Origin of the sequence: Paenibacillus sacheonensis (assembly GCF_009909195.1) — a bacterium.
Taxonomy (GTDB): Bacteria; Bacillota; Bacilli; order Paenibacillales; family Paenibacillaceae; genus Paenibacillus_Z; species Paenibacillus_Z sacheonensis.
Map to the genome: position 1 here is coordinate 173,015 of NZ_JAAAMU010000006.1, position 343,033 is coordinate 516,047.

The following is a 343,033-nucleotide window of genomic DNA, read 5'->3' on the forward strand; positions in this document are numbered from 1 at the left end:
GAAAATCCTCTTCCTTCTCCCACGTCGTGCATACGCGGACTTCTTCCGTGCCTTCGGAGGTTGCCGCATGCAGGACGTCCATCCGCACGAAGCCTTGGAACGTATGCACGCTCTTCGGCGCCTTGAACCGCTCCATGACCGCCTCGGCAAACCCGGCCTTCACTTCGATTCGATTCTCCACTACGATCATCGCCTGATCCCCGCTCTCTCCGCTTCCCAGAAGCGATTTCAAATAGTTAACGACCTCTACCGCCTGCTCTCCGCCCATCATCGCGTGCTGAAGCAGCGAGATGCCATGCGGTCCGCGCGCGCAGCGAATCCGGATAATGCGAGAGGGCCGTGCGAATGAATGCCAAATCTCCGAGCATCGCGGCCGCGGACAAGTCGATCCTCGCTCCCTGCGATAACAGGAATTGTACGATATCCCGGCGTCCGACATGCGAAGCCGCACCGAGCGCCGTCTCCCAATCGTCCCCGCCCCAGTTCATCGAGGCATGAAGCAAGGCCGGCTCTTGCGACAGCAGCGACCGAACTTTATCCAAATCCGCATGCGCCGCGCCGACAAACTCTCGTACCAACTCATTTTGAAGCGCTTGTTTGGCCATTCCCCTCATCACTCATTCCGTTTAAATTTAGCTCATCCATTATGCTGGCGGCTGACGACACCGTGCGGCAAATACACCGGAATGCCGTTATCCAGATGGATCTTCGCTTCGATGCCGAATACTTCCCGGAAGAAATCCGTCTCGAACAATTCGACCGGCGTGCCGCTACGTACGACTTCTCCTTGCTTCATCGCCACGATGCGATCGCAATAACGGGCCGCTTGATTCAAATCATGCAGGACCATGACAACGGTAATGCCTTGATCCCGATTCAAACTGCGGATGAGCTCCATCAGCTCCAACTGATGCGCGATGTCCAAGTAAGTCGTCGGTTCATCCAGCAGCAGAATGCGCGGGGATTGCGCCATGCACATCGCAAGCCATGCCCGTTGGCGTTCGCCTCCCGACAGCGCAAGCAGCGAACGATGCTGAAGCTGCTCCATATGCGTCGCCCGAAGTGCCCAATCGACCACATCCTCATGTTTCCATCGGCACTCTTCGTACCACTTCAGGTGAGGATTCCGCCCTCTTCGTACGAGGTCGCGGACCGTGATGTCAAGTCCGTAGTCCTGATGCTGCGTCAGCATCGTCATCACTTGGGCGGCGGATTTGGCACTCAGGTCGGCTAAATTCCGGCCCTCGATGTCGATGCTGCCTTGCTGCGGCGAGGCCAATCTGGCCAGCATGCGCAGTACCGTGGATTTGCCTGAACCGTTCGGTCCCACGATGCCCAGCCATTCCCCGGTCTCGACTTGAAGATCGAAGTCCTTCACGATCGCCGCCGAACGCTCGTAGCCGTATTTCAGTTGGACAGCCGTCAACGCCGAGCTCATCGTTTAACCCCTTTCCGAAGCAGGTAGAGGAAGAAAGGCGCGCCAAGCAGCGCAAGCAGAATCCCCACCGGAAACTCGATCGGATCAAACCAGCTGCGCGCCGCCGTGTCCGCCGCAATGACGAGCGTCCCTCCGCCGATTGCGGAAACCGGCAGGAAGATCCGATAATCATTGCCGATCAGCAGCCTTACCATATGCGGCACGACAAGGCCTACGAAGCCTACCATCCCGACGATGCTGATTGCCGCTCCCGCCAGAAATGTCGACAGCAGGATGATCAGCAGTCTGCCCAGCTCCACCCGGCTGCCAAGAAGCTTAGCCGCATCATCTCCGAGCACGAGCAGGTTGGCCGTCTTCATCAAGAAGAAGGAAGCAATGACGCCGATAATCGTGTAGGGCAGCAGCGTGTCGAAATGCGGCCAGCTTCTTCCGTTGAGACTGCCGGACATCCAAGGCAGGACGGACTGCACTTTCTCGCTGTTCAGAATCATCAGCGCCGTCATCGCCGCCCCGAGCAGCGAATTGACGGCAACCCCGGCCAGGATGAGCCGAACCGGGGACGCGCCACCTTTCCACGACAACACGTACACCACAATAGCCGCGCCCAGTGCGCCAAGGAAGGCTGCGATTGGGAGGTAGGCGATATGCTCGGGAAACAAAATCATGATGGTTACCGCCGCCAGGCCTCCGCCGGAGGATACGCCGATAATGCCGGGATCCGCGAGCGGATTACGAAACACGCCTTGGAGAAAAGCGCCGGAGATCGCCAGGCACATGCCGGCCAGCATGCCGGTCAATACGCGGGGCAGCCTCAAATTCCATACGATCTGCCTCGCTTCCGAATCGGAGGCTTGGAACAAGGACGTCCATACGTCATGCACCGGAAGGGATATGGCACCGGACATGAAGCCGTATAACGAAGCTGCCAGCAGAAGGAGCAGACTTACCAGGACAGCGCTGAAATTCCGAACCCCCTTCGCGAGAACAGCCTGCTGTTCCCGCGGCGTAGAGGTGGAGGCTGTTGTTGCGGCCATGGACTAATCGACCTGCTGCAGCAGCTTGTTCATCGCCGCGATCGCTTGAGGCGCTCGAATGCCCGGGTTGGCTGCGAACAAATCCGACGGCAGGACTTCGAACTTGTCGTTCTTCACGGCCGGCAGGCTCTTCCAAGCCGGGTTCGTCTCAAATTCCTTCTTGAAGCTGGCTTTCACTTCGTCGGCATCGCCGTGCGCGATGAACAGGATGAGCTCCGGGTTGGCGGCAACGATCCGCTCCAGGCTGATCTCGGCGTACTGCGGCATCGTGCTCATGCCCGGGAATTTGTCCGCGGCATTCTGGCCACCGGCCAGCGTCAGGAAGTTGCCCGGATAGCTCGTCGGTAGAGCAATCACGAAGCTGCCCGGCGCACCATAGACGATCAGCGTTTTCGGTTTCGATGCCAATTTGGGAAGCTGCGAGATTTGCGCGTTCATGCCGTTCACGATCGATTCGGCTTTTGCTTCTTGTCCCAGAATACGGCCGTAGAGTTTGATCGAAGCTTGGATCTCCGGAACGGTGTTATGCGAGTTGAACATCACCTGCGCGCCCAACTTCTCGATGGTCGCTTGCTGGGATTTTAAGGCAGGGCTTGCGATCATGAGGTCCGACTTGACGGCTGCCAGCTGCTCGAACTCGATGCCGTGCGCGCTGCCGACTTCGGGAGCCGATGCGGCCGCGGACGGAATGACCGGTCCGAGGGCTGTCGGACGTCCGACTACCGTGCCGCCGAGCGCGTAGATGATCTCCGTATCCGACGAGGTCAGCGTGACGATCCGGCTAGGCTTCTTCTTGAGCGTGAACGGACCCGTGCTGGTCGTTACCGTCAACGTGCTGTTGATGGATACGGTGCTCGCTGCCTTGCTGTACGTGACCCATTTGCCGAATGCCTCCGAGATCAAGCGAAGCGGTACGAAGGTTTTGCCGTTGATGATATGAGGCGCGGCTTCCAGCGATTGATAAGCCCCGTTTATGTATGCAGACGTGGATCCGACGGTCAGCTTAACCGTCGTGCTTCCTTGCACGGCCGAGACGACCTTGTTCTTCGCATCCCAGGATGCTTTGCCGCCAAGCGCCGTAACCAAGCTGCTGTAAGGTACGAGCGTTCTTCCATTGGTGATTTTCGGTGCCGAGTCCAGCGCGACGGACTTGCCGTCCAGGGTGACTTTCACAGCCGCGCTTGCTGCCTCCGCGGTTTGAAGCGCGCCTGTCGAGGCGACGGGCGTCAGCACTAAAGCTGTTGCTAATAAGGTACGGATAAATCCTTTGGAAAACACAAAACCACTCCCCGATTTATATTGATAACGATTATCATTATCATGGAATTGATTGTAATCGATACTGATAATCATTGTCAATTAGTATTTTTGAACGAACATGAAAGAGTGATAAGCATCGGTTATCCCCCATGATTATGGAGCAATCGCGTCCATCGCTGCGGTTAAACGAATCCCCTACTGTAATAGATAGCCCGGGCAAACAGCGTTTGTCTCGGGCTATTCGACTTTCGGCTTTCGGCTTTCGGCTTTCGGCTTTCCTCTTTAGAGCGAAAGGTTCAAATATGTGCCCACGAATCAAGTTTAAGTACGGTCAACGAGAATATAAGCTTTCAAAGTCTAAATCCTCGGACGTTACTCGAGGTTTTCTTTTGTATATTCGATTAGTTCAGATGCATCGGCTAATTCAAGTGCCACCATAATCTTATCCAATCCGGACCTCTACAAGAATCATACAAGATTACTTTGTAATTATAAGAGATTCGTCCAATCGGTCCAACCTACGTCACTGAGAAAATTGTGGTTTTCGACAAAAAAAGAGGCCCCTAGAGGCCTCTTCTTCGTTGCTATGACTGGTTTGTGGCCAGCAGCTTACATCATGCCGCCCATGCCGCCCATTCCACCCATGCCGCCCATATCAGGCATGCCTGGTTTGTTGGCTTCTGGTTTGTCCGCAACAACTGCTTCAGTCGTCAGGAACATCGCTGCTACGGAAGCTGCGTTTTGCAGAGCGGAACGCGTTACTTTCGCAGGGTCAACGATACCCGCTTCGAACATGTTCACCCATTCGCCGGAAGCTGCATTGTAGCCTACGCCGATGGATTCTTTTTTCAGACGTTCGACGATAACGGAGCCTTCTTGGCCTGCGTTAGCCGCGATCGTGCGAACCGGCTCTTCGAGCGCGCGAAGCACGATGTTGACGCCTGTTTTCTCGTCACCCGTTGCATTTACAGCCGCTACGGCCGCATATACGTTCACGAGTGCAGTACCGCCGCCGGATACGATGCCTTCTTCCACGGCTGCGCGCGTGGAGTTCAAAGCATCTTCGATGCGGAGCTTACGCTCTTTCAATTCGGTTTCGGTCGCTGCGCCGACTTTGATGACGGCTACGCCGCCAGCCAGTTTGGCCAGACGCTCTTGCAGTTTCTCGCGGTCGAAGTCGGAAGTCGTTTCTTCCAGCTGCGCGCGAATTTGGTTAATGCGAACGTCGATGTCGGATTTCACGCCGGCACCGTCGACCACGATCGTGTTTTCTTTCGTAACGCGGATTTGACGCGCGGAACCGAGTTGGTCTACGGTCGTAGCTTTCAGCTCAAGGCCCAGCTCTTCCGTGATCACTTGGCCGCCGGTCAGGGCAGCGATATCGCCCAGCATCGCTTTGCGGCGGTCGCCGAAGCCAGGAGCTTTGACAGCCACGCAAGTGAACGTGCCGCGCAGACGGTTAACGAGCAGCGTTGCAAGTGCTTCGCCTTCCACGTCTTCCGCGATGATCAGCAATTGCTTGCCGGATTGAACGACTTTCTCCAATACGGGAAGGATCTCTTGGATGTTGGAGATCTTCTTGTCCGTGATCAGAATGTACGGGTTGTCGAGAACGGCTTCCATTTTGTCCGTGTCCGTGATCATGTACGGGGACAGGTAGCCGCGGTCGAACTGCATGCCTTCAACCACTTCAAGCTCCGTTACGAAGCCTTTGGATTCTTCGACCGTGATAACGCCGTCGTTGCCGACTTTCTCCATCGCCTCCGCGATCAGTTGGCCCACTTCTTCGTCAGCGGAAGAGATGGAAGCAACTTGCGCGATCGATTGTTTGCCTTCGATCGGTTTTGCGATGACTTTCAGCTCTTCGATCGCCGCGCGAACGGCTTTCTCGATGCCTTTGCGGATAACCATCGGGTTAGCGCCCGCAGTTACGTTCTTCAGACCTTCGCGGATCATCGCTTGCGCAAGAACCGTTGCAGTCGTCGTTCCGTCGCCGGCAACGTCGTTCGTTTTGGTCGCGACTTCTTTAACCAGCTGCGCGCCCATGTTTTCGAATGCGTCTTCCAGTTCGATTTCTTTCGCAATGGATACGCCGTCGTTCGTGATCAGCGGGCTGCCGAATTTCTTCTCGAGCACCACGTTGCGGCCTTTAGGACCGAGTGTAACTTTAACTGCGTTCGCCAGCGCGTCTACGCCGCGAAGCATCGCGCGACGAGCGTCTTCGCCGAATTTAATTTCTTTCGCCATCGTTGATAACCTCCTGGTTTAATGGATTTAAGTAAAAAAGCTGACCATGTATGTGGAGATAAGCGCTGCGGCTTAGCCCAAAATCGCGTGGATGTCGCTTTCTTTCATAATCAAAAGCTCTTTGCCTTCGTACTTCACTTCGGTTCCGGCATATTTGGAGAACAAAACGCGGTCGCCTTCCTTGACTTCAAGCGCAATGCGCGCGCCGTCTTTAAGGGCACCGCTGCCTACAGCGATTACTTTGCCTTCTTGCGGTTTTTCTTTCGCCGTGTCAGGCAGCAAAATGCCGCTTGCAGTCGTTTCTTCTTTCGCGATTGGTTCAATCAATACGCGTTCACCCAAAGGTCTGATCATGAAAATAGCCTCCTTTAAATAGTTGTGCAACTTTGTTAGCACTCACACTCGTTAAGTGCTAATAACCATTTCTAATAATACCGATTTCCAGGATGGATTTCAAGTCTTTCGCCGCCTTTTTCATAGGAAATTTACATGCCGCTCCGCTTGTCCGCCTCTGGGTTCCATGACAGCAAAAAAGCCGGCGTCGCCGCCGGCTTCTTAGTTTCCGTATTCTTCTTCCCAAGCCTCGTCTGCTTGAAGCTGCTTCTTATACACCATGCTCGACAGCAGGACGCTGATTTCATAGAGCAGTATTAGCGGCGCGGCCACCAAGGAATCCGAGATGAAATCCGGCGGCGTTACGACAACTCCGATAATGATGAGCACGAAGTACGCCAGCTTCCGCATTTTCCGCAGCCGCTTCGGATTCAGGATCCGCAGCTTCGTCAGAAACATGATGACGATCGGCAGCTCGAACAGCAGGGAGATCGGGATGAGGATGTTGAACAGGAACGTAAAATATTGAATGACGCCGTACGTCTCGACGAGGTTCAAATGCTTTGCGACGTCCGTCGTAAAGTTGAACGCCATCGGGAACACGACGTAATACGAGAAGGCGAGTCCGATCAGGAACATAATGAGCACGAAGGGCACGAATTTGAGCGCCGCCCGCTGTTCCTTCCGCCCGAGAGCCGGCTTCACGAACGCCCACAGCTGGTAAGCGCCGGCGGGCAGCGCGAAGATCAGCGCGATGACGAGCGCGAACTTCATATATAAGCCGATCCCGTCCCAGAGGGAGAAGGCATTCAGTTTCATGCCTTTCACCGGCTCTTGGTTCACCATATAGTTGTACACCGGATCCGCAAGAAGGAGCCCAAGGATCATGCCCGCGACCAAGAAGACGAGGATGAAAATGATTCTGCGCCGCAGCTCGCCGATGTGATCGAAGATCGACATCATGCTGTCGCCGCGCTGGGTTTCTTTCGAATCGGCCGAATCCACGTTAGACACTGGTTGTTGCCACCTCTATTCGACACAGAATAAATCGGCCGCAGCCTGCCTTGCGGCAGCGCAGCGCGTATCTCTTCTCAGCGGCGAACGCGAGGACGCCTCCGCAGGAGAACAGCTCCCAATCAAGAAAAAAAGCGGGCCCCACTTACTCTGGGAGCCGCTTGTCTTCGCCGCGATCTTCCGAACGGCTCACTTCGACCCGTTTGGATTCTTTGCGATCCTGATGATCGTCATCCATAATATCTCTTGCGCCTGCCTTGAACTCCTTCAGCGTGCGGCCGAATGCCCGGCCGAGCTCCGGAAGCTTATTCGGTCCGAACAGCAGCAGAGCCACCAATGCGATCAACAGAAAACCCGTTACGCCTATTCCACCCATGGTACATACCTCCTTCTTGTTGTGCTTGCCATAGAATAAATCCGCTTCGAAAGCAGAGGTTCATCAAGATCGTTGCCTGCCGATTCCCGTATCCCAGGTGGCCGCCGTATGCAAGCCGCCATAACCCATGGTCACGATGTCTTCCCTTGTAATCGTCTCGCCGGCGAGAATTCTCGGCAGCAGGACATTAAACGACGTGTAAGGATCGTGCATCACGCATCCGGGAAGTCCCATAATCGGCGTTTCTTCTAAATAACCCATCAGCAGCATCGAGCCCGGAAGCATCGGCGTCCCATAGCTGACGATTTCCGCTCCGGCATCCTTAATGGCTGCGGGCGTGCGATCGTCGGGGTCGACGGACATTCCGCCAGTTACCACTATCATATCATAGGACTGCTGCTTCAAATAGTGTATTTCCTTGACAATTGTTTGTCGGTCGTCCGGAGCGAACCGCTGCTCGGCGACCTCCGAACCGAGCGATTCCACGATCCGACTTACGGCAGGACCGAATTTATCCTCGATGCGCCCGGAGAACACCTCGCCGCCTGTCGTCAGCAAACCGATTCGGAATTTCCGCAAGGGCTTAAGGCCGATCGGTCCCCGCCCTTCGTGACGGGAGCGGTAATCGCGTACAAGCTGCTCGACGGCCGCGACCTTCTTCTCCGGCACGAACAATGGGATGACGCGAGTCGCCGCAAGCTGTCCGCCAGGCAGGACAACGGCATCCGTCCGCAGCGTCGCGAGGGCGATCTCGCCGAGCTCATTAATCGCATGAACGATGGAAGGCTCGATGACGGCCAGCGCGGGAACGTCGAGCGCGGATTTGATCGCGACCTTGCCTTCATGCGGCTCCGTCAGCAGCAGACCATCGCCTTGCAGCGCGGCAGCCATCCTCCCCGCCGCATCGTCTTCATGGAGCTCGCCGTCGCCCAACTCCAGAATATAGATATGCTCCTTGCCGATATCAAGCAGCTTCGGAATATCGGCTTCCGCGACGACATGCCCTTTCTTGAATAGCCGCCCTTTGAACTGTCCGGGGATGATCTGGGTCAAATCATGCGCCAGCACGAGGCCGATCGCTTCCCTGACCGGTACTTCCTTCAGCACCGTGCCGTGCTTCCCGCCGCTCATTCGGCGTGGTCTCCCGTTCGTCCGGACAAAATGCCCAGCGCATGCGGCAGTTGATCCATGATCGCCATCAAATTCTCGTGCACGCCCTTCGGGCTGCCCGGCAGGTTAATGATAAGGGAACGACCGCGAATGCCGCATACGCCGCGGGAAAGCATGGCCCGGCGCGTCCGCTGCATGGCGCCGAGGCGCATCGCTTCGGCAAGTCCGGGAACTTCGCGGTCGATCACCTTGAGCGTCGCCTCCGGCGTCAAGTCACGGGGAGCAAGGCCGGTTCCGCCCGTCGTAATGACGAGATCGGCTTGGAAATAGTCCGTCATTTCGATTAAAGCCGCCATAATCTCATCCTGCTCGTCGGGTACGATCCGATAATCGACGATTTCGCCTTGAAGTTCTTCCTCCACGAGCTCGCGGATGACCTGCGCGCTCGTATCCTCGCGTTCGCCGCGCGAACCTTTGTCGCTGGCCGTAAGCAGCGCTACTTTCCACTGCATTCGCTTCTCCCCCGATCCGATTCGTTATGATGTCGAAATGCCGATTACGGCATGAACGTTAAACGCCGTTAATGGAATAATCGCCGTTCTTGCCTCCGCTCTTGGAGGTCAGGTAGGTCGGACCGATCACCATATCCTTCTGAAGCGCCTTGCACATATCGTACACGGTAAGAGCCGCGGCGGAAACCGCCGTCAGGGCTTCCATTTCCACGCCCGTTTTACCGGTCGTCTTCACCGTTCCTTCTATATAAAGCTCGTTGGTTCCGTTATCGGCGAATACCAGGTTTACGCCGGTCAGCGGAAGCGGATGGCACATCGGAATCCAGCTCGAGGTATTCTTCGCCGCCATGATGCCGGCGACCTGGGCCACGGCGAGCACATCGCCTTTGCCGATCGTTCCTTCCTTGATGCGCCGGAGCGTCTCCTCCGCCATCGTGACGCTTGTCCGGGCGACGGCAACGCGCGCCGTTATTTCCTTGTCCGACACGTCCACCATGCGCGCGCGGCCCTGATCGTTAAAATGGGTCAGATCCATTGGTTTCCCCTCCCCGATATCCAAGCTCGGTTATCACTCCGTCGACGTAGACATCGTGTTCGTCCATCGGAACCCGTTCCTCCAGCTGCGCCTCGAAGCCGAGGCCGACCCAGCTGGGCATCGGGGATCCGGTCAACCCTGCGGCAGCGGACAGCCGCTCATGAAACCGATCGTAGTACCCGCCGCCGTAACCGAGCCTGCCGCCCTTAAGATCGAAGGACAGTCCCGGAACGAAGACGACATCCGGTACGAACGACGCTTTGAAGCGCGCCGCCACGGCCGGATCCGGTTCACGAATGCCATAAGCGCCGGGAGCGAGCTCGTCCCATGCGCGAACGGCGTAGAGCTCCATCGAGCGGTCTGCTCTGATGCAGCGGGGGACGATGACCGTCATTCCCATCCGCCAACACCATTCGATGAGCAGCGTCGTATCGAGCTCGGACCGGAAGGACACGTAGATCATGACGTTTTGAACCGGCACCCCCAGCTCCATTCGGCGGCGCAGCCAATCCAAGGCATGCTGGCATACCGTATCCGACCCTTCCATGCGGCTGCTCTCCGGCAGCCCGTCCCGCTTCAGCATCGCCGACCGGCGGGCTGCCTGCTTTTCCTCCGATCGATTCATTCGATTCCCCGCCTTGTTCCAAGGTTCTTCGTCCTGCTTTTTCCTGCCCCTAATAGTTGTTATTTAGTTTACCACTGTTGCCCATATTTCGCCAACAGGACCGACGAAGCATAGCGGCCTCCGGGACGAACATGGTCGCGCGCCGACTTGTTTTCATGTAAACTGGTACAAAGGCATTTTCTTAAAGTTGGAGGTAACAAGAATCATGCTTCTTCAAGTTTCCGATGTATCCAAAAGCTACGGCGTCAGCAGCGTGCTCTCATCCGTCACCTTCCAGGTACTGCCCCGCGAGCGGGTCGGCCTGGTCGGGGTGAACGGCGCCGGCAAATCGACGCTGCTCCGGATTATCGCAGGCGAGATTTCGGCGGACTCCGGTACGGTGTATAAATCGAAAGAAACGACGATCGGCTACCTGGCCCAATCCAGCGGGCTGCAGTCGGACAAAACCATCGATGCGGAGATGCGGGCCGTATTCGCCCATTTGACCGATGCCGAGCGGGAGCTCCGTTCACTGGAGCAGCAAATCGCCGATCCGGCGCTGCACGGCGACGAGAAGCAGTACGCAGCCGTACTGGAGCGTTACGCCAGGCTGTCGGACTGGTTCAGGGCGAAAGGCGGCTTCGAGATGGAGAATCGGATCCGCAGCGTGGTGCACGGGATGGGCTTCGGCCACTTTCCTCCGGATACGGTCATCTCCACCTTGAGCGGCGGCCAGAAGACGCGCCTGGCGCTGGCCAGAATCCTGCTTCAAGCGCCGGACCTGCTCATGCTCGACGAACCGACGAACTATCTCGACATCGAGACGCTGACCTGGCTGGAGGATTATCTCCGCGGCTACGAGGGCGGCATTCTTGTCGTTTCCCATGACCGCTACTTCCTGGATGCCGTCGTGGGTACGATCGTGGAGATCGAACGCCATAACGCCAAGCGTTATACGGGCAACTACAGCCGCTTCATCGAGATCAAAGCCGCCGAATTCGAGGCGCAAATGAAGCAGTACGACAAGCAGCAGGATGAAATCGCGAAGCTGGAGGATTTCGTGCAGCGGAACATCGTTCGCGCTTCCACGACCAAACGCGCGCAGAGCAGACGCAAGGCGCTCGAGAAAATGGACCGTCTCGACAAGCCGATGGGCGATTTGAAGAAGGCGCATTTCTCCTTCGAGATCGAGCGTCAAAGCGGCAATGACGTGCTTGACGTGCGAGAGCTGTCGATCACGTTCGCCGAGAAATCGACGCCGCTGTTCCGCGATGTGACCTTCCGCCTCGAACGGGGAGAGAACGTGGCGCTCGTCGGTCCGAACGGGATCGGCAAATCGACGTTGCTCAAGTCGCTTGTAGGGCAGCAACCTTACGAGCAAGGCACGATCCGCTGGGGGACCAATGTCAAAATCGGCTATTACGACCAGGAGCATACGGGCTTGAACAAGGCCAACACGGTTCTCGAGGAGCTGTGGAGCGCTTATCCGCACCTCGAAGAAGCTCGCATTCGCACCGTGCTCGGCAATTTCCTGTTCAGCGGAGAAGACGTGAAGAAGCGCGTCAGTACGCTGAGCGGCGGCGAACGCGCGCGCGTCTCGCTGTCGAAGCTGATGCTGGCGCAAGCCAATATGCTCATTTTGGACGAGCCGACCAACCATTTGGACCTGTACAGCAAGGAAGTGCTGGAGGCCGCGTTGATGGATTATGACGGTACGCTGCTCTTCATCTCCCACGACCGGTATTTCTTAAACAAGATGGCGGAGCGCATTGTCGAACTGCATCCGGAGGGCACGGAGCATTTCCTGGGAAATTATGACGAAATGATCCAGAAAAAGCGAGAAATCGAAGAGCTTCTGCTGGAAACGCTGTCAGCCGCGCAAGGAAAACAGAGCAAATCCGCGCCGGTTGCTGAAGCAGCGCCGGTTACGGCCTATGAGGCCGACAAACAAGCGAAGCGTGACGAACGAAACAGACAGCGCAAGCAAGAACAGCTGGAAAACGACATCGCGCGCCTGGAAGGGGAAATTTCTTCGCTGGAGCAGCGGCTGACCGATCCCGAAGTCTACAACGATTACGTGCTGGTCGGTACCATTCAAAGCGATATCGATACGCGGAAAGCGGAGCTGCAAGCCGTTTACGACGCTTGGGAGGAACTGCTCGCTTGAGCGGGCTCCGGCTGGCTTCACTCTTCCGATTTCATATCCGACAGGATTTGCACAATACTTCGGTTCATTAACATACCTCGTTAACCAACTCGAATCCGGACTGCGCCTGCGCGGACCGGATTTTTTGGCGAGCAGGACATCGCATGTTTAGCATAGTAGGACTTAGTGGTTTAGACGACGCGCCACTCCAACCGTTTATCTCCCGAATCATTAAGGACTTTAACATCCTTTCGACATCCTCCCTTGCAATTCGCGCAGCTGCCATCATCGTTCAACGTCATTGTCATCGCTTCAAGCCTTGCCATGAGCTTGCCATAGGCTTGTCTTGAGCTTCTTCAGCTTCTTTTTGTCCTGCCTCGCATCTAGCCAGCCTTCATCCACATCCGCCGCGGATCATACAAGTAGGTTATCCCAAGCCAACTAAAAACTATCTCAAAGGAGTCCTTCGGAGACTAATCTTTCCTAGAGATGCCTTTCCATGATCTATCCCCGTTTTCCACAGGTTTATCCACAGCAGTGGAAGAATTGTGCGGCAATTCTGGCACCTATTCAAGCAAAAAAGACGAATAAATTTACCGTTTCTTTAATATTCCCTTTCACGTCCATTGAAAGCTGCCAAGTTTATTCCCATTATCCACATTATCCACAGGTTGGCTGTGAAAAACTTATCCGACTTTTATGCACATCGCATCTGCGCATGTTTGGCGGGTTTTTTACGGTTATACACAACTTAAATATGCGCTGTGGATATCGTTGTGGACAAAGAGAAATGGGGATGTAACGCCCATTTGCAGGCTGTTGAGAAGCCTCGATTACTCAGGCCGGAAGCGAACGGGGGACAATTCTCATCCGACTGCCGAAATAAGATGGCAGATGAGGTGCACCAACTACTGCTTGGCTCGGAACAGGAGCTTTCCAGGCCCGACCGGCCTCATTTAGCATCAACTGCTGCTCCTGGGCAGCTTTTCAGGCCCGACCGGCCTCTTTTGTCATCAAAAGCTGCTCCTGGGCAGCTTTTCAGGCCCAACCGGCCTCATCTAGCATCAAATGCTGATCCTGGGCAGCTTTTCAGGCCTAACCAGCCTCATTTAGCATCAGATGCTGCTCCACTGCAGCTTTTGGGCAATCCACCTCGGAATTCCAACTGGGTGCTGGAAGACTAACGGGTTCACCGGCGAACGGTGCGCGCCTGCCTCATGCTTCGCACACCATGTTCCATATAGTAACGCAACCACTCGGCTTCGGATGGCGACCACTTGCATGCCCGCGTCAAATGAACAAAAAGAACCCTGAAGCCGCTTAACCAAGCGCCATTCAGGGTTCTTCGCATTTAACGAAAATGCTTGGGTTCCTCAATTCGAGCAGAGGCCAACCACTTCGTTTCTTCATCTACACTCGTTTCTTCATCGATACTCGTTTCGATTCGGAGAGGCGGCACGCTCGGGAGCTCATGCCTCTTCCTGCTCCTCGCTGACGACTAGCTGCCATGCAGTCTCGCCTGGAGCGCCTCCCGAATCCCCTGCAGCGCTTCGTGTCCGCCCCGCTTTGCATCCGGCCAGTGCACCAGATTCATCGGATGCCGATACTCAGGCGGCGTTCCGGCATATCGCGGGACCAGGTGGATATGAAAATGCGGAACGCCGTCGCCTTGGACGAAAGCATACACATGCTCAGCGGACTGGGTTTCTTTCAGCGCGGCGCTCACCCGGTTCATGGTCTCGCCGACCGCCCTGGCTTCCTCCGCGTTCAAGTCCCCGAGTCCTGGCGCATGCCGCTTGGTTTCCACCACCGCATATCCCAGATACGCAAGCCGCTCTTCCGCTCGGGCCGTCATCAGACTTGCACGTACATAATCATCTTCATAAATAACGTCTGATTGAGCGGCGGCATCTCGATGCTTCTTGCAAATAAAACACGCTTCCATGGATATCGGCCCTTCCCCTGGTCATTAGCCAGCTCCGAGCTTAACTGGACTTCGCTTCCTTATGCGATTCACTGCCGCTCGCCTGGATGCTCATAATCAGCTGATTGCATGCCGCAACATACGCCTGTGCGGAGGCCAAAATAATATCGTTGTGCACGGCCGTCCCGGTGTACCGACGATTGTCATGCACCACGCTCACGACCGCTTCGCCGCGCGCGTCTTCGCCCGTCGACAGGGAATGCAGCTCCAGATCGTCGAATTCCGCTCCCACCGGAATCGCCTGCTGCAGGCAGTGGATGACGGCTTCGAGCGGCCCGGTGCCCGTTCCCGTAAAGGTGCCTTCCTCCTGCGTTTCGCGTTCCCGAATCGTCACGGACGCGATGCGCGAACGCTGCGTGCCGGCTAATACTTGCAGATCGACGAGTACGTACGGATCATGCTGCTGATCCGTCGATTCGCTGGCGAGGCGAACCAATACGTCATCCGGTACGATTTTGAGCTCGTCGGCTTTCGCCTTGAAACGATCGTAGACGTCTTGCATTTGCTCCTCGTTCAGCTCGATGCCGAATTCCGACAGACGGTGCTTGATGGCATGGCGGCCGGAGTGTTTGCCGAGTACGATCATGCTGCGCGGAATGCCCATTGCTTCGGGATCCATGATTTCGTAAGTGTTGCGGTTCTTGAGCAGGCCGTCCTGGTGGATGCCGGATTCATGCTGGAAGGCATTGCGACCGACGATCGGCTTGTTATAGGCAATCGGAAAATTCATCGCGCGGCTTACCATCCGGGACGTCTCGTAAATCTCGCCCATGACGATGCCGGTCTCTGCCCCAACGACGGATTTGCGCGTCTCGATCGCCATGACCAGCTCCTCGAGCGAGCAGTTGCCGGCACGTTCGCCGATCCCGTTGACCGTCACTTCGATTTGGTCGGCACCGGCTGCGATGGCAGCCAAGCTGTTCGCGACCGCGAGGCCGAGATCGTTATGGCAGTGCGCGCTGAACTGCACCTTGTCGGCACCGCGGGCTCCGGCCCTGACCGCCCGGAACATGGCGCCGTATTCTTCCGGAAGCGCAAAGCCGAGCGTATCCGGCAGGTTGATGATCGTCGCGCCTTCCGCGATGACGGCTTCCACCATCTCGATGACGAATTCACGGCCGGTGCGGCTGGAATCCATCGCGGAGAACTCGATCTCGTCAACGAACTGTTTGCCGTAAGCGACCATTTGGCGGGCGATATCCACAACCTGCTCGCGGGATTTCTTCAGCTGGAAATCCAGATGAATGTCCGAGGAGGAGATGAACAGATGCAGACGCCTGCGCGCCGCATCCATCGTCGCCTTCACGGCCGCGTCGATATCGCCGCGAATCGCGCGGGCGAAGCCGGCGATCTCCACGCCCTGCAGCTCGCGGGAAATTTGCTGCACGGCCGCGAATTCACCGGGGCTCGAGATTGGGAAGCCCGGCTCAATGACGTCGATGCCCAGTTTGGCGAGCTGGCGGGCGATGACGATCTTCTGCTCCGGACGCAGCGTCGCGCCGGGGGACTGCTCGCCATCGCGCAGCGTCGTATCGAAGATGCGGATGATGCGATTGGATGGATCCTGCGATTGATTGGCACTTCCATTGACTTGGGATTGGTTCATGACTAATTCCTCCTGATATTCGATATGGGTTATGTTTCGCGTCTTCTCGGCTTCCGGTTCACGGCTCCATGTTCTTGCTGAACAATGGAAAAAGCCCGTCGTCTCTTCTGAATTCAAGAGACGACAGGCTTCTTAGGCATGCCGCGGTACCACTCTAGTTGTCCGGACGATGCCGTCCGGACCCGCTTACGCAGCTAGCGCCCGGCAGTTCCGCCGGCATTCGCTGCACCTGATGACGGTGGTTAACCGTAACGGGATAGGATCAAGGCCGATCATCCTGTCATCCGACAGGACGATGCCTCGACATTCTCTCGTTCCGCTCCCAGGCGAGTTCGGACGTCCTTCGTCTGCGTCGCACCATCCCGCAGCTCTCTGATTCCCGGACTTTCTCCTACTGCTCCTGTTCAACGCGTTGTTCTGCTATATGTGTACGTAATCGTTAGTCGTCGCCACTTCGATTCTCGAAACCCGCACTGCCGACAGCCGCCTGAAAAATCAAAAAAGCCTGCCGTCTCTTTATGCAAGAGACGACAGACTGTGAAGTCCGGCGCGGTACCACCCTTGTTGACGATTCTCTCGGATAAGAGCAACCGTCCACCTTAAGCATGACAAACGACCCTAGAAATCGAAGGTCATGCACCGGATCACGGCGGTTAACCGTAACAGCGTACGCGAGCTTCCTTCAGCCTTGGCCTTCGGCCGTCACTGAAACTCTCTCCGCCATTCCGCTCCCAGGCGAGGTTCAAGCTGCCTTCGACTGCGTTGCACCAACCCGCAGCTCTCTGTTCCCGGCATTCGCTTTACTGCTCCTGTTCTTCGCGTTTCGTTGTTTGAAGTGTTGTTGCTTATTATATGCCGACATAAATCGTCTGTCAATTCAGAATAACAAAATGTTGAAAATCGCAGCGTCTACGGTGCCTGACTGCCCTTCCATAGAACATTCGTGAACGGATCGAACAGGCGAAGCTCCGGAATGAATAGGCAGCATTTCAGGAAAAGTAATTTATTTATAACACTACCTTGACAGTCATAGTAGTGTGTCGTATTATACAGACATGGAGGTGATGAGATGAGCGAGAACAAAATCACATCCGACCTGCTTCGCGGACATACGGATACGATGATCTTAAGGATCTTGTCCGAAGCGGACCGCTACGGATACGAAATCGTCAAGCTGATTGCGGAGCGTTCAGGCGGCGAGTACGAGTTAAAGGAAGCCACGATGTACTCCAGCGTCCGGCGTCTGGAGACGGACGGCGATATCGAATGGTACTGGGGCGATGAGTCTCAAGGCGGAAGACGCAAGTATTTTAGGATTACCGATAAGGGCAAGGAAACCTACGCCCGCAACAAGAGCAACTGGGAGTATGCCCAGCGCGTACTAGAAAACTTATTATAAGGAGCGATTACGATGACGAATCCAAAATTAACGAATTACCTGAACGGTGTTTTCGCAGCGTATGACGGAGTGAAGAGCGTCACGGAATTAAAGGCCGACCTGCTTTCCGATTTGCAGGAGCGGTACCGCGAACTGAAAGCCGAAGGCAAGGACGATGAAACCGCGTTCGAGATGACCATCGACAGCATCGGCGACATCGAGCAGACGGTATTGGAGGTCGCGAACCTCTCCCGGTCGCTGGAGCGGCAGGTCGTCACGAACCTCAGCGCGAGCGATTTGGCCAAGAGCGATTTTGCGGGCGTGGTTGCGCATAAAGGACAATTCAATGCCAGCGCGCTGCGCGGTTCCAACTTTGCCGGCGCAGACTTGACGGGAAGTTCGTTCAAGAGCAGCGACATTCGCGATGCGAATTTCGACGGCGCGAATCTGACCGACTGCATCCTATCCGCCAACGACCTTTCCAATGCGAGCTTCAATAGATCGATCCTCGTCCGCACCAACCTCAGCGTTTCGGGGCTGGACGGCGCCGCATTCACGGGCGTCAAGCTGACCGACGTCAAGCTCACCAAGACCGATCTGAGAAAAACCGCCTTTGAAGGATGCATCTTTGACGGCGTGGTCTTCGAAAGCTCCGATCTGAGCGGGCTGCGATTCGACGGGCAAACCTTTATCGGCGTTAAGTTCGACAAGTCGGCCTTGAACAATGTTTCGTTCCAGGGCGCCACGCTCAAGAACGTGTCTTTCCAGGCGTATTTCTCGCTGACCAATAAATATTACCGCTCGATCAAAACCATCAACTTCGACGACGCGGTCATGGATAAACTGACTTTCGCAGCGCTTAAAGGCATGGGAGCAAATTTGTCCAAGGTGACGGTTCGATAAGGGTTTGCATGAGAAGCTACGCTTAAGGAGGAGAAAGCGGTGTCCAATCATTCGATTCAAGTAAAAGGATTGCGAAAGGCCTACAAGCAGCATCAAGTCCTGAAGGGCGTTGATTTCGAGGTGGAGAAGGGCAGCATCTTCGCCCTGCTCGGCTCCAACGGGGCGGGCAAGACGACGGTTGTCCGCATCCTCACCACGCTGCTCAAGCAGGACGGCGGAACCGCCGTGATCAACGGATACGACGTGGCGTCCAAAGCCGACCACGTGCGGCAGGCGATCAGTCTGACCGGGCAATTCGCCGCCGTGGACGAAATATTGACCGGCCGGGAAAATCTGGTCATGATCGCCAAGCTGCGCTACCTCAAAAATCCGCGTCAGGTCGCGGAAGACTTGCTTCAACGCTTCGGCCTGACGGACGCGGCCGACCGCAGAGCGTCGACGTATTCCGGCGGCATGCGCCGCAGGCTCGACATCGCCTTGAGCCTCGTGGGGAAGCCGCAGATTATTTTCCTCGACGAGCCGACCACGGGACTCGACCCCGAGGCGCGCATCGAGGTTTGGAAGATCGTCAAGGAGCTGGCCGACGGCGGCACGACGGTACTCCTCACCACGCAGTATCTCGAAGAGGCGGAGCAGCTGGCCGACCGCATCGCCATTCTGCACGAGGGCAGAATTATCGCCAGCGGCACGCTTGCGGAGTTGAAAAAGCTGTTCCCGTCGGCAAAAGTGGAATACGTGGAGAAACAGCCGTCGCTGGAGGATATCTTCCTCTCCATCATCGGCAAGAAGGAGGGCGCATGATGGAAACGGTAAAACATCATTTTTTCAACGATTTGGGTGTCATGCTCGGGCGCTCCATGCGCCATATTTCCCGCAGCATGGACACCATCATATCGGTCACGATCATGCCGATCGCGATGATGCTGCTGTTCGTCTATGTCTTCGGCGGTGCCATTGAGACCGGAACCGATAACTACGTGAATTACCTGCTTCCCGGCATATTACTGATTGCCATTGCCAGCGGCATCTCCTATACGGCTTTCCGATTATTCACCGATGTGCAGCGTGGCATCTTCGAGCGGTTTCACACCATGCCGATCTCGCGTTCCACCTTGCTGTGGGGGCATGTGCTGACCTCGCTGGTATCCAATGCCATCTCGCTTGTCGTCATCATTGCCGTCGCGTTGATCATGGGCTTTCATTCATCCGCGGGAATCCTGTCATGGCTGGCGGTAGCCGGCATACTCGCGCTGTTTACGCTGGCATTAACCTGGGTCGCGGCGATTGCCGGACTATCCGCCAAATCCGTCGATGGCGCAAGCGCCTTTTCCTACCCGATCATCTTCCTGCCGTTCATCAGCTCGGCGTTCGTGCCGACCGATTCGATGCCCAAGGTCGTTCGCGCCTTTGCCGAGAACCAGCCGGTGACCTCCATCGTGGAAGCCATTCGCGCGCTGCTGTCCGGGCAGCCGGTGGGCAACGATATATGGGTCGCGCTTGCGTGGTGCGTCGGAATTCTGATCGCAGCCTATTTCATCGCCATGCGGGTGCATAAAAAGAGAGTGTGACATTAAGCATGGCCGTTATTGATCACTTAGCAAGCAGCGAAAAAAGCAGCATCCAATGGAATGATCGACCTGTCCGATCAGACCTTTGAAGCTGCTTTTTTGCATTTCTATGCGGTTGCTCGCGCACGGGGGAGCGGTTCCTTACTCGCCGCGGGCAAAGACTTGCACGCGGCCAAGCTCAGGAATCCGAATCCTGATCTTCCCCTTATCGGCAGCCTGCAGCGCATCCACGAACAACTGCGGGTCCGCCGTATTCTCGGCAAACATCCCGAAATGCATCGGAATGGCCGTGCCCGCGCCGGATCTTACCGTCAGCTCCGCAGCTTCTTGCGCGCTCATATTGCCCCAGCGCCCGTTGATCGGAAGCGCGATGCAATCCGCCTTCAGCTCGCCGGCGATGCGCAGCAGCTCGTCCGTCAACTCCGAATCCCCGACATGGTAAATGCGGCTGCCTTCGCGGTCGAGCACGAAGCCGACCGCATCGCATTCGCCGTCGCCCGAGCTGTGCTCGGCGTAGACCGCACGGATTCGGACGCCGCCGAACAAGAATTCTTCGCCTTGATCGATGCGCATGAATGCATCCTCAGGCAGCCCCAGCTTGCGGTAATGCTTTTGCACCGATCCCGGTCCGGCTACTTTCATGCCGGCGTGCCGCACCGCGTGGATAACCGACGGCTCATCGAAATGATCCAAGTGATCATGCGTGATCAGCAGCAGGTCGCCTCGCAGCCGATCAGGCCGAATCGGCGCCGGGGCCAGACGGGTCAACCCGTCCTGCTGCTCGACCGTATCGGATAGATACGGATCGATGACGATCGTCGCGCGGCTGCCGAAGCGCCATGCGAAGCCGCCTTGTCCCAGCCACACCCACGCCGAGTCCCGCTCCGAAATCGGAACCGCTTCTAATTGCTGCAGACAGTCGTTCATTTTCGCCCCCGCCCTCTCCTTCGAACGTTATCTCCAAGACAGATGGCTCGACTCGCCGCCGTCCACGACCAAGGTGGAGCCCGTGATGAAGGACGCCCGGTCGCTCGCCAGGAAAGCGACCGCTTCCCCGATCTCCGCGGCTTCCGCAATGCGCCCAAGCGGAATATTCCGCGCCATCTTGCGTTCCAGATCTTCCCTCTCCTTCTCGTTCAGAGGAGCCATCCTACGATCCACGTTGCTGTTGCGCGTCATTCCCGGAAGCACCGTGTTGATGCGAATGCCTAAGGGCGCATACTCCAGCGCAATGCTTCTCGACATGGAGACGACGCCGCCCTTGACTGCCGCGTAGACGGAGAAATGAGGCTGCGTTTGCAGCGCATGAACGGAGGCGATATTGACGATCGATCCCCGTCCCTGCTCCTTCATGAAGGGAAGCACGTTCTGAATGGCGAGAAAATGTCCTCTCAGGTCCGTCGTCAGCACTTTGTCGAAGTCGTCCGCAGTCGTTCTTTCCACCGAATTATGATAATGCGTGCCTACGTTATTGACCAATATATCGACGGTGCCCCATTGGGCGACCGTCCGCTCAACGGCATGGCTAATATCGGCTTCCCGCGAGACATCCGTACGAATGAACCGGACGCGGTCGCGATCCTCCGTCATCTCCAGCACGGCCCGGCTCCCGATCTCTTCGTTCCAATCGAGCACCGAGACGCGGCAGCCTTCCCTTAGCAGGACCTCCGCAATGCCTCTGCCGATTCCGCTCGCCGCTCCGGTCACGATCGCTACTCTATCCTGCATCTGTGCATTCTCCTCGGCTGTCGTAGTCCTACCAGTCCGCAACGGACCCGTCATCTTCGTGGAACCAGCGCGGCGTATCCCAATCGCCGTCATACAGCTTGTCCTGAATGGCGTCTTCGTCCACTTCGATGCCGAGTCCCGGAGCCGTGGGAATGTCGATGTAACCGTCCTTGATCACGAACGGATTCTTCAAATACCCGTGTCCCACTTCGGCATGCTCCTGCGAAACGAAATTCGGCACGTTGGCCGACAATTGAATGCTCGCGGCCAGATTGATCGGGCCGAGCGGGTTATGAGGCGCGAAGCCGGCATAGTAAACCTCTGCCATCGCCGCGATTTTCTTGCCTTCCAGAATACCGCCGCAATGCGCCAGATCCGGCTGCACGATCGCGGCCGCCTGCTTCTCCAGCACTTCGCGGAACGCCCACTTGGAGAACAGCCGCTCGCCCGTGGCAATCGGGGTCGTCGTCGAGCGGGCGATCGTCACCATCGTGTCGACGTTCTCCGGCAGGCACGGCTCCTCGATGAACGCGAGGTTGAAGCGCTCCAGCTCCTTGCAAAGGCGAACCGCCAGCGCCGGGCTGATCCGGCCATGGAAGTCGATGCCGAGATCGCAGTCCGGGCCGATCGCGTCGCGGATCGCTTCGACCCGCTCCACCTGCTTCGTCACCCATGCCGGCGTCTCGATGACATGCGCCATCGCTTCGATGCCGGTCTTCATCATTTTGAAGCCTTGCTCTTTCAAACGTTTGGCATTGGCGCTGGATTCTTCCGCGGTCGAGCCGCCGATTCCCCGGTACATCTTAATCCGGTCGCGAACGGCGCCGCCGAGCAGCTGATAAACCGGCACGCCCAGCGATTTGCCGAGAATGTCCCACATCGCCTGCTCCAGTCCGCTGATGGCGCTCGTCAGAATCGGACCTCCGCGATAGAACGTACCGCGGTACATCGCTTGCCACAAATGCTCGATGCGTCGCGGATCCTGGCCGATCAGATGCGGCTCAAGCTCCTTGATCGCCATTTCGACCGTGCGCGACCGTCCTTCGACGATCGCTTCTCCCCAGCCGACGATGCCTTCGTCGGTCGACATTTTCAGGAACGTCAAGCGGGGCTTCAAGTGGAACAATTCGATTTTGCTGATGCGCATGGACATGTGGCCTCCTTGTATGGGTTGACGCCGAGTACGAATTCCCGGGTTGAGACCGCTTTCGATTGCGAGTCCGTCTTATTGCCGCTTAACGCAATCGATCAGCGTTAGCCATGGTTCAAGCCTGCTCTGCCGGGCATTCCTTTTGTTCTTTCGACAGGTAACCGCAAATTCCTTGAGGAGGAGAAAGACGAACGAAAAAACAAATGAAATAGACAAACGAAAATAGACAAACGAAAAAAGCGCAACGCGTATGCGCTGCGCTTGCAGGATGAACATCGACGAATCCAGTCGAATCAGTTTACAGCATGGAATCCGGTATCGGTCAAACCGACCATTCTTCCAGCGAAAGCCCCGGCTCCGCCTTCATGTCGAGCGGCGTAAACTCGCCTCGCGTCCACTTCAGATGCGCCGCGGCGCCGATCATTGCGGCATTGTCGGTGCAAAGCCTGAGCGGCGGAACGAGCAGCGGAATGCCTGCATCGGCGCAGCGCGCCGTCAATTCCGCGCGCAAGCCGCCGTTGGCGGCCACGCCGCCGCAGAGAAGCAGCTGCTTGACGCCGAATTCGCGGGCGGCACGCAGCGCCTTGGTCGTCAGCACGTCGATGACGGAAGCTTGGAATCCGCGGGCCAATGCGGCCTGGCGGATCGTCTCGCCTTTCATCGCGGCCGTATTGATGCTGGCAAGCACCGCGGATTTCAGACCGCTGAAGCTGAAATCGTACGAGTCCGGCTCCAGCCAGGCGCGCGGCAGCACGATCTCTTCTTCCGCCTCCTGCGCCAGCCGGTCGATATGCGGCCCGCCGGGATACGGAAAATGCAGCGTCCGCGCTACTTTGTCGTACGCTTCGCCGACGGCGTCGTCGCGCGTGCGGCCGATAATGCGGAATTTGCCTTCGCTCTCGAGCAGCACCAGCTCCGTATGCCCGCCGGATGCAACCAGCGCCAGGCACGGATAGATCATCTCGTGCACGAGTTCGTTGGCATAGATATGGCCGGCGATATGATGCGTGCCGATGAGCGGCAGGCCGAGTGCCATCGCCAGGCCTTTGGCAGCGACGATGCCGACAAGCAGCGCCCCGACGAGTCCCGGACCCTGCGTCACCGCGATCGCGGACAGGTCGCGGAAGGCGACGCCGGCCTCGGCCAGCGCCTGCTCCATGATGATCGTGATGGACTCCACGTGCTTGCGCGACGCGATCTCCGGCACGACGCCGCCGAATCTGCGATGCGTCTCGATCTGGCTGGATATGACGTTGGATAAAATTTCCTTGCCACCGCGGATGACGGCGACCGAGGTTTCGTCGCAGCTCGTCTCTACGGCGAGAATGAGTTCGTTCGCCGGGTTGGTCGTACGCGGCGCGCCGGGCGCCTTTGTTAGGGCGGTTGCGTTAGTTTCGCCCGCCGAGTTCATTGGATGCATCACGCTGGCCTCGCTAGTTACGTTCTTCGTCATACGAATACTCCACTTCAATGGACTCCGGCAGCTCCGCCCACATGATGAGGGCATCCTCCATATTGTCCGAATAATAGCCGGGCCGAATGCCGGACGGCTCGAAACCCAGCTTCGCGTACAGCCGCTTCGCGACCTCGTTGCTCACGCGCACCTCCAGCGTCATGCGGCGCGCGCCGAACAGAAGCGCCGTCCGCTGCAGCTCCTTCATGAGCCGCTCTCCGAGCCCCTGCCCGCGGTATGCTTCGCGCACGGCCACGTTCGTCACATGCGCCTCGTCCATGATCGTCCACATGCCGGCATAGCCGATCACATGGTCCTCGTAATCCATCACCATATATCGGGCAAAGTGATTGTTCGTCAGCTCGTTCACGAACGCCTCTTCCGTCCAGGGCGTCGGGAAGCATTCCTGCTCGATGGCAACGATCGTCGGCACGTCGTCCATCGTCATGGCACGAAATACAAGGCGGCTTTGGTTAATGGGCGTCATCAGAAACAGCTCCTTCCGCTGCGGCTTGCTTCGCCGTTCTCTCCTGCAGCTTCACTTCGGCTTCCGTCAGCTGCGTGTAATTCGGCGTGAACGCGTGCACGTCGTCGCTCTCGCCTGCGGCAAGTCTCGCCGCGCCAAGCGCGGCAACGGCTCGTCCTTCCAGCCAGACCGGCAGCTTGCGGACTTGAACGCCCGGGCAGATGGCCTGCAGCCGATCGACCTCCGCCTCATGCTTCTCAAGCTCGCCGGCTATCCAGATGGCGGCCGGACGCTGCGCGGCATCGGACGCATCGACGTCGGCCGCCAGCTCGTCCACCCAGTCATGCATCAGGCGGATGCCGTCCTTGGCCAGCCGTTTCCATGCTCCCTCGCGTACAGCCGTTCCAGTCTCGAAGGAAGCCGTATACACTTGGCCTCTTCTCGCATCCATAATGGGAACGACCCAGACCGGTCCCGTTGCGTTCTGATCCGAGCGCGGCAGCTGGCTGACTGCCTGCTTATTTGCAGCCGCTAGCCTATCTGCTGCTTCCGAGATCGAACCGTCGCCGTTCTCGCGATTGTCCTGCTGCCGCGCGCCGTATGCCAGCGCCTCCAGGCTGGAGACGCCGACAAGCGGCTTGTTCCAGACCCAGGCTAACGTTTTGCCGAGCGAAACCGCAATGCGCATGCCCGTGTACGAGCCCGGTCCCCGGCCGATCGCGATACCGTCCAGTTCCTCCGGCTTCACGCCGCATTCCGCCAGCATCGTCTGAACCGTCGATACCGTATGTACGGAATGATTGCGTTCCGCCAGGGACAGCACTTCCTTCAGCACTTCGCCGCCGCGCGTCAGCGCAGCCGCCAGCGCGGCCGTCGACGTATCCACCGCAAGCACGAGCAGCCCGTCCGGACCGCCCTCCGTTGTATGTTCACCCATGTGCTACCTAGCTCCCATTCCCTGTAATTGCCGGCACCAGGCCGCATAAGGCTCGCCGATGCCGGTAATCGTAATCCGGCGCGTCTCCCCGCCCGTATGCGCGAGATACATCTGCAGCCGGTCCGGCGGGAGCAGCGCCTCGATCAGACTCGCCCATTCCACGATGGTCACGCCATCGCCGAAGAAGTAGTCGTCGAGGCCCAGCTCGTCCGCCTCCGGCTCCGACAGCCGGTACACATCCATATGATAGAGCGGCAGCTGCGCGCCCTTATATTCTTTAATAATCGTAAACGTGGGACTGTTCACCACGCCCGGTACGCCGATTCCCTTGGCAAAAGCCTGCGAGAATCTCGTCTTGCCGGCTCCGAGATCGCCGTCCAGCGCCAGCACCGTTCCCGGCGCGGCCCAGCCCGCCAGCGTCTCCGCGAGACGAACCGTATCCGACTCGTCCGCGGCGTCCCATATGATTTCGAAGGTCTCGCTCATCCCTTAACGCTCCTACCCGCCAAAATGATTATATCCCCGCTTCGCGAGCGGCTCGCGCCGATGCGATGACGCGCTGCCGCGCCCGTTGTCCGTCCCGCGGTCAGCTCCGCGATCGCGGATCAGCTCCACGGCGGCGGCGCCTTCCTCTGCCGCGCCGATAATGTACATCGGCAGGCCGGCCGCTTCGAGCTCGGCCTTGGCCGCGTCCGCGTCTTCGGCTGCGATGGTGCCGAGCAGCACGTAGTCTTCGCCGCCGTAGAGGATCCACGACAGCGGATCCTCGCCGCAGCGGTGCGCGTAAGCGGTCAGGCTGCCGCTCCTCGGCAGCCTCGACTCGCGGAGCGCGAGCACGATGCCCGAAGCCTCGGCGATTTCCCAGGCTTCGCTGGCGAGTCCGTCGCTGACGTCGTTCAGCGACGTGACCGTTCCGCGGGCGGCCAGCAGCGCCGCAGCGCGCACGGACGGCGCCGGCCGGCGGTGCGCCTGCACCAGCGCCGCCGTGCCGGCCGCCTCGGCCGCGGCCAGCGGCACGGGCCGCACCTGCGCGCCCGGCGCGGTCCCGCCCGCCGCTGCCGCGGCGAGCAAATAATGCAGACCGGCCGCGGCCATCCCCGCAGCGCCGGTCACGAACACGGCGTCGCCGGGCCTCGCCCCCGCCCGGCGGATCGCCGCTCCGGCCGCGACGGTGCCCGTTACCGTCACGGCAACGACCACGTGCAGCGGCGACGAAGTCGTGTCGCCGCCGATGACCGCCACGCCGTAATGGGCGGCGCAGGCGTAAAGCCCGTCATAGAGCCGTCGCACGCGCTCCGGCCCCCAAGCCTGCGGCACGCTGATCGAGACCAGCGCGTGCCGGGGCGTGCCCCCCATCGCCGCGATATCGCTGACGTTCGCGGCCAGCGCTTTCCAGCCGACGTCTTCCTCCGCCATCGTCGCGTCGTTGAAGTGCACGGTCTCCACCATCGTGTCGACCGCGAGCAGCCATTCCAGCTCCCCGCGCGCGGACGGCGGAGCGCCGACGACCGCCGCATCGTCGCCGATGCCGAGCACGACGCCTTGCGAAGCGAGCAGCGAAGGGCTCTGCCTGCCGTCCGTCCAATGGCGGATTCGCGCAAATTCGTCCAGACTACCACCCTCCACCCGTCACCGGTCGCCTCGACCGTCTAATTGACCTTATTATATCGGTCCATCCGCGGAGCCGCAACAAAAGGAGGCAGGACCTCGCCTCTGCCGGGCGGTCCTGCCTCCTTGATCACCGACTGCGGGATCGTTCTGCTTGCTGTGCTTTGCATGGATATATCTCGAGCCGTATACGTACCTATTCGAACGTTCAATGCCTACCCGTGTGACCCGTTTAATGCTTGTCTGTACCGTGCGTTAGTGAATGTCCCGCTTCTTAAAGCGTCCGCCCTTCACGTCATGAATGTTGCCGACCGCCAGGAACGCGGTAGGATCCAGCTCTTGGACGATGGACTTCATCTTCGCTTCTTCCAGACGAGTAATGACGCAGAAGATAACCCGCTTCATGCCGCCGGAATACGCGCCCTCGCCGTGCAGATAAGTGACGCCGCGGCCGAGACGGCTCATGATGGTGTCCCCGATTTCCTTCGCTTCATCGCTGATGATCCACACCGACTTCGACTGATCGAAGCCCTCCAGCGTAATATCGATCATTTTGAACGCAATGTAATAGGCAATGAGCGAGTACATCGCGCTGTCCCAAGAGAAGACGAAGCCCGCGCTGCCGAGAATGAATAGATTGAAGAACATGACGATCTCGCCGACGGAGAACGCGCTTTTCTTCGTGAACAGAATCGCGATGATCTCCGTGCCGTCCAGCGATCCGCCGAACCGGATGACAAGCCCGACCCCGATCCCGAGGATAACCCCGCCGATAACGGGCGCGAGGAACGGACTGTACGTCAACGCCTTCACGGGATGGAGCAGCGTCGTGCCGATGGACATGACCGTAACGCCGTAGAGCGTCGAGAGCGCGAACGTTTTGCCGATCTGTTTATACCCGATGATGAGGAAAGGCACGTTGAGCAAGAATAGAAAGATACCGAGGGTCAAACCCGTTATGTGGGATAAAATGATCGAAATCCCGACAATGCCGCCATCAATAATGTTGTTCGGCACGAGAAAAATTTCCAGAGCTACCGATACAAGCGCCGCACCAATCGTAATAAATACGATTCGCCGCAGCAATTCAAGCTTTGTAATCTTATAATGCTGTTTCGCCATATCTTCTCCCCCTTGCAATGGATGGTGAAAATCCATCTTCTCCTACCATTATACCTTGTTTTCGTTCAAATTCAAAATAAAATCCTGAATTATCACGCAATTGGATACGTTTTAATCGAGTTAACTTCGAATATCGCTGATTTGATTTACCATTTTACTTTAATAAAGCTACCAATTTACTCGGAATTAAGCGGAATTGAAAATTTCCGCGACACGAGAATCCCAAAAGACAGCACACTCCTTGTTTTTCGCGACACAAGAAATCCCGGTAAAAAGCGCTTTACTTGTTCTACAAAGAAAAAACATCACCCGATTTCGGATCATGTTTTCCAGAGGATGTATTTAAGGCACGCTGCCCCTTCAATAAGTCCCAAAGGTTCGGCAGCAATATCGCCGGTTCGTTGAATTGTAATTTATATTACTGAGCCCGATGCGGAGATCGGATTAAACTATGTCCATGCCGGATGCACGGCTGTCGAAACGCCGAATGGAAATGTCTTTATCTATATAGAGCAATCAAAACCAAGGAGGGCAACATGGACAACAAGAGAAAAGCAACGTTTTGGATTTACGTTATTGCACTGGGGCTGTTCAGCATCATTAATACGGAATTCGGCGTGATTGGGATTATTCCTTATATCGTTGAGAAATATCAGGTCAGTGTAGCTCAGGCAGGTTTATTGGTGAGTTTGTTTGCGTTAACGATCGCGATCTTCGGTCCTATTATGACCTTATTGTTATCGGGCATGAACCGTAAAAAAATAATGCTGCTCGTTTTGGCTATCTTTGCAGCGGCCAACACCTTAGCGGCATTTACTGCTAGTTTCTCTGGATTATTGCTGCTTCGAATCGTGCCCGCCTTTTTACATCCGGTTTACTTTTCGCTCGCCTTTGTCGTGGCGGCAAGCTTTTATCCGAATGAGGGTTCGAAAGCCATTGCCAAAGTATTTACCGGCGGTACCGTCGGTCTTGTGCTGGGCGTTCCGATCACGTCGTTTATCGCAAGCCATTTTTCCCTTGAAGCTTCCTTCTTATTCTCTGCGATGGTCAATATTTTCGCCTTCATCGGATTAGCCGTCTTTATTCCTAGTCTCCCCGTTACGACTAAACTAACGTATCGTTCGCAGTTGCGCGTGCTCGCGAAGCCAAGTCTATGGTTTAATATTGCGACCTTGCTCCTGATGCTTGCCGCCATGTTTACTGTATACAGCTATTTTTCCGAGTATCTGACTAAGTATACGGGCTTAGATAACAAGTGGATAAGTATTATGCTTGTGGTATTTGGAATTAGCGGGGTTATTGGAAACTTGCAAACGGGTAAGTTTTTAAGCAAAAGCGTTACTCGAACGGCTATATTCTTTCCTTTAGTCATGGTTCTCATTTATTTGCTCGTCTATTTCGCCGGACAAGCCTTCATTCCTATGATCCTCATTGTCGTTTTCTGGGGAGCCGTTCACACCTCGGGTTTCGTTATTAGCCAAAGTTGGTTTACGACGGAAGCGTCCGAAGCGCCTGAATTCGGCAACAGCTTGTTTGTCTCTTTCTCCAATCTCGGCATTTCGGTCGGATCGATAGCCGGAGGTTGGACAATCTCCCATTATGGTACGCATAACATTCTATGGGCCGGTATCGCACTGTTTGCAGCCGCTTTGCTTACCATACTTCTGAAAGTGAAATTATTTGGCGTAAAGGACGCGGCTCCAAGTTCTCTACCGCATTGATTGAATGTTAAACATGACAGTCCCCAACGTACAGCATGAGCATGAGACGGGGAAAGAGCATCCTTGGCATGCGTCGCTAAGCTCTGCAAAAACGGCGACATAGCCGCAGTTCGTCGACCCTCAACCGAGAAATGGCTGACCGCCGCCATCGATAGATGACGCGCAGTCAGCCTTCCGTTACATAGATCTTCTTGAATTCGAATTAGTACGAGATGGCCGGGTTCCACCACACCGACTCGCCTCCGGTTACATTGGCATTCGCGTTCACGTGGAAGTATATCGCATCGCCGGCATGAACGCTTACGCTGATGCTATGGTTCGCCGTCTCGGCCGCAAAGGTCGCCGGTCCGACAGAGGCAGTCCACAGCTGCGTACCGTTCTTCATGATTTTCAGCGTCGCGCCGTCGCCGGTCGTCCGGTCGTTGACGATATAATGCGCGCTGCCGTTAATGACAATCGTACCCGTGATCGGCGCCACCCATTTGAGAACCGCGTCGTTGCCCGCTGCGGGATTCTGGGAGACGCGCGAAATCTTGGCGCCGCCCCCTGCCCAATAGTCGTTGAACGTCTGGTCATGGACGAACGTCATTCCCGAATACGCCGAGGTCGACGTATTGTACGTCTGATAGTACCAGCTGCCTACGCCGTCGCGGTACTGCGCATAATTGCTTTCGCGCTGCGAGACGGTGCCGGCCGCAGGCACGAGCGCGCCCGTCGCTCTGGATACCAGGCCGGATCCAAGCCAGTTCGCGTACTGCAATTTGTAGTAGTAGGCTTGGCCGTTCACGGCAGTCGCATCCGTATAATGCATGGCGACCGGTTTGTCGTTCAGCTTCGTATAGACGCCGTTCAAGCTCGTACTGCGCAGGACGTAAGCGCCCGTCTCCTTCCGGTTCTGCGCCCAGTAGAGGTCCACTTTGTTGTTCCCGGGCAGCGCGAACGGCACCACGTTCGCAATGGGCAGGCCCGCGCTAAGCGCGATGCGGTCGATATTGATCGTCCCCCCTGCTGCCGTCGAGCCATCGGTGGAGAACGGATGGATACGAAGCTTGCGAATCGTGCCTGTCCAACCCGCGCTGTTGCCTACGGGGAAAATATAATCCGTGAAGTTCGGGTCGTTCGGATGGAGCGAAATGGTTGCGCTCTTCGCGTCGTCCCAGGTCGAATTCGTATCCGTGATCCACTGTACCTTCGCTTGAATGGCGCCTGTATTGTTCTTGGCGTTCATTCGGATGGATTGATTGGGTCTTGCCGGAATCTTTAATTGGTCGGGCGAATCCATGTACGGGTCCAGCCGATTAACGAACGTCAGATCCATCGCGCTGCCGGAGAGCGTCGTACCGTCGGTTTGCTGGACGGAGGTCCAGCCCTCGGCGTTCCCCACCTGATTGAACTCCCACGATTCCAGATCCGGGCCATCCACGATTTCGATGGAATCGATATTTACCGAACCGGACGTCGCGTTGATATCCAGGCGGATCGTCTGCAGGACGCCCGCGAACTGATACAGGTTGCCGATATCGAACAAATACGTTCGATACAGCGTATCGTTCGGTACGATATCCATCGTCAGCGCCTGAAGCCCGCTGAACGAAGGGTTCTGATCGGTCGTCCAAAACAACTGCGCGGACGTGGCGGCCGTGTTGTTCTTCATGACGACCTTGACATAGTGACTCCGTTTGCCCCGCAAGTTCAAATTGGAGGCGTACGTGATATAGGGATCGACGCCGCTGATCGAGAAGTTAAGCTGGCCGTTCACCGACGTGCCCGTCACGTCGTTCGCCATATTCCAACCCTCGTAGTTCCCGCTCGTGTTAAATCCCCATGTCTTGGTGTTGCCGGGAACGGTCACGGATGTAACACTCGACACAGGGCCGCAAACATCGTTAACGTTGCATGCCGCGATCTGGTAGTAATACGACTTATTGTCGAACATGTAGGAATCTTTATAGGTCGTCGCCGAAGGAGCGACGCGGTCGATCAAATACGAATCGTCCGCCGTAAACGATGACTTCGTGCTGCGATAGATGCGATATTCCCTCAGATTGGAAGCGGACACCGCGCTCCAAGAGACGGCGACGCTGTCTTTATCTCCTGCCAATACAGCAGTAACTCCCGTCGGTTGGCCAGGCGCGGCAGAGGAAGCGGCAGCCGAATTCGCGTTCGCTTGAGCGGATGCCGTCCCTTCGTTCCCTGCCTCGTCTACGGCGGCAACTTTGTAATAGTAGGTCGTCGAGGACGTCAAGCCAGGATCGTTGTAGCTGCCCTTGTTGGCGAAAGCGACGAAATTCGCCGCGGATGGCGTAAATCCGGATGTCGTGCTTCGATAGACCTTGTACTCCACGACCCCGGCGTTCGTGATCGGCGTCCATGTCAAGCCGATTTCCTTGCTGCCGACGGTGACCGCATTAAGTCCGCTCACTGGCGAAGGGGCCGTGTAATCGGGGGTGCCCTTGTAGATGGCCGGGCTGCCGAAGACGATCCAGTCCTGGCTGTCGTTCGTCCCTTTATTCGTCGCAAGCGTCACCGTGACAGTCTGTCCGGCGTAAGCGGTCAAATCGATCATTGCCGGCTCCCAGCGGTGCCACCTGCTGTAATGCGGCTGCGCGTAATTGCCGGTGAATACGTTCGTGCCGTTGACCGCCGCTTTGACGATGTAGCCGTCCGAATTGTCCGCTCCGTCGAGCAGGCCCGAATACAAAGCCAGATTCAGCCGTTCGCCGCCCGTCACGGAAGGCAAAACGACATTGCTGTACGTCAGGGTTGCATCTCCCGCGTTGGGCGCATGAAGGAAGATGCCGTTCTTCGAGACTCCGCCCACCGTCTCCGTGCCCGTGCTTGCGGACGGAGTGTTGGCCGTTGCCGCCGAGCTGAAATTAGCCGCCAAATCATAGACGGCCGAACCCGGCGCGCCGATGTCGAATCGGGCGGGACGGCGCTGGCCTCCATAATTCGCAATGAAGTCCGATATGGCCGCCTCGAACTGCGTTCCCTTGATTTCGTAAGGGGAATTGACCGGGTCGTTCCAGCTGAGGGGCGATATGAAATGCGCGCCGCCTTCGTAGGTTTTTACAAGCCCATCGTAGCTGGAGGCTTTGTTCGACTTGTCCGTGGGGTTATACTCCGGCGCGCCCCAGTTATTGTCGTAACCAAGCAATTGCTTGAAATAGTTCGTGTCCTTCGTACCGTCGCCGTAAAGAGTGACGCCCAGCGAGCCCGGTGAGAGCGCGGCGGTCGTCGTAATGGACGAGGTCAGGTAATACGCATCCGATCCCGAAGGCACCTGATTCTGATGCGCGTAAATCCGGTTTGACGGCAACCCCGCTTCAATGAGCCAATTCGACATGTCCTGCAGGTGATGCTTGAGCAGCATTGTCCGCCAGCGCGTCCATTCTTCCCAGAATGGATTGCCGTCGGCGCGCGTCCGCGGCGGATCGACTGCGCTCCAGGTTGCGAAGCTCGTGCCCATCGCCGTATTGAATTGCGAGATCGACGTAAATACGGGACTTCGCGCCTCGCCCTTATACGTCCCGTTCGCCGAATCGTAGATGCCGGTCCCCTGCAGCCATTCCTTCCACTCCGCAATGGACAGCGGATTGTAATCCGAGTAGCGCGTGGAGTCCCACACATACTGCCAATCCTCGGAATCGAGGCTGACGCCGATGAACAGATCCGGATGCTGCGCCCTCCATTGGACGATTCGCTTCGCGACCTGCTGCAAATTGCGTTTCTTAAAAGCATAATGCTTGAGGTTCTTCCTGGAATACGTCATATAGTTATGCTGGTCGATGCTGCGGAACATGTCCCAATTGTTGGTATCCCACATCGTGGTTCGCGTATCGTCCGCAAGCGCATCCATAAGGCCCGTATCGCCCGCCCAGCCGCCCGCATTCAATTGAATGAGTACCGGCCTGCCGTAGTCGGCCGCATACTGCAGCTGGCGGTCCAAATAATCCGAATCCCAATTATAATTCTGCTGATGCGCGTACGTATCGAGGCTGAGGTACTGCGTGGAGATGCTAAGCCCTGTCTTTACGTACGCAGCGTCCGCGAACGAATCGACAATGCCGTTCAACTCGGCATCCATTCTTGCTTGTGGAGGCGTCGGCGAAATGTTGAACAGCATGTAGTACGACTCGTCGAACGTCGCCGCTGCTGCCGGCTGGGCGAATGCGAGCACGGCGGCCAAAGCCATGCTTCGGGCCAGCCATTTTCTTGCTTTCTTCATAAACTTCACTTCCTTCTTCAAAATAAACATCGGCAAGATTAGATGAAGCGCTTTCAACATGCGATTTCGTGCATGCACCCCCTTTCCGTTCCGCCGAGCAAACGATACAAATCCATATGCCAAAAGCTGCGGGCACTGGTCATTCAGTCTCGCAGCTTCTGGATTGCGTTCCGGACAGCCCTTATCCTTTAACGGAACCGAGCACGATCCCCTTTGTAAAATACTTCTGAAGAAACGGATAGAGCACGAGAATCGGCAAGGCCGTTACGAATACTTGCGCGCCCTTCAGCGTCCGGTCCGAAACGTCGGCATACAGCTTCGCGGCGTCCAGCGTCATAATATCGTTGCCCTTGACGACCGATTGCAGCATCGTCTGCAGCGGATACTTGGAAATATCCGTCATGTACAGCAAGCCCGAGAACCAATCGTTCCAATGCCCGACGAAATGGAATAACGTCACGGTCGCGATGACCGGCATGGACAGCGGGACGATGATCCTCGACAAGCTCGTAAAGTACGAAGCGCCGTCCATGAACGCGGCCTCTTCGATCTCGGAGGGCAGCTGCTTCAAGAAATTCATCATCAGAATGACGCTGAAGATCGGAACGGCGCCCGGCAGCACCAGCGCCCACATGGAGTTCAACAGCCCGAGATCATGCACGATGATATACGTGGGCACGAGCCCGCCGTTAAACAGCATGACGAAGATCATCCCCCACATGTAGACATGACGGCCCGTAAACTGCTTCGCCGACTTGGCCAGCGGATACGCCATCAGGATGGTCAGCACGTTATTCAGCAGCACGCCAAGCAGCGTACGTTCCGTCGAGATCCAGAACGCCTTCAGCACCTCCGGACGGCTAAGAATGACTTTGTAGGATTGAATCGTAAAATCGACCGGCCATAGGCCTACCAAATTGGCATTCGCCGCATGGCTGCTGCTCAAGGAAACGGCCAGCACGTTAATCAGCGGCAGGATGCAGAGAAACGCCGCTCCCGCGAGGAGCAGGTAATTGATGACGCCGAACAACCGCGTCCCCCATGTATCATGCAGTTTGCTCATTTCATGACCTCCCGATGGAACGGTTGCCTTATCGCGCGTTTAGAATACGCGGTATTTCGTAATGCGGTATGCAAGCCAGTAGCCCGCGATGATGAGCACGCTGTTCACGACCGATTTGATCAGCCCTACCATCGTGCTGAGGCTCCAGTTCGTTTCTTGGAACGCCACCCGGTACACGTACGTGTCCAGAATGTCGCCCCGGTCCATGACGAGCGGATTATACAAGTTGAAGATTTGTTCGAAGCCCGCATTCAGCACATTCCCCAGGCTCAGGATCGCGGTCAAGATGATGATGGGCACGATGCCCGGAATCGTAATATGGAGCGTTTGCTTCCAGCGGTTCGCGCCGTCAATGACGGACGACTCGTACAAGGCGGGATCGATACCGGTTAAGGCGGCGAGGTAAATGACCGTCCCCCAACCGAAATTTTTCCAAATATCCGTTGCTATAATGATCCAGGGGAAGCTCCGGTTGTCTCCAAGATAATAGAAAGGCTCGATGCCGAACCAGCCTAGAAATGAATTCACGATGCCCGTCAGCGAAAACACGTCGAGTATGAGTCCCGCGAGAATGACCCAGGACAGGAAATGAGGCAAATAAATGATGGTTTGCACGCCTTTCTTGAAGAAGCTGCGGCGCACTTCGTTCAGCATGAGCGCAATCCCGATCGGAACCGGAAAGCCAAGCAGGATTTTCAGCCCGGCAATGTAGATCGTGTTGTTCGTCACGCGCCAGACATCGGGAAGCTTCATCATGAAGTCGAAGTATTTAAGCCCGACCCACGGCGATGCCCAAATCCCTTTGGAAGGCAAAAACTCTTTAAAAGCGATCAAGATGCCGTAGAGCGGCAAATACGAAAACAGAATGAGAAAAACGACGCCGGGAGCAATCATCAGATGAAGCTGCCATTCCTTTGTAGCCAACCGCCTTTTGATCCTATTCATGAAGCCACCGCCGTTGCCATTAGATATGCCAAGGCTCGCCCGGGTGCGAACGAGCCTTGGTATTCAGTTACGCGCATGTCTTGGAATTGTCAGTCATTGCCAGGTTTCAAGCGCGGAATCGTGGAGCCGTTACTTCTGATTAGCGAGCTGGGCGTTCATTTCATCGAGAATTTGCTTGCCTCCGAGATCGTTGTACCGCTTCGCGAAGTCGTCGAAGGATTCGACGGGGGACTTGCCCACGATAATCTTGATGAACGTTTGATTCTCCAGGTCGAGCAGACTTGCGCCTTTCAGCTTGCCGGTCTCCGTCGCGCTTCCGAACCAGCCGTTGTAGACGATCGTTTTGTAGCTGCTTGCATTCGGCACGCCTTCGAGGAACGTTTTGTACCATGCCCAGTTAGCGGCATCGCCTTCTTTGCCTTTCAGCACGTTCTGGAACGTAACGCGCTGATCGGCAGGCATATTCTGATCCGTGCCGGATTTAAGCGCCTCGGTAAAGAGATTGTAGCGGTTCGTATTGGCATCCGGCCGGTCGTTGAAAACAGGCAGCCAGTTGTTGATGCTGGCGTTCGCGTATTTCGGATTCTTGTTGAGCTCCGACCACGCTTTCGCCCACTCGTTGTCGAGGTTGCTGTAGGACGTTTCGGCAAGGTTGTTCAGGAGCAGCATCAGCGCTTCCGGATGCGCGAAGCCTTTGCGAACGACGAAGTAGCCGCTTACGTTAATCGGTACGTTCGGTTGGTATTCCGCGCCGCCAAGACCCGGCATCGGCATACTGACGAAATCCGCGCCCTTCACGTTCTTCGGCACGTCCTGCAGCGGCCAGAGCGGCGAGAAGAACTCCCCGATCAGAATGCCGACCTTGCCTTGAGAAACCAGCTCCATCGATTTGGGCATGTCTTTGGTTACGAATTCCTTGTCGATGACCCCTTCTTTGTACAGATCGGCCAGCATCGTCAAGCCTTGCTTCATATTGGGGTTCAAGCTGCCGTAATTCAGCTTGCCGTCCGCGTCCTTTACGTACACCTTCGGATATGCGCCGTATGCGTTCATCAGCGCCGTGAACTTCAGGTCGAGCTGGTTGTTCATGGACAGCCCGTACGTGTCCGGTTTGCCGTTGCCGTCCGGATCCTCCTTGGCGAAGCGCTTCGCGAGCGCGATCAGCTCTTCGAACGTTTTCGGCATTTGCGCGCCGAGTTTGTCCATCCAATCCTTGCGGATATAAACGACCGGCGAGCCGTTCAGCGCATCCGACACGTTCGGCATGCCGTAGTACTTGCCGCCGCGCTGTGCGCCCGTGAACAGAAGGCCGTCTTTGTAGCCGGAGATTTGTTTCGTCTTGTCCGTCGCGTAGTTGTCATAAATCGGCTTTAGGTCCTCCAGCATATCGTTCTTGATCAGCTGGTCCACGTCCGCTTGTTCGGCGAAGAAGATGTCCGGCAGGTCATTGCTCGCGATGCCCAGCTTGATGCGTTCGCGGTAGTTCTCGTACGGAACGGCGAACTTGTTCGTCGGCCTGATATTCGTCGTCTGCTCGATCATTTTGTACACCGCGTTGTTGCCTGGATCCTCGCCTTCGGGGTACACCTTGATATCGAATACGTTCTTCGCGAAGACGACATCGACCGGTTCCTTGAATTTGTAAGGGTTAATCTCTTCCGCGGGCTTCTCCTCGGGCTTCTCCGCAGTAGCATTTTCCGCCGGCGCTTGACTCCCTGCTGCGGCGTCGTTCGTCTTATTTGCCGTCTCCCCCGTGTTATTGCCATTGCTGCTGCCGCAGGCTGCCGTCAACGCGAGCGACAACGCCATGCATCCAAACAGCGTAAAGCGCAGTGCCTTCTTCTTCACGTGCACCCAATCCTTTCGACGAACGTTATTGGAATTGCTTTACTTGCTACGCATTTATCGTAATGGATGCAGGCCATAGCCCATAAGAAGAAAGTCTTTACGTTCGTGCACGATTTTGTCCTCTGCGCGAATTGCGCGTGCAATAGGCAGCAAAAAGGCGGCCCTCGCGAGAGAGCCGCCTTGCCATGCTAGGAATTCGACAACGAAGATGACCGGAAATCCTGCGGCGGGATGCCGACGGTTTTGCGGAACACCTTGGAGAAATAGTTGGCGCTCTGAAAGCCGAGCTTCTCGGATATGTCTTGTATCCGGTAGCGCTCGTCCAGCAGCAGCTTCTTCGCTTCTTCCATGCGAACGCGGGTAATGTAGCTCATCAGCTGCTCGCCGGTAATCTGGTGGAACAGGCGCGACAGATAAGACGGGCTGACGTATTTAATTTTGGCCAGCGCGTTCAAGGATAGATCCTCGTCCAAATGCTGATGAATGTAGGCGCGGATCTGCGCGATCAAGAGATCGGAAGGATTGTCCCGAACCGCCCCCATCTTGTCGGAGATATGGTGAAAGAGCTGGATAAGGAAGCTCTTCATCGAGCCGACGTCCCGATGGGACTTGAAATTGCCCAGCCGGTCCGCCGTATGCGAATCCAATTGGTTCTGCAAATTATAGAGCAGCAGGAACTGCGACAGCTGGTTGGCGATCGCGATGTAGTGAATGGCCAGCTGCTCCGGGCTCGGCAGCTCCAGGCCGTTAATCGCAAAGGCGCTGTCCAGGCAGCGCTCGAACCTTGCCGCGTCGCGGGCTTTCAGCGCCTCGGACAGCTCCTGCGTGATCTTATGCAGCAGCTGGTAATGGATCGCCGCCCCCTTGTCGCGCTCCGGCGCGACGAGCAGCGTGCTGCTGAACGCGCACAATCGCAGCGCGGATTCGGCGTGCCAGAACGCATCCGGCCATCTGTCCCAGGAGGAAGGTTCGGACGTGAGCACCATCGAGAAGGTGATGCCGAGAACCCGTTGAACGGTTTCGTGCGCGATCGACACCCACTCTCCCCACTGCTCCCTGCCCTGCTCCCGAGCTTCCGCCTGCAGCAGCAGCACGAACCAGCCCTCGAATCGGAACGACTCCACGCGATACTGTCCCGTCCACAGCTCCTGCACCATGTTCTGCACCGCAAACAGCAGCAAGAACTCGTCTTCCTTATGAAAGCGCCGGCCAAAATCGTCGATCCGCAATATCAACGTCCATACCGGCAGCGACTCGGAAAGCGGAATCCGCTTCTCTCGGAATACCGCCTCGGACAGCGCGCTCGAAGCGACTTCGCCGTGAAGGACTCTCCCCCACCATTTATCCTGCATAAGCGGAATCGCTTGACGGGACAGCCGTTCGGCTTCCCCGAGAGAGAGCATCACATGATAGGTTTGATCGAGCTGGTCGATAGCCCCTTTCAAGCTCTCCACGACCTCTTCATCTTCCGCCGGCTTCAGCAAATAATTGGACGCGCCTAATTGCAGCGCGCGCCGCGCGTAATCGAAGTCCGAAAACCCGGTCAGGAAAATGACCGCCGTATGCTTCCATCTTTCTCTCAGCCGGTGCACGAGCTGCAGTCCGTCCATCTCGGGCATGCGGATATCCGCGAGCACGATATCGAAGGGCTCCTGCTCGAACTTGCGAAGCGCCTCGTTCGCGGAGAACGAATAGCAGATTTCTTTGAACGGCAGCCCAAGCTCGCCGAGCATCTCGGCAAGGCCCTCCGCTATCGCCGGCTCGTCGTCAACGATCAATAGCCTGTACATGGCCGGTCCCTCCCTCTTGGTTTAACGCCTTGAACGGACGGATAGCGTCCGGCTGCTGCTTCAGCCTGCTCAACGGGATGCGAAGCGAGGATGTGAACCCGTCCGGCGCGCCGTTCTCCAGAATGATCCCGCTCTCTTCGCCGTACAGATGATGGAGCCTGCGATTGACGTTCCATAAGCCAAAATGGTTGGAGCTGTTCATGGGCTTCTCCAGCCGGCTCTGCAGCTTCAGCCACTGCTCGTTATCCATGCCGCGTCCGTTATCCTTCACGTCGAGCCGCAGCGCATCGCCATCCACGAAGCCGGCGATCCGCAGGAACCCGGGCCGGTCCGCACTTTCGATCCCGTGCAAGAGCGCATTCTCCACGAGCGGCTGCAGGAGCAGACCGGGAACCTCGATGCGTTCAAGCCCGGGCTGGATGTCGATTTCGAATTCGAGCCGGTTGGAGAACCGCATCTTCTGGATTTCCAGGTACGTACGCGTGTATTTGATTTCTTCCAGCAGCGCCACGTCGCGCGAGCCCTGCTGGGTGACGAAGCGGAAGTAATCGCCCAAGTACTTGCACAGCTTCGCCACCTGCTCCATCTCGCCGGATTTCGCCATCCGGTACCCGATGTAGAAGCAATTGAACAGAAAATGGGGGTTGATCTGCGATTGAAGCTGCTTCAGTTCCGCTTGCTGCCGCTCGATCTTGCTTTCGAGCACTTCCTCGATCAAGCTTCGGAGCTGAACGACCATTTTGTTAAACTGCTTGTAAACGAAACCGAATTCGTCCTTCTGGCTGACGGGCAGCGATGAATTCAAATTCCCGATCTCCACCTCGCGCATCGTCCGCACGAGCTTAAGGAGGGGCTTATGAATCTGATGGTAGGTGAACCAAGAGTAGAGCGCCGCAAACAGAATCATGCTGATCGAGATGCCCGCGTACCATTTCCAGATGACGGCGACCGGCGCCAAAATGCTGCTTTCGGCGATATAGGAAACCAGCGTGAAGTTGTGGTCCGTCGAGCGCTGGACGAGGTAGGCTTTGCCGTCCACCCGGATCCTGCTTGTCTCGTCCTCTTCCAGCCGATCGTAGATACGCCGGTCGAGCGTCTCCGAATCCGCGTCGCCGATTCGCTTCTTCGTCTCGTCGTCGATGAGGAAGACATTGAATTTTTTGTTGTCGTCGAGCTTGTTCATCGTCGCGATCATGCGCTTCTGCGACAGGTTCGTGCCGAGCACGTAGAGCACGTTGGCGTTGCTGCCGTCCGTCACCGCCGTGGAGTAGGTAATGGTATCATTGCCGATGTAGCGTACCATCTCGTCCGTACGGTTCATATGCCTGCGCAGAATCGTTTCGTCCGCGGGGGCGATGGACGTCACCCCTTCATTGACGGACAGCTTGAGCTTCGATTGGGGAAGCAGCAGGAAGACGTCCGTCACGTAATCGCTGGAGTAATTGACGATCTTCATTTTGGCCCGGATGCTTCCGGTCAGCTGCACGAATTCATAATCGAAGCCGTCATGCTGATGCAGATAGACGGCCGGCATGTCGGCGTCGTTGTTCAGCGCGATGAGCATCTGATTCACGTTGCGGAGCTCTTCCTGCAAGTAGTCCATGAAGAACTGCAGCTTCGAATGCGCGGATTGCTGCGCTTGATCGGACAGGGCATTGCCCGCCACCCACAGGGCGCCGTAACAGATCGCGGTGAAAGGAATCATGACCGCCAGGAAGCCGAGGAACATTTTACGAAATACGCCCGTGCGCAGCAAACCTCTAAGCCCCATTGCCATCCTCCTTCTCGCTCGCTCTTCGCTGGGCGAAGCCTCATTGCGACTGCCGCCAGGCGTTCACTTCGCGGGTTATCGCAGCTCCGCCGAGCTGCAGCCAGCTCTCTCTGAATTGGCGAAACCTGTCCACGGGCTCGCCCATGATGATCTGCAGCATTTGCTCGCGCTCCAGACGGGCTAACGCCTCTCCTTTGGCAAGCATCTCGGGCGTCGGCGCATCGAAGAAGGCGGAATACTGCAGTTTCGGATAATCGCTCAGCACCCGCTCCGACTCGTCGAATATTTTACGGAAGGTCCAGGCCTCCAGCTTATCCTTGGATTGAATAAGGTTTGCATAAATGCTGCGGGCTGCCGAGGATGCGAGCTTGGCTTCGTCGCCCGTCCGAAGCGCCGCTTGAATTTCTTTGCCCGACTGCATGTTCCGGAAGGGAGAGTCGAACAAATACGGCTTCATGTACAAATGCGCGGACAAATCCTTGTAGATGCCCATGCCCGCTTCGCTCCAGAACTTCCCTGGCTCCCCCATGTCCGCTTGCATCATATACGTGACGTTGAGCGCCTTGATCAACGCTTCCGGATGCTCGTAGCCGCTGCGGACGACGACCCAGCTTCCCGTGAAAGGAAGCGCCTTCGGTACGGCGGGTTTTCCGTCCGCGGTCGGAATCGGCGCGACGATCCAATCCGCGTTCGGATTGTTCTTGACCGTGTCTTTAAGCGGCCACAAGGGATAATGAAACGGCCCGAATACGATGCCGATCCGTCCGTCCGCGATATCCTTCGAGACGCGGTTTAGATCTTTGAACGCGAATTCCGGGTCGATGGCGCCGGAATCGTACCAATCCTTCAACATGGAGAGCACGGGAATCATCCGATCGTCGATCGATCCGTACGCTAACTGACCGTCGGGCGCGTTCAGCCAGAGCTCCGGATACGCGCCGAAGCCCGCGGCAAGCGCGTCCGTCGTCATTCCTCCCGGCAATCCGCCCGATCCGCTCTCCGCGGCTTGCTCGAAAGCAACGCCCCAGGTATCCTTCTTCCCATTGCGATCGGGGTCCTGCAAGGCGAATGCATGCACCAGCTCGTCCAACTCGGCAGTCGTTCGCGGCACCTCGCGGTGAAGCGCGAGGAGCCAATCCTTGCGTATATACATCAGCGCTACGGAATTCCCCATGTCCGAAGGGAGCGGAATGCCGTAGATGCGGCCGCTCTTCATGGCAGGCGTGAATGCGATGCGGTCCTGGTAACCCATGTTCTCCTTCAAGCCGGGCAAAGCGTAGCGGTTCCATACGGGCGTCAAATCCTCGAGCTGGCCGTTCTTGATCAGACGGGACAATTGCTCGACATTGACTTGGACGGCGTCGGGAAGATCGTTGCTGGAGATGTCGAGATCGATTTTCTCCGCGATCTTCCCGCCATCCGCCACCCATTTATTTTGAAAATCGAGATTCAGAAACGATTTCATGAAGCGGGTGTGCAGATTATCGTCGATGCTTTCGCCCGAAGCGAACCGCATGACGTCATTCATCCCGGCCCAAACCGTCATCGTGACCGGTTCGGCATAGGGCGCGACGGGGCCGTCGGACGCTGGACGGTCCGGCATGGCATCTGCGAGTTGACCGGTTTGCGAAGCGCAGCCGATTAACGGGACAAGCGCGAGAATGGCTAGGAAACCGAATGCATAAGAACCTCTGAAGCGATTGAATTCCATTTTGCCCGCGCCCCCCAAGAAAACGATATACATGAATCATACCATCTCCTCGGGAAGCACTCCTAAACAAATATTAACCAGGTTTCGGAAGCGGGAGCTAGCCGCTGATCACGAATAAACGCGCTCTGTTCATGCCGGCAATCCGCACGGACAGCTTCACGGGATGGGGATGGAAAGCCATCTGCGTCTCCGCCGGCTGCGCAGGGTAGATCAGCTCTGCCTTCGCTTGGCGGCCGAACCAGCGTTCGAGAGGAATCTCCCACACATCCTCCGTGCTCTGAAGCTTCCATACCGCGAGCAGCATGCGGTTCGCGCCGGCATCGAGCAGCCCGAACGCCGCCCATCCCTTCGTGTCGCCGAGTCTAGCAAGGCCGTTCGGATAGACGGGCACCGATTCTCTGATATGCTTGCGTTCACGCTTGTAGATCGCTAGCCCTTGCTGGATCAGCGTCATGTTGAACGCGTCCGCGGCATAGAGATGGCCCGCGAGCACCAGGTTCCCGCACATGCCGTTCACAAGATTGAAGATCGTCTGCTCGCCGTCCTTCATGCTTTCCTGATAAGCCTCATGATGAACGAGCTCGGGCTGCTTCTGCTCGAGAAACGGAAGCGGATAGGGATAACTCCATATGCCGCACTGCTCCGGCAGGACGGCCGCCTGCGTCCCCATCAGAATCGACGGATACCGCTCGTAGAACTCCTGATCGCTCGTGCTCTGCACATGGAAATGCGCGAGCGCCGCGTAATCCTCGCGCATCGCGCCCGATCCGCAATTCTCCAGAATGAGCGCCGGATGATTCGCCCTCACTTCGTCGATGAACGCATAGAACGCATCCAAGTTCTCGCGGACGCCGTCCTTCGACAAACCGTCCGCGCTGTCGGCATGCGGGATATAATCGTTGTAATCGTTCTTGATATAACCGATGCCCATTGCCGCCAAGCGATCAAACAGCCGGTGGAAATACGCCCGGACCTCGCGGTGGGCGAAATTAAGAAATACCCGGTCCGGTCCGCCGACCCTACGTCCATTATGCAGCAGGAACCACGCATCCGGCTTGGCGAACAGCTTCGATCGCTCATGGCACATCTCGATTTCGAGCCATATGCCCGGCGTCATGCCCGCCCGCTCGATATCGCGGAGCATCTGCTGCAGGCCGCCTTCGCCGAAACGCGCGTCGACCGGCTCCCAATCGCCAAGCACTTGCACGGGCTCCTCCGTATGCTCCATGAACCAGCCGGCATCGATGCAGAACACTTCCGCTCCCGCTTTCGCGGCAGCGGCGATAAGAGGCTCCAACCGCTCGCGGGTCGGAAGCCCCCAGATGCCGTTCATGAAATCGTTGTAGACGACGGGAAATTCTCCCGCCCAGGCATTGGCCGGCTTCAGGACTTGACGACGATAACGGGTCAATTCGCCGACAGCCTCGTTGAAATCCCCCCGCGTGCAGCCGAAGGCTACCGGAACGCTCGTGTAGGTTTCGCCCGGCGCAAGCATCCTGCTCCAGTTCCCGAAGCGCTCGCTTCCCGCGTCGGCATTCAGGTACAAGCAGCCTTCCTGCCCTGCCCATGAGCCGCGGTAGCCAATCTCCACGTTCCATGAAGTGGAGGTCTCGAGCTGCACGTACCACGCCTTGCCCGTCTCCCTGTTTTCGAGCACGAACATGGGCAAATATTTGCCCGTGCTGAACGAGCCGTACGAGGAGAAGCGGATCGTATTGGATGGCGGATGGGGCGAATGATGGTAAAGCCCCAATTCTTCGAGGTTCTGGCTGCGCCACTGGCCTTCGCCATGCCAGGTTTGGTGCGCGTAGTGCAGCCGGAGCTTGTCTTTCGCCTGCCAATCCTTCAATCCGTCCGTCGCCAATCCATTAAGAAGCGCCGCCGAGAAGTAAGTCAGCTTGCGCGGCTCGCTGCCCGCGTTCGTCACGGAGGTATGCTGGCGAATGACCGCGCAGCCAGGCACGAACTCGTAATTCACCGAGACTTCGAGCGCTTGCTCCTTATGAACGTACGTAACGCGGAATCCGCTATCGTCCTGCTCTCTCGATGAGACGATCATCTGGGCGGGCAGAACCGTGCTCCCGTTCGGCGGAACGGGGAAGAGAAGGCGGCCGACGCCTTCGATGCCGAGCTGGAAAGGCACGACGGGAATGGAAGCGAAGCGGTCGAAGCGTTCCTCCGCCGTATTGAGCGCCTCCATCGCGCAGGACGATTCGCTCTCCAGAAATTCCATGAGCATGCCTTGATGCTCCATCTTCCGTTTAATTATGCCGTTTACCGCTTCTTTCGTTTCTGTCATGCGCCGCATCTCCTTTGTTCCCGGATGAGCAAAACCCGCAAGGCGGCAAGGCACCTGCAGGTTCGCGTCGTTACCGCCTAATTTGATAAAGCTTGTACGCGTTCTCGTACATGATCTTGTCGGCAAACCGTTCCGCGTCCTTCGACCGCCATGCGCCGCTGTCTACTTTGTCCGCGCAGACGCGGGCCAGAATATGACGGAAAGCCATGGAGGCGCCGACCGCTTCTTCGCCGGTCCACGTATCCCCGCCCCATGCGATCTTGCCGCTGTCCCTCAGCACGTCGGCATAGACATGAAGGGCATCCTCCGCGGCAGTAGTCGAGATCAGCGGAAGCCAGTTAATGTCGATGACGATATTGTCATAATTGTGCGCAAGCGCCGCCGTGTCGTACGTCCACGGAAAACCGCCGTGGAAGAGGACAAACTGATTGTTCGGATGCGATGCGACGAGGGGCTCCAGCAGGAGCGGATTGGAGCCGCCCAGCTTCGCGAGGCCGGTATGAATCTGCACGGGAAGCTCCAGCTCGGCCGCGATGCGCAGGGCAACCTGAAGCATATAATCGCCGAAGCAGTTCCGCTCGGCTTCGGTCGTCTCGGACGGCTTCTTGCCGAAGACGGCTTTGGCGGCGGCTCTGGACGCATCGGCGAAGGCGATCGTCCGCTGATAGGCGGATGCGCACTTCAAGCCGGCAATGGAAGGCCTCCGGCTGCGCAGCTCGTGCTCGAACCGCTCCATATACTGCTCGAAGGTCGGCTGATCCTCGAATTGGTCGTGAATCGTCGTCCGTTCGTTGGTCAGCGATTCCGGATGGTAGCCCATCATCCACATGTCGAGCCGATAGACCGGCGTAATGAAATCGGGGTAGCCGACGTCGCTGCCGGTATCCCAGAAACAGTCTTCCAGGAAGCCCGCATAGCCGCCATGCCGTTTCATCAGATCAAGATGCCAATCGGCATCCGCCAGATGCGCTTGCCTTATCGCATGGGAGACTTCGTCCCAATTGCCTGCCGTCAGCTCCTCTATGCCATAGATGCGCATGATGGCTTTCTCGAGCCATTGATAATACGTATTGAAGCGGATTTTATCGAGCCATGCCGTCCGCGCCTCATAGGTTGCAGCCGGAGCCGGTCCGCACCAGCCGACATAGGACCACTGGAACAGGAGGTCCAGGTCAAGCTGCTGTTGGCTGAACGCTTCCCGGTGATGCTCATGCGTGCTGTAGACGGGCTTGGCGTTAAGAACGTCCAGCCACGTCTTCCAATCGCCGTTCGTTGTCTGCTTCATCGCTGCGCGGCAGCCTCCTTCTCGTAGTGGACGATTATGGATTCGGGCACATCCTCATCGCGGATGACCCTATAGCATGATGGCACGATAACCGTACCGGAGCAGACGCCGTTCTCCCGCTTCCACTCGGCGCTGATCGAGCCGTTCTTGGTCGGAAGCGTGGCCGACAGCCTGTCGGGTCCTTCGTCGGCCGGCTTGCGAAGACGGATGATCCCCTCGCCCAAACGCAGCACGTCAATGCCGCTGACCAATTGATGCAAAATATAGGCAGGAGACGCCCCCCACGCATGGCACTGGCTGACAAGCGGGCCTTCCCATAAATAAGTAGGCACATTGCCGCCGTAAGTGCTTGGCGTCACGCCGTGCGGCGTCGAGGCGTCGAACGTTTCCCACCATGTCGTCGCTCCGCGGTCTACCATCGCGCCCCAGTAATCGCGAATGAGCTCGAGCGCGCGGCTCGTCATGCCCATCCGCACGAAGACTTCCAGAACGATATGCTGGAAGAACGCGCCTTTGATCTCGACAAGCGCTTTCGTATCGTAATAACGCTCGATGAAGCGAGCCGTCTCCGCCTCGGTCATGAGACCGCACCATGCAGCCATGAAATTCGTCTGCAGGGACAGATGCGTGGACCGCGCGTCGCCGATCATGCAATCGGTGAACGCTTCCTCTTCCTGCAGCCACAGCCGCTCGCGGATATCCAGCTTCAGCCGCTCGGCTTGCTGCCGATAAGTTCCGCTCTCTTCGGACTTGCCCATTGCCAGCGCCATGTCGCCCATTGCTTCCAGCGCCGCCACGTAGAGCGCGTTGATGCAGGTGACCTTATCCCGCTTATCGATATGTACCGTCCAGTCAATGAAGCACCACCAGCCAGGCCGGTCCGCCCGGGCGAACAGCCCCGTCTCATCCTTCTGCGCGCTGAACCAAGCCGTCAGCCGGAGCAAATTGGGCCACAGCTGCTCGATAGTCGGAAGGTCGCCGGAATAGCGCCAATAATCGCGCACGCCGAGCAGCCAGTGTCCGCAGAAATCGGTCAGCATCTGCGCGTTGCGTTCGGGTCCCGTACCTGGAATCGAGCCGTCCGCATTCTGGATGCGCGCCCCTTGCAGCAGCGATTTGCGCAGCAGGGCGGTATCGCCAAATACATGATAGATCACCTTGCCCATTACGACGGCGTCGGCCACCCACAGCGCCTTCTCCCGCCAAGGGCAATCCTCGAGATGATCCTGACTGTTCATCAGCGTCGTGCGGCAGCTTACGTCCCAAATCCGATTCAAGCGTTCTTCGCTCGTGGCGAACGTCCCTTGCTGCTTGAAGTCGTAATGCTGATGCTCGAATGCGAGCGCCTTCACCGTAAGCGGCAAAGGCGCCGCAAGGAAGGATACCTGCATGAATCGGCAAGCCCTTCGCCCGTATGTCGACAAGTGATTGCCGCCACGGCGGAGCACGAACGTATCCACATACTGCAGCTCCAGCGATTCACCGTACGCGATCCGCACGACGCCGCCATCAGGCGCTTCGATCGAGAGGACCGGTCGGCCGACGACTTCGCGTCCATAATCGAAGACGGCGCCCGGAAACGAATACGGCGCGGAGCAGTCAACCGTCATCCCTCCGCCAGACGATTGCGAGAGCAGCTCGCCGGCGCCCGTAACGCTTCCATAGTTGTCTTCCGTGCGGACGATTGCGGCCGGATACGCCAGCTCGCGGTGCAGCGGCGCTATCTCCGCAGGGATTAGATGCGCCCAAGGACTCTCCTCGTCGCCGATGCGCGCCACGATGCCGGCTTGCAGCCAGCCTTCCTCTATATAGCCGGGCTCCTCCCAACCATCTTCGCGGCCGGCCACGTAAATTTCATTAAATCCGCCCCACTTGCTGATCCGATGATTGCGCGTCTCCCATCGCGGCGAAATCCGGCACGACCAAGATTCGTCCGAGCCTGTCAGCGCCTCGCCCGCAGCCGTCTCCAACTGCAGCCAGAAGCCTCCGGGACCTTGCATTTGAAGGGTGACGATATCCTTCTCGCCGAAGTGATAGACAACCGCGCTAAGGACGTTCTCTCCTTCTCGCAAGAAGGGCGAAATATTGATTTCGTCGTAATACTGCCACTCCGGCGAGCAAGGGGACGGCCCTCTGCCGACTAAATGTCCGTTTACGAACAACTGATACATCTGGCATGCCGACACCTTTACGATACCGTCCGCCTGTTCCAACGTAATCGTCTTTCTGAAATCGACGTAGATATTCGGCTGCAGTGCCGCTTGGTCGGGATACCAGATCCATGCCGCTTCCGTCATTACCCTCGCTCCCTATGAATCGCCAGTCTTCCGAATTCCCTTGCGATCCGCGCGATGTCCTCGAATTTGCCCTCGACGAGGTATTGACCGTAATTCACGAATTCCGAACCGGCGATATGCGTCCAGAACTCCCAGCCGCCCACGTTCCGCCAGCCCTTGGCCTGCGCGTTCACGATCGCCCGCTCGCTGTCGATATAGCGATCCAGCATGTCATCATCCCAGCTCACCATGTCCGTCGCCAAGCGCGACAGCCGCTCGACGATACGGTCCGCATAGCGTCTTCCCAGCTCCGGCGAAGAGCCGGCCTCGATGATTCCGCCGACGCTGTAATCAGGATCCTGCCGAATGCGCTCGATTTGCACGAGATCGGGATGCAAATCCCATAGCAGCGACGTTTCGCCGATGCCGGCATGATCGCCGAGGTACCCTTCATCAAGCGCAAGCCAATATTCCGGCGAGCCGAATACGGGAATCCGCAGCCGCTCGGACATGCGTACGGCCGTCTCGCGAACGACGATTTGCTGGTTATGTCCGTAATGGCCGGTTAACAGAATGATCGCTTTGAAGCCGTTGCGATGGAATTCATAACAATATTGTTCCAGCCATGTCCGGAGCATGACGTTCTCCCACGCCATCTCCGGTTCCATGATGACCGTCGCCGGCTTATCCAAGCCGCCCATCCCGCCGTAAAGCGGAGGATGCACGACTCCGCCTCCCGCACGAGCGGCCGTGCGGACAAGCAGCTCATGGGCCTTGAGGGAATCCAGTCCCAGCGCGTTATGCTCGCCATGCCATTCCACAGTACCCAGGGGCATAAACAATACCGGAAGCTTTGCCTGCGCGGCGCGAAATTCATGCGGCAGCATCAGTTCCCATTGAAACTTGCTGCGGGGCAGCTGATCGCTCATTCTGAATCGACTCCTTTTTACCGTCTGCTCTATCCCCTGACTATCCAAACCGGGGTTCACCTTTTATGATAGGCAAGCCCCGATGCGGAGGTAAGAACAACATTTTTACTTTCAGGTACGATCTTGCCCGCTTTGTACGAAGTCCGGTCGATGCCGGTCTTTTGCGCTGCGGCTACGGCCGGCGGCGGACGATTTCCATGCCTGCTCCCGTTTCGCAGCGGATGGATTGCGGGTGCCGCACGAAGCCCTTTATCTGGCCGGCTGGGTTTCGCTCCGCTTCCACCTCAATGATGCCATGCGGGGTGGGAACCTCCGCTTTCATCCATTTCAGTCCGCCCAAGGCAGGCTTGGCGCTGAAGCTGGCAAACCCCGGCTCCAGCGGCCGAATGCCGGCAACGTATGCCTGAAGTCCATAGCTGGAGGAACCTCCCCAAGCGTGGCTGAGCGATAACGTATCGCCATGATTTCCGACGGGGAGACTGCCGTCGCGGTTCATCATTTCCCAGTACGTGCGGTGGCCCTGGTTCAGATGGCTCGCCCCGATGCGCCGCATGACTTCTAGACCTCTATCCGTCTGTCCCGCATGGAAGCTGGCAAGCGCTTCGTATGCCGACATATACGGCCATATCGTATCGTTATGCCGCCATACCGCCGCTTCCTTCGGCAGGACCTCCCACCACCAGGCGCCGTCCTCGGACTCCTCGAACACCGGCACGACGTTGATCGACCCGCGCTCCGTCCAGAACCGCTCCTGCACCTCTTGTAATATCGCCGCTGCCCGCGGCGGGTCCGCCACATCGTGCAAGATTGCCCATAAGTTGCCGTCGATCGCGAACCGGTCCCGCTGCTTCGTGCCTGCCGGGAGCATTGTCAGCAGCGGCGTCCCCGCGACGCTGAATTGCGCAAGAATGGAACGCTTCGTCCGCTCGGCCTGTTCCTGGCAAAAATGTCGCAGGGGATGATCGAGCAGCGCGAATAAGCGATGGAGCGCATCCCAAGCGGCTTTCTGCGCAAGCGCTAGCCCGCTGATTTTCCCGCGTGCGTCAATCGAATACATCCAGCTGTTGAGCCCGCTGATCAAGCCGTCCCGATCCATGCGCTTGTTCATCCAAGCCACAACCTCTATCAGCCGGTTCGCGTTTTCCCGCAGATAACCGACATCCCCCGTCAATAGGACGTATTCCCACAGATTGACGACCGTCCACATCGTCCACTCGTAGAAGATTTGGCCGTAGGCGCCGCTGCCCGGAATAATGCCTTTCTCCTCGCCCTCCGCATGCTGAATGCTTAACAGCAGCTCAAGCGTGTTTTTGACGATTTCAGGCCGATCGAATGCGTATAAGGCGGTAAGCGAGGCGGGCCTCAAATCGCCGCCCCATATATCCTTGTCCCTCCGTACCCCGTCCCAGATGACATAGTCCGAAAAGGGTCCTATGAGCTCTCGCTGCGTGTACTTGGAGGGCTGACTGCAAATCTCCGTCGTATAGACGCCCATCGCCCAGCAGTCGTTGATCAGCTCATCGTCGCATTCAAAACCTCCGACGGTCTTATAAGGAGCTGCCGTATAGACCAGCCAAAGCTCGAGGATTTCCAGCGGCTCGTCGGACCGGTTGTCGATTTCCAGGTAGCGCAGGACCGTCAAATCGTCCTCCAGCACGTATACGCCGTCTCCCCGGGAAACGAACTGGCTTAGCGTACCGAAAGGCCGCATGCGCACATACGAGGGGAACCTTCCGGACAGCCATGCTTCATCCTCGAAGCCTTTATATAGCGATGGAAATAGTCGATCGTCGCTTGTGTACGCATAACGAATGCGTTCCCATGCCGGCGAAGCCCCTCCTAGCCGAACATGCAATAAGCCCGCGCGTTTTATTTCGAAATCGAACCGTACGGTTTGCCCCGGCTGCAGTACGATCGGCGAGAAACCGTCGGGAACCAGCTCTCGGGAAGACGGAGAATAGGATCGTTTCATCTCGATGGGTGCACCTCCACACACGTATTTAGTTCGTCCGGTTGAACAGCGGCAGACGTCTGAACACCTTCTGCATGCCCTCTTTCTAATCTTAAAAAAAGACCCTTGTTTACGAAATACGATCCTCTTGACATTCGGGTAGATTTTTGTCGGCTTGCGGCCGTGACGCTGTTCGAGTGTTCACTCGCCCGTCAACGTGCTGCCATTGAAGCCAAGCCTTTCAAACTGAACGTTTACCGCTTTCAAGCCGAACTAAAACACGCGCACCGATTGAGCATCGATGCGCGCTAGGATTTTAATAAATAACTTCGATGTGCGGACGCCGGCTTCGCCGTTGATAGCGGACGACTGCCTAAGCTTTATGCAAGAAAGAAACGGTTTAGCCCGGAATGATCATGCTACGGATGGGATTTTAAGCGCCAGTCCGAACAATCCAGCAGCTTCTGGCGAATCTCGCCGCGATAGCGTTTCGTATCCCCCGCAAACAAAGTAAGGGCAGGTATCGTGAATGCTTTCTTGCTCTTGTCGATGCTTGTCCAGTTCCATCCGATTTCGTGTATTCCCGAACTGCCGTTTAGCGCAGGATACGCAAGATATTCCGTTTGTCGGGTATAGCGCAGCATCGCATTTTCAAGGCCGAGCGGTCCCCAACTTGTGGCGAAAAGCCCAAACATGCCCCACAAGGCGTCGTAGCCGTCCTCGCCCATCAGGAGCTTACCGGGATTGCGTTTTGCAAATTCATCTGCGAAAGCCGCCACTCCCTCGTAGGGCGAATAATCGGGCGCATTGGACCAGCGAATGGCTCCGTCCAGGAAAATTCCATCAAACCCGTACGCATGAATCAGCTCGTCCGCCTTATCGAGCATGTAAGCTCGTAAATCGGGATGCCCGTAATTGAGAATGAACCCCATGTTCTCTTGCGACAAATCGCTGTTCCAATCGATCCAATCCTGGATCTGGGCAAAACCCTCCGAATCTTTCAAGGCCGCATCGAGCAAATCATGTTCCTGTAAAAACCGACGCGTTGCCAAATTCGGTCCTCCGAGCATAGGAATGATTTTGACCCCCAGCAAGTGCGCGGTTTCCACCAGCCGGCGAAGTCCGGATTCCCCCCCTAACCTTTCTCCGGGGCTATGGTAAGGATAAGTGCAATAATATCGGCCATCCCACGCAGGCAGGAACGCAAGGACATGTTTTCCGGGCAGGTCGCCGCATATATCGCGGAGCTGTTCTTCCATGTCGAGGAATGTATTAAACACATGGCCTGTCCAATGTTCGCCGTGGAAATTGACAACTACTCGAATGTCTTCGATCCACTGTACATCTTCCCGATCGCGAAACGGCTTAACGCCGAAGTGATATTCCAGATCGGCGAATCGTTCTGCGACGACTGCGGCTCTGGATTGCAGTTTCCCGACCCTCCATTCCGGGAGCACGATTTGGCTATTCCAGTTTCGGCGGTCTTCTTCGAAGGAAAGAATCAGAACCGGTGCATCTTCCTCCCTATCGTAATAAGCCGCAAAGCCTTTTTTTCGGACCAAGCTGTCTTTGGAAAGAGCGTACCATTCGTTTGCGGTGCCGTTACCTGCCCCGGCTTCTCCGATAATAACGAGCGGCATCGTTGCCTCTCGCCCTGGGTAGATCAATGGCTGTATGCCGGTTGGATGCTGAAATTCCCGCTTGCCCATATTATCCGAATCCGCATCAAAATATTGGATATCGATACCAATGACATGAATAAGCAAGGATTTGCAAAGTTCTGTTGCATGTTCGCCACGGCCGTTGATCGAGATAGGCCCATCCTTATCTTTTCTTTCTATCGCGAGTTCCAGGGAACCATCTGCGCTTAGTTGCCCGCCGGCTGCCCATAATCGGTTCGAAATGAGCCGCAGCGTTCCGTTCTCTTCCACTGTTCGGGTGTGCTCCGGCGAAGGGCAATAGATATTCCCGTTCGTTGAAAGCCGAATGGCGAACTTCAATCCGCCGAACGAAATATAGGTGTCGCCAAAATAATAACCAATCGTATACAGAAGCTTCTCCCCCAAGTAATCGAATAAAACGTACGTTGAATAAGTTGATTTTACCTATACAACATAAGACAATACTAGTATTATCGCGAACTCAATTCGTACGATTTAAACCAATTATCGAGGTGGCTTATGTATGAGCTATTATCATTTTGAAGCACCGCCGCTGCCTTCTTACTATATTTGCGGGGAACAGATCATAAAAAAAGGGGATGCCCACGCTGCCCGTTCGAACATCGGCGTTTTCGATTTGCTTATCGTGCTGGAAGGATCCCTGTACATGGGAGAGGAGGATCGTCAGTGGGAGCTGCAACAGTGGGACATGCTTCTTCTTCGCCCGGACGCTCATCATTACCCTTTCGCGCCGTGCAGAGAAGAAGGGCGCTTTTTCTGGATGCATTTTCAAGCCGGTTCACGGTGGAGCGAAGCAGAAGCGCAATACCCGGAAAAACCATTGCCCATCGACAGGAGTCACGCTGAACATTTCGGCACTACCTACTCGCTTTATTTCCCGAAATACTGGTCGATTAGAAGAAAGGGCGAGGTTGAAAAAGAAATGAACGCGCTGCTGACTTCAAACAGCAGGACGTCGATGATGAACTGTTGGGAGCAACAAGCTGCTTTTCACCGGATGCTTCGGATCATAAGCCAAGAAACTCACGAGATGCGTGCTTCAGCCGGTCTGCATTTAGTCGAGAGAGTAACGGAGTATCTTCGGAACCGTTATAAACAAGCCATAACCAATGAAACGTTAGCTGACGAGTTCCACTTCCATGCCGTATACATGACTAGAACCATGCAACGACATCAGGGATGCACGCCGCTCCAATACTTGATGAAAGTCCGTATCGAACAAGCCAAATTGCGGTTAGTAAACACGGACAGCAGCATTGCGATGATTGCCGAAGACGTGGGGTTCGAGAGTAACACATACTTCACGCGGTGTTTTCAAAAGATGGAACACAAAACGCCTAGCGAATATCGGAATCAATTCAGAGTTTAATGCCGAAGGTTTTGTTTGGAAATGAAAAAGCACTCCCGAAGGAGTGCTTGAAGAAAGGACCTATTATTCATAAGAAGAGTTTTCTAAATCATAAACGGAATACCCTTTTTCATCGATATACTTATAAATCTTATCCATTTCCCTTATCGCGACGGTTCTATTCGAGAATCTTCCCACTTCATTTCCATCGGCTAATATAGCCCATCTTCCTGAAGAAGTTTCCGCAATAGTCAGACTTTTAGTGAAGTAAATGGCCGTCCCATCCTGCGATCGAATAAACATCTTTATCACGCTCCCTTATATTCTTCGCAAGGAAGAGATCTCCTTTATTGCCTGGGAATAGTGTCAACGGGAAGCAAGGAGGAGAAGAACGCGATATCGAATCTGATTCCAAGCGCGGTCAGAATCGCCGGAGAGAAATTCGCTAAGGCTGTTTAGCGATCCTTATGGGAAACTGGGGTAAGGTTACGGGGTAAATTGGTTTTCTGGTTGACCGGAAATCATGAATGCAATCGAATTGTATACTTCAACCACTTCGTTATTTCGAACGCTTAATTCGGAAGAAAACTCCGCTCTCATATGAGCCAGAAGCTCTCGGCAATGTCTTATTTTCTCCTTTTCGGAGAACTGTGAATGATAAATTAAAACCGCATTCTCCAAATATTTGGATGCCGGGCGATTCATATTTGCTGCCCCCCATGCTAAGAACTATTCAATAAATAACCATTTTAAAGCCTAATCAAACCTTCGTATGTTTAAATCCCAATGAAACCGGCAGGTGATCGTTTGACCCTGTGCCGCGCAACGTAAGTAAACTATCGTTCGCAGTTTAGGATTCTGCCATCGCATTGCCCGCAAGATCGTCAAGAACATTGAATTCGCGTTGCGACGAACAAGCTCGTTATCTCTATTAGGAGAAAGGCCGCCCAGCAGCCTTTGAACCTCTTATTCCTTTCAGGATGATCAGCAGCGGCCGGTTGGTTCTTGCTGAAGATAGCGTCGTTTAATTGGTTGACGGCAGGAGCAACGCGGGACTGCCGCAGGGGGATACATCTGTCATGAAGTTCGGCATGCGGCAGAAGCTGCCGACGCACAACGCGAATTCGGGCTGAGCTCTATCGCCTAACGGTTGCCAGCGTCGCTATTCCTCAGAATATACCGCTAAATAAACCCTAACGATTGCGATGGACGCTATTTGCCGTTTAAGCACTGATTAGCACGGCAAATCTTACAACTAAGCCTCCTGGCAACCATTAGCGAGATAAATGGGGCATTTTGAGCCGATTAGCGAACTGTACAACCGTTAGCTGCAGGATGTTGAGGTTGAGCGTTATTTCACAAGCATGACGGGCTTGCATCGGTAAGTCGCATTGGCAAATTGCATCGGCAATTGGCTTCGGCTGCATCGGCGGTTGCTTCGGTGGTTGCATTGGCAATTGGCTTCGGCAATTGGCTTCGGTTGCATCGGCAATTGGCTTCGGCGATGCATCGGCAATTGGCTTCGGTGGTTGCATCGGCAATTAGCTTCGGCGGTTGCATCGGCAATTCATCCGCATTCAACAACCCCACAGTTCCGCGCCATTGATATTCTCAACGTTCTGAGCCCGGGCTGCTTCAGCAGCCCGGGCTCAGTTGAGGCATATCCGCCCCCGTAAATCATGGCTTTCATATCCTTAGACGACTTAGAATTTATCGAATACGTAATGCACCAGGAAGTACAAAAGCCCGAAGAAGATGATAATGTAGGCGGCATACTTGATAAAGGTCGACGCAACCAAGCTGGAATCCGACCTGCGTTCAATGTGGCGTTCCTCGACGTCGATATCGCGATGTGTCATTTCATCCACGCTCCTCTTATAGCGAATGTACTGCCGTTAGGACTCTTTTACCCCGCAATCTCAATTGTCAATCAGCCAGGGCTCCTATGTTTATCATTTCATTCGCGGCGCTTGCCGGTTGTTATGTCTTGTCCTGCAGCCCGCACTATCCCGTCATGCCAAATAGGCGGCCTCCGATAATTCGGAAGCCGCCTCTTGCGTTGGAACAGCCGCGCCATGGCATCAAGTCGTCGATAATCCCTTAACGAACGCGTGCTCGATCAGGTGATTCAGCCCGACGTCCTTGCCGGACCATTGGCCATGAAGCATATCGACCGCCATCCTGCCCATCTCCAGCTCGTTCTGGCGGATATGGGTGAAGGCAGGCTTGTCGAACGGATCGGGCGGCGAGTCGAAACAAACGATTTCGACGTCATCCGGAATCCGCTTGTTCATGCCGGTCAGCACCTCCCGCAGCACCAGCGCCAGATTGTATTCGGCGGCGACGAATGCGGTCAGCTCGGGATTGAGCTCGACGAATTCGCGTACTCTCTCGATGTCCGTCTGAATATTCGCTTTGTCGGAAGAGCACGGCAGCGAGCTGCGAAGATTCGCCATCATATGCTGCGGCTTGAAAGGGATTCCGTTCCGAATCAGCGTCTCCGAGAAACCGGCGATCCGCTCCTCGACGGAGGACGTGTTGTCCGAAGGCACAGATATGAAGCCGATTTCCTTATGTCCGCGTTCCAGCAGATGCATGGTCAGATCGGAGACGGACTTCTGGTTATCCGTATATACCGAACATGCGGCGATGCCTTTCAAGTAACGATCGACGAGGACGAGCGGGAATTTGTCCAGCACGAGCCGCAGCAGCGCCGTATTGTAATGCTCGCCGTGCACGGGGAAGATGATGAATCCGTCCACGCCCAGATCGATAAACGACTGGATCGCGGATTCTTCGACCTCGCGGCTGTCGTAGGTCAGCTTCATGAGCATGCGGCAATTCGTCTGGGAGCAGCGCTCTTCGACGCCGTGAATCAGCTGCGATCCGTACGATTCCGCGAATTCGGGAAGAATCAGCCCGACCAGCTTCACGGATTCAGCCGGAGCATCCGACCCGGGATCCGCAAGATTCTCATACAGCACTGTTTCTTCGGATCCGGGCAGGACTTCCGACACATAAGAGCCTTTGCCTCTGATCCGTTCGACCAGCCGATGCTGGGCCAGCGTTTCGAGCGCCTTCTTGGTCGTAATCCGGCTAACGTTGAACTGATCCGCCAATTCATTCTCCGAAGGCAGGCGGTCGCCGCTCTTGAGCTCGCCGTCTTTTATTTTCTGGAACAGATGATTGTAAATTTGCTCATATAGAGGCGCCTTCATGTGTGATCATCCTTTAGGAATCATGTTATACCAACTATACATAATTAGTTTCTTGATTTCAACGTTAATTTTCACGACGTTAAAAACTGATTTTCTTAGGTTTCCTTAACCAAATAACTGTAATAACGCGCCGAGTGCGCATTTGTCCTGCATGGAGGGATGAATTGATTCGTTATTGTCTTACTTGGTTGGTATATCAATATAAAAAATATGTTGACATTATATTTTTCCGAATGATATGCTCGCTCACGTAACCAATTCGCATACCGAATGCACCACGATCAACTGTTAAGGAGTGGGACGATGTACGAAACTGTCTACCGCACGATCGAGGCCATCTCTTCCTCGCTGAAGGAAATCGATCCTCATTTGGCGGATGTATTCCAAAATTGCTACCCGAACACGCTGCAAACGACGGTGGAGCTGCTGGACGACGGCACGTCCTTCGTCATTACGGGAGATATACCGGCCATGTGGCTGCGGGATTCATCGGCGCAGATCCGTCCCTATATGGAGATGGCGAACGAGGATGCCGATCTTCGCCGGCTCATCCGAGGCGTCATTCATCGGCAAGCGAAGTTCCTGCTTTTAGACAACTATGCAAACGCATTCAACAAGGAGCCGAACGACCAAGGGCATACCGGCGATCTGCCGCCGAAAGGGCCTGGCGTATGGGAACGCAAGTATGAGCTCGATTCGCTCTGCTACCCCGTTCAGCTGTGCGCGCACTACTGGCGGACGACCGGCGACCGCTCGGTGTTCAACGAAGACGTTCACGGGATGTTCAGGCAGATCGTCGCTACGATGCTGATCGAGCAGCATCATGACCAGCAATCCGGCTATTCGTTCCAACGGTTTCAATGTCCTCCTTCGGACACGCTGCCATTCGACGGCCGAGGAACGCGGACGAATTACACCGGCATGGTCTGGTCAGGATTCCGGCCGAGCGACGACGCCTGCAAGTACGGCTATCTGATTCCGGCCAACATGTTCGCCGTCGTCATCCTGCGCGACCTCGGGCAGCTGGCGCTCGAAATGTACGACGATGCCGACCTTAACGAAAGCGCTCTCAAATTGGCGGCGGAGATCGAATTCGGCATCGAGACGTACGGCAAAGTGCAGCATCCCGAATTCGGGACAATCTACGCGTACGAGACGGACGGGTTCGGCAACTACAATCTGATGGACGATGCCAACGTGCCGAGCCTGCTCTCCATTCCTTATCTCGGCTATCGTCCGTCGGAAGATCCGATATACCGCAATACCCGGGCATTCGTGCTGAGCCCGGCCAATCCGAGCTACTACTCGGGCACCTACGGACGCGGCGTCGGCAGTCCCCATACGCCTCCCGGACATATTTGGCCGATCGGATTGATCATGCAGGGCTTGACCTCGACCGACCCGCAGGAGCAGGAATCGCTGATTCGCACGCTCGCGGCTACGACGGCGGACACGAACTTCATGCACGAAAGCTTCCATCCGGACGATCCCGGCACGTTTACGCGGGAATGGTTCGCTTGGGCGAACAGCCTGTTCGGCGAATTTATCGCGCGCTGGGTCGGCGGGCTGACCGCCGCGGACCGGACCCCGAGCGGCTCTGTCTGATCTTCCTGTCGCTTTGATTTTCCGAACATGCTGGTTACCTCAGCGCTCTTATTTATCCCATTGCTCTGCGTTTCGATCTGCATATAGACGGCTGCATGCCGGCTTCCGCCGGCCGCAAGCCACCCTGACGCCGCAAGGCGATCATGAAAGGAGGAATCCGTTTCTATGAAGACATCACGCCGATACAATCGCTTCGAATGGGTGAAAGGCTACCTGCACATCTCGCCTTCCATTATCGGCTTCGGCATCTTCGTCGCTTATCCGCTCATCATGTCCATCTACTACGCCCTGACCAAATGGGACGGCATCAACAAGCCCGAATTCGTCGGGTTCGACAACTTCAACTATTTGTTCACGGTCGATCCCGTCTTCTGGAAAGCGCTTCGCGTCACGTTCTATTACGTGCTCATCAACGTGCCCGCTTCGTTGATCGGCGGCCTGGCGCTTGCCATGCTGCTCAACAAGAAACTGCCGTTCATCCGGTTCTTCCGTACGGCGTTCTACCTGCCAACCGTGCTTCCGATGATCGCGACCCTCACGTTGTGGAAATTCATCTATCATCCGCAGTACGGACTGGCCAACCGCGTCCTGCATCTGTTCGGTTCCCCGCCGGTCAACTGGCTCAGCGACGAACGGCTGGCGCTGTTCTCCGTCATTCTTGCCGGGTTGTGGCAAATCGGCGGCGGCATGATTATTTTCCTCAGCGGCCTGCAGTCCATACCGCAGGATTTGTACGAAGCATCGGGCATGGACGGCGCCAGAGGCTGGGCGGTATTCCGCAACGTCACGCTGCCGCTGATCGCCCCCATCCTGTTCCTGCAGCTCATTCTCGGCATCATCGGCTCCTTCCAATCCTTCGCCCAAGTGCAGGTCATGACCGGCGGCGGACCCAATTACGCGACCGAGCTGCTTAATTTCAAGATCTACGCCGACGTCTTCAGCTCGAAAATGTTCGGTTACGGCATCGCCGAGGTTTGGATCCTGTTCCTGATCATCATGCTCTTCACGGTCATCACGTACCGTTATTCCAACCAGTTCGTTCATTACGAAAACGACAATCGATAGGAGGAGACCTCTAGTGAAGACTGTATATTCCGCTCCGGCCGTGACGAACGCCGGTCGCAGCAGGCGCAAGATCCAGCCTGTGAACAGCATCCGGATGGTGGTTCTCCTGATCGGTACGGTCGCCATGCTGTATCCGCTTCTGTGGGTCGTCACCATCGCCTTGAAGGGCAACAACGATATTTTCACGACCACGCCGCAATGGTTTCCCAAGGAGTTTCATTTCGAGAACTTCGTCGAAGGCACCAAGCAAATCCATTTCTGGCTTACGTTCAAAAACTCGATGATCATAACCGTCATCAGCACCGTCGGCCAGGTCGCCAGCTCCATCGTCGTCGGCTACGGCCTGTCGCGCCTTCGTTTTCCCGGCCGCAAGCTGTGGTTCAGCAGCTTCATCGGCAGCATGATGCTGCCGGGCTTCGTCGGTCTCGTGCCCGTCTTCTATCTGTTCTCGCAGCTCGGCTGGTACAATACGTGGCTGCCGCTGATCGTGCCTTCTTATCTCGGCAATCCGGCCTTCACCTTCCTGTTCATTCAATTCTTGAGCACCATTCCGAAGTCGTTCGACGAGGCGGCCAAAATGGATGGCGCCGGCGACACGCAAATCCTATGGCGCATTCTGGTACCGATGTCGCTGCCCGTCGTCGTAACGATGATCATCTTCGCGTTCAACGGTTCATGGAATCAGTACCTGGAGCCGCTCATCTATCTGGTCGATCAGAATAAATGGACGCTGTCCGTCGCGCTCGCCTCGTTCGCATCCAATTGGTCGACGCAGTGGAACTATTTCATGGCCGCGGACCTGCTCTACATGATGCCGCTGCTCATCATCTTCTTCTTCGGCCAGAAGTATTTTATGCAGGGTCTCGGGTCGGTCAATTCCGCCGGCTTGAAATAAAACAAACCTAGGGAGGTCTTTCTATGAAAGCGATTAAAATCGGGACGACACTAACGGCATTCTTGCTGGTCGCGGGCATGCTTTCCGCTTGCGGCAACTCAGGGAACGACAATACGGGCAATACGGGGAACACGCAGAATGCGGGCAATGCGAAGAACGAAGGCAATGCGGGCAACAAAGGCGATGCCGGCACGGAGAAGGCGGAAGTCACGCTGATGACGTGGGAATCGCAAGACATGAACAACAAGATCATGGAAAGCATGAAAAAGTTCGAGCAGGAGAACCCGGGCATCACCGTCAAGCTCATGCCGGCTCCTCTCAGCGATTACGGCACGAAGCTGAACGGCATGATTACCGCCAAGCAGGCGCCGGATATTTTCCAATTGGGCAACGACATGCTGGTTTCGTACCAAGCCCAGAACCTGCTGTACGATTGGACGGAGCATGCGAGCGCGGACGCGGACTTCATGAACGGCTTCTATCCGGGCGTCATGGACGGGTGGAAGGTGGACGGCAAGAACTTCGGTCTGCCGGGCCTGCTGAATACGTACGGCATTTTCTATAACAAGCAGCTGTTCAAGGACGCCGGGCTTACCGAGCCGAAGATCGGCTGGACCTACGATGAATTCTTCGCCGACATGAAGAAGCTCTCTTCCAAGAAAGACGGCGTGCAGCAATACGGCTTCTACTTCCATCCGGATCCGTTCACGGTCTCGCTGTACGCGGCTTCCGCAGGCGGCGCTCCGTTCGCCGACAGCCTGCTGAATCCGACGAGCGCCACGGTCAGCCCGCAGTTCGTCGAAGGCGTGACCCGTTATCAGCAGGCCATTGCCGAGGGCTCGATGAACCCGGCGACCTTCGACCTGTCCACGATCATGGGACCGTTCAAGGACGGCAAAGTAGCGATGACGTACCAAGGCCAATGGATCGCGGACGATCTGATCCGCAATGCGCCCGACCTGCAATGGGGCTTCGTGCCGATGCCCGTCGTGACGACGCAGACCGAAATCTATGACGCCGTCGGCTGGGCTACCCCGGTCAGCACCAAGAATCCGGACGCGGTTTGGAAAGTTCTGAAATACCTGGATTCGACGATGTACAAGGACGTGCTGCCGCAAACGCCGGTCGCGCCTTCCGCTTTCCAAGCTTCGGCCTCTTCCTATTACGATACGCTCAAAGCAGCCGGCCATCAGGATCTGGCTGACGGCATCGACCATATCTTGAAATCGCCTACGACGCAGCCGGTCCGCTTCCTTACGGCATGGGCAGGCAAAGCGAATCCGTTCATCGATACCGTATGGAACAACGTGCTGAGCGGCAAGGGCGGCGAGAAAGAACTGCAAAGCATGGCCGACAAAATCAACAAAACGATTAAAGCCTCTTAATCCGCCAAGCCGGCACGACTTGAACGCGCATGACTTAGGCGGGCACGACAACACAGGAGTAGACAGCTGCAAGCGCTGCTCCTGTTTTTTTTACCCCTTTAAGGAGGTGAACCGGGGAGCCGGCACTCGCTGCGCGGGAAATGCATCGCTAACACGACTAATGGAGGTTCAATAAATGACGCTGAAAACGAACGGCAAGTTATGGGTATGGACGACGGCGGCTGCCGTCACACTCGCTTCATGGTCCGGTATCGGAGCTTCGCAAGCCCATGCATCGACCGAAACGACCGGTCATTCGGTGACGGCATCCTTCAATGCCGCGGATGCGGATACGGCGATGAAGGCATTCAATCGGACGTTCTGGGACTCCGCCGCCAAGTTCTTCTGGTCGAATTCGAATCAAGGCACGTCGTACCAAGGCTTCTGGGTGGAGGCTGAACTGTGGGAAATGGTCATGGACGCCTACGAACGCACTTCCGATCCCGAGCTGAAAGCGCAGCTGCGCCAGCAGATCGACGACGTCTTCGACGGCACCGTCGCCAGCTACGGGCCGGACTGGACGAATAATCATTTTAACGACGACATTATGTGGTGGGCGATGGCAAGCGCGCGCGCCTATAAGATAACCGGCGAACAGCGCTACTTGGACAAGGCCAAGTACTACTTCGATTTCGTGTACGATACGCAGTGGGACGACGGCTTCGCGAACGGCGGCATCTGGTGGATGAACAGCGACCACTCGACCAAGAACGCCTGCATCAATTTCCCTGCCGCCGAAGCCGCCGTATTCTTATATAACGCCACGAAAGACGACCATTATTTGGATGCCGCAACGCGTATCTACCGCTGGAGCAAGACGGTGTTGACCGACGGCAGCGGCAAAGTGTTCGACCGGATCGAAGTGAAGAACGGCGTTGCGCCGGATGCGACACATTACAACCAAGGCACGTTTATCGGCGCGGCCGTAGGCCTGTATAAGATCACCGGCAACGGCGTCTATCTCGACGATGCGATCAAGGCGGCCGATTTCACGGAACAGCATCTGGTCGACGGGAACGGCGTGCTCCGCTTCGAAGGGCCGAACGGCGACTTGAAAGGCGGCAAGACGATCCTGCTTCGCAACCTGGCTTATCTGCAGCAGGCGGTCAATGAACGACAGGACGACAAGACCGCCGCTTTCGCCGGCCAATTCAACGAGTGGCTGACGTTCAATGCCAACGCCGCTTGGCATAATCGCAACGCCAACAATATCGTCGACGGCAACTGGGGCGGACAGCTTCTGGCCGGCACCTATGAATCGTGGTCGTCCGCCGCTGCCGTCGAAGCGCTTACCATCCTGCGGCCCGGAACCTCGACGCTGCAAGATACGGCTCGGGATGCATACGCAAGAACGGAGACGGAAACGTACAACGTCGGCAGCGGCTTCGGCCTCGAAGGCAGCGGAGACGGCACGCTCCAATTGGGCGGTATCCAATCCGGCGGCTTCGCCGCCTTTACCAATGTCGATTTCGGCAGCAGCGGCGCCGTAGGGATGATCGCCAGAGCGTCCAGCGCGACGGGCGGCGGCAATATCGAAGTCCATCTCGATTCGCTTGACGGTCCGAAGGCCGGCACCTTGAACGTACAAGGGACGGGCAGCTGGAACACGTTCTCCGACGCGACGGCCGTCCTGAAGGACGATCAAGGCCAACCGAGCACGATCACGGGCGTTCACGATGTCTATCTCGTCTTCAAGAAGACGAACGACGATTACTTGTTTAATTTGAACTGGTTCAAATTCACGACGACGGATCCGACCAAGACCGATGCTTATGCCCGCTTGAAAGCCGTCCATGCGGACGGCAGCGGAGGCTTGACCGCGAATACGAACAAGGGCATCCTGGACGGCATTCATGACAATGCCTATGCCTTCTTCAAAGGGATCGATCTTGGCACCGGCGCAGCCGGAATAACGGCGCATGTCGCGAGCGGCGGTCAAGGCGGCTCGATCGAGGTGAAGCTCGACAGCCTGAACGGACCGACCGTGGGAACGCTCGGCGTTCCGGCGCTCGGAGGCTGGGATAGTTGGGTCGATCTCATGTCCAATATCGACGATACGCAGGCAAAGGGCATTCATGACGTGTATCTTGTGTTCCACGGAACGGACGGTTCGGACTACCCTTGCAACTTGGACTGGTTCACGTTCACGACCGTGAAAGGCAAAGCGCGCGATGCCTACGGCAAGCTGGAAGCCGAAAACACGACGGGCGGCACCGGCTTCGGCACGGAGAACGGCGGCGGACAGACGTACCTGGCCGGCATCAATGCGGCGACCAATCCATACGCGATGTATAACTATATCGACTTCGGGGATACGAGCCCGACGCAAATGAATGTCAATGCAGCCAGCGACACAAGCGGCGGCACGATCGAAGTCCGGATCGACAGCATGAACGGACCGATCATCGCGTCGGCCCAAACGACCGGCACCGGCGGCTGGCAAAAATTCGCGGTCACTGCGGCTCCGGTTACGACGCCGGTGACCGGCAAGCACATCGTGTTCCTCCTGTTCAAGGGGAATGGCTACCTGTTCAACGTGGATAAATTCACGTTCGGCGATCCGGCCGTGTTCACGGCGCCCGACGTCCCTCCCGTTACGGTGCCGGACGGCATCGCTCCCGGCGAGGTCGAGAACGTGCAGGTCATTCGCGATAACGGCGCCGTTCGGCTGTATTGGGATGGACCGTACGACATTGACGCGACGCAAGTAAAACTTCAGCCTGTCAAGGGCGAGCAGCCGGCCGGCGAACTTCTGACGGTAGGCAAAGGGATCCAAAGCGCCGCATGGTCCGATCTTGCCGATGCCACGGCGATCGTAATCAAAGCCGTGGATGCGTCCGGCAACGTATCGAGCGGAACGACGGTCAACCTTGCGGATTATCCGGCGTTCACGCTGACGGCGGACGGGTCGGTCCTGAAGGACGGCGCGACGGTCGAAGACGGCGCACTGCTTCGCTTCAAGGCGGCCGATCGCATAGGCGCGATCAAATCGGCCGCCATCGCGTTCGATGGCCATACGTATGCGGTTCACTCCCCGGCGGATCCGACCGTCGATATCGATCTCGCCAGCATGTCGGGCGCCAAGTCGGCCGTCATTACGATCGAGGACGTGAACGGCAGCACGCTGCGGCAGACATTTGCTTTCACGGTTACGGTCAGCATCCACTCCATGCAGCAATTGATCGACCGCTATCAACGTTCGGAGCAGCTGCGCGGGGCGTTGGTTTCGCAGCTGACCAATGAGCTGGACAAGGCGCAACGTATGCTTGACGGCCAGAAACGGGATCAAGCGAGCAAAGCGATCCAGGATTTCGTGAAGCATCTCAATAATAAGGCCCAAAGCGGCTCGGTCACCGCGGATGCCAAAGCCGTGCTGAACAAGGATGCCGAGGCCGTTATTCAGTCCTTGAAATAACGGATTTCTTGGAGAACTGTATGGCTGAATGGCTAGAAATATTCAGACGCGGATAGGGAAAATGCTCGAAGCGTAATGATCGAAGCGTAATGATCGAAGCGTAATGCTCGGAGCGTAATGCTCGGAGCGTAATGCAGCATGACAAAAAAGGAGCAGGGATTCGTCCCTGCTCCTTTTTTGATGGATGCGCAGAGGCATCGAGCGCTCTGATTGCTGAGGTTTGCTTGAAAAGCTGCTAGGCTGCAGCTTTTCGGCGCGTTTTAGCTTCGGCGACCTTCAAAAGCTGCTAAATTGCAGCTTTTCAGCACAATTCACCCACGCGGAGCTCCAAAAGCTGCTGTACTGCAGCTTTTCCGCACATTTTACCCGTGCAGAGCTTCAAAAGCTGCTGTACCGCAGCTTTCCGCACATTTCACCCGCGCGGAGCTCCAAAAGCTGCTGTACCGCAGCTTTTCCGCATATTTTACCCGTGCAGAGCTTCAAAAGCTGCCGTACTGCAACTTTTCCGCAACTGCTGTACCGCAGCTTTCCCGCACATTACACCCGCGCAGAACTCCAAAAGCTGCTGTACCGCAGCTTTTCCGTACAGTTCACACGAGCGGAGCTTCAAAAGCTGCTGTACCGCAGCTTTCCGCACATTTCAACCGCGCGGAGTTCCAAAAGCTGCTGTACTGCAGCTTTCCCGCACATTTTACCCGTGCAGAGCTTCAAAAGCTGCCTTACTGCAGATTTTCCGCACATTTTACCCGAAACGGAGCTTCAAAAGCTGCTGTACCGCAGCTTTCCCGCACATTTCACCCGCGCAGGAGCTTCAAAAGCTGCTGTACCGCAGCTTTTCCGTACACTTCACACGAGCGGAGCTTCAAAAGCTGCTGCACCGCAACCTTTCCCGCACATTTCACCCGAAACGGAGTTCCAAAAGCTGCTGTACTGCAGCTTTCCCGGACATTACGCCCGCGCAGAACTTCAAAAGCTGCTGTACCGCAGCTTTCCCGCGCATTTCACCTGCGCGGAGCTTCAAAAGCTGCTGTACTGCAACTTTCCCGCACATTTCGCTCGCGCGGAGCTTCAAGAGCTGCTGTACCGCAGCTTTCCCGTGCATTTCACCCGTACGGAGCTTCAAAAGCTGCTAAACTGCAGCTTTTCAGCACATTTCACCTGCACGGAGCGTCAAAAGCTGCTCCACCGCAGCTTTCCCGCACATCACCCGCGCAGAACTCCAAAAGCTGCTGCACCGCGGTTATGCAGCACAGATCGCCGCCCGTCCAGCAGCTCCCAGCACGAAAAGACACTGCCGCCAAGCAGTGTCTCTTCGCATTGCAGAGGCAGCTAGGCTCCGCCGCCGCTTGTACTTCTCGCTTCGCTTCTACTCTTCTCCCTCTTCCGTCAACCGGTCGCATGACACGGTCTGCGTGTTAAGCGGATCGGAGCCGACCTGCACGGTCGCCATGCCGTTCGTTTCATCCACGTTTTCTATCCACACGGACTTCTCGCCCAAGTGAACGGCAAACGTATCCTTCGAATTGTATATTTCCATCGCGCGTTTGGTATCCATAATTACTCCTTCGATTCAACTGCCATCGTGTCCGTGGTGGATTCTTCGATCAGCCCATTGTTCAACGTCACCGTGCCCCCGCCCAGTCCCTCGTTCACCATGCGGTCGATGTCCATGAAGTAGTCGTCGCGGCCTTCGTGCCGCTTGTCGTTGTTAGACCCCGTCGGGGAATTTCCTGCTTCGGTCATCAGGAATCCGCCTCCTTCTCGATGATTGATGGTTGTGCTAACGAAAATATGCCCGAAACCGCTTAGGCTCATGCATTCGGGGGAAGACTGAAGATACAGGAATCTTCAGGCAAGATGAGGTAAACGAACTAGCGAGGACAAAGCAAAGCAGTTGCAAACAACCCAAAATCATGCAAAACAAGCCACTGTAAAGAATCGCCAATCAAAGAGGAGGATCTCGGTATGCATACGGTTTGGAAAGGCGCCATCAGCTTCGGTCTCGTGCATGTGCCCGTCAAAATGTTTTCCGCCACGGAGGACAAGGACATCTCCATGAAGCTGATTCACCGCACATGCGGCAGCAACGTCTCGTATATCCGCAAATGCCCGACCTGCGAGGTCGAGGTGGAATGGGACGATATCGTCAAAGGGTACGAATACGAGAAGGGCCGCTATGTGCTGTTCGAGAAAGACGAGCTGGAGCAGCTGTCCGGCGAGGTCACGAAGACGATCAATATCTTGGATTTCGTCGCGCTCGAGGAAATCGACCCCATCTATTTTCAGAAAACGTATTACCTCTCGCCGGATCAAGCAGGCGGCAACGCGTATAATTTGCTGCTCGAGGCGATGCGCCAATCGGGCCGGATCGGCATCGCCAAAGTATCCATCCGCTCCAAGAGCTCGCTGGCAGCCATTCGCATCATCGATGATTGTCTCGCCATGGAGACGATTTTCTATCCGGACGAGATCCGTTCGGTCAATCAAGTGCCCGGCCTGCCGGATGCCGTTAACGTGAACGAGAAGGAATTGATGATGGCGCGCATGCTGATCGAACAGCTGTCCACGCCTTTCGAGCCGGCCAAATATACGGATGACTACCGCGCGCGGCTGATGGACCTCATTCAGCATAAAATCTCGGGCGAAGAAGTCTCCGTCGCGCCGGAAGCGCAGAAGACGAACGTGCTCGATCTGATGGCCGCCCTGCAGGCGAGTCTCGAAGCGGTAAAACTTCCGCCGAATGCGCCGGGAAGCTTGGACAAGAGCGCCTCGGGCGTTCCGGCTTCATCCGACGCGGCCGCTCAAGCGCCAGCCGATGCGGCCGGCGGCAGCGAAGTCGTCGCCAAGGTGAAGAAACCGCGGGCTCCGCGCAAAACGAAGGAAGATACGGTGTCGTAGATGGAGCATACATCGCCGCAGCACATCCCTGATGATCTGTCTCCGCCTCTCGACTCGGCAGCCGAACAAGAGTTGCCCGCGCTGCCGTCCGAACCGATGGCGCCCCTCTTCGACGCGGAGCTCCCGACCGGCAGCGAATGGGGCTTTCAGCTGAAATGGGACGGGATTCGCATTCTCGCCCGGCTGAACGGCTGCGGGCAGGTAGAACTGTTCTCGCGAAAGCTGTATTTGAAGAACGCCATTTATCCGGAAATGACCGCGGTGCTGGAATCAAAAAGAGCTTGGGGACCCTGCCTGCTCGACGGCGAGTTCGTATGGTGGGACGGCATACGGCCGAACTTTCAGCAGGTGCTGAAGCGCGAACGATCGCGGGGGCTGGCACGGCAGCCGCTCCCTCCGGCCGCAGCCGGCGCGCAGGCCGCGTTACCGGCAATCCCCGCCGAGCAACGCCCCGGGTCGGACTTGTCCGGCACCGGCTCCGGAGTTCCGGCGAGTGCGTCCGTGCACCAATCGTTCGGCGCGCTCGTCTATGTCCTATTCGATCTGCTGTCCGATGAGAGCGGCGACCTGCGCCATCTTCCCTACGAGGAGCGGCACCGGCGTCTGACCGCGCTGGTCGGGACCGACGATCCGCGCGTGTTCGTGACGGATTTATTTCGCGACGGCGAGGCATTATGGACCTGGGTGGAGACGAACCGCTGGGAAGGCGTCGTCAGCAAGCGGCTGTCGAGCCCCTATCGCGAAGGCAAGAAGCATCGCGACTGGCTGAAGAAGAAGATCGCGCTCGTGCTTGACGTCGACATCGTCGGTCTCAAATGGCGAAACGGCCTCATAGCGAGCCTCGTCATGGAGCTCGAGGGCGAGTATCTGGGGAGCGTCTCGCTCGGACTGAATGATGCGCTTCGCGGCGTGCTTGCCTCCACCTTCCGTCCGCAGCATGCCCATCTTGCCGTCGTGTCCTGCCCGTTTCCAGCGATGCCGGAGGATCTGAAGAACGAGGAAGTGCAATGGCTGTCACTGCCGTTCCGCTGCCGGGTAACCGGACTCGAGCTGACCTCCGCGGGCCAGCTGCGCCATCCGAAGCTCGTGACGTTTCTGCCGAAGGAGCCCTTATCATGAGCCGCTCCGTGAAGGGTACGATCGTCGTCGAGGGGCAGGAGCTGACGGTCAGCAATCCCGAGAAGCTGCTCTTTCCCGAGATGGGCATTACGAAAGCCATTTTCCTTCAACGGCTTGCGGCGCTGTCGCCATGGCTGCTGAAGCATTGCCAGGATCGGCTGCTGACGACGATTCGTTACCCGGACGGCGTGAACGGCAAATCCTTTTACCAGAAAAACTGTCCGACCCCTGCGCCGGACTTCGTCGAAACCGTCAGCAGCGAAAGCATCGATTACGTCAAATTGTCCTCGCTGCCGGTGCTGCTGTGGCTCGGTAATTTGGCATGCCTGGAATATCACGCTTCCTTCGACCGCATCAGCGACCCGGCCTATCCGACGGAATGGGTCATCGATCTCGATCCTTCGCTCGAGGATGAGCCGCGCATCATGGAGGCGGCATTATTGACGGGCGATCTCCTGCGTTCGCTCGGCATCGCTTCCACGCCCAAAACTTCTGGCGCCACGGGCGTCCAGATTATCGTTCCGCTCGTGAAGGATCTCACCTTCGACGAGCTCCGAAGAATCGGGGAATTCGTCGGCACCTACTTGGCGGACAAGCATCCGAAGCTGTTCACGATCGAGCGGCTCAAGAAGAACCGCGGCGATCTCATCTACGTGGATTATTTGCAGCATTACCAAGGCAAGACGATCATCGCTCCCTATTCCCCCAGAGCTCGCGCAGGCGCGAGCGTCTCCACGCCGCTCCATTGGAACGAGGTTCGGCGCGGCGCGGCGATTACCGACTACCATCTGCTCAATATCGAAGAACGGCTGCTCCGGGAAGGCGATCTGCTGGACCAGGTCCCGGCTCAGACGCTGCGGCCGATCCTATCGTTTATCGGCCGCAGGTAGGATAGATTCGCGAGCAACAATCGCGGGTTCGCATCTCCGTACCGTATGTCATGTGTCGTATGTCGTATGTCATACTTTAATCCGCATTCAGCATTCAGCATTTCGGATTGAAGCGCACATGCAAAAAAGACTGCCTCCGCAGCAGTCACCCTCCGCGGAAGCAGTCTTTATGTTTGGCCCTTTATTTGAAGTACGTCAACAGCTCGTCTACCATTTTGTTCGCCGAGATGATGCCGCCCGACGTATTCCAGATCGCATCGTCGACCATGTGCACGTTGTTTTTCTTCGCGACGGACAGGTTCTTCCAAAGCGGATCGTTCATCCATTCATCCGCTACTTTCTGCGTCGCGTCGGAGCCGTCCGGGTTGTACATGAAGTAGAACAGGATGTCGCCGTCCATGTCCGGAATACGGTCCTTGTTCACGTCATCCGCGAAACCGTCCTTCGATTGGGCGGCAGGTCTTGCGAATCCAAGCTTGTCGAGCACCATGCCCGAGAACGTCTCGTTGTAATAGATACGCGTCTTATCCGGCATGAAGCGAACGATCGATACCTTCTGCTGCAGCTTGTCGCCCAGCGTTGCTTTGGCATCCGCGATTTTCTTGTCGAAGTCGGCAAGCAGCTGATCGCCTTCCGCCTTCTTGTTCAGCGCTTCCGCATACAGCTTGAAGTTCGCCTGCCATTCGCCGCGAAGCGTCTCGGCCATGACCGTCGGCGCGATCGCGTTCAGCTGGTCATATACTTTCTCTTGGCGCATTTTGTTGCCGATAATCAGGTCGGGCTTGAGGCTGGCGATCAATTCGATGTTGGGCTGCGATTCGCCGCCTACGTCTTGGACCCCTTCCATCTGATCCTTGATGTGCGGATACCATGGATCGCCTTCGAACGATTCGGCCGCGCCGACCGGCTTCACGCCGAGCGCCAGCAGCGCCTCCGTGCCTTCGTTGGTCAGAATGACGACGCGCTTCGGCGTGCCCGTCAGCTTCGTCGTGCCCATCGCATGCTTGATTTCGCGCACATCATCCGCTTTCGCGTTGCCCGTATCGCCATTTGCCGTACCCGTATCGCTATTTGCCTTGCCCGTATTCGTATTCGACGGGCTGTTCTCCGTGTTATTGGTCTTCGAACCGCAGCCCGCTGCCACGACGGCGAACGCGACCATCAGCACGATCAAGCCGAGCCATCCTTTTTTCATGCTTTTCAATGCTTCCCCATCCTTTTCCCATTTCGTAGTTGCACAGCCCGAGACGAACGCCGCCTCGCAGTGATAACCATTCTCATTATTAACGACTCAGGTATCATAGTACATCTTGTTAAAGACTGTCAAGGTTTTTGAAAATGATTCTCATAATCATTGACGCTTATTTCATCTTTGCCTAATATTAAAGAACGTTCTATTATCGGGAGTCGAACTTTTCATAGGCAGGAGCGCATACGCAATGAATTCTTATTTTAACAGCAACGGCCAACGGACCGGTTTTCTCCTTCTTGGCATCCTCATCCTGCTTGCCGCCGGGTCGGCCAGCCTGCTGCTCGGCGGCAGTCATACGTTCACGCCCTCTCAGGTGTATGGTGCCTATACCCGGTTCGACGGCTCCAATACGGACCTCATTATCCGGAACGTCCACGTGCCGCGAATGGCTATCGCCGCGGTGGTTGGCGCCAGCCTGGCGGTCGCCGGCGCGCTCATGCAGGCGATGACGCGCAACCCGCTCGCCTCGCCCTCCGTCATGGGCATTAATTCCGGCGCCGCGCTGGCGGTCGTCATCGCGCTGGCCATCGCGGGAAGCAACGCCTTCTCCAGCTCGGAACTCATCCTGATCGCCTTCGGCGGCGCCGCCGTCACGGCAGCGGCCGTCTTCTCCCTAGGCGCGGCAGGAAGGAACCAAGGAGAGACGCCGATTCGCGTCACGCTCGCCGGTTCGGCCGTCGCGGCATTCGCCTCCGCTTGGACGTCGGGCATTCTGCTCAAGCAGAATAAGATGCTGGACGACATCCTGCTGTGGATCGTCGGCTCGGTCTCCGGACGCGAGCTTCATCACTTGACGGCCGTGCTGCCTTATACGGCAGTCGGGCTCATCGGCGCGCTGCTGATGACCAAATCCGTGAACGTGCTCAGCATGGGCGATGAGACGGCGCGCGGCCTCGGTCTTAAGATCGGACTCGTCCGTACCGTGCTCGCGGCGCTCGTCGTACTGCTTGCGGGCTCGTCGGTCGCCATTGCCGGGCCGATCGCTTTCGTCGGCGTCATCATTCCGCATGTCAGCCGTTTCCTCGTCGGGCACGACTATCGCTGGATCGTTCCGTATTCGATCGTGCTGGGCGCAACGCTGCTGCTCGCGGCCGACACGGTCAGCAGGTTCATATTACGGCCTGAAGAGCTGCCGGTAGGCGTCGCGACGGCGCTCATCGGCGTGCCGTTCTTCATCTATGTCGCACGGAGGAAAAGCTATGCGCAATCTTAAATTCACATCCATTCTCATGCTGCTGTTCATCCTGACGGCGGCCGTCGTCATTGCCTGCGTCGCGATCGGCAGCACGTACATCCCCATCGGCAAAGTCGCCCAAACGCTGCTCGGTTTCGGCGATGAGCAGTCGTCGCTCATTATCGTGAAATTGCGGCTGCCGCGCATTCTGATGGCGGTGCTTGTCGGCGCATCGCTCGCCGCCGCCGGCGCGATCTTGCAAGGGCTCGTCCGCAATCCGCTTACCTCGCCCGACCTTGTCGGCATATCGGGCGGCGCTACCGTCGCGTCCGTGCTGTTCCTGACGTTCTCCGCCGGACATCTCAGCATCCAGTGGGTTCCGCTGTTCGCCATTCTCGGCGCCTTCATTACGGCCGCGATCAACTATGCTGCGGCCTGGCGGAAAGGCATCTCGCCGCTGCGCTTCGTCCTCATCGGCATCTCGCTGGCAACGGCCATGGGCGCGCTGACGACCTTCGCGCTGAAGATCGGACCGCCTTATATGGCGGGGCAAGCGCTCGGCTGGATGACCGGTACGCTCTACGGAACGGCTTGGATGCACGTATGGGCGCTGCTGCCCTGGGCCGCGGTTCTGCTGTTCGCCGCGATCTACCTCTCGCGCTTCCTGAATGCGCTCGAGCTCGGCGACGAGCTTGCGGTCGGCATCGGCACGCGCGTGCAGCGCATGCGGCTGCTCCTGCTCTTGCTCAGCGTCGGTCTGACCGGCGCGGCGATCGGCATGGCCGGCGGCATCGGCTTCATCGGCCTGATGGCGCCCCACATCGCGCGCCGCATCATTGGACCGAAGTACGGCCGCCTCATTCCGGCATCGGCATTCATCGGCGCGCTGCTGCTGCTGCTCGCAGATCTGGCCGGGCGGACGGCATTCCTGCCCAGCGACATTCCGGCAGGGGTATTCACGGCGGCGATCGGCGCGCCATTTTTCCTTTATCTGCTTCTGTTCAAGCGCACAGGCGCACGCGCCTAAGCGCGCGGAACGAGACAGATTGCAGCGTGCATAACTAACCGAACGGGATGGACAGCAAGCGTGCTGCTCCATCCCGTTTTCTCTTTATTCGGTGCCAAGCCGGACTCGCCGGCTAGGGCGGCGTCGGATTGCTCCTATGAATTCACTCCGTCCGCGCGGACCAACCGGAGCAGGATATTCTTGGAATTACTAGGCGGAATCTGTGGGACAACGTCGATAAAGCAGGCAATAATAGCGATTTATAGCAACGAAATATAGCGTTTTTCGCAATTGTAGCAGTTTACGCTGGATCGGAGATTATGACACGATGAACGAGAAGGAGGCGATTGGACAGTTTGAAACACAGAAATGGATAGAATTCCCGCTGCATTCCTGAACGAGCACGAGGACTCGGAAAAAATCAAAATGAAGGATGGAGATTCATGACGACCAACAAGAACGGAAAACGTGGAAAATGGAAAAAACAAGCTTTCAGCGTGTTATGCGCGATGTCCGTTATGCTTCCGGTCATTCCGGCTGCGACCGTGCATGCCGCGTCGATTAATGTAACCGCTTTCGGCGCGAACGGCAGCGACGCGGCGGATGACTTAACCGCGATCCAGAACGCCGTGAACTCGGCTGCGGCAGGCGACACGGTCGTAATTCCGGCGGGAACTTACTATTTGTCGGCGAACGTGAACGGCAAGACCGGCGTCAAGATCTCCGGAGCGGGCCGCGACTTGACGACCCTCAGAATGACTTCCGGATCGGGCTCCACGATGTTCTTCTATCTTCATAACGTATCCAATTCGGAAGTATCGGATATGACGCTCGACGGCAACAGCAGCTCGGTGCTCTTGTCCGCCATTACTTCGGAGTCCGGCGACGGCAACAAGATGCGCCATCTGCGGGTTAAAGATTTGGCGGCATCCGCCGGGTTCGGCCCGTTCGCGCTATACGCAATCGGCTCCACGAACATCGAGATTTCCGACAATATCGTAACGAACACGGGCGTCAACTCCGACTGGGGCGGAGGGATCCGCACGGGCTGGGGCTCCAGCCATGCCCTGATCGAGAACAATACGATCGCCAATACCGGCCGCGGCGGGATATTCGTCAACGACGACAGCCCGTACGCGATCGTCCGCGGCAATACGATTACCGGTACTGGTTTACATGAGGAAGGCCTTGGCATCGAGCTGCACACCAATGCCGACTATTCGATCATCGAGAATAACAACGTCGACCATTGGATCAGCGCGGTGCGTTCCAAATATATCGCGGTACGCAACAACACCGTCAAAGCCAACGACGGTTCCGTCGGCAACATGGGTCTTGAAGTCATGGTCGACCACGGCGTAACTTCGGGCAACGTGGTCGACGGCGGCCAGCAAGTCGGCATGCAGCAATCGCCGGGAACGGGTTATCAGCTGTGGAACTATAACACGGTGAAGAACATCGTCATGTGGGGCATGCAGCTCCAGGGAGCGGGTACCGGCTTCACGGAACAATACCAGTATTTCTACAAGAACACGATCAAAGACGGCGCAGCCGGCAATCCGGCCGCCGCATACCCCGGATACGACGGCAACGCGGTTCGGATTCATGGCGATACGAAGAATATCGTCTTCGACAGCAACCAGATCACCAATAACGGCCGCAAAGCGATCGAGATCACGACCGCGTCCGGCACGGATCGCCTGAGCTTCATCAATAATACGATCACGGGCAACGGCGGGCCTTCGATCGACCAATACCCTTCCTCCGCGGCGGATCTGGAGTGGAGCGGCAATACGGTCAGCGGCAACGGAACGAACACCCAGCTTACGAGCCGCGGGTTCAACGATGCCAAGCCCGTTGCGAACTTCACGGCTCCGCTCACGGTACAACTGGGCCAGCCGGTGACGTTCACGAACACGTCGACGGACAACGGCACGATCGTCGAGAACTTGTGGGATCTGGGCGAAGGACTTCCGGTTACTGCCGCAAGCCCGACCTATACGTATCAGAAGGCAGGCACGTACAAGGTCATTCTGGGCGTGTGGGATAACGGCGGACGAGCGAGCGTCAAGGAACAGTCGATCACGGTATTTACCGGACCGCCCGACACGACGGCGCCTTCGGCTCCGACAGGCTTGTCCGCTCCGACCAAGTCGAACGTGACGGTCGATCTGTCCTGGACGGCGTCCACGGATAACGTCGGCGTCATCGGCTACGACGTCTACAAAGCCGGCGTATTGATCGGCTCGACGAGCGGCGCCGGCGCGACGACGTACGGCGTGACGGGATTGACGCCAAGCACGGCGTACAGCTTCACGGTCAAAGCGAAGGATGCTTCCGGCAACGTGTCGGCGGCGAGCAATACGCTGAACGTCACGACGGCCGCCGGCGATACGCAGGCGCCGACGGCGCCATCGAATTTAACGTCTCCGGCCAAGACGGACACGAGCGTCAGCTTGTCCTGGTCGGCATCGACGGACAACGTGGGCGTAACCGGCTACAACATCTATAACGGAGCTTCGCTGGCAGGAACGACGACGGGCGCGAACGCCACTTCCATCACGCTGACCGGCTTGTCGGCGAGCACGACGTTCACGTACACGGTCAAAGCGAAGGATGCTTCGAACAACTTGTCGGCGGCGAGCAACAGCTTGTCCGTCACGACCGATCCGGCCGCGAACTGGACCAATTGCGCCGGCGAGAACAATCTGTGCTCGTTCACGGGCACGAAGCAGGTGCGTTACGGCGTGACGGGCAGCTACATCTACGGCATGTTCACGACTTCCGTCATGTGCTCGAATAACACCTTCGGCTCCGACCCGGCTGCAGGGCAGTACAAGCATTGCGACGTGAACCTGGCCGGCGGCAGCGGCGGCGACACGACGGCCCCGTCGGCACCGACCGCATTGACTTCGCCATCGAAGACTTCGACAAGCGTCAGTCTGTCTTGGACGGCATCGACCGACAACGTCGGCGTAACGGGCTACGATGTCTATGTCGGAGGAACGCTCGCCGGTTCGACGACGGGCGCGACGACGTTCACGGTGAACAGCCTTGCGGCGAACACCGCCTACAGCTTCACCGTCAAAGCGAAAGACGCGGCCGGCAACGCTTCGGCGGCGAGCAGCCCGCTCAGCGTAACGACGAACGGCAGCACGGATACGACGGCTCCGACCGCCCCGTCCAGCCTGACGTCCCCATCCAAGACGGATACGAGCGCGAACCTCTCTTGGACGGCATCGACCGACAATGTCGGCGTAACGGGCTACAACATCTATAACGGCTCGACCTTGGCCGGATCTACGACCGGCGCGACGACGTTCACGGCCGCCGGTTTGTCCGCAAGCACTGCATACACGTTCACCGTCAAAGCGAAGGATGCAGCCGGCAACCTGTCCGCTGCCAGCAATTCGCTCAGCGTGACGACGAACGCGGCTTCCACGCCGTCCAATGGCGTGACTGCCCAATATTACTCCGGCAACTTCGGTACTTTGGCCCTGACGGAAATCGCGCCTACGATCGACTTCGATTGGGGCGGCGGACGGCCAACCCCCGACGTGCCGGGCGAATGGTTCACGGCCAGATATACGGGCAAAGTACAGCCGCAATATACGGAAACCTATACCTTCTACACGAATACGGACGACGGCGTTCGCCTCTGGGTGAACGGACAACAATTGATCAACAACTGGGTGAACATGAACGGCGAACTCAGCGCCACGATCACATTGACCGGCGGCGTGAAGTACGACCTCGTCATGGAATACATCGAGAACGGCGGCAACGCGCATGCCCAGCTGTCATGGTCCAGCGCTTCCCAGACCAAGCAGGTGGTTCCGAATAACCGGTTATTCACTAGCTAACACCGTCTCATAACAAGAAGCCTCCCCATTATTCGATAAGGGGAGGCTTCTTGTTATTCTGGTATGCGCCGCGAACTACCGTGCGCAGCTTGTAATCTACCGATCCTGCGCTGACGATTCGGCCAATGCGAATACATCCGGCAGGACAGTTCTTATTTCAATATCGCTTCTATGCTTGCCAGCACGTCTGCGCTCAGCTCGATGCCGGACGCCTTCGCGTTCTCGATGACCTGCTCCGGACGGCTTGCGCCGACGAGCGCGCTCGCGACGTTGCTTTGGCGGAGGATCCACGCCAATGCCAGCTGGCCTGTCGAAATTTCGAGCTCCCCGGCGATGCCGGACAATGCCCGCACTTTCGCCAGCTTCTCTTCGGTAATGCCGCTGCGCATGCCTTCGAGCTTGCCCGCGCGGCTGTCCGACGGAATATCGGCAAGCGCCGTATATTTGCCTGTCAGCAAGCCCTGCGCCAGGGGAGAAAACACGACTTGCCCGATGCCGTTCTTCTCGCCGTACGGAATGACTTCCTTCTCGATGTAACGTTCGAACATATTATAGATCGGCTGGCTGACGACGATTCGGTCCAGCAGGTACCGATCCGCGGTTGACAGGGCGTCCGCCATCTGGGAAGCCGTCCATTCGCTCACGCCCGCGTACAGCACCTTGCCCGAACGAATCAAATCGTCGATGGCGCGAAGCGTCTCCGTAAGCGGCGTCTCCGAATCGTAGCGGTGGCAGTAGAAAATATCCACGTAATCCGCGCCTAGGCGCTTCAGGCTTGCGTTGCACTGCTCGATAACGTGCTTACGGGATAGCCCCCGATCATTCGGACCGTCGCCCATCGGCCAGAATGCTTTCGTCGCGAGCACGTAGGAATCGCGCTTGTACGATTTCAGCGTCTCGCCGAGCAGCGTCTCCGCCGCGCCCCGCTCGTACACGTTTGCCGTATCGAAGAAATTAATGCCGAGATCATAAGCCTGCTCGATCGCCTGTACCGCGTTCTGCTTCTCCACGTATCCGCCGTAGGTCAGCCAGCTGCCCAGACTGATCTCGCTAACCTTCAGTCCGCTGCCGCCAAGTTTACGATATTGCACCGCAATCCCTCCATGTTCAACTAGATTCGTCTCTCCGCGGGCTTGCATACCCATAGACTATTCTAGAAGAGTCTGGCACAAATAGGAAGCGTTCAGCGCGATCCGCTGGATTAGAATCCTATAATCCGCAGAATCTTGAGCTTCCGGTGGCTCGTCAGATCGATGAATTCCTCGCCGGATCTGACGAGCTGCGCTTCGCCGCTCTGCGGGTTGATGAAGACGATCTCGCCGATCCGGCCATCGGTCAGCAGCACCTGCTGCCCCACTAATTTGGACGTGATGTTATCCAGGAACAGCATGACGATGGCGGGGTCCAATTGGCCGAAGAAGCCCTCGCGCAGCTGGCGGACGACCTCATGGAACGGCAGCGCCTTATGGTACGGCCGGTCGGAGGACATGGCGTGGAAAATATCCGCCACCGCCACGATCTTGCTGAACAGGTCAATCTTGTCCGAGGTCAAACCGAGCGGATAGCCGCTGCCGTCCTCCCGTTCGTGATGCTGCAGCGCCACGAGCGCCGTTCGGTAGCTGACGCCCTCGGTTTTCCTCAGAATCTCGTAGCCGTAAATCGCGTGTTTCTTCATGAGTTCGTATTCTTCTGCCGTCAGCGCGCTCGGCTTATTCAGGATCTCCTGCGGAATCTTCACTTTGCCGACGTCGTGCAGCGTAGCGGCGATCGTAAGCGCTGTCAATTCGTCTTCGCCGAATCCCAGCCACCTGCCGATCATCGTGGAAAGCACGCCGACGCCGATGTTATGCTCATAGGTATAGTCGCCATGCGCCTTCACTGCTTCGAACAGCTCGAAAATGTTCGGATGGCCGGAGGCGACCTTGACCACCGGCACGATCTCCGCCTCAAGCTCCGTGAGCGGCACTTGTCCGGTTTCTTCAATGGAGGCATACAGCGATTTCGCCTGCTCCCGCATTTTCCCTAACGCCTCGTGCGGCGGTTCCGCTGCGCCGGACGCTGGTCTGACGTGATCCAAGTTGACCGTTACATGCTCGATGCCGTGTCTCTCCAGCAGCGCGAGATGCTCTTCGCGAAGCAGGATGCCGGCCGGGAGAACGGTGACGCCAAAGGCGTTGACCATATCGTTTTTCGTGATTTTCCCCAAATATTGTCGCATTGTGCCTCCGGCGGAATAAGACTTGTTCAAATTTCCCAAGGTAAATCCTGTGTATTGTTACTACAATACCATGTCTCCGCGGCTACTGTCCTATGGTATTGATTTTCAATCTATAAAATAGGAATAAAGGCCTATATTCGTTAGTGTCGAATGCCCTAATAAAATCATGGTTTCTTGATGCGAACAACAAAAAAACCTTCATGACCACAGAAGAACGGGACTCGGCCCGGACTCAACGTGGAATGGAAGGTTTTTGCGTATGCCTAGCGCTCGCCGGTCATCAGCGCCGTCGTCCAGCGCTCGATCGCATAGGGGGCAGGGGCACTGACGCGCCTAGTCATCTTGCCCCGAGGCGCTCCGCCGTTATTGTCCTGCGGGCGGCCGCGCTTGCGCAGCGCGTTCTTCGAACGGTGCAGCACCATTTTGACGGCGGGCACCGAGCAATGCAGCACGTCGGCGATATCCTGATACGTATAATCGAAGACCTCCGCCAGCAGCAGCATCTCCGTCTCCCGTTCGGACAAATGCTCCGCCAGCCACTCCAGCATGCCCCGTACGGACACGTAATCCGGATCATAATGCGGCTGCAGCAGCGCTTCTTCGAGCGCGACGGTCACGCCCCGCCGTTTGCGGTGCGCGTCGATCTGCAAATTGCGGGCGATCTTATAGAGCAACGAACGCGGGTGGAGCAGCTTCCCCGTATCCCGGTAATACTTAAACGCCCGAAGAAGCGCCTCCTGCAGCAGATCCTCCGCCTCCCATTTCGATGACGTCAAATACGCGCAGTAGGCCTGCACATGCTTGAGATGCGGCTTTACGTTTTCTTCGAACTCGGTCCACGGTTCCATGCTTTCGCCTCCCTGCCTATCCTTGGATTCCCTGTCACGAACCCTAGTCTAGCAGGCTATTATGAACCTCATATGAAAAAGCGCCTGCCAGCAGAAATTAGCAGACCGGCAGCCGGACGCCTCGGGAATACCGGAATCGGCAGCGGAAGCCACGCAATCCGCAGCGGAAACCGCGGAAAAACAAAACCCCGCTTCGTCCGTGAAGGACGAAACGGGGCTGACAAAGCGTTGGAAAAGAAACGGTTTCCGTTCCAGACTTGCTGCCGCTCGTTTGTTCTGCTTACGTGTTACTGCTCGATTTGCTCGCCGATCAATTCGTTGTCGCTCGAGCCCGGCGTGACGAGCCACTTGCCGTCTTTTTTGACCAAATCGAACTGTGTCACGGATTTGAAGGAAAGCGGTTCTTCGTCCGCGCTGGTCAAGTCATAGCGGAAGGACGCAAGCACGATCGCGGTGTCTTCGTCCAGCTCGACCACGGCGCTGCGGACAAGCGCGACACTGATCGTATAATCCGGGTCGGTGAACGATTCTTCCATGGAAGCCGTATCGTCGCCGTAAGCCTCTTCATCCGACGGATCGAGTATGGCCTTATAAGCGGCGATATCCTTCGCGTTGACGGACTTCACGTAGGCATCCACCATACCGGTCAGCGCTGCGCGGTCGGCATCGGAAGTTTGCACTTCCTGTGCCCATAGGCCGTCTTCGTCCAGCACCGTCGAGTAATCGACGTACACGTCGTATATGGCCCATTGGCCGTTCGTATCCTTATGAAGTGTGTATTCCATCTCGTTCTCGACGTTCGGATAGAAGCTCGCGCCGCTCACTTTGGTAGACTGTTCCACCGTGTACACGATCGCTTCCGTCGCCGAATACGAGTCCAGCGTCATGTCCGTGTAGACAGTCCGGCTGTGCGTCTTTGCGAATTCGCTGCGAATGTACGCATCCATCTCGTCCTTGATCGGGGAGGCGGAATGGAACAGCGCGAGGAATGCGTCGGCATCCTGCTTGTCCTCTGCAGCCGTCAGCTTGTTCAGCACCGCGAATACTTCCGCTTCCTGCGCGGCCGTCGGGCCTTTGTCCGTGATGGCGACGATCTTCTTGGCGCCGTCCCAAGCCACGTCCTTATCGGATAGCGTCGCGATGAAGCGTACGCCGACCATCGTGCGGCCTTTCAGCAGCTTCATCTCGCCGTTCACCGGCACCTTGACGCCGTCTACCAGCGCGCTCGTGCCCGTCGGCGTCATTTGAATGCTGCGCGCGGCAGACTTCGCCTTGATCGTCTTCGTTGCTGCGTTATAGTCGATGGAATAACCCAGCTTCGTAAAGAGCGTACGGAATTCAACGAAGGTTTTGCCGTTCTGCAGTACGGGAGGAGCCGGGAAAATCACCCATTCTCCGTTCAATTTTACTTTGATGTCCGTGCTTGCGTTCGCCGCGGAAGCCGTTCCCGCGAACGCCGCGAATACGGCCATTAGTGTCAAGGCCAATCCGATCCAACGTTTCATGGTAAACCTCTCTCTCGTTTCATAAGGTATAACTAGTCATAGACTTCATAATCCTATCCAATTATCCGTATTTTTACAATGATTAAATAGTGCCAGCACTGGTGCTTTGGTCGCTATCTCCGCGCATGCGCCCACTGCCGGAACAACCGGACGGACAAGGCGACCCAGCAGGCGCTGACCCAGTAGCCGGCGAGAATGTCGGACGGATAATGAACGCCGAGATAGACGCGGCTTAGACCGATGCTCACGATCATCGCCCCGCTGAAGATCAGCAGCGCCACCCGCCACCCCCGGCTAGGCAAATGCCGCCAAAGCAGATAGGTGACGAGAAAATAAAACGTGAACGCCGCCATGGAATGGCCGCTCGGATAGCTGTACCCCTGCTCCTCCACGATCCGGTGGATATCCGGACGCGCGCGCCGGTAGATCGGCTTAAGCAAGTGGTTCAGCAGCGTCGAGCCGAGCATGCCGCCCAAGAGCAGCACGAGCTCCTTGCGGTGCTTCAGCACCAGAAACAGAAAGGCGGCAAGGAGGAGCACCGCCGGAATGACGACGGACGACGAACCGACCTTGCCCAGGAATTTGGCGATACCGGTCAGCGTGTCGTTCTCCCAGCCCTGCACGGTGTCTATAATGGAAGCGTCGAAGCGCGCCAGCCTGTTCCGCGAGACCAGCATAGACAATCCTTGAAACCCCGCGATCGCGAGCAGCAGGTAAATGATCCACATGATACGAATTCCCCCGTTATTGAAATGATTTGTTTATTATAGCGGCTTGCCCGGGGATAAGGCTATGGGAAATTGGCGTTCGTAAGCGTAGGGCGATCATTTTCTTGATGACAGCGGTTGTCAGTCAACTTGGGGTACGCTGGATGCTGATCTTGAGGAAATCAACATGCTGCGGCAAATTCGAGGAGGCTTTACAATGACGAAGAGACCCTTGGCAGGGAAAATAGCCGTCGTCGCCGGCGCAACGCGCGGGGCGGGGCGCGGCATCGCGGTGCAGCTCGGCAAAGCCGGAGCGACGGTATACGTGACCGGAAGGAGCTCGAAGCTCGGCTTGTCGGATATGGGAAGACGCGAAACGATCGAGGAAACGGCAGCGCTCGTAACGGAAGCCGGAGGTCTCGGCATTGCCGTGCGGACCGACTATACCGTGGAAGCGGACGGCCGCGCGCTGTTCGGGCAAGTCGAGGAAGAGCAGGACGGCCGGCTGGATCTATTGATCAACGATATCTGGGGCGGCGACCCGCTTACCGCATGGGGCGAGCCCTTCTGGGAGCACTCGCTCCATAACGGCCTGCTCATTCAGCAGCGAGGCGTGCATACGCATATGATGGCCAGCTATTATGCCGCTCCCCTCATGATCGCCCGCCGTTCCGGGCTCATTATCGAGATTACGGACGGCTGCGACTATCGGTACCGCGGGAATCTGTATTACAGCTTGGCGAAAATAGCCGTCATTCATCTCGCCCGGGCGATGGCGGCGGATCTGGCGCCTCATCGGGTGACGGCGCTGGCGCTGACGCCGGGCTTCCTTCGTTCCGAAGCGATGCTGGATCATTTCGGCGTGACCGAGGAGAACTGGCGCGATGGCGCGGCGCGGGACGTGCATTTCCTGCAGTCCGAGACGCCGGCGTTCGTCGGACAAGCGGCGGCAGCGCTCGCGGCCGATCCGAACGTGCATGCCAAGTCGGGACAGGCGCTGACGTCCTGGGGCTTGTCCGAGGAATACGGGTTCGCCGATGCGGACGGCAGCCGTCCCCATTGGGGGCGCTATGCCGCCGAGCACGGGTTCTAACGGGCAGACGAGAGCGCGCTGGCGAGCCGAGAATACTAGGCGCGCCAGCGCTCTTCGCGTTATGCGCTGCTTGCTGACGCGCCGCTGCTGTGCCGTTATCCTGCTTCGGGCACCGTACGCCTCAACCTGCATGACGCGCCGGTTGAGCCTGGGCCGCTAGGGAGCGAGCTGGATCCAGATCGCCGTCTTGTCGTCGGACTTCTTCATGCGCGGATAGATGGTGCATTCGGGATCGGTGTTCTCCAGATCCGTCAACTGAGCGAGATAACGGTCAAGCCCCGCTTCACGGACGAGCGAGGCGATGTCGGCCGCGCTGTCCTTGTCGGATTCGCCGGGCGGCTTCGGCATGTACAGCCCGTCCGAGAACAGCAGGAGCGATACGACGTTCGCGGCCGCGATGCGGCCGTACTCCACGTAATCCGCGCAATCGGGATCTCCATTCAGTACGCCGTATCCGGCGGGACGGTTCGCCAGCGCCCGGCCGGCGGCGATTTGAGGCCGCACATGCGTCCACAATTCGGCGGACGACGCCAGACCGGCGTTGATCCCTTCCAGCCATACGGCCTTCGTGCGGTCGTCTACATGCGCCAATTGATCATGCGTCACGATGCGGATCGTGCCGTCGTCGTAGTACGCCGCCAGCATGCAGTCGCCGAGCTGCGCGTAGTCGATCCACTTGGAGCCGACGCGCACGAGCACCGCGCAGGCGCTCCACAGCGCTTCCGGCACATCCGCCGGGACGCCGGCATCCCGCATCTCCGCGCGAAGCCGCGTGTTCGCCTCTACCAGCATGTCCGACAGCCGGGCGCCGGCGAGCCGTTCGTCCAAACAAGCTGCGGCAACGGATTGCGCGGCCAAATACCCGCCCGTCTCTCCTCCCGCGCCGCGATAGGGCACGAGCGACGTCGCCCCGTCGATGACGCCGAACAGCCGGTCGCTCTCCTTGCATACGACAGCATCTTCGTTCCATGCGCCGACTCCTTGCACGGTACGGACCGTGACTTCCATCGAATCGCCTCCTGCGGTGAATGTCCGGCTTGTTCTTGACCGGCCTCTCGTTCAACCTTATCGAATGCTCGGCCTGAAGGCAACCTTTCCTGAAACAATCGCGTACATGCATTTTCGGATGGACGCAAGCCGCATCTCTATTGCGGCAAGCGGCCGACATAAGCCGAAAGCCTCGGATTAGGCGCTGGTATCGCGCCTAATCCGAGGCTTTCCATTTACCCGAGCGCCGGTCCCGCAAGACCGGCCCGCCGCTCACGGCCAGCGGGAACCGCCCGGCTGCGGACAATCCTTCGCCGCCAGCTTGGCTCGCACGCGGACGAAACAGCCGCAGTGCGCGCAGGTCGTTCCGTATTGCAGCGACGGACAAGCGCCGCACTGCGCCAGCCGCGCGTCGTAACGGCTATCGTCCACGCAGTCGCCGGCGTGCAGGGCAAGCTTGGCCAGCACCCGCTCGATCTGCTCGTCCGTCACGTGAACCGATGCGCTGCACCCTTTGCACGGTTCCTTCCCAACCGTTGACGCCGCCTGCATGCGCGTTACCCGATACGCAGCACGGCAACGGATGCGGCGGGAAGCGTAACGCGGATCCTGCCGTCTTCCAGGCGCTGCGCGCCCGCGAACGGCTCCGGCTGCACGCGGTTCGGCTGCTCCACCGTGTTGTGCGCGTTCAGCGCATCGCCATGCAGCAGGCTGCCGCCGATCGGCGCGTCGTTCGCTGCCAAACCCCGAAGCTCGAACGACAGTTCCGCTTCCCCTTCATGACTCAGGTTGCACAGGCTGACATTCAGCGTGCCGTCTTGGCCGCGCGTCGCCGAAACGCTCGTCTGCGGGATGGAGACGCCGTCGTACGTATAGGAAGCGGATTCGAAGGCCATGTCCAGCAGCTCCGCGTCTTGGTGCACCTTGAACATCTCGAAGACGTGATACGTCGGCGTCAGCGTCATCCGCTCGCCCTCGGTCAGCACGACGGATTGGAGCACGTTCACCGTCTGGGCGATGTTCGCCATCCGCACGCGGTCGCTGTGCTTGTGGAAGATATGCAAGGTCGCGGCCGCGACAAGCGCGTCTCGCATCGTATTCTGCTGATAGAGGAAGCCCGGATTCGTGCCCGGCTCGACGTCGTACCAAGTGCCCCATTCGTCGACGATCAGGCTGATCCGCTTGGCCGGGTCGTATTTGTCCATGATCGTCTTGTGCTTGCCCACCAGCTCGTCCATGACCAGCGCCTTGCGCAGCGTCTCGAACCATGCCTTCGTATCGAAATCGGTCGCCGATCCCTTCTCCGACCATACGAACGGCACCGTGTAATAGTGCAGCGTCAGCGCGTCCATGTGCGAGGCCGCCTCGCGCATGAGCACCTCCGTCCATTCGTAATTGAAATCGTTGGCCCCGCATGCGATGCGCGTGATCTTGTTATCGCCGTAGTTGCGGACGTAGGTCTGATAGCGGCGGTACTCGTCCGCGTAATATTCCGGCCGCATGTTGCCGCCGCAGCCCCAATTTTCATTGCCGACGCCGAAGTAACGCACCTTCCACGGCTGTTCGTGCCCGCCCGCCGCGCGCAGCGCAGACATCGGGGATTCGCCGGCGAACGTCATGTACTCCACCCATTCCTGCATCTCCTGCACCGTGCCGCTGCCGACATTGCCGTTGATATAGGGCTCGCAGCCGAGAAGTTCGCACAATAGCAGGAATTCGTGCGTGCCGAAGTGGTTGTTCTCGACGACGCCGCCCCAATGCGTATTTACCATCCGTTTGCGCGACTCGCGGGGACCGATGCCGTCCTTCCAGTGGTACTCGTCGGCAAAGCAGCCGCCCGGCCAGCGAAGCACGGGGATATCCAAGCCCTGAAGCGCTTTCAACACGTCGTTGCGAATGCCCTTCGTATTCGGGATATCGGAATCTTCTCCGACCCAGATCCCTTCATAAATGCAGCGTCCCAAGTGCTCGGCGAAATGTCCGTAGATGTTGCGGTCTACGGTTCCAACCGGACGGTCGGCGTTAATGACGGCGCGGCTGACGGGACCGTCGACGGCTGTCAGGGACGGTTCGTTAGATAAAGGCTGATTGCTCATGCGGGTTCGTGCCTCCTATTGAATTAATAAAATTATTAATTACATAATGAAAATAATACTTCAACACCCATTAAACAGGAACCGCCGGCATTTTTCAATGCTTTTTTTTCCGGTTGGCCAAGACGGGAAGAGCCGCCCCCCGTATTGTAGCGGGAAGCGGCTCTCATCTTGGAAAAATCGTTTTAGGGTTCGTTGTATGGTTCGCCTTCGGTTCGTCTTAGGTTCATCTTCGGTTCGTCTTCGGTTATTTTAGAATCGTATTAGGGCTTCGTCTTGTTCATGACTAGATAACTCGAATCCCTCGGATCTTCGAATGACTTGTTCGCGCGAATATTCCCCTGTTCATCTACCGCCTCGATGCCATACGAAGCGTCGGCCGACTGCGGGAGGGTCGCATACCAGACCCGCTTCCCCGGCTCGTATTCGATGATGCGCGCCGCCTTCATTCCGGCTTCCGGACCGCCGAACGTGACGTTCACGCCCGCGATCGACGCATTCTGAATCTGTCCGAAGATAATCGGAAACGGTCCGTGAATCCCTGGAAATTTCGGCAGGCTCATATAATCGAGCGCGACATCGATGCCCTGCAGCGAGGAATAGCCGTACCCGCCGCCCATCGCCCATTTCCACCCCAGCAAGTTATGCTGCACGAATTCAATATCCATGTACGTCCCCGCCTTGTCTTCAAACCGTTTAATGAACAGCAGCACGCCGCCGCCGATCGTTTCCTCGTGAATGACCCGCATCGGCGCGTACTGCCTGAACTTCCTGACCGCCTCCTCCGGCGTCCGTCCGATCGGAATCCGGATCGTATCCGAATACCCCGCCGCGCGCGAGTAGCGCCAGTCCGCGATCCCGCCCGGCTTGTCGTAGACGTAGACGAAAGCGCCCAGCAGCACGATTAGACTTACGAGCGCCGCCGACCAGCCGATCGCCAGTCGCCTCGTTCTTCTCGTTCTTTGCACCGGTTCCGCCGCCTCCCGCTGGATATGGGCGATCTGCGTCCCGGAAGGCATCCGCCTCTCTACGGGGCGTTTGCTCAAACGCTGCAGCAGCGGATCCTTGCCCAGCTCCTCATCCGTAATCCGTCTCGACATCGCGTCCCGCCTCCTTCATCAACTTCGCCAGTTTCGTCCTGGCCCTGCACAGCCTCGACTTCACCGTTCCCTCCGATATCCCGAGCAGCTCCGCCAGCTCCCTATAAGACAGCTCCTCGTGCGCGTGAAGGATTAAGATCTCGCGGAAGACTCTTGGAAGTCGCAGTACCGCGGACCAAATGTCATCCGCGAAGCCGGTGCTGAAGTAAGCCGATTCCGCCGAAGGCGACCTGCGCTGATCGGGCAGCAGGCCGACAAGGGTCACTTTGCGCAGAAACGCCGATTTCGTATAGTTGAACGCGGTATTGCGGGCGATTTTGAACAGCCAGGTCTTGACCGCGCACTGCCCGCGAAACGATTCCACCGCCCGAAACGCCCGAATGAACGTATCCTGCGCGATATCCTCGGCGAGATGCTCGCGCCGGGTCAAGAAGTACGCATATTGCCAGATATCATGCCAATAATGGCGGACAAGCGACTCGATTTCGGGCGGATCGAGCCGCGTAATCGTCTTCAGGTAATCGTCCTCCATCGTCTCTCTCCCCTCCATCCAACTGACAACGCTGGCCGCGGTTTTGTTCCCGATCGTCGAAAATTAACAGGGCACCTCTGCAACGCCAGCCAGCAGCCGGAGCTTGCCGTCGGCATTCATGGCTCGAACATCGTTCGTTGAACGCAGCGAAAAAGCCGCGATAAACGCGGCTTTGATGTTACGGGATGCATGGAGCGTAAGCTATAGGCGCAGGTGCAGCTTGCGCGTATTCAGCAGCCCGTCCAGGCCCGTCGGATCCTGTTCGACCTTGAATCGGCAGAACGCTTCGGCCATCTCCGACGTGCGGATGCGCAGAGGTTTCGTCTCCATGCCGAGCAGCTCCAAGACGACGTCCGCGACCGCTTCGGGCGTTTGCGGCACGGAATTGCGGGCCTGGAACGTCTCCGTGTAGCGCGTCAGCATCGGCTTGTATTCATCGTCCAAGATGCCGCCCGTCTGCCGGATCTGATCGAAGACCGTGCCGTTGAAATTCGTCGCGACCGCCCCCGGCTCCAGCAGCGTCAGATCGATGTTGAAGGTCGGCTTGTAGTAGGTGGCCAGACTCTCGATCAAGCCCTCCACCGCGAATTTGCTGGCGCAGTAGATCTCGTTGAACGGCTGGCCGACCAAGCCTCCGACGCTCGTCGTCGCGATGATATAGCCGGGGTCGGCCTGACGAAGCAGCGGAAGCGCGGCACGGATCGCATGCATGACGCCGTAGACGTTCGTATCGAATACGCGCGCGATATCGGCCGGATCGGCCTGCCCGAGCGACCGCAAATATCCGAAACCCGCGTTGCAGAAGAGCACGTCGAGGCGGCCGTGCGCCGACTCGATCTCCTTGAAGGCCGCTTCCAGCGAGCTCGGATCGGTTACCTCCATCTCGATGAAGAGCAGGTTGGCCTTGTCCCCGTACAGCTCACGCTCCCGTTCCACCTGGCGCGTTCCCGCGTATACCGTCCAGCCGTTCTCCGCCAGCTTCAGCGCCGACGCCAAGCCGATGCCGGAAGAAGCTCCGGTTATGGCAATGACCTTGCTCATCATGCTCGTCTCCTTTTATTTTCAAGTATCCCGATTACGGTAACTTTTCCCCGTGCAGCTGGGCTACCGCTCTTGCTTCCGGTATCTCCCCGGCGTCGTCCCCGTCGCCTTCTTGAACGCTTGTTGAAAATGCGTCAAGCTTTCGTAGCCGACCAGCAGCGCGATCTCCTCGGTCGTTCGCTCCGTCGTCGCGAGGTATTGGCATGCCGCCTTCATCCGATAGGCGATCGCATACTGAATCGGCGCCATGCCCGTCGCTTCCTTGAACAGCCTGCTCAGGTAGTATGGACTAAGCAGCCCTACCGCCGCAAGCCGTTCCAGCGTAAGGGGTTCGCTGTAATGCTCGTGTATGTAAGCCTGCACGACCATAACGCTCTCTGACGCCCGGTTCACCCGCGGAGGCGGACGCTTGACGGAGGCCCGGTTCCATTCGGCCAACAGCGCGGCCAGCTTGTAGCGGATGACCCATGGATCGCGTCCTTCCGGCGCGTGAAATTCCGCATGCAGCTCGCGAAACTGCCTTTCCATGCTAAACAAGTTTTCCCGAAGCAGGACGATCGGAGACATCCCCGGCGAATGAAATCGTCCGCGTTCCAAACCATGCAAGCGAAGTCCCTTCACGGCAAGGAACAGCATCGTATGCGGAAGCTCGGGATTCGTCCGCTCTTCATGCCACTCTCCTTCGTTAAACATCACGAGCGCAGGCGCAACGGCCTGATAGAGCTCGCTGCCGATCCGAACCTCGGCGCTCCCCCGCGTAATCAGCAGCAGTTCAATAAAGTCGGGATGATGATGGTACAAGCTTTGATATCCTTCTCTCGCGGGCCGCTCGATCCAGCCGATGTACACCAATTCCGGGATCGCCCCGCCGGCAAACAGCTCCTCCATGCGCTAACACGCCCTCCAGAGAGAAAAGCAAGATTTTATAATAAATTCACAGGATTCCGAGTTTATTCGCCTTAGGCGCAATGCTACTCTTACAGTATCAGCAAGATTTCGTAATTTCAAGGAGGAGCGGCGCGAATGGACATGCACACCATGCTGAAGGAACTCGGAGTGGAAGAGACTACGCTCAGCGAGACGGAGAAAAGGACGCTCGGCGAACAAGGCTATATCGTGTTCGAGGAATTGATCGGGAAGGAACAGCTGGCGCTGCTGCGGGACCGGTACGAGGACTTAATGGCCAAGGCGGCCGGCACGATTGCCCATCAACGGGAGAACGGGACGCGGCGGCTGTTCGATCTGGAGAACCAAGGACCGGAGTTCGATGCCGTCTACACGATGCCGAAGGTGCTCGCCGCCGTGGCTCATCTGATCGGCCGCGAATTTCGATTCGTGACCTTGAACGGCCGCGATGCCGTTCCGGGCGAAGGGCTGCAGCATCTGCATGCCGACTGGCCGTCGGGACCGGACGGGCGTCAGAACGCGGTCACCTGCCTCGTCATGCTGGACGATTTCACGCCGGATAACGGCGCGACGCGGGTCGTACCGGGCACGCACCGAAGCGGCGTGAATCCCGCTGCCGACTGGGCGGCTGACAAAGCGCGGGAGACGCATCCGGACGAGGTGCTCGTCCTCGCGCCCGCCGGCTCCGTTGCCGTCATGGCCAGCCACCTGTGGCACGGCGGAACGCGGAACAAGACAAACGGCACGCGCCGGGCGCTGCATCCGTTCTATATGGGCCGGGACCAGAAGCAGTCGGAGGGACATTTGGACGCCCGCGACTATATCCGCGTCAAGACGTACAAACGACTCTCGCCAGCGGCCAGGTATTTGCTGAACGTGGAGTGGGATTCGATTTGAGGGGCGTTAACGGGCGGCGGAGCTGACGGTCAATGGCGCTGACGGACGGTGGCGCTCATGGGCGATGGAACTGATGTGCGATGCCGCTGACGGGCGATGGCACTGACGGCAGGCGGCGAGCAAGAGAAGCCGCTGCTTGATAAAAGGAGTTCGACAAATTCGGGCCGAGGCCTGGGTGTTCGGCAAGCGACAGGTGCCGACGATCGATGAACGTGATTCAGGCCGAGGCCTAACGGTTGCCAGCGAGGCTATTCCTCGAAAACCACGCCTAAAAAAATGCTAACGCATATGACAGGCGTTATTTGGCGTAAAGTAGCTGATTCGCATCGAAAAATCGTACAATAAGCCTCCTGGCAACCGTTAGCGATTGAAAAGGGCCACTTTAAGCCGATTAGTCATCCTGGCAACCGTTAGCCGCAGAATGTTTAAGTTGACCTTCATTTTCCGCCTGCGTGACGATCATGGCTTGCATCGGCAAGCAGCTATCCAGTCTACGGCTTTGGCTTTTTCTCAAACTGCAGAACCTGGTCCGGGCCGGCGCCTAACGGTTGCCAGCGAGGCTATTCCTCGAAAACCACGCCTAAAAAAATGCTAACGCATATGACAGGCGTTATTTGGCGTAAAGTAGCTGATTCGCATCGAAAAATCGTGCAATAAGCCTCCTGGCAACCGTTAGCGATTGAAAAGGGCTACTTTAAGCCGATTAGCCTTCCTGGCAACCGTTAGCAGCAGAATGTGTAAGTTGACCTTCATTTCCCGCCCGCGTGACGATCATGGCTTGCATCGGCAAGCAGCAATCCAGTCTATGGCTTTGGCTTTTTCAACATGCTGAGATGTTGAGATGCTGAGATGCTGGAAAAAGCTGCCGGATGGTAACTTTCATGCGTGCTGCAAAGTTCGAGAGACGAGCGATAATCAGCGAGCGATGCAGTTTCGCATCCTCTCGAACAAGGCGTACGCGTTCACCTTCTCGAAATTCCACAACATGATCAGACTCCGTTTCCGCTCGGGAAATTGCCATATGTCGGCCTTATATCCCGGAGACCCTCCGGGGATCCACCTGTAATCGTTTCCCAAAAACCAGCCGTACCCGTAGTTCAATCGAGGATCGAAATCTACGGATGCATAGGAGTTGAACATCAGCTCCCTCGAGGCTTGGGATAGAATCGATCCGTCGTCGATAGCTTCGCACCATAGCTGGAGATCCTTAACCGTCGAATACAATTCCCCGGGCGCTTCGATCTCAGCTAATTTATCGTCCTCCGCATTCCTGCATTCGCCGTTGTCGATCGTATACCCATATGCGCGTTTCTTAATGATTTGACGAGGGTTATGCAGTCCGGTATCCTTCATGCTTAATGGCTTGAAAAACATTTCGTCGAGCAAGGCCTCGAAGGATTTGCCAGCGACCTTCTCCAGCATGTAACCCAGCATGATAAAACCCGTACTGCTGTATCCCCACCGTTCCCCCGGATTAAACCGCTGCTCTTGCTTGCTCAGATAGGCAAGAAAATCGCCCTTCCCGTGATTCAATTTGCTCATCTCGTAACGAAGGTCCGGTACCGCATAGATATCGTGCAATCCGGATGTATGCGACAGCAGATGGTGCAGAGTGATTCCTCGATGCACATGCTGAAGTTGATCCAAATAGCTTCCAGGATGCGCATGGAGATTAAGAATCCCCTCTTCATGCAGTTTAAGCACGGCGGCAGCGATGAACATCTTGGTTACGGAGGCCACGAAAAACTTCGTCTCCAACGTATTGTCGACGCCGAACTGCACGTCTGCCTGCCCGTACGCTTTCTCGTATAACACTTCCCTTTCTTGCGTAAGAAGAATTGCGCCGCTCAAATGGTTATCTTTATGAAAGTCGTTCACGATCGCGTTTATTTCGCTCCGGATATCGAACATCCCTGACCTCCTCTTTTTTTCCCCGTATCACGTCCGCGCCCGATGCATCGACCGGTAAGCGCCGGGCGAAGCTCCCATATGCTTACGGAACAGCCGGATGAAATAATTGCCGTTCGGCTGCCCCGCTTGCTCGCCGATCTCCTGCACCGACAGGTCCGTCGTCAGCAGCAGCGTGACGGCACGGTTTATTTGCAGATGATGCACGTATTGGAGCGGGCTCATGCCGGTGTGCTGCTTCAGGCAGCGGGAGAGGTAGTCGAAATTGTAATGCAGCGCCGCTGCCATCGCTTCCGCGTCGAACGGCTCCGTCATATGCGTCTTCAAGTATTGCACGGCACGCTCCGAGATGTGGTACGACCGGCTGTTCAATCCGCCGCTGATCGTCGCTTGCAGCCGCTCGAACAGCTCCCCGCTCAGCACGTTGAGACGCAGCGAATTGCGCAGCGTCAGCGTCTCGTGAAGCTCCGTCATCTCATCCAGCAGCGGAACGAGCAGCGCGGGATCGAGATGGGCATGCTTGGGCAAATACATGTATTGATCCACGGGCGTCAGATCCTTGTCCGTTCCTTTGCCGAGCAGCGTCGACCACTTGATGGCTTCCCGTTCCTTGGCCACCGGCGGATGGGGATGGCTGAAATGGACCCAGTACAGCTCCGTCGGCTCCGTGACCGGCCGCTGCCCGAAGTGCGTACGGCCCGGCTCCAAAATCAACAGGTCGCCCCGCTCCAGTTCGTACGCCGTATCGTCCTCCGTCATATAAAACCGCCCGCCCGTCACGTACAGCATGTCGTACACGCTGAACGACCGCTTGAAGTGCTGCATTCCCTTCGGCCATAAGCCGTGCCCGATCATCAGCAGCTGGGGAAGCGGCGGAATGCGCAGCTCCAGACAATCCAGACAATCCATTCTCTACACCCCCTTCTATCGCTATCGTAACCACGAATGCTTGCACCGTGTATTATACGGCATGCAAGTACGGACAACTAGTCGAAATCGTGCTAGTTTGGGCAGAAAACGGCGCTACCCGCCGCGCATTGTAATCCCTTACATTAGAGACAAGACATCTATTCGATAGGGAGGAAGCTCATGATGCGTTTCCGTCAGGTCCATCTTGATTTTCATACGTCCGAGGCAATAGGCCGGATCGGCAGCCGGTTTTCCAAGGAACAGTTCCAAAGCATGCTGCGCGAAGGCCGCGTCGATTCCATTACCGTCTTCTCCAAATGCCACCACGGCTGGGCCTACCACCCGTCCAAAGCAAACGAAACCCATCCCGAGCTGACATTCGACCTGCTCGGCGCGATGATCGGCGCAGCGCACGAGATCGATGTCAACGTCCCCGTCTACATCTCGGCGGGTCTCGACGAGAAAGTCACCCGGCGCCATCCGGAATGGCTCATCCGCGGCAAGAACGAAAGCACGACCTGGGCGAAGGATTTCATGACGCCCGGCTATCATCGGCTCTGCATGAACACCCCCTACCTCGACGTGCTCGTCGCGCAAATCGAAGAAGTGGCGCAGAACTACGACGCGGACGGCATTTTCCTCGATATCGTAGGCGTCGTGCCATGCTACTGCCAATCGTGCGTGGCCGCCATTCGCGCCGAGGGCGGCGATCCGAGAGACGATGATGCCATGCTTAATCTGTGGGAGCGGACATACGCGAATTATGCCGCGCGGACCAACGAAGCCGTGCACAAGCATAAGCCGGGACTGCCCGTCTTCCATAATGGCGGGCATATCCGCCGCGGACGGCGCGACCTGGCGCATTTCAACACGCATCTGGAGCTGGAATCGCTGCCGACCGGCGGCTGGGGCTATGATCATTTTCCGCTGTCCGCGCGCTATGCGCAGACGCTCGGCCTGGACTATCTCGGCATGACGGGCAAGTTCCATACGTCGTGGGGCGAATTCGGCGGCTACAAGCATCCGAACGCGCTGCGCTACGAGACCGCGCTCAGCATCGCGAACGGCGCTCGCTGCTCGATCGGCGACCAGCTCCATCCCGAGGGCCTTATGGACGAGGCGACATACGCGCTCATCGGCGCGGCATATAGCGAATTGGAAGCGAAGGAGGCCTGGTGCAGCGGCGTGAAGGCCTTCTCCGACATCGCGCTCCTCAGCAACGAGGCGCTGCATCCGAATACGGACGAGGCGCACGGCAGCACGTCGGGCAAATCCGATACCGGGGCGGTACGCATGCTGCTCGAGGGCAAGTTCCTCTTCGACGTCGTGGATCTCGAAGCCGACTTCGGCGCCTATAAAGTATTGATCCTGCCGGATCACGTCCGGATCGACGGCCCGCTGCAGGGCAAGATCGCCGCCTTCCTGCAGGGCGGCGGCAAGCTGCTCGCTTCCGGCGAGTCGGGACTGCGGCTGGACGGCGGACCTGGCTCAGACGGGAAGGACGCCGGTGCCGGGGCTGCATCCGGGACTGGGACCCGCGCCGCGGCCGCAAGCGCGCAGTCCCGGCCGGATGCATCCAGCGTCGACACCGCCGCTGCGCTCGGCGGCTTCGCTTGGGATCTCGGCGCGTCGCATGTCGGCCCGTCCGCCTATAAGCCTAGCTTCTTCCGGCCGGAATTCTCCATCGCCGGCCTGCCTGCCGCTTCCTTCGTCACGTATGCGGATGCGCAGGAAGTCGAGCTCGCGAACGGCGGCCTCTCGCTCGGCGCGCGGGAAAATTCGTATTTTAACCGCGATATCTTCACGTTCTGTTCCCATCAGCATACGCCAAGCACCGGACAGCAGGCTGGGCCCGGCATTACGGAAGGCCGGGACGGCATCTACATCGCCTGGAACGTCTTCGAGGACTATGCGTCCAAGGGCAGCCTCGCGCTGAAGGAAACCGTCGTCTACGCGCTGAACCGCTTGCTGCCGGAGAAGACGCTGACGACCTCGCTGCCCGCCCAGGGCATCGTCACGCTGCAGAAGCAGGAGGAGCAGGACCGCTGGGTGCAGCATCTGCTCTATGCGGCTCCGGTCACGCGCGGCGAGAACATCCAAATCATCGAGGACCTGACGCCGATCCGCAACACGGCCGTCACTGTCCGTGCCGACCGGCCGGTGCAGGCGGCGTACCTCGCGCCATCCGGCGAACCGCTGCCGTTCGAACAGGCGGATGGCGTCGTCGGCTACGTCGTGCCGGAATTCACATGCCACGCGATGGTCGTGCTGCAGTTCTAGCAAACCGCGGCATGTCTAATCCAAGCAAAAGGTAGACCCCATAAGCTAATGCTTAGGGAATTATCCCCTCATGGTAGACAGTGAAAAGAGGGCTCATGTTAACATGAATCCCACACTGTTGACCGGAGGGGATTTTTATGGCGAAGAAAGGGCAAACGGTTAAAAAAATAGGCGACCGTCCCCCCGTTGAATCCAGAGAAGCGATCGCCGCTTAATTTAGATGTTTTCCGACTCTCTGCTTGAAAGTGTTATGACCAGACGGCAGCCTTTTTTTACACGGCCGAAAGCACGACGTCGTCGATGAAATCGGTGTTGTCACCCGCCGTCGTCCCGACGAAGCTAATCGTATGGGTGCCCGCCGTTGCCGTAAAATTGCTCGTCGCGAGAGCGGAGAACGTCCCCGTCGAAGGCGTGAAGGTGCCGATCACGGTCGAATCGAACATGACATTGAAGGTCTGCGTACCGCCGTAACTCGTTCGTTTGGCCGCTTTGAAGGCGACCTTGTACGTACCCGCCGCCAGACTGACGGATTGGGTCATCGTTCCGCTATTCTGAACGAAAGCGGTCTGTACCCCCAGCGGAGCTGCCGAAGCTCCGAAGTCTCCGCCGTTGCGCTGAATGCCCGCATCGCCCGTAAACGTCCACGTCGCGCCTAATGGCCTGTAACCGAAGTTCGAGGTGGTCGGCGATTCGAAGCTGCCATTAGAAACTCCCCCGGGGCTTGGGGTTTGTTCGGTCAGTTTAATGCCGATAACGGACTCGTACGGCGTCCAGAAGGAGAGGCTTGCATTCCCGCTGGCGTTCGTCGCGAACGAAGTCGTGAAGCTGGCCGACGTTCCGTTCTGCCATACGCTCGCCTCGTATGCCGCCGCCACGTACGTCGTGTTCGCTTTTAAGCCGTTGAGATTAACGGTTAGGTTATCGCCGCCGGAGGTAGACGTATTTACTACCCATGCGACCGGATTCCCGCTCGAGTTGGTGGCGCCGCCCGCCACGATGGACGATGCTCCGTTGACCCAAGAGCTGCCTCTCAAGGTGAAGTCTCCGGCCCCGAGTCCCAATTGTTTGGCCAATACGCGATACGTGCTCATCTTCGGCGTCAGGCTTCCGTTCGAATAGATCGAATAGAAATCCGGATGCGTCGTTTGCTTGTTAAAGGCAAAGTAGCCGGTTCCCGCGACGTTGTTCCATATCATATCGTTCAATCTTTGGGCGACGTAAGGAATGGCATCCGTGGAATCGTTGTTCATCGAAGAACCGATGTATTGCCAATCCCAATTCCATTCGGTGATATAGATCGGCATATTGGAGACGCCATTCGCAGAGGCCACGTTCTTTAAAGCCTGAATATTCGGTTCTCCGTTAGGGACCATCTGATAATGGTGATAGGACAAGAAGTTTACGTTCGGCTTCGTGTTCGCGTCCTGGAGCAAGGCATTCGCCCAGCTCGTGTCCGTCGTCGAGAGCGAAGGCCCGCCGATCGGAATCGTGGAGTTGACGCTGCGGACCGCGTTGGCCGCATGCGTATAGATCGCCTTGTAAGCCGCCAAGCTGTTGGCGTAACCGCTATTCGAGATATTGAGGAATTGGGCGAGATCCGGCTCGTTCCAAACCTCGATGAAATCGATCTTCCCTTGGAACCGCTGCGTGATTTTCTTAATGATGTCCTCGTAGACGGTCCAGTTCTTCGGAACGCCGTTATTCGTGTTGTTATAAGACAGCCAACCCACGTTATAGGACAAGATGATCATGGTCTTGAGCCCTTTGTTATGGTAGGTGTCCACCCACCCGTACTGGCTCCAATCCCAATTGTTCGGATCGTCCACGCCGCCCGAGACGGACATGTCCGCCAAATATTGCGCGACGGTCGTATTCGGCAGGATTTGGGATAGATAGACGTCGCGGCGGGCGAAGCTAATGCCTACCGAGCGCAGGGAATCCACGTCGGATGCGCCGTCCAGCTGGTTGATCGCTCCTCCGAAGACGTTCGGGCTGCGTTGGCCGAGGTTCTGATTGAATTGAATCGTCGCGGACGTCGCCGCGAAGCCGATTTGCGGGAAGGATAAGAGAAACGTCATGGCCATGATCGAAAGCAGAACCAGCGAGACCCGCTTATTCCAATTAACATGCTTGAACAAAATGTTTTTCCCTTGCGCCTGATTCATTGAACTCACTCCTTCATTTTTTTAAAAGCGCTTTCAAGACGCGACGGCTTGCTCGATATCATCGTCACCTCCCTTCCATTAATCGGTTTATTGACTAGCTGCCCAATCGGCTCGATAATTGCCGGACCCCAGAACGATTCGGTTGTCCTTCGTTTCGTAGTCGGATCCTTCGAACAGAAGCTGCCCGCTTTCGAAGACCGAGATCGGCTTCCGCAGGCGTTCCGGCAGCTCGATTACGATCGACCCGTTTACCGGCACGACCGCTTCCAGCGCCCATACATCCCCGTCTCGCTTCCAACCGGCGGAATATGTTCCTCTGATCGTCGAGATCTCCGCCTTTGCGTAAGCGAGCTTCGAAGTCACCGGCGGTTTCACGACCATTCGCGCGAAAGCGATGGATTCGTCGCACATGCGCAAGCCCGCCAAATGCTCGAACATCCAAGCGCTAATGCTCCCGAACATCGGATGGTTACGGGATTCCAGCCCGTCCCATCTCTCCCAGAGGGTCGTAGCGCCGTTCTTGATCATGAAGCCGTATCCGGGATATTCGTCTCTGACGGCCAGCGCGATCGCGGTATCCGTCTCGCCCCAATCGGCCAGCGCGTCGAATAGCAGGCCGGTCCCGAATATCCCCGTATCCACGCAGCCCCCGAGCTCCTCCGAGTACTGCATCAGCAGCCGGTTTCGGATGGCCGGCTCCCGTTCGGGCGGCACGCAGCCGAGCGCGTAGGCGAAGATATCCGCTCCCTGTCTGCCGATCGAATACTGATTTTCCTTCGGGTCAAGAAATCGCTCATTAAACGCCAAGCAAATGTCGGCGTATCGTGCCTCGTAGCGTCGCTGATCGTCTACCCTACCTAGCGCATGCGCTATGCATCCGAGCAATTTCGTGACGTAAGCGTGAAAATAAGTGTTCACTACCCGTTCGGGCAGTTCGATGGAACCCGGGATGCACCAATCGCCTAGGCACCAGCTCCCCGGCTCCTCTCTCTCGACGATGCATCCGTCATCCGTGCAGCCTTGCAGGTAGTCGACCCAGCTCTTCATGCCCTCATAATGATCCCGAAGCAGGCTCAGATCGCCGTAAGCCCGGTATACGAGCCAAGGCACGATGACATAAGCGCTTCCCCAACCCGGTCCGCCTCCGCCTCCGTTAAAGGGAGCGGTATGGGGGACGAAGCCGGTCTGAACGTTCTGCGCGTCGCCGATGTCTTGAACCCACTTCCGATAAAAGGAGGCCATTCCGAAGTTATAGATGGCGGCCTTGGCCGTAATGTGGCCGTCCCCGGTGTACCCCAATCTCTCGCGATGAGGACAATCGCTCGGAACGCCGCCGTGCAGGTTGCTCAGCTGGGACCAACGGTACATGCGCTGAATGCGGTTAAGCGTCTCGTCCGAGCATTCGAAAGAACCGACGGAATTCACCGAAGCGTGGACGATAACGCCGATCGCGGCGTCCTCCGCCGGCTCGCCGGGAAACCCCGTTATTTCAACGTAACGAAACCCGTGCCAGACGAATCTTGGCTCGTAGTCTTCCATTTCGTCGCCTCTCGAAATATAGACGTCATGCTGAATTTGGTCCGTTCCGCCAGCGCTCGTAAAGTCGAGCGTGCCGTCAGGGTTCAACTCCTCCGCAAACCTGAGGATATAGCGGGACCCGCCGGGCGACGATCTCACCCGCAATCTGACCCATCCCGAGAAGTTTTGACCCATGTCGTAGACGTAACGCCCGTCTCCAAGCTTCGTTCGGCTTATCGGCCGAAGCGTGCCCATGACTTTATCCGCCGGAGACTGCTGCGCCCTTAACCGACCGCTAGGCGCCGTCAAGATGTAGACCGGCTGCCAATCCGATTCGTCGAAGTCCGATTCGCTCCATCCTTCGATCTCGCGCCTGGCGTCATAAACCTCGCCCACGAAAACATTGTCGAACAGGATCGGCCCGCGCTCGCAGCGCCAGCTGCCGTCGCTTACGATGCGCTCCGCGCTGCCATCCTCGTATTTTATAGCCAATTGGAGCAGGAAGCGAGGATTCCCGTAAGACATTCGGCCTTCGACCGTACGCGCGGTTTGATTGTAAAATCCGTTGCCTAACCTCGCGCCGAAACCATGCTTTCCCACGGTCAAATCGGCAGTGATGTCGTAGGCGACGTAATAGACCGATTTCTTGCCGTTATCGTTGTAAGGATACAGCAATCCCTCGATCGTTCGATCGTCGTAGTCGCTCCAGTTGGGATCGAGAACATGATCGCCGACTTTGCTGCCGTCCAAGTAGAGTTCCCCGTATCCCAGGCAAGCGAAGTAAACGACGGCGCGCTCGCACGGCTTGCCGACCGAGAACGTTCCGCGGAATAGCGGAGAGCCCGCGATATCCGGCGCGCCGATCCATTGACCGGACCAATCCTCTTCATGCAGAAGCCCGATATGGAAGGAGGCCGTTGCGCTGGGCTCCCCCTCGCGGTCCGTTTCGTCCCAGGCGACGACGCGCCAGTAATATCGGGTATCGCTCTCCAACCGATCTCCCTCGTATACGACGTGAAAGCTGTTATTCGAAATGACTTTGCCCGAATCCCAGTGCAATTCGCGCTCCGAGTTCAGCTTCCCCGGATCGTCGGCAACCGTAACCCGGTACGCGGTTTGCGACCGATTGCGCCCGCCCGCGCTTAATTGCCAGCTGAAGCATGGCGCTTCCGTGTGAATCGCCACGGGATTCGGCAAGTATTCGCATTGCAGATTGACCGAAAGAATTCCTATCGCCTCCTCCTCGCGTTGATGATCCGATCTTTCCTGCTATCCTTTGACTCCCGAGAACGCCACGCCTTTCTCGATATACTTCTGCGCGAAGACGAAAATGACGAGCAACGGAATCATCGAGATAAACGAGCTGGCCATAATCATGTTCTGTTGGACGTTGCTTTGATTCTGCAGATCGTTCAGCGCGACGGTAAACGTCCAGTATTGAGGCAGGTTGTTCACGACGAGCGGCCAGACGAATTCGTTCCATACCGGGATGAACGTCAACACGCTGACGGCCGCGAAGATCGGCACGGATAGCGGAACGACGATCTGCAGGAACGTGCGAAATTCGGTGGCCCCGTCGACCCTCGCCGCTTGCAGGAGCTCCTTCGAGATTTGCTCGAAGAAGCCTTTGAACAGGAAGATAATGATGCCCCAGGCGGAATGAGGCAGAATGATCGCCCAAAGCGAATTGACCAGATGCAAATCCTTCATGAGCAAGTACAGCGGCAATAGCAGCGAAATATCCGGGATCATAATCGTCGCCAGGAAGAACATAATCCAAAAGAACTGCCACTTTTTGTTCGCGATAAGATGTGCCAGCGTATAACCGGCCAATCCCCCGAGAAACAGCTGTATCGCCACCGAGGACAGCGTAACGATCGCGCTGTTGATGAAATATTTCATGAATCCAAGCGGACCGGCCGCATTCATCGCGATCTTGTTAACCGCAATAAAGCTGTCGAACATCCGGGTCCAAGCTTGTTTCTCCTCGATCGTCGCGATTTTTCCCTGAATGATCTCCGAAGAGCCGTAAAAATCCGCGAACCGCGACGAAAGCGCGCTCTCCGCCACGCCTTTCCCATCCGAAACGTCGCTTCCTCCGTCCCCGTACCAAGTAAACGTGGACAGCTTTTTCTCGCGAATCATCGGAAGCTTGCGATCCATCAACCGGTCGGTAAACAACGTGGAAGGAACGATCGAGGGCTGTCCGGCCCGAAACGAGGACGACTCCGTATAGGCTTGGAAGATCTTCTTCCCGTCCCGGATGCCGGTAATTCGGACTTCGCCGATATTCTCCCGGATATTCTTCATCCAAGGGAACCAGGTCGCCTCCATGGCATCCTTCTCGTAATCCGCCTGCTCCATCGGTTCAAGTCCCGAATAATCGAGCGTGACCCTGATCGATTGGGGAATCTGAGGGATCCATTTGGGAGGATAAGCGTCGATGTCCTTATCCGATTTGAACGCCGAAGAAACCATCCATAACACGGGGATAAGGGAAAAAACCGTAAAGAGAATCGTCACCGCGTAAGCTGTAAAGCTAAGAGACCGCTGTCCTTTCTCCGCCATGCGCGTTCGTTTCATATCGCTCAATCCTTTTCCGCGGAGATTTTATTTTGCAAGACGGTCAATAAAGCAATCACGAAGAACATGAACAAGGACATGGCGCCCGAAATCCCGAAGCGCGATTGTTGGAACGCCGTGTTCACGACCAGCATCGATACGACGGTCGTGCTTCCCGCCGGGCCGCCTTGCGTCATGACGTAAATATTGTCGTAAGCCAGCAGGACGCCCGACATGAAGGCGATGAACTGGATGACGATAATGAATCGGATGTTCGGCAGCAGCATCGTCCACATTCTTCTCCAGGGACTGGCTCCGTCTACTTTCGCCGCTTCCAAGATTTCCGTCGGAATCGATTTGATAGCCGAATAATATAGCAGAAGCGAGATGCCATTGCCGGCGAACACCGCGGGCAATACGATGGCCAACTTCGTTATATTCAAGTCGTTGAGCCACATATACGGGCCGAGACCGAAAAAATGGAGCCAATAGTTCAGCAAACCGAAATCGGGGTTGTACATCCATTTCCAGACGAGAACGCCCGCGACCGCCGGCATGATCGTCGGCAATTGGTACATGAAGCGAAAGAACGCGTTCGCCTTGCGAATATCGCTGAGCAGCAGCGCTTGCACGATCGGAATCCAGAAGGTCAGACCAAGATAAAGCGCGAAAAACACGAACGTGTTGGATACGGCTTGCCAGAAGGTCGACGAGGTAAGAAACTCCGTGTAATTGGCCAGGCCGATGAACTCCCCTGGGGGATTGACGATGCTGTAGCGAAAGAAACTGACGCGGACCATGCTTAACAGCGGGTAGTATTTAAACAACAGATAGCAGAGCACGGACGGTAACAGAAACAATACGGGCATCCAACGGATGTTCGTTATTCTCGTCATACGGTTGTTCACCCCTGGAATAGACATCGGGATTCCCTCTTCGAGAGAATCCCGATCCCTCTTATTTTTTTACTTCCTCGTTATACTTGTCGACGACTTCCTTCTGCGCGAGATCCTGCGCCGTCTGCAGCACGGACTTCAGATCGGCTTTCTCGTTCAAGAGCGCCTCTTGGATCGGCTTGACGATGTAAGGGCTCAAGCGCGCTTTAAGGAAATATTCCAGATGCGTGTCTTTCGCAGCCGCTTGAACGCCGCTCACGACTTCCGCTGGCAGGCCGTCCACGTAATCCGTCACGGCGACGTCGGTACGAACGGAAAGCAGGTTCGGGAACATTCCGTTGTCCTTGTTGTATTGCAGCACCGACTGGAGGTACTCTTTCGACGTCATATAGGTCGCGTACGTAAAGGCCGCCTGCTGCTTCTCGGGAGAAGACTTCGGATTGAGGATCCAGTAGCTTCCGCCGACTTGCGACGGCGCTTTGCCGGAAGGACCGGCCGGCAGTGCGGAGAAGCCGATGTTGTTCAGGTCCATGCCTTTGGCTACGAGGCCCCCGATCCAGTCGGATCCCGCGATCATGGAAGCCGCGCGTCCCGTATAGAAGTCCTTCTGATTGTCGTCCAAGCTCTGTACGACGTTCTTCTGCGTCGCTTTATACTTGAATTTCAAGTCTTTGTAGTATTGCAGCGCTTTGATCGTCGCGTCGGACGTGAACGTCAATTTGGCCGTGCCGTCCGGCTGCTTCTCGGTCAGATCGCCGCCCGCTTGCCATACGTAGTATTCGAAGAACCAATCCGCCCAATCCATGCCGAGGATCGCGTAGCCGTAGGTCCCCTTGGAGGCGTCCGTCATCTTCTGCGCGGCCGCTCCGAACGAGTCCCAGTCCTTCAAGGAAGCAGCCGGATCGAGTCCCGCGTCAGCGAACATTTGCTTGTTGTACAATAGTCCCGTTACGTACATGTCGTTCGGAACGCCGTAAATTTTGCCGTCTACCGTTGCGGCGTTCAGGGACGAAGGCAGGTAGCCGTCCTTCCCTTCGAAGCCGTTCCAAAGATCGGTAATGTCTGCCGCGATGCCTTGCGCGATGTAAGATTCCATGTCCGGATACGGGTTCTTGTAAAGATCGGGCTGCTCCCCGCCGGCTACCGCGGTCATGAATTGCTCGCGTTCTTTCTCTTTGGTCTGCTCGACGTGAGTGACCTTGATATTCGGGTACTTCGCTTCGAAAGCGGCGAAAGCCTCTTCCTTGAAGGCCTTGTCGGCCGCGTCGGCGCTCGGTTTATCCCACACGACGATCTCTACGGCATCCTCTTGCGCGGAAGCGCTTGGAGATTCGGAATCGGATGCGGCCGCGTTGTTCTCCGGGGCGGTATTCGTGCTCGGCGACGCGTTTCCGTTTCCGTTACCGTTGTTCCCCCCGCATGCGGCGGTCGTTAAAGCGACGGTCAGCAATAACATCGATGCAGCGGACAAGCGAATCTTCTTTTTCATTCTAGCCAGCTTCCCCCTCGGTTCGTTTCGTCTTGCTTGTTTCAATTATAAGTCCGCCGATTCGGAGGCATAAGCGAATATCTTAACGGGTTATTCCGATTCGATATGAAATTCTTAAGTTGAATGAAAGCGTTCCCGGAATTGCTTAGGCGTCTCGCCGTAACACTTGCGAAAGACGCTTCCGAAGTAGGCAGCGTCTTCGATGCCGACCCTTTCCCCGATTTGGTGGATTTTCAAATCCGTCTCGCTTAGCAGCTTGGCGGCCACCTTCATTCTCACCGAGGTTAAATATTCGATGAAGCTTTCGCCGTATTTTTCCTTGAACCGTTTGGAGAAGTAATTCGGATGAATGGAAAACCGCTCGCCGATGGACTGCAGGGATAAAGGCTCGGTGAAATGATGATCGATATACGCGCGAACGACCTCCATGACTTCTTTCCCCGACATGTCTCCGCTTCTGGCAAGACGGCCGATAACGTTCGACGCCAAACCGATCATCCGTTCTTCGATTTCCCCGAATCGCGTGATCTGCTGCAGCCAGCGCAGCATGTCGTCCAGCTCGCCGATCGTCCATTCCGCGTCTACGGCATTGGCAAGCAAATATTTATTGAACAGCAGATAGAGATCGACGCAAAACCATTCGATCTGCACGAAAACGGAATTCGGATCCTGCGCGATCGCGCCCAGGCGCCGTTTCGTCCAACGAATGATTTTATCCCCATCCAGACGATCCAGCCATTCCGCGAGCAATTTGCTGTCCTCGCTGCCGATGATGGATTGCCTATTTGCCTTATAAGGGAATTGCGCGGTCCAATGGGACACCCGGTTTCCTCCATGGAGCACCGCGTTCCGTGCCGATTGCTTCGCTTCGCGGTAAATCTCCTGGATACGGTCAAGCTTATCCGCGAACGGACCGAACCCAATCACCGCGTTGATTTTCAAATACTTGCGAACGCCGTAAGCGACCGTATCGGCCGCGGAAAGAACGACTGAACGGTCTTGACCCGCTTTGAGACCGAACACGTATACGAATTCGCAGCGGTTCAGTGAACTATGAACGAGAAAGCCCGCGATGCCTTCGGCTTTAAACCCTTCCGTTACGATGTTTTTCAGCGAGAACCAGATCAGTTCCTCTTCGTCCTCCGCGAACGAATAATGGGGTAATTTTACCGGTTCCACCTGCAAGACGACCGATGAAAAAGAAACGCAGCCGACGGACAGCTCGTCGAGCGACGGATCCGCGATGTTCGTTTCCTCTTCGTTCAATAGCCTCGTGAGCGTTTGGCTTCGCGCCGCTTCCTGCCCCGTCTCCGCTTGTTGCTGCAGCCTTAAGACCATTTTGTCGCGGTGGTTCTCCGCCTGCAAACGTTCGATTAAGCCGCTCAGCGCCTCGTAAAGTTCTTCGTCCTCCACCGGTTTCAAGAGATAGTGGCTTACGCCGTAGCCGATCGCCTTCTTGGCGTATTCGAAATCGTCGAATCCGCTGAGAATGATATATTCCATCCGCGGATATAAGGTCTTGGCTAAGCGAATGAACTCCAAGCCGTTCATTTCCGGCATCTGGATATCCGTCAAGACGATATCCGGCTTCGCCGATCGAACCAATTCAAGCCCCGATACGCCATCGTCGGCCTCGCCCGCGAACAGCAGCGGCAATCCCGTCTGCCGAATTTTATGGATGACGCCCTGACGGATGATCGGCTCGTCGTCAAGAACGATGTATCTCATCCTTCGTTTCCTCCCTTGTACACCTTATTCCTTAACGTCAATGTAAACGTCGTTCCGTACTCGCTGCTGCTTTCGAAAGAAACTCCGCAATCGTCGCCATATAGCAGCCTGATCCTCGCTTGAACGTTCAGCAATCCGATGGAAGAGCGGTTTTCGACCGACTCTCCGTTTTTAGGCGTTCCGGCTAACCTTGCACGAAGCCATTCCTGTCTTTCCGAATCGATCGGCATGCCGTTGTTCCAAATTTTCACCTGCACGCTATCGCCGTCTTCCATTGTTGCTTCGATTCTGACGATTCCGGAATGACGGCTTCGGCTTACGCCATGGAGAATACTGTTCTCCACGATCGGCTGCAGGAGCATCTTCGGAATCGGCGCTTGCTCCAACCCCGGTTCGACGTAAATCAAATAATCGAATTTCTCGTCGAACCGGATCTTCTGGATAGACAAATACAACCGGATTTGTTGAATTTCCGTCTCCATCGTCGAGATATCTTCGCCGCTGATGTTGTAGCGAAACATTTTTGCAAGCGATCTGCTGATAAACGATATTCTGGCATCTCCGTCGATGGCGGATAAACTATCGATGATTCCGAGCGTATTATAAAGAAAATGAGGATTGATCTGGGATTGCAAGCTTTTGATTTCCGCGTTTTTCTTTATGATTTCGGATTCGTACACCTTCATGATAAGACGGTTGATTTCCTTGGCCATTCGGTTGAACGACGACGTGATGTATCCTAACTCGTCATAGCTTCTAACCGGCAGGCTAACCTCGTAATTTCCGACTTCGATCGCTTTCATGCCTTTGCTTAATTCTTTAAGGGGAGTAATCGTCCGAGAGTAGAACAATCCGGCTAACAGCAGGGAGAAAAGCAAGCTTAAGGATCCGATTACGAGGGTACTCTTCGTAAAATCGTTTACCGGTTTAATGAGCAGCTTAACCGGCATCATCGTCACGAGCATCCAGTCGGATCTCTCCAATTTCTCGTATAAGACCAAAGCCGATCCGAAATCCCTTCTTGAATAGAAGTGTCCGCCTTTCGCTTTCATGACGGACTTCAGATCATCGGAACTAAGCAGGGATTCGCCTCTTTCCTCCGGAACGAGGGAATGCACGATGGTACCATCGGTCGCCTTGACAATATAAGTACGGTTAGACTGGTCCCCTTCTACTTTCTTGAACCATTGATCTAACGAATGGAACGATAGATTGTACATCATGACTCCGATTATCGGCCCCGGAGAAGTGAGCGAAATGCTTCGAACGGCTTGCGCGAAAGTAAGCGTCTGCTCCATCTGGTCGGAATTCAATCCGTATATCGTCGATGGAACCCATACGCCTTTGCCGCTCGCTTCGATGGCGATGCGGGCAATGCGCTCCTTCTCTTCCGGCAGCATATCCGGAATCGCGTTTCCGGCTCTTAGGGAAAATCCGTTAATCTGGTCGACGGTAATCGACCAAACCATGGGATTGTCGTTCACGTAAATCGTAAAATCGCCCTTGTATTTACTCAGCGCGTCCGGGTTGCTGCCCATGCTTTGGACGAACTTCTGGAATTCAAAATCCCTGAAGTTGCTCCAAGAGAAGCCGCGAACGTTCTCCAAATAGGAATTGAACGCGACCGCGGACTGCTGCATCGCTCTTTCGCTAGTCTCGACGGCCTGCCTCTTTAAATCCCCCGCCGTGCGGGAATAAAAATTCGCCACGAGCACCGACACCGTGAGCACGATAATCAGAAAGAACGTCAGCATCATTTTTCGGTACAAGGATCTGCCGAAATAGCGGAAAATAAGCAACGCGAACAGAGACCGAACCCCCCTAATTGAACTTGCTCTCTTTTCTACATCTTACAACACAACTCGTTTCTTTTTTTCACTAATTCAGCCGTCGGGATATGAAATTATGAATGAACGGATATGAAAATCATAAGGTCCGCCATTTCCCGATACGTGGTATAACACCGACCGCCTAAGCTCTTCAAGGAAGGGCACGGGCGGTCGGTTTCACTCGCGGCCAATCGCTATTAGAGAAGCCGGCTACCGCTGCATAAGCCGAGCGGCATATTCCGGAATTCGTTACTTCCTACAACCGCGAGCGTTTCCAAAAAAAATTAGGCGACCGTTCCCCTGTTGCATTCAGAGAAGCGATCGCCGCTTAATAAGATGTTTTTTGACTGTCTACTTTACAGGGATATGACCGAGGAGCACCTTCATCGCACGGCATTCCCTATTTCCGGTGCATTTTAAATTCCAGGAACAGCTCATTGTAATGCGACAGCATTTTCTTGCCCAAATTCTTGTACACCTCGAGCTTGGAGGTCAGCTCCGGATCGGGATAGAACCGCGTATCGCCCGAGATATCCTCCGGCAGGTAGTCCATGGCCTTCTCGTTCGGCGTGGAGTAGCCGACGTATTCGGCGTTCTGCGCGGCATGCTTCGGATCCAGCATGAAGTTGATGAACTTATGGGCGCCCTCGATATTCCTGGCCGTCTTCGGAATGACCATGTTGTCGAACCACAGGTTCGAGCCTTCCTCCGGCACGACGTAGTCGAGCTTGTCGTTGGCATCCATGATCTCAGAAGCATCCCCGGACCAGACGACGCCGACCGCGGCTTCCTCGTTCGCCAGCAGCATCTTTATCTCGTCGCCGACGATGGCTTTGACGTTCGGCGTCAGCCGGTTCAGCTTGGCCTTCGCCTCCTGCAGATGCGCCTCGTTCGTATCGTTCAGCGAATAATGCAGGCTGTTCAGTCCGAAGCCGATGACCTCGCGCGCGCCGTCCACGAGCAGAATCTGGTTGCGCAGGCTCGGATCCCACAGATCGTTCCAGCTCTTGAAGGTTCGGCCTCCGAGCATATCCGAGTTATAGATAATCCCGACCGTACCCCAGAAATACGGGATGGAGTATCGGTTATCCGGATCGAACGAGAGGTCCATAAACCTGGGATTGACGTACTTTAGATTCGGCAGCTTCGAATGGTCGATCGGCAGCAGCAGGTTTTCTTCTTTCATTTTGCTGATCGCATATTCGGAAGGCACGCTGATGTCGAACGTCGTGCCGCCCTGCTCGATCTTCGTCATCATGGCCTCGTTGGAATCGAAGGTTTGGTAGATCACCTTGATGCCGGATTCCTTCTCGAATTCCGAGACGAGATCGGGATCGATATAATCGCCCCAGTTGTAGATCGTGAGCGTGCTGTCGCCGGAGTAGCCCTCGGACGAATTGAGCGCGGAAGCGCCGTACATCAGCGCAAAACCGAGCACGAGCACGAGGAGGAGCATACGGATCAACTGGTTCATTTGTTCGGCAGCCCCCAATCCACGTTCCGGTCTTTGCGCCGCGCGCCCGAGCCGGCGGCCTGCCCGCGGCGGCTGATCGCGTAGTAGCCGACGACAAGCGCCAGCGTGAACAGGAAGATGAGCGTCGACAGCGCATTGATCTGCAGCGAGACGCCTTGCCTGGCCCGCGAGTAGATCTCGACGGACAGCGTCGTGAAGCCATTCCCCGTGACGAAGAACGTGACCGCAAAATCATCCAGCGAGTATGTCAGCGCCATGAAGAAGCCCGCGAAAATGCCGGATTTGATGAACGGCAGCATCACCTTCGACAGCACGTCCCACTCCGTCGCCCCGAGATCGCGCGCCGCGTCCAGCAGCGTCGGACTCATCTCCTTCAGCTTCGGGAGCACCATGATGACGACGATCGGCACGCTGAACGCGATATGCGAGATCAGCACCGACGCGAAGCCGAGCTTGATGCCGAGCATCGTGAACAGGATGAGGAACGACGCGCCGATGATGACGTCGGGACTGACGATCAGCACGTTGTTGAGCGACAGCAGCGCGTTCTGATTGGGCAGCTTGCGCAGCTTGTGGATCGCGATCGCGCCGATGACGCCGAGAATCGTCGAGATCGCCGAAGAGAACAGCGCAATGACGATCGTATTCAAGAGGATGATGAGAAGCCGCGTGTCCGCGAATACTTCGCGGTACCACTGCCACGTGAAGCCCTCGAACCCGTGCATCGTTTCCCCGCTGTTGAAGGAATAGTACGCGAGGTACAGAATCGGCGCATACAGGACGACGAACACGAGCCATAGATACAGATTGGATGCTTTGAATGAACGCCTCATAGGCTCGCCTTACCTCCTTAACCTGCTGCGCGTGCCGGTCAGCACCATGATGATGGCCATGGCGATGATGAGGAACACCGCGATCGTCGCCCCCATGCCCCAGTCCTGCGTCACGAGAAAATGCTGCTCGATCGCCGTACCGAGCGTAATGATGCGGCTGCCCGCGATGAGCCGCGTAATCATGAAGAGCGACAGCGCCGGGATGAACACGGCCTGGCAGCCGGACTTCACGCCGTTCAGCGTCAGCGGGAAGATGACGCGCCGGAACGTCGTCCACGGCGATGCGCCGAGATCGCGCGAAGCATCGATGAGCGACGGGTTCAATTCCTCCAGCGCATTGAAGACCGGCAGGATCATGAACGGGATGAAAATATAGACCGATACGAAAACGAAGCTGAAATCCGTGAACAGGATTTGCCGGCGCCCGATGCCGATGGTCTCCAGGATGGCATTGGCCGCGCCGTAGGTGCCGAACAAGCCGATGAACGCGTACGTCTTCAGCAGCAAATTGATCCAGCTCGGCAAAATAAGGAGCAGCAGCCACAGCTGCTTATGCTTCGTTTTCGTCAATAGGTATGCCGCCGGATAGCCGACCAGCAGCGAGAACGCCGTAATGAGGAAGGCATACCAGAACGAGCTGAACGTCATTTTCATATAAACGGGCGTGAAGAAATGCGCGTAGTTCGCGAACGTGAAGGCGCCCTCCACGTCGAACAGCGAATCGTAGACGATCAAGAGAATCGGCGCGAAGACGAACAGCACCATCCACAGCAGATAAGGGACCAGGTAGATATTGCGCGAGCGGGGCAGCGTTCGGCCCTGCGCCTGCGCTTCCGCCGCCGGCCTCATGCGTACGCCTCCAGCCGCTTGTCGAACTCCTCTTCCGTCTCGTTGAAGCGCATGACGTGAATCGCTTCGGGGTCGAACGTGAGGCCGATCGCTTCGCCGACCTCGGCTTTGCGCGTGGAATGCACGAGCCAGCGGTTGCCGGCTTCGTCGGCGCACTGAATCTCGTAATGCACGCCGCGGAACAGCTGCGCCTCGACGCGTACCTGCAGCTTGGCTTCGCCGGCGCGCGTAATCTCGAGGTCCTCCGGACGGATGACGATATCGACGGGTTCGTTCGGCTGCAGCCCTTGATCGACGCACGTGAACGTCCGGCCCGCGAATTCCACCAGGAAATCCGCCGCCATGCGGCCGGCCACGATATTGGACTCGCCGATGAAATCGGCCACGAACCGGTTGATCGGCTCGTCGTAGATGTCGGTCGGCGTGCCGCTCTGTTGGATCTTGCCCTCGTTCAGGACGAAGATCTCGTCCGACATCGCGAGCGCTTCCTCCTGGTCGTGCGTGACGAAGATAAACGTGATGCCGAGGCGACGCTGCAGCTCGCGCAGTTCCACCTGCATCTCGGTGCGGAGCTTCAGATCGAGCGCCGACAACGGTTCGTCCAGCAGGATGATCTCCGGACGGTTGACGATGGCCCGGGCGATCGCGACGCGCTGGCGCTGACCGCCGGACATTTCGGTGATTTCCCGGTTCTCGTAGCCGGCCAGGTTGACGAAGCGCAAGGCTTCAAGCACCTTCTCCTTGATGTCCGCGGACTTGAACTTCTTGATGCGCAGGCCGAAGGCGATGTTCTCGAAGACGTTCAGATGCGGGAACAGCGCGTAATCCTGAAACACCGTATTCACCTGGCGCTTGTTGGCCGGCACGTGGTTGATCAGCTGGCCGTTAAAATAAATCTCGCCCTTCGTCGGCTCCATGAAGCCGGCGATCAGACGCAGAATCGTCGTCTTGCCGCAGCCGGACGGGCCGAGCAGCGTATAAAACTTCCCCCGCTCGATCTCGAAGCTGACATTCTTCAGGACGGCTTCGTCGCCCTCGTATTGCTTCGTGACGCCCCGGAAGGAAATAATGGATCCCGGGCTCGCTGGTTCGTTCATGACCTTACACCTCCTTGATTAAGATCGAGTCAGAATGATGGCTAATTGGAAAATGGTTACTTGGATAGCATGCCCATTGAAGGCGATTGGTTTGCGTTCCCGTCGTGAGACGGGAATGCAGCATTCGCCTGCTTCCTCGATTGGACGGGAATGCAGCATTCGCCTATTATCGCCACGCTTAAACACCCTGCGTCTAACGGTTGTACGAAGGGCTATTCGGCTCAAACCGGCCCTTTTCGAATGCTAACGGGTGCCAGGAAGCTTATTGCGAGATTTCCCCATGCAAATCAGCCCCTAGACGCCAAATAACGTCTGTCATACCCGTTAGCGTTTATTTAGCCGTATTCTTCGAGGATTAGCGATGCTGGCAACCGTTAGAAGTCAGCCGATGTTTGATTTGCCCGCTATCGTGCACCTCTCATCCAACCCTCGCTTCGCAAACAAAAGCTTGGTGACGATCATCACCAAGCCAGATAAAACCGGTCGTTCCCCATAATCTCATCCACCGCTTGCTCCAAACTTAGCGCGGTCGTATCCAGCACGCCGCCCTCGGGCGGGCCGTCCGCCAACAGCTCGCGCAGCACGATGCCGCAGCGTTCGCCCATGCGAAGTTCCGGAGGCCGTTCCGCATCGCGCCGGCGAAGCTCGGCCTCGGCCGCGGTCAACAGGACGAACTTGACCTTGATCTCGTCCGCCATCGCGCCTAGCGCTTCCTTGAACAATCGGATATCTTCGCGGAATACCACGTAATTGACGACGACGTCATGGCCGGTCTCGACGAACCGGCCGGCGAGCGCCGCGATATTTTGCCACATCAGCCGGTTATGGAACGGGCTTTCCCACGGATTGGCGATTCCCCCGATAACCATATGGTACACGTCGTCTCCGTCGATCATCGCGCTGCGGCTTAGCCGATCGGCAATTGCCCGCGACGTCGTCGATTTGCCCGCTCCCGGCGGACCGGACACCAAATAAATCATCGGTTTGCTGCCTTCCATCTCGTTCTTCCTCCCGTCATCGCGTTCCCGCTTCGATTCGCCCGTCCGCATCTGCCGCACGCACGACGAAGCTGCCGATCTCTTCGACATCCACCGTTTGCCGCATGATGCCGTACTGCTGCGCGACATTCAGCTCCACGTACACGGAAGCATTCCCGTTCACGTCCTTCGCGTTCGCCGGCCGGCTGAGCGTGTCGTTGCTGATGATGACCTTTTTGACGGACGGCTCGAACGATTCCGCCGCGAACACGAGCAGGCGCTTGCCGTTCGGACTTGCGCTATCCATGGAGAACCAGGCATACCGCACGCTTGGATGTCCCTCGATCGGCGCCATTTCTACGGACGTGCCGGGTTTATACAGGAATCCCCACTTACGGTGCACGACTTGGACCTTGCTTCGGCTGCCATTCGAGAGAATCACGACTTCATCCTCGCCGTAGGATTGCTTGTGGGACTGCGTCATGCCGCCATAATCCGAGCGTTGAAGCGCCCGTTCCTCGCTAAGCGAATACCCCGACTGATAGTATACGAAATACACGATCGCGACGAACAGCAGCACGATCGCCAGTATCGTATTTCTTCTTGTCATAGCCGAATCTCCTTCTCGTATCGGAGCTGGACGAATTCGTCTCCCCGTAAAATCACGCGCTGCTGCCCGTCAGGCCTAAAGCCCTGGCGCTCGTAGAAGCGCCTTGCTCCCGCATTCTTCTCCAGTACCCACAAGCCGGCCGTCGTGCAGCCGTAATCGCGGAGCCGCTCCAGCCCCCAAGCGATCAACCGGGTTCCGAGCCCATGTCCCCAGTACTCCCGCAGCAAATACAGGGCGGTAATCTCCCCGGCTTCCGCCTGTCCGTCAGATGGAAACCGAAGACTCATGTATCCTACAGGCCGCTTGTCGACCAGCAGTATGGCGATATAGTTCATCTCGTCCCGCAGCCGTTCGCGGCAGCCGGATTGCCGACTCTCCGCGGTCACGCGGTTCAGAAACGCATTCGGCAGCAGCCCGCGATAGGCATCATGATAGCTTCTCGCCTGCAGCGAGCCGAGTTCCATCCAATCACCCGGCGTCGCTTGCCGGATTACAGCCGCTTTTAACAATTTAGCGCAGCTCCTTTAGATGGGAATGACTTGCCTATAAAAATGAATCCACACTCAAAATATTATACCAACCCCCCTTCTTTTTGAAAATGATTGAATTCTTTCGCCTGCAATCCGAAATCAATACTGACATAAGTCTTTCGTAACGAAACATATTGTGCTACTATCATTTCAAAATGAGAGCTAGGAGTGAAGACATGACTGCCAAACCGCCGCAGCCATTCACGCTGCCCGTCGTTGCGTTGGACGAGACGGACCGCAAAATCCTGACTTCGCTGCACGAGAACGCGCGCGTTTCCTACACGGAGCTCGGCAAATTGGTCGGCCTCTCGCGCGTCGCGGTGCAGACGCGAATCGCGGCATTGATGGACGAAGGGGTCATCGAGCGTTTTACGGCGGTCATCAATCCCGCCCGGATCGGCCTTGAAATATCCGCGTTCTTCAATGTCGAGGTGGAACCGCAGTTCCTGGAGGAAGTATCCGCCAAGCTCGCGGACGAGCCGGAAGTCACGAGCCTGTATCACATGAGCGGCCCCAGCAAGCTGCATATGCACGGCATTTTCGAAACGATCCTCGCCATGGAGCGTTTCCTCGTCGAGAAGGTTTACGCCATGCCGGGCATCGTCAGCGTCGACAGCCAGTTGTTGTTGAAGCGGTATAAGAGCCGGATGGGCATGAAATTGTAAACGTCTTGCTCTGAAGCATGCGACCTGCGGGCAGGATGGGTCTCCACTCGCTGTTGTTGCCGGATTTCTATGAATTCACTTTTCAATTGTTGAAATCCAGCTACAAAGGCGACCGTTACACTGTTCCGACTCCATCCTGACCTTCGGTCACACTTTTGCGCAAGTTTTTACTGGAAGTGGACAGATTCGAGCCTCGCCTATTTTATGTCGGCTCGGTTTCATTTCAATACCTTTCTATACGCTTCAATGCGTGCTGCTGCATCCGTTCGGGATCAAGGATTCACCCAAAACAAAAATAGAGAAACAAACCGAGAGGATGGAGAGGCCGATGTGGACCGATTTATGGAAGCTGTTTCTTTCGTTCGGACGCGCGACGATGCTGGGATACGGGGGAGGGCCTTCGATTATTCCGCTTTATGAGAATGAGGTCGTAAGCCGGATGTCGTGGATGACGACGGAGGATTTCGGTCATGCGCTGGCGTTCGGCAACTCGCTGCCGGGGCCGATCGCCACGAAGCTCGCGGCTTACATCGGCTTCAAGATCGCCGGCTGGCCCGGCGCGATCGTCGCGCTGGCCGCCGTCGTTCTGCCGACGGCGCTGCTCATGATCGTGCTCGTCGGGGTCATGTCCAAGCTGCAAAACAACCCTTATATCAAGGGCATGATTCGCGGCATCCAGCCCGTGATCTTCGTCATGATGGCGATGCTGGCGTATGATTTTGCCAAATACGCCATGAAGACGACGCCGGGCGTCATTTCGTTCATACCGTTCCTGTTAGCTGCCGGGTATTTTATTCTGGTGAACTATTTGAACCTGAATGCGGTGTACGGCATCATCGGATCGCTGGTCATCGGGGCGCTGTTCCTGCGGCGATAATCGCGTGCAACATAAAAAGGCTGTCGCACATGGTCGCGTCCGTTGTATCGACAACGTCGCTCGCTATGACGACAGCCTTCTATTCGTGTCGGGACCCGATGGCCGCTCCGTTAACGCGACGATTCCGCCCGGCGGTACACGACAGCGCCGTCCACCATGGTCCATTGCACTTCGAATCGTTCGTCCAACAGCACGAGATCCGCATCCATGCCCGGCGCCAGGCGGCCTTTGCGGGTCAGGCCGAGCACGGCCGCCGGCGTCTCCGTCGCCATCCGGACGGCATCCCGAAGCGGAATTCCGGCCTGCACGGCTTTCGCCAACGCCGCGTTCATCGTGATCGTGCTGGAAGCGAGCGTGCCGTCCGCAAGCGTGGCGACGCCGTCCGTTACCGTCACCCGGTGACCGCCGAAGAGATAGCTGCCATCCCCCATCCCCATCGCTTGGAGCGCGTCCGTAATGAGAACCATGCGATCGGCTCCCTTCTCGCGATAGAGCAACCGCACGATGGCGGGATGCAGATGAACGTCGTCGACGATGGCCTGCACGCTCACCCCGGGCTCTTCGAAGGCGGCGACGACAACCCCCGGGTCGCGGTGATGGATCGGACGCATGCCGTTGAAGCAATGGGTCACATGGCTGGCGCCGCTGCGAAAGGCTTGCTTGGCTTCCTCGTAGGTCGCATCGGAATGCGCCACGGAGACCACGATGCCTCGCTCCTTCAGGTAGGCGACCATTTCCAAGCCGCCGGGGAGCTCCGGCGCCAAGGTCACCATCCGGATCAAAGACCCTGCGCGTGCCAGAATCGCCTTCATCTCATCCAGGTCCGGATGGCGCAGGTACCGTTCGTTCTGCATGCCTTTGCGCTTCGTATTGAGGTACGGTCCCTCGATATGCACGCCGGCCACGCGAGCTCCGGCTTCATTCCCGATGAAACGGGCGACGCTGTCCAGCATGCCGAACAGGTCCTCCGCCGACGAGGAGACGGAGGTCGCCAGGAACGACGTGCAGCCCGTTCGGGCGCATGCGGCGGAGACGGCCTCCAGGCTGCGGGCCGTACCGTCCATCATATCGAAGCCGTCGGCGCCGTGAATATGGACGTCGATCATGCCGGGAATGAGCAGTCCGCCTCCCCCGTCGATCTCCGTATCCGCCGCTTCGTTCCTAATAAGCGCCGCTCCGCCCCGAAGAACCTCCGCGATGACGCCATCCCGGATTGCGACATCGCCCGTTACCGTCCCGGATTCGGACTTGTCCAACAATCGTACGTTTCGGATGATGCATACCGGCATAATTGCGTCCCTCCTATCCGCCTGCTTTATTCAGTTCCCTGTGCCTCTGTCCTGCCCACGGGAACGGCGATCACCTTCACGCCTTGGGCTTCGATCTCCTGCAGCAGGGCCGGTTCTACCAGGTCGCTGGTAATGAGCATATCCACGTTGTCGAAGCCGCTGAACGAGAGCAGGGCTTGACGGCTGAACTTGCTGTGATCGGCAACGACGACCACCTGCTGGGCGGATTCGATCATCGCCCGCTTGATCTCGGCCTCGTACGGGTCGGAGCTGGTAAAGCCTTTCTTGAGCGAGATGCCGGAGGTCCCGAGAAAGACGTAATCCGCATTATACTTTCGCATCTCCGCTTCCGCCTGAGGGCCGACGATGCTCATCGATTTCTTGATCAGCTTCCCGCCGAGCAGGAAGATATTCGTGCCTTCCGCGCTCGCGCATTCTTCGGCGATATTGACGCCATTGGTTACAACCGTCAATTCATTCAGCGCCTTCAAATAACGGGCGACGCACCAGGCCGTCGAGCCTGAATCCAGGATGACGATCTGCCCGTCCCGGACGAGCGACGCGGCTGCCGCGCCGATGGCGTCCTTCTCCTCGAACAGCTCGAATTTCCGCTGCTCGACCGGCGGGATTTGGTTGAAGGCGATCTGCAGATCGTCGGCAAGCACGGCGCCCCCGTAGTTCTTGACGATCAGCCCTTCCTTCTCCAACTGGTTCAAATCCCGCCGGACCGTTTCTTCGGATACGTTGAACTCACGGACCAGATCGGCCACCTTCACGCTTCTTTCCTTCAAGAGCCTCTCTTTAATCCGATGACGCCGCTCAATGACGATCATGCTAACTCCTCCTAGCGAATCGGTCGCAAGCCGGAGCCGGCGCGAATCCGCACCGGTTCCGGCCGGTAATTACCCCCATTATACCTGATCCCAGGCGCGCTTCCTATTATCGTTCGAAGGCGGCGGGAGCCTTCTAGAGCTCCCATTCGATCAGATTCGTCTCCGCGATCGGCAGGCTTGCATCCTTTGGAATGCGGAAGGTTTTGATTTCGCACGGACCGAAATCCGCCTCGATCGTCCGGTTCCATTTCGGGAGCTTAATGACGGCCCTGGTACTCGTCTTCGCCGTTTCGTAGGCGCGGATGACGAGATCGTCGCTATCTTCGGCCTTCTTCACGACGCTGACCAGCACGTTATCGGCGTCGACCGACAGATACGAATCCATTTGCGGCAGCTCGCCTTTATGGTACGTTTCGATCACGGTTATCGGACGCTGGTTCAGCTCCGCGGCCCGCTTGACGGTTCCGGCCGTTTCCCAGGTCCCTTCATGCGGCAGGATCGCGTAATTCACCGTCTGAATGCCCTGGTCGATATACGAATAATGTCCCGTATCCGAAGGGACGAGCGGATCATGATGCGCATAGATGGGACTGCGAAGCAGCGTGATCGCCATCTCCTTGCCATGGATGCTGTAGCTGTATTTGGAATCGTTCATCAAGCTGACGCCGTAAACCTTGCCCGTCTCTCTCGTGATGCCCGAATAGTCGATCCACGATTGGCCGGGTTCTTCCTCGCCGTTATGCGCCCGTTCGATGAAGCCGTACGGCTGCTCGTAGGTCTGGCGGGTAAAGATCAGATTGATCGGGAAGACGAGCTTGAGCATCTTAAATTGCTCGCGCCAGTCGATGGTCGCCTTTACGTCGATGTGGTCCAGCTCGGCATACATCGTGAAATCCTGCACGAGCGAAGACCGGCCGTATTCGCTCGTGACGCGAATCACCGATTTGACGGGACCATGCTCGACGAGCTGTACCCGGCTCGCGGCGAATGTGCCGGCGACGTTGTTGAAATGGAACACGTTATGGCTCCACGTATCCGTCTTGTCCTCGATGACGACCGGCTTGGCCGCGAGGTCCCGGAAGACTTCGACGTCATGAAGCTTATCGCGAAGCGAGGCGATATAACCGGTGGACGGGTCGAATTCGATCCGGAAACGGTTGTTCTCCATCGCATGGTCGTTCGCTACGATCGGCGAAGCCGCAGCCTTGGGCAACGACGGATTTGTCGTGAATTTGTATACGCGGTAGCCCAAGGACGGCAGCTGTGCGATGAAGCTGAGCCGATAACGCCCATTGCAGGTCGCGATCGGCTGAACCCGCTGGAAAGCGACGGGACGTCCCGCTTCGTCCACGAGCACGTGCTCGTCCTTGAAGCCGCCGACCTCGACTTCAACGTTCACGCGGCTCTTCCAGGCATGGGGATTGAACACCACGATCGGCTTCATGTTTTCCTCTTCCTCGATATGAATCTTCCACGACAAGGATTGGACGGCATGGTTCAATCCGCGGGAAGCGATGGCGAGCGCTTCGCCATATTCGTTGCGCGCATCGTCATACGCCGTCTCGATGCTCGTGCCCGCCAGAATATCGTGGAACTGATTGAACAGGATATTCTTCCACGCGCGGTCAAAATCCTTCGGGTACGGCTGGCCGGTCGTCCACGAGGCGATCGAGGACAGCTTCTCCGCCGCCGCCATCAGATTCTCCGCTCTCCGGTTCCACTGCTTCACGCCCGAATGCGCCGCGTAACAGCCGCTGGCGTGATGCTGCAGATCGTCATGGACGACGGGGAACGGCAGCTGCCGGTTCTCCATGTCCGCGAAAAATTCGTTCGGCGAGCTGAAGGCCAGCTCGACCTCGTCCTGCTCCCGTTGAAGCCGCTTGATGCTGTCGATGTTCTCCCGCGTCGGACCGCCTCCGTGGTTGCCCACGCCGTAGAAGCACATCAGCTGGTCGAACGGCGCCCGCAGCTCCGTCTCGCAGCGACGAATATGGTTCTCCAGGTCTTTGCCCCAGGAGCAGTATTCGAACAGGATGCGGAAGGCCAGCACGTGGGAGCCGTCGTCCGATTCCCACTTGAACAGCCGGCCCGGAAGCCCCTTCTCGTTCGGCATGGGCCGCATCATCACGTAATAATCCATGCCGCTCTTCTTCAGAATCTGCGGCATCATGCCGAAATGGCCGAAGCTGTCCACGTTGTAGCCGACCTTGGCGGTGACGCCGAGCTTCTCCTTGAAATACCGCTGGCCGTACAGTCCCTGCCGGACGAACGATTCGCCGCTCGGGATGTTGCAGTCCGGCTGAATCCACCAGCCGCCGACGATCACCCACCTGCCTTCGGCGACGCGCGCTTGGATCTCCCGGAACATCGCGGGATCGTTCTGTTCCACCCACTCGTAGTTTTGCGCGGAGCTGGAGGTGAAGACGAAATCGTCGTATTCCTGCATCCGGTCAAGCGCCGAGCGAAACGTCGCTTTCGTCTCCTGAAAGCCCTCCTGCCACGGCCAGAGCCAGACCGGGTCCAGATGGGCATTGCCGATCATGTACAGCTTCTTCTTGTTTTCGTTCTTCATAATCGAACCGGTCCCCGTTTCGTGCGTGGTATCATTAATCATTCGATACATTCATATGGTTCTGGTTCATCGCGTTCATGCTCCAGGATGATCGTAGATGATCGTACTCGTCATAAAGCCAAAGCCTCAAAACCTGCAAGAGAATCTACTCCGCCGAATATGCGAATTGGCCCGCTTTGCCCGCGCAGCCCAGGAACTGCGTCATTTTGTCCGCCACGACCGCCTCGACGGCCGCCCGCCCCTTCTCCAAATCCTCCGGCGACAGGCGCTTGCAAGCCTCGTTCGTCATTCGCTCTTCCCGCCCGAGCGCGGCCAGGAACGCCAGCTCCAGATCGGTGGCGATATTCACCTTGCTCACGCCGCCTCCCGGAAGCAGGATGGCCTGCTTCATCATCTCCGCCGGCACGCCCGAGCCGCCGTGAAGCACCAGATGCACCGGCGTCAGCGCGCGGATCGCCTGCAGCCGCTTGTAGTCGATGCTCGGCAGCTTCACCATATAGACGCCGTGGGCGGTGCCGCAAGAGACGGCCAGCGCGTCCACGCCCGTCTCGCCGACGAAACGCAGCGCTTCCTGCGGGTCCGTGAACAGTTCCTCGTCCTTGTCCGTCTCGACGAAATCCGTCGTTCCGATCATCCCGAGCTCCGCCTCGACCGACACGCCGTGCCGGTGCGCGTAGTCGGCCGCTTCCTTGGAATCGGCGATGTTGTCTTCGAGCCGCTTCTCCGAGGCATCGATCATGACGGAGGTGAAGCCCGCGGCGATCGCCTCTCGGATGACCGCCATGTCCTTGGTATGGTCTAGATGAAGCACGACCGGCACCGTGATTCGTTCCGATTCGATGCACGCGTAGAATTCGTCCGCGAACGCCTTGGGCGTAATGCCGTAGCGATCGAGCTCCTTGCTCGAGATCTGCACGATCAGCGGAGACTGCGTTCGCTCGCCCGCCCGAAGAACGGCCGCGATCATCGGCGTATAGCGCGGCGAGAACGACCCCAGCGCGTAACCGCCCTTTTCCGCCTGTTCCATTCCCTTCTTCAGCACAACGACGTTCGATGGTTTCACTCTAGTCATCCTGTCCAGCTCCCTCTGCGATTCGTATGTCAGCCCGGCTTGGGCGTTATCCTTTCGTACCCGACGAAATGTTCATGCCTTCGATGAAATACCGTTGGAAAAAGAAAAACAACGCGACGACCGGCAGCATCGCCATCAGCGAGCCGGCCATCAGATAGTGCCACTGCGTCGTCTCCTGTCCCTTGAACGACTGCAGGCCGATTTGCAAATTGAACATCGATTCCTTGTTAATGTAAATGAGCGGTCCGAGGAAATCGTTCCACGCGCCCTGGAAGGTCATGATCGCAATGACGACGACGGCAGGCTTGGCGAGCGGGATCATAATCTTCCACCAAATGTAATAGTGGCTCGCTCCGTCGATTTTGCCTGCTTCGATTAATTCGTTCGGTATCGACATAAAGAACTGGCGAATCAGGAAGATCTGATAGGCGGCCCCGAAGAATCCGGGAACCGTCAGCGGCAGATAGGTGCCGACCCAATGGAATTTGGAGAACATGATGTATTGCGGAATCAGCGTCACGAAGCTCGGAATCATCATCGTGGCGAGCATGAGCGAGAACAGGAAGTTCCTGCCCGGAAACTTGATTTTGGCGAAGCCGTACGCGATGAACGTGTTGGCCAAGATATGCGACACGACGCCGATCCCTGCCAGCAGCAGCGTATTGAGCGTATAGCGGGTGAAGTGGCCCTTGCTCCAGGCCAGCTCGTAATTCTCCCAATGGATCGCCTTCGGAATCCAGGTCGGCGGGTAGGTCATGATCTCGGTCAGCGATTTCAGCGACGTCGCGATCATCCACCACAAAGGCAGCAGAAGGAGTAAGGAGATGCCGACCAGCACGAGCAGCAGAATGGTTTTGCCGACCCGCTGCTTGGTCTTGCGGCTTTGAAAATACCGGCCGTCGCTCGCGGCAGCTCTGGTGCTCATCGGTTGTCGCCTCCTTCGTAATGAACCCAATATTTCGAGAGCAGCATGTTCGCGACCGTCAAGACGATGACGACGACGAACAGGAACCAGGCCATCGCCATCGCATAGCCCATGTCATACACCTTGAATGCTTTCAGGAACATATGCAGATTGAAGAACAGCAGCGAATTCACGGGCGAACCCGGCGCATTCATGTCGTTCGACATCACGTAACCTTCCTGGAAGATCTGGAAGCCGCCGATCAAATGCGTAATCAATTCGAATAGGAGCACGGGCGTGATCATCGGAACCGTGATATGCCAGAACCGCCTGATCGGGCCTGCTCCGTCGATCTCCGACGCCTCGTACAGCTGCTCCGGCACATTCTGAAGACTGGCCAGATACAGCAGCATTCCCCCGCCGACGCTCCACAGCTTCATGAGAATAATCGCCGGCTTCGTCCATACGGGATCCACGAGCCAGGCGGGACCGTCCACGCCGAACCAGCCGATCATGACGTTGATGAGCCCGCTTCCGGGCGTCAGCAGCATCTGCCATAGGATATACAGCGCGACCCCCGAGAGAATCGAAGGCAGGTAGAAGACCGTCCGGAACACCTTCATGCCGGGGATCTTCTGGTTCAGCATGACGGCCAGCAGCAGGGAACCGAGCGTCGTAAGAGGCACGCTGAACACGACGTAATACAAGGTATTGTGAAGCGACTTCCAGAACAGCGGATCATGGAAGAACATGTTGGTGTAGTTCCGCGTGCCGATCCAGTCCTGCCTGGACGTAATGTCGTAATTCGTGAAGCTTGCATAGAGCGAGAACAACAGCGGAACCGCGGTAAACACCAGGAAGCCGATCACCCAAGGCGAGACGAATATAAAGCCCTGCCTGGCTTCCTTCCGTTCCTGCAATCCCATTCTTCTCTTCTTGACGGCTGAAGCCATGGTCATTCCCCTTTCCGTCTTGGCGGGCAGCAACGAAGGAGGGGAGTGACGGTTAGCACCACTCCCCTCAAGGGCACTGCTATTTATTTGGCATTTTGCTGCAGCAGGTTCTCAACGTCCTTCTGCGCCTTGTCGAGCGCTTCCTGCGGAGGAACCTGGCCTAGAATCGCCGCGTCCCGGTTCGGGTTGATCAAATTCAGGAAATCCGGTGCGTTCACCGGGAACGGGAAGAGCTTGGTCACCTTCATATTGTCGACGGCCGCTTGATACACGGGGTTCTTCAGCAGCTCCGGATCGTTGGCCGCTTCTTGGTTGGCAACGCTGTCGAAATTCTTCTCCGCCCAATAGGTCTGCGCCGATTTGTCGGTCAGGTACTTCATGAACTCCCACGCTTCGTCCGGGTGCTTGGCGCCCTTCGGAATCTCGACGACGAAGCCGCCGCCGACGCTGTAATGGCCTGAGCCTTCCTCGGCCTCCGGAATCGGCGCGACGCCGTAGTTTACGTTTTGGCCGTAATCGCGAAGCTGCGTATAGAACGTCGTGGCGTCGGGCCAGATCGACACTTGGCCGGCGATGAACGGATTCGCCTGCTTGCTGCCGAACGAAGCCTTGAAATTATCGAGATTTTTCTGACCGATCCGCTTGGCGTTGGCGAGCACGTAGTTCATGGCGTCCACATGGGCCTTGTCATTGATGACGGGCTTGCCGTCCGGACCGAAGAAGTTCAAGCCCTTGTCGAAGTTCATCGCGATGCTGCCCCAGTCGAAGCCGGCGTACTGCGGAGAATAGCCGATCCGCGTGTACTTGTCTCCGCTCTTCTTATCCAGCTTAGCGGCTGCCTCCTCAAGCTCGGCCCACGTGGTCGGGAACTTCTCGGGGTCGAGACCCGCTTCCTTGAAATGGTCCTTGTTGTAGAACATCATCCGGGTGTCCGTCGTGAACGGCAGCGCGTAAGCTTCGTCCTTGTAGATGACGGTATCCCACAATTGAGGGAAGAAGCGGCCTTTGACGTCGTCCTTCTTCAAATATTCGGTTAGATTCGTGTTCTGGTTCTTGTCCGCGCGCTGCGCGGTGGTATTGATATCGTTCACAATGACGTCCGGCGGATTGCCCGCGGCTACGGCCGCCAGCTCCTTCGTCCAAATGTCCCCGAACGGATAATACGTATGCTTGACGGTGATGCGATCCTGCGATTTGTTAAAGTCGTCGATGATTTTCTCGATGATCGGCCTGCGCGTCTCCGAGCCCCAGAAGGTCCAAAAATCGATCGTGACCTTCTTCGTCGAAGCTTCGGCCGGCTGGGCTGAATCGTTTGCTGCAGCCGCGTTATCGTCGCCGCCGTTATTGTTGTTGCTGCCGCATGCCGACAAGAGCACGCTGGCGCCAAGCAAGGTTGCAAGAGAAACGGACAGTGCTTTATTCGTTTTCATAGACAACTTCCTCCCCATTTTGAAGCCTTCGGATATGGATGACGGATTGTAACTGATTAATTTCAATAATCATGGTTTTCCGTGGCTTTAAACCCATAATAACGAGGGTTACTTAAAATGTCAACGCTTTCAAACCATATAAAGTAGTGAAAAGTTTAGACAAGCGACTTTTTGTGACGGGTATTTTGTTGTAATACCACATTATCCGTTATGCGAATCATGTTCGAAGTTGACGGATTGTGGGGTTCGCTGGAAATAGTGCGATCATGCAGCTTTTGGGGCTGAATGAGGCAATGTGCAGCCGGATTTGTGCTGCGGTGCAGCTTTTGGGGCTGAATGAGGCGATGTGGGGCCGGATTTGTGCTGTGGTGCAGCTTTTGAGGCTGAATGAGGCGATGTGGGGCCGGATGTGTGCTGTGGTGCAGCTTTTGAGGCTGAATGAGGCGATGTGGGGCCGGATTTGTGCTGTAGCGCAGTTTTTGGAGCCGAATGAGGCGATGTGGGGGCCGGATTTGTGCTGTAGTGCAGCTTCTGAGGTTGGATGAGGTGATGTGGAGCCGGATTTGTGCTGCGGTGCAGCTTTTGGGGCTGAATGAGGCGATGTGGAGCTGGACTTGTGCTGTCGGGCAGCTTTTGGAGCCGAATGAGGCGAGGTGGAGCCGGATTTGTGCTGTTGGTGCAGCTTTCGGAGCTGAATGAGGCGAGGTGGAGCCGGATTTGTGCTGTTGGTGCAGCTTTCGGAGCTGAATGAGGCGAGGTGGAGCCGGATTTGTGCTGTTGGTGCAGCTTTTAGAGCTGAATAAGGCGATGTGGAGCCGGATTTGTGCTGTGGTGCAGCTTTTGGGGCGGAATAAGGCGAAGTAGAGCTGGATTTGTGCTGTGATGCAGCTTTAGGAGCTGAATGAGGCGATGTGGAGCCGGATTTGTGCTGTGATGCAGCTTTTGAGGTTGGATGAGGCGATGTGCGGCCGAATTTGCACTTCCCGCCATTCCGATCCAAAATCAAACAGGGGTCGCCCATCGCGGGCGATCCCTGTTTGATTGCATTGAATCCCTAGCGATACTTCGGCAGCAAATCGCCATAAGCTTCGAGCATCTCGTCCACCATCGCCTTGATCGTGTCGATGGGCAGCTCGGAGGACGTGTGCGGATCCAGCAGCGCCGCATGGTAGATATGCTCTCGCTTGCGGGTCACCGCCGCTTCGATGGTGAGCAGCTGCATGTTAATGTTCGTCCGGTTGAGCGCGGCGAGCTGCGGCGGAAGCGCGCCGAAGCGCGTCGGCGTGACGCCCTCTGCATCCACGATGCAGGACACCTCCACGCAAGCCTCCTCCGGCAAATTCGAGATCAAGCCGCCCGTGTTCAGCACGTTGCCCGCGATTTTATAAGGCACGTTCGTCTCCATGGCTTCCATGATATAGGACGCGTATTCATGCGTGCGCACGTGCGTTACCGACGCGTTGCGGACCAGATCGTTCATCGCCCGCTCCCAGTACGTCTTGCTGCTCTCGCCCCATCCCTTGTAATTCTCCGTCGGGATGTTGTATTTCTCCAGCAGCTCCGGATAGGCGTTCTTGATGAAGTAGGGGACGTACTCCGCTCCGTGCATGCTGGACTCGGTCACGTAATAACCGAAGGTATTCATGATCTCGTAACGGACCATGTCGTCATGCGGTCCCGGTCTGGCCGCCGCCCGCCGCTTGATCTCCGGATAGAGATCCTCGCCCCCGCGCGTAATGTCGAGCAGCCAGGCTTGGTGATTGATGCCGGCAATCCGCCAGCGGACGCTCTCGGCGCTCATGCCGAGACCTTCGAGCAGTTCCTTCGCGCACACTTGTACGCTGTGGCAGAGCCCGACGGCTTTGATGCCGGTTTCCCGCAGGATCGCGCCCGTCAGAATCGCCATCGGATTGGTATAATTCAGGAACCACGCGTCCGGGCACAGCTCTTCCATGTCGCGGGCGAATTCCAGCATGACGTCGATCGTCCGCAGTCCCCGCATCAAGCCGCCCATGCCGAGCGTATCCGCGTAGGTCTGCTTCAAGCCGTATTTGCGGGGCATCTCGTGATCGCGCCGGATGACCGGCTCGAACGCGCCGACGGAGATGGCGTTAATGACGTAATCGGCTCCCCTGAGCGCCTCGCGCCTGTCGGCATAAGCTTGGATCGTCGCTTTCCCGCCGAGGTTCGCGTTCAGGTTGAGCAGCATTTTCTCCGAGTCCTTCAGCCGTTCCAGGTCGATATCGTGCAGCGCGATATGCGCGTCGGCCAGAGCCGGCGTCAGCATGCAGTCCCCGAGTACGTTTTTGACGAATATGGTGCTCCCCGCACCGATGAAGGCGATTTTTGGCATGGCTTCTCCCTGCTCCTTTGTCTATGTGCTTATAGGTCGTACGATAATGTCCAAAATGGCTTAGCGGACGCGGACGGGACACACAGCATTCGCCGCGCTGACTCCCGTCGTCCCTTCTTGCGTGGTCCCATCTTGCTTTGTGCCTGATCGCGTAGTCCGTTCTTGTACGGCCCCTTCTCCCGCTACCCTTTCACGCTGCCCATCACGATGCCTTCCGCGAAGTACTTCTGCAGGAACGGGTAGACCAGCAGCACCGGAATCACGGCGACGAACACCTGCGCCGCCTTCGAGGTGCGGTCGGATACCTCCGACCACTTCAGGATATCCTGAGCCGTCACGAGCGACATATCGCGGTTGACGATTACCGTCTGCAGGTAACTTTGCAGCGGATAATGCTCGGGCCGGTTCATCAGAATCAGTCCGTCGAACCACGCGTTCCAGTGCGTCACGATGCAGAACAGCGTCAGCGTCGCGACGGCCGGCGCCGACAGCGGGACGGCGATCCGCCAGAGCGCCTGCCATCTCCCGGCCCCGTCGATCTGAGCGGCTTGGTCGATCTCGTCCGGCAGCGATTTGAAGAAATTAAGCAGCAGAATGACATTGAAGACCGGAACGGCGCCCGGGAGGATCATGGCCCAGAACGTATCGATGATCCCCGTCATCTTGATGGTCATATACCAGGGAATAAGGCCGCCGCTAAACAGCATGGTCAGCACGAAATACCAGGCGTACGCGTTGCGGAAGCGGAATTCCCGGCTCCCCTTCGAGAGCGGATAGGCGATCAGGATCGTCAGCAGCATATTGAGCGGTACGCCGACCGCCACCCGGCCGAGCGAGACCGCGAATGACTTGGCGAACTCCGGCTTGTTCAGCACGAACGAGTAGGAGCTCAGATTGAAGCCGACGGGCCATAGTTGGACCTTGCCCGCACCGACCGCGGCGCTCGAGCTGAATGAGATCGCCAGCACGTTCAGCAGCGGCAGCAGGCAAGCGACGGCGACCGCCGTCAGGAACAGGTAGTTGAACGCGAGAAACGTCCGTCTGCTTATCGAAGTCTGTTTAATCAGGATCAACCCGCTTTTCCTAGAAGATGCGATAATCCGTCAGCCTGTAGGCCAGCAGATAGGACAAGCCCACCATGACGAAGGACACGACCGATTTGAACAGTCCGACCGCCGTGGCCACGCCGTAATTGGCATTCTCGAGCCCGATGCGAAATACGAGCGTATCGATGATGTCTCCCGTCTTGTACACCTGCGGACTGTACAGGTTGAACACCTGCTCGAAGCCCGCGTTCAGTATATTGCCGAGGCTGAGCACCGACATGAGCACGATCATCGGCAGCAGCGCGGGAAGCGTGACGTTGATCGTCTGCCTGAGCCTGCCCGCGCCGTCCATGGCAGCGGCTTCGTACAAGGCCGGATTAATGCCGGTCAAGGCAGCCAGATAAACGATCGTGCCGTATCCGAACTCCTTCCACGTATCGGTCAGCACGAGCGTGAACGGGAACCAGCGCGAATCGCCCAGAAAATACGCCGGGGGAATCTTGAATACCCCCAGCAAGCCGTTCACGATCCCCGTCGACGGAGAAAGGATATCGATCAGAATGCCGCTCAGGATGATCCACGAGAGGAAATGCGGAAAGTAAATAATGGTCTGGATGCTCCGCCGGAACAGCCGCTGCCGCGCTTCGTTCAACAGCAGGGCGAAGGAGACGGGCACGATGATGCCCGCGGCCATCTTCATGCCCGCGATAAAGAACGTATTGCGCAGCACGTCGAGCGTGCCGGGCAAGCGCAGCATATACTCGAAATTCTTCCATCCGACCCACGGAGACATGAACATCCCCTTGGACGGAACGAGTCTCTCGAACGCCATGACGATGCCGGCCATGGGCACGTAGCTGTAGATAAGCACCAAGAGAAAGCCCGGCAAAATCATCAAGTGAAAGGGCAGCTCCCGGATGGTCCTGCGTCTCATGTCTTATTCGCCCCTTCCTTGCCGGAGACGGCTCCCATAGACGGGCCTCTGGCTGGCTAGTAACCGCTGCATGATATAAGAATTCGCCAAGCGGCCGAAACTGCCACCCGTTCAATGCGAATTCGGGCTGTCGTTTAACGCTTAACGTCTCACGCTTAACGTCTCACGCTTAACGTCCACACGCTAACTTCTAACTTCTAGCTTCTAACATTTCACTGCTAACTTCTAACTTCTAACTTCTAACTTCTAACTTCTAACTTCTAACTTCTAACTGCTAACTGCTAACTTCTAACTTCTAACTTCCAACTTCCAACTTCTAACTTCTAACTTCCAACTTCTAAACTTCTAACGCCAACCGCCTAACGGTTGTCAGCGTCGCTATTCCTCCGAAAAACCGGCTAAGTACATGCTAACGGTTGTGACGGACGTTATTAGGCGTAAAGGAGCTGATTTGCACGGACAACTCTCGCAATAAGCCTTCTGACAACCGTTAGCCATAGAAACCAGCCTTTTGGAGCCGATTAGCCTCCCGTACAACCGTTAGCCGCAAGGTGCAGGTGCATTTTTGCAAAAGATGGCTTGCATCGGCAAACAGGAGCTTATTAAGTTCCGCGATTTCATTCGCTCGGCATTCTGGAGCTCCCCTTAACGAGCTCCCCTTAACGGGAAGCCTGCCAGTCGTTCACTTCTCCGGTAATCGTGCTGCCGCCGAGATCGTTCCACTGGGCGGCGAACTTGTCGAACTCGTCGATCGACCCGCCCATGATGATCCGCGTGAACGTCTCGAGCTGGAGCTTCTGAAGCGTCGCTTCATTGTCCGTCATCCCCTGCGTCGGAGCGCCGAAGTAAGCGTCGTCGACGATCCCGCCGTTCTTGGCATAGCCGTCGATGACGGACAGCGAGCCTTCGGGCCCGTACATCAGCGCGTTGCCCCACATCTTGTTGTCTCCCCCGCGATAGGCGACGAGGCTGTCGTAGTAGCCCTTCTCTTCCGGGTTCAGCTTGGAAGGGTCGTTCGCGTTAAGCGCCTCGACCACATGGAGATGGGCATCCAGGTTTTTGCGCGGCGCCTCGCCGTACAGCAGCGCGTATTCGAAGATGCCGATGCCGTTATTGGCGTTGTACACGTTCGGCTCGGCCGTCTTGCCCCAGAGCTTCTCGTAGTCGAAATTCAGCAGCTTGACGGCGGCTTCCGGATGCTTGGCGCCCTTCTTCACGACGTAATACGTGCTGATGGCGAAAGGCACCTGAGCCTTCGCCGGCTGGTCGTCGGCCGATACGATCGGCAGCGGCTTCCACTCCATCGCGGGATCGGTATTCTTGCCGTCCTGCAGCCAGCCGACATTCCAGAAGTAGCCGTAGAACAAGCCCAGCTTGCCGCCGTTAGCCGCTTCGCTCACCTTGGTCGCGTCCTTCGTGCCGTATTCCTTGTCGAGAATGCCGTTCTTGTACAGCTCCTGCAGCTTCTGCAGCGCGGTCTTCGTCTCCGGCGCGACGCTGCCGTAAGTCAGCTTGCCCGAAGCATCCTTCACCCACGTATTGGGGTAGGCATGGAAGCCGTTGAAGAAGCCTTCCATTCCGGCGTAAAAGCCGAAGATATCCTTGGTGATTCCGAGTCCGTACGTATCCGCTTTCTGATTGCCGTCCGGATCCTGCTTGGCGAAGGCTTCCGCCGTCTTCAGGAGATCATCCATCGTCTTCGGCTCGGGCAGTCCCAGCTTCTTGAGCCAGTCGGTCCGCACCCAGAGCACATGCGATTGCCCGAGACCCGAGGTCATGTTCGGCAGGCCGTACAGCTTGCCGTCGAAGGTCGCGGATTTCATCGCGTTGCCTCCGTCCTGCGACAAAATGTTCTTCGTCAGCTCGGAGCCGTACTGCTCGTAGAGGGACGTTAAGTCTTCCAACCCGTCATCCTCCACGAGCCGCTTCAGCTGCGATGCGCTCACCGGCGTTATATCGGGCAGATCGTCCGAGGCGATCGCGATGTTCAGCTTCTGGTCGTATTGGGCGGAAGGCGTCGTCCAGAGATACTTTACCTTTACGCCCAGCTCGTTCTCGTACGCCTTCGACCATACGTTGTTGTCGATCGCCTCGCCATCGGCGAACTTCGTGCCCTCGGTAATGCCCCGGACGGCCGTCACTTCGATCGGCGGATCGTATTTGCCGAGCGGATCCGCCGGTGCCGAGGCGTCCGCGTCATTGCCGGTCGCCGCCGGCGCGTTCGTAGGATCCGAAGCCGCCGCACCGGTATCTTTGCCGCCGTTTCCGGTTCCGTTGCCGTTGCCGTCGCTGCAGGCCGCCATGGTAAGGATAAGACCCAAGCTCAGCATGAGCGCCGCCGCTTTGTTTCTCTTCATGAAGAGGACCCTCCCTGTCTGTTTTCCCTTGCCTCGCAAGTATAGCAAACGCCTTCATCGCGCCGTGAGCGGCTCCGGTTCGCGAAAGGTTGGAAAATTTTCTTCCGACGCCCCGCGGAGAAAACGATGGCCGCACCAGGCGGAGACTATTTTCTCCCTGCCGGAAGAGCCGCGTGCGACCGCGTGCGCACGACAAAGCCATTCCGCGCAAGAATCAGAAAAAAAACGAGCGCGGACGGCATCTGCTGCCGTTATCCGCGCTCGGACTCCGATTCGTTTCGGGAGCGTTCCGTGTGCCGCTGCCGGTATTCGCTCGGCAGCAGTCCCGTCTGCTCCTTGAACAATTTGCTGAAATACCGCTGGTCCGTGAACCCGCACCGTTCGGCGATCCAGTAGACGGGATGGTTCGTGGCGAGCAGCAGCTCCTTGGCGGCTTGCAGGCTGGCGGCCTGCAGGAAATGGGTGAACGTCAGCCGCGTGATGTCGCGGAAGCTCGTGCTGAAGTAGCTCTTGCTCAGATTCACCGACCGGCTGATCTCGCTCTGCTTCCTATGGAGGCCCGGCTGCTCCTGGATCAGATCGACCGCTTTGACGATGGCCTTGATGACGTCCTCGGAATAGGCGGAGCCGCGCAGCCAAGCGGCCAATTCGCCCCGCAGCGTCCGCAGCCAAGCCCCCGCTTCTTCATCCGGCGGACCGGATTGCCGCTCCCAGGCGAACATCGGAAAGCTCCGCCTCCATCGTTCCATCGCGGCCGCCAAAAGGGAGGATGCCCCGGGCCCGGAGGCGCCGCCGACCTCCAGTTCGGCGACCGCATCGGCGAGCGCGGCAAACGCAGCGTCGTCCATCACCCACTGCACGTTCTCCGCCAGCCGGGCAGCCGCCTTCCGCGCGCTTTCGTTTTTCGCTTTCGCCTGCGCCGGCACGCTGCCGGGGAGCTCCTGCCGGACGACCCGCAGAATGCGTTCCATGGTCTGATCCAAATCCAGCTCCTCCAGCTGCGTCTTGACGATATAATCGACCGCGCCTAGCCGGAGCGCCTCCTGAATGTAATCGAAATCCTGATGGCAGGTCAGAATGACGACCTTCGGCGGCGGATTCAGCTCTCCGACCAGCTTGAGCAGCTCCAAGCCCGACATGCCGGGCATCGTTATGTCCGTCATGAGCAGCTGCACGGCATGCGTCCGCATGAATTCCATCGCCTTCTCGCCCGTCGCCGCCTCGCCGGCGATCTCGACCCCGAATTTCTCCCAGGGGAACAGCAGCCGCATCCCTTTGCGCACCAAGCTTTCGTCATCCACGATCAGTGCCTGAATCAAGGTTCTCCACTCCTCTCAAGGTGTCCGGGAGCCGAATGGCGATCGTCGTTCCGACGCCGGCTCCGCTTTCCATCGTCAACCGCGCTTCGCTGCCGTAGTAGACGAACAGCATTTTCTTCACGTAACGCAAACCGATACCGAGACCCGATCTTCGCAATCGCTCGTCGTCCTCTTCCAGCATCCCGCGCAGCTTCTCTTCGGGGATTCCCCTGCCGTTGTCGCTGACCCGCAGCAGCAGCGACCTCCGCTCCCGCGAGATGGCCACTTCGATCTCGCCCTTGTCGTCGTCGTCGAAGCCGTGGTACAGCGCGTTCTCCACGAGAGGCTGCAGGATGAAGCGCGGAATCGGGACGTCGAGACAATCCGGGTCGACCAAGAGCCTCACCTTGAAGGAGTGATCGTAGCGGATGTTCTGCAGGTCGATATAGTCCCTTACGGCATCCACTTCTTCCCCGACCGTGACGATGATGTTTTTCTTGCCGAGATTGTAGTGCAGCACCCGCGTGAAGATCGCCACCAGGCCCGCGATCGTCGTCTGTCCTTCCATCCGCGCCAGCCATTGGATCGTGTTTAACGTATTATGAAGAAAATGCGGGTTGATCTGGACGAGCAGCTTCTCGACCTCCAGCTCCCCCCTCCGCTTCTCCTTGTCCTCCACGTCCGTGATCAGCTCCGTGATGCGCCGGCTCATCTGATGGAAGTTGTCCATGATATGATTGAATTCCGCCAGCCCGGTAGCCGGCATACTCGCGGCGGACGGAATATGGCTGAAACGCGTGATTTCCCGGTTGATCAGCCGAATCGGCCGGTAGACCATGCGCCAGATCAGCCAGGCTAATGCGATGCCGAGCACGAGCGACAGGGAAGCGAACAGGATGAATTGCGACAGCCATTTCTTCACCACGCTGTTGTAAGCGTTCTCCGGAATAAGCTGATAGAGCGTCCAGCCTTGCATGCCGGCGGCATGAAAGCTCTGGTAGGCTTCGCCCGGCAAAGCGAACGTCTGCCCGGCCGCGGCCGCGTCGTCCGGCAGGTTGCCGTACGCCACCTTGCCGTCCGGCGTCGTCAATACATGATAGACGGGATCGCTGCCCTCCGCATTCGATTCGCCGCCCGAGGCGAACAGCGCTTCCAAGCCGATGACCTTCGTCTCGATATAGGCGTACAAGTAGCGTCCTTCGCCGTATTCCAGCTTCCGCAGCAGGGAAAATACCAGTTCCTTGCGGTTGGATTCGTCGAGCGACGGATAAGGACCGTAATAGGTAAACAGCTTTTGCTTGAAGAAAATATGCAGGGCGTCCGGCTTGAAGCCGGTCTCCACGGCGGCGTTCGGAAACAGCATCGGCTCCGTCAGCTCCGGCGCGTAGTAGAACATCGCCCCCAGATTGGGATTCGAGAAATTCACGTTCGCCACCGACTGGTTGATGTCGCGGTACAGGATGGACCGGCTGTACGAATCGGTGCTGGAGATGAAGGTGACGACGTCCCGCCCGATGCCGCCCTCGATATCCATCAGCTGCGACACCCTGCCGAGCTCGTCGAGCTTGCGCTCCAGCTCGTCCCGCTCCTGCTGCACCTTGTCCTGCCAGTCCGCCTCGATCTTCTCGGTCTGCACCACGTAGATCCACCGGTAGGAGATATAACCCGTCAATAATATGGGTATGATCGTCGCGACGGTCAGGATAACGGCTAATCTTCCCTTCAATGACCCGATCAGCGAAAACCGGCGGATCGCTTCCATGCTTCCGACTCCCCTTCGGCCTGCGCGTGCCGTCTCTCTCGTCTATCGGTCTATCGCGCGTTATCGATCAGCTTTATCGTAACACATGCCCTGCTCGGCTGGCTCGATGAAAAGGCGATGGCTGACTCCGTCCCGGCGACAGGCAGTCTATTACACGCCAATACGGGCTTCCTCCCTATCACGCAGTTTCTCTCTTCCTCATAAACTACTAAGAGTCGAACTATACGGAGGAGCCGTGATGCTATGCAGGCGAAAAGCGCTAGCAATTTGAAAGTTATCGACGTTTCGCATTATCAGGGCAATGTCGATTGGAAAAAGGTGCGCGGGGACGGCGTCGTCGGCGCGTTTATAAAAGCTACGGAAGGCACGACCTTCAAGGATTCCACCCTCTCCTCCAATGCGGTGAACGCGGCCGCGGAGGGCCTGCTCGTCGGTTTCTATCATTACGCGCATCCGGAAAAAACCGATGCCGTATCGGAAGCGGCGTACTTCGCCTCCGTCATCGCCGGATACAAGTCGGATTTCCCGTATGTGCTGGATGTCGAGGGCGATGCGTCGAAGCTCGGCGCCGACAAGCTGACGGACTGGTGCGTGAAGTGGCTTCAAGAGGTTAAGCGGCTGACGGGCCGCGATACGATGATATACTCCGGCGCCAGCTTCGCCAATTCGTACTTGGGCAAGGCGCTCGGCCAATGGCCGCTGTGGATCGCGCACTACGGCGTCGACACGCCGATGGGCAACAACACGTGGAGCGAATGGGCGGTCTTCCAGTATACGTCCACCGGAATCGTCGATGGCATCGCCGGCAACGTGGATGTCAACGCCATGGAGAAAGCCTTCTACGACAAATACGCCGGCGTCACCGTCGTGAAGCCGCTCAGCGAACTAGATACGATCAAGGTCGTCATCAACGATAAACTGGCCGCTTACGGACGCAACGTGAACGGCTCGGTCTATGCGCCGATCCGCCAATTCGGCGATGCCCTCGGCATGACCGTGTCCTGGAATGAAACCGAGAAGGTACCCTATCTGAACGACATCCCGTTCACGCAATATATCCTGTTCGAAGGATCGTCTTATGTCAGCGCGCGGTCCATCGGCGCGATCCTCGGCGGTACGGTGACTTGGGACGGCAAGACGCAAAAGGTGTACATCTACTATTGACTGGATACCGAATAAGCAGTAACGAACGGTCGAATAACGCATGAGCGAATAACGAAAGTCATACGCGACACGAAAAAACCGGGAAAGGGCAGAAGCTGCTCCTCCCGGTTTTCTTATGCCGTCGTCTTCACGGTCCGCTCAACCCTGCGTCGGACCCGCCGCCTCGGCCAGCTGCCGCTCCAGCTCGGCCGCGTACGCGGAGCGCTGCTCCTTCGTCCACCGCAGCCGCTCCGCCATCGCGGCGACGACGGCGTCCTTCCAGCGGCGCACCTCCGCGATGCGGAAGAACATGCCGCCCGTGCGGCGAACGAGGAAATCGGCCGGCTTCACCGCCATCTCCGATTCCATCGCGTACCGCAGCGCGACCGCGAGCACGAGCGGCAAGCCATGCTTCAGCGCCCACGGCTTCGTCGGCGCCGCAAGCCCGAACAGCTGCGCGGCGTTGGAGCCGTAGCGCCGCGCTAGGAATGCGGCTTCGCCGGCGGTGAAGCCGCTTCGCTGTCCCTCGCCCGTCTTCGTGCGGACGAACGATTCGAAATTGCGCGAGCCGCCGACATCGCCGCCGGATAGCGGAATCCCTTTCGTCCGGCTCGCGCTCAGCGGAGGCTTCCCTTCCGCGCGGAGAAGCTCGTCGATTTTGTTCACGACCGTCTCGGCCATCTTGCGGTAGCCCGTCAGCTTCCCGCCGGCAATGGAGATCAGGCCCGAGGAAGAGACGAAGATCTCGTCCCGCCTCGATATCTCCGAAGGCGACTTGCCCTCCTGCTGAATCAGCGGGCGCAGCCCTGCCCAGCTCGACTCCACGTCCGCCGCCGTTAAGGCGAGGCTCGGGAACATCAAGTTGGCCGCCTCCAGCAGGTAGCTCCGGTCCTCTTCCGTTAGCGTCGGATGCGCCGTGTCGCCGGTATAATTCGTATCGGTCGTACCGAAGTAAGCCTTGCCCTCGCGCGGAATGGCAAACACCATCCGCCCGTCCGGCGTATCGAAATAGACCGCCTGCCGCAGCGGGAAACGGCGCCCGTCGAAGACCAGATGCACGCCTTTGGTCAGGCGAAGCGTCTTCCCCTGCTTGGAGCCGTCCAAGTCGCGCACCTCGTCGACCCAAGGCCCGGTTGCATTGACGATCTTGTCGGCGCGGAGCGCATAGACCCCTCCGCCGATCAGGTCGCGGACGACTGCGCCGGTCAGCGTTCCGTTCCCGTCGTACTGTAGCTCCTCGACCTTGGCGTAGTTGACGGCAAGGGCGCCGTTCTGGACCGCCTTCTTCATGACCTCGATCGTCAGCCGCGCGTCGTCCGTCCGGTACTCGACATAGTAGCCGCCGCCCTTCAGTCCTTCCCGCTTCAGCAGCGGCTCCTTCGTCAGCGTCTGCTCGGGACTCAGCATGACGCGCCGCTCCCCTCGCTTGACGCCGGCCAGAAAATCATACACCCGCAGACCCACGCTCGTGGACAGCTTGCCGAAGGTTCCGCCCGCGTACAGCGGCAGCAGCATCCACTCCGGCGTCGTCACATGCGGCCCGTTCTCGTAGACGATCGCCCGTTCTTTGCCGACCTCCGCCACGACGCCGATCTCGAATTGCTTCAAATACCGCAGACCGCCGTGGACGAGCTTCGTCGACCGGCTCGAGGTGCCTGCCGCGAAATCCTGCATATCCACCACCGCCGTACGCAATCCGCGGGCAGCCGCATCCAGCGCGATGCCGGCTCCCGTAATGCCGCCGCCGATGACGAGCACGTCGAAGGGCTTGTTCGCCATATCCGTCAACAGAGCGGGCCGGTCTTCCGCCGCGAACCGGCCCGTTCTCGTAAAGGTTGTCATGATTCCACGCCTGCCTTTCTCCATTCAGTGTACGCCGGAGACGCCGATGCTGCGCATGGCCGCGAACAGCCATAGCCCGTTAGATTCTGTATTACCCTGCAGACGGACGGATGATACAAGAACCGCGCCCTCGATCGCAGCACTCAATCACTCGGAGAATGCCATGGCCGCTTTGACCGCGCGCAGCCAGCCGCCGTACAGCCTGCTTCGCTCCTCCTCGTCCATGGCTGGCCCGAACAGCCGGTCCACCTTGCGCAGACGCGCGATTTCGCTGCGGTCCTTCCAATAACCAACGGCGAGACCCGCGAGAAAGGCCGCGCCGAGCGCCGTGGACTCGTTCACGGCAGGCCGTTCGATCGGCACGCCGAGCATGTCGCTCTGGAATTGCATGAGCGGATCGTTGGCTGCCGCTCCGCCGTCGACGGATAGTGAACAGAGCGCCAGACCCGATTCCCGTTCCATGACTTGCAGCACATCCTTCGTCTGGTAAGCAAGCGATTCCAGGACCGCGCGGATGATATGCGCTTTGGTCGTGCCGCGCGTCAAGCCGAACATCGCTCCACGCACGTCGCTGTTCCAATAGGGCGTGCCTAATCCGACGAAAGCAGGCACGACGTATACGCCGTCCGCGGAAGGCGCCGCCAGGGCAGCCGACTCCGCCGCGGAAGCGATCATCCCGAGGCCGTCGCGCAGCCACTGAACCGCGGCGCCGGCCACGAACACGCTGCCTTCCAGCGCGTATTCGACCCGTCCGTCCAACTGCCAGGCGATCGTCGTCAGCAGCCCGTTCTCGGAGACGACAGGCGCTTCGCCGGTGTTCATCAGCATGAAGCAGCCCGTGCCGTACGTGTTCTTCACGCTGCCTTTGTCGAAGCAGGCCTGCCCGAACAGCGCCGCCTGCTGGTCCCCGGCAATGCCCGCGATCGGAATGGCATGGCCGTCCAGCAGCGACGGCTCCGTCTGTCCATAGACCTCCGAGGAGGAACGAACCTCCGGAAGCATCGCTTTGGGCACCTCGAGCAGAGCCAGCAGGTCATCGTCCCATGCCAGCTCGTGAATATTGTACATGAGCGTGCGCGACGCGTTCGTCGCATCCGTGATATGCGCCGCGCCGCCCGTCAGCTTCCATATCAACCACGTGTCGATCGTGCCGAACAGCAGCTCGCCGGCCTCGGCCCGCGCCCGCGCGCCCGCGACGTTCTCCAGCATCCAAGCCGCCTTCGTGCCCGAGAAATACGGATCGATCCGCAGTCCCGTCCGTTCCTTGACGACGGCTTCGTGTCCCTGTGCCGCGAGGCGCTCGCAGATCTCGGACGATTGCCGCGACTGCCAGATGATCGCAGGGTAAATAGGTTCGCCGGTAACGCGGTCCCACATCACGGTCGTCTCGCGCTGGTTCGTAATGCCGAGACCCGCGATTTGGGCAGGCGTTATCCCCGTCTCGCGAAGCAGCTGCAGGATGACCCCCCGCGCCGATTCCCATATAAACTCGGCATCCGCTTCAACCCAGCCGGAACGCGGATACTGCAAGGGAAGCTCCTGCTGCGCCATTCCGGCGATCGTTCCGTTCCGATCCACGAGCAGCGCGCGCGTGCTTGTCGTACCTTGGTCCAGCGCCAACATATAGGTGTCCATGGTTTCCCCTCCATACGAACAGAGTCACCGCTTCCGCGGCCGTTCATTCATGCGTTCGCCCGCCGCTTCCACGATGAACAATTCGTGCGGCAGGCGTGCTTTTGGTCACTCTCAATATGCCAAATTTCATCCGTTTTGACAATCGGGCGTAAACGAATCGTAAGCGGCCCATGCATAATTCAGGCCATCATAGAAGCATATTGATAAGGAACCCTGTCGATGAAGAACACATATCGATCCAACGAAGGAGACTGCACAATGAATAAACTGCGCGCGCAAGAAATCGCGGCATCGCCCGTCATGGCCGAGGTGACCTGCGACGGTGTACCGGTCTACATTCAATATGTCGATGAAGAGAACGACACGGCCCGCATCTATCCGCTTGACCGTCCGGACGAGGAATCGACCGTCTCCTTGGGCAGTCTGACCGAACCGTCTCCATTCCAATCGGATGGCATCCATATGATATGCCCGCCCTCCCAGCAGCAATAAATCAAAAAAGAGACCCGCAGCAACGGGCTGCGGGTCTGAAGTCAATCTATATAATAGGGGGTTGAGTCTTATTATAGGGACCGAAGATTAAAGGAACATGAAAATGGCATTGCAGTTCCGTTACAATTCGATATCAAACGTAATATACAGTCACCTTCCCCGACTCATGAACCTGCCTGTTCTCGGCTCGAAAACCCGCTGGGCCGCTTGGCCCTTGCAGTCAGAACAACCATGCCACCCACAAGTACAGCATCACGAGCGTGAAAATGACCGTCACGGGAATGACCGCGATCGTGACTTTGATATACTGCTTCCAGCTTACCGCGACGCCGCCCTTGCGAACGATATGCATCCACATCAGCGTAGCGAGCGTGCCGATCGGCAGGAGCAGGGAACCCATGTCGCTTCCGATGACGCTGGAGAGGTACGAGAGCTTGAGCGTCAGCGGATCCAGATCCATATGCGTCAGCGTCAGCGTGCCCACCATCAGCGCGGGATGATTGTTGAACAGATTGGACAGCAGGCTCAGCAGGATGCCCATCAGGACGCTTGCGTTCAACAGGCCCGCGGCGACGATCGGCTCGAGGACCCGCACCAAGTAGTCGGTCAACCCCAGATTGTTCAACCCGTAGATGATGACGTACATGCTGAACGCGAACAGCAGGATGTACCACGGCGTTTTCTTCAGGACGTCCACCGGCGGGACTTTCAAATAGAACCATCGCCAAACCAGCAGTACCGCGGATCCGATGACGGCCATAAGCGGCACGGGAAAACCGAAGTAGGAAGCGGCGAAGAGGCTGACGCGCACGGTGAATACGAAGAGCAGCACATTGCGCATGAATGCGCCCCGGTTCTCGCCCTGATAAGGGTCCATGAGCGGATGACCGCCCGGAATGAACCCGAACTGCCCGAAAGCCGGAAGCTTCTTCGGCAGTACCCTGCTGAAGGTCAAGTACAGGAGTCCCGCCATAAGGAGAAGCCCGAGCGATGCCGGAACGAACATCATCGCGCTCTGCATGTAGAGACTCATATGAACGATTTTGAGCGCGATGAGATTGACGATATTGCTGACGCCGATCGGGGCGCTCGAGGCGGTCGCTACAAGCGCGCCGGAGATGAGGTAAGGGATTTTCTGATGATTTTTCAAACCCATGTTCCGCAGCAGCATGAGCAGAATCGGCGTCGTGATGAGGATGCTTCCGTCGTTGTTGACGAACAACGTCATGAGGAAGCAGAACAAATTCGTCAGCCAGAAGAGGCGGATGCCCGATCCCCTCGCTTTGCGGATCAATAATTCGGCGGCCCAGTAGAAGAAGCCGAAGCTCTCCAACACGATGGCCATGACGATCGTCGCGATAATCGTAATGGCCGCGCCGCCGATCGTCTCGGAGATGCTCCAAAGATCGGACAGCGAGACGCTGCCGCTCAGCAGCACGACGCAGGCACCGACGGTCGCAGGTATCGCTTCGTTCACGTGGGGACGCCAGAAGATGAAGCCGATGGTGAACAAGAACGCGCAGATTGTCGTTAGAACCGTTAGATCATGCATGACTCAACCTCTCTTTCCGATTCGAAATGGGAGCTGTCCTTGCTTGTATGCCCGGCGGAACGAAGCAGCCTATCCGCGATGCGATTTTCATAGATTACCTTCTTCGGAATGCCACTGACAGCAAGGATGTACTGTATTTATACGTCCGTGACACATGGCTCGTACTGGTCGCTATACTTAACTCTATGAAAACCATCTCTTACCGCTTGGAGACAGATGTCTCCGCATGACGTTTGATCGCTGCGGTCAAACGCCCGTCCCGGCCGCGGCGAAGCACGGCAATCGCCCTTGTTCCTGGGACTTGTCCGAACACGGCGCTAAGCCCTCGGCATCGGACTGCCGGGGCCGTGCTTGCGCGATATTCGCTTGCCGGGTAACACCTCTGGGCGGCTGGGCGTATAGTAAATCATTCGATCAGGAAAGGAACAACGATCCCATGATTCCTTATATGTTCAGTCCGTACGGTCCTTCCGGTCCATTCGGGCAAAATAGAGCCTTCGGTTACGGCCCCTCCTATCCGCCCGTGACCATTTATTACAGCTATCCGCCGCAGCCTTGGCAAGCCCATCCGGCTCCTTACCGGCATGAGCCGTCCCGCAAGAAGGAACAGCCGCTGACGTTCGTGCTCGTCCACGGCTCCTGGGCGGACGCCAGCTTCTGGGACGGCGTCGCCGCCGAGCTGCGCAAGCAGGGACATTCCGTCTACGTGCCCGAATATCCGGGCCATGGCGCGGATTTCATGAATACGACGGCCACGCATGCGATGATGTCCAAAGCCGTCGCGGACGACATCGAAGCGCTTGATCTGCACGACGTCGTGCTCGTCGGCCACAGCTTCGGCGGCTCGGTCGTGCAGAAAGCCGCGGAGCTCGTGCCGGACCGATTGAAGCGGATCGTCTTCATCGACGGCTTCGTCGTGAAGGACGGCGGCACCTTGGCCGATGAATTCCCTCCCGAGCGTATCCCGATCTTCAGCAAGCTCATCGCCGACTCCAAGAACAACACGCTCATGCTGCCGTTCCCCTTCTTCCGCGAAACGTTCGTCAACTTGGCGAGCCTCGAGCTGGCCAAGAAGATCTATGCCGGCACCAAGCCCGAGCCCGCAGGGCCGCTGTTCGAGAAGCTGGACCTGAAGAAGTTCTACAGCCTGCCAACGCCGAAGAGCTACGTATACTTGACTTCCGACAACGTACTGCCGCAAGGCGAAGGCTTCGGCTGGCACCCCCACATGTCGAGCCGCCTCGGCTTGTTCCGGCTCATCAAGGGACATGGCGACCATATGACGACGTTCTATACGGAGCCGCGGAAGATCGCCGAACTGCTGTATGAGGCTGGGCGGGACTAAGCGCCGGCATATAAAAAAAGGGATGGAGCAGCGTTGAGCTGTTCCATCCCTTAGGCTGCCGAGAGCCTGTCCTCCGCATTTGGAGGAGTTCCGCAAACACCGATAGCTTCCGCCGGCCACGCAGCATACATGCGGGCTGACGCCGAAGCCTGTCGCCTAAGCGCCTGACGTCTGATGCCCCAACGCCTGAGATCTGACGCGTAACGGTTGACGTCTAACGTCTAACTCCTAACCTCCGTCGCCTAGCGCCTGACATCTAAAGTCAAACACCTAACCTCCTTCGCCTAGCGTCAAACACCTAGCATCTATCGCCTAGCGGTGGACGTCTAACTTTAAACACCTAACATCTGTCGCCTTAGCGCCTGATGTCTGATGCCCCACGCCTGACATCTGATGCCTAGCGCCTGACGTCTAACGATTGTCAGCGTCGCTATTTCCCCAAACATACAGCTAAATAAACGCTAACGATTATTACAGACGCTAATGGACGTATAAAAGTCGATTTTGACGGTAAAATCTCGAAATAAGCCTCCTGGCAACCATTAGCGATATAAAATAGGCATATGGAGCCGATTAACGATCCGTGCAATCGTTAGCCAGGAATGCCTAATATACATGGCGGGAATCAAGCTCATTTCCAAGGCTGGTATCCTAACGTAGGTTCAATTTGTAAGCATGACTATAAATGGCATGTATGGCCTGCATTAACAAACAGCTTTCGATCTCACACTCATCCGAAGAATTTCGCGAGCTCGATCTCGTCGTGAATGGGGATGCCGTAATAATCTTCCTGAGGGATGACCGGCTTGAGCATCCTCGCCTCATTGACCGCGCCCGGATAGACGGCGACGATCCGATACCCGAGCCTCTGATAGAACCGCAGCGCATCCAGATTATCGTTGGTCGTGATCAACTGAAGCTGCTTGATCCCCGCTTGTCTTGCCGCTTCTTCGACGGCAAGCACCAGTCCCATTTCTTGCTTATTTCGTATGTCCAGATGACCGATTAGACTTCGTCATGCGGCGAACGTAGAATTGGAATAGGCGGATGCAGCCATAATAGCGATAGGTTTCCATCATGGCGAATTTCGTTAAACGATACTAGGAGAAAGGACGTGAATGCGATGAGTACCCGGATGGCTGCAAGGGATGATGCGCCTCGGGTCATTCCGCTTCTGCTGGATGCGATCGGCGAGATCGCTTATTTGCTGACGGGGGCATCGGACGAAGCCGACTGCGCGCGGCGGTTGACGGATTTTTTCAAGCAGCCGGGGAACCGGATCAGCCGGGAGCATGTCATCGTGGACGAGCGGGACGGCGTCATCGCGGGGATGATCGTCGCCTACTCCGGCAACGACGCGCAGGTGCTGGACGAGCCCTTCCTGGAGCGGATGCGGCGTGACTTCGGCGAAGCCGAACGCGAGATCGTGAAGGAAGCTCGGAATGGCGAGTATTACATAGACGCGCTGGCCGTTGCGGAGGACTATCGGGGCCAAGGCATCGCGAAGGCGCTGATGGCGGCTGCGGAACAACGGGGCCGCGAGCTTGGGTTTGAACGCGCCTCGCTCATCGTAGAGTCCTATAACGAGCGGGCCTACGGCATTTACGGGCGCGCGGGATACATCGAAGACGGGCTGCTGCGCATCGGAGGCAGCGATTATCGCCGCATGGTGAAGCGGCTCTAGTGTCAGGGAAGAGCAGCTTCAAGCGGCGAAACCAGCTGTCCGAGGCATAATACCCTCCATTTGTAAGTTAGCCAAACCCCGCCTCCCGCTCGGCAGCAATCGGAGTTACACCAACCGCTTTACGAACCCTCTCTTATCCGTTGAATACCCGATCGATTCGTAAAACTTATGCGCCGATTCCCGATTGCCGGAGGACATCAGCATGGCGTAGCTGCATTTGTTCTTTTGCCCGAACTCTTCAAGGGCTTGCAGAAGCAGCTTCCCCACGCCCTGGCCGCGGTATTCGAATGAAACCACGACGTTCTCGATCAACATGAACGGATAACAATGACCGACCAAATCATAGCAAATAATCCCCATCGCCGTCCCGACGACTCGGTTGCCGTCGCAAGCGGCGGCAACGAAATAGTTGGGATGATTCGATAGGATTTCAAGCTGGTTTTTCATTGCGGCCGCATTGGACTTCTCGCCGATAAATTCGACGAATAGCTCGGAAAGCCCCTGAACATCACCGATCTCTGCTTTTCGAATCGCGATATGATCCATGGGCGACACCCCCTGCTAACACGTTTATGATTCGTCAGTTTCCTTCATTCATCGGCATGCCCGATCTGCGGAATTCCTTGAAGCGAGTTCCCTGGTATGTGAGCTCTCCTTGGTCGCCGATCACGATCAGACCGAACTTATTATCCCGGACTTGCAGCTCCAAGCGCGAGCGATCATGCATTTCGAAGGTCACGTAGTAGTTGGTGCTGGTGCTGGAATCCCCGGAACCGCCCCAGACCTCCGTCCGTTTATCCACGACCGTCACGGCCTTCGTTACCAGATCGGCAGCATTGTTGGACGTCCACATCCACAAACCGCGAATGATGACATAGAGGAAGCCGCCGATAACGATGGCAAAGATGAGTCCTCCAAACAGTTTGAATAACAGCGGCATCTCCTCGATAAATCCCCAAAATCCGGTATGATCCGGAAAATCATTCGGAAAATCGTTCGAAAAATCATTCATGCTACCTCTCCTCTGGCTGACAATTTATCCATCATTTGCATGACGGCAAGTTATATCCTTATACGACGGAGGGGCCGATAACGTTGCGGGGGCGCTCCTATACATGCGAAAAACGACAGCCATTATGCTGGCCGCCGTCGCTTTATAACGATGAAGCTGTCGTTCCTCAAGCATCTCTATGCTCAGGCATCCGGTTTCTCGGGAAGCTAAGCCAGCTTCGGCATCAAGCCGCCGCCAAGCACGTCGCCTTTCTCGAAACCCTGCCCGTCCGTGATCACGTGGTTCGCTCCGCTGTAGGTCGTGCCGTCCTCCATGAAAATAATCGCGAGCGCCCGGCGCGGTTTGTCCGTCTTGTTCGCATGCGCGAAGTGGAAGGTCATGCCGTCGTGGAACGTGGCGCTGCCTGCCTTCATCCGGCAGATGGCGGCCGTGTTGCGGTCGATGTCCTTGGCGCCCTCCTGAGCGAAAATATCCTCCGGCGTCACCAGGTCGACGCCCTTCAGGTTGCGGATCTTCTGGGATTTCGGAACGAACATCATGCAGCCGTTGTTCTCGTCGACATCGTCGAGCGCGATCCAGATCGAGAAGGCGTTCAGCGGCTTCATCTCGCTCATCGGCCAGTACGGCCGGTCCTGGTGCCACGGCGTAACCTTCGAATCGCCCGGCATCTTGAGCAAGGCATGGTCGTGGAACAAGCGAATGCCCGCGAAGCCCGTGAGCTGCTTGCCCAAGTCGGCGAACCGCTCGCCGAGCACAAACCGTGCCATGCCGCCGTGATCCCGCCACGTATTCACGCGCTGATTCAGCACTTTGAAATACGCGCCGCCGTCTTGGTCCGTCTGCAAGCCGCGTCCGCCTTTATTGTTCATCGTCTCGTCCATATATTCCCGAAGCTCCTCGAGCTCCTCCTGCGACAGGATATTATCGATCTGCACGAAGCCGTTCTCCCGGTAAAACGCGACTTTCTCTTCGCTAATCTTCATGTTCGCTCGCAGCATCGTCGTCTCATTCCCCTTCATCTATCGGATACCTTAAAGATACACCGGGTATGCGCTTTCTTCTTGGTCGATAAGAGAAAAAACACGGTCGATCTGCCAAAATCAATTCCGCATCTACCAGGTAGGAGCTTCCGTCTTATACACTTAAACGTTTACCCTGACGGGAAGGGCGAGCAGCGATTTTCATAGACGTTTTCATAGGCATCGAGCCTGCTTTTCACTATAATGAAGCTGACGCGCGGACAATCCCGTACGCCGTATCCCCCTGTAAGATCACCTGAAATGGAGGAAGCTTCTTATGCCACGGAAGAGACAGGTTTGCATTACGGGCACCGATCGCGGGATCGGGCTCGAATTGGTCAAAGGCTTGCTGCAGGATGATTGCATCGTCTATGCGGGAGGCATCCTGAGCCCGAATCCCGAGCTGGAACGGCTGAAGGAGCAGTATCCGGGACAGCTTCATGATTTCCTGCTGGACGTCGGAAGCGACGTCAGCGTGCAGGAAGCCGCAGAACGGATTCGCAGCCTGACGCCAGAGCTCGACATGCTGATCAACAATGCCGCCCTGCTGGGGGACACCGGGCATACGATCGCGGATACGCTCGACTTCGACGAGATTCAACGGGTGTACAACGTCACGGCGCTGGGCGCGATCCGGACGTCGAACGCGCTGCTTGCGCCGATCATGAACGGCGGCAAGCTGATCGTCAACATTTCCTCGGAGGCCGGCAGCATCGGCAACAGCGGGCGCGAAGCCTGGTTCGGCTACTGCATGGCCAAATCCGCGCTGAACATGGGCTCGACGATCATCCATAACCGGATTCGCAAGGAAGGCGGGCGCGTGCTGCTGCTCCACCCCGGCTGGGTCAAGACGTCGATGAGCGGCAGTTGGAACGACGCCGGCACGTTTACGCCGCAGGAAGCGGCGGCGAATCTATTGAACCGCATCGAAGAGCGGCGGCACGAGCTTCGCGACCTGCCGCTGTATATTGAAGCGGATACCGGCAGCGAACTGCCTTGGTGAGGAGAGATGACGATGAGCGAACCAACCGGGCAATGGCCTGTTAACGTCTTATTGTTAGGTGATTTCACGGATGCCCCTTGGCACCCGCTCGAGCCTGCTCGAGCTGCCCTGCAGTCCATCCTCGAGCCTGCGTTCCGAATAACCGCGACGGAGAATTACGATGAACTCAGCCGGCTGAATCCAGCCGACTATCCGCTCTGCATCTCCTACACGGACTGCTGGAATCGCAAGCCGGCGCCGGAGCAGACGGCAGGCTTGCTTCGCTACGTTGCGGGAGGCGGCGGACTGCTCGTCATCCATAACGGCATCTCCTTGCAAGCCGGCGATGCGCTGGCGCAGCTGATCGGCGCCCGTTTCACCGGCCATCCGCCCTATCAGCCGCTTCGCTATGTTCCGATCGGCGAACACCCGGTGCTCGGCGGCGTCGATCCCTTCGACCTGGACGAAGAGCCGTACGCGTTCGAGCTCGATCCGCTGGCCGAGCGGACGGCATTTCTGGCATACGAATTCGAAGGCGCGCAGCATCCTGCCGGTTGGGAGCGCAGCTACGGGCTGGGCCGCGTCGTTTATGTACAGCCGGGGCATCATGCGCCGTCCTTCGAGCCGGCATCCTACCGGCGGTTGGTTCTGAATGCGGCGCATTGGGCCTGCGGAGGCAAGTAGACGATTGATAACCGACGCTTGCAGACTTCATAGAATAGAGCACTAGATTAAGAAAATAGCAGCCGCCTTGGACGAGACGTCCAAGGCGGCTGCTATTTCATGGCGCTGACGTAATCCGCCGAAGCCTTGCCGAGTTTCCTAAAACAAGCCGAACCGTTTCTTGCACGTGTTTCTGCGATTCGGGTCGACGATGTCGGTGACGCCAGCCTTATTGAGCTTTTCCAGCAGCGCCTCGGCTCCATGTTGGAGCTTGAAGTTCATTTCTTCGTTATACAGCGGCATTAAGCCGAAGAAGTGCACGTCCTTGCCGGGCGAGACCGTAAGCGTGAAGAACTCGTTGATGGATTCGACCGAGGAGGGAACGGTAACCATCATCCCGGCTAGTTTGGTATTGCTTGCATAGGGTTGGACGGGATTCCCGTTCGGAATCGTATGCGCCGCATACAGCCAAGTATTATATTCGTGCGGCAGGCGAGCAAGCGTCTTGAGGCTTCTGACCGGCCAATAGTTGTCTTCGTTCTTGAAGCTTTCATCGGACAGCTTCCAAGCGGCAGGAAGGCAAATCATCAGTTCCGCGTATCGAAAGGCCTCGGCTCCCTCGGGAACCGTCATCGGTAAATTGCTCATGCCGCACGTGATTAAGGTATAGTAATTACGCGCTGAGGAAGGAGCGACCAGCAGCACATCGAGATGGATTAGATCGGATACCATTTCGTGGAATACGGCCTCGATCGGTCCGATATGCTTCTCGATATGTTCGGATATCAGGTCGATGGATGCAGGTTCTCCGCTGGCGGGCGTTAACGGACGATCCGAGGACTGGTGTCGATAAATCAGGCTTCCGGATGGGGATCGCTCTGCTGTGCTCATGGGAATTGGGGCTCCTTTTCGTAGATAGAATTAGATAAATTATACAGGACAAACTATTATTTGGGAATAATAAGAAATTGCTGCATATAATTGGTTCATCCCGAATATATCGAATCCTATTTCTCCTCATTCACCATGGATATCGGCTACTGTACGCGTTTCGGAGGCCCGAGAAGCTCCCAATTCACCATGCCGTTCGCTGCTCCCGTTCGCTTCATGCCCAGCTTCTCCAGTACTCGGGCCGACGGCAAATTGTCGACTAGGCACTCTGCCGTAATCCGGTTGGCTTTTCCGGTTGCAAACGCCCATTCCGTAATAGCTTCGACCGATTCCGTGGCCATGCCCTTGTTATGCATCGCCGGAATAAACCCGAATCCGACCTCGGCCATCCCTTGATAATCAGGCTTCCCCTTGAAACCAATGTCGCCAACCACTTGGCCCGTGTCGGCCAACGATACGAACCATACGCCCCAGCCGAGTAGTTCGGGGTCTTCCTGGAGGCGCTCTATGTAATTCACGATGTGTGTTCCGATCGCATACGTTTCCGACACCCGTCCGACGTTGCCCGGGGTACAAGCTTCCACAACCAATCGTTTCGTACGCAGCTTCAAACCGAATCCTCCTGTAATTAGGATCGCAGACCTGTGATCGGGATTATTGTCGCGCCATCTCTGCTAATCCAAAATCATGCCCACCGCTTGCTTCGCGAACGCGGCATAGGACTCGACCCGTTCCGGGCATCGGTCAAGCGCCCACCTGAGATTGTCGAACGCCTTGAGAAGCAGCAATGGTCTCGTAGCGGCAAAATCTGCCGCGCCGATGCCGTACCCGTCCAGAAAGGCTTGCAGTTCTTCCGGATTCGGATCCCCGTCCAGCATCTGCAGCTGCATCAGCCAATTTATATCTCCGTGCGGGACCGGTCTGACTTCCGCATTGCCCCAATCCAAGACGATGACTTGTCCGGTCCGATCGACGATCGTATTCTTGATGGAGAGATCGCCATGGATCAGACCGAAGCGGAACGTTTGGTTCTTCAAATGCTCGAACAGTTCCCTGGCGCGGTTCGATTGCACCGGAGTGAGTACGCCAAGCTTAATCAACCGGTCATGCTCCGTCAGACTGTGGATATTATGCTTCACGTAGCCCAGCCAGCTGCCGTCCGACCCCGGATGAGGCGGGGAATGAAACTCGCCGTGTACGGGATCGATCAGATTTTCCCCGTATCCCTTCACCGGGATCGCATGAATTCGTTTGGCATACCGGCCAAGCTGTCTCCAAATCTCCGTATTCGGAACCGCGCTGTCTACCCCGTTGTCTCCATCGACAAAGGTTAGAATCATATAGGCCGTTTCGTCCGCGATGCCGATGGCTAACGCCTCGGGTCCGGGAATGCCGGCTGCAGCCGCTTGCTCCATGCACCATTTTTCTTTCGCATAGTTCGGATAGGTCCCCGTATCGTTCATGCGAACGACGACTTTACGGCTCGCTGTCTTGACGACGCATACCTGATTGATGAAGCCTTTGCCTACGATCTGGTAGGAAGCTTTTACCTGTTCCTGAAGAAAATCGCCAGCGATTCGTTCCGCTTGCATAACTACTGCCTCTTCCATCGTTTCATTCATCCCCTCTAGTATCGTGCTTCGTCCTATGAATAAGCCTAACGTAAATTGCAACAAACGGCGGCTTGCGTTCACGTCGTCAGTATTGATTGCTCCAAAAACTCCTTTACCCGACTCAGAAAAGGAGTTTTCAATACGATTCCATCGGCGTCAACGATAACGTACATCGGAAACGCCTTAACTCCGATTGCTGCGGCCCACTTCTTATTACGATCTTGTTCGTGGTCCCAGAATTGAACTTTCACGATGGCTTTCGTATATGCGGGATTGGAGTTATGAAATACGTTCACCGCTGTTGCTTCACTGTCCGGAAGATTGTTTTCGTAGAACAAATGTATGGCATAATTTTGCGTTTCCGCAGGCTTCAATTCATTCAAGACTTCTTCTTTCGTTGGACCTCCGCAGCCCGATACCAAAGAAACAGTAATCATGCTAACAACAATCAAAACAAGCATTTTAAGCTTCACAAGCCCACCTTCTTATCTATGAAACTCGCGTGTTTCCACCGTTCCATACCGGCAGTCACCGCACCTTATCTAATCTACCTTGGTCGTGCTGACTTGGTAAGGTCGAGACTCGTCCTTCGTTTCCTTGTGAACCACGCTTCCATTGGCCGCATAACCGATAACGTCGAATTTGGTTCCTTGGGAAGGGTCGACAAATACATAAAACAGCTTAAAGTTCTGTTCCACTTCAATGAGCTCGGCCTGCTTCTCCACTTCCGTCGAATAATCCTTAACCGTTATTCTGGCGATATCCGGATGGAGAACGACCCCGTAAACCATCGGGAACGGGGAACTCCCGAAACTACTGCCGGCCGTACTAGGAAAATACTCCGCATGGAATGTTTCCTTCCTTGCCTCGGCATCGGTAAGGCCTAACCGATAATTCGATGCGCCGAAGCTGCCGCCGTACCCCCAGCTCCAGCCTTTCGAAGACTTTCTGACGAAGTCGGCAGCAATGCCGATTTGATCTTTCGATTCCTTCCGTATATAGAAAGCTACCTCCCCGCCCGGCACGGAATGCTCATGGATCATATACGAAACGAATCCCGATCCGCGCTCCTTCTCGACGGCAGCGATCGCTGTCGGGCTCGCATCGGAACCGCGATTTGAAACCTTCATCCAAGTGCCAATTGCAACCACGGCCATGAGAATCAGCAGAATCAACAGGTTTCGAGTCGTCATTGTTACCCCTCTCTCTCCCATTGTTTATAAAAGAGGCGCTTCGGATCATGAGCGATGAGCGTTCCGCCATTCCATCGATCCGTCAATAATACCTTAATTCTGTATGCCCGAGATAGAGGAATTACGACTATCCTGTCCGCCAGATCCTCCCCAGACAAAAAGAGACCCGCAGCAACGGGCCGCGGGTCTAAAGTTTATATTTTAAAAAGGGGGTCGAGTTCTATTATAGGCCAGCATTGTTAAGGCAAGATGAAACTAAGATTGCAATTCGATTACAATTTCCTTCCATCGTCAACCAATTCGTTACATCGCTCTATGCCTCAGGTGCATTCCCGACGCCATGACGCACCAACGCTTCCCGTACGTCTTCGCTGCCCGACGCTTGGCCCGGCAGTGGAGAGCCGGCTTGAATGAGGCTTTCCGCCACCGCCGCATAATTCCCGGCCGGATCTCGAAAATGAACCGATCCCCATGCGCAGCTAGCCAAGGCATTCCCGCCGAATCCCTGGACGAGATGCGTGGATGCGCCATGCGAAAGCAGCAGCCGTACCGCTTCGTCATTCCCCCGCATAGCCGCATTGTGAAGCGCCGTAAAATCCTTGTCCTCGCGGCGGGAATCCGCAGGGAACCCGACTTCGAGCATCGTCCGAACGGCCTCAATCTCGTTGTTCCATGCCGCATCGGCGATGAAGCTTAGATCCTCCGGAGAGAGCGACCGTACCCGGTTCGAATCCTGCTCGAGCATCCTCCGTACGGCAGTCCGGTCCGCCTGCACGCAAGCGATCAGCAGACGCTGATTGGGAGAACTATGCTCCGCGATGAGGTCGACGATCGCGGCATCGTTAAGACGTACCGCAAGGTAGAACGGCCGCGTATTGGCACCGAGCTTGTACGCGTAGATGTGACCCCCGTCCGAATCGCCGGACGTGAAACGGCCTCGGCCGACTTGCGCTTGCAGACACTCGGGGTCGGTACGCAGGATCGCGCGGACCAGCTCCGCGTCTCCGATCTGAATCGCCATGAAAATATCCGCTGCCGCGCCGCGCTCGATCAGATACCTGCATTTTGCCGCGTTATCGATCGCCCATTGCGCCGGCGTGCTGCCATGGTCGATGTCGCGCCGATCGATATCGGCGCCGCGGGCGAGGAGCAAATCGATGATGGCGCGATCCGTGGCAAAATGAAGCGGAACCTGCCCGTCGGGTCCTCGTTCATTGACCGCCTCGGGGTTCGATTCGATCCTGCCTTTCACGGTATCCAGCATGCCGAGCGCCGCTGCCGCGTGTATATCGACGGGAGCTCCCCGCTCGATTAAATATCGGGACAGCTCATGATGGTCATGATGCAGCACGCCGAAGCCCCCAGCCCACCAGCTGCTCTTTGCATCCAGATCGGCGCCGTGCGCAAGCAGTACGTCCACCACATCGCGGCTTCCGCTCGCCGCTGCGGCCACGATCGCAGGCGTATCGAAGGCGAACCAGGGCTCGTTAATTTGTTCGGCCAGCGAGGGATGCTCGTCCAGGCAACGGCTAGTCGCGATCGCATCACTGCTCGTGACCGCTTGTTTGAACTGTTCAATGACCTGTTGTTCGATCATGTCTTCAGCCTCCTTCTACACTCGTTCTCAGTCTTGCCACTAACGCCTCACGGTCACGGCGCAAGCGAAATTCCCTGACGGTTGCCACCGCATAAAAAGGCATGACTTCCAGACCTCCCAGAGGAAAAGCATCATAGACCAAGCTGATTTTCAGCGTCCTTGACGGTTCCGTATTCGTTGCCGCGAGATACTCCGCTAGACGAGAATACACGTCGTGATGATCATCGTTGCTAATCGAGCCTTCAAGGGCGAAGCTCCCGGCAAAGCTTCCCCACCAAACTTGGAACGACTTGTGCAGCTCATCATAGGCTAACCGTCCAGCGTTGCCAGGCTGAAATAATTTTTCATGGAATCCCGCTTCATGCTGATGGAACAAGTGCAGATCATGAACGGGATTTGCAGCGATTTTATCGATGACGTCGTTCCACAGCTCCTTGAACGCCGCAGCGAAGGCCGAATAAGAGAGAAACTCGTTATTCCAGCCCGTGTAGGGGAATTTGACCTCCCCGGCGTCCGTATGATGCTTGTTTAAAAAGGAGTTTTGAAGATAGACGAGGAAGTTCAGCGAATGCGAAGCTTCAACCGTCATGAACAGCGCGTTCTTCAAGGCTACTCTCCCTTCTATCGTTTTGCTTCTATCGCTATCTACTTATTCTCGGAAAGTTTGCGATTACCTATACGCCGCTACTCTTTAGACGAAATCGCGTACAACGCATCGCCCCATCTCCCAACGAAAATGATATCGCTGCTCTGCCTCGGATCCCCGTCGCTATAGATCATCAGCGTTCCCGGCCCCCCGTCTCCGGGCGGAAACCGCCCTTTCTCGCATGCCACGTAGCCATATTTCATCCCCGGCTCCCGGTCCGTTTTCTGGGCTGTCCGCGCATAGCTTCGCCCGGCCCACCGGAGCGCCTTCGGCGGCTTGTCGCAGGAAGCGGATGTCCCCAGAAGCCTTGCCGGCTCTTGCGGCGACGGAGCCTTCCCGCGCTTGATTTGCGCGGAGACGCCTCGAGAGCCGCCATCGGCGCCGCGAATCGTCAACTGAACGTCTCGGTCCGAGATGTGCGGGTCGTCTGGGATGACCTCCGTAACCTTGAATGCGCCGTGATCGGTCGCTGCCTCCGCGGTTCCGAGCACCTTGCCGTTCTGCTGGACTTCCACCGTTACGCTCGCATCCACCCAGCCGTTGCCCGACACCGTGAAGGGCTCGCCTGCCGTGATCGTCTGCGGATAGACGAGAGAGGCTCGTTCGGGCATCCACGCTTTATACGTCGAGTCCAGAAACTCGAACAATGCCGGGGAATGCGCAAAATAATGCTCAGTTTCCTGGTTGCCGTCCGATAGCTTCATCGTTAGATAGACTTCATCTTGGACCGCATGGCATGTCATAGACTGGCTCCCGGTAGATTCGCTTGTATCCCTGCATTTCCAGGCAGGGGTAATGTCGATCATCCCGCCGTTCTTCAGAGCGATATGCAGGGCATAGCTCCGCTCCGGCTCGGATAGATCGGGGTTCGTATCCGGGGCTGCCGCTTCAAGCCATTGCAGCAATTGCCCGACCCGAGCGCCGTCCGTATCCGGAAACAGCGGCTGACTGACCGTATCGGACGGCAGCGGCGGCGTCATCGTCACCCACTTGGTATCCTCGACCATCCATCGCGGACCGCCTTCCGGCTGAGGATGCGCTTGCGCTTCTTGCGTCTGTTGAACGACCGGCTTCTTCTCGCCCGTCGGCCGCTCCGCCTTGCAGCCGGCAAGCAGCGCTATACCCAAAGAGAAAAGAAAGATCATACGAATCGGTAAACGCGGCATGTCGATGACCTCCTGTGGTTTTGTCGTTATAGACTGAACGACCGGCGGGAAGGTTGCATTTTCCAATTCGGGGGCGTAATCGTTTTTATGCCTATCCTTCCTTTACATATCTCTTTCTGCCAATTACTATAAAGATAAATAAGGATAAGGGGCGAGGCTATTGAATGCAAAGGAAGCATCGATATTGCTTGGCGTTCATTACAAAACCATCCTTAACATGATCAACGACGGCCGGCTGGCAGCGGTGAAGAACGATTCCGGGGATTGGGACATCAGCGAGAGCGATCTTGCCGCCAGGGAGCAGCAGATCGAGGATAAAGAATTTTCCGCCATTTACACGCATATGGCAGTACAATTAATCGAGAAGGAGCACGGCCGTGCCGTGAACGCGGCCCGGGAGGATTTGCTTCATATTGCCCGATCGATGGTCAAGAACGCCGAACAGCCGCTTGCGTTCAACCAGCACGTCAGTCGTCTGGCCAAAGCGCTCGATACCTACAAGGCAGCAGAAGCCTTTAACTATACGGTTGAATCGATTCGCAAAAAATGGGACGCTGAAGGTAATCGTTAATCCAACAACTTGATCGCAGATGTGCATTTCATTCGAATGTCGGTTCCCTGAAGAGTATGATCCGAAGGAGTTGAATGAAAGTGGCGGTTCCGATCGAAGAATTGTGGCAGCAGGTATTGGATCAGATGAAGGCAAAAATAAGCAAGCCGAGCTTTGACACTTGGCTGTACGCATCCAAGGCGGTCGTCTTCAACGACTCGCAGCTGGTTGTAAGCGCACCCACGCAATTTGCCCAGGAGTGGTTAGAGAACCGTTATGTGAAGTTAATTCAGTCGACCGTATACGATTGTTTCCATTATCATGTCGAGGTCACCATTACGATGGAGAAAGAGACCATGCCGCCGCAGGCCGCCGCAGAGCATTCGCCCTTGCAAACGTCGCTTCCATCCCCGGCATCGGAGCCATTGTCCGTTGATCACGACCAGCTGTCTGGCATGACGCTGAACCGGAAGTACACCTTCGATACATTCGTCGTGGGCGCAGGCAATCGGTTTGCCCACGCAGCCGCGGTTGCCGTTGCAGAATCGCCGGGTAAGGCGTATAATCCACTTTTCCTGTACGGAGGGGTTGGTTTGGGCAAGACCCATCTCATGCATGCGATCGGGCACTACGTTCTGGAACATAAGCCGAATGCCAAGGTACTCTATCTAACGTCAGAGAAGTTCACCAATGAATTCATCCAAGCCATCATGACTAACCGGGGACAAGCCTTCAGGAATAAATACCGCAGCATTGACGTCCTGCTCATTGACGACATTCAATTTATCGCCGGCAAGGAACAGACCCAAGAGGAGTTTTTTCACACGTTTAACACACTTCAAGAAGCCAGCAAAGCCATCATCATCTCCAGCGACAGGAAGCCCAAAGAGATACCGACGCTCGAGGATCGTCTGCGTTCCCGATTTGAATGGGGACTGATTACGGATATTCAACCTCCGGACCTCGAGACGCGAATCGCCATCTTACGCAAGAAATCGAAGGCGGAGAAGCTCGATATTCCCGACGAAGTGATGGCCTATATCGCCAGCCATATTCGGACCAACGTGCGCGAGCTGGAAGGCGCGCTCATTCGGGTCGTCGCTTATTCCTCGCTCATTAATCAGGATTACAGCGTTCAATACGCCGCGGAGGCGTTAAAGAACATCATTCCCTCCGACTCCCCTCGCGCCGTTACCATTCCCGTCATTCAACGCTGCGTCGCGCAAAGCTATGGCCTGCAAACCGATGATCTGCAAGGGCGCAAACGAACCAAGGCGATCGCTTTCCCGCGGCAGGTAGCCATGTATCTCGCAAGAGAGCTCACCGACCACTCGCTTCCGCAGATCGGCGAAGCCTTCGGAGGACGCGACCATACGACGATCATTCATGCGCACAAGAAGATTATAAAGAACATGAAACAGGATCAGGAGTTGGCCGGCTTGGTGGCTTCGTTGACGGAGAAGATTAATGCCGAGCTTGCTTGAGCCTGGCCGAGGGATGCAGCGAAATGATTGCGGGGGGCCGAGAAGGCCCCTTCTTTTATTCCTCGTTGGGATTCGGTACGCGAACGTTACGTTCACCAAACCTTTCGCACTAGCGAGCGCCAGAAACTGCCCCCCTCTGAGTCCTTTCCCTATCCTGCACGACACCTAGCTCATAATTGCGCGAGTCATAAGTGCATATCTGCAACTAATTGGCTGGAATTTCCCATCCCAAAGCGAAATAAGTGCATATGTGCAACTATTTCATGCGAATTGCCCTTTATCAGAGCCATCTCACGTAATTAGTTGCATATTTGCACTTAGTTTTCTCATATCGAGATTTCCACCGGGAATAGTTGCATAATTGCACTTAATCCATACACACGATTAAACATCCTAACCCGCCGCAGCCTGCAGCAGCTGCACGCCATAGCGCGTGCCTCGCCCCTGCCCTGCTTCCGCGTAGTTGTTGGAATCCCGTCCTTCCTCAGTCCATTCCATCCGCCACCGTAACCGCCAGCAGCTTGCCGTCCGCCTTCGCTTCCTTATACGTGATGTTCATCATCCCGTGCGGAAACTGGACCGCTAGCTTATAAACGCCGATCTTCTCGTCGCTTAGCGTCGCTTGCTCGGCAGGTTCATACCCATTCTGAATGCCGGCGCGGGTCAGCAGCTCCAACGCCTCCGGCAATGGGGCGCCTTCGTAGCGGCTGCGCAGGTTGGCGGTCCACGCCGCCTCATCCCAATCGGGCGTGTTCACGTGCACGCCGTCCTGGCGCATCATCTCCAGCAGACTGACAACCATGCGTCCGTCTCCCTCCTGCATGGCACCGGCCAGCACCGTATAGGCCCGGTTAAGCGACGCGGTGTAATTCGGAATGTTCTTGGCGGCCAGCAGGTCGAGCAGTTTGTCCGTAGAATGCGCTGCGCTGAACCAATACGCATGAAAATCCCCCGGATTCAACCGGCTTGTTCCCGGGATCAAGTACCGCCCGTTCTCCGACACGCGGAACACCGGATCGATCTCGAAACGCGCCGGGTACTGCATGACGAACACGTCGCTGCCATCCCCGCTGACCATCATCTGAACGGCGATCGGATCGCGCGGCCGCTCCTCTCCGAGCAGGATCGAAGCCGAGCCGCTCATGCTGGAATAATAGACGGTACCGTCGTTCGACGTCTCCCGGACGAGCCGGTACATGACCTTGCTCTTATGCGGAATAGGCCGCACGTCAATTTGGGTCGTATGACCGCTAACCGTACGGACTTCCTCGTCCACATGCCACGTGATGTCCGCGATCCCCCGCAGCTCGCCCGGCTTCTTCTCCCCGGACAAGTCCGGAAGCTTGATCGCGATGCGCTCGCCTCCGTTCTGCCATCGGTACGCCGTGTACCGCTGCTCGGATACATAGAAGACGTCGGAGAAATCCGCGTTGTACGCGATCCCGCCAAGCTGCGTTTTGCCGCCGAAATCCAAGACGTTCAAGTGTTTGCCGGAAGCCGCATACATCCCCGCCGCGACGAGCAGCGGCACGAGCAGCACGATGGCCGCGTTCGCCGATTTGCGAGTACGAACCCGATTCGCTGCCAGCGGCAGCGACGCCTGTCCGCCGTCTCCCTTCAGCTTCACGGCCAGCCGTCTCAACAGTTCATCGATCAGCCAGGTTCCGACGCAGGCGTACGCGAGCAGCGGCACCCCGTATCCCCACGGGGGCGCCAAGGAACGGAACAGGCTGATGATCAGCGTGCCGAACAGCGCAAGCAGCGCAAGCGGGAACAGCGAACCGAAATAGCGTCGCAGCAATCGCGGAGCATCGGCCATGGCCTCGCCAACGTTCTTATCCTGAAGGACGATCAGATAAGGCGTGAGCGAGTAGAACAACATAGCAATCATCAATAGGATCCCGAACGGGAAGAAGGCTGCCGCGAGGAACACAACCAGCGCTCCGATGGCGGTTTGAAAGATCGACCAGATCAGCATATCCCCGAAATATTTGCGTCCGCTCGCGAATAGAGGGACAGACTGACGCTTCAAGGCCCATCCTTTCAGACCGCCGAGGTACATGCCCCGAACGAAGCTTTGCAAGACCATGAGCGCCGCCGACACGAGAAACCCCCGCAGCTCCCCACGCTTGCGTCCCGGCTTGAAGATAGGTGTAGGGAATTTTCAAATCCTGCAGCGAAGGCATGTATAACGGAATGGTCGCATTGAAGCTGACGTTCTGCATACCCGTTGTCATGCCCGATGATGCCGTATACGGAAAAACGGAAAATCCGGCGTAAACGCCAATTCCGATGATCACCGTAATCAGGACCTCGAACGCCATTACCAAAACAATCAATCGTGCGTAAGCCATCGCTGCCTCCTGCATGTTCATATCCTCGAGACGACTTTTACAGCATCTCCCAGTATTTGACGCAATTGGGGTGCAATTGTTGCACCGACCCGTTGACTGCGCCAAGAAAAGCAGCCGGCCTTTGCCCGCTGCCCCCCTCCTAGTTCATGGTTGTGCTTCGAAACTCTTTCCTACGCTTGCAAACCGTGACCACCTTCATTTATTCTGAATTAGCCATCACCGGACCAATTCCCGATCGGACCGGAAGGAATCAGATGACGTCGCACTAATAGGCCTGGAGTGATGAACCGATGAATAGAAACGAGTTAAACCGCCTGATCGAACGGCGCGAAGAAGGCCGGGCCAAGCAGGATCAAGCCATGCTGGCCGAGGTGAGGGAGCAATTGCTGACGCTGCTTGCCCATTATCCCGACGACGCGCAAATCAACTATCAAACCGGGATCGCGCATGACAATTCGGGCCTCGGCCGGGAAGCGATTCCCTATTACGAGCGGGCGCTCGCGCTTGGCTTGGCCGGACCTGATCTGGAACGCTGCCTGATGGGACTCGGAAGCACGTACCGCTACTGGGGACACTACGAGCAGGCGGTGAGCACGCTGCGCAGAGGGGCGGAAGAATTCCCGGACAATCGGGCGATCCAAGTGTTCCTCGCCATGGCGCTGTATAATCGGCAGAGCTATAAGGAAAGCGTGGAGCAGCTGATTGCGACCCTGATGGAGACGACCGCGGACGAGAAACTGCTGTATTTCAAACGCAGCATTCTCGGCTATGCGGAGGATCTCGACGAGACAGCCGAGTAACGCCGCTTTGTAAAAGCTCTGCTCGGGCTCGGTTCGAACCGCTTCGCCAGCTTCTATCAAGACGCCTCTTCATAGAGGCCGCCAATTTATAGAGAAACCCGCGTTTCCTGCGAAACGCGGGTTTCTCTATGACTTGCATGGATTTGATTCGCAAGGACTTGATTCGAAAACTCGATACGCCAAGGATTCCAGCAGCGGCATTAAAGCCCCTCTTGTCGAATCACTTCGCCTTCGTCGACGTCGTGATCACGACATTCCGAGGGCCGGGTTCCCAGACGACGCCGATCCCAAGCAGCTTGCCGATATCGCCGATCGGGACGTAGAGGCTGCCGTTCAACGTCGCGGGCGCGTAGGACAGCGGGACCTGCTTGCCGTCCTGGGTCGCGAATGCGGAATCTTCTTTGATGATAAACGCGGTCGTTCCGTACGTAATTCTTACCTGTTTGCTCGCCGCGTCATAGCTGACCTTCGCGCCGATTGTCTCCATGAGGAATCGCATCGGAACGAACATCCGGTTACTCTGCGTCATCATGCCCGGCTGGAACTGCTTCTCTTTGCCGTCGATGATGAGGCCGGCCTGGGCTTTGACGAACGCGCCCGTCGATCCCGTAACGAGCGGCTTCGCCAGCTCCTCCGGCAGCGCGAACGCGTAGAGCTTGCCCTCCGCCTGCACGAGCAGCGTCCGGCCGGCGACCTGGAACGGTCCGAAGTTCCGGGCCTGCGTCTGGAACCTGAACTTCGCCTTGCCTGTGCTCACGTTCAGCGAATAGATTTCTCCGTCCGTCTGCCCGACGTACATCCCCGCGTTGATGAAATCGACCCGGCTCGCCGGGTTGTCCAGTCCCTCATAATACACCGTCGATTGATCTGCCAGCTTGCGGCCGTGAATGCCTAGATTATTAGGGTTCTGGAAGAACATCTTGCCGTCGTACGGACCGGCTATGAAATCCCCCCTGTCCGAGACGCCGCCCGCTGCGACCACGTCGGGATCATCGTTCAAATTGTACGAGAAAATGCTGTTGTCCTGCGTTAAGACATAGATGTCGTTGCCGTCGACCGTGACGAATTTGGGCGCCTGATAGAGCGGGTCTAGCGCCGTGCTGACGTTAACGTATTGGCGGCTGCCCGTCACCTTGCCCGTCTTGGCATTCACGGTATCGACCGTTGCGACATGGGTCGACGTATCGTTGCGCGGCCAGTCATTGTTGAAATACAGCCTATCCCCGTCCGCCTTGAGCAGCTTGTTATGACTGCCCTCGAGTTTCCACAGCGTCTTGCCCGTCGCCTTGTCGATCGCGTAATAGGTGTTCACCGTGATCGCGCCGGATTCGAAGGTGCCGACGAGCAGCATATCGTCCAGCATAATCGTCTCGTTATGACCCGCAGCATCTCCGCTGGCGGTCCACTTCAGCTTGCCCGTCGCGAGATCGATGGCGGCGAGCCCCGTGTTCGAGGAAACATACAGCGATGAACCGCCAAGATCGCCGGAAGCGTCCGTCTTGAGCGAGCCGAGCGTCTTATCCTTGGTCCGATACAGCCGCGTGCCCGCGCCGCTCGACGCGTTCACGCGATAGACGGTGCCGTCGGCGCTGCCGGCATAGACGTAACTGCCCGCAACGACTGCCGCGCCCTGCTGCAGCTTCGCGCCGAATGTCCACAGCGTCTTGCCCGTCGCGATGCTGCACGCGTTCAACGTGCCGTTCTTGATATAATAAACGGTCTTCGCGCCTACGACCGGAGGGAACAAGATCCGGTCGGTGCCGGAAGGCTTGTCCAGCTCCGCGCTCCACAGCGGAACGGCCGACGGAACGGGATTCTCGAAGCCGTAGCTCGTATTCAGTCCGTAGCTTGGCGAACTGCCGAATTGCGCGGAAGCCGTGCCCGCGGCTCCGAGCGAAGCGGCAGCGAGTCCCGCTGCAAGCATGCCGAACAACGTGCGTCTGATCGCGTGCATGATTGAATACCTCCTTCGAATCGCTAGCGTATGTCAAAGTAGACGGATGCAGGTCCCACAAAGTTACAGCAAGCGGCCGAATCGTGACGGAAGGCTTACCCGCCAAGGCAGCGCGAAAAGCCCGTTTACCCCTACTGAACGTAGGGTAAACGAGCTATTTCGCCACAGGGTCGGCACAGGGTCGGCTTCGGGATGTCTTACTCCTTCCGATACGTTCCGAACTTCTCCGCCGCATCGACCGTATGCTTCAGCAGCGTTGCGATCGTCACCGGGCCTACGCCTGCCGGAACCGGCGTGATGGCTGCGGCATTCGCCAAGCACGCCTCATAATCCACATCCCCGACATTACCGGGATTGTAGCCTGCATCGAGCACGACGGCGCCCGGCTTGATCCAGTCGCCCTGCACGAAATTCGGCTTGCCGACGGCAGCGACGACGATATCCGCCAGCTTCACGATGGCAGGCAGATCGGTCGTCCGCGAATGACAGGTCGTTACCGTTGCATCCGCGTTCAGCAGCATGGCCGATACGGGCTTGCCGAGAATCGGGCTTCTGCCGATGACGACGGCATGACGGCCCTGCACGGGCAGCTGGTAATAGTCCAGTATGGCCATGACCGCAGCCGGCGTGCAGGACGGATAATCCGCAAAGCCGAACGCGTTCTGCGCAAAGCCAAGCATCGTGACGCCGTCGACGTCCTTCTCGATGGCGATCGCTTCGAAAGCCGCGCGCTCATCGATGCCATGCGGCACGGGATGCTGCAGCAGGATGCCGTGAACGGATTTATCCGCGTTCAATTCGCGGATCGCGGCGACAAGCTCCTCCGTTGTCGTGTCAGCCGGCAGATCTACGCGAATCGAAGTCATCCCGAGCTTTCTGCAAGCATTTCCTTTCATCCGCACGTACGTCGCGGAGGACGGGTCGTCTCCGACCAGAATCGTAGCGAGACATGGCGTTATTCCCTTCTCCGCCAGCCCTGCGATGCGAGCAAACAACTGCGCCTTGATGCCGTCCGCGACCGCATTGCCGTCCAATATCAGCGTTTCCGTTTGCGACATGAATCTTCACCCTTTCCGATTGAGGCTGCCGTTAAAAACAGAAAGAGGCAAGGGATATGCTCCCTTACCTCTGCCCAGGCGTACGGCCGTATAAACGATGTGCTCCCCCGCGGTTCGCCGCGTTACGCCAGTCACACTCGCTTGTGAATCGATAGTTGTAGGATACACCCGCAACGACGGCAAAGCAACCCCCGAACTAGAAGAAACCAACGCCGCATTAAGCAGAATGATATTGAATAATCCCCCGACAAGCAGTACAATATGGAAAATTTACCCATTATAAGGGGGCGCCTAGCCCATGTTCGAGCAGTCGATCGACGATAGACTAGCATCATTAGGAATACTATTTCCCGCTGCTAGCGAACCGGCCGCAAAATACGCGAACTACGTGAACGCCGCGGATCCGGATTTCGAAGAACACCACAAGGCGCTGAACGGATGCTCCGATCTCATGCTGGACGTATTCGGCAAACGTGGCCGGCACGCCCGCTCCGTCCTGGGAGCGGTTTCCGTGAGAGATAATCTGCCGATCATCGTGGATTCTATTTTTGAAGTCGAGGCATAAAAGCGATCGAACCTAAGTATGTTGTAATCCTGCAAGCGTGCATAGAGCTGCCGAGGAGGAGCGAGGATGCGGCCAATCCGACTGATCTTATTCGATCTGGACGATACGCTCGTTCATTTCGACGATTACTGGGAGATTTCCGTCAAAGAAACGTTTACGCAGCATGATTTGACGAGCGGGCTCGACACGAACGAGATGTTCGCGATTTTCGAACAAGTGAATGCGCGTTTGGTGGAACAGCTGGATAAGCTGCAAATCACGGTGGAGGATTTTCGCATCCAACGCTTTCTGCATGCGATGGCGCTGGCCGGCAAGGAAGCGGACGCCGCGATGGCAAGCGATTTCGAGCAGCTCTACCAAGCGGCCAGCAAGCGTAACATGAAGCCCGATTCTGACGCCAACAAGCTGATCGGCGAGCTTCAAGGGCGCTATCAAGTCGGGATCATAACCAATGGGAGCAAGGATTGGCAGATGCATAAGCTCGAGGCCATCGAATTGAACGAGGCGATTCAAGCAGAGCTCCTGTTTATCTCCGGTGCCGTCGGGCACGAGAAGCCGACCCGTGAAATATATCAGCATATCGTGCGCGCCACCTCCCTTCAGCCGGATCAAATCCTCGTCGTGGGGGACTCCTGGACGAACGATGTCGCGGGACCGATGGATAACGGCATGCAGGCCGTCTGGTTCAATAAGAAGGGCAAGCCGGTCCCCCAAGGACATCAACCGCTGGCCGTCATTCGTCACTTGTCGGAATTACGAGCGCTGTTATTGTCTTCCGGGACGGAAGAAGTTTAACCATAGTCAGAAAAAAAGCGGCAGTCCGTCTCGTGAATTCCACGATCATGGGCTGCCGTTGCTGTTGAATAAAGTTCAATTGTACGTGCGCTAGCTTCCCTCTGATTAAGCTTGAATAGTCGGCAAGAAAATAGGGATTCGCTCGCTCAATGGACCAAAACAATCCTTGTCGATAAGCACGACCGCTAGCTCGTTGCCGGTATCCGAATAGAAGAACCGTTTGGGACTGCCGCTCGCAGCAAGCAGCTCGGAGAAGATCGCGAAGAATTCGAGGCTCAGCCAATCGTCGCTTAACGTAAGCTCATGACGGCAGTACGTACCGTTAGCGCAAAAGGAAATCCAGCACTCGCCCGTCTCCATATCCACGTAATCCTGGAGATTCGCGAGGACGATTTCCGGAGCAAGCATCATCGCGATTCGCTCAAGCTTCAGCACGTAATCTCCATGATCCTCGATACATTCCCGGTCGAAGCACCAGGCGTCATTGCTCAAGAATATGCCCTCGCACCCTTCTTCGCCGTCTAATTCCCGTCCCATTGTCATCAACAGGTGAATAAAGGGGAGTCCTTCACGAGCTCCGCTCGCAGCGTCCATGATGCTGCTGCACTGCTCGATCTCTACATCCGGTTTCAACCTTATGCCAACGGCTTCAAGATGCTCCAGCTGCTTATCGATCGAAATATGGACACGCGATGGCATATCGCTTGCCGATCTGCGCTTGCGCTTAAATAGACCGAACATGTAACGGACTCCCCTCTGTGGCTCCAACCTGCTCACACCGCAGTCGCTTACACCGTGAACGTAACCATTCGCGCATACGCGTCGCGGTTCATGTACGCCTGCGCCAGCTCGGTCTTATTCGACTGGAGAAACATCCGCACGAGCGAGCTGCTCGTCTGAATATCCTTCAAATACGGGGACAGGTAGACGGTGTCCGCCTTGGTCGTGCTGCGCATGTACTGCTCCAGCTGCAGCTCGTACTCCAGGTCCGTCGAATTGCGAATGCCCCGGATGACGGCCTTGACGCCGTTGGCATTGACGTAGTCCGCGACGATGCCTTCGAACGGGACGACGACCGCATTGGACATATGGCCGATCGACAGCTGCACGAGCTCGGTACGCTGCGCGATGTCGAAGTAATGCTTCTTGCTCCGGTTATTCGCAATGATGACATGGACCTCGTCGAACAGACTCCCCGCCCGCTCGATGACCGAGATATGACCCAGCGTTATAGGATCGAAGCTTCCCGCATAGACCACCCTCATGACTGTTCCTCGCTCGGCACGACGGCATCGCGGATCTGCTCGAAAGTGAGCGGCGTATAATCCCAATGCTCCACGCTGACGTTGAAGTAGTGAATGCCCTCGTATTTCTGCCCATGGATATGGCCGTGCACGTTCACGTACGGCATATGCTTGTTCATGTACATCGGCTCATGCGAGAGGAAGAAGAAGTCCTTGTAGATGATCGGATGCTCGCTCACCTCGTCGAACCCGACGCTCAGCCACCACTGGCGCGAACGCCCCCGGTCGTGATTGCCGAGGATGAGATGCTTGTAGCCGTTCAGCCGCGAGACGATGGCCGCCGTCTTGTCGCGGTTCAGGAACGAGAAGTCGCCGAGATGGAACACCTTGTCCTCGGTTCCGACGACCGCGTTCCACTTCTCGATCATCGCCTCGTTCATTTCGTCGGCGTTCGCGAACGGCCGGGATTCGAAATCGATGATATGCTTGTGACCGAAATGATGGTCGGAGATAAAAAACACCTTTGCCATCGGTTGCGTTCACGCTCCTTTATCGGTATCCTTACTCGCCGTCCGAGATCGTCGCGAGCAGGTCGGCCCGCAGCGGGGTAAACGTCTCCACGACGACCGTGTCCGCCAGCGCCGTTACTTCATGCACCGCACCGCCCGGAATGACGAATTGCTCGCCCGCTTCGGCGACGGTAATCGCTCCGTTCATCTCGAGCTGCAGCCGACCGCTGACGACGAACGTCAGCTGCTCGTGCGGGTGCGAGTGCGCCGCTCCGACCGAACCGGACTTCAGAGACACCATCATGCTCATGATCGTCTCGCCCGGCGGGAAGATTTTGCGTTCGATCCCGGGACCCGAACCATGCCATTCGTTAAAACGCGGCATTATCGCTCACCTCCGGGCACCAACAATACTTTGGATACGCCGCCGGGCTGCTTCAGCAGCGTCTCGAACCAGCTTCCGCCCTCGGAGAGCGGCGCTTCGACCACCCCGTCCGACAGGCCGATGCGGCCTTCCTCGATCCACTTCAAGGCCGTCCGGAAATTCAACGCCGAATAGGCAAATGCGCCCGTCATCGTCACTTCGTTCCGAATGGCGATATTGACCGGCAGCGCCGACTCCTCCTCGTGCAGTCCCGTGAAGACGGTACGTCCGCCGCCCTTGCAGGCCAGCACGCACTGCTTGCGCGTCAATCCCGCGCCGACCGCATCGATGGCAGCATCAACGCCGGCACTGCCGGTCAGCCGCTTCACTTCTTCCAGCGTATCCACGCCCGACGCCGGGCATACGGTATGCTTCGCGCCCAGCTTGGCGGCGATCTCCAGCCTGTCCGCGTTCATGTCGACGGCGATGACGCGCTGAACGCCGTATTGAAGCACCGCCTGCAGCGCCAGCAGTCCGATCGGCCCCATGCCGATGATCAGCACCGTGTCCGTCGGCTTCGGCGAAGCCAGCTCGGCCGCGCGGATCGCGCACGCCGCCGGCTCCGTCATCGCCGCCTGCTGCAGCGTCACCGTGTCCGGCACGCCATAGACGAAGGCCGCGGGGATCTTGACATACTCGGCATTGCTGCCGGGCAGCGCCGCGGATAGCAGCTTGCGCGAGGTGCACAGCTGCTGCCTGCCGCTCAGGCAAGGCTCGCATTGTCCGCAGGTGACGAGCGGATTCGCGGTGACGCGCTGGCCGATCTGCCACCGGCCCTCCGCTTCCGCCCGGCTGCCGATAGCGGCAATCGTGCCGGAAAATTCATGGCCGAAGACGAGCGGCGGCTTGCGGAGCGAGTTCTTGCCCAAATACCCGCTCAGCTCCGATCCGCAGATGCCGGAGTACGCGACGCGGATCAGAATCTCGTCCTCGCCGGCGGACGGGATGTCCACCTCCCTGATCGCCATTTCTTGCGGTCCTTCATAGATGAGTGCCTGCATTGCTGAAAATCCCCTCTCGGAATTGTTAGATTCATGCTCATGGCGGCAATGGGGCGGAGGTCTCGGTAGTCGGCGCCATCGTTTCGATAGACTCTTAATCTGACAATCCCATGTTAGCACTTGCCCTAGAAACTATAAAGACCTAAACGAAGTCCACTCAACAAATGCCGGCTTCCGCGCCTGATTCGACTTTATGCCGGCTTAGCCCGACGAACGCCCTCCCGTGACCGGATACATGCTGTTCAGATGCAAGGCGCAAACCGCAGAGACAGACATAAGAAGCTAGAAGAGAATGCAAGATGAAAGCGTATGATGAAAGTGCATGATGAAAACGCAAGAAAGCCTGCTTCGCCGCTGACGGCGGAGCAGGCTTCTATTCGTTTACACATTGGATTACGCATCGCTGCTCGCTGTTTCGGCGAGCCTTTGCTCCGGACTCTGACCTATTCGCTGCCGCATCCGCCGATGCGGACCGTGGCAAGGCCGAATTTCGGCAACTCCAGCCGTACCTTGCAGCCTTGATTCGGAAGCTTGGCAGGAGCCAGATCCGCCTTGTGCCTGCCGTCCAATTCGACCAGCGCGACAGAGGCCGGTTCGGCGCCGATCGTCAACGCGAAGTTTCTTGGCGCATCGCTCGCGTTGAACAGCCGCACCAGCAGATCCCGGCCGTCACGCTGGATCGAGGTCATCAGGACGGCCTCGTCCTCTACCCGAAGCAGCGAAGGCCATCCGGCTGCGGCCGAGAGCTGCGCGAGTATCGGAAGCAGCGGCTCCTGCCAGCGCATGCAAGCCTGCGGAACGCCTGCTTGATCCCAGCGGCCGCCATGCGGCAGGATGGAATAACGCGTTTCTTGCACGCCCTTCAGCGGGCATTTGCCCCACCAGAAGCCGCCTTCGCCGCTCCACCCGAGCGTCAATGCCAAGCCGTCTTCCCGCGAATGCGAGTATCCGGTCGTATGATCGGAGAACAAAGCGAACCCGCAGTTCTGCTCCTCGTCGTACGCGTCGATCCAATCCAGGATGTTGTTGTGCTTGATCTCGTCCCAGCGCTGAAAATACGTATCCGCATGCCGGCTCTCCGTCACGTCGAAGGCAGAATGCTTGAACAGGCGGGGATTGCTGCCAAGCGCCGCCTGAAACCGCGCCTGCAGCTTATACCGGGCATCGTGATGCGATTTGCGCCGCTCCGTCAGCCGATTGGCCGGCTCGATGTCCCACGGGTCGCCGATCCAGGTCTCCTCCGCGAAGACGAAGCGCGCTTCGAAGTCCAGCCGCGGCTCTCCGGCGGCGACGGTCAGCACGGTAACGAATTCCGCGTCGGCGAATCGGCCCTTGATCTCGACCTTCGCCCGAAGCGGCCCGTTCTCGATGATCGTGACGACAGCCGGCGATTCGGTGCTGCTCGCCATCCGCCCCAGCTTGACCGCGTAGCCGGTGTATTCGTTCAACGGCGTTTCCGAGCCTGCATGGCAAAACGACCGCTGCAGCGTTTTATCGAAAAGCTCGGTGATGACGCCGCCCCTCGAAGCATCGATGCAAATATCGTACAGGTCCGTCGAGATACGCGTATATCGTCCGTCGTCCGTTACCTGCGCCTCGGCAGCGGATGCCCATTCTCCTTCGCGATCCGAAGGCGCGATGGAATAATAGCTCGAGCCCGTCGCTGGTACCTCGGCTTCGAACAGCAGCTCGCCTGCATTCACGCTGCCGTCGCCGCGATAGGTTCGCGTCGGCACGAGCTGGCTCGGAATCTCTCGTCCCGCCGAATCCTTCACCCGCATCGATCTCGTGCCTGCCGGCGTCGCGATCGCGATGGCCGTCAGCTCCGTCCGCGGCCGACCGAACGTGTTGAACACCTGCACGCCATAATCTGCTTCGAACACGCCGCCTGCACTTGCGCTTGCTCTTGCACTTGCGCTTGCTCTTGCACTTGCGCTTGCTCTTGCGCTTGTACCCGCATCCGCACTGCCGCTTACACTAGCGCCTGCACTTATTCCTGTACTTGTTCCTCCGCCTACACCTGTACCGCCATTCGCACCTGCGCTTACAGCTGCCCATTCACCCGCACCTGCCCCCACGTATGCACTCGTTCCGTCATCTACGACCGCACCCGCCGCGGAACGGAGGCTGTCCAAGGCGCCGACGCGGATCTCCTCGCAGAGCTGTTCCGCCATCCAAGTCTGAGCCCCCGCCTGCCAAGCCCATTTACCCCGGCCTTCCTTCGTCGTGGCGCATATCCAGGCGTCGTGATGCTGCGCGAGCAGCAGCTGATCCCACGCATCCTGGAGCTTCGCCGCCGGATAGGCGTACGAGGTCAGCACGCTCGCGAGCGCCGCGAGCTTCTCCGTCTGGAGCACCGCGTTCTCCGCGGCCCTGACCTCCCGAGCCATGCGCTGCAGCGTGCCTTCGCCCCACGGCAGCGTACAGCGGACGTCTTCTTGGGTAAACCGCCACTCCTGCTCCGGACGGGCAGCGATCTCCTCCACATATTCGCGCCAAGTGACATAGTGAACGGCGTCTCCGTCAAGCCACGGCTTCGATTGCCAGCCCAGGTCCTGCAGAAAGCTGCCTGCCGGATGCGCGATGCCGTTCGCGATGCATTTCCGCACGAATTCCGGCTTCATGTAACCCGCCTCGCTCTCCCAGCAGTTCACCAGCTCCTCGCACGCATAACGCGGCACGCACGGAATCGACGTGCCGTCCGGCCCGACCCACCATACCGTCTCCGCGTCGATGCCCGACGGATACCCGCCCCAGCCGGTGCCCGGATTCTTCAGCACGGCGCGCTTATAGCCCAGCGACCTCAGAATCTGCGGCAGGCTGCTCGTCCAGCACGGCTCCTGCGTGGCATACGTATCCACGAGCAAGCCGGGAAAATGCGCCTCGAGGAGTTGCCGTCCGCGGATCAAATGACGAATATTGCTCTCGCCGCCGATGACCCAGCCGAACGGCTGGGCATAGCTCCCCGCCAGCATTTCCATTCTGCCGCCTTCATCGTCCCCCAGGCGAGCCTTGACCGCGGCATAAGACTTCGGATCCGTGCGCCGCAGCGCCTCCCAGGAAATCGGCTCGATATCCAAGCTCAGCTTCCATTGCGGATTCCGCTCCATCTGCCGAAGAACGTCCGCCCAGGAGCCCAGCGGCATATGGCCCTTGATTCCTCCGTGATACCCGTCCACGAAATACGCCTTCCCCACTTCTCCGTCCCCCATTCATGAATCGCATGATCGGCAAGCGTCCCTCCGCTGCAGCTGGGCGGCGGAGGGACGACGAATGATGTCTATTCGGCCGGACTCTGAACCGGCTGCAAGCCAAGACGCGGATCGCCGAGATCCAGCTTGTACATGACCTGATTGTAATTGTAGCGCGGCGTCGGAACATGCTCCGTGTACGTGTTCGTATACGTCGCCTCGAAGTAGATGACGCGACCGCCGTCCTTGCTGAAGATCGGATGCTGGGCCGGGTTATAGAAGGTGTAATTATCGTGCGTGATAATCTTCTTTCCCGTCGTCCACGGTCCTTGCGGGGACGCCGCTTCCGCGTACCAGATCTCGCCGAGCACCGACGTCTTGCCGAACAGTTGCTGTCCGATCATGACATAACGCTGGCGGTACGGATTCCACTCGACGGAGGACTGCGCGAGCTGCACCTCTTCGCCGTCGTCCGCGCTCTTCAGTTGATAGTAGTGCGTATCGTCAGCCGTGATCAAGCCAAGCTGAATCAGCTCCTTCTCCTGGTCCTGCGAGACCGGCGGCGCGTTCTTCTTCCAGCCCCATACGAGCTTGCCGTTCGCGTCGCGCTCCAAGGAGCTGTTCGCGCCGTCGTAGGCGGTCCCCGGCATCAGGCAGGTGAAGGCCTCATATTGGTTCGGATCGATGATGGCCTCGTAGCTGGCCGCGACGCGCAAATTCGGAATGCGATGCTCCGTAAACAGCCAATAACCCTTGCCGTTCTCCTCGTAATAGCTCGCCTGCCCACCCGGATGGCGCCAGTCGTCCTTCGACGGAAATTGAACGACCTGCTCGAACTGCTCCGTCTCGTCATTGAAGGCGAGGATCCCATGGGATACCAGCTCCGGATTCAAGGTGCTGTAGCCGGCGAGCAGCCGTTCCTTGCCCGTGGCATCTTTGGCCGTCATCAGCCCGAAAACCCAGGCCATGTTCGCGCCGTCGGACAGCGGCGGCACCATGCTCTTCACGAATCCGTCCGGCTGGGTGAAATACTTGAGATCGACGCCGACGTCGGGATCCAGTCCGCCGTTCCCGGGCAGCTTCGAGGTCGCGCCCGTCGTACGGAAGTTACCCAGCGGATAGGCCGGCCGATCCGTATCGCCCCAGAACCAATACAGCTTGTTGCGGTACTTGATCGTCTGCACGGAGTCCTGCCCCATGACCAGCCCGTTCACGACCGGCTCCTTGATGGGCGTATCGAGGCCGAGCAGCAGGCTGTCGCGATAGATGCCCTGTCCGGTCACCCGGTAGAGGCGCTCCGCGATGTTGACCCGGTTCATCTGAAGGGTGGCGCTGCCTCCGGGCGTTACCGTTACGGCCTGGCCATGATAACCGAAGAAATCCGCCGGAACTTCGTAGCCGTCGCTTGTCATATGGAAGAACACGCTTTGATCCATCAGCCCCGGCTCGTTGAACGCGGCTACGCCCGCGCTGTCCGTGTAATAGGAGATATTGTTCGTCGTCCGCAGCTCCACGAGCGGAATGCCCCGCCCCGTCTGCGAATCGACGACCTTGATCATAAACGGCGCGTGCTTGTCGGCATACCATTTCCCCCCGAGCTCGCTCGCGGAAGTAATGCCCGGCAGAACGGCCGTCGCGAATAATAGAATCGCCGCTAGTCCCGCTAGTTTCCAGAAACGCAGTTTCATATGAAAATAAGCCTCCTGAATGAGTCGATTTTCATTGCCGCTGCCTGATCCGTGATGTCGGTTGTTGTCCCCGCCTTCGTCATACGCCCTTCTCCCGCTTAGATATGAAACGCTTTCACAAACGTGGTAATCAACGTTCCGCAAGACGTCCGCGCCTGTTCGATCACGGAGCTTCGCCCCCTTGCCGAATCATAAAACGCTCGCCCCCACCTCCGCCTCAAAGTTATTATACTAAGATAAAACAACACATACTATGTTCGGCTTTATACTAAACCGAATCTCCAACTTTTTCAAACTCTTTTTTGTAAAATTTATTTTAGATTTCCCGCTTAAGTCGCTTATTCGGACATCGAATCACTCCTATATTCCCACTCACCGAAGTAGACACCTAAGAAATTCCAATAAAAACAAATAGAAAAAGGCGCTTGCTTGTCGTCAAAACTTAGTATACTATGTTACTAGGAATCCTGTATAATAAATAGAAATGCCGATAAGAGGGTGGACACGGTGAACAAGAAAAATGTCGCGCAGCCAAAGTATCAGCTGGTCAAGGATTACGTGCTGTCCCAGATCGAAAACAACGAGATGTCGCAGGATGATCGCATCCCAAGCGAATCCGAGTTCGCCAAGCTGCTGGACGTCAGTTCGATTACGGTGCGCAAGGCGCTGACGGATTTGGTTAACGAAGGGGTGATTTACCGGGTCAAGGGGAAAGGCAGTTTCGTGGCGGGCATGCATGCGCCTGCGGCGGACAAGTCCTCCAATCTGATCGCGTTCGTCATTTCCGGCATCGAAATGTACGACAGCTCCTATATGCAGATCATGAAAGGCGTTCAATCCTTCATCGCCAAGCACGATTTCAAGCTGATTATCGAGTTCGTCGAGAACGACGTCGAAGAAGAGCATGCGGCCATCATGAGCCTGATCGAATCGGAGGTGCGGGGCATTCTGATCTACTCCTCCAACCCGGATTCGGCCAAAACCTACCTGGATGCGATTCGCAGAAACGCGATTCCGTTCGTCATGATGGACAGATTCCCTTCCGGCCATCCGGTGAATTGCATCTCCTGCAACAACCATGACGGAGCCTACGAAGCGGTGGAATACCTCATTCAGCTCGGTCATCGCGGCATCGGCTTCGCCGCGCTCGACTTTCACTTGAGCCCGGAGGTCGACCGCTATAACGGTTACCGCAACGCCATGCTCGGCGCCAAGCTGCCGCTGAGCGAGGAGAACGTCTATCTGGATAAAACGATCGATTACGCGCAATTAGCGGCCCGGATTAACGACGGCGCGCTCACGGCGATATTCTGCGTCAACGACAGACGGGCGATGGAGATGGTCGAGAATCTGATCGCGCAGGGCATCCGCATCCCCGAGCAGGTGTCGGTCATGGGCTTCGACGACTTCGAAAGCGCCAAGTACGCCAAGGTGGCGCTCAGCACGGTCAAGCAGCATTTCGACGTCCTCGGCTACGAGAGCGCGAAGCTGCTCATGGAGATCAGCAGCGCCTCCACCTACGGCTACAAGAAAATATTGCTGCCGACCAGCCTGGTCATCCGCGAGTCTACGAGCGCTCCCGGCAGTTCCGCGCAGCAAGCCTCCCGATCGAACGCGTAATCGCGACAGCGCAAATTCCCCTGAATCGCCGCATGGGCATGCCAGGGGTTCATAACGCTTCTGTATCGAACTTTCTCTTGTGCACGCAGCCGGGGAAGAGGCCGCCTGACGAGGCTAACCGACGCTGTCCGATATGCCGCTGTACGTCTTGCTCGTCCTGCACGCCGAACGATTTGCTTACGTCGTTCCTTGCAGCTCCCCATTTCGAAACAGCTTGTAATGATGATAAACCTCGCCGTCGATCGTCACGTCGCCTTGCAGCTTGAAGCCGCATTTCGCGATGACGCTGTTCGAGCCCGGATTGCTTACCAGGGCAAGGGCGTTCAGTTCGTCGACCAGCTCCCGTTCGAACAGATAGCGGATCAAGCCCGCCGCTGCCGACGTCGTGTATCCTTTGCCGCCGTACGCGCTTGCGATGCCGTAGACGATTTCCCGATTCGGCGCCGGCAGCTCGTCCTTGATGCCCGTGCATACCCAGCCGATGAACGCTCCCGTGCTTTTCAGCGTCATGACCAGCCGCAATTGCAGATCTCCGATATCCGTCCCCTGTCGCACCGCTTGAAGAAACCGCTCGTTCCCCGGGATTTCATAGTTCATTAGCCAGTCCGCGCGCATTTCCTTCGATGGCGCATTCCAGCCCGGCAGGAAACGCGCGATCTCCGGCTCATGCGTAATGCGGTGAAAGTCGTCCAAGTCCTCCGCGCGGAACAACCGCAGCACGATATCGCCGCAGTCGATGCTGAATTCATGATTCATGTATGTCCATCCCCCAAATGACGATTTCATCGCCGGCAAGCGCCGCGCGGGTCTTTTCCATGCCCTGTAACGTCCGCTGCGCAGCCCGATCGGCGCTCCGCGGGGGGGTCTTTCCAAGCCCCAAGACGTCCGCCCCGCAGCCCGATCGGCGCTCCGCTTGTGCCTTACCTCATTCTCTTCGCGTTTGCCATCTCCTGCCGATTTTAACTTATTTTGTGTAAGCGGCATCATCCCATTTCATAAATCCGATTCGATTGTGGTAAAGTTGAATTAGAGAAATGTTGGCAAGCGAGGAGGCTGCGGAAAATGAAGGAGCGTATATACGAGCTGCGCTGCAGGGACGGCTCGCGCCGGTATGCGGCGGAATGGGAGCCCGAAGAAGAACGGGAAATCCTTGGCGTCATCGCGCTCGTGCACGGCATGGGCGAGCATATCGGACGCTATCTGCATGTCGCCGACATGTTTACGCGGGCAGGCTACGCCGTATTCGGCTTCGATCAGGTCGGCCATGGACGGACCGAGGGCAAGCGCGGGCATACCAAATCCTATATCGCCTTAATGGACGGCGTCGATGCGATGCTGGCCGAGACGAAGCGGCGTTATCCCGACAAGCCCTTGTTTCTGTACGGACACAGCATGGGCGGCAACGTCACGCTCAACTACGTGCTGCGACGCAAACCCGATATCGCCGGCGTCATCGTGACGGGGCCATGGCTGCGCCTTGCCTTCAATCCCCCGCCGCTGCAATTGATTATCGCCCGCGTCGTGAACCGGCTGTTTCCTTCCTATACGAACGACAGGCCGATGGTCGGGGATCACCTGACATCCGATCCCGTCATGGTGAAGCGGTACCAGGAGGATGAGCTCGGCCACGGCGCCATCACGGCGCGCTTCTTCCTCAGCGTGCAGGGAGCCGGATTATGGGCGTTGAAGCATGCCTCGGAATGGCGCGTCCCGCTTCTGCTCATGCACGGCGGTTCGGATAAAGTCACCTCCATCCTGGCCAGCCGGCAGTTCGCCGAAGCCGCGGGCTCCAAGTGCACGTTCATGGAATGGCCCGGACTCAAGCATGAACTGCATAACGAGCTGGACCGCGAGGAAGTATTCGATGTCGCGCGGGACTGGCTGGAGGAGCGGCTGGAGGAGCTGTGAAGCATGAGGAGCGCCGATCAATGACGGATATGCGATCGTCGCGCATCCGGCTGCAAATGCAAATTGATTGTGCCGCCGTTTACAGGCACATGGCCACAGCGCATGCGCATCATCGCGCAGGAACGAAAAAACCGCCCGGCTCAAGAAGAGCCGGGCGGTTCCGTTTATGTCGCAAACGATGGCTTCCGTTCGGAAACCTTGCCGCTGATGATTTTCATATATTCCTTGTCCGTGCCTTCCACTGACGGTCCTACGAAGACATTGGATGAACTGTCATGCCGGATGAACGTCCCTCCGGCCATTGAAGCTTCACGCATGCCGCCGCTTGCGAGCTTGTAGGCGGATGCCCCCGTTTTCCCTGCGCGTCGTCTCATCGTGAATCCCCTCCTACCAAATAGCTGATCGTGGACAGCAGCTCGTCGTTGACCGCAACGACTTCTGCCAGCCGATCGCCGCTGAGCGCGGCCGTCCCGGCAATATGGACGGACAGCACATGCTCCGTGCCTAAAGGATAACATAGGATATAGACCTCCGCAATCTCCCGGCGGTTGAAGAATACCCATTCTCCGGTGCGAAATGCATCCAGGACGTAAATATTCGATGCCCCGGCCGACTTGCCTTCGTTGGCCTTGATCGTGTACGTTCGGCCCCTGCCGACGTTGCCGCCCGCTTGGCGGACATGCATGTCCCCTTCCTTCCGCCAGACCGCAGCGCCGGTCGTCCGGAACCCGGCAGGCGCAAGGAAGGAATTGCGGATCGCTTCGGCAAACGCCGCATACCGCTGCTCGCCGTCGAGAATCGCCGCGTTGCGCACGTACTCCCAGAAGAAATGAAGAATGCTCTGCTTGCGCTCAAGCACCGACTGCTGCTCCGCCAGCTGACGGATCGGATCGGAATAGAGCGACTCCCGCTCGATGATCGTCAGCAATTCCCCGCACGCCGTATCGACGGCCGCCGTGAACTTCCCGTCGGTCCGCGTCCCGTATTCCAGCAGCGTTAGACCGGCCAAGTCCGAGGGCAAATGAAGCTCCGCCGCCCCCGAGCCGGCGGCGATTCCGTCGGGGAACGAAGGGATGTCGCGGGGGATCATGCAGTATACCCGCCTGCGGCCAAGCTTGCCCCAAAACAAGCCAAGCTCGAAAAGCGTATTGTCGCGCGTGACGAACGTCAGCCGGCCGCGAATCATCGCCACGTCCTCCGCCGCGAAAATAAACACGCCGAAATCATTGGCCGCCAGTTCCCGCTCCAGCGCTTCCATCGTATAATCGCCGGCGCCGAAGGTTCCCGCATACCACGGATTAACCTGCGCCTTCCGCTCCAGATGCGAAGCTGCAGCCCGCGCATAATCGATCGCTTCCCGCGAGCAGCCGATAAATACGTTCGGCTTTCGCGCCCTTGTCGTTGTCGTCACCGCTTCCGCTCCTCTACCGCAAGCACATACGTTCCGGTTCATTTTCTGCCATTCTACCATAGTTCGCCAGAGAGGGCATTAAAGTTTCGTTTAAACGCTCGCAACGGGATAGCAGGTCACGATTCCCGCGGCACGCTTCGGTAGCCGGCTTATACGTTGAAAATAACACGAACAAGGCGGGAGATTCTCCCGCCCCGATTGGCGAAACGGCACATCCGGCATCAGGCACGCGGCGAAGTTCGCTGCTCAAGCCGTTGCTTCTACTTCTACTTCTACTTCTACTTCTACTTCTACTTCTACTTCTACTTCTACTTCAGCTGCTATTCTCTCCCCAGCGCCTGCCGGATGCTGATCTCCACCGGCGAATAATCGTCCGGGTTGCTGCGAGCATAGTTCATTCGGGCCTTCAGCGGCGTCTTCTGGTTGCACATGAACCGCGGGATGCCGGAATGGTTCTGCGAAGGCGCGTGGTAGAGGAACGGATGGCACAAAATAATGTCGCCCGGGGAAGCGGTCGTCTCGGCAACGCGCAGCTTGAATCCGTCGGCATCCGTATGCCACTCGTCCATGAACCGGCGGATGCGGTCAGGTTCCGCGGAGTCAGACGTTCCAGGCCGGCCGGTCAGCTCCGCCAAGTACGGATGCTCCAGGTTCAGCATGTCGATGCCTTCCTGCGGCTCCAGCCCTTCGGGGTGCTTCTTCAGGAACCTCGCCACTACCTTATGGGAGCCTTCAACGACCAGCGTGCCGCCGCCCCGCGGGCCGATCTCCGAGAACATGCACAGGCACAGGATGCCTTGATCGGGACTATCCACGTAATGGCGGAAATGCCCGCCGTCCCAGTGCCAGCCTTCCTTCGGCACGTCCCATGGACGATCGGCGCCGAGGGAGAAGTTGACCGGCCACCAGCCCCAAGTGGCGACGACCTCTTCTATCCCGTACACGCCCCGGTCGATCCAACGGCCATGCCCGACCACATCCTCGATGGCATCCGCCATCCGTTGCGTGTTGCAGCGGTCGAAGGCGCCGCCGTCATACGCTTCGCGAAGGTAATACATCGGCCGCTCCCACGTGCTCGGGTCGCCCCGGTCGACGCCGAACTGCGCCAGCTTATCCCAGATGAACTGCTGGCATTCCAGCGCCAATTCGCGCGGGTAAGCCTCCTCGACCTTCACCCAGCCGCGCTCCATGAACTGCTCGATCTGCTCCTTGCTCAGTACCTTGTTTTCCATTGCGTCTCCGCCTCCTGCGCCAAATCATGAAAGGAAGCCAGTGCCGCAAGAGCACTGACTTCCCGGCTTGTTGTGAACGAAATCCTGGATTCCTTCATCACTGTAAAGCTTAATTCACTGCGAAACGCTTGAATTACTGCGCCGCTCTCCAAGCATCGAGCTGCTTCTGCTGCTCCGCGATGACTTTATCGAGACCGGCCGCTTTCAGCTTGTCGATGTACTTCGGCAGGTACACGTTCGGATCGAGCGTACCGGAGCCGAGGCCAGAGTTGAATTCTTTGCCGACGTTCGTAATCGCGGCGACTTCGGTCTTCACGTTCGTCGGATCGAAGACGAATCCGAGCAGGACGTCGTTCTTCGCCGCTTTGTTGAAGTCGGCGAACTTTTGCCATTTCTGCGGATCTTCATTGGCCCACAGATAGTCGTTGAACTGATTGCCGAACAGCCATGCTTGGTTCAGGTTGTAACCAGACGTTTGCGCCGTGACGCCGTCCGCGAAATCGATCGTATTCTCGCCGACTTTCTTGTAATGCTTGCCTTCGATGCCGAACGCGAGCAGGTTGACCAAGTATTTATCCGTATACATCAGGTTGAGGAACATCATGACGCGCGCCGGATCCTTGGACGTTCTGGAGATCGAATCCATGGAGCCTTGCGTATCGCCCGTGCCGACGATCGGCTGCGTGAGCTCGACCTGCACCCATTGCACGCCGGTCTGCGTGCTGACTTCGGCGTCCTTGCCCGGTTTCAGCTGCTCCGGATAAGCGAACGCTTTGCCCGCTTTCAACCCGCCGCTCAAATCCTGCAGCGTTGCCGCGTCTTTGTTGACGTAGCCGCTTTGGTACCATTTGTGAATGAGATCGTAGCCGGCTTTCGCTTCGGGCGTCTCGAGACCGTTGATCAGCTTGAAGTCGGTCGTTCCTTTCGGAAGACTGCCGCCTCCGCTTTCGAAATGGTCGAAATGGTTGAGGTTCCAGACGTTGAGCAGCGAGATGTCTTTGTTCAGATAGAACGGCGTAACGCCCGGCTCTTTCGCCTTGATGGTATCGAAGTAAGGCTCGAGGTCTTCCAACGTCTTGATCGTGCTAATGTCGATGGCGTATTTGTCCACGAGATCCTTGCGGAGCATGACGCCGAATTGGCTGGCCATTTCCTTATTGATCGGCATGCCGTAGTTCTTGCCGTTCACTTTGGAGCCTTCGAGCAGCGCGGGCTCGATGACGGCTTTCGCTTCCGGCGCGTACTTATCGATCAGATCCGTCATATCGATGATGTTGCCTTGCGCGATTTTCGTCGTGAATCCGTTCCAGTTGGCCGTATACAAGAGGTCGAACGGTTCGCTGGAGGCGAACTTCAGGTTCATTTTGTCGTCCCAGCTGCCCCAGTCGATAACTTCCAGATCCAGGGTCACGTTGATTTTGTCCTTCAAATATTTGCTGGCTTCCGCGTTGACCAAGTCCTGGTCCTTCAGTGCCGCGGCGCCCGGGACGAACCATTTGATCGTGTACGGCTCCAGCTTCGACGCATCGGTCGCGCCGTTGTTCGCCGTACCGGTATTGGCCGCTCCGTCATTCTTGGTTCCGTTATCCGTATTCGTCGCTGCGGGGGTGCTGTTTCCGCCTGCATTGCCGCCATTGTTCGCCGTGCTGCCGTTGTTGCTGCCGCAGCCCGACAGTATCAAGGATACGGCGAATGCGGCCGTTAACGCGGTAAAACCGTTTCTTTTAAGGCCTTTCATATAAACCCTCCCATTTTGGAAATAAAAATGCTGTTCGATATGCTAACCGGCCGGGCCGGGATTAGCCTTTCACCGCGCCGACCGTCAGACCGGCGACAAAATAACGCTGGAAGAACGGATACGCCAGTACGATCGGTCCCATGCCGATGATGCACATCGCCATGCGTACGGTTTCGTTCGGAATCTTGGCGATCTCCGCCGCGCCGATGGCGCTGCTGCTCTGCGCGTTGGACTGCAGAAACTGAAGATTGCGCATGACGCGGTACATCATATACTGCAGATTGACCATATCGTCGTTGCTGATGTACACGAGACTGTTGAACCAGTCGTTCCAATACGACAGCGTATAGAAGAGGCCGATCGTCGCCATGACCGGCAGCGACAGCGGCAGCACGATACCGAAGAAGATGCGAAACTCGCTTGCTCCATCGATCTGCGCCGATTCGAGAATCGACGGATGGATCGTCTGCTGGAAGAACGTCCGCGTCGTCAGAACCAGGAAAGCGTTCATGAGCAGGCCGGGGACAATGAGCGCGAACAGCGTATCCTTGATGTGAAACAGATTCGTATAGACGAGGTAGCTGGGCACAAGCCCGCCGCCGAAAATCATCGTAAAGAAGATGAAGAACGAGAAGAAGCTCCGGAATCCGAAATCCATGCGCGACAGCGGATAGGCGTACAACGCCGTTATCATCATGCCGATTAAGCTGCCGATCACCGTTGTCGCGATCGAGATGCCGTAGCCCGTTAAAATTTTGTGCATGTCGAACGTGAGATAATGATAGGCTGCCGTGCTCCATACCCGCGGTATCAACGAGTACCCGTGGAGGGTGATCGCATTCTCGTCGGACAAGGAAGCCGAGATGACGAGAATGACCGGGAGCAGGCAGGCGCAGCTGTAGATGAAGAAAAACAGGTTGACGATGAGATTGGAGGTCGGCGAGATGCTGTTGATGCGTTTTGCTGCCGGTCTGGAAACGGCGGCCGCGGCTGCGGGGGCCTTCACGGTCGTTGTACTCATGTGCGGATGTCGCTCCTTCCCTAAAATAAAGCGTTCTCTTTATTGATCTTGCGAACGATCAGGTTGACGCCGAGCACGAGCACGAAACCGACGGCCGACTGGTACAAGCCCGCCGCCGAGGACATTCCGATGTCTCCGAGCGTAATGAGGGCGCGATACACGTAGGTATCGATGACGTTCGTGGTCGGATACAGCACGCCGGCATCCAGCGGCACTTGGTAGAAGAGTCCGAAGTCGGCGTTCAAGATATGTCCGACGGCCAGCAGCATCAGGATGATGATGATCGGACGGATCTGCGGGAGCGTGATGCTTATCGCCTGGCGCCACTTCGACGCGCCGTCCATCAGCGCGGCTTCGTAGTACTCGTTGTCGATGCCGATGACCGCGGCCAAGTAGATGACGGTGGAGTAGCCGATGTTTTTCCAGATGTAGACGATCGGCAGGATGAACGGCCAATACTTCGGTTCGCTGTACCACGCGACCGCATCGAAGCCGAGCGGTTCGAGCACGTGCGTATTGATGAAGCCGAACTCCGTGCTGAGCATCGAGTAGCCCAGATAGCCGACGACGACGGCCGACAGGAAGTAGGGCAGGAACATCACGCTTTGGTAGTACCTCGCCGCAAACCGGTTGCGCACCTCGTTCAGCAGGATCGCGAAGGTGACGGCGATGACCGGCGTAATGGTAATAAACAACGCGTTATACAAGATCGTGTTGCGGGTAATCGTCCAGGCGTCCGACGTCTTGAACAGAAACTTGAAGTTCGTGAAGCCTACCCATGGACTATGGAGAATTCCTTTGCTGTAATCGATGCTCTTGAAAGCAATGACCGTGCCGAACATCGGCAAGTAGTTGTTGACCAGCAAATAAATCGTTCCGGGCAGCATCATCAGCAGCAAGTACCGATTCTTGATTACCTTGCGCCCGAATGCCGCAAATCCGTTTCGTTTCGCTTCCGTGTTCAGGACCATCACCTCGTGTTCATATCGGCATGTTGGATTCGTTCTTAAGGTAATTGTAAGAGAGAAGGGCAGGCGCCCGATAGGAACAGAAGTGACAAAGATAACGTTATTATGACAAACCCCCGCCGAGTGGCAGGGGTCTGTTTGGGGTGGAGCCGGTGTGGTGCCTTGCGCGGGGTCTTGGCGCGGATTGTCGCTCCCGGTTCTCGATGTTGCTAACACTGCGTACGAATGGCCTTCGTTCCGGAGTGCTTTGGAGCTGCGCCCAGGCTAACGAGTCTAGCAATCGTTATTTGGCTCGTTTGAGGTCTTTTGGAATTCTAACGATTTTAGGAGACGTTATTGGAGCCAAAACAGACCGAAACTTGCGATATGGAGACAAATAACGATTGCAGCACTCGTTAGAATTTCAAACCTTCGTTTTTATGCCCAATAAGGCTGCTGATGCTCGTTAGAATCTTGAACGTGCGCTTGGCGAGCCACCGCATTATCCATTCGCGTTCCGGCGTTCGCATCCCCGGCTACCGCCATGCCCCTTAGCGCTCCATCCGTTCGCCATCCAGCGGTCCCAGCCTCGGTTACCGCCTCTGGCTGCATTGCGCATCAAAAGTTCGTTGTCCCGTATTCGCAGTCCCGGCCGCATCTGGCCTGCAGAGCGCATTATCCGTTCGCTCTCCTGCATTCCCAGCCCCGGCTACCGCCCCCCGGCCTCATCGCACATCAGCGGTTCGCCCTCCTGCATTCCCAGCCCCGGCTACCGCCGCCGGCCCGCATCGCACATCAGCGGTTCGCCATCCAGCGATCGCAGCCTCGGCTACCGCCCCCTGGCCTGCATCGCACATCATCGGTTCGCTCTCCGGCAATCGCAGACCCGGCAAGCCCACGGCACCTTGTCTGTCCTCCCATCGTCAACCTTGCTCCATGCGACGGCGCCTCCCGCAGCTTAGCCTACGATGCCCTGATAGCGCTTACGATACTCCTGGGGAGAGATGCCCACGGTCTTCTTGAACACCTTTCCGAAGTACGAGAAATTCTCGTAGCCCAGAGAGTCGCCGATATCGCTGATCTTCTGGTTCGACTCCGTCAGCAGGATCTTGGCCTGGTTGATCTTGGCCAGGATGATGAAGTCCATGAGCGATTGGCCCGTTTCCTTCTTGAAGAGGCGCGACAGATAAGCGGAGTTCAAATAGACATGCGCCGCGAGATCCTCCCGGTTGACGTCCCGGATATGCTGCCCGATGTACTTCTTCACCTTCTCGATATTGGCGCGATGGTCTCCCTCATGCTGGCTGAAATACTCCATCCCGGCCGTGAGCAGCCGCTCTGCCCAGCTCTTCAGGCGGGGCAGCGACCGCGTCGCGGAGCCTTCCCCGCTCAGCAGCTTGCTGCCGACCACTTCCTTGGCGGGCCAACCCTTCCGATGGGAGACATGGTAAACCATGTGAAGAAGCAGGTAGTACACGGCCTCCAACGATTCGTTCGTGACCGGATGCCCCGCCAGCTCCTTGAATGCCGCGTTCAGCCGTTCCATGAGCTCCGCCTTCTTGCCTGACTCGAACAGTACGGTCCATTCCGCCCAGTCGATGTTCGCCGGTTCCTTCGCCTGCTTGGAGCTGCCTCGCTCGAAGCCGTGGTCGCGCAGCAGCAGGACCGCTTCCGTCTCCGCCACGTTGCTCTGTTCCATCTCGAGCAAAGCATGATAGGTACCCGTCAAACCGCCGATGGTCGAAGGCTCGCCTACGTAACAGGACAAGCGGCAGTAGAAATACGAGGAGGACGCCTTCATGTAGGTCCTGCAGACAGCCGTCAGCTCTTGCGGATCCATGCCATGCTCATCCTCGTAAAGCAGCACGAACAGAATGCCGCTCGCATCCCGAATAATGCAGCCGCCGCGGGATTCCAAGAACATTTCCTCGGCGCTCTTGAGCAGCGCGTATTCCAGAATCTCCTCGTCCCGCTTGCTGAATGCCTCGCGGAACTCCTCCACGCTGAGCAGAATCGGTCTCACCCGCGTATCGGCCTCGATCGGCAAGCCGTACGCTTCGATCGCCTGCCCGAGCCGTTCTTCGGTCATCATGACGCGCGCGCCCAGCACGTCCTGCCAGAACTTCTCCCATAAGAGCGGCTTCTGCGTCTCCCAGAGCTGGGCGTATTTCTCGTAGCGCTCCGAATACTGCCGCTTGTCCCGTTCCTGCTGCAGCTTCTCGCATGCCCGCGAGACAACATCGGCGATCTGCTTGTGCTTGACCGGCTTCAGCAAATAATCGAAGCTGCCGAGCTGGAGCGCTTGCTGCGCATAAGCGAAATTCGCATGCCCGGTGAAGAAAATCGTCAGCGTATTCGGCTTGTGCTCGTTCACCCACTCCAGCAGCTCGAGTCCGTTGCTGCCGGGCATCTCGATATCGCACACGATGATATCGATCTCGTTCGCGAGCAGCTTCTCCTTCGCGGATCCGACGCCGTAGGCGCTGAATAGCCCGGTCACGCCGATCGACGCCCAATCGATACAGCTCAGAATGGCTTCAACGGCATATTTCTCATCATCGACCACGAGCAAGTTATACATCGCTGTCTCCCCCTTCATTATCCCGCTCCACGGGCAGCCGGATGCTGACGATCGTGCCGTCCGGCTCCCTGCCCGAGAACCGGATCTCCGCCCGGTTTCCGTAAATCATGCCGAGCCGGCGCCGGACGTTCCAGATGCCGAGTCCGCCTGCTCCCTGCCCCGCGCCTTCCGACTCGTTGCCTCGCTGCAGCTGCTGCAGCTTATCCGCCGTCAGCCCGCAGCCGTTATCGGCAATGATGATCTCGCAGGAGCCGCTGTCTTCATGAAGCTCCTGCACCGTGATCGAGATGACGTACGGCCGCTCCCCTTCCGGCATGCCGTGTATGACCGCGTTCTCGATGAACGGCTGAATGGTCAAGGGCGGCAGCGGGCAGCCGGCGAACCGCTCCGGCAGATCGACCTCGAACGCCAGCTTGTCCGGGAAGCGCAGCTTCTGAATCTCCAAGTAATTCGAGATATGGTCGATTTCCTCCGACAGCGTGATGAATTCGCGGTGCGCCCGCGTAATGAAGCGGAAGTAATCGGCGAGATGCTCGGTCATTTGCTCGACCAGCTCGTTCTTGCGCAGCGAGGACAGGCTGTAAATGATGTTCAGCGAATTCAAGTAAAAATGCGGGTTGATCTGCGCCTGCAGATGCTTGAATTCGGCCTCCTGCTTCTTCAGCAGGCCTTCGTAGACGTCGATCTTGAGCTTGCTGATCTGACCGGCCATGCCGTTGAACGTGTCGATCAGGAACGCGAACTCGAACGAGGATCCCTCTTTCAACCGAACGCTGAGGTCGCCGTGCATGATTCGCCTCATCCCGGACATGAGCGCCTGCATGGGCTGCAGCAGCGTCCGCTTCAAGAAGAACGAGTAGAACAGGATGACGACGAGCCCGATGACCGGAATTAAATAGATCGCCCATTGGAAATAGAACAGCTGCTTCAGCAGATTGTTCTCGGGCACGATCGCGATCATATGGATCGGCGCTTGGGAGAAAGCGGCGTTGACGGCCAGGTAGCCGAGACCGTTCGACCGGTTGAATTTGCTGTACGCCTCGTTGTCCGGCTTCTTCAGGCTGTTCTCGATCTTCTCGACGTCGCCGGCGGTCAGCGAAGTCGCCGTGAGCGGCCTGCCGTCATTCGAGACGAGCAGTTCCTCCAGTCCCGAGTTCGAGGAAGCGACGTTTAATTCATCGATCATCTGCTCCGCCTTGATCAAGACCCCGACATATACGGTGGCAGCGGCATCGGCAACCTGCTCCAGGCGAACGAGATAGTACGCATTGTCCGCCTGGATGATGTCCCAATCATGGATGACGCGCCTCTTCTTATCCGCCAAATACCGGTCCAGCACGAGATGGTACCGCTCGGTTTCCCAATACGTTCGCTGGCTCGTCAGCAGCCTGCCCGGCACGTCCAAATAGACGAAGAACGTGTCTACTTCCTTATAGACGGCCTGGTCCTTATCGAACGAAGTAAGCAGCGCCTGCTTGGCAAAGAAGTAATCGCCGCTTTCCTCCGGATACGATGAGAGCGTTAACAAATTAGGGTAGGACGGATTGGTGCTCACCTGCCTGAGCAGGTAATTGACCGTCTGGCCCAGCGCGATATCCTTCTTCGCGGCCTGGGTCGAGATCAGATTGTTGTTGGACTGGGACACCTGCTCCCGCACGACATTCATCGCATAATAATTGTTGTAGAATAAAAATAAAATCAAGGGCACGGTCACGATAACGAATCCGATAATGAATTTATAACGCAGCGTACGCTTTTTTCGGACCATGACGATCAACCCGCACCTCCGTAATTCTCACGATTCTTACAGAAATTAGTATAAACCTAGAGTAGCATCCCGGCATAAAAAAAAACAGCCCGTTTCCATTGGAAACGGGCCGTTCGGCGTTCGCGCCCGGCTCTGCGGCCGGGTAAACCGCGTGACTGCGGGTAGTTAAATTCACAGCGTTTGCGAGGCTTCCGATCTCCGATCGCCAGCACGGCAGCCTACCGAGCTTCAGGATCCATCCGGTCGTATACGTCCTGATCGATAACGACCTTCGCGTCCGCCACGGCCTTGGCAACCATCGCGTCGTAGGCTTCGTCGGCCAGCTGCGCCGCGATGCCTTCCTTGACGTCTTCGAACGCATAGGCTTTGCTTTGCTCGCGCGCCGTCACCACCGCGAGGACGTAGGCGCCGTTCTCCTTGAAGACCCCGGTATGCTGGCCCGGCTGGAGGTTCTGGACGCGCGATAGGAGCAAAGGCGTCTCGAGCGAGGCCGCCCTCGCCGTCTCGGCGTCCAGCATAACCGTTTTGACCGCGGCAGCGCCTTCGAACGCTTTTGCCGCGGCGGATGCAGACATGCCCGCGTCCAGCTGCTCCGCGATCTTCTTCGCCGCGGCCTCCGCTTCGGAATCGGCGAAGGAAGCGCCGTCTCCATAGGCCACGGAGATGGTGTCCGCGCGAACCGAATCGCGGCTCGTGAATTGATCCGCGGCTTGCTCGTCGTAGAAGGCGCGAAGCTGGGCGTCCGTCCACGTCATGCTACCTTCCAGCTTCTTCTTCAACTCGCCGATCAGATTGGAATTCAGCAGGCTGTAATAGGCCGATTCGGTGTACTGCTTCGGCCCGTACACGCCCGGCTGATCGTCCCCGCCATGCGCTCTGCGTTCGTTCTCCGCCTTGAGCTCCTTCAGGAACGAGGTATACGTAATAACCGCCGTCAAGCCTTCGCGCTTGGCCATCGCCTGCTGCAGCTTCAGCCGCACGACCTGCGCCAGCGCATCCTTCTTCAGCTTCTCGGCCGGCACCTCGCCGTCGAACGATGCCGTCCAGAAGCCCGGCCCGGAATCGGCGTCGTACTTCGCTTTGAAATACGCCGCCGTCTTCGCCTTCTGCGCCGTAACGGCCTGTTGAAGCTCCTCCGCCGCGATCGGCTCGCCATTGACGATTGCGGCGGCGTGAAGCTTGGCACCGCCTCCCCGCTGCTGCAGGATAGTCAAGACCGCGATAGCGGCCAGCAGCAGCGCCGCGGCTGCAATCGTCATCGCTTGAAGCCGCTTCTTATGGAAGAATGCGGGCACAGGCCCGTTAATCGGGCGCGCCGGCGTTTTCAGAACTGCGTTTCTCATCGTCGCAAGTCTCCCTTCGCGTGCACGGCTTCAAGCCGGCTATGACGATCGCTTCTCATAGCAGATCAGTGCGGAAACAGCGTTTTGGAAGCCAGCGGATGCATCGTGCCTTTACCGTCCCAGACGAAGGCGCGGATGCTCGCGCCGTTCGTATTCGCAGGCAGCACGATCGTCGCCGTCAGCGTCTGGTTCGTAAAGGTCTTCACGTTGGCGTTCTCGGTCGTGGACGCCAGCAGGCCGTTCGCATTATATACGCCCACGATGAGCGTGACGCTTTGGTCGGCGTCCGTAGAATTGACGATCGTCGTCGACACCTTCACGATGCCGCTCGGCTGGAGCGTCGTGATCGCGTTTCCGCTGCCGTCTTTGAAGACCGGCGTCGATACGGTCAATCCGTTTCCGACGATGATCGTCGCGTCATCGGAGGTAAGGTCATGACCGTTCACGGTGACGACCGCATGCACGTGCGCCGTGCCCGCGGCAACCGCGGTTATCGTGCCGTCCGCCGAGACGGATGCAACCGATGGCGCGTCGCTGCTGTAAGCAATGGCGACATTTTCCGCTTTCAGGTCAAGCGTCTTGCCTGCATCGTCCGCTCCGATAACGGACAGGGACGTGGTATCGCCCGTCTTCAGCTGCGGTTTACCCGGTACTGCCGTCACCTTCGTGATGCTGTCCGGACCGAAGTCGGCCAAATACTCGAATTTCACGGCATCCGCTACCACTTTGTCATTGGCCAGATCGCTGAGCGTCACGGAACCGCCCGTGCCCGCCGCGAACTTGTGGTTGCCGAGCAGCAGCCACTGCCCTTGCGGGGACGTGTATTCATTGACGGCATACGATTTGGCGCCGCCGTCGAACTGAACGCGGAACGCGGCATTCGTCGCGCGGCTCTCGTTGGATACCCGCGGCGGCAGCCAATAATACACGGCGTAATAGCCGGCCGTCGGCAAATTCGGCGTCCACGCGACCGACTTCGCGCCGCTTCCCTTCGCCGCGTAGATGAATCCGCTGCCGTAGCCGCCCGTGCCGGCTGCCCATGCACCGGTCTTCGCGGCGTCCGCATCGTCTACGATGACGGAAGCGCTCGTCGTGCGGACGGCCAGCGTGCTGCTGGGCGCCGATTCATTGCCCGAGAAGTCCCGCGCGATGACGTAGAACGAATAGTCCGTGTCGGCGGTCAGTCCGGTCAGCGTCACGGTATTGCTCATGATCACCGAGGCCAGCTTCTCGTCCGTGCCGGCATCATAGATGTCGCCATCCAGCGGCACGCCGCCCTCGGCGGCCGTCCAAGCCAGCTTCACCGTCGTGTCCGTCCGGTCCTTCGCCTGCAGACCCGTCGGCGCGCCCGGCGCCGCCGTGTCGTTCTTCGTGCTGGCCGGATCCTCGAACAGGCCGATATCCGGCGAACCCGTATAGAGCGGGTTGCCGAAGAAGTCCTTGCCGCCGTTATCGGCGACGATCCGCCCTTCCCCGATCAGCGGAGAATCGGCGCGCAGCTTGAAGCCGGCCACCTTGTCGATGCCGTCCCCGCCCGTCGGGTCGACGAACTTCGGATCGACGGTCAGATTGCGAATGCCTTGGCTCGGCGGCGTCGAGCCGTAGAAATCGTTGTTGTAGAAGGCCGGTCCCTGCGGATACGGCGGGTTGCCCTGCGACGTGTAGAAAATATTGTTGATGAACGTGGATTTCGGGCTGTTCGACATGACGATGCCGTCGCCGTTGTCGTTATAGAACACGTTGTTGTAGAACAACCCTTTGTCGTTGGACGATATCGTCTGGCCGGATGCTTTATGATGCTGATCGTTGCGGCTGAGGTTGTAGCGGTAATAGTTCGTGCCGTCCTGCAGCTGCCCCATGTCCATGACGAAGCCGCCGGTGTTGTCGTGCGAGTAGTTGAACTCGTACAGATGGTCGCCTTTGGCCAGAATATCGGTATCGAAGGCGGCCGAGTCGGCCGACGCGGAGTTCAAATAATGAACGCGCGCCACTTCGTTGTGGCGGAAAATCGCGCCGTTCGTCTTCCACACCCAGATGCCGGCAATCCATTTGAAATCGTAGGAGTTGATGGCGACGTCGTACACGGCGTTGTTCTCGATGAGCGGATGGTCCGCCACGCCGATGACGATGCCGTCGGAACCCGTCTTGTTGATCGTGTTGTTCCGAACGACGACGTTCTGATGGTACTTGGTCAGATCGTTCGTGTAGCCGTCCATATTGATGCCGATCGTCTGCACGTCATGAATGTTGTTGTCCTCGATCAACAGGTCCTTGAAGTACCCGTGCTTGTCGGCCGCCACGTTCGGCAGCCACTCCCACGCGTTGACCATGATCGCCGCGTTGTGGTTCTTGTTGACGGAGTCCCCGTCCGTATCGATGACCGAGTCTTCCCCGCTGACCGAGATGCCCGCGACGTCGTGAATGTCGAGATCCTTCAGCTGAATGCCGCTCATCACGCCTTCGTGGTGCGCGATGACCCATACGCCGGAGCGTCGATGGAATTCGGTCTTGTAATCGTTGGGATTCGCGGCGTTGAAATTCGTGATCTCGATATCCTGGAGCGTGACGTACTGCTCGTTCTCGATCCGCACGCCGTAGCTGCCGCCGCCGCCGTTAATGATCGGTTTGACGTCGCCGCCGTAGGAGCCGATCGTGATCTGGCCGTCGGCGCTGCCCGAGAACGTAATATCCAAGGATTGATTCCACACGCTGCCCGATTTCAACAGCACCTGATCGCCCGGATGCAGCTGCCCTGCGCCGCCTACCGTACTGACATGGCCCAGCGTCCGCCACGGCTGACCCGTGCTTGTTCCGCTGTTCGCATCGTTGCCGGATACGGAATCCACGTAATAGGTCGCACCCGTCGCTTCGGCCGCGGCCGTGCCGGCTGCCAAACTCCCCGCATCGGCCAATTGCAGCGTTAATGCGCTTAAGGCGGCCAATAGGCCTGCCTTCCATCGCTTGCTTGCTTTCATCTCCCTTATCCTCCTTCAGCCATCTTGGCATCGTACATCTTCACTACTATCGCCGACGCTTCCGCGCGGGTCGTCGCTTCGTTCGGCGCGAAGAGATTGCTGCTCCGTCCGCCCATCAGCTTCCGCCCAGCGGCCAGCGATACGTATGGCCGTGCCCACGGAGCGATCGTCTTCGTATCGGCAAAAGCAAGCTTCGCCGCATTATCCGGCTGCCACCGAAGACCCCTGACGCTCATGGCCGACAGCTCGGCGCGCGTAATCGGCTTGCCTGCGCGGAACGTGCCGTCGTCATAGCCGGTAATCCATCCCTCGAGCGCCGCGACGAACACCTCGCTCTTCCCCCAGGCGGGCAAGCTTGCCGCATCCTTGAACACGGCGGATTTACTGACCTCCGGCGACGGATTAAGCGCCCTCACCAGCATGACGGCGAATTCCGCCCGCGTAACCGGCTGGTCCGGCAGGAAACGGTCATCCGCGTAGCCCTGCACGATCCCGAGCGCCACGGCCCGCTTGATCGCGCTCTCCGCCCAATGGCCGGTTATATCGCGAAGCGCATGCCCGTTCGCGATTACCGTCTTCACCTTGCTTGCGCCCGGATACGTCTTGGATTCGAGCCGGGCATTCACGAGCTTTGATTCCATAAGCGATATCTCGGCCGCCCCGTTCGCCAGCGCCGTAAAGGTCAGCGTCGCCAGCGCGACGGTGCCGCTGTCGCCCGAACGATCGCCGATCTTCGTATGCGCGAACGTCACGCTATCGTTCTTCACGATCGGCTGCACGCTGAAGCCGTCCACCAGACTGACGGCGTTCTTCAGCTTCAGCCGCTTGGCGTCGAACCGGACCGAGGCTTCGTAAGCATAGACATCGGCAAGCGAGCTGCCGGTTATCGTGACCTTCACTTCCGAGCCGACGGCAGCATCCTTCTTGTCGATGGATAAGACGACGGAAGGCAGGGCCCCGGCAAATGCGAGCGATGGCAATCCGATGATGAGCAGCATGCTGAGCAGCAGCAGCGTGAATGCTTTTCTAACCATGGCGCAGCCCTCTTTCCTCTAACTCCCGCGCTGCTTGCCGGATCAGGACACGAGGCGTCCCGCTCCCGGCAAGTTAACTGCGGCTAGATGGTATAACTCGCGATGCGTGTCGTTCAACTATTCGTTCTGCATTCCGTAGTTCGTTCTGCTATTCGTTCAGCCAGTCGTCAAGGATCATTTGCGCGATGGCGGCCAGCGAACGAAGCGTGATTTCGCCTTCGTCGAACAGATCGGCTTTCTCGATCGCCGACCAGTTCGGATCGGAGGAAGTCATGCCGAAATATTTCGCGAGGATCGAGAGATCCCGAATCGTGATGCGCGTTTCGCCCGGTACGAGCGTTACCAGCTGGCCTTTGAACGTTCCGACGGCCGACTGGAGCGCCGTAACGGCCTGATCGACGGCGGCCTGCGCGGCGCCCGCATTGTTAAGCACGGCATTTGCTTGGCTGATGGCCGCTTGAAGCGCCGACTTGGCGGCTTGCGGATATTGGCCGACCTTGCTGCCTTCGACTGCCGCGTCATAGGTGGATTGCGCCGCTGCGATGGCATTCGCAAGGGCTGTTTTGTCCGCATCGACCACCGGAACGTTGACGCTGCCTTGGAACGTATCGACGGCGGCTTGAAGCGCGGCTGCCGCATCGGCGATCTCTTCCCGGGTTGCGGATGCGTTGTCGGCGACCGCTTGCGCGGCGTCGATCGCAGCTTGAAGCGCGGCTTTGGCACCGGCAGGATATTGACCCGTCGCGCTGCCTTCCACGGCTTCGTCATGCGTCTGCTGCGCATCGGCGATGGCTGCCGCCAATGCGGAATGATCGGCTGCCGTCAGTCGAATCGTGGCGGAGCTGTCCGCTGCCGTGATCAGATCCGTTTCGCTCGACAGCTGGAATTCCCGCATGGAGACCGTCGTATCGCCCGCCGCAGCGCCGGCTTTGGCCGTCGCGTGCAAGGTGAACAGGCGCCCCTGCGCGGCGAAATTCGGAACCGTGCTGCCGAGCAGCACCATAATCTCGCCTTGCGCCGGTTTGATTGCGGCATCGAGCACGTTCAAGCCCGATACGGCGGACGTAACGACGCCGGATGCCAGCCGCGACGGATGCTCGGAATCGACCGCGAAGTCCAGCGTATCTTTGTCATAATGGATAACGGCCTGCATCACGTTGTATGACGCGTCGCCGCCTCCGAGGAAGCCGGCTTCCAGCCCGATGGCGCCGCCCGCCGGTGCGCTGGCCGGTCCGCTGAGCGTGCCTCGCGGTTCGCCGTTGTTCTCCGAGCCCGGTTCGCCCGGCGTGAAGTCGAACGTCGCGCTCGTCGCGCGAGCGATATCGTCTCCGCCGACGGATACGGTATAGAGACCGCTCGCATAGGCGCTGCCCGTAATCGGGAAGGTAAAGGAATAATGGCCTTGACTGTCGCTTGGCGCTTGATCGATGTACGTGATCGCGCCGTTCGGGTCGGTCACGAGCAAGGTAACGTCCTTGCTGGAACCGTCGGCCCGTTGACCGGCGACCGTAATCCGATTCGTGTTCTCGTCGACGATGACGTCGGCGGTTATGTCCTGCACGGGAGCCGAACCGGCTTCCAGATCCGCCTTGCCCCACTGTCCTCTGTTCTTCTTCAACGTCTCGCCGGTCGTCGTCCAGCCCCATTGGCCGCGGCCACTGGAGCTGCCGTCGTTCAGCACGGCGTTCAGCAGTATCCGCTTGTTGTCCCACGGATTCGTAATGCCGAGCTCGCTGAGCGGAATGGCCGCTTCCAGCGTATAGCTCTTGCCGTCCGCGGATTTCATGCCCGCGAGCGGGATCGTCGGGAACGAGAAGTTCGAATTGCGGTACACGTACGATTGCGGGCCGTTGCTGATGCTACCGCTGATGACGACCTGCACGTCGCTGGCCAGCATCGTATTCTTCTTGTCCGGGAACTGGCTGTAGTCGGTATCCTCCGTGCCGAAGAACAGCTCCAGATTATCTCCGCCCCACAGGTTCGTGCCCGTGTTCTCGTTGATCATCGGCGTCGGGTCCGCGATGACCGCGCCCACGTACAGATTGTCGGCGTCGTAGCTGAAGTACACCTTCGCGCCGTGATCGTCGCCGTTCGTATCCGTGATTCCGGTCAGCGTAATGGCGTTCGCGCCCTGCCATCCGCCTGTCGGCTTGCCGTTGTCGTCCAGCTCGACGGCGCCGTTAATGCTGATTGCCCCGGCCGCCTGCTTGATCGTCGTCTGCCCCGGCGTCTCGACCGGACCCGTGTCGTCCGCCGGATCCCCGTAGCCGATCGCCACGCGGGTCATCTTCGGATGCTTCATGCCGTACAGCTCGCCCGACGTAAAGGCCGGCAGGCGGACTTGCACGAAGCGCGTTCCCGCCGGCAGGCTGCCGACATCGACCGACGTCGGTACCCAGTTGCTGTCATAAGGGACGGCCGGTTTATGATAGGAACTGCTTTGCGTCGCGTTCGTGTAGGTCGCGCCGTCCGGAGACGCCCACACCTCGAAATATTTCGACGGAAGGAAGTTGAAATAGCCCTCCGCATAGACGCTCTTGGCTTCTTTGCCCGCAGGAACTTCGTACGTCAGCCCTTTGTCCTCCAGCGTCGCGTCGAGGCGCTCCACGTTCGTCAGGTTGCTGAAGGTTTGCACGTCCCAGTCGACGTTCGCGACGGCATGCAGATTGCTCGTGACCGCGCCCGCGGCCAGCTTGTCGAAGGACGCCAAGGTATCCACGATGTAATCGTTCGACGCCGCGGAGGACGCCATGCTGGTGAGCGTTACGTTATCCAACGAAAAATTGCCGAACTCCGAGTTGTTGAAGAAACCCGCCTGCGGCAGCCGGATATGTAAATACTTCGTCCCCGCCGGTACGGGTCCGGATACATACGAAGCTTTCAGCTGATCGCGGCTTGTCAGCAGGTCCGGCTTCTGCTTCCGTACCATCATGACTTCGTCTCCGTCCGTGAACGTACCGGAGCCGCTGTCGTACTCGGCCTCGAACACCTTAAGATCATCCGCAGCCGTGTACTTGAGCGACCATTTGAAAGCGTTCACATCAATCGCCACGCCTTTGAAGCTCGTGCTGCCGGCGTAATAATACAGATCTCCCGGCCCCGTGACGCCTCCGCTTGCCGCGTTCACGCCTGATTTCATAAATACGTTGTCCAGCGTATCCAAGGTGTCTTTGAATTTGCCCGTCCCGTCGAACGCAACGGAGCTTCCCGTTATGTCCCCGGCTGCCGCGCTTGCCTCGCCCGCCGCAATCAGCCCGTTCGCGCTGCCCAGCAGCAGGCTCATCAGGCTCAGCGTTTTCAGCCATTTGAACTTCCCGCCCATTCCTTCATCTCCTTTTTCGCCGTATGCAAGACTTGCCATGCCTTATAAGGGTACATTTCGTATCGAAGCGTTGACTAGGAACGAATGTGCCGTAGTTAGCGTTTTTATGACTTCCTGGAAAATTGCGCGCTGACAAATCCTTCGTCGCCCCACGGGAAAATGATTCTTTTCGCCCTTGTTGGCCGCTAAGAAGGGAATTAGGTAACAATTTGTAGCTATCCGGTGTTTATAATGTCGAATTGCATTCTGCGAGGAGGCCGAGGGTTTAGGGTACGTAGCAAAAAACCGCCCCTTGGGAGGGCGGCGCTTTCCGCGATTATGAAGTTATGGCCGGTGCTTGGTTTCTAGCGCTCGAGAGATTTTTTATTGAAATCCTTAATGAGCTGCTCGGATTTCATCGTGGCTTCCGCTCGGTTTGCCGCAGGCGCCGTAATCATGAAGCCGCCCGATTCCGACCATGGACGCGCATCATCGTTCGCAATCAATTTTACCGTGAACGCATTGAAATCGTCATTGATATAGATGGAGCCGTACATAAAGAGTTCCGGTACTTTTCGGCCTTCGGCGTTCGTCGTTTGGAATGACGCAAACAGCGAGGTGAAATTTTCGCCGCCATAGTACAGCTCTAGTTCAGCGACATCCTTCGGTAGTCGCGGAAGCTGCTTCCCTTCGAAAACGACCTTGCCCTGAAACGACTTTTTCCCGTTGATATGATGTTGCAGCTTCCCGTCAAGATGCATGCGGATCGGCTCGATGATGCCTTCCCTGCCGAGTTGATAATAGACGCCGTCGATCGTCTTCGCGTACCGTTTGGGCGTCAGATACCAGATGGAGAAGATGCTTATGGCAAGCAGCAGCACGACGATGATCTTGACCTTCATTGCATCCCTCCGTACGACCAATCCACTATATTAATCCACTATATTCCGAATGGCTGTTTTTCTATTCCCCATAGGAAAGGCATATCCGTTCGGCTGCCCTCTTCCATGTCCGTATGAAGGAGCGTTCACCTTAGCGCAACGCAGCGTCGGTAATCGGCACAACGATAGAAAACTGTTTCAAGATGACCTCCTTATACGCCTCCTTCTCCGTCTCCGGAAAGTCCATGAGCACAGGCGTAATGGTCACCGTTTTCGTACCCGAAGCTACCGGTTCGGCCAGCAGGCGGATATCTTCCAGATAGGTTTGTTCGGCCAACGGCAAGGTTCGATCATCAATGCGGTGGGAGGTGACTTCGGTTACAAAAGACAACACCTCGCCGTGATCGGTTTGAACGCTATATTTCATTCTATACCGACCGCTCTCCATATACCGATCGACCAGCTGCTGCGGCAGTTCCCATTTCAGCCTCCACTCCGACGCAAGCGGAGAATTACGGGAACCTGTTGCTCTGAATAGGGCGCCGCCTTCCGTAACGGAATTGTCCGCGCCATATAAACGGGAAGAAACAGACCCCGTCTTGCGGACGTCGAGCTGGAAGCTCCAGTCGCCCGGCACGGTCGTTTGTCCATGATCCTCCCCGTTCATGAAAGCAAGCTGCGGTACCGTGACATGCAGCTCAAGAAGGTCCGGCATGTCTTGATCGAAGAAATAATTGACGATTCCCACGCGATCTTCGCCCCACTTCGCGCCGGAATCGGATTTCAGCATGCCCGGGTCGAGCTTCTTGATCTTCGAATCCAGCTGGAAAGCAGGCGTGATATAAAGCTTTCGGCCATCCTGCTTGCCTGCTCCGACCAACGAATAACTGAAGGACAAGCGTAATCCGTCGTATTTTGCTTCGTGAATGCGCAAGATGTATCCGTTGCTCTCTCGTTCAGCTAGAATCGGCAGCTCGGAAGCGGCAGACTGGGCACCGCTTCCGTCACCGGAGAGTCCTTTGTCTCCCTTCCAGGTGAAGATGGAATGGATAATGGGTTTGAACGCGTCCGCGAAGCTGCTGCTTCCCGCAGCGAATAACAGGCTACCGGCGATCGCGCAGATTGTCATGCACGCGACTATAGTACGTTTACGGCGCCCGGAAAAGGCACGCGATTTGACGGATGTGACCGGAATAACAGACGGATCGGATGATTCGGATTCGTCCGTCATTTTATTCGGGAGTCCCTCCAAGACGGCATCGATTCGCGCTTTGACTGCGTGCGGAACGCCGCTCTGCGGGCGTAGCCGATTCCTTATCTGATCATCGATAGCAGAATGAATCCGATTCATTTCAATCCCTCCAGCGCTTCCGTTTCTTTGAGCAATGAGGCAAGCTTCGCCCGTGCGCGATACAGCCTGGATTTAACCGTGTTTTCGGACAGGTCGAGCAGCTGCGCAATGTCTTTAATCGATAGATCATCGAGATAATAGAGGACGACAACTTCCCTATGGTCCAGGTCCAGCCCGGCCAATAGGTCCTCCATTTCCATCCGCTCGGAGGGGCTGGCGTCAATGACCCCCTGCGCATGGCTAATGGATAGGGGAATATACTTATTGTTTTGCCTGATCGTTTGTCGGCATTCGTTAATGAGAATCCGGATGAGCCACGTACGAAAATAAGCGGGGTCCCGCAGCTTGCCGATTCCGTTGTACGATTTCAGAATGGTCTCTTGAATCGCATCGGCGATATCGGCATCATTCTTCAATAATCCTTTGCCGATTGCATACATCATCTGTTCGCTCTCGCGAATCAGCGAGATAAACGCGTCTTTCGATCCGGCAATCGCCAAGTTGACGGCTTGTACGTTCAATCGCTCTGCTCCTTCACCCTGTTCTATGCTTACGTTAATTAGATGTGATAAGGGGGGCAGCTGGTTGCATGAGTAAAAAATAAAAATAGAACCGGTCGAACTTACAGGAACGCCAACCTGTTATATGTCAGATTAATTTATATAGGGCGCATAATCCTTTTGGTAAGGTAGCATGGTCTCTTCGTATGTGGGGATATTCAGCAGCTCCACGCGTTCAATATGAAGACGCAAGAATTCCTTTGCAATGATTTTCACGCTTTTCTGAATCTCGATGATATCCCAAGCGACGGATAACTTTGACCAGCCCGCGATGAAACCATGCAGCCGGCTACCTACTTCCCGTACTTGCCATGATCCCTTGCCTTGACATACGCGTCATCACCCGTTCCGACCGCGATAGAGTCCGAAGTTTTCACCCCGTTGATTCTATAAAGCTTGGTGCCTTCCGGATATCGATTAGAGAAACCATTGGAATAGATTCCTTCAAAATCGGAATACTTATTGACCTCGCCGATCTGTTCCCCGATGTCTTCGGGATTCACTTCTTCATGAAGAATTTCATAAATATCGTCATTGAAGATGACAAAGTAATAAGCCCAGTCCGCGCTGGAGCTGGATGCATCTTTCCCTTGCGAACCGCATCCGGATATGAAGCCAATGGCCAGCACGATTAATAGAAGTAAGCTGCCTTTCATGAATGAACCCCTCATTCCATTGTAAAGCGGGAATGCCTTCCTATCCCGCCCATTACGTCAGTCGTCGTGATTCGCCCTCCGGCCTCTAGCAGATCGAGTCCTCACTCATCCCCATCGTCCCGTCCTGATCATTTACATGGTTCGTTCCGTATTCGCAATTGTTCTTTCTTTCTCACTTCACTTCGTATTCATGATTCCAATGTTCTACCGAAGTGATCGTTATGGCACCAAAAAGATCATAGTGGCTATTTTTCTCATGATATTCCTCCACGATGTGCCTAGCTTGCTCTTCGGAAATAGGAGCACGTTCAGCTTTGGGCTCGCGCTGTCTTCTTCCGCCTCCCAAATTAAGACGAAATTGGATGCCTATTGTTGCATTCATTGCGATCCGCCCTTACCTGCGCGCATGAAAAAGGCACAGCCTCCTGTATCTTTAGGAGCGGCTGTGCCTTTTAACGTTTATTCAATTAACTCAGGCTTCACGTTCAACACGGACGTCATCAATCCCGGAAATAATAGCTCGAGATCGTCTGTCCGCAACGAATAGAAATGCTGCGTCCCCTCGATTCTTACCTTGGCCACACCTGCCTCCCGGAGGACTTTTAAATGATGGGTGAGCGTCGACTTCGGCATCAAGTCATGATAGATCGTGCAGCTCTCTTCCGCTTCGTCCTTGAGGCTCAATACGATCTGAAGGCGCCGCGGATCGCTCAAGGCATGCAGAACGGAGGATAATCGAATTTCGCTTGTTTGTGGTTGATATTGTTTTCTCATAGGTCAAGAATAGCATATTCGCATGCATTATTCAATTTACTAATGTACCAATAGTTTAGTACTTTAAAATAATGGTTGACTTTCCCTCCCTTTATGCTATTATCCTATTGTACTAAAAAAGTCGAACAATAAACTTCAGTCCTCATAAGCGTAGGCTTACCCACCTGTAGAAGGAGTGTGAATATGCGTATGGATCAACCCGAATGCTTACCCGCTTCATCGCAAGATCAAGTCCCGAGTATCCCAAAAAACAAATTTGAGGAGAGATCCCTATGACTAACGCTAAATTCAACGCATGGATCGTTTACATTCTTGCCTTCGGCGTATTCGGAATCATCAATACGGAAATGGGCGTCATCGGCATTATGCCCCAGATCGCTCAGAAATTCGGCATAAGCGCTTCCCAAGCGGGTCTGCTGGTCAGCCTGTTCGCGTTGGCCGTCGCGATTGCCGGCCCCGTCATGCCGATGCTTTTGTCGGGTATCAATCGCAAGCGGTTGATGCTCCTCGTTATCGGACTTTTCGTAATATCCAATATCGTCTCCGTATATGCGCCCAACTTTGCCATCCTTCTCGTCGCTCGGATCGTCCCCGCCTTCCTGCACCCGGTTTTCTTCTCCGTGGCATTCGTAGCGGCCGCTAATACCGTCAGCAAGGAAAAAATCGCGCACGTGACTGCCAAGGTGTTCATGGGCGTTACCGCCGGCATGGTCATCGGCACGCCGATCTCTTCTTTTATCGCGGACACGGTATCCCTTGAAGCTTCGCTTTGGTTCTTCGCCATCGTTAATGCAACGACCTTCATCGCCATAAGCCTCTTCATTCCTTCCATGCCGGTTACGGAAAAACTGACCTACGGGGCTCAACTGAGCGTCCTCAAAAAACCTATCGTATGGATCAGCATCGCAACTGTCATTGCAATTAACTCGGCCATGTATGCCATGTACAGCTTCTTCGCCGAGTATCTGAACGCCGTCACGCAGATGTCGGGCAAACAAATCAGCCTCATGTTGATCCTGTTCGGCTTGACCGGCGTGATCGGCAATCTCTTGGCCGGCAAATCGCTAAGCCGCAAAGCCATCCAAACAGCGCTCGTATATCCCCTTGCGCTCGGAGCCATCTATACGCTCGTATTCCTCTTCGGAAGTTTTTCAACGCCGATGATCATCCTTATCGCGATCTGGGGGATTCTCTTCACCTTGGGGCTCAATATCTCGCAGTATTGGATTACTTCAGCTGCTCCGGATGCGCCTGAATTCGCCAACGGTTTGTTCGTCGCTTTCGCCAATCTCGGCGTCACCGTCGGTACGTTCATTGGAGGCTTCTTCATCGCAGGGATGGGCACGCGGTACGCAGTCATCGCCGGCTTGCTGTTCCTGGCGCTTAGCCTCGCACTGATTGTACTGAGGGCTTCCATGTATCGTCCTCGACATGTGAAGGTCGGGGAGCGTACTGCAGCGTGAAGGAATCATAGAAAGCAAAGAGCAGCTGCCACGCTGGCAAGCTGCTCTTTTAATTTTAAAACCCGCTTAGGCCATCGTTTCCTTCACTCATTCGGCTGCCATAGTGGAAAAAAGAAGTCTGTTTTCGAACGCCGGAAATTAATGGACTTATATGAGCATCTTTGCACGCTAGAGATTCAGATCGACAGCCTTATTGTACATAGCTGGTTTTGGGAGTTCGATTTCTGCGATACGGATGGCAATAAACTTAAAGTATGCTCCATCCTGCATTCTCCTCTCGCCCCAACTCTTAATGGAACGCTATTTAATTTTCGCTTCTTTCTGCTCTAGTTCCTCCCGCCATTCCGCAATAAATCGATTATCTTGGACTAGTTTGCTCAGGATAACAATAGACTTTTGCTTATTTCCCTGTTGCCACAAAATATCGCTGTTCGTCTTCCGGTACCAAATTTGATCCGGGTACACTGAGAGGGCCTTCTCGTTCTCGATCCGTGCGACATCCAAATACCGTTGGTCCCCGTTGGCATTGTATTCTCGCAAGTACAACCTTGCTTTCCGATCGTAAATTCGGTCAGCGAAAATCGATGTAGACGCACTTTTTTCTAACAGCCGTACGGCATCGGCTTTGCGATTCTCTGCAATCGCTCTATCAGCGGACTGCTCAAACTGATTGGATACAATTAACAAGCTCGCAATGACTATGGTTCCCGCTCCAGTGATAAACGCAATCGGCTTCCATATCCGTGCTCGTCCTGCATCATTCTTGAGAATAACTGGCGCCTCAGGTGCAGCCCCGATAATGAACAGTAAGCCCAAAAAATAAGGAAACGACAAAGTGAAATCAACTAAGCTATGCACCAGCAGCATGCAACAAGCCATCATGCGTATACGCGTATTCCCACTTTCATGGTTGGCCATCTTCTTTGCCGCCAAAAAACCTCTAAGGAGCAGATTAGTAATAGCAACAGTTATAATGAGAAATCCGACAAATCCGACTTCCGTCATGATCTGCAGAGGCAGACTATGAACGTAGGCTGTAAAATAATCGGCAGTTTGATATCGGTATTGCAAATTAGCCCAGCCCCCCGCACCGAAACCGAAGATCGGTGCATCCTTAAAAAGAGACCAAGCATCGTGGTCGTAGACAAGCCGGACGAACCCTTCCCCCGTACGGGAGCCAAGCGTGCTCCAGCGGTCAGCAATACCGCGATTGCCAAGAAGCGAGGGTAGAACGAAGAGAGGCGCTGCTGCCAGTAACGTTATCCTGATGGCACGTCTTGAAAGCGTTCCGTCTGGTATGAGGCAGCCAAGTCCGAAAACAACTACGGCTGGGATTGCCATCCACGGGGACCAGTCGTATGCCACAGCCGTAGCGATTCCGAGAGCCGCGTTACCGCTTGATCGAAACCAAAATAACGGATCCGTCCGCTTACTCCAGAAGAATAGCAAGATGAACGAAGCAAGCAGCAGGACGAATACCGTTCTGGACTCGGTCAAGTAGATTCCCCCTGCGTCCAGGAAAATGGGAACCTGCATCCATTTGGCGCGGAATAGGGATGCTCCCCCTGCCTTTAAAGCAAAGCACATGATGATTCCAATCAATAAAAGAATGGCATAACCATTGGCATAATCGATGAAGCCAACCAGGCGTCCCTCAACGAATCGATGTGATGCAGTCCCAAGAAGTACGGATAACCCCGTCAGCCAGACCCAGATCGTCCAAATCTGATTTATCCTTTGTCTCGTTATTGATCGAGCAAAACTATATAAAGGGGTTAACATAGCTGCCGCAAGGAATCCATCCAGCGCTTCGCGGTGGTCATCCCCATATCCGATGCTTGCTGCATAAATAACCGATAACGCCATCAGCGCATACAACGTCGTATCGCGCGGCTGCCTACTTCTCGGCAGAAAATACATAAAGCCAAGCGAGATGCTTACAGCAGCTATCGCAAGACCATTTTCAAATATGTAACCCCGAAAAAAAGGGCCGCAGCATATAAATAAGCCAAGAATAAAGGTTTCGATCGTTAGCTTCCATGGTACCAGTCCTTTCCTCATCGATTCATCCGTCCATTCCACTAAAATTACGGCAAAAGACCCGATTGCTCGGGTCCCTGCCTTCTTTACGATTGCAACTGATTCAATAAATTGACGATCATCTGCGCCGCTTCCGCGCGTGTCGCCATTCCTTTAGGTTTGAACAAGCCGGACTCATCGCCTTTAATCAACTCGTTAGCCAAGGCATAGTCTACGGAATCTGCCGCCCATGCGCTGATATCCGCGGCATCCTTGAACGCCTTCGCGTGCTCCGGCGTCTCAGGAGCTGCTTTCGCAAGTTTCAGCGCATTAGCGAGAATAATCGCCATTTCTTCTCTCGAAATCGATTTATTCGGCGCAAAGCTCTCCGCGCTGATACCTTGAATAAGGTGATTCTGGTAGGCCGCGGCAACGGTCGAGGCATACCAAGCCGTATTAGGAACATCCTTGAATGCCGATGTTTCCTGGACAGACAGCCCTAATGCGTGTACGAGCATCGTTGTAAATTCGGCTCGCGTAATCGTCTTGCCCGGAGCAAACGTGTTCGGAGCGACGCCTTCGACGATTTGCTTGGCAGCCAGCTCTTGAACGGCATCATGCGCCCAGTGCGATTCGCTTACGTCCGTAAAGCTCATGTGCAATTCAAGCACGCCATATTGGCTAAAATGGTTAACTTTCGCGACGAGCATGCCATTGATCAGCTGGCTCGGCTCGTAAGCGATGCTGCCGTCTTCTGCGATATAGTATATATTCGCTAGATGCTTATCTGCATCTTCATTGACTTCAAACGTCAACGTAATCGGTTCTTCGAATGCCGAGAGCAAGATTGGCTGACCGTCCTTCGCCGTGATCGTCAGCTTGAAATCGTAGACGGTGCCGGCGATGTTTACGCGATTGCCCGAAGCCGCATGGACGGTATCCGACAAGTCGTTCTCGCTTATCGGCTTCATCGTCAACGCGAATTGGGCATCAGCCAATTTCTCGTTCCCTACCAGCCCTGCGAGCTGCTTGAGCACGGCCGGGGGAATGGACACTTTGCCGTGCGATCCCGTGAGCTCCAGCTCGTTCTTCACGCCGTCCCCGCCTAGGATGCTGGCAGGTATCACAGCCGACTCACTATCCTTAATCTGCAGTGTTACTACGCCGTTCACCGGAGCAGGGATGTCACTAGGTTTAAAGGTCGTAGACTTAGTTGATTCATCGCCGGTTGGGTCACCTACGGCAGTACCCCCTCCGCCTCCGCCAGGGGAACCGCCTCCACTGCTGGGATTACCGCTGTCATGAGCCGCGACCGTAAATGAATTGGTCACCACGGCTTCTTCGTTCGGCCCCACCGGTTGACGATAGGTAATAGAATACGTTCCGGCCGCGAAAGCCTTGGATACTTCGAAGCCTCCGTCGTATAAACCATAGGCCAGACTTTCATAAACTTTCTTCTGTTGGCTATCTCTGATCGTCACCATACCGGGGACAGAATCGTAGTTTCCGGTTTTCCCTAAATAAAGATCTTTCAGTATTAAATCCCCGCTGACGAATTCCGGATTTACCGCGAGGAAGGTAATATCCTGTTCGTTTCGTTGGGTAAGCTTTAACGAGGAGCTCGCCGGGTCCACTTGGCCCGTGAATGGAATAATGGTATCTGCTTTCACATCGTATGTGCTGCGTGTCATCCAGTACAAGTCCCAAGGTTCTTCTTCGGCATTGGTCTTTTGCGTGCCGAAGAGCAATTGCTGCTTTCCGGGAGCAACGTAAGCCTTGTTGAACAAGATGAAAGGATAATAATTTTGATAGGAGTATGAAGTAGCTCCCGGTGATATAGAACTGAATGAAGTGAATGGCTTGTTGCCTGCGAGCGTTACAAGATGCATACCAGGATCCGTTAAGGTATATTTACCGTCGCCCGCATCCATATGAACTTCTCTTCTGATATCATAAACCGTAGATATGTTCCGGCCGGACAAGTCGATTTTAAAGTTTTCCGGCTTCATGATAATCGTACCTAAGCTAACCTTGCTTCCAGTAAAATAATTCATAATCGTATTTGTCATTAAGGAACTGCCTGCAATACCGGCTGTTGGGAATTCCAATATAATATTATATGGCTGAAAATTAACGGGAAGATCCTTTACTTCCGGCGTAATCGTCACGGCAGAAGCCGGATAATCAATCTGCTGCAGATTCAATAACTGTTCGCCGGTTAAATCCAGTTGATTATAGTATACGGCCCTCTCCCCATCGAGGGTCTTCAAGTGAAGCGCCATTTGCAGGACGTATTTCTGATCGGCAACCAGATTCAGATAGCTAGGAATGATTAACCTGCCTTGCGTAATCCATAAGTAATCGGAAGTTCCGTCAAGCTTCTGCAGCCTCACGTCTCCGTATTCGATCTTCCCTGTTTCATACCCGGGCGGCAATGCAATCGGAATACGAGTTGCCGTTTCATTTCCCGGAATAACCGACAGGTTGGCTTGTCCCGCCAGCTTGACGACGTCAGTTGGAAAGTGCTGATTGGCGATTCGAAGCGAGTAGTCCCCTTCCTGAATCGGCATATCCGCATAGAGCTGTACCGGCGTCGCCGTTCCAACGACACCCCCGATCGTTTGATTGGAAGCATCATGCATCTGATAATCGATTATGGAACCTTCGGTAAAGGTCCGATTGGAACCGGCAGGCTGATCTGTCGGCTCGTAGGAGATCCCGCCTTCGTCTGAAGTCTGTACCGACATGACCTGCTGACGACCTGCATAATCGGCCGTAAACGTCAGGTTGCTCGAATTGACGCGATCCGCTATCTGGGCCGTTTCCGTATACGATACGCCAACCAGCGTATTATCCAGTTCATCCCTATAGTCGGTATAAACGCGTCGGTTCAGCTCGCCTGAGGCGAATAATTGATTATCCGTATGCCGATTGACGAAATCATGTCCGATTTCGAGCGTGATGTCCCGATTTACCTGGTCTATACTTTTGTTGAACGTATATCTGTAACCATCGGCTTCGACAAAGTAGGAAGCGACTATATCCAATCCTTTGCTTACGAAGTAATGTTTGGCCGGCAGTTCGCTCGCGCTCCAGCCAACATTAACATCCAACTTGGCATTCTCGAAACCCGCGGGCATTTGAATCTCTGCCGTCTCTCCGTTCAAATCAACGGCATGCGCAGCTGAATCGGCGGTACCCGTCAGTAAGTAACCCGTATCATTGTCGGCATTATAGAGCTTGGCCAGCAGCTTGATATCGTTGTCGTTTTGAATATAAATCTCAGCTTGACGATTCTCGTCAAACAAAGTCAGAATCGGCCAGTTGGAAACTTGCTTCTGTTCGTCTAGTACAGAGATAAGCAGGGAATCGTTCTTGCTTGCCTGCGCAGCGTTCACCCTGAGATGCTTCAGGCCAGAGCTCTTGAGCTGAATTTCCTGATCCTCGCGGGACACGGCCTGATTATATACGACTTCATGCTGTCCGTCCGCCGAGGATCCTATGACTTGCAATTCATACGCGCGCCCCTTTAAGAGATTCTGATAAGGGATAATGAAGCTTCCATCATTCGAGACTTTCGATTGATAGTTTAGCGCCCAATATGCATCCGTACCGCCGTCGCCGCCATAAGGCCGTTTCTCAAACACATAGGCCTTTGCTTCGGATAGAGGCTGCCCCGATTCATTCTCTGCATGAACGGCCAGCCCTTTTCCTTCATAAACGGAATTATCTTTAAGAATCACTGTTTGACTCAGGCTAAGCGGCTGTTCCAGACCGGTAACCGTGAAATCGATCGTATAGGTTCCAGCCGCAAGCGGTTTATCGAATGTATGATCCTCGCAGCACCATCCACGTGAATTTAAATCCGTCTCGTAAACGGACTGGTTCTGGCTATCGGTAATTTTCACGTGTGTGCTTGTAAGCTGTTGTGATTCGGAATCTCTATGGTCATAAACATTCTCTAATTGGAAATCGCCATTATTCACGACGACTACGGCGTATATCCCCTTTGTCGAGAGGTCTAAACTCCGAATATTCAGCTTCGGTTCGCCGAAGCGAAGCTCCCTGTCTCCATTCACCTGAAATTCATTAATTGCCCAGGAAGTGGTATGGTTTCCGTTCTCCCTTTTCTCGATTTGATCCACGTTCAAGGAATAAACGCCTTTAGTCACGACCAAATTATCAATCTCTCCGAAGTAGCCAAAACCGTCCATGCCCCAAAGATGCGTATTATCCAAACCTTCGGGCAACCGAGTTGTTACAGCTTCGGATACATCCTCCTCATTAAATGCCAAATGGGCACCCGAGGTCAGCGCAAAGGTTTTGTGAATCAGATACCCTGTGCGATTCTTCGATCCGGTAAAGCTTAACTTAACGTTACCCGGCTTAGACAAAATCGATAGGTCTTTGTAATTTGGAATATAAGTCGTTTGATTGTGAGTACCATTCACAACAATTAAATCCGTATTGGTCCAATCCGCGTATGCCGAAAGATCCAACGGCGCCTCTACCGCATCGTTATCGATCGTCCATACGCTCAGGGCTTGAAATTGCTCGATTGTCATCGTATCGTGATCCACGTAAAGCACAGATTGGTCTGCACCATCCTGTGTATAAAGAGCAAGGATCGACACGGTCACTATGGATCCGGAAGGAATTTCTACGTTGCTCAAATTCATTGTGCCATTCACGATTTCTAGAAACTCGGTATGCGAACCTTGGCTGGTCTTGTACTCTAATATAGCTTGATTATAGGGACTAATGGCATATCCCTCTATAGCCCCCATTTGTATACCGCCCGTAGTGTTGCCTGCATTGGCCGCACTGGCCGTATTGTTATCGTTGTCCGCTTGCGACTCCAGCTCTGTATTGTCAGGCAACGGGAGCTCTTGATCCGGCGTTTCGCTAACGCTCTGCTCTTGGTTGGGCGATTCCTGGTTACTCCCAACTTCAGCTGCAGCGTTTGAACTCATTGGCATTGCCAGCGTAAATAACAAAACAAAACTAAGTATGCCTGCCTTCCATCTTCCAAACATTCATTCTGTCCCCCATCGGATTGAAAAATATGTAAAAGTCATACTGAGTATTATAGCACTCTAGTAGGGATGTTTACGTCGGATTTTGTCGACTGTGCCATATTTTCCCGATGTCATCGGCCGAGAGTCCCATCAAACAATACGTTGACACTATTGTCTGACTTAACCATGTGTCCTTGTACATGCTTTTCGTGCCCACTTCCCCCAATAAAGGCGGCTCCTCATATCCGGCATACTAATATTGGGGTTATTGAACCCTTTCACTCATGAAAAACGTACAAGAGATAACCAACGTCCTAACCTATCAGGAGGAAAAAACATGAACTTGACCGCAGATCAACGAAACGTGCTGCTTGCCTTAACCCCGGAGTGGCTCTCATCCGCACAAATTGCCGAACAGCTTCCCAAAGAATCGGGAAATCGCTTCAGCGTGAATCAGTCGCTGAAAGAGTTAGTAAAGGCCGGTTTGGCGCAAGGGAATTCCGTTGTATTCGGTCTGTATCGACTAACCGCGGACGGTACGAACCTGAAAGAACAGAAATCGGCCGGGAAGTAGCCTTGCCGGCAAACCGATTCCGAAGCACATGTCCTTAAATAAACGAAGGCAGCCGGATGCGTCCGACTGCCTGTTCGATAAACTGCTTGGTCGATAAAATCAGAAATCCAAGATCATCAAAAATCGCGGAACGCTATTGGGCTGATGACTGCCGACGCCAGCAAACCAGTATGATCACGCTTGCGAAAATGAACTTAAGCACCGCGCAACTAACGGCTAACGCTTGTACAGAGCGTTAATCGCCTCAAAATAGCTAGTTTCTATCGCTAACGCTTGTCAGGGGTCTTATTGCGAGATTTCCCGCGCAAATCAGCTCCTACACGTCAAATAACGTCGGTCATAACCGTTAGCATTTATTTAGCCGGATTTTGTTGCAAATAGCGACGCTGACAAGCGTTAGGCGTCAGGCCGCACTCACGTGTACGCGACTTCGTCGGTCACCTGCCGAGCTCATCGGCCGAGGGTCCATACATGCCCGGCACGGGCAGATCGAGAAGCCGCAGATAGATGCCGAGCTGGGCCCGGTGGTGAACCAAGTGGTTCAATCCGAAGGTACGCAGCGCGACGGCCCGCGGCTGCCGGTGAATGATCTGCGTTCCATTGCGCAGCGTCCACTCCGCGCCGAGCATCTCCGCACTGCTTTCGGCAAGCATGCTCTGGACCTCGCGAGACCTCACGTCGAACTCTTGAAGAACCGCCGCGGGGCTCTCCAGTACTTCGCGCCGAGAGGGCACGGACGCCAAATCGAACTCCGCGTTTACGAGTATCGCCGATTGCCAGTAGAGCAGGTTCACGATGTGCGTAGCCAGCTCGCCCATGCTCATGGACTTCTCGTGCGGTTTCCACGTCATGTGCTCCTGAGGAAGATTCTCCAGCATGCGGCGCGTATTCGCCAACTCCTGCAGCACGTCTCCGAGGATAAGTTCTTTAACCGTTCCAAGCACTCCCATCCCTTGCGAATTTGGTACTCGCCCTGCCAGTATCCTTTACCCGAATCAGCTTCTCCTTGTACCGTTCCAACTTTCCCTCGAAGCCTTCCCTATTTCGCTCAAAGTCGCTTGTCCATCTATACATCATCCGCAGCATTTTCAGGTCCGGCTTATAGTGGCACTTCTCGATGCCGAGCTTTTGCTTCAGATAACGCGTCAGAATTCGAATTCTGCGTGTTCGCAACGGAGGATCCAGAAAAATAATCGTATCGGCCATCTGGTATAGACACTGGTAGGATGCTCGATCGGTTCCTTCGAAGATCCACGCGCCATCGTTATCGATTGCCATGATCTCCTCGACTTGTTCGGCTGCCGTCCGCTTATGTCGTCCCGTGGACGTCTTGTGATACACGATGGCGTCAAGCTCATACCATGGGACATCCAACGTCTGGGATAACCGTTTGGCAAATGTCGTTTTGCCGCTGGCTACGATGCCGATGATGAGGACCTTCCTCATGCCCCTTGCCCCTCTACTATTGATCTGTGGCGCTTCCGGAACCGATCGCCCCCCCCCTGCATTATCGGTCCTCGAGGATAAGGGCCGGCTGCTCTTCTTCTTTCACGTGGACGAAAAAGCCTTTCAACGCGAGCGATGGAGATGTGGACGGATCTTCTCTCAACATAATCGCACCGGATACAACCAACTCTTCGCCTGAGCGAATAAGCCGATTAACCGTTATTTTGGGCGCTTCCTCCTGCGACATGTGCTGCACCGCATTGTCTGCGAATGGCTGGATTCATTCAATGAAGTAGGATGTCTTTCCTTCGTTTCTTATGGCAACGGAGACGCCTCGTTCTTGTTCGTTGCCGAGGTCATCCAGTTGGATATCGCTTAGTTTCAAATCCATTCCGACCTGCAGCAAACCTTTCACGCTCGACACGATGGTACCGTCTTTACGATCCACATCATAGTTGACTGCCGGCGTATTTAATATGGCGGGATGACCGGCAGCATTCAGATACACCTGCCATACGTGAACGAATCGATTACGGGCGATCGAGAACGCATTGCCCTCCGAAGTTACGTGATTGAATCGCTCCCATACTTCCGCGCCTTGATAGCCGTCCTTTGCAGCCTGTTCGAGCGCGAATCGTTCGGCTTCTTCTTTGGTTATCGACTTCTCCTTGCCAGGGAACGCGTTCCAACAAATCAGAAGCAGCGCGAGCGCAAGGCCAAGATGAACGTATTTCCTCATGGTCGCCTCCCTTCAAATTACACCCCAAATTTTACCACAACAAATGATTTACAGATGGAAAGGAAGCATTAAATTTCTTCAAAATAAATAGGCTCTGCATCGCATCTTGTGCGACAGGACTTACAGTACGGATAGTGAAAAATGACCAAGACGAAGCCTCCGACCATGCGGCCGGGGGCTTCGTCTTGGGTTCCTTAAGGTCCATGTGCATGATGTTTGTATTCCTAAATGCTCGCCGCTTCTCCCCGCGCGATTCGCAGCACCCGGTCCGGATAATTCGTCGTGATCCGCATCCCCGGATAGTCCCGCATCATCCGCGCCAGCGTATCCGGCTCGTCGACCGTCCAGACGCCGATATCGATGCCGAGCCCCGTCATCTCGTCGAACAACTCGGGCGTCACGAACGCGTAATGCATCGACAAGCACGTGGCTCCCGTATAACGAAGCTGCTCCGCGAGCAGCGTCGGCTTGCCGAGGAAGATTAATCCCGTCGCGATGGAAGGGTCGATCTCGTGCGCGCGCTTCATGGAATCATGATTGAAGGAGGACAGCACGACTTCCTTCTGCATGCCATGCCGCTGAACGAGCGAGATGATCTTCTCCTCGATGCCCGCGTATTCGTTGGCCAGCATCTTCAGCTCCACATGCAGCGTGCAGCGGCCCTTCGCAAGCTCCAGCACTTCCTCGAGCGTCGGAATCCGTTCATCCGCGAACGCGGCGGCGAACTTACTTCCCGCATCCCATTGGCGGAGCTCCTCCAGCGTATAAGCCGCTACCGGGCCTGAGCCGTTCGTCGTCCGATCCAGCGTATGATCGTGGATAACGACGGGCACGCCGTCCTTGGAGAGATGCACGTCAAGCTCGATCATCGCGATATCCGGCTCGCTCAGCGCCAGCTTGAAGGCCGCCATCGTATTTTCGGGCGCTGCGCCCGAACAGCCGCGGTGCGCGACGATCGTTACCGTTATTTCGTTCCTGTTCTCCATCATTTCTCCATCATCCCTTCGCATTTCTTTATTTGACGCCGTTGTACACGAACGCTTTGATAATCTGCCGCTGCGACAAGAAGAAGACGATCAGGATCGGCGTGACCAGGATCAGGTTGCCGGCCATCAGGATATTCCACGTCGCGACGCCTTCCACTTCCCGAATCTTGGCGATGCCGAGCGGGAGCGTTCTCGCCGTTTCGTTGGTGGTCATGACGAGCGGCCAGAAGTAGTCGTTCCAGTGGGCGATGAAGCTGAACAAGGCGAAGGTAACCAGCACCGGCTTCACGAGCGGCACCATGATCCGCACGATGATTTTCCATTCTTTCGCCTGATCCAGCCGGGCCGCTTCGATCAGCTCGTCCGAGATTTGCATGAATGCCTGCCGCAGCAGGAAGATCCCGAAAGCGCTGGACGCGAACGGCAGGATGAGCCCCAGATGCGTATTAAGCAGCTTGAACGCGCTCAGCTCCAGGTACACGGGCAGGAAGATCAGCTGCGACGGAATCATGAGCGTCACCATGACGATGCCGAACAGGAAGCCCGAGCCGACGAACTTGTACCGGGCAAACGCATAAGCGGCCGGAATGATCGTCAGCATCTGCAGGATCAGAATGCCCCCAGCGATGATGATGCTGTTCCTGAAATATTTCAGGAACGGCCCCGTATTCCAGGCATCCGCGTAATTTTGCCAGACGGGATTGTCCGGAATCCACCTGGGCGGGAAGATCATCGTCTCCGGCAGCGTCTTGAGCGACGTGGAGAGCATCCAGATAAACGGCAGCGCAAAGACCAGCACCAGCAGAAGCAGGGCGGCGATATTCAATACGCGCAGCAGGACGGATATCGCCTGCCTGATCGTCGCTTTGCGGGTACGCGCATGGCTCAGCCGGCTGCCGGCGGCGGCAGTCCCGATCGGGGAGCCGCCGATCGTATTGTCTACGGTTTTCAAAAGCTACGCCTCCTCTTAACGGTAATGAACGCGCTTCGACAGCAGTTTGAAGTATATGATCGTGAGTACGCCGATAATGAACAGCAGGATGACGCCGGCCGCGGAGGCATACCCGATCTTGAAGAACCGGAATCCGTTCTCGTAGATGTAATAGACCAGCGTATTCGTCGAATTGACCGGACCGCCCTGGGTCATGATCGCGATGGTCTCGAACACCTGGAACGAACCGATCATGTTGATAATGACCAGGAAGAAAATCGATGGCGACAGCAGCGGCAGGATCAGCTTGCGGAACGTCGTCCACGGCTTGGAACGATCCAGCGAGGCCGCTTCGTAGATATCCGGCGGAATGCTCTGCAGCCCCGCGATGAATACCAACGCGTTATAGCCGAGTCCCTTCCATACGGCCACGATGACCAGCGAGACGAGCGACGTGCTCGGATGGGACAGCCAGGCCAGCTTCCCGAAGCCCGCGAGCCCGATGACCCAGTTCAGCAGCCCGTATTCGGGGTCCATTAACCAGCTCCAGAGCAGCGAGATGGACACGAGCGAGATGATATGCGGGCTGAAGATCGCGCCTTGCACGAAGCCGTGGAAGACGCCTTTGCGATTCAGCCACAGCGCGAGCAGCAGCGCGAGTGAAGTCGTCAGCGTCACCGTGAGCAGCGTGTAGATCGTCGTATTGGAGAGCACCTGCCGGAAGTCCGAATCGGTCAGCAGGTCCTTGAAATTCTGAATGCCGACATAGGCCTTGTCCGGGCTGACGAAGTTCCAGTCGAACAGGCTCAGGTACATCATGTAGAAGATCGGATAGATGAAGAACAGGGAGAACACGATGATGGCAGGTGCGACCATGCTGTACGGACGGAGCTTTTCCCATACGCTCATCTCATCTTCCCCCAACCGCGGCAGGGCGTTTCGAGCTTGCTTCGACGCCGCGCAGCCTTTCCCCGTTCAGCCCGAAATAGTACAGCCGGTCATAAGGAACCGTCACTTTCACGTGCCGCATCGTCTCTAGCGGCGCCAGGAACGTTTTGACGAAGAACACGCCGTTCCGCGACTGGATCTGATAAATATTTTCCGCGCCCAGACTCTCGCGGGTCAGAATCTCGCCTTCTATCTCGTAGCCTTCGCTATCCGCGCCCGCGCCGATCAGCGCCTGCTCCGGCCGAAACCCGGCATAGCCCGGGACCGTCGCCGACCGGATCTCCAGTCCCTGCATGTCCCGCATGTCCATCATGTTCATGGCCGGCGTGCCGATGAACTCCGCGGTGAACTGATTGGCCGGATCGTGATAGAGCTTCATCGGCGTATCCGCCTGCTGGATGACGCCCTTGTTCATGACGACGATCTCGTCGCCCATCGACATGGCTTCCACCTGATCATGCGTCACGTAGACGAACGTGGTGCCAAGGCGCTTGTGCAGCTGAATCAGCTCGGTTCTCATCTGGTTGCGCAGCTTGGCGTCCAGGTTGGATAAGGGCTCATCCAGAATGAACACCTTCGGCTGCTTCACCATCGCCCGGGCGAGCGCAACCCGCTGACGCTGTCCGCCGGAGAGGCTCTGGGGCTTCTTGTTCAGATGCGGCACCAAGCCGACGATCCCGCAGATGTCCATGATCAGCCGCTCGCGCTCCTGCTTCGCAATGCCCATGTTCTTGAGGCCGAATTCGATATTGCCGCGAACGGTCATGTTCGGGTACAGGGCGTAATTCTGGAACACCATCGCGACGTCCCGCAGCCCGGGCGGCGTATCGTTCACGCATTTGTCGTCGATCCAGATTTCGCCGCCGCTCTGCTTCTCCAGCCCCGCGACCATCCGCAGCGTCGTGGATTTGCCGCAGCCCGACGGTCCGACGAGCACGGTGAACGAACCGTCCTTGATGGTCAGGTTCAGGTTCTCGATGATGGTCTCATCCTTGAATTTCTTGCTTATCTGCTTCAACTCGATCTTCGCCATCCGCTATCTTCCTCCCTGTGATGGATTGCTGAATCACGCGCATGAGCTGCGCCAACTCCTCCAAACGGTGAAGCCGCAAATCCCAGACCTCCGGATCGCTGCTCGGGTAAGGGGAAATAAAGCAGGTCCGGCCGCCCAGCTTCTTGACCGGATGCAGGTCGTTCCACGGATTGTCCCCGATCGATAGGATCTCTTCCGGCCGATAGCCCTGCGCCAGCAAGGAACCGAAATACGACTGAAGGCCGGCAGGCTTGTTCGCGCCGTACGCCACGTCCCCGAACAAATGGCCGATCCCCATGTAGCCCACGAACGCGACGCCGGACTCGAGATGGGTGTTGGTCATGAGGCTTTTCTTCTCGACGGCGGTGAGCTCTTCGATGGCACGGAACAAATCATCGTGACAAGCGAAGCCGTAAGGGGGGAGCAGCATCTCCCCGCGGACGCGTTCGAACGCCGATCGCAGCCGCTGCTCGGGCAGCTTGTATCTGTGGCTCAGCGCCGCCGCGATCCCCCAAGGGTCGCCGATCGGAATCAGATAAGGCTCGTGCGCGGAGAGAGATTCATAGTCCTGCGCCGGTCCCTCTCCCGCCGTCCCGTCCCATGTCAAGCTGCGGACGAAACGCTCTCCCTCCTGCACCAAGCTCACATCGTCCCGCGTATGGTAGAAATAGCCGAAGCGAATCGCATGGCAGTCGGACAGAATCGCTCTGCCCAGGCGCATCGCCGCCTCGGTGTCGCCTTCATGCTCCGTTCCTTCGAGCAGGTACCGAATATACCGCTCCAGATAGGTGTCATCCTGATAGAGCGTTCCGTCCATATCGAAAATAACCACTTTAATCACAGACAACCACGTCTTGTTGTACATCAGCTGCAACCTCTCCGCTAGTAGAATGGAACGGGGAATGCCTCCGCGAAAGCTTTCCCCATGGCTGGTCAACGACTCGGACTCGGCGAAAGCCCTATGATTTGGCGAGCAGCTTGTTGGCTTTCTCCGCGGCCTGGTCGAGCGCCTTCTGCGGGGTCGTCTTCGGATCGAGAATCGCCTTCTCGATGGCTTCCCTGATGATCTTCGCGACTTCCGGATAGGCATTCTCCATCGGGCGCGGTCTGGCGTATTCCAATTGATCCACGGCCACCTTGAACTGCGGGAACTCGGCAAAATGCGCCTTCAGCTCGTCGCTCTCCACCGCGGACATCCGGGTCGGCAGGTAGCCGACATGCTTATGCTGGTAAATGGTGTTTTCCTTCGACGTCATCCATTTGAGGAATTCCCAAGCCGCCTGCTTCTCTTCGTCGCTGCTCTTCGAGGTAATGACAAGCTGGCAGCCGCCGGTCGGCACGCCGTAGCTGACGTTGGAAGGCATGAATGCCGTATCCATCTCGAAGCCGTTGCCCTTCGCGATCTCCAAGCTGCCGGTTACGCCGGCCGTCGAACCGAACTTGAAGGCCGACAGCTGGTTGGCCCAGTCTTTGTCCGCGGTCGGACCCGCTTCGTCGCCCATCGGGATCTTGATCAGCCCTTCGGTGGACAGCTTCTTCCAGAACTCGACCGGCGCTACGCCTTCGGGCGAATTGAACGCCGCCGACTTGCCGTCGTCGCTCAGCATTTTGCCGCCGCTTTGAGCCACGAGGCCTTCGTAGTACCAGATATCGGCCGGCACGGTCATGCCCGTCTTGCCTTTCTTCTTCAAGACGCGGGAATATTGCTCCAGCTCGTCCCATGTTTTCGGGCCGGCCGGGTCGAGCCCGGCGTCTTTGAGCATGGTGACGTTCTTGTACAGGATCGGGGTACTGCGCATGAACGGCAGGCCGTAGAGCTTGCCGTCCACGTAGGCATTGCCCATCAGACCCGGATTGAAGTCGTCCAGCTTCAGCTGATCTTTATCTCGCTCCGCATACGTCGTCAACTCTTCCAGCATGCCGGAGTGGGCGAATACGCCGGTGGACGAGATTTCGAGATCGGTGACCGCCGGCGCGTTGCCTGCCGCGAAGGCCGCTTGTACTTTGGCGTGAAGATCCTCGTAGTTGCCTTGGAACTCGGCTACGACTTCGATTTTATCCTGCGACTCGTTGAAGGTCTGAACCATGTGCTTCTTCGCTTCTTCGATCTTGTCTCCGAACGCGTACCAGTATTTGATGACGATCTTCTTGGAGGCGTCGGCATTCTCCGGCTTCGCTTCGCTGCCGGCGACGTTGCCGGCGGCATTGCCCGCCGCCGCGTTCTTGTCCGCGTTCGCGCCGGCATTCGCGCCTGCGCTCGTGTCGTTCGTGTTCGCTTCGCCCGCTCCGCAAGCCGAAAGCACCCCTGTCATCAGCATCGCCAGCGTCACTGCAGTAAGCTTCTTAACCATTGTCCCATCCTCCACCTTTTCTTCTCCTGAGTTACGATCGCGGGCGCAAAAAAAGAAACCTTAATCCTGCCGAGGACAGCATGCATGTCCTCGCGCGGATAAGGTTTCTCCACTACTCCAACCGATCGCTATTTACTTTTCATAACGAATGATACAGAAGGTTCGTTAACGCCGTGTTAGCGGTTTGCAAAGATTATGTGGATTTTCATCCTTCGACACTTAACTAGGCTTATCGGAACTTATATGATCCGCCGGTCCTTCGTCTGCTCGGATGCAGGACCGGCGTCTCGCCACAGCTCGGGCTTGGACGTCGATATCGCGGCCGCCCCATACCGGAGACATTCCTCGATGTGACCCTGCTCGTACAGCAAGCCCCCGGTAATGATCGGCAGCGAGGTGAACGCCTTTACCTTGCCGATCATGTCGGGGATGCGGGCAGGCATGACTTCGATGACGTCCGGCTCGCTCTGGCCGAGGCTCTTGGCGATATTGTCCAACCCTTCGCTGTCGACGAGGAAGAACCGCTGAATGGTGACCAGACCCATTTTCTTGGCGGTTTTGATGACGTTCGTCTTCGTCGATATGATGCCGGTCGGCTTGATTACTTTCGCCAGATAGTCCAGTCCGTAATTGTCCGTGCTGAGGCCTCCGATTTTCTCCAGATGCAGGAAGACGGGGAAATGATGCTCCTTGAACACGTCCACGTAGCCTTTCACGACGCCGATATGTCCGGTCAACAGGAAGATGCCGCTTATTTGGCTGCGCAGCGACAGGGCGATCTCGATATGCCTCGGGTCCTTGATGGAAGCGATCGTTCGATGTTCGGCCAGGCCTCTCAGGAAGGCGGCATGGTTCGCGGCGTTCGCGGCGTTCTTCGTCCCTTTCGCCTCCATTATCGAGGCTGCGCCGCCGTGACGGAGATATCGGACCGACGGTCCGACTCTTGTCCGCGCGCTTCCGGAGTAGGGTGAAAATGCGAGATATGCAGATGCATCGTGGCCGCGTGCGCCATCATGTCCGCGTCCATCATGTCCACTTCGGAGATCCGCAGCCGCTCCCCTTCGAGCTCCACGATCCGGAATCCGGGTTGATCCAGACAGGCCGCGATCTGCACGAAGGTCCAGTTGTTCCGGGCGACGATCGAATTCACGTGCGTATGTCCGTTGAAATAGACGCCCGTTCCTTCTTTGCGGTTCAAGATCCGCCACATGTCGATGCTCGGATGGATGGAGCCTTTGTCGATCTCCGACCGTACCGTCGTTTGATACACGGGATGATGCCCGAAGACGAGCAGCGGCTTCGTCCCGGATTCCTCCACCCGCTCCTCCAGCCAGTGCAGCTGCTCGTCGTCCATCCAGCCGCTCCAGTCGGCGGTATTCATCTCTCTGGCCGTATCCAGGAAGACCAGCATCGCCTCGTCCGTGTCGATCGACCGGTAGCGCTGCTGCCCCGTGATCGCCAGCACCTGCTCGCGCGGCTGCGAGTACACGTCATGATTGCCCAGCACGTGGATGAATGCCCGGTCCTCGCGCCGCAGCAGCGCGCTGACCTCCCGCAGCTCCGACGGCGATCCGAAATTCGTCAGGTCTCCAAGCGATATATGCAAATCGGCGTCCGTATTCATAAAGTGATCCAGCAAGGTATGGTAGAAAGCAGTCCTAGCCTCCGGCAGTCCGGGAATCGCTGCATCGATCTCGTGATAATGCAAGTCGCCCATCAGAACCAATCTCATAACGTTTCTCCTCCTGGGAATCCAAATTTACCTTTCATCTCCATGCTAGAGCTCATTTATTGCTTGTCCATTAAGCCGACAAGTAGATATTGTAAACGTTTATGAAAGGAAGAAAGGAAATAGACCTTCCGAGGATCGGTTCATCACGCATGCAACGCAAAGGCAGCCAGCTCCTTGAACCTCGGGCTGACTGCCTGTACTCGCGCTTGCATGATTACTCGCATGGACTGCTTGCACCGACTCGTCAGTCGCCGTTTACTTTGCGATACAGCTTGTTGTCCCATCCATCCAAGCTTGGCGCGTGGTCGTATGCGAGCCAGATATCCATCGTCCCGCGCGAACGATTGTTCCAATACGGGTAAGGAATGGCCATGAGCGGACGGCCGTCCGCGTCTTGCGTTCGGAGGATAACGGCCCCGTCGAAGAAGTCGGCGTCGTACCGCGTCTCGAATACGGGCGATCGGGGGAGCTTGCGATTCAAGCGCACCTGCTTATCCAGCGCCTCGCGCGCGTAGTTGACGACGCCGTTGTCGTAACGCTCGTTATCCATAGACTCCAGGCAGTAGAGCATAGGCCCGCGTCTGATTGCCGCCCGTCCGGCATGGGTGGTGACGTTCGGATGCGCTCCGATCAGGTCGACGGACAGCTCGAAATCCACTCGGATGACGTCGTCCTTGCCCCATGTCCGGTTCAGCACGGCATAACCGTTCATGATATGGCAGGCTGCCGCTTCGCCGTTGACGGCGATGTCGTACCGCGCGCACCACTCGGGAATCCGCACGCGAACATCGAACTTCGCCTCCCGTTCCGGCATGACCGAGATCTCCACCGCCCCGTCCCATGGATACCGGGTTTGCTGTTTCAACCGAACCGGCATCTCGCCGATGCGCAGCGTGCTCTCGCTCGCGATGAATAAATTGACATAAGCGCCGTTCGCATCCTGCGCGTAAATATAGGAAGCCATTTCAGGCAGCAGCTTGATGATCATCGGCGGGCAGCACGGACAGGAATGCCATTCCCATCGATTGTGGCCGCCGTCGCTGACGAGCGGGTTCTCGTAAAAGTATTTATGCCCGTTCATGGATCTTCCCGCGAGCACGATATTGTACAGAATCGTTTCCAGTTTATCGATGTAACGGCTCTCCCCGGTCGCGAGAAACAGATTCCAGCTGAAGAAGCCCAAGCCTGCGCCCGCGCAGGTTTCCAAATACCCGTCGTCCGGGAGCTCGTAGTCGCCGCCGAACTTCTCGTCATGGTGAATGGCCCCGACGCCGCCGGTAATATGCGACTTGCGGTAGGCGATACTATCCCACAGCTTCCTGGCCGTTTCCAAATACGGAGCTTCCCCGGTCGACAGATACAGCGACGTCAAGCCCGCGTAGAGCAGCGTCGCGCGCACCGCGTGCCCGACCGCTTCGTCCTGCTCCAGCACCGGCTTATGGTCTTGGGCATATTCGCCGTCGTGGGAGACCCTGCCCTCGTGATTGCCCCGGTTATGGATCCAGAACGCAGCCAAATTCAAGTAATCGGAAGCTTCGAATGGCAGGCTCAGCCGGTCCGCAAGCTCCGGCTCGTCGAGAGCCAGCTGGTACAGCTTGAGCACCGCTTCTTCAGGCAGCGAATGCGCCGGGACGATATTGCGCTTGGGCGGCGGCCCCATCAAGCCGCTCATATGATTGGCGAATCGGACCGCGACCTCGAGAAGCGACGTCTTGCCCGTCGCCCGGTAATGATGGACGGCGGCTTCGATGAGGCAGCCCGCGTTGTACACGTCGTGCTGCCAGCGCAGCATGCCTCCGTTATCGCCCCATCGCTGGTTCGGACGGTCAAGCAGCGTGTACGTGTTGATGTAGCCGTCGCCTACGGCCTGCTGCGCCGCGGCGATCTTCGCGATGATCGCATCGACTCTGCGATCCAACGCTTCATCGGGATGGACGGCCAGAATATCCGAGATGCCGCGAATCGTTTCGTAGAGCAGCCCGTCGAACCACGGCTCTCCGCTATGATAGCTTTCGGGCCCGGCGCCTGCGGCTACGAAATCGAAATTGCGCAGCGTTCCGTCCTGCTCGAATTTATTCAGCACGTCATGGACGGTCGTGTCGCGCAGCACCTTTAATTTCGGTCCCCAGAAGGAATCGTCGATGCTGACGGCTCGGACGGGCAGATTGCGAATCGTCTGATACTCGTAGGTTGTCGGCCGCATCGGTGCAAGCGTCGTTTGATTGGACAAGGAGAACACCTCTCTGCTTCTTAGTGGATCATGAACGGTTTAGTCTTCGCTGCCGAGCCATGCGCGCAGCCCGAGGGCGACCGTATCGGCCGCATGCGCCGCAGCGGCGCGTACTTCGTCCGGCGCGTGGGACATCGCGATGCTGCGGGAGCAAGCCCGGAACATCGCCAGATCGTTGAAGGAATCGCCGATGCAGGCCGTATCCGCTTGCGCGATGCCGAGCAGCTCCATTAACGCTTCCGCGGCCGAGCCTTTATCGACGCTGCCGGGCATGACGTCGACGCCGTCCGGATCGGAGAACGATGCCGTGATGCGGCTGCCGTATTGCTCCCGCAGCTCCTCGAGCAAGATTTGCAGCGCTGGAATCTCGCCGTACACGGAAAATTTCGTGATCTTCATTCCGCCTGCGATGTCTGCCGCGAGCTGCTTGCGCTCGCGCAGCGGCGTCAAGAATCGCTTGCCTACTTGCTCGGCCTTCGGATTCAGGTCTGCCGCGTAATTGCCGTCCGATCCGCAGACGACGGGGACGAGTCCCTCCCGGTCCGTAAATGCGAGAACGGACAACGCCAGGTCCGCCTCGTAGCGGAACGACCGAATCGCATGGCCGTCCAGGCCGACGAGATCGGCGCCGTTCTGGCAGATCGCGTAGCAGGGCACCTCGAGCAGGTCCATGACCTGCTTGATCTCCGCGTGCATGCGGCCGGAGGCGAGCGCGATAACGACGCCTTGCCGATGCGCCTCCCGAATCGCCTCGATATCTTCATCCCGGATTTGCTTACGGCTGTCCATTAAGGTGCCGTCGATATCCGATAGAAACAGTTTCCTTCGTGGTTGATCATGAGCCGCCATGCGGGACGTTCTCCTTCCATTTGCTTCTTGCCGCTAAGCCGATCCGGCCATCGTGGCGAGCAAGATAGCGCGAATCGAGTAATAGTGTTGGTAGAATTCGTAGAGTAGGTAGAGTAATAGAGTTAAATAGATAGAGCGATAGAATTAGTAAAGTCGATAGAGCATTGAAATAGGCGACTAATAGAGTAAGAACAATACATGCAGAAATCCGCTGATCCACAGATTAGTAACGTTAACATTAACGATAATGTAAAGTTACCACCCCGCAATTTGGCTGTCAATCCGCCTATACGACTCATTTCCCGCGATTCACCGCAGGCGATTCCCATTCACGGTGAGTCGGGGTGCTTCGCTCTCTACTCGTTCTCTCTACTAGTGCTCTCTACCCGTCCCCTCTGCCCGACGGCTTCGTGCTGTCCCGCAATATCAGCGCCGTATCGATCACGTCGCGATAGCTTTCCTTGGCGCCCGGATGGTTGATTTTGTGCAGCAGGATATCCACCGCCCTCTTGGACATTTTGCCTTTGGAATTGCTGATGGACGACAGTTGGAACGGTAGGAACATCCGCGACTGAATGTTATCGAACCCGATGACGGCATAGTCCCCGGGAACCCGATAGCCGTATTTCTGCAGCACGTACACCGCTTCCCAGGCAATCACGTCGTTGAACGCGAAAATCCCCGTAAAATCCGCCTTCTGCTCGATCAGCTGCTTGACGATCTTTCGCGTATCCCCCGCCGTCGGCTCGACCTCGATAATGAGATCTTCCCGCACGGGCAATCCGGTCTCCCGATAGGCCCGCAAGAATCCCGCCAACCGTTCCCGGGCGCTCGAGATGCGGCTCGGCCCATTCAGATACAGCACGCGCTCATGACCGCTCTCCAGCAGATGCTTGGCAGCCAAATACCCGCCCTTCTCGTCGTCGCAGATCACATAGTCGAATTCCGGTTCGTCTTCGAACCTTCGGCCGATGAGCACGAACGGAACGCCGTTCTTCTTCAAGATCCGAATCGTGTCCGCGCTGCGCTGGGAGGGGCATATCAGGATGCCGTCCACGTTTTTGCCGATGGCGGTATAGATCGCTCGCTCCTCCAGCTCGTGGTCGTCCTCGGTATTGATCACGAAGATGGTGTAATGATGCTTGCGCGCCGCCTTCTCGATCTCCTTGACCATGATGCCGAAATGCGGGTTCGCCACGTCGCTGACGATGACCGCGATCGTCTTCGTAAGTCCCGACCGAAGCGAGCCGGCTAGCGCGTTGCCGACGTAACCCATTTCTTTCGCCAGGTCCTTGATCATTTGGCGGGTCGCTGCCGCGATGTCTTCTTTGTCCTTCAACGCCCGCGAAACCGTGTTGACCGACAGCCCCGCTTGCAGCGCCAAATCCCTGAGCGTTACCTTTTTCCCATCCATGCTCTATCTCCTTCAGGATCCCATGTCTATGAAAACAAACTCCGCCATGCCCGTTATAAAAAAACATAGAGAGCTTAGCACTCCGTCTATTTTGGCGTCAATCGCATGGGCTCGCGGACTTAAGATTCGTAATGATACTATCAAAATGATGATTACAGGTACTTCTGCAAGTTGTTGAACACGACGGCATATCCGTTCGGAAGCATGTGAATCCCGTCGATGCCATACGCCTCTTTTAAATCCCCCTCTGCATCCATGAGTCCCTCGTTGACGTCGATGAACGCATAACCGTGCTTCGCCGTCAGTTGCGCAATGGCTCGGTTCGCCTCTTGAATCGCCTCATTCGTTCGCTTTCGAAACACTTCTTCCATCGATTCTCTCGGCACGTAAGGAAATTCCGCCTTCGCATTCACGGGATAATACGCCATCACGTAAACCTCGCATGCCGGAAGGCGCTTGCGAATTCTGGTCAATATGTCGTCGTAGTTCGCAAGCAGACGCTCCAGCTCGTAGTCCGGGGCGCTAAGATCGTTGGTACCGATGTTGATGAACAGCTTGGCGGGTTCCAGCTCGAAGATGCAGGCCTCCATGGACGCCAGCAATTCCGCCGACACGTAGCCGGCAATGCCGCGATTATAGATGCATTCCCTGCGGCCGGCCGCCTGCAGGAGCTCGTGAATCGGGAAAAATTCCATTAGCGACGAGCCCGCCAGCACGGTCTGCCCTTTGCGCGCCATCCCGTTAAGAATGGTGTATTTTCTTACCTTCTCCTGCTTCTCGTCATATGCTTCGACCGGCATAACGGCCGGCTCCCGCTGCTCCTCGCCAATGGCTGCAGGAAAATGATCGTGATTATCCGATAATGTCATTGATTTCGCTCCCTCTCCCTATTGCGACAGTTGATATGCTCCCTTATTTCCGAATATGCTTCCAGTTAGGAGGCAGGTTAATATCCTCGATATGCGCATAGCTTTCGGCGATAACTTTGCCCGTGTTGTCTATTCGAAATGTCATTCGATCCTTGCCTACGCTAAGATGAGGACCTACATAAGGGATTACCGTAACGACTACGTCCAGATGCGAACTGAAGCTCTCGATTTCCAAACGGTTTCCGCCCAGAAACGGGGCGAATGTCGGTGTCTCCGTCAGCTTATCCTTGTAATAGTTTCCAACCTGAGCTTGTATTTCAGGCGCTAATAAGGTCAGTATGGCTCTTTGGCAAGGCAGATCGGCGGTTGCCGCGCTTACTTGGGGAGCAAATAACAGCGTGCACACGAATACTGTTCCGTATGCCCATTTTGAATATATCATCCTCTCACCTCATGCGGTTAATTTATCCATGGGGGTCGGATGTTAATCACGTCTACTTGCGCAACAGCTGTTCTAGAATTGGAAATTTGCGTGACTTCAGCATAGCGGGAATGCGCCGGACGATAGCCCGAGTTCGCCGGCCTGCTTCCGCCGGAACCGTTGCCGTCATCCCGCATACCGTTAGCTTCGCTTCAATATCGGGCAGATGTTCAGCTCCTTCTAACGATGGATCGCAAAATCGGCCACGCTGCAGTCCCATATCATGTGAACGGAACCCGGCCCCCAGTAATCCTGCACGGTTGCACAAGGCGGGCCGAATTTATGCATCCACTTGGCTTGGGCTTTGCGAAACCCGCTATCCAGACAAAAACGATCGATTCCTCGTTCAGCCAGCCGGCCAGCCATCGCATGAATAAGAGCAGAAGCAATTCCCTGTCCTTGAAGATCCGGAAGCACGTAGATACTGCCGATCTCGCATACATGCTTCAACCGCTCGCCGGCACATTTGACAATGTCAGCATTGCAAGGCCCTGACGAAACGATACCGACAATCGTATCGTTCATGCGGGCAACAAGAAATCGAACCGCCGTACCAGTCGTGAAAGCATCATGCATCCTATGTCTCTTGCCTACGAGCTCTTGCTGGATTTCTTCGTGGAACCCGACCAATCCCTCCTCCTCGAAGGCGTAGGGAATACATCGCCTGAACAGCTCTTCGGCATGCTCCATATCGGAGGGCGCCAATTCATTGATCTCGAGCACCTTGTTCAACTCCGTCCACAATAAGCTATAATAAGAGCAACGCACGAAGAACTTAACGAACGAGGGGAACTTATGAACCGTAACGATTTTGTACCGATTATACTCGGCAGCGACGAGAATGCCTATGGCAATGTGAGAATTATCCATGAAACCTACGGCATCAAGCCGCTCCTGCTCTGCACGCGGCTGTTGATTCCCACCATGAACAGCAAGCTGTTCGATCTCATTCAAATCGACCGCTTCGACCAGGAAGACGTCTTCCCGGGCGCGTTGTTGTCCATCTTGGAGAAACAAGCCTCCCCGAACAAGAAGCTGATCGTTATTCCTTGTTCGGATTATTATGCCGGCATGTTGTCGCGCCACTATAGCAAGTTCAAAGGGCTGATCGCCAACCACTTCCTATCCGACACGCTGCTCGAAACGCTCGATACGAAGGACAAGTTCTACGAACTGTGCGAGCGGCATGGGCTGGACTATCCGAAAACGGTCGTTTGCGAGCCGCATGACCGCGAGGACGCGCTGGAACGCATGGATTTCCAATTTCCGATCGTCGTCAAACCGGAGAACAGCAATGCCTACGAGTACTTGCATTGCCATTTCGAAGGCAAGAAGAAAGTATTCTTCTTCAATAAACGAGAAGATTATCTCGCGATGGTCCGCAGCATGAATACATCCGACTATACCGGCAAGCTGATCCTGCAAGAGTTCATTCCCGGCGGCGACAGCGCCATGCGCGTGATCAACAGCTACTCCGACGACCATGGCAAAGTGAAAATGATGTGTCTCGGCCAGCCCGTGCTCGAAGAGTACGCACCGAAGACGCTCGGCAACTACGCCGCGATCATCAGCCGCTCCGATATGGCCATCTACGAGAAGATCAAGGCGTTCTTGGAGGAAATCGGTTATGTCGGATTTTCCAACATCGACATGAAGTTCGACAGCAGGACGGGCAAATACATGATGTTCGAGATCAACCCGCGTCTGGGCAGAAGCAGCTTGTTCGTCCGCGCGGCCGGATTGAACATGCTCTCGGCGCTCATCGATCAAGCGGTTTACGGCAAAGACGCCGCTTGCGTATACGGCCAAGCGACCGCGCTGTGGACGAACGTGCCGAGAATGGTACTGAAGCGCTACGTCACCGATCCGGCGTTGTCGGCCGAGATCAATCAGCTGTACGGCCAGAAGAAAGTCATCCGTTCGCTCTATTACGGCAAGGACCTGAATGCGAAGCGGCTCATCAAAATCTCGCGGTATTTCTTCGGGCACGTCAACAACTATCGGCGCTATTACTTCGATAAAGGACAAGCTTCGTTCGAGGAACTTAACGGCTTGGACGGCTAGGAAAACGACGGCCACCTGCAGCGGAGGATATTTTCAGAGATAAGCGAGATAGAAACAAGGATGCATGGGTATACAGGGGATAACCGTACAAGGTCCTCCCCTTGGCTGTCGAGACAATCAAAATGAGCGATCTTCATTGAGCTGTTGATTGCTAGTTGCTGATTGCTGATTGCTGATTGCTGATTGCTGGTTATGCTGATTGCTAATTGCTGATGCAGTCAAGTATCCGTATGCCTGCATTCGGGAATCAACCCAGACAACACGCAGCTAACGATTGTACCGAGCGCTAATCGGCTCAAAATGTCCATTTTAAACCGCTAACGGCTGCCAGAAGGCTTATTGTGAGATTTCCCTCGCAAATCCGGTCTCTAAACGCCAAATAACGTCTGCCAGAAGCGTTAGCGTTTTTTTAGCCCCATATTTGGAGGAATAGCGATCCTGACAACCGTTAGGCCTTAGCCTGCATTTACGCTGAACGATCGGCAGCTTGGTTTTGCTGAGCTCCGCGGTCATGCATCGCGCCCTTCTAATCGGCTTATTCTCCCTCTGAAATCCCAGATCGATTGAACCCAAAAACTAAAAATAGAAACCCGCCGTTTAAAACCGCGGGTTTCCCTTTAATCTAGGGGAAGACCTTGCGAGGTCGTCCCCGTTTCTATTTTTGAAAGCAAACGTGCTTGCTCGTCTCCCGGTTCACGGCTCTCGCTGCCCGTTCCAATTACAACGATACACCCAAAAACCCGCGCGTGAATTGGAAATCCACGTTCCCCTGCGCGAAGAGACGCGGTGTATAGCGATGCTCGATCGTTTGCTTGCATCGCTCGAGCATCTGCTGCGGCCACGTGCTCGGATCGCCTGCGAGCAGCAGATCCAAATCCTTGTCATCGTTCTGCCGCCCCGCCGATTCCGGTGCCGCCTGCAGCATCGGAATGAACGGGTGCACCTGCATCGGACGATCGCCGACCAGCGCGATCATGATTTCGACGCCCGTGGCGCCAAGGCCGGTTATCGTCTCTACCCAATGCTCGGTCGGCGTCTCCATGATATGGAAGCCATGGCGGCGGACACGCTCGCCATAGGCAATGGACGGCCGGACATCGGAACCGAGCGCTAACCGTTGTCCGTAAGCCGCCGCTGACAGCAGCCCGCTGTTCTGAGGCACCACGACCACGCCGCCTGCGCCCACGATCATTTGGGTCAGCTTCGCCAGCTGCTCTCCCGCCTCATCGGAGATCGCTCCATCGCTTAGGATGCCGATTCGAAGTCCTTGCAGGCCGACGGTTTCATTCTCGCCCGCGCTGCCTGCTGCCAATTGGTCCGCGAACCAATCCTCGACCTTCTGCGTCACCTTCGTAATTCCGCCGTCCAGCTGAATGCTGGCAAAACCAAGACGCCCCGCGTCTACGCCCATCTCTTCCATCTCGTGCCGCATGAAATCGTTGTGGGTTTTCTCGCAGCCATGCTCGAGCAGCAGGCAATGCCGCACCATCGGATGGCTGGCATAACCGATCATCGTCCGCGCATACAGCTCTTCCGCTTGACCTCCCGAGTTTCCGCAGCCTTCCGTATGGGCCAAAGCCACGAACCGCGAAATCACTGGCTGTCCGGCACCTTGTTTGTTGAGCCGCTGCGTGATCATATTGGCCACCTGTCCGGCGCACAGGCTGGTGGGCAGGATCAAGCCGATATTGTCGCTGGACCGGCCGTCTTGATGACGGGAAAAGGTAAATTCGATCGGCCTTTCCACCGCGCCCGCATCCGCTTGGATGGCGATCGGCTCTCCCGTCGGCACAAGGGGATGGAGCAGCGTTTCCAGCCGGGTGGCGTCATTTTGCTGCCAATTGCGCCAGATCTGCACCTGGGAATGGCCCGCCTTCTCGCCGACGCTGCGCTTGCCCGAGGCAATTTGGAGGGTCAGATCGAAGACCTCCCGACCGAGCTCCTCCATGGCCGTGCCTTCCAAATACCGGCCCGCGTTGACATCCATATCATTGGACAGCAATTGGAAGCGCGTCGTCGTCGTGACGACCTTGACCGTCGGCACGTACGGGAAGTTCGTGATCGAGCCGTTGCCCGTCGTAAAGAAAATCATATTGCAGCCAGCGGCGACCTGTCCCGCGATGCTCTCGAGGTCGTTGCCGGGACTGTCCATGAAATAAAAGCCGCCGTCCTTCATGAGTTCTCCGTACTCGGTGGCATAATCGAGGCGAGTGACGGGATCCTTCTTGCGCGCCGCGCCGATGGATTTGAGATAAATGTTATAGAGTCCGCGGTATTTGTTGCCGCCGGACGGATTGCCTTCCGCGCTCGACCCATGCCAGGACGTCCGCTCCCGGAAACGGTTCACCAGCTCCAGGAACTTGCGGGCGGTTTCCACGCTGCGTACCTTCGACAGGACGTAGGGCTCCGCACCGATCAATTCATCGGTTTCCGCCAAGCTGGCAGCGCCGCCGTACCGCACCAATTCTTCGGACAGCCAGCCAAGAAGCGGATTCGCCGAAATGCCCGAGAAGGCATCCGAGCCGCCGCACTGCAGGCCGATCTTCAGGTTGCTGATGGATTCGCTCGTCCGCTGCATCGCATTGACCGCAGGCAGCCATTCGCGCACGATCGCTTCGCCTTGAGCCAGGTTCGCTTCAAAACCGCCCTGCAGCGATACGAATCGGTGCAGCACGTCATGGATGGGATAGCCTTGCTCGCGCAGATAGGACGCCACCATTGCATTGGTTACCGCTTCATTGCCATAATCGACAACCAAGACCGCGCCGACGTTGGGATTCACCATAAATCCGGCAAGCGTCCGCAGCAGCAGATCCAAGTTATTCGGCTTCTCGGTGCCGCCTTCCGTATGCGCCGCAGGCACGATGCCGTCGATATTGGCGTAGTTCTTCAAATCACCTTGCAAACGAGCGGCGAGCTGCTTCACGTAGCTGCCCGTGCGAGAGGTCGTCCCGAGCAGAACCACATGGTTGCGCGTGCCGACGCCTCGTTCTTCGCAGCGGCGATAGCCCATGAACGTACGCGTCTCCGCGTATGCGGGAGCTGCCGGGGCAGGCTGAAAGCCCGCTTCGTCCAGCACGTACGGAGGCACGTGGTCTTCAAAGTTCGGCTCCGCCGGAAGGGCGAATGTCAGCTGACGCACGCTAAGCTCGTGCAAGACCGAGTCGTTGACCACGTAGTGGCCGGGCGGGATCGCTTGAATCGCCGCGCCGAAAGGCATTTCCCAAGACAGCAGGTCCTCGCCGGGAGCAATTTCCTTGACCGCAAAACGATGCCCCTCCATAACGGTATAATCCAGGGTTAACGTCCGGCCCTCGTAATGAATGACGGTGCCCGCATCCAGTTGGCGGGTCGCGACGGCACAGTTGTCCCCGGGCAAAGGGAGTCTGGCAGCTTCATCGAATCGGTAAACGGTGTTCATTGATTTCACGCTCCTATTAAATGACTGTCTGATAACTGATTCAGATCTGGTTTACTATAGTAAACGCTTTCAGATTGTTGAAATAGAAGCAGAGCCGTAATCGAGCTCTGTCTATATCCGATTATATACTATGTCATACAAAACGATATACAGATGTCGCCACTATTTTCCTAGAAACGAGCTGATCGTTCAACGTGCATCCGAACGGACGCCTAGCGCCTAACGGTTGTCAGCGTCGCAATTCCTCCAAAAATTGGGCTAAATAAACGCTAACGGTTATGGCAGACGTTAGTTGGCGTTTAGAGACCGGATTTGCACGGAAAATCCCGCAAAAGCCTCCTGGCAGCCATTAGCGATTTAAAAGGGGGATTTTGAGCCGATTAGCCACCTGTACAATCGTTAGCTCGCAACGTGATCAGAAACGCGGTTTGTCTGCTGTGCAGTTCGGCAGTTCGATCATGTACGGATATAGATGGTTACTCCATGCTAGCTTGTTCTTTATACTCGCGGTCCTTCGTACTCGGGGGATTGAGCGAGAAGAAAGACTAGACGCCAAATTCACGCGACAAGAACGAAGGCCATGCCGGAATTCCGGCATGGCCTTCTTGTTCTCTAAGATATCCCTCTGACTTCCCTCAATGCGCTTCCTGCACCCGCGAACGGTCGCGCTTCTGCAGCAAATACCCGACGCCGATGACGAGCAGCCCGCAGACGAACGGGAACGCGCTGTCCGCCCAGTCCGCCACCTTGCCGATCGCCTTCGCCAGCGTTTCGTTCTCCTCCAGCATCTCGCCGGCGGTGTAACCCAGAATGCCCGCGCCAAGGAAGACGAAGATCGGGAACTTATGCAGCACGGCCATGATCAGCTGGCTGCCCCAAACGATAATCGGAATGCTGAGCGCGACGCCGATCGCCATGATCCAAATCCGATTCTCCGCAATGGACGCAATGGCAAGCACGTTATCGAGGCTCATGATGAAGTCGGCCACGACGATCGTACGGATCGCTTTCCAGAGCGACTGCGCGCCTTCTATGTCCTTGCTCTCCCCGTCGTCCTTCAGCAGCGATACGGCGACCCAGAACAGCATCAGCGCGCCCGCGATCTGAATGAACGGCACCTTGAGCAAATATACGGCAACCACCGTCAGCACGATCCGCAAACCGACCGCGGCCATCGCGCCCCACCATACCGCCTTCTGACGATGTTCTTTCGGCAGATTGCGGCTGGCCAGCGCGATAACGACGGCGTTATCGCCGCTCAATACGAGGTTGACGAGCAAAATTTCCATGATTAGTAAAAATAGTTCCATACGCTAACTCCTTACCGAAGCCTGAATTCGACAGCAGTTTATTATCGCACAGTTCAATCAGGGTTGTCTATTTTAGCCTGCTTCGATGGCGGCGTTCCCGCTAAGCGGGCTTCCCGTCGCTTCGGACCGGCCCTGCGAATGCCGATACAGCTCCTCGTAATAGCCGCCCCGCTGGAGCAGCTCGCGATGCGTGCCTTCCTCGACGATTTCGCCTTGGCGCATGACGAGAATCCGGTCCGCGCCCATGATCGTGGACAAGCGATGCGCGATGACCAGCGTCGTCCGTCCTTCGGAGACGACCGCCAGCGCCCGCTGGATAAGCTGCTCGGAATGGGAGTCGAGATTCGCCGTCGCCTCGTCCAGGATCAGCACCTTGGGCTTGAACACGATGATCCTTGCAAACGAAATCAACTGTCGTTCGCCCGCGGACAACCCGCTTCCCCGCTCGGACAGCAGCGTATCATAGCCTTCCTTCATGCCGGCGATCAGCGCATCCGCCCCGACGAGCCTGCACGCTTCGATGACTTCCTCGCGGGAGACAGTATCGTCGAACAGCCGGACGTTGTCGACGATGCTGCCGGAATACAGATACGGCTCCTGCTGAACGAGACCGATTAACCGGTGGAGCTTCTCCTGCGGCATGTCGCGGACGTCGATGCCGTCAATGGCGACGCTGCCTTCCTTCACGTCGTAGAACCGGCAGAGGAGGCTGATCAGCGAGCTCTTGCCCGCGCCGGTCGTGCCGACGATGCCGATCATTTCGCCGGGCCTCACGTGCAGGTCGAGGTGATGAATGACCGGCTGCCCATCCGTATACGCGAATTTTACCCCATTGAAGTCGATTTGACCCTTCACGCCGGATAATTCTACCGCCGCGCCCGGTTTATCCTGGATCTCCGGCACCGTATCGAAGATCGACCAGATCCGGTTCATGGACACCGATGCGGACAATAACGTATTCCACTGCTGGGTGATCGTGTTGATCGGCTGGAAGAATTGCCGGATGTACGTGATGAACGCGAACAGGACGCCGAAAGGCACCGAGTGGCCCAACACCGCATTGCCGCCGAGCCAGGTGACGAACGCCACCGACAGGTTGCCGAGCATGTCGAACGATCGGTTGAAGAGGACGTTGGTGCGAATCTCCCGCAGGTTGGAACGGAAGTACGTCTGGTTGCGCTCGGAAAACTGCCTTTGCTGCTCCTTCTCTTGGTGGAACACTTGGATGATGTGCATGCCGGCGAGATTCTCCGCTACGAACGCCACGAGCCGGGACAGATTCGTCCGCGTCATCTGATACGTCTTGCGCATGTAAGAACGGAACGCGATGGCGTTCAGCGCGATGATCGGCAGCAGGATCAGGCAGTACAGCGTCATGCGAACGTCCAGCTGGAACATCAGCACGATGATGAAGACGAGCGTCAATCCATCGCGGAACACGCTCAGCAGCACCTGGCTGAAGAATTGGTTGATCGTCTCCGTATCGCTCGATACATGGGTAATCAGACTGCCGCCGGGCACCCGGTCGAAGTAAGACATCGACTGCTTCGTAATATGGCGAAACAGATTCTTTCGAATGGAGCCGACGATGCTTTGCCCCGCATACTGGAGCAAATTGTTCTGCAAGTAAGTAAATATGAAGCCTGCCACCGACAGCAGGAGATAAATGCCGACGATCAGGAAGAGCGTGCTCGCGTTCTTGTCGCCCTTCGTGAGGTGGTCGTCGATGGCGATCTTGACCAGGTACGGCTGCAGCAAATCCGCCGCGATCGCCACGATAATACAGCCGAACACGCCGAGGAACGTCCAGCGGTGCGGCTTGGCATAATTGAACAGCCCCTTGTAAGCGGAGCGGTTATTGAACTTCTTCGGCGTCCCGGCGTCGGAACTTCCGGCCGGTTGTCCGGTATCCATCGGTTTCGCTTCAGCCAACGCTGCTCCCCTCCTCCTGTATCGCATGCAGCATCGCATAAATGCCGTTCTTCTGTCCGAGAAGCGATTCATGCGTGCCGCGCTGCACGATCCGTCCTTCGTCCATGACGATGATCTCGTCGGCATGCTTCATCGCGCTGATCCGGTGGGCGATCAGAATCGTCGTCTTGTCTCTGCGTTCCTTCCGGATCGTATCGATGATGGCCGTCTCCGTGACGGCATCGACCGCGCTTACGCTGTCGTCGAGAATAAGAATGGGCGCGTTCATCAGCATCCCGCGCGCGAGCGCCGTCCGCTGCCGCTGTCCGCCGGAGAGCGTGACGCCCCGTTCGCCCAGCTTCGTCTCGAAGCCGTCCGGGAAGCTTTTGATGCTGTCGTGGATTTTGGCCTGCTCCGCGGCCTTCTCGACGAGCGACAGCTCGGAGCTGCGGCGGAAGAAGGCGATATTATCGCGGATTGTCGTGCTGAACAGGAATCCGTCCTGCGGCACGTAAGCGATGCCGCCCCGCAGGCTCTCCAGCGTCAGCTGATCCAACGGCGTTCCGCCGATATCGATCGCGCCGGCAGGCGGATCGAAGACGCGGAGCAGCAGCTTGACGAGCGTCGTCTTGCCGCTGCCCGTCTTGCCGATGATGCCGAGCGTCTTTCCCGGCTGCACCGTGAGCGATACGCCGCGGAGCGCTTCCTTGGCTGCGCCTGGATAGGCGAACGACAGGTTGCGGACGGAGAGCGGAGCATGCGACCAATCGACGTCGACCGCGTGATCGTGCTCCACGATTTCCGGCTGCTTGTTCAGCAGGTCGTTCACACGCTCCAGGGAAGCGCGGGAACGCTGGATCGTATTGATTACGTTGCCGATGGCCTGCAGCGGGTTAACCATCATCCGCACATAGAGCGTCAGCGCGACGAAATTACCGAGCGTGATCTGGTTGACCAGCGTCAGATAGCCGCCGTATGCCAGCGTGATAATCAACGACAATGCGCCAAGGAAAGGAATGAGCGCCTGGAAGAACGAAGAGACGCGCACCAGCTTCAGCTGATTGTCCTTGATAACGTCGACCGTGGCGCCGAAGCGCTCGTTCATGATGTCCTCCACCGCGAATTTCTTCGTCACCCGAATGCCGCCGAACTGTTCCTCCGCGGCTTCCGTCATCTTGCCGAGCGATTCCTGCACGGCGTGCGAGCGCGCCCGAATGTTGGGACCGAGCTTCACGACGATCCACGGGATCAAGATCAGCGGCGAGATGCAGACCAGGATGAGGTACAGCGGAATGTCGCTGAGGACCATCATGACGATCGCGGACACGATGAGCATGAGCGCGTTGGCCGTCTGATTGACGCCCATCGAGATCGACTCGCGCACGGTCGTCACGTCGTTCATCACGTAGCTGAGCAGCTTGCCGACGCCGTTCTTGGCGTAAAACTGCTCGCCGAGCTTCGTGAAATGCTTGAACAGCCGCTTGCGCGTGTATTTCTCGAAGAGCCGCCCCACGTACATAATATGGAATTGACCGATTCCGCCCAGGATTCCGTAAGCGAGACCGATGATCAGCAGCGCCAGGCTGGCGTCCAGGACGGCCGCCTGCGTCAGGCCTTGCTGCTCCAGCTGGTCCGTGAATTGCCCGAGCACCTTCGGATAGTACGACTGGAATAGATTCGCCGCGAGCGTAAAGGAAACCCCCGAGGCGTAGATATACCATTTGGATCGAATGAACGAAATGAGCAGTCCGCGTTTTCTTGCCATGTTGCAGCTCCTTTCCGATTGTTGGGATGAGGGGAGACTGTCGCTTCAGGCGCTTATGGCGCGCCATATCGCTGCATTTGTGCCTGTGGTGAAACGCTGGCTTCAAATCGCCCAAGACGAGACGAAACAAGCCCCTGGCTTATTCGAAGCGGCCGAAAAAGCCTCCTGCAATGCCGATGATTGCCGGAGGCGAAACGATGCGCCTCCAGCGCCGCTCATCGGAGATTAAGCGGGGCTGCGGACGACGATATGAAGTTGGATGCCGGATGGGTCGTGTACGATGATCGTTCCGCGATCCGTTCGAAGCGGCACGCTTGCCGCCTGCAGTTTGGCGAAGATGGACATCTGGGCCTCTTCCGTGGGTACGACGATGTCGAAGCAATCCAGTCCCGGCGCGTCCTGCGGCGTGAGCGGCGCTCCGACCCCCGCCCATACATTGAGCCCGATGTGGTGGTGATACCCGCCGGCGGAAATAAACAGGGCGGAATCCGCCATGCTTGCGACCGCATCGAAGCCGAGCACGTCGACGTAGAAATGCTCCGTCGTCGGCAGCTCGGTGACATGCAGATGAATATGGCCCATCGTCGTGCCTGCGGGAAGCCCGTTCCACGGCGCGTCTCCCGCCTCCGCAAGCAGGCCGTCCCAGTCGAGCGGATCCACGGCCATGCGGACATGACCGTTCGCGTCCCACTGCCATTCGCTGCGCGGACGGTCCCGGTAGATCTCGATGCCGTTGTTGTCCGGATCCGAGAGGTAGAGCGCTTCGCTGACAAGATGATCCGACTGACCGATATGGATCCCGGCCGCGATCAGATTGCGTAAGGCCAGCCCGAGCGACCGGCGATCCGGAACGAGCAGCGCGAAATGGTACAGGCCTGCTCCGGATCTGCGCGGACGAGGCTTTGCCCCTGGAATTTCCGTCAATTTCAGCAATGGCCGATCTGAACCCGGTACACCCAATTGCGCGGTTTGTTCATTGCGCGAGAGCAGCCGGAGTCCGACGACCGTCCGGTAGAACCCGATCGACCTTTCCAAATCGCTGACCCGCAGCTGAACGTTACCCACGACCGTACGTGCATCGATTGCCTGCGACAAGACTCAACACCCCCTTCTCTCCTAAAGTAAAGCGACGCGTCAACGCGCGAAAGCCATTGCCCGAACCGATCAATAAAAAGCCTCCGGATGGGGATGTCCTCCGCAAAAAGTTGCCGCCTGTAAACCAATAGTTAGATCGTAACACATCGCGCCGCAGAACCCAATTTCAACGTAAGCGGTTACGGGGTCATTTTCACACGCGAATGGGTGGTATATAATACGGAGGACCCGCTAGCGCCCTCTTTCGATGAATTTGGCCACCTTCCCCATAGATAGGAGTCCTTACCAATGGATATTATTCACATTGACCTGCATTTAATCGATGAGGATACCGACCAACCGCGTTACCAGTTCGACCAGGAGGCGCTCGAGGAGCTCATGAAGAGCATCGAGGAGCTCGGACTGCTCTCGCCCATCAAGGTGCGGACAACGCCGGACGGCCGGTACAAAATCATCTACGGCAACCGCCGATACAAAGCGAGCAAAATGCTGGGCAAGCCCACCATTCCGTGCATCGTCTCGACGGCGACGGACGAGATGGATATCTACCTCGAGCAGATCGCAGAAAATCTGACGCGCGAAGGGTTCTCTCCGATCGAAGAAGCCGAGGCGTTCCACAAGCTGATGAACGAATCCAAATTCAACAGCTCCCTCAAGTTTCTCGCGAGCAAGCTCGGCAAGCCCGAGGCGTATATCAAGAACAAATGCGAGCTGCTCAAGTTCGGAAACGCCGTGCGGAAGCTTATCGTCGGCGGCACGCAGATCCGCAAGGACAAGCTGACCGAGGATCAGCTGCTGCCGATCAAGGATTTGCCGATCGAGCATCGCGATCCGCTCGCGCTCATCGTCGCGCGCGACGAGATGCCCGTCAGCGACGTGAAGAAAATCGCCAAGCTGTTCAAGGACAAGGAAATCTCGGACGGCACGAAGGACAAGCTGCTCTACAAGAACGGATTCGAGCTGCTGCAAACCTGGTCCACCGTGCAGCAGAACAAGAAGGAACGCGAGCGTGCCGCGGAGTTGAAAGCGGAGCAAGCCGAGCGCGCGGCGGAAGCGAAAGCCGAGAAGGCGCGGTTGGCCGCGGAGGCCGCTGCTTCGGCTGACATGGCGGGAACTGGCGCCGTCGGCGCATCGGCCAATGGAGCCAGCGGCGGCGCCGGTAATGTTGGCGCAGCTGGCGGCAGTAACGCTGCGGTGGCTGGCGGCAGCGCCTCAGGCGCAATTGGCGCCGGGGACGTCGGCGCCTTAGGCGGCGCGGCGGCTGGCGGCGGAGCTCCGGGTTTAGGCGGGAGCAGTTCGGACGCAGCTGACGCCGCTGCCCGTGACGCGTCGGCCGGAAGCACCGCGCTCGCCGAGGCGGCAGCCGCCGCGCTTGGCCTATCGGCTGCCGAGATGGCGAGCACGGAGCCGTTGGCCGCTGGCCTGCAGCAGCTGCTGGCCACGCTTGCGGCCGTGCAGCCGCTGCCGCCGGAAGCGCTGGCCGCCTATGAAGCGGCGCAGGTTCAAGGCACGGGCAGCGCCGGCTTCGCCGCGGGCGTGGACGCCTTAATCTATGGCCTCGAGCAGCAGCTCGCGCAGTGGCGCGAAGTCAAAGCGGTGACGGATGCCAAGTTGAACGCATGATTCGACAGTTTGGCATGTCGTGTACGTGGGGTACAGCACATGCATCCCTATTCGAGCATTTCGCCGAATGCAGTGACCGGGTACGAGCATGCCTCCAATTTAGGGCTTTTCGCCGCATGTGATGCACTGGATGCACTAGCTTTTCGCCGCATGTGGTGCACCGGATGCACGACATGCATCCGAATTCGAGCTTTCCACCAGCTTCCCGCAGGCCGAAAGCCGCCCACTCTCGACGAATAATAACCGGAAATCCGCCATTGGATTTCCGGTTTTTTGAGCTTCCGCCAATATTCATGGTTGACGAATTGGCGGTTGTCCACTGCTCCTTAGTCTGATTTGCCGCAGCAAGCCACCTTTCAACTCGGTTTCCCCATCGGACTTCTGCAGGATGACCTCGTCGGAGAAAAGCCGAAATTGCCAGGGAATAATAAGCGGCCGGCTGGAACGCTTAATTATTCCACCGTGATGAATTGGACACAGGAGGTTTGCTTGCGATGGCGAAGAAAACTATATGGGGAAGGGTTTAGGAAGCCGGCCATCTTTTTACTTGACCGAACGGGCACGAGCATCGTGAAGCTTTCGAGTCAGCGTGAACATGACGTAACGTGTTATAATCGTGGATAAAACCGCCGGGAGCTGCCGGACGGCATACGCATTATCCATGGCGACCGCAGCGAGCGCCGCGATACCTTCGAGACCTTGCCATACGCGTGCTTGGCCAGGAGGCTGCCGCGCTCCCCGGACGTAACGAGAGAAGCATGGTCCACCCATGCATGCATCCATCCCGAGGATCGGAGTTGAACAACGTTGATTGAGATCGTAACGGTCGAGGACTTCAAAACGTACAAAAGCAAGGAAGGATATTTTATTATTACCGACACGACGGGACGCAAGCTGCATGCCACTCGGTGTACCTTCGTCGATCTCAAGCATTTCAGCGAGAAGGTCGCCGACAACGCGAACCGGAACGGCAAATACTTTTATACCGACGATTTCTTCGAAGCCCGTGAATACCCGAAGGTCAAGAAATGCGAAGCGTGCAGAAGATATCTGTAACCGCCGTTTCGCCGTCAGCTCTCGGCCTCCGGCTTGAGCTGCCGCGACCTATCGCTGACCTGATCGTTCCAGGAAAACCATAAACGGAGGCCTCCCGGGTAGTTTCCGCCATCGGGTCTACGTTTTGATTTCGCTATACAAGCGCCGCAAGTTTGCTACAATAAGTCTGTTGTTCTTCGCCAGTCTGTCCGACTACTCTTATGGGAGCGTGATCGCTGAAATGAGTTACTTATCCCTAAGCACCTGGAGCCTGCACCGCAATCTAGGCCCGCTGCGCTGGACGCAGTGGGATGCCGATGCCCGCAAGCATATTTTCGTGGAGACCCCGCAGCCGGAGCTGATGAAGCTCGTCGACCTGCCGGCTTACATGGCCAAGGAAGGGTTCGGCGCGCTCGAGATCGGGCATTTTCATTTCCCGTCCACGGATGACGCCTATTTGGGCGAGCTCCGGGGCGCGTTCGAAAGCGCCGGCCTCTCGTTCGATACGATCCTGCTGGATTACGGCGATATTTCAAACGAAGACGAAGTCCGCAGGCAGGCCGATCTCGCCTACATCCGCGAGTGGATCGACATCGCCGCCAAGGCCGGCGCCAAGAACATCCGCGTCGTCGCCGGCGAAAGCGAGCCGTCCGACAAGGCTGCCCTCGCCCGTTCCATCGAAGCGCTGAAGGAGCTGCATGCCTACGGACAGAGCAGCAACGTCCGCGTGATCACCGAGAATTTCAAACCGCTCACGTCTATTGCGGAAAATGTGCTTGCCATCGTCGATGCGTTCGAGGGAAAACTTAACGTCGTCGACGACTTCGGCAACTTCAAAGGCGAGACCAAGTACGAGCAGCTTGCCGCGATTCTCCCTTATGCCGTGTCGATTCACGCCAAGGCGCAGTACGACGAGAACGGCATGCCCGATACGGAAGAATACCTCCGCTGCCTGGAACTGTTGAAAGCAGGCCGCTATGAGGGCGCGATCTCGCTCATCTACGACGGTCCCGGAGACATGTGGGAAGGCATCAACCGCGTTCGCCGCATCGTGGAGCCCTATTTGTAAGATGCAGCAACGATAATTTCACACGTAAAAAGGCCAAGCAGCCGAGCTGCCTGGCCTTCTTTGCTGTTTGTCGGCAATAACGTCACTTAATAATCAGTACCGGAACTTTCGCATGCTGAGCCACGTTATGGCTTACGCTGCCCAGCACGACCTCGCGGATCTTGCCGAGACCGCGGCTGCCCATGACGATCAGGTCGTTGCCATGCTTATCCGCGTGCTCGAGTATCGTTCTGGCCGGATCGCCGTTCACTTTGAAATACTCCATGCGGATGTCCGGCGGAATCATCGCCTTGACCTCATCGAATACTTTTTCGTTGTACTCCTTCTCCACCTTCTCATCGACCACGAAATACACTTGGCCGCTCCTGACGATTTCTTGGAATACATGCAAGATTTCCAGCTTCGACGGCCTCGCGTCCTCCGATTGCCTGAAGAACTCGACCGCCTTATTCAATGCCTTCTTCGACAGATTGGATCCATCGTAGGCAACCAAGATATTGGTAAACATTCTTTTGCAAGCCTCCTGTCCTTCACGCGAGTGAGCCCGCATCCAAATAACCGTTCCTAATCCGGCCGGACGCGCTCACCTGCATTTCAACGATAGGATTTCCAAAATCGGCTGAATTCATGAACGCATCCTGACATCAACAATGAAAAGGGAAACAACTTGCGCCAAAACGGGATCCCGCTCTTATTCACCCTGCTGCGTATTACGATTCCCTGTTCATACGCGATGGAGGAATTATTCAAAGGTCACGCCGGTCATGTTTTCGCTTACCGTCCATAACCGCCGTGCGATGTCCGGATCGACCGCCCATTGCACGACCCCGCCGCCAAACGGATCGGAACCCGGCGCAGCCATCGCGGCGATATCGACATCCTCGCAGTACACACCGCCCCGGCCGCCCAGCTGCTCGTTCGCCGCGCACCAGACGCTCGTCGCCGCTCCCTGCTCGACCGTCTTGAATCCGCGGCTCTTGTCGTGCGCGGTTCGGCGGCCCTGCTCGTCGAGCGCCCCGGCCGCGCGCATCTCGTCGTCGGACAAGTGCCTGGACAGCTCCGTGATGATCGTCCCCGGATGAACCGCGAACGCCCGCACGCCATGCGCGCTGCCGATTCGGTCCAGTTCGACCGCGAACAGCACGTTCGCCGTCTTGGATTGGCCGTAGGCCAGCCATTTATCGTACTCGCGATTCTCGTAATTCAAATCAGCCAAATCCACGCCGGACAGACGAAGCGCCCGCGAAGATACCGCTACGACGCGTGCGTCTCCAGCCTGCTTAAGCGCGGGCCACAGCCTGGCCGTCAATTGAAAATGGCCCAGATGGTTGACCGCAAAATGCGACTCGTAACCGCGAGCGTCCCTCGTCAGCGGAACGGCCATGATACCTGCGCTGTTCACGAGAATATCGAGCGGCCTGCCCGTCGCGAGGAAACGCTCCGCGAAAGCGTCGATCGATGCGGGATCCATCAAATCCATCGTCTCGAGCTCGACGCGCGGAATGCCCGCTACCGCCGCCCGGGCCTTGTCCGGCGTGCGCGCGGGCACGATCACCGTGGCGCCCGCTTCCGCAAGCGTGCGCGCGGTCTCGAGCCCGAGCCCCGAATAACCGCCGGTAACGATCGCGATTTTACCGCTCAGATCGCGGCTTCCCAGTGCCTCCGCAGCCGTCGTTTCGCTTCCGAAGCCGGATGGAATCGGTTCTTGAATCGTCTTGGTATAGGTATATGTGGCTGGCATGATTGCATCGCTCCTATTCTTGTGGTTGGATCAACTGCTGATAATTGTCCAGCTTGTAATTCAGGATGCCGAGCGAATCCGTCAGTTCGGCGATCTGCCGCTCGATGCTGCCCTTATGCTCGTGCAGCACGCGATAGCAGGCTTCGATGTTCCCCTCGTTGTAATAGCGGATGTACTGCTCGATTTCTTTTAACGGCATCTGCGTCCGCTTCAAATGGGTGACGAAGGTGAACCTGGCGAGATCTGACTTCGAGTAGGCCCGGTGTCCGTTCTCCTTGCGTTTCACTGCCGGGAGCAGGCCGATTCGTTCATAGTAGCGGATGACGTCGATGCTTAGTCCCGTTTCGGCCGAAATATCCGCGATCGCGTACGTGATTTCCATCTGATTCGCTCCTCTTCTTGGGTGGCGGCATGGCCTGTCCTGCTTCAGTATCGTAATACCTGAACCTTGGTTAAGGTCAAGCCTGCCGCACATAGGTAAGATTAGGATTCCCGAAGAGCCCAATAAAAAAAGACCGGATTCCATCCGCGGAATCGCGGTCCTTAGCTGAACGCTTGCGCTGGGTTCGACGATCAGAACATATGCATTCCGCGCTTAAACGGCCTCTATCCTGATCGGATGCGTTGTTCGCCGCTAACGATTACGGGCGCGCGCACCGCTCGCAGTTCCGCCTAGTCGGAGATTCGCCGGCTATGCTATCCTGATTATGGAAAGGGGAGGAAGCCGATGAACATTTGGCAAGGCGAGAACGTGGGGCTGCGTGCCATCGTCCCGGGGGATTGGGTGAAGTTTCACGAGAATGATCAGGATTCGGAAGGTGCGCGTTCATCCGATTCCGTGTACTTTCCGAGGTCGGAGGAAGGCACGCGGGCTTGGACCGAACAGCAATCGTTCATGGGGCAAAACGGCGACAGCATCCGGCTCGCGATCGAGACGCTGGACGGCGAGCTGATCGGCTGCCTGAATTCGCATAGCTGCGATCCCCGCAACGGTACGTTCAAATACGGCATCGCCATATTCCGGCCGCATTGGCGGAAGGGCTATGCGTCGGAGGCGGTCACGCTGCTGCTCCGGTACTTCTTTCATGAACTGCGCTACGAGAAGGCGGTCGCGCATGTCTATGCGTTCAACGACGGCTCCGCCAAGCTGCAGGAAAAGCTCGGTTTTCGGCTGGAAGGCACGCTGCGGAGCATAATATACACCAATGGGCGGCGGCACGATGAGTACGTATACGGTCTGCTGAGAGAGGAATTCGCGCTGCAGGCCGACCGTTCGCCATAGAACGAAACGACAAAAGGACAGCCTCGGCTGTCCTTTTGTCGTTTGATCGTTTGATTGGTTTGCTCGAGGCCAGAACGAGATCACGAGCCGAACACGTTCCGAATCGCTTCCAAATACTTCATTCCATGAACCGTATCGGGCTCCAAGTATCCGCCCTCCGTCCACTCGTTCCAGGCGTAGATGGTAAACATGCGGGTAGCGAGTCCGGATTGGCCGTCGAGGTACGTCTTCATCTCGGCGAGCATCGTTTCGAATGCCTCCGGCGTGTTGCCGGTCAAGATCGACATGTACGGGTATTCGCCCTTGACATGCGGCTGATCCTGATCGCAGCGCGGCCCCGGGTCCCAGCCCATCGTCGCGTTCGGATAATAAGGCACGCCGTATGCATCGCGGAATTGCGGCCACATCCCGGCGGCTTCCCGCGCGCAGTCGGCATACGGCGCATCCGGGAACGCTTCGGGCTCCGCATGGTGAACCCAGACGTACGACGTCACGCTGTCGATGCCGAGCGTGCGGACAAGCTCCGCGGGATGTCCGATGATGTCCCGGTGCCGTTCGTTCAGCCCCCACTCGACCAAGTTGAGATGCAGCTCGCCGCAGCCGGCCTCGCGCGTCTTGACGCGGAACGATTCCAGCGCGTCGCGCGTCGCTTCGATGCTGCCCAAGCCTTTGATCAACGTATGGCACTCATAAATGGAGAAGTAAAGTTTGCCGTCCAGCTTCAGAAAATTCCGCTCCTTGAAGTAACGGATGATCAAGTAATCCGTCATCGCGTCGAACCGCTCGCGCGACACCTCGTTGTGATTCGCCCACATGATGCCGAAGCGCAATCGGTCCCGATTCGGCGCCTGCAGGAAACCGTCCTCCAGCGCGCGGTGGAGGAAAGGACCATCGCCGCCGCCCATATCCCAATACCAGTCATAAATAAACGATGTCACGCCATGATCGGCGGCCGCGTCGATCTGCTTCGCCGACACCTCGGGATCGGACTCGTCCAGCTCGCCCCATAGCGGCACCTTCGGCTGCTCGTGTCCGGGAAACAAAGGCTTCGCCGCACGGAGCGTAGGCCACTCCGTCCATCCTTCGCCCTTATTCGCTTCGTTCTTCGCATCGGGATGCCATTGCGGAAAATAGTAAACCGCGACTTCATAGGGATGCTGCGGTTGGGACATGTTCTTCTTCGCCTCCTGAAAAGTGGTGGATTGCGCTTCGCGCTGATTAATGGCGAGGCAGCTTCGCTTCGGTAGCGGCATTGCCGACGAGCGCTCCCGTGGTGCCATGCACCAAAGTCGCTCTCGTTCGGCATGCCGGCGCCTGCGCTTCGGCCTTCGCCCATGTCCGCGCTCCGCGTGAAAGTGCAGCGTGCGAGGTTCATACAAGAATGAACCGGCACACTTAAAATTAAAGAATCCGTAATAATTGAAGCGCCAAGCATCAATATTGCACTAGGCAGGGTCCCAAGCGCAGCGGCTTAGCCATAAGTGTTGGCACTGACGGCTCTGGAGCGGAGCGGCCAAGCCTCCAGCGCGAAGCGCCCCGTCCTTTCCCCACGCGCGATGCGCGGCACCCGGCGAAGGCCGGAGCGAAAGCGCCGGCAGGCCAAGCCACCAGCGCGAAGCGCCCCGTTCCTTCCCCCACGCGCGATGCGCGGCACCCGGCGAAGGCCGGAGCGAAAGCGCCGGCAGGCCGAACGAGAGCGACTTTGGTGCGGAGCACCACGGGAGTGCTCGTCGGCACTGACGGCCCTGAAGCGCAGCTGCCTCGACGACTCTCCAGCGCGGCGCGCTCCCCTTACCCTTTGACTGCCCCAGCCGTCAGTCCGCGCAGCATATACTTCTGCGTGAAGGCGAACAGCACGACCAGCGGCAGGACCGCAAGTACGCTGACCGCGAACACGGGGCCGTAGTTGACGGACTGCTTGTTGAACATGAACTGCACGATCTGCGGCATGAGCGTCATTTTCTCCGGTTGATTGAGGAAGATGAGCGGCGTCAGGAAGTCGTTCCAGATGCCGTACACGTTCGTGACGATGAACGTGCCCGTCGCCGGCAGCAGCAGCGGGAAAATAATGCGGAAGAACAGGCGCAGCGGCCCGCAGCCGTCCAAGCTGGCCGATTCCTCCAGCTCGCGCGGGATCGCCTTCGTGAAGGCGGCGTACAGGAACGACGCGAACGGGATGAACCCGGCCGTATAGATCAGCACGAGCAGGATCCGCGTATTCATGAGATGAAGCTTGACCGCCAGCGTGAACAGCGGGATAAGCGAGCCGACGGTCGGAATGACCATGCCGCTCAGGAAGAACAGATAGGCGTAGCGGAACAGCCGCTCGGTCCGGCGGGACAGGACGTAGCCGGCCATGGAAGCGACCATGATCGCCAGAGCGAGCGCCCCGACCATGACCAGCACCGTATTCCAGAGTCCGCGGAAGAAGTCCATGTCGTGCAGTGCTTTCTTGTAGTAATCCAGATAGAAGCTGTGCGGCAGCGCGAACGGCTTGAAGAAATACCGCGGTTCCTTGAAGCTGGATTCCACGAGGAAGAAGACCGGGAACAGGAATGACAGCGCGACCAGAATCAGTACGATTTCAAGCAGGATAGACGGACGTTTGTTGAGTCCCATTACAGCTCGACCTCCCTCTTGCGGGTGATACCGAGCTGAACGATCGTGACGATGATGATAAAGATGGCCAGCAGGATGCCCGCGGCGGTCGCGTAACCGTAATTTTGCGCTTTGAACGCGGCATTATAGACGGCCAGGAAGAGCGTGTACGACGAGGTGCCCGGACCGCCGTTGGTCAGCAGGTACGGCAGGTCGAACAACTTCAGCGCGCCGACGACCGTCAGGAACAGCACGATGGTGACCGAAGGCATGAGCATCGGCAGCGTGATGTGTCGGAACAGCGCGAAGCCCTTCGCGCCTTCGATATCCGCCGCTTCGTAAATGTCCGTCGGAATCGACTGCAGGCCGGCGAGGTAGATGAGCGCGCAATAACCGATCCCCTGCCACTGCGTCAGCAGAATGATGGTCGGGAACGAAGTGTAGACCGTCCCGAGCCAATCTTGAATATGCGATTCGCCGATGATCGGCTTCAAGATGCCGTTAAAGAAGCCGTCGTACTTCAGGAGCTCCCCCCAAATGATGGACGTGACGACAAGGCTGATGATAATCGGCAAGTAGAAGGAAGTGCGCAGGAAAGCGCGCGTCCGGAATTTTCGATTGAGCAAGAGCGCCAGCAGCAGGGCAAGCGGGTTTTGCACGACGAGTCCGAACGCAACCATCTTGAGCGTGTTCTTCATGCCGTCGAGCATTTGCTGATCCGAGAAAATGTACTTGTAATTGTCGAGGCCGATAAACACGGGAGCTTTCAGCCCGTTCCACTGGGTGAAGGAATAATAGACGCTCTGCAGGAACGGGTAGTAGAAAAACAAGCCGAAAATCGCAAGCGCCGGCAGCAGGAACAAGCAGGCGATCCAATATTGCTTGCGTTCCAATTTCATTAAGGTTCACCTACTCTTCATGACGGGATAAAACGCGTTCAGCCGCAAAAATCGCGGCTGAACGGTTTTGGTTGAATTTGTACGGGATGCGAAGCGCCCTGCTTTATTCCGCCGGAAGGACGACGGTCGCTTTGTCTTTCTCCAGGCTCGATTGCGCCGCTTTGAGGTCGCCCGGGTTGAATTTCACGCCGGAAACGACTTTCGTCAGCGAGTCAAGCATGTTCGTCACTGCGCTGGCCGGAAGGTAGCTGATGAACTGCGACGTCAGCACCGTGCTGCCGTCTACGGCTGCCTGTACCTCGTTCATCGCCGGATCGGCGTAGGTTACCGATACGTCCGTGAAGGAAGTCAGCGCGCCGTCGCCTGCCATGAACGGACTGATGATGTCCGAAGTCGTGATGAGGTTGACGAGGTCTTTCGATTCCTGCATGAGCTCCGTCTTGGCATTCACGCCGAGCGCTTCGTTGCTGCCGAGGGTCATCGCCACCTTGCCGTCGTCGCTTGCGAGCGGGAAGAAGCCGATATCGAACTTGTCGAAGCCGCCTTTGGTAATGTTGTCGACGTTCGCGCCTGGCATCCACGGACCTTGGACGATCATCGCCGCTTCGCCGGAAGCGAACATTTGACCCGATTGCGGCCAGTCGATGCTGATCGCGTTCTTGTTGAAGTAGCCTTTTTCTTTCATTTGCTCGAAGTTCGTGTATACCTTCTGGATCGTTGCATCGTCGGCGATTTTGACCTTGCCGTCATAGACGTCTTTGCCGAGCGTCGGGTTGTCGATCGTGTACGAGTTCAGCCAGTTCGTGAAGAACATCTGCGCCGTCCATTGATCCTTGAAGCCGAGCGTGATCGGCGTTTTGCCGGATGCTTTGATCTTGTCGGCGGCATCGAACAGCTCTTGTGCCGTTTTCGGCGGCGTAATGCTGAGGTCGGAGAAGATTTTCTTGTTGTACCATACGCCTCCGCCGATCGAGAGTCCCATCGGCACGCCGTACGTTTTGCCGCCGCTGTGCGTTTGCATGTCTTTCTTGGCGCCGTCGGTCAGACGGTTTACCCACGGCTCGCCGGAGAGATCCGCCAGGTTGCCCGATGCCGCGATATCGGCGCCTTGGTAGAAAATAACGTCCGGCGCGGAGCCCGAAGCGAACTGCGCCTTCAATTTATCGAAATACGTCGCGCCGAGTACGACATCCCATTGGATCTTCGCCTTCGGGTACAGCTTCGCGTACGCTTCTTCGACGTCCTTCTTGAACTGCACCATATAAGGACGCTCATCAAGGAACCATGCGCCGACGCGGATCGTGAATTCCTTGTCGTTCGCCGCCGGCGCGTTCGTCGCACCGTCGTTCGTCGCTGCTCCGTCGTTCGTTGCCGCTCCATCGTTCGTGCCGGCATTTGCCGCGCCATTGTTAGCCGCTCCGTTGTTCGTGCCAGCCGAATTGCCCCCATCGTTGTTGTTCGAGCCGCAGGCCGACATAACCGTTGTCAGCAGCAGCACGCTCGCGAGCGCCGACCATCCTTTAAGCTTCATTGTCACAACACCCTCTTTTCGTCTCTTGTACCTTGCTCCCTAAGTGTAGCGCTTTCATAATTGCAAAAGGATAGCTGCATTTTACTGTTTCTATGTTGGATTTGCTTCCCACAATGGTTAACTAGTAATTCCTGGTCGGGGTAAGAGACCGGACAGCGCGTCTATTCATTCTCGCTTTAAGGCCATGATATCACAGCGCCGGAGGCTGTTGTCCATGGGAATTGGCGTTCTTTCGACATCAAATGCAAGGTCTTGAATACGAAAACGACCCCGTTGCGGCAAATGCGCCCAGAGCCGTCTATCAAGCAGGAGATCATTGAACCATCCGCATGCCGCGTTCCTATGAGAAGGGATGCAGCATGCCGTCCGTATTCACGAGGGTGAGTACGAGAATTAACGCCATGAACACGAGCGCCGGCGCCGTTTTGCCGGCCGGATCCTTGACTCTGACATGCGCGAGGCATGCCCCCAGCATCGTCACTCCTAGCCAAATGCCGGCCCACCCGATGGCTCCTTCATACCAATATCCGATGATCAACGAGGCGGCTCCGATTAATTGAACGAGGCCCGTGATCGTTCGCAGCCGCTGCGGCAGTCCGAGATTGGTGAAAATATCCGTCCAGTATTTGGCCCCCGCGATCTTGGCGCCGCCCGAGAAGAGATAGTAAGCGGTCAGTAAGCTTTGAAGAACAAGTGAAAGTACGTGCATTTGGAATGCCTCCCTTAGGTTGTCGGGACAGCCGTTATGCCTGCTTCCGCAGCGGCCGATTTCCCTTGATACTAAGGTTGTCGGATGCCGGCAAGGAAACGTGACCGGCTTGGCGAATTCTTTTTTTCGAAGGGAACCATGCTGCAGTCCGGTTGATTTCGTGAATTTCCGTCACATCGGAAGCGTTTCGTCCGACAGATAAGTAGAAGAGGAATCGTAGGAGGAATGGCATATGCACGAACACGATTATTTGGCGGACGCATTCGAGGCGCATCGGAGTCACCTGCAGAAGGTCGCCTACCGCATGCTCGGATCGCAGAGCGAAGCGGATGACGCCGTGCAGGAGTCTTGGATCCGGCTGAGCCGCACGGATACCGACGCGGTCGAGAATATGGGCGGATGGCTCACGACGATCGTCTCCAGGGTGTGCCTGGATATGCTGCGTTCCCGCAAATCGCGGCGGGAAGAGCTTTCGCTTGCGAGCGTTCCCGAGCCCGTCACCGGCCCCCAGGACGGCAGCGATCCCGAGCATGAGGCGCTGCTGGCCGACGCCGTCGGGCTTGCGATGCTGATGGTTCTCGGCAATTTGAATCCCGCCGAACGGATCGCGTTCGTGCTGCACGATATCTTCGCCTTGTCTTTCGCGGAGATCGCTCCGATCGTCGGACGTAACGAGGCTGCCGCCAGACAGCTGGCAAGCCGCGCGCGGCGCCGCGTGCAGGGAGCGAAGACGACCGCGGAATCCGAGGCATTCAAACGGAAACGCGAGCTTGTCGATGCCTTCCTGGCCGCTTCGCGCGCAGGGGATTTCGAGAAGCTGCTGGCGGTACTGGACCCCGATGTCGTGCTCCGCCAGGATCCTGCATTTCCGCCTGTTGCCGCTTGGCCGCTCGTGCAGGGCGCGCATGACGTGGCTCGCGGTTTCCTCGGGCGCGCCCAAGGCGCTCGGGCGCTGCTCGTGAACGGAGCCGTCGGCGCTATCGTCGCTAGCCGCGGACGCACGCTCTTCGTGCTCGAGATCAAGATCGCGGACGGCAAGATCGTCGAAATCGAAATGATTGCGGATCAAGCGCGCGTGCGCGAGCTCGATCTGGCCGAATTAAGCCACGGCTAGTCTCGAGCGGACGGCAAACGCACTGAAAAAGCGGCGGCCATGGACGAGATCACGATCGTCCTTAGCCGCCGCTTTGGCGTGAGACCAGGCCGCATTATTTTCTGGCCACGATCATGAAGCGTGCGGAATTCGTCCTTATTCCTTTGGCCGATTGATTGACTTCCACGAAATCGCGAAGGATAGCGAAGTCTTGATCCGATTGCCCGAAGTTTGGAATAATAGGCGCGTGCTTCAACAGGAAGAGCAAATCCTCGTACGTGCGGAAATACTCCGCTGCGTCATATTCATAGGATTGCATGTCGGCAAAGCCCGCTTCCGCCAGCTCGTGAAGATACTTCTCCTTCAGCGTCCCGCTGCGAATTACAGAGCGCTGTCCTCTACCAAACGCTTGCGTGAGGTTATATTTATCGGCTTCGCTTACCTGCTGCGTGAGGAAGACCCCACTCGGCGCCAATACCTTCGCAACCTCATGCGCGCAGAACTCGCTGTGCCGGCAGGATACCACGTCGAAGAAGTTAGGCGGGAACGTGATATGCTCGGCTTCCATTTGGACGAAACGGACATTGGTTGCCTTGGCGTCCGCCAAGTTCTTGGCAGCGGTATGGATCATGCCTTCGGATTGATCGATCCCGACAAGGAGCTGCGCGGCATCCGCGATCGCGAGCAGCGCTTCCCCTCCGCCCGTTCCGATATCAAGCAGGAAATCGGTCTTCTTGCATCGTTTGGCCACCTCGTCGAAAAAGTCCCATTTCGCCCCTTCGGAGGCTGCTTTCACCTGACTAAAGTTCCAACCGTTCAGCTTCCCGACTTGATCGTAAAAAGCTTTGTATTCCGAACCGTTCATACGTACATCCTCCGTCTATTTATAAAATGAGATTAAAAAAGCCAAGTACAGGCATGCATGACAATCACGCAATACGAGTGTCCTTGGCTTGAAAATCGTTATCCGCCCGGGCACCGTTCAAAGTTTTGTTTCCCGTGACCAAAGGGCAGAGCTCTCCCCTGGCAGCTGGTACGCGTTTTGCCCAGCCCGGAAACTAATTACTTCGAACGACTCGGATTGACAACCGTTTCACCTCATTTTGGAAGATGGATCCATTATATATCATCGGTTCGTCCGCTTCCATGGCCGATCCACGGGTCACCATCCGGCAGGAGGGAAAGCTCCGTGGCGTTACCTGCAAGCGTCGAACGATTCGCCGGCTTCATTTCTCTTTGTGTACTAGATAGCCCAACAAGATATACAGCATGCCCATTCCGCCAATCATGCCTTCCAACCCGTCGCCCAATGCACCGATCGATAGAACGAAGGCAGCCAGAAGACCGATGCCGACGAACCAACAGAAGCCCATGTATACGACTTTCCCAAGCCGCGTGTTTATTCCCAGCGAACCCGTGCCGGTCAGTACGCCGATAACGAGAAGGCCGGCAAGCGCGACCAGCGTGCGTCGATCCGCTGCCGACGTATCCGCCTCGGATTGAAGGGCTTTCCCTACCGAAGTGCCAAGCAGATAGAGAAAGCCGCTTCCTAACGCGGCAAGGATGGTTAAGCTCCCTAAGACAATGCCGACGGCTCTTGAATAAACATTCTTCCCCACGCGCTCACCTGCCTGCTCACTTCTCCGGCTCGGCGTCCGGCGGGTCGATGATATGCAGGCTCTCCAGACCCTCCAGCGTGATGTTCCGCGCCGTCGACCCGCTGCCGTCTATATTGGTGGCGAACTCCCAGACGTTCTTCTTCGTCTCCACGTACCCGACGTACCAGCCGAGTCCCATATCGGACAGCCTCGTTCCCGTCTTGCCGTGAATCGTGTAATCGTCCTGGTCGTTGTCGATCATGATCCGCTTGACCGTCTTCATATTCTGCTCGCTGAATGGCAGCGTTTCTTTCACGAGCTTCTCTATGAAGGCGATCTGCTCCTGAGCAGAGATTTCGAGACTGCTGTTCAGCCAAAAGGTATCGATGCCGCCGGATATATCGCGATTCCCGTAACCGATACGGTCGAGATCCCGCTGCATCTTCTCGCTGCCGATGTCCCTCGCCATCGCCTGGTAGTACCAAATCGCCGAGGCCCGCATCGCGGAGGCCAGGGAATGATCCCGATTCCATACGTCGAATTGCCGAACGACGCCGTCCCAGCGTTTGACCTCATACTCGTCGGCAACCGCCTTTTCCTCCAGTCCGATCAATGCATTGGCTACTTTGAAGGAAGATTCCGGCGTGTACCTCTCCATGCTTCGTTTGGGGTTATAGACGTATTGTTCGCCGGTCTTCGCATTCTTGATGATCATCGTGCCTGGGATTCCTTTGAACAGCGCTTCTGCTTTCCATACATGCGTACGAGGCGCTCCGGCTTGCGCCTGCAGCGGAGTCATTCCGCTTGCGAGGAGGACGATGCCGATTAGCAGCAGCGCTCGCTGTCCTATTTTCCATAAAGTTGCAGCTATTGGTTGTATCATAGGGATAGCTCCTTCCGGGTAATCAATTTAATGGCGTGCGGTCGGGACAAAGCGATTCCGTCCTCCTTTCCTTGTTGATGTTTCCCAGTATAATCCGGCTTGTCCGCAACCTGCAGGCGCTTTTTCGCGTCCTGTACCCATACAGACCGAGAGAGGTGACACTAATGATGAATCGATATGAGGAAATCGTGCTGCATTTCAAACTGGACATGGAGCAGGGCAAACTGCGCAGAGGAGACCGCATGCCGTCCATCCGGTCTTCGACGCTGGCGTTCCGTTGCAGTACCAATACGATTATTAAAGCGTATCAGCAGCTCGAACAGGAGCATCTGATTTATTCCGTGCCGCGGAGCGGCTACTTCGTCGTTGATCCGCAGAAATCCCGCAAGGGAGACAGGGGCGAAGAGGTCATCGACTTCTTCTCCGCGGGGCCCGACCGGGCGGCCATGCCTTATCGGGAGTTCCAGCACGCCATGAATCAGGCGATCGAGCGATACCGGGAGGATCTATTCGGCTATTCGGAGACGCAGGGCATGCATTCCCTGCGCGTTCAACTGGCGCGGCAGTTGAGGGATGTTCAGGTGTTCACCGTCCCGGAGAACGTCTTTGTCGCGACAGGCTCCCAGCAGGCGCTGCATCTGCTGATCACCCTTCCTTTTCCCAACGGCCGAAGCAAGCTGGTCGTGGAGCAGCCCACCCATCCTTCCATGCTGGAATCGTTAAGGCAGCAGGGGGCGTGCGTCGAAGGGATCGAGATTACGCGGGACGGTTTGAATATGGAGCATCTGGAGCGCTTGTTTCGGACCGGGGAGATCAAGCTGTTCTATACGGTGTCCAGATTCCACAATCCGACCGGGTACAGCTACACCAACGAGGAGAAGAAACGAATCGTGGCGTTGGCCCGGCAGTACGATGTCTACATTATCGAAGATGATTATTTGGGCGATCTCGACCATGCCGGCAAGCAGGATCCGATGTTTGCCTACGATCCGTCCGGGAGAGTCATCTATACGAAGAGCTTCTCGAAAGTCATGCTGCCGGGACTGCGGCTGGGGCTCGCCGTGCTCCCTCCCGCGCTGCATGAATCGTTTCTTCGCGCCAAATTCGCCGCCGACGTGCATACGCCGGTGTTAATGCAGGGCGCGCTGGAAATCTATCTCGAGAACGGGATGTTCGGCGCCCATCTGCAACAGATGCAGGCCATCTATCGCAGCAAGGCAGAGAGGCTGAAGGACGCCTGCGGACGGTATCTGCCCGCAGGGACCGCCTATACCGAGCCGCGGTCCGGCTTCTATGCGTTCTTGGAGCTGCCTTCCCCGCTGACGGGCGTGCAGCTGAGCAAGCATATGGAGGCGAAAGGCGTGCTCCTGCACGAAGCTTCAGGCATGTACCTGCCGGATTTTCGCAGGAACACGGTGATCCGGCTCAGCATCTCGCAGGTCCCGGAGGAGCAGATCGACAGGGGGATCAGGCTGATCGCCGAAGGGATCCAGGAGCTGCAGGCAGCCGGTCGGAGGAGCGTGCAGTTCATTTGATCGGGGCTGGCGGGAAGGAGTTTGGACGTTGTTGTAGGACTGTATGGAAACAGCTCCCACAAGCTTCAACACGCTCTAGATAGCTCTAGCAAGCTCTAACAAACGCTAATAGCTCTGACAAGCTTTAGATAGAAAAAGCCGCGCAGCTGCGCGGCTTTTTCCGATGGTGAGGTTTTGGCCCAGGCCAATCACTGCAGCAACCCCGCGGACTTCAACCAATCCTCCGCCACGTCGCGCGCCTGGCGTCCGTTCAGATCCACCTCGGCATTCAACTCGGACATGGTCTTCTCGTCGAGTTTGCCCGCAAGCGCATTAAGCGTCTGCTCCAGCTCCGGGTGAGCCTTCAACGTATCCATGCGAATGATCGGAACGGCGTAGTAGGGAGGAAAATACCGCTTGTCGTCCTTCAGGACCTTCAGCTTAAACGCCGGGATGCGTCCGTCCGTGGAGAACGCGTCGTTCACGTCGACCTTGCCGTCTCTGACGGCTGCATAGGTGATCCCCGGATCCAGCCCCTTCGTCTCCTTGAACTTCATTGCGTAGGCTGCCTGCAGGCCTTTATATCCGTCGGGCCTTTCCAGAAATTCATGCGTCGCACCGAGAACCAAGTTCGGAGCCTGCCGCGACAGTTCCGAGAATGTCGTGATGCCGAGCTTCTCCGCCTGGGCGCTGCTCATCGCGAGCGTATACGTATTATTGAAGCCGAGCGGCTTCAGCCACGTCACCTTGAATTGCGCCTCGTAGGCTTTCTTCACTTTCCGGTAGGTGATCTCCGGATCGCCGCCGACCGGCTGTTCCTTCAGCACCGCCGTCAACCCGGTTCCGGTGTATTCCGGATACAGGTCGATGTTGCCTCCGACGAGCGCGCTGTGCGTAACCTCCGAGCCGCCGAGATAGGTTTTGCGAACGACCTTCAGATCGGTCTTCTCTTCGATCAGCGAAGCCATCATATGGACCAGAATATCCTGTTCCGTGAAGTTCTTGCCGCCCACGATTACGGTGTTGGCGCCGCCGGACTGCCCCATGCGCGTTATCAGACCTGCCGCCAGCGCCGCGATCAGCAGCACGCCAAGCGCGATTTCCACGCCTCGCATCAGCTTCGGCTTCCGCGATTGGGTCCGCAGCCCGCGAGGCGTGATCGCCCTCTCCATCCGTCCGATCAAGTAATCGAACAACAAGGCCATCAGCGCCGCCGGAATCGTGCCGGCCAAGATCAGATCCGTATTGACGGTGGATATGCCCCGGAATATCAAATCCCCGAGGCCTCCCGCTCCGATGAGCGAAGCGAGCGTGGCGACTCCGATGATCATGACCGTGGCCGTGCGGATGCCCGCCATGATGACGTTCAGCGCCAGCGGAAGCTCCACCTTCCACATGACCTGCATGCTCGTCATGCCCATGCCGATGCCGGCTTCCTTGATCGGCTTCTCGACGTTCATGATGCCCGTATACGTGTTCCGCAGGATCGGCAGAAGCGCATAGACCGTCAAAGCCACGATGGCCGGGGCGAAGCCGATTCCGAGTATGGGAATCATGAAGCCGAGCAAAGCCAGGCTGGGAATGGTCTGGAATAAAGAGGCGATTCCGATGACGGGCGAAGCCAGCCTAGGAAACCGCGTCAGCAGCAGGCCGAGCGGGATCGAGATGACGATCGCGATGGCAAGCGCGATGAGCGAGATTTGGATATGTTCCAACGTGGCACGAAGGATGTCTTCTTTTCGGTTTACAAACACGTCCCAGAGATTCATGGCTGCCTCCGCATCAGAGCTGTTTCAATAACGCGTCAATTAAGCTTGAATTCGTAACCAGACCCGCCAACTGTCCGCCTTGCTTAATGACGGGCAGGTTGTGTACCCCATGTTCCTTCATGATCTCCACCGCTTCGGCGACGCCTGTTCCGACCGTTACGGACGGTATATCGGTTCTCATGATATCCTGCAGCGTGAGATCCTCCTGTCGAAACTGCGCTTCGAGCATGTCTTTCGTGACGAAGCCTTTCAAAATCCGATTCTTGTCGATGACAAGCAGCCCGTTCACGCGGTGCTGCCTCATCAACATCGCTCCGTAAGCCAACCCCCTTGTCAGGTGGACGGTTACGGGACTTTGCAGCATGACGTCCTCGACGACCAGCTTCTCGGAATGGTTCAAGCGTTCTTCGCCGATAAAGGTCCGCACGAAATCGTTCTTCGGCCGCCGGATGATATGCTCCGGCGTATCCGCTTGGACAATTTCTCCGCCCTGCATGAGGACGATGCGGTCGGCGATTTTCAACGCCTCGTCCATGTCGTGGGACACGAAGACGATCGTCTTCCTCACTTCCTCCTGCAGGCGGATCAGTTCATCCTGCAGCTGCTCCCGGCTGATGGGATCGAGCGCGCTGAACGGCTCGTCCATCAAGATGATGGACGGCTCCGCCGCCATCGCGCGGATGACGCCGATCCGCTGCTGCTGGCCGCCGCTAAGCTCCGCCGGATACCGATTCTTGTACTGGGTCGGATCGAGCCCGACCATATCCATCAGCTCGTCGGTTCTTCGCTCGTAGACGGCCTTGTCCATCTTCTTCAATCTCGGCACGATCTCCACGTTGTCCTTGATCTTCATATGCGGGAAGAGGCCGATATGCTGGATGACATACCCGATATTTCGCCGAAGCTCGATCGGATTGATCTTCGAGATGTCCTGCCCGTCGACCAAGATCGTGCCGGAGGTCGGCTCGACCAGACGGTTGATCATCTTCATGGTGGTCGTCTTGCCGCAGCCGCTCGGGCCGATCAGCGTGACCAGCTCGCCCGCCTTGATTTCGAGATTGATTCCTTTCAGCGCCGGAGCGCCGTCCTTGTAGGTTTTCACGACGTTGTTGAACTGGATCAAGGGAGACACCTCTGTTTCCGATTTCTACGCGCATTGGTAAACTTTGATCGTATTATGTCCAAAAGCCGCTTCATCATGTGCGAGAGTTGGGAATGCGGCTACTATTATCCACTTGGGCCACCAATGCCGAGTGCCGCTCCGCTTAGCTGACCACTCGTCCCCCTAATTTGTGCCTTTTGTGCAACTTTTCAGGCCTCGCAGGCCTCCGTGACCCCTAATTTATGCCTTTTGTGCAACTTTTCAAGCCTAACGGGCCTCCGCAACCCCTAATTTATGCCTTTTGTGCAACTTTTCAGGCCTCGCGGGCCTCCGTGACCCCTAATTTATGCTTTTTGTGCAACTTTTCGAGCCCAACGGGCCTCCGTGACCCCTAATTTATGCCTTTCATGCAACTTTCCAGGCACAACAAACCTCCGCGACCCCCAGCCGTTTGCCCCGCGCGGAATGACCAGCCTGCAATAAATCCGAAATTATTTTGCAGCAGCGAAAAACCCTGACATAAGGCTGTCAGGGTCAAAGGTATACACTTATCTATGTAAGCAAGAGAACACAGCGGAATACAAAAAAGTTCAGCAAGCACGGCGTAACACGGCAAACCCCAAATTCGAGGAGGCTATTCTAATGACGACGACAAACCAAGCCCATCAAGCCAACCAAGCAGCGCAATCCAGCCAAACACCCCTTTCCGGTTCCGAGATCCGCCCCTTCCGCATTCAAATCGCCCAAGCGGAATTGGACGATCTGAAGCAGCGCTTGGCGAATACGCGATGGCTCAACGGCGCACAAGGCTCGGACTGGAAATACGGCGTAGCCAAGGCATATCTGAAGGATCTCGTCGGCTATTGGCACGACAGCTACGACTGGCGCAAGTTCGAGGCGCGCTTGAACGAATATCCGCAATACGTCACGAACATCGACGGGGCCGACATTCATTTCATGCACGTTACCTCCCCCGAGCCGAATGCCGTACCGCTCATCCTGACGCATGGATTCCCGAGCTCGATCGCCGAGTTCCTCGACGTCATCGGTCCGCTAACCAACCCGCGCGCCTACGGCGGAGACCCGGCCGATGCCTTCCATCTCGTCATTCCGTCCGTACCCGGCTACGGATTCTCGGGCTCGAGCCTGGAGGAAGGCTGGAACATCACCCGCATTGCGCAAGCTTGGAATGAACTCATGGGCCGCCTGGGGTATGACGCGTATGGCTCGCACGGCAGCGATCTCGGCGCGCTCGTCTCCAGAGAACTGGGCTTGATCAAGCCGCAGGGACTGCTCGCGATTCACGTGCTTCAGCTCTTCTCCTTCCCTTCCGGCGATCCGGCGGAGATGGCGAACCTAACCGAGGAAGACGGCAAAAGGCTGCAGTTCCTCGCGAACTTCCATGAGCGCGCCGGCTTCAACGCCATTCAATCGACTCGGCCGCAGACGTTGTCTTACGGTCTCGCGGACTCGCCGGTCGGCCAACTGGCTTGGATCGCCGAACTGTTTAACGGTTTCGGAGACCATATCGACTTCATCGATCGCGATTCGCTGCTTACGAATACGATGATTTATTGGCTCACGAATACAATGGAATCGGCCGCGCGCCTGTACTACGAGAACGCGCATCTGCCAAGCCCTTCTGCCCGGGAAGTGAATGCCTCGCCAACCGGAATCGCCGTATTCGGCAACGATTTCAAGTCGATCGGCCTCTTTGCCAGACGGGACAACTCGAATATCGTTCAATGGTCGGAGTTCGAGCGCGGCACGCATTTTGCAGCCTACGACGAGCCTCGGCTTCTGGCCTCCGAGCTTCAAAGCTTCTTCCGCCGCTTCCGATAGTCGTTACCGCTCGCTGTACAGGCCGCTTCGCCGGCCTTTTTTCCATATCGGCCTCTCGAAAACCGTTCTGCTTCTAAAGGGCATTCCCATCCAAGCGTAGAATCTTGGTAGTAGTGATCCGGGCGAATCGGCATGCGCCCGACCGTTACACCAAGGAGGATTCCATCTTGAAATTGGACCGTTTGTTGGCGATTACGATGACCTTGCTTAATCAACCTCGCGTGAGCGCAACGGCTTTGGCCGAGCGTTTCGAAGTGTCTCTGCGAACGATCTACCGGGATATGGACGCCATCAACCAATCGGGCATCCCGATCGTGTCCTATCCCGGTGCGGATGGGGGCTATGAAATCATGTCCAGCTACCGAATCGACAAGCAAGTGCTGACGCTCGACGACTTCGCGTCGATCTATACGGCCCTTCGCGGTATTCGAACCGCGACGGACAGCGAGGAGGATCATGAGCTGCTCGACAAAATCGGGGCGATGATTCCGGGCATGGCTGGGTCCGCTCCGACCGAAAGATCCAAGATCGATCTCGACTTCAAGCCGACGCCGAACGATAAGGAAAAATTCGCCCCTTTGCATGAGGCTATCAAAAACCTGCAGTTGGTGCAGTTTGCCTACTTGAACAATAACGGTCAAGAATCCGAACGCACGGTAGAACCGATGGGGCTCTATTTGAAAGGGTATGTCTGGTACTTCTACGGCTACTGCCTGCTGCGGTCCGAGCTGCGCAACTTCCGGTTATCCCGCATCCTCCGCCTTCAGGTGCTGCCGGAGACATTCGTCCGGCGAAATTACTCGCTTCAGGACATCGAGAAGCAGTTCATGAGCCGGGCGGACTTTTCCAAAGTGAAGGTGCTGCTGCATTTTCATCCCTCCGCGAGGACGCGCGTACTGGATGAATTCGGTTTCGACCAGATTCATGACAACGAGGATGGAACATTGACGGTCCATGCCAACTATTCTTCTACGGCCCGCGCCACCCAGACGGTGCTTAGCTATGGCAGTCAGGTAACGGCAGCCGAACCGCCGGAATTCATCGAGGAGTTGAAGAAACACATACGTGCCATGGCCGCGAAATACGGTGTCTAGGAAGCCCTCCGCACCGCTTTACTTCACCTAAATTTGGTATATCCCCTTCATTCCGGGACATACTCCTCATATCAATGATGATGCAGAGGATGAACCGCAATGAACCAGCAGATTCAGAAGCTCCGGGATCAATTTTCGGAAAATGATGATTTCTTCATGCTTCAAGATTCGTTCCTTGGCACGCCGGTCGTCCTCTTGGGGCTGAAATCTCTAATCGATGTCGTGCCTATGAAGCTCAGCTTGCAAACGTATCATGCCGCCGCCATAGAATCCCATATCACGCTCGATGCATTCAAAAAAGTCCTCGGGGAAGCCGACGAGGCAGTCGGCGCCCATGAGATCTATGGCAGCATTCTCAACGGAAAGCTATTCATTTATTTCGAGGCCGACGATTCCTTCGTCATCATGGACCCTATCCCAAGGGCGCTTAACCGATCCATAGAAACGCCGATTAACGAGAATGTCATGCAAGGCTCCCAGTCCGCGTTCACCGAGGATATCGCAACCAACGTCGGCTTGGTACGCAAGCAGCTTCAGTCCGACCATTTGCGGGTGCATACGCATACCATCGGAACGGAGGAAGCCAAGGATGTCGCGCTCGTCTATTACGAAGGCCGTGCCGATATGGACTTTATTCGAAGAATAGAACGCCAATTCGCGCAAAACAAGAACAAAACCATCGAGAATCTGCAGCAGTTCTCGAAAGAAATCCTCGGCTTCCCTACTTGGAGCATGGTCTCGAAATTCAACCAAACGGAGCTGCCGCAAGAAGCCGCCCATTCGCTGCGCAAAGGACGCGTGCTGCTGTTCGTCGACCGGCTTCCGCTCGCGTTAGTCACTCCCGGCATGCTGTGGGATGCCTTTTGCCTGGACAGCGACCGGAATTTCCCGCTTCCGTTGATGCTGTTCTTACGTACCGTTCGCGTCCTCGGCGCGCTGGCAACTTTGATCCTGCCGGGACTATATGTCGCCCTTGTTTCGGTCAATCCCGAGGTTCTGCGGATCGAAATGGCGTTATCCATCGCCCAGACCCGCGCGGGAGTCCCGTATCCCGCCATCATCGAGATCATCTTCATGTTCGTCGTGATCGAGCTGACGATCGAGGCCAGCTTCAGGCTGCCCAAGACGATCGGTCCGACGATCACCATGGTCGGCGGCATCATTCTGGGACAAGCCGCCGTGCAAGCGAAGCTGGTGAGCAATCTGCTCATCATTATTTTGGCGGCCACCACAATCGCGAACTCGACCATCATCGGCCTGCAGCAGTCGCTAGCGCTTCGGATCTCGAAATACGTGGTCGTCGTCTTGGCTTCCATGTTCGGCGTGCTTGGCATCTTGGAAGGAATGCTGCTCATCTGCGGTTATTTGGGAAGCTTGACAGCCTACGGCATTCCTTTCGTCGGCTTCCCGAACGCGAAGAGCGAGGCCAACCGTGGATAAATCATGGCAGGTCGCGCTGATGTATTTCATCGTCCATCTCGGTCTGATCTTCTTCATGTACCCGGGGGATATAATCGCCAGCACGCAGGACGGTCATTGGATTCCCATCGTCTTGGGCTTTGCCCTGCACCTTGCCGCGCTCTCCCTCTATCTCAAGGGGCTCTTCAACTGGGGAAACAACGACATTATCGCCCTGTATATGAAAGCCGGCAAAGGCTATGCGGTTCTGTTCCTGCTGCCGCTCGCCGTATATTTCTTCATGGCCTGCATCACCGTCGTTCGATGCTCCGCGGAGATCATGACGATCGTCATGCTGTCGAGCACGCCGCTGTGGGCCGTCATGCTGACGTTCCTGTTGATTCCGACCTACTTCGCGCTGAAAGGCATCACCTCCATCTTCCGTACCGGCGTGCTCATCGGGATGATGAACGTGCCCATCATCTTGTTCTTCTTCTCGTTTTCCTTCCAGAATATAGACTGGCGGTACGTTTTCCCGATGATCGGCAAAGCATCTTTCTTGACCGAGCCGAGCTACCTGGAGAGCTTCTTCGTGTTCGCGGGAGGATTTCTGTTTCTTGGCTTTATCCAGCCCCATGTCGCCTTTCGGAAGCGTTACGTCATCCTGGCCGCCATCGCGCTGCTGCCCTTCTTTATTTTCTCGGTGTACATCCCGCTGCTGACGTTCGGGCAGTCGACGGCTTCTACGTTCAACTTTCCGTTCATCGTCTCGCTCGACACGATCTCGATCACGTGGCTGATGTTCGAACGCATCACGGTTTTCCTGCTCCTCAGCCTGATTTCGTTCCTGATGCTCTTCTTGTCCCTGTCGTTGTGGTCGACGATGCGCATCGTGCATGCCGGCATCCCCGCCCTCAAGCCGCGCTACTTGCTAGTGTCGATACCGGTGCTCGTGTATGTCGTCTGCTTGGCGATTCCGAGCTGGACGGATATCGTGAAGTTGTTTTGGTGGAATACCTACTTAAGGTTCTACATCATGGCGGCCATACCGCTCTCGACTTATTTCTTGGCAAGCCGCAGCAAGAAAAGGATGGTACGCTCATGAAGCATACGTGGATGCGCGCAGTCGGTATCGCAATCGCGGTTGGAATAGCGGCTTTGCTAGGGGGATGTTGGGATAATCGGGACATCGATCATCGCTCCTTGCCCGTCGTGATGGGCGTGTCCTTGTCCAAAGACAAGTACGAGGTCGTGTTGCAGATCCCCGAGACCAGCTCGAAGGGAGTCAACCTCCGAATCTTGAAGCAGAAGGGCAGAACCATCAACCAAGCCGTGGATAAAATCAGCGAGCGCATGGAGAGCAGCGTCGATCTGCTGCATTTGAAAGTCATCCTGGTCGAGAAGGGATACGCCCAACAAGGCCTCACGGACAGTATCGCCAGCTTTATGCGGTCCCGCGATATTTCGCCGAAGACGATCGTCGCCATATGCGACGAGAAACTGGATCCTTTTTTCGACTATGTCAAAAAGTCCATGACGCCCCGGGGGACGACGCTCTACGACTGCTTCGAGAAGAACGCGGGATGGAATCCCCAAATGTCCTTGACGCGCATCTGGGAAGTGTACCGAAGCATCCATTCCTACACGCGCGACGTCGCGATTCCCATCATCAAATCCGGGCGCAACGGAACGATTGATTACCTGGGCTCCGCCATCATTAAGAACGGCAGGATGGTGGACCAAATCACGCCGGAGGAAACGCTGCTCTTCAATTCGTTCAACGGCCATAGCGCGCAGGGGAAAATCGAAGTCATGGACAAAGCCAGCGTGATGATCCTGCGGAGCTCCATGCGCCACCGCAGCAAAATCGTTCAGGGCACGCCGTATCTCTATGTTCAGATTACGGTGAAGGTATCGATCGTGGAAACGAAAGGGTCCGTAACCTCGCAATCGATCAACCAAGAATTGGAGAAGATTCTCATGAAGCGGTTCAGCGGCATGCTGCGCAAATCGCAGACGCGAGAAGCCGACATCCTTGGACTCGGACAATATTTCCGCAACAAGATCCCGAGAACGCAATTGCGCGTCTGGCGGGAATCGTATCTTCCGAAGCTCCGGATGGACTTTCGAATCAAATCGATTATTCAGAACGACGGCTATACGAAGCTTTCGTAGATAAGCAAGGACGTTGAGCAGCCCGCGTTCAGAATGTCGAGCACATCAAAATTCGCGAAACTCGATTGACCGATTCAGATCGCCGATGCGAGGCATTGTATGCCTGCTTGCGAATTCACCCTCAACCTAAGCACCCTGCAGCTAACGCTTGCCAGGAGGCTTATTGTGCGATTTTGTCGTGCAATCAGCCTCTATACGCCAAATAAGGTCTGTCAGAAGCGTTAGGTTTTTTTTAGCCGTGTTTTTGGGGAATTAGCACCGCTGACAACCTTTAGGCATTAGGAGTTTGCCCATGCTTACGTTGAACGATCGGCTGCCTCCGCCTCTTGCCGATGTATCCGCCACTGTTAATATGTAACGTTAAATTGAACCAGAAACGAAGAGAGAAACCTGCGGTTAAAAACCGGCAGCAGCCTACGATTCCTCCTGCGCCCCTTGCCCGCCCCGGACTTGCGCCCGATAAGCGCTCGGCGACTGGCCGACCTTCTTCTTGAACATGAAGCTGAAATGCGCCGTATCCTTGAAGCCGACGGCATACGCGACCTCGTAGGATTTCATGTCCTCGCGCAGCAGCTTGTTCTTGGCCGCTTCGATTCGGAAGTCCCACAGCAGGTCGGTGAAATTCGTGCCCGTCTCTTTCTTGATCAACCGGCTGAGATAGGAATAGTTGACGTTCAGCTTCTGGGCAACCGACTGCAGCGTCAACTCCTCCATGTACTGCTCCCGGATGAGCTGACGGACGCCGGATATCACCTTGAGCGGCGAATCCGCCAGCTCCGCGCGCATCAGCTCCTGATAGGCTAGCAGCTGCTTCTCCAGCTCCTTCATGATGTCCGTGAGCAGCACGGCGCGGATCAGCTTCCCGCGAATATCGACGGACATGCCGTGCGAAGGCTTAAGGCCGAAGTCCGCCAGCGCCGCTTCCGCCTTCTCGATCAGCTGTAGCGCGTAATGCTGCATGTCCTTCTTGCTCGCGCCGACGGAGAGCATGCTGCGGTACGAGTCCTTGAGCAGCGCGCGAATCTCCTCGGCGTCGCCGCCGCGCAGCGCGTCCGCGATCCGGCCGAGCGAAGCGCCCGTCTCCTGCTCCTTCTCGGTCAAGAACGACTCCATCGCATCGAAGGCAATGACGGAATTCTTGCCGAGCAGCATCCGGTATTCCATGCATTTCTTCACCTGGCGCAAGGCCTCCGGCAGCTGGCAGTAGGTCTGGAACGACTGGCTGATGCCGACGGACAGCGACATTCCGCGCGTCGTGTCGCCGCCCGCGGCGATCTCGTTGGCGAACGCCATCAGCCGATCCCGCTCGCCCTGCTCTCCCGTAAGCGGCAGGCACACGTAGATGCCGCTTGCCGAGGAGGACGTCCAGCCTTTCAATCCCGCGGTGCCGGCCGCTTGCGCCAGCTGTCCGCGCAAATGCGCCGCCGCGAACGGAAAATGCTCGCCTTCGTCGTCGCGCGGCGCGTCCAGCTCGGCGTACAGCAGCAGGAATCCGCTATCCGGAAGCCCGTTCTCCGCCAGCCAGTGCCGCTTGTAATCATCGCCATACTCTCCCGCCAGCAGCTCGAAGAACCGATTATGCTCCTGCCAGTCCGCGAGCAGCGGCTCCTGGGAACGCAGCGAGGCCACCGTGCGGATCAGCTCCTCCGGCAGGAAGGGCTTGGTCACGAAATCCGCCACGCCGAGCTTGATCGCCTTGCGCGCATAATCGAATTCGTGATAAGCCGTCAGGAAAACGATCGGAATCGCCGGGTACCGCACGCGCAGTTCCTCGGCAAAAGTAATGCCGTCCATGACCGGCATGCGAATATCCGTAATGACGACATCGGGCAGCGGCCCGGATGCCGGCAGCTGCTCCAGCGCTTCCTGCCCGTTGGACGCCGTCCAGGCAACCTCGCAGCCGATTTCCTTCCAGCCGGCCATGGAGGCCAGAAACGTTACGATCTCGCGTTCATCGTCTACAATCATGATGCGCATGCGGTCAGCTCCCCTCGTTGTCTTGCAGCATCTGTATGGGCATGACGACCCGGAGCAGCGTCGTCCCCTCTTGGCGAAGCAGGCTCGCGCCGTAGGTATTGCCGTAGTGCAGCCGCAGTCTTGCATTGACGTTCTCCAGACCGGAACCAAGCCCCCTGGAGCGCCGCAGGGCGAGATTCCCGTTCTCCCCGTCGGCTTCTTCGTCCGACGAGCTGTTCTCGATTTCGATGACTAGCTCGTATTGCACTTCCTTGACGGTAATGGCGATCGTCCCGCCCTCCGGGAGACGGTCGATGCCGTGCACGACCGCATTCTCCACGACCGGCTGAAGTAGCAGCTTCGGAATGGCGATCTTGTGATACATATCGGGCAGGTCGATCGAATAGGACAAGCGGTCGCCGTAGCGAAAGCGATGAATCTCCAGATACTTGCGGACGAACTCCATCTCCGTGCCGAGCTCGACGAAGGCATTGCCCGGCGTAATCGAGAACCTGAAGATTCCGGACAAATGATGAATCATTTGCGGAATATGCTTGGCCTTCTCCGGCGAGTGCGACATAATGCTGATGTACTCCATCGTGTTATAGAGAAAATGCGGGTTGATGTACATCCGAATCGCCTTCAGCTCCGCCTCGCGGACGAGCAGTTCGTTCTTGTAGTTGGTCTCGATGAGATGGCTCGTCCGCTCGACGAGACTGTTGAAGCCGTTGCACAGCATGGCGATTTCGTCATTGGTCGTAATGCCGGTAATCGGCTGGTACTCTTCCCGCTCCGCCGCGCGCATGAGGCGGGTCAGCCGCTGAATCGGAATCGTGATCCGGCGGAGAATCACGTAGGTGACGATCGTGATGGCCACCCATGCCGCCAGCGTCACCCCGACGGTGAACAAGGCCTGCTGCTTCACAAGGCCGCCGGTACCCGGGCTCGCCAGCAGGACGTACCGGAACTCCGAGTAGCGGGATTTTTGCCGGATGACGATCTCCTTCACGGAGTCCCGGATATCGAGCAGATGCCCGATCTTGCCGACGTCGGAGGCGCTCATGATCTGATTGTCGGAATTGGTAATATAGAACATGTTCGGCTTAAACGCGGCAAACATGGATTGCAGCGACGCGGTGTCCAGCGTGACGATTAGACGCCCGGTCTCGGAATCCTGCGAAGGCCGCTGGCCCTCTTCGAATATCTTCACCACGCACGCGATGCGCCGGTCGTCGTTGAAGAACGCCCATTCCGGCATCCTGTCGAACTCCAATGGCATTTCCCGGAACGCGTCCGGATAAAGCAAGCGCTTTCGAGAGTCGGTACTATAGACCAGGCCATCCTCGTCCAGCAGATAGATCCCGCTGACGAACGGGCCGATCTTCAGCTTGGCGGTCGCGAGCTCGGACTGGAGCATGACGTTGACGGAGGCGTTCAAGCCCTCGTCCTTGCGCCCCTGGTTCGAAGCGCGGAGCAGGGACTGCAGGAACATGTTTTCGCTGATCGGCGTCATCTGGCTCTTCACCGCGTAGAGCACCTCGTCGAACTTGTCGGCGGTGCCGGACAGCCGCTGCTGCGCCTCTTCGGCGGCTTTCTTCTCGATGACGAGACTGGATCGGATATAGAAGGTCGAGCTCACGATGATGAGCGGAATTAACGTCAGGAGGGAGTAGATGATGAGCATCTTGTAAAACAAACGGGAGCGAATGGGATCCAGCACGTTTGCGGTCAGCCATGTCATAGGGAAGGTCTCCTATTCGGTTAGTAGGGCGCTTCGTCTTGGAGAGGAGGTTGTGATTTCATTATGCTATAAAGTGAGGGATATTCAAGCGAAATTTGTAGAAAGCTGTCTGTTAATTATATAAAAGCTTCCAGTAGGCAGCGAGTTTCGGCGCGCCACGAGCCGGCTTACAGGAAGACATGCGAAAGAAGAGGCATCCGATCGGAATCGGACGCCTCTTCGGCATGCAGAGAAATCTCTTTAAAGAGAGAAACTCTTTTCGATAGGGAACCTTCTTTAGGGTGGGGAACCTTCCTTAAGGTGAGGAACCCTTTTTAAGAGGCAGATAAGCCGCTGCATGGTTAGGGAATTCGGCCAAAGACGGAAGCTGTCTATCGTTGGGCGTGGATTCGGGCAATCGACGCACCCTAACGGTTGTCAGCGATGCTAATCCTTCAAAATCACGGCTAAATCAATGCTAACGGTTGTGACGGACGTTATTGAGCGTTTAGACGCTGATTTGCATAGGAATATCGCATAATAAGTCTCCTGACAACCGTTAGCGATGGGAAATGTGCTATTTGAGCCGATTAAGCTTCCGTACAATCGTTAGGCGCACGGCGTTCTGGTTTATGGCCGCATGCGTGCCCCTACAGCTTGGATCGGCAATAAGCGGCCAACGGCGTTCCGCGATTTTTGGTACTGTCGGCATTTCAAAAGCTTCTATTCCTTAACGCGAGGCATCCGATCAGGATTGAAATGCCTTCTACTCTTCTGCTCTTCTGCTCTTCTGCTCTTCTGCTCTTCTGCTCTTCTATTCTCTCTATTTTCTTTCTACTCCTACTCCTATGCCTATTCCTATCCCTTCCTCCCATTCCTACCCTATTCCTTCCCCTATTCTTTCCCCTATTTCCCCCTATTCTTCCCCCTTTTTTTTCCTTTCTTTTGCCCTACGTTCTTCCCTGCTTTTTCCCAATCCTTCTCCTTCTATCTCCACCGCCGTGCCTGCAGCCATTAACGATTCGGCACTGTCGCTGCATGGCGGGTGATCGGAATCGGCAGACTTAAGTTCCCGCGGAACCGACAGCGTATAAGCCACGAAATTCAAGAATAACCCGAGCCATAGGATATACAGATTGGCTTCCGGTCTGGCAACGTTCACATCCCCTGTTCATAGGCAGGATGTCGTCCACTGCCGTTCGATACATTACGCATTCGATGCCTCGGGACGATAGATGACCAGTTGTCCTTCGATGCTCTGAGGCTGGCGAAGTAGATTGAAAATCGGACAGACCCGTTCGATCGCTTCATGCAGCGCCTGCAGCGTTTCCTCGGCCTCATCGGACTCGACCACCAGCTTATAGCGCAGGTTATGGGGATAGACGGGGATCTCCTCGTAGCCGGGACGGCCGGCAAGCGGATGCATTTCCCCCTCCACCTCCACTTCAATGGCATGAAGCGAGACCTGGAGCTCGGCAGCTTGGATCAGCGCGATATGCGTCAAACAGCTGCCGAGCACGCCGAGCTGAAGCTCCGGGGACGAAGGACCGAGGTCGTAGCCGGCGAAATCCGGCGGGCTGTCGCTGATGACCTGAAATTCCCGAATGCGGATTTCCCGGATGCCGCTGCGTCCCGCCACTCTAGCCTCGGCTCGCAGCTTTGCGCTCGCCTGTTCGGGATGCGATTCCGCTTTCTCCCGGCGGGCAAACAACGCGATTCGTTTTTGCCGCAGATACTCATTTAAAGCGCCCATGGCTTTCTTCCACCTTTCTTCGAGGCCAATAGGCCGATTCTATCGATTCGCGGATTCCAGTTTTATTACTTACAATTCCCATGTGAAAAGTATGTTATTAACAATATAGATGATACGCCGGGTGATGTATAATAGAAAAAACCGATATGGATATTCAAGATTCCGATGCACAAGCCGGTACGGGATGTGGAAAACGCTGTCCAATATGTTCGCCGGGACCGGCAGAATAGAGGATTCACAATGGAGGCCGTTATTAGGAACTGCACGATGGAGGACATTGGGGACGTGGTCCAGTTGCTTGGCGAATTGGGTTATCCGACAAGCAAAGGGGAGATGGCAGCACGCTTCGGCTTCATCGCGTCCGATGCTGGCTATTGCACCTTGATCGCCGGAGTGAACGACCAAGCAGTCCGTTTAATCGGCTTGCACAAGACGTACATGTACGAGAAGTCAGGCATCCATGTGCGTATCATTGCCCTAGTCGTGCGCGGCGAATGTAGAGGACAAGGCATTGGAAGAATGTTGATCGCAGCGGCAGAGAACTGGGCCAAGCAGCAAGGTGCCGGCTCCATGTCGCTCAATAGCGGCAATCGATCCGAGCGGGAGGCCGCTCATCTCTTCTCCCAGCGGCTCGGCTTTACGGCCAGGAGCACCGGCTATACTAAAATCATTTCCTAGCCCATCGCAAGCTGCGCTACGCACATCAGCAACGCAAAAACAGCCCGACTCGATGAGTCAGGCTGTCAGGCTGCCGAAAAGCCGCTTGCTTTGATGCTTCTAAAATAAGAATTGGCTGCTTGGGCAGTGAAACCGCTAAACTCTAACCTGTTAGTTACTTGGGCCGAAAAGCTGCACCACGGCAGCTTTTCAAACCTCACACGGGCAAACTGCGCCAAAAAGCTGCAGAATCGCAGCTTTCCTCCCTTTCTTTCGCTAACCCAGACCGAAAAGCTGCACCACGGCAACTTTTCAGACCTCACACGGGCATACTGCGCCAAAAAGCTGCAGAATCGCAGCTTTTCTCCCTTTCATTCGCTAACCCAGACCGAAAAGCTGCACCGCAGCAGCTTTTCAAGTCTCACACGGGCATACTGCGCCGAAATGCTGCAGAATCGCAGCTTTTCTCCGCTTCCGCTCAGTTGGACCGAAAAGCCGCTCCTCAACCGATATACACAACCGCGTCCCCGCGCCGAAACGCGCCCGGCAGCTCGGTCTCCAGCTGCTTTAACCGGTTCAGCATATGCTCCAGGGCATCGCCGCTCATCTTGGCGGCTGCCCAGACTTTCAGCATCGCGATTTCTTTCAATATCGCGGGCACGTCCTCGCCTTCCACGTCCGTGCCCCCTTGGAACAACGCGGTCCATTGGAGTCCCAGCTCCTCGGCCGCCGGCCCCCAGTATTTCGTATAGAATTCCTCCGTTGCTACCGGCAGCATGAACGAGCGCTCGAACTCGTCCTCGGGATCGATGATAATGGCGCTGATCGACATCTTTACTTCACTCCAAATCTAATCGAGAATGTGTAATCCGGAAACTCCTGACGCAGCTTGTTCAGGCTGTTCTCCGCCGCGGCGCGCAGCTCCGGCGAGTCTCCGTCAAGCTGGAACTGGAAGTTGCGAATCCCTTTGATTTCGTCCAAGGTCGGAATATCGGACGTTCCGTCCGGCGTTGTCCGCGTGCCGACCGCCTTTTCCATCAGGTTATTGATCCGCGTCCGCGTCTTCTGGTAGAGCTGTTTATCCGTAAACTGCTGCGGCGTCTGCTGCGGCTTGCCGGTCTTCGGATGGATCTTATTAAGCCCCTCCGCCGACTTGGCCTCGTAAAATATGCCGTTCTCGACGTCGATGCCGTCGAACTCGCCGATGGCGCCGCCCTTGCTGTCGTGCAGCTCGACGCCTCTGTACTTGGCCTTGCTCCAGTGCACGTAATCGTCCGCGTCTTGGGGCTTGGCCTGCTCCCCTTCGTCGGCGCCTTGCTTCTTGGGCGGTTCATCCGCATCCGGCTTATGCGGTACGTCCGGCTTGCGCGGGACATCCGGTTTATGCGGCAGGTCCGGCTTGGTTCGACGCTTAAGCAGCTTCTCCAGCCAGTCCATGAACCGCCCCCCGCCCTTTTTGGCCAGACGGCCGAACGGCACGCGGCTGAGCGCGAGCGCGATCAACGCCGAGGCGGCGTTCTCCGGCGTGAGCAGCCGCTTCGGATCCCGGATATCCTGCGCGATCTCGTGCCCGCTGCCCGGGATGCTCGCCACGGTCAGCGCGAAGCCGAGCGCCGGCCAGAAGCTGACGAACAGCAGGGCGAGGGCGAACGCGCCCAGGATGATGGCCCCTTTCTCCGAGAAGCTGAGGCGATCCCACCAGTTCTGCAGCGAGTCGAACATGCAGGCGAAGCAGGCCGGAACATCCGGCTGCACATGCGCCTGCCAGTAGGCCGCGATGCCCGCAAGCAGGCCCGCTCCGATCAACAGCACGGTCAGGCCTGCCGCGATCCGGTAATGAAGCTGCATCCGGGCGCGCAGATTTTCTTGGACGGAGATGGCCTCGGCATTGCCGTACAGCATCGAAAATCCCATCTCCCGGCGCTCCCTCGTCCAGGCCATGACGCCGGCGAAGCTCTCCCTCCGACCGATGAATGCGGCGGCCATATGGCGCAGCTCGGTCAGCGGGTCGATGTACGCTTCGCCTTTCATCCTCGGCAGCCGATTACGGATCCTGTTAAGCGCGACATAATCCAGCACCAGCCCCAGGACGAGCAGCAGCAGGAAAGCATCCTTCGTCTGATAGCCGCTACCGGTCCAGTCATGAATCTTCATGAACCAATCCGGCAGCGTGTTCTGTCCATTATAAGCGGCATGGTCTAGGATTGCCCAGGCGAGCAGCAGCGCGGGCAGCGCATAGAACGCTTTCGTCAACCGCTTGCGATAACGCACGGCCATCCCGATTCCAAGCGCGATCATCGCCGTATGCACGGGATGGCTGACCGTCATGAGCGTCGGGAAGATGCTCTCCTCGAACCGGCCGGGAAACAGCGTCCAGAAATCCCAATGGATCGTCTCCCCGCCCAGCATCGTCGTGCTGTAGCCGTACGTCCGGCCGATGATGCCGGAATTGAGCCATCTGCGGCTCAGCTCCTCCATCAGCTGGAAGCCGACGCCCGAGGCCGCTCCCGCCAGCGTATAGTCGCCCAGGCTCATCGATGATGCCCGGCGCGAGAAGAATAGAAACAGACCGAGAGGAAGCAGCTTCCATACTTCCTCCGCGATAGGCGTGACGACCGCGTTCGACCACGTATCCGACGTTCGGCCGCCGAACAGGCCGTGCGCCGCCATCAGCGTCCATGCCGTAATCGGAATGACGAGCGCGATGCCGAGCAGCATGAACATGGCGGTCTGCTTCCAAGTAAAGGTCTTGCTCCGGCACAGCAGCCAGAACTGCAGCATCACATAGAACGACCACAGATATTGCACCAGCATCGTTCGCGAATCACGGTACAGGAACAGCCCGACGACGAACAGCAGCAGCGACGCCCAACACCAGATCGCATACACGGTTTTGAGCCACGGATAACGCTTCGGTACGGCTTGCGCGATTCGGTAAATCGCTTCCGCGCTGTCTCTGACCCCGCTTCGGACCCGCCAGATCGTATTCGTATTCATCCCTCCTTACCCAGCCTTCCCCTACAAGCCGGCACCTCTTCTTTCCAAATCATACTCGATAATCCAGCGATTGAATCATCAAACGGCCGAGATCCTCAAAAACCGGACTTTATTCCCAGAGCGCGCGCAGCCGGCTGCCCGTGCGGCGTTCGCACTAAACGTCAGCGTTTGCAACCTGCGGATGCACTAATTGCCGAATGGAAGTCCGCATGCCGTCGCAGCGCCAAAAACCGCCTGGAGTAAGAGCTCTCCCCCCTCTTGATGAAGTTTGCCATACGGCCAATCGAGCCCGCTACCGCTGCATGTCATGCTGCAAGATGCGTTCGAGCAGGAAAGAAGCGCGCAGCTATCGACCTATTCCGAATCGCGCTGTGGTAAAATAAAGAAAATTTGTAAGGCAGGTGACGTCATGGAACGAGAATGGCTGGCGAAGCAAATCTATGAAACCGCGCATCTGACGGGGAGCTTTACGCTGCGGTCCGGGAAAGTATCCACGGATTATTTCGATAAATACCGGTTCGAATCCAATCCCGTCCTTCTTCAAGAAATCGCGGCGCGGCTGTCTCCCTTGGTTCCTCTCGGCACGGAAGTGCTGGCAGGCCTCGAGATGGGCGGCATTCCGATCGCAACGGCGCTGTCCTTGCAGACCGGCATCCCTGCCGCATTCGTGCGCAAGAAGGCGAAGGAATACGGCACTTGCAAGCTTGCCGAAGGCATCGACGTGAAAGGGAAGAAGGTGTGCATCGTCGAGGATGTCGTCACCACGGGCGGGCAAATTCTATTGAGCGCGGCCGATCTGCGAAGCGCCGGCGCAGACGTCGTCAGCGTCCTGTGCGTCATCGAACGGGAACCGCAGGGACGGACGAACCTCGAGAACGACGGCCTGCATTTCTCCTCGTTGTTTAATATGGAAGAGCTTCTGCAGCCGCAACAGCGAGCTCTCGGACCAAATCGCTACTAGAAGGAAGCTCCCATGCAAGGTTAGTGAGAAGCGCGGGACTTCTCGTTTTGCGATGTTCCTTGATAGCTAGGATTCAAACGGGAGGAAACGGGAATGGCCATTGTCACGGACGCTAAAGGAAATCAATTGTTGACCTTCAACCCCATTCAAGAAAAAGAACTGGATACGATTTCGTTAGACGCGCCATTAACGCATGCCTTGATCGTGGTCACCTATGAAGGCAGCTATCTTCTCATGCTCAATAAATGGCGCAAGTATTGGGAATTACCCGGAGGCGTTATCGAGCGCGGGGAAACGGCCAGAGCGTGCGCCATGCGAGAACTATTCGAAGAAACCAACCAGACGGCCGGCAATGCGACGTTTAAAGGGTTGATGAAATTTGATCTCCAGCCAAGTTTTCACGGCCCGAAGAGAATGGAATATGGGGCGCTATATCATTGCGAGCTGAACCATGTTGCTGACTTCATCGAGAACGATGAAGCAGATTCGATTATGTTCTGGGATGGTTCGTCCGATATCGGCACGATCGCGGAAATTGACCGAAAGTTAATCGAGTTTATTTGACTATGAGGAGGCCCCCGCGATCGGCGGGGGAATAAGTCATGTGAGCGAGAAATGACGAGACTAGCCAGAGCTGCGGATCTTGCCTTGCGAGGTCCTTTAGCCGGAAGGGGGTACTCCTATTACCGTCGTGGTGATCTTGCTAATCATCATCATTATTCAGCTTGTGTTCATCAACGCCAAGCTGCCCAAGAGGGATTATTCCCGAGAAGCCGTCGAAGCCGCGCTGAGGAAAGATGGTCTTCTTAGAGAAGAGACAACGAGGAGCAGTCAGAATAACGACCTCGATTAGTCATCGAAAACAGGTCAACGCCATACAGGGTGCCGGCATCTGCCCCCTCTTTTCTTCAGGTAAAGGCCATACGCTTAGGCCGTATGAGCTTCAAGCCAAATCTATAAAGGCTCGCTCGTAAATACATATTCGGGCTCCTGCTGATCCCGCCCGATTCCGAAATCGGCTTCTCCGAAGCAAAACCAATACATCGTCGAGCCGTGACCGTCATTGAGATGCAGCCTGTTTCCAAAATACGCCAAACCCCCATCGCAGGCCCGGACATGAAAACACCCGCAAGGCTATTGCCCTGCGGGTGCATGCGCTGCTATGGGTTATCGGCTTTTCAGTTCGCCGATCTTTTCCTGGACCTCGCCTTTCAGCTTATCCTTCTTACCTTCCGCTTGAAGGCGATGATTGTCCGTGGCATTCCCGACCTGGTCTTTGACTTCACCCTTTACCTTGGATACGGTGCCTTTGACCTTGTCGCTGAGTCCGTTATGGTCGTTCATGTTCAACAACTCCTTCTCTGAAGTTATAAGGATATTACCCGCTTCAGCCCAAATCTAAGCTGAGCGCTGCTCGTATGGCCGTCCGGCGCGCCTAAGGCTGCACGTCAGGCGTAATCTCCGGCGGGATTCGGTTGGGTTTGATCTCAGGCGTTACGTCGGGCGTGAACTCCGGCGTCACGTCAGGCTTCATCTCCGGTTGTACGTTCGGCACGATCTCCGGACGCACGTCGGGCGAAATCTCCGGCGGTATGGGACTAGGGCTGATTTCCGGAGGCAGCACCTCGTTCGCCTCGTTCTACTTCACTTCGAATATCAGGCTGGGAGTGACTTCAGGCGGATACGTTCTTTCCATGTGTAACACCTCCTGCCCTTCCTTACCCCAAACTGGATATTTTATATCCATCTCGAAAATAACGCTCGGCCGTCATTGATAACCTTCAATTAACGGGCTTCGGAATATTGTACTCGTCATACCGGAAATCATGGTCGCTTAGAATGAAATATTCGATCCGATCCGGGTTAGACTCGTAAGCTATGAAGCTGAGCGCGAATCGCTCGTTATGCCAAAACCGCTGATCAAATGCTTTGTACATACTCATGGCTTGCAGCCCGCCGCCAATCCATTCGAAGTTGTAATCGAGCCCCGACGGCTCGCTGGAGGTAGGCTGGCCGTATGCGCGTACGACTGCTGTCCGATCCGCCGGCATGCTTAGTCCCCTATTGGTTGCCGTCTGCGGATTGGTGGATGGATCGACTAAAATAGCCGCCACGACATCCTTGCGATAATAGACGGAGACGGTATCGTACGCGTCCATAATGACGGAGGAGTAGTATAGGTGACCGTCCGGTTTTCCGCAGCGTTTCTCTACCTCTTCACGCGTCATCCCCAAGGATATTCGTTTATCGTCTCCGCTCTTAATGCCGGTTATATCCGCCTCGGAGAAGATCGGCCTGGTGGGGTCGGGTTTCGTGAGCCGATCCTCCATAGCCTGCGTAAAAGCAGCCTGCACAACCTCAAACCCCGACACATTGCCGGACGAACGAATGAAGACGCGTAACGTATAAATATCCGCCCGACTGCTGGCCGCGCCTTGAATGGCCTTCCCGTAGAGCTGCTTCAGCTTGCCGCTTGCCAACTGAAAGACGTATTCCCGGCTCCCGCTCGTTTTTTGCGTCGGCTGACCGATCTTATCCATTACCTTCTGCCATGGGGTCCCGAACTTGAATTGACCATTTAATGATATCTCATAGCCAGTCGCGGAAATGGAGGCTGCCCTGCCGTTTAAATAGCCGACAAATACGACATACGTCTTTCCGTAGGCGTAGCCTTTAAAATACGTGGATTCACTCTCGACCGGTTCTCCCAGCAGTCGGTCGATCTGCTGCTTGGTCATTCCGAGGCGAAGCATGACCGGCTTATTGTCGTTCATGACCTGGATGGATAAATACGGGTGTTCGATAACCCCTTCGTTCACCGCATTCTTGCTGGCCTCGGCATAAGAAGAAGTTCCTATGGACGTACTAACACAGGCGCAGATGACGATTAACATGACTGTGAGCGCTCGTTTGCATAACCAATTCGACATTTTCCGTCCTCGCTTTATCCTAATCTACTAAGATGAACGCATTTGTTTCCATCATACCAATATCTGTAATGTCACTAAAGCAGTTATGGACAAATAGAGCTCCTGGAAGTCGCGGAACGCTGAAATCGGCAACAGAGACGGCCCTGTCGCACTGGGCCGTCTCTGTTAGGGGCATAAACACTGTTCGCCGTATTACCCCTCATGCTCCGGCCGCCCGGCCAGCCAATCCTCGAGCGTCGCCACGCGTTCCGGGAACTTGCTGCTGTGCGCCAGGAAGCCGACGCCGTGCTGCGGCATCGGGTCTTGATCCGTCGGCTGGTAGCGCAGATCGACGCTCCAGCGCACATGGTCGGAGTTATTCGGCGTCGACATATGGAGCAGCCGGTCGTTGAACAGAATGGCCGTGCCGGCCTTGACCGGCAGCGCGACCGTCGGCCGCTTGCCCAGCTGGCTCTCGTGCAGCGCCGTATAGCCCGTACCGCTGTACGTCTCGGCATGCCATTCCAGCAGCTTCTTGTTCTGCGAGCGCGGCTTGATATGCAGGCAGCCGTTCTCCAAGGTAGCGTCCACGAAGGAGATCCATACCGTGATCACGGGATTCGCGTTCGCATCCGGCCAATAGGATTTGTCCTGATGCCAAGGCACCGCGCCGGCCGCGACTCCGGGCACCTTCGGGCGCACGTTGTAGACGGGACTGGAGAAGATCTCGTCGCCGATCAGCGACTCGACCGCATCCAAAATCTTCGGATTGCTCATCAAATGGTAATAGCCCTCGATCCGGTCCCGCCAGCCGCGTCCGTATTTCAGGAAGTCCTTGTCCGTCAAGCCCGAGAACAGCTTCGCAAGGCGGTATTGAAACGGCTCGCCTTCCAGCTTGTCCTGGACCAGTCCGCCTTCGTACAGCTCGTTCGCGATCATCGTTACTTTCTCCGACATCGCCCGGCGCGGCGCCTCCATATCTTGGTCGTCCAGCAAATCCTCCAGCACCAGGTACCCTTCCCGGTTATATTGCTCCAGCTGTTCCTTCGTCAGGCTTCCCGGCCGTTCCGTATTCGTCGTCATTATTCCGCCTCCAGCGCAATCGATGTTCGTTCCGGCGGATCCCGCAGATCCGTCCGCAGGGTTCGCCATCCTTCTTGGTTCAATGGTTCGCCCGCATCCTCCTCGATTCCTGCAAGCGCTTTAATTTCTTTTTGCCGTCTACTTGCAATCGCAACCTTCAAGGCGGCATCGCATAATCCTAACGATTGTCAGCGCCGCTAATTCTCAAAAAATACGGTTAAATTAATTGCTAACGATTCTGACAGACGTTATTTCGCGGATAGAAGCTGTTTTCCATGGGGGAATCGCGAAATAAGGCTCCTGACAATCATTAGCGATAGAAAATGGGCTTTTGGAGCCGATTAAGCTTCCGTACAACCGTTAGCTGCAAGGAGATTAGGCTTATTGCCGCAAACGTGACGGTAATAGCTTGCGTCGGCAAGCACCAGCCCCAATAACGTTTCGCGATTTTGATTCTCTCGACATTCCAAAAATCGCCTCCCATCCGAGGGATGGGAGGCGATTGGAGGCGATTGAAATGCATTTATACGAGAATACGATTATTCCGTCACGCGTTCATAGAGCCGGTAGAGCAGTACTGCGCTCTCCGCGCGTGTCAGGCTTCCCAGCGGGTTCAGCTGCCCGGCGCTGCCCTGCAGCAAGCCTGCAGCCACGAGCGCTTCGACGCCGGAACGGGCATAACCCGCGACCTTGCCCGCATCGGCGAAGCCGGACAGCGAAGCTTCCGTCCCTGCCGGAAGCTGCTTGCCCGCGGCGCGATAAGCCCGCTCGATCAGGACGGCGGCATCCTGCCTGCTGATCTGCGCTTCGGGATGGAAGCGGCCATCGTCCGAACCTAGCGCGATGCCGAGCGATTGCGCGATTCGAGCCGCGTCCCCGTAATACGCGCCGGCAGGCACGTCAGGGAATGCTGCGGCGCTTGCGTTGCTGCCGGAAGCTGCTTCCAGGCCCAGCGTCCGGACGAGGAGCAGGAGGAAATCCGCCCGCGTGACCGGCTTGCCGGGCGCGAATGCCGTCTTGGTAATTCCTTGGATAATGCCTTTTGCCGCCAAGGCTTCGATCGCCTCGCGCGCCCACGGCACGTTCTTCAGGTCGCCGAATGCGGCTTGGTCATAAGCGACCGCATACGTGCTGAAGTGCGTCGTCGTGAACGTCATTCCCTTTGCGGCCGCGTCGTACTTACCGCCGATTACAGGCGTGGCCTGCCCGTTGCCGTCGATATACCACACGCTCAGCGCTCCCGGGTTCGCCGCCTCTTGCGCGGTCGGTACATACGGGATGGAGACCTCGGCCGGCGCGCTGCCGTTGGACCAAGCAATCGGCTTGCCGCCGGACAAGACGGACAATTCGACGGCGGGACGATCGCCGATCGCATGCGCGATTTCTTTGCTCCACTTGCTGCCGTCCGCATCTTGAAGAACGAACGTGATTGTGTCGCCCGCCGGTTTCTGCGAATCGGCGAACATAGCGCCGGATACTCGGATGATGCCTTTCGGCGTCTCGATTTCGAGAATACGCTTCGGATCGCCGTTGAATGCCGAACTTGGCCATTCGATCGCATACCCCGCCGCGTTCGGCAAAGCCGATACAACCCCGCGAACATGCGTCTTGCCGTCCTGCCCCGGCTTCGCATCCGCGAATGCCTGCTTAAGGAGCGCCGGATCGACGACCGCGCGAGCCAGCCGGCTTGCCGTGTCGAATACGGGAATCAATGGAAGGACGGGGGTGCCGTTGTCGTTCGTCGTCCCCGTACCGCCGGAACCGGAGCCGACGCCGCCATTTCCGCCATTGTTTCCATTATTACCGTTGTTATTTCCATTGTTGCCGTTATCGGAGCCGATCGCATCCAGCTGTCCCTTCAGCGCGGTCCGCTCAGCGCCTTCCGGCAGCAGATTGACGAAGTTGCGCGCCGCGTCGATCGACGTGACATCCTTCTTCGTCTTCGCTTGATTCACCGCCGCGGTCGCAGCCGGGAGCGAATAGTCGGAGAAAGGCGCATCCAACAGCACCAAATCCCCGTACAGCGTGAAATCCTTGCTCGTGCCGATGCCTTGATTGTATTCCATGAACCCGGCGCGTCCCGCCCCGTCGTTCTCGTTCATCAGAAGCGAGAATCCCAGCAGCGCTTCGCCCGGCGTGAACGCCGTTCCTTCGCCGTGCAGCAGATTGAACGGAAGCGCGATGGCATAGTGCGTGACATGGTGCTCTTCGTCGCGCGTAATCGCCGCGTCCGCGGCGTCAAGCGCTCCGGTCGCGAGGCCGGCAGGCGCTTTCCAGCGCCATTTGGTGATGGAGCCGTCATTGTTCAGCGCGAAGCCCAGCTCGCTGACGTTCGTACTGGCCGCTCCGTCCCCGCGGGACAGATCGAGGCCGATCTGAATGCTGTCTCCCTGCCAGATGTCCACGCCGGAGAAGCTCTGCTCCTGCACGTCGTCGGTGACGTCCACGTTCACGTAGAGCTTCTGGTCGTCCCACGTGACGTTCGCCTTGGCGCTCAAGCCTTCGGGCCCGCCCCAGACGCCGCCCGCAAATTCATCCAGCGCGGAGATGTCGATGGCCGGCACGCCGGCCTCTCCCGCTTCCGCATCCGCGCGGCTCGCGAACGACTGCCCGAGCTTTACCGATGCCAAGTAAGAGGCGCCGTTGTCGAGCGTAACCTTATACTTGAGCGAGTCCGCGGCCATGCTAGGCAGGTCGATCGCCATCGATTCGCCGTAGGCGATGCCCGCGAAACGAACGGGAACCATCTTGGCCGCATAGGGCGTCGGCTGCTGCATTTCGATCCTGCCGCCAAGCGGCTGCGAATCCGAGACATTGGTCAGCGTCAGCGTCGCGCCCGCTCTGTCCGGATGCGCCGGATCCAGCGGGAATCGTTCCAGCTGAAGCGCGATCGGAACCAGGTTCGTGCCGCTGACCTTGATGCCTGCTTCGTTCACGAGCTGCAAGCCGCCTTTGAACAAGTTGTTCGTCAGCACCAGCTTGTCGATCCCTTCCCCGGCGTACACATGCGTCGTCCGAGGCTGCTGGAAATAGGAATCGTAGAGCGCGATGTCGCCGCCGAGGGCGTTGATGCCCTTCTCCCCGACATTGGTCAGGTTGGTCTGCTGAATGTTCAGCTTCCCGCCGTAGATATCGAACGACCGCGTCGTATCGCCCCACATCGAGCTGTTGTACATCGTTGCCTTCGAATCGAATGCCTCGCCGAGCGTGACGTAGACTTTGTCCGTCGTGCTGAGCGAGACAAGCTCGGTGTTGATCATCGCGATGCCCGCCGGGCCCGCGCCTTCCAGATAGGCGCCCTTCTTGCTGCCGTCCGTGCCGTGTCCGATGACGACCGCTTCCGGTCCGCCTTCTCCCTGCTTGACGAAATGAATGCCGTACTGGGAGCCGTACACGAAGGTGTTGAACACCGTTTCATTATGGACATCCCCGATGCGGAACGCGTCCAGATGGTCTTTCTGGTAGCTCCACACTTGATTGAAATCCGCATCCGTCGAAGGGTGATTGATGTAGTTGTTGCGTCCGTAATAATGCGGATTGAACTGCACGTTCCGCATGAAACCGTCCGAAGCGCCGCCGCCGAGGAAAATCCCCTCCTTGAGCGGGGAGCCCGCCACGTAATCGATGTAGTGGCCGCTCGTATCGTACGTGCCGAAATCGATGCCTTGATACGAATTGATCAAGGTCGTATCGATGGCGTAAACGCCGTGTCCCTGTCCTTGGATCGTCCAGGCGTAAGGCTTCACGTCGTTCCAGTCCTGCTCGTCGTAATAGACGGACAACCCGCGCGTTCCCGCGTTCGCCTGGAGCGTGATGAGCGCCGGCGTATCCGCGCCCGGATTCTCGCCGTACGTCGTGAACAGCACGGTTCCGCCGCCGATCGTATGATGCGGCACGTCCCACGAGCCTCTCAGCTCGACGCCGGACGGTACGCCGATCGGCGAATCCACGCGATACGTGCCTGCCGGCAAATAGACCGTTCCGCCGCCGGCTGCCGAGGCTGCGTCAAGCGCGGACTGAATGGCGGCCGAAGCGTCGCTCCCTCCGTTGCGGTCAGCGCCGTACGGCTCCGCGGTGACGTCGAACAATCCGCCGGATGCCGGCTTCGGTTCGGTCGCCGCATCGGTGCCGCCGACATTCGGCAAGGCCTCGATCGCATAGCGATCATCCTGCGTGACGTTCACCTCCGCGCCGTCGCTGTCGTCCTTCACTTGCAGGCTGCCCTCGAAGCCGGCGTTCACGGCATTGACCGTCTGCACCGCGCCGCTCAGCTTCACCTGATTCGCCGCCGAGGCGAATTCCGACTGCCCCAGCGTCAACGAACCGCTGGACATGTCGATCGCATAGCCGCCCGCGGCCGCGTCCCAATTCTCGAAATGGCTGTTCTCGAAGGACAGCACGCCGCTGCCTTCGCTCTTGACCGAGGTAAGCGGCGTGCCGCCGACCGTCACCGTGTTGAACTGCACGATGGAATGGAAGCCCGGGGTGGCGTAGATCGCGACCGGCGCTTCGCCCTCGCTCGCCTTGAAGCTGCTGTCCGTGATGAGCAGGCCGAAATCGTTGACGCCTTCGATCTTCAGGGCCACGTTGCAGTGCTCGATATGCACGCGGTACATCTGGGCGTTTGCCGTCTCCAGCGAATCGGTCCGCGTCGTGACGCGCATGCCCGTTTTGTACCCCGAGATCCAGATGTTCGACATATACTCCCAGTCCGAGCGTCCCATGACGATGCCTTCGGCGTTCGCCGTCGTGTAAGCGAACGCGGCATCCGCAGTCGGAGCGCCCGCAAGGCCGGAACCGGACCAGTACGAAGGCGCGAGATGGATGCCTTCCAAGCGTCCGATATCGGTCGTATAGTCGAGGAAAATTCCCGTGTGAAGGACCGTGCCGTACAGATTCTTCACGTCGTGCAGCTCGTTCCACACCGGCCCGATCTTGATGCCGTTATAAGCGTTGACGAGCGTGATGTTCTCCATCGTCGCGCTATCGCCCGACAATTGCTCGAATGTCCACGGATACGCCACCGGATCCGTCAAGGACTGCTCCGGATACCAGACGGACAGATTCGTCGCGCCGCTGACCGGCGACAGCTGAATGAAGCTCGTGCCGTCCGCTTGCCCGCGACCCCCGAACGATTCCAACACCGTGCCCGTTACCGCGCCGCCCTTGTCGTCCGGACTTGCCCAGTCGCCCCGCAAGGTAACGCCCGTCGGAACGGTCAAGCTTCCGTTCAGCCTGTAGCGGCCTGCCGGCGCGAATACGACGCCGCCGCCATTATTGCCTGCCGCCGTCAGCGCCGACTGGATGGCCGCCGTGTCGTCGGTCGTTCCGTCCGCTTTCGCGCCGAAATCCAGCACGCTAAAGTCCGCGATGACGATATCGGACGTCGGATTCTCCGTCGTATACACCTTCGTCTGCGCGGCCGTCTCGTGCCGTTCCGTCTTGCTGACCGTGACGGACGCAACCGTCAGATCCGGGTTGTTCTCGGGATTGCCGCCGCCGCTGATGCCGATGCGGAAGTCCGAGCCGTTCGCGCGGTTGGCGAATTTGGCGTCGCTCAGCTTGAACGTATGCGTCTTCCACTGGCCCGAATCCTTGTACGTGAAAAGCGCACTGTCCTTGAACGGTGCGGACAAGGCATCGTATTGCAGCACGAAGCTGCCGCTGCCTTGGTCCAGATATTCCACCGTCACGTAGACATCCTGGTTCTCGCTGTCGAAGATATAGCCGTCGTCCACGTTCAAGTACAGATACAAGGTACGGTCTCCGGCCGCCGCCTTGTTCGTCTTCCAATAGCCTTTGCCGGCCAGCGAGCCCTTCACGAGCCCGTCCGGATTGTCCCCGGCGTGCGCCGTGATGCCCTGCTCGATCGGCGACTCGCCGAATAGGATGCTGGCTTGATCCGCAGGTGCGGCCTTCAGCGTCTTGGTCACGGTGACCTTCGCGAGCGACAGATCGGCATTGCTTGCCCAGCTGGCGCCGCCGCCCTCGATGCCGAGACGAAAATCCCCGCCGCCGGTGCGGTTCGCGAAGTTCGCGTCGGTCAGCGCATACGTATGCGTCTGCCAGCTGCCCGTGCTGCCGTACGTGAACAACGGCGCGTCCTTGAAGCTGTTGTTCGCGCCTTGCGCGTCGTACTGCAGCACCATTTTGCCGCTGCCCGCGTCGTAATAATCGACTGCGACGCTCACGTCGTAGTTGGCGATGTTTTCGGTGAAGCCGTCGTCCACGTCGAAGTAGAAGTAGATGATGCGCGAGGCTTCATCCGCCGCCTTATTCGTTTTCCAGTACGCGCGGCCGTCCTGTTCGCCCGTCTGCAGACCGGACGATCCGTCGCCCGCCCGTGCCGTCATGCCATTCTCGACCGGCGCCGCGCCAAGCTCGATGCTGACGCTCTCCGGGTCACCCGCCGCTGCCGCGGCCCGGTTCGGCGCCCATTGCAAACCCATCGCCAGCAATGACAAAGCAACCGTACAAGCTAACCACGTACGAATCCGATTCCTTATGCGATTGGAAACCAATTATTCGTCCTCCTCGTTGTCGGAAAATGAGACAGCAAAGCCGCCCCTCGTCGGCTGGACCGAATCATGCTGTCGGCAGGGGCGGCTTGCTCTCTGGATGCTTATGCGAACTTATGGTTTGAATGAATGCTGAGCTGCTTTTGCTTATGTTTTTTCTGGCCGTTTTCGGCCCGGTCCTGGTCTTACTTCGCGCTCGACGCCAGATACGCGTCGATTTGCTTTTGCGTCTCGGTCAGGATTTTGTCCAGACCGTTGCCTTTTTGCTTCTCGATGTAAGCCGCGACTTCTTTGTCGGCATCCTTCACGATACCGAATTCCAGCGGCTTGCTGCCCTCGTCGGACGCTTGGTCGCGCTTGGCCAGCTCGTTCTTCATGGTGTCTTCGGCGATGAACAGTCCGTCGATCGGGGAGTTCACGTTCTCCGGCTCTGCGGCGAACTCGGCTTCATGCACCCAGAAATCCTTCGGATACGTCGACGTCGGACGCATGAATTGCGGCTTCCAGAACGCCCATTGGCCGCCCCACTCCATGTAGTTGCTCGTCGTCGTGTTCATGCCGTCCGGATAGACGGCCGTGTCGCCGTCCAGCTTGTACGTCTTGCCTTCGATGCCGTATTGCACGAGATCGTACAGCTTCTGGTCGGTCTCGATCATGTCGAGGAAACGCAGGACGCGGTCGGCATGCTTGGAATTGCGGTTGATCGCGACCACGTTCGCCAGCGCCGTGCGGTTGACTTGCTTCTTGTCCGGATAGAGCAGGGACATCTGCTGCTTGAACGACGGATCGGAGAAGCCCGGATCCGCATTCGCCCATTCATGCGACGTCAGCGTCAGAAGCGTCTTGCCGTTGCGCCATTCGGCGGCGCCGTCTTCCTTGTCGATCATCGCGTCGCGGTTGATCAGCTTGTCGTCGTACCACACCTTCGCCTTCTTCACGGCTTCGAGGTAGAACGGCTGCTGCTCGACCGGCTGCACGGTCACCTTCGGATCGCTGAGGTAGTAGCCGAGGCCGTGGAAGTTGAGGTCAACCCACTCGTCGCGGATCATGTAGATCGCGAGCGGCGTGGAACGGGACAGCTTCTCGTTCGGGTACGCTTTCTTTAATTGGCGGAGCAGGGCATCGACGTCATCGATCGTCTTGACGGAGTCCGGCGCGATCGTAATATTCGCTTTTTCCGCCAAGTCCGAACGCCAGCCGGCGAAGAGACGTTGGTTCATCTTCATCGTCCACGGCAGGCCGACGATCTGTCCGTTGACCGTCGCGGCGGACAACGTGCCTTGCTCTTGGTATTTCTTGTAGAGGTTCGGCGCGAATTTCGGCAGCAGGTCGTTAATGGCCATGTACGAGCCTTTCGCCGCCATTTGCTTATAGGACAGCCAGTCGCCGTCGAAGTTCATGTCCCAGCTGTCGCCGGACGCGGCCATGACCAGCATCTTGTCTTTGAAGTCGGTGAACGGAATGAAGTTGATATTGAATTTGACGTTCAGGCCTTTGTCCTTGACGTAATCGCTGATCGCGGTCCAGACCTCGTCCGTGGCCGATTTCTTGTCGCCGCCGAAATAAAACTTCAGCGTCACTTCGTCCTCTTGCTTGCCGGCGTTGCCGTTCGCCTCGTTCGCTGGCGCCGTCCCGCCGTTGTTGGTGCCGGCGCTGCCGCCGTTATTGCTTGCGTTCCCGCTGCCCGCGTTGTTGCCGTTGCCGCCGCATGCCGTCAGCATGGTGCCGAACAGCATGGCTCCGGCGAGCATAACCGGGATGCTTACCTTTCGCTTGATCATGTAATCCTCTCCCCTGATTGTTTGATTATATCGCTATACGGCCGAAGCCGGTATAGTCAGCCTTTGACCGCGCCCACCATGAGCCCCTTGACGAAATACCGCTGCAGAAAAGGGTACAGGAAGACGATCGGGCCGATCGTGACGACGGTCAGCGCCATCTTCATCGATTCGGACGGAATCTGCGGCATAATGCGCTGCATCGCCGCGGCATTGCTGGAGTTGCGCAGGAAATCGACGTTCGAGATGAGCGTCCGCAGGAGCAGCTGAAGCGGCTGGAGCTCTTGTTTGTCGATGAACATCAGGCCGAGGAACCAATCGTTCCAATAGGACAGCGCCACGAACAAGCCGATCGTCGCAAGCACGGGAACGGACAGCGGAATGATGAGCCGGGAGAAGATGCGGATCTCGCTCGCTCCGTCGATTTTGGCGGATTCGTAGATCTCCTCCGGAATCGACTGCATGAAGTTGCGCATGAGGAACATGTTGAAGGCGTTCGCCATCGGCGGCAGGATCATCGCCCAGATCGTGTCCTTCAGCTCCAAGTAGCGGACGCAGATGATGTACCATGGCACGAGGCCGCCGCTGAAGAGCATGGTCAGGATGACGTAGATGGAGAGGATGTTGCGGTACTTGAACGAGCGCCTCGCCATGACGTAGGCTCCCATGCTGTTGACGATCAGGGACAGGACGGTGCCGACCCCCGTGACGAGAATGCTGATGCCGTACGCGTCCACGATCCGGTTGGAGCCGAGGAACAGGATGCGGTACGAATCGAACGTAATATGCTTCGGTATGAGCCCGTAGCCGTAGTTCACGATGTCGTTCTCCGTGCTGAGCGAGCCCGAGATGACCATGAGGAACGGGAACAGGCAGGCCAGGCTGAACAGCGAGATGACGAGCATGATGACGCCTTGGGCGATCGAAAATCGTTTGGCAACCATTGAGGGCAACCTCCTTTGGTGAAGTGTGAGCAGATAGGGCGAGAGATGGAGTGAAATGGAAAGAGATAGAGTGAGATAGAGCGATATAGGACGAAATAGAGTGAGATAGGGCGAGATAGAGTAAGGTATAGTGAGATAGGGCAACGAAGGTATGACCTGCGGTCGGTATAAAATTGGTGGCCTGCCCTAGCATCCTAACAAGCTGCGCATCTGCGAGTCAGGCATCGCATGCCGGGCGTAGTCCACTTAGCAGCATACACGCGTTCCGCTCAACAACTCCGTCCCGTGCCGCTTACTCAGCCCCTACCTTTACTCGTCTCCCGCTCCAAGCGGGAAATAAGTGCAAATCTGCAACTATTTCAGCGTGAAATGGCGTTTTTAGCAAAATAAGCGCGAATCTGCAACTATTTCCAACACAAACGCTTGAATCGGCTTCACACATTGAAAATAGGTGCGCTTTTGCATCTATTTATCGATGAGGCAGCGAACAACGGAAGAATAAGTGCATATTTGCAACTATTTACTGTGGCTGCGGTGCTTGGCCGAGCTACAACGTTGTTTCGAGCTTGAGCTGCAGATGTGAGGCGCGTTTGGGCAAAGAACCGGGTTACTTTAAGGGAATGCGGTACGGTTCGCTCGACGTGCGACGGTTACTCCAGCGGGTTCCGGCGCGTCCAGCCACGAAGGACGGTTACTCCAAAGGATTCCCTGGCTCCAGCGACAAGCGGCGGTTAGTTCAACGAATTGCCCGGGGAGCGGCGCTAGAAAATCGCCGAATCCCGATCCACCTTGCGGGCCGCATAGTTACTGGCCAGAATGAGCACGAACGCGACGACCGATTGCAGGAAGCCGGCCGCGGAGGCCATGCCGATATCGCCGGATTTACGAAGGCTGCGGTACACCAGCGTGTCGATGACATCCGTCGTCGGGAACAGCAGCGACGCATCGCCCACCATCGCGTAAAACATTCCGAAGTCCGCGTTCATGATGCGTCCGATCGCGAGCAGCGTCAAGATCATGATGGTCGGCTTCAGCATCGGAATGCTGATGAAGCGCATCTGCTGCCAGCGGGTGGCCCCGTCGATCGAAGCGGCTTCGTAGTAAGAATTGTCGACCGACGTGAGCGCGGCCAGATAGACGATCGTGCCGTAACCCGTCACCTTCCAGCGCACCGCGATCGTCAGGATGAGCGGCCACCAGCTCGCTTTGCTGTAGAAATCCACGCTCTGCAGGCCGAACCATTCCAGCACGCGGTTCAGCGCGCCGTTCTCGAAGTTCAGCAGGTTGTAAGTGAATACGCCGACGACGATCCAGGAGATGAAGAACGGCAGGAAGGTCAGCGATTGGGTGATGCGCTTGAAATATTTGTTCCTCAGCTCGTTCAGCATGAGCGCGAAGCCGACTTCGAACACGAGGCCGACGCCGATGAACAGCGCGTTCAGCAGGATCGTGTTGCGCACCGCCCGGAACGCCGCGTCCGAGGACAAAATATAGTCGAAGTTGTTCAGCAGCGGATGCATCCAGTCGCTTCCCCAGATGCCTTTGCTGAAGTCGAAGTTTTTGAACGGAATGATCAGCCCCGACAACGGCAAGTAATTGAACAGGAACAGCAGCGTCGCGACGGGAAGAAACATAAGCAGCAGCTGTCGGTTGCGGACGAGCTCGCGGATGACTCCGTTTCGTTTCATGGGCCCTTACCCCTTCTCTTTCGGTGATAGTTTAATGATAAAGGAGCGGCCTGCCCGCTTCTATGAGCGGATCTTATCCTTTGTAGGGCAGGATTGGCTTCGTTCGAAAAAGCTCGCCGGCGTCGGCTCCGTTCGGTCATGGCATAAGCAAGCCCGCCCTTCGCGTCGTTCGTGACGGCGATGGACGGGCTATATGGGGTTCGCGGGCATCGGCGCATCGCTTTTCTTGCAGCGAATTGCCGTCAATCGCAAATACCGGGCTCCAGTTGCGAATATGCATTAGAGATGCAAGCTCCGCTGCGTGAATCGAATCGCAAATCCGAAAGGGGGCAATCAGACCCGCGATGCCAGCAACCATTACGGGAATCGTGTTTAACGACCTGAACCACAACGGCCAGTTCGATCCCGGCGAACCGGGAATACCGAACGCGTTCATCGTCTTGTTCAGCGCCGCCGCCGGTACGTGTACCGTCATTCAAACGGATGCGAACGGCAATTACAGCTTCACTATAACCGTCGCCGGGACGTATACGGTCTACGAGACGGTGGCGAATCCGGGAGCGACCTGTCCACCGACCGCGTTTACGCAGCCGGCGGGCTTTACGATGTCCAACGGTCCGCGCAAATTAACGCTTGTCGTGACCGGCGCGCAGGTCGCCGGCAACGCGGTCCTGGCGAACAATAATTTTAGCCACGACACCGTCGCCAACCCGCTCGGCTGCACGACGAGCATGATTCAGTTCACGGGCAGGCCGTCCGTGTGGTTCAACATCAATATCGTCACGGGCTCCGCCGTCGTCCAGGGAACCGTGAATCCGCCCGTCGATATCAACGCCATCGGATACAACCCGCTGGATAACTACATCTACGGCTACGATCAGACGACGAATCATATCGTTCGGATCGATAACGGCGGGAACGTCATCACGCTCGCTCCGCTCCCGCCGGGGCTGCCCGCGGACGGATACAACGTCGGCACCTTCGATTTGAACGGCTTTCTCTACTTATCCGTCAATGACGGCACGCGCTTCTACGTCGTCGACCTTCGGCCCAACTCCGCCACCTTCCTGAAGCTGGTCAGTCCCGCGAACGGCTTCTTGGAACAGACCAGCAATTTCGGCGTCGCATTGAGCCATGTGCTTAACGTCAGCGACTGGATCTATCGTCAGCAGGACGGCAATCTGTACGGCATTACGCCGACGGGCACGATGGAGCGAATCGTACCGGCGACGGGCACGATTACGAACCTTGCGACCAGCCCCCTGCGTACCGGGCCTTTCGGAGCGGCGGCCATCGACTCGACGGGAACGATCTACGCGATCTCGAACAACGACGGCAACATCTACCGGTATACCATCGCCGGCAATTCGGCCACGGGCATTCGTTTCTCTTCCACGGTTACCTCGTCGTTTAACGATGCGACCATGTGCGCGCTGGCCACCATTAACCTGGATTTCGGCGATGCCCCGGATACGGGTGACGGCAACGGGCCGGATAACTACTCGACGCTCTTGTCGTCGGACGGACCCCGCCACGGCTTGGTAAACGGGTTGTTCCTAGGCACCCGGGTCACCGCGGAAGCGGACGCGCATCAAAACTTCGACGCCACCGGGGACGATATTCCGCTAGGCATACAAGACGATGGCGTATCGGTGCCGCTGCCCGTGCTCTCCGTGAACGAAGGCATCTACGCCCTGCCCGTCACGGTCACCAATACGACCGGAAGCCCGGCTAATCTCTACGGCTGGGTCGATTTCACCGGGGACGGCATCTTCCAAGCGGACGAAGCCGCGCCCGTTCAGATCGTACCTTCGCAGGCCGGCACGCAGTTTTTCGTGCTGCACTTCTTTCCGGCTCCGGGCGCCGTCAAAGCCTTGGACCACACGTTCGTCCGGGTACGGCTGACGACGGATACGCTCACGGATACGAACGCTCCGGGGCTGCCGGACACGCGAAGCGTAGGACCCGCAACGGATGGCGAAGTGGAAGACTACTACCTGCAAATCTTCAACGCGATCGAAATCTTCATTACCAAGACGCCGTTTCCGGCGGAGGCGCTGCCCGGAGAAACGGTCATCTACCGTTTCGTCTTGACGAATCCGGCCCCCTTTCCGCTCACGAATCTCAAGGTCGAGGATTCCTTGCTCGGCTTCATCGATATCGTGTCATTCCTGCCTCCTTTCGCGACGATCGAGCTTGAAGCTGCCTTCATCGTCCCGCCGGATGCGCCGGCAGGCTCCGTGATCTTCAATACGGTCGTCGCCACGTCCGATCAGACTTTGCCGACCAAGGACGAAGCCCAGATAACCGTACTTCCCGCTTACAGCCTGGCGGTTACGAAGACGCCGGACCGTATCTCCGTCCCCCCTGGGGAGACCGTAACCTATGAGATCGCCGTCACGAATACGTCCAACGCGCCGGTGTTCAACGTCGTCGTCAAAGACGATCTCGTCGGCTTCGCCGAAGTCGTGCCGTCGCTCGCCTCCGGCGAATCCCGGTCGTTCGCGGTTCCATTCACGGTCCCGCCGGGCACGCAGGCCGGCACCGTTTTCACGAACCTGACGGTCGCCGATTCGAACGAGACCGGTCCCGTATCCGACACGGCGACCATCGTCGTCCCGCCAATCCCGCAGGTTTACATTCTGAAGAGCGTCGAACCGCAAATCGCCGCCCCGGGCGAAATCGTCACGTATACGATCACGGTCTCCAATGCGGGGAACGACACGCTCACGAACGTGCGGATCGTCGATCCGGAGTTGAACGTCGACCAGACTTACGAGGCGATTCGCCCGGGAGACGCGATCGTCATTACGGTTCCGTTCCAGATACCGTTAACCGCCAAGCAGGGCGACACCTTCGTGAACGTAGCTGCCGTCACGACGAGCCAGACCGGTCCGAGTCAATCGGATGCCGTCGTGAAGGTCATCGGGCAGCCGTCCATCGCGTTGCAGAAGACGGTCTCCCTCGGACGGGCGATGCGAGGCGAAAACGTTACTTATACGTTCGTCGTGACGAACACGGGCAATACGGAGTTGACGAGCGTCAGGCTTGCCGATCCCCTCCTCGGCGTGGACCAGCTCATCGGTACGCTTGCCGCCGGTGAAAGCCGCTCGATCGAATTCCCGTTCGTCGTCCCGGCTGCCGCGACGAGTCCGTTCGTGAATTCCGCGACGGTTACCGGCCTGTTCGAGACGCAGCCCGTAACGGATACCGACACGGAATCGCTCGATATCTTGATTCCGCCCCCCTCCTTCACGCTGGTCAAGACTGTCGACCAGCCGCAGGCCAATGCGGGAGACACGGTGCATTTCTTGTTCACGATCGCCAATACCGGCGGCGTCGCGCTGACGAACGTCCTCATCGCGGACCCGCTGCTCGGTTACGCCAATACGATCGAGTCGCTCCCCGCGGGCGCATCCGTCTCCGAGTCGATTCCGTTCACCGTGCCGCCCGGTTCCCCGGCCGGCTCGACATTCATCAACATCGTGACCGTCACGACGGCGCAGACCGATCCTCAGCAAGCGACGGCATCGGTCACCGTTAACGCCGAGCCCGCTATCAGGCTAACCAAAACGGCGGACGTAGACAACGTATTACCCGGCGGCACGATCAATTATACGATCACGGTTGCCAATACCGGCAATGTCGCCTTGACGAACGTCGTCGTCCGGGATGATCTTCTCGGCTTGAATGCGTCGATCGCGTCGCTCGCGATCGGTCAATCGCAGAGCTTCGTGCCTGCCTTCGTCGTGCCGCTCGCCACGCCGGCCGGCACGGTCATTCTCAATCAAAGCTCGGCCTTCGCCGATCAGACGGATACGGTAGTCACGGATGCGCGCGTACTCGTCAATCCGCTGCCTCCGGTACTGACGATCGCGAAGACGGCAGATCTCGCTGTCGTCGCTCCCGGGGATGTCGTCACCTATTCGATTACGGTATCGAATCCGGGAACCGTCGTCTTGACGGGCGTCGCCGTACGGGACGATACGCTCGGCTTCGCGCAGGATATCGGCACGCTGAACCCTGGCGACAGCCAGACGCTGACGGTCCCCTTCACGGTTCCCGCGGATGCGCCTGCCGGTTCCGTCATCGTCAATACGGCCGTCGCGGCTTCGGATCAGACGGATCCCGAAGAAGGCACGTCGACGGTTACGGTCGATCCAAGTCCCGGTCTGGAGGTAGGCAAGACCATCTCGCCCGCCCAAGCCTCGCCGTTCCAGACGGTCACGGCCACGATCACGGTCGCGAACACGGGCAACACCGCCTTGACGAACGTCGTTATCGCCGACGCCGCTCTCGGTTTCCGCTCCGTCATTCCGACGCTGGCCGTCGGCGCGAGCGTCTCCTTCCCGCTGCCGTTCGTCACGCCGAACGCGCCCGCGGGCACGATCCTCTCCAACACGGCGACGGCTGCTTCCAACGAGACGGGAGAGACGCCTTCGACCGCGACGCTCACCGTGACTCCCGAATTTCGGCTGAGCCTGATCAAACGGGCGGAGCCGTCCGCCGCCTTCCCGGGCGATACGGTTACGTTCACGTTCGAGCTCCGCAACGAATCGAACGCGCCGCTGACCGAATTGCGTTTTACCGACGATTTGCTCGGAATCGACCACATCGTGGACCTTATACCGGCCGGCCTCTTCGTTCTGCTGTCACGGACGTACACGATTCCGGAGGACGCGCTCGGCGGGAGCATCATCGCCAATACCGCCGTGCTCCGCTCCGCGGAAACTTCGCCCATCACCTCTACCGCGGCGGTAACCGTGCTCGCGAGGCCGAGTCTTGCGATCAGCAAGACGGTCTTCCCGCCTATCGCATTCCCCGGCGAAGTCGTATTCTTCCGCATGGAAGGGGTCAATACCGGCAACGTGCCGCTGACGAACATCCGCTATAACGACCGATTGTTCGGCTTGGCCGGATCCGTGGTGTCGCAGAATGTCGGCGAAGTCATTACGCTCATCGCCCCGTTCGTCATACCGGCCGATGCCGTCCCGGGCGAAACGATCGTCAATACGGTGCTGGTCGACTCCGCGCAGACCGGTCCGCTCAGCGCGGCGGCGTCCGTCAAGGTCGCCGACTTGCCGCTTCACGTGACCAAGAGCGCCGACGAATCCTTGGCCTTCGTCGGCGATCAGGTTACGTTCACGATCACGACGGCCAACGTCAGCCAGATCGCCGTCAACGACGCCGTATTGACCGACATTTTGCAGGAAGGCGCTGCATTCATCCCGAACAGCGTGAAGGTCGGCGGCAATCTGGTTCTCGGTGCCGATCCGGCAGTCGGCATTCCGCTCGGCAACTTGGCGCCGGGCCAAACGATCGACGTCGTCTTCGAGGCGAACCTGACGGATGCCCCGGCCGACGAACGGCTCGAGAATCAAGCCGCGGTCAGCTTCCGTCCGGCCGATGCGCTCCGGCGATTCACGATTCGTTCCAACGTCCTCGTCATTACGGTGGAGCAGCACGAAGAATAACATCCGCGTACGGGTGGTTCGACGGTTAGATGGTTCGACGGTTCGATGGTTCGATGTTTCGATGGTTCGACGGTTCGAGGGTCAGCCGTAGTTGGCAGTCGAACCGCCTCTTGCAGGCTGAGCGTATATTGCCGGGCCAATTGCTTGCAATGGCCTCTCCTTATTTATGTCGCGCGGGTCAGTGCGTCCGGCTCCCTTTCGCGTCAGCGCATTAGCTGCGTCAGTTGCGTCAGCGCGTTAGTCGCGTCAGCTGCTGCGCAAAGCGAACGCAAAACAGCCCGGCGTCAACTTCTATGGCGCCGGGCTGTTTATGTGATGCGACTCCGCCGCGGATGCGGCGTGTGCGCGGTTATTACGCTTTGTTCGAAGAACCGAACTCGCGCATTTTGCCTACGACGGTCGCTTTGATCGCATCGCGGCCTGGCGTAAGGAATTTACGCGGATCGTATACTTCGTCGTTCTTGGCCAATACGGCGCGAACGGCTTTCGTGAACTCGATTTGGTTCTCGGTGTTGACGTTGATTTTCGCCGTGCCGAGGGAGATCGATTTCTTGATTTGCTCCGTAGGGATACCTGTGCCGCCGTGAAGAACGAGCGGTACGCCTGCAGTTTGGCAAATTTCTTCCATTTCTTTGAAGCCCAGGTTAGGCAGGCCTTTGTAAGGACCGTGAACGGAGCCCAGAGCCGGTGCCAAGCAGTCGATGCCCGTGCGGTCAACGAGTTCTTTGCATTCTTTCGGATCCGCATAGATAACGCCGTCAGCGACTACGTCATCTTCTTGTCCGCCGACCGTTCCCAGCTCGGCTTCAACGGAAATGCCGCGCTCGTGCGCGTAAGCGACGACTTCGCTCGTGATGCGGATGTTATCTTCGAAAGGACCGTGCGAAGCATCGATCATGACGGACGTGAAGCCCGCGTCGATCGCTTCTTTGCATTTTTCTACGCTGGAACCGTGGTCGAGGTGAATCGCGACCGGTACGGTCACTTTCATTTCTTCGATCAGGGAGCCAACGATTGCCGTAACGACTTTGAAGCCGCCCATATAACGAGCCGCGCCTTCGGATACGCCCAGGATAACCGGGGATTTCTCGGATTCAGCCGCAGCCAGGATCGCTTGCGTCCACTCCAAGTTGTTGATGTTGAACTGGCCTACAGCGTAACCTTCTTTAAGTGCTTTATCCAGCATGCCTTTCATCGATTCCAATGCCATCAGTACAGCCTCCTACGCCTATTTTACTTTCTATAGCCATGCAACTGCGTGCCGACCCATACAGCTTATCATCTCGCATTTGACGTTCTCCGTCAACTTGTCCGCCCTCGAAATTCCACGATCAATCGACAATTTGTCGAAAAATTTTGCGATACGGCAGCGCAAAACTCCGAAAGCCGCGCGTTTTCGCTCCTGTCCCGTATAAGAATGGCGCAGATTCCCATTATCGTTTTCATCCTAATTTGTCCCGGTTGGTCGCCTGCCATACGTCTCGCCACCTTTACTCTACTCCAGGTATTCCGGTCTGAATGGAGTTTGCGACTGCCTCGTAGATGAAATAAGTGCATATCTGCAACTATTTCCCGCATTTTTGACTTATATCCTGAAATACGTGCAAATCTGCAATTATTTCGGCTAAGAAGCGACTATTTGGCGTGTACTCGCAGAAATAAGTGCACCTATGCACTTATTTCATCTAGAACGCCGATTTCGCTGATATTAAGTGCATATTTGCACTTATTACAATTCAAGCCCCTTCTTCTCGGGAGGAGGAGGAGGAGGAGGAGAGAACCCGCGACGTGCCTCCCGGCGTCCACTAAACCCGCTCCCGCAAAAAAAAGAGCCCATTCCAAAGCCATCAAGGCTTGGAACGAACCCCTTCCCTCCGCACGTCTGCGCCATTGCGTCTCACCCGCAATCGCCATGCCGTGCCTTACGCTCCCTGCCCCAGCTCCCCGTCCTTCAGAATCGGATGCCGCAGCGAGATGCGCGTCCCTTCGGACGACGTCTCGATGTGCAGCTTGCAGTTGTCGCCAAAATACAGCTTCAGCCGGTCGTTGACGTTGCGCAGGCCGACGCCTTTGGCGCCTTCCGCCGATTTGCCGTTCGGATCCGAATTCTGCTCCAGCTTCTCGATCACGTCCATCGGGATGCCGCTGCCGTTGTCGACGAGATCGACGATCAGCTCGTCTCCTTCCCGGCGGGCGCTCAGCAGAATCTTGCCTTGGTCGAAGTTGTCGCGGATGCTGTGCTGGATCGCGTTCTCGACGAGCGGCTGCAGCAGCAGGCGCAGGAACGGCACGTCCTTCAGCTCGCCGTCGACCGAATAGAGGATCCGAATCGTGCGGCCCATCCGCGCCTGTTCGATTTGCACGTACGCCTTGACCTGCTCGATCTCGCGGCCCAGCGTCGTGATTTCCTTGCCTTGGTTCAAGCTTAGCCGCAGCAGATTGCCGAGCGCGGACACCATCTCGCTGATCTCGCTTCGGCCGTGGTTCTCCGCCTTCCAACGGATCGACTCCAGCGTGTTGTACAGAAAATGCGGGTTGATCTGGTGGCTCAGCACCTGGAACTCCAGCTCTTTCTTCTGCCGCTCCGCCCGCGACGCGTCCGCGATCAGCCCTTCGATCCTGCGGATCAGGCTGCCGTAGCCCCGGTACAGCCAGCCGACCTCGTCCTTTCGCGCCGAATGCGGAATGATCTGCTGCAGATTGCCCTCTTCCAGCCGCCGCATGTAGCGGACGAGCCGGACGATCGGCTGGGTGAAATACGTGGTAATGTAGAACACCACGCCGATGCAGCAGACCAAATAAACGATCAGGAAGATCACGAGCAGCCGGTTGATCTCCGCGATCGTACCCGTCAGTTCGCTCAGCGGCGTCAAGCTCGCGATCGTCCACGGATAGCTGTCCATCCGCACGTAAGTGGCCAGATATTTGCTGCCGTCGATCGTGACGGTCTGGGAGCCCTGCGCGCCCGAGGCCGTCTGCCGGATAAACCTGCCGGATGGAAACGGATAGCCCGTCCAAGCGTTCGCGTGGGAATCGTAGATGACCTTTCCTTCCTCGTCGAGCAGCAGCACCTTCTGATCGGTCATTTTCCCGCTCGGGGAGAAGAACCGCTTGAGCTGGTCCTCCGACAGATCCGTGGCGATGATGCCGCGCGGCACCTGGTCGTACAGGCCGGAGAAGCGCTTGATATACGTCAGCAGCGGCCGCTGGTAATTCCCTTCCTCCGGCATCGACAGCCGCCAGGTCGGACTGACCGTGACGAGCGATTTGCGAAACCACGACTCGTGCTCGACGTCTACCGGTTCGCCGATCGTGCTCATGTAATCCGCGTATTTGGACGGATCGATCGGGTATACGTGGAAACGGAACGCATCGACGGACGCCGTCTTCTGATAGATGAGACTGATCAGGCTAAGCGTGAACGCATCTTCCTCCGCGGCGCTCTCCGGGGGTCGGGACAACAGGCTCTGCAGCTGCTTATTGCCGATGAGATCGTTGATCTGATCGTTCAGCGACTCCAGATAGTTCTCGAAATTCCCCTTCGACTGCTGCAAATAATTGACGGACGCGGTCATGTTGGCGTTCGAGATGCCTTCGATGGCCTTGATATGCGCGTAGTACGCGAACAATAAAAAAGGGACGATAATGATCATGAAGAAGATCAATATCATCCGGTTCCGAAGCGAGGGCGCAAGGCGCAGCGAGACGGGGCTATTCATTGCCCGCGATTCCCCTCAGCCTGCGGTACTCCTTCGGCGTATGGCCCGTTTGTTTCTTGAACAGCTTCGTAAAATGAACCGGGTCCTTGTAGCCGACCTCCGAAGACACTTCGTAGATTTTGAACTGCACTTCTTCGAGCATCCGTTTCGCCCTCTCCATTCGAATGTCGGTCAAGTATTCGAGAAATGTCTTGCCGGTTTCTTTCTTGAACAGCTTGCTCAGCCAAACCGGCGTCACATGTACTTCTTCGGCCACGCTTTGCAAAGTCAGCCCGTCCGCGTAGCGAATCCGGATGAATTTCTCCGCGCCCTGGATGATTTGGCACGGCGAGACGCTCTGCGTGCGGAAGCCCGCGGCCACGGTCAGCAGGAACTGCTCCGCCTGCTCCTTCAGCGACTCCAGCGTATCGTACTGTTCCAGCCGCTCCCAGACCGCCATCGGGTTCCGCTCCCAGGTCCGGTCCGTCCATCCGTGCTGCCACGCTTTCTTGAACACGTCGAGGAGCCATTCGAAGATCCGCTGCTGAATGTCCCGAATCTGCGTGAACGACCAGCATTGGACCATCTCCACGAACGGCTCCATCGCCGCCCGGATCTCGTCGTCCGTTCCGTAGCGGATCAGGTCGAGCACCTCCGCCGGCTGCCGGATCGAAGGATTTTCCTGCTCCGCCTCGCTCTCCCAGCCCAATCCCGTGAGCAGGCGGTTGCCGCCGTAGACGGCCTTCTGTTCCAAAATCTCCTCGGTTTCCGTATACATCGCATTGAGACCGCTTGCACAATCCGTCGTCGAACAGAGCGCCGCGCTCACATTCACCTTGACGAATTGATTGATGCGGCGGATGCTCAGCTGGCCTAGCTCCTTGTACGCCTCCAGCCTGGCCGCATCCGGGCAGTCCAGCAGCAGCACCCAGCGATTCTTGGCATCGGCGTAGAGCACGGAACGGTAGGCGCAGTCCTCCTCCAGCGTTTGGCGCACGACATTGCCGATGCCGAACAAGATGAGGCTCCGTTCATTGCGGTTCTCGACCGCTTTCAGGTCGTCGACCTCGATCAGCAGAAGCGAAAGCCGATCCTCGAGCAGCCAATCCAACTCCAGCGTGCGGAGCCGATGCGCGATTCTCGTCTCGCGGTAGGCATTGTATTTGAATTCGACCAGCTCGCGCAGCACTTCCTCGCGCATCTTCGGCAGCGCGTTCTGCACATGCGATTGGAGCAGCATCTCGTTGTCGCGGTCGCGCTTCTCCTTCTGCAGCTGATCGATCGTTCTCGTCAAAATGTCGCCGAGCTCCGCCGTATTGATCGGCTTGAGCAGATAATCCATCGCGCCGAGCTTCATCGCGCTGCGGACCATCTCGAAATCGTCGTACCCGCTGATGACGATCGCTTTCCAGCCGCCGTCCCGTTCGGCCGTATAGTGCTCGATCAACTCGAGCCCCGACATCCGCTTCATGCGGATATCCGTCAAGATCAGATCGGGCCTGCGCAGCCTGGCCAATTCGAGCGCCGTGTCGCCGTCGTCGGCGGTGATGACCTCGGCGATTCCGTAATCTCCCCAAGAAAAATTCCGGCGCAGCCCTTCGCGGATCTCCCATTCATCGTCAACGATCAGAACCAGCATCGCGCCCCCGCCTTTTCCCTTTTGTTTCCGCCATCATATAACGCGGGACGGCCCTGCACAAGGAGTAGATCTTGGCTTTTATAGAGGGGATTCTATCTTCTTTTCGAAAGTTGGGGACATGATCGACCCGGATGCATCGATTCGTTGAGCTGCCTGGGGGACTGCTGGGGCGGGTTTATCCCGTCTTCCCATCCTGCCGCTTTATGGATATGATGGTTGAAACCCATATCCCTGTCTCTGGAGGTGCCGCAATGACAATCGTATATAAAATGAACGCGCCGCTTCGCGCCCAAGACGTATCGGATGTATTTCGAAGCGCCGGGATGAAGCGTCCCGTCGATGATCTCGAGCGAATCCAGCGCATGATCGATCATGCGGATGCCACCGTCTCCGCGTGGGAGAACGAGCAATTGATCGGCATCGCAAGAGCGGTGACGGATTTCTCTTATTGCTGCTACTTATCGGATCTGGCGGTCCATCTCGATTACCAGAAGTCCGGCGTCGGAACCGAGCTGATCGCCCGGATGCGCGATCACTTGGGGGACGAGGTGTCCATGGTGCTGCTGTCCGCGCCGGCCGCCATGGAGTATTATCCGCGGATCGGCTTCAAGAAGGCGGAGAATGCCTTTCTGATACCGCGGGGGAAATGAGATTCGGGCACTTGCTTTGGAGCCAAAAGAAAGCCGGGATGGACAGGTTTGCCTGTTCCATCCCGGCTTTTGCATTTGTGCTGTAGCGCAGCTTTTCGCGCCTCGGGCGGCCCATCCGCGCTGAATTTGTGCTGTAGCGCAGCTTTTTGCCCCTCGGGCGGTCCTTTCGCGCTGATTTTGTGCTGTGGTGCAGTTTTTCGCGTCTTGGGCGGCCCAGCCGCGCTAAATTTGTGCTGTGACGCAGCTTTTTGCCGCTCGAGCGGTCCTTTCGCGCTGAATTTGTGCTGTGGCGCAGCTTTTCGCGCCTTGGGCGGCTCTTCCGGGCCGAATTTGTGCTGTGACGCAGCTTTTAACGCCTCGGGTGGCCCAGTCGCGCTGAATTTCTGCTGTACAGCAGCTTTTCCCGCCTCGGGCGGCCCATTCGCGCTGAAATTATGCTGTATAGCAGCTTTTTCCGCCTCGGGTAGCCCAGCCGCGCCGAATTTGTGCTGTAGCGCAGCTTTTCGCGCCTCGCGCGCATCGGACAGCACCAAACCAGCAGCCAGCGCCACGTGCAGCCCTACGCGGCCAAAAACAGAACTGCCGAGGCAATCATGGCCTCGGCAGTTCGTTCTTTCCAAACCTAACTGCGGCGCCGCATCGAGTCTCCAGCCGCGACGCTCCAGCCACAATTTTCGCCGGCGTTAGCCCAGCGTTTTGTCTCCCGGCTTCCAGTTGACCGGGCACAGTCCGCCCGATTGAAGCGCTTGGAGCACGCGGATCGTCTCGTCGACGCTGCGGCCGACGTTCATGTCCGTGACGACCTGGTAACGCAGGATGCCCTCGGGATCGATGATGAACAGGCCGCGATTAGCCGCGCCTTCCTCGTTCAAGATGCCGTAGGCATGCGCCGTCTCCTTGGTGAAGTCCGACGCGATCGGGAATTGGATCGGACCGATGCCGTTCTGGTCGATCGGCGTCTCGATCCAGGCTTTATGCGTGTACACGCTGTCCACGGACGCGCCGACGATGTCGCAGTTCAGCGCCTTGAATTGCTCGCTGCTGCTGCTGAAGCCGATGATCTCGGTCGGGCAGACGAACGTGAAGTCGTATGGCCAGAAGAAAAGCACGAGCCATTTGCCGCGGTAATCGGAGAGCGACACGGTTTCGTCGAGCGTGTCCAAATTTTTGGTCGAAGGCAGCTTGAAATCCGGCGCGGGCAAGCCGACTTTAGCGAAAGGATAAACGGTCGTTGGGGATGTAGTCATGATTAATGTAGTCCTCCTGATTGTTATGGTGTATGGGAATGGTTCCCGTATTGGCGTTTTGCCGATTCGTTCCGGATTGGGTTAACTGGCAGGCAATCAAGAATTAGGATTGCCATTCGGCGAGCGCGCGATTCAGCTCCACTTGATTAAAGCCAAGAATGCTGCGCTCTCCGACGACCGTCACGGGTACGGAACGCAGGCCCGTATTCCACAGCTCTTCGCCGTACTGGTCGTTCAGGTCGATATTGCGTTCTTCGTAGGTCACGCCGCGGTCGCTTAGGAACGACTTGACCTGCTTGCAGTAATTGCAATGCGTGCTCGTGTATATAATAACGGGGTTGGTAGTGGACATGTTCGTTGCCTCCTTAGGTTGTTTTACACATTAAACGGACGCGGCTTCAGCTTCCGCTGCTTCATGGATTTCATTCGCCTCGAGGAAACGCTCGCAGTCGAGCGCGGCCATGCAGCCCGTTCCGGCGGCGCTGATCGCTTGGCGGTACCGGCTGTCCTGCACGTCGCCGCAGGCGAAGATGCCCGGAACATTGGTTTCGGTCGTGCCCGGATTCACGGCCAGATAACCATGATCGTCCGTCGTCAATTGACCGCCGAGAAACTTCGTATTCGGCGAATGGCCGATGGCGATGAAGATGCCGTCCGTCGCCAGCAGCTCTTCTTCGCCGGTTTCGTTGTTCAGTACGCGCAGCCCCTTCAGGCCGGCATCGTCCGCGACGACCTCGAGCGGCGTCCGGTTAAGCGCCCAGCTGATTTTGCCGTTGTCGCGCGCACGATTCTGCATGATCTTAGAAGCGCGAAGCTCGGCGCGGCGGTTAACGACGACGACCTCGGACGCGAAACGGGTGAGGAAGTTCGCTTCCTCCATGGCGGAGTCGCCGCCGCCGACCACGATGATTTTCTTCCCGCGATAGAAGAAGCCGTCGCAGGTGGCGCAGGTGCTGACGCCCCGTCCAACGTTCTCCCGCTCGCCCGGAATACCCAAGTACTTGGCGGAAGCGCCGGTCGAGATGATCAGCGTCTCGGCTTGCAGCTCGCCCTGTCCTTCGACTTGCAGCGTGAACGGACGCTTGGAGGTATCGATGCCAGTTACCCAGCCCGTCCTGAATTCGGCGCCGAAGCGTTCGGCTTGCTTGCGCATGTTATCCATCAAGTCCGGACCGAGGATGCCGTCCGGGAAGCCCGGGAAATTCTCGACCTCCGTCGTCGTCGTCAGTTGCCCGCCGGGCTCCGGTCCTTCGATGATAAGCGGGTTCAGGTTCGCCCGGGCCAGATAGATAGCGGCCGTCAGCCCCGCGGGCCCGGTTCCTACGATAATCGTTTTGCGCATGATGATTTCCTCCGTTTTATATTTAGATTTAGTTTAAATATTGGCGTTGAAAAAATCATACCATCCATGCGCACGGCTTGCATGAAGGTATGATGAAGGCTTCATAAAGGGTTGATGAAGAGATGATAAAGGTTTGATGAAGCCGCGTTGAACGGACGGAAACAAAAAAGGCGACGCACCCGACCGACCCTGCGGTCGCGATGCTCGCCTTGAATCTGTTACTCCGCTTTCCGATACCCCACCCCGCGAACGGTCGCGATGTAGGCCGGCCGCTTCGGGTCGTCGCCGAGCTTCTGCCGCAGGCTCTTCACATGCACGTCGACCGAGTTGCTCCCGCCGAAGTAGGCATCGCCCCAGATAGCAGCCATGATGTCCTGGCGCGTAAGCACACTGCCGTCGGATGACAGGAGAACGCGAAGCAGGTCGAATTCCGTCTTGGTGAGCTCGATCTTCGCGCCGCCGCGCTGCACGGTCATGCGCTTCGGGTCCATCTCCACGTCCTTGAAGCGGAGCCGGTCGGCGGAGGCCTCCGCGGACGCGGGCTTGCTTTGGCCCGCTAGCGCTTCGATCGTCGCGAGCGCCGCATCGATCGGGGACGGCCAGAGCAGTGTGCGTCCTTCCGGGCCGGGCGCCGGGGTCGCCTCGCCGACCAAGTACAAGCAATCCGAGGCCCGTACCGTCTCTCCGTCCAGCGTTTCGTCCGCGCCCCATGTCCGGTCGATGACGAACAAGTCGTTCTCCAGCAGCGGCAGAATCGGCTCCTTCGCGTTATGGAACGTCAGCACGTCGTAGCAGCGGGCCATGAGCGCAGCCGTAAGCTCCTGCAGCCGTGCCGGAAACGGACTGACGATCACGATTCTTCGCGTCGTATCGCAGAACGCCCCATCCGGAAACGGAGGCGCCTGCCCATTTTGAACGCTGTTTAGGCTTCCGAGGTCCGACATGCCGCGCACACTCCTTTGAACAGCATTTGTTCCTCCGTGATCGTATAGCCCGTCTCTTCCTCGATATGCCGCAGCCACTCTTTCGGCGAAGCCGTCATGACCTCGCTTACCTTCCCGCAGGAGGTGCAGACGATATGCTGATGGTCCTCGGTGCGCGAATCGTAACGGCTGGCATCCTTCTCGAGCTTCAGCTCGCGAATGAGTCCTTGTTCGGTGAGATAGCGCAGGGAGTTGTAGACCGTGGCATATGCGACGCTGCTTCCCTGCTCCTTCAGACGGTCAATGATGTCCGACGCGGTCGGATGATCGTGAGATTCCGTGACGATATCGAAAATCATCTTCCTCGGCGCGGTTAACATATGACGGGACATAGAGGCTCCTCCTTCTATAGTAAGTACGTTCCTTTTAGAGTAAGTACGTTCCTTTTAGAACCATCACGCTCATTCGAAAGGAAGTACATTCCATTCAACATTTACATTCCACTGCCGTTTCCTATCTTCGGTCTTCGGTCTTCGGTCTTCGGTCTTCGGTCTTCGGTCTTCGGTCTTCGGTCTTCGGTCTTCGGTCTTCGGTCTTCGGTCTTCGGTCTTAAATCTTCGCTCTTCAATATATGATTTAGACTTAGTTTAAGTTTACCTAAAACGCACTCGTCTAGTCAAGCCCGACACGCCTAACGGAACCAGCCTTACGACGCTGCAACTAGTAAAAGACCGCGAGGCTTATGCCCGGCGGTCTTCAACCCGTGACTTTCCGTCCATGACGGTCTGTCGCGAGTGCTTCAGCTTCTAATAATAGATCGGGAGCCGCGTCCGGCCCTCAAGCTTCCCCCAGCGCATACAGCTGTTTAATGATATCCTCGATCCGCGGCTCCTTGACGGTCAAGTTATGCACCGCAACGCGTTCGCTCGCGGCTGCGACCATGGAGGCGATCTCCTTGTCGTCGTGGATCGAGAACCACAGCTGGTTGTCCTCGCGGCGAGCGATCGGCGGCCCGTCCCAGGTTCGCTCGTCGAAATGCTCCGTATCCAGCACCAGGTACCGCTGCCCGCCGAAGCGCTCCGTCATGCCTTCGGCGCTGCCGTCGAACAACACCCGGCCTTTATCGATGAAGATCACCCGTTTGCACAGCCGTTCAATATCGTCCAGGTTATGCGTCGTCAGAATGACCGTCACTTTCTTCTCCCGGTTGATCTGCTTCAAGAACTGCTGAATGTTTTCCTTGGCCACGATATCCAACCCGATCGTCGGTTCGTCGAGAAACAAAATCTTCGGATCATGCAGCAGCGACGCCGCGATATCGCCGCGCATCCGCTGGCCCAGGCTGAGCTGGCGGACCGGCGTATCGAGGAACCCGCCCATGTCCAGCAGCTCCGTGAATAAAGCGATATTCCGCTGCAGCCGCTCGGGCTCGACCCGGTAAACGGCACCGAGCAGCTTGAAGGAATCGCGCAGGGGCAAGTCCCACCATAGCTGCGTGCGCTGCCCGAACACGACGCCGATCGATCCGGCGTTGGCCTTGCGATGCCTGAACGGCTCCAGCCCCAGCACCCGGACGATGCCTGCCGTCGGCACGAGCACGCCGGACAGCATTTTGATCGTCGTCGACTTGCCCGCCCCGTTCGGTCCGAGATACCCGACGAAGTCGCCCTCCTCGATCGTGAAGCTGATGTCGTCGACGACCCGCTTCAACGTCTTCGATCTGCCCAGCAGCCGATGGAGCAGCCGCAGCGAGCCGCCCCCGCCGCCGCCGATTTTGAAATCGCGTATAAGATGGTTCACCTCGATGACAGCCATTACGACCCCGCCCCCTGATACGCATTTAAACCTTTGCGCCATACGTAATAAGCCAGCCACGCCAGTCCCGCAGCCACCGCCGGCGACGCGTACACGAGCACCGAAGAGAACGGCGGTCCTTCCATCCCGTCCATGAAGATATACGACGGATAGAAGGCCATGAAGGAGATCGGCAGCACGAACGACAATACGATTTGAACCGGTCGGCCGTAGACGGACAGCGGGAATCGCGAGAACTGGTCGAGCAGCGTATCGAGCAGTCCCATCAGGCCGCCCGACTGCAGCGTCCAGAAGGCCGAGACGCCGAGCAAGGTCATGAGCGCCCACTCGATAACCGCGCCGCTAAGCACGACGACGACCAACAGCAGAAGCTTTTGCACATTCCAATGGCCGATATGCGGAGCAGCGTAGACGAGTCCGCCGATACCCGCCAGCAGATCGCCGAAGCCGTAGATCTGGATCCGCATGGCGAAGAATTGGAACATGGGATTCAGCGGCCGCACGAGGAAGCGGTCCATGACGCCTTCGCGGACGAGATATTCCAAATTCCAGATTTGCTGGGAGAAGGTAATGAAGAAGCCGTGACTGAATCGCCAAAGCGACATGACGAACACGATCTGGTACAAGTTCCAGCCTGCGATGATCGGCACCTTCTGCGTCAGCACCCAGGTCAGAATGATGTTCGTCATGCCGAAGAACGCGACCGAGACGAGAATAAGCGTGAAATTGAGCGGATACATCGCCCGGGCGCGAAGGTTGGCCGCCTGCAGCCGCAGGTAAATTTTCATATGCGCGAACATCGTGCCCTCACCCGCCCGTCGTTACTAAGAGTCGATTGAATACCACTAACAGCACCTGCGCCAAGGCGAGCAGCGAGGCGGCCCAGATCAGCTGCAGCTCAAGTCCGTGCCACATCGCCGCTCCCTGCAGCTTGCCGATATAGATGGAGATCGGAATGCTGAACACCCCTTGGAACGGCAGCAGCTCCAGCACCTTCGCGGCGCCGGCCGGGAACAGCCAGAGCGGAATCATCGCGCCCGAGCAAATCTCGAGAATCGTCGACTTGATCATCCCGAAGCCGCCGACCTCCGTAAACAAGAACGCCAGCAGTCCGACGAGGAAGGTCAGCGAGAACGCGATGCCATAGCCGAGCAAGCCGCTTAGCACGAACCAGACTGCCTGCGCCCCTGTCGGTACGCCGATCGGGAACAGCAGCAGCGAGGCGGCCGCGATCGGGATGACGACATAGACCAATCCGAACAGCAGGTCGGCCAGCGTACGAAAGAAAGTCATCGCCAGATAGCTCCACGGCTTCTGCAGATCAAGCACGATGTCCCCGGTCTGTACCCGCTGCGAGATGTCGTAATGAAAGTCGGATGGGATGAGCGTCCGGATGATGCTGGCAATGACGGAGTAGGTGAGCATGTCCGCCAGCGTTACGGTCAGGCCGGAGGCGCCGCTGCCATAGACGGCCGTCCATATTTCCCGCAGCACGACGATGAGCAGGACCGAGCTGCAGACGCGGAAGAAGACGTTCAGCTTGTAGACCTTCCTGTTCTTGAAGCTCATCCATGTCAGCGCCAAGTATGCATTCATTTTGCCTCCTCCTTCCTCCAGCAGAGACCGAATTTGAAAATTTGAGATATTTTACCAAACGAATATACTGCTAGGTTTGTAACTCTGTCAATGGTTAATAGGGCGGCTGGCAGATCGCCGGGCTCAAGCTTCACAACGGTTCCGCCATGCGCAGCATCCGGTTTTCTCGCACAGGGAGGATCGATTTAGGCCATTCTCGAATATAAATAAAGGCAGCGGTGTTTCTTGGTTCATGCTGCCATTTCAAGCGATCGGACGTGTGTTTCTATGAGCAGCACCGATAAACGGAATCGACTCAGCGAGGAAGTCTTCACGTACAGAATCACGAAAGACAATAAAGTATTTATTTACTGGATGGGGAAGCAAGTCACCATACTGGCGGGGAAGGAAAGCGATAAATTCCTGCAGCGCATATCGAATAAGGATCATAAAGAAACCCAGCTCGTCATGGCGAAGGTAACGGGGAATTTCAAGCACGGAAATGAGAAAAACCAGACTTCGGATTAAAGAAATAGCATCTTCAAACGGAGCAACGAAGATAGACGACGCTCATACGGACATAAACAAAGGGCTGCCGACATAATGTCGACTGCCCTTGTGCATGCTCTGACTATTATTTGCTACTACCAGCTATTACTTGCTATTACCAGACTAATACTTGCTATTATTTTCCTTCCACGATCGCCTTGATCGTCTCGAGCGGCAGCTTCGGCACGCGGTCGTACGTCAGCAGGCCGTTGATCTCCTGCTCGACGTCGGTGAGCTGCGTGTAGCAGAAGCCTTGCACGACGCCCGCCAGATACATCGGCTGCACGACGTCGCGCAGACGCTTGATGAAATCCTCGTCGTCGCTGGCGCTGGTGTAGCCCCAGCCTTCCCAGTCGCTCTTCTTGTAGGAGATGCCGCCGAACTCGGAGATGAGAATCGGCTGGCCCGCGTACGGGAAGCCTTCCACCGCCAGCACGCGGTTCGCCGGCATCGCGCTTACGGCTTTCTCTGCCGTGCTGTAGCGATCCATCAGCACCTCGCGCCGTCCTTCGTAATCGTGAATGTTGAACAGATCCGTCGTGACCAGCTCCCAGCCGTCGTTGGAGATGACCGGACGCATCTCGTCCAGCGACTTGGTCATGTGGTACATGGCCAGCGCATGCTGCTGCTGCAGCTTGTTCAGCTGAATGTCCGGCACGCCCCAGCTCTCGTTGATCGGCACCCAGGCGACGATCGACGGATGGTTGTAGTCGCGCTCGACCGATTCCAGCCATTCATTCGTAAACCGGCGTACATATTCGTCCGAGTACTCGTACGCGTTCGCCGCCTCGCTCCACACGGCCACGCCGAGCTTATCGCACCAATAAAGGTAACGCGGATCCTCGAGCTTCTGATGCTTGCGCGCGCCGTTGAAGCCCATGGCCTTCGTCAGCTCCACATCCCGCTTGATCGCCTCGTCGCTCGGAGGCGTCAGGTTGCCGTCAGGGAAGTACCCCTGATCCAGCACCATGCGCAAGTAGTAAGGCCGGTTGTTCAAGCACAGCTTGCCGCTTTCGATCGAGACTTTCCTCATGCCGAAATAGCTGCTGACCACGTCGCGGACCTCTTCGCCTTCGAGAAGCGTGAACGTGACATCGTAGAGATTCGGGTTCTCCGGGCTCCACCAGCCGCCTAGGCCGTGGTCGTTGAAATCATCGATGCGGATGGCGCGCGTCGCGGAAGGACTGCCGCTTCTCAGCGCGAAGACGTCCTCCGAGACCGGCTTGCCGTTAAACGTGATCTCCGCCTTTACCCGAACTTGCGATCCGGCCGCCGCGCCCTTCACGAAAGCCGTCACGCGAATCTCTTTGCGATCGATATCCGGCGTCAGCTTGACCTTGTCCAGATGCACGCTCGATACGGCCTCCAGCCAGACCGTCTGCCAAATCCCCGTCGTCCGCGTATAGAAGATGCTTGCGGACTGTTCTTCCCAATATTGCTTGCCGCGTGGAATCGTAACGTCCTTGCCGTAATCGACGGCTTTCACCACGAGCACGTTGCCTTCGGCTTGCAGCGCATCCGTAATGTCGGCGCGGAACGGCGTGTGGCCGCCTTCATGCTGCGCGACGAGCGCGCCGTTCACCCATACCGAAGCCTCGTAATCGACGGCGCCGAAATGCAGCAGCACCCGCTTGCCTGCGAAGTCTGCAGGGACGCGAAGCTCCGTGCGGTACCATACCGTATCGTGGAAGCCTGGATCGCCGATGCCGCTCAGCTTGCTTTGGTACGCAAAAGGCACTTGAATGCGCTTCGAGAACGCCTGCGTTCCCGCATGCCAGCCAGCCTTGGCGCCGGCATTGTCGTCGTCGAATTCGAATTCCCATTCACCGTTCAAATTCACCCACTCGTTACGCATGAATTGCGGGTACGGATGCTCCGCACGAAGCTGCTCAGTCATAATAGGTATGCCTCCGATTAAATTAATTTGTAAGTTAATTAAATAACCAATACTGTCAATATGAACACATTATGCCTTCATTCCTCGGAGAACGTCAACCAAAAGTTGATTAATTAACCTGCAAGTTATATAATGGGGCCACCATTACGATCGGAACGAGGCCGACATGCGATGATCATACAAGTCAATACCGCCAACATGGCGCTGCTGGAATGCTTCTCGTCCGAGACGCGCGTACGGATGATCGAGCTGCTTGACCGTTCGCAGATGAGCATCAAGGAGCTCGCCGCGGAGCTCGGCGTCTCCTCGGCCATCGTGACCAAGCATGTCCAAAAGCTGGAGTCCGCCGGCATCATCGGCACGGAGAGCATCTCCGGCGCGCGCGGCCGGCTGAAGATGTGCCGGCTTCTGCCGGAATTCGTAACGCTGCAGCTGCGCACGCCGACCGCTCCGAACGCGAACGTATACACCGTCTCCCTGCCGATCGGGCAGTACACCGACTTCAAGGTCAAGCCGACCTGCGGCCTCTCCTCCGAGCTATCCATAATCGGCCTGGCCGACGATCCCCGGTATTTCTGGGCGCCCGACCATGTGAAAGCCAAGATCATCTGGTTCGCCAGCGGCTTTCTCGAATACCGCATTCCCAATTACCTCATGGGCGGACAAAAGGCGACGAGTATTACGATTACACTGGAAATATGCTCGGAAGCGCCCGGCTATAACGAGAACTGGCCTTCCGACATCTCGTTTCACATGAACGGCACCTTGCTCGGCACGTGGACCTGCCCGGGCGATTTCGGCGCGCAGAAGGGCATCTTCACGCCCGATTGGTGGCCTCACGGCACGCAGTACGGCCTGATGAAGACGATTACGATCCGTAAAGACGGCACCTTCCTCGACGGCATTCAGCTGTCGGCGCTGACGGCCGCGGATCTCGACATCAAGCCGAACGACGAGATGCGCTTCCGCCTCTCCTGCCCCGACACCGGCGCGCATGCCGGCGGCATCAGTCTATTCGGGAGGCATTTCGGCAACTACGATCAGGAGATCGAGGTTACCGTGACGTATGAATGAGCTGCGGAGCACGACATAAGAGCCTCGCTTTCCCCGCATGAGCGCGTTGAAAGCGAGGCTCTTTGTTTGCCTATTACGAGCTGTCGGCGGAAGCGGCCCGAGCTGCGGTTGACTCGGCTCGGCGAGCCTGCTCGGCAAACTCGCCAACGCGAGGCGGACCAGCTCGACCTGCAAGATCAGCTAGCACGCCAACGCGAGGCAGACCAGCTCGACCTGCAAGATCAGCTAGCACGCCAACGCGAGGCGGACCAGCCATCACCATTCCGGGCTAACCGCATTTCCCACTAATCTTGCATGAAATACAACATTCAGGGTCTGAAAATGTCCCGAAACGGAGTATTTATGCACAATGTACAACAATTCTCGGCCCTAAGGCGGAAGAAGGGGCTTATAGCGATGGAAAGATGCATTTTTTGCAACTTTTCGTTCGAATTGGCTGCTTCGGGGCGTGAATTGTTGCATTTCATACATAAACAGCCCGGCCATCCCCAATGGCCGGGCTGTTTTTGCTTTAGCGCCCCTAAGTTAGCATCGGAACACGCTGCCATTCAAGCGGCGCCCGGCACCAACCTCACCCGAGCTACACGAGCTCCCGCCTGCCGCTCTCCTGCGAACGGATCGCCGCATGGGCCAGCTGCAGCGCGCGCATGCCCGCCGCTGCGTGAACCGGCGGCTGACCGCCGCTGCGGAACGCCGCCACGATGGCATTCAGATGCGCATCGAACGTACGGTGGAATTCGCGGTCGAGATCGTTGAAGTAGCCGGCCTGCCATACCTCCGCCGTCTCGCTGCCCGCCGCCTGGAACGAGAATCGCCGCACCGTATCCTCGATCAGGACGCGGCCCTGCGTGCCGTTGATTTCCAGGCGCTGCGTATCCGAGTACGCGTACGAGGAATCGTACGTGCCGAGCAGATTGCCGACGGCCCCGCTTGCGAAGCGCAGTCCGATCGACATCGTGCTGAAGCCTTTGCCCGTGATGTCGGTCATCTCCGCGGATACGGATGCGATCGGTCCCATCAGAAACTCCAGCGAGTCGAACCCATGGCACTGCGTCTCGATCAAATTCCCATAGGGCGACGCGGCGCTTCCGCCTTCTCCCCCGAATCGCCATGTGCCGAAGACCAGTTCTCCGAGGCCGCCCGCGTCGATCCGGTTCTTCGCCAGCTGCATCGGCTTCGCGAAGCGATGGTTGAAGTTGATCGCGAAGAATAAACTCCGCTTCTCCGCCTCCTCCAGCAGCCGGTCGGCTTCCCGCAGATCGAATACGAGCGGCTTCTCCACGAGCAGCGGAAACCCGGCCTGGATAACGGCGAGCGTGGCCTCGAAATGCCCTTCGTTCGGCAGGCACAGGCTGACCAGATCAGGCTGCTCGCGCTCCAGCATCTCCCCGATATCCGTATAGGCGTTCGCCCCGTAATGCTCCGCCCGCTTCCGCGTCCGCTCGGGATCGCGACCGGCGATCGCGCACAGCTCCACGTCGGCATGCGCCGACAGTACGCGGGCATGCTGCTCGCCCCAGCCGCCGGTGCCGACGAGCGCGATCTTCGTTTTGCGGCCTAATGTCGTCATGACTTCGCCTCCCTTTCAACGTTCCGTACCGAATACGCCGCGGCCTTCCATGGCGCTCCTATCACGGCTCCACCACGACTTTCCCGCACTGTCCGCCGAAGAAGAGCTCGCTTGCCTCCTGCAGCTGCGAAGCCGGGAAGCGATGCGTGATGATCTGCGATAAGTATTCGCGGTGCTGCCTCAAATACGCCGCGTTCGCTTCCAGCTCGCCGTACGTGAAATATTCGCTGCCCAGCACCGTTCTCTCCGGGGCGATCAGATTCGAAGACACGTCCAGCAGCACCTCGCCGCCATGTCCGACGCAGACGAGCACGCCGCGTTTGCCTAGCCGCTGCACGCATAATTGACGGGCAGAGGTCTGGCCGCTTGAATCAAAAGCGGCATCGACGCCATCCGCGAAGCCGTCGGCGGCGAGGCGCGCCGCCAAATCCTCGCTGCCGGCATGCACCGGGATGCCGCCGAGCTTCTTCGCAAGCGCCAAGCGGTATTCGTTCATATCCGTTACGTAGACCGGAACATCCTGTCCCAGCATAATCTTGACCATGCCGAGAATGCCCAGCCCGATCGGACCGGCTCCGGTAATCAGCACCGATTCGATATCTTCGCGCGCGAGCGTCGCCCTTCGGGTCGCGTGGCCGCCGGTGCCCATAATATCCAGCAGCAGCGTTGCGTCGGAGAACGACAGGTCCGCATCGATCGGGAAGAAAATATTTTCGTTGATCAGCACGTATTCGCCGTACCCGCCATCATGCGAGAAGCCCATGTCCGCGCGTTTGTTGAAGCATTGGTTGGTATAGCCCAGCTTGCAGCTGCGGCACTGACCGCAAAAATCCATCAGGAAGACGACGCCCGGCGTTCCCGGCTTCGCATTCGTATTCGGTCCTGCATCGACGACGAAGCCGGCGATCTCATGGCCTGGCGTATGCTGGCCGGAGCCGTTCAAGTAATAGCCTTTGTCCGAGCCGCAGAGGGCGTTCGCCTTGGATCGGATCAGCAGCTGCCCCGGACCCGGGCGCGGCACGTCCTTCGTCACGTAAGCGACCTCGCCGTTGCCCGTGAAGACGGGGGACAGCATCTGAGCCGGAATTGCAATCGGTTGCATAAAGGTTCAGCTCCTTCGGATTGACTTGTCAAAAAACCAGTTTCCTAATCATGGATCTGCTTCTATTTTACATGGGCGCCGAGGAATGTCCTTGTTCAAAGCTTCGATTTACTTGTCAAAAACAACGGTCTATACTGATCCATAACGAAACCTCACCCTTCCCCGAGGAGTTGGTAAACATGCTGCGCCGCGAGCATAGCTGGAACGATCATCCCATCCTGCCTTACGTGAGACTCTGTTACCGCTTCGTCAGCCAGCCCTTCTTCCAGGGCGAGCGCCGGCTGCTCGACTACCTGTTCTTATCTATGGAGAAAGGCAGATATATCCTCACCGTAGAGGGCGCCGATTACGAGCTGAACGAGGGCGAGTTTGCGCTGATCCAGCCCGGAGTCTTGTTCACGACCCGCGGCTTCGGGGACTGCGTCGTTCCGAACGCGCATCTCGATTTTTTCTATAACCCCGCCCGGGCGCAAAGCTTCGTGACGACCCCCGGCCAGGCGAACATCGCGCCGTACGCGCATTTGCTCCAGCCTCGGCTGAACGATTTTCCCGAGGTGGACATTCCGGTTCTGCTTCGGGCCAAGCAGCCCCAACTCTACCGGGATACGCTGCTGCAAATGATCGAACAGTTCAAACGCAACGATATCCCGAGCACGCTGAAGGTGCAGCAGCTGGCGCTCGAGCTGCTCCAACTGCTGCTTGGCAGCGGCGGCGGCGGTGCGGCTTCGTATGATTTTGAAGGCCTGCAGTTCGTCCGTAAGATGAACGCCTTTCTTTCCTTCAACTTGTCCGCGCCGCTGTCGGTCGAAGAGATGGCGAAGCACGCGGGCTATTCGGAGTCGCATTTCTCGACCGTGTTCGGGCATCACTTCGGCACGACGCCGCATCAGTATTTGCTTCGGCTTCGCCTGCAAAAAGCACAGGAGCTTCTTGGCACCACAACGCTGAAGCTGGAGCAAGTCGCCGCCTACTGCGGCTTCGCCAGCGACTCCCATCTATCCAAGGCGTTCAAGCGGCAAACCGGTCTGTCGCCAAGGGAGTTTCGGGCGGGGGACAGGCGCGGAGCGCTTCGCGAAAACGGTGAAGGAGTGCCCGGGATGGATTGACGCAAAAGCTCCCCCTGAACAAATAATTGAGCCCTGCATGACCTCTATTCAGAGGAGCGATGCAGGGCTCTATTATTCCTTAGTCTCCGGAACTAGTACGATCTATGTGGAAAGTCACACTTTGAGACGATTCAATATTCCCTGCTTTATCGACGCTGCGATAGCCAATAAGATAGGTTCCATTTTTAAAGCTCATTCGCGCATACATTGGATATATCTTCCACGGACCTTGATTTATTCGATATTCTATCTTATCCACTCCAGAAATCGCATCGGACGATTGGAAGGTCACGCATGCGCAGTTTTGATACGACTCCCCGTCTTTAACGCCTACGATTTTTGTTTCAGGCATCGCGGTATCGATCTTAATACTGGCACTCTTGATTGCTTCCGTATTACCGAACTCATCTGTGCTACGATATTCAAGATTAAAAACCCCATCTTCCTCAAAGACAATGGCCGTATTATAACTCATCCATTCTTCTCCATTAATTCGGTACTGTGTCATGATAGTTGAGGAGGTGTCGTCTAATGCGGAGAGAACGATTTGTATCGGTGTATTAAACCAGCCATTACTATTTACAACATGATCAACCGAAATAGAAGTTACGGGCCCATGCGGACTGCCTGGTTCATTTGAGTTGGCAAAGATAAAATTGTAGGCACTCAAATTCTTGAATTCAATCACAGGAGTTGCATTTCCAGTAGCGGTAGTAGAATGATAATAACTGTAATTATTCCCCTGAATATCACCGAACTCAATTGATGTCGCCTGGTATAATCCAGCGGGGTCGCTCATTCCTGGGTTTATCTTCCCTGTGAATACTCCGTCGCCATCATTATCTGTCAATGAGATGATTTTATAGTAATCTCCGCCATTCAAGTAATCGATCGTGCGATATTTTATTGAAAGAAAATCAACTCCGGTTAAATCATCCGTTATCGTAGCGCTTATGGTGATGTTCTCTCCCGGATGTACTTTACCTCCTGACAAAGATATTTCTTCAAGAACAGGCGGTGTGATATCAATGTTGGGACTAATCCCACTTTTTAGCGTAAAACTATAGGCACTTAAATCTCTATTTTCGTAATAGGGCGATCCGTCATCCGGGTCCTTAGAATTTACGTATTGACCCCCATTTCCGGCGTTATCCAGCACGCCAATACCTTTCACAGTATAAGTGCCGGTGAAATCACCTTTCCGAAATAAGTGCGAACCCGTAAAGGTTCCATCGCCATCTCTGTCGAGGAGCTCGATTCCTACTACGTAATTAGGATCATAAGGCCCTCTGAAGCCGATGGATGCATAGTGTACGCCTGAAATATCATCTGTTATATGTGCATTAACGGTAAGGATGTCTCCAGCCATACCTTCTGTGCGTGATATCGTTACCTCGTGAAGCATCGGAAATGTCGTGTCTGCATCCGGGTTGGAAACGGTGAAGTTATAGCTGCTAAGGTCCTTGTATTCAAAGGTCGTGAATTTCTTAGTGGAAACGGTTGAATGTACATATTGATAACTGTTCGACTGGTTGTCTGCCACGATAATATAACTAATCTTGTACACGCCGTTTGGATCATATTTACCAGTGGTTATAGAGCCGGTGAATAAGCCATCATTGTCATTGTCATAGAGGAAAGCTGATTTCGCTTCGATATTGCCGGGAGGAAGATATTCGACATATAAGTGATTCACGCCAGAAATATCATCAGCGGCCCTGGCAGACAATATGAGGGTGTCATCGCCATGGAGTTCCGCTTTTGAAAGGGAGAGGTCGAGCAAAACGGGCCGTGTTGTGTCCACCGGCGGCGTATTGCTTTCAGCGAATGTCTGATAGGTAAAAAAATTGTTCATTAACAAGACAGCGATAAACAAAAACGACAAATACATCCTCTTCTTCACGAGTTCACTCACGCCTCTCACGCATTTTGGTAACAGTAACTAACTGAAACGCTTGAAAAGCCCCAGACTGCTCCTATTCAGCCTCCTTGGCTTCCATGATACATTTTGTATATTACAGAGGAAAAGGATGAAAAGTCTGTCGTTTCTTCGTATAAATAGAAGATTTATCTAAAATAAGTGGACGAAGGCCTTTCGCTATCTTCGACGTAGCCCAACTAAACAAAGATTGATGCGCCCGCGAACCGGGCACCTCCCCAAGCGCCTGTTGCTTTTTCCTTTGCTTCGCGGTACGATAGCCAAAACATGACATTTCCGCAATGATGGACCATAGTACCTGAGCAGTCTTCCACGCAGCGAGCCGGGGACAGTGCAAGCCCGGAGGAGCATTCAGGGAAAAGGCAGTCCGGAGCAATGGAAATGCAGCAAAAGAGGGCGGCTCGTTCATGGCCGTCAACTGGGGTGGAACCGCGGGCGCGCAAGCTCTCGTCCCCGGATATCGCGTTGTCGCGATGTCCGGAGACGGGGGCTTTTTTGGTTCCCCTTCTCCGGCACGGATTGCGCCGCGCTGCCACTGCCGCGGTGCCAGCCGACTACCATGCCGCATGACGGCCGAAGGAGTGTCTGACGATGAGCAACGAACCGAAACCGAACGAACCGAAACCGATGGACCGGATCGTCTCGCTGGCGAAGCAGCGAGGCTTTATTTTCCCGGGTTCCGAGATTTATGGCGGCCTGGCGAATACGTGGGATTACGGCCCGCTCGGCGTCGAGCTGAAGAACAACATCAAGCGCGCATGGTGGAAGAAATTCATCCAGCAATCGCCGCATAACGTCGGCCTCGACGCCGCGATCCTGATGAATCCGCAAGCCTGGGTCGCCTCCGGCCATGTCGGCAATTTCAACGACCCCATGATCGATTGCAAAGCGTGCAAAGCCCGCCACCGCGCGGACAAAATCATCGAGAACGCCCTGGGCGACAAAGGCATCGAGGTGATCGTCGACGGCATGACGTTCGACGACATGAAGGCCTTGATCGAGCAGCACGGCATCGCCTGCCCGGATTGCGGCAGCCGGGATTTCACCGACATCCGCCAGTTCAATCTGATGTTCAAGACGTTCCAAGGCGTGACGGAGTCGAGCGCGAACGCGGTCTATCTGCGGCCGGAGACGGCGCAAGGCATCTTCGTCAACTTCAAGAACGTGCAGCGCGCCATGCGCAAGAAGCTGCCCTTCGGCATCGGCCAAATCGGCAAAAGCTTCCGCAACGAAATCACGCCCGGCAACTTTACGTTCCGGACGCGCGAGTTCGAGCAGATGGAGCTGGAGTTCTTCTGCAAGCCCGGCGAGGACCTGGAATGGTTCCGCTATTGGCGCGGCTTCTGCCGGGATTGGCTGCTTGGCCTCGGCATGCGGGAAACGAGCATCCGGCTGCGGGATCACGCCGACGACGAGCTGTCGCACTACAGCAGCGCGACGACGGATATCGAGTATCGCTTCCCGTTCGGCTGGGGCGAGCTGTGGGGCATCGCCGACCGGACGGACTTCGACCTGAAGCAGCATATGGCGCATGCGGGCGAGGACTTCCATGTGGTCGATCCGGATACGAACGAGCGCTACGTCCCGTACTGCATCGAGCCTTCGCTCGGCGCCGACAGGGTGACGCTCGCCTTCCTCATCGACGCGTACGAGGAAGAGCAGCTCGAAGCGGAAGACAGCCGCGTCGTGCTCCGGCTGCATCCGGCTCTCGCGCCGTTCAAAGCGGCGGTCTTCCCGCTGTCGAAGAAGCTCGCGGACGGCGCGCATCGCGTGTACGCGGACCTCGCCGCCGACTTCATGGTCGACTACGACGAGAGCGGCTCCATCGGCAAACGCTACCGCCGCCACGACGAGATCGGCACGCCGCTGTGCATCACGTACGATTTCGATTCCGAGACCGACGGCTGCGTCACGGTCCGCGACCGCGACACGATGACGCAGGTCCGGCTTCCGATCGCGGAGCTGCGCGCTTACGTCGCGGCGCGGGCGGCGTTCTAGCCTGTAACGTTTTAACCCTTTTCGGCGTTTAGGCTCCCCTAGACGCTACGGACATAGCAAACGAAAGAGCCTTTGCCGCCAGATCGGGGCAAAGGCTCTTCTATTCCGTTCCGGCGCGCTGCATCATGAGCCGGTTGTCAACGCGAGCAAATCATTCCGATTCCGATTAATATCATTGTTCACTTTCCATGTTCCGTTCGTTTTGGCAAGCGTGATGCTGCCTTCCACGGGAATGCTTGTCATCTCTTTCGCGTCGTCTCGCAGCATGACCTTCATCCGATAGGTATAAGCGATGACATCCTCATCCTCGCTTGAATGGCTCAACTGTATGTCCTGAGCGGATACAGCTGCTTGCTCGCGCTGCGCGATCATGAACGGCAGGCCAAGCACGCGGTTGGCGAGCAGGCTTTCCAGCCATTCCTCCGTTGCGTAGGGCTGCAGCTGCGCCTGCCGCTCCTGAAGGGACGATGCGTCCACGGTACTAGGAGGATAATCGGTTACTTCATAAAAGTGAGCGAGGTAGGCTTTCGCAGCCTCGGCCGCGGCTTCTTCATCGGCATCGCTGCCGCAGCCCCATAAGATCGTAACAAGTACCGAGATGATGACGAACACGCCGGCGCTTCTGCGCATCACATGGACCTCCTTGAAGTTCAATTTGCAGTGTTGCTCGCTGACGGCGCCTCGGCTTTCTTAATTCTCGACCGTAACCGTCGTATGCACCGAGCCATAGTACGGCGAACGCTTCGTGACCTCTTCGCTAAGATCGAACGAAACGATCGCTTCGAGCACGTACCGGCCAGGGGGCAGGATCAGTTCCTTCTCGTTGTAAAATGCCCGCCAATAATCCGCATCCGGATCATCTTCGCCGTATCCGCCGCTTTTGGCGAATGGCTCCGTAATCGTCCTGCCTTGAATGAATTCTGTGGGAGCGCGCTCCGCCGTCGAGGCGCCGTCCATATTGAAGTCTTTGCCGTCATGGATCGTGAAGACCAGAAATGACTTTGCCCCATAAACGGTTATGTTCGGTTGATCGCCCACGTAGGTCACACTGGCGGAGGCTTCGATCGGCTCGCCTTTCTTGTACGTCGTCCGCTCCATGTTCAGCTCGAGCTCGAACTTGTCGTCCCGATAAGACGGCTTCGGGCTGGCCATTCTTTCCAAGATCTCTTTGTTCGCTTCGATGCGCGCAGTATCGGTCGGGGACGTTCCTTCCGGGCTGTCTCCTGTTTCGACGCCGCATGCCGACAGCATCAGGATCGCGAGGTATAACAAGATCCGCATGCTCCATCCGCTCCTTTCGCCTGCTTGGGCTGTATTATTCGTTCCATAATGTTCGTGCCCGTTATCCTTCGTTCATCCTACTGTCTAAACGAGTCCAGCGTACAATAGTTGCACCCCGTACAGTAAAAAAAAGGAATTTCCGGCTCCCGTTCCGAATGGAATACTAGTGAACGTTGTCTGTCTCAGTTCGAACCGTCCCAACCGAAACATGGACACTTAAACCCGATCAAGAACAGGAGGAAGCCGTCATGCCGAGAAAGAAAATCCCCCGCTAAGCCCGAGCTCCCCCTCTCCATTGGCTGCGATGTCCTGCCGCAATCCAAACCATGAGAGGGTGCAACTACGTATGTGGCCGAAAAAAGTGAACTGGAACGACCTGAGATTCGGTGTTGAAATTGAATTTATCGGCGGGAAACCGGAGGAAACCGCGCTGCTGCCCGGCTGGGAGATGTCGCTGGATGAACTGCAGGTGGACGACACCGGCTTGGAATCCGGCAGCGAGCTCAAGCCGCCTCCCCTGCGCTGGGCGGAACGGGAACAAATTCGCCTCATGCTGGGCAGGCTTCGCGAGCAAGGCTCCGAGATGAACTGGAGCTGCGGGCTTCACGTGCATGTCGGGATCGAGCCATGGGGCGAAGCGATGGTCCTCCCGCTTCTCGCTACCGCGCTGCGGACGCAGGATGCGCTGCGCGCGCTCATGAAAACGAGCAAGGAGCGGCTGTTCTACTGCCCGTCCGTCACGGAAGCCATGCGCGCCGATTATGCGGCGAACCCGCGCCGGGAAGCGCTTGAACGCGCCGGCCGGCCGCAATCCCATCGCTGCGGCATCAACGCCGCGGCCTGGTATGATATCGGCACCGTGGAGATCCGTCTCGCCAACGGCAGCTTGGACTACGACGAGATCGTGCGGACGATCGAGCTCTGTCTTCGCTATGTCGCCGCGGTCGGCGAGGGTCGCGATCTTCCGGCGTCCGCGGAAGAACTGGCGGCAGCACTCGGCGCGACGCCGGACGGCTATCCGCCTCCAATTCCGGTTCCGCGTTGGCATCGGGAACGAATGTGGCTCGAAGACGCGCTCATCCCTGCTGTCGCCGGGCTTGCGGCTCGGCTCGTCCCGGGCGGCGAGCTCCATAACATTCTTCCCGTGGAGGATGGCATTTTGATCGCGATCGAACATGAAAGCAAGATGCACCGCTACGTGTGCCGGCCGCCCGCGACGGGCTGGGAGGTCGTACGCAAGGTCATCGACGCGCCCGGAACATCGCAGAGACCATAGCAGGGAAATAGCAGGATTATAGCGTTAATAAATACCCCTGCTGCCGATTGGCAGCAGGGGTATTTGCTGTTTGTTCTTGTTGATGCTCTGTGGTTGATGGTTCTGAGGTTGATGTTTGATGCTTATGTGGTTGATGGTTCTATGGTTCATGTTTCTGTAGTTAATGTTTCTGTGGTTCATGTTTCTGTGATTGATGGTTCTATGGTTCATGTCTCAGTGGTTGATGTTTCTATGGCGAATATTTTCTATGGTTGATATTTTCTAGGGTTGATGTTTCTGCAGGTCTACGGCTAGCGTTCTGCGATTGGCGCGTTTCGCATCCGTAACTGGGTTCTATGGTTGTCAGGATTCCTTTAGTTGACCTATCCCTGGTTGTCGGTGCATTATCATCACTCAGCCGAATAAGTCCCTTCCTGATACGACAGCGTGTACGCGATTCCAGCTTCGGTCGACAGCGCCGTTCCGATTCGGTCCTTCACCAGCCGGACATTGCCGCCATCGGCCGATACAATAGTCTACTTTTCATCGCCGATTCTCCCTCTCCCGCTCATGGTTGGTTTCCTAATATATCCATAAACGAGGCGAGAACGTTAATTGTTGCGAAGGAGAGGAATAGCTGAACGACGGCGGCAGGAATTGCGGCGCGGCACGAGCTTCCCTATCAAGGTTGTCCCGGCTTTTCGAAGAAGACGTATACCGCATAATAGACCAGCGCATACAAGCACCCGAGCGACGTAATCAACCCGTTCCACCCGGAATTCGAGAAAATCAACTGTGCCAGCGTTAGTCCGGCAAGACCGTGCAGCAGCGCTTTCGCGATCGTTCGAACCCATCGCGCACGGATGCGCCTGCACATGAAATCGATGCCGATGGAGGATGGCACGCCGAACGTCGTCACGATAAGCAGGCTGACCAACCCGATGGCAAGCAGCAGCTCGCCGTCTTCGCCATGCATGATGCCGCCCCATACGACCGTGCTGATCATCACGGAAATAACGGCGGCAAGAAGCTTCATGAGGATATACCGTCCGACGCGGAGCTTCTGATCCTGCGCTTCTACCGGCGAATCGCCATTTCTGACCGCCAAACTGCACACGTAACAGAAACCTGGATACTCCTCGTCGCAGCAGGCTTCGCACAAATACTTGCCGCAGTCCTTGCAAGCCAGTACGGCTTCATGATCGGGATGGAAATAACAATCCGAGTGATTTATCCAAGTGCCGCTAGACATGCTTCTATAATCCCCCTGTTTACGCGCGTTCCCACATCCAGTCCGGCAGCTCCTATTCCAGCCATACTCGCGGTCCGACCGTATGAAAGAGACGCTCCCGGTTCGCGTCCAGCGCGTCCACGATCCGTTTGCGCGTGAAATCGCTGATCGGCCTCGGCCATTCATCGATCGAGCAATAGCGGCATTCCAAAATTTCAGGCGAGCTTGGCACCGGCACCTGGCCTTTCACGATAGTCGCGAGGAAAACGAAATGATGCATGTCATGGTCACGGCCGGCTTCATAGTAGATGCCCGTAAGCTGGCCTACCTCGACGTTCAGGCCCGTCTCCTCCAAAACCTCCCTCGCCGCCGTTTGCTGCGCCGATTCATTCGCTTCCGATTTGCCGCCCGGGAGATCCCAGTTGTTCTTGCCGTAGCTGTGCTTGACCAATAAGATGCGTCCTTCCGCATCCACGATGACTGCCGCGGCGCCGATCGATTTTGACATTCATGCGTCCTCCTGTTTGTTAACAAATGGAAATCAACACCTAAGACGCGGACGAATGGAAGAAGGTTTCAGAACGCTCAGATCGAAGTGGACGTGTACGCATCCTTGAGACAAAGCTTAGCCATATAAAAGATCTGCCCCATATGCTCGGAATAATGAGCGGCGCATTGATGCAGCATGTCCCAGTGCGTGCGTTCCCGCCCCCTTACCAGCTGCGTCTCGGCCAATTTCGCGTTTGAAGCCGAAGCCAGCATATCAATAATGAGCTGCAGCTCGGTCCGCACGATCGCTTGCAGTTCGGATTTCGCCATTGGCGCAGGATTGAATTCCGCTTCGCGATTACGCTGCACATCCTGGCGAAGCATGCCTTTCACGATGCGTTCCCGGACATTGCCTTCGATATGCTTGATTAAGGCCGCAATGCTGTGACTGGTTGGATCCGGCCTCCAATTCAGCTGGTCATCGTCAAGCTGGTCGATCGCCAGCAGCATTCTGCGGCGGATTTCTTCAAACTTGCGAAGGAGCCATTGCCGATTAAAATCTTCATCCATACGCGTTCCCCGCCTCTATTATGGAATGGTGGTTGGCCCGGGAATCGTTCGCACCATCCCGTCCGTTGGAATCCGCATGAGCCGTGATGGTTCAACGTAGTTCGCTATCCACGTAAACCTCACAAAAGCCGCCGAGTTCATTCGGCCGGCAGCCCTGTCTTGTCCTACTGTTATGCTTCGCGCGGCGCGCCGTAATCGATTTCGCTCAAAAGAGCTCCAGTCGCCGGTAATTGTTTCGTATATAATGAACGCCGGAATACACGGTCAATACCAGGGCCGCATACAGCAGCACCTGATCGACGGGGATGGACGTGAAGAAGGCGAACGGCCGATTGCGAAGCAGGACGGCCGTGATGCCCACGACTTGGAACACCATTTTGATCTTGCCGGTGTTGTCGGCCTGAAGGGCGATTCGGCGGGATGCCGCGACCATGCGAAGCGCCGTAATCATGAATTCCCTCGCGACGATGGCGAAGGCAACCCAGGCGTATGTGAGATGCTCGCTGACCATCAAAATCAGCGCGGCGGAGATCAGCAGCTTGTCCGCCAGCGGATCCAGCAGTTTGCCGAGGTTCGTCACGAGATTGTATTTGCGCGCGACGTAGCCGTCAAGCTTGTCCGTCGCCGATGCGAGCAGGAACACGCCCGCCGCATAATACAACCCGTAAGCGTCCAAATGCTGCAGCAGCGCGGAATGACTCGTCAGCGATGCCGGATAGATAGGGAACAACAGAATGAATATAGGAATCATCAGGATTCTGACCACTGTGATTTTATTCGCCATGTTCATGGGATCGCTCCTTGCCCGGCTTGGGCCGGCCATTATTTCGACTCGAATGCCACGTAATCTCTCGTACTCAGATGCAGAATTTCGGCAGCATGCGCTCCGCCCTTCCTCGCAAGCATGTCGTAGAGACCTTCCGGCACGAGCATATAGCGAGGATTGTCCGCGAAATCGCTAAGGTTCATCCAAACGGCCGCAAACGTCTTGTCGCCTTCGACGCCTTCGAAAACCTCCCGGTCATAGTCGTCCGGGGAGCAAAACTCCGCTTCATAAATAAAGTCGTATTCATGTCCGACTTCGTTGTAATAGGGGAAAATATTCTCAATCAACCCGATTAACCTTGGCCGAATGATGTCGACATCGATTTCTTCCTTCACCTCGCGGACGACGGCGGATTTGCTGTCTTCGCCGTATTCGATCGTTCCGCCCACGGGCCGGTAGGTAATAACGCCATCCTCCTCGGGAAACTGCTCCAGCAGTATGGAACTCCCACGTCGAAGGATACATAGTGATGAAGCTCTATACCGCAAATGTCTCCCTCCCTCCCGAACCCTTCAGCATGAGCTGCATGCAAGAAGGTTAAATCACGTTTATTTCCCATTATTTTACTACCTTCGGATGGCATGTCATGTGCTTATCTTCCTCATTTGCGTCAGATATAAAAGAACCGCCAGGCTTCGCACGGAAGCCTGACGGTACGCGTTTAAGCGGATTTACTGGAACACGCGGACGTAATCCACGTACATATCCACCTGATTGTTATAACGGGCGAGATCGACCGGCCAGCCGCCGCCGAGTGCCAGGTTGATCATGAAATACATCGGCGTCTTCGCTTGATCGAACGTCGCATGACGCCAAACCTCGACGTTGTCGATGTAGTAGATGGTGTCGGTCGCCGTGATTTTGGTGCCGTACAAATGCCAGGTCGAGGCCATATCCCCGAAGCCGAAGCCGTTCGGCAAGCAGTGCGTATCATGCATCTCCGGAGATCCGGCCCACCAGTGCTTCGCTTGGCAGGCGCCCGCGGCATTATGGCCGTAAGCCTCGACCGTATCGATCTCCGCGGTGGACGGCACGCCTTGGGAGATGCTGTTCTGCGACATCAGCCAGAATGCAGGCCACGTGCCTTTGCCCTGCGGCATCTGGATACGCGCTTCGAAGTAACCGTAAGTGGCCGCGACCCCCGTGCCGTCGGTGCGGAGCGAGGACAGCATGCCGCCGAACCACGTGCGGTTCCAGCCTTTCGGATCGACATAACCCGCAGGCGTCTTGCTCGCGCGAATGCGCAGGAAGTTGCCGCCAAGCACCGTGAACGGATTATACGCGCTCTCGTAATCCGCGAAGATGGCATCGCCGAAATCGCTGCCGCCAGGGGAATCCGGCTTATGCGACGCGTAGGTCGCGCCGGCGCCGGTCTGCGAGATCGAGAGCGAACCGGTGAAATCGTCCTGATACAGCACCGACATGCCTGAGGCCTGCGCCGGCGCGGCCGGGATGCCGCGTTTCCAGACGACGCCGCCGCTGTTGTACAGCTGCAGGTAACAGTTATCGGATTGGGTATAGTTCGGATTGCCTTCCGGCGAATCCCACGCGCTGAGGATGACGGTCAGCGGACCGGTCGGATAATCGCTCGCGTTCAGCGTCACTTCGCCGTAGCCGTTCGCGTCCGGCGTAACGCGCTGGAACCATTTGTCGTATCCGTTCGCGCCGCCGTTCGAAGCATCCGGCTGATGCCAGGCTCTCGCCCAGACGTTCTGCATGCCCGGCGCGTAAAATTTAATCGTGACCGTTCCATTCACCGTGCCGCCATAACTCGGCGAGATGACGCTCACTTGATATTGCGGATAGCTTCCTCCGGGGGGATTCGTCGTGCCGCCGCCGGAGCCGTTCTCGTAGGCAATTTCGGTTACGCCGGATTTCGCACCGGACGCATGCGTGAACACGACCCGGAACTTCGTCGCCGCGACCGGCGTGAAGGTCACGGTGTTCAGCTGTCCGCCGGTCGGAGCCGCCGGCGACTTGACCTGACTCGCCGCGCTCGCCCATGCGGAGCCGTTCCAATACTGGACGTCGTAGCTTGCCGGCGCTTTGACGCCGCCGCCGTCGTCGTACACGTAGATCTTGGCGGTGTTGGCCGTCGTGCTCGCGCCGAAATCGGTTTGCACCCAATCGGAGGCATTCGGCGATTGATAAGCCGTCCAGCGGTTGCGCGGCGTATCGGTAAACGAGACGATGCCGTCATTTACCTGCGCGACGCTATCCTGGCCGAATGTATAGGAGGCCGAAGTCGTGCCGCCCGTAGGCGGATTGCCCGTACCGCCGCCGCTCGTGTCGTTATCGTACGCGATCTCGGAGACGCCGGATTTCGCGCCGGACGCGTGCGTGAATACGATCCGGTATTTCGTCGCCGTTACGGATCCGAACGTAACGGTATTCAGCTGTCCGCCGGTCGGAGCCGCCGGCGACTTCGACTGATTGGCCGCGCTGGTCCACGCGCTTCCGTTCCAATACTGCACGTCGTAGCTGCTCGGCGCCTTGACCCCGCCGCCGTCGCTGTAGATCGCCAGCGATACTTTGTTGCGCGTCGTCGCGGTGCCGTAGTCGGTCTGCACCCAGTCGGTCGCATTCGGCGATTGGTAGGCCGTCCACCGGTTGTGCGGCGAATCCGCGTAGGATATCGTGCCGTCCTTCACTTGATTAACGTCGTCCATGAAGAACGTGTAGGATGCCGTCACCGTCGCACCCGAATCGGTTGCGGATGCCGACATGGCCGGCAGCAGGCTGGCCAGAAGCGCGAACACCGTAAGCAGCGCCGTCAGCCTTCCGCGGAGGGCTTTGCGTTTATACATCCTGTCCATCTCCTTCGTTCGTGTAATAGAAGCCTCTTCTCATCATGTCACGCTCCTTCTAAGGTTCAGGCGCCTTGCGGAAGTGAAATGCGCCGTATTCCCGGACAGGCCGCAGGCTTGCTTTTGCCCGGATGCGTCTCATCGCCCCTTTCTAACCCGATTGTACGGCACCCTCTTTTCGCGGAATATCTTCCATTCTTTACATCGGATCGACTTTGCTCAACTTCTTGCGGAAGCCATCTACCTCCGGTCTTCGATTCCGCCTATAATGAAGAAAACCCGCCAGGAAGGAAGTTGCAAACGCTTGCACATTTGGAACAGGATGACTATTTTCCCCAAGCTCGTCTTCACCTTCCTGATCGTCATCATCCCGCTGGTCACGATCTGCCTGCTGATCAATTTTCGCAGCGAACGGCTCGTCCGCCAGGAAATCACGCGGTCCATGCAGGACAAGGTCAGCTACTATATGCATGCGCTGGAGTTCGACTTCGGTTCGCTCGTCAAGCTGCAGCAGCAGTACGTATCCGACGACGACATCATGAATCTGGCGTACGCTTCGATTATTCTGTCGAACGAGGAATACACCCAGACCATTAAGAACATCCAGAAGAAACTGCTGATCATGGAGAATATGAACGCGTTCGTAAAGGATGCGTTCGTCAATATTCCCGCGCTCGACCGAAAGGTGTCCGCCTACGACTACGACCCCATCGCGCCGGGGGAGGCGGCCGCTTTCAACCGGATCGTCGATCCGTCCGGGTCGCCGTTCGTCTTCTATGAAGGCAGCCTGTGGCTTATTCATCCCTATCCCGAGACCCCGCCGGTCGGCAAAGGCTTCACGCTCGGCCTCGAAATCTCCGGTCCGGAGCTCAAGCAGTCGCTCGCGGGTTTCCTCCTGAACGGCGAAGGAGGCGCGATGCTGGCCGACGACGCCTTCCACTGGAGCGAGACCGGCGGCCGTATTCCCGTCGATACCGCGAGTATCCAGGACCTCATCAAGCAGCGGGTCGGCGAGGGCAAGACGAGCGGCTATGAAGTCATTCCGGGCAAACGCACCGATTACTATGCGTTCTACGAGAAGTCCGCGCCGCTCGGGCTCACGCTGTCGATCGTCGTGGACGAGCGGAGCTTCATCGGCCCGATCCGGCAATACACCGCATGGTTATGGTGGATCGCCATCGCGTCCGTCCTCATCGTCCTGCTGTTCTCCCACCGGCTCTACCGGATTATCCATACCCCGCTCCGCAGACTCGTGACCGCTTTCCGCAAGGTGGAGATCGGGGATCTGTCGGCCAGGCTGAGCGACGGGTCCAAGGATGAGTTCAATTACTTGTTCCTGCAGTTCAATAAAATGATCGGCAGGCTGCAGGAGCTTATCGACGAAGTCTACGTGCAGAAATACCAGGTCAAGGTGGCCGAGCTGAAGCAGCTGCAGTCCCAGATCAATCCGCATTTTCTGTACAACAGCTTCTTCATTCTTCACCGGCTGGCGAAGCTGCGCGAGCATGACAAGGTCATCGACTTCTCCAAATACCTGGGCGACTACTTTAAATACGTCACCAAGAACGCCGATTTCGTGCGGCTGGAGCAGGAGGTGAGCTTCTGCAAGTCTTACGTCGCGATCCAAAGCATCCGGTTCGAGACGCATATTCAAGTCGAGATCGGCGAGATGCCCGAACGTTTGCGCGAGCTTCGCGTGCCGAAGCTGTTCCTGCAGCCGCTGCTGGAGAATTGCTACAACCACGGGCTGGAGGACTGCGTCACCGGCGGCATGATCCGCATGCGGTTCGCGGACGGCGGCGACTGCCTCGTCATTACGGTCGAGGACAACGGTACGGAGATGACCGGCGAGAAGCTCGCCGCGATCTCGGCTATCCTCGCCGGCCCGGACCGCATGTCGGACAGCGAAGGGCTGCGCAACGTCCAGCAGCGGCTGAAGCTGAATTATGGGGAGAACGCCGGACTTACCGCGAAGGCAAGCGAACTGGGCGGCCTGCTTATGACCGTCACCATCTCGGCCCAAAAGGAGAATGACCATGCACCGACTGATTATCGTGGACAATGAACCGGTCATCGTACGCGGCTTGCAGCAGTTGCTGGAGGAGGAGTCGCCCGTGGAGCTGGATGTCTACGGCGCGCAATCGGCGGCCGAAGCGCTCGCGCTGATGGAACGCATGCGCATCGACATTGCCCTGCTCGACATTCGGATGCCCGGCATGAACGGGCTTGAACTGCAGGAGCGGATCGTCGCGCAGTGGCCGCAGTGCCGGATCGTCTTTCTGACGGGACATAACGATTTCGCCTATATCCAAACCGCCGTGCGGAACGGAAGCGTCGATTATATTCTGAAAACCGACGGCGACGATGCGATTCTCCAAGCGATTCGGAAGGCCGCGAGGGAGATCTCGCGGGAGACGGAGAAAGACCGCCTGCTCGGCGAAGCGAAGACGAAGTGGAACGAATCGCTCGGTTCTCTGCAGAAGGGATATCTGGAACAGGCGCTGAACGGACTGTCGGCCGTCCGTCAGGACAGGCTGGACGAGCTGCGGCTCCCGCTGCGCGCGGCGGTGGCCCCGCATGTCTTCATCGCGCGGGTAGACCGCTGGAATCCCGCTTTCGGGGAATCCGATAAGGCGCTGATCCACTACGCCGTCCAGAACATCGCGGCGGAGTCGATGACCGGCTGCCTGTCTGCTTGTACCGCGATCGGCCATTTGATCGTCGTGTTCCTTCAGGCCGATCCTGACGGGCGGTGGCACGGCTCTCCGGAGCGGTTGTCGCGCTTCGTGAAGGGCAAGCTGGAATCGGTGCAGTCCGCCTGCCGGGAGTTCCTGAACGTCCCCTTATCGATCGCCGCCTGCGCCGAGCCGGTGGAATGGGGGCGGCTGCCCGCCAAATACGCCGAGCTGCGCCGCATGCTCTTCTACGGCTTCGGCCTGCGGGAGGAGATGCTGCTGACCGACGAGGTGGCGCTGAATTTCAACGAAGAAGGCGAGGGCGAAGAGGCGCTGCTGCGGGCGCGCAGCCAGCTGAAGCAGTTCCTGTCCGCGGAATGGCTCATGCATGCGCGCCTGCTCCAGGATTTCGAGTCGCTCGCCGAGCTGTCGCGGCATCTGACCCGCCAAGACCGTTTTCTCTATGAAATGTACAACGGCATCTCTTATATGCTGCTCTCCTATTTGAACGAGAACAGCAAGTGGGATCGTTTCAAGATGCGGGACGGCAGCGGCAAACTGTTTTCACTGGACGCCCACACCTCGTGGGAGCAGGCGCTGGCTTATTTGAAAGAGCTGCTCGTGCTTCTCTTGCAGGAGCGCAGCGAAGAAAGCGAAGCCGGCGCGGATTTCCTGATCGCGAAGCTGAAAGCGCATATCGACAAGCATCTCGACGAGGAGCTGTCGCTGATTCGGCTCGCGGAGATCGTCTATTTGAATCCGACCTATCTGTCCCGGCTGTTCAAGCAGTGCACGGGAGAAGGCTTGTCGACCTACATCGCGCAGCTGAAGCTGGAGCGCGCCCGGGAGCTGCTGCGCCACTCCAAGCTGAAGATTCAGGATGTGGCGCTGAAGGTCGGCTTCGATTCGGCGACGTCGTTCGGCCGGTTCTTCAAACGGGAGACGAACATGACGCCGCAGGAGTATCGGGATTCGGAGGCGGAGTCGCACGTATGACGCGCAGGTGCCGATGACGGCGTGCGAGCCGCTTAGTTTAACAACTGCCGTATGGTCACTTGCTGGCGCTGCTGAAACAGCTTGAGCCGAATTCCTGCTGTACTGCAGCTTTACTGCAGCTATTCAAACTCAGCCGAGGCGGTTTGAGCCAAATTTCTGCTGTACTGCAGCTTTTCAAGCTCAGTCGTGGCAGTTTGAGCTGAATTCCTGCATTACTGCAGCTTTTCAAGTTCTGCCGAGACAGTTTGAGCCGAATTCCTGCAGTACTGCAGCTTTTCAAGTTCTGTCGAGGCATTACGAGCCGAATTTCTGCTGTACTGCAGCTTTTAAATTCTGCCGAGGCAAGTTGAGCTGAATTTCTGCTGTACTGCAGCTTTTCAAGCTCAGCCGAGGCAGCTTGCGCCGAATTCCTGCTGTACTGCAGCTTTTCAAACTCAGCCGAGGCAGCTTGAGCCGAATTCCTGCTATACTGCAGCTTTTCAAGTTCTACCGAGGCAGTTTGAGCCGAATTCCTGCAATACTGCAGCTTTTCAAGCTCAGCCGTGGCAGTCTGAGCCAAATTTCTGCTGCATGGCAGCTTTCATGCCTCTCCGGCCCACTGCGACACGGCCGCATGGCAGGCTCTAACGCAATACTGCCGCAGCCTCGAGAAGCCGAGTTTCTCAAAGCCATAGCAAAAAGGCGTCCCGCGTAAGGACGCCTTTTTCCCCCTTAACCCTCTAACCCGCCTTCCCCCCAAGCCCTACTCGAGGCCACCGTAATACAGCGAAATTCCCGAATGCCTGCGCCGTATTCGACGACTGTCGGATCCCCTTCCCTCGCCGGACGGCAGGCGCAGTAGAAGTGGTACAGCGTGCCGTTCCAACTCAGGACGGACGACTTGTGCGCGTGCGTCTCGTCCAGCTCGCCCGGCCCGCCGGCCGGCAGCCAGGGCTCGGCCATGGTTTCCCACCGCGCGAGGTCCTCCGACACCGCCAGCGCTCCCTGCGAATGCTCCCCGTCGAAGCCGAAGGCGAAATTATACCAGCGCCCGTCGTGGTATTTAATGCAAGGGTCGCTTAGAAATTGCCGATAAAAGCTTCCCTCCCGGACCGGCAGCAGCGGATTGCGCGGGCTGCGCGTCCAGTGGATCAGGTCGGTCGACCAAGCGGCGCCGATCTGCTCGGTCCACGGCCATTCGTCCTTTTCCTTCGCGTTATAGAACATCCAGTACGTGCCGGCCTGGCGCACGACGCAGCATTTGTACAGGCCGCCCCGCTCCCAATCCGCTCCGCCTTCGTACGTGAAGACCGGCCGATCCAGCCGCGTCCAGTTCAGCAGGGCCTCGTCCTCGCAATACGCCAGCCCCATCACGGCGCCGCCTGCCTCGTAGCCGACATCCGGATAGGAATGATAGATCATCCAATACTTCCCGTCGACCTTCTGAAGCGTCGGCACCGCATGCAGATCGTCGGATTCCAGGAGCATCCACGAACCCGCGGCGCCGACGCGGTCCCAGCGCGACGGATCGTCGAGCCGCTCGAGCATCAGTCCTTGAAACGTCCAGTTCACCAGGTCGGCGCTTGATGCGAGCGCAGTCTGATACCCTTCGCCGTCGTAGCCCACGTACATCATATAGAACAAGCCGGCGTGCCGGAACACGAATGGGCAGTCCACGGCCTTGGCATCGAAACGGCCCTCCGCGCCCGATCCGCTCAGGACGGGAACGCCCAGTCGATATTCCGTCCTTAACGCATCGATAGACGCGCGATCGACGATTGTCATCGTTACCTCGCTCCTTTACTCGTTTGCCGCATGATGCTAACGGAAATGACACTTTGCCGGTCCCGTCTCATTCCCTGCGGCCGATCCCATTCTTACTCCTTGACGCTGCCGAGCACGACGCCCTTTATGAAGAATCGCTGCAGGAACGGATACACGCACAGGATGGGCAGCGCCGCCAGAAAAATCTGCGCGGACTTCATCGTGCGGTCCGATACTTCCGCCAGCGACGATGCGTCGCTCATCGTGACGAGACTGAGATCGTGGCTGATGACGACCGTTTGCAGGTAGCTCTGCAGCGGGTAATGCTCCGGCGTGTTCATGAGAATCATGCCGTCGAACCACGAATTCCAGTGGCCGACCATCGTAAACAGGATCAGCGTCGCCAGCGCCGGCATCGACAGCGGAACGAAGATCCGCCATAAGATCGTCCAGTGCCCCGCCCCGTCCACGAACGCCGCCTCCTCGAGCTCCTTGGGCAGCCCGCGGAAGAAGTTCAGCAGGAGCACCGCATTGTACACGTTCACGGCCCCCGGCAGGATCAACGCCCAGATCGAATCCAGCAAGCCGGCGCTCTTGATCACCATGTACCACGGAATCAGGCCGCCGGAGACCAGCATCGTCAGGACGAAGAACCATACGTAGAACGTTCGGCCGCGAAATTTTACCGATTCTTTGGCCAGCGGATAAGCCAGGGTGACCGTCAACAGCATATTGACGGCCGTGCCGAGCGAGACGCGTTCCAGGCTAATGAACAACGCCCGCATGAACTCCGGCTTCTGCAGCACGAAGCGGTACGATGCCAGATTGAATCCGACCGGCCACAGCTTGACCATCCCCGCGCTGGCCGCCGTGCTGGAGCTGAACGAGACCGCGAGCACGTTCACGAGCGGAAATAAGCAGAGCAGCGCAAGCGCCAGGAGGAAGAACGCGTTAGCGGCGCGAAACAACCTGCCCGGCAGCGTAGATGAATGGACCATGCTCCCCCTCCTTCTTAGAAAATACGATAATTCGCCAGCCGATAAGCCAGATAATACGAGCTGGATATCAGCAGCACGGAAACGCCCGATTTCATTAGCCCGACGGCCGTCGCAAGGCTGTACTGCGCCTGTTCGATGCCAAGCCTGTAGACGAGCGTATCGATGATGTCGCCGCTGTCGTAGACCTGCGCGCTGTACAAATTGAACACCTGATCGAAGCCCGCGTTCAAGACGTTGCCGAGGCTGAGCGTGGCAAGCAGCACGATGACCGGCGTCATGCCCGGCAGCGTGATATGGAGCGTCTGCTTCCACCGGGTCGCGCCGTCGATGACGGCCGCCTCGTAGAGCGCCGGATTGATGCCCGTCAGCGCCGCCAAATACACGATGGTGCTGAAGCCGAATTCCTTCCATACGTCGGATGCTACCAGTACCCCGGGAAACCAGGCGTTGCTGCCCAGGAAGAAGATCGGCTTGACGCCGAATACGCCCAGAAACTGGTTGACGATGCCCGACGTCGGCGACAGGATGTCGATCAGGATGCCCCCGAGGATGATCCACGAGAGAAAATGCGGCAGATAAATCAGCGTCTGCACCCAGCGCTTGAAAACGTTCTTGGTGACCTCGTTAAGCAGCAGCGCCACCGTGATCGGTACGATCAGGCCGGCAACGATCTTCATCGCCGAGATGTATACGGTGTTGCCGACCACCTGCCAAATATCCGGCAGCTGGAACATGTAGTCGAAATTGTCGAACCCGTTCCACGGCGAGCGGCCGAAGCCCTTGACGACCGAGAAATCCTTGAATGCCAGCACGAGGCCGAAAATCGGACCGTAGCTGAACAGTAACGCAAGCACGAACGACGGAAGCACCAGCAGATGGAGCGGGTACTCCCGCTTCAGCCGTTTGCCTGTCATGATTCGTCCTCCTTTCGCGCGGCTATGGGAATATGGCAGAAGGCCGGATGCATGCTCCGGCCTTCGCTTCAAGCATTATTTGGAGCCGTACCAGTCGTTGACTTCCTGGGTAATTTGCTCGCCGCCGAGCTTATTCCAGTTCTCGACGAACTTGTCGAAGTCGCCGATCGGCGCACCGAGGATGATCTTCGTGAACGATTCCAGCACCAGCTTATCCAGGATGGCGCGTTTCTCGGTCATGCCCGGCGTCGGAGGGCCGAAGAATTCGTTCTTCATCAACAGTCCGCCGTCGCTGTAGCTCGCGCCGATCACCGCCCAGGAGCCGTTCTCGCCGAAGACTTTGTTCGTGCCCCAGTTCGTGCGGTCCCCGCCTTGGAACAGCTTGATTTTGTCGAAATAGCTTTTCTCTTCCGGCGTCAGCTTGGCCGCGTCGCCCGCGGACAGCGCGTCCATCACGTTCTTGTGCACGGTCAGCAGGCCTTGCGGCGTGCCGAAGCCGCCTGCCATCAGCGCGTACTTGAACACTTCGATTCCGTTGTCGGTATGGTAGACGGCCGGTTCCGCCGACTCGCCGACGATCTTCTCATTGTAGAAGTTGAACAGCTTCACGATCGCTTCCGGATGCGCGGCACCCTTCTTCACGACCCAGAAAGCGTTGAAATCCGCGCTGGACTGCGCTTTGGCAGGCGTTCCGTCCACGGACGGGATCGGATACGGCGTCCACTCGGCGTTCGGATCCTTGGTCACGCCGTCCTGCAGCGGCCACAGCGGATTCCACATGGCGCCGAAGTTCATGCCTACTTTGCCGGCCGTCTGCAGCTCGGCCGCCTTGCCCCCGTCCTTGATGCCGAACTCCTTGTCGATGACGCCGTCTTTATACAGCTCCTGAAGCTTGGCCAGCGCCGTCTTCATCTCGGGCTGCACATTGCCGTTCACCAGCTTGCCGGACGCGTCCTTCACCCAAATGTTCATGTAGGCATGGAACCCGTTCATGAAGCCGGAGAGATCCGGGTATCCGCTGATGACATCCTTGGATGCCGCGAGCCCGTAGGTATCCGGTTTTCCGTTGCCGTCAGGATCCTGCTTCGTGAACGCTTCCGCGATCTTGACGAAGTCGTCCATCGTCTTCGGCTCCGGCAGGCTCAGCTTCTTCATCCAGTCCGCGCGCACCCAGAGAAGCGGCGCGCCGCCGAAATAATCTTCCGCTGGCGGGATCGCGTACAGTTTGCCGTCATAGCTTGCGGCCGCTTTGGCGTTGACCCCGCGATCGATCATTTCCTTGGTGAGCGGGCTGCCGTACTGATCGACGAGCGCCGTCAAATCCTCGAGCTTGCCCGCCTCGGCGAGATCCCGGAACTGCTTGGCGTCCACCATGAACATGTCCGGCAGATCGCCCGACGTGATGGTCAGGTTGATTTTTTGGTTATACTGGTTGCCTTCGCCGTTCACGACCCATTTGTTCTTCACCTTGATGCCAAGCTCGCTCTCGTAGGCCTTCGTCCAGGCATTGTTGTCGAGCGACTCGCCATCCTTGAATTTGAAGGAAGAATCCGTATAGCGGACGGTCGTCACTTCGATGGGCGGATCGTACTTCGCGTTCGGATCGACCGTCGGCGCATCCGCAGCGCCGTTGTTCGCCGTTTGGTTCGCTGCCGCGTTCGAGGCGTTCTTGTCCCCGTTGCCCCCTGCATTCGCATTGTTGCCGTTGTTCCCGCCTCCGCACGCGGCAGTGGTCATGGCCAGCAGCAGCAAGCCGGGAACCGCGGCCGTCGCCCATTTGTTTCGTCTCTTGTTCATCGTGAACCTCCCCGGATTCGATAAGGATCATTCCTTATGTCTGTATGATAAGCCAGTTCCCAGGCCGCGAAAATCGTCCATTCTTTACATCGCATCAACCGTCTTCAACTTTGTAATCGGAGCGAACAAGGGCGCATTATAGCGCTTAGGAACGAGCAATGGCAAACTGGACAATAAAAAAGGACTCTTCGGCTTATCGCGCCGAGAATCCTTTGGCATGTTCTCATTCCCGTCACCGCTCCTCCCGCTCAAATCCGCTGGATGATCCACAGCAGCCAGATCAGCGCGCCCAGCATGAGAGCGCCGCTTCCGAATATCGCAAAAAGAATGAGTTTATTCTTCATGATTCCAGCCTCCTTCTTGGATCGGAACGAAGTAATTCTTGGTGTGTCCGGCAGCCGAGCCCGGCATTCTGAAGCCGCTTCGGCGCCTGCGCCATGCATCCCGCTCCCGGCTGCTGCTAGCATCAGCCGCAGCCTTCCCTGTATTTGCGCGGCGTCGTGCCGATCGTCTTCATGAATACGCTGTAGAACGAAGGCTCGCTCTGGTAGCCGACGATCTCGGCGATCTCTTTCACCTGCAGGCCGGTCGTGCGCAAAAACCGTTTCGCCGCTTCCATCCGGCAGTAGATCAGGAACTGAATCGGGCTCACTCCTACCATTTCCTTAAACAAATGCGCCAGATGGTATTTGTTCAAGTACGTTTCCGAGGCAAGCGACTCCAGCGTCAGCGGCGCGCCATAATTCTCTTCCATCATGCGCTTGGCCTTCCATACCGCTTCTTTGGCCGTCGACCGCGTGCGCTCCGAGACCGTATCCCTGTAATGCACGATCCGCGCCAGCTTCACGAACAGCACGCCCAAGTAGTGATTGGCGACCAGCTGCGACTCCGGTTCCATGCGGTCCTGTTCCGCGATGCAGTCGCGCATCAGCTTGCCGATCGCCGGCAAATGCTCATGCAGCTCGATCACGGGGTCCTGGCCTTGTCCAAAAAAACAATCCGGCAGCTGCTCGCCCATCTGCAGGCCCGTGAAGCCGATATAAGTAGCGCGAAAAGGATGCTTGGTGGACAGTTCCTTGTGCCACAGTCCCCGCTGGTAGAAAAGCAGCGTGCCCGCGCCGGCGGTGAAGCTCCGCCCGTCGATCTCGAACTCGCCCGCGCCCTCCTCGATCAGCAGCATCTCGCTGTTGGCGTCATGCTTATGCAGTTCCAGATTGAAGCGGCCCGGATGGCCGTCGAAGCTGAAGGCAGCGCCGCCCAAGTACACCGGCTGGCTTCGAAACAGCGACATCTCGCTCATCGGCTCGCCTCCTATATCGCAAGAATGGATAATTTTTCTCACAAGTTCACTTATTGTACAGCCGTCGTTCTTGGCATAACCTAGTATAGAGAGCGCTTGCAAACTTCATCTTCAGAATAACGCATATCCTTAATATCTTACAACATTAAATAATTCAAGGAGTGTAATCAACCGTGCTGCAATTCAAGAAAAGGCTGTTGTCCGAAGAGAAATACGAGGCCTGCGCGGTCTTCGACGTGAACGGCGACGGCGTGCCGGATATCGTCAGCGGCGCGTACTGGTACGAAGGACCGGACTACGCGAATAAGCATTTTATCTGCGACGTGCTGGCGATTTCGGAATACCATGACGATTTCTCCGACTATCCGATGGACGTCGACGGAGACGGACGACTGGACATCATCACGGGCGCATGGTGGGGCGAGACGCTCCGCTGGCGCAGAAATCCCGGCGAGACCGGAACGGCCTGGGAAACCTTCGACATCGACCGCTGCGGAAGCATCGAGACGATTCGCTACTATGACATCGACGGCTGCGGCGTGCCGGAGATTTTCCCGAATACGCCGGGCGCGCCGCAGGCGTTCTATAAGCTGGTGCGCGATGCCGGCGGCAAAGGAACCGGCGAGTTCCGGAAATTCGTCATCAGCGAAGGCGCGAGCGGCCACGGCATGGGCTTCGTCGACATCGACGGCAACGGCCGGATGGACATCGTGCTGGCGAACGGCTGGCTGGAGCAGCCGGAGGATCCCTTTGCCGGATTATGGACCTTCCATCCGGAATTCCAGCTCGGCAGCGCCAGCGTGCCGGTGCTCGGCCATGACGTGACGGGCAGCGGAATGATCGACCTCATCGTCGGCCAAGCGCATGATTACGGCCTCCACTGGTACGAACAAGGCCGCGCCGAGGACGGCTCCCGCACATGGACGAAGCACGAGATCGACATGTCCGGCTCCCAGTTCCACGACCTGTGGCTGGTCGATCTCGACAACGACGGCGAGCTCGAGCTGATTACGGGCAAGCGGTACCGGGCGCATAACGACGGCGATCCCGGCGCATTCGACGACATCGGCATCTACTACTACAAGATTGAAGGCGGCAAATTCGAGAAGCATGTGATCGACTACGGTCCGGCGGGCAAGGCTTCGGGGGCCGGCATCTATTTCTGGGTGCAGGACTTAAGCGGCAACGGGTATCCCGATATCGTCGCGCCGGGCAAAGACGGACTTTATCTCTTCGAGAATCTCGGACGAACGAACGACTAAACGATTCGCAATCGGGCAGGAACAACGAAGCTCTTCACGGATCATCAAGATAACCGTATTTCTCGAATGAGCAAGGGAACCAACCCATTTACGAACAGGCAATACGAAATCCATGATTGAATAATCCAGAAAAAGCGAGGTTTCACTAATGAGCAAAGTAAGGATCGGTTTTGTAGGCGGCGGCGGCATGGGACAGATGGCGCACTTAAGCAACTATGCGGTATTGAAGGATGAATGCGAGGTCGTGGCGCTGGCCGAGATCCGGCCGCAGTCCGCCGCGCTCGTCGCGCAGCGTTACGGGATTCCCGAGGTGTACGGCACGCATCATGAACTGATCGCGAACGCGAAGGTCGACGCGATCGTCGCGCCCCAGCAGTATCGCAATCACGCAGCCCTGATCCCGGATATCCTGCGCGCAGGCATTCCGGTGTTCACGGAGAAGCCGCTCAGCTTGACCGTCGAAGCCGGCCGCGAGCTGGTTCGCGTCAGCGAGGAGACCGGCACGCTGCATATGGTCGGCTACCATAAGCGCTCCGATCCGGCCATGGAACGCGCCAAGAAGGAAGTCGATGCCTGGAAGACCAGCGGCGACTTCGGCAAGCTGCGCAGCATCCGCGTGACGATGCCTCCCGGCGATTGGACGGCTGCGGCCGACCAGCCGCTGAACGCGGGCGATCCGTACCCGGCCTTGACGCCGGAGCCCGGGCCGGCGGACTACACGGATGACCAAACGCGCGAGCTGGATATCTTCGTTAACTATTATATCCACCAAGTGAACGCGATCCGTTTCTTCCTCGGCGAGAACTACAAGCTGACGTTCGGCGACCGCGCGGGCGTCCTGCTCGTGGGCGAAAGCGACAGCGGCGTCACGGTCAGCCTCGAGATGGCGCCGTACCTCACGTCGATCGAATGGCACGAGCATATCAACGTCGCGTTCGACAACGGCTTCGTTCGCGTCGATCTCCCGGCGCCGCTCGTTCGCCAGCAAGCGGGCAAAGTGACGATCTACAAGGACAGCGCCAAAGCCGGCGCTCCGGAGATCATCCAGCCGATCATGCCGAACGTCTCGGCCATGCGCAACCAAGCGCGCAACTTCCTGGCCGCCGTACGCGGCGAGCGTCCGGCGCCGTGCGCGTCGAAGGAAGCGCTCGAGGATTTGATTTTCGCCCGCTCCTACATCGACTTCATGTCGAAGACGTACGGTAACGGTCTGGCAAAGGTTTAGGGCATTAAGGGACCTGGTGTAAAGGAGCAGGAACCCCTGCTCCTTTGAGGATATTAGGTATTATCGGTTTCCGCTGCAGGCAAGCTGCCTCGGCGGCCTCGCAGTACCACTAGCGTGCAAAGAAATAAGTGCAAATATGCACGTATTCGGCGCCTTCATCCTTGAATCCTAGAAATAAGTGCAGATATGCAACTATTGCAGCGGTAATCGAAAGTTTAGGGACGTAAAGCTTTGAAATAGGTGCACATTTACACCTATTTGGTCCGGGAGGTCATTTTTCCGAATAATAAGTGCATATTTGCACTTATTTTCTCTTAATTGCGCTTATTTACTCTTACTTACTCTTTAGCCCTTTTAGTGGGTTGAACCGTTAATTGGTCTCACCGCGTTTCAGTACACAGGGTAGTGGGAAAGCCGTGTTCGGTACATCGGCTGAGTTCGATCGACGTCGGCCGTCTAGGCCGGAGCGAAGCGCAACGAAAGTGAGTCTTCCACAACAGTCAGCCCTCCTACCCTGCAACGCCCCCTGCCGGGGGAAGTTCTGCAGGCCATGCTTTAAAAAGCCTCGGCGGGGGCAGGGGCCCGGAGGAGGTACGGAGTCGGAGATCGCCTTTGCAGTAGGAATTCCACCTTTACATGTCTTAGGAGATGAGAGAATTCCGAACTGCAACAGCGAACGCAGACCCGTACCGCCGCAGGGCCCCCACGCCCCCGCCATCTCGCTTTTTCAAACCATTCCAAAGAACGGGGTGTTCTTATGAGAAGAGTCGCCATCATCGGAGCCGGCAGCGTCGTGTTCTGCAAAACGCTGATCCTGGACATCATGGCCACGGAAGTGCTGGAAGAAACCGAATTCGTCCTCATGGCGCCGTCGACGACCAAGACAACGCATGTCAAGAGCTACATCGACCGCGTCATCGCGCAGAACAATCTCAAGGCCCGCGTCTCCATCACGACCGACCGCCGCGAAGCGCTCGCGGGCGCGAACTACGTCATCTGCTCGTTCCAAATCGGCGGCCTGACCGCGTTCGAGCTGGACTATAAGATCCCGCTCAAGTACGGCGTCGACCAATGCATCGGCGACACGCTCGGCCCGGGCGGCGTCTTCCGCGCCCTGCGCAGCATCCCGGTCATCCTGGACGTGGCGCGCGACATGGAGGAGCTGTGCCCCAAGGCGATCCTGCTCAACTACGTCA

The 343,033-nt window shown here is 57.1% G+C and carries 274 protein-coding genes, 1 pseudogene and 1 riboswitch (1 of these 276 only partly in view); of the genes and pseudogenes, 67 read left to right on the forward strand and 208 right to left on the reverse strand.

The features are described 5' to 3' along the window. The 13 genes and pseudogenes from GT003_RS32260 to GT003_RS13710 all read right to left on the reverse strand — a co-directional run. On the reverse strand, nt 1–190 hold the 5' end (the start) of the coding sequence (locus tag GT003_RS32260; RefSeq protein WP_275589155.1) for an antibiotic biosynthesis monooxygenase. The gene continues 209 nt to the left of window position 1, outside the view; the window shows 190 of its 399 coding nt (coding positions 1–190); it begins with the start codon at nt 188–190; the stop codon falls past the left edge of the window. Nucleotides 191–220: 30 nt separating this feature from the next. Next, nucleotides 221–605 (reverse strand): annotated as a pseudogene (locus GT003_RS13655) (ankyrin repeat domain-containing protein); the annotation flags it as partial. A 32-nt stretch (nt 606–637) separates the two neighbouring features. Next, nucleotides 638–1,438 carry an ABC transporter ATP-binding protein gene (locus GT003_RS13660; RefSeq protein ID WP_161698570.1) on the reverse strand — a complete coding sequence of 267 codons (801 nt, stop codon included), beginning with the start codon at nt 1,436–1,438 and terminating at the stop codon, nt 638–640. Next, nucleotides 1,435–2,472, reverse strand: coding sequence for a FecCD family ABC transporter permease (locus GT003_RS13665; RefSeq protein WP_161698572.1), 1,038 nt, complete (start codon nt 2,470–2,472; stop codon nt 1,435–1,437). The genes GT003_RS13660 and GT003_RS13665 overlap by 4 nt, the downstream gene beginning before the upstream one ends. Before the next feature lie 3 nt (nt 2,473–2,475). After that, nucleotides 2,476–3,750, reverse strand: coding sequence for an ABC transporter substrate-binding protein (locus GT003_RS13670; protein ID WP_161698574.1), 1,275 nt, complete (start codon nt 3,748–3,750; stop codon nt 2,476–2,478). Nucleotides 3,751–4,341: 591 nt separating this feature from the next. Continuing rightward, on the reverse strand, nt 4,342–5,979 hold the full coding sequence (groL, locus tag GT003_RS13675) for a chaperonin GroEL (RefSeq protein WP_161698576.1): 1,638 nt from the start codon (nt 5,977–5,979) through the stop codon (nt 4,342–4,344). Between the two features lie 72 nt (nt 5,980–6,051). After that, nucleotides 6,052–6,333 (reverse strand): co-chaperone GroES, encoded by a 282-nt coding sequence (gene groES, locus GT003_RS13680; protein WP_161698578.1) that lies wholly within the window; start codon nt 6,331–6,333, stop codon nt 6,052–6,054. A 201-nt stretch (nt 6,334–6,534) separates the two neighbouring features. Next, the gene (gene tatC, locus GT003_RS13685) at nt 6,535–7,275 is read right to left on the reverse strand and encodes a twin-arginine translocase subunit TatC (protein WP_161699108.1); all 741 of its coding nucleotides are present in this window, start codon (nt 7,273–7,275) and stop codon (nt 6,535–6,537) included. A gap of 196 nt (nt 7,276–7,471) precedes the next feature. Beyond that, nucleotides 7,472–7,702 carry a twin-arginine translocase TatA/TatE family subunit gene (locus tag GT003_RS13690; RefSeq protein ID WP_161698580.1) on the reverse strand — a complete coding sequence of 77 codons (231 nt, stop codon included), beginning with the start codon at nt 7,700–7,702 and terminating at the stop codon, nt 7,472–7,474. A 63-nt stretch (nt 7,703–7,765) separates the two neighbouring features. Beyond that, a complete protein-coding gene (locus GT003_RS13695; protein WP_161698582.1) occupies nt 7,766–8,833 on the reverse strand; it encodes a molybdopterin-binding protein in 1,068 nt (355 codons plus the stop codon). Continuing rightward, the gene (locus GT003_RS13700; RefSeq protein ID WP_161698584.1) at nt 8,830–9,324 is read right to left on the reverse strand and encodes a MogA/MoaB family molybdenum cofactor biosynthesis protein; all 495 of its coding nucleotides are present in this window, start codon (nt 9,322–9,324) and stop codon (nt 8,830–8,832) included. Before GT003_RS13700 ends, GT003_RS13695 begins: the two co-directional genes overlap by 4 nt. A gap of 58 nt (nt 9,325–9,382) precedes the next feature. After that, the gene (gene moaC / locus GT003_RS13705) at nt 9,383–9,859 is read right to left on the reverse strand and encodes a cyclic pyranopterin monophosphate synthase MoaC (protein WP_161698586.1); all 477 of its coding nucleotides are present in this window, start codon (nt 9,857–9,859) and stop codon (nt 9,383–9,385) included. Continuing rightward, nucleotides 9,840–10,484, reverse strand: a complete 645-nt coding sequence (locus GT003_RS13710) for a 5-formyltetrahydrofolate cyclo-ligase (protein WP_161698588.1) — start codon at nt 10,482–10,484, stop codon at nt 9,840–9,842. The genes moaC and GT003_RS13710 overlap by 20 nt, the downstream gene beginning before the upstream one ends. Before the next feature lie 205 nt (nt 10,485–10,689). Here GT003_RS13710 and abc-f point away from each other — a divergent pair, with 205 nt between their 5' ends. Next, nucleotides 10,690–12,630, forward strand: coding sequence for a ribosomal protection-like ABC-F family protein (gene abc-f, locus GT003_RS13715; RefSeq protein WP_161698590.1), 1,941 nt, complete (start codon nt 10,690–10,692; stop codon nt 12,628–12,630). A 1,477-nt stretch (nt 12,631–14,107) separates the two neighbouring features. Here the strand turns inward: abc-f and GT003_RS13720 are convergent. Further along, complete coding sequence (locus tag GT003_RS13720; RefSeq protein WP_161698592.1) at nt 14,108–14,554, reverse strand: HIT family protein; 447 nt, start codon at nt 14,552–14,554, stop codon at nt 14,108–14,110. 40 nt (nt 14,555–14,594) lie between these two features. Further along, nucleotides 14,595–16,199 (reverse strand): 2-isopropylmalate synthase, encoded by a 1,605-nt coding sequence (locus GT003_RS13725; protein WP_161698594.1) that lies wholly within the window; start codon nt 16,197–16,199, stop codon nt 14,595–14,597. Between the two features lie 1,069 nt (nt 16,200–17,268). On the opposite strand from GT003_RS13725, the gene GT003_RS13730 reads away from it, so the two are divergent. The 4 genes from GT003_RS13730 to GT003_RS13745 are packed head-to-tail and all read left to right on the forward strand — an operon-like array spanning nt 17,269 to nt 20,048. Beyond that, nucleotides 17,269–17,598 carry a PadR family transcriptional regulator gene (locus GT003_RS13730; RefSeq protein ID WP_161698596.1) on the forward strand — a complete coding sequence of 110 codons (330 nt, stop codon included), beginning with the start codon at nt 17,269–17,271 and terminating at the stop codon, nt 17,596–17,598. A 12-nt stretch (nt 17,599–17,610) separates the two neighbouring features. After that, on the forward strand, nt 17,611–18,480 hold the full coding sequence (locus GT003_RS13735; protein ID WP_161698598.1) for a pentapeptide repeat-containing protein: 870 nt from the start codon (nt 17,611–17,613) through the stop codon (nt 18,478–18,480). A gap of 39 nt (nt 18,481–18,519) precedes the next feature. Continuing rightward, nucleotides 18,520–19,281 (forward strand): ATP-binding cassette domain-containing protein, encoded by a 762-nt coding sequence (locus GT003_RS13740; RefSeq protein ID WP_161698600.1) that lies wholly within the window; start codon nt 18,520–18,522, stop codon nt 19,279–19,281. Then, nucleotides 19,281–20,048 carry an ABC transporter permease gene (locus GT003_RS13745; protein ID WP_161698602.1) on the forward strand — a complete coding sequence of 256 codons (768 nt, stop codon included), beginning with the start codon at nt 19,281–19,283 and terminating at the stop codon, nt 20,046–20,048. Before GT003_RS13740 ends, GT003_RS13745 begins: the two co-directional genes overlap by 1 nt. A gap of 141 nt (nt 20,049–20,189) precedes the next feature. Here GT003_RS13745 and GT003_RS13750 read toward each other — a convergent pair whose 3' ends face one another. The 9 genes from GT003_RS13750 to GT003_RS13790 all read right to left on the reverse strand — a co-directional run bounded on the left by GT003_RS13750 (nt 20,190) and on the right by GT003_RS13790 (nt 28,512). Beyond that, nucleotides 20,190–20,975: an MBL fold metallo-hydrolase gene (locus tag GT003_RS13750; protein ID WP_161698604.1), complete on the reverse strand. Its 786-nt coding sequence runs from the start codon at nt 20,973–20,975 to the stop codon at nt 20,190–20,192. 27 nt (nt 20,976–21,002) lie between these two features. Beyond that, nucleotides 21,003–21,776, reverse strand: a complete 774-nt coding sequence (locus GT003_RS13755) for an SDR family NAD(P)-dependent oxidoreductase (RefSeq protein ID WP_161698606.1) — start codon at nt 21,774–21,776, stop codon at nt 21,003–21,005. Between the two features lie 28 nt (nt 21,777–21,804). Then, nucleotides 21,805–22,923, reverse strand: coding sequence for a galactonate dehydratase (gene dgoD / locus GT003_RS13760; RefSeq protein ID WP_161698608.1), 1,119 nt, complete (start codon nt 22,921–22,923; stop codon nt 21,805–21,807). 325 nt (nt 22,924–23,248) lie between these two features. Next, complete coding sequence (tsaD, locus tag GT003_RS13765; protein WP_239565777.1) at nt 23,249–24,379, reverse strand: tRNA (adenosine(37)-N6)-threonylcarbamoyltransferase complex transferase subunit TsaD; 1,131 nt, start codon at nt 24,377–24,379, stop codon at nt 23,249–23,251. Continuing rightward, nucleotides 24,360–24,866: a ribosomal protein S18-alanine N-acetyltransferase gene (gene rimI, locus GT003_RS13770; RefSeq protein ID WP_161698610.1), complete on the reverse strand. Its 507-nt coding sequence runs from the start codon at nt 24,864–24,866 to the stop codon at nt 24,360–24,362. Before rimI ends, tsaD begins: the two co-directional genes overlap by 20 nt. Next, nucleotides 24,853–25,782: a tRNA (adenosine(37)-N6)-threonylcarbamoyltransferase complex dimerization subunit type 1 TsaB gene (tsaB, locus tag GT003_RS13775; protein ID WP_161698612.1), complete on the reverse strand. Its 930-nt coding sequence runs from the start codon at nt 25,780–25,782 to the stop codon at nt 24,853–24,855. Before tsaB ends, rimI begins: the two co-directional genes overlap by 14 nt. 3 nt (nt 25,783–25,785) lie before the next feature. Then, entirely contained in the window at nt 25,786–26,268 is a 483-nt protein-coding gene (gene tsaE / locus GT003_RS13780; protein ID WP_161698614.1) for a tRNA (adenosine(37)-N6)-threonylcarbamoyltransferase complex ATPase subunit type 1 TsaE, read from the reverse strand. Nucleotides 26,269–26,280: 12 nt separating this feature from the next. Continuing rightward, complete coding sequence (gene thiL, locus GT003_RS13785; RefSeq protein ID WP_338045905.1) at nt 26,281–27,408, reverse strand: thiamine-phosphate kinase; 1,128 nt, start codon at nt 27,406–27,408, stop codon at nt 26,281–26,283. Nucleotides 27,409–27,645: 237 nt separating this feature from the next. Continuing rightward, the gene (locus GT003_RS13790) at nt 27,646–28,512 is read right to left on the reverse strand and encodes a YitT family protein (protein ID WP_161698617.1); all 867 of its coding nucleotides are present in this window, start codon (nt 28,510–28,512) and stop codon (nt 27,646–27,648) included. 536 nt (nt 28,513–29,048) lie between these two features. Here GT003_RS13790 and GT003_RS13795 point away from each other — a divergent pair. Next, nucleotides 29,049–30,233 (forward strand): MFS transporter, encoded by a 1,185-nt coding sequence (locus tag GT003_RS13795; protein ID WP_161698619.1) that lies wholly within the window; start codon nt 29,049–29,051, stop codon nt 30,231–30,233. Between the two features lie 202 nt (nt 30,234–30,435). Here GT003_RS13795 and GT003_RS13800 read toward each other — a convergent pair whose 3' ends face one another. The 13 genes from GT003_RS13800 to GT003_RS13860 all read right to left on the reverse strand — a co-directional run bounded on the left by GT003_RS13800 (nt 30,436) and on the right by GT003_RS13860 (nt 54,395). Then, on the reverse strand, nt 30,436–34,461 hold the full coding sequence (locus GT003_RS13800; RefSeq protein WP_161698621.1) for a fibronectin type III domain-containing protein: 4,026 nt from the start codon (nt 34,459–34,461) through the stop codon (nt 30,436–30,438). Nucleotides 34,462–34,642: 181 nt separating this feature from the next. Beyond that, complete coding sequence (locus GT003_RS13805) at nt 34,643–35,524, reverse strand: carbohydrate ABC transporter permease (RefSeq protein WP_161698623.1); 882 nt, start codon at nt 35,522–35,524, stop codon at nt 34,643–34,645. A 39-nt stretch (nt 35,525–35,563) separates the two neighbouring features. Further along, nucleotides 35,564–36,469 (reverse strand): ABC transporter permease, encoded by a 906-nt coding sequence (locus GT003_RS13810; protein ID WP_161698625.1) that lies wholly within the window; start codon nt 36,467–36,469, stop codon nt 35,564–35,566. A 129-nt stretch (nt 36,470–36,598) separates the two neighbouring features. Further along, nucleotides 36,599–38,317: a type 2 periplasmic-binding domain-containing protein gene (locus tag GT003_RS13815; protein WP_161698627.1), complete on the reverse strand. Its 1,719-nt coding sequence runs from the start codon at nt 38,315–38,317 to the stop codon at nt 36,599–36,601. A gap of 188 nt (nt 38,318–38,505) precedes the next feature. Continuing rightward, a complete protein-coding gene (locus GT003_RS13820) occupies nt 38,506–40,107 on the reverse strand; it encodes a response regulator (RefSeq protein ID WP_161698629.1) in 1,602 nt (533 codons plus the stop codon). Continuing rightward, nucleotides 40,085–41,878, reverse strand: coding sequence for a sensor histidine kinase (locus GT003_RS13825; protein ID WP_161698631.1), 1,794 nt, complete (start codon nt 41,876–41,878; stop codon nt 40,085–40,087). Before GT003_RS13825 ends, GT003_RS13820 begins: the two co-directional genes overlap by 23 nt. Before the next feature lie 40 nt (nt 41,879–41,918). Further along, nucleotides 41,919–43,622 carry an extracellular solute-binding protein gene (locus GT003_RS13830; RefSeq protein ID WP_161698634.1) on the reverse strand — a complete coding sequence of 568 codons (1,704 nt, stop codon included), beginning with the start codon at nt 43,620–43,622 and terminating at the stop codon, nt 41,919–41,921. Between the two features lie 64 nt (nt 43,623–43,686). Next, complete coding sequence (locus GT003_RS13835) at nt 43,687–45,888, reverse strand: glycoside hydrolase family 36 protein (RefSeq protein ID WP_161698636.1); 2,202 nt, start codon at nt 45,886–45,888, stop codon at nt 43,687–43,689. 70 nt (nt 45,889–45,958) lie between these two features. Beyond that, nucleotides 45,959–47,173 carry an amidohydrolase family protein gene (locus tag GT003_RS13840; RefSeq protein ID WP_161698638.1) on the reverse strand — a complete coding sequence of 405 codons (1,215 nt, stop codon included), beginning with the start codon at nt 47,171–47,173 and terminating at the stop codon, nt 45,959–45,961. Beyond that, nucleotides 47,170–49,470, reverse strand: coding sequence for an alpha-L-rhamnosidase-related protein (locus tag GT003_RS13845; protein WP_161698640.1), 2,301 nt, complete (start codon nt 49,468–49,470; stop codon nt 47,170–47,172). The genes GT003_RS13840 and GT003_RS13845 overlap by 4 nt, the downstream gene beginning before the upstream one ends. Continuing rightward, nucleotides 49,470–50,378, reverse strand: a complete 909-nt coding sequence (locus GT003_RS13850; protein ID WP_161698642.1) for a creatininase family protein — start codon at nt 50,376–50,378, stop codon at nt 49,470–49,472. Before GT003_RS13850 ends, GT003_RS13845 begins: the two co-directional genes overlap by 1 nt. Nucleotides 50,379–50,550: 172 nt before the next feature. Further along, nucleotides 50,551–52,350 (reverse strand): alpha-L-rhamnosidase-related protein, encoded by a 1,800-nt coding sequence (locus GT003_RS13855; protein WP_161698644.1) that lies wholly within the window; start codon nt 52,348–52,350, stop codon nt 50,551–50,553. A 398-nt stretch (nt 52,351–52,748) separates the two neighbouring features. Beyond that, nucleotides 52,749–54,395, reverse strand: a complete 1,647-nt coding sequence (locus GT003_RS13860) for an alpha-amylase family protein (protein ID WP_161698646.1) — start codon at nt 54,393–54,395, stop codon at nt 52,749–52,751. A gap of 118 nt (nt 54,396–54,513) precedes the next feature. Here GT003_RS13860 and GT003_RS13865 point away from each other — a divergent pair, with 118 nt between their 5' ends. Beyond that, nucleotides 54,514–55,380, forward strand: coding sequence for an AraC family transcriptional regulator (locus GT003_RS13865; protein ID WP_161698648.1), 867 nt, complete (start codon nt 54,514–54,516; stop codon nt 55,378–55,380). A gap of 63 nt (nt 55,381–55,443) precedes the next feature. On the opposite strand, the gene GT003_RS13870 is transcribed toward GT003_RS13865, so the two are convergent. The 3 genes from GT003_RS13870 to GT003_RS13875 all read right to left on the reverse strand — a co-directional run bounded on the left by GT003_RS13870 (nt 55,444) and on the right by GT003_RS13875 (nt 58,577). Beyond that, complete coding sequence (locus tag GT003_RS13870; RefSeq protein ID WP_161698650.1) at nt 55,444–55,662, reverse strand: hypothetical protein; 219 nt, start codon at nt 55,660–55,662, stop codon at nt 55,444–55,446. A 1,400-nt stretch (nt 55,663–57,062) separates the two neighbouring features. Then, a complete protein-coding gene (locus GT003_RS32140; RefSeq protein WP_170312231.1) occupies nt 57,063–57,218 on the reverse strand; it encodes a hypothetical protein in 156 nt (51 codons plus the stop codon). 222 nt (nt 57,219–57,440) lie between these two features. Further along, nucleotides 57,441–58,577 carry a GntR family transcriptional regulator gene (locus GT003_RS13875; RefSeq protein ID WP_161698653.1) on the reverse strand — a complete coding sequence of 379 codons (1,137 nt, stop codon included), beginning with the start codon at nt 58,575–58,577 and terminating at the stop codon, nt 57,441–57,443. A 303-nt stretch (nt 58,578–58,880) separates the two neighbouring features. Between GT003_RS13875 and GT003_RS13880 the strand changes: the two genes are divergently transcribed. The 6 genes from GT003_RS13880 to GT003_RS13905 all read left to right on the forward strand — a co-directional run bounded on the left by GT003_RS13880 (nt 58,881) and on the right by GT003_RS13905 (nt 68,314). Further along, nucleotides 58,881–60,182 (forward strand): glycoside hydrolase family 125 protein, encoded by a 1,302-nt coding sequence (locus GT003_RS13880; protein WP_161698655.1) that lies wholly within the window; start codon nt 58,881–58,883, stop codon nt 60,180–60,182. A 165-nt stretch (nt 60,183–60,347) separates the two neighbouring features. Next, the gene (locus GT003_RS13885; protein WP_161698657.1) at nt 60,348–61,247 is read left to right on the forward strand and encodes a carbohydrate ABC transporter permease; all 900 of its coding nucleotides are present in this window, start codon (nt 60,348–60,350) and stop codon (nt 61,245–61,247) included. 13 nt (nt 61,248–61,260) lie between these two features. Continuing rightward, nucleotides 61,261–62,142, forward strand: coding sequence for a carbohydrate ABC transporter permease (locus GT003_RS13890; protein ID WP_338045903.1), 882 nt, complete (start codon nt 61,261–61,263; stop codon nt 62,140–62,142). Nucleotides 62,143–62,165: 23 nt separating this feature from the next. Further along, nucleotides 62,166–63,527, forward strand: a complete 1,362-nt coding sequence (locus GT003_RS13895) for an ABC transporter substrate-binding protein (RefSeq protein WP_161698659.1) — start codon at nt 62,166–62,168, stop codon at nt 63,525–63,527. A gap of 175 nt (nt 63,528–63,702) precedes the next feature. Next, on the forward strand, nt 63,703–66,981 hold the full coding sequence (locus GT003_RS13900; RefSeq protein ID WP_161698661.1) for a carbohydrate-binding protein: 3,279 nt from the start codon (nt 63,703–63,705) through the stop codon (nt 66,979–66,981). A gap of 220 nt (nt 66,982–67,201) precedes the next feature. Next, complete coding sequence (locus tag GT003_RS13905) at nt 67,202–68,314, forward strand: hypothetical protein (RefSeq protein WP_161698663.1); 1,113 nt, start codon at nt 67,202–67,204, stop codon at nt 68,312–68,314. Nucleotides 68,315–68,347: 33 nt separating this feature from the next. On the opposite strand, the gene GT003_RS13910 is transcribed toward GT003_RS13905, so the two are convergent. Beyond that, nucleotides 68,348–68,536, reverse strand: a complete 189-nt coding sequence (locus GT003_RS13910) for an H-type small acid-soluble spore protein (protein ID WP_161698665.1) — start codon at nt 68,534–68,536, stop codon at nt 68,348–68,350. A gap of 2 nt (nt 68,537–68,538) precedes the next feature. Next, nucleotides 68,539–68,724: a hypothetical protein gene (locus GT003_RS13915; RefSeq protein WP_161698667.1), complete on the reverse strand. Its 186-nt coding sequence runs from the start codon at nt 68,722–68,724 to the stop codon at nt 68,539–68,541. A gap of 222 nt (nt 68,725–68,946) precedes the next feature. On the opposite strand from GT003_RS13915, the gene ku reads away from it, so the two are divergent. The 3 genes from ku to ligD are packed head-to-tail and all read left to right on the forward strand — an operon-like array spanning nt 68,947 to nt 71,888. Then, nucleotides 68,947–69,879, forward strand: a complete 933-nt coding sequence (gene ku / locus GT003_RS13920) for a non-homologous end joining protein Ku (protein ID WP_161698669.1) — start codon at nt 68,947–68,949, stop codon at nt 69,877–69,879. Further along, a complete protein-coding gene (locus GT003_RS13925) occupies nt 69,880–70,998 on the forward strand; it encodes an ATP-dependent DNA ligase (protein ID WP_161698671.1) in 1,119 nt (372 codons plus the stop codon). Next, the gene (gene ligD / locus GT003_RS13930) at nt 70,995–71,888 is read left to right on the forward strand and encodes a non-homologous end-joining DNA ligase (protein ID WP_161698674.1); all 894 of its coding nucleotides are present in this window, start codon (nt 70,995–70,997) and stop codon (nt 71,886–71,888) included. Before GT003_RS13925 ends, ligD begins: the two co-directional genes overlap by 4 nt. Nucleotides 71,889–72,069: 181 nt before the next feature. Here the strand turns inward: ligD and GT003_RS13935 are convergent, their stop codons facing one another. Beyond that, nucleotides 72,070–73,083, reverse strand: a complete 1,014-nt coding sequence (locus GT003_RS13935; protein WP_161698676.1) for an ABC transporter substrate-binding protein — start codon at nt 73,081–73,083, stop codon at nt 72,070–72,072. A gap of 244 nt (nt 73,084–73,327) precedes the next feature. On the opposite strand from GT003_RS13935, the gene GT003_RS13940 reads away from it, so the two are divergent. The 3 genes from GT003_RS13940 to GT003_RS32495 all read left to right on the forward strand — a co-directional run bounded on the left by GT003_RS13940 (nt 73,328) and on the right by GT003_RS32495 (nt 79,183). Then, complete coding sequence (locus GT003_RS13940; RefSeq protein ID WP_161698678.1) at nt 73,328–74,353, forward strand: FecCD family ABC transporter permease; 1,026 nt, start codon at nt 73,328–73,330, stop codon at nt 74,351–74,353. Next, nucleotides 74,340–75,341, forward strand: coding sequence for a FecCD family ABC transporter permease (locus tag GT003_RS13945; RefSeq protein WP_161698680.1), 1,002 nt, complete (start codon nt 74,340–74,342; stop codon nt 75,339–75,341). Before GT003_RS13940 ends, GT003_RS13945 begins: the two co-directional genes overlap by 14 nt. A gap of 422 nt (nt 75,342–75,763) precedes the next feature. Beyond that, the gene (locus GT003_RS32495) at nt 75,764–79,183 is read left to right on the forward strand and encodes a fibronectin type III domain-containing protein (protein ID WP_161698682.1); all 3,420 of its coding nucleotides are present in this window, start codon (nt 75,764–75,766) and stop codon (nt 79,181–79,183) included. A 152-nt stretch (nt 79,184–79,335) separates the two neighbouring features. Here GT003_RS32495 and GT003_RS13955 read toward each other — a convergent pair whose 3' ends face one another. From GT003_RS13955 to GT003_RS13975, 5 genes are all read right to left on the reverse strand, one after another. Continuing rightward, nucleotides 79,336–80,274: an aldo/keto reductase gene (locus GT003_RS13955; protein WP_161698684.1), complete on the reverse strand. Its 939-nt coding sequence runs from the start codon at nt 80,272–80,274 to the stop codon at nt 79,336–79,338. 110 nt (nt 80,275–80,384) lie between these two features. Then, complete coding sequence (locus GT003_RS13960; protein ID WP_161698686.1) at nt 80,385–81,401, reverse strand: HD-GYP domain-containing protein; 1,017 nt, start codon at nt 81,399–81,401, stop codon at nt 80,385–80,387. Nucleotides 81,402–81,664: 263 nt separating this feature from the next. Then, nucleotides 81,665–82,249 carry an RNA polymerase sigma factor gene (locus GT003_RS13965; RefSeq protein WP_161698688.1) on the reverse strand — a complete coding sequence of 195 codons (585 nt, stop codon included), beginning with the start codon at nt 82,247–82,249 and terminating at the stop codon, nt 81,665–81,667. Nucleotides 82,250–82,536: 287 nt separating this feature from the next. After that, a complete protein-coding gene (locus GT003_RS13970) occupies nt 82,537–83,754 on the reverse strand; it encodes a stalk domain-containing protein (RefSeq protein WP_161698690.1) in 1,218 nt (405 codons plus the stop codon). A 113-nt stretch (nt 83,755–83,867) separates the two neighbouring features. Further along, on the reverse strand, nt 83,868–84,482 hold the full coding sequence (locus GT003_RS13975; RefSeq protein ID WP_161698692.1) for a phosphatase PAP2 family protein: 615 nt from the start codon (nt 84,480–84,482) through the stop codon (nt 83,868–83,870). Nucleotides 84,483–84,678: 196 nt separating this feature from the next. Between GT003_RS13975 and GT003_RS13980 the strand changes: the two genes are divergently transcribed. Then, nucleotides 84,679–85,554, forward strand: a complete 876-nt coding sequence (locus GT003_RS13980; RefSeq protein ID WP_161698694.1) for an SDR family oxidoreductase — start codon at nt 84,679–84,681, stop codon at nt 85,552–85,554. A 156-nt stretch (nt 85,555–85,710) separates the two neighbouring features. Here GT003_RS13980 and GT003_RS13985 read toward each other — a convergent pair whose 3' ends face one another. The 7 genes from GT003_RS13985 to GT003_RS14015 all read right to left on the reverse strand — a co-directional run bounded on the left by GT003_RS13985 (nt 85,711) and on the right by GT003_RS14015 (nt 92,195). Then, entirely contained in the window at nt 85,711–86,562 is an 852-nt protein-coding gene (locus GT003_RS13985; protein WP_161698696.1) for a protein phosphatase 2C domain-containing protein, read from the reverse strand. Nucleotides 86,563–86,814: 252 nt separating this feature from the next. Then, entirely contained in the window at nt 86,815–87,093 is a 279-nt protein-coding gene (locus tag GT003_RS13990; RefSeq protein WP_161698698.1) for a DUF6171 family protein, read from the reverse strand. Between the two features lie 5 nt (nt 87,094–87,098). Further along, nucleotides 87,099–88,637: an alpha-N-arabinofuranosidase gene (locus tag GT003_RS13995; protein ID WP_161698700.1), complete on the reverse strand. Its 1,539-nt coding sequence runs from the start codon at nt 88,635–88,637 to the stop codon at nt 87,099–87,101. A 260-nt stretch (nt 88,638–88,897) separates the two neighbouring features. Next, nucleotides 88,898–89,734: a hypothetical protein gene (locus GT003_RS14000; protein ID WP_161698702.1), complete on the reverse strand. Its 837-nt coding sequence runs from the start codon at nt 89,732–89,734 to the stop codon at nt 88,898–88,900. After that, nucleotides 89,712–90,266, reverse strand: a complete 555-nt coding sequence (locus GT003_RS14005; RefSeq protein ID WP_161698704.1) for an RNA polymerase sigma factor — start codon at nt 90,264–90,266, stop codon at nt 89,712–89,714. The genes GT003_RS14000 and GT003_RS14005 overlap by 23 nt, the downstream gene beginning before the upstream one ends. 201 nt (nt 90,267–90,467) lie before the next feature. Continuing rightward, nucleotides 90,468–91,307, reverse strand: a complete 840-nt coding sequence (locus GT003_RS14010; protein ID WP_161698706.1) for an SDR family oxidoreductase — start codon at nt 91,305–91,307, stop codon at nt 90,468–90,470. A 63-nt stretch (nt 91,308–91,370) separates the two neighbouring features. Then, nucleotides 91,371–92,195: an AraC family transcriptional regulator gene (locus GT003_RS14015; RefSeq protein ID WP_161698708.1), complete on the reverse strand. Its 825-nt coding sequence runs from the start codon at nt 92,193–92,195 to the stop codon at nt 91,371–91,373. A 135-nt stretch (nt 92,196–92,330) separates the two neighbouring features. Between GT003_RS14015 and GT003_RS14020 the strand changes: the two genes are divergently transcribed. Next, the gene (locus GT003_RS14020; protein ID WP_161698710.1) at nt 92,331–93,110 is read left to right on the forward strand and encodes a phytanoyl-CoA dioxygenase family protein; all 780 of its coding nucleotides are present in this window, start codon (nt 92,331–92,333) and stop codon (nt 93,108–93,110) included. Between the two features lie 915 nt (nt 93,111–94,025). Here the strand turns inward: GT003_RS14020 and GT003_RS14025 are convergent. After that, nucleotides 94,026–95,021 carry a serine hydrolase domain-containing protein gene (locus GT003_RS14025; RefSeq protein ID WP_161698713.1) on the reverse strand — a complete coding sequence of 332 codons (996 nt, stop codon included), beginning with the start codon at nt 95,019–95,021 and terminating at the stop codon, nt 94,026–94,028. A 27-nt stretch (nt 95,022–95,048) separates the two neighbouring features. Next, a complete protein-coding gene (locus tag GT003_RS14030) occupies nt 95,049–95,927 on the reverse strand; it encodes a helix-turn-helix transcriptional regulator (protein ID WP_239565776.1) in 879 nt (292 codons plus the stop codon). 183 nt (nt 95,928–96,110) lie between these two features. Here GT003_RS14030 and GT003_RS14035 point away from each other — a divergent pair, with 183 nt between their 5' ends. Next, the gene (locus GT003_RS14035; protein WP_161699118.1) at nt 96,111–98,207 is read left to right on the forward strand and encodes an alpha-amylase family protein; all 2,097 of its coding nucleotides are present in this window, start codon (nt 96,111–96,113) and stop codon (nt 98,205–98,207) included. A gap of 272 nt (nt 98,208–98,479) precedes the next feature. Here the strand turns inward: GT003_RS14035 and GT003_RS14040 are convergent, their stop codons facing one another. From GT003_RS14040 to GT003_RS14105, 14 genes are all read right to left on the reverse strand, one after another. Then, nucleotides 98,480–100,372: a GH39 family glycosyl hydrolase gene (locus GT003_RS14040; protein WP_161698715.1), complete on the reverse strand. Its 1,893-nt coding sequence runs from the start codon at nt 100,370–100,372 to the stop codon at nt 98,480–98,482. Nucleotides 100,373–100,459: 87 nt separating this feature from the next. Then, nucleotides 100,460–103,123 carry a family 78 glycoside hydrolase catalytic domain gene (locus GT003_RS14045; RefSeq protein ID WP_487247392.1) on the reverse strand — a complete coding sequence of 888 codons (2,664 nt, stop codon included), beginning with the start codon at nt 103,121–103,123 and terminating at the stop codon, nt 100,460–100,462. Between the two features lie 36 nt (nt 103,124–103,159). Next, entirely contained in the window at nt 103,160–104,473 is a 1,314-nt protein-coding gene (locus tag GT003_RS14050) for a carbohydrate ABC transporter permease (protein ID WP_161698719.1), read from the reverse strand. A gap of 5 nt (nt 104,474–104,478) precedes the next feature. Further along, entirely contained in the window at nt 104,479–105,348 is an 870-nt protein-coding gene (locus GT003_RS14055; protein ID WP_161698721.1) for a carbohydrate ABC transporter permease, read from the reverse strand. 61 nt (nt 105,349–105,409) lie between these two features. Then, complete coding sequence (locus GT003_RS14060) at nt 105,410–106,837, reverse strand: extracellular solute-binding protein (RefSeq protein ID WP_161698723.1); 1,428 nt, start codon at nt 106,835–106,837, stop codon at nt 105,410–105,412. 114 nt (nt 106,838–106,951) lie between these two features. Then, complete coding sequence (locus GT003_RS14065; protein WP_161698725.1) at nt 106,952–108,565, reverse strand: response regulator transcription factor; 1,614 nt, start codon at nt 108,563–108,565, stop codon at nt 106,952–106,954. Beyond that, nucleotides 108,562–110,334, reverse strand: a complete 1,773-nt coding sequence (locus GT003_RS14070) for a cache domain-containing sensor histidine kinase (RefSeq protein ID WP_161698727.1) — start codon at nt 110,332–110,334, stop codon at nt 108,562–108,564. Before GT003_RS14070 ends, GT003_RS14065 begins: the two co-directional genes overlap by 4 nt. A gap of 460 nt (nt 110,335–110,794) precedes the next feature. After that, entirely contained in the window at nt 110,795–111,868 is a 1,074-nt protein-coding gene (locus GT003_RS14075) for an ABC transporter substrate-binding protein (RefSeq protein WP_161698729.1), read from the reverse strand. Further along, complete coding sequence (locus tag GT003_RS14080) at nt 111,865–112,701, reverse strand: ABC transporter permease (protein WP_161698731.1); 837 nt, start codon at nt 112,699–112,701, stop codon at nt 111,865–111,867. Before GT003_RS14080 ends, GT003_RS14075 begins: the two co-directional genes overlap by 4 nt. A gap of 9 nt (nt 112,702–112,710) precedes the next feature. Beyond that, the gene (locus GT003_RS14085; protein ID WP_161698733.1) at nt 112,711–113,550 is read right to left on the reverse strand and encodes an ABC transporter permease; all 840 of its coding nucleotides are present in this window, start codon (nt 113,548–113,550) and stop codon (nt 112,711–112,713) included. Next, nucleotides 113,547–114,647, reverse strand: a complete 1,101-nt coding sequence (locus GT003_RS14090) for an ABC transporter ATP-binding protein (RefSeq protein ID WP_161698735.1) — start codon at nt 114,645–114,647, stop codon at nt 113,547–113,549. The genes GT003_RS14085 and GT003_RS14090 overlap by 4 nt, the downstream gene beginning before the upstream one ends. Before the next feature lie 461 nt (nt 114,648–115,108). Next, nucleotides 115,109–115,645 carry a P-loop nucleotide/nucleoside kinase family protein gene (locus tag GT003_RS14095; protein WP_161698738.1) on the reverse strand — a complete coding sequence of 179 codons (537 nt, stop codon included), beginning with the start codon at nt 115,643–115,645 and terminating at the stop codon, nt 115,109–115,111. Nucleotides 115,646–115,661: 16 nt separating this feature from the next. Next, nucleotides 115,662–116,234: a hypothetical protein gene (locus GT003_RS14100; protein WP_161698740.1), complete on the reverse strand. Its 573-nt coding sequence runs from the start codon at nt 116,232–116,234 to the stop codon at nt 115,662–115,664. Then, entirely contained in the window at nt 116,231–116,743 is a 513-nt protein-coding gene (locus tag GT003_RS14105) for a GNAT family N-acetyltransferase (RefSeq protein WP_161698742.1), read from the reverse strand. Before GT003_RS14105 ends, GT003_RS14100 begins: the two co-directional genes overlap by 4 nt. Before the next feature lie 197 nt (nt 116,744–116,940). Here GT003_RS14105 and chrS point away from each other — a divergent pair, with 197 nt between their 5' ends. Both chrS and GT003_RS14115 read left to right on the forward strand, forming a co-directional pair. Further along, on the forward strand, nt 116,941–117,429 hold the full coding sequence (gene chrS / locus GT003_RS14110) for a chromate efflux transcriptional regulator ChrS (protein ID WP_161698744.1): 489 nt from the start codon (nt 116,941–116,943) through the stop codon (nt 117,427–117,429). Between the two features lie 328 nt (nt 117,430–117,757). Beyond that, nucleotides 117,758–118,306 (forward strand): chromate transporter, encoded by a 549-nt coding sequence (locus tag GT003_RS14115; protein ID WP_161698746.1) that lies wholly within the window; start codon nt 117,758–117,760, stop codon nt 118,304–118,306. Nucleotides 118,307–118,416: 110 nt separating this feature from the next. On the opposite strand, the gene nagA is transcribed toward GT003_RS14115, so the two are convergent. The 13 genes from nagA to GT003_RS14180 all read right to left on the reverse strand — a co-directional run bounded on the left by nagA (nt 118,417) and on the right by GT003_RS14180 (nt 137,109). Beyond that, entirely contained in the window at nt 118,417–119,595 is a 1,179-nt protein-coding gene (gene nagA / locus GT003_RS14120; RefSeq protein WP_161698748.1) for an N-acetylglucosamine-6-phosphate deacetylase, read from the reverse strand. 26 nt (nt 119,596–119,621) lie between these two features. Continuing rightward, nucleotides 119,622–120,428, reverse strand: a complete 807-nt coding sequence (locus tag GT003_RS14125; protein ID WP_161698750.1) for a DeoR/GlpR family DNA-binding transcription regulator — start codon at nt 120,426–120,428, stop codon at nt 119,622–119,624. Nucleotides 120,429–120,561: 133 nt separating this feature from the next. Beyond that, nucleotides 120,562–123,000, reverse strand: coding sequence for an alpha-mannosidase (locus GT003_RS14130; protein ID WP_161698752.1), 2,439 nt, complete (start codon nt 122,998–123,000; stop codon nt 120,562–120,564). A gap of 145 nt (nt 123,001–123,145) precedes the next feature. Beyond that, nucleotides 123,146–124,072 (reverse strand): class II fructose-bisphosphate aldolase, encoded by a 927-nt coding sequence (locus tag GT003_RS14135; protein WP_161698754.1) that lies wholly within the window; start codon nt 124,070–124,072, stop codon nt 123,146–123,148. A gap of 46 nt (nt 124,073–124,118) precedes the next feature. After that, nucleotides 124,119–124,997 (reverse strand): carbohydrate ABC transporter permease, encoded by an 879-nt coding sequence (locus GT003_RS14140; RefSeq protein ID WP_161698756.1) that lies wholly within the window; start codon nt 124,995–124,997, stop codon nt 124,119–124,121. Beyond that, nucleotides 124,994–125,929 carry a carbohydrate ABC transporter permease gene (locus GT003_RS14145; protein ID WP_204798894.1) on the reverse strand — a complete coding sequence of 312 codons (936 nt, stop codon included), beginning with the start codon at nt 125,927–125,929 and terminating at the stop codon, nt 124,994–124,996. The genes GT003_RS14140 and GT003_RS14145 overlap by 4 nt, the downstream gene beginning before the upstream one ends. Before the next feature lie 83 nt (nt 125,930–126,012). Continuing rightward, nucleotides 126,013–127,359 (reverse strand): ABC transporter substrate-binding protein, encoded by a 1,347-nt coding sequence (locus GT003_RS14150; protein ID WP_161698760.1) that lies wholly within the window; start codon nt 127,357–127,359, stop codon nt 126,013–126,015. Nucleotides 127,360–128,413: 1,054 nt separating this feature from the next. Further along, on the reverse strand, nt 128,414–129,712 hold the full coding sequence (gene melA / locus GT003_RS14155) for an alpha-glucosidase/alpha-galactosidase (RefSeq protein ID WP_161698762.1): 1,299 nt from the start codon (nt 129,710–129,712) through the stop codon (nt 128,414–128,416). Between the two features lie 182 nt (nt 129,713–129,894). Next, the gene (locus tag GT003_RS14160; protein WP_161699120.1) at nt 129,895–130,779 is read right to left on the reverse strand and encodes a carbohydrate ABC transporter permease; all 885 of its coding nucleotides are present in this window, start codon (nt 130,777–130,779) and stop codon (nt 129,895–129,897) included. A 16-nt stretch (nt 130,780–130,795) separates the two neighbouring features. Next, the gene (locus tag GT003_RS14165; RefSeq protein ID WP_161698765.1) at nt 130,796–131,692 is read right to left on the reverse strand and encodes an ABC transporter permease; all 897 of its coding nucleotides are present in this window, start codon (nt 131,690–131,692) and stop codon (nt 130,796–130,798) included. Nucleotides 131,693–132,351: 659 nt separating this feature from the next. Beyond that, complete coding sequence (locus GT003_RS14170; protein ID WP_161698767.1) at nt 132,352–134,049, reverse strand: extracellular solute-binding protein; 1,698 nt, start codon at nt 134,047–134,049, stop codon at nt 132,352–132,354. 251 nt (nt 134,050–134,300) lie between these two features. After that, on the reverse strand, nt 134,301–135,368 hold the full coding sequence (locus GT003_RS14175; RefSeq protein WP_161698769.1) for a response regulator transcription factor: 1,068 nt from the start codon (nt 135,366–135,368) through the stop codon (nt 134,301–134,303). Further along, nucleotides 135,343–137,109: a sensor histidine kinase gene (locus GT003_RS14180; protein WP_161698771.1), complete on the reverse strand. Its 1,767-nt coding sequence runs from the start codon at nt 137,107–137,109 to the stop codon at nt 135,343–135,345. The genes GT003_RS14175 and GT003_RS14180 overlap by 26 nt, the downstream gene beginning before the upstream one ends. Nucleotides 137,110–137,352: 243 nt before the next feature. Here GT003_RS14180 and GT003_RS14185 point away from each other — a divergent pair, with 243 nt between their 5' ends. After that, complete coding sequence (locus tag GT003_RS14185) at nt 137,353–138,273, forward strand: GH25 family lysozyme (protein WP_161698773.1); 921 nt, start codon at nt 137,353–137,355, stop codon at nt 138,271–138,273. 138 nt (nt 138,274–138,411) lie between these two features. Here the strand turns inward: GT003_RS14185 and GT003_RS14190 are convergent, their stop codons facing one another. Beyond that, nucleotides 138,412–140,094 carry a glycerol-3-phosphate dehydrogenase/oxidase gene (locus GT003_RS14190; RefSeq protein WP_161698775.1) on the reverse strand — a complete coding sequence of 561 codons (1,683 nt, stop codon included), beginning with the start codon at nt 140,092–140,094 and terminating at the stop codon, nt 138,412–138,414. A 147-nt stretch (nt 140,095–140,241) separates the two neighbouring features. Next, nucleotides 140,242–141,729 (reverse strand): glycerol kinase GlpK, encoded by a 1,488-nt coding sequence (gene glpK / locus GT003_RS14195; RefSeq protein ID WP_161698777.1) that lies wholly within the window; start codon nt 141,727–141,729, stop codon nt 140,242–140,244. Nucleotides 141,730–141,987: 258 nt separating this feature from the next. Here glpK and GT003_RS14200 point away from each other — a divergent pair, with 258 nt between their 5' ends. Further along, on the forward strand, nt 141,988–142,221 hold the full coding sequence (locus GT003_RS14200; RefSeq protein WP_161698779.1) for an H-type small acid-soluble spore protein: 234 nt from the start codon (nt 141,988–141,990) through the stop codon (nt 142,219–142,221). Between the two features lie 220 nt (nt 142,222–142,441). Here GT003_RS14200 and GT003_RS14205 read toward each other — a convergent pair whose 3' ends face one another. Continuing rightward, the gene (locus GT003_RS14205; RefSeq protein WP_161698781.1) at nt 142,442–143,773 is read right to left on the reverse strand and encodes an ArsB/NhaD family transporter; all 1,332 of its coding nucleotides are present in this window, start codon (nt 143,771–143,773) and stop codon (nt 142,442–142,444) included. A 436-nt stretch (nt 143,774–144,209) separates the two neighbouring features. On the opposite strand from GT003_RS14205, the gene GT003_RS14210 reads away from it, so the two are divergent. Continuing rightward, on the forward strand, nt 144,210–145,118 hold the full coding sequence (locus GT003_RS14210; protein ID WP_239565775.1) for an alpha/beta fold hydrolase: 909 nt from the start codon (nt 144,210–144,212) through the stop codon (nt 145,116–145,118). A gap of 730 nt (nt 145,119–145,848) precedes the next feature. On the opposite strand, the gene GT003_RS14215 is transcribed toward GT003_RS14210, so the two are convergent. After that, nucleotides 145,849–146,091, reverse strand: a complete 243-nt coding sequence (locus GT003_RS14215; RefSeq protein WP_161698783.1) for a GNAT family N-acetyltransferase — start codon at nt 146,089–146,091, stop codon at nt 145,849–145,851. A gap of 150 nt (nt 146,092–146,241) precedes the next feature. On the opposite strand from GT003_RS14215, the gene GT003_RS14220 reads away from it, so the two are divergent. After that, nucleotides 146,242–146,802, forward strand: coding sequence for a GNAT family N-acetyltransferase (locus GT003_RS14220; RefSeq protein WP_161699124.1), 561 nt, complete (start codon nt 146,242–146,244; stop codon nt 146,800–146,802). A gap of 105 nt (nt 146,803–146,907) precedes the next feature. Here GT003_RS14220 and GT003_RS14225 read toward each other — a convergent pair whose 3' ends face one another. The 3 genes from GT003_RS14225 to GT003_RS14235 all read right to left on the reverse strand — a co-directional run bounded on the left by GT003_RS14225 (nt 146,908) and on the right by GT003_RS14235 (nt 148,833). Beyond that, nucleotides 146,908–147,348: a GNAT family N-acetyltransferase gene (locus tag GT003_RS14225; RefSeq protein ID WP_161698785.1), complete on the reverse strand. Its 441-nt coding sequence runs from the start codon at nt 147,346–147,348 to the stop codon at nt 146,908–146,910. A gap of 34 nt (nt 147,349–147,382) precedes the next feature. Next, entirely contained in the window at nt 147,383–147,814 is a 432-nt protein-coding gene (locus GT003_RS14230; RefSeq protein ID WP_239565774.1) for a DUF2500 domain-containing protein, read from the reverse strand. A 206-nt stretch (nt 147,815–148,020) separates the two neighbouring features. Then, a complete protein-coding gene (locus GT003_RS14235) occupies nt 148,021–148,833 on the reverse strand; it encodes a phytanoyl-CoA dioxygenase family protein (RefSeq protein WP_161698787.1) in 813 nt (270 codons plus the stop codon). A gap of 277 nt (nt 148,834–149,110) precedes the next feature. On the opposite strand from GT003_RS14235, the gene GT003_RS14240 reads away from it, so the two are divergent. Further along, nucleotides 149,111–149,836: an SDR family NAD(P)-dependent oxidoreductase gene (locus GT003_RS14240; RefSeq protein WP_161698789.1), complete on the forward strand. Its 726-nt coding sequence runs from the start codon at nt 149,111–149,113 to the stop codon at nt 149,834–149,836. Nucleotides 149,837–149,848: 12 nt separating this feature from the next. Next, on the forward strand, nt 149,849–150,499 hold the full coding sequence (locus GT003_RS14245; RefSeq protein ID WP_161698791.1) for a ThuA domain-containing protein: 651 nt from the start codon (nt 149,849–149,851) through the stop codon (nt 150,497–150,499). A 138-nt stretch (nt 150,500–150,637) separates the two neighbouring features. Here GT003_RS14245 and GT003_RS14250 read toward each other — a convergent pair whose 3' ends face one another. The 8 genes from GT003_RS14250 to GT003_RS14285 all read right to left on the reverse strand — a co-directional run bounded on the left by GT003_RS14250 (nt 150,638) and on the right by GT003_RS14285 (nt 157,584). Continuing rightward, the gene (locus GT003_RS14250) at nt 150,638–151,369 is read right to left on the reverse strand and encodes a suppressor of fused domain protein (RefSeq protein WP_161698793.1); all 732 of its coding nucleotides are present in this window, start codon (nt 151,367–151,369) and stop codon (nt 150,638–150,640) included. A 146-nt stretch (nt 151,370–151,515) separates the two neighbouring features. Then, nucleotides 151,516–151,980, reverse strand: coding sequence for a GNAT family N-acetyltransferase (locus GT003_RS14255; RefSeq protein WP_161698795.1), 465 nt, complete (start codon nt 151,978–151,980; stop codon nt 151,516–151,518). A 63-nt stretch (nt 151,981–152,043) separates the two neighbouring features. Then, on the reverse strand, nt 152,044–152,961 hold the full coding sequence (locus GT003_RS14260; RefSeq protein ID WP_239565773.1) for a phosphotransferase family protein: 918 nt from the start codon (nt 152,959–152,961) through the stop codon (nt 152,044–152,046). A 98-nt stretch (nt 152,962–153,059) separates the two neighbouring features. Beyond that, nucleotides 153,060–153,455: a hypothetical protein gene (locus GT003_RS14265; protein WP_161698799.1), complete on the reverse strand. Its 396-nt coding sequence runs from the start codon at nt 153,453–153,455 to the stop codon at nt 153,060–153,062. Nucleotides 153,456–153,524: 69 nt separating this feature from the next. After that, nucleotides 153,525–154,175 carry a hypothetical protein gene (locus tag GT003_RS14270; RefSeq protein ID WP_161698801.1) on the reverse strand — a complete coding sequence of 217 codons (651 nt, stop codon included), beginning with the start codon at nt 154,173–154,175 and terminating at the stop codon, nt 153,525–153,527. A gap of 313 nt (nt 154,176–154,488) precedes the next feature. After that, a complete protein-coding gene (locus GT003_RS14275; protein WP_161698803.1) occupies nt 154,489–155,772 on the reverse strand; it encodes an ankyrin repeat domain-containing protein in 1,284 nt (427 codons plus the stop codon). 4 nt (nt 155,773–155,776) lie between these two features. Continuing rightward, nucleotides 155,777–156,379, reverse strand: a complete 603-nt coding sequence (locus GT003_RS14280; RefSeq protein ID WP_161698805.1) for a hypothetical protein — start codon at nt 156,377–156,379, stop codon at nt 155,777–155,779. 77 nt (nt 156,380–156,456) lie between these two features. After that, complete coding sequence (locus tag GT003_RS14285) at nt 156,457–157,584, reverse strand: hypothetical protein (RefSeq protein ID WP_161698807.1); 1,128 nt, start codon at nt 157,582–157,584, stop codon at nt 156,457–156,459. Between the two features lie 160 nt (nt 157,585–157,744). On the opposite strand from GT003_RS14285, the gene GT003_RS14290 reads away from it, so the two are divergent. Together GT003_RS14290 and dnaA are read left to right on the forward strand one after the other, a co-directional pair. Further along, nucleotides 157,745–158,155, forward strand: a complete 411-nt coding sequence (locus GT003_RS14290; RefSeq protein ID WP_161698809.1) for a helix-turn-helix domain-containing protein — start codon at nt 157,745–157,747, stop codon at nt 158,153–158,155. Nucleotides 158,156–158,235: 80 nt separating this feature from the next. Then, a complete protein-coding gene (dnaA, locus tag GT003_RS14295; RefSeq protein ID WP_338045898.1) occupies nt 158,236–159,618 on the forward strand; it encodes a chromosomal replication initiator protein DnaA in 1,383 nt (460 codons plus the stop codon). Nucleotides 159,619–160,102: 484 nt separating this feature from the next. Here the strand turns inward: dnaA and GT003_RS14300 are convergent, their stop codons facing one another. Beyond that, nucleotides 160,103–161,722, reverse strand: a complete 1,620-nt coding sequence (locus GT003_RS14300; protein WP_161698813.1) for a hypothetical protein — start codon at nt 161,720–161,722, stop codon at nt 160,103–160,105. Nucleotides 161,723–162,262: 540 nt separating this feature from the next. Here GT003_RS14300 and GT003_RS14305 point away from each other — a divergent pair. Beyond that, entirely contained in the window at nt 162,263–162,772 is a 510-nt protein-coding gene (locus GT003_RS14305) for a tetratricopeptide repeat protein (RefSeq protein ID WP_161698815.1), read from the forward strand. A gap of 220 nt (nt 162,773–162,992) precedes the next feature. Here GT003_RS14305 and GT003_RS14310 read toward each other — a convergent pair whose 3' ends face one another. Next, nucleotides 162,993–164,726, reverse strand: a complete 1,734-nt coding sequence (locus tag GT003_RS14310; protein WP_161698817.1) for an outer membrane protein assembly factor BamB family protein — start codon at nt 164,724–164,726, stop codon at nt 162,993–162,995. 197 nt (nt 164,727–164,923) lie between these two features. Continuing rightward, nucleotides 164,924–165,784 (reverse strand): bifunctional 5,10-methylenetetrahydrofolate dehydrogenase/5,10-methenyltetrahydrofolate cyclohydrolase, encoded by an 861-nt coding sequence (locus tag GT003_RS14315; RefSeq protein WP_161698820.1) that lies wholly within the window; start codon nt 165,782–165,784, stop codon nt 164,924–164,926. Between the two features lie 65 nt (nt 165,785–165,849). Further along, a riboswitch (ZMP/ZTP riboswitch) is annotated at nt 165,850–165,929 on the reverse strand. Between the two features lie 153 nt (nt 165,930–166,082). Between GT003_RS14315 and GT003_RS14320 the strand changes: the two genes are divergently transcribed. After that, complete coding sequence (locus GT003_RS14320) at nt 166,083–166,349, forward strand: RidA family protein (protein WP_161698822.1); 267 nt, start codon at nt 166,083–166,085, stop codon at nt 166,347–166,349. Nucleotides 166,350–166,415: 66 nt separating this feature from the next. Next, nucleotides 166,416–167,144: an HAD family hydrolase gene (locus GT003_RS14325; protein ID WP_161698824.1), complete on the forward strand. Its 729-nt coding sequence runs from the start codon at nt 166,416–166,418 to the stop codon at nt 167,142–167,144. A gap of 105 nt (nt 167,145–167,249) precedes the next feature. Here the strand turns inward: GT003_RS14325 and GT003_RS14330 are convergent, their stop codons facing one another. The 7 genes from GT003_RS14330 to GT003_RS14360 all read right to left on the reverse strand — a co-directional run bounded on the left by GT003_RS14330 (nt 167,250) and on the right by GT003_RS14360 (nt 175,201). Next, nucleotides 167,250–167,885, reverse strand: a complete 636-nt coding sequence (locus GT003_RS14330) for a hypothetical protein (protein ID WP_161698826.1) — start codon at nt 167,883–167,885, stop codon at nt 167,250–167,252. Between the two features lie 47 nt (nt 167,886–167,932). Next, nucleotides 167,933–168,409: a pantetheine-phosphate adenylyltransferase gene (coaD, locus tag GT003_RS14335; RefSeq protein ID WP_161698828.1), complete on the reverse strand. Its 477-nt coding sequence runs from the start codon at nt 168,407–168,409 to the stop codon at nt 167,933–167,935. Next, nucleotides 168,406–168,918: a phosphoesterase gene (locus tag GT003_RS14340; RefSeq protein WP_161698830.1), complete on the reverse strand. Its 513-nt coding sequence runs from the start codon at nt 168,916–168,918 to the stop codon at nt 168,406–168,408. Before GT003_RS14340 ends, coaD begins: the two co-directional genes overlap by 4 nt. A gap of 31 nt (nt 168,919–168,949) precedes the next feature. Next, a complete protein-coding gene (locus tag GT003_RS14345; protein WP_161698832.1) occupies nt 168,950–169,282 on the reverse strand; it encodes a cupin domain-containing protein in 333 nt (110 codons plus the stop codon). Next, nucleotides 169,282–170,322: a zinc-dependent alcohol dehydrogenase gene (locus tag GT003_RS14350; protein ID WP_161698834.1), complete on the reverse strand. Its 1,041-nt coding sequence runs from the start codon at nt 170,320–170,322 to the stop codon at nt 169,282–169,284. Before GT003_RS14350 ends, GT003_RS14345 begins: the two co-directional genes overlap by 1 nt. 443 nt (nt 170,323–170,765) lie before the next feature. Continuing rightward, on the reverse strand, nt 170,766–173,519 hold the full coding sequence (locus tag GT003_RS14355; protein WP_161698836.1) for a glycoside hydrolase family 38 C-terminal domain-containing protein: 2,754 nt from the start codon (nt 173,517–173,519) through the stop codon (nt 170,766–170,768). 83 nt (nt 173,520–173,602) lie between these two features. Beyond that, the gene (locus GT003_RS14360; RefSeq protein WP_161698838.1) at nt 173,603–175,201 is read right to left on the reverse strand and encodes a glycoside hydrolase family 183 protein; all 1,599 of its coding nucleotides are present in this window, start codon (nt 175,199–175,201) and stop codon (nt 173,603–173,605) included. A 507-nt stretch (nt 175,202–175,708) separates the two neighbouring features. Here GT003_RS14360 and GT003_RS14365 point away from each other — a divergent pair. Further along, nucleotides 175,709–176,821, forward strand: a complete 1,113-nt coding sequence (locus GT003_RS14365; RefSeq protein WP_161698840.1) for a substrate-binding domain-containing protein — start codon at nt 175,709–175,711, stop codon at nt 176,819–176,821. 177 nt (nt 176,822–176,998) lie between these two features. Here GT003_RS14365 and GT003_RS14370 read toward each other — a convergent pair whose 3' ends face one another. After that, nucleotides 176,999–177,577, reverse strand: a complete 579-nt coding sequence (locus GT003_RS14370; RefSeq protein ID WP_239565772.1) for a GNAT family N-acetyltransferase — start codon at nt 177,575–177,577, stop codon at nt 176,999–177,001. 306 nt (nt 177,578–177,883) lie between these two features. Between GT003_RS14370 and GT003_RS14375 the strand changes: the two genes are divergently transcribed. Next, on the forward strand, nt 177,884–178,729 hold the full coding sequence (locus GT003_RS14375) for an alpha/beta hydrolase (RefSeq protein ID WP_161698844.1): 846 nt from the start codon (nt 177,884–177,886) through the stop codon (nt 178,727–178,729). A 164-nt stretch (nt 178,730–178,893) separates the two neighbouring features. Here GT003_RS14375 and GT003_RS14380 read toward each other — a convergent pair whose 3' ends face one another. From GT003_RS14380 to GT003_RS14465, 18 genes are all read right to left on the reverse strand, one after another. Then, nucleotides 178,894–179,103, reverse strand: a complete 210-nt coding sequence (locus GT003_RS14380; RefSeq protein WP_161698846.1) for a hypothetical protein — start codon at nt 179,101–179,103, stop codon at nt 178,894–178,896. Beyond that, the gene (locus GT003_RS14385) at nt 179,100–180,140 is read right to left on the reverse strand and encodes a TIR domain-containing protein (protein ID WP_338045897.1); all 1,041 of its coding nucleotides are present in this window, start codon (nt 180,138–180,140) and stop codon (nt 179,100–179,102) included. The genes GT003_RS14380 and GT003_RS14385 overlap by 4 nt, the downstream gene beginning before the upstream one ends. A gap of 320 nt (nt 180,141–180,460) precedes the next feature. Continuing rightward, complete coding sequence (locus GT003_RS14390) at nt 180,461–181,372, reverse strand: phytanoyl-CoA dioxygenase family protein (RefSeq protein WP_161698850.1); 912 nt, start codon at nt 181,370–181,372, stop codon at nt 180,461–180,463. A gap of 133 nt (nt 181,373–181,505) precedes the next feature. After that, nucleotides 181,506–183,110: an ABC transporter substrate-binding protein gene (locus GT003_RS14395; protein WP_161698852.1), complete on the reverse strand. Its 1,605-nt coding sequence runs from the start codon at nt 183,108–183,110 to the stop codon at nt 181,506–181,508. A 61-nt stretch (nt 183,111–183,171) separates the two neighbouring features. Next, nucleotides 183,172–184,131 (reverse strand): carbohydrate ABC transporter permease, encoded by a 960-nt coding sequence (locus GT003_RS14400; protein ID WP_161698854.1) that lies wholly within the window; start codon nt 184,129–184,131, stop codon nt 183,172–183,174. Nucleotides 184,132–184,151: 20 nt separating this feature from the next. Continuing rightward, the gene (locus GT003_RS14405) at nt 184,152–185,102 is read right to left on the reverse strand and encodes an ABC transporter permease (RefSeq protein WP_239565771.1); all 951 of its coding nucleotides are present in this window, start codon (nt 185,100–185,102) and stop codon (nt 184,152–184,154) included. A gap of 934 nt (nt 185,103–186,036) precedes the next feature. After that, nucleotides 186,037–187,659, reverse strand: a complete 1,623-nt coding sequence (locus tag GT003_RS14410; protein WP_161698856.1) for a response regulator transcription factor — start codon at nt 187,657–187,659, stop codon at nt 186,037–186,039. Beyond that, nucleotides 187,652–189,427: a sensor histidine kinase gene (locus GT003_RS14415; RefSeq protein WP_161698858.1), complete on the reverse strand. Its 1,776-nt coding sequence runs from the start codon at nt 189,425–189,427 to the stop codon at nt 187,652–187,654. Before GT003_RS14415 ends, GT003_RS14410 begins: the two co-directional genes overlap by 8 nt. 218 nt (nt 189,428–189,645) lie before the next feature. Next, a complete protein-coding gene (locus tag GT003_RS14420; RefSeq protein ID WP_161698860.1) occupies nt 189,646–190,770 on the reverse strand; it encodes a peptidylprolyl isomerase in 1,125 nt (374 codons plus the stop codon). A gap of 65 nt (nt 190,771–190,835) precedes the next feature. Then, nucleotides 190,836–193,745, reverse strand: coding sequence for a golvesin C-terminal-like domain-containing protein (locus GT003_RS14425; RefSeq protein ID WP_161698862.1), 2,910 nt, complete (start codon nt 193,743–193,745; stop codon nt 190,836–190,838). Between the two features lie 5 nt (nt 193,746–193,750). Beyond that, a complete protein-coding gene (locus tag GT003_RS14430; protein WP_161698864.1) occupies nt 193,751–194,779 on the reverse strand; it encodes an S-layer homology domain-containing protein in 1,029 nt (342 codons plus the stop codon). A 148-nt stretch (nt 194,780–194,927) separates the two neighbouring features. Beyond that, entirely contained in the window at nt 194,928–198,101 is a 3,174-nt protein-coding gene (locus tag GT003_RS14435; protein WP_161698866.1) for a sugar-binding protein, read from the reverse strand. A 344-nt stretch (nt 198,102–198,445) separates the two neighbouring features. Continuing rightward, nucleotides 198,446–198,982, reverse strand: a complete 537-nt coding sequence (locus tag GT003_RS14440; protein ID WP_161698868.1) for a hypothetical protein — start codon at nt 198,980–198,982, stop codon at nt 198,446–198,448. 130 nt (nt 198,983–199,112) lie between these two features. Then, nucleotides 199,113–200,312, reverse strand: coding sequence for a DUF4179 domain-containing protein (locus GT003_RS14445; RefSeq protein WP_161698870.1), 1,200 nt, complete (start codon nt 200,310–200,312; stop codon nt 199,113–199,115). Then, on the reverse strand, nt 200,309–200,833 hold the full coding sequence (locus tag GT003_RS14450; RefSeq protein WP_161698872.1) for an RNA polymerase sigma factor: 525 nt from the start codon (nt 200,831–200,833) through the stop codon (nt 200,309–200,311). The genes GT003_RS14445 and GT003_RS14450 overlap by 4 nt, the downstream gene beginning before the upstream one ends. Before the next feature lie 332 nt (nt 200,834–201,165). After that, entirely contained in the window at nt 201,166–201,528 is a 363-nt protein-coding gene (locus GT003_RS14455) for a hypothetical protein (RefSeq protein WP_161698874.1), read from the reverse strand. Between the two features lie 172 nt (nt 201,529–201,700). After that, on the reverse strand, nt 201,701–201,910 hold the full coding sequence (locus tag GT003_RS14460) for a hypothetical protein (RefSeq protein WP_161698876.1): 210 nt from the start codon (nt 201,908–201,910) through the stop codon (nt 201,701–201,703). 77 nt (nt 201,911–201,987) lie between these two features. Further along, complete coding sequence (locus GT003_RS14465) at nt 201,988–202,302, reverse strand: ArsR/SmtB family transcription factor (protein ID WP_161698878.1); 315 nt, start codon at nt 202,300–202,302, stop codon at nt 201,988–201,990. Nucleotides 202,303–202,574: 272 nt separating this feature from the next. Here GT003_RS14465 and GT003_RS14470 point away from each other — a divergent pair, with 272 nt between their 5' ends. Next, nucleotides 202,575–203,765: an MFS transporter gene (locus GT003_RS14470; protein WP_161698880.1), complete on the forward strand. Its 1,191-nt coding sequence runs from the start codon at nt 202,575–202,577 to the stop codon at nt 203,763–203,765. Nucleotides 203,766–204,065: 300 nt separating this feature from the next. Here the strand turns inward: GT003_RS14470 and GT003_RS14475 are convergent, their stop codons facing one another. Next, nucleotides 204,066–205,826, reverse strand: a complete 1,761-nt coding sequence (locus GT003_RS14475) for an O-antigen ligase family protein (protein ID WP_161698882.1) — start codon at nt 205,824–205,826, stop codon at nt 204,066–204,068. Nucleotides 205,827–205,891: 65 nt separating this feature from the next. Next, nucleotides 205,892–210,820, reverse strand: a complete 4,929-nt coding sequence (locus GT003_RS14480; RefSeq protein ID WP_161698884.1) for an S-layer homology domain-containing protein — start codon at nt 210,818–210,820, stop codon at nt 205,892–205,894. A gap of 319 nt (nt 210,821–211,139) precedes the next feature. Here GT003_RS14480 and GT003_RS14485 point away from each other — a divergent pair, with 319 nt between their 5' ends. Beyond that, nucleotides 211,140–211,376 carry a hypothetical protein gene (locus GT003_RS14485; protein ID WP_161698886.1) on the forward strand — a complete coding sequence of 79 codons (237 nt, stop codon included), beginning with the start codon at nt 211,140–211,142 and terminating at the stop codon, nt 211,374–211,376. 437 nt (nt 211,377–211,813) lie between these two features. Here the strand turns inward: GT003_RS14485 and GT003_RS14490 are convergent, their stop codons facing one another. The 17 genes from GT003_RS14490 to GT003_RS14570 form a co-directional block, all read right to left on the reverse strand. Then, nucleotides 211,814–212,320 carry a DinB family protein gene (locus GT003_RS14490; RefSeq protein ID WP_338045896.1) on the reverse strand — a complete coding sequence of 169 codons (507 nt, stop codon included), beginning with the start codon at nt 212,318–212,320 and terminating at the stop codon, nt 211,814–211,816. Next, nucleotides 212,304–212,822, reverse strand: a complete 519-nt coding sequence (locus GT003_RS14495; protein WP_161698890.1) for a P-loop NTPase family protein — start codon at nt 212,820–212,822, stop codon at nt 212,304–212,306. Before GT003_RS14495 ends, GT003_RS14490 begins: the two co-directional genes overlap by 17 nt. A gap of 280 nt (nt 212,823–213,102) precedes the next feature. Beyond that, on the reverse strand, nt 213,103–213,561 hold the full coding sequence (locus GT003_RS14500; protein WP_161698892.1) for a hypothetical protein: 459 nt from the start codon (nt 213,559–213,561) through the stop codon (nt 213,103–213,105). Between the two features lie 224 nt (nt 213,562–213,785). Continuing rightward, nucleotides 213,786–214,550 carry a glycerophosphodiester phosphodiesterase gene (locus GT003_RS14505; protein WP_239565770.1) on the reverse strand — a complete coding sequence of 255 codons (765 nt, stop codon included), beginning with the start codon at nt 214,548–214,550 and terminating at the stop codon, nt 213,786–213,788. A 25-nt stretch (nt 214,551–214,575) separates the two neighbouring features. Further along, entirely contained in the window at nt 214,576–215,406 is an 831-nt protein-coding gene (locus tag GT003_RS14510; protein ID WP_338045912.1) for a carbohydrate ABC transporter permease, read from the reverse strand. A gap of 108 nt (nt 215,407–215,514) precedes the next feature. Then, nucleotides 215,515–216,387: a carbohydrate ABC transporter permease gene (locus tag GT003_RS14515; RefSeq protein WP_161698894.1), complete on the reverse strand. Its 873-nt coding sequence runs from the start codon at nt 216,385–216,387 to the stop codon at nt 215,515–215,517. Nucleotide 216,388: 1 nt separating this feature from the next. Continuing rightward, the gene (locus GT003_RS14520) at nt 216,389–217,459 is read right to left on the reverse strand and encodes an ABC transporter ATP-binding protein (RefSeq protein ID WP_161698896.1); all 1,071 of its coding nucleotides are present in this window, start codon (nt 217,457–217,459) and stop codon (nt 216,389–216,391) included. Beyond that, nucleotides 217,413–218,324: an HAD family hydrolase gene (locus tag GT003_RS14525; RefSeq protein ID WP_161698898.1), complete on the reverse strand. Its 912-nt coding sequence runs from the start codon at nt 218,322–218,324 to the stop codon at nt 217,413–217,415. Before GT003_RS14525 ends, GT003_RS14520 begins: the two co-directional genes overlap by 47 nt. A 94-nt stretch (nt 218,325–218,418) precedes the next feature. Next, nucleotides 218,419–219,810, reverse strand: a complete 1,392-nt coding sequence (locus GT003_RS14530; protein WP_161698900.1) for an ABC transporter substrate-binding protein — start codon at nt 219,808–219,810, stop codon at nt 218,419–218,421. A gap of 239 nt (nt 219,811–220,049) precedes the next feature. Continuing rightward, a complete protein-coding gene (locus GT003_RS14535) occupies nt 220,050–220,703 on the reverse strand; it encodes a glycerol-3-phosphate responsive antiterminator (RefSeq protein WP_161698902.1) in 654 nt (217 codons plus the stop codon). Beyond that, nucleotides 220,703–221,542: a metallophosphoesterase family protein gene (locus GT003_RS14540; RefSeq protein WP_161698904.1), complete on the reverse strand. Its 840-nt coding sequence runs from the start codon at nt 221,540–221,542 to the stop codon at nt 220,703–220,705. Before GT003_RS14540 ends, GT003_RS14535 begins: the two co-directional genes overlap by 1 nt. 244 nt (nt 221,543–221,786) lie before the next feature. Then, nucleotides 221,787–223,772, reverse strand: a complete 1,986-nt coding sequence (locus GT003_RS14545; protein ID WP_161698906.1) for a glycoside hydrolase family 127 protein — start codon at nt 223,770–223,772, stop codon at nt 221,787–221,789. Nucleotides 223,773–223,811: 39 nt separating this feature from the next. Then, nucleotides 223,812–224,621 (reverse strand): HAD family hydrolase, encoded by an 810-nt coding sequence (locus tag GT003_RS14550; RefSeq protein WP_161698908.1) that lies wholly within the window; start codon nt 224,619–224,621, stop codon nt 223,812–223,814. Nucleotides 224,622–225,003: 382 nt separating this feature from the next. Beyond that, nucleotides 225,004–226,035, reverse strand: a complete 1,032-nt coding sequence (locus GT003_RS14555; RefSeq protein ID WP_161698910.1) for a LacI family DNA-binding transcriptional regulator — start codon at nt 226,033–226,035, stop codon at nt 225,004–225,006. A 152-nt stretch (nt 226,036–226,187) separates the two neighbouring features. Further along, entirely contained in the window at nt 226,188–226,904 is a 717-nt protein-coding gene (locus GT003_RS14560) for a GDSL-type esterase/lipase family protein (protein ID WP_161698912.1), read from the reverse strand. A gap of 43 nt (nt 226,905–226,947) precedes the next feature. Then, on the reverse strand, nt 226,948–227,346 hold the full coding sequence (locus tag GT003_RS14565; protein ID WP_161698914.1) for a DUF3888 domain-containing protein: 399 nt from the start codon (nt 227,344–227,346) through the stop codon (nt 226,948–226,950). Between the two features lie 219 nt (nt 227,347–227,565). Further along, a complete protein-coding gene (locus GT003_RS14570) occupies nt 227,566–228,108 on the reverse strand; it encodes a GNAT family N-acetyltransferase (protein WP_161698916.1) in 543 nt (180 codons plus the stop codon). A gap of 72 nt (nt 228,109–228,180) precedes the next feature. Between GT003_RS14570 and GT003_RS14575 the strand changes: the two genes are divergently transcribed. Next, a complete protein-coding gene (locus tag GT003_RS14575; RefSeq protein ID WP_161698918.1) occupies nt 228,181–229,449 on the forward strand; it encodes a carboxylate--amine ligase in 1,269 nt (422 codons plus the stop codon). A gap of 718 nt (nt 229,450–230,167) precedes the next feature. On the opposite strand, the gene GT003_RS14580 is transcribed toward GT003_RS14575, so the two are convergent. The 5 genes from GT003_RS14580 to GT003_RS14600 form a co-directional block, all read right to left on the reverse strand. Then, on the reverse strand, nt 230,168–232,870 hold the full coding sequence (locus GT003_RS14580) for a UxaA family hydrolase (RefSeq protein ID WP_161698920.1): 2,703 nt from the start codon (nt 232,868–232,870) through the stop codon (nt 230,168–230,170). A 635-nt stretch (nt 232,871–233,505) separates the two neighbouring features. Beyond that, nucleotides 233,506–234,180, reverse strand: a complete 675-nt coding sequence (locus tag GT003_RS14585; protein WP_161698922.1) for a TerC family protein — start codon at nt 234,178–234,180, stop codon at nt 233,506–233,508. Between the two features lie 72 nt (nt 234,181–234,252). Beyond that, entirely contained in the window at nt 234,253–236,094 is a 1,842-nt protein-coding gene (locus GT003_RS14590) for an ABC transporter ATP-binding protein (RefSeq protein WP_161699134.1), read from the reverse strand. 10 nt (nt 236,095–236,104) lie between these two features. After that, nucleotides 236,105–237,856 (reverse strand): ABC transporter ATP-binding protein, encoded by a 1,752-nt coding sequence (locus GT003_RS14595; RefSeq protein ID WP_161698924.1) that lies wholly within the window; start codon nt 237,854–237,856, stop codon nt 236,105–236,107. Between the two features lie 225 nt (nt 237,857–238,081). Beyond that, nucleotides 238,082–238,951: a VOC family protein gene (locus GT003_RS14600; protein WP_161698926.1), complete on the reverse strand. Its 870-nt coding sequence runs from the start codon at nt 238,949–238,951 to the stop codon at nt 238,082–238,084. Nucleotides 238,952–239,239: 288 nt separating this feature from the next. Here GT003_RS14600 and GT003_RS14605 point away from each other — a divergent pair, with 288 nt between their 5' ends. After that, nucleotides 239,240–240,574, forward strand: coding sequence for a ParB/RepB/Spo0J family partition protein (locus GT003_RS14605; RefSeq protein WP_161698928.1), 1,335 nt, complete (start codon nt 239,240–239,242; stop codon nt 240,572–240,574). Between the two features lie 543 nt (nt 240,575–241,117). Here GT003_RS14605 and GT003_RS14610 read toward each other — a convergent pair. Continuing rightward, a complete protein-coding gene (locus GT003_RS14610; RefSeq protein WP_161698930.1) occupies nt 241,118–241,345 on the reverse strand; it encodes a hypothetical protein in 228 nt (75 codons plus the stop codon). 36 nt (nt 241,346–241,381) lie between these two features. Between GT003_RS14610 and GT003_RS14615 the strand changes: the two genes are divergently transcribed. Both GT003_RS14615 and GT003_RS14620 read left to right on the forward strand, forming a co-directional pair. Then, complete coding sequence (locus tag GT003_RS14615; protein WP_161698932.1) at nt 241,382–241,630, forward strand: hypothetical protein; 249 nt, start codon at nt 241,382–241,384, stop codon at nt 241,628–241,630. A gap of 220 nt (nt 241,631–241,850) precedes the next feature. Further along, a complete protein-coding gene (locus GT003_RS14620) occupies nt 241,851–242,678 on the forward strand; it encodes a sugar phosphate isomerase/epimerase family protein (protein WP_161698934.1) in 828 nt (275 codons plus the stop codon). Nucleotides 242,679–242,760: 82 nt separating this feature from the next. Here GT003_RS14620 and GT003_RS14625 read toward each other — a convergent pair whose 3' ends face one another. From GT003_RS14625 to GT003_RS14635, 3 genes are all read right to left on the reverse strand, one after another. Then, entirely contained in the window at nt 242,761–243,186 is a 426-nt protein-coding gene (locus GT003_RS14625; protein WP_161698936.1) for a universal stress protein, read from the reverse strand. A gap of 234 nt (nt 243,187–243,420) precedes the next feature. Continuing rightward, complete coding sequence (locus GT003_RS14630; protein ID WP_161698938.1) at nt 243,421–244,419, reverse strand: oxidoreductase; 999 nt, start codon at nt 244,417–244,419, stop codon at nt 243,421–243,423. Nucleotides 244,420–244,432: 13 nt separating this feature from the next. Beyond that, nucleotides 244,433–244,801, reverse strand: coding sequence for a MerR family transcriptional regulator (locus tag GT003_RS14635; RefSeq protein WP_161698940.1), 369 nt, complete (start codon nt 244,799–244,801; stop codon nt 244,433–244,435). Nucleotides 244,802–245,146: 345 nt separating this feature from the next. Between GT003_RS14635 and GT003_RS14640 the strand changes: the two genes are divergently transcribed. Then, a complete protein-coding gene (locus tag GT003_RS14640; protein WP_161698942.1) occupies nt 245,147–245,701 on the forward strand; it encodes a GNAT family N-acetyltransferase in 555 nt (184 codons plus the stop codon). An 80-nt stretch (nt 245,702–245,781) separates the two neighbouring features. On the opposite strand, the gene GT003_RS14645 is transcribed toward GT003_RS14640, so the two are convergent. The 5 genes from GT003_RS14645 to GT003_RS14665 all read right to left on the reverse strand — a co-directional run bounded on the left by GT003_RS14645 (nt 245,782) and on the right by GT003_RS14665 (nt 251,438). Then, entirely contained in the window at nt 245,782–246,873 is a 1,092-nt protein-coding gene (locus GT003_RS14645; RefSeq protein WP_161698944.1) for a glycoside hydrolase family 99-like domain-containing protein, read from the reverse strand. A gap of 619 nt (nt 246,874–247,492) precedes the next feature. Then, nucleotides 247,493–248,320, reverse strand: coding sequence for a carbohydrate ABC transporter permease (locus GT003_RS14650; RefSeq protein ID WP_161698946.1), 828 nt, complete (start codon nt 248,318–248,320; stop codon nt 247,493–247,495). Next, entirely contained in the window at nt 248,320–249,198 is an 879-nt protein-coding gene (locus tag GT003_RS14655; protein ID WP_161698948.1) for a carbohydrate ABC transporter permease, read from the reverse strand. The genes GT003_RS14650 and GT003_RS14655 overlap by 1 nt, the downstream gene beginning before the upstream one ends. Before the next feature lie 103 nt (nt 249,199–249,301). Beyond that, on the reverse strand, nt 249,302–250,729 hold the full coding sequence (locus tag GT003_RS14660; protein WP_161698950.1) for an ABC transporter substrate-binding protein: 1,428 nt from the start codon (nt 250,727–250,729) through the stop codon (nt 249,302–249,304). Nucleotides 250,730–251,069: 340 nt separating this feature from the next. Further along, the gene (locus tag GT003_RS14665) at nt 251,070–251,438 is read right to left on the reverse strand and encodes a DoxX family protein (protein WP_161698952.1); all 369 of its coding nucleotides are present in this window, start codon (nt 251,436–251,438) and stop codon (nt 251,070–251,072) included. 232 nt (nt 251,439–251,670) lie between these two features. Here GT003_RS14665 and GT003_RS14670 point away from each other — a divergent pair, with 232 nt between their 5' ends. Continuing rightward, nucleotides 251,671–252,552: a sigma-70 family RNA polymerase sigma factor gene (locus tag GT003_RS14670; protein WP_161698954.1), complete on the forward strand. Its 882-nt coding sequence runs from the start codon at nt 251,671–251,673 to the stop codon at nt 252,550–252,552. A gap of 94 nt (nt 252,553–252,646) precedes the next feature. Here GT003_RS14670 and GT003_RS14675 read toward each other — a convergent pair whose 3' ends face one another. The 3 genes from GT003_RS14675 to blaOXA form a co-directional block, all read right to left on the reverse strand. After that, on the reverse strand, nt 252,647–253,396 hold the full coding sequence (locus tag GT003_RS14675; RefSeq protein ID WP_161698956.1) for a class I SAM-dependent methyltransferase: 750 nt from the start codon (nt 253,394–253,396) through the stop codon (nt 252,647–252,649). Between the two features lie 361 nt (nt 253,397–253,757). Continuing rightward, nucleotides 253,758–254,150, reverse strand: a complete 393-nt coding sequence (locus GT003_RS14680; RefSeq protein WP_161698958.1) for a hypothetical protein — start codon at nt 254,148–254,150, stop codon at nt 253,758–253,760. A 16-nt stretch (nt 254,151–254,166) separates the two neighbouring features. Continuing rightward, nucleotides 254,167–255,012, reverse strand: coding sequence for a class D beta-lactamase (gene blaOXA, locus GT003_RS14685; RefSeq protein WP_239565769.1), 846 nt, complete (start codon nt 255,010–255,012; stop codon nt 254,167–254,169). Between the two features lie 164 nt (nt 255,013–255,176). On the opposite strand from blaOXA, the gene GT003_RS14690 reads away from it, so the two are divergent. Beyond that, complete coding sequence (locus tag GT003_RS14690) at nt 255,177–256,547, forward strand: aminotransferase-like domain-containing protein (protein WP_161698960.1); 1,371 nt, start codon at nt 255,177–255,179, stop codon at nt 256,545–256,547. Nucleotides 256,548–256,735: 188 nt separating this feature from the next. On the opposite strand, the gene GT003_RS32855 is transcribed toward GT003_RS14690, so the two are convergent. Continuing rightward, complete coding sequence (locus GT003_RS32855) at nt 256,736–258,295, reverse strand: glycine betaine ABC transporter substrate-binding protein (protein ID WP_161698962.1); 1,560 nt, start codon at nt 258,293–258,295, stop codon at nt 256,736–256,738. A gap of 13 nt (nt 258,296–258,308) precedes the next feature. Further along, nucleotides 258,309–259,418 (reverse strand): betaine/proline/choline family ABC transporter ATP-binding protein, encoded by a 1,110-nt coding sequence (locus tag GT003_RS14700; protein ID WP_161698964.1) that lies wholly within the window; start codon nt 259,416–259,418, stop codon nt 258,309–258,311. Nucleotides 259,419–260,039: 621 nt separating this feature from the next. Between GT003_RS14700 and GT003_RS14705 the strand changes: the two genes are divergently transcribed. The 5 genes from GT003_RS14705 to GT003_RS14725 all read left to right on the forward strand — a co-directional run bounded on the left by GT003_RS14705 (nt 260,040) and on the right by GT003_RS14725 (nt 265,906). After that, nucleotides 260,040–261,239, forward strand: coding sequence for an epoxide hydrolase family protein (locus GT003_RS14705; RefSeq protein ID WP_161698966.1), 1,200 nt, complete (start codon nt 260,040–260,042; stop codon nt 261,237–261,239). Nucleotides 261,240–261,406: 167 nt separating this feature from the next. Further along, the gene (locus tag GT003_RS14710; protein WP_161698968.1) at nt 261,407–262,333 is read left to right on the forward strand and encodes a helix-turn-helix transcriptional regulator; all 927 of its coding nucleotides are present in this window, start codon (nt 261,407–261,409) and stop codon (nt 262,331–262,333) included. A 99-nt stretch (nt 262,334–262,432) separates the two neighbouring features. After that, the gene (locus tag GT003_RS14715; protein ID WP_161698970.1) at nt 262,433–263,773 is read left to right on the forward strand and encodes a spore germination protein; all 1,341 of its coding nucleotides are present in this window, start codon (nt 262,433–262,435) and stop codon (nt 263,771–263,773) included. After that, nucleotides 263,766–264,836, forward strand: a complete 1,071-nt coding sequence (locus tag GT003_RS14720) for a GerAB/ArcD/ProY family transporter (RefSeq protein WP_338045895.1) — start codon at nt 263,766–263,768, stop codon at nt 264,834–264,836. Before GT003_RS14715 ends, GT003_RS14720 begins: the two co-directional genes overlap by 8 nt. Continuing rightward, a complete protein-coding gene (locus GT003_RS14725; RefSeq protein ID WP_161698972.1) occupies nt 264,833–265,906 on the forward strand; it encodes a Ger(x)C family spore germination protein in 1,074 nt (357 codons plus the stop codon). Before GT003_RS14720 ends, GT003_RS14725 begins: the two co-directional genes overlap by 4 nt. Nucleotides 265,907–266,320: 414 nt before the next feature. Here GT003_RS14725 and GT003_RS14730 read toward each other — a convergent pair whose 3' ends face one another. The 3 genes from GT003_RS14730 to GT003_RS14740 all read right to left on the reverse strand — a co-directional run bounded on the left by GT003_RS14730 (nt 266,321) and on the right by GT003_RS14740 (nt 271,335). Next, on the reverse strand, nt 266,321–267,883 hold the full coding sequence (locus GT003_RS14730; protein ID WP_161698974.1) for a response regulator transcription factor: 1,563 nt from the start codon (nt 267,881–267,883) through the stop codon (nt 266,321–266,323). Between the two features lie 4 nt (nt 267,884–267,887). Further along, nucleotides 267,888–269,603 (reverse strand): cache domain-containing sensor histidine kinase, encoded by a 1,716-nt coding sequence (locus GT003_RS14735; protein ID WP_161698975.1) that lies wholly within the window; start codon nt 269,601–269,603, stop codon nt 267,888–267,890. Nucleotides 269,604–270,789: 1,186 nt separating this feature from the next. Continuing rightward, nucleotides 270,790–271,335 carry an OsmC family protein gene (locus tag GT003_RS14740; protein WP_161698976.1) on the reverse strand — a complete coding sequence of 182 codons (546 nt, stop codon included), beginning with the start codon at nt 271,333–271,335 and terminating at the stop codon, nt 270,790–270,792. Between the two features lie 285 nt (nt 271,336–271,620). Between GT003_RS14740 and GT003_RS14745 the strand changes: the two genes are divergently transcribed. Then, a complete protein-coding gene (locus GT003_RS14745; RefSeq protein ID WP_161698978.1) occupies nt 271,621–272,013 on the forward strand; it encodes a GNAT family N-acetyltransferase in 393 nt (130 codons plus the stop codon). A gap of 481 nt (nt 272,014–272,494) precedes the next feature. Here the strand turns inward: GT003_RS14745 and GT003_RS14750 are convergent, their stop codons facing one another. Together GT003_RS14750 and GT003_RS14755 are read right to left on the reverse strand one after the other, a co-directional pair. After that, entirely contained in the window at nt 272,495–272,824 is a 330-nt protein-coding gene (locus GT003_RS14750) for a hypothetical protein (protein WP_161698980.1), read from the reverse strand. Between the two features lie 2 nt (nt 272,825–272,826). Beyond that, entirely contained in the window at nt 272,827–274,989 is a 2,163-nt protein-coding gene (locus GT003_RS14755) for a PrsW family glutamic-type intramembrane protease (RefSeq protein WP_161698982.1), read from the reverse strand. 409 nt (nt 274,990–275,398) lie between these two features. Between GT003_RS14755 and pyrE the strand changes: the two genes are divergently transcribed. Both pyrE and GT003_RS14765 read left to right on the forward strand, forming a co-directional pair. Further along, entirely contained in the window at nt 275,399–275,950 is a 552-nt protein-coding gene (gene pyrE, locus GT003_RS14760; RefSeq protein WP_161698984.1) for an orotate phosphoribosyltransferase, read from the forward strand. A gap of 93 nt (nt 275,951–276,043) precedes the next feature. Continuing rightward, nucleotides 276,044–276,514: an NUDIX domain-containing protein gene (locus GT003_RS14765; RefSeq protein WP_161698987.1), complete on the forward strand. Its 471-nt coding sequence runs from the start codon at nt 276,044–276,046 to the stop codon at nt 276,512–276,514. Between the two features lie 603 nt (nt 276,515–277,117). On the opposite strand, the gene GT003_RS14770 is transcribed toward GT003_RS14765, so the two are convergent. The 8 genes from GT003_RS14770 to GT003_RS14805 form a co-directional block, all read right to left on the reverse strand. Further along, a complete protein-coding gene (locus GT003_RS14770; RefSeq protein WP_161698989.1) occupies nt 277,118–277,294 on the reverse strand; it encodes a CsbD family protein in 177 nt (58 codons plus the stop codon). Nucleotides 277,295–277,385: 91 nt separating this feature from the next. Further along, entirely contained in the window at nt 277,386–277,574 is a 189-nt protein-coding gene (locus tag GT003_RS14775; protein ID WP_161698991.1) for a hypothetical protein, read from the reverse strand. Between the two features lie 157 nt (nt 277,575–277,731). Then, a complete protein-coding gene (locus tag GT003_RS14780; protein WP_161698993.1) occupies nt 277,732–278,844 on the reverse strand; it encodes a hypothetical protein in 1,113 nt (370 codons plus the stop codon). 228 nt (nt 278,845–279,072) lie between these two features. After that, nucleotides 279,073–279,942, reverse strand: coding sequence for a phytanoyl-CoA dioxygenase family protein (locus tag GT003_RS14785; RefSeq protein ID WP_161698996.1), 870 nt, complete (start codon nt 279,940–279,942; stop codon nt 279,073–279,075). Between the two features lie 539 nt (nt 279,943–280,481). After that, nucleotides 280,482–286,463, reverse strand: coding sequence for a glycosyl hydrolase family 28-related protein (locus GT003_RS14790; protein ID WP_161698998.1), 5,982 nt, complete (start codon nt 286,461–286,463; stop codon nt 280,482–280,484). A 182-nt stretch (nt 286,464–286,645) separates the two neighbouring features. Next, complete coding sequence (locus tag GT003_RS14795; protein ID WP_239565768.1) at nt 286,646–288,241, reverse strand: DUF3502 domain-containing protein; 1,596 nt, start codon at nt 288,239–288,241, stop codon at nt 286,646–286,648. Nucleotides 288,242–288,297: 56 nt separating this feature from the next. Then, nucleotides 288,298–289,182 (reverse strand): carbohydrate ABC transporter permease, encoded by an 885-nt coding sequence (locus tag GT003_RS14800; RefSeq protein ID WP_161699000.1) that lies wholly within the window; start codon nt 289,180–289,182, stop codon nt 288,298–288,300. Nucleotides 289,183–289,943: 761 nt separating this feature from the next. Further along, nucleotides 289,944–290,870 carry an ABC transporter permease gene (locus GT003_RS14805; RefSeq protein WP_161699002.1) on the reverse strand — a complete coding sequence of 309 codons (927 nt, stop codon included), beginning with the start codon at nt 290,868–290,870 and terminating at the stop codon, nt 289,944–289,946. Between the two features lie 344 nt (nt 290,871–291,214). Between GT003_RS14805 and GT003_RS14810 the strand changes: the two genes are divergently transcribed. Beyond that, on the forward strand, nt 291,215–296,344 hold the full coding sequence (locus GT003_RS14810; RefSeq protein WP_161699004.1) for a DUF7507 domain-containing protein: 5,130 nt from the start codon (nt 291,215–291,217) through the stop codon (nt 296,342–296,344). A 352-nt stretch (nt 296,345–296,696) separates the two neighbouring features. On the opposite strand, the gene GT003_RS14815 is transcribed toward GT003_RS14810, so the two are convergent. The 3 genes from GT003_RS14815 to GT003_RS14825 form a co-directional block, all read right to left on the reverse strand. Further along, a complete protein-coding gene (locus GT003_RS14815) occupies nt 296,697–297,554 on the reverse strand; it encodes a class II fructose-bisphosphate aldolase (protein ID WP_161699006.1) in 858 nt (285 codons plus the stop codon). 712 nt (nt 297,555–298,266) lie between these two features. Next, entirely contained in the window at nt 298,267–300,063 is a 1,797-nt protein-coding gene (locus GT003_RS14820; protein WP_161699009.1) for a sensor histidine kinase, read from the reverse strand. After that, the gene (locus GT003_RS14825; RefSeq protein ID WP_161699011.1) at nt 300,056–301,681 is read right to left on the reverse strand and encodes a response regulator transcription factor; all 1,626 of its coding nucleotides are present in this window, start codon (nt 301,679–301,681) and stop codon (nt 300,056–300,058) included. Before GT003_RS14825 ends, GT003_RS14820 begins: the two co-directional genes overlap by 8 nt. 251 nt (nt 301,682–301,932) lie before the next feature. On the opposite strand from GT003_RS14825, the gene GT003_RS14830 reads away from it, so the two are divergent. Next, entirely contained in the window at nt 301,933–302,331 is a 399-nt protein-coding gene (locus GT003_RS14830; protein WP_161699013.1) for a GNAT family N-acetyltransferase, read from the forward strand. On the opposite strand, the gene GT003_RS14835 is transcribed toward GT003_RS14830, so the two are convergent. The 9 genes from GT003_RS14835 to GT003_RS14875 form a co-directional block, all read right to left on the reverse strand. Beyond that, on the reverse strand, nt 302,271–302,951 hold the full coding sequence (locus tag GT003_RS14835; RefSeq protein WP_161699015.1) for a hypothetical protein: 681 nt from the start codon (nt 302,949–302,951) through the stop codon (nt 302,271–302,273). The genes GT003_RS14830 and GT003_RS14835 overlap by 61 nt on opposite strands. A gap of 63 nt (nt 302,952–303,014) precedes the next feature. After that, on the reverse strand, nt 303,015–303,578 hold the full coding sequence (locus tag GT003_RS14840) for a peroxiredoxin (protein WP_161699017.1): 564 nt from the start codon (nt 303,576–303,578) through the stop codon (nt 303,015–303,017). Nucleotides 303,579–303,681: 103 nt separating this feature from the next. Beyond that, nucleotides 303,682–303,930, reverse strand: a complete 249-nt coding sequence (locus GT003_RS14845; RefSeq protein WP_161699019.1) for a glutaredoxin family protein — start codon at nt 303,928–303,930, stop codon at nt 303,682–303,684. 30 nt (nt 303,931–303,960) lie between these two features. Next, the gene (gene trxB, locus GT003_RS14850) at nt 303,961–304,920 is read right to left on the reverse strand and encodes a thioredoxin-disulfide reductase (RefSeq protein ID WP_161699021.1); all 960 of its coding nucleotides are present in this window, start codon (nt 304,918–304,920) and stop codon (nt 303,961–303,963) included. A 218-nt stretch (nt 304,921–305,138) separates the two neighbouring features. Next, the gene (locus tag GT003_RS14855) at nt 305,139–305,864 is read right to left on the reverse strand and encodes a winged helix-turn-helix transcriptional regulator (RefSeq protein ID WP_161699023.1); all 726 of its coding nucleotides are present in this window, start codon (nt 305,862–305,864) and stop codon (nt 305,139–305,141) included. Continuing rightward, on the reverse strand, nt 305,843–306,235 hold the full coding sequence (locus tag GT003_RS14860) for a Fur family transcriptional regulator (protein WP_161699025.1): 393 nt from the start codon (nt 306,233–306,235) through the stop codon (nt 305,843–305,845). Before GT003_RS14860 ends, GT003_RS14855 begins: the two co-directional genes overlap by 22 nt. 445 nt (nt 306,236–306,680) lie before the next feature. After that, nucleotides 306,681–307,658, reverse strand: coding sequence for an ABC transporter ATP-binding protein (locus GT003_RS14865; protein WP_161699027.1), 978 nt, complete (start codon nt 307,656–307,658; stop codon nt 306,681–306,683). Then, complete coding sequence (locus GT003_RS14870) at nt 307,658–308,446, reverse strand: ABC transporter permease (RefSeq protein ID WP_161699029.1); 789 nt, start codon at nt 308,444–308,446, stop codon at nt 307,658–307,660. The genes GT003_RS14865 and GT003_RS14870 overlap by 1 nt, the downstream gene beginning before the upstream one ends. A gap of 19 nt (nt 308,447–308,465) precedes the next feature. After that, nucleotides 308,466–309,254, reverse strand: coding sequence for an ABC transporter permease (locus GT003_RS14875; RefSeq protein WP_161699031.1), 789 nt, complete (start codon nt 309,252–309,254; stop codon nt 308,466–308,468). A gap of 267 nt (nt 309,255–309,521) precedes the next feature. On the opposite strand from GT003_RS14875, the gene GT003_RS14880 reads away from it, so the two are divergent. Then, complete coding sequence (locus tag GT003_RS14880) at nt 309,522–309,761, forward strand: hypothetical protein (RefSeq protein WP_161699033.1); 240 nt, start codon at nt 309,522–309,524, stop codon at nt 309,759–309,761. Between the two features lie 157 nt (nt 309,762–309,918). Here GT003_RS14880 and GT003_RS14885 read toward each other — a convergent pair whose 3' ends face one another. Then, the gene (locus GT003_RS14885; RefSeq protein WP_161699035.1) at nt 309,919–311,679 is read right to left on the reverse strand and encodes a glycoside hydrolase family 2 protein; all 1,761 of its coding nucleotides are present in this window, start codon (nt 311,677–311,679) and stop codon (nt 309,919–309,921) included. A 171-nt stretch (nt 311,680–311,850) separates the two neighbouring features. Here GT003_RS14885 and GT003_RS14890 point away from each other — a divergent pair, with 171 nt between their 5' ends. Then, nucleotides 311,851–312,753: an ArsR/SmtB family transcription factor gene (locus GT003_RS14890; RefSeq protein ID WP_161699037.1), complete on the forward strand. Its 903-nt coding sequence runs from the start codon at nt 311,851–311,853 to the stop codon at nt 312,751–312,753. A 580-nt stretch (nt 312,754–313,333) separates the two neighbouring features. Here the strand turns inward: GT003_RS14890 and GT003_RS14895 are convergent. Next, a complete protein-coding gene (locus tag GT003_RS14895) occupies nt 313,334–314,323 on the reverse strand; it encodes a Gfo/Idh/MocA family protein (protein WP_161699040.1) in 990 nt (329 codons plus the stop codon). Between the two features lie 61 nt (nt 314,324–314,384). Next, complete coding sequence (locus GT003_RS14900) at nt 314,385–315,425, reverse strand: alcohol dehydrogenase catalytic domain-containing protein (RefSeq protein ID WP_161699042.1); 1,041 nt, start codon at nt 315,423–315,425, stop codon at nt 314,385–314,387. A gap of 179 nt (nt 315,426–315,604) precedes the next feature. Here GT003_RS14900 and GT003_RS14905 point away from each other — a divergent pair, with 179 nt between their 5' ends. Further along, on the forward strand, nt 315,605–316,531 hold the full coding sequence (locus GT003_RS14905; RefSeq protein ID WP_161699044.1) for a helix-turn-helix domain-containing protein: 927 nt from the start codon (nt 315,605–315,607) through the stop codon (nt 316,529–316,531). Nucleotides 316,532–316,610: 79 nt separating this feature from the next. On the opposite strand, the gene GT003_RS14910 is transcribed toward GT003_RS14905, so the two are convergent. After that, nucleotides 316,611–318,434: an OmpL47-type beta-barrel domain-containing protein gene (locus GT003_RS14910; RefSeq protein WP_161699046.1), complete on the reverse strand. Its 1,824-nt coding sequence runs from the start codon at nt 318,432–318,434 to the stop codon at nt 316,611–316,613. A 663-nt stretch (nt 318,435–319,097) separates the two neighbouring features. On the opposite strand from GT003_RS14910, the gene GT003_RS14915 reads away from it, so the two are divergent. Then, nucleotides 319,098–320,468, forward strand: coding sequence for a glycine--tRNA ligase (locus tag GT003_RS14915; RefSeq protein ID WP_161699142.1), 1,371 nt, complete (start codon nt 319,098–319,100; stop codon nt 320,466–320,468). Nucleotides 320,469–320,591: 123 nt separating this feature from the next. Here GT003_RS14915 and GT003_RS14920 read toward each other — a convergent pair whose 3' ends face one another. Together GT003_RS14920 and GT003_RS14925 are read right to left on the reverse strand one after the other, a co-directional pair. Then, the gene (locus tag GT003_RS14920) at nt 320,592–321,098 is read right to left on the reverse strand and encodes a hypothetical protein (RefSeq protein WP_161699048.1); all 507 of its coding nucleotides are present in this window, start codon (nt 321,096–321,098) and stop codon (nt 320,592–320,594) included. Nucleotides 321,099–321,158: 60 nt separating this feature from the next. Beyond that, complete coding sequence (locus tag GT003_RS14925) at nt 321,159–321,749, reverse strand: hypothetical protein (RefSeq protein ID WP_161699050.1); 591 nt, start codon at nt 321,747–321,749, stop codon at nt 321,159–321,161. Nucleotides 321,750–322,095: 346 nt separating this feature from the next. Between GT003_RS14925 and GT003_RS14930 the strand changes: the two genes are divergently transcribed. Together GT003_RS14930 and GT003_RS14935 are read left to right on the forward strand one after the other, a co-directional pair. Next, a complete protein-coding gene (locus GT003_RS14930; RefSeq protein WP_161699052.1) occupies nt 322,096–323,025 on the forward strand; it encodes an amidoligase family protein in 930 nt (309 codons plus the stop codon). 63 nt (nt 323,026–323,088) lie between these two features. Beyond that, nucleotides 323,089–323,280, forward strand: coding sequence for a hypothetical protein (locus tag GT003_RS14935; protein WP_161699054.1), 192 nt, complete (start codon nt 323,089–323,091; stop codon nt 323,278–323,280). Between the two features lie 406 nt (nt 323,281–323,686). Here the strand turns inward: GT003_RS14935 and GT003_RS14940 are convergent, their stop codons facing one another. The 6 genes from GT003_RS14940 to GT003_RS14965 form a co-directional block, all read right to left on the reverse strand. Beyond that, the gene (locus GT003_RS14940; RefSeq protein ID WP_161699056.1) at nt 323,687–324,256 is read right to left on the reverse strand and encodes a hypothetical protein; all 570 of its coding nucleotides are present in this window, start codon (nt 324,254–324,256) and stop codon (nt 323,687–323,689) included. 52 nt (nt 324,257–324,308) lie between these two features. Further along, a complete protein-coding gene (locus GT003_RS14945; protein ID WP_161699058.1) occupies nt 324,309–324,743 on the reverse strand; it encodes an NUDIX hydrolase in 435 nt (144 codons plus the stop codon). A 77-nt stretch (nt 324,744–324,820) separates the two neighbouring features. After that, on the reverse strand, nt 324,821–325,294 hold the full coding sequence (locus GT003_RS14950) for a DinB family protein (protein ID WP_161699060.1): 474 nt from the start codon (nt 325,292–325,294) through the stop codon (nt 324,821–324,823). A gap of 205 nt (nt 325,295–325,499) precedes the next feature. Further along, the gene (pgsA, locus tag GT003_RS14955; protein ID WP_161699062.1) at nt 325,500–326,084 is read right to left on the reverse strand and encodes a CDP-diacylglycerol--glycerol-3-phosphate 3-phosphatidyltransferase; all 585 of its coding nucleotides are present in this window, start codon (nt 326,082–326,084) and stop codon (nt 325,500–325,502) included. A gap of 32 nt (nt 326,085–326,116) precedes the next feature. Next, complete coding sequence (locus tag GT003_RS14960) at nt 326,117–326,608, reverse strand: NUDIX hydrolase (RefSeq protein ID WP_161699064.1); 492 nt, start codon at nt 326,606–326,608, stop codon at nt 326,117–326,119. 183 nt (nt 326,609–326,791) lie between these two features. Next, entirely contained in the window at nt 326,792–328,927 is a 2,136-nt protein-coding gene (locus GT003_RS14965; protein WP_161699066.1) for a glycoside hydrolase family 16 protein, read from the reverse strand. Nucleotides 328,928–329,231: 304 nt separating this feature from the next. On the opposite strand from GT003_RS14965, the gene GT003_RS14970 reads away from it, so the two are divergent. Next, on the forward strand, nt 329,232–330,992 hold the full coding sequence (locus GT003_RS14970) for a sensor histidine kinase (protein ID WP_161699068.1): 1,761 nt from the start codon (nt 329,232–329,234) through the stop codon (nt 330,990–330,992). Beyond that, the gene (locus GT003_RS14975; protein ID WP_161699070.1) at nt 330,964–332,598 is read left to right on the forward strand and encodes a response regulator transcription factor; all 1,635 of its coding nucleotides are present in this window, start codon (nt 330,964–330,966) and stop codon (nt 332,596–332,598) included. The genes GT003_RS14970 and GT003_RS14975 overlap by 29 nt, the downstream gene beginning before the upstream one ends. A 711-nt stretch (nt 332,599–333,309) precedes the next feature. On the opposite strand, the gene GT003_RS14980 is transcribed toward GT003_RS14975, so the two are convergent. The 5 genes from GT003_RS14980 to GT003_RS15000 all read right to left on the reverse strand — a co-directional run bounded on the left by GT003_RS14980 (nt 333,310) and on the right by GT003_RS15000 (nt 339,350). Further along, nucleotides 333,310–334,362 (reverse strand): glycoside hydrolase family protein, encoded by a 1,053-nt coding sequence (locus GT003_RS14980; protein ID WP_161699072.1) that lies wholly within the window; start codon nt 334,360–334,362, stop codon nt 333,310–333,312. A gap of 92 nt (nt 334,363–334,454) precedes the next feature. Continuing rightward, nucleotides 334,455–335,339, reverse strand: a complete 885-nt coding sequence (locus GT003_RS14985) for a carbohydrate ABC transporter permease (protein ID WP_161699074.1) — start codon at nt 335,337–335,339, stop codon at nt 334,455–334,457. A 14-nt stretch (nt 335,340–335,353) separates the two neighbouring features. Continuing rightward, nucleotides 335,354–336,253, reverse strand: coding sequence for an ABC transporter permease (locus GT003_RS14990; RefSeq protein WP_161699076.1), 900 nt, complete (start codon nt 336,251–336,253; stop codon nt 335,354–335,356). Between the two features lie 75 nt (nt 336,254–336,328). Beyond that, nucleotides 336,329–338,050, reverse strand: a complete 1,722-nt coding sequence (locus GT003_RS14995) for an extracellular solute-binding protein (RefSeq protein ID WP_161699078.1) — start codon at nt 338,048–338,050, stop codon at nt 336,329–336,331. A 466-nt stretch (nt 338,051–338,516) separates the two neighbouring features. Continuing rightward, a complete protein-coding gene (locus GT003_RS15000) occupies nt 338,517–339,350 on the reverse strand; it encodes a helix-turn-helix transcriptional regulator (RefSeq protein WP_161699080.1) in 834 nt (277 codons plus the stop codon). A 173-nt stretch (nt 339,351–339,523) separates the two neighbouring features. On the opposite strand from GT003_RS15000, the gene GT003_RS15005 reads away from it, so the two are divergent. From GT003_RS15005 to GT003_RS15015, 3 genes are all read left to right on the forward strand, one after another. Beyond that, a complete protein-coding gene (locus tag GT003_RS15005) occupies nt 339,524–340,612 on the forward strand; it encodes a VCBS repeat-containing protein (protein WP_161699082.1) in 1,089 nt (362 codons plus the stop codon). Between the two features lie 148 nt (nt 340,613–340,760). After that, entirely contained in the window at nt 340,761–341,837 is a 1,077-nt protein-coding gene (locus GT003_RS15010) for a Gfo/Idh/MocA family protein (RefSeq protein ID WP_161699084.1), read from the forward strand. A gap of 757 nt (nt 341,838–342,594) precedes the next feature. Beyond that, on the forward strand, nt 342,595–343,033 hold a 439-nt coding region (locus GT003_RS15015), incomplete at its 3' end, for a family 4 glycosyl hydrolase (RefSeq protein WP_487247391.1).

Excerpts from the sequence above, each read along its gene's own strand:
- GT003_RS14340 (WP_161698830.1), bottom strand. The coding sequence starts at position 168,918 with ATGGCAAAGGTGTTTTTTATCTCCGACCATCATTTCGGTCACAAGCAT.
- GT003_RS14985 (WP_161699074.1), bottom strand. The coding sequence starts at position 335,339 with ATGGTCCATTCATCTACGCTGCCGGGCAGGTTGTTTCGCGCCGCTAAC.
- GT003_RS14495 (WP_161698890.1), bottom strand. The coding sequence starts at position 212,822 with ATGAGGAAGGTCCTCATCATCGGCATCGTAGCCAGCGGCAAAACGACA.
- GT003_RS14550 (WP_161698908.1), bottom strand. The coding sequence starts at position 224,621 with ATGGCGGCTCATGATCAACCACGAAGGAAACTGTTTCTATCGGATATC.
- GT003_RS14840 (WP_161699017.1), bottom strand. The coding sequence starts at position 303,578 with ATGACTACATCCCCAACGACCGTTTATCCTTTCGCTAAAGTCGGCTTG.
- GT003_RS14410 (WP_161698856.1), bottom strand. The coding sequence starts at position 187,659 with ATGTATAACTTGCTCGTGGTCGATGATGAGAAATATGCCGTTGAAGCC.
- GT003_RS14730 (WP_161698974.1), bottom strand. The coding sequence starts at position 267,883 with ATGCGCATCATGATTGTAGACGATGAACGCGAGATCGTAACGTTTCTG.
- GT003_RS14905 (WP_161699044.1), top strand. The coding sequence starts at position 315,605 with ATGCTGCGCCGCGAGCATAGCTGGAACGATCATCCCATCCTGCCTTAC.
- pyrE (WP_161698984.1), top strand. The coding sequence starts at position 275,399 with ATGGAACGAGAATGGCTGGCGAAGCAAATCTATGAAACCGCGCATCTG.
- GT003_RS13830 (WP_161698634.1), bottom strand. The coding sequence starts at position 43,622 with ATGTATATCGTTTTCTTGGGGGGCGCGGGCAAAATGGAATTCAATCGC.
- GT003_RS14765 (WP_161698987.1), top strand. The coding sequence starts at position 276,044 with ATGGCCATTGTCACGGACGCTAAAGGAAATCAATTGTTGACCTTCAAC.
- GT003_RS14870 (WP_161699029.1), bottom strand. The coding sequence starts at position 308,446 with ATGAAAATTTACCTGCGGCTGCAGGCGGCCAACCTTCGCGCCCGGGCG.
- GT003_RS13995 (WP_161698700.1), bottom strand. The coding sequence starts at position 88,637 with ATGAGCAATCAGCCTTTATCTAACGAACCGTCCCTGACAGCCGTCGAC.
- GT003_RS14125 (WP_161698750.1), bottom strand. The coding sequence starts at position 120,428 with ATGATCGTCATTGAGCGGCGTCATCGGATTAAAGAGAGGCTCTTGAAG.
- glpK (WP_161698777.1), bottom strand. The coding sequence starts at position 141,729 with ATGGACACCTATATGTTGGCGCTGGACCAAGGTACGACAAGCACGCGC.
- GT003_RS14085 (WP_161698733.1), bottom strand. The coding sequence starts at position 113,550 with ATGAGGCCGGCGGCGGAAGCGCAGGCGCAGGGCCGAACGCTGCCCCGC.
- GT003_RS13725 (WP_161698594.1), bottom strand. The coding sequence starts at position 16,199 with ATGAACCAATCCCAAGTCAATGGAAGTGCCAATCAATCGCAGGATCCA.
- GT003_RS14330 (WP_161698826.1), bottom strand. The coding sequence starts at position 167,885 with ATGTTCGGTCTATTTAAGCGCAAGCGCAGATCGGCAAGCGATATGCCA.
- GT003_RS13665 (WP_161698572.1), bottom strand. The coding sequence starts at position 2,472 with ATGGCCGCAACAACAGCCTCCACCTCTACGCCGCGGGAACAGCAGGCT.
- GT003_RS14505 (WP_239565770.1), bottom strand. The coding sequence starts at position 214,550 with ATGATGGAGAACAGGAACGAAATAACGGTAACGATCGTCGCGCACCGC.
- GT003_RS14535 (WP_161698902.1), bottom strand. The coding sequence starts at position 220,703 with ATGGAGGCGAAAGGGACGAAGAACGCCGCGAACGCCGCGAACCATGCC.
- GT003_RS14145 (WP_204798894.1), bottom strand. The coding sequence starts at position 125,929 with ATGGCTTCAGCCGTCAAGAAGAGAAGAATGGGATTGCAGGAACGGAAG.
- GT003_RS14080 (WP_161698731.1), bottom strand. The coding sequence starts at position 112,701 with ATGAGGCGTTCATTCAAAGCATCCAATCTGTATCTATGGCTCGTGTTC.
- GT003_RS14990 (WP_161699076.1), bottom strand. The coding sequence starts at position 336,253 with ATGACAGGCAAACGGCTGAAGCGGGAGTACCCGCTCCATCTGCTGGTG.
- GT003_RS13960 (WP_161698686.1), bottom strand. The coding sequence starts at position 81,401 with ATGCGACAATATTTGGGGAAAATCACGAAAAACGATATGGTCAACGCC.
- GT003_RS13835 (WP_161698636.1), bottom strand. The coding sequence starts at position 45,888 with ATGACAGAAACGAAAGAAGCGGTAAACGGCATAATTAAACGGAAGATG.
- GT003_RS13700 (WP_161698584.1), bottom strand. The coding sequence starts at position 9,324 with ATGCAGTGGAAAGTAGCGCTGCTTACGGCCAGCGACAAAGGTTCGCGC.
- tsaB (WP_161698612.1), bottom strand. The coding sequence starts at position 25,782 with ATGGGTGAACATACAACGGAGGGCGGTCCGGACGGGCTGCTCGTGCTT.
- GT003_RS14055 (WP_161698721.1), bottom strand. The coding sequence starts at position 105,348 with ATGACGAGAATAACGAACATCCGTTGGATGCCCGTATTGTTTCTGTTA.
- GT003_RS14920 (WP_161699048.1), bottom strand. The coding sequence starts at position 321,098 with ATGCGCAGAAGCGCCGGCGTGTTCGTCATCATCTCGGTACTTGTTACG.
- GT003_RS14190 (WP_161698775.1), bottom strand. The coding sequence starts at position 140,094 with ATGACAACCTTTACGAGAACGGGCCGGTTCGCGGCGGAAGACCGGCCC.
- GT003_RS14770 (WP_161698989.1), bottom strand. The coding sequence starts at position 277,294 with ATGAACGACCATAACGGACTCAGCGACAAGGTCAAAGGCACCGTATCC.
- GT003_RS14630 (WP_161698938.1), bottom strand. The coding sequence starts at position 244,419 with ATGCCAGCCACATATACCTATACCAAGACGATTCAAGAACCGATTCCA.
- GT003_RS14965 (WP_161699066.1), bottom strand. The coding sequence starts at position 328,927 with ATGTATAAACGCAAAGCCCTCCGCGGAAGGCTGACGGCGCTGCTTACG.
- GT003_RS14010 (WP_161698706.1), bottom strand. The coding sequence starts at position 91,307 with ATGAGCAAGGTCATTGCCATAACCGGAGCTTCTTCCGGCATCGGCTTG.
- GT003_RS14540 (WP_161698904.1), bottom strand. The coding sequence starts at position 221,542 with ATGAGATTGGTTCTGATGGGCGACTTGCATTATCACGAGATCGATGCA.
- GT003_RS13975 (WP_161698692.1), bottom strand. The coding sequence starts at position 84,482 with ATGTGGATCATTTACCTGCTGCTCGCGATCGCGGGGTTTCAAGGATTG.
- GT003_RS14780 (WP_161698993.1), bottom strand. The coding sequence starts at position 278,844 with ATGTTAATCGTCATCTGCGCCTGTGTTAGTACGTCCATAGGAACTTCT.
- GT003_RS14460 (WP_161698876.1), bottom strand. The coding sequence starts at position 201,910 with ATGAATGCAACAATAGGCATCCAATTTCGTCTTAATTTGGGAGGCGGA.
- ku (WP_161698669.1), top strand. The coding sequence starts at position 68,947 with ATGCATACGGTTTGGAAAGGCGCCATCAGCTTCGGTCTCGTGCATGTG.
- GT003_RS14270 (WP_161698801.1), bottom strand. The coding sequence starts at position 154,175 with ATGACGACTCGAAACCTGTTGATTCTGCTGATTCTCATGGCCGTGGTT.
- GT003_RS14200 (WP_161698779.1), top strand. The coding sequence starts at position 141,988 with ATGAATAAACTGCGCGCGCAAGAAATCGCGGCATCGCCCGTCATGGCC.
- GT003_RS14855 (WP_161699023.1), bottom strand. The coding sequence starts at position 305,864 with ATGTCGGACCTCGGAAGCCTAAACAGCGTTCAAAATGGGCAGGCGCCT.
- chrS (WP_161698744.1), top strand. The coding sequence starts at position 116,941 with ATGACTGCCAAACCGCCGCAGCCATTCACGCTGCCCGTCGTTGCGTTG.
- GT003_RS14015 (WP_161698708.1), bottom strand. The coding sequence starts at position 92,195 with ATGGAGGAGCTGTTTGCCGGCGGGGCGATCCCGGAATTGGTGTACATC.
- GT003_RS14845 (WP_161699019.1), bottom strand. The coding sequence starts at position 303,930 with ATGTCCACTACCAACCCCGTTATTATATACACGAGCACGCATTGCAAT.
- GT003_RS13795 (WP_161698619.1), top strand. The coding sequence starts at position 29,049 with ATGGACAACAAGAGAAAAGCAACGTTTTGGATTTACGTTATTGCACTG.
- GT003_RS13945 (WP_161698680.1), top strand. The coding sequence starts at position 74,340 with ATGCGCAATCTTAAATTCACATCCATTCTCATGCTGCTGTTCATCCTG.
- GT003_RS13935 (WP_161698676.1), bottom strand. The coding sequence starts at position 73,083 with ATGAAAAAAGGATGGCTCGGCTTGATCGTGCTGATGGTCGCGTTCGCC.
- GT003_RS14375 (WP_161698844.1), top strand. The coding sequence starts at position 177,884 with ATGAAGGAGCGTATATACGAGCTGCGCTGCAGGGACGGCTCGCGCCGG.
- groES (WP_161698578.1), bottom strand. The coding sequence starts at position 6,333 with ATGATCAGACCTTTGGGTGAACGCGTATTGATTGAACCAATCGCGAAA.
- GT003_RS13875 (WP_161698653.1), bottom strand. The coding sequence starts at position 58,577 with ATGAAGGCGCCTCTATATGAGCAAATTTACAATCATCTGTTCCAGAAA.
- GT003_RS14885 (WP_161699035.1), bottom strand. The coding sequence starts at position 311,679 with ATGACTGAGCAGCTTCGTGCGGAGCATCCGTACCCGCAATTCATGCGT.
- ligD (WP_161698674.1), top strand. The coding sequence starts at position 70,995 with ATGAGCCGCTCCGTGAAGGGTACGATCGTCGTCGAGGGGCAGGAGCTG.
- GT003_RS13745 (WP_161698602.1), top strand. The coding sequence starts at position 19,281 with ATGGAAACGGTAAAACATCATTTTTTCAACGATTTGGGTGTCATGCTC.
- nagA (WP_161698748.1), bottom strand. The coding sequence starts at position 119,595 with ATGCCGGTATGCATCATCCGAAACGTACGATTGTTGGACAAGTCCGAA.
- GT003_RS14875 (WP_161699031.1), bottom strand. The coding sequence starts at position 309,254 with ATGAATGCATACTTGGCGCTGACATGGATGAGCTTCAAGAACAGGAAG.
- GT003_RS14020 (WP_161698710.1), top strand. The coding sequence starts at position 92,331 with ATGGACATGCACACCATGCTGAAGGAACTCGGAGTGGAAGAGACTACG.
- GT003_RS13900 (WP_161698661.1), top strand. The coding sequence starts at position 63,703 with ATGACGCTGAAAACGAACGGCAAGTTATGGGTATGGACGACGGCGGCT.
- tatC (WP_161699108.1), bottom strand. The coding sequence starts at position 7,275 with ATGATGTCGATCTTCGATCACATCGGCGAGCTGCGGCGCAGAATCATT.
- GT003_RS14230 (WP_239565774.1), bottom strand. The coding sequence starts at position 147,814 with ATGAATGATTTTTCGAACGATTTTCCGAATGATTTTCCGGATCATACC.
- GT003_RS13735 (WP_161698598.1), top strand. The coding sequence starts at position 17,611 with ATGACGAATCCAAAATTAACGAATTACCTGAACGGTGTTTTCGCAGCG.
- GT003_RS14130 (WP_161698752.1), bottom strand. The coding sequence starts at position 123,000 with ATGAAGAACGAAAACAAGAAGAAGCTGTACATGATCGGCAATGCCCAT.
- GT003_RS32140 (WP_170312231.1), bottom strand. The coding sequence starts at position 57,218 with ATGACACATCGCGATATCGACGTCGAGGAACGCCACATTGAACGCAGG.
- GT003_RS14825 (WP_161699011.1), bottom strand. The coding sequence starts at position 301,681 with ATGCTGGTTCTGATCGTTGACGATGAATGGGAGATCCGCGAAGGGCTG.
- GT003_RS14625 (WP_161698936.1), bottom strand. The coding sequence starts at position 243,186 with ATGTTTACCAATATCTTGGTTGCCTACGATGGATCCAATCTGTCGAAG.
- GT003_RS13805 (WP_161698623.1), bottom strand. The coding sequence starts at position 35,524 with ATGAGCAAACTGCATGATACATGGGGGACGCGGTTGTTCGGCGTCATC.
- GT003_RS13730 (WP_161698596.1), top strand. The coding sequence starts at position 17,269 with ATGAGCGAGAACAAAATCACATCCGACCTGCTTCGCGGACATACGGAT.
- GT003_RS14810 (WP_161699004.1), top strand. The coding sequence starts at position 291,215 with ATGCCAGCAACCATTACGGGAATCGTGTTTAACGACCTGAACCACAAC.
- GT003_RS13885 (WP_161698657.1), top strand. The coding sequence starts at position 60,348 with ATGAAGACATCACGCCGATACAATCGCTTCGAATGGGTGAAAGGCTAC.
- GT003_RS14940 (WP_161699056.1), bottom strand. The coding sequence starts at position 324,256 with ATGTCTAGCGGCACTTGGATAAATCACTCGGATTGTTATTTCCATCCC.
- GT003_RS14575 (WP_161698918.1), top strand. The coding sequence starts at position 228,181 with ATGAACCGTAACGATTTTGTACCGATTATACTCGGCAGCGACGAGAAT.
- GT003_RS14860 (WP_161699025.1), bottom strand. The coding sequence starts at position 306,235 with ATGTCCCGTCATATGTTAACCGCGCCGAGGAAGATGATTTTCGATATC.
- GT003_RS14150 (WP_161698760.1), bottom strand. The coding sequence starts at position 127,359 with ATGAAAACGAATAAAGCACTGTCCGTTTCTCTTGCAACCTTGCTTGGC.
- GT003_RS14260 (WP_239565773.1), bottom strand. The coding sequence starts at position 152,961 with ATGCAAGCGGAACGAATCGCTGGCGATTTTCTTCAGGAACAGGTAAAA.
- GT003_RS14425 (WP_161698862.1), bottom strand. The coding sequence starts at position 193,745 with ATGAAAGCAAGCAAGCGATGGAAGGCAGGCCTATTGGCCGCCTTAAGC.
- GT003_RS14735 (WP_161698975.1), bottom strand. The coding sequence starts at position 269,603 with ATGACATGGCTGACCGCAAACGTGCTGGATCCCATTCGCTCCCGTTTG.
- GT003_RS14975 (WP_161699070.1), top strand. The coding sequence starts at position 330,964 with ATGCACCGACTGATTATCGTGGACAATGAACCGGTCATCGTACGCGGC.
- GT003_RS13660 (WP_161698570.1), bottom strand. The coding sequence starts at position 1,438 with ATGAGCTCGGCGTTGACGGCTGTCCAACTGAAATACGGCTACGAGCGT.
- GT003_RS14605 (WP_161698928.1), top strand. The coding sequence starts at position 239,240 with ATGGATATTATTCACATTGACCTGCATTTAATCGATGAGGATACCGAC.
- GT003_RS13790 (WP_161698617.1), bottom strand. The coding sequence starts at position 28,512 with ATGGCGAAACAGCATTATAAGATTACAAAGCTTGAATTGCTGCGGCGA.
- GT003_RS14930 (WP_161699052.1), top strand. The coding sequence starts at position 322,096 with ATGTGGCCGAAAAAAGTGAACTGGAACGACCTGAGATTCGGTGTTGAA.
- GT003_RS14350 (WP_161698834.1), bottom strand. The coding sequence starts at position 170,322 with ATGCAGGCACTCATCTATGAAGGACCGCAAGAAATGGCGATCAGGGAG.
- GT003_RS14040 (WP_161698715.1), bottom strand. The coding sequence starts at position 100,372 with ATGAATCAGGCGCAAGGGAAAAACATTTTGTTCAAGCATGTTAATTGG.
- GT003_RS14640 (WP_161698942.1), top strand. The coding sequence starts at position 245,147 with ATGAACATTTGGCAAGGCGAGAACGTGGGGCTGCGTGCCATCGTCCCG.
- GT003_RS14650 (WP_161698946.1), bottom strand. The coding sequence starts at position 248,320 with ATGGGACTCAACAAACGTCCGTCTATCCTGCTTGAAATCGTACTGATT.
- GT003_RS13940 (WP_161698678.1), top strand. The coding sequence starts at position 73,328 with ATGAATTCTTATTTTAACAGCAACGGCCAACGGACCGGTTTTCTCCTT.
- GT003_RS14890 (WP_161699037.1), top strand. The coding sequence starts at position 311,851 with ATGATCATACAAGTCAATACCGCCAACATGGCGCTGCTGGAATGCTTC.
- GT003_RS14205 (WP_161698781.1), bottom strand. The coding sequence starts at position 143,773 with ATGCATGATCTAACGGTTCTAACGACAATCTGCGCGTTCTTGTTCACC.
- GT003_RS14865 (WP_161699027.1), bottom strand. The coding sequence starts at position 307,658 with ATGGCTGTCATCGAGGTGAACCATCTTATACGCGATTTCAAAATCGGC.
- GT003_RS14220 (WP_161699124.1), top strand. The coding sequence starts at position 146,242 with ATGAGTACCCGGATGGCTGCAAGGGATGATGCGCCTCGGGTCATTCCG.
- GT003_RS14915 (WP_161699142.1), top strand. The coding sequence starts at position 319,098 with ATGGACCGGATCGTCTCGCTGGCGAAGCAGCGAGGCTTTATTTTCCCG.
- GT003_RS14590 (WP_161699134.1), bottom strand. The coding sequence starts at position 236,094 with ATGGATACCGGACAACCGGCCGGAAGTTCCGACGCCGGGACGCCGAAG.
- GT003_RS13970 (WP_161698690.1), bottom strand. The coding sequence starts at position 83,754 with ATGAAACGTTGGATCGGATTGGCCTTGACACTAATGGCCGTATTCGCG.
- GT003_RS13810 (WP_161698625.1), bottom strand. The coding sequence starts at position 36,469 with ATGAATAGGATCAAAAGGCGGTTGGCTACAAAGGAATGGCAGCTTCAT.
- GT003_RS14035 (WP_161699118.1), top strand. The coding sequence starts at position 96,111 with ATGCGTTTCCGTCAGGTCCATCTTGATTTTCATACGTCCGAGGCAATA.
- GT003_RS14100 (WP_161698740.1), bottom strand. The coding sequence starts at position 116,234 with ATGACAAGAAGAAATACGATACTGGCGATCGTGCTGCTGTTCGTCGCG.
- GT003_RS13720 (WP_161698592.1), bottom strand. The coding sequence starts at position 14,554 with ATGGAAGCGTGTTTTATTTGCAAGAAGCATCGAGATGCCGCCGCTCAA.
- GT003_RS14325 (WP_161698824.1), top strand. The coding sequence starts at position 166,416 with ATGCGGCCAATCCGACTGATCTTATTCGATCTGGACGATACGCTCGTT.
- GT003_RS14180 (WP_161698771.1), bottom strand. The coding sequence starts at position 137,109 with ATGGAAGCGATCCGCCGGTTTTCGCTGATCGGGTCATTGAAGGGAAGA.
- dgoD (WP_161698608.1), bottom strand. The coding sequence starts at position 22,923 with ATGCGCATCAGCAAAATCGAATTGTTCCACTTGAAGCCCCGCTTGACG.
- GT003_RS14820 (WP_161699009.1), bottom strand. The coding sequence starts at position 300,063 with ATGAATAGCCCCGTCTCGCTGCGCCTTGCGCCCTCGCTTCGGAACCGG.
- GT003_RS14485 (WP_161698886.1), top strand. The coding sequence starts at position 211,140 with ATGAACTTGACCGCAGATCAACGAAACGTGCTGCTTGCCTTAACCCCG.
- GT003_RS15010 (WP_161699084.1), top strand. The coding sequence starts at position 340,761 with ATGAGCAAAGTAAGGATCGGTTTTGTAGGCGGCGGCGGCATGGGACAG.
- GT003_RS14305 (WP_161698815.1), top strand. The coding sequence starts at position 162,263 with ATGAATAGAAACGAGTTAAACCGCCTGATCGAACGGCGCGAAGAAGGC.
- GT003_RS13980 (WP_161698694.1), top strand. The coding sequence starts at position 84,679 with ATGACGAAGAGACCCTTGGCAGGGAAAATAGCCGTCGTCGCCGGCGCA.
- GT003_RS14360 (WP_161698838.1), bottom strand. The coding sequence starts at position 175,201 with ATGAAACTGCGTTTCTGGAAACTAGCGGGACTAGCGGCGATTCTATTA.
- GT003_RS14245 (WP_161698791.1), top strand. The coding sequence starts at position 149,849 with ATGAGCGAACCAACCGGGCAATGGCCTGTTAACGTCTTATTGTTAGGT.
- GT003_RS14610 (WP_161698930.1), bottom strand. The coding sequence starts at position 241,345 with ATGGGTGGACCATGCTTCTCTCGTTACGTCCGGGGAGCGCGGCAGCCT.
- GT003_RS14520 (WP_161698896.1), bottom strand. The coding sequence starts at position 217,459 with ATGGCGAAGATCGAGTTGAAGCAGATAAGCAAGAAATTCAAGGATGAG.
- GT003_RS14995 (WP_161699078.1), bottom strand. The coding sequence starts at position 338,050 with ATGAACAAGAGACGAAACAAATGGGCGACGGCCGCGGTTCCCGGCTTG.
- GT003_RS14690 (WP_161698960.1), top strand. The coding sequence starts at position 255,177 with ATGATGAATCGATATGAGGAAATCGTGCTGCATTTCAAACTGGACATG.
- GT003_RS14380 (WP_161698846.1), bottom strand. The coding sequence starts at position 179,103 with ATGAGACGACGCGCAGGGAAAACGGGGGCATCCGCCTACAAGCTCGCA.
- GT003_RS14235 (WP_161698787.1), bottom strand. The coding sequence starts at position 148,833 with ATGAAGGGGAATGAGACGACGATGCTGCGAGCGAACATGAAGATTAGC.
- melA (WP_161698762.1), bottom strand. The coding sequence starts at position 129,712 with ATGCCAAAAATCGCCTTCATCGGTGCGGGGAGCACCATATTCGTCAAA.
- GT003_RS14530 (WP_161698900.1), bottom strand. The coding sequence starts at position 219,810 with ATGGTTAAGAAGCTTACTGCAGTGACGCTGGCGATGCTGATGACAGGG.
- GT003_RS14525 (WP_161698898.1), bottom strand. The coding sequence starts at position 218,324 with ATGTACAACAAGACGTGGTTGTCTGTGATTAAAGTGGTTATTTTCGAT.
- GT003_RS13880 (WP_161698655.1), top strand. The coding sequence starts at position 58,881 with ATGTACGAAACTGTCTACCGCACGATCGAGGCCATCTCTTCCTCGCTG.
- GT003_RS14565 (WP_161698914.1), bottom strand. The coding sequence starts at position 227,346 with ATGATATATTCAAAATGGGCATACGGAACAGTATTCGTGTGCACGCTG.
- GT003_RS14170 (WP_161698767.1), bottom strand. The coding sequence starts at position 134,049 with ATGAAGAGAAACAAAGCGGCGGCGCTCATGCTGAGCTTGGGTCTTATC.
- GT003_RS14210 (WP_239565775.1), top strand. The coding sequence starts at position 144,210 with ATGATTCCTTATATGTTCAGTCCGTACGGTCCTTCCGGTCCATTCGGG.
- GT003_RS14395 (WP_161698852.1), bottom strand. The coding sequence starts at position 183,110 with ATGAAAGGCCTTAAAAGAAACGGTTTTACCGCGTTAACGGCCGCATTC.
- GT003_RS14030 (WP_239565776.1), bottom strand. The coding sequence starts at position 95,927 with ATGGATTGTCTGGATTGTCTGGAGCTGCGCATTCCGCCGCTTCCCCAG.
- GT003_RS14670 (WP_161698954.1), top strand. The coding sequence starts at position 251,671 with ATGCACGAACACGATTATTTGGCGGACGCATTCGAGGCGCATCGGAGT.
- GT003_RS14370 (WP_239565772.1), bottom strand. The coding sequence starts at position 177,577 with ATGAATCATGAATTCAGCATCGACTGCGGCGATATCGTGCTGCGGTTG.
- GT003_RS14815 (WP_161699006.1), bottom strand. The coding sequence starts at position 297,554 with ATGGCATTGGAATCGATGAAAGGCATGCTGGATAAAGCACTTAAAGAA.
- GT003_RS14880 (WP_161699033.1), top strand. The coding sequence starts at position 309,522 with ATGAGCAGCACCGATAAACGGAATCGACTCAGCGAGGAAGTCTTCACG.
- GT003_RS14185 (WP_161698773.1), top strand. The coding sequence starts at position 137,353 with ATGCAGGCGAAAAGCGCTAGCAATTTGAAAGTTATCGACGTTTCGCAT.
- GT003_RS14555 (WP_161698910.1), bottom strand. The coding sequence starts at position 226,035 with ATGGATGGGAAAAAGGTAACGCTCAGGGATTTGGCGCTGCAAGCGGGG.
- GT003_RS13850 (WP_161698642.1), bottom strand. The coding sequence starts at position 50,378 with ATGAGCGATCAGCTGCCCCGCAGCAAGTTTCAATGGGAACTGATGCTG.
- GT003_RS14515 (WP_161698894.1), bottom strand. The coding sequence starts at position 216,387 with ATGAGCGTATGGGAAAAGCTCCGTCCGTACAGCATGGTCGCACCTGCC.
- GT003_RS13695 (WP_161698582.1), bottom strand. The coding sequence starts at position 8,833 with ATGAGCGGCGGGAAGCACGGCACGGTGCTGAAGGAAGTACCGGTCAGG.
- GT003_RS32855 (WP_161698962.1), bottom strand. The coding sequence starts at position 258,295 with ATGAATCTCTGGGACGTGTTTGTAAACCGAAAAGAAGACATCCTTCGT.
- abc-f (WP_161698590.1), top strand. The coding sequence starts at position 10,690 with ATGCTTCTTCAAGTTTCCGATGTATCCAAAAGCTACGGCGTCAGCAGC.
- GT003_RS14215 (WP_161698783.1), bottom strand. The coding sequence starts at position 146,091 with ATGGGACTGGTGCTTGCCGTCGAAGAAGCGGCAAGACAAGCGGGGATC.
- GT003_RS14945 (WP_161699058.1), bottom strand. The coding sequence starts at position 324,743 with ATGTCAAAATCGATCGGCGCCGCGGCAGTCATCGTGGATGCGGAAGGA.
- GT003_RS14665 (WP_161698952.1), bottom strand. The coding sequence starts at position 251,438 with ATGCACGTACTTTCACTTGTTCTTCAAAGCTTACTGACCGCTTACTAT.
- GT003_RS14050 (WP_161698719.1), bottom strand. The coding sequence starts at position 104,473 with ATGAAACGAACGCGCATGGCGGAGAAAGGACAGCGGTCTCTTAGCTTT.
- GT003_RS14785 (WP_161698996.1), bottom strand. The coding sequence starts at position 279,942 with ATGACGACGAATACGGAACGGCCGGGAAGCCTGACGAAGGAACAGCTG.
- GT003_RS14585 (WP_161698922.1), bottom strand. The coding sequence starts at position 234,180 with ATGGAACTATTTTTACTAATCATGGAAATTTTGCTCGTCAACCTCGTA.
- GT003_RS14095 (WP_161698738.1), bottom strand. The coding sequence starts at position 115,645 with ATGGAAGGCAGCAAACCGATGATTTATTTGGTGTCCGGTCCGCCGGGA.
- GT003_RS14705 (WP_161698966.1), top strand. The coding sequence starts at position 260,040 with ATGACGACGACAAACCAAGCCCATCAAGCCAACCAAGCAGCGCAATCC.
- GT003_RS14830 (WP_161699013.1), top strand. The coding sequence starts at position 301,933 with ATGACAATCGTATATAAAATGAACGCGCCGCTTCGCGCCCAAGACGTA.
- GT003_RS14275 (WP_161698803.1), bottom strand. The coding sequence starts at position 155,772 with ATGATCGAACAACAGGTCATTGAACAGTTCAAACAAGCGGTCACGAGC.
- GT003_RS15000 (WP_161699080.1), bottom strand. The coding sequence starts at position 339,350 with ATGAGCGAGATGTCGCTGTTTCGAAGCCAGCCGGTGTACTTGGGCGGC.
- GT003_RS14075 (WP_161698729.1), bottom strand. The coding sequence starts at position 111,868 with ATGAACCAGTTGATCCGTATGCTCCTCCTCGTGCTCGTGCTCGGTTTT.
- GT003_RS14795 (WP_239565768.1), bottom strand. The coding sequence starts at position 288,241 with ATGATCAAGCGAAAGGTAAGCATCCCGGTTATGCTCGCCGGAGCCATG.
- GT003_RS14900 (WP_161699042.1), bottom strand. The coding sequence starts at position 315,425 with ATGCAACCGATTGCAATTCCGGCTCAGATGCTGTCCCCCGTCTTCACG.
- GT003_RS13800 (WP_161698621.1), bottom strand. The coding sequence starts at position 34,461 with ATGAAGAAAGCAAGAAAATGGCTGGCCCGAAGCATGGCTTTGGCCGCC.
- GT003_RS13965 (WP_161698688.1), bottom strand. The coding sequence starts at position 82,249 with ATGGAACCGTGGACCGAGTTCGAAGAAAACGTAAAGCCGCATCTCAAG.
- GT003_RS14750 (WP_161698980.1), bottom strand. The coding sequence starts at position 272,824 with ATGTCGATCAGCGCCATTATCATCGATCCCGAGGACGAGTTCGAGCGC.
- GT003_RS14225 (WP_161698785.1), bottom strand. The coding sequence starts at position 147,348 with ATGGATCATATCGCGATTCGAAAAGCAGAGATCGGTGATGTTCAGGGG.
- GT003_RS13750 (WP_161698604.1), bottom strand. The coding sequence starts at position 20,975 with ATGAACGACTGTCTGCAGCAATTAGAAGCGGTTCCGATTTCGGAGCGG.
- trxB (WP_161699021.1), bottom strand. The coding sequence starts at position 304,920 with ATGCGCAAAACGATTATCGTAGGAACCGGGCCCGCGGGGCTGACGGCC.
- pgsA (WP_161699062.1), bottom strand. The coding sequence starts at position 326,084 with ATGAACATGGCGAATAAAATCACAGTGGTCAGAATCCTGATGATTCCT.
- GT003_RS13840 (WP_161698638.1), bottom strand. The coding sequence starts at position 47,173 with ATGAAGCAGACAACGAACGGCGATTGGAAGACGTGGCTGGACGTTCTT.
- GT003_RS14250 (WP_161698793.1), bottom strand. The coding sequence starts at position 151,369 with ATGAGCACAGCAGAGCGATCCCCATCCGGAAGCCTGATTTATCGACAC.
- GT003_RS13690 (WP_161698580.1), bottom strand. The coding sequence starts at position 7,702 with ATGGGTGGAATAGGCGTAACGGGTTTTCTGTTGATCGCATTGGTGGCT.
- GT003_RS13990 (WP_161698698.1), bottom strand. The coding sequence starts at position 87,093 with ATGCAGGCGGCGTCAACGGTTGGGAAGGAACCGTGCAAAGGGTGCAGC.
- GT003_RS14320 (WP_161698822.1), top strand. The coding sequence starts at position 166,083 with ATGTTCGAGCAGTCGATCGACGATAGACTAGCATCATTAGGAATACTA.
- GT003_RS14675 (WP_161698956.1), bottom strand. The coding sequence starts at position 253,396 with ATGAACGGTTCGGAATACAAAGCTTTTTACGATCAAGTCGGGAAGCTG.
- GT003_RS14805 (WP_161699002.1), bottom strand. The coding sequence starts at position 290,870 with ATGAAACGAAACGGAGTCATCCGCGAGCTCGTCCGCAACCGACAGCTG.
- tsaE (WP_161698614.1), bottom strand. The coding sequence starts at position 26,268 with ATGAGCGAGACCTTCGAAATCATATGGGACGCCGCGGACGAGTCGGAT.
- GT003_RS14000 (WP_161698702.1), bottom strand. The coding sequence starts at position 89,734 with ATGTCGAGACGGATTACGGATGAGGAGCTGGGCAAGGATCCGCTGCTG.
- GT003_RS13855 (WP_161698644.1), bottom strand. The coding sequence starts at position 52,350 with ATGAAACGATCCTATTCTCCGTCTTCCCGAGAGCTGGTTCCCGACGGT.
- GT003_RS14115 (WP_161698746.1), top strand. The coding sequence starts at position 117,758 with ATGTGGACCGATTTATGGAAGCTGTTTCTTTCGTTCGGACGCGCGACG.
- GT003_RS14420 (WP_161698860.1), bottom strand. The coding sequence starts at position 190,770 with ATGAGAAACGCAGTTCTGAAAACGCCGGCGCGCCCGATTAACGGGCCT.
- GT003_RS13865 (WP_161698648.1), top strand. The coding sequence starts at position 54,514 with ATGAGCTATTATCATTTTGAAGCACCGCCGCTGCCTTCTTACTATATT.
- GT003_RS14390 (WP_161698850.1), bottom strand. The coding sequence starts at position 181,372 with ATGGAAAACAAGGTACTGAGCAAGGAGCAGATCGAGCAGTTCATGGAG.
- GT003_RS14755 (WP_161698982.1), bottom strand. The coding sequence starts at position 274,989 with ATGAATACGAATACGATCTGGCGGGTCCGAAGCGGGGTCAGAGACAGC.
- GT003_RS13925 (WP_161698671.1), top strand. The coding sequence starts at position 69,880 with ATGGAGCATACATCGCCGCAGCACATCCCTGATGATCTGTCTCCGCCT.
- GT003_RS14950 (WP_161699060.1), bottom strand. The coding sequence starts at position 325,294 with ATGGATGAAGATTTTAATCGGCAATGGCTCCTTCGCAAGTTTGAAGAA.
- GT003_RS32495 (WP_161698682.1), top strand. The coding sequence starts at position 75,764 with ATGACGACCAACAAGAACGGAAAACGTGGAAAATGGAAAAAACAAGCT.
- GT003_RS14465 (WP_161698878.1), bottom strand. The coding sequence starts at position 202,302 with ATGAGAAAACAATATCAACCACAAACAAGCGAAATTCGATTATCCTCC.
- GT003_RS14315 (WP_161698820.1), bottom strand. The coding sequence starts at position 165,784 with ATGTCGCAAACGGAAACGCTGATATTGGACGGCAATGCGGTCGCGGAC.
- GT003_RS14415 (WP_161698858.1), bottom strand. The coding sequence starts at position 189,427 with ATGGTCCGAAAAAAGCGTACGCTGCGTTATAAATTCATTATCGGATTC.
- GT003_RS14285 (WP_161698807.1), bottom strand. The coding sequence starts at position 157,584 with ATGCCGCGTTTACCGATTCGTATGATCTTTCTTTTCTCTTTGGGTATA.
- coaD (WP_161698828.1), bottom strand. The coding sequence starts at position 168,409 with ATGAGGGTGGTCTATGCGGGAAGCTTCGATCCTATAACGCTGGGTCAT.
- GT003_RS14800 (WP_161699000.1), bottom strand. The coding sequence starts at position 289,182 with ATGGTTGCCAAACGATTTTCGATCGCCCAAGGCGTCATCATGCTCGTC.
- GT003_RS14445 (WP_161698870.1), bottom strand. The coding sequence starts at position 200,312 with ATGAATCGGATTCATTCTGCTATCGATGATCAGATAAGGAATCGGCTA.
- GT003_RS13710 (WP_161698588.1), bottom strand. The coding sequence starts at position 10,484 with ATGAATCGATCGGAGGAAAAGCAGGCAGCCCGCCGGTCGGCGATGCTG.
- GT003_RS14135 (WP_161698754.1), bottom strand. The coding sequence starts at position 124,072 with ATGACTAGAGTGAAACCATCGAACGTCGTTGTGCTGAAGAAGGGAATG.
- GT003_RS14595 (WP_161698924.1), bottom strand. The coding sequence starts at position 237,856 with ATGGCAAGAAAACGCGGACTGCTCATTTCGTTCATTCGATCCAAATGG.
- GT003_RS14090 (WP_161698735.1), bottom strand. The coding sequence starts at position 114,647 with ATGAACGAACCAGCGAGCCCGGGATCCATTATTTCCTTCCGGGGCGTC.
- GT003_RS14895 (WP_161699040.1), bottom strand. The coding sequence starts at position 314,323 with ATGACGACATTAGGCCGCAAAACGAAGATCGCGCTCGTCGGCACCGGC.
- GT003_RS14635 (WP_161698940.1), bottom strand. The coding sequence starts at position 244,801 with ATGGAAATCACGTACGCGATCGCGGATATTTCGGCCGAAACGGGACTA.
- GT003_RS14240 (WP_161698789.1), top strand. The coding sequence starts at position 149,111 with ATGCCACGGAAGAGACAGGTTTGCATTACGGGCACCGATCGCGGGATC.
- GT003_RS13915 (WP_161698667.1), bottom strand. The coding sequence starts at position 68,724 with ATGACCGAAGCAGGAAATTCCCCGACGGGGTCTAACAACGACAAGCGG.
- GT003_RS14430 (WP_161698864.1), bottom strand. The coding sequence starts at position 194,779 with ATGGTTAGAAAAGCATTCACGCTGCTGCTGCTCAGCATGCTGCTCATC.
- GT003_RS13985 (WP_161698696.1), bottom strand. The coding sequence starts at position 86,562 with ATGGAAGTCACGGTCCGTACCGTGCAAGGAGTCGGCGCATGGAACGAA.
- GT003_RS13895 (WP_161698659.1), top strand. The coding sequence starts at position 62,166 with ATGAAAGCGATTAAAATCGGGACGACACTAACGGCATTCTTGCTGGTC.
- blaOXA (WP_239565769.1), bottom strand. The coding sequence starts at position 255,012 with ATGATACAACCAATAGCTGCAACTTTATGGAAAATAGGACAGCGAGCG.
- GT003_RS14140 (WP_161698756.1), bottom strand. The coding sequence starts at position 124,997 with ATGAGCACCAGAGCTGCCGCGAGCGACGGCCGGTATTTTCAAAGCCGC.
- groL (WP_161698576.1), bottom strand. The coding sequence starts at position 5,979 with ATGGCGAAAGAAATTAAATTCGGCGAAGACGCTCGTCGCGCGATGCTT.
- GT003_RS14060 (WP_161698723.1), bottom strand. The coding sequence starts at position 106,837 with ATGAAAAAGAAGATTCGCTTGTCCGCTGCATCGATGTTATTGCTGACC.
- GT003_RS14655 (WP_161698948.1), bottom strand. The coding sequence starts at position 249,198 with ATGAAATTGGAACGCAAGCAATATTGGATCGCCTGCTTGTTCCTGCTG.
- GT003_RS13825 (WP_161698631.1), bottom strand. The coding sequence starts at position 41,878 with ATGGGGCTTAGAGGTTTGCTGCGCACGGGCGTATTTCGTAAAATGTTC.
- GT003_RS14065 (WP_161698725.1), bottom strand. The coding sequence starts at position 108,565 with ATGAGATACATCGTTCTTGACGACGAGCCGATCATCCGTCAGGGCGTC.
- GT003_RS13910 (WP_161698665.1), bottom strand. The coding sequence starts at position 68,536 with ATGGATACCAAACGCGCGATGGAAATATACAATTCGAAGGATACGTTT.
- GT003_RS14345 (WP_161698832.1), bottom strand. The coding sequence starts at position 169,282 with ATGCCGCGTTTTAACGAATGGCATGGTTCGGGTCCCGGGATCGAACGC.
- GT003_RS14560 (WP_161698912.1), bottom strand. The coding sequence starts at position 226,904 with ATGACATTATCGGATAATCACGATCATTTTCCTGCAGCCATTGGCGAG.
- GT003_RS13820 (WP_161698629.1), bottom strand. The coding sequence starts at position 40,107 with ATGTACAGGCTATTGATCGTTGACGACGAGCCGGCGATAGCGGAGGGC.
- moaC (WP_161698586.1), bottom strand. The coding sequence starts at position 9,859 with ATGGATCTGACCCATTTTAACGATCAGGGCCGCGCGCGCATGGTGGAC.
- tsaD (WP_239565777.1), bottom strand. The coding sequence starts at position 24,379 with ATGACGAAGAACGTAACTAGCGAGGCCAGCGTGATGCATCCAATGAAC.
- GT003_RS14715 (WP_161698970.1), top strand. The coding sequence starts at position 262,433 with ATGAACCAGCAGATTCAGAAGCTCCGGGATCAATTTTCGGAAAATGAT.
- GT003_RS14500 (WP_161698892.1), bottom strand. The coding sequence starts at position 213,561 with ATGAGGAAATACGTTCATCTTGGCCTTGCGCTCGCGCTGCTTCTGATT.
- GT003_RS14620 (WP_161698934.1), top strand. The coding sequence starts at position 241,851 with ATGAGTTACTTATCCCTAAGCACCTGGAGCCTGCACCGCAATCTAGGC.
- GT003_RS14025 (WP_161698713.1), bottom strand. The coding sequence starts at position 95,021 with ATGTTCGATATCCGGAGCGAAATAAACGCGATCGTGAACGACTTTCAT.
- GT003_RS14480 (WP_161698884.1), bottom strand. The coding sequence starts at position 210,820 with ATGTTTGGAAGATGGAAGGCAGGCATACTTAGTTTTGTTTTGTTATTT.
- GT003_RS14470 (WP_161698880.1), top strand. The coding sequence starts at position 202,575 with ATGACTAACGCTAAATTCAACGCATGGATCGTTTACATTCTTGCCTTC.
- rimI (WP_161698610.1), bottom strand. The coding sequence starts at position 24,866 with ATGACGCCCATTAACCAAAGCCGCCTTGTATTTCGTGCCATGACGATG.
- GT003_RS14455 (WP_161698874.1), bottom strand. The coding sequence starts at position 201,528 with ATGAAAGGCAGCTTACTTCTATTAATCGTGCTGGCCATTGGCTTCATA.
- GT003_RS13845 (WP_161698640.1), bottom strand. The coding sequence starts at position 49,470 with ATGACGGAAGCGGCATGGATCTGGTATCCCGACCAAGCGGCACTGCAG.
- GT003_RS14645 (WP_161698944.1), bottom strand. The coding sequence starts at position 246,873 with ATGTCCCAACCGCAGCATCCCTATGAAGTCGCGGTTTACTATTTTCCG.
- GT003_RS14980 (WP_161699072.1), bottom strand. The coding sequence starts at position 334,362 with ATGACAATCGTCGATCGCGCGTCTATCGATGCGTTAAGGACGGAATAT.
- GT003_RS14580 (WP_161698920.1), bottom strand. The coding sequence starts at position 232,870 with ATGAACACCGTTTACCGATTCGATGAAGCTGCCAGACTCCCTTTGCCC.
- GT003_RS13870 (WP_161698650.1), bottom strand. The coding sequence starts at position 55,662 with ATGTTTATTCGATCGCAGGATGGGACGGCCATTTACTTCACTAAAAGT.
- GT003_RS14435 (WP_161698866.1), bottom strand. The coding sequence starts at position 198,101 with ATGGGCGGGAAGTTCAAATGGCTGAAAACGCTGAGCCTGATGAGCCTG.
- GT003_RS14405 (WP_239565771.1), bottom strand. The coding sequence starts at position 185,102 with ATGGTCCTGAACACGGAAGCGAAACGAAACGGATTTGCGGCATTCGGG.
- GT003_RS14925 (WP_161699050.1), bottom strand. The coding sequence starts at position 321,749 with ATGCGGATCTTGTTATACCTCGCGATCCTGATGCTGTCGGCATGCGGC.
- GT003_RS14440 (WP_161698868.1), bottom strand. The coding sequence starts at position 198,982 with ATGAAGGTCAAGATCATCGTCGTGCTGCTGCTTGCCATAAGCATCTTC.
- GT003_RS14475 (WP_161698882.1), bottom strand. The coding sequence starts at position 205,826 with ATGAGGAAAGGACTGGTACCATGGAAGCTAACGATCGAAACCTTTATT.
- GT003_RS14740 (WP_161698976.1), bottom strand. The coding sequence starts at position 271,335 with ATGGGCGCTTTAAATGAGTATCTGCGGCAAAAACGAATCGCGTTGTTT.
- GT003_RS14400 (WP_161698854.1), bottom strand. The coding sequence starts at position 184,131 with ATGAGTACAACGACCGTGAAGGCCCCCGCAGCCGCGGCCGCCGTTTCC.
- GT003_RS14660 (WP_161698950.1), bottom strand. The coding sequence starts at position 250,729 with ATGAAGCTTAAAGGATGGTCGGCGCTCGCGAGCGTGCTGCTGCTGACA.
- GT003_RS14005 (WP_161698704.1), bottom strand. The coding sequence starts at position 90,266 with ATGGAGGACGATTACCTGAAGACGATTACGCGGCTCGATCCGCCCGAA.
- GT003_RS13755 (WP_161698606.1), bottom strand. The coding sequence starts at position 21,776 with ATGCAGGATAGAGTAGCGATCGTGACCGGAGCGGCGAGCGGAATCGGC.
- GT003_RS14165 (WP_161698765.1), bottom strand. The coding sequence starts at position 131,692 with ATGAGACGCAGGACCATCCGGGAGCTGCCCTTTCACTTGATGATTTTG.
- GT003_RS14310 (WP_161698817.1), bottom strand. The coding sequence starts at position 164,726 with ATGCACGCGATCAGACGCACGTTGTTCGGCATGCTTGCAGCGGGACTC.
- GT003_RS14725 (WP_161698972.1), top strand. The coding sequence starts at position 264,833 with ATGAAGCATACGTGGATGCGCGCAGTCGGTATCGCAATCGCGGTTGGA.